This is a genomic window from Agrobacterium sp. 33MFTa1.1 (genome assembly GCF_004328495.1).
Taxonomy (GTDB): domain Bacteria; phylum Pseudomonadota; class Alphaproteobacteria; order Rhizobiales; family Rhizobiaceae; genus Agrobacterium; species Agrobacterium pusense.
The window spans coordinates 227,969-678,681 of record NZ_CP036358.1 but is presented as its reverse complement, the minus strand read 5'-3'; the positions used below and the strand labels follow the sequence as shown (position 1 = coordinate 678,681).

Here is a 450,713-nt window from a genome sequence, read left to right as displayed (position 1 = left end):
ACATTCAACGCGGACTATACAGATGCCGTGACCGCGATCGGCCGCACCCATGCCAGACTGGGGCTGGAGCCGCGATGGTACATTGGCGGTTATGCGCTGATGCTTGACGGCATCGTCAAGGCCCTGATCGAGTCGGAGTTGAAGGGCCTATTCATGGAGAAGAAGGCCAGGAAGGTGAAGGACGCCTTGTCCGCTACCATCAAGGCCGCCCTTCTGGACATGGACTATTCGATTTCCGTCTATCTCGACGTGCTCGCCGCCGAGCGGCATAAGGTAGAGGCCGAACAGGCGCAGATGAAGAAGGAGCAGGACCATATTCTCACGCTCCTCAACAGTGCCCTCGACCGGCTGGCCAACGGCGACCTCACCTCCAGCATCAACGAAAAGACCGCGCCGCAATTCGAAGGGCTGATCGCCAATTTCAACACCGCTGTCGGCAATCTCGCCGGTGCCTTCGCCCAGATCGTGGAGGAAGCGAACAAGATTTCCGGCAATACGCGCGAGCTCACCTCCGCCACCGATGACATGGCCCGCCGGACGGAGCAGCAGGCGGCCGCGCTTGAGGAAACCGCCGCAGCCGTTGAGGAAATCACCACCATTTCCAGATTGTCGGCGCAACGTTCCGAAGAGGCCAAGGCCATCGTCGAAAGTTCGGCCATCGAAGCAGCACGCTCTCGCAATGTGGTGACGGATGCGGTGAAAGCGATGGGCGCCATCGAGGACTCGTCGCAGAAGATCACCCAGATTATTTCCGTCATCGATGAGATTTCGTTCCAGACCAATCTATTGGCGTTGAACGCCGGCGTGGAAGCCGCGCGCGCCGGCGAGGCTGGCAAGGGTTTCGCCGTCGTCGCCCAGGAAGTACGTGAGCTGGCGCAACGCTCCGCCACCGCCGCAAAGGAAATCAAGACACTGATCGCCAAGTCATCCGAGGATGTGATGCAGGGCGTTTCGCTGGTGAACAAAACGGGTGAATCCCTGAATACGATCGGCAGCAAGGTCGATCACATCAAGGATCACATCACCTCGCTCACCAAGGCGGCGCAGGAACAATCCGTCGGCATTCAGGAAATCAGTGCGGCGATCAACAGCATGGACAATCTGACGCAGAAGAATGCGGCAATGGTGGAAGAGACCAATGCCGCCACGCACAATCTGAGCGATGTCAGCGCCAACCTCGCGGCGCTTGTCAGCCGGTTCAGCGTTTCGACGACGAAGGCGCATGTGGAGCGGACGTACCGGGCGGCGTGACGGGCGCAGCGGACAGTAACAAACTCCCGTCATCCCGGCCTTGAGCCGGGATCCAGCCAGCCCAAGTCCTTGGGCTGAAAGGGCTCTTCTCACAGCGCAGACGCGCTGCGACTGGATGCCGGATCAAGTCCGGCATGACGGAGGAGCATGCTGCGAAAGGCGGCGAACTTAGGCCGCCCCACCCTTCAACAACCGCGACTTCTGCCGGTTCCAGTCGCGTTCCTTCTCCGTCTCGCGCTTGTCGTGCAGCTTCTTGCCCTTGGCGAGCGCCAGTTCCAGCTTCGCACGGCCCCTGTCGTTGAAGTAGATCTTGAGCGGCACCAGCGTCATGCCTTCGCGGTTGATGCCGGCGCGCAGGCGGTTGATCTCGCGCTTGCTCAGGAGCAGCTTGCGGCGGCGGCGCGGCTCATGGTTGAAACGGTTGGCCTGCAGATATTCCGGCAGGTGGGAATTAATGAGCCAGATTTCATCGCCCTCGTCCGACGCGTAGGATTCGGCAATGTTCGCCTTGCCTTCGCGCAGCGACTTGACCTCGGTGCCGGTCAGCACCAGTCCTGCCTCATAGGTGTCGACGATTTCGTAGTTGAAACGGGCCTTGCGGTTTTCCGCAACGATCTTGTTCACCACGCGCTGGCTGCCTTTGGGGGCCATGATATTTCAATCCCTTGTTTTTCTTATTGCGCCTTCGGCCTGCCGCCGAGAGCGGTTTTCGAACCTCTATTTAGTATCGTCGCCACGAAAAGAAAAGGCGCGCGGGACGGCTTCTGCTGCGAAGCGGTCCATTGCGCGCCTTCCGGCTTTTCAGACCTGTCTCAGTTCATCAGGCCGGCATGCTTCAGCGCCGCATCGATGGCTGCTTCGGTTGCCGGTTCCAGCGTGCTCATCAAGGGCGAACGCACACGGCGGTTGCCGCCGCGCGTCTTCGACAGCGCATATTTTGTGCCGCAGACGCCTGGCTCCATGAAGATGGCCTTATGCAGCGGCATCAGGCGATCCTGGTACTCCAGCGCCTTGGCATAATCGCCGGCAAGCATCGCCGCCTGGAATTCCGAACAGAGGCGCGGTGCCACGTTGGCCGTCACGGAAATGCAGCCGACACCGCCATGGGCGTTGAAGCCGAGAGCGGTACCGTCTTCACCCGAGAGCTGGACGAAATCCTTGCCGCAGGAAATGCGCTGTTCGGAAACGCGGTCGATCTTGCCCGTCGCGTCCTTGACGCCAACGATGTTCTTATGGGCCTTGACCAGGGCGCCCATGGTTTCCGGCAACATATCCACCACCGAGCGCGGCGGAATATTGTAGATGACGATGGGCAGCTTCACCGCTTCCGCGACGGCGGAGAAATGGGCGAACAGGCCCTTCTGGGTCGGCTTGTTGTAATAGGGGGTAACCACCAGCAGCGCATCCGCACCCGCTTCCTGCGCATGCAGGGCCAGCTCGATCGCTTCATCGGTATTGTTGGAGCCTGCACCCGCAATGACCGGAACCCGTTTCGCCGCAACCTCGATGCACAGTTCAACGACACGTTTGTGCTCGTCGTGGGAAAGCGTCGGGGATTCCCCCGTCGTGCCCACCGGCACAAGTCCGTTACTGCCTTCGGCGATCTGCCATTCCACATGGGCGGCGAAAGCCTTTTCGTCCACGGCGCCATTGTCCGTGAACGGGGTAATGAGGGCGGGAATTGATCCCTTGAACATGCAAAGCTCCTGGCGCCGAGCCGGTTCATGCTTCGGCCGCATTCGATGGTTAAAACCGGCACACATTAGTGCCAGCCCTTGGCGCCGACAAGCGCAAAGGCAGCGTATTTTGTCCGAAATTGTCGGAAGTGTGACAGTGTTCGGGCCGTGATCTGCAAGCGTTAAATGCACATAGCGAAAAGCGACATTGCTCGCGGGCCGGTGAATAAAAGTTGATTGAATTGCAGGGTCGCGCTTAACATTTCATTAAGCCTGAAATCCCAAGATTTACAGGCGGGAGATCAGACCTTTTTTCGGCAATCCCGCTGCAATGTAGCGATATTAGAAGAAAGTCGGCAACTCCGTTACACGATGAAGAACGGCATGAAAAAAACAGTCTGGGGATTGATGGCGGCGGGCCTTGCCGCAACCGTGTGGAACGCGCTGGCCGGGCCGCTGCCCGAGGGCGTCGCGCCGCTTCCCTATGTGAAGCCGGATGCGCCCACCGTTCCCGCTTTCATGCCCGCTTCGCCAGAGGTTACCGGCGCCATTCCCCGCCTTAACCGGCCCGATGATGCGAGCCAGCTGAAGGCAGGCCTCGACGCGCTTTCCGGGCGCGATGCGGCGCGGGCCATCGCGCTGCGCAACGCCATGCCGACCGGCAGTCTGGACCGTCACATCCTCACATGGGCAATCGCCGTTTCGGGCCAGAAGGATGTGCCTTCAGCCGAAATCGCCGCAGCACAGCGCGAACTCGCCGGCTGGCCGGGCGCCGCGACTTTGCGGGCCAATTCCGAAAAAGCGCTTTATCGCGAGGACCCGCCGGCACAGCAGGTGCTTGCTGCATTCGGCGGCAGCAAGCCAGAAACGGCGGAGGGCACGGTGGTTCTCGCCAAGGCGCTGGCCGCCTCCGGCAAGGTCGTGGATTCGCAGCGACTCATTCGCCAGCTGTGGGTGAGCGAAGGCATGGACAAGGATATGGAAGACCGCGTGCTGGCCGCCTTTCCTGCCTATCTGACGGCCGCGGACCACAAGGCGCGCATGGATTATCTGATGTATCGCAGCCGCATCAGCCAGGCGAAACGTTTCGGCGAACTCGGCAAAGCGCAGTCCCTTTACAATGCCTGGGCGGCTGTGCTGCAGCGTTCCGCCAATGCCGGCGCCCTGCTCGGCAAGGTGGATGCCGGCTGGCGCGATGATCCCGCGTTCCTTTTCGCGCGCGTGGAGAACCTGCGCAACCAGCAGAAATATCCGGAAGCGGCGGCTCTTCTGCGGCAGGCGCCGAAGGATACTACCAAGCTGGTCAATCCCGGCGAATGGTGGAACGAGCGGCGAATCATCGCGCGCGGCCTCGCCGATCTCGGCGATTTTGCTGAAGCCTATCGTATCGTCGCCAATCACAATGCCACATCAGCGGTGGATGTCGCCGATGCCGAGTTTCATGCCGGCTGGTATGCTCTGCGGGCGATGCGCGACCCGGCCACGGCTTCGCGTCATTTCAACGCCCTGCTCCAGACATCAAACCGGCCACTTTCAGCCTCCCGCGCCTATTACTGGCTCGGAAGGGCGGCCGAAGCCGGAGGACCCGGCGATGCACGCGACTTCTTTGCAAAGGCGGCAGCCCATCCCGGTACGTTTTACGGCCAGCTTGCCGCTGCACGGATCGGCACGAAGACGCTGAACGTGACCTATCCCAGCCCGAGCAATGGCGACCGAGAACGCTTTGCCGGCCGCGAAGCCGTGCGCGCCATAGACCGCCTGGAGGCGGCAGGTTATGGCTGGCGCGCCGACAGCCTTTACAGGTCGCTGGCCGAACAGCTCGACAGTCCCGGCGAGCTTGCCATTCTGGCGGCGCGGGCTGAGGGCAACGGTAATCATCAGGTCTCGCTGCAGATCGGCAAGACGGCCTTCAGCCGCGGTATCGATGCGGCCGCACTCGCCTATCCGCTCGGCGTCATTCCCGCCAGCGCCAATATTGCCGGCTCCGGAAAGGCGCTTGCCTATGCGATCGCCCGGCAGGAAAGCGCCTTCAACCCCGCCGCCGTCTCCGCCGCCAATGCCCGCGGCCTGCTGCAACTGCTGCCGGGAACCGCCAAGGGCGTGGCCGGCCGCCACGGCCTGCCCTACACGCAGGCGATGCTGACCAGCGATGCGGGCTATAACGCCACGCTCGGGGCCCATTATCTCGGCGAGCAGATCGACAGCTTCGGCGGCTCCTACATCCTCACCTTCATCGCCTATAATGCCGGCCCGAAACGTGTGCCGGAATGGATCGCCCGTTATGGCGACCCGCGCGGCAAGCCTATCGATGAGGTGGTCGACTGGATCGAGCGCATCCCGTTCCCCGAAACACGCAACTACGTGCAGCGGGTGATGGAAAATTATCAGGTCTACAAGACGAGGCTCGGGCAACAGGCCGATATCGTTGATGATCTGCGCCATGGGCGCTCCGGGTAAAGGCGGTTTCCCTAGCCGACGAGCGGCGCATTCAAGCACCTGCCGGCGAGCGCTTCTGACCACTGTGAAGCCTAAGGTTCCTTGCGTCATGCTCGGGCCCGTTCCGAGCATCTGCAGCGTTCAGATTTCATGCGACGTGATTGGATCACTGGGGCAAGCCCAGGGATGACACCGACGGCTTGGACAGATGAGCGACAGGTGGGCTGGTCGATGCTTCAAAGCACACGCGATGCCCGACGACTTACAGTCCCATCCGGTCTTCCAAAAGAAAAACCCCGGCATTTCTGCCGGGGTCTCCATCACTGACAATGTCAGATCAGATTAGAACGAACGCTGAAGGCGAACGAAACCGGTCCACTGATCACCAGCGCCGCTGTCAACACCTTCGGTGCCGTCAACGTCCTGGTAGTTAACAGCAACCTTCGTAGCAAGGCCCTGCGTGATCTGGTAGTCAAGCGTTACACCAGCGCGCCAAGCGTCGCGATCGCCGACGAAGTCGTTGTCAGCGCCGATATCAACCGTACCGAAGTACTGTGCACCGGGGGTGATGGTCAACTTGTCGGTTGCCTTGATGGCGTATTCAGCAGCAACGGTCCACTCAGACTCTTCGTAGTAAGAGTTTGCACCGGAAGCCCATGCGCCGGAAAGGCCGAAAGTACCCGGACCGATGTCAGCCGTGACGATTGCACGGATCGCACCATTTTCCTGGTCGGTGTCATAGGAACCAAGCAGGTTTGCGCTAACCGCACCGAACTTGGCGCCGATGATACCGCTGATACCAACGTTGTTCGGGCCTTCGATGAAGCCACCCTTAGCAACGCCGAGGTTCGAAACGCTGTCAAGTGCGGTTTCCAATTCCTCAACCGAGATACCTGCATAGAAGGAGCCGGCATCGTAGGTGTAACGCAGAGCGTTCGAACGAGTCGTGTTCGAAGAGAGGATGTCGGTTTCGCCGGAGAGATCGTCATCCCACCAGGTGTACATGTAACCGACCTTCAGGCCGCCGAGTTCGATGAAAGCCTGGTCAACATTGACGCCACGGTTGGTGTCGTTGTCAGCCTGACCGCGGAAACCAATGAAGCCGCGCAGAGCGCCGAGTTCAGTGTCGGTGCGGGTGTCGATTTCAAACTGAGCGCGAGTGAAAGAATCCCAGTCAGACGTACCGGACTGGTTGCGACCGAAGTCCGTCTGGAAACGGATGTAACCGCCGAACTTCAGGCAGGTTTCGGTGCCGGGGATGTAGAAGAAGCCGGTGCCGAAAGCGTCGCAAACGCGAACATATTCCAGGGGCTCGGGCTCAGCAGCGACGATAGCGTCGGCAGCATGAGCGCCGGATACTGCTGCGAGGGCCGCAGCGGAGCCGATGAGAAGGCTCTTGATGTTCATGGTTGACCTCCAGTCAAACTTAATCTTCTAAGCAGCGGGTGGGAAGCACTTCTGAAATGCGTGCCGCTTATGAGGATGATTAGAGCCAAAACCGGCCGGACAGGCAATCGCAATCATGACAGAAGGAAGACAGTAAGGTGTCCTTAGTTTCTCATTGTTGCGAAATAGCTACAATTCTAACCGACGGGGAGCTGTTTGTTAAAAATGAGTTAATAAACTATGCTTTTCAGTTACTTAACGAAGAGTCCGACCAAACCGACAACATGAAGCGACGCATTTCTCCAAAATTCTGACACAACAAGGTCATGAGAAATTGGCCAAAGGCGCGGGCGCGAGCGAGGATCAGCACTCTCTTCCTTGGAGAATCAGCCTCAGAAGTAAATTTGAATTCCTTGATGGCGAATCAATGCAAGTCACATTGGGTGTTTCAGCAAAGCGCCGAAGTTTGCCTCGTGCGGTTCCCGCCCTTGCCTCATAGCCGGCTAAAGCGCCTATCCAAATGAAAAACCCCGGCATTTCTGCCGGGGTCTCCATCACTGACAATGTCAGATCAGATTAGAACGAACGCTGAAGGCGAACGAAACCGGTCCACTGGTCGCCACCGCCGTTAACACCTTCGGTGCCGTCGACGTCCTGGTAGTTAACAGCAATCTTCGTGGAGAGACCCTGGGTGATCTTGTAATCAACCGTCAGGCCAGCGCGCCATGCGTCACGATCGCCAACGAAGTCGTTGTCAGCGCCGATATCAACCGTACCAAAGTACTGGAAGCCGGGGGTGATGGTCAGCTTGTCAGTTGCCTTGATGGCGTATTCAGCAGCAACTGCCCACTCAGACTCTTCGTAGTAAGCGTTGGCGCCGGAAGCCCATACGCCGGAGAGGCCAAGAGTGCCCGGACCGATGTCAGCCGTGACGATTGCACGGATCGCACCGTTTTCCTGGTCGGTGTCGTAGCCGCCAAGCAGGTTAGCGTTTACGCCGCCGAACTTGGCGCCGATGATACCGCTGATACCAACGTTGTTCGGGCCTTCGATGAAGCCGCCCTTCAGGACGCCGAGGTTCGAACGTGCGTCGAGCGGAGCTTCCAGTTCTTCAACTGCAACGCCAACGTAGAACGAGCCAGCATCGTAGGTGTAACGGATGGCGTTCAGACGGGTGTCGTTCGAAGAAAGGATATCGGTTTCGCCGGAGAGACCATCATCCCACCAGTTGTAGTAGTAACCAACCTTCAGGCCGCCGAGTTCGATGAAAGCCTGGTCAACATTGACGCTGCGGCTCGTGTCGTTGTCAGCGTCGCCACGGAAACCGATGTAGCCACGCAGAGCGCCAAGCTCGGTGTCGGTACGGGTGTCGATGTTGAACTGAGCGCGGGTGAAGGAATCCCAGTCAGACGTGCCGGACTTGTTACGGCCGAAGTCGGTCTGGAAACGGATGTAACCGTCGAACTTCAGGCAGGTTTCGGTGCCGGGGATGTAGAAGAAGCCGGTGCCGAAAGCGTCGCAAACGCGAACGTATTCCAGGGGCTCAGGCTCAGCAGCGACGATAGCGTCGGCAGCGTGAGCGCCGGATACTGCTGCGAGAGCCGCAGCGGAGCCGATCAGAAGGCTCTTGATGTTCATGGTTGACCTCCAGTCAAAGTTTTTAAGTGGGTCTGGGTTTTTTCGCTGAAGGACAGCATTCCCTGCCCCATTCCCGTGTTCTTAGAAGCCAAACGATCCACCGCCTCGCTTCTGGTGGTGAAAATACAAAAGGTTTCGTCGCTTGCAATCGCCAACATTCGATAAATAGCATTTACGTACATGCTTCATTTCGGTTTGTTGCGGAAACAACACACAGCCCTGCGCGGGCCTGCATAAACTTTACGATACGTTAAGATTTCCGTTGAGAATCCGTTGGTTAGGGCAACCGGTAGGTTGTTTCTCATCTAATGGCGTTTTTAGAGAACCCTTGCTAAGCAGGCAAAGCCGCATGGATTTTTTTGCTCTATTCCGCGTCCTCCCGCCTCCGGCGTCGTATGGGAGCCAAACAATCATAGGGAAAGAGGTGATGAGGCGAGCGATGTCTTGTAATGATTCGTCAGAACACGGCGTGCAAATTCTTGCGCGACAGTCTACGCGGCCACAGAATGGGCGACGCGGCTCCAGTGTTTTATCTCTAGACGTTGAATATGCGACAAAGTGCCCAACAGGCTGCCGTGCTCTGCGATATCTGGCAGACAGACACGTATTCTCGCGACATCCAGCCGACCATGAATCACACTTAATCGGCCAATCCTAATCACGATTTTTGGATATGTATCAGTAAAAGCTCGCCACATGGTGTCAGGCAACGGGTGGGACCCGACGGCGCACACACGATGATTCCTGCGCGCCCGAGCCGATTAAAACCGACTAAAATGTACCCATCGAGTTAAGCCGTGATCATCCGCAGCCGCTCTCCTAAATGGAGAGCGCCACTGTCTTACATTCCGCGGTGCCCTCCAGGGCTACCGGCGGTGATGACGTTTTTAGTCGGGGTAAATCGCGCGACCATTTGGCAAGATGACCGGTGCCTTTCCCGTGTCCCGGCGACTTCCCGTCCCTGGCTCCATACGTGGCTGTCCCCGATCCCGCCAATCGGTTTGACTCCGGTTGCGGTCGCGCCAGTCCCTGCGATCGCGTTGGTCGCGCCATTCCCTGCGGTCACCCCAGTGACGGCGGTCGTAGTCCCGGTAGTAGCGGTCGCGGTCATACGATCGATAATACACACCAGTCGTATTATAATATCCTCCAGAACGGTAACCCGGCTCGTCGACACATCCGGCCAGAACTCCCAGAGACACTAGACAGATTGCTGCGTTTAATAGCTTCATGATTTTAGCTCCCGATAGCGGACTCAAACGCACATAGGAGTCCTTAGTTGCCAAACCGCTAAATTCCCGCGTTCGGGCTTAACCGGGCCTGAACAGGCCCGCAGCAATTACGCCTATGCAATTTAAAGAGAATCGAGGCAACAACTTGCGATTCGCACGCCAAGGATTATCAATCGTTGTCGGTGGGTTCTAAAGGAATGAATGGCGGAGAGGATGGGATTCGAACCCACGATACGCTTTTGACGTATACTCCCTTAGCAGGGGAGCGCCTTCGACCACTCGGCCACCTCTCCGGTGCGGCCTGATTATTGCGTAAGAAAAATGATTGCAAGGCTTTTTCGCCAAGAAGCCAAAAAACCTGTTGGCCAAATAAACCGCGGGTCTAACTTTACGCCCGGTTGCGGAACTTCTTCAGGGCCCGCACGTTTCCACCTCGGTAACAAAAGAGGTGTTCTAATGGCTCAGACGAAACTAAATGTTGTCGAAGACACGATCGAAAACCAGATTGCAGAACTGCGTTCGCAGATCGCGTCCCTGTCCAAATCCGTTTCCGCCCGTGCGGAAGGTGTCGGCGAGGATGCATCGGAATTTCTGGATGAGGCGCGCGGCCGCGTTCGCAAGGCGGCGCATAATGTCCGGGCGCAGGGCCAGAATGTCGTGGAAGCCGTGAAGGAAAATCCAGGCACCGCCACCTCCCTGCTGACGATCGTCGGCGCACTCGGTTTCGCGATCGGTTATGCGGTGGGCACAAGCACGCAGCAGAGTTCGTCGAACAGCAGCCTTTATCGCTGGCGCTGATGACGAACGGGCATTAAATCAAGGCAAGGCGGGTTTGCCCGCCTTGCCTTTATGCATTGGTAAAAACGGCAGGAATGAAGGGGGCGAATATGCGGTTCAGCGACGACCTTGAGGCGGCATTGTCTGATTTTGCAAGGGATCACGGCATCGACAGAGACGAGGCAATCCAGCGCATCGTCCGCTCCGCCCTCATCAATGGCGGTTATCTCGCCTCCGGCGAGGAAGGTATTCCGCCGGAGAAGCTGAACGCCAGTAACGACGATTGATCAATATCCCGATCCGGACGGCGTCACTGCCGGCCCACCCTTGTAGCGTGCGGAAAGCGCACGCAGCGTATTGGCGAATTCCGTGACATCGGCTCCCACGGCAACGAACGACGCGCCGAGTTCCAGATAACGGCGATTATAGGTTTCATTGAAGGTGAGGATGCCGGCGGCCTTGCCAGCCGCGACGATTTTCACGATCGCCGCTTCGATAACCGCCTGCACCGCCGCTTCGTCAATCCTTCCCAGATAACCCATGTCCGCGGCGAGATCCGCCGGGCCGATGAAGACGCCATCCACGCCGTCCACCGCAAGAATATTGTCGAGATCTTCGATTGCCGCGCGGGTTTCCGCCTGCACCAGCAGGCATACGCTGGCAGAGGCGCTGTCGGCATAATCCGTTATTGTATTAAAAGCGGAAGCGCGGGCGACGGCCGCTCCCATGCCGCGAATGCCGCGCGGCGGGTAATGCATGGCGCTGACGAGGGCTTCCGCCTGTGCCGCTGAATCGACCATGGGCACAAGAAGCGTGCGGGCGCCAGCATCCAGAAGCTGCTTGATCATCCAGCTCTCGCCGACAGGCACACGCACCACCGGCTCGGCGGCAGAGGTGGCAAGCGCGCGCAGCTGGTCGATGATGCTGCGCAGGTCGTTCGGCCCGTGCTCACCGTCGATCACCAGCCAGTCGAAGCCAGCCGTTCCGGCGATTTCCGCCGTAATGGCCTCGCCCATGTCGAGCCACAGGCCAATCTGCGGCTTGCCGGCATGAATGGCGGTTTTGAAACGGTTTTCGGCAGCGGGCATGATATCCTCAGGAGAGCAGTAATTTCAGATCGGCGGACGGATCCGCCAGGATTGTGCGGTCGGGTTGGGCGGCTGTATCGAGCAGTTTCTTACCCGCAACATAGGCCTTGGCGTCATTGACGGCATCGACAGCCACGAAGCGGCCATCACGGAAATACCAGATGGACCAGCTGCCTTCCCTTGCGCCGGGCCTCAAAATCGTCTCGTCGTAACCGAGATTGAAGCCGGCGATCTGCAGCTTCACATCGTACTGATCCGACCAGAACCAGGGTTTCGCGTCGTATACCGCTTCCGTGCCGGCCAGTACCGCGGCGGCCGCCTCAGCCTGATCGACCGCGTTCTGGACCGATTCGATCCTCACCTGCTGGCCGCGCCAGGGCAGAAGCGCGCAATCGCCCACCGCATGAATGGCGGGGTCGGATGTGCGGGTATATTCGTCAACCACGATGCCGTTACCAACATCGAGACCCGATTCGCGGGCAAGCCGGTCGTTCGGTGTCACGCCGATGCCGACGATGACGAAATCAACGTCGATCGTCGAACCATCTGAAAGTTCGGCCGCAGCAACCCGCCCGTCCATGCCGACGAGGCGCACGAGACCGGTTTTTTCGCGGATGGAAACGCCCTGGGCCTCATGAATGCCGCGCATGATATCCGCAGTTTCCTTCGCCGCCACGCGCTGGAGAATACGGTCGGCCATTTCGATCAGCGTCACCTCGAGGCCAAGCTTGCGGGCAACGGCGGCAGCTTCAAGGCCAATATAACCGCCACCAATGACCAGCAGCCTGCGGCCCGGCTTCATCTCCTCCGTCAAGCGGTCGGCGTCGCGCCTGTCACGGACGGTAAGCACGCCGTCGAGATCGCCACCGATGCTGGCGGGCAGCAGCCGGGGCGCGGCCCCGGTCGCAAGAACCAGCCGGTCATAAGAAAGCGTACTGCCATCCTGCATGCGCACGGTCTTGCCGGCGCGGTCTATCTCCTCCACCCAGGTGGAAAGCCGGATATCGACATTGTTTTCGGCATACCATTCTTCCGGGCGGAACATCAGCCGGTCAAAACTCATCTCGCCGAGGAGGTATTTTTTGGAGAGCGGCGGCCGCTGATAGGGGTAGGCATCTTCCGAGCCTATGATGGTGATGGCACGCTCGTCCTTCAGCGCCCGGAGCTTCGACGCCAGCGCAAAAGCGGCCTGCCCCGCCCCGACGATTACCAGCCTTCCAGTCACTTTCCACTCCCAGGACAATCACAGCCGGCCGATGACGCCCGAGGCTGCGAAGCGATGTTGCGCGATCAGGCGTAACGCCAAGTACGGCCGGCGTCAACCGCACGAGGCTCCAGCCCTGTGCAAGCATGCCCGATTATCAAAACGGGCGCCCGCCTTCTGCAACCAGTCGAGATAATGTGCGTTTTAAACAGGCGAAACACGGGTTGCGTACACAAAGCTGGCCCATGTCGATACGGACTAGAGACAATTGCGGATATTTCCTTCATGCCCTGGCAAGGAAGCCGCGTTAAAATCAGACGGAAGAGGCAATCCGGGAGGTTGTCATGGCTCTACATATGGATATCGGTCAAAACGTCCCGCAGGACGAGATGTATGAGAAATTTCAGATCGACCGGCCCGGCAAGATCACCTTCATCGGGCACCACCTGAGCGCCAAGGACACCATGCGCTGCCTGGTGCGCACCATTTCGCTCTACGGCGCGGAGCTGGATGTCAGTGCCGATCTGGAAATGCCGGTCAACTTCTATCTGGAAATTCTCGGTATCCGCGACGAAATCGGCTGCACGCTGATCCGCCGGGAAGAGGAAAAAGTGACGATCGGCTTCAACATGCTGATCGATGCCGAATTTCTGCACCATGTCCGCCGGCTGAGCTTCGAGACCAGCGTCTGAGCGGCAACCGCGCGTCAGCCCGCCGATCTTTGCGTTGTGCCGTGGCGAACCAAAAATCTGTTGCCAAACACTCATCTAACCCCCGGGCGCGGCTTGCGTCCGGTTTTTTTGTACCTATTGTGAGCCGGGTTTTCAAACACAGGTCCCGGAACTTCTGTCAATGTCCGCTTTTTCACGCCTCACGCCGCTTGCCGCTTCGCTTCCCTCCACCGTTCCCTTCGTCGGCCCGGAGGCCATAGAAAGGAACCGCGGCTTGAAGGTGGAGGCGCGAATCGGTGCAAACGAAAGCGGCTTCGGCCCCGCCCCATCGGTGCTTCTGGCGATGCGCGATGCGGCGGCTGAAACCTGGATGTATAGCGATCCGGAAAATTTCGAGCTGAAGGAAGCGCTTGCCATCCACCACGGGGTTTCGCGCGGCAACATCGCCATAGGCGGCGGAGTGGACGGATTGCTCGGTGAAATCGCCAGGCTGATCGTGGAACCAGGCACGCCTGTTGTCACCTCTTTGGGAGGTTACCCCACCTTCAATTATCACGTGAACGGTTTTGGCGGAAAACTGGTGACCACGCCCTATGTAGACGACCACGAAAACCTCGACGGGCTTCTCGACCTCGTTCACAGGGAAAACGCGCCGCTCGTCTATTTCGCCAATCCGGACAATCCCATGGGAAGCTGGTGGGATGCGAGCGAGGTGGTGGCATTTGCCCGTGCGTTGCCGGAAACCTGCCTGCTCATTCTGGACGAGGCCTATTGCGAAACCGCGCCCGCGAGCGCGGTGCCTGCTATCGACGCGCTGATCGGCCAGCCCAATATCCTGCGCATGCGCACCTTCTCCAAAGCTTACGGGCTCGCCGGCGCCCGCGTGGGTTACGCCATCGGTACGCTTGGCAATGTCGAAGCCTTCGACAAGATCCGCAACCATTTCGGCATGGCGCGTATTTCTATCGCCGGCGCTTTGGCAGCGCTCAAGGACCAGTCCTATCTGCATGAGGTGGTTGGCAAGATTTCCGAGGCACGGGATCGTATTTCCGCTGTCGCCCGCAATAACGGCCTTTCACCGCTGCCCTCCGCTACCAATTTCGTTACCATCGATTGCCACCGCGACGGCGCCTATGCGCGCGCCATCGTTGACGGGCTGATGGACCATGGGGTTTTCATCCGCATGCCGGGCGTGGCCCCGCTTAACCGTTGCATCCGCGTGAGCGTTGGGCCGGGTGACAAGCTCGATCTGTTCGAGCAGGCATTGCCGAAGGTTCTCAAGGCCATCGGGTAAGCTCCCAACCCACCCTCATTCCTGTGTTTGTCACAGGAATGAGGGTGGGTTGGGAAGTGCCGCGCGTTACACGCATCGAATCAACATCCTCCCGCAAGCCCCTGCGCGACAATCATTTTCCGGCGAAGACACATTGCAGAACATAAGAAAACCGCGCCGGCCTTGTTCCTGCCGGTCGCGGTTCGATGTGTCAGCGCAAAAGCTTCGTTTCGGAGCCCTCGCCGCGTTCCCCTTCGGGTTTTACTTTCTTTTGGGCCGGTCGTCGGGACTGGAGGGAACCGGACCGGCAATCTTATGGATCGCGGAGATGGATCAGTGCATCGTCATCCAGTCGCGGGCGGCGCGAAGGGCTTCGGCCAGTTCCGCTTTCGTCATGTTGCGGGCGAGATCCGCACGGAGAGAAGCCGCTCTTTCCGATCCGCGGATCGCGGCGATGTTAAGCCATTTGTGGGCCGCGATCAGGTCCACCTTGCAGCCCCGGCCGGTCGCATAGACCAGGCCGAGATTGCAAAGGGTGTCGGCGCGGGTTTCGCCACCGGCAGCCATTTCGATATCACTGATGTCAAAGCGTGCCATTGTTTTAATCCCTGTCGTTCTGCCTGTTTTCATCGTGCGCCTTCTTGCCGAGGCGTCTTCCGGACTGCCGTCTTTTGCGGCTTTTTTGTCCTTCCGTCCGGCAGGTTTTCCCTGCGCTTTTGATGAGTTCACTATGCCACGAGGCTTTCAACGCTCGCTTAAAAGGCATGATTAATGTGCCGCAAACAAACTGCAAACGATTGGTAAAATTGGGTTTTTGTTAAATATCATTGCCTGCGGAAATTAAGGACTTTCCGATGAATTTTACGAAAGCTTTACAATTGGATTTAAACCCTTCCTTCACCACGATAAGAACCGCGATTTTCGAAACTGCTCTCCTTCGCCCTTCCCGCACACGCCAACGCTGCACCGGCACCGCAAATTTCTGTTTCCTTTTACGTGAACGTCAAATACTATCCGCCCTGCCCGTCACGAGGATAAAACGGGCACGGAAGAGCGCGGTGGGAGGAGCAATCGTTGCACCGCACGGCGGCCGCCGGCCAGAGATGGTGGAGGCATGCTGAAGGGAGTTTGATCTGCGCATCGCATCCTTGGCCGTTCCGGCCTGGGAAAAGCCTGCGCGAATTTCGGGAGGAATTTCATGAAGCTTATGATGACGATTGCAGCTGCCCTGTTGATGAGCGGCAATATTGCCTTTGCCGCCGAGGCGATCGAAGGCAACTGGAAGACGGCCAGCGGCGAAACCGCCGTGATCGGCCCCTGCGGCGGCGCTTTCTGCGTAACGCTGAAGACCGGCAAGCATGCCGGAAAACAGATCGGCAAGCTTTCGGGAAAGGGAAACAGCTACTCGGGTGAGATCACCGATCCCGCCAATGACAAGACCTATAGCGGCTCCGGCACCGTTTCGGGGAATTCGCTGAGCATGAAGGGTTGCGTACTGAAGGTCCTGTGCAAATCGCAGACCTGGACACGGCTGTAATACAGGGAACGGCAGGCGGGCTTTTGTCCCCCAGCCTGCCGTCTCGCGACGCAGAGCGCGGTGGCTGCCAGGAATCGCGCGCAGGCTGCGAACAGACGTCGCATGGAAACCATATATCCGTTTATTATCGCTGCATCCGATGCCAATGAGAGCAACGATATGCGCCCCACCCTTTCGACAATTCTGATCGCGGGCACCTCGCATGTCGGCAAAAGCACGCTGGCCGGCCTGCTCAGCGAAAGGCTGCGCTGCGAGGCGATATCGACCGACAGTCTCGCCCGCCATCCGGGGAGGCCATGGCCGGGTATTCCGGTGCCGGTTGAGGAATATTACACACAGCTGTCGGCGGATACGATCCACTGGTTTCTCAAGGTCCATCACCAGAACATCTGGCCGCTGATCCGCGCGATGATTGACAGAAGATCCGGCACAGGGACTACGACGATCTTCGAGGGCGCCGCCCTGCGACCGGAGTTCATATCGCCTCTCCTCGACAGCACGGTGGCGGGCGTATTTCTTCATGCCGACAATGATTTTCTTCTCGGAAGAATGCGCTCTGAAGCACGCTACCAAGATGCAACGGCGAAGAGGCAGCGGATCATGGACGCCTTCATCGAACGCTCGCTACGTGAGAACACCGAGATGCTGGCATCCGCGCAGGAACACCGGGTGCCGATTGTCGACGTGACTCAAGGTGAAGAATTGGAGAAACTGCTAACCGATCTTGCGCCAGGCGCGGACATCCCTCTGTCCTGAAGCTGGACATGCGCACCACTGCGGCATCAATCCGCCATGTCACCGCCCGTTAACATCCCTGAACACCATATGAACCGGGGCCTCAGGGTCCGTTCAGTCCGACTATGGCAAAACTCTGTCCATCAACTCCGATAAAGGGGAATGGACATGACAAAGCTGATCAGCCGACTGGCAATCTTCGCGTTTCTCATGGCGATCTTCGCCATGTCCTTCGCCTCGCTCGTCGTTAATCCGAACCGCAGTTTCCAGCGCGTGAATGCCGGTGCGGCAATCGCATGCCAGCACGGCTCGGCGCCCGCCGCCAATTGCCCCGTCGTATTGTGAGGACCGGCCAATGACCACCAGTTTTTCCAACGGCCTGTTCTCCGCACTGCGGCTGATGCTGATGGCCTCGATCTTTCTCGGCCCGGTGGCCGGACTTGCGGTTTACAAGGCCGATCCCCGCCCAGCCTCCAAAGGCGCCGGCTTCGTGCTGCTGATGAGCCTGCAGCGCGGCGCGCTCGGCTGAGTTTCTGCCGCGCCAGCATTGTCCGGCTGCATTTTCGCGTTTCTTTTCAGTTTCTTCGTATTTCTGTCGCTTGCCTGTCGAAATTGGCCTCTTATAATGGGCCATGACAATAGCAAAACCAACGATTCCGCCCCTCACCTTCATCAGTCCAGAGCCTTTCGCGCCGCAGACATTCACGGACCCGAAAGAAGCTGTTGCGGCTTTGAGCGCGCTCTACGAACGCAACACGGCGTTCCTGATCAATTCCTTCACAGACCTTGCCAAGGGCGCGCCGATTGCCGGGCGTTACCGCGCCTGCTACCCGCAGGTCAGCCTCGAGACCGCCACTTTCGGCCATGTCGATTCCCGCCTTTCCTATGGCCACGTAACTGCGCCCGGCGTCTATACGACAACGATCACACGGCCTGAGCTTTTCCGCCACTATCTCAAGGAACAGCTGGGGCTTCTTATGAAGAACCACGGCGTTCCGGTCACGGTGTCGGAATCGGCTACGCCCATTCCGCTGCATTTCGCTTTCGGTGAAGGCGCGTATGTCGAGGCAGCGGCGGCTTCGTCGCTGTCAGACGTGCCGCTGCGTGATCTCTTCGATACGCCCGATCTCAACAATACCGACGATCTCATAGCCAATGGTGAATATGATCAGGTGCCGGGCGAGCCGGCGCCGCTTGCGCCCTTTACGGCGCAGCGCATCGATTATTCGCTGGCGCGCCTCAGCCATTATACGGCGACGAGCGCCAGCCATTTCCAGAACTTCGTGCTGTTCACCAACTACCAGTTCTATATCGACGAATTCGCTGCCTGGGCGAGGCAGATGATGAAGAATGGCGGCGAGGGTTACACGGCCTTTGTGGAGCCGGGCAACATCATCACCCATGCGGGTTCCGATAAGCCCGAGACGGACGCGGTGCTGGCCCGACTGCCGCAGATGCCGGCCTATCACCTGAAGAAAAAAGGTCATGCCGGCATTACGCTCGTCAATATCGGCGTCGGCCCCTCCAACGCCAAGACGATCACCGATCACATCGCCGTGCTGCGCCCGCATGCCTGGCTGATGGTTGGTCATTGCGCCGGCCTGCGCAACAGCCAGCGGCTGGGCGACTATGTTCTGGCCCACGCCTATGTGCGCGAGGACCACGTGCTTGACGACGACCTGCCGGTGTGGGTGCCTATCCCGGCGCTTGCCGAAGTGCAGCTGGCGCTGGAAGGTGCAGTCGCCGAAGTCACGGGTTACGAGGGCTTCGAACTGAAGCGCATCATGCGCACCGGCACCGTCGCCACCATCGACAACCGCAACTGGGAGCTCCGTGATCAGGCCGGTCCCGTCAAGCGCCTATCGCAGTCCCGCGCCATCGCGCTCGACATGGAATCCGCCACCATAGCGGCCAACGGCTTCCGCTTCCGCGTGCCCTACGGCACCTTGCTGTGCGTTTCCGACAAGCCGCTGCATGGCGAATTGAAGCTGCCAGGCATGGCGACGGAATTTTACCGCACCCAGGTCGCCCAGCATCTGCAGATCGGCATCCGCGCCGTGCAGAAGCTTGCCGCCATGCCGACGGAAACGCTGCACTCGCGCAAGCTCAGAAGCTTCTACGAGACGGCGTTCCAGTAAAAAGAGATATCGCAGAAGCATGCCTTGGTGTATGATTTTGAAAATCGATACACCAAGGATTATCCATGCGTACGAATATTGATCTTGATGACGCCTTGATCGCCGAAGCGATGGAAATTACCGGCCTTTCGACAAAAAAGGCGACGGTGGAGAAGGCGTTGCGCGATCTTGTAGAGAATCTCGGACGACGCAAAGCGCTGGAAGAACTGAGAGGCATCGGCTGGAGTGGTAATCTGGACGATGTGCGCCGTAGCTGGAGCGTGGACGACATCGAAGCGCAAGACGCCGCGGAATGATAGTCGTCGATACTTCTGTCTGGATTGACTGGTTTCAGAATAAATCCACCCGCCAAGGTAGGATGCTAAATGATATCGGCGATCTGACCGACGTCATCATCGGCGACATTATTCTCCTCGAAATCCTGCAGGGCGAACGCAACGACGATCGGGCGGCGGCGATACATGACCGGTTAAAGCGCTTCGGTTTTGTCTCGATGCTCACGCCAGAACTTGCCGTGAAATCCGCCGCTAACTATCGGAAACTTCGAAGCGTTGGGAAAACCGTGCGTAAAACTCCCGACCTCATCATCGGCACCTACTGTATTGAGCACGGCCATAAGCTGCTGCAAAACGACCGAGACTTTCAGCCGATGGCCGATCATCTCGGTCTGCAACTGGCATGAGTCTCAAACCACCTTCACGGTCCCCTCCACCCGCACCGGAAAATTCACCGACCGCGCGATGAAGCACTTGTCGTGCGCGTCATGGTGCAGCGCATCCGCCCGGGCGGGATCGCCCTTCGAGATGGTAATGACCGGTTTCAGCACCACTTCGCTGAACTGCCCGGCGCCATCCTTTTCCATGACGAGCGTGCCTTCGGCATCGTCGACATAGTCTTCGACGATGATGCCGTTGACCGAGCAGAAATGCAGGTACCAGAGCTTGTGGCAGGCCGAGAGCGAAGCGACCAGCAGGTCTTCAGGGTTCCAGCGGGCGGGATCGCCACGGAAGGCCGGATCGGACGAGCCGGCTATATCAGCCTTTCCCTCGGTGGAAATCGTGTAGTCGCGTTCGTAGTCGCGATAGCCCGACGTGCCCTTGCCACGATTACCCGTCCACGTCACCTTCACGGCGTAATGGTGTTCCTGTCCTGCCATTTCAGTCCTCCCTTGGCATCTCTTTTCGCATTCTTTAACGGAAAACCGGTGTCCACTTTCCCTAGAAATGCTCGCGCGTATCACGCAGGTGGTCGAGCCCCTTGCGCAACGTCTCTATGATCTCATCCACTTCCGAACAGCTGATGGTCAGCGCCGGCGAAGCCAGCATTCGGTCGCCCGTTGCGCGCATGACGAGGCCGTTTGCAAGGCAATGATTGCGCACCGTTATACCAACATCGTCCGGCTTGCCGAAGCGTCTGCGGGTCGCCTTGTCCGCCGTGATCTGCAGTCCACCCATCAAGCCGACATTGACGGCTTCGCCCACCAGTTCGTGGTCCTCAAGGCTTTTCCAGCCCTGGGAAAAATAAGGGCCGATATCGTCGCGCACCCGCTCCACCAGACCCTCCGCTTCGATGATGCGGAGATTTTCCAGCGCGGCGGCGGCGCAGACGGGATGTCCGGAATAGGTGAAGCCGTGGTTGAAATCACCGACCTCGGACAACATCACTTCCGCCACCCGATCCGACACGACCGCGCCGCCAATCGGCAGATAACCCGAGGACAGGCCCTTGGCGATGGGGGCAAAGTCCGGCTCCACGCCGAAATACTGGTAGCCGAACCAGGAGCCCAGGCGACCGAAACCGCAGATCACCTCATCGGAGACGAGCAGAATATTGCGCGCCTTGCAGATACGGGCGATTTCCGGCCAGTAGGTCTCCGGCGGTACAATGACGCCACCGGCTCCCTGAATCGGTTCGGCCACGAAAGCAGCAACGTTTTCCTCGCCCAATTCGTCGATTTTCTCATTGAGTTCGCGAGCCACCTTCAGGCCGAATTCGGCCGGAGAAAGATCGCCACCCTCGGCATACCAATAGGGCTGGCCGATATGGGCGACGCCATCGATGGGCAGGCTGCCCTGCTCGTGCATCCACTTCATGCCACCCAGCGAGGCCCCGGCCACCGTCGAGCCGTGGTAGCCGTTGCGGCGGGCGATAACTTTCGTCTTCGCGGGATGGCCGAGGGCCTTCCAGTAGACCCGCGCCATGCGGAACCAGGTATCGGTGGCTTCCGAGCCGGAATTGGTGAAGAACACGTGGTTCATGCCAGGCCCGGCGTGAGAAGCGATCTTCTGCGCCAGCAGCGTCGCGGGCGGCGTGGTGGTGCCGAAAAACGCGTTGTAATAGGGGAGCTCGTTCATCTGACGCCGTACCACATCGGCGATCTCGCGGCGTCCGTAACCGATATTCACACACCAGAGGCCGGCGAAGGCGTCGAGATATTTCCTGCCGGTGCTGTCGTAGATGAACACCCCTTCCGCGCGCTCGATGATGCGGGTGCCGGCGGCGTTGAGCTTGCCCATGTCTGAAAAGGGATGGAGATGATGGGCGGCATCGATGGCAGCAAGGTTGGAGAGGGGGTTGGAGATTTCATTCATGACAGATCGCACTCCCATAGAAGCGACAGCGCGCACGCCATCGCACCCGCCGACCATGGCCGGGCGGCTTCGATTTGGCAAGACTGGAGGTTTTCAGGGGGCTAGGGAGGATACGGCATCGCCGCTTGTTTTTCTCCCCGCCGGGCAGAAGAACAGGCGGCGATGGCCTAATTCACGGTCGGTTTGCGCTAAGCGAAGAACGACCGCCCCACCAGCACCTTCAACTCGCCGGCGTGCACTTCCAGTGCCACGTCGCGTTCCATCGGCAGCAGCTCGCCATCGATGACGCAGCGGACATCATGGCGTTTCTTGGGAAAATGCAGTTCCACATCCGTCACGGTCATGGCTGTCACGGCGGCATTCTGCTTGAACTTGCCGCGCAGAATATCCAGGGCGAGTTTGGCGACACCGGACGGGCGTAACGGATCGGTGAGATAAAAACCCAGATGACCGCCGGAGACGTTATCCGCCACCAGCAGCGAATTCTGACCGAATTCATTGTTGGAGACGGAAATGGCCGATACCTTTCGATGCTGCGTCCGGCCATCAACGGTGTATTGCACCTCGAAGACAGGCGGGTTGAGGATGACGCTGATGGCGGCGCGGATGCTCGCCTTGATCTTGCCGAGACGGGAGGCAAAGGCGAGATTGTTTCGATAGCGCACCATGCGCGAATGCAGGCCCGCGGAAAACTGGTGGACAAAGAGGCGGCCATTGGCGCTGGCGATGTCGACACTGGCAATCTCGCCATTCGCCAGCGTTTCCAGCGCCTGACGAATGTCGAGCGGCAGCTTCAGCGAGCGGGCGAAGAGGTTCATGGTGCCGGCCGGCACGACGCCGAGCGCGATGCCCTGTTTCCAGGCAATGCCGGCAGCCGCCGAAATGGTGCCATCTCCGCCGCCGGCAATGATGCCTTCAATGCCCGGCTCCTCGGCGGCGCGTGCCATTTCCTCGACGACGTCCTTTCCGGAGACAAGACGGCAATCGATCACGTGTCCGGCGCGGGTGAAGACCTCGCGGGCATGATCACAATAGGCTTCCATGTCGGTAGTGCGAAATGTGCCGCCGTCACGATTGAAAATTGCAATGAGCTTCATGTTTCCAACCCGGTCCCGTAACATTCGCAGCCGCGCGTAAATGCCTGGCCTTATATAGAGTTCCGAACACCATCGCGTGAAGATCGTCTTTTGCCGAGAATCGCTCTACCGCAACGCATCATTTCATGTTAGAGGTCACTTAAGGTCATTTTCATGACCGCGCATCTCCAGTCAGGGCAGACCGCTCCCATACGGTCTTGCCCTTTTTTCTGTGGGCCCTTCCCGCTTTTCAGGTCACGATGAGTCATTCGAACATCTCCGAAGCCCGCCCTGGCGGGGAGAATGAAACCGTTTACACGGCTGCGCCTGCCGTGGTCCTCTCCCCACTTGCCATTGCGCTTATAGAGCTGGCGCTGGCTGCCGGCGGTTTTGGCATCGGTACCGGCGAGTTCGCCATCATGGGCCTTTTGCCCGACGTCGCCTCGACCTATGGCGTCACGGTGCCGGAAGCGGGTTATGTCATCACCGCCTATGCGCTGGGCGTCGTCATTGGCGCGCCGATCATCGCGGTTCTCGCCGCGCGTATCACGCGCCGCACATTGCTTCTCAGTCTGATGGGACTTTTTGCGGCTGGAAACATCCTGAGCGCCGTCGCGCCGGATTTTGTGAGCTTCACCATTCTCCGCTTCATCACCGGCCTGCCACATGGGGCCTATTTTGGCGTTGCTGCGCTCGTGGCGGCCTCGATGGCGCCAATCCACAAGCGCGCCCGCGCCGTTGGCCGAGTCATGCTCGGCCTCACCATCGCCACCCTGCTCGGCACTCCGCTCGCCACCTTCTTCGGCCAGCTACTGTCCTGGCGCGCGGCTTTCATGCTTGTCGGCGGCATCGCACTTCTGACGGTGGCCCTGCTTTGGCTGTTCCAGCCGCGTGACAGGGTGGAAGAAGGCGCCAGCGTATGGCGCGAACTCGGCGCCTTCCGCCGCATACAGGTATGGCTGACGCTCGCCATTGCCGCCGTCGGCTTTGGAGGCATGTTCTCGGTCTTCAGCTATATCGCGAAGACCACGACTGACGTGGCGATGATGCCGGTTTCTACGGTCTCCATGGTGCTCGCGCTGTTCGGCATCGGCATGAATGTCGGTAATGTCGTCGGCTCACGGCTCGCCGATATCTCGCTCAACGGCACGATTGGCGGCATGCTGGCCTTCAATGTGCTTGTCATGGCTGTCTTCGGCATGACGGCGCAGGATCCCTTCATGCTCTGCCTTTGCGTCTTCCTGATCGGCTGCGGTTTTGCCGCCTGCCCGGCCGTACAGACGCGGCTGATGGATGTGGCGCAGGATGCGCAGACGCTGGCTGCCGCCTCGAACCATTCCGCCTTCAACATCGCCAATGCGCTTGGCGCCTGGCTCGGCGGCCTCGTCATAGCCATGGGCTTCGGTTACGCCTCGACGGGTTATGTGGGCGCCGTTCTTTCCCTTCTCGGGCTTGGCGTTTTTCTTGTTTCCGTCACCGTAGAGCGGCGTCAAAAGGCGGCTTGACCCGGCCCTTTCGAAGCTTACGGAAAATTCACAATCGGGCGCTTGACTCTTTCCGGTTTCAGGCGCAACACGGCCTTACGCGCATGCCTTGGGCACGGCGCGGATTTCAACGGAGCATCATTAGATGTCTAGCGACAGTAGCAGTCGATTGCCTTTGCCGAGACCGGCGAACGTGAACTGATCCGACCGCTGTCGGCTCACCACCGCGTTCGCCGTGATCGGCGAATCGACGGAAAGGTGAGCAATCATGAACTTCCACAACCTCTCCCAGAGGGCCAGCAAGGCCGCACGCCTTCTTCGTAGCGGAAATGCCGGCTCCACCACCATTGCCGAACGCGTCGAGCACCTCAACACGCTGGATGTCGGCGCCGCCGCAGCCGCCCTTCTCGCCATGCCGCAGGCAAAGGCCGTCGCCATTCTCGACCGGCCGGAACTGCATGGTGCCGCCGCGATCATAGCCGATATTCCGGTCGAACAGGCCGCGCGCCTCGTCAACCTGATGTCGGACGACCGCGTGGCCGACGTCATGGCGGAAATGGCCGAAGAGCCGCGCGCCAAGCTGTTTGCCCGGCTGGACCGCACCACGGCGCTCTCCATCAAGCACCTGATGGGTTACCCGCCGCGCACGGCCGGCTCGATCATGACCACGGAATTCGTTAGCGTGCCGGACAATTGGACGGTGGAACAGACCCTTTCGCACATCCGCGTCGTCGAGCGGTCGCGTGAAACGGTCTATGCCATCTATGTGCTGGCCGAGGACGGGACGCTAACCACCGTCGTGACGCTGCGCCGCCTTTTGACCGGCGAAGCGGGCGCCTCCATTCTTTCGGTCGCATCCAAGGAAGGCATTGTCTGTGCGAGCCCCCTGATGTCACAGGAGGATGTCGCGCGGCTGATCCGCAAGCACGACCTTCTGGCGCTGCCCGTCGTGGATGACCGCTCGCATATTCTCGGCATCGTCACCGTTGACGACGTGATCGACACCATGATCGCCGATACCACGGAAGACGCCCACAAGTTCGGTGGTATGGAGGCGCTGGGTAAGCCCTACATGACGATCGGCTTTCCGGACATGATCCGCAAGCGCGCCGGCTGGCTCGCAGCACTGTTCCTCGGCGAAATGCTGACGGCCAGCGCCATGCAGCATTTCGAAGGCGAGCTGGAAAAGGCCGTGGTGCTGACGCTGTTCATTCCGCTCATCATGTCTTCGGGCGGCAACTCCGGTTCGCAGGCCACTTCGCTCATCATCCGGGCGCTGGCGCTGGGCGAACTGAAGCTTTCCGACTGGTGGCGGGTGCTGCTTCGGGAAATCCCGACGGGCCTGACGCTCGGCTGCATTCTGGGCGCCATCGGCTTCCTGCGGCTCACGGTCTGGCAGCAGGCTGGCTTCTACGACTACGGTGAGCACTGGCTGCTCGTTGGTGCCACGGTTTTTGCGGCCCTCGTCGGTATCGTCACTTTCGGTTCGCTCGCCGGCTCCATGCTGCCCTTCGTGCTGCAACGTCTGCGGCTTGATCCCGCCAGCGCTTCGGCCCCCTTCGTCGCCACGCTGGTGGATGTCAGCGGGCTCGTCATCTATTTCTCGGTGGCGCTGGTGATCTTGAGCGGCACGTTGCTCTGAAAGACGAAAGGCCCGTTCGAAAGAGCGGGCCTTCTACATTTCGCGGCACGTCATAATCTCTCCTCCGTCATGCCGGACTTGATCCGGCATCCAGCCACGGCGCGTCTGCGCCGTGAGAAGAGTCTTTTGCGATCAATGACTCGATCGCGCTGGACCCCGGATCTAGTCCGGGGTGACGGCGTGCGGATGATGCAACTCTGCCCAAAGCATGGTTCCTGGAAAGCCCCTCACCCACCCGCGTTGATCACGCCCGTTCCCAGCAGCCCCAAAAGAATGACGCCGATGACCACGCGGTACCAGACGAAGGGCATGTAGCTTTTGGTCGAAACCAGCTTCAGGAAAACGACGATAACGGCGTAACCGACGATGAAGGCGATCAGGGTCGCGAGGCCTGTCGGGCCCCAGCCCACCGGATTGTCTTCGCCGATGCTTTTGAACAGCTGGTAGAAACCGGAGCCGAAGACGGCGGGTACGGCGAGCAGGAAGGAATAACGGGCCGCCGCCTCGCGGGTATAACCCAGAAGCAGGCCGGCGCTGATGGTGCCGCCGGAACGCGAAACGCCGGGGATGAGCGCCATGGCCTGCGCGAAACCGAAGAGGATACCATCACGCCAGATCAGCTGGTTGAGCTTGTAGCGCTTTTTCCCGATCCTGTCGGCGACGCCAAGAACGATACCGAACACGATCAGCATCACGGCAGTAATGTAGAGGTTTCGGAGCGAATGCTCGATGGCGTCCTTGAAGAGAAGGCCGAGCAGCACGATGGGCACGGAGCCGACGATGATCAGCCAGCCGAGACGTGCATCGGCCTTGTCATAGGGGCCGAGACGAAGGTTTTGCCGGAGCCAGGCGGCGGCGATCCGCATGATGTCGGACCAGAAATAGACTAGCACGGCCATTTCCGTGCCGATCTGGGTAATGGCGGTGAAGGCAGCGCCGGGGTCGGCGCCGGAGGGCAGGAACTCCCCGGCGATCCTCAGATGCGCGCTCGACGAAATTGGGAGAAACTCCGTAAGTCCTTGCAAAAGACCGAGAAATCCGGCCTCCATCCAACCCATGCTCATGTGCTTTGATGTCCCTGCTGCGAATCGAGATCGCAGCATTATGCATCAATCGGGGCAAATCCGTGTTGCATCGCACCATGAAAAATGATGTCCACGGCACGTGCTCTTACCCGTGATTTCTTTCAGGCCGCCTTCTCCGCCACCTGCGGAAGCTGCGTATATTTCGCGCCGTTTTTGCAGACGACGTGCGCATCGCCCCAGCTTTTCAGCGCCGAAATCACCGGCCGCATCGTCTCGCCAAGCGGCGTCAACGCATAATCCACGCGCGGCGGCACGACGGGGAAAACGGTCCGTGAAATCAAACCCGCCTCCTCCAGTTCCCGCAGCTGCTTGGTCAGCATGCGCTGGGTGACACTTGGAATATGGCGGCGCAGTTCGTTGAAGCGCAGGGTCCCCTCATTGATGAGGTGATAGAGGATCACGCCTTTCCATTTGCCATCGAGAAAACTCAGGGCCGATTCCACCGGGCAGCCGGGAAAGTTGCCGGTGAGCTTGGCGCGTGGTCGCGACATCACAGTATCCTTTTTGTATGTATCATCACAAAATGTGCATTCTTGCGATCGTTGTTCATATGTATCAAGTAAGAGGCACGCAAACAAGCAAAGGAGACTTTTCATGCGCGCCATCGGTTACAGGGCGAGCCAGCCCATCACTGCCAAGGATGCCCTCATCGACATCGATCTGCCCCAGCCGGAAGCGAAGGGACACGACATTCTGGTGGAGGTGAAAGCCGTTTCGGTAAATCCCGTCGATACCAAGGTACGTCGGAACCAGTCGCCGGAAAACGGCGAGGCCCGTGTGCTCGGCTTCGATGCAGCGGGTGTGGTGAAGGCCGTTGGCGACAAGGTTTCGCTGTTCAAACCGGGTGATGAGGTGTTTTACGCCGGCGTCATCAACCGTCCCGGCTCCAACAGCGAATTCCATCTGGTCGACGAGCGCATCGTCGGTGCCAAGCCGAAGTCCCTGAATTTCGAGGAAGCCGCCGCGCTGCCGCTGACCGCCATCACCGCGTATGAGACCCTATTCGACCGGTTGCGGGTGAATGAGCCGGTTCCGGGTGCAGCCAGCGCCGTTCTCGTCATCGGCGGCGCGGGCGGCGTCGGTTCCATCGCCGTTCAGCTTCTGCGGGCGCTGACCGACCTGACCGTGATCGCGACTGCCTCGCGGCCGGAAACGATCGAATGGGTAAAGGAACTCGGCGCGCATCACGTTGTGGATCACAGCAAGCCCATCGCGCCGCAGGTGGAAGCGCTTGGCCTTGGTGCGCCGGGCTTCGTCTTCTCCACCACCCATAGCGACATCCACGCGGCCGACAGCGTGGCGACCATCGCACCGCAGGGCCGTTTCGCCCTGATCGACGATCCGGCTGGCGGTTTCGACATCATGGCGTTCAAGCGCAAATGCATATCCATCCATTGGGAAATGATGTTCGCCCGCGCCGTTTTCCAGACGCCTGACATGATCGAGCAGCACAAGCTGCTCAACCACGTGGCCGAGCTTGTCGATGCCGGCAAGATCAAGACGACGCTGACCGAGGTTTTCGGCACCATCAATGCCGCAAATCTTATCAAGGCGCATGCACTGATCGAGAGCAACAAGGCCAAGGGCAAGATCGTGCTTTCGGGCTTCTGATCGCCGATGAAGCGTTCGCATGGCGAACGCTTCCCTTCCGCTTACGGAGAGGTTCGGGCCGCGCAAAACCGCGCGGCCTTTTATCACTCGTCGTCGGGATCTTCCGGGCACGGCCAGGAGGCGGGCGCCGTCAGGCCATTCGGCAGTTTGGTCTTGGCGTCGCCGCAGGCGATGTCGATCTGTTTCTGGTCAAGGCCGGTGGCCGTGGAAAGATCGACCCCCTCAATCCGAGTCAGCAGCAGGAAGGCGCTGGTGAAATCGACCGGGCCACCCAGCTTCGCGCCACCGAACCGGGCCCGCGACAGGTTGGTGAGCGAGAATTTCGAGCCGTTCAGCGTTGCGCCCTCGAAATCGGCGCGGCCGAGTTCAGCCTTGGTGAAATCCGTGCCGTCCAGCTTGGTGTTTTCGAATTTGGTTCGCTGCATTTCGGCATTCACGAATTTCGCGTTGGTGGCGTCGGCGGCGGAAAAATCGCTTCGATAGGCTTCCACCTTCGTCAGATTGGCGCCCTGAAGGTTCGCCTCGCCAAGGGCAGCGCGGATGAGCTTGGCCTTCTCAAGGTTAGCGCCCTTCAGCGACGAACCGCGCAGATCCGTATAAGTGAAATCCGTACCGTAGAGCATCGCCGAGTCGAGATTGCTGCCGCCCAGCATCAGGAGGCGCTTGTTGCATTCGCGCCAGTCTATGCCGGCCATGGCATCGGAACGACAGCTCGCGGCAGCCACCGGATTGCCAGTGAAAGAAAAGGCAGCCATCGCAAGCGCCGCGACGCTGCCAGCCAAGCCTGTCTTCCGCACGATATTCAGCCTTTGAAAGCCGGACATTCCTTCACTCCCTGCCGTCTGGCGACGGCACCTAGGACCATATGCACGTTCAAGGCGTTATCGCATTCACTGCCCGCGATCCACAGGCCACATGATGCTACAACACCCCAACATCCTATATGTAAGAAATCGAAGAGCAATCCACAAATACTGACGGGAAAGAGGGCAATGGCGCTGCTCTGGTGCCGTGGCAGACACAATGAACCAGGCGGACCGACGAGCTGCATGACCGCGACGAGCTTTCGCCGACGGAAACGGCGCTCCGCAGAGTATCTGTCCACCTATCGTAAAATCACCCGTTGCAGATGCTCGGGACAAGCCCGAGCATCATGAGGCAAGATAGCTTCACCGTCACATGTTGGCGTAAACCGGCCCCTCGCCGCCCTGCGGCGGCACCCAGTTGATGTTCTGGTTCGGATCCTTGATGTCGCAGGTCTTGCAGTGCACGCAGTTCTGGGCGTTGATGACGTAGACTTCCTGGCCGTCCTTCTCCACCCACTCATAAACGCCGGCTGGACAATAACGCGTGGAGGGACCGGCAAAGACGTCGTGTTCGGAGCGCTTCTGCAGCTCCATGTCCTTCACCTGAAGATGGACCGGCTGGTCCTCTTCATGGTTGGTGGACGACAGGAAGACGGAGGACAGGCGGTCGAAGGTCAGAACGCCATCCGGCTTCGGATAGGCGATCGGCTTGTGTTTGGAGGCGGGCTCCAGGCTCTGCGCATCCGTCTTGCCGTGCTTCAGCGTGCCGAAGAAAGAGAAACCGAACAGCTGGTTCGTCCACATGTCGAGACCGCCGAGGCCGACGCCGATGAGCGTGCCGAACTTCGACCAGAGCGGCTTGACGTTGCGGACCCGCTTCAGGTCCTTGCCGATATCGCCTTCACGCCATTCGGCCTCGATCTCGGTAACCTCGTCATGGGCGCGGCCGGCGGAAATCGCCGCGGCGATCTTTTCCGCCGCGAGCATGCCCGAGAGAACCGCATTATGGCTTCCCTTGATGCGTGGCACGTTGACGAAACCGGCGGAACAGCCGATCAGCGCGCCGCCCGGGAAGGTGAGCTTCGGCACTGACTGGTAACCACCTTCCGTGATGGCGCGCGCGCCATAGGAAATGCGCTTGCCGCCCTCGAACGTATCGCGGATCGCCGGATGCGTCTTGAACCGCTGGAATTCCTCGAAGGGATAGAGATAGGGGTTCTTGTAATTGAGATGCACCACGAAACCGACGGCGACGAGGTTATCTTCCAGATGATACAGGAAAGAGCCACCGCCGGTCTTGAAACCCAGCGGCCAGCCGAAGGAGTGCTGCACGAGGCCCTGCTTGTGCTTCTCCGGCTTGACCTGCCAGAGCTCCTTGATGCCGATGCCGAATTTCTGCGGCTCGCGATCTTTGGACAGGTCGAATCTGGAAATCAGCTGTTTGGCGAGCGATCCGCGCACGCCCTCGCCGATCAACACGTATTTGCCGTGCAGTTCCATGCCGCGGGTGAAGTTCGGGCCCGGCTCGCCATTCTTCTCGATGCCCATATCGCCGGTGGCAACGCCGATGACAGCGCCGTCGTCGTTATAAAGCACTTCCGTGGCGGCAAAGCCCGGATAGATCTCGACGCCGAGCCCTTCCGCCTTTTCCGCCAGCCAGCGACAGACGAGGCCAAGCGAGACGATGTAATTGCCATGATTGTTCATCAATGGCGGCATCATGGCGTTCGGCAGGCGGATGGAGCCGGCCGGCCCCAGGAACAGGAACTGGTCGTCCTTGACCTCGGTCTTGAAGGGATGCCCCTCCTCGTCGCGCCATCCCGGCAGCAGCCTGTCGATGCCGATGGGGTCGACCACGGCGCCGGAGAGGATGTGGGCACCGACTTCCGCGCCCTTTTCCAGCACGACGACCGAGAGCTCCGGCTCCACCTGCTTCAGCCGGATTGCGGCGGCAAGACCGGCCGGACCCGCACCGACGATCACAACGTCGAATTCCATCGCTTCGCGTTCGGGCAGTTCCATCGCTTCCGTCATTTCCATCCTCTCAGATCGCCAGTCCCATCCGGCTGTTGTTATCGTCTTTTCCACACCTGCGACGCACCGCCTGCGCCGGACAAAAAGTCCATCCGCGACACCGTATCCATCAGCATCCGTCTTTGCAAAGCGGCACGCCTTTGTCGAGCTTCTATAGCGGCAAAACATGTCGCACGCCAGTCAATTGTCAGACAACCTGATGATTGTTTATTACTTTTACGTTCACGTAATAATGAGGATATGATCGACGGGGGAATGCGTCAAGGGTTGCGGGCATTGGGCAGGCATAGCCAGCCTATAATCAGGCGGCCAAAAGCGATTGATGGGCAGGCCGATCGCATGACAAGGGGAGATCGGGACCGCATCTGCGTCAATATGGCCGGTGTCGGACGCAGCGGTTTTGAGCTAATATTCCCAAGAAATATATCGTCGCGTCATAGCTGGAATATCTGAAATGTGGGACTTCTTCCCTATCGTCTTCTTGCCGTTCAAAATTCTCGTATTGGGAACGGGCATGTTCTTCGCCATCAAATGGCATCATGATCAGGCGAAGAAGGAAAACGAAACCAAGGGACCGTGAGCGCCGCCAGTTTTAAAGGCGCGGGCCGCTTGGCCCACTCCCGGGGACGAAGCAGATCTTGCTTTCCACACCCCGCTCAAACAGCCCATTCTTCATCCGTCGTGAACACGATCGTCAGCCAACGGTCACTCCCCTCGCCGCCTATCGCTTCGCCGATCTCGTCGCGGATCGCATCCCATTCCTCAAGGCGCCGCGGCGGCCAGTTTCTGGGAACAATGAAGAAGAGTTCGATCTGGCGGCCGCGGCCAACCCGGGCCACATAGGAGTAATGCGAGGAAAAGCCGAACTTCGCCACGACCTCCCCCGCCACCCTGTCGACATGCTGTTTGAACTCCAGCGGGGTGACAAGAAGTATGTCGGCCAGCGCCTGTTTCACATTGCCGAGCGGCATGGGAATGATGACGAGGCAGACCAGCGCCAGCACGGCCGGGTCGACATACGGCGACAGCCATGCCTGCGACGTTCCCGTCAGCCCGTAACCGATGGCGAAAGCGATGAACAGCGCCACGCTCAGCAGCGCGCTCATCAGCCAGCTTTTAGCGTCCAGCGCCACGAAGGCGGATTTCAGCCGTTGGTTCTGCCGTTTGACAAACCATGCCATGGCGAGCGAGACGGCGAAGCTGACGAAGGTGACGATGATGGCGTAATCGAACTCGATCGACCGGCCGCCATCCATCAGGCTGTCGATGGCATTGATGAGCGCGTAAATCGCCGCCCCCATCAGAAGCGTGCCGTTGAGGCCGAGCACCATTGGCTCCAGATGCCAGAAGCCCATGGTGAAGCGCTCCACCAGCCGGCCGCCCGGCCTGGGTGCCGCGGCGGCGGCGATCAGCCGCGCCACGAGCAATGCGAGCACCGTCATGAAAGCATCCGTCAGGGCGTAGACACCGTCGAAGACGACCGCGAAGGAGCCGGAAAACAGGCCCGCCCCGATGCCGAACAACGCCAGCAGAACCGTGACGGCAATCGAGAATTTCAGCAAAGATTGTTCTGTCATGACACTTGTTCGACCTTCAAAACCGGGCCCGCCTTCACAGGGGGATTTTGCTTTTCCTCGAATCGAGAAAACGCCTAACTCTTTGTTTCGGCGCATTTCCAGACGGAAAACCGGGGTCCACTTTTCCTGGAAATGCTCTATAAACACCACATACAGCACTCACAAGACAGGACAAAACCCATGGATTTCGGCATTTCCGGCAAACGCGCCCTCGTTCTCGCCTCTTCACGCGGCCTTGGGCTTGGCATTGCGACGGCGCTGGCAAAGGAGGGTGCAAATGTCCTTCTCGTCGGCAGGAGCGGTGAAAAGCTGGAAGCGAACTGCAAGGCCATCAACGCCCTTGGCAAAGGCAAGGCCGACTGGGTTAGGGGCGATCTTGCCGACGACAATTTTGTCGAGGCCATGGTTCAGGCCGTCAGGGAAAAGCTCGGCGGCATCGACATTCTCGTCAACAATACCGGCGGCCCGACGCCGGGCCTCGCTCAGGAGATGACGGCGGAGAAGCTGGATACGTTCTTCCAGTCGATGGTGCTGCGGGTCATCACGCTGACCAATGCGCTTCTGCCCGGCATGAAGGAGCAGGGTTTCGGCCGCATCCTCACCGTCGCCTCGTCAGGCGTATTCGAGCCGATTGCCAATCTCGCCCTTTCCAACACGTTGCGCGGCGCGCTTGTGGGCTGGAGCAAGACGCTGTCCTCCGAAGTGGCCGGTTTCGGCATTACCTCAAACCTGCTTCTGCCCGGCCGCATCCACACCGACCGCATCGATGAGCTCGATGGCGCCAATGCAAAGCGTCTCGGCAAGAGCATCGAGGAAATCCGCGAGGCCTCGGTCAAGAGCATTCCCGCAGGCCGCCTCGGCACGGTGGAGGAGTTCGCTGCCGCCGGCGCTTTCCTCTGCTCGGTGCCCGCAAGCTACATCACCGGCACGATGCTCAGGGTGGATGGCGGCGCGGCAAAGTCGAACTGACGACTGGGTGCTGTCACGACGCCGTTCCGTAAACCACGTAGCGGTTCCGCCCGGTATTCTTGGCTTCATAAAGCGCGGTATCGGCGTGGCGCAAAACGTCACTGGTACTCTCCCCGGGATTGGCAAAGGCGATCCCGGCGGAGCAGCTGTAGCGAAACTCGGGCATGTCGCGCAGAGGGGCTGCATCGGCCAGTGACGACAGGAGCTGCCGCATCAGGCTTTCGGCGCCGTGCATGCGCGAGCCACTGAGCACCAGCAAAAACTCTTCCCCGCCAATCCTGCCGAGAAGGTCGTCACGCCCGGCAGCGGCGGACAGTCGTCCTGCAAAATCTTTCAGCACGAGATCGCCGTAGGCATGGCCGAAGCGATCGTTGACGCTCTTGAAGTGGTCGATATCAATGATGATGACGGCGAGCGCCTGCGCCTTGTTGGGTCCAAGCAGGTGGTTGAGCGCATCCATGGCGTAACGCCTGTTTCCGAGCCCGGTCAGCTCGTCGCTCAGGGCGGATTTCAGCGCCCTGTCCCGCTCCTGGCGCAGATCGCGCAATTCGATGCCAAGTTCGGAAACATCGGTGACCACGCATAGCATCCAGCCGCCCGGCAGCGTGGTCTCGGTCGTCAGTATCCAGCGCCCGTCATTGAGACTGGTCTCAATGGTCCGGTACGGCAGCTTGCCGCGCCTCGTCTTGGCCGAGCGCAGCCAGAGTTCGAAATCCGATGTCTCGATGGCCGTACCGGTCGCGTTGCGAAAACCATTGCGCATCAGTTCCACCCAGCTCGGAAAATCGCGCTGTCCGATACCGAGCGCGGCGCGGAAGGCACTGTTGGCGAACCGCAACTCATCGCTGCCATCAAACAAAGCGTATCCCTGCTGCGATGCTTCCAGGAGGGCCATGAGCTGCCGGAAGAAAACGCCCATATCGCCGTGAACGACACCGGCATCGTCCGGCGCTGCATCCTCCACTGCATGCTGGCTGATTTTGTGGGGCATATAATTTCCAAAACTAAAAACGACCGAAAACCAAATACAGCATGTCCATATGGACATTCCGAAATTTAATAAATATTTACGCTCGATAGCAAAATGGATACATCTTCAATCCGGTTACTTCGACAAAGCTGACTTTAACAGAATTCCCTTAAAGCCGTCGCCTAGAACTACACTGCTCTTTCTTAAAGGAATTGTAATCCCGTTTACCATGCATTGCCAGGATTGCCGCAACTTTGCGACTGGCGCGCGGGCACGGGCGTTCGACCGAAAAAAGACCCACGGCGCTTGCCATTCCGCCCGCCCTGTGCAATCAACCGCCCTCCTCTGACATCGGGGTGCCAAGAGCATCCCTTATTTTCACGCCGGGCCATCCAGGGCCGGGCGGGTTCTTCTATCGACACAAGGAATATGGCGATGACGCAAAAGCGGGCTCTCGGCCTCGATTTCGGCACGACAAATACGGTCATGGCTCTTTCCGACAATGGCGGCGCAAGCCATTCCATGCGCTTTACCAGCAGCGCCGGCACGGATGACAGCATGCGCACGGCCCTCTCCTTCATGAAGGACGCCGGCCTCGGCGCGGCCGCCCTGCATGTGGAGGCGGGCCACGCCGCTATCCGCCAGTTCATCGACAATGCCGGCGACTGCCGTTTCCTGCAATCGATCAAGACGTTTGCGGCGTCACCGCTGTTTCAGGGCACGTTGATCTTCGCCAAGCGGCAGAGCTTCGAGGATTTGATGGAAGTGTTCCTGCGCAAGCTGAAGACCTATGCCGGGACGGAATGGCCCGATGATGTATCGACTGTCATTGCCGGCCGGCCGGTGCGTTTTGCCGGCAGCAATCCGGACGAGACGCTGGCGCTTGCCCGATACAACGAGGCGCTGAGCCGGGCCGGTTTCCCCGAAATCCACTATGTCTATGAGCCGGTGGCGGCCGCTTATTATTTCGCGCAAAGCCTGAAGAAGGACGCCAACGTGCTGGTGGCGGATTTCGGCGGCGGCACCACCGACTATTCGCTCATCCGTTTCGAAACCCATGCCGGCAAGCTTTCCGCCACCCCCATCGGCCATTCCGGCGTCGGTGTTGCGGGCGATCATTTCGACTTCCGCATGATCGACAATCTGGTGTCGCCGGAGATCGGCAAGGGCAGCAAGTTCAAGAGTTTCGACAAGGTGCTGGATGTGCCCTCCGGCTATTACGTGAATTTCGGCCGCTGGAACCAGCTGTCGATCTTCAAGACCTCGAAGGAATTCACCGATCTGAAGTCGCTGGTGCGCTCGGCGCTGGAGCCGGAAAAGCTGGAAATGTTCATCGACCTCGTTGAGCATGATGAGGGCTACCCGCTCTATCAGGCTATTTCCGCCACCAAGATGGCGCTCTCCTCGGCGGAAGAAGCGGAGTTCAACTTTGCGCCGCTCGGCAAGGCCGGACGCAAGATGGTGAAGCGCAGCGATTTCAACAGCTGGATCGCCGAGGACCTTGCCAAGATAGAAGAAGCGCTCGACGAGGTTCTGGAAAAGACGCAGGTTTCGCCAGATGCGATCGACAAGGTGTTCCTGACCGGCGGAACCTCCTTCGTGCCGGCGGTGCGGGAGCTTTTCACCCGCCGTTTCGACGCCGACCGCATCGAAAGCGGCGGCGAGCTGCTTTCGATTGCCCATGGTCTGGCCATGATCGGCGAAAGCGGCGATATTCAGCGCTGGACAGTGTGATTTGCGGGTTCCCCGGGCGGGGAACATGGGGTAATTTCCGCCCATGATCGCCGCTCAAGACCTCTCCCCGGCCGAACTCGCCGCCCTCCTGCATTTCCATGCGGATGCGGGCGTCGACTGGTTGCTGGAAGAGGCGCCCGTAGACCGTTTCGCCGAATTTGCCGCCGCCCGCCCTGCCCGGTCCGCGCCTGTTCAGGCGGCGGCGACATCTGCACGGCAGACTGAAAGGCCCGCGGATCGCGGCGCCGATGTGCCGCAGCGGCAGGGAGCAACGCGCAGTGCTCCCGCGCGCGGAGCGCCGGCAAGTCCTGCCGTTCAGCAGAATGTCGCCATGCCGGATGAGCAGGCGGTGGCAGCGGCGCGTTTTGCCGCAGAAAGCGCGAGATCGCTTGCCGAACTGAAAACCGCGCTTGAGGGTTTTTCCGGATGCAACCTCAAGAACAGCGCCCGCAATACGATCTTCACCGAAGGTGACGCTTCCTCGGGCATCATGGTCATCGGCCCCATGCCGGATGCGGATGACGATCGCGAGGGCCTGCCCTTTGCCGGCAAGACCGGCCTGCTGCTTGACCGGATGCTGGCGGCCATCGGCCTTAAGCGCAGCACCATCATGCTCGGCAATGTGGTGCCGTGGCGGCCACCGGGCAACCGCCCGCCGACCCAAGCCGAAATGGATATCTGCCGCCCCTTCATCGAGCGCCAGATCGCCCTTGCGGAGCCAAAACACCTGTTGCTTCTGGGCAACTTTACCGCACGTTTCTTCTTTGGCGGCACCGGCACAATCCATACATTGCGCGGACAGTGGCGTGATGTCGCAGCCGGACACCTTGTTTTGCCGGCGCTCGCCAGCCCGCACCCCCAGGAACTATTGAACGCCCCGGCCAGTAAGTCCTTGGCATGGCAGGATTTATTGATGTTTCGGGCAAAGATCGCCGAAGGCTGATTGCCTCATTCCTGCTCAATGTAAATGAATTATGAAAATAGCCATGCGCATTACGCATAACAGCGGCGCATTTGGTCAACTTGCCGAATCCATGCTGCGCTGCGATATACGGCCATGTCTTGGGAGGAATTTCGGTTAAAGGAACCAAGGCAATGACCACTCGCTTCCGTCCGGTGCATTCCGGCTTTGAATCGCTCCGCCTGGCGGGCCTCGGCCCTCGCTCCAGTCAGGGCTACCATCGTTTCGGCGCAGCCGCTAACGAACAGTTGACCGCACGCGCTGCAATGCAGCAGGTCCGCGTGACGCGTCCCTCGGCAGTCTTCGCGGATTTCCGCGAGCGCTGAGAAGCACTCAGGCCGGCTTACACTGGCTTACAGATATGATTGCGCGCTGGCGTCTTTCCTCGGGAAGGCGCCTTTTGCTTTTGTGGGTGTACGATCATAAGTCTCCGTCATGCCGGACCTGATCCGGCATCCAGCCAGCCCAAGTCCTTGGGCTGAAAGAACTCCTTCGCCGCGCGGACGCGCGTCGGCTGGATCCCGGCTCAAGGCCGGGATGACGGAAGCGGTTGCCCTGAAACACCGGCAATAGCGCTCCTCACCCCTGCGGCGTCGAGGCCTTGCGCGCCGCGCGTCGCGCCAATCCCAGCTGATGTTCACGGAAAATGATGAAGATGCCGGCCAGGATCACGATCGCCGTGCCGATGAGCATCGTCAGCGTGGGTATGTCTCCGAAAAGGACGTAGGAAACCACGATGCCGAAGACGATGGAACTGTATTCGAAGGGCGCGATGACCGAGACCTCGGCGTGCCGGTAACTCTCCGTCAGGAAGATTTGCGCGACGCCGCCGCAGATGCCGCTGGTTATCAGAAGCAGGGTCTGCGTCACTGTCAGCACGCTCCAGCCGAAGGGAACGCTGATGAGCGACAGCAGGGTGGCGGTGAGCGAAAAATAAAGCACGATGGTTGGCGTCTTTTCCGTTTCCACCAGTTGCCGCACCTGGATCATCGCCAGCCCGCCAAGGGCGGCACCACACAGCACGGCAATGGCGCCCAGCCCCTCACCCGCGGCAAACCCGCCTTCCCTGAGAAGCGTCATCTTCGGCCAGAGAATGACCAGCACGCCGATCATTCCCACGAAGACTGCACTCCAGCGATAAATGCGCACCTTCTCATGCAGGATAAAGGCGGCAAAAACCACGGCGAGAAGTGGCGAGGCATAACCGATGGCGATGAATTCCGGCAGCGGCAGCATGGTCAGCCCGTAAAAGCCGCAGGCCATTGAGAGGATTCCAAGAAAACCGCGCTTGAAATGGCCGAGGAGATTGTTGGTGTGCAGCGCACTTGCGAGCGCGTGAAGCCAGGCAAGATAAACGACAATCGGAATGATGGCGAAAGCCGAACGAAAGAAGGTGATCTGGCCGGCCGGCACATCCCCCGCGGCCTTTATACAGGTCTGCATGACAAGAAAAAAGCCAACCGAAATCAGCTTCATGCTGATCCCGCGGAAGGGATTCATCGGTTCGGCGTTCATTAGCAGTTACTCATATCGGCTGCGCAGACACGCCATCGGGAGGTTTCATGCGGGGGAGACGACGCGGGGGAATTGGATTTGCGCAAGGCTAGAGCATTCCTCCGGCGCTTTACAACAAAAATTGTGATTTATCCCTGAATTCGGGTGATGGCGTGGAGAAATCGAAGCCTCGCAAGGCAGGCGCGAAGGCAAAAAGTGGCACGCGCTAAAATTTGAAGAAAATAAAATATAATTTCAGCAATCGTTCAACATTTGCTGCGATGGTCCGTTGGTCCGGCAGCGGGGAGGATCGTCTGCATGGCCGGCAAAGCCTTCCATGGCGGGACAGAATGTCCTCCGACGCGCACATGATCGTGACGAATATTCTACCCATTTTACATCCGGGCCTTATGACGACATGATGCCGGGAAGACCACGCAAAGTTATTCAGGGACAGTCATGCGAACAGACACGGGCCAGATCGTTCACCTGGCGGATTACCGCCCCACCGATTTCGTTCTGGAGCGGGTGGATCTCACCTTCGAACTCGACCCTAAAAATACCAAGGTCGAAGCCCGTCTGATCTTCCACCGGCGCGAAAGCGCCGACCGGCATGCACCGCTGGTTCTTGATGGCGACGAGCTGAAGCTTTCCAGCCTGCTGCTCGACCAGGTGGAGCTGCCCGCCGCTCAATATGAGGCCACACCGGACAGCCTGACCATCCGCGACCTTCCCGCTGAATCTCCCTTCGAGATCTGCGTCACCAATTACATCAACCCGCAGGTCAATACGCAGCTGATGGGGCTTTACCGCACCAATGGCGTTTATTGCACCCAATGCGAAGCGGAAGGTTTCCGCCGCATCACCTATTTCCCCGACCGTCCGGATGTTCTGGCGCCTTATACGGTGACGATCATCGCGGCAAAGGAAGGTAATCCGCTGCTGCTCTCGAACGGCAATTTCCTGGGCGGCGGCAATTACGACGAAGGCCGTCACTTCGCGGCCTGGTTCGATCCGCATCCGAAACCGAGCTACCTGTTCGCTCTCGTTGCCGGCGATCTCGGCGTGGTGGAAGATACTTTCACGACCATGTCCGGACGGGAAGTGGCGCTGAAGATTTATGTCGAGCACGGCAAGGAGCCGCGCGCTGCCTATGCCATGGATGCGCTGAAGCGTTCGATGAAATGGGACGAAGAGCGCTTCGGCCGCGAATACGACCTCGACATCTTCATGATCGTCGCCGTGTCGGATTTCAACATGGGCGCGATGGAGAACAAGGGTCTCAACGTCTTCAACGACAAATTCGTGCTGGCCGACCCGGAAACCGCCTCGGATGCGGACTATGCCAATATCGAGCGCATCATTGCGCATGAATATTTCCACAACTGGACAGGCAATCGCATCACCTGCCGTGACTGGTTCCAGCTGTGCCTGAAAGAAGGCCTGACGGTCTATCGCGATCAGGAATTTTCCTCCGACATGCGCTCGCGGCCGGTGAAGCGCATTGCCGATGTGCGCCACCTGAAATCGGAGCAGTTCCCGGAGGATTCCGGTCCGCTGGCGCATCCGCCGCGCCCGGATACCTATCGCGAAATCAACAACTTCTACACGACGACCGTGTATGAAAAAGGTGCCGAAGTCACCCGCATGATCGCCACGATCCTCGGCGCTGAAGACTTCAAAAAGGGCATGGACCTCTATTTTGAACGTCATGACGGCGAAGCTGCAACGGTTGAGGATTTCGTCAGGAGCTTTGCCGATGCCAGCGGTCGCGATCTCTCGCAGTTTTCGCTATGGTACACCGAGGCCGGCACGCCGCTAGTCTCCGTTTCGTCCGCTTACGATGCCGGCAAGGCCACTTTCAGCTTGACGCTGGAACAGACGACCGCGCCGACCCCCGGCCAGCCGGTGAAACAGCCACGCCACATTCCGCTTTCGCTGGCGCTGATCCTCGATAATGGTCAGATCGCCGAACCGCAGGCCGTCGAAGGCGGCGAGTATCGCGACGGCGTACTTCATTTGACCCAGCGCAACCAGACCTTCTCCTTCTCCGGCATTTCCTCGCGGCCGGTGCTGTCGATCAACCGCAGCTTCTCCGCGCCGATCAACCTGCATTTCGAGCAGAATGCTGCCGACCTGGTGCAGATTGCCCGGCATGAGACGGATATGTTCGCGCGTTTCCAGGCGCTGACCGATCTCGCCCTGCCCGTGCTGATCGCCGCCACCAAGGCGGTGCAAAAAGGCGAAGACGTCCGCACCGATGCCGACCTGATCGCGACGCTCATCGAAATCATCGGCGACGACGCGCTTGAACCAGCATTCCGGGCGCAGGCACTCGCCCTGCCCAGCGAGACCGATATCGCCCGCGAACTCGGCGGAAACACGGATCCCGATGCCATCCACAAGGCGCGCAACGCCACGATCACGGCGATTGCGACAGCCGGCCAGGACACACTGCGGCGGCTTGCCGACGATGCTGCCAATGGCGAGGCCTACAGCCCCGATGCCGGAAGCGCCGGGCGGCGTTCACTGCGCAACGGTGCGCTGACCTTCCTCGCCTTTGCCGAGGGAACGCCGGAGCGGGCGGCGAAGGCCTATGCCGGCGCCACCAACATGACCGATCTCGCCCATGCACTCAGCGTGCTGACGCAGCGCTTCCCCGACAGTGCGGAAACGAAGGAAGCGCTTGCCGCTTTCGAAAAACGCTTCGCCGACAATGCACTGGTGCTCGACAAGTGGTTTTCGCTGCAGGCCGCCATTCCCGGCGAAGGCGCTCTTGATCGTATCAAGGCACTGATGAAATCGAAACATTTCATCGCCACCAATCCGAACCGGGTGCGTTCGCTCGTCGGCACGCTCGCCTTTTCCAATCCTACCGGCTTTCATCGTGCCGATGGCGCCGCCTATCGGTTCCTCGCAGAGCAGATCATCGCCATCGACAAACGCAATCCGCAGCTTGCCGCCCGCATTCTCACGTCCATGCGCTCCTGGCGCTCACTTGAGGCAAGCCGCGCCGACCATGCGAAAGCAGCGCTTTCCACCATTGCCGAGGCGAAAGGCCTCTCGACGGATGTAAGCGATATCGTCGGGCGTATCCTGAAGGGCTGACTTTCCGCCGAAGCTCCGACATTCTGACCCATTCCGCGACGCCGTCTTGATTTCCATCAAGGCGGCGTCGTGCATCATGCAGCATCCTTCGTGCGAAGGGCCGCGGTTGGCCCGGGATCAGACAGGAACCTCAGATGACGGATATGTCCAGAACAAGCGCTTCGTTTCAGCGTTTCATCAGCGATGCTCCAGACCATAAGGCGGCGTGGTTTCAGGCCGTGCAGGCTCTCGGGGCCGCGTCCACGCTCGACGTGAAGACACAGAGCCTGATCTACATCGGCATTCTTGCCGCCCTCCGCCTGGAAAGCGGCATCGGTTTTCATGTGATGGAAGCCAAGTCCCACGGCGCGAGCCGCGACGATATCATCAGCGCGGTGCTCACCGGTCTTCCTGCCGCCGGAAATGGCGTGATCAGCGCGCTTGGCCCTGCTCTCGATGCCTTCGACGGAGCCTGAAACGTTACACGCGGCATTCCCAAGCAGCCGGAATTGAAGCGCCGCCTCACTGTTTTTCTTCATGAATCCCGCTTTTGCCGAAGCGGAAGCAGACTGTCCCGAAAAAATACGGAGTCGGTTCAAGGGGTTAAAATTCTTTTAACTTTTGCCTCTGGACAGGGCGAATCCCATTTGATTCATTAGAGATATTCGAGCGGCGGCGCTTCGAATCACGGGGACATCTAAAAGGCGGGACAATGACGAACGTGCGGCGGGCGACTGCGGGCGATGAGCGGCCGTATGCCAAATTTTCTGATCTAGCGGCCTGGGGCGAAAAGCTTTCCAGTGACCTGATGGGTTTGATGAGCGGCGCGGAACGGCCCATGCCGCAGGTCGAGACCCTGCTGAAGCGCCTCATTCCCATTCTCATCCTCGCATTTCTGGTGGTCGTGGCGGCCTCGCGCATGCTGGGCATCGTCGCCGAATACAGCCGCATGGAAGAAGCCGCCCGCCACTCCACGGCTTTGACGGCGCTGACCGCCAAGGCGGCCCTGCTGAACGACGGCACTGTTTTCACCTCGCAGGACCGCACCCGCGCCGAGGCAAGCCTTGTCGCCGCGTTGCCGCAGGGAAGTCTTGCCGATGGTACCATGGTGCTGCTGTCGGGCAGCAACGGTCGTATTTTTGCCGGTTCCGGCAAGGAGGCAATGCTTTACATTGGCACCTCCCTGCCTGCCCTGCTGCCGGAAATCGCCATCGTGCAGCGTTTTCCCGGCGCTCCCGGAACCATCGAGACCAATATAGACGGCCAGCAGCATTACGCGACGATGATCCCCTTCGGAAACGATGGTGCCATGGTCATCGCGGCGCGGTCGCTGCAGCCGATCCGCTCGTTCTGGCGCAGCGAAATCGCCATGAATGTCACGCTGTTCGCGGGCATTTCCTCCATCCTGCTCGTGGTGCTCTATGCCTATTACATGCAGGTGAAGCGCGCCCGCGATGCCGACGACATCTTCGCCGAATCCAACCTGCGGGTGGAGACGGCGCTCTCGCGCGGCCGTTGCGGCCTGTGGGATTTCGACCTTTCCACCCGGCGCATGTTCTGGTCCGGTTCGCTTTACGAGATTCTCGGTATGCCGCCCAAGGCGACACCGCTGTCCTTCTCCGATGCGGCGCGAATGATGCATTCCGAAGACGGCAATCTCTATGAGCTTGCCCGGGCTGTCGGCTGCGGCAACCTGCGCCAGATCGACCAGATCTTCCGCATGCGCCACACCAAGGGCCATTATGTCTGGTTGCGTGCCCGCGCCCAGGTCATCCGCACCAATAATGGGCCGCGTGTCATCGGCATTGCCATGGATGTCACCGAACAGCACCGCCTTGCGCAGCGCTATGCCGAGGCCGACCAGCGCCTTGCCGACGCCATCGAATCCACGTCCGAAGCTTTCGTGCTGTGGGACAAGAACGACCGTCTCGTCATGTGCAATACCCATTACCAGAAGGCCTATGGCCTGCCGGACAGCGTGCTGGTGGCAGGCACGGAGAAATCCACGGTTTATGCCGCAGCAGCCCGGCCGGTCGTCGAACGTCGCGTTGCCGATCCCGATCAGTCTGGCCTGTCCCGCACCACGGAGGTGCAGCTTGCCGACGATCGCTGGCTGCAGATCAACGAACGCCGCACCCGCGATGGCGGCCTCGTCTCGGTCGGCACCGACATCACGCTTCTGAAGCGCCACCAGGAACGGCTGCGCGATTCCGAGCGGCGACTGATGGCCACCATCGGCGATCTCTCTGCCTCGCAGCACAAGCTGGAGCGCCAGAAGACCGAGCTTTCTGACGCCAACGCCAACTACCTTGCCGAAAAAGAGCGCGCCCAGGCCGCCAACCGGGCGAAATCGGAATTCCTTGCCAATATGAGCCATGAGCTGCGCACGCCGCTAAACGCCATCCTCGGCTTCTCCGAAATACTGCTGAACGAGATGTTCGGCCCCGTGGGTTCTCCCAAATATTCCGAATATGCGCGCGACATCCATGACAGTGGCAAACATCTGCTCAACGTCATCAACGATATTCTCGACATGTCGAAGATTGAGGCGGGCCATATGCGCATCAACCGCGAGACCATCGATCTCGCGCCGCTGATCGAAGAAACGCTGCGTCTGACCGCCATCCAGGCCGGACAGAAGAACATCACCGTGCAGCAGAAGGTCTGCGCCGGCCTCACCATGCAGGGCGACCGCCGCGCCATGAAGCAGATCATGCTCAACCTGCTCTCCAATGCCGTGAAATTCACCGGCGACGGCGGCAGCATTGCGCTGCGCACCCATGTGCATGAGGCTGCGATGATCCTCACCATCGCCGACACCGGTATCGGCATTCCGACACAGGCGCTGGAAAAGATCGGTCAGCCCTTTGAGCAGGTGCAGAGCCAATATGCCAAGAGCCAGGGCGGCTCCGGTCTCGGGCTTGCGATTTCCCGCTCGCTGGTGAAGCTGCATGGCGGAACGATGAAAATTCGTTCCTGTGAGGGGCGTGGCACGGTGGTGACGATTATTATTCCGCATGCGGCGGGGGTTTGTGGGACGGTGCATTGAAGCTTGGTGGGTGTGGTTCACCCCCCTCTGCCCTGCCGGGCATCTCCCCCACAGGTGGGGAGATAGATATGCGGCAAGGTTTTGCCCATCTCGACGTTAGAGAATGAAGTGGCGATAGCGGATCTTGCCGATCTCCCCCCTTGAGGGGGAGATGCCCGGCAGGGCAGAGGGGGGTAAGCCACACCCACCGACATCACCCCCCATTCTTCACCACCGCCACAAACGCCTTCCGCACCGCCTTCGCCAGCCGCTTCACCTCTCCCTCCAGCGTCGGAATGTCAGGGCAATCCCCCGCTCGGCACACGAGATCAGTGAGGCCCGCCGGCGCTTCCTTCGGATTGAACGTGCCGTCGATGCACAGCCTTACGATCTGCGATATCTCGGTATAAAGCCCCATCGCCGCCATGCAGTCATCGAAGGCCTGCGGCTCCATCACCGGAGCGGCGAGCGCCTGGAGCGCCTCGGCCGTGTTGCGCCCCGGTTCGTGCGCGGCAAGCCCCTTCGCAGGCCCTACGAGCGCCAGATATTGGGCGATGAATTCAAGGTCGATCAGGCCGCCATTGATGAGTTTGAAGTCCCAATTATTTTCCGGCGGTTTTTCCTGCTCGATGAGGCTGCGCATTTCCAACACATCGGCCGAGACCTTGGCCACATCCCGCTTTTGCGACAGGACGGAAGCAATGATGCGGCGCGCATCTTCCATCAGCGAGGCATCGCCGCAGATCAGGCGGGCGCGCGACAGCGCCATGTGCTCCCAGGTCCAGGCCTCCTCACGCTGGTATTTTTCGAAGGCGGAAATGCGGGTCGCCACCGGCCCCTTGTTGCCGGAGGGGCGAAGCCGCATGTCGACCTCGTAAAGCACGCCTTCTGCCGTCGGGGCCGACAGGGCGGCAATCAACCGCTGGGTCACGCGGGTGAAATAACGCACCACATCGAGCGGTTTTGCGCCGGTCGATTCATGGGCGGCATCATCATAATCGTAAAGCAGGATGAGATCGACATCCGATCCGGCCGTCAGCTCGAAGGAGCCGAGCTTGCCCATTCCCATCACGGCGACACGGCCGCCGGGATAGGGCCCATGTGCCGCCTCCATCTCCGCCAGCACCGCATTCAACGCCGCCTCGATCACCAGATCGGCAAGATGCGTGAAAGCACGGGCGGCGACTTCGCCACGGATCGCGCCGGTCAGAAGCCTCACGCCGATGAGGAAGCGCTGCTCAGCGGCAAAGATACGCAGCCGGTCGAGAATATCCTCGTAATGGCGGGCATTGGAGAGGAAACTGCCCATGCGGTGAGCGAGATAGTCGCGTGTCGGGATGTCGCTCATCAAAGCCGGGTCCAGCATGCCGTCAAAGACATGCGGGCGGGCGGCGATGATTTCGGCCAGACGCGGCGCGGAGGACATGATCGTTACCAGCAGGTCGAGCAGCGCCGGGTTGTTGCCGAGCAGCGAGAAAAGCTGGATGCCTGCCGGCAGGCCGGAGAGGAAATTGTCAAAGCGCAGCAGCGCCTCGTCGGCCCGCTTGCTCTCACCAAAGGCGCGCAGCAGGTCCGGCGTCAATTCCGTCAGCCGCTCGCGGGCCTCGACCGACTGAGTCGCCCGGTAACGGCCATTGTGCCAGGTGCGGATGACGCGGGAGATATCCTCCGGCCGCTCGAAACCGAGGGCGGAGAGCGTCTTTAACGTATCGGGATCGTCCTTCTGACCGGTGAACACCAGATTGCCGGCCTCGCCTGACAGTTTCACTTCCTGTTCGAACAGCGCCGAATAACGCCGCTCCACCAGCCGCAGCACCTCTTCCAGCTTTTCCGAGAAGGCCTTGGTATCCTCGAAACCCAGCATGAAGGCGATGCGCTTCAGTTCGGCTTCGGTATCGGGCAACACATGGGTCTGCTCATCGCGCACCATCTGGATGCGATGTTCCACCTCGCGAAGGAACCAATAGGCATCCGTCAGGCTGTCACGGGTCTCGGCGTCGATCCATTTCGCCTCGGTCAGCGCCGCCAGCGCCTCCTGCGTTGCGCGCACCCGCAGCGCCGGCATTCGGCCGCCGGCGATCAGCTGCTGCGTCTGGGCGAAAAACTCGATCTCGCGGATGCCGCCGCGCCCGAGCTTGACATTGTGGCCCTTCACCGCAATCGCGCCGTGGCCCTTATGGGCGTGGATCTGCCGCTTGATGGAATGAATATCGGCAATCGCCGCATAATCGAGATATTTGCGGAAGATGAAGGGCGTGAGCTCGCGCAGGAAATTCTCACCCGCCTTGATATCGCCCGCCACCGGCCGTGCCTTGATATAGGCAGCGCGCTCCCAGTTCTGGCCCCTGCCCTCGTAATAAAGCAGTGCCGCTTCCACGGGGATGGCGAGCGGTGTGGAGCCCGGGTCTGGCCGCAGCCGCAGATCGGTGCGGAAGACATAACCATCGGCCGTGCGCTCCTGCATGATGCGCACCAGACGGCGCATCATGCGTCCGAAATTCTCCGTCGCGTCGTAGGGGTCGTCCATGATCCCGGCGGAGGGTTCGAAAAACACCACGGCGTCGATATCGGAGGAATAATTGAGTTCGCGGGCACCGAGCTTACCCATGCCGAGCACGATGAGGCCCGATCCTTCGCTGGGGGCGGCAACATCCTTCAGTTTCAGCTTGCCACTCTCATGGGCCGACAGCAGAAGGTGATCGATGGCGGCAGAGAGTGCCGCATCCGCCATGTCGCTCAGCCAGCGGGTCGTGTCACGCGCAGTGAAGATACGGGCGAGATCGGCAAGTGCCGCGACGAAGGAGAGCCGCCGTTTGGCGATCCGGAGCCTCGACATTACCTCGTTTTCGCTCGGTATGCCGCCGTCCTCTCCCGGTTTCCAGCAATCGCGCGCCTGACGCACGAGATCGGCGAGCAGTGGCTCCAGAGGTTTTGAAATGGCCAGTGACAACAGCCCCTCATCGGCCGCCGCCATGTCGCGCAGGTAGGGGGAGAGCGTGAAGGCCGCGGCAACGAAGTCTTTCAGGGCGCTTTCGTCGGCAAGCAGCGCGGCCACCGCCGGCTCGCTTCTGCCGATGTCTTTCAGAGTGGAGAGCACGGATTTCAGCTCGGTCTGCGTATAGGGGCGGATCACGCCCGCCAGCACGTCGTTCAGCCGCCTTTCGGCGCTTTCCGGTTTCGTCAATGCTTCTCTCCCTCTCCCGAGCCCGTTTGTCCTTCGGCCATACCGGATTTTTCAGGACGGGCCGCTCTCCCCACGCTAGCCATCCTGCCGTTGCATCACCGAAGCCTGCAGGCACATATCACCTGCGTTGTAACAAATGCGGCGCGCTTTGCGATCAGGAAAACCGCTTTTGCCGAATTTTCCGAAACCCTGCTGGCGCGACCACGGTTTCGGCGGCGCATCGCAATGCCGCGTAATGTCTCCGCAATTGTGCCCACGTAGCGTTCTCCTCAACGAAACCCGACTCCCCGGTTTTCAAACACGCGGTGCTGCAACGGATATGATCATGAAACAGATTTTTACAATGAAATGGCAAAAGAGCCTGTGCGCCATGGCGCTTTGCCTGACGGCGCTGCCGGTGGCACAAGCGGTCTACGCGCCGGTTTTCGCCGCCGATATCGGCAAATCGGACCGCATGGCCGATCCGCAGGCCGGTTTCGATAATTCCCGCTACAGCAGTTCCAGCGACTGGAAAATCACGCTCGGTGTCGGCGCCGCCTATGCCCCGAAATATGAGGGGTCGGACAAGCTGGAGGCCGGCGCCGTGCCGCTGGTCTCCGTCGCCTATGGGGACATGTTGAGCATTGATTTCAGCGGCGTCACCGTCAACCTGCTGAACAGCAATGGCTTCCGGCTGGGAGTGAAAGGCGGCTGGGAGCCCGGGCGCAAGGAAAAGGACGACAGGAAAAACCTGCGCGGGATGGGCGATATCAAGGCAGGCGGCGTCATTGGCGGCGTTATCGCCTATGACGCTGAACCCTTCGAAATCTACGCCAAGGTCGACAAGACCATCAATGGCAGCGAGGGCCTGACAGCCTCGATCGGCGCCAGCGTTTCCCATAAGGTCGACCAGTTCATCCTCGGAGCGGACCTCTCCGCCACCTGGGCTGACGACAAGCACATGAAATCCTATTTCGGTGTGACCTCGGCGCAATCCGCCCGTTCGGGCCTGCGTCGCTTCGACGCCAAATCCGGCTTCAAGCGCGTCGACGCCAGCGCCTCCGTCACCTACCTGATGACCGAGAACTGGTCGATCACCGGCACCGGAGGCGTCGGTTTCCTGCTGGGCGATGCCAAGGACAGCCCGCTGTCCAAAAAAGATATCCAGCCGTTTGCAATGGTGGGCCTGGCCTACACATTCTAACGCGAGGATTGTCGTCTGGCGGGGCACAACTCCCCGCCGGAATACACTCGCCGGCTCTCTTCAGCGGCTATTGTCTGGAAAAACCATGGAGACTGTCAGCCCCGGGCAGGCGGTGTTGGAGGCGTCGGTGTCCGAAAGCTCCAGCGACCCGCCATGCAGTTCCATCACCGCCTCCACCAGCGACAGGCCAAGGCCCGTGCCGGGCTTGGAGCGGCTTTCATCCAACCGCACGAAGCGTTTCAGCACCTCGCCGCGCTTGTCGGCAGGAATACCGGGACCATTATCGGCAACGGAAAGCAGGATTGCGCCAGGGGCCTTTGCCAGACGAACGACGAGTTTTTTGTCACCCTCGCCTTCGCAGGCATATTTCATGGCGTTGTCTATAAGGTTCGAAAGCGCCTGGCCGATCAATTCACGGTTGCCCTTGACGACGAGGCCCTGTTCGATTTCGGTTTCCAGCGCGAGCCCCGCATCCTCGGCCACCGGCTCGTAGAGTTCGGCGCTGTCTTCGGCAATCGCCGAGACGTCCACTTCAGTCATTTCGGCGGCGATGGAACCGGCCTCTACACGGGAAATCATCAGCAGCGCATTGAAAGTGCGGATGAGCTGGTCGGACTCGGCGATAATGCCTTCAAGGGCTGCGCGGCGTTTCGTTTCGTCATCATCGTCCAGTGCCGCGGCGGCCTTGTTGCGCAAGCGCGTCAGCGGCGTCTTCAGGTCATGGGCGATATTGTCGGAAACCTGCCGCAGGCCTTCATTCAGCTTCTCGATGCGGCCAAGCATGGCGTTAAGCGAGCCGGACAGCCTGTCGAACTCATCGCCGGAGCGGCCCTGCGGCAGACGCTGCGAAAGGTCGCCGGCCATGATCTTCTTGGTTGCCGCCGACATGCGGTCGATGCGTTTCAGTGCATTGCGGCCGATGCCGAACCAGATCAGCAGGGCGCCGCCGCTCATGATGGCGAGCGCCACCATCAGGGCATTCCGCACCAGGGCGCGGAATTTGGTCGGCTCGCCGAGGTCGCGGCCGATCAGGATGCGCAGCCCGTTGTCCAGAACGAAAACATTGGCCGTGGCAAGATGCTGCACGCTGTCGCCGCTCTCGGAATAACGCTCATAACGGAAGGGAAAGCCGGTCCAGCCTTCCTTGTCGAAAACACCGGGCTGCACGGAGGCGACGTTGCCGGCCAGAATTTCACCATTCGGCCCGGCGATGATGTAAAGGCTCGCTCCCGGCTGGCGGGCACGGCGCTCCATCATCCTCAGCAGCGGATTGATACCGCCGCGATTATAGATGCGCTGCACATCCGAGACTTCCTGCAGCACAGCGTCACGCGTCTGCTGGTTCAGCAGCCTTTCGGAAAGCGCAGTGACATAAAAAACAAGGAACGCCGCGCAGAGCGCAAACAGCAGGATATAGAGCGCCGAAAGGCGCACCGCTGTCGACCTGAACAATATTCTGAGGCGGGCCATTTTCGGCAATCAGCCCTCGTCCTTCATCATGTAGCCCGCACCGCGAATGGTCTTCAGCAGCGGCTTCTCGAAGTCCTTCTCAATCTTCGAGCGCAGGCGGGAAACATGCACGTCGATGACATTGGTCTGCGGATCGAAATGGTAATCCCAGACATTTTCGAGAAGCATCGTGCGGGTCACCACCTGGCCGGCATTCTTCATCAGATATTCCAGCAGGCGAAATTCGCGCGGCTGAAGGAGGATTTCCTTGCCACCCCGGCGCACATCGTGGGACAGGCGGTCCAACTCGAGATCGCCGACGCGATAGATCATGTCCTGCTCGGGCTTGCCCTTGCGGCGGCCAAGCACTTCGATACGGGCGAGCAGTTCGGAGAAGGCATAGGGTTTCGGCAGATAATCGTCACCGCCGGCACGCAGGCCGGTCACGCGGTCATCCACCTGCCCCAGCGCCGAAAGGATAAGAACCGGCGTCTCGATGCCGCGGCGGCGCAGTTCGCTGATGACGGAAAGCCCGTCGCGGCGCGGCAACATGCGGTCGATCACCATGACGTCGTAGACATTCTCGCAGCCCATGAACAGGCCGCTTTCACCATCGCTGGCGTGGTCGGCGACGATCCCGGCTTCGCGGAACGCCTTGGTCATATAGGCCGCAGCCTCGAGGTCGTCTTCAATGACAAGAATCTTCATGTGCGGGACAATAGCGCCCTCGCCCTTTTCCGCACAACCGGAAACAGATGCGACAGACATTTCCTGAACCTTGTTTTCCATGAGGTTTCCTCCGCGATACTGCCTGGACCGGCATTGCAGGTCCTTTCTTCTCCCCGCCGGGGAAGGGTCGGATGAGGGGGCAAGCGCGCAGTCTATCGCTACCCTTGCCACCTCATCCCGCCGCCGCGACCTTCTCCCCCTCGGGGAGAAGAAACAAGTGGCACGCGCTCATTCCATATGTTCTGCCTCGTCCTATAGGCGAGACACATTCCTTAGCGACGCCGGCTCCCGAAAGAACCGGCATCGCCTTTCAGCCTATCAACCCTGGTCGATATCCAGAGCGATGAAGCGGCTGCCGTCATCCGTCTGGATCTGGAACAGCGCCTTGGAGCGTCCGTCTTTCTTCGCCTGCTCGAGGATCTTCTCGATATCGGCGGCGGATGCGACCTGCTGGTTGTTGACCGAGGTGATCTTCTCACCCGTCTTCAGGCCACGGGCAGCGGCATCGCTGTCAGGGTCGACATCGGTGATGGCAAGCCCGTTGCCGTCATCGGCGGGGGCCACCGTAAGGCCGAGGCTGGACAGCACCTTCTCGCTGGAAGACTGACCGCCCTTGTCGTCGTTCTGGCTCGGGGTCGCCTTGGAGGCATCGTCGCTGGCGAGATCACCGAGCGTCACCGTGACCGACTGAGACTTGCCACCGCGCCACAGCGAGATTTCCACCTTGCTGTTCGGCGCGATGCCGCCGATGCGGCGTGACAGGTCGCGGGCATCCTTGACGGGTTCGCCGTTGACGGCGGTGATGATGTCACCCTGCTTGATGCCTGCCTTGTCGCCCGGCGAGCCGGACTGCGGCGAAACGACCAGAGCGCCCTTGGCTTCGGAAAGGCCGAGCGATTCGGCGATGTCCTTGCTGACGGGCTGGATCTGCACGCCGAGCCAGCCGCGCTCTACCTTGCCGTCCTTCTGCAGGTCGGCGATCACGTCCTTGGCGACCGATGCCGGAATGGCGAAGGCGATGCCGACATTGCCGCCCGAGGGCGAGAAGATGGCGGTGTTGATGCCAACCACTTCACCGTTGAGGTTGAAGGCGGGACCGCCCGAGTTGCCGCGGTTCACGGCGGCGTCGATCTGCAGGTAGTCGTCATAGGGGCCGGAGCCGATATCACGGCCACGGGCCGAGATAATGCCGGAAGTCACCGTGCCGCCAAGGCCGAAGGGGTTGCCAACGGCGACGACCCAGTCACCGACGCGGATCTTGCTGTCATCGGCAAACTGAACGTAGGTGAACTTGCGGTTCACATCGACCTTGAGGAGTGCCAGATCGGTGCGCGGATCGCGGCCGACGAGCTTGGCGTCGAGTTCGGTGCCGTCATTCATCACGATCGTATAGGCGGAGCCGTCATCGACGACGTGGTTGTTGGTGACGATGTAACCATCTTCGGAAATGAAGAAGCCGGAGCCCTGAGCGACGGGGCGCAGCGGACCCTTGCCGTCACGGTGGCGATTGGGGCCGCGGTCGGAGCGATCCTGGTTCGGGCCGCCGAATTCCTTGAAGAAGCGCTTGAGCGGATGGTCATCCGGAAGCTGGTCAAGGCCACGGCCACCGAAATTAAAGGAGAAATTGCTGGAATCATCGGAAGCGGGCTGCACGTTCGACTGAACGCGAACGGAGACGACGGCGGGCGATACCGCATCGACCACGTTGGCGAAGCTCGGAACCTGCGGCGCAGTCACCTCGACGGGGGCCGCAAAAGAGTGGAGGATAGGTGCGGCAATGCCGGTGGAAAGCATCAGCGCCGCAAGGCCGCCAACCGTCGTGGCCTTCAGGGCTGTCTTCAGCGAGGAATGGCCGTTTTGCGAATGAGACATGGTGTACCTTCTTTCTTCATTCAGACTGGAACCCGTGTGACCGGGGAAGCGGTGGATGATGAAGATATAGGAGGCGACACCTTACGGCGAAGTGTCTGAGGAATGAAAAATCCGTAATGTTGAGAAAGAACCGTGGGAAAAAATGAAAAACAGTTATTTTTCAATGAGGTTGCGAATTCTTTCTTCTTCATCCGCGCTCAGTTTTTGTGGCTGTTCAAGGGTGGCGCGGCGACGCGAAAAGACGAAGACGGCGAAAATTCCCACAAGGGTGAGGCCGATGGGTGCGCCCCACAAAAGCACGGTGCGCAGGCTGAGGCGCGGTTTGAGAAGCACGAATTCGCCATAGCGCGACACGACATAGTCGATGACCGCCTTGTCGCTGTCACCCTCGACCAGCCGTTCGCGCACCAGAACGCGCAGGTCACGCGCCAGTTCGGCGTTGCTGTCATCGATCGACTGGTTCTGGCATACCATGCAGCGAAGCTGGGAGGTGAGGTTGCGGGCTCGCTGTTCGAGCACGGGGTCCTTGAGGACTTCATCCGGGTTGAAGGCGGAAGCGGGAGATGCTGAGACAAGCACAGCGAAGAGAAGCAGAAAACCCGCCAGCATCCGAGGCAATCCCGAAAGAGTGCGGCGCATTTCTTCTCCCCGCCGGGGAGAAGGAGGCCCGAAGGGTCGGATGAGGGGGCCCACGCCAGCCATAACTCTCAGTGTATGCGGCTTCCCCCTCATCGCCTCGCTTTGCTCGGCACTTCTCCCCGTGGGGGAGAAGAAACCTGCCGCACGCTCCACACTCATTCCGCCGCCTCCGGCATTGCAGCCCGCACCGGCTTCGCCTTGCGATTCGGCGCCCCCACTCTCAATCGCCTGTCCGAGAGAGAAATGAACCCGCCCGCCATCATGAACAGCGTGCCGCCCCAGATGCACAGGATGAAGGGTTTCCACCAGATGCGCACCACCATGCCGCCATCGGCCATGGGGTCACCAAGCGAGACATAGAGCTGGCTGAGACCGAAGGTCAGGATGCCGGCTTCCGTCGTCGGCATGCGCCGGGCCGTGTAAAGCCGCTTGGACGACCAGACATCCGCAACTTCCACGCCTGCCTTGCGCACGGTGAAATGGCCGCGATCCTCGGTGAAGTTCGGTCCGACGGCGTGGCGGATGCCGTCGAAGGTCAGGCTGTAGCCGCCCGCTTCCGCCGCCATGCCCTCTTTCATTTCCAGCACTGTCTCGGTCTCATAGGTGGTGACGATGACGATGCCGAGAACGGTGATTCCAAGACCCATATGCGCCAGCGCCGTACCGAAGGCCGAGCGCGGCAGGCCTTTGAGGCGGCGAAACGCAATACCGAAAGCGAGCTTGCCGAAATTGGCGCGATACCAGAGATCGGCAAATGCGCCGAGGATCAGCCAGAAACCGGCAGCGATGCCGAGTGCGGCCAGTACCGGGCCGCCATTTTCAATGTACCAGAGCGTCAGTCCCGCCAGAGCGGCAAGCGCTGCCGCCACATAGAGCCGCTGGAATGCGCCCAGGAGATCGCCGCGTTTCCAGGCGAGCATCGGCCCAAACGGGGTGACGATCAGGATCGGGATCATCAGGAGGCCGAAGGTGAGATTGAAGAAAGGCGCGCCGACCGAGATTTTTTCGCCTGTCAGCGTTTCCAGAATGAGCGGATAGAGCGTGCCGATCAGCACGGTCGCGGTGGAGACCGTCAGGATCAGGTTGTTGAGAACCAGCGATCCCTCACGCGAAATCGGCGCAAATAGCCCGCCGGCCTTGAGCGACGGCGCACGCCATGCAAAGAGCGCGAAGGCGCCGCCGATGAAGACGGTCAGAATGCCGAGAATGAAGATGCCGCGGCTCGGATCGGTGGCGAAGGCATGCACGGAGGTGAGAACACCGGAGCGAACGAGGAAGGTGCCGAGCAGCGAGAGCGAAAAGGTCATGATCGCCAGAAGCACGGTCCAGATTTTCAGCGCCTCGCGCTTTTCCATGACCAGCGCCGAATGCAGCAGCGCGGTGCCGGCAAGCCACGGCATGAAGGAGGCGTTTTCCACTGGGTCCCAGAACCACCAGCCGCCCCAGCCGAGTTCGTAATAGGCCCAGTAGGAACCCATGGAGATGCCCGCGGTCAGGAAGGTCCAGGCGGCGAGCGTCCATGGCCGCACCCACCGCGCCCAGGCGGCATCGATACGGCCTTCCAGCAATGCGGCAACGGCGAAGGAGAAGCAGACGGAAAAGCCGACATAACCGAGGTAAAGCAGCGGTGGATGAATGGCGAGGCCGAAATCCTGAAGGATGGGGTTCAGATCCTGCCCTTCGGCCGGCACCGGCTCCAGCCGCAGAAACGGATTGGAGGTGAGCAGGATGAACAGCAGGAAGGCGACGGAAATCCATGCCTGCACGGCAAGAACATTGGCTTTGAGCGTTTCAGGCAGGTTGCGGCCGAAGGTGGCGACGAGCGCGCTGAAAAACACGAGGATGAGCAGCCAAAGCAGCATGGAGCCTTCGTGATTGCCCCATACACCGGTCAGCTTGTAGATCATCGGCATCAGCGAATGGGAGTTTTCCCAGACGTTGCGCACGGAAAAATCCGAGACGGCATAGGCCCGCGTCAGCGCCGCAAAGGACAAACCAACAAGCAGGAACATCAGCACCGAGCCGAGCGAAGCGATGTCCATCAGCGCCCGGTCGTTGCGGCGCGCGCCGATGACCGGCAGCGTGGACACGATCAGCCCCACGCCAAGCGCCAGGACCAGAACGTAATGGCCGATCTCGTTGATCATTTGGTTGCTCCGGTCTTGTCAGTCGAAGCCGTGCCGGCGGCCGGCGTTGCGGCCGCGGGTTTCTCTCCCTCTGCGCCTTGCTGCCACAGACCCTTGTCCTTCAGCCGGTCGGCAATTTCCTTCGGCATGTAGTTCTCGTCGTGTTTGGCAAGCACGCTGTCGGCCACGAAACCGTGGGTCGCGGCATCGAACATGCCTTCGGTCACCACGCCCTGCCCTTCGCGGAAGAGATCGGGCAGGATGCCGGTATAGCTGACCGGCACGGTCGCTTCGCCATCCGTCACCGTGAAGCTCACCGTGCGGCCCTCGCCGCGCTTGATCGACCCTTCCGCCACCAGCCCGCCAAGGCGGATGCGCGTGCCGGGGTTGACGGGCGTTTTTTCCAGATCGGCCGGCATGTAGAAATAGGCGATGGACTGGCCGAAGGCGAACATGACCAGCAGCACGGCCGCCACGATGAAGCTCATGCCGCCGCCGATGATCGCGAGTCGTTTCTGTTTGCGGGTCATTGTGTCACTCCCTGCGGCGCGGCATCCTGTTTCCCGTTCATGCGGATCGGTCCGGCGGAAACGCCGAGTTCCTTCGCCAGCGCCAGAAGCTGCCTGCCCTGCTCACCCTCCGGCGGAAAAGCTTTCAGCCCCGCCCGCAGCGCCTCTCCGGCCTTGGCTTCGTTCTTCAGCACGGAATAGGCACGCACGAGCCGCATCCACCCTTCGAAATCGGCCGGGTTATCCTTCAGCTTGGCGTCAAGGCTCGCCACCATACCTTCAATCATCGCCTGCCGGTCGGTCGCCGTCATGTCTTTTGCCGCCGCCATGTCCTCGGCCGTCGGGCCGGGTGCGGCAGGTTTCGTTTCGCCGCCAGTCCGGGCAATATGCTCGCGCACCAGGGGCAGCCATGGCGCGCCAGCCGGGGCGTCTGCCGCCAGCTGAGTGAAGGCCGCGCGTGCTTCCTCCGCCTTGCCGGCCTGTTCCAGCGACAGCGCGAGATAGAAGCGGGCACGCGGGTTGCCGGGTTTAAGCTTTTCCGCCTCGGCAAATGCATCCCGCGCCGCCTCGATGACGATACCGTCATTGCCGGCCACGAGCGTTTCGCCAAGGCCCGTCAATCGTTCGGCGCTCGGGCCCAGAATGCGAAGCGCATTGCGATAGGCGAGCTCGGCGTCGCCAAGCCGCTGCATCTTGAAATAGATCGGCGCCAGAATTTCCCATCCCGCGCCATCATCCGGGTTCTGCGCCAGATGCCTTTCGGCCCTTGCGACCAGCAGATTCATGTCGTTGCCGGGCTTTTCAAGGCGTGCCTCGAGCGGCATGTCCGGTACCTCCGGACTGCCGTTCCAGATGTAGAGACAGAGACCCAGCGCCGGCAACAGAATGGTGATCAGGCTGGCGGCGAGATTGTGCCGGCGCGGCCGGGTTTCTTTGCCGGGTTGCTCTTCCGCTTCGGCGGCGGCAAGCAGACGGCGGCCGATTTCGGCGCGGGCATAATCCGCCTCGGTCTGCCCGATCAGGCCGGCGGCGCGTTCGCGGTCCAGTTCGGCCAGCTGGTCACGATAAACGGCAACCTCACCGTCACGGCGCGTCTGCGGCGCCTCGGTCTTCCGCATCAGCGGGTACATCAGGACGATGGCAACAGCCGCCGTCAATATCGCAACGACAATCCAGAACATAAGGCTCAATTACTCGAATGCGCGGCACATGGAAACATGAAGCGCAGGGATGACGCGAATTTGAGACATCACGCCGCACCGCAGGCCCTTCCCCCGGCTGCACCGCCATGCCTCTCTTGTCATCGCAAAGGGCCAGTGACCTTGATTTGCGTCAAACCGGTTATGTCAGCGGCGACCAGCTTCCATCGGCATTGCGGCAGGCTGCGCCACGCGCCCGGGTTTCGCGTCCGTCTACCGTCAGGGTGTGCGAATATTGCCGGCAGTTCTGGTTGCCAACCTGATAGGGCGCATTGGCGACCACCTGGCCCTTGGCGTCATCGCCCGTCCAGATGACAGGCGTGCCGACCGGGGCCGTTTCCAGCGCCTTATATTCGGCCTCCAGCGCCTTTGTCTGGTCACCCCTGTCAAGCTGCACGCCGCTTCGCCCGACAATGCCGCCTTCCAGATTGGCAAGGAAGGGCGTGGAGGGCTGTGACGAACGGCCGAAAAGACCGCCGCCTGCCGGGCGGGTGCCCGTGGTGGTGCAGGCGCTCAGCATGGAAACGCACAGGATCGAGAGAAGTGCCGGGCGTGACACCAGCGAACGCATCGTCACGGAGCGGCAGCCATCATACACGTCAACCAAACCCTGTCCTCTTTCCTACCGCATTGCATCAATATACCAGCGTTGAATTTCTTGCCTTTTTTCTCGGCTCACGCAAGCTCTTTCGAAAGGCCGGGCAAAATCAGATCTGCCTTCAACCCGCCGATGGCGCTGCGCGACAGCGAAAAGCGGCCATGGTACTCTGACACCACCTCTGAAACGATCGACAATCCGAGGCCCGTGCCGGGGCGGCTCTCATCCAATCGCCGCCCACGCTTCATCGCTTCGCTGATCTGTTCCGGCTCAAGTCCCGGCCCATCATCCTCCACCGTCAGCTCCACCCAGGCGCGACGGGCGATTTCGGCGTCGGAGGATGGGTGCGTGCCGGTCGCCAGCGTAATGACCACACGCGTCTGTGCAAAACGCGCGGCATTTTCGAGAAGATTGCCGACGACCTCTTCCAGATCCTGCTGCTCCATGCCGAGTACCGCGCCGGGTTGCTCGAAATTCAGCACGAACTGCTTGTCGGGGTTCAGGCGGCGCATGACACGCACCAGCCGTTCCAGCGCCGGTTCGGCCTCCACGCGGGCAAGGATGGAGCCGCGCTGGGCGGCGATGCGGGCGCGGGAGAGATAGGATTGCACCTGCGCCTGCATGGCGTCCGCCTGAGCGCGCACAAGGTCGCCGTGCTGCGGATCGAGCGTGCGGGCTTCGTTCAGGAGAACTGCAATCGGCGTCTTCAGTGAATGGGCGAGATTGCCGACCTGCATACGGGCGCGCTCGACGAGCCTTCGATTGCTGTCGATCAGCGCATTGACCTCATTGGCAAGCGGCTGGATTTCGCGCGGGAATTCACCTTCGAGGCTTTCCGCCTCTCCGCCCCTGATCTTGCCAAGTGCGACGCGAGCCTGATCGAGCGGCCGCAGACTGTAGAGAATCGCAAGACCGTTCACGACGAGGCTGCCGACACCAAAGACGGCCAGAGCCAGATAAAGGCTGTTGGAAAAGTCGCGGACATCGTCTTCCACGACGTTCAGATTGCCGGAGACACGGAAACGCGCTGCACGCCCCTCGCCATCCAGCACGACTTCGGTTTCCGCCACCCGCACCTGATTGCCGGCCTCGTCGGTGACGGCATAAAAGCGCTCGTAGCGGTTGTCGAAGGGGGCATCGAGAATGCTCGGCACCGGAAGGGTGGAAACGCCGAGCGAGGAAGAGACCAGCGGCGCGGTCTGGAAATTTCCGAGCGGCTCGACAACCCAGTACCAGCCGGTATCGGGCTGCGAAAAGCGCAGATCGCCAAGCTGCGGGCTGCCGGCCAACGTATTCTCGTTGGAAATCGTCACGGAATTGATGACGTTATAGAGCTGTGCCCTGAGAAGATCGGTGAAGCTGCGCTCCACGCCCTGGCGGTAAAGCGTCGATATCACGACGGCGATCACCACCAGCGCCAGCACCGACCAGAGCGAGGCGAGCAGCAGGACGCGGGCGGTGAGAGAATTACTTCGCATCTGCCGGCGCTTGCATCCGGTAACCGAGACCACGGATCGTCTCGATCAGATCAACCCCGAGCTTCTTGCGCAGACGTCCGACAAATACCTCGATCGTGTTGGAATCGCGGTCGAAATCCTGATCGTACATATGCTCGACCAGCTCCGTGCGCGATACGACCTCACCCATGTGATGCATGAGATAGGACAGGAGCCGGAACTCGTGCGAGGTGAGTTTCAGCGTCGTGCCGTTGACGGTCGCCTTGGAGGACTTTGTGTCGAGCCGAACCGGGCCGCAGACGAGTTCGGAAGAAGCGTGGCCGGCCGCGCGGCGGATGAGCGCGCGCACGCGGGCAAGAACTTCCTCGACATGGAAAGGCTTTGTCACATAGTCATCGGCGCCGGCGTCGATGCCCGCCACCTTGTCGCTCCAGCGGTCGCGGGCGGTCAGGATGAGAACAGGCATGGCCTTTCCGGCCGCGCGCCATTTTTCGACGACGGTGATGCCATCGAGTTGCGGCAGGCCGATATCAAGAACGATGGCGTCATAGGGCTCGGTGTCACCGAGATAATGGCCTTCCTCGCCATCGAATGCCTGATCGACGACATAACCGGCCTCCTTGAGGGCATCGGTCAGCTGACGATTGAGATTGGCATCGTCCTCAACAACGAGAATACGCATTGTCCGCCCTTTCCTGTGTCCCGGCCCGCGTGCGTGGCCGGTCATGCTAGATGTCTCGGATCGTTTTCCGATATTTCGGCGATGCGGGCAAGCTACATCGGCACGCGCATCGTCACCTTGCGCGGGCGCTCGCCATTTCCCTGGACGAGAACGGTGACGACACAGGACTGACCGTCGCCGGAAGGATAGACAGAAAGAAGCTGGCCGCCGGTTTCGCGTACAACGCGGGCCACGGCCGCGCCGCAGTCGCTGGCAGCGAGAATGTAGTGGCCCTGCAAATCAGCCTCGGGCGCCGTGAAACCGGAAAGCCCGGCTGCAAGCGTCGCGATGATGAGAGGTGATGCCATTCTACAAACTTCCACAAAAAAAACGGGTGCGTCTTGAACCGTATTGTGACCGAATATGTAGCGCAAAGCGTCTGAATGGCAAATGAATGCCGCCCCCGCAGCGGGAAGACGGAACGGGAGCGGCGCTTGCGCGGGCTGCGTCAGCGGATCGCACGGGTCGCCGAAAGGCGGCCGTAAAGCGCGATGAGACCGCCAATTCCGCCGGCCACGGTCATCAGGCCGTCGGCCAGCTCACCGTGAAGTCCGGCGGGCAGATCAAAGCCGGCAATGGTGAAAAGCGGGGCGAAGACCGCAATCAGCGCGCCCCATATCGTGCGGGATTGATACCACGGTTTGGTACTGTCCATCTTGTCGTCCTTTGCTTTGTTTTCAGGCATTTATGAAAGCGGGAGAACGGCCTGTGCCGCCACTCCCAGGGGCACCGCGCGGCCGAGCTGGCGGACTCGCACGGAAATGTGATCCCGCAGCGCCGGAAAATCTGTGAGTTCGGCTGTTGCTGGATAAAACCAGAAGGGTTCCGAGACGTCGGCGGTACGCCGCACCTCGTCGCCGTCCAGCACCTCCACCCGATAACGTTCGAAAGCTTCATCCAGCGGAATCTCGCTTGCGTCCCAGCCATCGGCGTCCATCCGCCCCCGGCGTTTCCAGCTGATGAGAACGCCATCCGTTTTTCGCAGCCCGCCAAGATGCACCGGCGCAAGCGGCGTCAGCGCCCGAAATCCGGCCTCGACGGAGAAAGGCCCGACCGGCGCGCCGGCCTGTTCCGCTGCCTCGACAATCCAGTTCATTCGCCGGCCACGCTCTCCGGCGAGCAGACCGAGCGGCTGTACCGCGGCATCCAGAACAACCACCGGCGCCCCTGCCGGCGCACCGATGGCCAACGCGTCTTCCGTGCCGGCAAGGCCGCGCAGGAGAACAGAAAGCCGCCAGCGCGACCGCGCGGTTTCCTCTGCCTTCGCGAAAGCGACGATTTCCCAGACACCATTCGCCGCCCTCACGGCGATGCGGTTCTCGCCGTTCAGCACCGAAAGCGGTTCGGCCGATGCAACTTCGCCGAAAGGCAGATCGAGCACGATGGTATTTGCACGGTCGAAGCGACCGGAGGGTCCAGGCTTCAACGGCATTACCAGCGTTGCGATCCTGGCCGGACGGTCTAGCACGACGCGCTGGCCGTATCCTTCCGTGCCTGATGAGGCCGAGACGACGATGTGCCGCCAGGGTTTCGCGAAGGCGGCAACTCGCGCCGACTGCTCGGCCGCCGCACCGTCCTGATACGGCAGATCGAGAAACAGCACTTCCGGCGCGAAACCCTCGCTGCCGCTTGCGCCACGGGCACGTCGCTCGTCCGCCACACCGGCAAAAGTTGACAAGGCCGGGGAAAAGGCCCGCGCTTCCACCTGCCGCACCGCGCCATCCTCGATACGGCTGACCATGAACCGACCTGCGGGCGCCTGCGGAAAGGCATCCGTTGAGAGACGGATGCAGTCACCCGGTTCCAGCGCAATCTGCCCCGGCGGCAGGGCAAAACGCAGGCTGCGCCGTGCCTGGCGGCTGTCGCGCAAGGCCGCCTCGATCGCCGCTTGCGCCGTTTCCGAAGATAGAGCGGCGTTGAGATCGAGCCGCATGACACGGCTGCCGGCATTCTCCACGCGCCGCGAACGCACGCTCGCCTGCTCGTACTCCAGCGCCGGGTTGAACGAGGTCAGAACGGCTTCCGCGGGGAAATCGCTGTCGTGGCCGCGATTTTCCGACCACAGCGGTTCACCCTCCAGATCGGCGAGAATGGAAAGATCCCGAACGGGCGTGACAGCCCCGTTGCGGGAGCGGAAACGCAGGGTACCTGCATCCTCCGCCACATCCAGCTGAAATGCCGCGATCAGCGGCTCCAGCAGGCTGCGGGCCGAAGTTACCTCGCCTTGCACATAACCGATGAGATCGCCGCTGATGGCGGAGACGTCGAAAGCGGAAAAGCCGTGATCCGTCAAAATGGCGGCGATGGTGTCGGCAAGCGTCGCCGTTCCCAGCCGGCCGTTAAGCCAGTGGCCCGTGCGCCAGTTACCGCCATCGCTCCACGTCGCACCGTTTTGCGGAAAAGCCGGGAAAGGCCGCGCATCCCAGGTCCACAGATAGATCCGGCTCGTATCCACCATCGCGGCATCGCCATTTTCCCAGTGCCCCAGATGCGCCTCCAGAAAACGCCGCTGCTGGCTGTCCGCCCTGCTTTTGCGGGAAAAATGGGGAAAGGCGTTTTCCGCCGATTTCGGATCAGGAAAGACATTGGGGCGTGTCGCGCTCTTGTCCACCGCCGGGCAGCCGAGTTCCGTGAACCAGATGGGCTTCGAGCCCGGCCTCCATACGGTCGGCGTGGTGCTCTCCTTCCCGCCGGGCCGATCGTAATGGAGATTTTCCCACCAGTTTCGAAGGTCCTTGTAGCGGAATACCCATGGCTTTGCCGTTGTGCCATCGGCAATGGGGGTTCGCCGCCGGGCCGTGCGGTCGGCTTCGCTTGCATAAAACCAGTCGAAACCCTCGCCAGCCGTAACGGCGCGGCGGAAGGCCACAGCGTCATCCGGGCCGGTCATGCCGTCAGGATTGCCGTTTGCGGCATCTTCGTCGCGCCAGTCGGAGAGCGGCATGTAATTGTCGATGCCAATGGCGTCGATGTCGGAACTCGCCCAGAGCGGATCGAGATGGAAGAACACGTCCCCAGAGCCGTCGGCCGGCTGGTGACCGAAATATTCGCTCCAGTCCGCAGCGTAGGTTAGTTTCGTCGCCCTTCCGACGACAGCCCGTACATCGCGCGCGAGCCGCACCAGCGCCTCCACGAAGGGAAAGGCGCCGTTGTCGTCGCGCAACCCCGTCAGCCCCCGCAGTTCGGAACCGATCAGGAAGGCGTCGACGCCTCCCGCTTTTACCGAGAGGTCGGCGTAATGCAGCACCATGCGTCGATAGCCCTCGGCGCGGGAACAGAAACGATCGATCTCCAGCCGCGCACCGGCGGTACGATCGGCCGATCCGGGCCTCCCGGGTGCGGGAAAGCAGGTGATGCGCCCCCGCCAGGCATAGGCGTCCTGTTCGGCCTTGCCATAGGGATCCGGCAGCCCGTTGCCCGCCGGCACGTCCATCATCACAAAGGGATAAAGGCAGACCTTCAGGCCCCGCGCCTTGAGGTCGGCTATCGCCTGCAGCACGCCTTCATCATTCGGCGTGCCGCCATAGGCGGGACCGCCATGATGATGGCTGACCGGATGCGCCCCGGCGCGTGTCAGGCCGGCAACGGACCACGGCGTCGTCTCGCCCTCCCGGTCCCCCACTTCAACACCCGGCAGGATGCGGCATTCGCCCGCCCGCATATCCGTGCCGAACCAGCTCACCACCAGCGCCACGCTTTGAAGAGCGGGGCAAAGCGCCTGCAATTCATCGATGGCAGCGCGCCAGTCCGTCTCGGCCGTCAGGCCGTTACGGTTCATCACGCGGCTTTCACCCATGCCCGTATGCTCGGAAACCGGCACCGTTGCGTAACCATGTTCGGTTGAGCCCGGAATGACGGTCACGGCGCGGATCGACTTCTCCAGCCCGCCGACCGGCCGCACCACCTCGAACTGCATGAGCGGAATGCGGTTGCCATAGGCTTCAAGCGGCAGGCGCTCGATGACGACATAAGCGAGGCCGCGAAAGGCGGGAGCATTGCCGCTCCCCTGTTTCGCCTCAATCAGCGGATCGGGCAATTGCGTTGCGCTGCCGGGATAAAAGCGCATCTCGATGCCGGTCAGGTCAATTTCGCGCCCATCGGCCCAGACGCGCCGCACGAGGGCCGCCTCCCCCTCGCAGAGACCGATGGCGAGATTGGCGAAATATCGATAGGTTTCCGTCCTTGGGCCACGGTTGCCTTTGCCACCACGTCTCTGCACGACACGGCTTTCTTCGAAACGTGTCGCCCAGATCAGGGTGCCGCCGATCCTCGCCGTACCGTAAAGCCGGTTTATCGCGGCGCCTTCATCCGCACCGGGAATACGCGCGGCCGAGAGCCGTGCCCCGGACACGGTACGACCGTCCGAAAGCAAGGCGCGATCCAAGGCGTTGCCAGCCAGCGCGCCGGCCGCACGCCCGATGATCGCTCCCACGGGCCCAAAAATACCGCCGAGCGCCGCACCTGCTGCCTGAAATAGTATGGTTGCCATGCCTGCCTCAAAAAATCTCAGGGATCGGGAAAGCGGAAAATGCCGGCGATGCGCCGTTTCCAGCATGGCACCAAGGCGGAACGCACCACCGCCGCCTGCTCATAAGCGTGGATGAAATGCCGGGATTCCGCGAGGATGCCGAGATGTTTGGCCGCCGCATCGGTCCGCCAGCGGAACAGCAGCAGGTCTCCGGGCTTTGCCTCGTCCAGGCCCGAAACGCTAGGAAAATGCCGTTGCACGGCCGCCATCAGCCGGTCCTCACCACAGCGCTCGGCCCAGTCAGGCGCATAGGGCGGCGGAAGTTCCGGTTCGCTGCCGTAGAGTTCGCGCCAGACGCCTCGGATCAGGCCGAGACAATCGCAGCCAACGCCCCTTAGCGACGCCTGATGCCGATAGGGTGTGCCGATCCACGGCTCGGCCAGCGCCAGCACCTTGTCTCCCGTCTCGCTCATGGGAACAAGGCCCCGCCGTCGTGGGTGTGACCGCCGCTGGCATAAGAATAGGCGAAATCCGCCCCTGGAAGATGGGGAAAGCCCCTGAAATTCAGCTGATTGGCGAATGTATGCCTGCATGTGGCGAAGCTCTTGTCGCAACCGGCCGTGACGGAAAAGCTGTCTCCCGGCAACGGCGCCTCATCCGGTGGAAGCCAGAAAGAAAGAAGCACGCCGCCATTGCGCTGCTCATGGCCATCGAGATCGAACCCGCGCCCGGCAAGCGGACCGGTGAGAAAACGCACCTTTCCCCCGTTGAAAAAACCATCCGGGAAAGCATCGAGCCCGGTTGCGACGAGATTGCCGGCCGCGTCCACCGCCACCACCCGGCCATTGCCGGTGAACCGCGCCAGAGCAACGCCGCAGCGTGCGTCTCCCAGCGCGGCATCGCAGCGCCGTCCATAAACCCGCCCCTGCGGCTGGCTGAGGCGATGGGCGAAACTGCGCAGCTCGGCGCGAAAGGACCCGCCCGCCCGGGCTACGTCGCCGATCTCGCGCAGGGAGAGAAGCACATGCTCTTCCGGAGCCTGCCAGTTGACGAGGTAAAGCTCCACTCTCGCTCCGTCGAAACGGCCGGCGGCAAGATCTTCTTCCGAAATCGCCTCGCTGGAAAAACCGCCTGCCACTTCACCTGCGCCGGCGCCGAGCCCGGTTTCGCTGTCATTATCGCTGGCCGAAAAACCGCTGGCGGCCAGAAAGGCCGTGCCGGCGAAGAAAAGCGCCTCGTCATGATCGGTGAAGCCGATTTCGGCGCCATCCTTCAACGTCACTTTCCAGCAATGGCAAGTGGTCGTGGCATCGCTTTCAAGATGCCCGGCAAGGGCGGGAGCGATCGTTTTCATGGCAGGATTTCCATCAGCGGAATGGCGGGAATTCGCCCGGCTTCGAAGGCGGTGAGGTTGATGTCGATGCGGTCGGTCGCGAACCGTACCGGTACATCGAATTCATATCCGGCACGGACCACCGAACCGGCGGGCGGAACCTTTCCGGAACCGAATGTCACCATACCGGTCGCGTAATCGCAGGACATATCCGAAGCGGATACGGGCACACCCTCGACCGATACGAGGACGGAGCCCTCGGCAGGCTTTTCCACCCGGCGGGTGAAGAAGCCACCCGCATCGGCATAGGTCTTGACCAGCTGAAACCGCACCGTGGCGCCATCACCCACGCCGATCCTCTGATCGGTCGATGCCGGCGTGTCTCCCGGCGGGCAGGATTTGAAGTCCATGGGATCGCGAAAACGAAAGCCGTAAAGCTCGCCGCGCCGCGCTTCGAAAAAGGCCAGCACCTCATAGAGATCGGTGAGCGAGCGGATGCCCGAGCCGGCGTCATAGGCACGCCTGGCATTTCGCCAGCGCTGATTGCGGCTTTCCCGCCCATTGGAAAGATTGACGATGTCGGTCCGTCTCACCGGCCCGCCGCTCACACCGAGCGCCAGCCGCAGCGGAAACCGCACTTCATGAAATGCCACCATGTCGTTGTTCCTGGATTCATTTCGCTGTTCGGGGTGTGCCGGCCGCAGGCCCTCATCCTTCGCGGTTTGTCCATGCTCGGCAGGCCGTTCGGGACAGGGACAAGGTCTGCATATTACAATCCACGCTGGCCGCGCCCGACGCTGCGCGCCAGCATTGCGGCAATCTGGCCTTCGCTTTTGCGGAAGCTTGCCGCATCCGTCGCCGTGACGTTGAAAATGATCTGGGACCCGCCGCCGGCGGAAGGCGCCGCAACACCGAGTGCACCATCCGGGCCGCGCTTCAGAGGCAATATGGCTTCCGCCCCTGCTTCTCCCATCAGGCCAAGCCCGCCGCCCATGGGAAAAAACGCCGGGCTGGAGACGACACCACCCTCGGCGAAAGGCGTGACGCTGCGCCCCGGCATCCCGCCGTCGGCGAAAGCGAAGAGCGAGCCGCCGCCGTTCAACAACCCGCCGACGGCATTGCCAATCATGGCCTCAAAGGGTTTGAGCCCGGCGGAGAGCGCGATGCCCGACAGCCGCTGCCCAAGGCCGCGCAGCACATCGTCCAGCCCTTTGCCGCCTGTCGTTGCCGCCTGCAGTGCAGACGTCAGCGCCGCTCCGAACCGTTCGGAGCGGCGTTCGAGATCGCCCATCACTTCGGACAGGGCTTCCGCCTCCTCCCGATTTTCCGCGATCGATCCTTCACCCGCCATCGTACCTGCCTTTCCGATTCAAACTGGAGCTTCAAGTGTTTGAATTAAAAGATTTTCACGAAGCGATGATCGGATGCGTCCCTGTCGGGAAAACGCCGCATCATCGCCTCCATCTCCTGTCGATCCGGGCCGTGTGAACCGGAGCGCACGCCGCCCGTCATGGCGAAAAACTCTCTGGGCGTCAGCCGCCAGAAAACTTCGGAAGAAAGCCGCAGCAGGCAGAAACCCGCATGGAGAACCGCATCCCAGGGAAAGGGGCGCGGCGTCGCATCGCCTGCTGCGGCATTCAGGGGTCCCGCGGCGTCTCCCCTTTCAAACCGCCGAAGGTGGCGGTCAGAAGTTCGGCGACGATGGCGGCATGGCCGGCAATGCCGCCCTCCACCGTGGCGCTGGCAACATCCTCATCCGAAAAAACATTGCCGGCGCCGCGCAACCCCGCGCCGATCACCCGGATCATGTCGGTGGCCTTCATGCGTCCGCTCGCAAAACGTTCGGCAAGCGCTGTCAGGTCATCGACTTCGAAGGCGGTTTCGAGCTCGGCAAGCGCGCCGAGCGTCAGGCACAATATGCGCCTCTCGCCGTCGAACAGCGCTTCGATCTCGCCGCGATGGCGGTTCGCCCGCCCATAACGCAACCCTTGCGGCATCACAGCGCTCCAAAGGTCAAAAGACCGGCCGATTCCAGCGCGATCTCAAATTGCACTTCGCCATCGTGACGGCCGGAATACTCCAGCGCCACGATCTGGAACGGCCCGATAATCGTGCCGAAATCGGGTATGACGATCTGCCAGCCGGGAATGGTGCCCGCGAAAAACGCGCCCCGCACGAGCGCATCGCTCGCCGCATCCTTGAATATGCCTGACGCCGTCAGCGCGGCCCTTTGCACGCCGGCACCCGCCAGCAACTCGCGCCAGCGCCCGACGCTTTCCCCATCGGTAACGTCCACCGCCTGGGCGTTAAAGGCCAGCCGCCGCGTTCTGAGCCCGGCAACAGTGACATATGTTCCGGCATTGTTGAATTTCAGCAGAAAATCCTTGCCCTTCTGCGCCACCATCCTGTTTCCTTCCGTTTCGATTGCGGTTGCAGGGTGTTGCGGGCCTGCGACCAAAAATGTTCCTTGCCCTCGCATTGTGCGATCTTGCCATGTCCGATGCTGCTTCCCCGACGTTCCGTACACGCCTTATCGGCGTGCTGGCGCTTGGGCAGGTCGTCAGCTGGGGTTCCGGTTTCGACATGCTGGCCATTCTCGGTCCACGAATGGGCAGCGAACTCGCCATCGCCAACGAAGTCGTTTTTGCGGGCCTGACCGTGATGATGACCATCAGTGCGCTTTGCGGGCCGCTGCTCGGGCGGATGCTTGTGCGCCACGGCGCAGCGCCGGTGCTGGTCAGCGGCACCCTGCTTTTTGCCTGCGGCTTTGCGCTGCTTGCTTTTGCAGGCGGCGTGACAAGCTATCTGCTGGGCTGGGCGGTGATGGGCTTTGCCGGCGCCTGCGGGCTGACAACGGCGGCACACACCGCCGTGGTGGAGCGCGTCGGGGCGGAAAGTGGTCGATCCCTGACGCTGCTGATGGTCTTTACCGGCCTTTCGGCGGCCGTGTTCCTGCCCGTTACAGCCTTTGCGGAGCAGCATCTCGGCTGGCGCGGCACCCTCATCCTCTACGGCTGTCTGCAGCTGTTCCTGCTTCTGCCGCTTTACCTCTTCGTTCTTCCGAAGAGAAAGGGCGGCAATCCAGGCCAGCGCCCGCATCCTGGCGAAATCCCGGCCTCGCCGGTGGATACGCGGCGCACCTTCCTGCTTCTGGCGGCAATGACCACGCTCAGCGCCTTCACCGCCTTTGGCTTCTCGCCGCTTCTGCCTTTGCTTCTCGTGCATTCAGGCGCATCGCAAGCGCTTGCAATCCAGCTGGCATCGGTGCGCAGCGTGCTGGCGATTACCGCACGCGGGCTAGATTTCCTGCTGGGAAAACGCGGCAATCCCTTCATCACCTGCCTGATCGGCCTCTGTCTTCTGCTGACATCCTTTCTGGTCCTGCTCGTCTTTTCTCCGGCCATACCAGCCTTTGCCGGCTTCATCGCCCTGTTCGGCTTTGGCGCGGGCGTGCTGACGGTCAGCCGCGCCGTTCTGCCGCTTGCAGTGTTTTCTCCGCAGCAATACGGCCTTCAGGCCGCACGGATTTCGCTTCCGCAAAATCTCGCCATCGCCTTTGCACCTGTCATTTTCAGCATGGCGCTCGATCGCGGCGGTGTGGCGGCGATGCTTGGCATCGCTTCCATCCTGATCACCCTTTCGCTGCTGCTGCTGATCCTGCTGTGGAAAACCGTGGCCGGCCAGAAAGCGTAGGGCCCTTCATTCCGTTACCGCCCTGAACCGCATTTCAAGGACGAAGTTCCGTGACTTCGCCTCACGGCGGGAGCGGCTGGACAGCATGTGCATGTTGACGAGCGAAAAGCCGACGAGCGGCAGCGCGGCGTCATCAAGCAGCGCTTTTACCCTTGCGGCGATCTCACCCGTGGATCTGCGGCGATTGGCATCACCCCAGATTTGCAGCGTCAGAAAATGCTCCTCCGCGCTTTCCGTCGCCGTCGAATAATCGCGGGTCTCGACCTCGTCGAAGACAATACATGGCAAAAGGCCACGCGTCAGAAGCCGGTCGACGATGCCGCCGGGGTTGAGGTCTGCCAATTCGGCATCGCCAGCGAGCTTTGCGACGATCGCCTGAAGAAGCGGGTTCGCGGCGCTCATCGGTTTTCCTCTTCGCAACGGCAGACGATGAAGCGGCGGGTTTCGTCGGGATCCATCGCCGTTCGGATGTTGAGGATGCGCGACCCCTTGCGAAAGCGCATCCCGGTGCCGATGTCGATGTCGTTGCGCCAGGCGAGCCAGACACGATGGGTAATCGTCGCCCCCTCGGCCGAAGCCCGCTCGTGCGAGGCTTCGGAAACCGGCTCGATGGCGCCCCACAACGCGCGCACGGCCTTCCAGCTTTCGGCGGCGCCGCCCTGTCCATCAGGCGTTTCCGACCGCACTTCCAGTTCCAGTCGCGCCGTCAGCCTGCCAGGATCAAGAAAGACGAGGTTCATGGCCTAAAGCCCCAGACGGCAGAAAGGAGACACCAGCCGCTCATAACCAGCCGGAACGGCGGCCGGCTGGTTTTCCGGCGCGACGGCGCCGCGAAAGGCGAACATCTGCGCCACATGCATCAGCATGGCGCGTTTCAGCGTATCGGGCACATCCGTCGCGGCCTCGCCATGACCGGCGGTGAAATCGATCTCGATGCCATTCAGCTCCCGTTCCGGGGCCGGCGGTTCGCGCAGCCACAGCCGTGCCGGCCGCGCCGCGCCGTCGAGCAGCTTTTCGGTGGCGGTGATGTCTGCCACGCGCCCCTGCCCGTCGAAAACCAGAATCGTTTCGATGGCTTGCACCGGCGTCTTGCCAATCAGAATCACGCCCGTTTCGGGCCACCGATCAAGATAAAGCCGCCAGGTCTGGCGCAGGAGGCACAGCCCGGTGGTGCGTTCCAGATGCTCGCGGGCCGCGCGTATCAACGCGGCAAGCAAGGTGTCCTCGTCACCGCTGTCGAGACGCAGATGCGCCTTGACGTCGGCAAGGGTCAACGGCTCCGCCTGCGGCGGATGGATGAGGGCATAGGTCATGGGGTCTCCGGAGATTAGGGCGAGTGGCTGCGTCTTTCGCCTTCTTCCCGCCGGGAGAAGGTCGCGGCAGCGGGTTGAGGGGGCAAGGGTCGGGGTAACCCGAGAGCTTGCCCCCTCATCTGCCCTGTCGGGCATCGGCGGGGAGAAGAAACGCGCGGCACCGTCGAGGTTCAATTCACCCCGAACTTCACCAGCTTGATCGCCTCGAAATTCTGCACGCCGCCGCCCACGCGTTTGGTGGTGTAGAAAAGCACATAGGGTTTGGCCGAATAGGGATCGCGCAGGATGCGGACGCCGGTTCGGTCAACAACGAGGTAACCGGCGCGGAAATCCCCGAAGGCGATGGCGAAGCTGTTGGCCGCCACATTGGGCATGTCCTCGGCTTCCGTCACCGGAAAGCCCATCAGCGAGGCGGGCTGACCGACGGCAGCCGGCGGATGCCAAAGATAGGCGCCGGTCGTGTCCTTGAAGCGTCGAAGCGCACCCTGCGTCTTGCGGTTCATCAGGAAGGTGCCGTTCTGGCGATGGCCGGCTTTCAACGCATAGATGGCGTCGAGCAGCACGTCCATGGGACCGGCGGAGGAAAAGCCCGCCGATACGCCGGTCGCGACATAACCGATATTGCCCCAGCTCCAGTCGTTATTGGCAACGGTCGTATAGGCGAGGAACCCCCTGGGCTTGTTGATGCCGTCGCCGCCAACGAAAGCCGCCGCCTCCTGTTCGGCGAATGCGATGTCCACCTCGGATGCGATCCACGCCTCGATATCGACCGCCGCGTCGTCCAGCAGGCTCTGGGTGGCGGCAGGCATGGCATAAAGCTCCATGGTCGGGAAAGAAAGCTCCGACAGTTTCGGCGTCGCCGTTTCCGGGCGCGCCGCCGTTTCCGAAACCCAGCCGGTGGCGAGCCCGCCGGCGGCGAAGGGTTTTTTCAGCACGGCAGCGGAAACCTGTCGCACCGTGGCGAGCGCCCGGACAGGCGAAATCGCCGTCATGCGCCGGCCGATCTCGCCATCCGTCTCGGTCGGAAGAAGAAAGCCGCCGTCCGCCCCGGCCGAGCCGGCAAAGGCCTTTGCCTCGAGATCGCGCAGCGCGGCTTCCTCGCCCCGGCGGATATAGGCCTCGAAAGCGGTCTTGTGCTCTTCGGCATCCTGCGACAGCGTGTCCTTCCGGCCGAGCGCGGGCCGCGCCTTCTTCAAAGCCAGATCGTCCATGAGCCTGCGGTTGTCGTCGAGCGCCCTGTCGATGCGGTCGAGCTTGTCGCGGGTCACGACATCAGCCCCCATCTTGCGTTCGATATCGGCAAGCCGCTGATCGTTGGTCTCACGGAAGGCTTCGAAGGCCTCCATGAACTCGTCGAAGGCGGCCGTCATCGTATCGGGGACGGCCTTCAACTGCGGCGCAACCGTCATCGGGGCCGGTGTCGTTGTCTGCTCTGTCATGTGGTTTTCCTTGTTGCGGTTTGTCCGGAAATCAGCGTTTGAAGGCGGTATCGAAAAGCGAACGGGCGGCACGGCGCATGCTGCGCACCAGTTCGGTGTCGCGGTCGCGGAAGAAGCGGGCATGCTTGACATCGGAGACGCGAGCCGAGGGAAGCATCGGAAAAGTCACGACGGAGATCTCCCAGAGATCGGCCTCCAGAATGCGCCGGACGCCGGCGCGGGCCGCCTTGCCGGAACGCCCTTCCCTACTCGAACGAACCGTGCGGAAACCGATGGACAGCCCGTCCAGAGCGCCGGTCTTCATCAGCGAATGGACTTCCCTCGACCGGGCGACGCCGGGCGTGAGGATACCCTCGACATAAAGGCCACGCTCATCCTCGCGGATGGTGCGCCAGACGCCGATAGGCTGGGCCGGATCGTGCTGGTAGAGCATGCGGATACCGGACGCACCGCGCTCCTCGATGGAGCGGCGGAAGGCGCCGCGCTCGATCACATCGCGGCCGAGATCGATCTCGCCAAAGACGCTGGCGTAACCGGAAAAAGTGCCGTCGCCGGCAATGCCGCGCAGTTCCAGATTGGCGAATTTACGCGTGGCGGGACGCGGCCCGCGATAGGCGTGCATGGGTAACTCCTGCGATGTGAGGGGAATATCAGGCGCGCGGGCGGGCGCTGTAACGGTCGGCGATGCGCACCAGCACGCCCAACCCCCACCAGGCCCCCATGCTGGCGGCGGCGGAACCCGCCACCATGATTTCGCGACCGGAGAGCGCACCGGCAATATCAAGCTGCTGCACGATCCACAGGCCGATAGGCCCGCCGAAGATCATGCCGCAGGAGACGCCGGTGATAAAACGGCTCGCGGCCTCGCGTTTGCTTTTCGGCAGGAGATAAACGAGCGATACACCCGCGCCCGCCACGGCGCCGGTGATGCGGGCGGCCCAGATGCCGGCCTCATTGGCGAATTCAGACATGGGTAATCATTCCGTTCTAGGATGTTGTCATCGGGCGGACGCGCCGCGTCGCACGCAGCCGCTTCCTGCGCGCCTGCACCGGGTGATTTTACGAATCTTCGGAATCGCTTGGACGGATGAGCTCACAAAGAGAATCCGCTTCTTCAGACAATGCTTGAACCGTCAAAGCGAAAGAAACGCCGTCCTTTCAATAACCGACGGCCTCGCGTTTTTCCTCGTCGCTCAGGAACGAGGCTGCGCCGATGCGTGTCCAGAGCGCGTCCCGCTCGCCCGCGAGCCCGGCAATCCGATCGAGATCGGCTTCCAGTCGCAGGCCCACGCCGAAGATCGGCGCAAGCCAGCCGCAAAGCCTCGCCGCCGTGCGGTTGACGAGCGGCAGCACGGTGAGGCGATAGAAGGCGCGGTTCGCTTCCTGGTAATTCGCATAGGTATTGTCACCGGGAATGCCGATCAGCATTGGCGGTACTCCGAGTGAGAGCGCGATATCGCGGGCCGCGCCGTTGCGGGCTTCCAGAAAGTCCATGTCGCGCGGCGATAGTCCCATCGCCTTCCAGTCCAGCCCGCCCTCCAGAAGCAGCGGCCGGCCGGCATTCATGGCGCCCTGATAGCCCTCCTCCAGCTCGCGCTTCAGCCGTTCATATTGTTCGGCGGAAAGATTGCCGCCTTCACGCGGCTGATAGACCAGCGCGCCGGAAGGCCGGGCGGAATTATCGAGCAGGCGCTTGTTCCACTGGCTGGCCGCGTTGTGGAGATCAAGCGCCGCGCCGGCGGAGGCGAGCGGCGCGAACCCCACCCGGTCATCCAGCGGATGGAACAGTTTGAGATGCAGCAGCCCCAGCCCGTCCCGCTCGGCGGCGATGCGCCGCGTGGCCCGGCCTTCGGCGCGGTAATCATAAGCCGCCGGCCAGCCATCCGGCCCTTCGACAATGCTGAGCCGGTCAGGCCGGAGAAGATGCAGTTCACGCAGCCGCCCGCCGATCACAAGCGGCTCGACATAGGCGTTTCCGGCCAGCATGAGGTGGCCATAAAGCGCCTCGAAGAAATCCGGCCCGCCCATGTGCGCGCCCGGCCTCGCCAGAAGCGCCAGCAGCGGATGATCGCCTATCTCGTCATCGCCGTCGTAAAGCAGCCAGTTCACCGACGCGGCCGCTTCCGCCACCATGCGGGCAGCCCGGTGGGCTACGGGATTCTTCATGAAACCCTCACGGGCAAGCGCGGCATAGGACCGGCCGGACCAGAAGGCCTGCCCGCCCTGCATGGCCACGGCCATGAAGCCGCCAGCCATTTTCCGGTTTTCGGGCATGGCGTTGCCATCCGCCGGGCGCTTGCGCGGCAGGGAAAAGGGAAATCGCATGACGGTGTCCTTGTTTGTGATGTTCCTCATCCCTGGCTTGTCACAGGGAACCAGCCAGCCCAGCTCTTTGGGCCGAAGAGAGTCTTGTCGTCGCGCAGACACGCGTCGGCTGGTTTCCTGCGACAGGCACAGAAATAAGGGATACCGGGACTCAAAGCCCAAACGGAAAAAGATTTTTTCGCCGGCTCTCGGCAGACGACGGGCAGATGCCCGTCACTTGCTAAGCTGAACCGAACCGTTACCGGATCGGTGCTTTTACTGCCGTATCGCTGTCGAAATCGGCGGCGACGCGGGTTTCCCGCAGCGGCTTCACCGTGCGGGTGGAAAGATCATAGGCGGGATCGGCTTTGTAGGCCGCCAGCGCCGCCTCGTTTTCGAACTCGCCATAAACGATGAAATCGACGGAATTGCCCCATTGGTCCTTCTTCACATTCTCGCCGATTTCCAGCGTCAGCGCATGCGGAATCGCGGTAAGGCCGGAAAGGCCCTTGCGGACGGCGTCGCGGTTTTCCTCGGGAACGGTGAAAAAGACGATATGGCGGATCACGGTGTCACCTGTCATGCGAAATTCGAAGGCGGCCTTCTCGGCGCTGCGTAACGGGTTATCACCTGGGCCGCGCCGGTTCAATCCGCGCCGCAAGAAGCGCCCGATGAAATGCGCGCCCATAATTGCCCACCAGGCTGGCCCGGTCGCTGCCATTGATGATGGCGCGCGCCGCATCCCAGTCTTCGCGCTCTGCATCGAAGAAATCCGCAAGACGTCTGCCGGTGAAGCTGCCGGCCACCATGCCCCGGATCAGGATAGCCGTCGCCACGTCCGCTTCCATGGCGCGCTCGGGGCGGCCGGTTAGATCCACCCCCGTCAGCACTGACATGGTCTCATAATTGCGGCGATGGGTCAGCTGAACGAAGCCACGTCCCAGCCAGCTTTTCCCTTCCGCATCACGCCGCCAGTAGGGTCTGCGGACCATCGGCAGACCGCCGGCGGCAAAGGCGCGGTCGAGCCGTGTGATCGCTTCGGCATCGGTTGTCGCCAAAGTCTCGCGCACCGGCTGCATGGTTGCCGCCGTCTCGTGGAAAGCAGTCGCCAGCATATAAGCCAGCCACCGGGGATCGCCGCCGGGCAGCGCCGTCGCAAAGCCCGACAGGATCGTCTTCATCCCGGCAAGCTGCGCCGTCTGCAGCCGCCCGCCGAACAGAGATTTCCGCACCGACGCGACGAATCGCGCCTCGTCAAAGACCATAGTCTGCTCCTGATATGACACTTGATATGACTTGGGGTTCATGACCCCTGACGTCCGTCAGGACTAAATCGATTTGAAAAAACCTTAATCGATTTTAATCCTCGGACCGGGGTTTTGGAGTAAAAAATTCCTTGAATTCCGGAACCTTAGCGCGCTAACTCCATTTACCGCGCAATCCTGCAGCGTTAACCATTCAAGGAGGAATGCCACCATGACAGCGACAATCCCCCAGACCGTTTATGACCGTCTCGAAAACGAGTGGCGCCAGATGCGTGAAACCGGCTCCCAGCCGAAGCCGGCGCAATCTCCGAAGAAATAATATTTGCCCGACGTCCGAAATCGGGCGGGTCCTTCACTTTTTCTTCTCCCCGCTGGGGAGAAGATGGCCCCAAGGGTCAGATGACGGGGCAAGGTCCTGACATCCATGCTCTCGCGGCACATCTTGACCGTTGCCTCTTCATCCCGCGCTGCGGTCCTTCTGCCCAACGGGAGAAGAAACAGACGGCACGCTTGGGGCGTTATTGGCTCTAGGTCCCTGGAGCCACTAAATCACCGTCTCACATCCCCCGCACCTTCGGTTCGCTGGTCACCATCGTCGTCAGCGCAGTGATCGCCCAGACGAGTGCGTCCAGCCTGTCCGGCGAGCGCCCGGTCGACAGGCCTTCCGGTCCGAAATCCGTCATCTGGTCCTCAAGCTTTTCAAATCGCGCGGCGTGGCGCACCCTTCCCTGCTCATAGAGCGCGGCGACCGGTTCGGCGCGGGCGAACTTTCCGCGGCTTGCCCGCACCAGCGTCAGCGGCAGGTTGGCGTCTACGCTCTGCAGCATGGCGCGCACCATCTCGCCGCCCTGATTGACCTCTGCCACGACGCGGTCAGCCTCGTGGCGGCGGAAGGCGGCGACGACGGCGCGAGCCCAGCCGGCCGGCGTCTCCCCTTCCACCGAACAATCCGCAAGCACCGTGAGACGCCCGGCCATGCCCAGTCCCGCCACGACGATGCCGCAGCAGGAATTTTCACCACTGCCGGCCGGCGGATCGACCGACACCACGATCCGCGAAAGCGGCGCAGCCGCGACCTCAACGATCGCTTCCAGATCGGCGCGTTTCCATAACGCGCCCTCGCGCTCATCGATCAGTTCGCCGCCAATTTCCTGACGGCCGAGCCGCGTGCCGCCGTAGCGGTCCTGCATGGCTTTCAGAAAACCGGGAGAAAGGTTCCGCGCGTTCATGGCCGTCGGCATCCGGGCCACCCGGCTCGAAGGATCGGCCAGAAGCGCCTTCAGCAATGGAATGGGCCGTGGCGTGGTCGTCACCAGCTGTCGTGGCAATTCACCCAGACGCAGGCCGAACTGCAGCATGTCCCAGGTTTCCTGTGGATATTTCCATTTGCCCAGCTCATCCGCCCAAGCCATGTGGAACTGCGGCCCGCGCAGGCTTTCCGGGTCTTCCGATGAGAACACCTGCGCCATCGCCCCGTTGGGCCAAAGCAGCCGCCGACGCGACACCTCGAAGGCGGGACGATGGCGGCGGGCAATACGGCAGATGCCGGAAATGCCGTCGATCATCACCTCCCGGGCGTCACCCAGCGTTTCGGCAACCAGCGCGATGCGCAAATCCGATTGCCTGCCGGCGGAAGCGACGGCGTGAACCCACTCCGCCCCGGCGCGGGTCTTGCCGGATCCGCGTCCACCGATCAGAAGCCATGTCCGCCAGTCGCCCTCCGGCGGTTGCTGCGGCAGGTTGCCGATGAAACGCCAGTCGCGCAGAAGATTGAAAACCTGCGCCGGCAGATGGGGTCCGGTCGACATATCCGTCATGTGTCGGTTTCTGCGAAGGGGCTGCAAGCGGGATCGGTTGCCGTCTTTGCGCGGCATTTCTGTTCAGCCAGTTCATCGATGCGATTGAGGAAATGCGCCACCGCCGCTTCGTAGTCCCCGACATCGGTTTCGTCTTCGCTGAAAAGAGCTTCCCTTTCTTCCGCCAGCACCCGTTGCAAAGCGTCGATCCGCTCCAGCGTGCGAACGATCAGCGACAGCTGGTCCGTCGCAGCCTTCACATCGGCGCGCGCGAGCTTGCCCGAAGCATCCTCCGCCGTCGCCAGAAACGCCGCTTCGCTCACTTGGCGGAGATTGCGGTACAGGCAGAACTGCTCGCGCATCTCCTCCGTCAGCTCATTCAGCAATTGCCGCAGGCTGCCGTTGCGCGCCGCATCTTCGGCGGCCAGCCTGTCGGCCCGCGACTTCGTCTCGGGCGCGGCTTCCGGCATGTCGTCAGCCGCATAGGCGGGCGTTTCCGGCCAGACGCTGTAGAGCGCCGGATCGCAATTGCTGGACGTTGTCATGGGATTGGCCTGCGAGAGAAAGAACAAATAAAGAGGGGCCGCGAACAAGGCAAGTTTGCTTGCACCTCACTCACCCTCATTCCTGTGACAAGCACAGGAACACGGTGGTGAGGAAAGCGCTACGGGCGGTCCCAAGGACAACCATTGCCGTTCAGCCGCAAATCTCCGACTATAGCCAAACGCTATCAAACCACCGTCACGGTGTAAAGGATTATTTTCCTATTGCTGTGATTTTTATCCTGATCACGGGATTTGCACCCTCGTCCGTCACATATTACACTTAGCACCAGGCGGTGAGCAGAAGGGACAAGTCAAGTTGGTAAAACAATGGGTTGAGCGGTTGTTTGCGGGTCTTTCGGCAACCGGCATCGTCTTGGGCACGGTTCTCTTCTGCGCTTCTCTCACACCATCGCTCCTGCCGCGAACATGGCTGATGCAAGGTGTGCTGTGCGGGTTTTCTTTCGCGATCGGTTACATGATCGGCGTCGCCCTTCATGCGATCTGGGCTTATCTGGAGCTGCCTGAACCCTCGCGTCATAATGTCCGCGGCGTTCGGTTTCTCATTGCGCTTGCCGCCGCGATTACGGCGATTGCGTTTCTGTGGCAGGCGAAAGACTGGCAGAACTCCATTCGCGTGCTGATGGAGCTCGATCCGCTCCCCAGCGCGCACCCCACCAAGACAGGCGCCATTGCCATACTGGTGGCTGCCATTCTCATCGGCGCCGGCCGGCTGTTCCAGCTGATCCGCCGTTTCTTTGCGACGCGCAGCCGGCATTTCCTGCCGCGCCGGCTGGCCAATGTGCTCGGCATCGCCGCGGCCATCATTCTGTCCTGGATGCTGCTCAACGGGCTGATCTTCGACATCGGCTTAAGATTTGCCGATTCCTCGCTGAAACAGGTGGATGCGCTGATCGAACCCGATGTGCCGCGCCCGTCCGATTCGCTCAAGACCGGCAGCAGCGCCTCGCTGATGACATGGGAATCGCTCGGCCGTCGCGGCCGCGAATTTGTCGCTGAAGGCCCTCATGGCGCAGACATCTCCGCCTTCACCCACCGCCCGGCCAAGGAGCCGCTCCGGGTCTATGCAGGCCTGAACTCCGCCTCGACCCCGGATGAAAGGGCATCCCTGGCGCTTGAGGAACTGAAACGTGTCGGCGGCTTCGAACGCAAGGTGCTCCTGGTGGTCATCCCCACCGGCACCGGCTGGATCGATCCGGAAGCGCTCGATACCGTCGAGTATCTGCATGACGGCGATATCGCCAGCGTTGCCGTGCAATATTCCTATCTCTCAAGCTGGATAGCCTTGCTGACGGAGCCGGATTACGGCGTCGAGACGGCGCGCGCTTTGTTTGAAGCCGTTTATGGCTACTGGACCACCTTGCCGAAGGAAAAGCGGCCGAGGCTTTATCTGCACGGCTTGAGCCTCGGTTCGCTCAACTCGCAGAAGTCCTCCGATCTTTACGATGCGCTCTCCGATCCCTTCCAGGGCGCGCTGTGGAGCGGCCCTCCTTTCTCCAGCCCGACATGGCGCATGGCCACCAATGGCCGGGTGAAGGGCACGCCGGAATGGCTGCCGCGTTTCCGCGATTCCTCCGTCATCCGCTTCGCCAACCAATATACCACCGCGCATATGCCTGATGCGACCTGGGGGCCGATGCGGATCGTTTATCTACAATATGCCAGCGACCCCATCACCTTCTTCGAAGCCGCCTCGCTTTACCGGCGGCCGCAATGGATGGTGCATCACGGGCCAGACGTTTCCACATCCTTCCGCTGGTTCCCGGTCGTCACCCTGCTGCAGCTCGGCCTCGATGTTGCCGCCGCCACCACGGCGCCGATCGGATATGGCCATGTCTATGCGCCGGAACATTACATCGATGCCTGGACGGAGGTGACGGCGCCGCAGGGCTGGAATGCCGAGGATATCCAGCGGCTGAAAATGTTCTTCAAGGCCCGCCGCGGCTCCACCGATCCGGCTTAAGCGCGGCGGGCTCTAGTCGAGTCTCAGCCTTTAAGCCGGTTCAGATTGTCGGCGATATAGGTCTCCAGCGAACGCGGCGCATGGCCGGTCAGCGTTTCCACGTCGCCGGTCACCACCGCGGTCCAACCCTCACGAACGGGATGGAAGATCGAGGCGAGGAAGGACGCGTAGTCCTGCGGCACACCTGCACCCGTGAGGATGCCGATAAAGACCTCGTCCGAAACGGCGGCATAAGACACTGGCTTGCCGATAGCCTGCGAAATCAGTGCTGCCGCTTCGCCGTAGCCAACTGCCCTTGGTCCGGTCAGATTGAAGGCCTTGCCGTCAAAGGCCGTGGATGTCAGAGCGGCGGCGGCGCTATCGGCGATATCGCGCACATCGATGAAGCTTGACTCGCCCTCGCCCGCCGGAACGGCGATCTGGCCGTGGTCGATGCCGGCTTTCCAGTAGCTGTGGAAATTATCGGCAAACCAGTTGGGACGCAGGATGACGTAAGGCGTGTCTGACGCGATGATCTTCAGCTCGATCTGGCGATAGGGAATGGAATCGTCGGCATCGACGCCGAGAACGCTGAGGAACACGATCTTCACCTTCCGGCGTGCGGCCTCCTCGACAACGGGCGTCAGCGCGTCGATGGCATCCAGACGCCCGCCGGAAAGAAGCAGGAACAGGCGGTCAACACCGTCGAAGGCATCCGCATAAGTCGATACGTCGGTATAATCAAAACGCACCCCTTCCGCGCCGTCCGACGCCCTGCCACTGCGCGACGCCGCCTTCACGCTTTCGCCCTTGGCCACCAGTGCCCTGACCAGCGGCGTGCCGATGGTGCCGGTTGAACCGATTACGAGTATCTTGCCTGCCATCTCAAATCTCCTTAGTATCTAATGGAAACCATGTTTCGAAAACACAGATACTGCGTTAGAGAAATCATGAAAAGAGAGCACTTTTCGGTTAGCTGGTTTCCTCGCGGAAACCGGTATGGCCTTGAAACAACAGGGTGAAATCGATGGCAAATATCTATGACGTTTATGAGGACCGCTGCCCGACACGCATGGTGCTGGACAGGATCGCCGACAAATGGGCGCTGCTGATCCTCGACAAGCTGCGGCGTGATGCCGTTCGCTTCAACCTGTTACGGCGCGAGATCAAGGGCATATCGCAGAAGGTGCTGTCGCAGACGCTGAAGAAGCTGGAGCGTGACGGGCTGATTTCACGGCAGGCCTTTCCAACGGTTCCTGTCACCGTCGAATATTCACTGACGCCGCTGGGGCGCACGCTGACGGACACCGTGGCGGCGCTTGCCCATTGGGCGGAGGGCAATATGGACGCGGTGATGGCGGCACAGAAGGCTTATGATGAGCGGACGGTGGTTTAGACGGCTTCGCTTTCGCGTAGCGAGAGAAACATAGGAGTGGCAATCCTTTGTTGTTTCGTTTTGCAGACCATCGCTTCCGTCATACCGGACTTGATCCGGTATCCACCCAGCCCAAGTCCATGGGCTGAAAAGACTCTGTTCCCCGCGCAGAAGCGCAGCGACTGGATGCCGGATCAAGTCCGGCATGACGGAAGTGGGTTTCGCTTATCTTCTACTCTTTCAAACGCTTCTTACCGCGAGATCCGCGTCGACAGAATGATCGATGACAGCGTGCGCTCCACGCCGTCCAAGGCGCCGATACGGTCGATCAGCCGGTCGAGATCGAGGATCGAAGGGGCGGCCAGAATGGCGATCAGGTCAAATGTGCCGCTCACCGAATGCAGCGTCGTCACTTCCTTGATGGCGGCAAGCGCCGCAGTCACCGCCGGCAGAGCCTTCGGCCCGATGGTGATGAGCACATGCGCGCGCACCAACCCGGAAAGATAACTTTCCGAAAGCCTGAGGCCGTAACCCGCGATCACGCCGTCTGCCTCCAGGCGCTCGATGCGGGCCTGCACCGTGGTGCGCGAAAGGCCGAGCCTGCGCGCCAGTTCCGCCACCGGCATGCGGGCATTTTCGGAAAGCAGCGCCAGCAGCGCCCGGTCCTTGTCAGTGATCGTCATAGTGATCAATCCTGTCGTCTTATCGTTCAATAATAACGAGCGATCTGCACATAGTGAAGCTCCGAATCGCAGCGAAACCGCAATATGATTGTGCCCTACGGATTTTTCTGCGGGGAACAAAACATGAAAAACATCGTCGTCATAGGTGCGGGCAACATCGGCTCGGCCATCGCCTGGATGCTGGCCGCCACAGGCGATTATCGCATCACGGTTGCCGATCGCTCGGCCGACCAGCTGGCCAATGTGCCAGCACATGAGCGCGTCGACACCGAGATCGTCGACATCACCGATCGTCCGGCGCTGGAAGCACTGCTAAAAGGCAAATTCGCGGTGCTATCCGCCGCCCCCTTCCACCTGACGGCGGGCATTGCCGAAGCGGCCGTTGCCGTCGGCACGCATTATCTCGATCTGACCGAAGACGTGGAATCCACCCGCAAGGTCAAGGCATTGGCGGAAACGGCGGAGACGGCGCTCATCCCGCAATGCGGCCTCGCGCCCGGCTTCATTTCCATCGTCGCCGCCGATCTTGCCGGCAAGTTCGACAAGCTGGACAGCGTGCGTATGCGCGTCGGCGCGCTGCCGCAATATCCGTCCAATGCGCTCAACTACAACCTCACCTGGAGCACGGACGGGCTGATCAACGAATATATCGAGCCCTGCGAAGCGATCGTCGAAGGCCGCCTCACCGCCGTTCCGGCGCTTGAGGAGCGTGAAGAATTCTCGCTCGATGGCGTCACCTATGAGGCTTTCAACACGTCAGGCGGTCTCGGCACGCTCTGCGCCACGCTGGAAGGCAAGGTGCGGACGATGAATTACCGCACCATCCGTTATCCCGGCCATGTCGCGATCATGAAGGCGCTGCTGAACGATCTCAACCTGCGCAATCGCCGTGATGTTCTAAAGGACCTGTTCGAGAACGCCCTTCCCGGCACCATGCAGGATGTGGTCATCGTCTTCGTCACCGTCTGCGGCACCCGCAACGGCCGCTTCCTGCAGGAAACCTACGCCAACAAGGTCTATGCCGGTCCCGTTTCCGGCCGGATGATGAGCGCCATCCAGATCACAACCGCCTCAGGCATCTGCACGGTTCTCGATCTGCTTGCCGAAGGCACGCTGCCGCAGAAGGGCTTCGTGCGCCAGGAGGAAGTGGACCTGCCCAAGTTCCTCGATAACCGGTTCGGCCGGTATTATGGCGCACATGAGCCACTGGCTCGGGTGGGGTGAGCTACCGGCCTCAGTTTATTCCGTCATACCGGCCTTGAGCCGGTATCCAGCCAGCCCAAGTCCTTGGGCTGGAAATACTCTATTCGCCGCGCAGACGCGCGTCGGCTGGATGCCGGATCAAGTCCGGCATGACGGTGAGGTCGTCACGTCCCGCAAAACGTCCGAAATACCCGCTCATGGCTCATCGGCGGCTGCATATAGACGAAATTGTCCGGCCGCTCCTCGAAGGGCGTCGCAATCGCCTTCAGCATGGCGTGAAAGGGCTCGAAATCATCCTCCTCCACTGCCGCCTCGATCAGTTCCTCGATGCGGTGGTTGCGTGGGATGATGGCGGGATTAACTGACAGCATCGCCGCCGATCTTTCGGAATCGGAAATCCCCTCCCGACCGGCTCTTTCCCGCCAACGGGCGAGAAATTCGTCCGCGCCCGCAATATCGATGAACATGCCGCGGAATGGCTCGGCGTCGCCATTGACGGCATGCGAAAGACGACGGAAGGTCAGCGTATAGTCCGCTTCCGATGCCTGCATCAGCGCCAGCAGCCCCTGCACCAGATCCATATCGCCGTCTTCCTCCGCCGTCAGGCCAAGTTTTGCGCGCATGCCGGTAAGCCAGCGTTTGGGAAAGGCGGCAGCGAAATCGGCGAGAACCCCATTGGCGAGTTCAGCGGCCTTTTCCACCAGCGGATCGAGCAGCGGCAGCAGGCATTCCGCCAGCCTTGCGATGTTCCACTGGGCGATGCCGGGCTGGTTGTTATAGGCGTAACGGCCCTGCGCATCGATGGAGGAAAAAACCTTGTTGGGGTGATATTCATCAAGGAAGGCGCAAGGGCCGAAATCGATGGTCTCCCCGGAGACCGCCATATTGTCGGTATTCATCACGCCATGGATGAAGCCCACCATCATCCAGCGGGCGATGAGGTCGCATTGCCGTTGCGCTATGCCTTGCAGCAGGGCGAGATAGGGATTATCTGCCTCTTTCGCCTCGGGATAATGACGGTCGATCACATAGTCCGCGAGGTTCCTGATTGCCTCGTCATCCTCGCGCGCGGCGAAAAACTGGAACGTGCCGACACGGATGTGGCTTGCCGCGACACGGGTGAAGACGCCGCCCGGCAGGCCGACTTCACGCTGCACCCTTTCGCCGGAGAGGACAGCCGCCAGCGCCCGGGTTGCGGGAACGCCCAGCGCAAACATCGCTTCCGATACGATATATTCGCGCAGCACAGGGCCAAGCGCGGCGCGCCCGTCACCCCTGCGCGAGAACGGCGTCGGGCCGGAGCCTTTCAGCTGGATATCACGCCGTTTGCCGTTCCTGTCGATCAACTCGCCCAGAAGAATCGCGCGGCCATCGCCCAGCTGCGGTACGAAACCGCCAAACTGGTGGCCGGCATAGGCCATGGCCAGCGGTTCGGCTCCCTGAGGCACGACATTGCCCGAAAAGATCGCCGCCAGTCTTTCATCGTCAAGGCCGGTGACGTCGAGACGAAGCTCGTCGGCAAGCCCACGGTTGAAGGCGATGAGGCGCGGTGCCTTTACCGGCGTCGGCAGCACCGCGGCGCTGAAACGCTCCGGCAGGCGGGCATAGGAATTGTCAAATTTCATCACGGATAAACTCCCTGCTTTGCCTTTATATGGGGCCGGAGGGCGACGGATGCGAGCGATAAATGCCAAAGCTCCGCTCCTTCGCCTCATTCAATTTTGCGCAATGAACTTTCCATCGCCATCATCGTTCCTATGCTTGACCCGCAGAATGCCGAAAGGAAAGGAAAAGCAATGACCGTCGTTGAAGCCGTAACCGCCGAACCGGAAAGCGCCATCCGTACCATTCACACCGATCTGCCCGTCAACGCCACCTTTCATGTCTGGCTGAAGGCAAAAAAAGCCGGCGAGCCGGGTGCGGTTTCCTTCTCCAATCAAAACGGAAAATTCGCTGAAGTTTCAAGCGTCAACACCGAAGAGTACGGGTTTCGGATCTATCAGGTTTTTGGCGGCGGCCATGTGGAGCTGAGTTACGACACGGTCACCACCGCCGTTTCGGTGATTTATTGGTTCACGGCATCGGATGTACTCGAAACCGGCATCACGGTTGTTCATACCAAGCCTGACAATGCCGCGCCGGAACTTCCCGGGAGCTACCACTTCCGCCCGCCCTTCGGCTGGATGAATGATCCGAACGGCTTTGGCCGCTTCGAGGGCCGTCCGCATCTGTTTTATCAGCATTATTCGCACGGGCTGCGGTGGAACACCATGCATTGGGGACATGCTGTCTCCTCCGATTATCTTCGCTGGCGGCATCTGCCGATCTTCCTTTTTCCGTCAGAAGACCTGACCACCCGGCCGGACAAGCGCGGCGGCGCCTATTCCGGCTCCACCATTCCGCTGGTGGAAGGCACCGGCATCCGCGTGTTCTTCACCGAGCAGGTGCAGGACCGCATTCCCGAACAGCAGATACAGCTCACCGCCACCTCTTCCGATCTCATCATGGCAGGGCAGGCAGACGTCATTCTGGGCCATCGTCCGGACGGACAGGGGCTGACGCCGGATTTCCGCGATCCTTACGTCTTTCGCGGTCCCGATGGCTTATGGAAAATGGTGCTCGGCAGCCAGAGCGAGGGCGGCGGTGTCATCCTGCTTTACGAAACGCTCGACCCCACGGCTGCTTCCGGCTGGACCTATGTGGGCAAGCTCTGGGTGGAAACGCGGTATAAAACCACAGCCATCGAATGCCCCTGCCTGCTGCCGCTCGATGGCCCCGCCAATGCCCGTTCCACGCGCTGGGTGCTGATCTACGGACTGATGCACTCGGAAGACCCCGAGACAGGCCGCAAGAACCTGACAATGGCCGATGTGGGCTGGTTCGACGGCAAGGTCTTCACCAAGGAATCCGGTCAGGAGCTCGATTTCGGCACCGATAATTATGCCTTTCAGGCCTTTCTGGACGGGGATAGCATCATCGGCATCGGCTGGCTGGCCAATTGGGCCGACGCCAATCCCGAGATCGATTTCCCCACCTCCATGACGTTACCGCGCCGGATCACTTATGTGAATGGCGAGCTTCTGACCCCACCCATCGGCGCGGCCGAAAGCCTGCGCAGCCACATTCTCGACCGCACCCGGCTTGCGGCCGGCGAGCGCGTCACCTTCATCAACGGCGCAGTGGAGATATTGATCGAGCTTGCGTCGCCGGGGGTGCCCTTCGAACTCGCGCTTGATCACCCGACGGTCACGCTCGGTCTCGTCAGCGACGAAACGGGCCTCTGGATCCGCCACGAGGATGGGCGGGAGGGCCCCTCCCCACATTACATTGCCAAAGGCGCAAGGGCCTCGCGCGTCCGTATCTTTCTGGATTACGGCTCCATGGAGGTTTTTGCCAATCGCGGACGGTATGTCGGCACGAAACGCATCGAGGGCTTCGAGCCCGTGCGCGCCGCTCTTTTGAAGGCCGAGCCCGGGGCGGTGGTCCACGCCACGACCTGGGCGCTGCGTCCCTAAGGAACCTTTTGGCGGATTGGGTGGTTGATAGACCAGAAACGCCCGAAAAATTCCGCCGAAAGGAGAAACGGCATGACCAAAATCCGCGACACCAGCGATCCCATCCTGTTTCCGACGGAAGCCAACGAGAACAAGACCGAGAAGAAGCGCGCCGGAAAGGGTATCGTCATCGTCATCGGCGCGATCGCCGTCATGGCCTTTGTGGTCTATCTGACGGCGATCACCATCGCCACTACCCAGTCCTGACCAGGCCGCGGCGGGGGCGCTAGCGCACGCTGCGCAGCCCCCTTGCCGTGAAGATCGCCAGCAGCGACACCACGACACCAAGTCCGTAAAGATACATCATCGGCATCGTCACGTCTGCCCGATCGACTTGCGTCACGAGATCGGTTGCAGCGGCCACGGTGCCGCTTGCACCCGCACCGGCGGCGGCTCCCAGTGTCGCGACCGTGGGGAGCAGAGCGCCCGTCATCTTGCGTTCCTCCTCCGGTGCGGCTTCCATGGCCGCCTGGCTGATACCTGCCCATGACATGCCGAAAGCCGATCCTATCAGGATTTGCCCAAGCAGCATTTCGACCGAACTGCCGGACGAAAGCCCGAGCCCGAGCAAAATGCAGCCCGGCACCATCTGATACGGGCCGTAATGCAGGCAAACCTCGCGCAGGCGATCGGAGCGCAGGCTTCCGATCAGCATTGCCACCAGGCTCCAGGCGAGCGGCATCGTTACCACGATAAAACCGGCGAAGGTGGGTTCATGACGCCAGAGATTGATGGCGACATAGGCCAGATAGACGCTGCCGAGAGCGTGGGCGTAGGACATCAGGAACAGCACCCAGAAGCCGCTGCCGAGCACCGTCTTCAACTGAAAGGAATCCTTCGGAAACAATCCAACGGAAGGCCGTGTACCGGCGCGGAGCGAGGCCCACAGGAGTGCTGCACCCGCCAGCAGGGACAGGGCGCGCAGGCTCGCATCCTCGAAGGCAGAGGGAGCGGAAAACGCCAATGCGCCGATGAGGCAGAGCGCCAGCGGCACCAGCGGTCTGCGCGTCGTCACCACCGGTCGCTCGGCGGAGACGGCGATGGCGGTATAGGCCACGAGCAACAGAATCAGGGGTGCCGACAACAGGAAGGTGGCGCGCCAGGAGATATGTTCGGTTGCGAAACCGCCTGTGAGCGGGCCGATGAACGAGGCGACCGCCCAGATGGCCGCCTCGATGGCAAAGACCTTCGGCAACAGGCCGGAGCGGAAACCGGCGGGAATGAGGCTGTAGCACACGGCAACGATCAACCCGTCCGCCAGACCCTGCAAGGCGCGACCGACGACGACCCACAAGAAGTCGTCGGCGATTGCCGAAAGGATGGAACCCAGAGAAAAGATCAGGCAGCACAGCAGCAGGACCGTGCGCGCGCCGAAACGTTCGCGAAACAGCACGGCGGTGACGCCGCCAGCGACGGAACCGACGAAATAAAGACTGTAGGCCCAGCTATAAAAGGCCGCTCCGCCGATTTCATTCACGGCCACCGGCAAGGCCGTGACGACCGCGAACTGGTTGAAAGCGTGCAGGCCGATACCGGAGGAGATGACGGTTAAAAGCGAGAGATTGGTCCCGCTCAACAATTCACCCCAGCCGTTTTTCTCCGTCATTTCCATACTCGTCAAAGCCGCATCCTTTCGATTTTCGCGATACGGCGGGCAAACTAGAACCTCAAGCGCCATTGAGGTCAAGACAGCTTTTTCGCGCCACTCGATCCGAAGGAATTCGCAGGCGACAGGAACCCTGCGCGTTTCCGCTCGTTTGCCGAATAACCGATAGAAAGGATACCGTCATGGACCGCAAAAAAATCCTGCCCTCGAACGAAGACGCCATGGATGAAGACCTGCTCGACCTCGACATCGACGCCCTCCCCGCCAAGGGAGAAATTCCTCAATTCATCGAGCAGGAAATCGAGGAAGAAGAGGCCGAGAGCGAGGACGACCCCTATCAGGAAAGCGACGAGGCCCTGCCCGACGATGCGGAGGAACGGGTGATCAACCGCAATCCCTCGCGCGAGGGCGGGGCGTTCGACGAGGTTTAACCGCTTGTCAGGCCGGATGCGAGGCGTTTCAACTTGTGGCGCTGATGATCCTGCCCACCGAAGAAGATGGCGAGAACACGCAATGTCTTCTCGCCGTCATCAACATCGAAATGAAAGATCGCCTGATTTTTCGTAACCCGACGAAGGCCGGGCAATAGTTCAGGCATGAATGTCCACTGAACGGTGCCTTGCCGAGGGTTTGCATATCCGCCTCAATAGCGCCGATGCGCAGAACCGCCCGCTCGAATGCCTCCGGCAGCGTGTCGCCGGGGCCGCGATAGGATTGAAGGAGATGGTCGAGACGGACATTGGAGTTCTGCCTTCAAAGGAAAAATGATGCTACTCAGCAGCATATCTTTCCTTTTCATTCCTGGAACGACGTGCGTCAGCCCGCCAGTTCAGGCGAGTAACCGGCCTCGCGGATTGCTTCCTCCGCGGTTGCGGCGTCACCCGTTACCGTGAGCCTATGCGTGGAAAGATCGATATTGACGGCGGCGTCGGGGAGGACGTCCGAAAGTGCGCCGCGCAGGGTCTTATCGCAATGGCCGCAGGTCATGTCCGGGATGAGGAAGGTGGTTGGGGTCATGATTTCTCCTATTGGTCGGCGCCGATATTTTCGCACCGGCTTTCTTTCAGTGGGTTCTGGCGGGCTTGCTGTCTGTCTTGTCGGCACCCGCGAGATCGTCGAGGATGGGGCAATCGGGCCGGTGGTCGCCGCCGCAGCAATGGGCGAGATGGGAGAGCGTTTTCACCATGCTCTTCATCTCGGCGATCTTCTGTTCGAGATCGGCGATGTGGACGAGCGCGATTTCCTTTACCGCCGAACTCTCACGGCTCTTGTCCTGCCAGAGTTTCAGCAGCGTCTCGGTTTCTTCCAATGAAAAACCGAGCGTGCGCGCCCGTTTGATGAAGCGCAGGTTATGGACATCCTGCTCTCCATAGACGCGGTAATTATTACCGGTGCGCGCGGCGGGCGTGATAAGCCCGATCTGCTCATAATAGCGGATCATCTTGGCGGAAACGCCCGATGCTTCCGACGCCTGGCCGATATTCACGATTTCACCTCCCGATGAGCGACCTTCGCCCGTTTCAACCGCAGTGCATTGGCGAGAACAAAGACGCTGGACAGCGCCATCGCCCCCGCACCGATCATCGGCGACAGCGTGATGCCGAAAGACGGATAAAGCACGCCCGCCGCAACCGGTATCAGCGCCACGTTGTAACCAAAGGCCCAGAACAGGTTTTCCTTGATGTTGCGCATGGTCGCGCGGCTCATCTCGATGGCGTTGACCGCGCCAAGAAGATCGCCGCCAACCAGCACCACGTCAGCGCTTTCGATGGCGACATCCGTGCCGGTGCCGACGGCAATGCCGATATCGGCCTCTGCCAGTGCCGGCGCATCATTGATGCCATCGCCGACGAAAGCCAGCACCTTGCCGCCTGCCCGCATCTCATGGATTGCCTTTACCTTGCCCTCGGGCAGTACTTCCGCAACCACACGGGAAATACCGACCTGCCGGGCTATGGCGTTTGCCGTACGCTCATTGTCGCCCGTCACCATAGCCACTTCGATGCCCATCGCCTGCAACGCCTTGATAGCGGTGACACTTGACGGTTTCAGCGGATCGGCGACGGCGATCGCAGCCGCCAGCCTGCCGTCGATCGCGGCATAAAGCGGCGTCTTGCCCTCGTCACCCAGCCTTGCAGCGGTTTCGGCGAAGACATCAACCGAATGACCCAGTTTGGCCATGTAACGATCCGCACCGACCTCGACCTTGCGGCCATTGACGGTGGCGGCGATACCGTAACCCGTCACGCTTTCGAAGTTCTCGATAGTTGCAGCTTCGAGTCCTGCATGGGTCGCCACCTTCTTTTCCTCCGCAGCCCGGACGATTGCTTCGGCGATCGGATGTTCCGAGCGACCCTCGACGGCGGCAACCAGCGCCAGCACGTCGTTATCGACAAATCCTTCCGCAACCACGAGATCGGTCAGTTCCGGGCGGCCCTTGGTGACGGTGCCGGTCTTGTCGACCACGACGATCTCAGCCGAGCGCAGTTCCTGCAGGGCCTGACCCTTGCGGAACAGTACGCCCAGCTCCGCTGCCCGGCCGGTGCCGACCATGATGGAAGTCGGCGTGGCAAGACCCATGGCACATGGGCAGGCGATGATGAGCACCGCGACCGCATTGACCAGCGCGAATGTATAGGCAGGTTCGGGACCGAAAATCGCCCAGACGATAAAGGTCAGCACCGCAATCGCAATGACGACGGGCACGAACAGCGCGGTAACCCGGTCGACCAGCAGCTGGATCGGCAGCTTGGAGCCCTGCGCCTCCTCCACCATGCGGATGATCTGCGACAGCATGGTATCGGCGCCCACCTTGGTCGCCTTGAACTTGAAGGCCCCGGTCTTGTTGATGGTGCCGCCAACGACCGCCGCGCCAACCGTCTTTTCCACCGGCACCGGTTCGCCTGATATCATGGATTCATCGACATAGGACGAGCCTTCGACAACTTCGCCATCCACCGCCAGCCTCTCGCCCGGACGGATGACGACGATATCGCCCATCACCAGATCGTCAGGGGAAATATCGATGGTGGCGCCATCGCGCTCTACGCGGGCGGTCTTCGCCTGCAGGCTCATCAGCTTGCGGATGGCGTCTCCGGTGCGGCCGCTGGCGCGGGCTTCGAGAAGCCGTCCGGTCAGGATCAGCGTCACGATGACCGTTGCCGCTTCATAATAGACGAATTGCGCCTCTGCCGGCAGCAGGTCGGGCGCGAAGGTCGCCACGACGGAATAGAGATAGGCGGCAGTAACGCCCAACGCCACCAGCGAGTTCATTTCCGGCGCGCCGCGCAGCAGGGCCGGAAAACCGGTCTTGAGGAAGCGCAGACCCGGTCCGAAAATCACCGCCGTCGCCAGCACGAAATAGATATAATAGAGGTTCTGCGTGTCGATGATGCCCATCAGCCAGTGGTGCATCGGCTCATAGAGATGGCCGCCCATTTCCAGCACGAAAAGCGGTGCCGTCAGGATGGCGGCGATCGTCAGGTCGCGTTTCAGCGCGCCCTCTTCGCCCGCATGGTGCATATGGTCATGGCCGCCACTTTCACCGGCCGTCGCCATCTGGCTGTGGCCGTGGTGATGCCCCTCGTGCCTGTTGTGGGATTGATGGGAGGAATGGTCGTGCGGCTTTGGCGTCGCCAATGCAAAGCCGGCAAGTTTCGCCGTTTCCACCAGCGCGTCCCGTTCACGCCGGCCGCCGATCGTCTCCACGGCGGCCTTGCCGGCTGCGGTATCGACAGTGGCGTTAATGGTGGTTGCGACAGCTTCCAGAACAGCCTTCAACCGCGCCGCATCCGCATCGCTGTGCAGACCTTCGACGGTAAATTCATGCCGATCCGGTGCAATATCGTAACCCACCTTCTTGATGGCAGCGCCAAGCGTTTTGGCTGAGAAACCTTCAGCCGGCTCGACCGTAAGCTTCTTCGTGGCGAAGTTCACGGAACTCGACATGACGCCGGGCACCTTGGCTGCGGCCGTTTCCACCCGCCGCACGCAGGAAGCGCAGGTCATGCCTTCCACGGGAATGGAAACCGGTTGATTTGGATGGGCGTGTCTGACTGTCTCGTTCATGGGAAATCCCCTTTCGAGACCCTATGTAGGGCTTCCCATGATGGGAAGGTCAAGGGAAGAAGAAATTTTTTGCCGCAAACAAAATCGTGAACGACGCCGCCAGCCACAGGGCGATGAATATGGCAGCAGCCACGCGGCTGACGGGACGGGATTGCGCGGCTGCGGCCGTCAATCGATGCTCCGCCAGCAGTGGCGGCGGCACAAGACGCACCGCAAGGAGGATGCCGAGCGGGACGATGACCAGATCGTCGAGATAACCGATGACAGGAATGAAATCCGGGATGAGATCGATCGGTGAAAGCGCATAGGCGGCGACCAGCATCGCCACCACTTTAGCCAAAAGCGGCGTGCGTGGATCGCGTGCGGCAAGATAAAGGGCGTGAACGTCACGCTTGATGGATTTCGCCCATCGCTTGAGCTTTTCGAGCATGGGAAAGTCCCTGAAACATCCGGCCTGTCGATCCTATGCGTGATCCCGGGGACTATGCAATGGTCTCTATGATACGATCCGCCTGGCGAGATAAATCGTTGCCCCGCCGCATTGCGGATCGTTGACGACGTGATCCAGAAGCCGGAATCCATGCGTGGCCAAAAGGCCTTCGTAATCTTCACGCGCGAGGCTGGCGTGATAAAGTGGCTTGCCCTGAAGGGTACCGATTGCTTCGCCTTGCACTGGCCCGGCAGTGAACATCAGGGCCGCACCTTCATTGGCATGCTGGCGGAAGATACCGAACATCCGGCGCTGATCCTCGGGACACAGGTGAAAAAAGCTGTGCCAGGCAATCAGCCCATCGAAACGGCGGCCGAGGGCCAGTTCGCGCATATCGGCCACCACCCAAAGTTTTTCCGGAAAGCGGCTGCGGCAAAGTTCGATCAGCGGCAGCGACGCATCGATGCCCGTGAGGTCATAACCGTTGGCAATCAAATAGCCAGCGATCGGCTCACCCGAACCGCAGCCGATATCGAGAATGGAGCCGCCATCGGGCAATAGCGAGGTGAACCTGTCCAGCCAGGGTTTTTCGACAAGGGAACGACCGCGCTGATTGTCAAAATCAGCACCGTGCTTGGTATAGAGCTTGATGACATCGCGAGAGGCATCCGACATATGCTGATGTCCTTTCCCGTGTGAGGGCCGTCGCCTACCTGTGCACGGCGAGCCGCGGGATATCGCGCAGGAAGGCATCGCGCACGGCGGGGCCGAGCGGCTCGTTTGACGGCTTGTCGGAAACACGCAGCCTTGCGAAGACGATGTGCTGGCCTTCACGCTCCGCCCAGCCGACGAACCAGCCGAAGGGGCGGTTGCGGTCGGGGTTGCCCTTTTCGTCACGCATGTAGCCGGTTCCGGTCTTGCCGTGCACGGCCCAGCTTTCCGGCGCATCGAAGACCGGTACGATGGCGCGTGTCTTGGCCTGCGCATCGCGGGAGAAAGGCAGATTGCCGGCAAGCAACCGGCGAAGGAAACCGACCTGCTCCACCGGCGAGATGGTGAGCGACGCCCCCAGCCAGGAATGGGTAAGTCCATTGTTTTTGCCGGGCTCGCCCGATACATCGGCATTACCGTAACCGAGACGCTTCACATAGGCGGCGAATTTTTCCGGGCCGAGGCGGCGGGTGATTTCGCGGGAATACCACAGCACCGAATCCTGCTCCCAGATGGTCGGGTCGACCGTCTTGCGATCCGAGGCGCGCGCCTCCGTGCCAGGTTTCCAATCCCAGGCGGGCGATTTTTCATCCTGGAGAATACCGGCATCGTAACCGATCAGCGCCAGCGGCACCTTGAAGGTGGAGGCTGGCGCCACCCGCTGGTCGCAGGCGCCCTGCTGGTTGATGATGGCGCCGGTCTCGATTGATGTGACCAGCGTGCATTCGAAGGCCTGGGGCTGTTGCTGGGCGTCAGCGGAAAACGGCAGGAGCCCCGGAAGGGCAAGGCATGAAAGAAAGATGGCGGGCAGCCCGTAGCGCATGCGTTTTGATGTCCCTCGTCCGCTTTTGCGGATCAATTGCCGGAATGGCCGGAAGCTGTCTTTGATTTCAGACAAGTCATAGCCCGAAACCGTGACACGATTTCGGATGACATGCCTTTAGGAGGCTGATGGGGCAGGAATAGGACCAAAACGAAAATTGCCGTTTTTCATCACGTCCGCTCCTTTTCTCCCGCCCTTTCGCCGACCGTCAGCGGCCAGTCGACCACATAATCCTCGAAGTCGTCAACATCCACATCGGCCTCGCTGACGGTGCGGCCGCGCGCGGAAATGCCGGCCTGATGCACTGTTTCGGTATCGCCGGAGACGAGATAATGCCACCAGTAGAGATCCTTGCCATCGCGCACCAGCGCATAGGCGCAGGTGGGCGGCAGCCAGCCGATCTCGTGAACCTTCTTCAGGTCAAGCTGGATACAATCAGGCACGGTGGCACGGCGGTTCTCGTAATCCGAGCATCGACAGCTCTCGCCGTCGAGCAGCACGCAGCGGACGGAGGTGAACACCACTTCGCCGGTGTCCCAGTCCTCCAGCTTGTTGAGACAGCACAATCCGCAGCCGTCGCACAGGCTTTCCCATTCCTCGCCGGTCATCTCGGTCAGCGATTTGGTTTTCCAGAACGGCGCGTCATTCATCGTTAACATTTCCGTTTCATTTTGATCTCTCGGACGGGAGTGTTTAACCGGTCCCTAATCCTTTATATCGTATCGCCAAGGGCTGGTTTGTACGATATTTTAGCATATTGGCAGGCGGCGAAGGGGTCATTGGCCCGCGAAAGGCCGCCACGTCAAGCACTTCCGACATAACCATGCCACGGTTTTGCGTCGGGAATGGGTTGAAGCGCAGAATATCGACGGTCGCATTGCCTTAAACAGGAAATATCGCCAGGTGCAGGAAGAAAAAGACGATAAAAAAGGCCGCAAAAAACGGCATATCCTGCTCCGGATCGATAGCTTCATCGACTCCGGCCTGTGGACGGCTGCGGCAAGGCTGGTGGATTTCTGGGAAGATGTCACCATCGCCTCCCGCAAGCTGCATGTCCGCGGCTGGAAGAAGCTCCTCGTCAATCTCACCTGCGACGCGCTGACCTTTGGAACGGCGGGATCGGTCGTGCTTCTGGCGCTTGCCATGCCCGCTTTCGAAGAAACCAAGAAGGACTGGCGTTATCGCGGTGACTTCGCAGTCACCTTCCTCGACCGATACGGCAACACCATCGGTCATCGCGGCATCATCCATGAAGACAGCGTGCCGATCGACCAGATGCCTGATCATTTCATCAAGGCGGTGCTGGCGACCGAGGACCGGCGCTTCTTCGACCATTTCGGTATCGATTTCATCGGCCTTGCCCGCGCTATGAGCGAAAACGCCCGCGCCGGCGGCGTGGTGCAGGGCGGCTCGACGCTGACGCAGCAGCTCGCCAAGAACCTCTTCCTCACCAATGAACGCTCGCTGGAGCGCAAGATCAAGGAAGCCTTCCTCGCGCTGTGGCTCGAGACCAACATGTCGAAGAAGGAAATCCTGAGCCTTTATCTCGACCGCGCCTATATGGGCGGCGGCACCTTTGGTGCTGCTGCGGCCGCGCAGTTTTATTTCGGCAAGAACCTCACCGACGTGACGCTTTCGGAATCCGCCATTCTGGCCGGGCTTTTCAAAGCGCCAGCGAAATATGCACCGCATGTCAACCTTCCGGCGGCGCGTGCCCGCGCGAACACCGTGCTTTCCAACCTCGTGCAGAGCGGGCTGATGACCGAGGGGCAGGTGGTCGGCGCGCGCCGCAACCCCGCCACCGTCATCGACCGCGAAGACGTGAAGGCGCCGGATTATTTCCTCGACTGGGCTTTTGACGAAGTGCAGCGGCTGGCCGCCGCGGGCAAGTTCAAGGATCACACCGTCGTCGTCCGCACCACCATCGACACCGGCCTGCAGCAGGCGGCCGAACAGGCGATGGAAATGGGCCTGCGCGAACTCGGCGAAGGGTATCGCGTCAAGCAGGGCGCGATGGTGATGATCGAAAATGGCGGTGGCGTGCGCGCCATGGTGGGCGGCCGCGACTATGGCGAAAGCCAGTTCAACCGCGCCACGGCGGCGCTGCGCCAGCCGGGTTCCTCCTTCAAGGTCTATACCTATTCGGCCGCCATGGAAAAAGGCATGAAGCCGGAAACGCTGATTTCCGACGCGCCGGTAACATGGCGCGGCTGGTCGCCGCAGAATTACGGCCGCTCCTATGCGGGTAAGGTGACGCTGCAGATGGCGCTCGCCAAGTCCTACAATACCGTGCCGGTCCGGCTCGCCAAGGACGTGCTCGGCACGCAGGTCATCGTCGATACCGCCAAGGCGATGGGTGTCGCCACGCCGCTGCGCAGCGACAAGACCATCCCGCTCGGCACATCGGAAGTGACGGTACTGGATCAGGCCACCGCCTATGCCGTTTTCCCGGCTGACGGCATGCAGTCGCGCCGCCACGGCATCGAGCAGGTGCTGGATTACGAGGGCAATGTTCTCTACGATTTCAGCCATGACGAGCCGCCCGCCAAACGCGTGCTGTCCGTAGACGCCAATTCGAAGATGAACCAGATGCTGGTGACCATTCCCGTGATGGGTACGGCGCGGCGCGGTGCGCTTGACAATGGCATCGTCTCCGGCGGCAAGACCGGCACTTCACAGGCCTATCGCGATGCCTGGTATGTGGGCTTTACCGGCAACTACACCACCGCCGTCTGGTTCGGTAACGACGATTTCACGCCGATGAACAACATGACCGGCGGTGCGCTGCCCGCCATGACCTTCAAGCGGCTGATGGACTATGCCCATCAGGGCATGGAGCTGCGCCCCATCCCCGGCATCCAGAACCCGCTGCCGACCGGCGCCCGACCGCAGCCTTCTGCGGAAGTGGCAGCCGCAGCCAGCAGCACACCCGCCCTGCCGGCCCTCACCCGTCCCCGCTCGCTCTCGGCCGAGGCGACCCGTGTAATCCGCTCCATCGGGCGGAAGATGAAGGAAGCCACGGCGCTGAATGTGACGACGCAGAAGGTGGCGGATGCCGCCATCCGCGATAACAAAGACGAAGCCGCGCGGCGTTAGGGTGTTTCAGTATCCCTATAAGGTATCGTGAGACTCTAGAAGGAATAACAGGCGGAATCCTGCACGTTTAAACAATCCTTGGTTGCCTCCATGACCGGGATGGTCGATCTGCCATCGACGAAAATGAGGTGCGAAACCAATCCAGGCTTCTCCTGCCTACGAATAATATAATAGTATTTTACGGAAACTCTACGCAAACTGCCTTTATCCGAGCCTTTCAAGACGTAATATTCCGCAATATTGTTTTTACACTTCAAGATTGAATGGACCTAGCCAGTCAATTCATGTCTAAGTGGATGCGGTTATCTCTTGTGCGATAACAGCGCGCCCCGGAGGACGGCATGAATGATGCGGCGGAAACGCGCGCGGCGGCGGTTGCTCTTCTCGCCGGACTGTGGTTTGCAGCGGATGCGGCACATGCGCAGGACCCCATGCTGCTGATCGACGAGCCGGGTTTTGAATTGCGCCTGTATTTTCAAGCCGGCATCAATGCCGTTGCCGAACAGAACCTGTTCTGGAACTTTGCCGATCGATTTGCGCCGGACGCCGGCTTCGACAGCGACACGCGCTGGCTTGAGGGCTATTTGATGCCCGGCATCGGTTTTACCGCCGACGCCGGCGACCGGCTTCAGGTCTATGGAAAAATCTCGGCCGTTGCCTCCGGCACGCTCGGCACCGACGCCTTCGATGCCGGTGGCACGGGCGCCGTGACACTCGAAGACGGCTATCTCGGCCTGCGCTCGAAGGCGGAGAGCGGCCCGTTCTTCGATATCTCCCTGGGGCCGCGTCCGTTCAAGACGGGAACGGGCATGCTGATTGCCAATGGCGGATCAAGCGGTTTTGAGCGTGGCGCGTTGAAACTAGGGCCGAGAAAGGCTTGGGAGCAGGCGGCGATCCTCCGGCTCGGCAAGGATGACCTGACGGCCACGGCCTTTTTCATCGACGCGAATGAATTATCCGACAAGGACAGCGGGACGAAGATCTTGGGAGCGGATCTGCGTTATGAACCGCACGAGGGTCGATATTTCGGCGTTACCTTCGGCCATGTGCCGGAATCCGGCTCGCCTTACCCTCGAGCCGCGGCCGGCGGCATCGGCGCGCCGGTCATCATGCCGGGTGCGCGCGAGGGCTTGAGCTTCATCAACGCCTATACCCGTACCAATCCGTTCGGCGCGCCATTGCCGGGATTTTTCATCGGCGGCGATATCGCCTATCAATGGAATCCCGACATCGACCTTGCAGCCTGGGGCGGCCGCGCCCAGATCGGCTATGCTTTCGAAGATGTTTCATGGATGCCGACGATCGCCTACAGCTTTCAGACCTTCTCCGGCGACGATCCTTCAACCTCGCGTCTCGAACGCTTCGATCCGCTGTATTACGAAGGCAATCCGAGCGCATGGTCGACGGGCACGAAGTCCTCGATGATGTTTCTCAATTCCAACGTCAATGCCCATCAGATCAGCCTGCAGGTGAAGCCAACGCAGGCCGATACATGGACGCTCCGTTACGCGCATATCCGCGCCAACGAGTTGGATAGCCCTATCCAGTTTGGACAGGGCACGCGGCTCGACGACATCGACGGCACGCCCACCCCCGTTGCGGGCGTCGGCAACCGCCATCTCGCCGATGATCTCTATCTGGAATATTCGCGCATCATCAATGCCAATACCTATCTCACCGCCGGCGTCAGCATTTCATTCCCTGGCAAGGGCATGGATTCCCTGACGGCAGAGCGTTCGCCGAACTGGCTTGGAGGTTTCGTCAATGTCATCGTCAATTTCTAGAACCCTGCCCGTCCTTCTTGCAGCCATGGTGCCTGTTCTGGCTTACCCCTATGCCGCTGCCAGTCAGCAAGCCGCGCCGCTTTCAGCCGAGCAGTCGGACCCGCTGAAGCTCGGCTGGATGCAGGGCTTTCCGCCGCCGGAAGACGAGATCATCCGCTTTTCGGACAGCGACTATTTCAACTTTCCGAAATTGCGCTGGACAGTGTGTCACTTCCGCCAGCTGATGCCGACGGTCAATGTCAGCCGTGGGCTCGGCGCGCCAGCGGCCCTTGAGCGCAAGCCCGACCCCGCCATCGACGCCGTGACCTTCCGCCCGACCGGCGGTGAGCAGGACATGACCTGGCTGCAATCGCTTTCGGCCAACTATACCGATGGCATCGTCGTGCTGCACAAGGGAGTGCTTGTCTATGAGCGCTACTCCGGCTGCCTCAACGATACGGGGCAGCACGGGGCGATGTCGGTAACGAAATCGCTGACCGGGCTTCTGGGCGAGATGCTGGTTGCCGAAGGGACGCTGGACGAGAATGCCAAAGTCGCGACCGTTGTTCCCGAACTTGAAAAAAGCGCGTTCGGCGATGCGACGATCCGGCAGGTGCTGGATATGACGACCGGCCTGCGTTACAGCGAGGACTACGCCGATCCCAATGCCGACGTATGGATATATTCCGCCGCTGGCAATCCGCTTCCCAAGCCCGAGGGTTACGAAGGCCCTCGCAGCTATTTCGATTATCTGAAGACGGTGGTGAAGCAGGGAGAACACGGTTCCGCCTTCGGGTACAAGACGATCAACAGCGATGCGCTTGGCTGGATCATTGCCCGCGCCTCGGGAAAATCGGTGGCAAAGCTGCTTTCCGAGCGCATCTGGAGCCGGATGGGCGCCGAACAGGACGCCTATTACACCGTCGATTCCACCGGCACGCCTTTTGCCGGCGGCGGGCTGAATGCCGGCCTGCGCGACATGGCGCGCATCGGCCAGCTGCTACTGGACGGCGGTACGATGGGCGGCGAGCGGCTCATTCCCCAAAAGGCGATCGACGCCATCCGTCAAGGCGGCGACAAGGCGGTTTTCGCAAAAGGCGGATATCCGGCGCTGCAGGGTTGGAGCTATCGCGCCATGTGGTGGATCACCCACAATGCCAACGGCGCTTTCATGGCGCGTGGGGTGCACGGCCAGGCGATCTATGTCGATCCCGCCGCCGAAATGGTTATTGCCCGCTTTTCCTCGCACCCCGTCGCGAGCAACGCCGCCAACGACGCGACATCGTTACCGGCTTATGAGGCTGTGGCGCGTTATTTGATGGAACAGGCGGGGAAGCAGTGAGGGCGAGGCGGTGAAGCCGGTGCGAAACAACTGAAGTTTTCTGTCGGAGCTTGCGGCTTACCCCCCTCTGTCCTGCCGGACATCTCCCCCTCAAGGGGGGAGATCGGCAAGACGCGACATCGCCACTTCATTCTCTAACGTTGAGATAGGCCAAACCTTGCCGCATACCGATCTCCCCCCTTGAGGGGGAGATGTCCGGCAGGACAGAGGGGGTAAGCCGCAAGCTCCACGCTCCGCGATGCCTCACACCAACAACCTCGCCCTAGCCGTCCCCACCACCATATCTGTCAACCCCGCCAGCCTTTCCGCCGCAAGCCGGTTGACCTGCCAATAGAGCGGGATATCGAGCGGCGTGCCGGGAACGACCTCCATCAGCCGCCCTGCCTGCAAATGCTCCCCCACCAATTGAACCGGATTGAGCCCCCAGCCCATGCCGGCAAGGCTCGCCTTCACAAATCCATCGGTCGAAGGCAACCAGTGCGTCGGGTAGGCAATGTCTTCACCCAGCACCTCCCTTACCCAGCTCGCCTGCAGCCGGTCCTTCTGGTTGAAGGTCAAGCCCGGCGCGCAGGCGAGCGTCGCTGATGTTACTCCTTCGGCAAAATGGCGGGTCATGAAATCCGGGCTGGCGGTCGCGTGATATCTGAGTACACCGAGCGGCGTGACCCGGCACCCCTGCACCGGCTTGTCATGGGCGGTCACGGCGGCGAGCACCCTGCCCGCGCGCAGCCATTCCACCGTGTGATCCTGATCGTCGACGGCGATATTAACGAGATAATCGCTGCTACCGGTGAATTTCGACACCGCATCCAGAAACCATGTGCCCAGGCTGTCGGCATTGGTGGCGATGTTGAGCGTCACCCGCTCCTGCGCCGCTCCCGCTTCCGCCAAGGCCGGTAGCTGGCGGAACAATTCGCTTTCCAGCATGCCGACGTGATCCATGTGACGGCAGAGCCACTCACCCTTTTCCGTTGCAACGCAGGGGTTACCGCGCACGATCAACACCACGCCCAGCCGCTCCTCCAGTTGCTTGATACGCTGGGAAACAGCCGATGGCGTGACATGCAGTGCCTGCGCCGCCTTTTCAAAGCTGCCGGTCTGAACAACCAGCGCCGCAGCGCGCATTGCGGGATAGTCCAGCATTAGTAGTTCTTATCCTGACTGAGATCGTTTAATTTGATTAATCCGTCATGGGGAAATATCCAAGCCCTGCTTCATATCATTTCGACAAAAAGCGGTAGCGGGCGTGGACATCCAGATCTTCTTTACCGGCCTCACCATGGGCCTCAGTCTCATCGTCGCCATCGGCGCGCAGAATGCCTTTGTGCTGAAACAGGGGCTGGCGCGCTCGCATGTGTTTGCCGTCTGCGCCACCTGTGCGATATCGGATGCGCTGCTCATTACCGTCGGCGTGTTCGGTTTCCAGCGGATCAGCGCCATCATGCCGGCGCTTGATCCCATCATGCGTTATGCCGGCGCCGCCTTCCTCATCTGGTATGGTGCCAAAAGCCTGCACTCGGCTTTGCGTTCGTCGGAAGCGCTGTCAGTGGCCGAGCGACGGGAAGCGAGCCTGTGGCAGACGCTGGCCATCTGCCTGGCCCTCACCTTCCTCAATCCGCATGTCTATCTCGACACGGTCGTGCTGCTCGGCACGATTTCCACGCAGTTTCCCGGCTTTGAAAAGACCTTTGCCGCAGGGGCGGCCACCGGCTCGCTGCTGTTCTTCTTTTCGCTGGGCTACGGAGCGCGCTGGCTGCGACCGATCTTCGAAAAACCTTCCGCCTGGCGCATCCTCGAAGGCGTCATCGCCATCACCATGTGGGCCATCGCCTTCAAGCTCGTCATGGGCGCATAGTCCAGGAATTTCGCGCTCCAGTCACTTTCACGAGGACTAAACAAGCCGCGCCATTTTCCAAACAGGGAATCAGTGATAGTCCTCGACCTGTTCATAAACGGGAAAACAGCGTGTTCCGAGTTCCATTCCTTGTCGGCATCGCCCTTCTGATCGCCTTTGGCGGCGGTATTGCCGCAACGCTCGCGGCGCTTGAAGCGACCTCCGGTTTCGGTTCGATCCGCATCGGTTCCTGGGACGCGTTTCCGGAAGCGCAGACGATCGAGGCCGATCCTTATGCCAAGTCGCACCGCGCTGACGCCGGCAAGCTGCTTTACGGAACGGCGGAGGGGCTGGCCTTCACCGCGTCCGTCGACAGCGAGGGCCAGCGCCTGAGCGGCGAATGCCGCTACCGGCTGGCCGGGGCTGTGCCACCAGCACGTTTCTGGACGCTTTACACCGCCGATCAACAGGGCAATGTGCTGGCTGAGGATGCCGGACGGCCATTCGCACTCAATTCCCGCACGCTTCTGCGCAGCGCCGATGGCGGCATAGACATCACCATTGCTCCGGATGCCCAGACCTATAACTGGCTCGCGGTGCCTCAGGGACAGACCTTCAAGCTCGTCCTGACCCTGCTCGACACGCCTGTGGCCGGCAGTTCCGGCCTGATCGACATTTCCATGCCGCAGATCCGCAAGCTGGGGTGTGGCAATGCTTAGGGTCCTGCTCGCCATCGTCACCGGTCTCGTCGGCGCGGCCGTGCTGCACGTCATCATTCTCCTGGCGATACCGCACTTCAGCAATCGCGACGCCTATACGCGGGCAGTGGCGGAAGGAAAACCGCACCTGTTCCATCTGCTTGAAGAAACGACGGAAAAAAAGACGCTGGGCAGCGGCGATCCCTTCATGCGGGTGGCCGTATGCACCTTCAATATTGAGGAACAGCCGATCCGGCTGACCGCCATCGGGGCCGTGCCCTTCTGGTCCGTGGCGGTTTACGACAAGGCCTCGAACGAGGTGTTCAGCATGAATGACCGCACATCCGCCGCCGGCGTCATGGATATTCTGGTGGCAGATGCGGTGCAGATCGCCGCCATCCGCAAGGCGCAACCGCCCGCGCTTTCACAGGCAATTCTGGCGGAATCGGATCAGACGGAAGGATATGTGGTTTTGAGGACCCTCGTACCGCAGCCGAGTTTCGGCGAAGAGGCGGAACGGTTCCTGAACGAGGCAAAGTGCCAGCCGACGCCGTGGAAATAACGGCGGCTTATTTATATTAATCAGGATTTCAAGGCGGTTTCCGGTGCGGATTTGCCCTTGCGCGCAACCTTGCCTGCCGGCTCGCTGTCGCGTTTCTCATAACGAACGCCGGTGAACAGAACCACTTTCGCGGGGCCGATCATCGTGCTGACCACGCCTGCGGGACGCAGGCTTCGTCGGGCGTCAACAAGTGGAATAATGTCTGCCATGCTCTTCTCCTCTTCGGGAGTCAATGTTGCCCATGGGAACCGCGCAAGCCTCGTCTTGCGTCGGGAATTTCATCACCATCACATTGCGCATAATCCAGCCCACAGGCTGGTTTTCGCATATCCCTGAAAACCATCGCGGGTTTTAACGCTGGGCTATGCGGACATTCAGGCATCAGACGCCGGTTCGGCTCTTATTCCGGATTTCAGAATAACATGGAATCCTAATACTGCCCATGAAATTACAAACAGACAGAGGTTAATGATCCGTTAACCCTAATGACCGGGTGGCGTTTTCTCCTTTGCCGAGCCACACCCGTTGAAAACAAAGGCGAGGCCGCAAAGTTCCGCGGCATTTTCCCCACCACACGATTTTAAAATTTGCCTGTTGATATTGGCGGTTTCTCTCTTGGTGGCACCCATAGTTAACAGGACGTCAACGGATTTGCTCTAAATTGAACCGATATTGTGTTTGCGTTTGTTGGGTAGTGCGTTGACCGACCGGTTTCGAGAACTTGAGAGGCCAAGAGCCGTGAGGAAGAAAGATGTGGTGCTGATGGCCACCGTGACGAATTTCGAGAATGTTCCCCTTCCGTCAAAAACGGATCTCCGGCAATTCGCCGAACTTTTCATGCCGCTTTTTAATGCCTCCACCGATGAAGCCAAGCGGGAGGCAATTGCCGCCCTTTCGCAGCACCCGAACGTGCCTTCCGCGGTTGCCTTCTTCATTGCCTGCCAGCCGATTTCGCTTGCGGCTCCTTTCCTCATTGCCTCGAAGTGCCTCGACGACGACACGCTCATCACCATTGCCCGCACGCAAGGGGCCGCCCACGCACGCGCCATCGTCCGGCGGGAGGACCTCTCCCCCACCGTCATCGACGCGCTCGTGGGCCTGCGGCACATCGAAGACCTCAAGCGACCGCAAGAGGAAACGCCTGCCACTGAACCGCCGGCAGCGGCGAGCATCGAAGCGCCTAAGGCGGAAGTGAAGACGGACAACATCGCCGCGGCTTCCGCGCTCGAAGAGGAAATGCGCCAGCGGATCAAGCAGATGGCGCGCCATCTCAACCGCCCGGAAAGCGATGTCCTCGGCCTTCGCCGCCTCAGCGAGGTGCAGGACGCGCTGCTGGTGCGTTTCGCCCGCGAACGCAATGCGCGGCAGTTCGCGGTGGCGCTGGCAGATTCCCTCTCCTCCAGCTACTGGCTGTCGGAGCGCATCATGCTCGATATATCGGGCACGCAGCTTGCCACCACGCTGACCGGCCTCGGCATGGAATTTTCCGAGGCGGCCTTCGTCTTGCAGTGCTTCTATCCGCACCTTTCCGCCGCAGAAGGCGATATGAGCCGGGCGGAAGCCCTGCTTGACCGTCTCAACACCGTGGAATGCGAAGAGCGGCTGGAAAGCTGGCGGCGCGCCGACAGCTACACCCATGGCCGCGAGCGGCCGGGCCGCAATAACCCGGCCACGCAGAGAACGGGAACGCAGGGATAACAGGGCCCTGCGCTTTCGACAGCGCAGGCCATCTTCGGCTGAAAACGCCAAGGCACAAGGGGCTGCTGGAACTAGGCCCCGGGCGGGTCCACCAGCGTCAGCAATGTTCCGATTTCGTCGGTCTCTATTTCGACAACCCACAGGTCACTGTCGAACCGTCGCTCCCTTTCCAGAAGAGCTGTGCTTTCTTCGCCTTCAGCACCGGCAAGGCGCGTTTCGAAACGGCGCTCGGCTCGGATATCCTCATCATCGGCAAAACTTTGCGGCGCGGGCCCGTAGAGGTTTTCGCGGCCGTCACGCAGCCTCTGTCGGACAAATATCGCCCCCGCCTCCTCCGCACCCTTCTTTTCGACAGCGGCAAATCCACCGGCAGCAAAGACGCGGCGGATGAGGGCTGAGACGAACATTTCGGATTTGAGGCGCATGGGTTTGCTTTCGATTTTTGCGCTGCCTAGGTGGGTGGGGTTTCGATGTTGATTTTTAAGCTGACGAAGGTGTGCGTGGCTTTACCCCCCTCTGCCCTGCCGGGCATCTCCCCCTCAAGGGGGGAGATCGGCAAGCGGATAAGTCTCGCCCATCTCAACACTTGCGAATGATGTGGTGGTAGCGCCTCCTGCCGATCTCCCCCTTGAGGGGGAGATGCCCGGCAGGGCAGAGGGGGGGTAGAGCCACACACGCCCCACGCTGCCGTCAAAGCCTCAAAGCGCCCCGATCGACTTCAACTTCTTCAGCACGGCCTCACTCGGCTCGCCGGTTTCCGGCAGACGGTAGTGTTTTTCGAACGCCCTGATGGCATTGCGGGTCTGCTGGCCAGCCACGCCGTCCACCTTCACGTCGGCATAGGCGATATTGATCAGCCCCTGCTGGATCTTGGCGATGAGATCGCGGCTTGCGGGTTTCGCGGCGCTGTTGAGGGAGACCGGTTCGGCCTTGGGATGCGGCGCTTCCGCCTTGCGAATGGCGGCGGCAACGGGGTCGATTTCGACACCGCCGCTGCTATCGGCAGGCCGGTCCTTCGGGATCGCGGCAACCGTTGCGCCATCGATCCTGAGCGCCGCCAGCACCCGGCTTGTCGGCTCGCCGGTCTGTTCCATGCCGAGAGTTTCTTCAAAGAACATAATGGCGGCGGCCGTCTTCGGTCCCATGCGACCGTCCGCCTCGCCCTCATAAAGCCCGCGCTTCTTCAGTTCGCCCTGAATGTCGGCGACGATCTGCTGCGGTTTCTGGCTTTCGGCGATGGGTTGCGCCGGCGTTTCGGCCGCAGGCTGCTGCTGTGCCGTTTCCGTTTCTGCCGGGCGCTCTATGCGGAACGTGGTGACGTTACCATGGGTGCCGAGTGGTTCGGCCGGGCGATAACCGGCGATGCCGTTCGGGTTTTCCGCATCGCGCGTGCGCAGGAAGGGCGACGGGTGCACACCAGGCTGGTACCAGAGCGCATTGGCGGCGACAAAACCGAAGACGACCGCGAAGGCACCGCAGCCGCCCACCAGTTTCGGATGGCGCAGGATTTCGCGCCCGATGGCCGAAACCACCAAGGAAACAATCCCGGCGCCAATCTGGGCCGTTGTTTTCTTAGGCGATTTTCGCTTTCGCGGGGCCATCGTCACCGTCCTTTCTCATTTTCGCCGCCATGTCGCCAAGCTGCCGTATGCGCGGTGGGAACTCCACCATGCTTTCGGCGTCAGCGCTTTCGCCGCCACCCGCCATGCCGGAACCATCGGCAGGCAAAGTGATCGTTACGACCGTCCCCTCGCCGGGCTTGCTGGCGATGGCGAATGTGCCGCCATGCAGAGCCACGAGCCCCTTGACCAGGGACAATCCCAGACCCGTGCCTTCATAGCGACGGGTATATTCATTCTGAACCTGCATGAAGGGCTGGCCCAGCAGTTCAATCTTGTCAGACGCGATGCCGATGCCGGTGTCGCTCACCGTCAATTTCAGCATTGCGCCTTCGCGCGCAGCGTCGATCGATACCACACCACCGGCATCGGTGAATTTTATGGCATTGCCGGCGAGGTTAATGAGAACCTGACGGATGGCGCGCTGATCGGCCGAGATTTCACCGATGCCGCGCTGGATGCGGCTGGTCAGGGTCAGGCCCTTCTCTTTCGCCTGAAGGCCGAGCATCGCTTCGCAGGACGAGATGGTTTCCGCAATCGGGAAGCTTTCCATCATCAGCTCGTAACGGCCAGCTTCCAGCTTGCTCATATCGAGCATGGTGTTGACGACGGACAGAAGATGGGCGCCAGACTGGCGGATGAGGCCGACATATTCCCGCTGACGGTCGTTCTCCAGCCGTCCGAAATATTCGCCGGCGAGAATATCGGAGAAACCGAGGACGGCATTGAGCGGCGTGCGCAGTTCATGGCTGACGGCAGCGAGGAAACGCGACTTGGCGTCATTGGCGGATTCCGCCTCGGCTGCCTTGCGGGCGACATCGCGGCGCAGACGCTCCATCTCGGTAATATCGGTGAGCTGGGCGACGATGCGGCGCAGGCGACCTGTCGCGCCGCGAATGGCGGTCATCTCGATACGGGCGTGCATGAATTGCGCCTGGCGCGATTTCGCACCGGTCTCGAAGCGGAGTTCGGCGGTTGCCCTGTCCTCACCCTGCCGCAGGACGTCGAAAGCCTGCATCAGTTCGATACGATCGGAGACATAGACATATTCAACGAGGATATGTCCTTTGCTGGCTTGAAGGTCGGCCGGGAATGCCGCGCAATCGCGACCGGACACGTGTTCGACGAAGCCGGTTTCACCGATCACCAGCACCAGGCCCGGCACCTGCGATGCCGCGATCAGATCGTCGTTCACCGAGGAAACCGAATGAGCGGATGCGCCGTGCGCAGAATGGGAGAAGGCGATCAGCAGGGCGGCGGCGGCCAGAAACAGCGCCAGCACCAGGGCCGCACCGATGGGCAGCGCGATGGCGGGGCTGACGACGAGGCTGAAAATGGCTGGTACAACCACAAGGCCGACGGCGCTGAAGGCAATCAGCCAGCGCAGGCGCGCAACGGTCCCGGCGCGCCTTTCGGCGTCCTCTTCCATGCGCGCAAGCCATCTGCCCGCTGCATGGTCGACCAGTGCGACCGCTTTTTCTCTCATATTACGCAATACCAAACCCGAATCCTGAAGGCGGTTCCAACGGCTCCGACAATAGAAGGCGGCGGCTTAAGGAATGGATAAAAAGAATGGGCTGAAAAGCCCGTCAAATGCGTGACAGTCCCATTACGGGGCATTTCCAGGAAGCTTTGCCAATCATGGTTAATGACGGGTAAGCGACGGATTTCGCTTCATTTTTGCCATCGCGTTAACTTTTGCGGCAGAGCTTTTCGCCGCTTTCGCCCGGAACGCGCGGCCTCTGTCGCAATTATGCTTAACATGGACCGTTAAAATGCGAGTCAATTGATGGCCGCCGTCCCGATCCGAGGAGAATAGATACAATTTGAATTAAATTGCGCCGCTTTTTGCAATCGGCTGTTCGCCGGTCGTCTGTAGGTTGTTCACAAGCCCGAAAAACGGGACAAAGGCCGATGACCCGAAACCGGGCGGGGCTTTCGAAAACAAAGATCATCTGGCAGGGTGTCTGACAATGTGGTTTCTGATCAAAGGAACATTCTGGTTTTCGCTGGTACTGGTGGCGCTGTCCTATTTCGGCAGCAGCAACGATCCGGCCAAGGAACCTTCGGCCTTCGATATTCCCAGCGCCGTTTCGGCTGCCGGCGAGGCCTATCGTTATGTCAGCGCCATCTGCATCGAAAAGCCCGATGTCTGCATCAAGGGCGCCGAAACCTTCCATGCGCTGGGCGAAAGGGCAAAGGAAGGGGCAAAGGTTGCCTATGAACTGCTGGACAAGCAGCTTGCCTCCGGGGACAAGCCCGCCGATGTTGCCGACGTTGCGGCAGAAGCCGAAAAGCTTGCAGCGGCACCCGTTGTCAGCGTCGAGTTTCCCGCAGATGCCGACATGCTGAAGACCGGCACCGTCATTCCCCTGCCGCAGAAGCGCCCTGCTCCCTGATCCTGCCGGCCACCGCGCCCGCCTTTATTGCGGATGGAGATTTCCTTCCGCCACTGCCTGCCAAACTTGCCCACGGAACCTGTTTTCCGTGGGCTTTTTCGTGGGCTATGGTTCAAAACCGACCGCACTTCACCTATATCGTGACGAAGACCTGCAATAACGGATGATACGGCGCACAAATGGCCTCTCTCGAAACGATCCTTGACGACTTCGCTTTCCTCGATGACTGGGAGGATCGCTATCGTTATGTCATCGAACTCGGCAAGGCGCTGCCCGATCTGCCGGAAGACAAGCGCACGGCTGAAAACAAGGTTCAGGGGTGCGCCAGCCAGGTCTGGCTCGTCAGCCATAGCGACGGCGCCGAAGACCCTCTCCTGACCTTCGAGGGCGATTCGGATGCGCATATCGTGCGCGGCCTCGTCGCCATCGTGCTTGCGGTCTATTCCGGCAAAAGGGCCTCCGAAATCGCCGGTCTCGACGCGATCGAGGTATTCGACAAAATAGGGCTCGTGGAACATCTGTCGTCGCAGCGCGCCAACGGCCTGCGCTCGATGATCAAGCGTATCCGCGAGGAAGCCCGGCTGCTTACCGCCTGAGATTTATCGCGTCATCGATGGGCGATAATCAGCATCGCCCCAATGGTGTTCTTTCCTGCCTGCACGGGTTGCAGGCGGCGCGTAGTGGCGCGCCAGCGCCAGCAATGCGGCACGCAGCAGCAATTTTGCCGAACGCGCTGGCCATTGCCTCTCGCGTTCCACCGTCTCCAGTCCCTTTTCGAAACAGCAGATATCGATAGCCACGCCGGATAATTCAGGCCCCATCGCCTCGGCTGCGCGGGAAAACCGTGTTCTTGCGGCCATTGCTGCCTCGGTGAGTTCGAGCGCGCCTCCCGCCTCACCCTTTGTGCGGCTCGCCGTTCTGGGTTCCCATGTCGCCGTCACCCTGGGATTGAGGTGGCCGCGATGAAAATCGGCGGCCAGCCGCTCCCCCGCCTCCAGCGCATCCGGTGGAAAGAATGCCGCGCCGTCACGCTCCTTCAGCCTTGAAAGGCTGATCAGCTGCGAGGTGTTGAGGTTACGCCTGGCCGACTGCTTCGCATCGCCGATATCCACGACAACCGTCTGCATATCCCGATGCTGCTCCTGAAAAATCTCGTCGCGGTCTTTTGCCATTGCGCGTTTCAGGTAGGAGGCGAGCGGCGGCGCCGCATGAAGGGTGTTTTCCCGCTGCTCGACCAGCCCGGACGAAACGGCAAGCCGCACCGTCGCGGCCGGAAACCGTAGCGCGGGATGCCCTGCCCGCCCCCGGCGCAGCACAATATCGCCCCCCTCCGGGGACATCTCGGCTGCGCCGGCGGCGATGCACCGCAGCAGCCGCAATAGATGAGGATCGGAGGAGGCAGCCGGCATGGGTTTCGTCTCAGTCATCCCGGCCCCCTGTCATCACGTTGACGATACTGCCGGTAAGCCGCTCGAGCGTGGCGACAAACTCGTCAAATGCCGGCTCGTCCCGTCGGTCCTCGACCACCTGGCAGGCATGGCCGACCGTCGTCCTGTCCCGGCCGAAGCAAGGTCCGATATCCGACATGGGAATGCCAAGCTGCACATGGCACACATACATGGCGATCTGGCGGACGTGGCACTCCATGCGCCTGATATCGCGGCGCACCGGCGTTCGCTCACCCGTCAATCGCACCATCTCCCCGGTGAGTTGCCGCACCAGACGGCAAAGACGGGAAATGTCATCCCGCCCGCCCGCAGACGGCCACGAACGAAAGGGACGATCACGCACCCGCAGGCAAGGCCGCGCGGCAGCAGGCAGAAACACGGTATCCGACGGCATATGCAACTCCTCTACGAATAGGAATTAATTCATACACCTGAGGAAAGACTTGGGGAAGCGCAAATTTTGCGATGGAGTTCAGGCCATTGAGATAGCTTGATTTTCTCGAAAGTGATGGACGTAATTGAGGATTTTTTTCCTCAGTCGATATTGCGCGAGACGATAAAAAAGCCGATCTCCACGCTGGCTGGCCGGTGATGATTTTCCCTGGAGACTGGATGATGGCAAGCAGCGGCGCCCGCAGGCTTTCGCCGCGTAGCATCCGGCGTGCAGCGCAATAAGGTTCCCTATCGCGAAAGGGTTGTTTCTCACGGCGCGGATACGACGTTAATGGCGGCCTTATGATGCTCGGCTTCGTTCCGGAACCGCACGCCAAGGCATGGTCTTCAATCCCGAAAACAAAATCGGCCGGTCTAAGGACCGGCCGTATTAACTTGCGACTTCCGGCTTTCACTGCAAGCCGGATTGTCTTCGAAAATCAGCGGTTGGCCTTGCGGCGCTGACCGAGACCCATTTCCTTGGCGAGCCGCGAGCGGGCTTCGGCATAGGCGGGCGCAACCATCGGATAATCGACCTGCAGGTCCCATTTTTCGCGGTATTCTTCCGGCGTCATGCTGTGATGCGTCGTGAGATGGCGCTTGAGCGACTTGAAGGAGCCGCCGCATTCCAAACAGACGATGTGATCGTCCTGAACCGACTTGCGGACAGAGACGGCCGGCTTCTGCTTTTCAACATTGACCGCTACCGATGCCGGCGCGGACGTTCCGCTGAGCGCCGTGTGAACATCCGAAATAAGGCCGGGAAGCTCCGTTACCGGGACGACGTGGTTGCTAACATAGGCAGCCACAATATCCGCCGTCAGTTCGACCAGCAGATCCTGGGCGTTACCGTATGCAGTTTCCGTCATTTAAGTATCTCCTGTTAGTGATCCCCTGACGCGGGCGAACGCCGCATCGAGCGATGTGAAGTTACCGGTGCCCCCACCTTCGCCCTGTTGAAACCAACGTGAAATCTACCCCTAGATTTCAAGCGAAAACCGGAAACGTATTGGTCCGAGATTCAACTTATGACCAGCGACATGGGCAGCAATGGTCCTGAGACCCGTAGATTAGACATTAATAAAATGCCTATGCCGACTATGAAGAGGCTAGATGCAAATCGCGATTAGCAACTTTACACTTAATTTGGATAACAGCAAAACAGCAAAAGTCAAATTCCTGCTGTGAATTTTTTAGTTCAAAACAGTCTAATCGGAATACAAAAAATTACGGGTAATAAAATACTATGCCTAGTAGTAATTGAAAACGCGCACCCCCTATTATTAGGGGGTAATTCAACTTCAAATTTTCTTGAGGTCATCAACTACCGATTTAACGGAAAGCGGATAACCTGCCTTGTGCGCAGCCATTGCAAGAAGATGCGCGGAAACCGGCGCCGTCAGAACGAAAAAGAAGAAACCGGCGAGCGCCCGAGCCAGCGTCGATATATCCATAGAGTGGATGCCCACCGCCAGAAGCAGCAGGCCGGAGCCGACCGTCCCCGCCTTGGATGCGGCATGCATGCGGGTGTAAACATCAGGCAGGCGATTGAGCCCGATTGCGGCGATCAGTGAAAAGGCGGCACCCGAGATCATCAGCGCCGCAACCAGGATAGCAACGATCCAACCCATTACCGCCTTCCCTTTTCTTTTCCGCTATTCACCCGAATTTTCGAGGGGTTCTGAGCGAATTCAGACCGGCGTGCGCCATCCAGAACCCCTTTCGGGCCGCGCCCGCCATCCGGTCCGCGCGACAGCACGAAGCGCGCGAACGCCACCGTGGCCAGAAAACCGACGAGCCCAAGGGCAATGGCAATGTCGACATAGAGATTGAAGCCGGTGCGGATGGCAATGACCGCAATGAAGCCGATGGCGATGCCGACCAGCATGTCCAGCGCGACGATACGGTCCGGCAAGGTGGGACCAACGACAACGCGGTAGACTGTCAGCAAAAAGGCCACCGAGAGAACAACCAGCGCAAGTATATTTGCAAATGAAACTATCTGTTCCGGATTCATTGCTGAAACGCCTCCATGATCTTCTTTTCGAAGCCGTTCTTAATGTCGTTTTTTGCGGTTTCGATATCGCTGCAATCGATTGCGTGCACGTAGAGCACCTTTCTGTCAGGGGAAACATCGACGGAAAGCGTGCCGGGCGTGAGCGTGATGAGATTGGCGAGCAGCGTGATTTCGAAATCCGTGGTTACGGTCAGCGGATAGGCAAAAATGCCGGGTTGAACGTCCAGTTTCGGGCGTGTCACCATCACGGCAACCTTCCAGGCGGAAAGCGCAAGCTCCTTGAAGAACAACAGCACCAGCGACAACACGCGGCCAAGACGCAGCCAGTGATTGCGCCCGCCGGGAAGCTGGTGGCGGATAAGCCAGAGCGCCAGCGTGGAGACGATGAGGGCGAAGATGACGTTTGCCAGCGTCAGGCTGCCCGTTACCGCAAGCCATACCGCCACGAACAGCAATTGCACGACATAGAGGCTCATGGCTTGCCTCCTTCTGGAAAGACCGAATGGATATAGGCTTGCGGGTTCCCGAGCCCGGCTGCGGCATCCTGGCTGAGATCAAGCAGGCTTTCGGGAAACAGGCCGAAGAACACGACCAGCAGCGTCAGCGCGACCAGCGGAGCGACGGAGGGCGCCGCGGCGGGCAAGGCGGGTTGTGGCAATGGCTTTGCCGCCGGACGCCAGAAACATAGAAGGAAGACCCGTCCGAAGGCGATGGTGGCGATGAAACCGGAGAGGAGAATGGCGGCGGCCAGCCACCATGCGCCGATATCGATCGCCGATTTGACCAGGACCGCCTTCGGCCAGAAGCCGGAAAAGGGCGGCAGGCCGGAACCGGCGAAAAACAGCGCGAGCGCAAGCGCCGAAAACCACGGAGCCTGCCGGTAAAGGCCGCCAAGCACGGTGAGGCTGAAACCGCCGCCGAGACGAGCGGCGTGGCCTGCGGCAAGGTAGAGCGCCGTCATCAGCACCATGGAATGCAGCGCGTAGAAGATCGCGCCCGAGACGCCTGACGGCGTGCCGATGGCGATGCCCGCCATCATGTAGCCGATGCCGGATATGACGATATAGCCGAGCATCCGGCGAATATCGTTCTGGGCGAGCGCACCCATGGCGCCGAGCACCATTGTCAGCGCGGCGGAAGCGGCGATGACGATGCTGAGTTCCTCCCGCTCGACCGGGAACAGCATGACCATGACGCGCAGCAGCGAATAGATGCCGACCTTGGTTAGCAGTCCACCGAACAGGGCGGAGACGACGATGCGCGGCGTGTGATAGGAAGCGGGAAGCCAGAAATTCACCGGAAAAGCCGCCGCCTTCATGGCGAAGGCAAGCGTGAAGAGGCTGGCAAGCGTCATCAGCGGCGCGGTTTCGCGCAGTCCGTTTGCCTTCAACGCGATATCGGCCATGTTGAGCGTGCCGAAGATGGCGTAGAGATAACCCACCGTGATCAGGAAAAGCGTCGTGCCGATGAGGTTCAGGACGACATATTTCAACGCGCCGTCGATCTGCTCCCGCGTCGAGCCGAGCACGATGAGGCCGAAGGACGAGATCAGCAGCACTTCGAACCAGACATAGAGGTTGAAGATGTCTCCGGTCAGGAACGCGCCGGTAACGCCGGCCATCAGCAGCATCAGGAAGGGATAGAAGCCGTAACGTCTGCCGCTGGCGTCAATATCGCTGCCGGCGTGAATGGCGCCGGCCAGCGCGACGATGGCGGCCGCGAGTGACAGCAACGCGCCGGTGAGATCGGCCGTGAAGGCGATGCCGAAGGGCGGCAGCCAGCGGCCCATGACCATGGTGAACGGCCCCTGCGTGGCAACCTTCCATAAGAGCGCGGCATCGAGAACCACGAGGAGGGCCAGCGCGGCGATGGCGACCAACGCATGGTAGCGAATGGCGTGGCGCATCATCATCAGCACCGCGCCCACGCCGATGCACAGCGCGATCGGAAGAATGATCAGCCAGTCCGGCAGCGGCACGGGCGCCATGACGAGCGCGGCGGAAAGATCGGTAACTGCGGAAGTAGGGGATGAAGCCATGTCGTTTCAGCCTCGCCGCTCAATAACCGAGCGGCGGCAGGGGCTCGCCTGCCGGTTCTGCGGTGCGCATTTCATCGGTATCGTCGGTCTGCAACTCCTGAAACGCGCGCCATGTCAGGACCAGCAGGAAACAGAAGAATGAAAAGGAAATCACGATCGCCGTCAGGATGAGCGCCTGCGGCAGCGGATTGGCAGCCCCTGCGGGCAACGCGTCCATGCCCGCCGGAATGATCGGCGGCACCTCCCGGGTGAGCCGCCCCGCCGTGAAGAGCAGCAGGTTGACCGCATTGCCGAGAATGGCGATGCCCAGCAGCACGCGGATGCTGTGACGTGACAGCATGAGGTAGATCGCGACCGAGAAGAAGACGCCGACGAGAATCGAGAAGATCGCTTCCATCAGTCGCTTTCCCTTTCTTCCAGCGCCAGCGCAATGGATGTGATGGCACCGACCACGACCAGATAGACACCGATATCGAAGGACATGACGGTGGAGAGCGCCAGTTCGACGCCGAAGAGGTTCGGGTAGACCCAAAGCCCGGTCATGAAGGGCACGCCGGCGACAATGGAAACGAGGCCGGAGAGCATCGAAAGCAGGAGCCCTGCCCCGGCAATCGCCAGCGGGTGAAAGAAGATTGCGCGCCGCACCGCCGCCACGCCATAGGCGATGCCGTAGATCGCCAGCGCCGAGACCGCGATCAGGCCGCCGATGAAGCCGCCGCCCGGCTCGTTATGGCCGCGCAGCAGGACGAAGATGGAAAACAGCACCATCAGGCTGGTGACGACGGGCGCCACAGTGCGCAGAATGAGCGTGTTCATGCCCGCGCTCCCTTCTTTTTGAACCTTTTCGCCGGCTCCTTGACCGCGGCAGGGCGGATACGGATCAGCGCCAGGATGGCAAGGCCCGTTATCATCACGACAGCGATTTCTCCCAGCGTATCCGTGCCGCGGAAATCGACGATGATGACGTTGACGACGTTCGCTCCATGGGCGATGACCTTGGAATAGCTGTTGTAGAAATCGGTCAGGCGATTGTCGAAGCTCACCTGCGTCGCGCGCATCAGGTAAAGCGCAAAGCCAGTCCCGCAGGCAATTGCAATGCTGCTGTCCAAGAGCTTCTGGCCAAGGCCGCGATGGTCGGATGGCGACAGGCGCAACCGCGTCATCACCAGCGTCAATATGACGACGGACAGCGTTTCCACCATGAACTGCGTGAAGGACAGGTCCGGGGCGCCGAACAGCAGGAAGATGACTGCCACCGCGAAGCCCTGGATGCCGAGCGCGATGATCGCCGTCAGGCGGCTCGAGGCCGTCAGCACAGCGATGAGCCCCGCCACGGCAATGGCGATGAAGGTCAGTTCATGGATCGGCGCATCCCGCGGCCATGACGGCATGGACGGCAATTCGCCATAGAGGAACAGCGGCACGAGCAGCACGGCGGCGATGACAGCGAAAGTGGCGGTAACGTAAAATTCGAGACGGCCCGGCTGGATCAGCCGGGTGATGTGGAACGACATTTTCACCAGCATTTCGATGAAGACGTCAAAGCCTCGGTCCGGCCCTGCCCCCAGCGCCCTGAAGGTGCGATCGATGAGGCCACGGACAGCGGAAAGCTGCGTATAAAGGACGATGCCGAGTGCGATGGTGAGCAGCGACAGGCCGAGCGGCACGCCGATATGCGGAATGAGCGAGATTTCCACCGGTCGCGCCTCACCGGCAATGGCGCTTGCCATGGGTGTCGAGATGTAGAAATGCGCGATGCCGGAGAACAGAGCGATGGTGAGCCCCTTCAGCGCCAGAAGCGCCGGGCCGAGCCAGAGCAGCAGCGGGCCTTCATGTGCATGTTTCGGGGTCTTTACCGGCTTGCCGAGAAAGGGTTTCAGCGCCACTGCAAAGGCGACGGCAAACATCAGCCCGTTGCCGAGAATGGCAATGCCGGTGAACAGCACGGCACGCGGATTGCCATGCGCGAGCGCATAATAAATCTCTTCCTTGGCAAGAAAACCAAAGAAGGGCGGCAGGCCGGCCATGGAAATCGCGGCCGCCAGCGCCGCCGCAAAGGTGACGGGCATGGCTCTTCGCAGGCCGCCAAGCTTCGTCACGTCGCGTGTGCCGGTCTCATGGTCGATGATACCGGCGACCATGAACAGTGCGCCCTTGAACAGGGAATGCGCCACCAGATAGAGCACCGCCGCCTCGATGGCATGGTCGGAGCCGAAACCCGTCAGCATGACCAGCAGGCCGAGCGACGACACCGTGGTATAGGCGAGCATCAGCTTGAGATCGGTCTGGCGTATGGCAAGCAGCGCGCCGGTGAGCATGGTCAGCCCGCCGAAGAAGGGCAGCAGTATCTGCCAGGCGGCGGTATCGCCCAGAACCGGATTAAGCCGCATCAGCAGATAGACGCCGGCCTTCACCATGGTCGCGGAGTGCAGATAGGCCGAAACGGGGGTAGGCGCCTCCATGGCGTTGGGCAGCCAGAAATGAAAGGGAAACTGCGCCGATTTGGTGAAGGCACCGCCGAGCACCAGCAGCAGCGCGGCCAGATAAAACGGGCTGTCACGCAGGATATCGCCGCTGCGCACCAGCATCGACAGCTGCGTCATCCCGCTCATGTCCCAGATGAAGATCAGCCCGGCAAGCAGCAGCAGTCCGCCGCCGCCGGTCACCACCAGTGCCTGCAATGCGGCGCGGCGCGAGGCGGCACGTTCATGGTCGAAACCGATCAGCAGGAAGGAGGTGATGGAGGTCAGCTCCCAGTAGACGAACAGCATCAGCAGACTGTCCGAGACGACGACGCCCAGCATCGCGCCCATGAACAGCAGCAGGAAAGACAGGAATCGGCCCTGCTGCGGATGCCCCTTCATGTAGCCGCCGGCATAAAGCACGATCAGCAGGCCGATGCCGGTGATCAGCAGCGCAAAGGTGAGCGACAGGCCGTCGATGAACCAGGAAAAGCTGAGATTGAAACTTGGGACCCACGCATAACCGCCCGTCACCACGCCGCCAGCCGCCACCTGCGGCAACATCAGTGCGAAATGGACAAAGGAAAGCGCCGGCGCAATCGCCAGTATCCAGGCGGCATTGTGCCCGAATCTCTTCACCAGCGCCGGTGCGGCGAGCGCCGCGAGAAACGGCAGAAATAGCGACAGAAATGTCATCGGCGTGACATCGGACGTCATTCATATCTCCCGGGGTGTCCCCCACCCCTGCGCGCCATGGCTGGCGTTCTTGTTTCAAATCGGATTTTTCAGTTAAGGCATAGGCAATGCCTTCTCAACCCAAATCGACACCCCGTCCCGTTTCATAACGGAGTCGTTATGGGATATGTCCTCTTTCAATCCGCCATGGCGATGATTATCTGAGGCATGAACAGAAAGGATCATTCCATGAGCGATCTGACATCCCCAAAAGTGAAGAAGACCGATGCCGAATGGCGTGAGCAGCTGACGCCGGAGCAATATCGCATCCTGCGCGAGCACGGCACCGAGCGCGCCTTTACCGGGCCGTATTGGGACACATTCCAAAAAGGCCTCTACCGCTGTGCGGCGTGCGACGAGCCGCTGTTCCTCTCCGACACGAAATTCGACGCCGGCTGCGGCTGGCCAAGCTATTTCGAACCGGTGAAGCCCGGCGCAGTGACGGAACATCGCGACGCCAGCCATGGCATGGTGCGCACTGAAATCCGCTGCGCCAATTGCGGCGGTCATCTCGGCCACGTCTTCCCCGATGGCCCGCCGCCCACCGGTCTGCGTTATTGCATCAACGGCCATTCGATGGTGTTCGAGCCGGTCTGAGCCATACCGCGTATTTCTTCTCCCCGGCGGGGAGAAGGTGGCCCGAAGGGTCGGATGAGGGGGCTACGTTAGCGATATTCGGAGAGCTTGCCCCTCATCCCGCTGCCGCGGACTTCTCCCCCTCGGGGAGAAGAGACTCGTGACACTCGACCGGTCAAAAGATGGCTTAAGCTTCTTGGCTTAAGCTTCTTGGCTTAACCTAATTTCAGTTCCATACACGTCAGATCCAGCCAGCGCCCGAACTTGGTGCCGACTTCCGAGAACCGGCCCGCGACCGTGAAACCGAGGCTTTCATGCAGGCGGATGGAAGCGGTGTTTTCCGACTCGATGGCGGCGATCAGTACGTGCACGTCGTTGCCGGCGGCATGATCGATGAGCGCCTGCATCAGTTTCTTGCCGATGCCGTGGCCGCGGGCGTCCTTATGCACATAGACGGAATGTTCGCGGGTATGGCGATAACCGTCAAAAGCGCGCCAGTCACCATAGGAAGCGTAGCCCGCGACCTCGCCGTCCAGAACCGCGACGATGACGGGAAAGCCGCGCGACTTGCGGGCGGCGAACCAGTCCTTGCGATTGTCGAGATCGACCACCACCTCGTTCCAGATCGCCGTCGTGTTCACGACAGCGTCATTGTATATCTCCATGATGCCGGAGAGGTCATCAACGGTCGCGTCGCGAAGTTCCACGGTCATTTTCTTAGCTCCGCCTGGTTTGCGAATACGCGGCTTTGCCGCGCCTGCGCCGAGCCTTAAGCGATGAGACGGAGACATGTCCAGCGCCGCGCTCTCACGATCTTCACGAAGCCAGGGGAACGAGGCTGAAGGCGGTGACCACGGCAAAATAGTGAACCGCAGCGGCTGCGACCACAAAACCGTGCCAGATCGCATTCTGGAAGCGCAGCTTTTCCCAGACATGGAAGATGACGCCGAGCGAATATATGACGCCGCCGGCGACGATCAGCCAGAGCGTGACCGGCGCGAGATGCGACGACAGCGGCTCGACCACCATGACGCCGCTCCAGCCCATGGCGAGATAAAGGCCGATGGCGACCCGGTCGTAACGGCCGGGAAACAGGCATTTGAGAAGGATGCCGCAGATCGCAGCGAGCCAGATCAGCCCCAGCATGACCGCGATCATGGGATCGTGGATACCCCGCATCAGAAACGGCGTATAGGTGGCTGCGATGAGAATGAAGATCGCCGAGTGATCCAGCCGGCGCAGGAACCATTTCACGTTCGAGTGCGGCCAGATATTATAGGTGAAGGAGACGGATAGGCACACGACGAGACCGAGGCCGTAAATCCACGCCGCTGCAATGGCGCTGAGCGTACCCCATACCATCGCGTAGAAAATCAGCGCCGTGGCGCCGATAAGCGCCAGCACGATACCGACCCCGTGGACGATGCCATCGGCGACAATCTCGTGAAAATCATACTGGCGTCCGAACCGCCACAAATCGCTCATAGTCCAATCCTGTCTGCGTGCTTTCACCAAAGCATGAAGACAATATTAGACAGGAACAAGACAGCAGCCGGTTAATGGCGATCAAATTGCGTTCGGTGCTGTTGCGAAAGGAGAGGTCCTGGGTTGCCCTGCGGCCAGACCAATTGCCTGTGGAGCGAGCGGCATACACTTGTTTCTTCTCCCCGCCGGGGAGAAGTCCGCGGCAGCGGGATGAGGCGGCAGGGTAGATGTGTTCGGAGAGCTTGCCCCCTCGTCCGGCCCTTCGGGCCACCTTCTTCCCAGCGGGGGGAAGAGACCCAGCCACGCTTTCCCTGCCCTCACAACGCCGCAGCACATTCCTGACAGAACGGCGTATAGGGAACAGCCTTCAACCGATCCTCCGAAATCTCGCTTCCGCATTTGACGCAGGTGCCGAAAGTGCCCTTGGCGATACGCTCGAGGGCGGCGTCGATAGCGCGCAACTCATCCTGCCCCACCTGCCCCAGCTCGTCCAGCACCTCGTCATTGCTGCGTTCGGTGGCCCTGTCATCGTCATCAGGATTGCGCGGCTCTTCGAAGTCGGCCTCGATCTTATGCAGGCGGCGATAAAGCTCGCGCTGCCGGTCACGCAGGATTTTCTCGTAACTTTCGGTATTCATGGACTTTTCCTCCAGCCGATCTTCTTGTTTTGTCGCATTTCCGGATGGAAAACCGGATTCCACTTTTCCTGGAAATGCTTGGAGGGGCGGGAAACCCGCCCGCAACCCAAAAACGTCAAACCTTAGCGATCCACCAGCACCGAGCATTTGGCGTGGCGCACCACGCGGTCGGCGGTGGCGCCGATGAAATAGTTGCTGAAGTCAGGCGTGTGCGACGCGATGATGATGAGATCAGCCTTGTGTTCCTCTGCCGCAGCGATGATTTCCCGCGCCGGCGCGCCACTTCTGATTTCATGGCTGCCGTTGAAACCGACCCTGGCCTTGAGGTCCGAGAGTTTTGCCTTGGCGTCCTTGATCGCGTTTTCGATGAGGTCGACAGGAAGGTCGATCGCCATATAGCCCGGCAGTTCCTCGACAACGTTGATGAGAACGATCTCGCCGTCGGGGTCCAGCAGTGCCTTGGCCTTTTCGAGAATCTTTTCTCCCTTGTCAGTGGCGCTGAGGTCTACCGGTACGATGATCTTCTTGTACATGGCTGTCTCCTTTGACGTGATCCGCCGTTGTGTCGGGCTCAAGCTCATATTTGCCGGCCGGCGCGGCCTTCACCTTGATCGAAGTCAAAGCCGAAGCCATGCCGGAACAGGGCATTGTCAACGAATAGTGGACAGTCAATCGCCAGCTGGTGATCTTTGCTGAACGACGAAACCAGCCCATATTCGTCTTCGACAAACGCCGCAAAGCGGCGAAGCCGATCTCGTCGGCAACCGGCCCACCCCTTGGCGCGTCGGAATCAATATGGAGATGATGATGAGTGAAATCAAACAATTCGCCCTGACGCGGCCGGCCTATGTCGGCCAGGCCCATCTCGTCGTTCACGATCTGCCGCGCGTTTCGGATTTCTATCAAAAGATCATCGGTCTTTCCGTTCTTGAAAAGAACCCGAGCGGTGAGGTGCTTGGCGTCGGAGGCCAGCCGCTGCTCACACTTTCCACCTCCAGCACGGCGGAACGCGCGCCGCGCAATGCCGCAGGCCTGTTCCACACCGCATTCCTGATGCCGAGCCGCGATGACCTCGCGCACTGGCTGGCACATGCCGCTCAGAACAATGTTCAGCTTCAGGGTGCGTCTGACCATCTGGTCAGCGAGGCCATCTATCTCGCAGATCCGGAAGGCAACGGCATAGAGGTCTATCGCGACCGGTCGCCGGAAGAATGGACCTACCAGCCGGATGGCACGGTGGAGATGGCGACAATCGGCCTCAATCTTCAGGCGCTTTACGACAGTGCCCCGAAGGCGGCCTTCACCGGCGCAGCGGAGGGAACCGCCATCGGCCACATTCACCTGCAGGTCGGCAATATTCCGCAGGCGGATGAGTTTTATCAGGATGTGCTGGGGCTTAAGATCATGGCGCGGTATCCCGAAGCAAGCTTCTTCGGATCGGGCGCGTATCACCACCACGTGGCCGCCAATATCTGGAACAGCCGTGGCGCCGTGGCCCGCAGGGAGAACATGACGGGGCTTTCCGGTTACTCGCTGAAATTCAACGAGCCGGCCGCGCTCGAGACGGCTCTCGCCGCACTCGACCGGCTGGAAATCTCCACCGAAAGGCAAAGTGACGGCATCTTTTTGAAGGATCCGTGGGGCATAGGGCTAAAGCTTTCCGCATAAACGCTGAACGGGGCGGCAGAAATTTCAGCCGCCCCGGAACCGCCGGATTTGTCGGACGTTAACCTCGTTATTGGGGGATAGTCCGATGAATGAGAATGCCAAGCCGGATCTTTCCGGCACTGCGGCCTTGCCAGTAGACAAGGCCGATCCGCTTGCGACACCCGCCTCTGTTTCACAGCGGGATGACGCGCGCAGTCAGCAACCGCTGGGGCGGGAGGCGCTTGACGTTTTCGTTGCCTGGTCGGTCATCGGCATTTTCCTGATCATGTCCATGGCGGTGATCCACGAATTATCGATGATTCTGATGCCCGTCGTCATGGCTGTCGTTGTTGGCATGATCCTGGGCATCTCCGCCGAAAAACTGGCCTCCTACGGCATTCCGGGTGCCGGTGTCGCCATCATCCTGTCCACACTCGTCGCTGCGGTCATTTTTTTCGTGGTCAATTCCCTGATTGACCCGGTCTCACAGCTGGCATCGGAAGGCCCTGCCCTGATCGAGCGCAGCATTGACCGCTTCCTTCCTTACCTCGAAAATCTGCGGTGGCTGAATATTTCCGCGGCCACGTTCAGCATGGGCTCCATGTCGATGGAATCGCTGCTGTCGCGTAGCGGCGAAATCATTTCCCTGCTTGGCGCGAATGTGACGCCGGCCATCGTTCAGGGACTGATCTTCCTGGCGGCTCTTCTAATGTTTCTCTACAGCCGGCTGCGACTGCGCAAGGCTCTCATCATGGCCTTTCCGGCGCGCCATCAAAGGCTCAGAACCATTCGCATCATCGGCTCGGTGGAGAAGGTGCTGGGCACCTATTTTGCCACGGCAAGCCTCATCTACGCCGCGCTGGGTGTGACGATGATCGTGATCGCCTATCTCGGTGGCCTCGCCATGCCGCTTCTTTGGGGGCTTTTTGCCTTTCTTTCGAGCTTCATTCCGTTTCTCGGCATCACGTTGATGACAATATCGCTGACCGTCGCCGGTATCATCACGCATGACAACATGATCCTCGCGCTGCTGCCGGCGGGAGTGTTCTTCACCATCCACCTCTTGATGGAAAACCTCGCCTTTCCGGCGGTGGTGGGCCGCAACATGGAGATCAACCCCTTCCTCGTCTTTGTGATGATCATCTTCTGGACGTGGATGTGGGGCGCGGCCGGCGCCATGCTGGCCCTGCCGTTGTCGCTGATCGTCATGACGGTGACGCGCGAACTCTTCCCCTCCCGCCGGGTCGTGCCGAACCTGCCGGATTGAACGGCGGATACAGAGGCGGAGGGCGCGACGCGCCTCCGCCAACGGAAAATCTCCTGAAACCCCACAACGAGGCCGCTCAGGAAGCGAGCGGCATCTCGCGCACCTGCCCTTGCGCCATGCGACGCTCATGCTCGATCAGCCATTTCTTGCGCCACAGGCCGCCGCCATAACCGGTCAGACTGCCATCCGCACCGAGCACCCGGTGGCACGGCACGACGATGGCGATCTGGTTGGCACCGTTGGCGCGCGCCACCGCGCGCACGGCGGATGGCCTTTCCATGGCGGTTGCGAGTGCCGAATAGCTGACGATTTCGCCCACCGGGATCTGCCGCAGGCTGCGCCAGACATCGCGCTCGAAGGGCGTGCCCTGGCCGGCAAGGCGGGTTTCGAAGGAGGCTGACTGCCCGGCGAAATAGGCCTTGAGCTCGGCTTCGATCTGACCTGTTACCTCCGTTCGGCCGAGCACCATGTCCGCGCCGGTGCGGCTCTTCAGCCGCTTCAGTTCGGCCGGAAGCGCCGGCCGGTCCGCGAATTCTAGCAGATGCAGGGCATGATCGTCGGCAATGGCGAGCATCGGACCAATCGGCGTATCGATCCAGTCACCCTTCAGGAACCCCCTGCCCTTCATGGCGGCGGGAGAGGAGCCGAAGAACTGGTTGATCGCGGCGCGGAAGCCGCTGCCGGAGTCGTAACCGGCGTCGATCTGCGCGCCGATCACCGCTTCGCCGGAAGCGATGCTTTCCACCGCATCGCCCAAGCGGCGCAATCTGGCGATTTCCAGAAAGCTCATGCCGAAACGGCGCTTGAAGGTGCGGCGCACGGTGGAGGGATCATGGCCAAGCGCCACCACATCCTCCTCACGCCAGCGCCGCGCCGGTTCGTTTTCCAGCGCCGTCAGCAGTTGCGTTACCGTTTCATCGGCCGTGCCATAGGAGAGCATCGGTTTGCAGCGCTTGCAGGGGCGGAACCCCGCCTCCAGGCATTCGGCGATGGTCTCGCGGAACCGGCAGTTTTCGATCTTCGGTTTGCGCGCCGTGCAGGTGAAGCGGCAGAAGATTTTGGTCGAGGTCACGCACACATAGGCCACGCCTTCATAGGCGGGGTCCTTGTTCACAAGGGCGGAATACAGGGTTTCGGTGTCGGGGCGTTTGAACAGCATCATGACGAAGATGCTAGCGCAATTTCGAACGGCACGCCGCCGAAAAACGGGCGTAGATGTGGGGGATTTGTCAGCTCTTTTCTTCCGCGCCGTTTGAAGGAAAAGTCTGCGGCATATTTCTTCTCCCCGGCGGGGAGAAGAAACGGGCGGCAACCTTGGAGATCAATTCCCCGGCGGCGCGAATGACGGGTCGTCCAGCCGCGTGAAAATCACGCCGCGTGCCTTGAGCGCCAACAGGCCCTTCACCACGCCCTCGCCCGCCTCGTGGGTGGGCTGGTTGATGTGGGAGATGATGACATCGCCATTCTTCGCCGCAGCGATATGTTTGGCCGTCGCGGCAGCGCCCAGCAGCGAGCCGCCATCGCCATTGACGGAGTAACCCGCCACGCGCATGCCGAGCCGGTTGATGGTGGCCATGGACGAGCTTGTATATTTGGCCGTCGCACCCCGAAACCATTGCGGCTGGATGCCTGTGGCAGCGACGATGGCCTGACGACCGCCTTCCACTTCCTGCACGACCGAAGCTTCCGATCCCGCAGCAGCGATGCCGTAAATCGAAACGGGCTTGTCCACCGCCGGCACATGGTTTTCGCCGTGGTTTTCGATCTCGAACAGGTCGGGATTTGCCATCAGCACCGCGAGCGCCTCGCTGTTATGCTTCAGCCAGCGGGCGGTCACGAAGATTGTTGCGGGAATACGTTCGCGAACGAGCGTGTCGAGAATGCGGTGGTCGGTCTTGCCCATGCAGGCGTCGAGCGTCATCGCCACCCGCACCTTGCCATCATGCTGCGGCGACATTTTCAGCGACGGCTCGACAAGGCCGTTCGCCGCAAAGGCGGTCGCGGCGGCAGAGGCAAACAGGGCAGCGAGGAGGAGACGACGTATCATTTCTGGTTCCGCAATTTCATGCAGTCATGGTGTGTGGCAATCCGCCCGCAAAGCGCCCGAATTATGGCGCGGTTTCCAGCGCGGAGAGCGCCTCCAGCGCCTCTTCCACCCGCTGGCGTTCCGCACTCGTAAGCGGCAGGATCGGTCGGGGCGGTTCGCTGACCGTCAGCGACAGGATATTGGCGGCGGCATACACAACCCGGATGCTGCCGAATTCCCTGAACAGCGCCCAGAGCGGCTGGAAGACCGCATCGAGCCTTTTTGCCTCCTCCGCATTGCCGGTCTGTGCCGCCCGCATCAATTGCAGCGCCGGAACCGGCAGCAGGCCGGCGATGACGCTGTACCAGGTGTCACCGCCGGCGAGTGTGGCCTCGGCGCAGCCCCAGTCACCGCTATAGCCGATGGCGAAATCGTCCGACAGTTTGGGCCTGAGCCGCGCAAGCTCGCCGGCATAATCGGAATCAGCGGGCAGCGGCATCTTGATGGCGCGGATATTGGGAATATAGGCGAGCCGCACCAGAAGTTCGTCGCTGAAGGTGAAGCGGGTGGTCGTCGGGTTATTATAGATGGCGAGCGGCAGGGCCGTCGCACCCGCCACGGCGGCGAAATGGTGATAGGCCTCTTCCTGCGTCAGCGGCGTGTAGGAGACCGGCGCGAGCAGCAGCGCATCGGCACCGGCCGCTTCCGCATCCCTTGCCAGCGCCACGGCTTCATCGGTGCGCAAGGCGCCGACGCCGGCCATCAGTGTGCGCCTGCCGTTGAGGATGGCGGCGGCCGCTTCGATGGCGCGGCGTCTCTCCTCGCGGGTGAGATACATATAGATGCCGGTGCTGCCGAGAATGCCGACCGAATCAACTGCCGCGACATCCAGCCGCTCGATCAGGGCGGAGAAGGCTTCAACATCGACCCGCCCTGCCTCATCTGCCGGCGTTATCGGAAAAGCAGAAAGTCCCTTGAATCGTCTCGCCATGTCTGTGCCCCTCACTTCGATCAGATGTCAGGGTTACAGAGCCGGTTGCGACGGGGCAACAAAGCGGCGGCTAAACGCCGGTTCGAAACCGAAAAATTCCGTGATCAGTCATAAAGATACAACTTCTTCCACTGCTCCTCGGGAATTTTGTCGCCCACACGGTAGTCGAAGGACTGGATGCTGAGACTATCGCTCTTCAGCTGACACTTGTATCTGAGCTTGTACCATTCGCCCGAACTTCTGAAGACCGCGCCCGGCGCCTTGATGGAGTTTTTTCCCACTTCCGGATCACCGAACGTATAGGCGATCACCTTGTCCGGCTTCATGCCCTTCTGCTCGGTTGCTATCCGCTCCATCGCCTCAATGTCGCAACGCTGCTCCAGACGCTCCTCGGGAGCAAGCGCGTTCAACTGCCGCATGACGCTGGCATCAATCGCAAAAGCGGGGGTAAGGGTCTGCAAGCCAAGGAAAAAGGCAGAAAGGGCAGCGGGAAGAAGCTTTCGCATGGGGTCCTGTCAGTTTTTTCGTTTGTTCTTGACGATGGATTGCGTGCCATCGGGCGGCAAGCATCATCGCTGATTTGCCGGATATTGCCAAAATGTGATCGAAAGCTGACGAAATTGTGCCCGAACGCCATTCCGCCTGTGGAGATTTGAAACTTGATCGGCCGCAAGCCCCGCTCTACATCTTGGTGCCGCTCAAGAATTTTTACAGGAAAGCGAGTTTCCATTGCCGATTTTCAAGAACCTGCCCGCCGCCCCGACCGCCGAAAAACGGCCCGTTCAGGATACGCATCACGGCATTACCCGCACCGACGATTACGCATGGTTCCGGGCCGATAACTGGCAGGCCATGTTCAAGGACACCTCCATTCTCGACCCGGCGATCCGCGCCCATCTGGAGGCGGAAAACGCCTATATGGAAGCGGCCATGGGCGACACCAAGGCGCTTCAGGAGAAGCTTTTCGAGGAGATGAAGGGCCGCATCAAGCAGGACGATTCCTCCGTGCCGGTCAATGACGGGCCTTATGCCTATGGCACGCTTTTCGTGACCGGCGGCGAGCAGCCGCATTATTTCCGCACCCCGCGCGGCGGCGGTGAGAAACAGGTGCTTTTGAACGGCGACAAAGAAGCCGAGGGCAAGGATTATTTCCGTCTTGCCGGTCTCGACCAGTCTTCCGATCACACACACGGCATCTGGGGTTATGACGACAAGGGCTCGGAATATTTCACCCTGCGCATCCGTAACCTCGAAACCGGCGAGGACCTTGCCGATATCGTCGAAAACACCGGCGGCGGCGGCGCATGGGCGCCCGATGGCAAGAGCTTCTTCTATACGCTGCAGGACGAGAACCACCGCCCTTCCAAGGTCTTCCACCATATTATCGGTGAGCCGCAATCGGCCGACCGGCTGGTCTATGAGGAGAAGGATCCCGGTTTCTTCATGGGTGTCGGTGCGTCCGTTCTCGATGATTTCATCTTCATCGACATTCACGATCATGAGACCAGCGAATATCGCATTCTCTCCACGAAAGACCTGACCGCGGAACCGGCTATCGTGGCGGAACGCGAAGAGGGCATCGAATATTCGATGTGCGAAGGCGGCGATGTCTTCTTCATCCTCACCAATGACGGCGATGCCAAGGATTTCCGCATTGTGGAAGCCCCGGTCACGGCGCCCGGCAAGGAAAACTGGAAAGAGGTGGTGCCGCATGAGCCGGGCCGGCTGATCCTCTCCGTCGATGCCTATGCCCGCCATCTGATATGGCTGGAGCGCCGTGACGGCCTGCCGCGCATCGTCATCCGCGACCGCCGCACCGGCGAGGAACATTCCATCGCCTTTGCCGAAGAGGCCTATTCGCTGGGCCTGCATGGCGCGGCGGAATATGACACCGACGTCATCCGTTTCTCCTATTCCTCGATGACGACGCCGAGCCAGCTGTTTGATTACGACATGGTGACGCGCGAACGCACGCTTCTGAAGACGCAGGAAGTGCCCTCGGGCCACAATCCTGATGATTACATCACCCGCCGCATCATGGCCCCTGCGCATGATGGTGAGCTGGTGCCGGTCTCTCTGCTTTACCGCAAGGACGTGGCGCTCGACGGTTCCGCCCCCTGCCTGCTTTATGGCTACGGCGCTTACGGCATCACCATTCCCGCTTCCTTCTCCACCACGACGCTGTCTCTGGCGGACCGTGGTTTCATCTATGCCATCGCCCATATTCGCGGCGGCAAGGACAAGGGTTTCGAGTGGTACGAAACCGGCAAGATGGAGCACAAGCAGAACACGTTCAGAGACTTCATTGCCGCTGCCGATCATCTGGTGCAGGAAGGTTTCACGTCTTACGAGCGCATCATCGCCGAGGGTGGTTCTGCCGGCGGCATGTTGATGGGCGCCGTCGCCAATATGGCGCCGGAGAAGTTTGCCGGCATCATCGCCGCCGTTCCCTTCGTGGACGTGCTGACAACGATGCTGGACGACACGCTGCCGCTGACGCCGCCGGAATGGCCGGAATGGGGCAATCCGCTGGAAGCGGCAGAGGAATATGGCTGGATCGCCGCCTACAGCCCCTATGACAATGTCGGTGCGAAGCCTTACCCGCCGATTCTGGCGCTTTCCGGCCTCACCGATCCGCGTGTGACCTATTGGGAGCCGACCAAATGGGTGGCGAAGCTGCGCGAAAAGACCACGGGTGAAGCGCCGATCCTGCTCAAGACCAACATGGCGGCCGGCCATGGTGGCAAGTCGGGCCGCTTCCAGCGGCTGGAGGAAATAGCCTTCGAATACGCCTTCGCGCTGAAGGTAGCCGGCAAGGACGCCGTCTGATGCCCGATGCGGGCGGCGTAGGCTGCCGCCCGTATCGTTTCGCACAAAAATACCTCTCGAAAAAAGATTTCAGATTATTTTTTTCACAAATTGCGGCAAAAATTTCTTATTTAAACAAAACTTGAAATTATTGGGAATTTTTATTTCGATCTACTGTATAGTCGATATTTTCTACTGAATAATAAAATACACGCCATGTATTACCCGAACAGGAAAATCGCTCCATAGATCACCTGCATGGCTGCCCTGCGCATTGCCGCGTTGCAATATCACTTTTTGGCCGTATTATGCACGGCGTTGACATATTCATGCGCCTTTTCGCCGCAGTTTCCGCGGCAATCTCGCGGCTTGTTCTGCGGATATTCTCTCGCCGGATTTTCGGCATCTCCACGCGCCATGTCAGTTCGCCCTTGGCAATCCGGGCTTTGCAGTGCTCCCGCTTTGCCAAATGAAAACACTGCATCAGACTTGGAGGTCTCCTCATGAAGAAACTCCTGGCCTCGACCATTCTCGTAACGGGCTTTACCATCGCTGCCGGTGCAGCATCTTCCGCCAATGCCGCAGACAGCTGTGGCAGCATCACCATCGCCGAAATGAACTGGGCATCCGCCGGTGTCGCGGCCTACGTCGACAAGTTCATCATGGAAAACGGCTATGACTGCACGGTCAATGTCGTCAGCGGCGACACCACCCCCACTTTCACCTCCATGAATGAAAAGGGCCAGCCGGATATGGCGCCCGAAATGTGGGTGAACACACTTGGCACCCCCTACGAGGAAGCCGTCAAGAGCGGCAATCTCATTCAGGAAGTCAAAATCCTGAGCGAAGGCGGCGTTGAAGGCTGGTGGATTCCGAAATATCTCGCCGACGAACATCCAGACATCAAGACCGTCGAGGATGCGCTGAAGCATCCTGAACTGTTTCCCGCGCCTGAAGACGCCAGCAAGGGCGCCGTGTTCGGCTGCCCGCCGGGCTGGGGTTGCCAGCCAACCACCGCCAACCTGTTCAAGGCCCGCAAGGCTGATGAGAAGGGCTTTGCATTGATCGATACCGGCTCCGCGGCCGGTCTGGATGGCTCTATTTCCAATGCCTACGAAAAGAAGCAGGGCTGGCTCGGCTATTATTGGGCTCCGACGGCCATTCTCGGCAAATACGATATGGTGAAGCTGGACGATGGCGTTCCGCTTGACCGGGCGGCTTACGACAATTGCATCGCCAAGGCGGACTGCGCCGATCCCAAGCCGAATGCCTATCCGGTGGCGGAGGTCTTCACCGTCGTGACCAAGGATTTCGCCGAAAAGGCGGGCCCTTCCATCGACTACATCCGCAAGCGGCAGTGGGACAACGACACCGTCGCCAAGGTTCTGGCGTGGATGGATGAAAATCAGGGCACCAATGAAGATGGGGCCGAGTATTTCCTCGAGAACCATGAGGAACTCTGGACGAAGTGGGTTTCGCCCGAGGTGGCTGAGAAGATCAAGGCTTCGATGTGACGGGAGGCGGGGTTGGCGCAAGCCGCTTACCCCCCTCTGCCCTGCCGGGCATCTCCCCCTCAAGGGGGGAGATCGACCTGCGGCGGGGGTCTCGCCCATCGCTTACGTTGAGATTTTGGAAAGGGTGCGCCCTGCCGATCTCCCCCTTGAGGGGGAGATGTCCGGCAGGACAGAGGGGGGTGCCCGCACGCACCAACCTCCGCCGCACCATTCCCCAACAACCCAAAGGGAAAACAACAATAATGGCCCTCTGCACCTACCTGCCGGACCTGCTCTGCAAGTTCCCGGCAATCGACAACTCCACCATGCGCGTGGCTCGCAAAACCATCGATGACGGGTTTCGCGATATCGTGCGCAATTACGGCGATGCGATCGACGTCGTCGTTCACCCGCTGCAGCTTTTCCTCAATTCCTCGGAGCGTCTGTTCATCCAGACGCCGTGGATCATTACCATGCTGGTCATTCTCGCCATCGTGCATCTGGCCGGACGCAGCTTCAAGATCACAGGCGGCACCGCCATTTCCCTGCTGATGATCGGCGCGGTCGGCCTCTGGCGCGATGCCATGACGACGCTCTCCATCGTCGCCATCGCTACCCTGATCGCCATCGTCATCGGCCTGCCGCTCGGCATTCTGATGGGTCGTTCCGAACGCCTGCAACGTCTCATCAATCCCGTGCTCGACGTGATGCAGACCCTGCCAAGTTTCGTTTATCTCATCCCCGTGGTGGTGATTTTCGGCATCGGCAAGGTTCCGGGCCTGATCGCAGTGGTGATCTATGCCATTCCACCCGTCATCCGCCTGACCAGCCTCGGCATCCGTTTGGTCGATCGCGAAGTGCTTGAGGCGGCAGACGCCTTCGGCTCCTCTAACGGTCAGAAGCTTTTCAATGTGCAGCTACCACTGGCGTTGCCGACCATTATGACCGGCATCAACCAGACCATCATGATGGCGCTCGCCATGGTCGTCGTCGCCTCCATGGTCGGTGTCGGCGGGCTTGGCAAGAATGTGCTGCAGGCCATCAACAACCAGTTCTTCACGGTGGGCTTCCTGAACGGTTTCGCTCTGGTCGCCATCGCCATCATGTTCGACCGGGCGAGCCAGGCTTTCGGCAAGCGCCTGCAGAAATACCGCGAGGTCTCCCATGGCTAAAAGCATCGAAATCAGGAATCTTTACAAGATCTTCGGCAAGCATCCCGAGAAGTACCTCGAAGCGGTGCGTAAAGGCATGGACAAGGTCGAGCTTAACGACAGGCACAACCACGTTCTCGGCCTCAACAACATCAACATCACCATGCCGGGCGGCAAGATCACCGTCGTCATGGGGCTGTCAGGCTCCGGCAAATCGACACTGATCCGCCACATCAACCGGCTGATCGACCCGACCGCCGGCGAAGTTCTTTATGACGGCGAGGATATCTGCGGCATGAGCGCCTCGGCGCTCAGGCAATTCCGCCGCCACAAGACGGCGATGGTGTTCCAGAAATTCGGCCTTCTGCCGCATCGCACGGTACTCGAAAACAGCGTCTACGGCCTCGATATCCAGGGCGTACCGCGCAAGCAAAGCGAGGAAAAGGGCCGTTACTGGCTGGAGCGTGTCGGCCTTGCCGGTTACGAGGATTATTATCCGAACCAGCTTTCCGGCGGCATGCAGCAGCGCGTCGGCCTTGCCCGGGCGCTTGCCAATGACGCCGATATTCTCCTGATGGACGAGGCCTATTCGGCGCTCGATCCACTGATCCGCGTGGATATGCAGACGATGCTGCTCGATCTGCAACAGGAACTGAAGAAGACCGTTGTATTCATCACCCATGATCTCGACGAGGCTTTGCGGCTGGGCGACCATATAGCCATCCTGAAAGACGGCGAAGTGGTGCAACAGGGCGACGGCCAGAGCATCATCCTCTCGCCGGCCGATGGTTACGTCACCGACTTCGTGCGCGATGTCAATCGTGGCCGCGTGCTGCAGGCAAACACTGTCATGGAGCCGCTGGAGAGCAAGCCCGAGGGCATGCCGGTCCCCGAGACCGCAACGCTCGAAACCATCGCCCGCGACATGTCGGAAGCCAACGAGACGCAGGCCCATGTGGTGGACGAGGACGGCAAGCCGGTCGGCAGCATCGGGCTTGATACGCTGGTGGCTGCGATGGTGACGCCCGCGCCGCAGGAGGTTGAGGCGGAGGTGAAGGCGGAGGAGCCGGAAAAGCTCCAGGAAACGGTTATGTCGGTGGAGAAGGAAACGGCGTAATCCGGCACCGGACGGATTGGCCGCGTCCGCGAGATTTCCTCTTTCCGTCATACCGGCCTTGAGCCGGTATCCAGCCAGCCCAGGTCCTTGGGCTGAAAGGACTCTCTCGCCGCGCAGACGCGCGTCGGCTGGATTCCGGCTTAAGGCCGGAATGACGGGAGTGAGGTATTCACGGCGCCAGAAATTTAAACCGGACTGTAATGCCGCGAGGCACAAAGCTCGCAATTGCCTCCTGCCCCGTCTTCACTATGCCAAAACGAAGCACTACTTCGCCGGCTGTCAACCCTCGACAGTCGCTGCAGCGCAGCAAGCGCAAGTTTCGGACAAGTCGCCGCCGTTAACCATTCGTTAACTTTTGAACGCGGAATCACCGACATGCAGATCGAAAGCAACATTGGCGGATATAACTATCAGGGTCGCATCCGCGACATCGAAAAAGCTGGCAGCGCCCAAAGCGCGCCGGAGGAGCAGGCGGTAAAACGCGGCCCCGGCAACCCCACCGTTTCCAGCACCATTCTTTCCCAGTCGCTGGCCAACGTTCTATGGGCCGTCGGCAACGGCAGCGCGCCGGCCTATCAGGATGCGGCCACCGCCTCCCCCGAGGACAAGGCGGAAGCGCAGGCTGAATGGGTACGCAGCGCCTATTCGGAATATACCGAATAGGCGATTCCAATCAGCCTCTTGCCGGGCTGACTTCCACCGTCACATGCGAGAGTTCATGTATGGCGGCAAGTTTCTGCTTATAAAATGCCGGTGCTTTGGGCGCCTGCGAAAGGATCGCCACGATGGCGGCGTGATGCCCCGGCCCCACCTGCCAGACATGCAGATCGGTAATGCGATCCTCTTCCGTTTCCACGCTTTCACGGATTTCCTGAGGCAGATCCTCGGCCGACGGCAGCGCGTCGAGCAGGGTTGTCGCCGTGGAGCGGATCAGGCCCCATGACCAGCGGGCAATCACCAGGCCGCCAACGATACCCATCAACGGATCAAGGAACGACCAGCCGTTCCACTTGCCGAGCAGCAGCGCGACGATTGCCAAAACCGAGGTCAGCGCATCCGCCAGCACATGCAGATAGGCAGCGCGCAGATTATTGTCCCGGCCGCCCTTTGCCCCGTGCCCGGCGTGGTGCTCGGCATGGGACCCATGATCATGGTGGGCGTGGCTGCCGTGCCCATGGTGGGCATGTGAGCCGTGGGCATGACCGTGGCCGTGGCCGTGGCCGTGGCCATGATCGTGGTGATGGTCATCCTTCAAAAGCACCGCGCTGAGAAGATTGACGGCAAGGCCGATGATGGCGACGAGGATGGCCTGGTTGAAATCGATCTCGACGGGACTGACGAGGCGCATCCCGCTTTCCACGGCAATCAGCAACGCCACCACCGCCAGCACGATGGCGCTGGCAAAACCTGCGAGATCGCCGAACTTGCCGGTGCCGAAGGTGAAGCGTGGGTTGCGGGCCTCGCGGCGGGCATAGAGATAAGCGAGTGCCGAAATCAGCATCGCGCCCGCATGGGTGGACATGTGCCAGCCATCCGCCGTTAGCGCCATGGAGCCGTACCAGTGACCGGCGACGATTTCCGCCACCATCATCGCCGCGGTCAGCGCGATGACCATCCAGACGCGCCTTTCATTACGCTCGTGGTTCTGGCCAAGGAAAACATGGTCGTGACCGGCTGCTGCGCGGTATTCGGATGTCGTCGTCATGTCGCTTAATCCTGTCGGTTTTACCGGATGTAGGTCTTCAGCACCTGGGCCAGCTCTTCCGCCGCCCGCGCCCGTTCGTCTTCATTTTCAGCATGCACCACGTGCTCGTGCAGATGCTCCTGCATTACCTCCCCCGTCAGGCCCGAAAGCGCGCCGCGTACCGAAGCGAGCAGCTGCAGCACCTCGCCGCAGGGCTTGGCATCATCGAGCGCACGTTCGACCGCTTCCATCTGCCCTTTCAGGCGGCGGATGCGGGCGAGAAGCTTTTCCTTGTTGCGGATGGTATGGGACATGGCCGACCTCATATACTATAGGGGGGTATAGTATATTTCCCATGTTTTTTGCGCAAGTCGTGTGAGACGCAATCCTCGCGAATGTTTCGGGCATTAAAAAACATCCATCAGAACTTAGGGGACTCAGTCATGACGACTATTGCAGCAACCAGCAGCATCAATTTCACCTCTCCTGCCCGGAGCATCGAGCCGGCGCGGAGCAGGGAGACACAGTCCACCACCGAAGCTTTGCAGGAGTTGACGCGGGCGGCCCATCGCGCCATTTCGGTGGCCGGCAATGTCGCCACGTCCGTGGCACCGCTCGCCAGCGCTTCCGCGAGCCTTGCTGCGGCCCTCTGGAACATGGATAGCGGCGCCTCCGCCGCAACCGGCGTCAATGCTGATGTGGCCGCCTCCACACAGCCCGATATGGCAAGCCTCGAATCGCAGGTTCTGAAGGCGCTTGCCCAGGCACTCGGCGTGGAGGACGCTGCCTGACCCCATTGAACGACGGGCCGAAAGGCCATATCTCTAGAGACTGGAGATATGGAGAAAGCCATGCTGTCCATCGGTGAACTGTCCAAACGCACCGGCGTCAAGGTGCCGACGATCCGCTATTACGAGCAGATGGGCCTCATCCGCGAGGCGGATCGTTCGGAGGGCAATCAACGCCGCTACGAAAAATCCGATCTCGAACGGCTGGCCTTCATCCGCCACGCGCGCGATCTCGGCCTGAACATAGACGCCATTCGCGAGTTGATCGCACTCAGCCAGCACCGGGAAATGCCGTGCGAGGGTGCAGACCGCATCGCCGCCGAACATCTTGCCGATGTGCGGGAAAAAATCGCCAGCCTGAAGAAGCTGGAACACGAACTGGAGCGGATCGTCTCCCATTGCCACGGCCATTCCATCGAGGATTGTTATGTCATCCGCGCGCTTTCCGATCACGGCATGTGCGAGGGGGAGCATTGAGCCGAGAAGAGGCTGACATTCGAATGTCACGTGCACCCGGTAATCGCCTCTTGCCCGCCTGAAAAAAGGACGTCAGATGGCCGAGCTCTTCCCTGAAATCACGCCATCAGACACGATTTTCCTTGATGTTTCCGAGGGCCATCGGCTGCACGTGACGATTGCCGGCAATCCGGCGGGGCGGCCTGCAATCCTGCTGCATGGAGGGCCTGGTTCAGGATTGTCATCGACAGCGCGATGCTATTTCGATCCTGCCATTTTCCGCATCGTCCAGTTCGACCAGCGCGGCTGCGGTCAAAGCACGCCAAACGCCGCTGATAGTCTCGAGCATAACACCACGCATCATCTGATCGATGACATGGAGGCCATTCGCTGTGCCCTCGCGGTGGAAGACTGGCTGATCTACGGCAGTTCATGGGGTTCCACGCTGGCCCTCGCTTACGCACAGCGCCATGCAAGACCATGTTCGCGGCATGGTTCTGGCCGGCGTCACCACCACCCGGCAGAGGGAAATCGACTGGCTGTACAAGGGGCTGGCAATGTTTCTGCCGCAGCAGTGGCAGCGTTTCATCGCCGCGATCCCCGATGACATGTCCAGGCAAGATCCGGTCGGCGCCTATCGCCGGCTTCTGAATGATCCCGATCCCGCCGTGCGCGCGACGGCCGCCTTAGAGTGGCACCTGTGGGAGGCGGGCTCGATCAGCGCGGAGGGCATTTCGGCCTTTCCGGAGAAATGGCGCGACAGCGCGTATATTCTCGCCCGCGCCCGCCTCTGCGCCCATTATTTCCACCATGCGGCCTGGCTGGATGATGGCGCGCTCCTGCGCAACGCCGGAGACCTCGCCGGTATTCCCGGGATACTCGTTCAGGGCATGCGCGACTTGCAGGGGCCGCCCGTCACCGCTTTCGAACTTGCCGAGGCGTGGCCGGGAAGCGAGCTTGTTACCATCGATGGCGCTGGCCATTCGACGGGCGATGCGGGCATGGAAGACGCAATCCTGTCGGCAATTGCGCGATTTGCGAATTGACCCGCTTGACAGATGGCGGATTCGGGCGCATTTCATTTTCCATGATCAACGAACGCGCACCCATCTCCTGCTCGTATTTTTGGGCCTTCCTCTAAGGGCGGCTCGACAGATCATATTGTCAACAAGCCGCCGTCAGGCGGCTTTGTTGTTTTCAAACGTCCTGACGGCACCGATAAGACCAAAGGACCGAAAAATGACCGAAGATAGCTCCCTGACACTGGAAAGACCGCCCGTCGTCATCATCCGTGGCGCGCGCAAGACGGATCTGCCCGAACTCAACGAGATGATCACGCTGTTGGCCTCCTACCACGGCGATGCGGCGGCGATCACGCCGGCGAAACTGGAGCGCGACCTGTTCGGCCCGCTGCCCTGGGTGCACGGTCTCGTGGCCGAGGCCGATGGCGCGTTGATCGGTTACGCCCTGCTTCTGCCGCTCTACAGGGCGCAGGAGGGCCGCCGCGGGCTCGAACTGCATCATCTCTTCGTGCGCGACGGCCATCGTGGCCATGGCACCGGCCAGCATCTGGTTTCCCGGGCCCGCGATATCGCCAAGCGTCTCGGCTGCGACTATCTTTCCGTCAGCGCCACAACCGGCAATGTGGCGGCGCATCGTTTCTACGAAAACATGGATTTCGCGCCCCGCCCGGTGACCGGCATGCGCTATATGCAGTCCATCGCCTGATTAAAAAACACGGAGACGACCATGACACGGATCGCCATTGCGCTCGCCCAGGATTTTGCTGACTGGGAGCCGGCGCTGCTTGCCGCCGCGGCGCGCAGCTATCTCGGTGTCGAGATCGTCTATGCCACGCCGGACGGACGTCCGGTAACCTCCATGGGCGGGCTGAAGGTGACGCCGGATACATCCTATGACGCGCTCGATGCCGTTGACATCGATGCGCTGGTCATTCCCGGAGGCCTGAGCTGGGAAAAGGGAACAGCTGCCGATCTCGGCGAACTGGTGCGCCGCTTTCGCGAGAAGAACCGACTGGTGGCCGGCATCTGCGCGGCGGCAAGTGCGCTGGCAGGCACGGGCGTTCTGAACGCCGTTGCCCATACCGGCAATTCGCTGGCTTCGCACAGGGCCTATTCGGCCTATGGCGGCGAGACGCTTTACCGCGACCAGCCGAAAGCGGTCAACGATGGCGGCATCATTACCGCGGCCGGCAGCGCGCCAGTCAGTTTCGCGGTGGAAATTCTGAAAAGCCTCGGCCTCTTTGGTCCGGAAGCCGAGGCCGAACTTCAGGTTTTTGCGGCGGAGCATCGCTGAGGCATAGCCGCCTCGGTTGTTCGCGCTCCCCTACTCCCCGTCATTCCGGCCTTGAGCCGGAATCCAGCCGACGCGCATCTGCGCGGCGAGATGACTTCTTTCAGCCCAAGGACTTGGGCTGCCTGGATTTCGGCTCAGGGCCGGGATGACGGAGGTGAGAACAGCGATGATTATCGCTGATCCAGCACCCGGCACACACGTGCTGCGTGATCGCCGCCCTCCCCGGCAATCGCCCGGCGAATATCGCGGCTGTTCAGATGCAGGCTGCGGCCGGCGGGTAAATTTGCACGTTTGATCTTGGCGAGTGCCGCCGCCACAAAGGCGGCCTGATGGTGTTGGAAAAAGGCAAGAGCCGCCTCATCCGCCGGGCTCGGGCCCAGTACCGCCTTGAAGGCGAGACGATGCACGGCGCAGCAAGCGCCGTGACCGGGAACTGCAAAACGCAGCGCATCGAGTTCCTCACTCCAATCCGCTGCGTCCTCCATGACTTAGGCCGACTGGAAGCGCTTGAGGAAAAACGTGCTCAATGTTCCGAGCAAAGCCCAGAAGACGAAGCTCGTAACCGTAGCGGCGACGATGAACTGACGCTCCAGCGGCAGCGGTGCCAGTGCATGTTCGCCTTGCGGCGGCAGGGGCGCACCCACCACATGCGGCGCGACGATCAGCAACAGCGCCAGGACGATGGCCCAGGGTTCGCGACGGAAGGCGATCAGCGCGATGCCGCCGGCTGTTGCGGCAACGGTTGCGAGCCACCAGATTTGTCGTGCCTCAAGTGCTGCGGCGGGGCTGCCCGGCAGTTCCGGCGGCAGGCCGATCATCGGGGCGAGCATGACGGCGGCAAATCCGGCAATGCCCCACAAAAGCCCCTCACGCCAGCCGCCATTGGTGCCGCGCAGCGAAATCAGTCCGGTCAGCACCAGCGCATAACCGATCGCGGTCAGGACATTGGCGGCAACCGTATAGGCAGTGCGTTCGAAACCATCGGCCGGAGCCCAGGCCTCTTCATTGTGCTCGTGGGCGGGAGCCACAGCACCGGGCGCCGTGGCCTCGTGGCTGTGGGCAGCTTCACCGCCCGCGCCCTCATAGGTCTCTGCCTGAAGGATGAGCGGCGTGGTGCCGAAGGCCTGCATGGCTGAAACGGCTAAGCCGCCGAGGATGCCGACGAGAACTGCGGTAAAGACGATATTGCGAAAAGACGACATGACATTCCCCTCAATGGCAGGGGAAGGCATTGGCATGACGCGTGTCATGGGCGGCATTGTGAACGGCTTCCACATGCGAGAAACCGACAAAACCGACAACGAACAGGCCAAGCACGATCGCCGTCAGCGATTGCGCGAAGCTGCCCGTTTTTGCTGAAACGGCTGAATTGGCCGTATTCTGGTGGATGGACATGGTGACCCCTCTCCGGCGCGACCCCGCGCCTCTGGATGCGGTCGAACGGCAAAGCCATACGACCGCCTGCGATACACTTCACCACGGGGATACGAGACTGACACAGGGGGCATCGATCTTGCCACCCTGACATTCCGCTCTTCCGGACACCCCGCCGGCATGGACATTTCCGTGATGGCAGGTCTCCTGGCTTACGGGTCAAAACCTGAAACACCTTCCCGGCATCACCTCGCCTCAACCGGAAACGCCGGTTCGGTCGAAGGGTCTGCCAGTGGCATTTCGTTTCAGGCTCTCCGCTCACAGTTGCGGGGGCAGCCACGAATGAGGATTTCTCCCTATCGTGTTCCCTTTTCACCTTCCGGAACGCCCGGAAGGAACCATCACAGGGTTGTTATCCGCCGCGTGGGGACGGGAGTCAATGGGCACGCATGCCAACGGGACCCTCAGCGCGCCGGGATCGCCTTCAGATAGGCGGCGATCGCGTCGCGGTCCTCGGCTGTCAGATGCGCCATGTTCTGCTGCACCTTCACCATGGAACCGCCGACACTGTCGAATTCCGGGGTGAAGCCGGTTTCGAGATAGCTCGAAATATCGGCCTCGGCCCAGCTTCCGATGCTTTGCGAGCCGGGGGTAATGTCCGGAATGCGGCCTTCGCCTTCCGGATTGGGGCCGCCGGCCAGCCACTTGCCCTTCAGGAAGCCACCGAGCGCATTGCGCGGCGTGTGGCATTCGCCGCAATGGCCCGGACCTTCCACCAGATATTGGCCACGCAGAAGTTCGGCATTGGCATTGGCCAGCTCGACGCGCGGCGGTGCCGAAGGGTCGAAATACAGGAACTTCCAGCCGCCGAGCGCCATGCGCATGTTGAAGGGGAACGGCAGATCGTGGTCGGGCGCATCGTTCTGGCTCGCCGGCAGGGCCTTCAGATAACCGAAGAGGTCATTGATGTCCTTCTGCGTCATCCGGGCATAAGAGGCATAGGGGAAGGAGGGGTAGAGATGTTCGCCGTTCTTTCCCACACCGCGCGTCATGGCATCGCCAAATTCCGCCAGCGTCCAGCCGCCGATGCCGTGCTGCGGATCAGACGAAATATTTGGAACATGAAAGGTGCCGAAGGGGCTTTTCAGTGCCTGCCCGCCTGAAAGCGTCAACAGCGCTTCACCCTTAGCATCCGGCGCGGCATGACAGCTTGCGCAGCCGCCCGCCCAGAACAGCGTCTCGCCATTGGCGAGATCCGGCTCACCGAGGCTCACCCAATGGCTGGGCGCCTGGCGCTGCGGCGCGGTCACCCATGCGAAAATCCCGTAGCCCGCAACGGCCGCGACCACGATCCCGCCCACAAGCTTCGTCCAAATGGAAGACATGCCCCTCTCCCCATTCTCCCCTGACATTGTCAGGTGTCTTTCGTGACGGAAAAACGCCGCCCGGGAGCGGCGTTTCAAACTCGTTCGATTATTTCTTCAGGCGATAGGTCTGGTGGCAGGTGCCGCAATCGGCGCCCAACGTCTGCATGGCGGTGGTTACACCCGCCTGATCGGTGGGGAGATTGGCGAGAATCTTATCCGCATCTGCGCCGAGCTTGGCGGACTTGGCCTTGAAGTCATCGAAGTTTTCCCAGATCGCGGGCGCTGCCGCGCTGCCGGTCTCGGTGCCGGCGGGGAACTGGTCGGGGAAAGCCTTGGCATTGGTGCTGATGGTCGTCACGGCGGCCTTGACGGCTTCGGCGTCGAAAGGCTTCTGGCCCTTGGAGATGGCGGCGAGCGCTCCCATGGAGCCACCGATCTGCTTCATCATGCCTTCACGTTTTTCGACTTCGCCGGCAGCATAGACCGCTCCGGCGCAAAGACAGCCGAACAGCGTGGCCGCTGCGATTGTTTTCAGTTTCATACACTCTCTCCTTGATTCCGGCGGGCGCCGGACGCTTGATGGAACGCCGCGAGGATGCCCTTTCCACATGGCGAAAAGAAGTCACATTGCGGTGAATTCCATCGTGAAAACAGAAGCCTAAGACAAGGCTTCCCACAATGTGAGAAGTGCTGCGGCAATCAGCATGAAACCGGCGATGCGGCCGATGACGATCGTAACCGCGGGAGAGGAAACGAGCCATGCGCGGCTTCTATCCGCCGTCAGCGCCAGCGCGCCATAAACGGTGAACTGCGTTACCGCCACCATCGCACCCATCACCAGCCCCTGCATCCAGATCGGCCCATAGGCGGGTTTGAGAAACTGTGGGTAGACGGCCATCATGAACAGGTAGGCCTTCGGGTTTGACAGGCAGGTCAACACCGCCCGCCAGAATGCCTTTTTCACCGAAGCGCTTGCTTCAGCCTCATCGCCGTTCACGACAATCGCACTGCGCACCAGACCGATACCGATCCAGACCATGTAAGCCGCGCCGACGACAAGCAGCGGCAGGAACAGCGACGGCATCCATGCGGCAAGCATGCCGACACCCAGCGCGCCATACAGCGAATGCACGATGCCGCCGGCGCTCATGCCGACGGCGGCGGAAAGGCCGGTTCTCCTGCCACCTGTCAGCGCGCTTGCCAGCACGAAGAGCATGTCCATGCCCGGCAGGATGATGATGCCGAAGAGGACAACAAAGAAAAGCCAGAGATTTTCGACATAAGTCATGTCAGTATCTTTCATACCGGATAGAGGTGCATTCGAGAAACCCCATGTTTCTCAATGTATTTTTCCGTTTATAGGGAACGCCAACTGACAGCGTTGTGTCAGTTGCGTGGGAAAATCCATCGGGAAGACGGCAATGCGCAAGGCCTCAAGACTGTTCGAGATCATCCAGATTTTGCGGCTGGCGCGCCGCCCGGTGACCGCGCAGACGATTGCCGACATGCTGGACAACAGTGCGCTCGGTCTATCGCGATATGGCAGCCCTTCAGACCATGCGTGTGCCCATCGCAGGGGAACGCGGCGTGGGGTATATTCTCCGGCCCGGTTTCAACCTGCCGCCACTGATGTTTTCCATTGAGGAAACCGAGGCAATCGTGCTGGCGCTCGCCATGGTCGACCGCACCGGCGATATGGAATTGCGCCGGGCCGCGAAGAAGGCGAGCGACAAGATTGCCGCGTCTCTGCCCGAACCGCTGTCAAAGACCCTTTCCGCCAATGCCCTCCACGCCTGGGGCAGCATCGCGCCGGCACCGGCAGGACTTGATCTCTCGACGGTCAGGCGTGCGGTGCGCGACGAGGAGACGCTGGAAATCATCTATCGCGATGAAGCCGGCGCGGAAACGCGGCGGCGGGTTCGGCCAATCGCGGTGATCTATTACTCCGAAACCGTAAATATTGTCGCCTGGTGCGAGCTGCGGCAGGCCATCCGTAATTTCCGCTCGGACCGGGTGCAGAGCTGCCAGGCGACCGGCAGCTTCTTCAAGCTCGAAGGCGAGAAGCTGCGGCAATTGTGGATGGCCGGCTGGCAGAGCAACCAGCCGGCCATCCCTTACTCACAACCGTAAGAGGCGATCCTCCTCCCGCCCGAAACCGCGAATGGCGATTCGGTCGGCAAAGACATCGGCGATGGCGAAGGTGTTCTGGTCGGGCGTGTCGACCATGCCCTTGAAATTCACGAAATGTGTATTGCCCGATACGCCGTAATTGCCCTCATGGTTATGGCCGTTGAACCATGCGATGGCGCAAGGATGGGCGTTGAGAAGATCAAGGATGCGCGGCGCGTCCCACATGTTATGGGCGTTTTCCGGATAGACAGGGTAGTGGCACAGCACGATGACTCTTTCGCCCGCCGCATCCGCCTTTTGCAGAGCCGCCCGCAGCCAGTCGAACTGCTCGTCGCCAAGCGAGGCGTTCCAGTCCTGCGCGTTGATTGCGCCTACATCCGAGAGGCGCTTCAGCCGCTCGGCAGCAAGGGTGCGACGCGGATCCCCAACCGGTGGGGCGAAAAGGCTGACGTCATTGCCATCAAGCACGGCGAAGCGGATGCCGCCGACGGTAAAATCATGCCAGGCGGCGGCCATGCCGAGGCGGGCGTGGACGCCAGGCAAATGCTCGGCGGCAACGGCGAAATCGTGATTGCCCGGCAGCAGGAGCGAGCGGTGGCGAAGCCGGTCGTAAACGGCAAGAATCGCATCGAAATTTTCAAAACCGCGATCGATGATGTCGCCCAGCGTCACGACGAAGGCCAGATTTTCGCGATTGAAGGCATCCACCGCCTCCGCGAGCTTTTTGGGACTTTCGCGATAATGACGGCCCATCTCGGGACGCGGATCGATATCGGCATATTGGGGATCGGCGACTATGCCGAAGGAGAAGAGAGGAGTTGTTTTTTCAGTCATGATGCGCCGCGATAAACCCGGCGGATGACAGGCTTGTGACAGGAGCAGAATATGCTCCAAAGCAAAACACCCGGCCTGAGAGCCGGGTGTTCAATAGGTGGTACCGCAAGCTTTCCGTCGCCATGCTCGGGCCTGTCCCGGCGCATCTGCTGACATCCCGTTTCAGGGAACATCCGCTGATCCTCGTCACAAGGCCGAGGATGACGTCGCGCAAGAGGTGGCTGCCTCGATCAGCAACCACGCTTGTCGCAAGCCTTACTTGGCAGCAGCTTCGTAACGCTCCAGGACGTAGTCCCAGTTGATGAGGTTATCGACGAAGGCTTCGAGGTACTTCGGACGCAGGTTGCGGTAGTCGATGTAGTAGGAGTGTTCCCATACGTCGACGCCGAGGATCGGTTCTGCACCGTGAACGAGCGGGTTTTCGCCGTTCGGGGTCTTGGAGATTTCGAGCTTGCCGTTCTTGACGGACAGCCACGCCCAGCCGGAGCCGAACTGCGTGGTGCCGGCTGCGATGAAATCGGCCTTGAACTTGTCGTAACCGCCGAGATCGGAGGCAATTGCCTGCTCAAGCTTGCCCGGCAGCTTGTTGCCGCCGCCGCCCTTCTTCATCCACTTCCAGAAATGAACGTGGTTGTAGTGCTGGGCCGCATTGTTGAAGAGACCGGCATTGGTGCCAAAGGACTTCTTCACGACTTCTTCGAGCGACAGGTCGGAAAGACCGGCTTCAGCTGCAAGCTTGTTGCCGTTGTCGACATACGCCTTGTGGTGCTTGTCGTGATGGAACTCGAGCGTCTCGCGCGACATGTAAGGTGCAAGCGCGTCGTAGTCGTAGGGGAGTTCGGGAAGTTCGAAGGCCATGGTTTTTACTCCTTTTTGCAGCGCGTTACCGCTCCTAGAAACCGTGTGAGCGGACCATAGGAGCGAAGCTCTGTTTGGGCAACCTGTGAATTATCAAAATGTTCCGCCAAAAGAGAAAATTCCTCTCGCGCCGGCCGCCACCATATTTGTTTCACACCGCTGGCGTACCGTTTTCCACCCTATCGGTTCGCTTTTGATCGAGATTGCAGGAAGGAAATTCCATGATACGCCCGATGATCCACACAGCCGCCCTCCTTGTTGCCGTCTCGTCGGCTGTCCTGCCTGCGTCCGCATCTTCGGACGATGCGTGGAAGGAATTCGTGGCGGATGTGCAGACTGCCTGTCTTGCCGCAGCCGGAGACATGATCGACGACGCCAAGGCGGTCGTCGATCCCGTTGGCAGCGAGAATTACGGTCTTGCCATCCTGACCGGCAGGGCAAAGGGCGCGGATGTGACGGTCAGCCATATCTGCGTCTATGACAAGAAGACAAAGGCCGTGGAACTCGGCAGCGAACTTGCCGGCGATACGCTGAAGGTGGAAATTCCCGGCTCCACCAAGCCCTGACGCGGGTCAGAAACGCGGCGTGGTATCGCCCTCGCCCAGTGCGCGCTGCATCAGCACCGTGTCCAGCCATTGACCGTGTTTCCAGCCGATGGATTTGAAGGTTCCGACGTGCTCGAAACCGGCGGCGCGATGCACGCCGACCGAAGCCGCATTTGCGCTGTCGCCGATGACGGCGATCATCTGCCGGAAGCCGCGCACGGTCGCCTCCTTGATGAGCGCGTCGAGCAGCTTGCGGCCAATACCCATGCCTTTCATCGAAGGGTCGATGTAAACGGAATCCTCAACCGTCGCGCCATAGGCCGGGCGGGCGCGATAAGCCCCGGCATAGGCATATCCCGCCACCTTGCCTTCACGCTCAGCGACGAGATAGGGGAAATTGCCCTCCACCAGAAGGCGGCGGCGCTCAGCCATCGTTTCCGCCGTTGGCGGATCGATCTCGAAGCTGGCGCGGCCATGCAAAACGGCGTCCCGGTAAATTTCGGTAATGGCTGGGATATCCGCCTCTTCACAGGGGCGGATCAGAAGGCTGGAAACGGTGGAAAGGGTCATTCTCTTGTCCTGCGGATCATTCACGCCGTCATTGTGCATTGCGGCGCAGCCAAAATAAAGATTATCTGACTTATACAAACGATAAGGTTTTCTTTGATGATGGATCTCGACCTTCGGCAAGTAAGAAGTTTCATGGATGTGGCCGATCTCGGCAGCTTTTCCGCCGCCGCCGACAAGGCCGGAGTGACGCAGCCGGCCATCAGCCTGCACATCAGGCTGCTTGAAAAACAGCTGGGCGTGCGGCTGATCGAGAGGGTGGGCAGGCGCGCCCAGCCGACGGCGGCGGGCCGCTACTTCCTCATTCATGCAAGGCGGATTGCAGAAGAGGTGGCGCACGCCATCGATACGGTCGCGCCGCATCGCAGCGGGGTGACGGGACGCCTGCGCATCGGCACGGGCGCCACCGCCTGCATCTATCTCCTGCCGCCGGTTCTGGGGCGTATTCGCGCAGCCATGCCCGGCATCGAGATCGTGGTGCAGACGGGCAATACCCACGATATCCTGCGGCTTCTGGAGGCCAACACGATCGACGCCGCCGTGGTGGCCCTGCCCGCCAGCGGCCGCAGCCTCGATATCAGCGATATCCATTTCGATGAGCTGGTCGGGGTATTTCCCCGCGACATGATTGCAGCCACGACGACGCTGACCGCCGACATGCTTTCGACAAAGCCGTTGCTGCTCTACGAGGGTGGCAATACGCGCAAGCTGGTGGATCAATGGTTCGCTGCAAGCGGCCGCACCGTGCAGCCCACGATGGAACTCGGCAGCGTCGAAGCCATCAAGAAACTGGCCGGGGCCGGGCTTGGGCTCGCCATCGTGCCAAGGATGGCGGTGGAGCAGGAAGCCACCTCATCTGGGCTCGAGTGGCGTTCGCTCGAGCCGCCGCTCGAACGCCGGATCGCGCTGGCCATGCGCCGCGACAAACATATGACGGCGCCGCTGAGGGCGCTTGCCGCTGCGCTGGAGGATGTGCGGAAGGGATGAGGCCCGCGCCGGTTTTTGGGCACAGGTCAGACCATCGGAGCCGATAGCGATAGTGCGCATTTAATCAACGTCATCCTTTGGGCTCGTCCCAAAGATCTGAGCACGTCCACAAATCAATCGGTTGCAGATCCTCGCGACGAGCCCGAGGATGACGTCGCGAGGGGGAAGCCTCGGTAACAACATTGCCCGCGCCCTTTGATGACGCGGGCCTCGCCGGCGAAACTCAAAACTCCGTCCAGTCGTCACCCTTCACGGCCAGTGCCGCATTGCCGCGTGCAGCGATCGGGCGGGCTTTCGGGGCGGAGGTGACCGGCGCAGGGGCCGGGCTTGCAGCGCGCTGCATCTGCCGCGCCGTCTCCCGCAGGGCCGAGGTCTGGTGGCCAAGCTGGAACTGCGCCAGCAGCGCCTGGAGGTTGGCGCATTCCTGTGCGAGCCCCGCACCGGCCGCATTCATTTCCTCGACCATGGCAGCATTCTGCTGCGTGGCCTGATCCATGTGGTTGACGGCGGTGTTGACCTCGGAAAGGCCGGCAGACTGTTCCTGTGCTGCCGTCGCGATGGCGTCCATGTGGCTGTTGACGGAAAGCACCAGCTGCTCGATCTCGGAAAGCCCGACGCCGGTATCGGCCACCAGCTTCACGCCTTCGCCCACCGCAACGGCTGACGTATTGATGAGCTGCTTGATTTCCTTGGCCGCATTGGCGGAGCGCTGCGCCAGTTCGCGCACCTCCTGTGCAACGACGGCAAAGCCCTTGCCGGCATCGCCCGCCCTCGCCGCTTCAACGCCGGCATTCAGCGCCAGAAGGTTGGTCTGGAAGGCGATCTCATCGATCACGCCGATGATCTGACCGATCTGACGCGAGGAATGTTCGATGCGTTCCATGGCGGCAACGGCATCGCGCACCACCTTGCCGGAAAGATCGGCCTTCGTCCGCGCTTCCCGTACCGTGTCGCGCGCTTCGCCGGCGCGTTTGGACGTGGCGGACACGTTGGCGGTGATCTCTTCCAGCGCGGCGGCTGTCTCTTCCAGGGAGGCGGCCTGCTGTTCGGTGCGGCGGGAAAGATCGTCGGATGCCGACGACACCTCGTGTGCGCCGCCATTCACCGTCTGCACGGACTGGCCGACGCTGGTCAGCGCTTCGCGAAGCTGGTGCACGGAGCTGTTGAAATCGTGCCGTAGCGCCTCGAATTGCGGCGCGAATGGCGTGGCGATCTCGCAGAGCATATCGCCCGAGGCGAGGCGGCGCAGGCCGCCTGCCAGCGAACCCGTCGCCTGGTTGAGCCGTGCTTCGGCTTCGGCCTCGGCACGCTGCTGCAGCTCGATGCGGTCGCGTTCGGCCTGTTCCCGGTTTGCGACGGCATCCGCCTCCAGCTGCCGATTGCGGATGGCGGCCTCACGGAAAACTTCCACGGCCCGGGCCATCTCGCCGATCTCGTCACCGCGTTTTGCGCCAGCGATATCGATTGCGAGATTGCCACCCGACAGTGCCATCATGGCATTGGTCAGCCGGCTGATCGGCCGGGTGACGCGGCCGACGATGACGGCGAGCGAGACAATGCAGAGGGCGAGCGTGACCACGAAGACCGCGAGAAAGATCACCGCATCGGTGAAGGCTTCCTGTTTCGCCTTCTCGGCGTTGGCATCCAGCACGTCCATGGCGGCAGAAGCGATCTTGGCAATCGTGCCGAGATTTTCCGTGACGGTGGTGCGCCAGCTATCCATGGTAAAGGACGGCGTGCGGCCATTGTTCAGGTCTTCGATGAGCTTGGTTCGCTGGGCGTTGAAATCGCCTTTGAAATAAGTCTTGTCCGCAGTGGCGTAGATGTCCTTGAGCGATTGCGGCGCCGATTCATGCGCCACGAGATCGCCCGTTGCTTTCCACGCGAAAGCCGCGCCGGCATCGAAGGCGCCGAGCTGCTGCATTTCCTGGGCGGTAAGAGGACGGTTCTGCGCCACAGCAGCGTTGAGGACAACGGTGGCGCTGCCGCCAAGCGCACGGGCGGACCAGCCGTAGGATCGCAGCTGGATGAGGCCTGTCTGGCCCTGATCCAGCGAACGGACGGCGCCTTCCAGCGCAGTCGAGCCGGCTTCGAGAGACGCAAGGAAATCGGCGCCCAGCGTCATCACGGTCTTGTCGAGGCCGTTTTCGCGCCGATCAAGCGGCTGGGAAATATTGGCGTCCACCTTCTTTCGCAGGTCGACGAACTGTGCGTAGACATCGCTCACGCGCTTGAGCGGCCCCTGGAGCTTCGCATCTGCAATCGACGGAGACTGCGCGATAAAGGCCGTCATGGCGGCATCCACCTTCTGACGCGCCGCCTGCACGCTGGCGACGCTGCCCGCCGATTTCGAAGGATCGACAGTGAGCGCGGTGGCGCTGTCGCCGCGCTCACTGCGGAAATTCAGAAGCGCGTTGAAGAGAAGCTTGTCGAGCGCGACAAGCTGCGCAACCTCAGAAAAGGCGCTGGCGCGATTGACCGAGCGCCAGGCTTCGTTGCCGACCAAACCGGCAAGTGCAAGGCTGATGGTGAGAAAAAAACCTACAAGTACATTTCGAATGCTGAAAGACATCTGGCGGCCCCCGCTGCCCGGAAGTGAAGATGTCGCAAGCTACAATTCTGTTTTCTAAAATTGGATTAAATTACCCCCTGTTTTCAGGGTTTTTTTGCATCGCAAAAAAATGGCCATGACCGAACGAATGTCTGTCATGGCCGTTTCACGCGAATAGATGCAGAATTCAGACGTCTGCGCCGAGACGTGCCCATTCCATGTAAAGATCAAGCGCCTTGCGGGCGACCGGGCCGGCCTGCAGCTCGCGGTCGTCGAGCTTCACGACAGGCGAAACCTTGGAATAGTTGCCGGAGCAGAAGATTTCGTCGGCCTCACGGAAATCCTCAACCGAAAGCGTCGCTTCCCGCACGTCAAAACCGGCCTGGCGCAGAAGACCGATCACGCGTGAACGGGTGATGCCGGCAAGGAAGGTACGGTTCGGGACCGGCGTGAGAACGACGCCGTCCTTGACCATGAAGATGTTGGCGGAGGCCGACTCCGCGACATTTCCGTTCATGTCCCGCATCAGGGCGTTGTCGAAACCGCGTGAGCGCGCTTCCAGAATCGCGCGGCCGCTATTCGGATAAAGGCTGCCTGCCTTCGCGTCCGTCATTGCCGTTTCCGGCGAGGGGCGGCGCAGCGGCGAGACGGTGAGCGTCAGCGGCTTGCCGGCGTCCATCGGCGCTTCGAAAAGGCAGAGCGCAAACCGGGTGGAACTGGCATCCGGTGCAACGACGCTGCCGGGCATGCCGTGTTCGGCCCAGTACATCGGCTTGATGTAGATCGCCATCTTGCCGTCGAATTTCTTCACGCCCTCGAGCGCCAGGGCCTCGATTTCCTCGGCGGTCATGGTCGGCTTCATGCCCATGTTGACGGCAGAGCGATTGACGCGCTGGCAGTGCAGATCAAGATCAGGCGCGACGCCATCGAACCAGCGTGCACCATCGAATACCGTAGAGGCCAGCCACATGGCATGCGAGGTTGGCCCGATGAGCGGCGGATTGCCAGGCAGCCATTGACCGTCAACATAGGTCCAGGTGGTTGATCGGGGTGCGGTATCGACGCTCATGATGGTCTCCTGTCTCGAGCGTTTCCGTTCGGTAAAAACGCTCCGTCTTTTTGTTCTGATGCATTGCCGGATGAGGAACGCTGTGCGCGCGCAACCGGGCATGTGCGGGAAATCGGCCGGAGTGAATGCCTCTCCCTCAATGAGGTCAAGTTTTAATTGCCGCGATTTCTGATTTTGATGGAAAATAACAAAGCAGCGGCCCCGCCGGGATGTTTTATGAGGCGAAACAAAAGGTTGGTGAATAGATTCATCACAATAATTCATCGATTGAATGATGGCGGGGCGATTTCGCCCATGCGATGCTGACGATCTGACGGCAGTCCGCAGGAGAAAAATCATGGCATGGTCCGCACAGCAATATCTGAAATTCGAAGACGAGCGGACGCGCCCGGCGCGGGATCTCCTGGCCCAGGTGCCGCTGGAGCGGGTGCTGAACGGCTATGACCTCGGTTGCGGTCCCGGCAATTCCACCGAGCTTCTGACCGACCGTTACGGCGTCAATGTCATCACCGGTATTGATAGCGATGATGATATGCTGGCGAAGGCAGCAGACCGGCTGCCGACCACCCGCTTCGGCAAGGCCGACCTCGCGCATTGGAAACCGGCGCAGAAGGCGGACCTGCTTTACGCCAATGCCGTTTTCCAGTGGGTGCCGGATCATCTCGCCATTCTTTCGCAACTGATGGACCAGCTGGAAAGCGGCGGCGTTCTGGCCGTGCAGATGCCTGACAATCTGCAGGAGCCGACGCATATCGCGATGCATGAGACAGGTGACGAAGGCCCATGGAAACAGACTTTTTCCGATGGCCGGTTGCGGCGCAAACCCCTGCCCGCACCGTCGGATTATTTCAATGCGCTTTCACCGAAATCCGTGCGGGTGGATGTGTGGCACACGATCTATAATCACCCGATGAAAGATGCGGATAGCATTGTCGAATGGGTGAAGGGCACGGGGCTGCGCCCCTATCTCGCCGCCGCCGGCGAGGAGAACCGCGAAGCCTTCCTCGCCGACTATACGCGGCGTATTAGGGAGGCCTATCCGCCGATGGCGGATGGCCGGTTGCTTCTGCGGTTTCCCCGCCTTTTTGTCGTGGCGGTCAAGACGTAGGGCATCAGATGCGACGTGCGATTGTCACACGCGGACGCCTCCCCACCGCCCTCATTACTGTGCCTGTCCCAGGAATCCAGCCAGCCCAAGTCCTTGCGCTGACAGGGCTCTCCCCGCCGCTCAGACGCGCGTCGACTGGAGCGTGCGGAATACCGCGTGCGTGGACGAGGATGGCTTTGTTTGACCAACCGGCCAAGCCGCTTGTCATCAGCTCGCGAAGGCATAGACCCGGAGGCGATGGCTGTCCGGGTCGGCGGCCGTGAAGGTATAACCGAACTCCATTTTCGCTGGCTGCTGCAGCATGGCGACGCCTCTTGCCTTCCAGCTCGCGAAAGTCTCTTCCACCTGAAGGTCGTTTTCGACGCGGAAGGCGAGTTCGACGCCGCCGCCCGTAACGGATGCCTTCGGTTCCACCGTGTGCCGCGACCAGAGGCCGAGCTTCATGCCGTTGGCAAGGACGAAGAGGGAAAATGTCGGGGAGGCTTCGACGGGATCAACGCCCAGCAGGGCCTTGTAGAACTCGGTGCTGGCCGGCGGATTATCGACGTAAAGAATGGTGAAATCGGGGTGGGTCATGGTTGTTCTCCTGTGTTGCGGATGAACGGTTTCTAGACCCCGATGCTGTCAGTTTTTGTCAGCATGTTGCCGCCGCTGTTTTTCCCGTTCGCGCCATTCTTTCAGCAGCACCTGGCGGCGGCGCGAATAACGGCCGTCGAGGGGACGAAAGCTTTCGATGCGGTCAGCCCGGAAACTGCGGTAGTCCTGCCGTGTCTCGCACCAGCCCAGCACCACCCGCACCAGATCGAAAAAAGCGAGTGCAAAAGGCCAGATAACCCGCTCCGTCACGTCCCCCTTTTCGTCGCGATAGGTGATGACGACCCTGCTTTCCCTGCGAATCGTATCGCGAATGGCCGCCAGATCGACATGGATGGCCGCAAGCCCCTGCCCCGGACCGACAAGCAGGGTGGAATGATCGAGTTCCTCCCGCAGGGCTTCGGGCAGAACGGCGCCGATCTTGACGAGTGCGGCGCGCGCAGCCTCCGCCAGTCCGGCATCGGCGCGGCCCGCCACCCAGCGCGAGCCGAGCACCAGCGCCTCGATTTCGTGCTGGGAAAACATCAACGGCGGCAGCAGGAAACCGGGACGCAGCACATAACCCACGCCCGCTTCGCCCTCGATATCGGCGCCCTGCGCCTGAAGCGTTGCCATATCACGGTAGAGCGTGCGCAGGCTGACGCCGGTCTTCGCGGCAAGGGCTGCACCACTCACCGGCATGCGGTGGGAACGAAGAATCTGCAACAGATCAAGAAGCCGTTGTGAACGTGACACGCGACATTTCCTTCCACCCCGCACGGTCGGATCATCTATTGACGATGCCCGCAATAGACGCGTAGCGCTGCCAGCCGCCGTGCGCAACCACGCAAAAAAGGGTGGACAAGGCCGCGTAGCCAGCATGTAGATAGGGTCGGGCATTTTCACGCGCCCCCACCCGCCACAGGCATTTCGAGTTTCCACCATGATCGTTCGTCCAAAACCGAACCTGCTGCAGCTTTTCCTCATCGTGCGCGGCTCCATCATCGTCCGCATCTTTCCGCAGGTGCTTGCGGTTTTCCTGCTGTCGACGCTGGTGGTCTGGGCGCACAAGGATCGCCCGGATCTGGTGCCGGCGCTAAATGGAGCGCCGTTCTCGCTGCTCGGCATCGCGCTTTCGGTGTTTCTCGGTTTTCGCGCCAATGCCTGTTACGATCGCTGGTGGGAAGCCCGCAAGCAGTGGGGCGCTCTGATTACCGTGGCCCGCACGCTGGCACGCCAGACCGTGATGCTGGAAGGCCGGCAGGATGTGGCCGATCCCGTCACCCGCAGACGGATCACCGATCTTGTCATCGCCTTCTGTCACGCGCTGGTCTCACATCTGCGTCCGGCGAATGCGACGGTCGCCACCGACCTCGTTCCGGAGGACCTTTCGCAGACCTATGCCTGCAGCCGCAACAGGCCGGACATGCTGCTGCGCGAAATCTCCGGCGCCATCGTCGCCGCTCATGGCAAAGGCCAGATCAGCGATATACAGTTGCAGATGCTGGATGCGACCGTGCAGCAGATGGGCGCCGCACAGGCTTCGTGCGAGCGCATTCGCCACACGCCGGTTCCTTTCGGTTATTCGCTGCTGCTGCACCGGACCGCGCATCTTTTCTGCCTTCTCCTGCCGTTCGGTTTCACCGATCTGCTCGGCTGGGCGACGCCTTTCACGAGTACGTTGATCGCCTATACGTTTTTCGGCCTCGATGCGCTGTCCGACGAGCTGGAGGACCCCTTCGGCACCGGCCTCAACGCGCTGCCGATAAATGCCCTTGCCACCACAATCGAGATCAATCTGCGCGAGGCGATCGGCGATACCGACCTGCCGGCCGATCCGCGTCCGGTGGATTACGTGCTGATGTGACTGGCGTCGTCGGGTTGAAACCGATCGTGCGGATACCAGTTAATGAAAGACGGCTTCCCTGCCCCCGGCGTCCCGCGCCGGCCATGTTTCAGCAAACAGGAGAGACATCCCATGTATGACGTCAGCGCAAATGGCGCGAACATTCCCGCCCTCGGTTTCGGCACCTTCCGCATTCCGGAAGACGATGTCAGGCGCATTCTGCCGGAGGCGCTGAAGCTCGGTTTCCGCCATGTCGATACCGCGCAGATTTACAAGAACGAAGGGGCCGTGGGCGAAGTCATCGCCAAGTCGGGCATTTCCCGGCACGATATATTCCTGACCACAAAGGTCTGGGTGGACCGCTATCGCCACGACGATTTTCTCGCTTCCGTTGATGAGAGTCTTGCAAAGCTGAAGACCGACTATGTCGACCTTTTGCTGCTGCACTGGCCAAAGAGCGATGTGCCGCTTGCCGAGCGCATGGGCGCGCTGAACGCGGTGCGCAAGGCCGGAAAGGCGCGCAATATCGGCATTTCCAACTTTAACGTGGCGCTGACCGACGAGGCGGTGAAACTGTCCGACACGCCGCTTGCCACCAACCAGATCGAATATCACCCCTATCTCGACCAGACCAAGGTGATTGCGGCTGCGCGCAAGCACGGCATGTCGGTGACAGCCTATTACCTGATGGCCGACGGCAAGGTGCCGAACGACCCTGTTCTGAAGGATATCGGCGCGAGGCATGGCAAAACCGCCGCGCAGGTAACCCTTCGCTGGGCGGTACAACAGCCGGATATCGTGGCGCTTTCCAAGACGGCGACGGAAAGCCGCCTCAAGGAGAATTTCAATATTTTCGATTTTGCGCTCTCGGAAGAAGAAATGCGGGCAATCCATGCGCTGGCAAAGCCAAATGGCCGCATTGTCAGCCCCGGCCACCTCGCGCCCGACTGGGACAACTGAGGCGGTCGGTCATTCGCTCCGATCTCATCGCTCGGTCAGGGCCAGCTTCGCACCCAGCGCCACGAAAGCGGCGGCGAAGCTGCGCCTTAGCCAGGTGAGAACCGCAGGACGCGAAACGACCTGCTGCCGGACCGAGGCGGCAAAACAGCCGTAAAGCGCAAAGAGCAGAAAGGTCATAGCCATGAAGACCAGCCCGAGCTCGATCATCCGGCCTGTCGGTGAAAGCTCGCCCTGGGCGATGAACTGCGGCAGGAAGGCGAAAAAGAAGATCGACAGTTTCGGGTTCAGCAGATTGATGAGGATCGCCTCACCGATGACGCGGGCGGCTTTTTGCGGCTGCCTCGTCTCATTGATCTTCAGCGCGCCATTCTCCTGCAGCGTGTTCCACGCCATGTAGAGCAGATAGGCGACCCCCAGATATTTGACCACGCTAAAGGCCAGCGCACTGGTGTGCAGGATGGCGGCAAGACCGGTGATGGCGGCGAGCAGATGCGGCACGATACCGAGCGTGCAGCCGAAGGCCGCAATGACGCTCGCCCGCGCCCCCTGCGAAAGGCCGGCAGCCAGCGTGTATACCACGCCGGTGCCCGGAGAGGCGGCAACGATGAAGGATGTGATGAGGAATTCGGGTGTCATGGTGGGTCTCTCCTGTGGGTGAAGGGCAGGAGCATGAGGGTGCGTAGGATCGTTGTCTTGGATGAAATTGCAGGGCCAAATCCGCACACCGTCACCCCGGCCCCCGAGCCGGGATCCAGCGTGGTCAAGTCCTTGACCACGAAAGACTTCTTTCACGGCGCGGGCGCGCCATGGCTGGATGCCGGATCTAGTCCGGCATGACGACGGAAGAGCGCGACGATCCGCCGCCCGTCGCCGCCCGGTAAACCGCCGGCGTCACCCCGAACTGGCGCACGAAAACGCGGTTCAGATGGCTCTGGTCGGCAAAACCGGCAAGGAAGGCAACCTCGGCCGGCGGCTTACCTCCGGCCAGCGCGTGCCGGGCCAGATGGACGCGCCGCTGGAGAAGATAGCTGTGCGGCGTCAGGCCGGTTGCTTTTGCGAAGGCGCGCAGGAAACGGAATTGGCTCATGCCGGCTTCCGCGGCCAGATCGGCAAGGCGGAACGGGTGGGCAGGGTCGTCATCGATGCTGCTTTTCGCGCGCCTGATGGTGTCGGGCGAGGTCACCACGGGCGGTTTAGCCGCCGTCTCCATCGCAGCCGCCAGAAGCATCAGCAAGGTCTCGTCGCTGTGCAGGGTTTCGCCCGGTCGTTCCTTCGCAGTGACGGCGGAAAAGACAGCGTTGAACCGCTCCGCCAAAGGCCTTGCATCAACAGGATAGGCGAATTCGAAAAAGCCGCGATCCTTCTGACAGACATCGGCAATGACATCGCGCACGATATCGATGTCGAGATAGAGCATCCGCCAGGCGCGGCCGCCCTCCCCGAGCGGGATACCGTCATGTATCTCGCCGGGATTGACGGTGATGACCTGACCGGCGGCCGCTTCCACCATGCCACGGCCGGAAAGCGATTTCTGCGCGCCGCGTTCGATGACGCCGATACCGAATTGATCATGCATATGGCGTGGGAAAGAACGATCGCTATCCGCCACTACGGCGACGACACCGGGCATGCTGGTTTTCGGCATCAGGAACCGGCCTTGGGCCATGAAAGCGCGCACTCCTCAGATAGGAGCGCGACGCTATCACAGGATGCCCCCATGCGACAGACGCTGCCGCTCAAGGATGCATATGGTTGATCATGGCGAAGACCTGATCGAAATTTCCGTTCTGCGCTGCAAACCGCAGCGGCTTGCAGCGTTCCACCACCACTTCCTTCTCGTCCGGACGATTTTCGAGGATATCCATGACCTCGGCAATGAAGGCATCAAGCGGCATGGCTCTTTCATCCTTCGCCTGCCCCTCACCCATCAGCGTCGTCTGCACGTAAGGCGGCACGATTTCGATGACTTCCACCGGCGTCTCTTCAAGCTGCTCGCGCAGAGCGACCGAATAGGCATGAATGGCGGATTTGGTGGCGCTGTAGGTGGGGGTCAGCACCATCGGCACGAAGGCGAGGCCGGAGGAGACCGTCAGCACCGTCGCAGCGGGTTGCTTGAGGAAATGCGGCAAAAGCGCCGCCGTCAGGCGGATGGGTGCAAGAAGATTGGTGGCGATGGTTTCTTCGGCCGTGTCCAGATAATCCGGGGCTGCCGCGATGTCTTCCGGCCGCATGATGCCGGCATTGTTGATAACGGCGTTGAGAGTGGGATGGGCCTTTACGACAGCCTCTGCGAAAGCGCGGATGCCTGCCGCGTCCGTCGCATCCATCACCATCGAGGCCATGCCGGGATTGGCGGCCGTCACCTCGTCGAGCACGGCCTTGCGCCGGCCGGAAATGATGACCCTGTTGCCGACCTTGTGAAAGGCCTCCGCCAGAGCACGACCGATGCCGGAACCGCCGCCGGTGATGAGAATGGTATTGCCAGAGATTTTCATGGGAACATCCTTTGCTTGTTGGCTGAAAGGAAGTTAGCTATGATACTCTCCAATCGAAAGTAGGCACCCAAAAGATTTATACTTACCAAATGGAGAGTGTAAGATGAAGCGGCATGCAGCCGACCCGGCCATCGAGAACCGGCGCAAGGTTCCGCCACCGACGGATACAGATCCGGCAATAGAGGCGCTGGTTCAGGACATCATTGCCAAGGTGGCCGACAAATGGACGATGCTCATTCTCGAAGTGCTGGAAGAGCACGGCACGCTGCGCTTTACGCAGATTGGCAAACATGTGGGCAATATCAGCCAGAAGATGCTGACGAAGACGCTGCGGCAGATGGAAAGCGACGGGCTGGTGCGCCGCACGGTGCATCCCGTCATTCCCCCACATGTGGATTATGGCCTGACGAACCTTGGCCGCACGCTGGGCAGCGCTTTTTGCGGGGTGTGGATATGGGCGGAAACGCACCATGCCGAAATAGAAGAGGCGCGGCGCCTGTTCAAAGAACAGCCGCCACGCCCCGCGATGGAATAGTCCGGCTCAGGCGAACTGGCTGAGGCCCGGGACCGAGGCGATCACCTGATCGACGGTTTCATCGCCGGCATGCTGGCGGGCAGCGGCGATGGTTTCCTTGGCGAGGGTGGAAATCTCGCTCATGCCAAGGCCCTGGCTCATCAGCTGCTGGCCAAGCCCCATGATGCCGCCGCCGCCGATGGCGCTCATCAGGCCACCGAGCAGACCGCCGCCGCCGGCACCTTCGCCATTATACTGCGCCACCAGATCGCTCGCGCCGGGAATGGCTTCGATCATCCGCGCGATCGGGCCGTCGGCAGCCTCGCGCTGGAGAAAACCGAGAATCATGCCAATGGCCTTTTCAGCCAGTTCAGGGTCGATCCCCGCCTTTGCGGCGATCTGATCCACGACTTCGTTCATTCTTGCCTCCTGTTGAAAAACGACGTCAACTTCTGCGAACTGACGTTAACGTCAACGTAAAACAATCTCATGCGGCATTCAAGCGGCCATGAGCGGTGCGGCAACTTTCATCAAGCGCTTTTTCTTCATCGCCATCAAGCAGTTGTTGCGCCTTGAAACTGTCCTTATAAGATCATCGCAACCAAACTATGAAAGGGCTGCTCCCTGCCGGAGTCTCCCTATCATGCCGGAACACTTTTAATTCGGACATGACTTTTGCAAAATCCGCCGCGATTTTAGGGGTCGTGTTTCAGCCGCAGGAGAAATTGGTCGATGTTGCAGGACGGACAGCTCTATATCGGCACCAGCCGCAATCCGGATGACAGCCTGAACAAGGGCGAATATCTCGAACTGAAATTCGGCAACCGGCACGGCCTCATCACCGGCGCGACAGGCACGGGCAAGACCGTGACGTTGCAGGTTCTGGCAGAAGGTTTTTCGAAGGCCGGCGTTCCGGTCTTCTGCGCCGATATCAAGGGTGACCTTTCCGGAATCGCAGCCGAAGGCGAAGCGAAGGACTGGGTGCAGAAGCGCGCCGAACAGATCGGCTTTACCGATTTTTCCTACGGCAAATCGCCTGTCATCTTCTGGGATCTCTATGGCGAAAAAGGCCATCGCGTGCGTGCCACCATCGCCGAAATGGGGCCGCTGCTGCTCGCCCGGCTGATGGATGCTTCCGAGGCGCAGGAAGGCGTTCTCAACATCGCCTTCAAGATCGCCGATCAGGGCGGGCTGCCGCTGCTCGATCTGAAAGACCTGCAATCGCTCCTCAACTATATGGGCGAAAACGCAACGGAACTCTCCAACCAGTTCGGCCTGATTTCCAAGGCTTCGGTCGGTTCGCTGCAGCGCGGGCTGCTGGTTCTCGAACAGCAGGGCGCTGCCAATTTCTTCGGCGAGCCGGCGTTGAAGATCGCCGACATCATGCGTGTGGGCACCGATGGGCGCGGCACGGTTTCGGTTCTCGCCGCCGACAAGCTGATGATGAACCCGCGCCTTTACGCCACCTTCCTGCTCTGGATGCTCTCCGAACTCTTCGAAGAGCTTCCCGAGGTCGGCGATCCGGAAAAGCCGCGTCTGGTGTTCTTCTTCGATGAAGCGCATCTGCTGTTCAACGATGCGCCGCGCGTGTTGGTGGAGCGTGTGGAGCAGGTCGTGCGCCTCATCCGCTCCAAGGGCGTTGGCGTTTATTTCGTGACGCAGAACCCGCTCGACGTGCCGGAGACCGTGCTTGCCCAGCTCGGCAACCGCGTGCAGCATGCGCTGCGCGCCTATACGCCGCGCGAACAGAAAGCCGTGCGCACGGCAGCCGATACGTTCCGACAGAACCCGGCCTTCAACACGGCAGATACCATCACCACGCTCGGCACGGGTGAAGCGCTGATTTCCACCCTGCACGACAAGGGTGCGCCCTCCATCGTCGAGCGCACGCTCGTCAGGCCACCATCCGGCCGCGTCGGACCGCTGACGGATGCGGAACGCAAATCGCTGATCGATCTCAGCCCCCTCTCCGGCCAATACGACAGGGATATAGACCGGGAATCGGCTTTCGAGATTCTTGCCGCCCGTGCCCAGAAGGCGGCGGAGGCCGAGGCTGCGAAGCGTGCTGAAGAAGAAAATGCCCAAAACCAGTCCGACAACGCCTCCGGCCGCTGGCGCCTGCCCGGCTTCGGTGATGACGAACCTGCGCAAAATTCCAGCGGCTCACGCAACGGCGGCACGCGCCGTTCCGGCTACCAGCGCGAAACGGTGATCGAGGCCGCGATGAAAAGTGCTGCACGTTCGGTCGCGACTTCGGTGGGCCGCGCCATCGTGCGCGGGATTTTGGGTAGTTTGAAGCGATAGCAACAGGCGCGCCGCCCGCTCTCGATGGAGCGGGCGGCGCTTGATTGGCGTGGTTATCACTTCTCGCGGTAGAAGATCATGCCGCCGTGGTAGAGAATGTCGTCCACGAATTCGCCATCGGCCGTAAAGCCGGTGTCGTCCCAATAGTCGATGTGGTTGCCCTTCACCTCATACCGTCCCTGATAGGCGCTCTTGCGGTTACCCCGCGCCTCGTCATAGCGGCCATTGGGCAGAAGTTCCTGACGAACGTGGCCATCGCCGGTGACCCACATGCCGACATACGGATGGTTCTGGATCTCCGCGTTTTCGGTCATGTTCACTTCCGTGGCGTTGCTAGATTTGCGGTTCTCCCCTTCGGCGGAAGCCGCCGCAAGCAGGAGCGCAACCGATGTCGATACGATGTTCATTGTCTCTCCACTCCCGTTGCGGCATTGGCGCGGCGCTCCTCGAACAGTTCCGCAAGCGTGCGTGATGCGGCGATGGCTTTTGGGAAACCGGCCGGGACGGTGATGAGATAGATCATCTCCTTCAGTTCCTCGTCGGTTGCGCCCACATTCAGCGCATAACCGGCATGGACTTTCATCAGATCGCGCTCGCCAAGGGCCGCCATGACAGCGACGGCGGCCAGCTGGCGGGTGCGGTTGTCCAGACCCGACCGCGACCAGACCTCGCCCAGGGCATAGCCCTCCGTTGCCTGCGCCAGGAATGGAAACTCCTGCCGCATGCGCTCCAGATTGGCTTGCGGCTGGCCATTGTTGAGGCTGCGGACGACATCATCGCCGCGTTTCATTCGGTCATCCTGATACTGCGTATTTGCGAGCGCGGCGGCATTTCCACCGAGCATTGCAATCGCAAGTGCACTTGAAAAAATGGCTTTCATCTCAATCTCCTCAGGCAGCCGTTGGGCGGACGACGATTTCGTTGACGTCCACATCGTCAGGCTGTTCGATGGCGTAGCGCACCGCGCGGCCGATCGCGTCCGGCTTCAGGGCGATGGCCCTGTAGCTCTGCATCAGTTCGGCGGCGGCCGGGTCGGTGATGGTATGGGCGAGTTCGCTTTCCACCACGCCGGGGTGAATGCAGGTGACACGCAGATCGCGGTTTTCCTGACGCAGCCCGTCCGAAATCGCCCGCACGGCAAATTTCGTCGCGCAATAAACGGCCGCCGTTGGCGAAACCGCGAGCGCACCGATGGAAGCGATGTTGATGATATGGCCCGAGGCGCGGGCGGTCATCTCGGGCAGAACGGCCGCGACGCCATAAAGCACGCCCTTGATGTTGACGTCGACCATGCGGTCCCATTCGTCGACCTTGAGCGACGACATCAGCGACAGCGGCATGATCCCGGCATTGTTGACGATGACGTCGATCTCGCCAAACGCCTTGCGGCCTGCCTCGGCAAAGGCTTCGACGCTGTGCCTATCGATGACGTCAAGCGGATGGACGACGACCTCAGCCCCTGTCTCGCGCAGTTCTTCGGCCAGCGCCTCAAGGCGATCCAGCCGGCGCGCGCCGAGCACCAGTTTTGCGCCGCCGGCGGCCAGCTCTCGCGCAATGCCTTCACCTATCCCGCTCGATGCACCCGTGATGAGAACAACTTTGTTCAATGTCATGGCTATCTCCTTGCTGTTACGGTCGGCTTTTTCGAAATCGACCGTTGCAGGGAAGATAGCGCTCAGGCATTGTCGCGATAACCGCCTTAATAGTTACCTCAATGGATAGAATTTCTAACCAATGAACATTGATCTCAATGCCGTCTCAACGTTCTGCCTTGTTGCCGAGGAACGGAATTTTCGCGCCGTCGCGGACAGGCTGGGCGTCACCCGCTCCGCCGTCAGCCAGACCATCCGCAAGCTTGAGGAGACAATGGGAATTGCGCTGGTCCAACGAACCACCCGCAGCGTGAGCCTGACGGAAGCGGGGCAGCAGCTTTACGCTGATGTCTCGTCTTCCATAGGCGCGATCTCGCAGGCGGCGCAGGCAGCCTCATCGCTTGGCGGCACGGTGCGCGGTCAGCTTCGGCTGGCGGTGTCGTCCATTGCAGAACGTTTCTTGTCGGGACCTCTGCTAGCAAGCTTTGCCGAGGCACATCCCGAAGTGCAGCTCGACATCGTCGTGACGGATGAAGAATTCGATATTGTCGCCGAGCATTATGATGCCGGCGTGCGTTTGGGAGAGCTTATCGAACAGGATATGATTGCCGTTCCGGTATCAGTTCCCCAGCGGCAGCTTGCCGTCTGTTCTCCTTCCTACCGGGACCGATTCGGCCTGCCCGACCAGCCACGCGAGCTGATCGAGCACAGGTGTATCGGCTGGCGGCCTCGTCCGGGTATTGCGCCATATAGATGGGAATTTGCCGAAAGCGGCCGGGAGTTTGCGGTGGCGGTGGAGCCTGCTTTCACCACCAACGACATGCAGCTGATGATCAAGCTCGCCTGTGCCGGTGCAGGCATTACCTTTGGCATGGAAGAGACATTCCGGCCCTATCTGGAGCGCGGAGAGCTTGTTTCCATGCTGGAAGACTATTCGCCCAGCTTCGCAGGGTTTTATCTCTATTATCCCAGCCGTCGCAACCTTGCGCCGAAGCTGCGGGCCTTTATCGATCATGTTCGCCTGTCGAGAGAGCGATGATCTGCCGGACGTTGCCCCGGCAGATCATCAGCAACAGACTTATTTCTTCTGCGAGACCAGCGAGAAATAGGCGCCCTGCGGATCGACGCAGTTAACGATCCAGCTGTCGCCGGGCACTTCCATCGGGCCGTTGACGACCTGTCCGCCGCCGGTGCTGACGCGAGTGATGGCGTCATCGATGCCATCCACATTGAAGTAATAACCCCAATGGCAGACGGGAACCTGCGGCATGCGTTTCATTATGCCGCCAACGGCTTTGCCGTTATGGGCGAAGATGCGGTACGGGCCCATTTCGCCCATGTCGAAATCATGGTCCTTGGTCCAGCCGAAGACATCGCCGTAGAAGGCCATCGCTTCATCGACATTGTCGGTGAAGAGTTCGTACCAGCCGACATGGCCCTGTTTCGCCTGCATATCCTCAGGGAAACCGCCGGTTTCCATTGGCTGCGGCGTCATGATGCAGAGCACGGCGCCATAGGGATCGGCCACCACGGCAAAGCGGCCGATTTCCGGGATATCCTGCGGCGGACGTCGGATCGCGCCACCTTTTTCGGCAAAACGTTTTGCCGTCGCGTCCACATCGTCGACATCGACATAGGCCGTCCAGTTCGGCGGAATGCCCTGGCCCTTGTGCTCGTCGGTCAGTTCCATGACGCCGCCCATGCCCTTGCCGTCGGCTTCCAGCACGAGATAGGGCATTTCCGGCGAGCCGAAATCCTTGGTCTGCCAGCCAACGACATGACCATAAAAGCGGGCGGCCGCTTCCATGTCGGGTGTCATCAGCTCGACCCAGATGAATTTTCCATGCGTATCGGACATTGTCGTCTCCTATGGAGGGTTTGGCGGGTGTTTCGGCAAGCGCCCGCCGCAGGGCGCGGCGGCACGTTCGTTCAGATCAAGTCCCGGCGAGCTTTACGACTTGCGCCGGAACTCCGATGTCATGAAGGTCTTGAATGTGCCGTCCGGCTGCCTGACGCTGCCGGAGAAACTGCGGTGATTGTCATCATGCAGCACCAGCACGTCGTGATAGGTCGCGGTGCCACCGGAACCGTCGAAAGCGGGGCCTTCCGCTTCCAGCGTCAGGGTCTTGCCGTCCTCTTCCAGCCAGCCCTTGTAGACCCAGAGATGCGTCATCATCGACCCTACCCAGGTGCCGACAAAATTGCCCTTGGCCGGATCGAAGCCGACCGTTATGACGGCCGTCATCCGGTCGCCGTCAGGCATCCTGCCGGTGCCTTCGCCGATGACCCACAACCCGCCGATGGAGCGGACGGTCTCCGTAAAACGCTGGTCCGGATCATCAGGATCGTATCCTTCATGGCCGGCAACCATTACCCAGTCGCCGACGAGCCTAGACAGGAATTCGTGTTCCTTCTGCGGCTTGACGCTTTCCATTTCCATTGTCGTCTCCTCCTCTCGTCTTGCCGTTTTCAGTGGCAGCAGGATGCGGCTTTCGGCGCGTCCTCATATTGGTCGTGGCGGCGCACCCAATCCATTACACCCTCTTCATTACGGCCTTTTGGCACCAGATCGAGCAGCATCAATGTGCCGAGCGTCTGCTCCGCGCCGCGGGCATAAGTGGAATAGGTGTGATAGATCTTGCCGTCCTCGCCCCTGGCGAAAACGCTGATGCCGTGCAGGTCCTTCAGGTCGCCATAGGGCGCCATGTCACGGTAATTGTAGGTGATTTCGCCGCTTGCCATATCCTCGTCGCGAAACGAGGCCTGATAATCGTAATTGAAATCCGTGCCTGCGGCTGAAACCCAGGGGAATTTCCATCCCATGCGGTTTTTGTAGCTTTCGATCTTTTCAAGCGGTGCCCGCGACACCGCGACGAAGCCAGCATCGCCATGCTTGAGATGGATCAGCGCGCCATCGACGTGATCGGCGAAGAAGGAGCAGCCAACGCAGCCCTCCTCCCAGTCCGGCGCCAGCATGAAGTGGTAGACGATCAGCTGACTGCAATCACCGAACAGCTCCTGCAGCGATTTGGGGCCGGAAGGCGCGTCGAAGATATAATCCTTCGTCACCTCCTCCCACGGCAATGCGCGACGGGCTTCGTTCAGCCTGTCACGGGCACGGGTCAATTCCTTTTCCTTCACCAGCAGATCGCGGCGGGCCGCAAGCCACTCCTCTTTTGAAACGACGGGATGAGACATGATCTTTCCTCCTTGGATCCGTCCTTCACCTCGGCGCCGCTCCGTCCCAACGGCCGGCACCGCCTATTTCTGTGCTGAAAGGCAACAAACAGTCTGCAGAGCACCAAGTTCCGCTTGACTAATTAGGTTGATATCAACATATTTGGCGCATGTCAAACGTCAGCGTGATTCCTTTTGCGACAACCATTCTCGTGCGTGATTCCTGCCTGTGCCTGCATGCACAGCGTGCGGCACGTGCGCTGGCACGGCTGTTCGACAATGCGTTGAAGCCGGTGGGCATCAACAATGGTCAATTTTCGCTGCTGATGTCGCTGAACCGCCCGGAGCCGCCGCCGATGGGGCCGGTCGCCAATCTTCTGGCGATGGACCGCACGACGTTGACGGCGGCGCTGAAGCCGCTGGAGCGGCGCGGGCTGGTCAGCATCGAACAGGACCCGAAGGACAAGCGCGGCAAACGGCTGCGGCTGACGGCTGACGGGATGGCCGTACTCGCCGCCGCGTTCCCGATATGGGAGCAGACCCATGCGGAAATCGAAGCAAAGATTGGAAGCGGTGACCCTGAAAGACTGCGCCGCGACCTCATCGATCTTGGCTGACAGGGACGGAGCGCCCCGGCAAGACTGTCATCCGGTTGTCGCGCCGGAGAGCGAAACTGAACGAAACGCAATCCAGGAGGAATGATCATGCGTGCAATCGTTTTTGTAAAAGCCACAAAAAGCAGCGAAGACGGCGTGATGCCGACGACGGAACTGATGGAGGCAATGGGGAAATTCAACGAAGAACTGGTCAATGCCGGCATCATGCAGTCCGGCGACGGCCTGCACCCCTCCTCCAAGGGTAAGCGCGTGATCTTCGACGGCGACAGCCGCACCGTGATCGACGGTCCCTTCCCGCACACCAACGAGCTGGTCGCCGGTTTCTGGATCTGGAACGTGAAGGATATGGACGAGGCGGTGGAATGGGTGAAACGCTGCCCGAACCCGATGTTGGAGCGCAGCGAAATCGAAATCCGCCCCATGTTTGAAATGGAAGACTTCGGCGACGCGGTGACACCTGAAATCGCCGCTCATGTCGAAGAACTGCGGGCGCGTGTCGGCAACCAATGACGCCAGCGGGCCGAACGAGCCCGGCTGAAAGGATCAGGTGCGGCATCGACTACATCTCGCACCGGGTAGGCCTTGCCGCATCGGCCCTACCCACCCCTTCTCAAAGTGGGTTGCAACGGATCGCCGCCGCTGTTAATGGTCGGGCGGTTCAACCCGTTTCAAGAAAGGAGGCTTCGCATGGATATTTCCTGCTTCTGGCGCAATCGTCAGCTCTGCCACCTTTTTGCCCTGCGGACACGTTTGCAGGGCTGACCGGAACACCACCCCTCTGGTTTGCCTAAAAGGCCGCGCAGGACGCAGTTCGTCTGCCATTGCGCATAGTTTCACGACGGATCAACGATAACCGAAACCCCGTCCTGCACGCGCAGGCAACGGTGCGGGTCCGTCTTCGCCAGAGACGACATCATGACCATCATTACGCTGCGCAACCTCGGTATCATCCTTGGCAAACCGCTTTTTTCCAATCTCAGCCTCACCGTGAATGCGGGCGACCGCATCGGCATCGTCGCCGCCAATGGTTGCGGCAAGTCCACCCTGCTCAATTGCCTGGTGGGCGACATGGAGCCCAGTAGCGGCGACATCAGCCGGCTGCGCGGGCTAACCCAGTCCATCGTGCACCAAAATCCACCTGCCGCCCTGATGGAGCTGACCATGCGGGATGCCGTGCTCTCCGCCCTGCCGGCGGATACGATCGATAGCGAAAGCTGGCGCGCAGACATCATCTTCGATGACATGCTGGTGCCGGAGCCGTTCCGCGAGCGTCGCCTGAAAGAACTGAGCGGCGGCTGGCAGAGGCTTGCCATGCTGGCCAAGGCCTGGATCACAGAGCCTGACGTGCTGCTGCTCGACGAGCCGACCAACCATCTCGACCTTGAAAAGATCAACGTGCTGGAAAGCTGGCTGGGCGCCCTGCCGCGCGACACGGCCGTCATCATCGTCAGCCACGACCGCGCCTTTCTCGACAATGTCACGCGGACGACGCTTTTCCTGCGGCCTGAGAACTCGGCGCTGTTTCGCCTGCCCTATGGCCGTGCGCGCGCGGCGCTGGAGGAGGAGGACGCCGCCGATGAGCGGCGTTTCCAGCGCGACATGAAAACCGCACAGCAGTTGCGCCGGCAGGCGGCCAAGCTCAACAATATCGGCATCAATTCCGGCAGCGATCTCCTGACCGTTAAAACCAAGCAATTGCGCGAGCGTGCGGAAAGGATCGAGGAGAAAGCGCGCCCTGCCCATATCGAACGATCCGCCGGCAAAATCCAGCTCGCCAATCGCGGCACCCATGCCAAGGTACTGGTAACGCTGGAGGATGTGGCCGTCTCCACGCCGGACGGAACGGTGCTGTTCCGCACCGGCCGGCAATTCATCCGCCAGGGCGACCGCATCGTCATTCTCGGTCGCAACGGTGTCGGCAAGACGCGGCTGATGTCACTGCTGCAGGCGGCGGTGACGGGTGATGGCCATATTCAGGAGGGCATCAAGGCCACGCCCTCGCTAGTAGCCGGATATGTCGACCAGTCGCTTGCCGACATCGATGACGACAGCACGCCGGCGACGCTTCTCTCGCATCGCTTCGACATCGGCGACCAGCGCATCCACGGCCTGCTCGCCGGCGCCGGCATCGACATGGAAATGCAGAAACGCCGGATCGCCACGCTCTCAGGTGGGCAGAAGGCGCGACTTGCCATGCTGGCGCTCAGGCTGGCGGAGCCGAATTTCTACCTGCTGGACGAGCCGACGAACCATCTGGATATCGAGGGACAGGAAGCGCTGGAGGCGGAAATCATCAGCCGTGAAGCCAGCTGCGTCTTCGTTTCGCATGACAGGAGTTTTGTGCGGACGGTAGGTAACCGCTTCTGGCTGATCGACAAGCGCAGGCTGGTGGAAGGTGACGACCCGGAAGCGTTTTTCGCTTCCGCCTGACATCATCGGCCCACCAAGAGGATGAAACAGAGAACGCCCGTCAGCCCAGCAGGCTGGCGAGGCGTGGATCACCGGCAAAATCCGCGGCCGAAAAACCGGTTCGCCGCATCGGGAATTCGCACAGCGCCTGCACCCCGGTTTTCGAAAGATGGATGCGCCAGCTCATCCGCTCCACCGGCGATTTTTCGGCGAAGGCCTTCGGCGACAGGATGGCAATGTTGAGGCCGCCTGCCGGATCGCGCACCGAGCGGTAGAGTATGGCCTCGATCCGGGCGAGACGCGCCTGATCCGCTAGTGTCTGGCAAGCTTCGTAATTCGTGGGATCAGTCCACAGGGCCTCGTCACGGTTGAGTGCCGGTTCGGTCAGATCCAGCGCGGCATCGGTGGCGACGCGGGCGGCAAAGGCGGAATAGTCGGCTGGATTGGCAGGCAGCGGCGTGCCAGGCGATTCGGCGTAAAACAGCAGCCGGTAAAAGGCCATTTCAGCAAGCGCCGTTTCCACCTTCGCGGCGGCGTAATAGACGCCTTCGGTATAGCCCGCGCGGCGGAACCGCGAGCCATGGGGATAGGCTGCGCCATAACGGAAGGGCGTCGCGAGAAGATAATCAAAACCGGCGCATTCGGGTGGAAACGGCCGCTTGCTCGCCTCCAGAATATCTTCCAGCAGCGATTGCTCCTCCACCGTATCCACCAGCTTCATGGTGGAAACCTGGTGCTGCGCCTCCACCAACCGCCAGTATTTTCCCGCCGCAGCGCGTTTTTCAGACAGGAGCGCGTCGGGCGTCCAGATAGGAGAGGACATCGATCAATCCGGTAATGGTGGTCAGCTTGTCGGCAGGTACGGCGCCGAGCGCCGTGTTATGATTGCGCAGCCAGCTTTTCGCCACGGCCTCGTCGCCGCCGGCAATCGCATCCAGCGAACGGAAAACCCGGATCAGCAACACAGCCAGTTCAAAAGATTTGGCACCCGGCTCCAGCAGGAAATCAAGCCGCTTCATACGCGACACCGTGGGCGCGGAAACGCCAAGAATATCCGCCGTGCGGGCGGCATTCAGGCCGAGCCGCTCCGCGGCGGCGATGACAGCCTTGGTGACGACCCTGCCTTGCGATGCGGGGTCCGCGGTGGCCTTGGTGTGAATATTCATGGGTATATCCTTTCCTTGGAAAGAATATAGCACATTTCTTTCCGCAAACAAGAAGGGCGGAATGAACGCAGGAATGACGATCCACTGCCCAAGCCTGATATTTATCGTGTGCAGGGCGCCCCGCCCCGTCACCCCGGACTAGATCCGGGGTCCAGCGCGATCAAGTCCTTGATCGCGATAGACTCCTTTCAAGGCGCAGACGCGCCGGGGCTGGATGCCGGATAGTCCGGCATGCGGAGGAGACGTCGCGGTCCACTTCAGGCCGGGATGAACCCGCCACACATTTCAGACCTGAAAAATCAGGCTACCGAGACCGGCACTTCCGTGGAGGTGCGCATGGCGTGGCTGTAGGGGCAGACGATGTGCGCAGCAGCAACCAGTTTTTCAGCAACTTCGCGCTCGACACCAGGAATATTGGCCTTCAGCGAGACTTCGATGCCGAAGCCGCCGCCATCCTCACGCGGGCCGATACCGACGGTTGCCGTCACAGTGGTGTCTTCAGGAATCTTTACCTTTTCCTTGCCTGCGACGAATTTCAGGGCGCCGAGGAAGCAGGCGGAATAACCGGCTGCAAAAAGCTGTTCCGGATTGGTGCCGCGGGCGCCATCACCGCCCAGTTCCTTGGGAACGGTGAGTGTGACGTCGAGAACGCCGTCTTCCGACTTGGCGTTACCGGCGCGGCCACCGGTGGCAGATGCTTTGGTCGTGTAGAGAATTGGCATGACATTTACTCCTTCGGGTTGGCGTTGAGGCTCTTATAGCGAACAATTGAATTGTGCGCAATATAATTTTGCACATTGAATGCGAATTCGTTTTTTGCGATAATTTTCACGAAATTTCGCCGCGCATCCATGCGGCAGGAACCGAAAGCGGGGGCCGATTGTTCCCTCCCCGGTTGATTTTGGAGCAGGAAAATGGGTGCAGAGGGCGACGACAAGAAGATGGAAAGCCTGCTGAGGCTGGACCAGCAGATATGTTTTGCGCTTTACGGCGCGGCGCATGCCTTCACAAGGGCCTACAAACCGCTGCTCGACCCAATCGGGCTGACTTATCCGCAATATCTGGTCATGATGGCGCTATGGGAGAAAGAGACCTCCACCGTCAAGGCGCTCGGCGAAATGCTGGGGCTCGATTCCGGCACCCTTTCCCCGCTGCTGAAAAGGCTGGAGCATGCGGGGTTGATCACCCGCAAGCGCGGGACGGTGGACGAACGACAGGTGCTGGTGGCCCTGACGCCAAAGGGCGCGAACCTTAAAAAAGAGGGCGTGAAGATCATGGCGGCGATCGGCAATGCCACTGGTTGCGGTCTGGAAGAGTTGGTGCAGATCCGCGACCGGGTGAATGCGCTGAAGGAGAGCCTCACCCGACCCTGACGTAACAAAAAAGGCGGCACGGAGCCGCCTTTTTTCATATGAAGAAGTCTCGGCTCACTGCCAGACCACGACACGCGCCTTCTGCGGCACGCGGTCGTAGAGATCGATGACGTCCTGGTTCATCAGGCGCACGCAGCCGGAGGAGACCGCCTTGCCAATGGAGTTCCACTCCGGCGAACCGTGCAGGCGGTAAAGTGTGTCCTTGCCATTCTGGAAGATATAGAGCGCGCGGGCGCCGAGCGGGTTCTTCAGGCCCGGCGGCATGCCGCCGTTCTTGGAGGAATATTTGGTGAGTTCCGGCTGGCGGGCGACCATTTCGTCCGGCGGTGTCCACTTCGGCCATTTCTGACGCCACTGGATGACGCCCTCGCCCGACCAGGCGAAACCTTCGCGGCCAATGCCGACGCCATAACGCATGGCGCTGCCGCCCGGCTCCACCACGTAAAGGAAGCGCGAACGCGTATCGACGACCACGGTGCCTGGACGTTCGCCCGTCGGATCAACGACCCGCTGGCGGTAATAACGCCGGTCGATTTTCTGATACGGCACGGCAGGAATGACGTAACCGCCATCCTCGACCGAGCCGTACATGACGGCCAGTTCCGCGTCGCTGACGCCGGACGAGAACATCTGGCGGAAATCGCTGCCAATGGCACTTGCCTGCTGGCGGATGGCGTCTCCCGTGCCCGATGAGGCGCAGCCTGCGAGAAGCGAAGCGGAAGAAAGGCCAAGAAGGGAAAGAAAGGTGCGTCTGGAAAGATCTGTGTCGGTGCTTGTCATAAGGCCGGTTTGTCCCACATTTCGAACGGCTAGATCGCCGTTGTACGTCATTTGTTCCGTATCATGCGTATTGCGAAAATAGTTAACCGACCGCTAAAAGCCAGTCACAAGCTGCTGGCGGAATGGGTCCCCTATCTCTTTCTTTTAGAACGTGTTCAGATAACCACAATCTGCGCACCCTGCGGCACGCGCTCATAGAGATCGATCACATCCTGATTGAGCATGCGCACGCAGCCGGAGGACGTCGCTTTACCGACAGACTGCCAGTCCGGCGTGCCGTGCACACGGTACAGCGTGTCCTTGCCATCCTTGAAGATATAAAGCGCACGTGCGCCAAGCGGGTTGTTCAGACCCGGCGTCATGCCGCCATTGGCGGCGGAGATGGAGGCGAGTTCCGGCTGGCGCTTGACCATTTCATCGGGCGGCGTCCAGCGCGGCCACTTGGCCTTCCACTGGATCTTGCCACGGCCCGACCAGGCGTAACCGTCACGTCCCAGCCCGACGCCATAGCGGATGGCCTTGCCGCCGGATTGAACGAGATAAAGGTAATGCTGCTTCGTATCGACCACGATGGTGCCAGGCGCTTCCGCCGTCTGGTAGCTGACTTCCTGCCGGAGATAACGCGGATCGATGCGGCCATAGGGAATGGCCGGCAAGGAGCGATCCTCATCGCGGATCGGGCCATACATGACACGGTGCAGCGGATTGGAGACCGGCAGACCATAGGCCACCGCCTGGCCTTGGCTCTGACCCTGGGGCACATTATAGCCCTGCACCTGCGGGGCCTGCAGCCCCTGGCCGCGCACCGGCGGGCCATATTCCTGATGGAAGCGGGTTCGGAACAGATCCGGCGGGCGCGTCGAAAGCTGGCCCGGCTGCGGCGGCAGTTCCGGCTGGCGATTGGAGCTGACGGAATTGAAATTGAACACTGGCGCCGTTTCCCTGACGAAGACGTCCGGATCCATCCGGGTCGTATCCGTCACGAAAAGGCAGCCGCTCATCAGGGGCAGCAGGGCAAGCCCGACCAGAGAGGCCGCCCGGCGACCGTTTTTCAAAAGGAGTGCTATCATCTGAACCGCTTCATGGAATCCAATCTGAGGCCATGATGGACCGCGCGGCTGGCGCGAAGCTGGCGTCGGTTTTTCAAAAAAAATCGAAGAACTGCATTTTTTCTCTTGAAGCTCTAGTTGCTAGAGGTGCCAGATTGGCTGTCGAGTGGAATTCAGGAGCGAAACCATGAATATTTCGACACGCGGCAGTTTGAACGGGGAACCGGAGGCCCTGACCTTTTCGGTCGGTGGCATGGATTGCGGCAGCTGCGCGGCCAAGATCGAAACCGCGCTGTCGCGCCTGCCGGGCGTTGCCGACGTCAAGGTGTCAGTGGCCCGCGAGCGGCTGAACCTTTCGCTTGCCGAAAACAAAACCCCGGTGGAAAAAATCGAGGATACGTTGCGCAAGCTCGGCTTCAAGCCCGCTCTGCTGCCGCGCGAAAAAGCGCCCGCAGCAAAGGTGGAGGCCGATCATCACGACCATTCCTCCTGCGGCGGTCACCATAATGACACGCCCCAAACGGCTATTGAAAACAACAATGCGCTGACCTTTTCGGTCGGCGGCATGGATTGCGGCAGCTGCGCGGCCAAGATCGAAACCGCACTGTCCCGCCTGCCCGGCGTTGCTGACGTCAAGGTGTCGGTGGCCCGCGAGCGGCTGAACCTTTCGCTTGCCGAAAACAAAACCCCGGTGGAAAAGATCGAGGATACGTTGCGCAAGCTCGGCTTCAAGCCGGCCCTGCTGCCGCAGGAGAAGGCCGCGCGCGAAAAAACGCCGGATCAAAAGCACGAACACGATCATGATCACGCGACATGCGGTGGCCATCACGATCATGATCATTCCGGTCATGATCACTCCGGGCATGATCATTCCGGCCACGACCACGCGGCGCATGACCATTCGGGAGACGAGCAGCATTCCTGCAACGGGCATGACCACGATCACTCCGGCCATGATCATTCAGGTCACGATCACGGACACGACCATGCGGGCCATTCCCACGCTGCCGCACCTGCCGCCGCAAACCAGAGCGCCGAGATAGGGCACGCCCATGGCGCGGACGAAAAAGGTGCATGGTGGCGCACCGCCAAGGCGCGCAACACCTTCACCGGCACCATTCTGGTCGCGATTGCCTATGCGGCGGAACTGACCTTCCCGGCCTGGGGTAGTTACGCCTTCATCGTCGCCACGCTGGTCACGCTCTTCCCGATCGCACGCAATGCCTTTAATGCTGCCCGTTTCGGCGCTGTCTTCACCATCGAGATGCTGATGACCATTGCCGCCATCGGCGCGATCATCATCGGCGAGGCGGAAGAGGCGGCTATCGTCGTGCTGCTGTTCTCCGTCGGCGAATTGCTGGAAGGCTTTGCCGCCGCCCGCGCCCGCTCCGGCATCAAGGCGCTCGGTTCACTGCTGCCGAAAACGGCGATGGTGGAGGAAAACGGCGCGCTTCGGCAGGTCTCCGCCGATCAGGTTCGCATCGGCCAGGTGGTCGTGGCGCGCCCCGGCGACCGTATCGCCGCCGATGGTGTTGTCATCGACGGCCAGTCCAGCGTCGACGAATCGCCGATGACCGGGGAAAGCATTCCCGTCGCCAAGGACAAGGGCGACCGCGTCTTTGCCGGCTCGATCAACCATGACGGTTCGCTGCGCATCCGCGTCGACCGTGCGCCGGAAGACAACACCATCGCCCGCATCATTACGCTGGTCGAAGAAGCACAGGATGCCCGCGCGCCGACCGAGCGCTTCATCCAGAGCTTCTCGCGTTATTACATGCCGCTGATCGTCGCGATCTCGGTGCTGACCATCATCGTGCCGCCGCTCGCCGGTCTCGGCGACTGGGATACCTGGATTTACCGTGGTCTCGCGCTGCTCCTGATCGGTTGCCCCTGCGCGCTGGTCATCTCGGTTCCCGCCGCCATCGCCTCCAGCCTTTCGGCTGCGGCACGCCACGGTATGCTGGTGAAGGGCGGCGCGGTCATCGAAATGCTGGCGCGCACCGAAACCGTCGCCTTCGACAAGACCGGCACGCTGACGCTTGGTGAGCCTGTCGTGACGGATGTGATCACTGTTGATGGCAACGAGGCCGAGCTGATTGCGCAGGCCGCGACCATCGAGAACGAGTCGAGCCATCCGCTCGCCCGCGCGATCGTCAATCATGCCGAAAAGGCCGGCGTCAAGCCGCTGCCCGGTTCCAACATCAAGGCGATTTCCGGTCGCGGCATGCAGGGCAATGTCGGCGGCAAGGACCTGTTTATAGGCGCACCGCGCTTTGCGACTGAGGTCGGTACGCTTTCAAAGGACCTCTCCGATCGCATCTCTGCGCTGGAAAGCGAAGGCAAGACGGTGGCTGTCGTCATGGCCGGCGGTGCGGCAAGCGGCCTCTTCGCCATGCGCGACGAGCCGCGCAAGGATGCCGCCGAAGGCGTCAAGGCGCTGAAGGAAATGGGCATTTCCTCGCTGATGCTGTCGGGTGACAATGCCCGCACGGCGCGTGCCATCGGCAACAAGCTGGGCCTAGAAGCGCGCGGTGAACTCCTGCCGCAGAACAAGGTCGAGGAAATCCGCAAGCTTGCCGAAAAGAAGACCGTGGTCATGGTGGGTGACGGCATCAACGATGCGCCGGCCCTTGCGGCGGCCAGCGTCGGTGTTGCCATCGGCTCGGGCACGGACGTGGCGATGGAAGCGGCGGATGCGGCGCTGATGCGCAACAATGTCGGCGACGCCGCCCGCCTCATCGGCCTTTCGCGCGCCACCATGAACAATATCCGACAGAACGTGACGATTGCGCTCGGCCTGAAGGCGGTGTTCCTGGTCACAACAGTTACCGGCCTTTCCGGCCTGTGGCTTGCCGTCTTCGCCGATACGGGCGCCACGGTTCTGGTGACCGCCAATGCAATGCGGCTGCTTGGATATTTCAACCGCAACAGGGGCTGACATTCCATTTGCGTGCAAGACGGCCGGGTCTCGTCCATCGAGGCCCGACCGTCTCATTTACGGCATATTGACAAACTAATTGCGTCCAATAAATACCGCGTACCGCCGTTTCCACGTGCGTGACAATCGATTCCACGCGCAGGAGCGCTGAACTTGGCAAAGCATGGCTATAACCGCATCGCGTACCGCGCGATCAAGATCGGTGGAAACATCGCCAAGGTCATTTTTTCCATCGATTTGTTCATCCGGCCCGGCAGGAGAAAAAAACGCTCCCGCAGCATCAGCCTGCCAGACGCAGCCCAAAAACGGAAAAAGCCATCCCTCGCATTATCTGGCAGACGAATTACTCCAATCGGGTCACGACGCCGATCTATGCGAATTTCCTGTTCAACCGCTGGCTGACGCCGGAATTCGAATATCGTTACCATGATGACGAGGCGTGTCAGGCCTATATCGACCGCCATTTTCCCGGACGTTATGCGGACGCCTTCCGTCGACTGCAGGTGGGCGCCGCCAAAGCGGATTTCTGGCGCATTCTCGTTCTTCTGCAGGAAGGCGGCATCTATCTGGATATTGATTCCAATTTTGCGGCCCGGCCCGAAGATGTGATCGATACGGATGAAGAAGCCGTTTTCATTGCCATGAAGAACGGCGAAATCACCAACTATTTCATGGCGTCGAAACCCGGCCACCCGGCGCTCAGGCTGATAGCCGATCGTATTGCCCGTAATATCGAAGAAGGGACGCTCGTCAGCGTCTATGACATGACGGGCCCAACCGTGGTGCATGCCGTCGTCAAGGAACTGGGGCTGCCGGTCCGCAACTACCGGGAAATTTGCACCCAGGGCCAATTCACCAACAAGCGCGCCCAATATGCCGACAAAAAAGACGGCGCATGGTGGGCAGAGCAGGCCAAGACGTCCATCGTCAAGACGTAGGACACCACACGCCTACGGACGGTGCAACATCGCGTTTACGCGAAGCCGTTGAAAAAACGGATGCTTTCCGCCACTGCACCGGGGACGACACCATTATGAGTTCCCGCCAGCAGTTTTTTGTCGACCCTGAAACCCGAGGTCAGGGCGCGGTCCACAAAAAGCTGGTGATCGGCGTCGAAAGGTCGTTCCTCCGTGCCGCGCAACAGCAGTGCCGGACATTTGAGGCTGGGGCCGAAACAGACGGAGGAGCGCATGATGAATTCGCGTTCGTCGGTTTCGTCGAAACAGATCTCCTCGCTATAGCGGTTGAAATAGCGCCATGAATTGACGCCAGCGGATATGGGGGCCGCAGCACGGAATTTACGGCTCATGGCTGCCAGAAGCGTGAGCGTGCCGCCGTTGGAATGGCCGGCGATGAAGAAGCGAGCTCTGTCAATGCCGGGAAGATTTTCAAGATAGGTGGCCGCCGCCAGCGCATCCGAGGTTTCGTCGTAGAAGCCTGAATAATTGCCGTTCTGGCCGTTTTCGCCACGAAAGGACGGTAGCAGCACAACGAAGCCCGCTTCCCAATATGGCTTCATCAGCGCCCAATGGCCATCCCCGGTGGCGTTGCCGCCATGCAGGAAGAGGACGGCCGGTTTCAGTGTTTTTGACGGCTGGTAGTGGGAGAGCCAGGCGACAAGTTCGATCGAGCCATCCGGCCCGCCACGATAGGTGACACGCTCCGCCCCGGGCGGTGTGCCAAGCGCCGAGGACTTCTCCGGCGCCGACATCTTGCGCAGCAGGTGGGTGTGGAAACGTCGGCGAGCCTCCGCATAATCCTGCCGTTCCAGCGGCAAGACTTCAGGTGTCGGAATGCCCGCTTTCACGGCGGGCGGCAGGACAAGCGCTGCTGACAGCCCCATTGCGCCAGCGAGCAATCCACGCCGCGTCATGCCCGGCGAGATCGTGCCGCTCTCTTCCCGTCCGAAGGGTGAGGAAAGAAAGCGTTTGTCTGCCATATGGTCACCTGACGAGGATGGTTGCATTAGCAGTTCAGCACTGCGGCGGAAGGCTGTCCAATCACGGATTCGCGAATGACAACAATGTATTCGCAGCCATCGTGGCAATTTCTGGACGTCGCCTCGCCCCGGCTGTGACGCCCATGGAAATAAACAGGCGATCGTGCCACCCTAGCCTTCCACACCGTCGATCATCGCCACCAGTGTTGAAAGCCTGTCGGCTTCGGCCGGCAACTTGTCGGCGCGCAGCCGGGCAATGCGGGGGAACCGCATGGCGACGCCGGATTTGTGGCGGGTAGAGCGGTTGATGCCTTCGAAGGCAACTTCAAGCACGAAACCGAAATCCGGTGTGGCCCGCACCGCCCGCACCGGGCCGAAACGCTCGACGGTATTGTCGCGCACGAACTTGTCCAGCACCTCCAGCTCCGCATCGGTGAAACCGAAATAAGCCTTTCCGACAGGCACGAGCTGTTCGCCGTCCTCCCCCTCCGCCCAGACACCGAAGGTGAAATCGGAATAATAGCTCGATCTTTTGCCGTGGCCACGCTGGGCATACATCATGACGGCGTCGATATTGTAAGGATCGCGTTTCCACTTGAACCAGGGGCCTTTAGCGCGCCCGGCCTGATAGGTGCTGTCGCGGCGCTTGATCATGACGCCCTCGATGACCGGATCGGGCGGTGCGGCGCGTAGCGTATCGAGTTCCTGCCAGCTGGAAAAGCCGATCAGCGGCGAGAGGTCGAAGCGGTCATGCGGTGCATGTTCGATAATGTCAGACAGCCGGCCGCGACGCTGCAGATAGGTCTGCGCGCGGATATCGCTCTCGCCGTCGAACAGCAGGTCATAGGCGCGGATAAAGGCGGGATAGTCGTCCAGCATCTTCGCCGTCACCGTCTTGCGGTTCAGTCGCTGCTGCAGGTCAGAAAAGGTTCGGGTGAGATTGTTGGACCGTGCCGTGCCGCCAATCAGCAGCTCACCATCCATCACACCTTCGAAATCGATCGCGTCAAGAACGTCAGGGAAGGCGCCTGAAATATCGTCGCCTGAACGGGAATAGAGTTTCCGTGTCCCACCGGCGCGGGACAATTGCACACGAATACCGTCCCATTTCCATTCGGCGGCGTAGTCGGCGGGGTCCAGCCCATCGAGGTCGCCATCCGCCACCGGCGTCGCCAGCATCACCGAATGGAAGATGGCGGGCGTTGCCAGCACCGGGCGGTCCGCCTTGCCCTCGAGCCATGCGAAAAGCGGCGTATAGGGCGGCGCCAGCCCGTGCCAAAGGGTTTCGATCTCGATGATGTCTTTCCCCGCAAAATCCGCCAGCGCCTGACGCGCCAGCCGGGCCGAAACACCGATGCGCAGGCTGCCGGTGGCAAGTTTGAGGAAAGCGAAACGAGAGGACGTATCGAGCCGATCCAGGAGATCACGCACCGCACCGCGCACCTCCGTACGGCCGAGCGAATTCATCAGTGTCACCACTTCACCAAGACGCGGATCCTGTGCCTCTGAATCGTCAGCACCACCGATATTGCCCCAGACCAGCGAAATGGTTTCGGCGAGATCGCCCACATAATCATAGGAATAGCGGAACAGAACCTCATCCATCCGCTCCAAGACCAGTTCGCGCAGCAGGGCCGGCTTGACGCTTTTGAGGTCCAGCGTGCCGGCAATGGCCGCCAGCCCGTAACCCCGGTCGGGATCGGGCGTATCGCGGAAATAATCGGTCAGCAGCTTCAGCTTGCCATTGCGCGACGGGGTGAGAACCAGGCGGTCAAGAAGAGTGGCGAAGGCTTTCATCTCAATCCCCCTCGTCCTCGTAACCAACGAGATGCAGTGGCTTGGCGGCGATGCCCTGCAATTCGCACCAGCGCACCAGCGCCTCCTCCCGGCCATGCGTGACCCAGACGGCCTGCGGGAAAATTTCCTTGATCGTCTCCAGCAGTTCCGGCCAGTCGCAATGGTCCGAGATCACCAGCGGCAATTCCACACCGCCCTGCTTTGCCCTCTGCCGCACCATCATCCAGCCGGACGCGAAGGCAATCAGTGGTTCGTTGAAGCGGCGCGCCCAGCGCTCCTGAAATGCCGAGGGCGGTCCGACGACAATCGCGCCCTTGAAGGCGGAAGGATCACTTTTTTCCAGTGTTGCGGGCCTGAGATCACCGAGATCGATACCCTGCGAGACGTAATAATCGCAGAGCCGCGCCAGCGCACCGTGGATATAGATCGGCTCGGCATAACCATTATCGCGCAAGAGCCGGATGACCCGCTGCGCCTTGCCCAAAGAATAAGCCCCGACGAGATGGGTACGTTCGGGAAACTGTTTGATGGAGGTGAGCAGTTTGGCCGTTTCCACACGCGGCAGCGGATGGTGAAATACTGGCAGGCCGAAGGTGGCTTCGGTGATGAAGACATCGCAGGGCACCGTCTCGAAGGGGGCGCAGGTGGGGTCGATGCCACGCTTGTAGTCGCCGGATGCGACGATGCGCAGACCGTTCATTTCCACGGAAATCTGCGCCGAACCCAGAACATGGCCTGCCGGATGGAAACCGACGGTGACGCCGTTCACCTCCACCCTCTCGCCGAATGCGACCGCCTGCTCGCTGCCGCAGAAATCCTCACCATAACGGATGCGCATGATATCCAGCGTCTGGCGCGTGGCCAGCACCGCGCCATGGCCAGCGCGGGCGTGATCGGAATGACCATGGGTGATGAGCGCCCGCGCCACGGGCCGCACGGGATCGATATAAAAATCACCCGTCGGGCAATAAAGGCCCTTGGGCGTGGAATTCAGGAGCTGTTCCGGCTTCATGTTCATTGAGATAGGGCCGCCCGCGCGAATCTTAAGTGATGCGAGCATAACGCGGAACGCGCGTTAAATTTCCAATGGGCGCGTTTTTGTTTTGCGGTCGCCCCCCCTGTCATTTCGGCTTTGAGCCGGGACTGTATCGAGTTGTGGCCGCGGTTTGCACACAACATCAGCGCAAGACCGACTTAGAGGACAATCATGAGATTCGAGTTTGCAGAAACGTATCCGATCGGATACATTTTATGAACGATTTCGAGAAATCGGCAGAGTTCGACGAATGGCTGAAGGCTTTGAAAGATCGCACCGGAAAGGCGCGAATTCTTCATCGCCTTACCGCGGCCGAGCACGGGAATTTCGGCGACTGCGAGCCGGTCGGTGGGGGTGTTTCAGAAATGCGCATCCACTGTGGTCCGGGTTATCGGGTCTATTTCACACGCATTGGCAAGAGGGTGTATTTCCTTCTGGTCGGCGGAGACAAATCCTCGCAGAAGCGGGACATAAAGCGGGCAGTCGAGATGGCGCAAACAATAGGAAGGAATGACCGTGACGCAGTTTAGCAAATTCGATGTGTCGGACTACCTGAATAGCGATGAAGCCATGCTCGAATACCTGGCAGTGGCGATGGAAGACGAGAACCCCGACGTCTTCATCGCCGCCCTTGGCGCGGTCGCCAGAGCTCGCGGAATGTCGCATGTCGCGGATGCCGCAGGTCTCGGCCGGGAAAGTCTCTATAAGGCACTTAAGCCCGGTTCGAAGCTCCGCTACGAGACCGTGCAGAAAATCCTGCATTCGCTAGGCTTCCGACTGGCCGTCGAAAAGTCATCGAACGCCGCGTAAGGCGGCGTCCACACACCCACCTTCGCGCCCTACTCCCCCGCCGCCTCCGCCGGCTTCGCCTCAACCGCAGCCGGCAGCCGCACCGGTTTCAGCATCAGCGCCGCGGCAAGGCCGATGGCAGCGGTTGCCGTGGCCGCGAAGAACAGCGGCGTAAACGCATCCGAGTAGAGCGAGGCGACGGCGGCCTGGGAGGCTGCGGGCAGTTCAGAGAGTATTTTCGGCGTCAGTTCCTCGATCTTGCCGACACCTGGAATATCGACCGCGACACCTTTCAGGCTCGACGAGACGATGGCGCCATAGACAGAAATGGCAATCGCCGCGCCGCCCATGCGGGTCAGCGTTACCGCGCCGCTCGCCGCACCGATATCAGCTTTGGGTGCTGAATTCTGCACGCCGATGATCGGAGCCTGCTGGCCGAGGCCGACTGCGAAACCCTGCGCCAGCATCAGCACCGCGATCAGCCAAAGCGGCGTTCCCGCATGCATCTGCGTGAAGAGCAGCATGGCGATGACGTTGATTGTCAGGCCCGCAACCGAGAAGGGCTTGTAGACGCCGGTAATCGAAATCAGCCGTCCGGCCGAAAGCGAACCCATGACGATGCCGCCGGTGACCGCAATGAAGAACAGGCCGGCATGGGAGGGGGAAAGGCCGGTGGTCGTCTGCAGGAACAGGGCATAATAATTGACCATGCCGATGCCGATGCCGCCGCTGGTCAGCGAGACGATCATCAACAGCGGAAAGGTGCTGTCCTTGAAGAGACGCAGGGGCACCACCGGTTCCGGCGCGCGGCGCTCCACCTGCACCCAGAGGAAAGCGGCGATGACGGCGAAGGCGATGATGCCGAGGCTGGGGGCCGCGATGAGCGAGCCGAACAATTCGCTGCTGTCCGCCCAGAAGACCACGCTGGCAATGGTGGCCGCCAAGAGGACCGCACCGAGATAATCGATCTTCGGCTGGCGCGCCGGGCGTCGGTAAGGCAGCATCAGCGCCAGACCGGCAATAACGATGATGCCGAGCGGCAGATTGATCAGGAAAATCGACCGCCAGCCAAAGAGATCACTCATCGTGCCGCCGAGGATCGGGCCGACACTGCCCGATGCCATGATGGTGAGGCTGGAATAGCTCTGGTAACGGGCGCGTTCACGCGGTTCGAACAGATCCGCATTGACGGAAAAGATCGATACCATGATGCCGCCGCCGCCAAGGCCCTGCAACACGCGGGCAGCAATCAGACTGTCCATCGACCATGCCAGCCCGCAGGCGAGCGAACCAAGCGTGAAGATGACGACCGCCGCGATCATCACATATTTCCGGCCGAACAGATCGCCGAGCTTGCCATAGACAGGCATGACCGCGCTGGTCGCCAGCAGATAGGCAGAGCCGATCCAGCCGAAACGCTCCAGCGCGCCGAATTCACCGACGATGGTGGGCAGTGCCGTCGATACGATCTGGTTATCGAGGGTCGCCATGAACATGGCCAGCATCAGAAACAGAAAGACGATGAGCCTGCGGCGATGATCCGACACAAGCGGCGCCACGGGGGCGGTGGACATATCCATGAAAAATCTCGTTGGCTTCAGGCAGATTTGCTGCGACAATTTGTGTGCTATCAGCATATATATGTCAATGGCAAGTTTTTGACATCTGTGCTATTGCCGCTAAACGTGATCGGAAAACAGCATCGAAAGGGACGATGAAGCGTGGCGACTGAGGAAAACTGGAACGAGGATCTGCCCGAGGACATCAAGCGGATCGGCAATACGATGACGCGCATGCGCATCATGATCGGCCGCCGCATCATCGGCCGCATGGCGCTTGCCAGGCTCGCTCCAGGTCTCGAACTTTCCCATATCGACGTGCTCGACATTCTACGCCGGGCGGAGGGCGATGTGACCGTGGGCGCGATTGCCGAGGGCATGCGTATCGATCCCTCACGCGGCAGCCGGGTTGTGGCCGATATGGTCGGGAGAGGGCTGCTGAAACGCGGCGTTTCCCAGCAAGACGCCCGCCGCAGCATCGTAGAGATCACCCCGCTCGGCACCAGTCTCTTGCAGGAAATGCGTCGGACGAAGATGAGCGTCATCGAGGACGTGATGGATGGCTGGCCGGCGGAGGATGTGGAGACATTCGCCCGGCTGTTCGAGCGGTTCATCGACCGTTTCGAATGCCGGCTCTCGCCCGATACAGACCTCCTGCCGGATCAGAAAAAATCATAGTTGGCGCTGCGATCCACAGCTTCACTTTAGGAGGGCTTGACCGTAACTTGCCGCCATCTGACAGGTTGAAGGGGTAATTTCGATGTTGACGATTTACGGTGTCTACCGTTCCCGCGCCACACGCACATTATGGCTGGCGGGCGAACTCGGCATAGAATTCAAGCACGTGCCTGTGATACAGGCCCGCCGTCTTGCCGATCCGCTGGCTGCGGATGCGCCGCTCAACACGCTGTCTCCGGACTTCCTGGCCGTCAACCCGATGGGCACCATTCCCTGCATCGAGGATGACGGCATGGTGCTTTACGAATCCATGGCCATCAATCTCTACCTCGCCCGCAAATATGGCGGACCGCTTGCGCCGATCGATCTGAAGGAAGATGCGGCGATGCTGCAATGGTCCTTCTTTGCCGCGACCGAAGTGGAGACGAATTCGCTGAAGATTTCCTCCGCCATCGCCGAAGGCCTGTCGGAAAGTGATAGCGGCAAGGCCGTGATCGATGTTGCCAGCCGCCTGCTGAAGCGCCCCTTCCGGGTGCTGGAGCAGCATCTTTCCAGTCATGATTATCTGGTGGGCGATCGCTTTACCGTCGCCGATCTCAACGCGGCGGAAATCGTTCGTTACGCACAGGGCCACAAGCCGCTGTTCGACGCCCATCCGGCTCTGAAGGCCTGGCTGGATCGTTGCCAGGCCCGCACGGCGTTCAAGACGATGTGGGATACGCGCGCGGCCGAGGCGGCTTGAGTCAAGACGCCAAGTTGCGATAGCTGGCAGACCAGCCTCCACACTCAACGTCATGCTCGGGCTTGTCCCGAGCATCTGCGACCTCTGGATTTACGAGACGTGATTAGATCCTCGGGACAAGCCCGAGGATGACGAAGTGAGCCTTTCAGCCTCTCAGCCCCTCTCCCCCGCGAGCGCCCGTTGGACCGCCGGGCGGTCGTTCATGCGGCGGAAGTGGTCGTGCACCTTGGGGAAACGGGCAATATCCACGCCGTCGCTTTCCAGCCATCCGGACATGACGAAAAGATAGGGATCGGCCACGGAATAGGCAGTGCCGAGAACCCATGGGCCACGCAGCATGCCGTGCTCGATCAGTTCGAAGCATTCACCCATGGTCTGCGGCACTTTCGCCTTCATATCCTCAAGCGAGCTATCCTTGCTCGCCCAGCGACTGCCGCGCCGGCCGTGGGCATGGGCGACATGCACCGTCGAAGAAATGAAAGCGTTGAAGGACTGCATCAACGCGAATTCGAAGGGATCGTCGAGCGGCGCGAGTTTCTTCTCGGGCGCCATCTGGGCGATGAAGGCGAGGATGGCCGGCGTCTCCGTCAGCACGCCGCTTTCCGTCGCCAGCGCCGGCACGCGGCCCTTGGGATTGATCTTTAAAAATGCCTCGGAGCGTTGCTCGCCTTCCGCGAAATTGACGCGGTGGGCCTTGTAAGGCAGGCCCGATTCCTCCAGCACAATATGGCTGGCGCGGGAGCAGGAACCGGGGGAGAAAAACAATGTGAACATGGATATGCGACCTCCAAAGCAATGAAGCGCCCGCTTCTTCCTCATGCGGACACCGCCCCGCGAGGGCCATGGGGTGGCCGTCACGTGCGGGGCGCGTCATCATCGTGCCGGCAAACGGCCGCGTCAAAGGTTATTTAGAGACCGACGACCCTGATATCGCCGACATGGATGCCGTTCCAATTGCGCATCTGCCGGTTCGCCATGCCGCTCAGCGCCTGTTGTTCGGCGCTGCCTTCATCGAAATAGCGGGCGAGCAATGCCGAAACCATGGCTTCCGCCGCACGCGTCGTGCCGTCTTCGCATTTCACCGCCATAGCGATGCCCTTTTCCGGCAGGGCCGCGACGAAGACGCCCTCCGCGCCGGTCTTGGCGAAAATCTTGCCCGGCGCGATCTGCATCAGCTTCGTGCAGGCGCGGCCGGTGCCTGCCACATAGAAGGGTTCTGCCATGCAGGCCTCCACGAGCCGGCGCGAGGCGCTCGCCCGGCCGGCTTCCAGCCCCCTGCCCGTCGCCATCTTTGCGAAACCATGTGCCAGCCCTTTGAGCGGCACCGCATAGGTCGGGATGGAGCAGCCGTCCACGCCGCAATTATCGTGACCCAGCGCAGCACCCGTCAGGCTCTCCATCGTCGCGCGGATTTCCTGCTGCAGCGGGTGGTCATAACCGACATAGCCCTTGGGGTCCGTTCCGGTATGACAGCAGGCGCAGATGAAGCCTGAATGTTTACCGGAGCAATTATTGTGAAGCGCCGTCGGCTTTTCCAGCGTGCGGGCCTGATGGATGATGGTTTTCTGGTCGGAGGACCAGTGCGCGCCGCATTCCAGCGTATCCACATCCCTGCCCGCCTTGGCGAGCATAGAAGCGGCAAGTTCCACATGTGCGTCCTCGCCGGAATGAGAAGAACAGGCAAGCGCCAGCTCGCGGCTGCCGAAACCATAGGCGTCCGCGGCACCGCTTTCCACCAGCGGCAGGGCCTGCATGGCCTTGCAGGCCGAACGCGGGAAGATGCCACGTTCCAGATCTCCCGTGGAAAACAGCACGCCGCCATCGCCATCCACCACTACCGCAAGGCCCCTGTGGCGGCTTTCCACGAGATTGCCCCTGACGACTTCGACGGTAACGGAATTGTTCATTCTCTCAGCCTCAAAAAATTCTGATTTTATGTTGTTGATACCGCAATTGATTTTTCGATGCACGGGGCCATCAGTGAAATTTGCAAAACGTCTGTTACTGGCGATTGCCATCATCTATCTGCTGCCGGCACTGGCATCGGCCGGACTGTGGGCCATGAAGGACCATCCGCGCGGCTGGAATGCCGCCAGATGGTCATCGTCAGGCATGCTGCCGGCGGCTTCGAGCGACGGGCAAGCCGCCGTCTACGTCTTTTCCGCCATGACCGGCGGCTTCAAGGGCTCGGTTGCCAGCCACGCCTGGGTCGTGCTGAAAAAGCCGGGCGCTACGAGCTATGACCGTTATGACAAAGTGGGCTGGGGCACGCCGATCCGCCACAATGGATATGCGGCGGACGCCTATTGGTATTCCAACATGCCGCGCCAGGTGGTGGCCATTCACGGCGTAGAGGCGGAAAAGCTGATCCCCAAGATCGAAAAGGCGATTGCCGACTATCCCTATGGCAAGCCGGGCGGCTATCGCATCTATCCCGGCCCGAACTCCAACACCTTCGTCGCCCATGTGCTGCGCAGCGTGCCCGAACTCGGCGTCGTGTTGCCGCCGGACGCGGTCGGCCGCGACTATCTGCCGGACGGTGCATTTTACCACGTCGCCGACGACTGGAAGGATGCGAGCGTTTCGCTCGGTGGCCTGTTCGGCATTTCGGCGGGTGCGCGCAGCGGCTTCGAGATCAACTTCCTCGGTCTCGTGGCCGGCATCGATCTCGCCCGGCCGGGCGTGAAGATACCGGGGCTCGGTTATTTCGGCGTGGCGGGCATCAGGGCTTGAGCCATCACGTTTCAGTGGCCTGAGCGGCGCGTCTGGCGCGGATGCTCTGGGCGATGAAGACCCGTGACAGGCCGTGATAAAGCGGTTCGCGAGAAAAGAGCCGAGACGTCAGATATCCCAGCATCGATGCGGCCATGATGGGTATGACGCCTTCATGATTGCCGGTCATTTCGAGGATGATGACGAAGGCCGTCATCGGAGCCTGCACAACGCCGGCAAAATAACCCGCCATGCCGACGATGGCGCCAAGGCCGATGCTGGTGCCGAGCAAGCTCGCCATGGTGCTGCCGAAACCCGCACCGACCGACAGAGACGGCGCGAAAATGCCGCCGGGGATGCCCGACATCATGGCAAGGAAAGTCGCCGCCAGTTTTTCGATGAAGAAGAAGGACGGTGCGGCTTGCCCCTCTATCGCCGCACGGGCCTGTTCGTAACCGGTTCCGAATGTCGCGCCGCCTGTTGCGATGCCGAGGACGGCGGAAGCAAGGCCGCAGGCGGCGGCAACCGCCAGCATTCGCTTCAGGGGCATCTTCTGGGCGAAACGACGGATACGCGCGGAGAGCCGCAACGCCCCGGCACTGAACAGCGCGCCAAATGCACCACCGCCGACGCCGCAGACAAGCACCAGCAGCCAGTCCATCGTCGTTTTCGCCATGACGGAGCTGGTGCCGAAATAGGTATAGCTGCCGACCAGAGCCAGCGATGCAAGGCCCGACAGGATGACGGCCGTCAGCACAAGGCCGTTGGCGCGGGATTCATAAGTCTTACTCATCTCCTCGATGGCAAAGACGATGCCTGCGAGCGGTGTGTTGAAGGCCGCCGCAATGCCCGCGGCCGAACCGGCTAGGATGAGACCCTTGGCCTGCGCCATGCCGCCCCAGCGAGCGGCCTGCAGCATGATCGAGGCCCCCACCTGAACCGTCGGCCCCTCACGGCCAATCGACGCGCCGGAGAGCAGACCGGCGACGGTGAGCACCACCTTGCCAAAAGCAAGCTTCAGCGACAGAAGCCGCGAACGATCCGCATCATCCCGCAGGTGCCGGGCGGCGATGGCCTGCGGAATGCCGCTACCGCCGGCATTGGGGAAAACCGTGATCGCGAGCCAGGCGCAGAGCGTAAAGCCGAGCGGCGTGATGATGAGCGGCAGCAGAAACGCCCATTCGCCTGAGGACGTGGCCGCGAAGAAGAGGTGCTGGGCGCGATCCGCTGCCCAAGCGAAACCGACGCTGATAAGGCCAACTGCAATAGCGCCAATCCAGAAAACCGCCCTTGGCTTCCAAATCCGCCATGAACCCCAGACAACACGGGAACGGCGGAGCATTTTCAGCTTCTTATAATCGACGGGCATGGGGATCCAGATCAGTGATTTCAGTCATTGTCGGGCGGGAGGCCCTTTTATCGGCCTGCCAGCCGGCGATTGCAAGTTTTGCATTTGACTCGTTGCGACAGATGGCAGATGCTGTGCATCGCAAATGCAACGCATGGAGAGACAAGATGAAAACCGCAACTTTGCCTTCGCTGCGTGTAACGGCGGATTTCCGCGAAGCGGCAGAAAGCGTTCTGAAGGACGGCGAGACGCTATCGTCATTTGTCGAGGATTCGGTCCGCAGGGAAGTTGAAATCCGCAAGTCACAGGCAGATTTTATTGCCCGCGGGCTGGCGGCACGTGAAGAAGCCAAAAAAACGGGTGTTTATCACAGGGCGGAAGACGTTCTTGCTGAACTAAAAACTATGCTTGACGCGAAGCTCGCTGAAGACGACGACAAGTGACGTATCAGGTTTTTCTCGCCGACAGAGCGCGCGACAACATAACGCGCCTATATTCTCATCTCCTTCACCGTGACAAACATGCGGCTAAGCGAGCCTATAGGGCAATCGAAAAAGGAATAGCCGCACTGGCGGATTTTCCAATGAGTTGCAGGAAAATTGATGCGGACAACCCGTTTCTGCGTGAGTTTCTTATTCCGTTCGGTTCATCAGGCTACGTCATTCTCTTTGAAATAGAGAATGCTGAAAAGGTAACAATCCTCGCGATCCGCCACCAGCGCGAGGATGATTATCATTGACCCTCACCGGTCGCTGACTGCCGCTCGCGGGTTTACCCACGGTTCCTGATTAGAGCGCGGCAGTGGGGTTTTGCCGAGAATGTGGTCCGCGGCCTTTTCGCCCGTCATGATGGAGGGGCCGTTCAGGTTACCATAGGTCACGTGCGGGAAGATCGAGCTGTCTGCGACGCGCAGGCCGTCGACACCGATCACGCGGCATTCGGGATCGACAACCGCCATCGGGTCGTTTCTGTCGCCCATGCGGCAGGTGCCGCAGGGGTGGTAAGCGCTTTCCAGATGGTCGCGCAGGAAGGCATCGATCTGCTCATCGGTCTCGATATTTTCACCGGGCTGGATTTCCGGGCCACGGAATTCGTCGAATGCTTTCTGGCCAAAAATTTCGCGCGTGAGGCGCACGCAGTGGCGGAATTTCTCCCAATCCTCGGGGTGGCTCATATAGTTGAAACGAATGACCGGCTCATCTGAGGGATCCGCGGAGCGCAAGGTGACGTTGCCGCGCGATTTCGACAGGTTGTAGCCGACATGCGCCTGAAAACCATGGCTTTTCGCCGCCGCCTTGCCGTCATAGGAGATGGCGACGGGCAAGAAATGATACTGGATGTCAGGTTGCTTGAGCCCGGGGGCGGAGCGCAGGAAGGCGCAGGCCTCGAACTGGTTGGAAGCACCGAGGCCGCCTTTCGACAGCAGCCATTGCGCACCGGCCACACCCTGCCAGAACCACGGAAGCCACGAATAAAGCGAGACCGGCTTGGTGGAGACCTGCTGGAAATAAAACTCCATATGGTCCTGGAGATTTGCGCCGACGCCGGGGCGATCCGCCTTCACCTCAATGCCCATGTGTTTCAGATGGGCGGCGGGGCCGATGCCCGAGAGCATCAGCAGCTTCGGCGAATTGAAGGAGGAGGCCGAAACGATGACCTCGCGACCGGCCTGGATGGTCTCCACCACACCCCTGCGCTCGATCTCGACTCCCACGGCGCGGCCGTTCTCGATGACGATCTTGCGGGCAAAACCGTTGACCAGCGTGACATTGCCTCGCTTCAGCGCCGGTTTGAGATAGGCATTGGCGGCGGACCAGCGACGGCCATTGTGAATGGTCTGCTCCATCAGGCCGAAACCTTCCTGTTTGGAGCCGTTATAGTCATCCGTCAGTTCAAACCCCGCTTGGGCGCCGGCCTGAATGAAGGCGTGAAACAGGGGGTTGTTGACCGGCCCGCGCTGCACATGCAGCGGCCCATCCGTGCCACGCCAGCCTTCCTCGCCGCCATGGCTGTGTTCCATGCGCTTGAAATAAGGCAGCACATCCGCATAGGCCCAGCCCTGCGCGCCGAGCTCTTCCCAGCGATTGAAATCCTCGGCATGGCCGCGCACGTAAACGAGGCCGTTAATGGAGGAGGAGCCGCCGATGACCTTGCCACGCGGGGCGGTGATGCGGCGATTATTGAGGTTCGGTTCTGGCTCGGACAGGTAACCCCAATTGTAGCGCTTCATGCTCATCGGCCAGGCCAATGCGGCAGGCATCTGGATGAACGGGCCGAAATCGGAACCGCCGGCCTCAATGACGATGACGGAATAGCGACCATCTTCCGACAGGCGGTAGGCGATGGCGGACCCTGCGGAGCCGGAGCCGACGATGACGTAATCTGCTTGCATTGGTTGCTCCACTTGGGGCTTCGGTTCCGATGAATGTATTGGGGTGGGTTCACCCCCCTCTGCCCTGCCGGGCATCTCCTCCTCAAGGGGGGAGATCGACTCGTGGTTGGATTCAGCCCATCTCAACGTTTGCGAATGGAGCGGTGGTAGCGCCGCTTGCCGATCTCCCCCCCTTGAGGGGGAGATGCCCGGCAGGACAGAGGGGGTGAACTTACCCACTGAACCTCAATAAGGCGCGTCCACCTTCCCCGTGCTCACATAAACCGTCTTCAACTCGCTATAATGCTCCAGCGCCGCCGCCGAATTCTCGCGGCCGAAGCCGGATTGTTTCGAGCCGCCGAAGGGGATTTCCACCGGGCAGAGATTGTACGTATTGATCCACAGCGTGCCCGCCTCCAGCTGATCCACCACGCGGTGGGCGCGGGCGAGATCGGCGGTAAAGACGCCGCCGGCCAGCCCGAATTCGGTGGCATTGGCGCGGGCAAGAACCTCGTCTTCATCCTCGAAATCCAGCACGCACATGACGGGCCCGAAGATTTCCTCGCGGGCGATCGTCATGTCGTCGGTCACGTCAGCGAACACGGTGGGCTGAACGTAGGCGCCCTCACCCGCGACATTGTTGGGGATGCCGCCGCCGGTGATGAGCGTCGCACCTTCCGCCTTGCCCTTTTCGATATAACCGAGAACCTTCTCCTGCTGGGCCTTGGAGACCAGCGGGCCGAGATGGGTGGCGTAATCGAGGGGATCGCCGAGGATCATCGCTTCCGTGCGGCTTTTCAGGTTGTCGAGGAAGCGCGCCTTCGCCTTCTTCTGCACGAAAACGCGCGTGCCGTTGGAGCAGACCTGACCGGAGGAATAGAAATTGCCAAGCATTGCGCCGCCGACGGCGCTTTCGATATCGGCGTCGTCGAAGACGATCAGCGGCGACTTGCCGCCGAGTTCCATGGTGACATGCTTCAAATGCCCGGCGGCGGCAGCGGCCACCTTGCGGCCGGTCGGCACAGAGCCGGTAAGCGAGACCTTCGCCACATCCGGGTGATTAACGAGCAGCGGCCCCGTATCACGATCCCCCTGAATGACATTGAACAAGCCTTTGGGCAGACCCGCTTCGATAAGGATTTCAGCAATCTTCAGCGCGCCGAGCGGGGTGTTTTCAGAAGGCTTGAAGACCATGGCATTGCCGGCGACGAGCGCAGGCGCGGCCTTCCAGCAGGCGATCTGCTGCGGATAGTTCCACGCGCCGATACCGACGCAGACGCCGAGCGGCACACGTTTCGTATAGGCGAAATCGCCGCCGAGCGGGATGTAATCGCCATTCAATGCGGAAGGGGCGATACCGCCGAAAAATTCGAAGGCATCCGCACCCGAGGTCGGATCGGCGACGATGGTTTCCTGAATGGGCTTGCCGGTATCCAGCGTTTCCAGCGTCGAAAGCGCCTCATTGCGTTCGCGCATGATATCGGCGGCGCGTTTGAGGATGCGTCCCCGCGCCATGGGGCTCATTGCCGCCCATTCCTTCTGGGCGCGCTTGGCCGAGGCGATGGCACGCTCGACAATCGCCGGCGTTGCGGCGTGAAGCCGGGCGATGATCTCGCCGGTTGCGGGGAAGATGCTGTCGAACGGCGTGCCTGTATTATCCTCGACATAATCGCCGTCGATGAAATGCGAGGCTTTCGGCTGCGCCCTGAGTGGCGTGGCGATGGTCATGTCGAAGTCTCCTAGAGAGTGCGGATGGACGGCTTGGCGCGCTGTCCATCGGGAAAGGATCTGAGCTGCATGTCGAAATAGTCTTCGACCAGCGCCGGTGCAGAAGCGAGGCCGAGCGGGGCGGAACGCAAGCTGTGCCTGATGTAAAGCCCGTCGATCAGCGCCGCCGCCCCTTCTGCAATGCGTGCGGCATCATCGGGCGGGCAGAGCCGGTTGAGGCTTGCCATGAGGTTGGAGCGCAGGCGGCGGGAATAAATCACCAGCAGCCGGCGGGTTTCTTCCGAGCGCTGCGCCTCAACGTAAAAGGCAAGCCATGCCGCCACCGTTTCGGACGTGAACTGGTCGCTCTGGAAGGAGACATGGACGATGGCGCTCAGCCTTTCGCGCGGGCCGGAAGCACGGGTCAGCGCCGCCACCGCATCACGCCTGAGATCACGCAGCAGGCTGCGAATGGTCTCCAGCAGGAGCTGCTGCTTGCTGCCGAAATAATGATGCGCAAGCGCCGCCGACACCCCCGCTTCCCGGGCGATGTCAGACATTGTCACATTCAACGAGCCATGATGGCCTATGGTGCGCAGCGCCGCATCCACAAGCGCTTTTCGGCGCAGAGGCTCCATTCCGACCTTGGGCATGACGATCTCCTTGAGAGCGGCAAAATATTCTTGATTGACTGATCAATCAATAAAAAATGCGCCATTCCGTGTCGCTATTTTGCTGTAAATCAATTCTTTCTCATCGGACGGACCCTGGTTTCGGCAATGGCCGGCGCGTGAGGATCATCTTCATGCTCCCGGCGCGGTCACGGGGGAAAAACTAAACCGTGATATACTGCGAATTGGGAATGGAACACGTTCCGTGCTAATATCCCAGCTGATACAAATTTCGCTGGAAGCGGCGCCAGACGAAAGACAATAAAAACGCCCGCCCTAGACCACGACGGCAGCCGATACCCATCCGGGCATCGAATGACCGTTCGCAGTGTTTAAAGAAGGGAGTGATATCATGCCAATGGTGACAGTATCGATTTCCCCGGAACAGGCCGCGAGAATGCGCGAAGCCGTCAATTGCGGGGCTTATGCATCCGGTAGCGAGGTCGTCAGGGAAGCGCTGCGATTATGGGCGGCGTCTGGCGCACACGGTATGGGCGCGAAGTCCAGGGAACCCGTGGAAGCCGACCGAGAGCGGTTGAACGTGGCCGATCTCTATGCCGCGCACTCAGGACATGTCCGCCGGGCGTGAGGCCCGGCTACTACCCCATATATCAAGGGGGTTGCAACAAAACGTTCATCAAAGCTTCACAGACGTGAAAGCTTTTGTTGACCTGTAATCTGCGATTGTTCGCCGCAAAAGAGAAAGGCTCTCCTTACGTCAGCCACGGAAGGAAAGCCGTAATAGCGGAGAACAGAAATGCAGGCCGTTACGCTGGAAAACGATGCCGTAAGGCGATTTGCCTCCGGGCACATGTTTCCCATGGCGAAGCTCGTGCTGGAAACCGCGTTTCAGCCGATCGTCGAGGCGACGACGGGCACTATTTTCGGTTATGAATCACTGATGCGCGGCCACGACCGGCTCGGTTTTTCCGATCCGCTGGCGCTTCTCGACCAGGCGGCGCAGGGCGGCGAACTCAAGGCTTTCGAGCAGATGTTGGCGAGCCGCGCGCTGGCGAAATTCTCCACCCTGCCTGACTTTTCCTCCGCCACCCTGTTTCTCAACCTCGATGTGCGGCTGATCGCGCAGGGCGACGCCATTCTCGACAAGCTTGTGGGCCATCTGGCGCGCGCGGGTATTCCCCCCTCCTCCATCTGCTTCGAGCTTTCCGAACGCTTCGACAATACAAGCGTCCCCGAATTCACGACGCTGATTGCCCGCATGCGGAAAGAGGGCTTCAAGCTGGCGATCGACGATTTTGGCGCGGGACACGGCGAGATGAAGCTTCTGTGCGATTTTCCGCTGGACTATCTGAAGATCGACCGTCACTTCATCACCGGCGTCGATCATCTCCCGCGCAAGCAGCATCTTGTCCGCAGCATCGTCAATATTGCCCATGTTCTTGGGGTGCGGGTCATTGCCGAGGGCATTGAAACGGAAGCGGAGTTCCTGACGTGTCGCGAATTCGGCGTCGACCTGGTGCAGGGCTGGCTGATCGCCAGGCCAACGGTCTTCACCAGCGAGTTGCCGGAGAGCTTTCCCCACATCAACCGCATCGGCGTGGCGCGGCGCAACAGCCAGACTCTGGATGAAATCCTGATCCGCCGTGAAATCGAACGACTTCCCACCGTCTTCGAACATGACAGCGTCGACAGCGTCTTCGAGCTCTTCCGGAGAAACCCGCAGCAGGCGTTTTTTCCGGTTCTCAATGCCAACGGCGAACCGCGCGGCGTCATCAACGAATATCATCTCAAGGAATATATCTACCGACCCTTTGGCCGTGACCTGCTCAAGAACAAGATCTATGAGCGCACCATCTCCCATTTCGTCGACGCCGCGCCGATCGTCGGTCTCGATGCCGATGCCGACCAGTTGATGAACATGTTTGCCAGCATGGGCGGCAGCGCCTGCATTATCCTCACCGAAAACATGCGTTATGCCGGTATCGTTTCCGCCGCTTCGCTGATCAAGGTCATCAATGAAAAACAGTTGAAGATGGCGCAGGACCAGAACCCGCTGACGGCACTGCCGGGCAACCGCGCGATTGGCGGCTTCATCGCCGACCGCTGCAGCGATGGCGACGAGACACGCTTCTTCTGCTATTGCGACTTCGACAACTTCAAACCCTTCAACGACAAATACGGCTTCAACGCCGGCGACCACGCCATCACCCTGTTTTCGGCACTGATGCGCCGTTACTTTTTTGCCGGCGACTGCTTCCTCGGACATATTGGCGGTGATGACTTCTTCATCGGCGTGCGCGACTGGGCGGTGGAAGACCTGACGGAAATACTCGAGCGGCTGCTCAGCGATTTCCACGACGATGTCGCGGAACTGTATTCGGCCGAGGATCGCGAGGCGGGCTGCATGAAGGGCCAGGACCGGCACGGCAATGAGCGGGACTTCGCGCTTCTGCGCTGTTCCATTGGCGTTCTGAGCTTGCCCAAAGGATTGATCATCGCAAATCCCGAGCGCATCGGCAGCGAGATCGCGGGCGTTAAGGCGGCTGCGAAGGAAAATGACAGCGGCCTCGTCATCCGGGTCTTCGGCGAGACAAATTGACACCAGTGACAAACGGCCTTCTTCCCTAAGCGGCGCATCTGACCTACATCTTCAGGCGACGCCGATAGTGAGGAGTTGCACTTGACCATGCCCGACCCCAAGACCCTGCCCGAAAAAATGCGTTTCATCGACCTTCCCTCCCATGGCGGTCCGGAAGTGATGCGTCTTTCGCAAGCGCCTTTGCCGAAGCCCGCGAAAGGCGAGGTTCTGGTGAAGGTCGAGGCAGCAGGCGTCAACCGGCCGGATGTCGCGCAGCGCCAGGGCACCTATCCGCCACCGAAGGATGCAAGTCCGATCCTCGGCCTTGAGATCGCCGGAGAGGTTGTTGCGCTTGGCGAAGGCGTCGATGAATTCAAGCTTGGCGACAGGGTCTGCGCGCTCGCCAATGGCGGCGGTTATGCGCAATATTGCGCCGTTCCCGCTGGGCAGGCCCTGCCCTTTCCCAAAGGTTACGACGCCGTCAAAGCCGCAGCCTTGCCGGAAACCTTCTTCACCGTCTGGGCCAATCTCTTCCAGATGGCGGGCCTGACCGAAGGTGAAACCGTGCTCATCCACGGCGGCACCAGCGGCATCGGCACGACGGCGATCCAGCTTGCCAAAGCCTTTGGCGCGGAAGTTTATGCCACGGCGGGCTCTGCGGAAAAATGCGAGGCCTGTGTGAAGCTCGGCGCCAAACGGGCGATCAATTACCGCGACGAGGATTTCGCCGAAGTCGTGAAATCCGAAACCGGCGGCAAGGGCGTCGATGTCGTTCTCGACATGATCGGTGCTGCCTATTTCGAAAAGAACCTTGCGGCGCTGGCCAAGGACGGCTGCCTGTCCATCATCGCCTTCCTGGGGGGCGCCGTGGCCGACAAGGTCAACCTCACGCCGATCATGGTCAAGCGCCTGACCGTCACCGGCTCCACCATGCGCCCGCGCACGGCGGACGAGAAACGCGCCATCCGTGACGATCTCGTGGATCAGGTCTGGCCGCTGATCGAAAGCGGCCAGGTCGCACCGGTCATCAACCGCGTCTTCACACTGGATGAGGTTGCGGAAGCGCACCGGCTGATGGAAAGCAGCAGCCATATCGGCAAGATCGTAATGCGGGTCGACTAGATTCCGCAAAGCAAGTTCTCAGTTAGCCCTCTTGCATTACTCACGAATCGTACTACCTTCTAGTTATGTTCAACGTATCGGAAGGAGGTGATCCAATGTCTAGTGAGATTTCGGTCTCTGGTGCAGGCAATGGAAAGGGTGTGTTTTCGACGGGGCAGCCCTCGTTGTAAACCTCTTCTGCCTTCGGAACGTTGAGAAACAGTCCCGGGTCTGTAAACAGGACCAAACTCATGGAAGGGTCGCTCAGGCGGCCCTTTTCCGTTTTTGCTTATTGCTTCGGCTATTGAGAAATCTGCGCTTCGAGTGCAGGTGCGGTTCTCTCGCGACGAGAAAATCTCCTTAATCAGATTGCAGTTCACCGCCGTTGAAACCATCGACGGTTCTGGGTGTCGTTACCCCCCTCTGTCCTGCCGGACATCTCCCCCTCAAGGGGGGAGATCGTTCCGTGGCGAGGTCTCGCGCATCTCGGCGGTTGGAAATGAAGTGGCAAGAAAGCCTCCTGCCGATCTCCCCCCTTGAGGGGGAGATGTCCGGCAGGACAGAGGGGGGTAACGACACCCAGAACCGTCGATGATTTCAACCGTGGTGTAACGTGGAATCGGAGTAAACGTGGCGCGCGTTAGAAAGCGAAACATCATCGACCGTCAAATGCGGTCACCTCTTCCTTATTTCTTCCCGAACACCTTCCACCGCGTCGGGCGGAACCGCAGTTCGGCACCCACCGCCACGGCGGCGTTGAGCGGCACTTCGATCTCGAGGTGGTAGGGTTCATGGCCGTTATTGGCGATGTCGATTTCGGCGATGCGGGTGCCGGCCAGGCGGCGACAGGTGGTGACCTTGCCGTAAAGCGCGTCCTTTTCGTCCGTCAGCACCACGTCTTCCGGCCGGAAGAACAATTCGCCCTCGCCTGTGCCGCTTTCGTTTACGCCGATGCTTTCGCCCTGGAACAGCACATGGCCATCACGGATGGTGACCGGCAGGCTGGAGGATTCGCCGATGAAGGAGAAGACGAAGGGCGAGTTCGGCGTGTCGTAGACGTCATCGGCGGTGCCGACCTGCTCGATCTTGCCCTGACTCATGACGACGACGCGGTCCGCCAGTTCCAGCGCCTCTTCCTGATCGTGGGTGACGAAGACGGTGGTGTGGCCGGTGCGGTCGTGGAATTCACGCAGCCAACGGCGCAACTCCTTGCGCACCTTGGCATCCAGCGCACCGAAGGGTTCATCGAGAAGCAGCACCTTCGGTTCGATGGCGACGGCGCGGGCGAGCGCCACCCGCTGGCGCTGGCCACCCGAGAGCTGCGAGGGGTAGCGTTTTTCAAGCCCGGAAAGGTGCACCATGTCGAGAAGCTCGGACACGCGCTTGCGGATTTCCGCTTTTGGCGGACGCTTGGCGGAGGGTCGCACCTTCAAGCCGAAAGCAATGTTGTCTGCCACCGTCATGTGGCGAAACAGCGCGTAATGCTGGAAAACGAAACCGACATTGCGCTCCTGCACGGTGCGATGCGAGGCGTCTTCGTCGCCGAAGAAAATCTGGCCCGTCGTCGGCTGCTCAAGACCGGCAATCAGACGCAGCAGCGTCGTCTTGCCGGAACCGGAAGGACCAAGCAGCGCGATCAGCTCGCCCGAGCGAATGTTGAGCGACACGTCGTTCAGCGCCGGAAAGCGATCAAACTGCTTGGTGATGCCGGAAACTTTCACTTCCATGAAGATGCCTTTCAATGCTTGCCGGCTGCGTTGCCCGCGCCAAAGCGTATTTCGAGAATGGTTTTGAGAACGAGGGTCACCAGAGCCAGACCGGCAAGCAGCGTCGCGACGGCGAAGGATGCGCCGATATTGTACTCATTATAGAGTATCTCGACATGCAGCGGCATGGTGTTGGTCTCGCCGCGAATATGGCCTGAAACCACCGAGACGGCGCCGAACTCGCCCATGGCGCGGGCGTTGCAGAGCAGCACGCCATAAAGCAGGCCCCATTTGATGTTCGGCAGCGTGACGTACCAGAAGGTCTGCCAGCCGGATGCGCCAAGCGAAATCGCCGCCTCCTCGTCACCATTGCCCTGATCCTGCATCAGCGGGATCAACTCGCGCGCGACAAAGGGAAAGGTGACGAAGATGGTGGCGAGCACGATGCCCGGCACCGCAAAGAGGATCTCGATGCCGTAACTCTTCAGCCATGGGCCGAGCACGCTGTGCGAGGAAAACAGGATGACATAGACCAGACCTGATATGACCGGAGAGATCGAGAATGGCAGGTCGATCAGCGTGATCAGGAATGCCTTGCCCTTGAACTCGAATTTCGCAATGGCCCAGGCGGCCGCTACTCCAAAAATGAGGTTGAGCGGCACCGAAATAGCGGCGACGAGCAGCGTCAGGCGAATGGCGGAAAGCGCATCCGGCTCGAAAATCGCCTCCCAGAAGCTTTCCGTGCCCTTGCGGAATGCTTCGAAGAAGACGGAAACCAGGGGCAGGACGAGAAATGCAGCGAGGAAGACGAAGGCGATGGCGATCAGGGCCAGCCGCGCTGGCAGGCTTTCGCTGGCGGGGTCGCGGAACGGCCGGGATGTGGTGCGGGAAACAGTCTCAGACATAACCGTACCTCTTGCGGCTCCAGGCCTGAATGAGATTGATGAGGAACAGCATGGCAAAGGAGATGATCAGCATGATGGTGGCAATGCCGGTGGCGGCCGCATAATTGAACTCCTCCAGCCGGATGACGATGAGGAGCGGCGCGATTTCCGAGACGTAGGGAATATTGCCGGCGATGAAGATGACCGAGCCGTATTCTCCGACACCACGCGCGAAGGCCAGCGCAAACCCCGTTAGGATGGCGGGTGTGAGGCTCGGCAACAGAATGCGGGTGATGGTCTGGAAACGATTGGCACCGAGCGTTGCTGCCACCTCCTCCACCTGCCGGTCGATCTCCTCCATCACCGGCTGCACGGTGCGCACCACGAATGGCAGGCCGATAAAGATCAACGCGATGACGATGCCAGTCGGCGTGAACGCAATCTTGATGCCATAGGGCTCAAACAGCGAACCGACCCAGCCGCGATTGGCGTAAAGCGCCGTCAACGCAATGCCCGCGACCGCCGTTGGAAGCGCAAAGGGAAGGTCCACGATGGCATCCACGAAGCGGCGACCGGGAAAGCGGTAACGTGTGAGAACCCAGGCGACGATGACGCCGAAGACCACATTGACCAATGCGGCGAGGAACGCCGTGCCAAAACTGACGCGCAACGCATTCAGCGTACGGCTATCCGTGGCAATCGCAATGAAATCTGCAAAACCGAGTTTCGCCGTGGACCAGATAAGGCCGCCAAGCGGAATAAGAATGATGAGAAACAGATAGGTGACGGTGTAACCAAACGTCAGGCCGAAGCCCGGTATGACGCTCGACTGCCGCCACCTCCACCTGCTTCCGGAAATATTATTGCTCATCAAGGCTCCGGATAATCTTAGTTTTTGAACATTTCCGGGACAGTCAACCGAGGTCTGCCCGTCCTGGAGGTGCTCTCTGGGAGCCGGTATTCCCCCGGCGCTTATTATAAAGTATCGACCGGCACGGCGTCCGGTCGATCAGGTTCTGATTTGTCTTGTCCCGTGGGACGGGGTGACTACGTTCACCCCATCATCCGCTTACTTCGCGGGCTTGTAAATCTGGTCGAAGATGCCGCCGTCACCAAAATGTTCCGGCTGCGCCTTTGCCCAACCGCCGAAGATCGGGTCGTCAATGGTGACGAGCTTGATGTCAGGCAGCTGCTTCAGCAGGTCCTTGGAGACAACGGCCGGGTTGGACGGACGATAGAAGTGCTTGGCCGCAATATTCTGGCCCTCGTCGGAATAGAGATATTGCAGATAGGCTTCGGCTGCCTTGCGGGTGCCCTTGGCGTCGACATTGGCGTCAACCACGGCGACCGGCGGCTCGGCAAGGATCGAGATCGGCGGAACGACGATATCGAAAGCGTCAGCGCCGAATTCCTGGCCGGCCAGATAGGCTTCGTTTTCCCAGGCGAGCAGCACGTCGCCGATCTGGCGCTGTGCGAAGGTTACCGTGGAACCACGGGCGCCGGTGTCGAGAACCGGAGCGCGCTTGTAGAGCTCGCCGACATAGGCCTTGATCTTGTCCTTGTCGCCCTTGAACTCTTCATTGGCCCAAGCCCAGGCCGCGAGATAGTTCCAGCGCGCACCGCCCGAGGTCTTCGGATTCGGCGTCACGATCTGTACGTCGCCCTTCACCAGATCGCCCCAGTTATGGATGCCCTTCGGGTTACCCTTGCGAACGAGGAAAACGATGGTGGAGGTGTAAGGGGAGGAATTATGCGGCAGGCGGCCGCGCCAGTCCTTGTTGATCTTGCCGGAATTCTGCACGATGGCGTCGATGTCGCTCTGCAGCGCCAACGTCACGACGTCGGCTTCCAGACCGTCGATGACCGAACGGGCCTGCTTGCCGGAGCCGCCATGCGACTGCTGGATGGTGACGTCCTCGCCGGTGTCGGCCTTCCATTTCTTGGCGAAGGCTTCGTTGAAATCCTTATAGAGTTCACGGGTCGGATCATAGGACACGTTCAGCAGCTTGGTCTGCGCCGCGGCCGAGCCAGCTGCGCCAAGTGCCAGTGAGAGGCTGAGCGCGACAACGCTCAAACCGGACAGAAGCTTGGACATCGGTATTCCCTCCTGATTGCGATGGCTTAACTCTACCGGTTGAGTAGAGTTGGTCAATGAGGCCGAATACGATCGAAAAAGTGTTTCCCTTGAGCGTTTCTCCGGGCAACAAATACAGCGCAGCATAAGCGAAAGGCGCAACAAGCGTCGTGTAAAACTTTGCTGAATGCAAAAGCGTTTCACATTTTTGCCGGTTTTTTGCCGCGATGGCGAAAAATATTGAGGTGTTTTAGACGAATTTTTCGTCAGGCCGTCAAAAGCTCGGGCACTTCGACACCCGCCACCGCATCCGCAACGGTGGTGTTGAACAGGATGTTGCGCGTCGCATCGGCCACACGGGCGAAGACGTGGCGGATCTCGCACTGCTTCTCGCCGTCGCAATCCTCGCAGCGGCGATAGGCGGTCTGGGAGAGGCAAGGGAGAGGAGCAAGGGGGCCATCAATGAGCCGCAGCACCTCGCCGAAAGTAATATCATCCGCCGGGCGAGCCAGAAGATAACCACCCTGCTTGCCGCGCCGGCTTTCGACAAGGCGTTCCTTCTTCATTTCGAGAAGGATCTGCTCCAGGAACTTTTTCGGAATGGCCTGTTCGCGGGCAATGTCGGAAATCTGCACAGGACAGCCGCCGTCGGCCTTGGCCAGCGAGAGAAGCGCCCTCAGCGCATATTTTGCCTTCTGCGAAATCATCGTAAAACCAGTAGATCACAAGCCCGGATACCCGGCAATCAGGGCTTAGCGCAGAAGTTGTCACAATTCAAATCCAGGCTGCGAACAAGGTGAACGGGCATCTTTTGCTCATAGCACGCGCGCAAGAGGCATTTTTGCTCTGAAGTGCAGCGCACAAAGACTGTCATTTCTCGTCCAAAGCGCCGATTTCAACAATAATCGGCCATGGAAATCCCGGACGTGACAATGACCATCAATTCAGCAAATGCCTCTGCCGATGCCGCTTCCCTCGATGCCACGCTTGCCGGGCTCGATCTGGCGGGTCGGCTTTCGTTTATCGCCGGCCTCGGCGGGCGCGCGGTCTTCACCACCAGCCTCGGCATCGAGGATCAGGTCATCACCGCCGCGATCGGCACCCACCGCCTGCCGATCGACGTTGTCACGCTTGAAACTGGCCGTCTTTTCAAGGAAACCGTCGATCTCATCGATGAAACCGAGGAGCGTTTCGGCATCGAAATCCGTCGTTTCCGTCCCGAACAGGACGATATAGACGCCTACGCCGCAAAATACGGTCTCAACGGCTTTTATGAAAGCGTTGAGGCGCGTCATGCCTGCTGTCATGTCAGAAAGCTGATCCCGCTCGGCAAGGCGCTTGATGGTGCAGCCTTCTGGATCACCGGCCTCCGTCGCGGCCAGTCGGGCAATCGCGCCACGACGCCGTTTGCCGAATTCGATGCGGATCGCAATCTCATCAAGATCAACCCTTTGGCTGATTGGGATATCGACCTCATCAAGGCGCATGTCGCCCAGGAGAACATCCCCATCAATCCGTTGCATCAGCGCGGTTACCCGTCCATCGGCTGCGAGCCGTGTACGCGCGCCATCAAGCCCGGTGAGCCTGAGCGCGCCGGACGATGGTGGTGGGAAAACGACGAGAAGCGCGAATGCGGTCTTCACGTCGCCGGTGCGGAGCAGACCTCCGTTACCTCCGCCATCCCGCAACGATAATCATTCAGTACATTCCCGGAGTTCACAATGTCCAACGCAGTCCACGAGACGGACAGCAAGAATACTGTCGCATCCAAGCCGCCGCTCGATCCCCATCTGAAGGCGCTTGAAAACGAAGCTATTCATATCTTTCGCGAAGTCGCAGCCGAATTCGACAAGCCCGTGATGCTCTATTCCATCGGCAAGGACTCGTCCGTGCTGCTGCATCTCGCGCGCAAGGCGTTCTTCCCCGGCCGCATTCCCTTCCCGCTGCTGCACGTCAATACCGGCTGGAAGTTCAAGGAGATGATCGAATTCCGCGACAATATCGTCAAGGAATACGATCTGGAGCTGATCTCCCATACCAATCCGCGCGGCGCGGCGGAAAACATCACGCCCTTCACCCACGGCTCGGCGCTTTACACCGACATCATGAAGACGGAAGCGCTGCGCCAGGCGCTGGATGCCGGCCAGTTCGACGCCGCCTTCGGCGGTGCGCGCCGTGACGAAGAGGCAAGCCGCGCCAAGGAACGCATCTACTCCTTCCGCACGCCCGACCATAAGTGGGACCCGCGCAACCAGCGGCCGGAACTGTGGAACATCTATAACGGCATGGTCCGCAAGGGCGAAAGCGTGCGCGCCTTCCCGCTCTCCAACTGGACCGAAGTGGATATCTGGCGTTACATCGAGGCGGAAAACATCCCGCTGGTGCCGCTCTATTACGCCGCCGAGCGCCCCTATATCGAGCGCGACGGCATGATGATCCTTGCTGAAGACGAGCGCCTGGAGCTTCTGCCCGGTGAAGAGATCAAGCGTGGCTCGATCCGCTTCCGCACGCTCGGCTGCTTCCCGCTCACCGGTGCGATCCGTTCCGAGGCGGCGACGCTTCAGGATGTGATTGCCGAGCTCGAAATCGCCACCGTTTCCGAACGTCAGGGCCGCGCGATTGACCGCGACCAGTCCGGCTCCATGGAGAAAAAGAAGCGCGAGGGGTATTTCTGATGACCGCCTCTGCCACCACCAACATTTCCACGGCCACCATTTTGCCCTTTGCCGAACATTCGAAAGCAGCGCGCGACACCCGCCCGCTTCGTCTCATCACCTGCGGCAGCGTGGATGACGGCAAATCGACCCTGATCGGCCGTCTCCTCTGGGACACCAAGGCCGTCAAGGAAGACCAGGCCGCGACCCTGCACCGCGACAGCGGCAAGCAGAACGATCTCGGCCTGCCTGATTTCGCGCTGCTGCTCGACGGTCTTCAGGCGGAGCGCGAGCAGGGCATCACCATCGATGTCGCCTATCGTTATTTCGCCACTGACAGGCGCGCCTTCATCGTGGCCGACACGCCCGGCCATGAGCAATATACCCGCAACATGGCGACCGGCGCTTCCACGGCCGATCTCGCCGTGCTGCTCGTCGATGCGCGCACCGGCATTCTGGAACAGACCCGCCGCCACGCCACCATCGCGGCGCTGATGGGCATCCGGCAATTCGTGCTGGCCGTCAACAAGATCGACCTGACCAATTATGACAAGGCCGGTTTCGAACTGATCGCCCACGAGTTCCGCGATTTCGCATCCGATCTCGGCATCAAGCAGATAACCGCCATTCCGATGTCGGCGTTGAAAGGTGAAAACGTCGTTCTGTCAGGCAAGGCTTCCATGCCCTGGTATGAAGGCCCGACGCTGGTGGAAACGCTGGAACTGGCGACCGTTCGCTCCGCGCAATCGGGCGGCTTCCGCTTTCCCGTACAACGCGTCTCGCGTCCCGGCGAAAGCTTCCGCGGTTATCAGGGCACGGTTGCGGGCGGTTCGGTTAAGCCGGGCGACAGCGTGGTTATCCTGCCTTCCGGCATGGTCGCCAACGTCAAGCAGATCGTCACGTTCGATCTGGTGCGCAATGCCGCCGTGGCGGGTGATGCCGTCACGCTGGTGCTCGATCGTCAGGTGGACGTCTCGCGCGGCGACATGATTGTCTCCATCGAGGCGCAGCCTCAGACTGGCCTTGCCTTCGACGCGCAGATCGTGGCTTTGCAGCCCGGAGGCATCGAGGCCGGCAAGCGCTACTGGCTGAAAAGCGGCAGCCGCCGACAGCGTGTCAGTGTTCAGCCCGTCAGCCAGCTGAACCTCAAGGAAGGCGAATGGCAGGCGCATGAAACGTCGCTTCCGATGAACGCCATCGGCAAGGTCAGGCTTTCCTTCGATGAGACGGCGATCTTCGATCCCTATGAGCAGAACCGCTCGACGGGTTCCTTCATCCTGATCGACCCCGACACCAACAATACGGTGGCGGGCGGCATGATTTCAGGAAAGCGCAGTACTGGCGCGACGGAAGAAAAAGGCGACCGGGTCATTCTCTCGCTGCCTGCCGATCTCGCGGAAAAGCTGCTGGCGAGCGAGCTTCTTGCAAAGCACCGCGACGAGATCGACATTCGGCGCACGGATGCGGCAACAGCCTCACGGCTCATCAGCGATCTCGACTGAGAATGCCGGCATGAACGACAAAAGGCGACCACGGTGTGGTCGCCTTTTTGTTTGAGTCCAGTCGTCAGATGCGACTTAAAACACGAACATATAAAGCAGAATGATCACGAAGATCGGAACGCCCATAGCCCACAGTGCAATACCCTTCAGCATGTTATCCTCCATTGTTGTATGTTTGGATAACGGCTGAGGAAGCTTTCCGATCCATCTGCTTTCCGGATTTTTACGGGTTGTTTCTCGGCGGCGCAGAAGGGCGCTCGTTCATTCGGCGTTCATGGGCAAAAGGCGAATTTGCCCTCGGTCGCTCCGCCAAGCGGCCGAACAGAGGCTCGTTGCTTGAAAATGCAGCGGGCCTCTTTTTTGATCGCGATAAGTTGATGACGGCGATGGCCCTGAAACTCGGGGCTCGCGACTGTCACGGGTAACTTCTTGGATTGTGGACCTGAATTGACACTTCTAAGACGGTCCGTGTCGCGCGTCCCCTGAAACAGGCCGCGACATTGGGGCCTGGCGCTTGGCGGAGCGACGGGCCTCTTTTATTCGCGCATACGGAAAAGTGGAAGCGCAGGAAGTTGCGACAACCTACCCAACTGGGCTCCGAGGCATGGGCGACGAATGCATTCAAACCGGCTCTGATGCGACCGGTCCGGTTGATGTATGACGATTTGATATGGAGGTTTTCAGCAAGTATCGGGATTTTTTGCAAGCCGCTGATTTATCGGGCTTCTAGCTGGTCGGAGTGAGAGGATTCGAACCTCCGACCCCCACGTCCCGAACGTGGTGCGCTACCAGACTGCGCTACACTCCGTGACCAGCGGCGCTTCTATAGACCAGCCTCCGGCATTCGACAAGCGGCTTATTGCATTTTTTATGACAAGTTTTCCCCACCTGCTGAAACAGCCCCGGCAGGCACCGGCGGCACCGGGCGGAAGGCTTCAAAACGTTACAAAAAAGCAATTGTGGCAGGAAATTTTCATCGGGCCGCACAGCTCCCCTGCCCGCCGCCGCCAAATCTGCTAGGGGAACGGAATGACCGGCGGGATGCCGGACACGGCACAAAGGACATTTCACCATGCTATTTCGCAGCGTAACGCTTGCAGCGTTTGCCATTGCGCTCTCGGCCTGCACCACTTCCACCGATGGCTCCACGCCCTCCTTCACCCAGAAGAGCCCGGTTGAGACCCGTTGGGTCGGCCAGTCCGCAGGTATTTTCTTCGCCAAATTCGGCCCGCCGCTGAGCGACACCGAAAGCGGCAGTTCCACCGTCTACAACTGGCGCGGCGGCTACAAGAAGGCGACGATTCCGGCGAAGTTCGAAGAAGCCAAGGATGGCAAAAAAGGCCGGCAGATTTCGCCCGCCCGCACCGCCTCCCTTTCCTGCACGGTGCAGCTGGTCGTCTCCAGCGATTACAAGATCACCGCCGTCCGCACGATCTCCGATCGCCCGGGCGTCAACGGTCCGAGCTACTGCGCGGAATTCCTCGCCGCCAACTGATCGTCAGCCACAAGCCAAAATGCGCGAAGGCCTGCCCGAACCGGTGGGCCTTTTCACTTTTTCGGGATTTCCGTCATTATTCTGAAAAAAATTGTGCCTGAAGCGGCACCTTGCGGATCGTAACTCAGTGGAAAGGGTGCTGGCGCTGCGTTTTTGGCAAAATCCCGCCAGGGAACGCTTTCAACCGTTTGAAAGCCGCGACTTATCTTAACAATCATCAAAACGATAATCGGCAAAACCGTGAAATCGGCCGTCCGCCACGGCAAAATCCGCACAAAACCGCTTGAACTGGAGTGGATGAGTCCGGGTTGTGCCGGTTTGCGCTTTGCTATAACGGGGCGATCGGGAGGAGTGTTTTTAACACAAAACAAGAATCAGGTATGGCCGTGACTCCCATCGATCAAGACAAATCCCAGCTCACTGATCTCTCCGAGGAAACTTCCCTCTCCCACGCATTGCCGATGAACCGCAGACAGGTTCTTGGTGGTGCTCTCGCCGGACTTGCCGCAGCAGCGCTGCCCTCTTCCGCGCTTCTCGCCAATACGACTGCCAAGAAGGTCGACGTGCTTCTCATCGGTGGCGGCATCATGAGCGCGACGCTCGGTGTGTGGCTGCGCGAGCTGGAGCCCACCTGGTCGATGCAGATGCTGGAGCGGCTGGACGGCGTGGCGCTTGAAAGCTCCAACGGCTGGAACAATGCCGGCACCGGCCATTCCGCGCTTGCCGAGCTGAACTACACGCCTGAAGACGACAAGGGCAACATCAAGATCAGCCAGGCGATCAACATCAACGAATCCTTCCAGATTTCCCGGCAGTTCTGGGCATGGCAGGTGCGCAACGGCGTTTTGAAGAACCCGCGCTCCTTCATCAACCACACGCCGCATATGAGCTTCGTCTGGGGTGACGAGAACGTCGCCTATCTGGAAAAGCGCTATCAGGCGCTGAAGGCGAGCCCGCTTTTCGCGGGCATGGAGTTCTCCACCGATCCCGAGCAGATCAAGAAGTGGGTGCCGCTGATGATGGAAGGCCGCGATCCTTCCCAGAAGATCGGCGCAACCTGGTCGCCGCTCGGCACCGACATGGAATTTGGCGAAATCACCCGCCAATTCGTCTCGCATCTGCAGAGCGACCAGAATTTCGACCTGCAGGTCAATAGCGAGGTTTCCGACATCCAGCGCAACGCCGATGGCAGCTGGCGCGTGACCTATACCAACACCAAGACCGATGCCGAACAGGTGGTGGATGCGAAATTCGTGTTCATCGGCGCCGGCGGCGGCGCGCTGCATCTGCTGCAGATGTCCGGCATTCCGGAAGCGGATGATTATGCCGGTTTCCCTGTCGGCGGCTCGTTCCTCATCAACGAGAACCCCGATGTGACGATGCAGCATCTGGCCAAGGCCTATGGCAAGGCCTCGGTGGGCTCGCCGCCCATGTCGGTGCCGCACCTCGATACCCGGGTGCTGGGCGGCAAACGCGTCATCCTCTTCGGACCTTTCGCCACCTTCTCGACCAAGTTCCTGAAGGAAGGCTCCTATTTCGATCTCGTCTCCTCCGTAACAACCAGCAATGCCTGGCCGATGGTGCGCGTCGGCATCGATGAATATCCGCTGGTCGAATATCTCGCCGGCCAGCTGATGATGTCGGATGACGACCGCTTTGCTGCGCTGAAGGAATATTTCCCGAATGCCAAGCAGGGCGAATGGCGTCTCTGGCAGGCAGGCCAGCGCGTGCAGATCATCAAGCGCGACGAGGAAAAAGGCGGCGTGCTGCGGCTCGGAACCGAAGTCGTCTCCGCTGGGGACGGCAGCATCGCCGGCCTGCTCGGCGCTTCGCCGGGCGCTTCCACCGCTGCGCCGATCATGCTCAGCGTTCTGGAAAAGGTCTTCAAGGACAAGGTGGCAACGCCGGAATGGCAGGCAAAGCTGCGCCAGATCGTGCCGAGCTACGGCACCAAGCTCAATGACGACCCGGAAAAGGTACGTGAGGAATGGGCCTACACCGCCGAGCACCTGCAGCTGCCGACCCCGCCGCAGATCGATCTTGAGGCCCTGAAGGGCGCCGGTGCGGCGCCTGCGGGTGCACCCGTGAAGAAGGTGCCTGATATCGCGCTTTAAAGTTTAGGTGCGATTTAGGATTGGACGCCGCGTGTCTCTGGATGCGCGGCGTTTTTTGTTGATCTAATTCTTGATACTGAAATATCTCGTCGGCCAATCCTCTTGGTGGTAATAGTTGCTACCAATTCGATGGAGAGCTTAGATGGCCAATGTTGAAAAGATCAGCGTCTCGATGACTCCCCAGCACGCCGAAATCTTGCGTGACGCCGTGGAAAGCGGTGCTTATGCCAGCAGCAGCGAAGTCATCCGTGAAGCGATACGAGACTGGTCGGCAAAATGGGTTCAGCGACGCGACGACATTGCCAAGCTGCGCGCATTATGGACCGAAGGCAAAGCCAGTGGCAATTCAACCGAAGTGGATTTCGACGAGGCGCTCAATGAAGCGCGTGCAGAACTGGCCTCGTTGAAAAATCGTGACCATTAAACTTGTCTGGTCGCCCCGCGCGCGCAGCGATGTGAAGAAAAATCTATATCGATATCGGCAAATCACAGCGCCTTGCCGTTCCGCGCCAAAGCGGAGCGCTTGGTCGACCATCCTCACCTCGGCGAGCGCCGCCCGGAAATTTTCCCATCCGCCCGCATGCTGGTTGAAGCGCCTTACATCATTCTCTACGAAACCGTGCCGGATACCGATGGCGGCGAAATATATTCCGTGGAAATCGTTCGCGTGATCGACGGTCGCCGGAACCTGCGAACGTTGTTCTGACTTGGGGATAGATGGCTGGGGCGCCAGGATTCGAACCTGGGAATGCCGGTACCAAAAACCGGTGCCTTACCGCTTGGCGACGCCCCAACAGGGCAGCGAAAGCGAAACGCCGCTGCCTGAACCGCGCCTGATTAGCAAAGCCTGCCCGGCGCGGCAATGACCCGGCGACCAATTTTTTCACAAAATTCAAGCTTTTTGGGTGCCGTGTCGAAGTTCGCATGTTAGGGCTTGGCCGTGACGCGGATGAGGCCGCGGCGCAAGCATGCATAGCATTTTTTCAGGAGGTCTCGATGGCGGACCCGGCATTCGATCTCGATTTCCAGCCGGCCTATGGCGAGGCGGTTCCCGTCGCCCCGCTCATCCAGCGCATCACCGTCAACAATCCTTCCGCCTTCACCTTCCATGGCACCAATTCCTATATTGTCGGCGACCGTTCCGTCGCCGTCATCGATCCCGGCCCGGAGGACGAGGCGCATTTTCGGGCGCTGATGGCCGCGCTCGAAGGGCGCGAAGTCACGCACATCTTCGTCAGCCACACCCATCGCGATCATTCGCCGCTTGCCCGCAGGCTGGCGCAGGCGACCGGGGCGCTGACGGTGGCTGAAGGCCCTCACCGCGCCGCCCGGCCGCTGCATGTGGGCGAGACCAATCCCTTTGCCGAAAGTTCCGATACGGCTTTCGCGCCCGACATTGCGCTGGGCGACGGGCAGAGCCTTTCCGGCGACGGCTGGACATTGACGGCGCTGCATACGCCGGGCCACACCGCCAACCACGCCGCCTTTGCGCTTGAGGGCAGCGGCATCGTCTTTTCGGCCGATCACGTCATGGCCTGGGCCACCACGATCGTCGCGCCGCCTGATGGGGCGATGAGCGACTACATGGCTTCACTGGAGCGGTTGCTCACCCGCGACGACCGGTTGTTCCTGCCCGGCCACGGCGGCCCGGTCACCGATCCCGCAGCCTTCATGCGGGGCTTGCGCGCCCACCGCCGCATGCGGGAAAAGGCGGTGTTGAAGCGGATCAGGGACGGCGACAGGCTGATCGCCGATATGGTGAAGGTGATCTATGCCAGCACCGACAAGCGTCTGCATGGGGCGGCGGCACTTTCCGTGCTGGCGCATATCGAGGATCTGATCGAGAAGGGCGAAGTTCGGACGGATGGCGCGCCTTCGCTCACGGGTGAATATTTCCCGGCGTGACGGGGTTTTAACTAGCCAGCTCTCAAGGTGCTTTCGTGATTGCCGCCCCTTCTGTGGGGAGCGAGCGGGTGCCACCTGTTTCTTCTCCCCGCCGGGGAGAAGTCCGCGGCAGCGGGATGAGGGGGCAAGCTCTCCGAAAATCTCCGCCGTTGCCCCCTCATCCGGCCCTTCGGGCCACCTCCTCCCCGGCGGGGAGAAGAAACGAGCGGCGACGTCGCGATCCATTCGGCCAACGTGTAGCTTTGCCTTCCGGCCTCAATTATCGTTCAGCCCCTGCATCTCCGCATCCAGCGCATCGAGATAGGCCTCGGCAATCGCCGCACCCATGCCAAGATCGTGCGGGCCGTAGCGGGAGGCGACGCGGACATCGACGATGGTAGTTTCCGCCTCTTCCTTCAGGCGAATGAGGATATCGAAGCGCAGGCCCCAGATGCGGGTGCGGGTTTCACCCTGCATCAGCACCACGCCGCTGCCGTTGAAGAAGGTGGGCAAAGGCGCGTCGGTCGGGCGGGCCATGGGCACGGGCACGATGGAGGGCAGGTCTTCCACCGGCGCATCGTCGGCGGGCTGCTGCCTGTCCTGTGCTGGCACCCCGACGGCAGGGGCATCCTCCGCCCCGATCACACCCTTCGTATGGGTAATGCGGATGTTCTGGGAGGCGGCCATTTTTTTGGCGGCGGCGTAGATGCGGTCTATCGCGCCTTCATAACGGCGCCCGGCAAGGCTGGCATAGGCCTCCATCTGCGCATCGCGATCAGCCTTGGTAATGGTCGCGGGCCGCACCAGCCATTGCTGGTTGGCGGCCGGTGTCGCCAGCCACTCCGGCACATCGCTCAGGTCAGTGGAGATGTCGTAAATCTTCGGCTGCTGCCAATAAAGAAAGGCGCCGTAGCCGACAACGCCGAGTGGCAAGGCCGAGAGAAGCAGCGCCGCCAGCGCCGAAAGGCCGCCGCGTGCGCCTCTGGTCCACAGCCGCTCAAGGCCGATCAGCGCCAGAAGCACGGCAAGAAAAGCGATGCCTGCGGCAATGAGGAGCAGCCCGACAAGATCAGGCGTCGTCAGCGGCCCGAAGCGGTGGATGCCGGCGGCGATGAGAAAAAGCGCCAGTGCCGCCAGGCCCAGATAGCGGGAAAGATAGGCTGCAACCGAAAAAGGCCGGACGAAACGCACAGTCATGGAAGCGGATATCCGTTAGATCGCATTGGCTAAGAGGCGTTGCACCCGGGTTCTGGCAGGGAATCACCTGCATATGATGTCATAGACCGGAATTGCGGCGAGGAAAACAAAGGAGGGGGCGATCTGCGGGTAAAGCGTGCCCCCCGAAGACCTCTCTTCCGCCATTCCGGGTATGATCCACTTCTGTCCGGGTTAAATTTCCGGACAGGTCGCAGTTTCCTTGAGGTCGGTGATTAAGGGTGAAGACTCGCTCAACGTCATGCTCGGCTCTGTGCAGAGGATCTAACTACCTCCAATAAAAATCAATATGTCGGCAGACCTCGGGACAGGCCCGAGGATGACGTCGGCGCAATTGGCATGACTTTCCCTGCGCGACGGACTGAGAGGCCAAGCCAACAAGAAGCAGGAATATTTTTCCGCATTGCCGTAGCGTCAGGGAATAATTCCCCGACAATGCAACAAATACGCACGTTCATCCCTTAATTGCTGAGGAAATCGGCGTATTCTCGGCGACCTCCCTCGAGAATGCTTGTAAAAAATGCAACATTCTCGCTTTCTTGCACAATAAAGAGACATGTCATGTCACAGGCAACGACCTCTGCCCGCCCCTCGGGGCATAAACCCTTTTATCGCAATTTTGGCTTTCAGGTTCTGATAGCCATGGTCATCGGCCTGCTGCTTGGCCTTGTTGCCCGCAATATCGGCCCCGACGCCGCCGGTGGCCCCAACTGGCTCTCGGTGACGCTGCAGACCATCGGCAGCATATTCGTCCAGCTGCTGCGCGCACTCGTGCCGCCGCTGATCTTTACCGCCATCGTCGCCTCCATCGCCAATCTCAAGAACCTCTCTAATGCGGCGAAGCTCGTCTGGCAGACGCTGCTCTGGTTCGCCATCACCGCTTTGATCGCGGTCGTCATCGGCATCGTGCTCGGTCTTGTCATCCAGCCGGGCGTCAACACGGCGATCGCCAATACGGCCGCGGCAGCACCGTCCTCCACCGGTTCTTGGCTGGACTTCCTCAAGGGTCTCGTCCCGGCCAACGTCTTCGGTCTTGAAGCATCTACCAAAATCAGCAATGGCGCGGCCAGCACCTCGCTGAATTTCAACGTCCTGCAGTTGCTGGTGGTGTCGATTGCCTTCGGTGTCGCGGCGCTGAAAGCCGGCAAGGCGGCGGAGCCGTTCCTCGCCTTCAACCAGTCGCTGCTCGCCATCGTGCGTAAAATCCTGTGGTGGGTCATCCGCCTTACCCCCATCGGCACCATCGGCCTGCTTGGCCGCGCAGTTGACCAATATGGCTGGACCACGCTGTCGCAGCTCGGCTGGTATGCAGCGGCCGTCTATATCGGTCTCGCACTGGTGCTTTTCGTCGTTTACCCGGCGCTGCTTCTCGCGCATGGCCTGAAGCCCTCGCGCTTCTTTGCGGGCGCATGGCCGGCCATCCAGCTCGCCTTTGTCTCGCGTTCCTCCATCGGCACACTGCCCGTCACCGAAACCGTGACGGAAAAGAGCCTCGGCGTGCCGCGCGAATATGCCGCCTTCTCCGTGCCGCTCGGCGCCACGACCAAGATGGACGGCTGCGCCGCAATCTATCCGGCAATCTCGGCGATCTTCATCGCGCAGTTCTTCCAGGTGCCCCTCGGCATTCAGGAATATGTGCTGATCGTCTTCGTTTCGGTGCTCGGTTCCGCCGCAACGGCCGGACTGACCGGCGCGGTGGTTATGCTCACGCTGACGCTCTCCACACTCGGACTGCCGCTCGAAGGTGTGGGCCTGCTGCTCGCAATCGACCCGATCCTGGACATGGGCCGCACCGCGGTCAACGTCGCCGGACAGGCGCTGGTGCCCACCATTGTCGCCAAGCGTGAGGGCATTCTCAACGAGGCCGTTTATAACAACGCCAAGGACATCGACGCACTCGATGACCGTGAAGTGGCGACGGCCTGACAGCAATAGTCGCGGGGCGTTTCCGATAAAAAGGAGACGCCCTGCGTTGGCCGCTTCCTTTGCCCCATTAAAGTTAGGGGTTGACGGAGATGGCTTCATCGATAGCCATAACGACACGGACAAAGCGCAGCTTCAGCGGAACGTATGCATGGTGAAACGTAACTGGATCTATGTCGGCCTGCTCGTCTTTGTCTCAGTCGGGCTGCTTATCGACGCGGCCATCTGGCCCGCCGGATCGCCCAGTTCCTTTACCGCAAACGATCTGGTGCAGATGATCGGCATCATCACCCTGTTTGCGTGGTGGCAGATAGAGGATGCCGAAAAGCGGGGTTCCCGACGCAGCTCTGCCGTAAAATTCGCGACTATTCTGCTCGCGCCTGTGGGCCTTGCCATTTATCTCTATCAGACCCGCCGCTGGACACGCGCCACCCTCGGCCTGATCGCATTCATGGGCGGTCTTCTTCTCGCCGGCATCCTCACGCTTCTGTTGAGTGACTGGCTCATTCAGCAGGGCTTTTTCCCGCCCTCCTTCCTGTCCAGATATTAAGCACAGCGGAGGTGCCTGCGGCGGCCTATCGACGCAACTTTCCACCTTGCCGCGGCTTTTCCCCGTCTTAAAACAGGCGTATCAATCTCGGCAATAAGTGCCGTACGGCTGTCATATCAGGGAGAAACAAAATGCGCTTTTCCATCGTCTTCGGTGCGCTTGCCGCCATGCTGGCGCTCACCGCATGCCAGACGCTGACACCGGAAGAGCGCCGGGCTCGGGATGAGGCGACATGCCGGGGTTACGGTTTCCGCCCCGGCACTGACCCGATGGCCGGTTGCCTTCTCGATCTGGAAATGGACCGCCGTGCGGACAACCGTGCCTGGCAGGCGCAGATGAACCGCGACATGTTCTACCGTCCCGTGGTGGTGGAGCGGCGCATCATCGTCCAACAGAACCCCTGACGGGGATAAAGGCGACATTGCTTGCGACCTGCCCTTCTTCCGCCCGCGCGGCAAGCGTCGCCTGCGCGGCGGCTAGGCGGGCGATGGGCACGCGAAAAGGCGAGCACGAGACGTAATCAAGATCGGCATTTTCGCAGAAATGGATCGAGGCCGGGTCTCCGCCATGTTCGCCGCAGATACCGAGCTTCAGTTCTGGCCGCGTCTGGCGGCCGCGTTCGGCGGCGATGCGGATCAATTCACCCACGCCATCGAAATCGAGCGAAATGAACGGGTCGCGTTCGATGATGCCCTTACGCTGATAGGTATTGATGAAGCGCGCCGCATCGTCGCGGGAAATGCCGAAGGTCGTCTGCGTCAAATCGTTGGTGCCGAAGGAGAAGAATTCGGCCGCTTCGGCAATGACATGGGCGCGCAGGGCCGCACGCGGCAGCTCGATCATGGTTCCCGTGAGATATTCGATCTCCATGCCGGTTTCTTTCGCCACCGCAGCGGCGACGCCATCGATGACCGCAGTCACGTAATCCAGTTCCGAACGCAGGCCGACCAGCGGCACCATGATCTCAGGCACGACGGGCGCGCCGGTAATGCGCGCCGCCGCAACGGCCGCTTCGAAAATGGCGCGGGCCTGCATTTCGGCGATTTCCGGGTAGGAGATGGCGAGACGGCAGCCGCGATGGCCGAGCATGGGGTTGAACTCGTGCAACGCATCAAGCCGCTGGCGGAACACCGTCTGCGGCATGCCCATGGCGGCGGCAACCTCGACGATTTCACCATCCGTCTTCGGCAGGAATTCGTGCAGTGGCGGGTCGAGCAGGCGGATCGTCACCGGCAGGCCGTGCATGATCTGGAAAAGTTCGGTGAAATCCGAGCGCTGCATCGGCAGAAGCTCATCGAGCGCCGCCCGCCTGCCCTTTTCGCTTTCGGCCAGGATCATCTCGCGCATGACATGGATGCGGTCGCCCTCGAAGAACATGTGTTCGGTACGGCAGAGGCCAATGCCCTCAGCGCCAAAGGCGCGCGCGGCGCGGGCGTCGGCGGGCGTGTCCGCATTGGTGCGCACGGTCATCCGGCGCAGCTTGTCCGCCCATTCCATCAGCTTGCCGAAATCGCCCGAGAGTTCCGGCTGCGTCATCGGCACTTCGCCTTTCAGCACCCGGCCGGAGGAGCCGTCAATGGTAATGACATCCCCCCGCTTCAGCATGCAGCCGACGCCGATCAGCACCCTGTTGCGCATATCGACGCGCATGGAGCCGGCGCCGGTGACACAGGGAATGCCCATGCCCCGCGCCACCACGGCGGCGTGGCTGGTCATGCCGCCGCGCGTCGTCAGAATGCCTTCGGCGGCATGCATGCCGTGAATATCTTCCGGGCTGGTTTCGATGCGCACCAGAATGACGCGACGCCCCTCGGCCTCGGCGGCGACCGCCTCTTCCGCGGTAAAGACGATCTCACCCGTTGCCGCCCCCGGAGAGGCGGGCAGGCCGGAGCCGATGATGGGACGGGATGTGCCGGGATCGATGGTGGGATGCAGCAGCTGGTCGAGCGACGACGGCTCGATGCGGCAGACGGCTTCGTCCTGCGAAATCAGCCCTTCTTCCACCATATCGACCGCAATCTTCATGGCGGCACGGGTGGTGCGCTTGCCGGAGCGGGTCTGCAGCATCCAGAGCTTGCCGCGCTCGATGGTGAATTCAAGATCCTGCATGTCGCGGTAGTGGGTTTCCAGCCGCTTGCAGATCGCCAAGAATTCGGAAAAGGCTTCCGGCATCAGCTTTTCCATGGATGGCTTGTCGGAGCCGGAGGCCAAGCGTGCGGCCTCGGTGATGGATTGCGGCGTGCGGATGCCCGCCACCACGTCTTCGCCTTGCGCATTGACGAGGAATTCGCCGTAAAGCTCCGCCTCGCCTGTCGAGGGGTTGCGGGTAAAGGCGACGCCGGTTGCCGAGGACGAGCCGAGATTGCCGAAGACCATGGCCTGAACGTTAACGGCCGTGCCCCAGTCGCCGGGAATATTGTGCAGGTGCCGATAGGTCACGGCACGGTGGTTGGTCCAGCTGGCGAACACGGCGCCAATTGCGCCCCAAAGCTGGACGTGACAATCCTGCGGGAAGGCTTCGCCGAGCTCATCTTCGATCAGCTTCTTGTAGAGCGAAACGACGTGCTGCCATTCGACCGCCGACATGTCCGTATCGTATTCATGGCCAAGCCGGCCTTTTTCATCTTCGAGGATTTCCTCGAACATTTCATGGTCGAGACCCATGACGACATCAGCATACATCTGGATGAAGCGGCGATAGCTGTCCCAGGCAAAACGCGCGTCGCCCGCATCGTGGCCCAATGCCTCGACGGTGCGGTCGTTGAGACCAAGGTTCAACACCGTATCCATCATGCCGGGCATGGAGGCGCGCGCGCCGGAACGGACGGAGATGAGCAGTGGCGACTGGCTGCCGCCGAAGGTCTTGCCGGTCACGATTTCCATACCATGCAGGCCGGCCATGACCTGAAGCTTCAGGTCATCCGGGAGATCGCGGCCGTTCTTGTGATAAAGCGCGCAGGCGTCGGTAATGATGGTGAGGCCGGGGGGAACGGGAAGGCCGAGACTTGCCATTTCGGCAAGGTTTGCGCCCTTGCCGCCCAATATCGCAACGTCACCTGCCCGGCCTTCGGCAGCACCGTTGCCGAAGGTATAAACCCATTTTTTCATTCCACGCTCTCCACCCAGAAGCGTTGTCATTTTTCTATCATCTACAGCATTGGCGGCACGTTGGGAACGCCGCAACGCGTAGTTTACATCGCAGTGCAGCATAATTGCGGCGAATTGCGCGCCAGAATTGCCTTAAACAGGACATAACAGCAGCATTGACGCATTCGTGTAGTGCGCTGAAACGGAGTGTTACCTAAGCCATTCAAATCGCCGACAAAGAGATTATTCATGCAATTTACCCGCCGCCACACGCTTAAATTTGCCGGAATTTCCTGCGCCGCCACCGCCCTTGCCGGTGCGCTTAGAGCCGAGGGCGGAGCTTCCGCCGCCGCCGATCCCACCCTGCCCTTTGCGCTGACGACGCCGATGCATATCGGCAAGGCGGCGCTGCGCGTGCGCGAACTCGATCCGATGATCGATTATTACCGTTCGGTGCTGGGTATGAACGAAGTGGAACGCACGGCAAGGGGCGTGACGCTGGGTGTCGGGACCGTGCCGCTGCTCGATCTCGATCACAAGCCGGCAGCGGATTTCGAGAGCCCCACCTCTGCCGGCCTGTTCCACGTCGCCTATCTGATGCCCTCCCGCAAGGATCTGGCGCGCTGGCTGGTGCATGCGGCGCTGAAGCAGGTGCCTCTGACGGGTTTTGCCGATCACAATGTCAGCGAGGCGATCTATCTCAACGATCCCGAAGGTAACGGCATCGAGGTCTACAGCGATCGTCCCACGGACACATGGGTGTGGAGCGGCAACGTGGTTAAAATGGGCACCGAGCCTCTCGATGTCGATGATCTCGTAAAGCTGACCGATACCAAAAACAGTGATTATGACGTCGCCCCCGCGGGAATGCGCATTGGCCACATCCACCTGCGAGTTGGCGACATCGCCGCTGCCCGCGCCTTCTACGAAGAGGCCGTCGGGCTCAAACCGACACAGGATGCGCGTTCCGACGCGTCTTTTCTCTCTTCCGGTGGCTATCACCACCATCTGGCGGTGAATACCTGGAACAGCCGTGGCGCAAAGGAACGCAACGCCATGGAAACCGGCCTCGACTGGTTCTCAATCACCGTTCGCAACCCCACCGATCTCGAGGCGCAGAAAACACGGCTACGGGCCGCGGGTTATGTGCTGGTGGAGATGGAGAATAATGTCGTGGAAGCGATCGACCCCTGGGGCACAAGGTTGCGGCTTGTGCCGGGGTGAGTGATGGTGGCCTCCATGCATCATGGGCCGAGAAACTCGCACACTGCGCGATTGGCAGTTGCAGCATGCCAGTGTTTACAGTGATTGGCTGCGTCGCCTCTCTCCGTCATTCCGGCCTTGAGCCGGAATCCAGTCGACGCGGCTCTCGCGCGACGGGAAGAGTCCTTTCAGCCCAAGGACTTGGGCTGGCTGGATACCGGCTCAAGGCCGGTATGACGGAAAGAGGCTTACTCCCCTGACACAATTGCCAATGCAAACCGCCGCGCAACCCTATGAACCCGGAAAAGAAAGCCTTGCGAGGCCACGGCAGCGGCCTCGCAAGGCATTCCATCCGGTACAGGAAACCGGATGGTGGGGTCTCAGGAGAACCCTTTGGCTCTTGCGAAAGACATAGCAAACTGCCGCGCAATGTCGCTCACCCGAATGGGTGATATGGCAAGATAAATTGACATTGAGCAAAACCAGAAATTGAATCCCGGAAATGTCGCCTCAGACGGCTTCGCGCAACTGTTCGGCGGTCTGCAAATCAACAGACACCAGTTGCGACACGCCCTGCTCCGCCATGGTGACTCCAAAGAGGCGGTTCATGCGCGCCATGGTGATGGGATTGTGAGTGATGATGACGAAGCGGGTTTCGGTGGAGGCCACCATTTCATCCATCAGGTTGCAGTAGCGCTCGACATTGTGGTCGTCGAGCGGCGCGTCCACCTCGTCCAGCACGCAGATCGGCGCGGGATTGGTGAGGAAGACGGCGAATATCAGCGCCATGGCCGTCAGCGCCTGCTCGCCGCCGGAAAGCAATGTCATGGTCTGCGGCTTCTTGCCCGGTGGGCGGGCGAGGATTTCGAGACCGGCTTCCAGCGGGTCGTCGGATTCGATCAGTTGCAATTCCGCCGTGCCCCCGCCGAAGAGATGGGTGAACAGCCGCTGGAACTGCGAATTGACCACATCGAAGGCGGCAATCAGCCGTTCGCGGCCCTCGCGGTTGAGGTTCTGGATACCGGCACGCAGCTTGCGCACGGCGTCGATGATATCGTCCCGCTCCTTGATAAGCGCCTCAAGCTTGGCGGAAAGCTCGGCCTGCTCCTCCTCGGCGCGCAGATTGACGGCGCCAAGCCTTTCGCGCTCGATCTTCAGCCGGTCCAGATCGCGCTCGACATCACGGATATCGGGCTTTGGCTGGTCCGGGCCAAGGCCGGTCAGGCGAAACGCCATATGCGGCTCGGTACTCAGCGTCTCACGGATGCGATGTTCCGCCTCCTGCCGTTTCTCGCGGGCGGAAACCAGCCGCTCTTCGGCACGGCCGCGCTTTTCGCGGGCTTCGGCGAGTTCGGAAAGCGCCGTTGCCGCCAGCCGGTCGGCGGCGCGTTGCAGGTTTTCCGCCTCGGCCAGCCGGTCGGCGGCCGCGCGGCGGGCGTCTTCGGTCTTCTGCAATTCGTTGAGGAGGTTGCGGCGTTTTTCGTCAAATTCCTCGGGCGCAATGTCCAGCTCGGCGATTTCCTCGCGCGCCTCTTCCTCACGTTCGCGCAGCGTGGCGATATGGTCGGCGGCACTTGCCGCCCGCGATTGCCAGGTGGAACGCTCCTGCCCGATTGCCTGAATTCTGCGCTGGCGGCTTTCCGCCTCGCGGCTCACGCCTTCATGGCGGGCGCGTGCTTCCGCCAACAGGCCGCGATCGGTCGCGACTTCCAGCTGGCTTTCACGCAGCTTCAGATCAAGCACGGAAAGATCAGGCGCATCTTCCATCTCGATACGGGCATTTTCTTCCTGAACGGCGATCTCGTCGATCTGCGCTCCGATCTGGTTCAGTGCTTCGGAGACGATATCCCGGCGGCGCAAAAGATCGCCCGAGGCGCGTTCGGCCGATGTCAGCGCCTCGCGTGCCTCGGCAAGCTGACGGGTCGCAAGCCGGCTCCGGTCGCGCACGTCCGAAAGCCGCAATTCGCTGCTTCTGATCTCCTCGCTTTTCGCGGCAAGCTGGTCTTCGGCCTCTTCCAGAATGGAGCGGGCTTCATCCAGTTCGGTTTCGATTTCGGCGAGGCGGTTCTTCTGCGACAGGCGAAGTGCCGCAGCGCCCGGCGCATCAGCGCTGGCGACATGGCCGTCCCAGCGGAACAGCGCGCCTTCGAGCGTCACCAGCCGCTGGCCGGCCTTCAGCGACGGCAACAGCCGCCGGGCCTCCGTGACGTCTGCAACGACGCCGATCTGTGCAAGGGCACGCCTAAGCGCATCCGGCGCCTGAGCATAATCCAGAAGCGGTTTGGCACCCTGCGGTAAGGCAGGATCATCAGAACCGTCGCCATTACCGGCCCAATAGGCAGGTGCTTCGGCATCGAGCGGACTTTCGAGATCGTCGCCAAGCGCCGCGCCCAGTGCCGCCTCATAACCGCGCTCAACCGTCATTTCTTCCGCCACCGGCGTGAAGCTGCCATTCGCGGCGGCGCTTGAAGCGAGGATTTTGGTGATGGTACGCGCTTCCGTATCCAACGCGTTCAGGCGGTTTCGCGCCGTTTCCAGCGGCCCGCGCGCCATGGCTTCGGCGGAACGCGCCTCGGCAACGGCAGCCTCGGCCTCTTCCACGACGATCAGCGCATCTTCGACGGCAATCTCGGCTGCCTCAACCGCTTCGCGCCGTTCCGCGGGGTCCGGAAGGCCGGAGAGTTTTTCGTCGATGGCCTCGATCTCGGCCGTTGCTTCCTGCGATTGCCGTTCGAGCCTCAGCTTGCGGTCGGAAAGATCGCGGATCGCCCGCTCCAATTGCTGCCGGGCGGCGGCGGTTTGCGCGCGCTCAGCGGTGATGGCGGTGAAGATGGCTTCGCTTTCCGCCAGCTTGACGGACGCAGCTTCGAAGGCTTCGCGCATTTCGTCGGCATGGCGGCCGGAATCGGACAGGATTTCGAGGAGCTCGGCTTCTTCCTCATCGAGCCGCGCGAGTATCTGGGCATTGTCGGAGACCAGCCGCTCCTCGCGGATAATATCCTCGCCAAGCTGCGACAGACGGCGCGCCAGCTCGTCACGACGGCGGAGCAGGCGGTTGGCCTCGTCGTCCAGCTGGGTGCGGGCGATTTGCAGGCGTTGCAGGGCAGCGGCGACTTTCGCCTCGTCCTCGCGCAGCTCCGGCAGCTTCAGGCTGGCGATGCCCTGCTGCTTGGCCGCCTCCATCTGCGCCTGCGCCTTCTCGGCGACGATATTCGTGGCCTGATTGAGCGCGCTCTCCGCCTCGCTCTCGGCTTCCTTCGCCTCTACCCAGCGGATATGCAACAGGGTCGCCTCGCGGGCGCGGATATCGGCGGACAGCATCTTGAAACGGTTGGCTTGGCGCGCCTGCCGTTTCAGGCTTTCGATCTGGCTCTCCAGCTGGGCGGTCACATCCTCGAGCCGCTCCAGATTGGTCTCGGCGGCGCGCAGGCGAAGCTCGGCCTCATGGCGGCGCGAATGCAGGCCGGAGATGCCGGCCGCCTCTTCCAGCAGCTGGCGGCGGGCCTGCGGCTTGGCGTTGATGAGTTCGCCGATGCGCCCCTGCCCCACCATGGAGGGCGAGCGTGCGCCTGTGGAGGCATCGGCGAAAAGAAGCTGTACATCCTTGGCGCGGGCTTCCTTGCCGTTGATGCGATAGACGGAGCCGTTTTCGCGCTCGATGCGGCGCGTCACCTGAATTTCATCGGCATCGTTAAAGGCGGCAGGCGCGGTGCGGTCGGAATTGTCGAGATAAAGGCCAACTTCGGCGGTGTTTCTGGCCGGGCGGTTACCGGAACCGGAGAAGATGACGTCATCCATGCCGGAGGCGCGCATGTTCTTGTAGGAGTTCTCACCCATCACCCAGCGCAGTGCTTCGACAAGATTGGACTTGCCACAGCCATTGGGGCCGACAACGCCGGTGAGGCCCGGTTCGATGATGAATTCCGAGGGCTCGACGAAGGACTTGAAACCGACGAGGCGGAGCTTGTTAAACTTCATGCCGCCACGCTCCGGACAGAAAAACGGCAATAAAAAACGGGCGTGCGGAAATATCCGCCGCCCGTTTTCTGAAGGCTTCGGTGATCAGAGCAGCTTGTCGATGACAGCCGACATGGTTTCAACCGACATGTCTCCTGCGTATTTCTTGCCGTTGATGATGAAAGTCGGCGTGGAGTTGACGCCGAATTCCGTCGCACCGCGTTGCATGGTTGCGTTCACATCATCCAGAAGTTTCTGGTTCGTCAAGCAGGCCTCGAAAGACTCCTGTGAGAAACCGGCCATTTTCGACATTTGCAGCAGGGCGGCGCGCGCATCCTGCGCAACGGCCCAGCTCTGCTGCTGCTTGAACAGCATGGAAACGAAGGGGAAATACTGACCTTCCGGTGCGCAGCGCGCCAGCATGAAGGCGGCAGCGGCGCGCGGATCGAACGGGAATTCGCGGAGCACGAAATAGACCTTGCCGGTATCGATATACTTCTTCTTGATTTCTTCGAAGGTCTTGTTGTGGAAGTTGGCGCAGTGCGGGCAGGTCATCGACATATATTCGACGATCTTGACGGGTGCGTTGGCATCGCCGAGCGCGGCTTCCGGCAGCGGGCCGGGCTTCATTACCGCAGCCATATCCACATCGCCGGTGGATTCAGGCAATTCCTGCGCCTGGGCAATACCGGGCGTTAAAGCGAACGGCAGGGCCGTGGCGATGGCGGCAAGAGCAACGCCGCCGAGAAGGCTGCGACGGGAAATGGTCAGTTCGGGAAAATGCATGAAAGCACCTGTTGGTAATAGACTCTATTGTCCGTTGATTCCGATATAGCGACGGCCTGTTCATCACAAGCGGGGTTCTGAACTCTTCTTGTCAAAGAATTGTGACCAGTCAAGGACGGCATCTTGCATCAAATCGTCCTGCGCCCCGGCTTCTTCTGCAACACCGCCGTGCCCAGCCTCTCCACCGCCTTGCGCAGCGCCTCGCTTTCAATGCCGTCCATCATGTCATCGAGACGTTTTGCCGCATCGCCGCGCAGGGGCTGCGGTTTGCGCCGGCGGGTGATGGTTTGCGAGACGGGCTTCTGTACGATCCTGATCTGGCGCACGGCCGGGAAGCCGAAAAAGCCGTTGATGCGAGCAATGAGTTCGCCCTGCGCGTGGGTGAGAAATAGCGCGCGCGCGCCTTCGCAGGCGATCGTCAGCACGCCGGGCTGATATCCGCCACGGTCCGGGCCTTCGTCGCGGCGCGGCCAGGTGATCTTTTCGGGGCGGGTGCAATCGGCAAAATCGTCCCCGGCAATCTCGTCCCAGGAGCCGAGCAGCGCCGTGTTGATGCCGGCGCGTTTCGACAGGACCGGGTCCATGATGCCATTGGCGACTTCGGCGATCTGCACGACGCCTTTGCGGAATGAATCTGCGGGTTTCTTCATGCTCTCCTCGACAGAGGCCAAGCGGCCTCAAGCGGTCGCGCCATCGTCATCTTCTTCGCCGCGCCACAATGCGCGGAATCGTCGCCAGTCCCGGCAGGCACCCAAGCGTATCATTCCCGCCACCAAACATCCAAAGAGGAAATAGGCCACAGCCAAAAACTTCAGATGCGATATTCCCGGCTTATCCGACATAACGGCAATCACCAACATGCAGGTGAGCACGATGGAGAGGTATATCCACAGGCCATGGCAGAAAATCGCCCAGAAACCGGATTCGATAATTCGAAAGCGGCGCGAGGGCTTGCCTCTCATCTTCTCCAGTTCACGGACTTCGCCGATCAGGCAGGAAACCACAAAGGCCACGCAGTTGTGCCGCCCGAAACACAGCCGGCCAATATGGTTCAACAGGCTTCCAATCAGGCACAGGGCCAACAGAACCCCGATAACATAAAGCAGCGGTTGGGGTATATTATCCAGCAGCGCATTCAGCATGAGGCTCTTCTTCCAAAATCGGATCATGGGTTTCGATGTCGGGCATTCGTTGCCGGATGCGGTTTTCCACGTCGCCGTCGCAGGCTGCTGTTGCAGATTGCCGTGCCGTGTCTATGTTCAGCGGCGATGAACACACATACGCGGCAACACATATCACATCCGACAGCGGAACAACTTCTCGCATGGTATGACCGGCACCATCGCGAACTGCCATGGCGCACGTCTCCGGCCATGGCGGCACAGGGAAAACGCGCCGATCCCTATCACGTCTGGCTGTCGGAGGTCATGTTGCAGCAGACGACGGTGCAGGCGGTGAAACCCTATTTCCTGAAGTTTCTCGCCGCCTGGCCAAGCGTCAGCGATCTGGCCGCGGCTCCGGTCGAGGATGTCATGGCGGCCTGGGCGGGGCTCGGTTATTACGCCCGCGCCCGCAACCTTAAAAAATGCGCGGAAGCCGTGGCGCGCGACCATGGCGGGACCTTTCCGGACAGCGAAGAGGGGCTGAAGAAACTGCCCGGCATCGGCGATTATACGGCCGCGGCCGTGGCGGCCATCGCCTTTAACCAGCCGGCGGCGGTGATGGACGGCAATGTGGAGCGCGTCATCTCCCGCCTCTTCGCCATAGACGCTCCCCTGCCCGGCTCAAAGCCCGCCATGAAAGCGAAGGTGGCCGCGCTTACGCCTTCCGACCGGCCCGGCGATTTCGCCCAGGCGATGATGGACCTGGGTGCTACGATCTGTACGCCGAAACGGCCGGCATGCGCGCTCTGTCCCTTCAACGGCCACTGTCTTGCGCTTGCCCATGACGAGCCGGAGCGTTTTCCGGTCAAGGCGGCGAAGAAAGCAAAGCCGGTGCGACTAGGGGCCGCGTTCGTGGCGGTGAATGCGAGCGGCGAAATCCTGCTCCGGCGGCGCGTCGAAAGCGGGCTTCTCGGCGGCATGACTGAGGTGCCGACAACGGCATGGACCGCCCGCATGGACGGAGGCACGGAGGCGAGCCATGCGCCCTTTGCCGCCGGCTGGCAGGCGGCGGGCGTCATTACGCATGTCTTCACCCATTTCGAACTGCGGCTCACCATCTACCGCGCGCAGGTACCGGACGGTCTTAAACCCGGTCCGGATGACGAATGGTGGGAGCCGGTTACAAATCTTGACGCGCAGGCGCTGCCAACGGTGATGAAAAAAGTCGTCGCCCAAGCTATTCCATCCGCGTATCGGCCCGAAAATCGAAATTGATTTTCGACAGGCACGATGCGCAACTGAAAGATTTAGAGCGTCTTTCGGACGCTCTAACGTTCGATGAAAGCAGGAAATTTCGATGACCAAGATTGAGCATATCGTATTCGACATCGGCAAGGTGCTGATCCACTACGATCCGCATATTCCCTATAGCCGCCTCATTCCCGATGCCGATGAGCGCCAATGGTTCTTCGAGAATGTCTGCACCCATGACTGGAACCTCGAGCAGGATCGTGGCCGCCGCTGGGAGGATGCTGAAGCTTTGCTGGTGGAGAAGTTCCCGGAACGGGAAGAGCATATCCGCTCCTTCCGCAAGTTCTGGCACGAGATGGTCTCGCATTCCTATGACGACAGCGTCGCGATCATGACAGGCCTTATCGAGAGCGGCCACGACGTGACGATGCTGACCAACTTCGCCTCCGACACTTTTCGTGAGGCGCAGAAGATGTTCCCCTTCCTCACCCTGCCGCGTGGCGTCACCGTTTCCGGTGACATCAAGCTGATCAAACCGGATGTGGCGATTTATGAGCTTCATGCGCGCGATTTCGGGCTCAATCCCGCCGCAACTCTGTTCATCGATGATACGGCGATCAATGTCGAAGGCGCAAAGGCCGCCGGCTGGCAGGCGGTGCAGTTCACCGGCGCGGAGAAGCTGAAGCAGGATCTGCAGGCATTCGGGGTGGTGGCTTAGGTTCCGCCCTTAAGTCACCTCGTGGCATGGATTAAGGCTCATTGCCCCAGTCCTCGTGCCCATGGCGGACGCGGACGATGAGGACGTCGTCGTCCGCCTCAACGCGATAGACCACCAGATGTGCTCTGAACGGATGAATGCGCACCGACGGCGACAACTCGTTACGCTCGCGTGCGATCCTCGGATTCCGTGATATCAAGTCGAATATTGCGAAAAGTTCGCGATGGTACTTTCGCGCTTGCTGAGGTCCAAATAGGTCGATGCCTTCTTGCGCTATGCGGATGACGTCTTCTTCCGCAGGCAGAGAAAGGCGAAATCCCATGATCAGCCAATTTTATGTTTCATGGAGCGGGCTTCGGCCTCAGCAAACAAGGCATCTTCAGAACGATGACCGGAGGGAGCCTGCAATCCTTCGTCCACCAGGCCCTGCATGGCAGCGATCTTTTCGCTCCGCTCCTGATCCTTTCGGATGAGATCTCGTACATAGTCGCTGGCATTGGAGTAACGGCCCGTTTTAGACTGCGCTTCGACCCACTCCTTCATCTGGCCGGGCAGCGAAATATTCATGGTTACCATCTTCATCTCCTATGAAGACAGAGTGCAGATTTTGGCAAGGTTTGTCAAAAAGATCAGGAAAAGAAATTGGCGCAGGCGGAAATGGCGGTCTCCGGCCTGCGCCAGTCCTGCCGCAAGCGGCATTGGACGCAATGTTTTTGTGAGTTGTCCAGACCGGATTTTCACAACCACTGCTTTGATTAGGACAGTAGTTGTCGTCTCTTGCGCGAAACTTGTCTATCTAAAATTTTATATTCGAAAATACCAACGCCCGACACGATGTGCCGGGCGTTGGTCGTTCTCCATCCGGGACTGAAGGTACTAAACCGGACGGAGACGTATTCTGGACAAGGGCGGGCGGTGGATCGTTGCCTTCAAGCCTTTCCGGCTTGGACTATTCGGCCTTTGCCAGTTCACTGCGGATGATGGCTCGGAGATCATCGATCGGCTTCAGGTCGTCGCCGTCTTCGAAGTGCCAGAACGTCCATCCGTTGCATGCGTCGAGACCCTGCACCTTCGCGCCGAGGCGATGGATGGAGCCGGCGGTTCCGGCGGATGCGAGCGTACCATCCGCACGAATAATGGCGCTATAACGGCGCTTTGCATCCGTCAGCACCTGGCCGGGACGGACGAGGCCGCTTTCCAGCAGGGTGTTGAAGGCGACGCGCGGCTCGGCCTTCTTGCCGGTCATGACTGTCAGTTCCGCCTTGCCGAGCGGTTCGACGGCGGCGATGCGGGCGGCGGCGGCATCGATATAATCCTGCTCGCGCTCAATGCCGACGAAGTGGCGGCCGAGGCGTTTTGCCACCGCACCCGTGGTGCCGGAGCCGAAGAACGGGTCGAGCACGACATCACCCGGTTTGGTGGAAGCCATGATGATGCGGGCAAGCAGCGCTTCCGGCTTCTGGGTGGGGTGCACCTTCTTGCCGTCCTCACCCTTCAGCCGCTCATGGCCGCTGCAGATAGGGAACAGCCAGTCGGAGCGCATCTGCACGTCGTCATTGGAGGCCTTCAACGCATCGTAGTTGAAGGTATAGTTCTTGGCCTTCGGATCGCGGCTCGCCCAGATCATGGTTTCATGGGCGTTCTGGAACCGGCGGCCCTTGAAATTGGGCATGGGGTTGGTCTTGCGCCAGACGATATCGTTGAGGATCCAGAAATCGAGGTTCTGGAGCGTGGCGCCGACGCGGAAGATATTGTGATAGGAACCGATGACCCAGATGGTGCCGTTCGGCTTCAGCACGCGGCGGCAGGCGAGCAGCCAGGCGCGGGTGAAGGCATCATAGGCCTCGAAGGAGGCGAACTGGTCCCATTCGTCGTCGACGGCGTCAACCAGCGACTGATCGGGCCGGTGCAGCGTGCCGCCGAGCTGGAGGTTATACGGCGGATCGGCGAAAATCGCGTCCACCGACTGGCTCGGGAGGGCATCCAAGGCAGCGACGCAATCACCCTTTATGATGCTGTCTTTCCAGGCGTCACTCTCACCTGCACGATCAAAACCGGCATGCCGAAAATCGGCCAGCGGAAAAACTGCTGCCATTGGTACTCGCTCCATACGCTTACTCTCTACTGAGGCTTATGGTTACCGAAGATGGTTATCAAAGCCTGAACAAGTCACGGAAAATGCGAAATAAATGGCTCCCGCGGCGCACTGGCGCAATTTGCGGAGACCGGCGGGGAACCCGAAGTCCGGCGAAAACGTTGTGCGCAATGGGTTCTCCTGTGCCCGCTCATTCGCGCGGCAGGAAGAGCCATTATGGCAGGGGGTAGTCCGCAATGGGGTCCGTGATGAAAATGGCGTCTTTTTCCATGAATGTCGTTTGGGCCGCACTTTTCGCGGTCGCGCTGGCAACGCCCTCGCAGGCCCAGCAACCGAACCCGCAATATAACGTCATCACCGATGCGGTTTTGTTTGATGGCGGCCCCTCCCTCGGCAACAGTGACAGGGTGCGCTGGGATTTCTACAAGGCCGACCGCACTGGCGTGCGCACCGACGAGAATGCCGGCGGTTCCTATGACGCCACCTTCGAGGCGAAGCTGCCAGCGGGCAGATATGTGGGCGTGGCGGCGCTGGGCAATGTGACCCGCGAAATAGCGTTCGAGGTGAAGGACGGAAGCGTTGCAAGGCCGAAGGTAAATTTCGATGCGGCCGAACTGACTGTCGTGCCAAAACGCAGCCCCGGCGGCGATGTGGAGACACAGGCGAAAACTGAAATCACCAAGGATGATTTCAAAGACAGCGTCTATGGCCAGGATACCGTCTTCGTGCCGGCGGGCGAAGTGCTTCTCACCGGCAGCGTCGGCCCGGCGCGGGCGCAGGAGAAGCTCACCATCAAGGCCGGCGACAAGATCAGCCACGAACTTGTCATTCCGAGCGGCGTGGTGATCGCCAAGGCCGTGTATGCGGAAGGCGGCAGGGCGGTGGAAACGGATGATATCCGCTTCGAAGCGATGTCAGCCAAGGAAACCCTTGACGGCACGCGGGAGACCATCAACGGCATTTACGGAACCGGCAAGATGATGGAAATGCCGGCCGGTAATTTCGTCATGCGCGCACGCCTCGGCAAGGTGACAGTGGAGCAGCCGTTCACCGTGACAGCCGGAAGACGCACGGAAATAACCATCAATCTCGATGCGGGCGTTCTCGCAATTACCGCCCCCGGCGCGGAACGGATCGACATTGTCGAAACGACCAGGGACCTTCAGGGCACGCAGAAGGAGATTTCCGGCCGTTATGGCACGCAGCATCAGGAAACGCTTCATCCCGGCGATTATTCGGTGAAGGTAAGTTACGACAAGAAGTCGGGCCGCGATCCGAAGGAGATCAAGGCGACGGTCAAGGCTGCCGAGAGAACCGAGACGCGTGTGCCGGAGTAGGCCTTGGCCGCAGCCCTGCTTGAGACTCCGGCTGTTCGCCGATTTTCACGCCAGCAAAGCCTGAAGCGGCAATGCGGTCGCACAGCCTGTTCCACTGGCAGCCTCGACAGGCCTGCCTGATATCTCCCCCTGCAAATGCCAGACGCATCTTGGCAAGGAAGTCCGGCGTCGCCTGCAACCGCTTGCCGGCAGCCAGCGTCTCGCCCAAAAGCACTGACACCGAAACGCGGGCCGTCTCATCCCGCTTCACAACCCCTTCGTTGAAACAGTGGGCATGGCGTTCACACAACAGGCCCTCGCAGATGTCGTCGGGGCCATCCACCAGCTCGATATCCTCTTCCCCGGCATTCAGGCGGTCGGCGACACGGTCATAATTTTCGACGAAGCCGGATGTATATCCCTTGCCCACATAGGTGAGCATGCAGAGAAGGTGGTGGGGCCGGAGGCGGACGGTCAAGGGCCTATCCGACAATGGCGAAGGCGTCGCGCACCGAGCCGGACGAGGTGCGGATCGCCTTGCGGCCGATCCATTGCACATGCCCGTCAAGGATGCGCACCGCCTCTTCGGCGCGGCCGCCGCGCAGCGCGTCGATGATCGCCCGGTGATCGGTATCGGTGCGGCGCTCCCAGCCGGCCCGCCAGGCGGAGAACAGGAAACGGGCGCTTGCCGCATGCAGGCCATCGATCGCTTCCATCAGGCGCGGCATGTTGCAGGGCGCGGTAATGAGGCGGTGGAAGCGGCGATTGGCCTCCTCCCAATGCTCGACATCAACGGCGCTGTCGCCTTCGAGCGTGGCTGCCTCCGCCTGATCGAGAATGGCTGACGTCATGTTGGGAATGGCGTGGCGCAAAGCCAGAACCTCAAGAGCGGCACGCATTTCCGCCACCTCGCGCACATCATCGAGACCGAAATCCGCGACCCTGACACCCCGGCGCGGAATGCTGGCGGCAAGTCCCTGCGCTTCCAGCCGGCGGAATGCCTCGCGCACCGGCACATGCGAGGCGCCGAATTCGGCGGCGATGTGATCCTGCCGCAGCCTTTCGCCCGGCGACAGCTCACCGCGAACGATGCGGTCGGCAAGCGTGCGGCTGATGCGGGCGGCAATGGTATCTTCAGGCGAATTTTTTGCTGTCTTGGGCATAACATCCCATAGCGCATATGGCGCGACCGTGTGTAGAGGTTTTTGCAGCAAGCCAGAGCAGACTGTTATGACACGCGGCTCCCTTGCCCGCGGCCTTCAAGCTATGAGCCTGACGGGACTGTCCTTTGCTGGCGAGCCGGTTGAGCTTGGCGCGGACATGGTCTAAAAGCCCGGCATCATTTTCTTCCAGCCAAATCCGATACAGGGAGCGCCCATGAGCGGCTTCGACCTCATTATTTTCGACTGCGACGGCGTTCTGGTCGATTCCGAAATCATCGCGGCACAGGTGGAATCCCGCCTTCTGACCGAAGCCGGTTATCCGATCTCGGTCGAGGAAATGGGGGAGCGTTTCGCCGGCATGACCTGGAAGAACATCCTCCTGCAGGTGGAAAGCGAAGCCAGCATTCCGCTCTCAGCCTCGCTGCTCGACAAATCGGAAAAACTGCTCGACATGCGGCTGGAACGCGACGTGAAGATCATCGAGGGCGTAAAATTCGCACTTTCGCGCCTGACGACGCCCCGCTGCATCTGCTCGAACTCTTCGAGCCACCGCCTCGACATGATGCTCACGAAAGTAGGCCTGAAGCCGTATTTCGCGCCGCATATCTATTCCGCCAAGGACCTAGGTGCGGACCGCGTGAAGCCGAAGCCCGACATCTTCCTGCACGGCGCAGCGCAATTTGGCGTTTCCCCCGATCGCGTGGTCGTGGTCGAAGATTCCGTGCACGGCATCCATGGCGCAAAGGCCGCTGGCATGCGCGTCATCGGCTTTACCGGCGCGTCCCACACCTATCCCAGCCACGCCGACCGGCTGACGGATGCGGGCGCCGAAACGGTGATCTCCCGCATGCAGGACCTGCCGGCCGTGATTGCGGCAATGGCAGAGTGGGAAGGCGCGTTTTAAGGAGGTAGCTGTGGTGGCATCCCAGACGGAAAAGGAATTCGTACCCGGCCAAGGCTATACCGAAGCGGATTGGGATGCTGTCGACTTTCCCGAAATGACAGATGAAGAGCTGGCAAATGCGCGTCCCGCCAGGGCCGTTTTGCCGCCAGCTTTTTTTGAGGCTGTGGAGGAGTATCGAAACTCCCGTAGCCGCCTGTCAGCGGAGAAGGCGACGACTGTGGGAAAACCCTCCGGTTAAAACGCATGGAAAGTGGTAGACCTCTCCTCCGTCATGCCGGACTTGATCCGGCATCCAGTCACGGCGCGTCTGCGCCGTGAGAAGAGTCTTTTGCGATCAATGACTTGATCGCGCTGGACCCCGGATCAAGTCCGGGGTGACGGAATTCGGACCTTTGCGCGCAATCAGCACCGAAGCCTGGCGAGCAGCCTCCGGCTTTTACATTTTGCCCGTCAAATCACCGGCGCTTCGTCTTGGCCTTCGCGCCCTGCTCTGCAAAGCCGATATAAACGCTGACAGACCTCGGAGCGCCGCCCGGTCCGTTGGGAATCGCGACGTGGTCGTTGTTGAAGATGAACTGCGTGCCGGCCCCGCCTGCGGGAACATCGATGGCGAAATTGGTCGTTTCACCGAAAATCTCGCCGTCGCCATCCTTCACCGTCACCCGGATCGGCACGGTGACGCGGCCGGGCTTGGCCATCGGGCCGGGAACGAGGCGGCCCTGGGCCAGCACGTTGACGGTGAGCGTCGATTCATTGGCGGTGCAGGAGCGCGTCGTATCGGACAGCGAGACCTGATAGGCGAGTTTCTGCGGATCGTCCTTGGCGCCGCCGGCATAGACGCGATGAACGGCATTGGCGTCGAGAACCGTCACGGTCGGGCAATTGGCCTGAACCACGGCAGCCGTTGGCGCGGCCTGCGCCGCCGGCGGGTTGACGGCAAGCGAGTCCGACGGGTTGGAGGAATTGCATCCTGCAACAACGACGAGAAGCGACATCGCGGCGGACAAACGCAAGAAATTCCCTGACACTCTTCTAATTCCCTCTCCATTGTCCCGGAACAGAACCGGAGACGCTGTTTATTGACCTTTCACCCAGGTTGGCGATGGTCTATAGCAGCGACGCCGGAAAAAATCGATTGGCATGTTCGGTTTTGCTTGAATTTTCAAAAAAGCGCTTCATGACCTCGCCAATCGCCTCAATTCGGTGACACGCTGCGGAAAAGACGCCGATCACATCGGCAACGGATAAGGGACTATCTCGTGGAATATGTATCGACCAGGGGTGCGGCCCCTTCGCTTGGTTTTTGCGACGCGCTTCTGGCAGGCCTTGGCCGCGATGGCGGGCTTTACGTGCCGCGCAAATGGCCGTCCATGTCGAAAAAGGAAATCCGCAACCTGCGCGGCAAGTCCTACCAGGATGTCGCCTTCGAGGTTCTCTACCGTTTCACCGGCGGCGAAATTCCGGCCGACAAGTTCAAGGCGATGATCGACGACGCCTATTCGACCTTCCGCCACCCGGCCGTCGTTCCGCTGACACAGACCGGTCCGAACACCTTCGTGCTCGAGTTGTTCCACGGCACCACGCTCGCCTTCAAGGATGTGGCGATGCAGCTCCTCGCCCGTCTGATGGATTACACGCTGACGGAACGCGGTGAGCGCGCCACCATTGTCGGCGCCACATCCGGCGATACGGGCGGGGCGGCGATCGACGCCTTTGCCGGACGCGAGCGTACCGATATCTTCATCCTTTTCCCGAACGGCAAGGTCTCTCCGGTGCAGCAGCGCCAGATGACGACCTCCACCGCTTCCAACGTGCATGCGCTGGCGATCAACGGCAATTTCGACGATTGCCAGACGCTGGTGAAGGAGATGTTCAACGACGTGAAGTTCCGCGACGGCGTGAAGCTTTCCGGCGTCAACTCCATCAACTGGGCGCGCATCATGGCGCAGGTGGTCTATTATTTCACCGCGTCTCTGTCGCTCGGCGGCCCCGACCGGAAGGTGTCCTTCACCGTTCCGACAGGCAATTTCGGCGATATTTTCGCCGGTTACGTCGCCAAGAAGATGGGCCTGCCGATCGACAAGCTGGTCATCGCGACCAATGACAACGACATTCTGGCGCGCACGCTGAAGACCGGCCGTTACGAGATGCGCGGCGTCAAGCCCACCACCTCGCCCTCGATGGACATCCAGATTTCGTCCAACTTCGAGCGACTGCTGTTCGAAGCCTACGACCGCGATTCCGCTGCCGTTAAGTCATCGATGGATGGCCTCAAGCAATCGGGCGCGTTTGAAATTCCGGAAAAGGCGCTGAAGTTCATCAAGAAGGATTTCCGCGCCGGACGCGCCACCGAAAAGCAGGTGGCGGCGACCATTCGCGACACGCTTGAAAAGACCGGCTACCTGATCGACCCGCACACGGCAACAGGTGTTTTCGTGGCGGAAAAGCACGAAAAGCCCGCAACGCCAATGGTGGTTCTGTCGACCGCCCATCCGGCAAAATTCCCGGCGGCTGTAAAATCCGCTTGCGCAATCGACCCGGCGCTTCCAGTATGGCTCGCTGACATCATGAACCGGGAGGAGCGTTTCGACATTCTGGATGCGGAGCTCAAAGCCGTGGAAAGCTTCATCGGCAAACATGCACGCGCCGGCAAATAGAGACGCGGAAAGACGTTGAGTATGAGAGTAAATTTGACCCGGCTTTCGTCCGGGTTGACCGTTGTCACGGAAAGAATGCCACATCTCGAAAGCGTCGCTCTTGGGGTGTGGATCAAATCCGGCTCCCGCAACGAGACGACTGCCGAACATGGCATCGCCCATCTTCTCGAACATATGGCGTTCAAGGGCACGGCGCGCCGCACCGCCCGTCAGATCGCCGAAGAGATCGAAAATGTCGGCGGCGAAGTCAACGCCGCGACGTCGACGGAAACAACCTCCTACTACGCCCGCGTCCTCAAGGATCACGTTCCGCTCGCGGTCGATATCCTTGCCGACATCCTGACGGAATCGCTCTTCGATGAAGACGAGTTGGAGCGCGAAAAGAACGTCATCCTGCAGGAGATCGGTGCCGCCACCGATACGCCCGACGACGTGATCTTCGACAATTTCTCCGGTGTCGCCTATCGCGACCAGACGATCGGCCGGCCGATCCTGGGCACGCCCGAGACCGTGCAATCCTTCACGACAGGCCAGATCAGGCATTATCTCGCCCGCAATTATACGACGGACCGCATCTTCGTCGTTGCGGCCGGCGCGGTCGATCACGAGAGCTTCGTCAAGCAGGTGGAAGAGCGTTTCGCCTCGCTGCCGCAGCTGCCAGTGGCGACACCTGTGCTTGAAAAGGCTGTCTATACCGGCGGAGAAATCCGAGAGACCCGCGACCTGATGGATGCACAGGTGCTTCTCGGCTTCGAGGGCAAGGCCTATCATGCCCGCGATTTCTATTGTTCGCAGATTCTCGCCAATATTCTCGGCGGCGGCATGTCTTCCCGCCTGTTCCAGGAAGTGCGTGAATATCGCGGCCTGTGTTATTCCGTCTATGCGTTCCACTGGGGTTTTTCCGATACCGGCATCTTCGGCGTGCATGCGGCCACCGGCGGCAACGACCTGCCTGAACTGGTTCCCGTCATTCTGGAGGAGCTGCGCAAGTCCTCGCAGACCATCCACCAGGAGGAAATCGACCGGGCCCGTGCGCAGATCCGCGCGCAATTGCTGATGGGCCAGGAAAGCCCGGCTGCCCGCGCCGGCCAGATCGCCCGCCAGATGATGCTTTACGGCCGACCCATTCCGAATGAAGAGATGATGGAGCGGCTGGGCGACATCACCCGCACGCGCCTGACCGATCTTGCAGGACGGCTGTTTTTCGATACAGTTCCGACATTGTCTGCAATTGGCCCGCTCGAACATCTGCCGCCTCTTTCCGACATCACGGCCGCGCTGTCCGCGCAGCAGCCCGCAAGGATAAAGGCGAACGGATAAACCGATATGAGAGCGGGATTTGAAGGTGAAGACCGCTCATCTTTTTCGCCATCCCATTCGCGGATGGCGATATCTGCCTGACAGGGATCGTGAATGCTGCGTTTTCTTTCCCGACATAATGACACACCCGAATTGCGCAGCGCCAATCACCTTCTCAGACTGCCGCGCTACAGCGATTTCAAGCAGTGGCACGTGCTGCGATCCGAGAGCCGGCAGTTTCTACAGCCGTGGGAACCGACCTGGCGGCCGGACGAACTGACGGAGGGCGCCTTCCGCATGCGCGTGGTGCGTAACGGACAGGAATTTTCTTCCGGCACCGCCGTTTCCTTCCTGCTGTTCGAAAAAGAGACGCTTCTGGTCGGCGGCATCACCATCGGCTATATCCGCCGCGGGGCGGCGCAGAGCTGCATGATCGGATACTGGATCGGTGAACGGCATGCCGCCCAAGGCCATATGTCTGCCGCATTAAAATTGGTAATACCCTACATCTTCAACGGACTTCAGTTGCACCGTATCGAGGCAGCCTGTATTCCGGAAAACTTCAAAAGCATCCGGCTCCTCGAAAATGCCGGGTTCCAGCGGGAAGGTCTCTTGCGGGAATATCTGAAAATCAATGGCCAATGGCGGGATCATATGATGTTTTCCCTTCTTGCCGACAAGCAAAGCTCCGGCGGAACGAAGTACGATACATGACCTACAATCACACTGCGCCTTGCCTCACGAAACGTCTGGCGGCAATCGCGCTGGCTGCGCCGTTTTTTCTGCTTTTCCTGCTTTTTGCCTCCCATTCCTTCGCCTTCGAGCCGGTCAAGATCTCCCGTGACGACACAGCGCTCGATCTCACCGCCACCACGGATATCTATGCCAATCAGGGCGAAGCCTTTCAGGTTTCCACCGCGCCGGGTCCTGACGGCATCCGCCGGCGCATCGAGGTGCGTGCCAGTTCCGACGATCACCAGGGCGACTGGGCCGTGTTCGCGCTTGCCAATGTCTCCGAAGAGCAGCTGGAGCGCGTGATCGTCGCGCCGCATTTCCGTCTCGTCAATTCCAAGCTGTTCTGGCCGGATCTCGGCTCGCAACGCATCATGGCGATAACGCCCAGCGAAGGCTTTGCGCTCGACAGGCAGCCAAGCCCGGACGCCGACGTCTTCCGCATCACGCTCAATCCCGGCTCCGTCATCACCTTCGTCGCCGAGCTTTCCACGCCGCAGCTGCCGCAGCTTTATCTGTGGGAACCGGAAGCCTACAAGGATACGATCAACGCCTTCACGCTCTATCGCGGCATCGTGCTCGGCATTGCCGGCCTGCTTGCCGTGCTCCTGACCATTCTCTTCGTGGTCAAGGGAACCTCGGTCCTGCCCGCATCTGCCGCCCTCGCCTGGGCCGTGCTTGCCTATATATGCGTTGATTTCGGCTTCCTCGAAAAGCTCATCACCGTCACCTCCAGCGATCAGCGAATATGGAGGGCGGGCGCGGAAGTGGCGCTCGCCTCCAGCTTCGTCGTCTTTCTCTTCACCTATCTCAACCTGAACCGATGGCACGCACATCTGGGTTATGCGACCTTTGCCTGGGTGGTGGGGCTGGCGCTGCTGTTTGGCGTGGCGATCTACGACCCTTCCGTCGCATCCGGTATCGCGCGTGTTTCCTTCGCGCTGACGGCGACGGCGGGCATCGCGCTCATCATCTATCTCGGTTTCAACAAATACGACCGGGCTATCCTGCTTGTCCCATCCTGGGCCTTGATCCTCGTCTGGCTGTTCGGCAGCTGGTTGACGGTGACGGGACAGCTGGACAACGACATCGTGCAGCCTGCGCTTGGCGGCGGGCTGGTACTGATCGTCCTTCTGATCGGCTTTACGGTCATCCAGCACGCCTTTGCCGGCAGCGCCTATCAGCAGGGGCTGTTCTCCGATCTGGAACGCCAGTCGCTGGCGCTCACGGGCAGCGGCGATACGGTCTGGGACTGGGACGTGACGCGTGACCGTATCGTCACGACGCCTGATATTTCCAACCGCCTGGGGCTGGAGCCCGGAACCATGCATGGCGCCGCGCGCAACTGGCTGCCGCGCCTGCACCCTGATGACCGCGACCGGTTCAAGGCCACACTCGACGTGCTGCTCGACCATCGCAAGGGCCGCCTGAACCACGAATTCCGTATTCGCGCCGAGGATGGCCATTTCCACTGGCTGCAAATCCGTGCGCGTCCCGTTCTTGGCTCCAACGGCGAAATCATCCGCTGCGTCGGCACCATCACCGATATTACAGAGCAGAGAAATTCGGTCGAGCGGCTGCTGCAGGACGCGATGAACGACAATCTGACCGGGCTTCCGAACCGGCAGGTCTTCCTCGACCGCCTGCAATCGATCCTCAACCTCTCGCCGGACAGCGAGGGCGTGCGGCCAACCGTGATGGCGATCGATATCGACCGCTACAAGCTGGTCAATGACACGCTCGGCATTGCTGCCGGCGACAATATTTTGATTGCCCTCACCCGGCGCCTGCGTCGGCTGCTCAAACCGCAGGACACGCTGGCTCGTCTCGGCGGCGACGAATTCGGCCTGATCCTGACCTCGGAGCGCGATCCGCAGCGTGTGGCGGATTTCGCCGATGCGGTGAACAAGGCGATCATGGTGCCGATCAATTTCGCCAATCGCGAAATCATTCTCACCGCTTCTATCGGCCTCGTCTCGTGGATCGACCAACAGGAAAGTGCGGCAGGTCTGCTCAGCGATGCGGAACTGGCCATGTATCGCGCCAAGCGCGCCGGCGGCAATCGTGTCGAGCCTTTCCGTCCCGCCTTCCGCACCTCGGGCACCGACCGGCTGCAGATGGAAAGTGACCTTCGCCGCGCTATCGAGCGCAAGGAGCTGTCGCTTGCCTATCAGCCGATCGTCAAGCTCGATGATGGGGAGCTTGCCGGTTTCGAGGCGCTGATGCGTTGGGAGCACCCGAAGCGTGGCAATATCCCGCCAAGCGAGTTCATTCCGATTGCCGAAGCCTCCGGCCTGATCGAGCCGCTCGGCATGTTCGCGCTGGAACGGGCAGCGACCGACCTGATGGACTGGCAACATGCCATCGACAAGATGCCGATCTTCATCTCCGTCAATATTTCCAGTGCCCAATTGCTGAACAACGAACTCTATAACGACGTTCGCGGCATGCTCACCCGCACGCGCTGCAACCCGCAGCAGCTGAAGCTGGAACTGACGGAATCCGTCGTCATGGAAAATCCGGAACAGGCGCGGCTTGTGCTTTCCAAGCTCAAGGAAACCGGCCTTAGCCTCGCAATGGACGATTTCGGCACGGGCTATTCATCGCTCGCCTATCTCACCCGTTTCCCCTTCGATACGATCAAGCTCGACAAGGCGCTGGTGGCCAATACCAGCGACAAGCGTAACGTGCTTCTGCGCTCGGTCATTGCCATGGCGCGGGCGCTCGACATGCAGGTGGTGGCGGAAGGCATCGAAACGCCTGAGGATGCGGCCGAACTGGCCCGCATGAACTGCCATTTCGGCCAGAGCTTCCTGTTTGGCACGCCGGTTTCCGGCGATGCGGCGCTAAAGCTTCTTCGCGAGCGGTTCCAGCCGACGAAGCGGGCTTCGTAAGCGAAGTATTGAAACGCGAGGTATCTACCTCCGTCATTCCGGCCTTGAGCCGGAAATCCAGCCGACGCGCGTCGGCACGGCGGGAAAAGTCCTTTCAGCCCAAGGACTTGGGCTGGTTGTATACGGATCAAGTACGGCACGACCGGAGGAGGAAACACCGCGTTCGCCGGCTTTTACTCCTCGCTTGTCGATATTCACTGAACCACGGCAGCCTGCACCGGTGTTGACGCATCCGCCGCCACCCTCCCATGCAGCAGGTCGTGAATGAACTCCATCTTCGCAACCACCGGCGGCGTCAGGACGAAGGGATAGAGGTCCGCCTCCCCCATGCTGCGCTGGATCGAGTTGATCGCAACGCTGAGCGGAATCCAGGCCTTGACCAGCTGTGCAGCGCTGCGGGCATTGTAAGGATCGAAAGTCACCTCCGCCGCCATTTCTTCATGCCCGTCGGGGTCGATCGCCACGCCGAAGGCGCGCGCGCTCTCAAGCGTATCGACGATATGCAGATAATGCGCGAAACATTCGGCAAAATCCTCCCAAGGGTGGACGGAGGCATACGAACTGATGAAGCTGTCCTGCCAGTCGGGACGTGGACCCTCGTCGTAATTGCGTTGCAGGGCAGCGCCATAATCTTCTCTGTCATCGCCAAAGACGGCGCGGCAGGCCTCCAGTCGGTTTGCATCGCGTACGAGCTTGTTCCAGATGAAGTGACCGACTTCGTGGCGGAAATGGCCGAGCATTGTGCGGTACGGCTCGTTCATATTGGCGCGCACCTGTTCGCGCGTGGCATCGTCGGCCTCGGCCGCACGAATGGCGATCAGCCCCTCGTCATGACCGGTCATGGCCGGAATGACGGAACCATCTGGCGCCACCTCATCCACCAGAAAGTCGAAGACAAGGCCGCCAGCGGGATCGGCATCACGGTTGGGATGCGGGAGGCCGAGCCGCAGGATAGAATAAAACAGATGACGCTGCGCCTGGCTGATACGACGCCATTGCTCAATGCCCTGTTGCGTCGCAATGTCGGGCACAAGGCGATTGTGGCTGCAGGCAGGGCAAAATGCGCTTTCGCTTCCCGCGGGCACCGACCAGTTGCAGATATCGTTCACTTCATTGGCGCAAAACCGCACCTGTTTTTGCGGTTCCGCGACGATCTGCCAGTTCGGCTCACCGGCCGGGGCCAGCGCCTCCATGGACAGGCGCTCCGGCACGAAGGCAAGACGATGACCGCAGGAAACGCAAAAACGATTGTCGAAATGCACCGGCTGGCCGCAGGATGCGCAGGAAAAAAGCTTCATCGATGAAACCCTTGCGATGGATCAGTTGGTCGGAGGCAAATCTGGGACATTGACATGAACGGCGCAACAGGAAGAGCGTTCCGGCGCTCAGACGACAAGAGCGCATGTGCTCTTGAACACATGCGCTCCGCGCGCCCCATCATCAGAGAGGCGCAATCAATCCGGCGATATTACATGCGGTCGACGGCGCCCTTTACGGCATCCTTCGCCTTGCCGACGGAGGACTGTACCTTGCCCTTGGTTTCCTGGGCGGCACCCTTGGCGCGCAACTCATTATTGCCGGTCGCTTCACCGACGTTCTTCTTCACCTTACCAGCAACTTCATTGGCTTTACCGGCGACCTTGTCAGATGTGCTACCCATATTACTGCTCCCTAGTTGAACCGTACTGTCTGTGCGGCTTTCCGGGTAAGTAACGCCAAAGGGAGAAGAATGGTTCCAGCCAAAACGAGCGGGAAGATGAGGCTCAGGCATGCCCCGCATCTGTGGAGAGCATGCGTGCATCAACGCCCATCAGGGCGAGCGCCCGCTCGTATTTATTGTCCAGCCCGCGGTCGAAAATCAGCTCCTCCGCAGCCGGGCAGTTCAGCCAGCCATTATTGGCGATCTCGTTTTCCAGTTGGCCTGGCCCCCAGCCGGCATAACCGAGCATCATGGTGGCCCTTTGCGGGCCGCGGCCGTTGGAAATGGCGCGGACGATATCCAGCGTTGCGGTCAGCGAAATGTCATCGCTGACGGGAATGCTGGATTCGCTTAAATAGTCATCCGAATGCAGAACGAAACCTCGGCCGGATTCCACCGGGCCGCCGCACTGGATCGGGAACTCACGGGTGCGGTTGGGCAGCATGATGGCGTCGTTGCTGTCCACCAGTTTCAGGTGGAGCAGTATGTCCGTGAAGGTAATCTGCTGCGGCCGGTTGATGATGAAACCCATGGCCCCGGCGTCCGAGTGGGCGCAGATATAGATCACCGCACGGGCAAAATTGCCGTCGTCCAGCCCCGGCATCGCAATGAGGAACTGGCCGTCGAGAAAGCCACGTTCGCGCTTGTCCATCAGGGTTGAAAAGCTCACAGGCGCCTCCAGCAGGCCGAATTCCGTCGTTTAACGGAAAACGGCGTTCGCACTTCGACAAAGGACAGGATGCGGCATACCGCCCGATCAATCAACCGAAAATGATGAACCCCACGAATTCGTAACTGGTCCGCCGGTCGATGTTGGGTTAGACGGGAAGCATGAGCGTCAGGTTATTCTTTCGATTTTCACATCTTCACCTCGCGGCTGCTTTCGCCGCCCTCCTCGGCGGCATGCAAGCCGCCCGGGCCGACATTACCGACTGGGCCAGAAGCGAGGGCGGCCAGATGCGCGTCGCGAGCCTTGCCGTGGATGCAAACGGCGTGGTGCGCGGCGTATTGCAGATCGAGCCGAAGGACGGCTGGATAACCTATTGGCGCGAACCCGGAGAAGCAGGCATACCGCCGCAGATCACGCCTGATCCGACCAGCGGTGCGATGCTGACCGCCATGGCCTATCCGGTTCCGAAGTTGATCGAAAACGGCGATATAACCGATATCGGTTATGACCACGCCGTCAGCCTTCCCTTTCAGCTGAAGGTTACCGATCCGGCAGCTGGCGGGAAGATCGACCTCACCGCATTCATCGGCGTCTGCCAGAATATCTGTATCCCCTTCGAGGCGAAGTTCTCCATCGACCGGGGCACGGCTGGTGATGATGACAGCGAGGAGCGCCGCCTTCTCGAAGAGGCGCGCGAAACACTGCCCGAAGCGGCATCCGACGATTTCAAGGTGATCGATTTCCACATCACGCCCGACAAGACCATGCTCGGCGTGCAGCTGCAGCTTCCGGAAAACGCGCCGAAGGAGACCGAAATCTTCATCGCCGGCCCATCGGGTTTTGCCTATTACGAGCCGCAGAACCTCGTACGCGACAAGCGCAAGCTCTCCTTCTACATGAACATCAAGGGTCTGCCGAAAACCTATCAGGTGCAGGGCAACAGCTGGCCCATTCTGGTCAAATCGGGCGACCGGGCCATGGAGACGATGCTGAATTTCCCGAAGCCCTGAACGGTGGCTCCGCGGTGGAATCCACCGTGAAAACCGCATGGCGGATTTCATTTCCGTGCTCCTGATACCGTTGGATTCGTTGCGAACCTGCCAGTATCCGGACAGCTTGTTTTCGTTTGTCTTCCAGGGAAAACCGGGTTCCACTTTTCCCTGGCAAACTCTATAGTCGCGCGAACCGAACGGCCATAGGAGCACGGACATGACCATCAAGATCGGCGATAAACTGCCTTCCGCAACCTTCAAGGAAAAGACGGCCGATGGCCCGGTGGAAACCACCACGGAAGCGCTTTTCGGCGGGAAGAAGGTTGTTCTCTTTGCCGTTCCCGGCGCTTTCACCCCCACCTGCTCGCTGAACCACCTGCCGGGTTACCTGGAAAACCGCGACACTATTCTGGCCAAAGGCGTTGACGATATCGCAGTCGTTGCCGTCAACGACTGGCATGTAATGGGCGCATGGGCGCAATCTTCGGGCGGTCAGGGCAAAATCCACTTCCTCGCCGACTGGGATGCGTCCTTCACCAAGGCGCTCGGCCTTGATGCCGACCTCTCCGCCGGCGGCCTCGGCGTGCGTTCCAAGCGTTATTCGATGCTGGTGGAAGACGGCGTCGTGAAGTCACTCAACGTGGAAGAGAACCCCGGTCAGGCGACGGTCTCTGCGGCTGCGGCGATGATCGAGCAGCTTTAAGGCCAAATGTTTGGCCACAGGCCGAGCCATAAATCCTCGGGCTTGTCCCGAGGATCCAATCATTTCACCAAAAACGAAATGCTGCAGATGTTTGGGGCCGGCCCGAGCATGAGGCAAGAGAGCGGCGGGGCGCCGCCTTCTCAAACATTCATATCAAACACCAGAAGCCCGGCAAGACCGCCATCGGTGAGTGACACGAGGCGCTCCCCCACCTCCATATGCTTGGGGTGGGCAAGATATTCGTCCCGGGCTTCCGGGCTTTCAAGCCTCACGATGAAGCCATCGACAAAACCGCCATTCAGCCCTTCGGGTGAAACGTTCTGTCCGTATTTCACATCGACGATGCCGGGTATCACGTCTTTCAGGGCGGCGATCGCCTCGAAAATTGCATGTTTTTCAGAAGCGGCCGTCGCGGCCTTGAAGCGTAGAAAGACACAATGCAGGATCATCCGGATTTTTCTCCTCCGTTGGGCACCACCGGAGCACCCCTTGACGACAAGATAGGTCGGGTTTCGGTTTTCACAACCCCGGATGGGGGCGTACCGGCTCGGATTTTGTCCGGCGCAAAATAGAGCAGTCTTGCATTACCGCCGTTTGAAAGGCTCCATGCCTTTTCGCGCCAATTCATCGGCGCGCTCGTTTTCCGGATGGCCGGCATGGCCCTTCACCCAGTGCAAGGTAACCTTGTGGCGCTCGCGCGCCACTTCCAGTGCCTGCCACAGCTCGACATTCTTGACCGGCTTGTTATCGGCTGTCTTCCAGCCCTTCTTTTTCCAGCCGAAAATCCACTTGGTGATGCCGTCCTTCACATAGGCGCTGTCGGTGTAAAGATCGACTTCGCAGGGGGCCTTGAGCGCATTGAGTGCGGAAATCGCCGCCATCAGTTCCATGCGATTGTTGGTGGTCTCGGCCTCGCCGCCGCAGAGTTCCTTCTCCACCTCGCCGTAACGCAGCACCGCACCCCAGCCTCCCGGACCCGGATTGCCGGAGCAGGCGCCATCGGTGAAAATATCGACATGCTTCATTCGCCGGCCAGCCCGTATTCGGCGACAGTGGCGATGGAACGGTGGAACCGCAGCTTGCGCAGATATTCCAGCGGGTCTTTTTTCACCACCAGCGCGCCCTCCGGCGTTGTCAGCCAGTCGTAAAGCCGCGTCAGGAAGAAGCGCAGAGCCGAACCGCGCGCCAGAAGCGGCAGCGCTTCCAGCTCCGCTTCACTGAGCGGCCGCACCGACTGGTAACCTTCCAGCAACGCCTTGCCCTTGGTGACATTGTAAGCGCCATCCTTTTCAAAGCACCAGGCATTGAGGCAGATCGACACATCATAAGCGAGCAGATCGTTACAGGCGAAATAAAAGTCGATCAGACCGGAGAGTTCGTCGCCGAGGAAGAACACATTGTCCTGGAACAGATCCGCATGGATGACACCGGCCGGCAGGTCCTTCGGCCAATGGGCCGCGAGATAATCGATCTCGGGGCGAATCTCGTCCTTCAGCCCCTTCTCCACCTCGTCCGCGCGGTCTTCGGATTTCTCCCACAGCACCTTCCAGCCCTCAACGGAGAGCGCGTTCGGCCGCTTGATCTCGAAGCCTTCGCCCGCCAGATGCATGGCGGCCAGCGCCTTGCCGACTTCGCGGCAATGTTTCGCCTCCGGCTTTCTCAGCCACATTCCTTCAAGGAAGGAGATAAGCGCGGCGGGGCGGCCCGACAGCTCTCCCAGCAACTCGCCATCCTTGCGCGGTAGTGGTAAGGGGCAGGACAGGCCTTTGGCGGCCAGATGCTGCATGAGGCCGAGGAAGAAAGGCAGATCGGATTTTTCCACACGCTTTTCATAAAGCGTCAGGATCAACGGGTCCTTGGTGGTATGCAGCAGGAAATTGGAGTTTTCGACGCCTTCGGCAATTCCCTTGTATGAAGTGAGGCTGCCGACGTCGTACTGCGTGAGGAAATTCCTCAGATCATCTTCGGTGATATCAGTATAAACTGCCAATTTTAAATCTCTTGATGAAGGATGGAGTGGAAATCCGGCAGAGCGGCGCGGGGCGAATACCACCCTTCCCGCTAAACCACGTCAAGCGCCGGCTGCAGCCTTGGGCGGCAGCGCGTTGCTGGCATTGCCGTTGACGAAAGCCATATCATCCGTCGTCAGCTCGATGCTGCGCAACTCGCGATTGACGAGGAAATGTTCCGTTTCCTCAACCGTCACGGCGAGATCGAGCGTGGTGTCGAAACGGGCCTTGAAGGCTTCGATGATTTCATCGACGATGACTTCAGGAGCGGATGCACCGGCCGAGAGACCGACGGTGCGGATATCGCCGATTTCATTCCAGTCGATTTCGGAGGCCCGCTGCACCAGGACAGAGCGCTTCGCACCCGCACGCAGGGCCACTTCCACCAGCCGCTTGGAATTGGAGGAATTGGGGGCGCCGACGACGATGAACAGGTCGCAGCCGGGCGCTGCCTGTTTCACCGCATCCTGACGGTTGGTGGTCGCGTAACAGATGCTGTCGGCGGCGGGCGCCTGAATGGCCGGGAAGCGTTCCTGCAGCCTGGCGATCACGCCTGCCGTGTCATCGACCGACAGGGTCGTCTGGGTGACAAAGCCGAGATTTTCGCGGTCCAGCGGCTCATAACGGTCGGCATCCTCCACCGTTTCGATGAGCGAGACGGTGCCTTCGGGAAGCTGGCCCATGGTGCCGATGACCTCTGGATGACCGGCATGGCCGATCAGCACCACATGGCGGCCGAGGCGCTGGTGGCGCATGGCCTGCTTGTGGACCTTGGAGACCAACGGGCAAGTGGCATCGAGATAAAACAGGTTGCGCGCCTGCGCATCCTCAGGCACCGATTTAGGAACGCCATGCGCCGAAAAAACCACCGGCTGCTCGCGATGTTCAGCCGGAATTTCATGCAATTCCTCGACGAAGACCGCACCCTTGGCCTCCAGCCCTTCCACCACATAGCGGTTATGCACGATTTCGTGGCGAACATAAACGGGCGCGCCATAGGCCTTCAGCGCCAGCACGACGATCTGGATCGCCCGGTCCACGCCCGCGCAAAAGCCACGCGGTCCGCACAGCCTTATCGTCAAAGGGGGTTTGGAAACGGCGATGTTCATTCCAGCTCCTTAGGCGTGCTCCGTGCCCTGCCGATGGCCAGCCCTGCCGGGCGGCAGGCGCACTATTCATCGCGCGCCTTGTGGTTCCGGAAATAGGCAAAACCGGCGACGATGACAAGGGCTGCAGCCAGACCATACCACGTTATCGCATATTGCAGGTGATTATTGGGCAAATCTATCAGCGTCACCCCGCCCTGCGGCCAGCCGCCGGGATTGGGGGCGGCATCGGCATCCACGAAAAGCTTGACCAGCCGGTCCGGCGGAATATCCGCACTGGAGGCCATGGCCGCCAGATCCTTCCAGTAGAATATGTTCTTGGCGATATCGTTGTCCGGCAGCAGCGAGGAAGGCTTGGCGACAAGCGGCGCACGCGCCAGCCCCGTAATCTTCACCTCGCCCGTCACCTGCCCCTCGGATCGCTTGGCCGGATCCTTCATCTCAAAGGGCACAAAACCGCGATTGACGAAGAGGACGCGGCCATCGGCAAGCGTCAGCGGTGTATAGATGTAATAGCCGGTTCTGCCCTGGTGGGTGGCGAAGAAATGCCGCTCGCGGGCGTGATCGAAGGTACCGGACAGACTGACCTTGCGATACTCGATATCGCCGCCGCTTTTGGCAATCGCCTCTATTTCGGCAACCGTGGCGGGGGCAGCGTTTCGCCGTTCTTCTATATCGGCGAGAAGCGCCTCTTTCCAATAAAGCCGCTTTACCTGCCAGGTGCCGAGCCCGAGAAGAATGGCAAGCGCCAGCAGAACCAGCGGCGCAGCGAACCAGACCCGCCTTTCCGCCGCCTTCATGTGGGACACGTCATTCACGGTCAAGCCTGCCTTCGCTTGCATTGTTGCGGTATTGCAGCGCGATCATGATGCCCTTCAGCTTGCGCAGCAGCACGAGGGAGACAATCACCGTGAATGGCAACCACAAGATGACATGCACCCAGACGGGCGGCGCAAAATGCTGATCGAACCAGAGCGCCAGCCCGACAACCAGAAAACCGACGATCAGCATGACGAAAACCGCCGGGCCATCACCCGCATCGGCAAAACCGTAATCCAGTCCGCATGCGCTGCAGGCGGGTTTTACCGTCAGAAAACCATCGAAAAGGCGCCCGTTGCCGCAGCGAGGGCAGCAGCCCTTCAAGCCCACCTTGATCGGGTCGACCGGGGCGAACTTGCTGCCTGATGGCTCTGACATGGTGAAACCTCCCGCAAAGTCGGCCAAAGTCCGAGGGTGACGTCGATCTCTTGGAAACCTGCCTCAAAACCCGGGCACTTGTTTCTTGCTCGATCGCGTCGCGTCTTCTTCTCCCCGCCGGGGAGAAGGTGGCCCGAAGGGTCGGATGAGGGGGCTAGCTCTCCGGATATCTCTACCGGAGCCCTCCCATCCCGCTGCCGCGGACTTCTCCCCGGCGGGGAGAAGAAACGATTGCACCCGCTCGCTCCACCGGATGCCTTACCTTGGCCCTATCAGCCGTGAATTGGCGCGCCCCAGCCACCCCAGATATAGATGGCGAAGAACAGGAACAGCCAGACAACGTCAACGAAGTGCCAGTACCAGGCAGCGGCTTCGAAACCGAAATGCTGCGTGGGCGTGAACCCGCCGGCAATGGCGCGGAACAGGCAGACCAGCAGGAACACCGTGCCCACGAAGACGTGGAAACCGTGGAAACCGGTGGCCATGAAGAAGGTCGCGCCGTAGATCGAATTCTTGAAGTCGAACGGGGCGTGCATGTATTCGTAAACCTGCACGGTGGAGAACAGCACGCCAAGCGCAACGGTAAGCACCAGACCCGATATCAGGCCCTTGCGGTCATTGTGCAGCAGAGCGTGATGCGCCCAGGTGACACAGGTGCCCGACAGCAGCAGGATGACGGTGTTGTAGAGCGGCAGATGCCATGGATCGATGACTTCGATGCCCTTGGGCGGCCATTGTCCGCCGGTATATTCGAGACGCGACGCCTGAATAGCTTCATGGGGGAAGAGGCTGGCATCGAAATATGCCCAGAACCATGCGACGAAGAACATCACCTCTGAGGCGATGAACATGATCATGCCGTAACGCAGATGCAGCGAAACGACGCGGGTGTGATTGCCCTCGCGGCCTTCCTTGATCGTATCCGCCCACCACGCATACATGGTGTAGAGCACGATGACGAGACCGATATAGAACAGCCAGGGATTGGCGAGCTCCGCGCCGAACAGCTTGAAGGAGCCGCCCGACAGGTAACGCATGTAACAAACGCCACCGAAAGTCAGGATGAAAGCGCCGATCGAGGCCAGAAGCGGCCAGGGGCTTGGATCGATAATGTGGTAATCGTGGTTCTTCTGATGCGTATCTGCCATTGCGACAATCCCCTGGTGTCTCTTCCCTGATCCGGCCTCGGCAAAGGCCGGATCTCCTCTCACAATTTGCTTTCGCCAGATTCGGTTTTTACCGGCAAGGACGCAACCGGTTTTTCGGTTTTGGCCGGATAAAACGTATAGGACAGCGTTAAAGTATGAATGCTCTTGGTCTCGCGCGCCGTGGCGATGTCAGGATCGACGAAGAACACCACCGGCATTTCCAGCGTTTCGCCGGGCTGCAGCGTCGTTTCGGTGAAGCAGAAGCACTCCACCTTGTTGAAATAGGCGCCGGCTTCCATGGGCGTGACGTTGAAGACCGCCGTGCCTGTGGTCGCCACCGGTGAACGGTTCGTCGCCTTGAAGGTCACCTGCACCGTTTCGCCGATCTTCGGCGTGACCTTCCTGTCGACCGGCTGGAAATCCCAGTTGAGGCCGTTCGACGTATTGGCGTCAAAGGTGACATTGATGGTCTTGTCGAGGATCACATCGGAATATTGCTCGACGCGCTGGGTCGTGCCGTTGTAACCGGTGACACGGCAGAACAGCGTATAAAGCGGCACGGCAGCGTAGGCCATGCCGATCATGGCGCAGAAAAACACCAGACAGAGCACGAGGATGGAGCGATTGCTCACCCGTTGCCGCTCGGTCCCCGTTGTCTGCGCTTCCATATTCGCCATATCCTCCTCCTTCCCCCTCGATCAGCCCGTCAGTGCGAACCGATCTTGATGATGGTGATGATGTAGAATAGCACCACCAGACCGGCGAGCAGGACGCCGAGCGCAATATTGCGCCCGCGTCTCGATTTTTTCTGCGCCGCGCTCAGTTCCACCGTTTCCATCACAGGACTCCCGACATGACGGCCTTCAGGGCCGGCGCGAAATGATCGGCCAGAAGGCCGGAGAAAATCGCAAAAAGGTAAAGCACCGAATAAGCGAACATTTTCTTGGCCGGCAACATCTTTTCGTCACCCTCCGGCATGCGCCGGACATCGAGCGAACAGTATACGAAGATGGCGCTCAGCACTGCCGCGAAAATACCGTAACCGGCGCTTGCCAGACCAGTGAAATAAGGCGCGACGGCTGCGGCTGCGGTCAACACCGCATAACAGATCATCTGGTTCTTGGTGGAGCGCTCGCCAGCAACATTCGGCATCATCGGAATGCCAACGGCGCCATAATCACGCATCTTGAACAGGGCCAGCGCCCAGAAATGCGCAGGCGTCCACAGGAAGATGATGAGGAACAGGATGATGCTGTCCAGCGAAACGCCGCCGGTGACGCAGGCCCAGCCAAGCATGGGCGGGAAAGCGCCTGCCGCGCCGCCAATCACGATGTTCTGCGGCGTCGAGCGTTTCAGCCACATCGTATAGATGACAGCATAAAAGAAGATGGTGAAGGCCAGAAGACCGGCCGAGAACCAGTTGATCGCAAGGCCGAGAATGACTACCGAAAAGGCCGACAGCGTCAGGCCAAAGGCCAGCGCCTCGCGCGGGGTGATACGGCCGGACGGGATCGGTCGCCTGGCGGTGCGGCTCATGACGGCATCGATATCGGCATCGTACCACATGTTGAGCGCACCGGACGCGCCCGCGCCGACGGCGATGCAGAGAATAGCGATGATGCCGAGTATCGGGTTGATTTCACCCGGCGCCAGCACGAGGCCCGCAAAGGCCGTGAAGACCACGAGCGACATGACGCGCGGTTTCAGCAATTCGAAATAATCGCGCGCGCCGGCTTCCGAGAGTTCGGAGCTTTCCGCGCCCAGCATTTCGCGATTGTCGATAACGGTCATTTCCTGTCCTGCTTCCTTCGAATGCCGCCTGTCGCGACATTCCCTGCATCGGCCGGAAACACGAGTGAGAGTTCCGGAATGCGCGATGCGTCGATCCATGGGTCCCGAACGTCACAGCCTGACCGGCAGCCGGTTAAGCCGATGCCATCTGCCCGGCCTTACGCCGTGTCCTGCCGCCATTCGTCTGCGCTTGCCATTCATAAAGGCCAAAACTGGCATTTATCATATCCCGGCGCATGTATCACGCTGGAAGGCAAGCATCGCTTGGACAAAATGTCACGCGGCAGTAAAGGCAGCCCGTTCGGGAAAACGGCACGGGCCTGACCGTGCCGCCCTCTTTCTCAGCGCTCGGGACCCGCGAGCCTTACCGCGCGTCCCGATCCGTGCATCAGCGAATGCGCGGAAGCTGTTCCCACTGGTGGTACGGCGGCGGGGAAGACAGCTGCCATTCGAGCGTCGTCGCGCCTTCACCCCAGGGATTGTTGCCGGCGATCCGCTTCTTGGCGAAAGCTTCCCAGACACCGAAAAGGAAGATCAGCACGCCGACGGCCGAAATATAGGACCCGTAGGACGACACCAGGTTCCAGCCGGCATAGGCATCGGGATAATCGATGTAACGGCGCGGCATGCCGGCAAGGCCGAGGAAGTGCTGCGGGAAGAAGATCAGGTTCACACCGACGAACATGACCCAGAAATGCAGTTTTCCGATGAACTCGCTGTACATGTAGCCGGAAATCTTCGGGAACCAGTAATACCAGCCGGCGAAGATCGCAAAGACGGCGCCGAGCGACAGAACGTAGTGGAAATGGGCCACCACGTAATAGGTATCGTGCAGCGAGCGGTCGAGACCGGCATTGGCGAGCTGGACGCCCGTGACGCCACCGACCGTGAACAGGAAGATGAAGCCGATTGCCCAGACCATTGGTGTCGAGAAGGTCAGCGAGCCGCCCCACATCGTCGCGATCCACGAGAAAATCTTGATGCCTGTCGGCACCGCGATGACCATGGTTGCGAAGACGAAGTAGCGTTGTGCTTCCAGCGACAGGCCAACCGTATACATGTGGTGCGCCCAGACGATGAAGCCGACCGCGCCGATCGCAACCATGGCGTAAGCCATGCCGAGATAACCGAAGACGGGCTTCTTCGAGAAGGTGGACACGATGTGGCTGATGATGCCGAAGCCGGGCAGGATCAGGATGTACACTTCCGGGTGGCCGAAGAACCAGAACAGGTGCTGATAGAGGATCGGGTCACCGCCGCCTTCCGGCGAGAAAAATGCCGTGCCGAAATTGCGGTCCGTCAGAAGCATGGTGATGCCGCCCGCCAGAACCGGCAGCGAAAGCAGCAGCAGGAACGCAGTGACGAGCACCGACCAGGCGAAGAGCGGCATCTTGTGCAGCGTCATGCCCGGGGCGCGCATGTTGAGGATGGTGGTGATGAAGTTGATCGCACCGAGGATCGACGACGCGCCCGAAACGTGCAGCGCAAAGATCGCCAGATCCACCGCCGGTCCGGGCATGCCGTTTGTCGACAGAGGCGGATACATGGTCCACCCGCCGCCGACACCATAAGCACCCGCCGGCCCTTCGACGAAGAGTGACAGAATGAGCAGGATGAAGGCCGGAACGATCAGCCAGAAGGAGATGTTGTTCAGGCGCGGGAAAGCCATGTCCGGCGCACCGATCATGATCGGGATCATCCAGTTGGCGAAACCGCCGATCAGCGCCGGCATGACCATGAAGAAGATCATGATCAGGGCGTGTGCGGTGGTGAACACGTTGAACATGTGCTTGCCGCCGTCGATGGCAGCGTCGCCCTCAAAGCCGTAGACCATGGAGGCCAGACCGTGGAAAATCTGGATGCCCGGCTCCTGCAGTTCCATGCGCATGACGACGGAAAGCCCGCCGCCGACGATACCGGCCATGATCGCAAAGATCAGGTAGAGCGTGCCGATGTCCTTATGGTTGGTGGACAGGAACCAGCGGGCGAAGAAGCCCGGCGTATGGGAATGATGTGCATCATGCGAATGGTCGTCATGCGCGTGCCCATCATGTGCGGAATGACCATGCGAGTGATGATCGTCGTGTGCGGAAGGTCCAGCCATTGTCCTCACTCCAGAATCAGTTGGTTTCGTTGGCGGCAACGTCGACGGTGCGCGGAGCGCCATCGACAGAGGCCATCAGCGCCCGGTTCGCGCCGTTCAGGTCAGAACCGGCGGCGGCGAGCCAGGTGTTGTACTGCTGTTCGGAAACCACCCGAATGGCGATGGGCATGAAGGCGTGATCCTTGCCGCAAAGCTCGGAACACTGGCCGTAATAAAGGCCTTCTTTTTCCGCCTTGAACCAGGTTTCGTTCAGGCGGCCCGGAACAGCGTCGATCTTGACGCCGAAAGCCGGCATGGCGAAGGAATGGATCACATCCGTCGGCGCGGCGGTGACGAGCAGGCGAACGGTCTTGCCGACCGGGACAACCATTTCATTGTCTACTGCGAGAAGACGCGGATAGCGGGCCTTGTCCTCCTTGCCGGCGGCGGCGCGATCCTGATCCTTCAGCATGTAGCTGTCGAAGGAGACCGGCTCGGCGCCCTCGGCAGCCGTATATTCGTAGCTCCACAGCCACTGCGTGGCGGTCGCCTTCAGCGTCACGTCGGGGTTTTCCGGCTGCGTGAGCTGCGCGTTCAAAAGATTGAACGACGGGAAAGCAAGGAACAGGAGAATGAGAACCGGCGCCAGCGTCCAGACCACTTCGATTGCCGTGTTGTGGCTGGTCTTCGAAGGCACGGGATTGGCCGAGGCGCGGAATTTCAGAACGACGACGATGAGCAGCGCAAGAACGAAAAGCGTAACCGGAACAATGAACCAGAGCGTATATTGTTCGAACCAGCGTATTTCGTGCATGATCGGCGTGGCGGCCTCCTGCATGCCCATTTGCCAATGCACCGGCTGATCGGCGTGGGCGCCGACAGCCGTGAGCAGACAGGTCATCCCCGCCAGTGCTGCGTAAATCCTATTCCTCACGGTACCCTCTCCCTCACGCGCCTGATCCAGATCAATCACAGGCGCAGAATCCATGCTAATGGTAATAACTTCAAACCACAGTTTGCCCTCTGCCGCAATATGCGTCACGCCACGGATGCGCCCCAATTTTGCCATTGATCAATCCGCGCGCGACTTTCCTGCAGCCTGTGCGTCGGCTCGTCTGCCGAAGACGATTTCGCGACGAAAAAATGCGGCAAGCCCCGTCTTCCAGCCGGTTTGATCGCGGGATGACGACCGATGCCGCGATCAAATCCGGCTGCCATCAGGACCGACAGGTCCTATTTCCGCCCAACTCGGCTGGAATTGAAAGCCCGAGGCTTTTTTTTCCGGATTATGGCGTCAAAATAGCCGCACTGATTCGAATCCCAGAGGTATCCATGCGTCTTTCCCCGCTCGCGCGCACTTTTCTTGCCGCCGCCGGTCTTGCCATCATCGCCCCCGCCGCCGCGGCGCTGGCGCAACAGCCGCAGCCCGGAACGCCGAAGTCGACGCATGGTGCATGGTCTGTCATCTGTGACAAGCCGGCGGGCGCTTCGGAAGAACAATGCGCCCTGATGCAGAACGTGATTGCCGACGACCGCCCGGAAGTCGGTCTTTCAGTGGTGGTGCTGAAGACGGCCGACCGCAAGTCGCGCATCCTCCGCATCCTCGCACCGCTGGGCGTGCTTCTGAAGGACGGCATGGAACTCTATATCGACAGTAACAATATCGGCCGCGCCTATTTCACCCGCTGCTTCTCCGAAGGCTGCTATGTGGAAGTTGATATTGACGACGAGTTGCTGAAGGTTCTGCGCGCCGGCAAGAACGCTGTTTTTGCACTGCGTGAATCCGTCGATCAGGACCGCGTCGGCATTCCGATCGAACTGACGGGGTTTGCCGAAGGTTACGACGCGCTTCCTTGAAGCCTGCCGTACCGGACAGCCTTGCGTCCGCCCGCTCCAGTGCCTAAATCGGTCATGAACGATAATGACTGGAGCCTCCTATGACCGACGATCTTGTAAAACTCTTCGATTGCGACGAAACGCAATTGCGCAAGCTCGTCGGCGAGGCCCTCGCCGGCGCTGATGATGGCGAGCTTTTCATCGAACATGCGCAGGCCGAGTCGCTGACTTTCGATAATGGCCGGCTCAAGGGCGGTTCCTTCAATACAGACCAGGGTTTCGGCCTGCGGGCGGTCGCCGGCGAGACGGTGGGTTACGCCCATGCGGGCGAGCTTTCGCAAAGCGCGCTGAAACGTGCATCGGATGCGGTCAGCGCAGTGACGAGAGGTTATTCCGGCTCCTATGCCGCCGCACCGCAGCGCACCAACAAGAAGCTCTATGGCGACGAGAACCCCATCGGCAGCCCGAGCTTCGAAGAGAAGGTGAAGCTTCTCACCGATATCGATGCCTATCTGCGTGACAAGAACACCAATGTCCGGCAGGTGACGGCGACGATTTCCGCAAGCTGGCAGGTGGTTGACATTCTGCGCGCCGATGGGCACCGCGTCAGTGACGTCAGGCCGATGACCCGCATCAACATCTCCGTCGTGGCGGGTGAAGGCGATCGGCAGGAAAGCGGCTCCTATGGCATTGGCGGCCGGGTCGGTTTCGGCGATTTCATCACAGAAGAAAACTGGCAGCGCGGCGCCGATGAGGCTTTGCGTCAGGCGCTCGTCAACCTCACCGCCATCGATGCGCCGGCCGGCACCATGGATGTGGTGCTGGGCTCCGGCTGGCCGGGTGTGATGCTGCATGAGGCCGTGGGTCACGGTCTGGAAGGCGATTTCAACCGCAAGAAGACGTCCGCATTCGCCGGCCTGATGGGCGAAATGGTCGCCGCGCCCGGCGTGACCGTGGTGGACGACGGCACTATCGACAGCCGCCGCGGCTCGCTGACCGTGGACGATGAAGGCACCCCTTCCGGTTACAACGTGCTGATCGAGAACGGCAGGCTGGTGGGCTACATGCAGGACCGCCAGAACGCCCGGCTGATGGGTGCGACGCCCACCGGCAACGGTCGCCGTCAGGGTTATGCCTATGTTCCGATGCCGCGCATGACCAATACATACATGCTGTCGGGCGACAAGACGCCGGAAGAGATCATCGCCTCCGTCAAGAAGGGCATCTATGCCGTCTCCTTCGGCGGCGGCCAGGTCGATATCACCTCGGGTAAATTCGTGTTCGGCTGCACCGAGGCCTATCTCATCGAAAACGGCAAGATCGGCGCGCCGGTGAAGGGCGCCATGCTGATCGGCAACGGGCCGGATGCGATGAAGCGCGTCTCGATGATCGGCAATGATTCGAAACTCGATACCGGCATCGGCAATTGCGGCAAGGCCGGGCAATGGGTGCCTGTTGGCGTCGGCCAGCCGCATCTGCGCATGGACCAGATCACCGTGGGCGGCACGAAGGCGTAAATCTCCCGACCCTGCCTGTAACGACTGTTAATGCGTATCTGTAGCGCATAAAGTGATGTAACGGTGCATCACCCGTCATTCCGGCCTTGAGCCGGAATCCAGCCGACGCGCGTCGGCGCGGCGGGAAGACTCTTTTCAGCCCAAGGACTTGGGCTGGCTGGATTCCGGCTCAAGGCCGGAATGACGGAAGAAAGAGTTGCAGCCACACTGAGCCTGTCGGCGCCTCGTCAGCCCATGACCCCACACATGGCTGCCATGATGCGGTTTTCTCTGGTGTGCAGCCGCGAAGACGGTAAGATCACCCTTACCGCAGGCCTTACGCCCACACTGGGCTGCGTAGCAAAGGAGACCATGACCATCATACGAAATGCCCTCGTTCCTGAACTTGCCGTCAGCGACTGGCAGAAAAGCCGCGCATTTTATTGCGACCTGATCGGTTTTCATGTGGTCTATGAGCGCCCCGAAGAGGGCTTTACCTATCTGGCGCTGGGGGATGCCCAGCTGATGATCGACCAGATTGGCGCGACGCGGACATTCGTGACTGATAATGCCGTGCTCGAATTTCCGTTTGGCCGCGGCATGAACCTGCAGCTTGCCGTCCCCTCGCTGCAACCCATTCTTTCCCGGCTGGAGCGATCCTCCATCGACCTCGTCATGCCGCTGGAAGAAAAATGGTACAGGCGCGGCACGGTCGAAGTGGGCAACCGGCAGTTCATCGTCGCCGATCCGGATGGTTACCTGATCCGTCCGTTCGAGAGCCTTGGCGAACGCCCTTTCCGGTTCGGTTGAGCCATGCTGCCTTTTCTCCCGCGGGCCGTGGTTTTCGACATGGACGGATTGCTGATCGAGAGCGAGCGGCTCTATCGCGATTCATTTCTGGCGGCTTCGGAAGAAGGCGGCCACGGCATGAGGGTGGAGACCTATCAGAAGGTCTGCGGCAGCCCGTGGGACGTCATCACCGGCACCATTTTTGCTGATTATGGCGCGGATTTTCCCATCGACAGTTTTCGAGACGCCTGGCTCCGGCATCTTGGCGTGATGATGGCCGATGGCGTGGCGTTGAAGCCGGGCGTCACCGAGATCCTCGACCTTCTCGACAGCCTCGATATCCGCCGCGCCATCGCCACCTCGTCGCGGCACGATTCGGTGACGCGCCACCTTGGGCCCCACGACCTGCTCAATCGCTTCGACACAATTGTCGCGCGCGGCGACTATACGGAGCCGAAACCGGCGCCCATGCCCTATCTGACAGCCGCGCGACGACTGTCCCTCGATCCCGGGCGCTGTCTTGCCCTGGAGGATTCCTACTCGGGTGTACGCTCGGCGACATCGGCGGGCATGATGACGATCATGGTGCCTGACGTTGCGCCGCCGACCGAGGAAATGCGGGAGAAATGCGTGGCCGTCGCCAGCGACCTGCATATGGTGGCCGACCTTCTGCAAAAAGCGCAGGCCTGAGTAGAGTGAAAATCGGGCTGGGGCGCGAAACGGCGTCATACGTGCTTCGCGATTTGGCGTCATGATGAAACACATGTCGGGCTGGGGCGCCGCTACTGGGCAAATGCCTCTGCCGGCGTATCCATAACCGGGGTAATCATGATGCCTGTCGCCGTGTCACTCATAACGCTGATACTGCTGGTTCTGTCCCTGTTCCAGATTGCGCTCGCCGCCGGCGCCCCTTTCGGCCGCCTTGCCTGGGGCGGCGCGCACACGGTATTGCCGGGACGGCAAAGGATAGCCAGCGCAGCGACACCGCTCATTTATGCGCTTTTCGTTTCCTTCCCGCTGCAAAAGGCGGGTTGGGCCGACATCTGGCCGTCTGGCTGGGTTGAACCTGGAATCTGGATCATCGTCTGTTACATGGCGGTGAGCATCGGATTGAACGCAATGTCGAAAAGCCGCCCGGAGCAGCTGGTCATGGCACCTGTGGCTGTCGCTCTTGCGATCCTGTTCTTTGTCATCGCGTTCTCCTAGCGGATCGCGGAGGCACGACGCAGCAGGATCGAATGGTCCTCGGCGGAGCGTCAGGCCCCCGGCTTGAAGCGCCACTTGCGTTCTATCGCATTTTCGAGATCGAGACCGTTGCGATGCGCCAGCAGCAGTACGTGGCCGAGCAGATCGGCGGTTTCGTCAGCCAGATCACGCTTCATCTCCTCTCCGCTTCTGCCCCTGCTGCGCCCCCGCCCTGTCAGCCGGTTCCAGGCCTGCGTAACCTCGCCCACCTCCTCCTGAAGCTTCAGCATGAACCAGTCGGGATCACGGGCGATCCCGTTTTCATCGGCATATTTCTGCGAGGCAGCCTCGAACTGGCGCATCATGGACAGAAGCATTTGTTCATCCTTTGTTCGTGATGTCCAACTCTAATCACGATTCTCCGGCAGCGTCGATTCGAAAGCGCTTTACGGACGGCGGATGGAGCTTCTGCCGGGCCACCCTTGGCCCGGCGCTGTTGGATTGGCTGCTTAAACAGGCAGGCGCCAATGGCGCGGCCTGACGCCCTTAGGGGTACATGCGGACCTTGGACCAGGCACCGTCTGGCGTGTCGCGGCGGAATTCGATGCGGTCATGTAGGCGGAACTTGCGGTCATGCCAGAATTCGATGCTGACGGGGCGAATGCGGAAACCGGACCAATGGGACGGGCGCGGAATATCGCCGATCGCATATTTGGCAGTGTATTCAGCCACCGCCTTTTCCAGCGCGAAACGGTCTTCCAGCGGCCGTGACTGCTTGGATGCCCAAGCGCCGATGCGGCTGCCACGCGGGCGGGAGGAGTAATAGGCATCCGCCTCCTCGTCGCTCACGATCTCCACCTCGCCGCGCAGGCGCACCTGACGTCGCAGGCTCTTCCAGTGAAAACACATGGCCGCTTTTTTCTGGCCGAGGATCTCCCGGCCCTTCTGGCTTTCGAAATTCGTGTAGAACACGAAGCCGCGGTCATCGACGCCTTTCAGCAGCACCATGCGCACATTCGGCAGGCCATTTTCGTCCACTGTGGCAAGTGCCACCGCGTTCGGATCGTTGATCTCGGAAGCCGTCGCATCCTTCAGCCATTCGGCAAAAAGCGTGAAAGGTTCATTTTCTTCCGTGAAGTCACTGGATGTTAACCCCGTTTCCGACATATTGACTAAAATGCTCCCGAGCTGATTTGGACCCCAGAGATGATCTCTGGTGAAAGATGGTGACCGTCATAGCAAAGTCGAACAGTCGAACAAAGAGCCTCCTTTCGTCGGTAGCGGAAGTTTCCGCCGTCGTGTCGATGCTTGCGGTGCTGAGCGGATGCGTCAGCCTCGATCTGTTCGGCGGCGACAAGGTTGACCGCTCGCTTTCCACTGCCTCCGTGCCCAACCAGCAGAATGGCAGCGCCCAGACCGACGATGTGACCATTCGCAATGCGGTGACATCGGCCGATCTCGCCAAACTTGCCGACCAGCCGCTGCCCTGGGCGAATGCCGCCACCGGCAGCGCCGGCGTCGTGACCGCCATTCACGAAGACAAATCAAGCGGTTTCGTCTGCCGCGATTTCAAGACAACGCGCCACTCCTTCGAAGGGGTGGCAGCTTATTCCGGACAGGCCTGCCTGTCGGAAACCGGCGAATGGTTGATGACCCGCTTCGAGCAGAAATAATCTGTTTACCCTTCCATGGGGAATAGGCGCGGCCCCGGTGCGTCGAACCTGCTCCGTAAAGGAGTGATTAGCAACTTATTGCAACAGTCGACGTTGATTAAACCGAGGGCGTGCAGGCGAATGATCGCGGGCACCCCTTTTCGGAGGGGTTAGCTTCAGGATTGCGCCATGACGGGCGGCAGGCGCCTGAGCCAACGTAACTGGTGTTTCGCATGCGCGATCCATATTCGATCCTCGGCGTAAAACGTGACGCCCGCCACGAGGAAATCAAGGCCGCCTGGCGCACGAAGGCGAAAACCGTTCATCCGGACGCCAATCGCGACGATCCCGATGCCTCGGCGCGATTCGCCGAGATCGGACAGGCCTACGACCTTCTGAAAGACCCGAAAAAGCGCGATCTCTACGATCAGGCCCGCAAGGCTGCAGAAAAAAAGCAGCGCGATCAGACCATCATGCAGCAGCGGGAGGCCGCGCGCGAGGCGGCTGAACGCGCCAGGGCGGCCGAAAAGCTGATGGAAGAACTGGCCCGGGCGGACGCCCGCAACCGGACGCAGACCGGCCAGAAAACCGACGCCAGGACGGAAAGTGCCGAAGACATCGTCGAGCGGATTTTCGGCGCGGAGGCACAGAACGATCCCAAGGTACAGCAGGCGGCGGAAGCGGCAAAGGCTGCCGCAAGCGCCGTAAGAGGCGATGCGCCTGCCGCCGGCGAGACCGCCCAGTCCGGCGCTGGCGATGACAGGGCCGCGCCCGTCTCGCTTGCCGCCAATCTCTTCAGCGCTCTCGTACGCCGGTTCCGCACGCCGCAACCAGCTCCCGAAAAGGCGCCCGATATCACGGCGGAGGCTATCGTCACGGTCGCCGATCTGCTGGAGCAAAAGTGGATTACCGTATCGCTTGCCGATGAACGAGAGGTTCGCTTCCAGCTGGAAGCCGGCATGACCGACGGACATGTGGTGCGGCTGAAGGGACAGGGGCTGAAGCTTCCGAACATGGCCCGCGGCGATCTCGCCGTGACATTGCTGACCGCACGCGAGGATGCGTTTTCCCTTCGTGGCTTCGATATCCACACAACGTTGCCGATCTCGCTCAGCGATGCGGTTCTGGGCTGCGAAGCAAAGGTCAAGACGCCGCTTGGCGAGGAAAGCATCACCATTCCAGCCTGGTCAGGCTCGGACCGCGCGCTCAGGATTGCCGGCAAGGGCCTTGCCGACGGCAATGGCGGCTCCGGCGATCTCGTCATCGAACTGCGCATCGTCCTGCACGAGAAGCCCGATGAGAAGGTGACCGACCTGATGCGCCACATGCGCGAAGGCCTTTATTTGTGAAAGTTTTGCGAATAGCCGGGACAACGCACCCTTTGTTACGTTCCCTAACAGTTGATGATCCTTGGCAATCTTGAACAGGATTGCAGCCTATGCCATAGGCAGGACCGATCAAAAGTACTAGGGAGCATAAAATGGCTCAGGCATCCGGCCTCATGGCTGGCAAACGCGGCCTCATCATGGGTGTCGCCAATAATCGTTCCATCGCTTGGGGCATCGCCAAGGCCTGCGCCGACGCGGGTGCGGAAGTGGCTCTCACCTGGCAGGGCGATGCGCTGAAGAAGCGTGTCGAGCCGCTGGCCCAGGAACTCGGCGCCTTCATGGCCGGTCACTGCGATGTGACCGATCTCGAGACGATCGATGCGGTTTTTGCCAGCCTGGAAAAGCACTGGGGCAAGATCGACTTCGTCGTGCACGCCATTGCCTTTTCCGACAAGGATGAGCTGACCGGCCGTTACCTCGACACCAGCCGCGACAATTTCAACCGCACCATGGACATTTCCGTCTTCTCGCTGGCCGCCGTTGCCAAGCGGGCGGAGCCCGTCATGAATGACGGTGGTTCGATCGTGACGCTCACCTATTACGGCGCCGAAAAGGTGATGCCGAACTACAACGTCATGGGCGTGGCCAAGGCCGCGCTTGAGGCAAGCGTGCGTTACCTCGCCGTCGACCTCGGCAATCGCGGCATCCGCGTCAATGCCGTTTCCGCCGGCCCTATCAAGACGCTCGCTGCTTCCGGCATCGGCGACTTCCGTTACATTCTCAAGTGGAACGAATATAATGCGCCGCTGAAGCGCACCGTTTCGATCGAGGAAGTCGGCAAGTCGGCGCTTTACCTGCTCTCCGACCTTTCGACTGGCGTGACCGGCGAAATCCACCATGTCGATTCCGGTTACCACACCATCGGCATGAAGGCGGTGGATGCGCCTGACATTTCGGTGGTGAAGGACTGACGACAACCGGGAATGCTTGAAACTGGGGTATCGCCTTGCTCGTCTATGTGATCCGGCACGGACAAACGGACTGGAATGCGATACGCCGGCTTCAGGGCCAGAAAGACATTCCGCTCAATGATTTCGGCCGCCAGCAGGCGGTCGGCAATGGTCTGCTTCTCGCCCGCCTCCTGGGGGATCAGGCCGCGGATTTCGATTATGTAGCAAGCCCGCTCGGGCGCACGCGCGAGACAATGGAACTGATGCGCGGCGCGATGGGGCTCGATCCCAAGGCCTATCGCACCGACGACCGCCTCATCGAAGTTTCCTTCGGTGACTGGGAAGGGCAGACGTTGCCCGAGCTCAAGAAGGAATTTCCGGACCGGGTGAAGGCGCGCAAGGCCAACAAGTGGGATTTCATTCCCCCCGGCCAGGATGCCGAAAGCTATGAAATCCTCTCCTGGCGCATCGGCGCATGGCTCTCCTCCGTGGAGCGGCCGACAGTCTGCGTCTGCCATGGCGGCGTCATCCGCTCGATTTTCAGACTTGTTTCAGGCATGGACAAGGATGAGGCGTCGCGGACGCAAATCCCGCAGGACCAGATTTTGAAGGTCGAGATCGACAGGAACAGCGTCGAGTGGATTTCCTAGGGGCTGGCAGCTTTCCTATGATTGGCAGGACATCGCAGCTTGTTTCTTCTCTCACCCGGGGAGAGGTGGCCCGAAGGGTTGGATGAGGGGGCAACGTTGCCGGATTTCGGAGAGCTTGCCCCCTCATTCCGCTGCCGCGGACTTCTCCCCTCGGGGAGAAGAAACAGGTGGCACCCGCTCGTTTCACAAAGGAGGTTTTGACTTGGTAGGCGGCTGCTTACTCCACAACCTGCAGATCGTCGACCACACGTTTCCCATCCACTTCCGTGTAGAAGACAACGACCTTCACGCCCGCTTTCAGACCTTCGAAATTGAATTCTTCCGGCACACGATAGGTCTTGCCGTCGTTCAGCGTGATACTGAGACCGTTCGCGTCGATCTTGCTGATCGTGCCTTCCACGTCGACGCTCTGGGCGAAGCCGTTGATCGGCATCAGGAGGTTGGCGGTGGCCAGAAGGGCGGCAATCATCATACGCATCGATCTAGCTTTCGTGGATTTGCGTGAAAACCTTACATGCATGAAGAATTGCCTTTCGAATGTGGCGGAAATTGCCCGCAACCATGACATTTTCGGCCCAATTGATGAACGGATTTCAAATCCTGTTCAAGCCGTTAGTGATTTTTACACCGCATTTTCCGGCAATATTGGAAAACTCGGGTTTAGGGTGGAAAACCCCGGCTCTTTTACAATTTCGTCATCTCAAAAAACCGTCGATACGGTCGAATCACTTTCCGTCGCCCATGGCGGGACTGTCGTTTTTCGTCCTTTCGCAAGTCGTGAACGGTACGTCACCTTCTTATCGCGTTTGCGATGAAAGAAAGGCTTTTGCCTTGTCCGGATTTTCCACTAAGACAAATCCGCTTGTTTTAAACGGCGCTGTCCACAGGCGCCCCGTTTTCCGGTTTGAGAATTATGTCGCATAACAGTTTCGGTCATCTTTTCCGCGTTACCACCTGGGGAGAAAGCCACGGGCCGGCACTTGGCTGCGTGGTGGATGGTTGCCCGCCCGGCATCCGGTTTACCCTTGCGGAGGTGCAGCACTGGATGGACAAGCGCAAGCCGGGCCAGAGCCGCTTCGTCACCCAGCGGCGCGAGGACGATATCGTCAAGGTCCTTTCCGGCGTCATGCTGGATGAGGACGGCGAGACGATGACGACAACAGGCACGCCGATTTCCATGCTGATCGAAAATACCGACCAGCGCTCCAAGGATTATGGCGAGATCGCCAGGCGTTTCCGCCCCGGACATGCGGATTTCACCTATGACCTGAAATATGGCATTCGCGATTATCGCGGCGGTGGTCGCTCCTCCGCGCGCGAGACGGCGGCGCGTGTCGCTGCCGGCGCAATTGCGCGAAAGGTGGTACCCAGCCTCAACGTGCGCGGCGCGCTGGTGCAGATCGGCAAACACAGGATCAACCGCGACAACTGGGATTGGGATCAGGTCGATCAGAACCCGTTCTTCTGCCCTGATGCCGCCATGGTGCCCGTCTGGGAAGAATATCTCGACGGCATCCGCAAGGCCGGTTCGTCCATTGGCGCCGTTGTCGAAGTGATCGCCGAAGGCGTTCCGGCGGGTATCGGCGCACCGATCTACGCCAAGCTTGACCAGGATATAGCCTCCAGCCTGATGTCGATCAACGCCGTCAAGGGTGTGGAGATCGGTGAGGGTTTCGCCTCCGCCGAGCTTTCCGGCGAGGAGAATGCCGATGAAATGCGCATGGGCAATGACGGCAGGCCGATCTTCCTCTCCAATCATGCCGGCGGCATTCTGGGTGGCATTGCGACCGGCGAGCCCGTCATCGCGCGCTTTGCCATCAAGCCGACCTCGTCAATCCTGACCGAGCGCCAGTCGATCGACGCCGATGGCAACAATGTCGACGTGCGCACCAAGGGACGCCACGACCCCTGCGTCGGCATTCGTGCCGTGCCGATCGGCGAAGCGATGGTGGCCTGCACCGTCGCCGACCATTATCTGAGGGATCGCGGCCAGACCGGCCGGTTGAAGTGAGGTATTCCGCAATGGCCTATGACCAGAAACGCGTTGTCGATGCCATCCGCGCTTTCGAAGCCGGTGAAATCGTTGTCGTGACCGATGATGATGACCGTGAGAACGAGGGCGATCTGATCATTTCAGCGGTCCACTGCACGGCAGAAAAGATGGCTTTCATCGTGCGCCACACGTCAGGCATCGTCTGCGCCCCCATGCCGCGCGAAGAAGCCAAGCGCCTGAACCTCAATGCCATGGTGGCCGAAAATGACAGCGCCCATACCACGGCCTTCACCGTCAGCGTCGATTTCAAGCACGGCACCACAACGGGCATTTCCGCCGATGACCGCACGCTGACGGTGCGCAATCTCGCCAATCCAAATGTCGGAGCCGCCGATTTTACCCGGCCTGGACACATTTTCCCGCTGATTGCCCGTGAGGGCGGCGTCCTGATGCGCTCCGGACATACGGAAGCCGCCGTCGACCTCTGCAAGCTGGCAGGCCTGCCGCCGATCGGTGTCATCTGCGAACTCGTCAATGACGACGGCACCGTGACGCGTGGACCGCAGGTCACCGCCTTTGCGGAAAAACATCAGCTCAAGCAGGTGTCGGTTGCCGATCTGATAGCCTATCGCCAGCGCAAGGAAACGCTGGTGGAGATGGAATCCTCCTTCACCATCGAAACGCCCTTCGGCCCGGCCAGAGCGCAGACCTACTCCCTTCCCTGGGACCGGATGCAGCACATGGCGGTGATTTTCGGCGACATCAGGGACGGTGTCGACATTCCCGTGCGCCTGCACCCGGAAAACGTCGCTGACGACGTATTCGGCGACCGCCAGCCGGTGCGGCACTACATGCAGAAGATCGCCGAGGAAGGCCGCGGCGTCATCGTCTATCTCCGTGAAGGCTCCGTCGGCGTCGGTCAGGTTGCGGGGCGGCGCAAGGCGCGCGACCCGGACGAGGCACACGCCCAGGCCCGCTCGCGGGAAAACGAATGGCTGGAAATCGGTCTCGGCGCGCAAATCCTCAAAGACCTCGGCATCAGCTCGATCAAGCTGATGACCACGCGCGAACGCCATTATGTCGGTCTCGAAGGATTTGGCATCAAGATTTCGGCGACGGATATCGGGTGAGCTTAGGTTTTTGCCTGGTCTCGCCGCGCAATTGTGAGGCGAGCGGGTTCCGCCTGCTTCTTCTCGCCGCCGGGGAGAAGTCCGTGGCAGCGGGATGAGGGGCTAGCTCTCCGTAAATCTCTACCGTTGCCCCCTCATCCGACCCTTTGGGCCACCTTCTCCCCGGCGGGGAGAAGAAATATGTCGCAACGCCGCGCTACAATGGGGTATCACGGATCGATAACCTTGAGTCCGAGGGCACCTCTCTCGCAATCATCCGTGCGAAAAACTCAGTTTTCCTCCCGCCAGCCCTCCAGATAGTTCACGCTCTCGACCCCTGTGAACTTCGCAAGCCGCGACAATTCCGCATCGAGCTTTTCCAGCCGCCCGGCCGAAGCGCGCACGCCGGGCTCGAGCCACAGGCGGCGTACATCCAGAGTGCTGCCTTTGCGCTCCGCCTTCATGTCGATGCGACCGATCAGACGGTCGCCTTCCAGAAGCGGAAAAACATAATAGCCATATTGCCGCTTCGGCTCCGGCACGAAAACCTCGATGCGATAATAAAAGCCGAATAGCCGCTCCGTGCGGTTTCGGTCACGCAGCAAAGGGTCGAAGGGGCTCAGCACGCGAACGCGGGAGGACGGTTCCGGTACGTCCGTCAGGTCGGCAGTGAAATCGGCAAAGGCATAGGACTGGCGGGCAGTATCGCCGTCACTTGCGAGAAGCGAGACCTCGCACAATTCATCGCGATGGTTTTTGACCCAGTCTCTCGCCTCCTGCGGCGTCACAAGATCGAAAAACGCGGCGATTTCGCCGTGGGTGGCGAACCCCAGCCGTTTCAGCGCCTCGCGGCAGGCCCAGTCGACGAATTCGGCGTGCTCCACTTCGGTCTCGTGATGCTCACCGGGAATGACCCGTTCGGCCAGATCATAGACCTTCTGGAAGTTCACACGGCCGGCAATTGCAAGCTTGCCGGTGTGCCAGAGATATTCGAGTGCGGTCTTGGAGGGATGCCAGTTCCACCAGCCACCGGACTGGTGTCCCTCCTCTTTAAGCTCCCGCGCCAGCACCGGCCCGGTTGCGGCGATGCGCTCCAGCGTTTCGCCGAACGCGGCATCGAAGCCCTCACCGTGCCATTTGCGCCAGCGTTCCTGAATGATCGGCTCGCGGCGGCGGAAGCGGTGTTTCCAATAGGGATAAAATTCCGTCGGCAGGATGGAGGCATCATGCGTCCAGTGCTCGAAAAGCGCGCGATCCTTTTCCAGCAGCGTGGTCAGATGGTTGCGCCTGTAGGTCTGGTTGCGGGAGAAAATAATCTGGTGATGGGCGCGCTCCACCGTGCCGATGCTGTCCACCTGCACGAAGCCGAGATCGGTGATGAGCTGCAGCAGCCCATCCTTGGAAAGCGCCTTGCCGGGCGGGGAGGAAAGGCCCTGCCGCGCCAGAAAAATTCGCCTTGCTGCTTCGTTCGAAACCTTGATCGTCATGGCCCAGAAGGTATGACGGCTTTTTCGCGAATGCAATGTTCTTTTTTTGTTCCTTGTTTCACTTCTGTTGATGACGGGATATAGAACCGGAAACGAGCGCGAGGATGTAAGTTTGGAAATCCGTTTCGATGCCGCCGGTGTCGTTTTCGAGGGCCGGCAGGTCCTGCAGCCGCTGTCTTTGACGTTGACGGAACGGCGTATCGGCGTAATCGGTCTCAATGGTTCCGGTAAGACCACCTTTGCCCGGCTGATCAACGGGCTGAACAAGCCAAGCGAGGGCAAGGTTTCGGTGAACGGTCTCGACACCGTGAGCGACGCCAGGGCCATCCTGCAGATGGTCGGTTTCATCTTCCAGAATCCCCAAAACCAGATCATCCTGCCGATCGTGCGCGACGATGTCGCCTTCGGGCTGAAGCGGCTCGGCCTCGGCAAGGCCGAAACTGAAAATCGGGTGAAGGTCGTTCTGGCCGGACTCGGCATCGCGCAGCTGGAAGACCGGCGCGCGCATGAGCTTTCCGGCGGTGAGCTACAGCTTGCAGCGCTTGCCGCCCTTCTGGTGACGGAACCGCAAATCCTCATTCTCGATGAGCCAACCAACCAGCTTGATCTCAAAAACCGCGCAATCGTGGAAAGAGCCATGGCGGCGCTGTCCCAGGCGCTGATTGTCATAACCCACGATCTGCCGTTGCTTCGGGGTTTCGATCGGGTGCTGGTTTTCCATGAGGGTGCGCTTATTGCAGATGCTGCACCTGAAGCGGCGGTGGCGCGCTATCTGGAGGTGGCGTCGCGATGAAATCGCTGCATGTCGAAGGAACGGGCTGGCTTTACCGCGTCTCGCCGCGCCTCAAGCTTCTGACGCTCATGGGCTTCAGCATTGCATTGTTCCTCACCCGCGACTTGCTGGTTCTCGCATGCGCGATGGTTCTGACCGCGCTAGTTCTGAGCGCGACGCGGCTGCCCCTCAAGGACATCGCCCTGCGGCTGCGGCCGGTGATGCTGACGATCTTCCTCGTTGCCGGCTTCAGCTATCTCCTGCTTCCGGCACACGATGCCAGTGTCAATCTTATGCGGCTGACGGCACTTGCGTTGCTCGCCACCGCCGTCACCATCACCGTCAGCATTTCGCAGTTCATGGACGAAATTACACGTGCTGCCTCCCCGCTGGAAAGGCTGGGGCTGCTCAAGGCCGCCGATATCGGGCTTGCAGTCGGACTGGTGGTGCGCTTCGTGCCTGAGATCGTCAACCGTTACCATGCGGTGCGCGATGCACACCGGGCGCGTGGCCTGCCCGTGCGGATGGCGACCATCATCGTGCCGCTCGTCATTATGACGTTGAAGGATGCCGATGCCATTGCCGACGCCATTGACGCGCGCGGTTTCAGAGGCCAAAGCTGACGGCCAGACAACCATCCGGAGTTTCCGAGCCATGACGACCCGCGACCTCGTGCTGATTTCGCTGTTTTCCGCCATCATCATCGCGCTCGGGCTTTTGCCGCCGATCACGCTCGGTTTCATTCCGGTGCCGATTACCGCGCAGTCGCTCGGCGTCATGCTCGCCGGCGTCGTCCTCGGCGCAAAACGCGGCACGCTCGCGGTTCTGCTGACGATTCTGATTGCCGCCATCGGCCTGCCGGTGCTTTCGGGCGGACGTGGCGGTCTTTCGATCTTCACCACGCCGACAACGGGCTTCCTGATCGGCTGGATCGCAGCCGTTTTCGTCACCGGCACGCTCTCGGAAAAACTCGTCAATCGCAGCCAGTCCGCTCTGGCGCAGGGTGTTGGCTTTTTCGTCGCCAGCCTGATCGGCGGCGTGGTCGTGCTTTATGCTTTCGGCATCACCTACCTGGCGGTGGTCGTCGGTCTCGGTTTTGAAAAGGCTTTCATGGGTTCGCTCGCCTTCATCCCGGGTGATGCGCTGAAGGCCGTGCTGGCAGCCCTTGCCGGCCGCGCCGTCATGGCGGGTTATCCGCTGCTGCCGCAGCGCGCCTGAAAACACTTTCTTCGGGAGGAAAAGAATGGCGACGCGTTTATACGAACATCCGATCTTCCTTGAGCATATCACGCCTTCCGGCCATCCCGAGCGGCCGGACCGCCTGCGGTCGCTGAACATCGCGCTCGAACATCCGAATTTCGAGCGCCTTGATCGCAAAGAAGCGCCTCAGGCCAATGAAGACGCGGTGCTGCTGGCGCATCCGGAAGAGCATCTGCTTGCCGTGATGCGACAGATTCCGGAAGAGGATGGCGAGATCAACCGCATTGAGGCCGACACTTACGTTTCGCAAAAAAGCCTGCAGGCGGCGCTGACCGGCATCGGCGCTGCAATGGCGGCAGTAGACGATGTTTTTGCCGGCGCTGCCGACAATGTCTTCGTTGCAGCCCGCCCGCCTGGCCACCATGCCGAGACCGCCAAGGCCATGGGCTTCTGTCTTTTCAACAATGTGGCGATCGCCGCCCGCCACGCGCAGAAGGCGCATGGTGCCGAGCGCGTCGCCATCATTGACTGGGATGTGCACCACGGCAACGGCACGCAGGACATCTTCTGGAACGACACATCCGTGCTGTTCTGTTCCACCCACCAGATGCCGCTTTATCCGTGGAGCGGCGATAAAAACGAAACCGGCGTGAAGAACAACGTCGTCAACGCACCGCTTTCTCCGAACACCGGCAGCGAACATTTCCGCGAGGCATTCAAATCACGCGTTTTGCCGGCGATTGCGGATTTTTCGCCCGATCTCATTCTCATCTCCGCCGGTTTCGACGCGCATCACCGCGATCCGCTGGCGCAGATCAATCTGGTGGGAGAGGATTTCGACTGGGCGACGGGCCGGCTCTTGGAGATGGCGGATAAATACACTTCGAACCGGGTCGTCAGCCTGCTGGAAGGCGGTTATGATCTGGAAGGGCTGGCGGAATCGGCAGCCATGCATATTTTGAGAATGATGAAGGGTTGAACATGACGGAAAATGCCAACACAGCCGATGTCAGCGGTTATTCGTTCGAAAAAGCCGTCGCCGAGCTGGAAAGCATTGTCGCACGTCTGGAACGCGGCGACGTGGCGCTGGACGAATCCATCGCCATTTATGAGCGCGGCGAAGCCCTGAAGAAGCATTGCGAAACGCTGCTGAACGCTGCCGAAAAGCGCATCGAGAAGATCCGTCTCGACCGCGCCGGCAAGCCGCAGGGTGTGGAGCCGCTTGACGGAGAGTGACTGCGTTTAGGGTGAGCGTTCGGACGGGATTCGATAAGGTAGCCACCTCCCGATTTAAACGCTCGACGTCATCCTTGGGCTTGCCCCGAGGATCTGCAATGCATTGATTTTCTTGACGTGTTTAGATCTCGGGACAAGCCCGAGGATGACGGAGGAGAGGTTTTGAGAACTTTCCCCGGCCGTAAGGTGTTCTCACAATGTCGTGTTAACAAGGATCGTTGACGCTGCGTTCGATATCGCGATGCTCCCCTCCCCCTCGGTTATGCTAAACTCCCGCCAGACGATACGAGGAGCTGACCATGTCCTTCTTTCCCGGTAACGATCCCGTCGCGGGCGATGCCTTTGCCTGCGACGCCATCGAGAACCTCATCATCCCCCGCACCAGCGATATTGGCGGCTTTGCGGTGCGGCGCGCGCTACCGACGCGGCAGCGGCGGCTTGTCGGTCCCTTCATCTTTTTCGATCGCATGGGTCCGGCGATACTGAAGGCCGGTGAGGCGCTGGATGTGAAGCCGCATCCGCATATCGGGCTTTCCACCGTCACCTATCTGTTCGACGGCGAAATCAAGCATCGAGACAGTCTCGGCACCGAGCTTGTCATCCGCCCCGGCGACATCAACCTGATGACGGCCGGGCGCGGCATCGTGCATTCGGAACGCACGCCGGAAAACCTGCGCGGCCATCCGCTTTCCATGTCGGGCCTCCAGACCTGGCTTGCCCTGCCCGACCATATGGAGGAAATCGACCCGGCCTTTGCCCACACGGCAAAGGAAGAGATGCCGGTGATCGATATCAAGGGCGCGTCGGGTCGTGTAGTGATCGGTGAATTCGAGGGCCTCACCTCCCCCGTTGCGGCCTTCACGGATACGCTTTATGTCGACCTGACGCTGGAGCCGGGGGCAAAGTTTCCCTTTTCCGCCGATCATGAGGAGCGGGCGATCTATATCCTGTCCGGCTCGCTGGATGTGGCGGGCGATATCTTCGCCGCCGACCAGCTGCTCGTCTTCCGGCCGGGTGACGACATCACGCTTCAGGCCGGCAGCAATGGCTGTCACATCATGATCTTTGGCGGGGCAGCGCTGAATGAGCGCCGATACATCTGGTGGAACTTCGTTTCGTCATCAAAAGAACGCATAGAACAGGCCAAACAGGAGTGGAGAACGGGACGCTTCGACATCGTTCCCGGCGACGAAGAAGAGTTTGTCCCTTTGCCGGAAGGTTGAAATTCTATAGAAGTATACGACATGCATGGTTCACCCGGCGGCTTTCGCGATGAAAGACGTTCTCACGCGCCGCGCGGGGACCACCAGAAAAGGCCGAACGATTGACCGGAATGCCACAGACACCATTGCTTGACCGGGTGAATTTTCCCTCCGATCTCAAGGAGATCGATGATCGCGACTTGCCGGAACTGGCAAGGGAACTGCGCGACGAGATGATTGACGCCGTGTCGAAAACCGGTGGGCATCTGGGTGCCGGCCTTGGCGTTGTGGAACTGACGATTGCCATCCACAAGGTCTTCAACACGCCCGAAGACCGGCTGATCTTCGATGTCGGCCATCAATGTTACCCGCACAAGATCCTGACCGGCCGGCGTGATCGCATCCGCACGCTGCGGCAGGAAGGTGGCCTTTCCGGTTTCACCCGCCGTGCGGAAAGCGAATATGATGATTTCGGCGCCGGCCATTCTTCTACCTCCATTTCCGCCGGTCTCGGCATGGCGGTGGCGGCGGGCTTGGATGGCAGCGACCGCAAGGTCATTGCTGTCATCGGTGACGGTTCCATGTCTGCCGGCATGGCGTTTGAGGCACTGAACAATGCCGGCGCGCTCGATGCACGACTGATCGTCATCCTCAACGACAACGACATGTCGATCGCGCCACCGACCGGCGCGATGAGCGCCTATCTGGCGCGTCTCGCCTCCGGCCGCACCTATATGGGTTTTCGCGATTTCGGCAAGAAGCTGACGGCGTATCTCGGCAAGACGATCGACCGCGCCATTACCCGCGCCGTGACCCATGCACGCGGTTACGTGACCGGCGGCACGCTGTTCGAGGAGCTTGGTTTCTATCACATCGGCCCGATCGACGGTCACTCCTTCGACCACCTTTTGCCGGTGCTGCGCAATGTGCGCGACAACCAGAAAGGCCCTGTCCTCATCCATGTGGTGACGCAGAAGGGCAAGGGTTATGCGCCGGCGGAAGCCGCAGCCGACAAATATCACGGCGTCAACAAGTTCGACGTCATCACCGGCGCGCAGGCGAAAGCCAAGCCGAATGCGCCGAGCTATACTAGCGTCTTTGCCGAGGCGCTGATCCAGGAAGCCACACTCGATGAGAAAATCATCGGTGTGACGGCCGCGATGCCCAACGGTACCGGCCTCGACAAGATGGCCGAGCTGTTCCCGGCGCGCACCTTCGATGTCGGCATTGCCGAACAGCATGCCGTCACCTTTGCGGCGGGGCTTGCGGCTGACGGTTACAAGCCGTTCTGCGCGCTTTATTCCACCTTCCTGCAGCGCGGTTACGACCAGCTGGTGCATGATGTGGCGATCCAGAGCCTGCCCGTGCGTTTCCCGATCGACCGCGCCGGTTTTGTCGGCGCCGACGGGCCGACCCATGCCGGCTCCTTCGACACCACTTTCCTCGCCACCCTGCCCGGCATGGTGGTGATGGCAGCGTCCGATGAGGCGGAGCTGAAACATATGGTCCGCACGGCAGCGGCCTATGACGAAGGCCCGATTTCCTTCCGTTATCCGCGCGGAGAAGGTGTCGGCGTCGAGATGCCCGCGCGCGGGGAGATTCTTCAGATCGGCAAGGGTCGCATCATCAAGGAAGGCACGAAGGTTGCCCTGCTTTCCTTCGGAACCCGCCTTGCGGAATGCCTGGCGGCGGCCGAAGACCTGGACGCCGCCGGTCTTTCTACGACGGTTGCCGATGCGCGCTTCGCCAAGCCGCTCGATCTCGATCTCATCCGACAGCTTGCCGCCCATCATGAGATTCTGGTGACGATCGAAGAAGGCTCGGTCGGCGGTTTTGGCGCACATGTGCTGCATTTCATGGCAAGCGCCGGCCTGCTCGATCACGGCCCCAAGGTGCGGACACTCACACTGCCCGACCAGTGGGTGGAACAAGCCAAGCCAGAGACCATGTATGCCAATGCCGGCCTCGACCGGGCCGGCATCATTTCCACGGTGTTCAATGCGCTCGGCCAGCGTCAGGCCGGAGTCGGTTTCGCCGGCTGACAAAACTGCCGGGACAGGAGGCGGGACTATCCCGCCTTTACCTCAGGATGCCGCGCCGTCGAGAAAACCAACGACATTTTCGATCCGGCCCTCGGCATCGTGGCTGACGACATCGGTGCCACCAGCCACATCGTCCCCGTCAGGCGAGATAAGGCGCCAGGAGAAACGGGTGAATTTGCCGTGTCCGTCAGGGGTGCCGGCAAGAACGAAACGATATCCCGGAAATTTCTGCCGCGCCGCCTCGATCATGGCGGCAATCCCCTGCTGGCCTTCGCCCTGCATCAGCGGATCGACGTAGCGCGTATTTTCTGCCCATGCCTGACCGATGAGGTGCCTGCGGCGTTCATTGTCTTCCTCATTCCAGGCTGCGAGATAGGTTTCGGCGATTGCGAGATGCTGCGTCATGATTGCGCTCCTTGTGGTTGACGGCCCAAACATGCCGGGGGTCGGGAAGCGGAACAATTACCTCCGAGGTAATCGCATCCGCGATATCTTCTGCTAGGCTGCGGGGCATGACACATCATCGAGAACATGTCGGCCAGGTGCTGAAGGAATGGCGAGCCCGCCGCAGATTGAGCCAGCTGGATCTGGCGGTGGAGGCTGAAATATCAGCACGCCATCTGAGCTTCGTTGAAAGCGGGCGATCATCGCCCAGCCGCGACATGCTGGTGAGGCTGGCGGAGCAGCTTTCGATGCCGGCCCGCGCCGCCAACCGGCTGATGCTGGCTGCAGGTTATGCACCCGTTCATTCCGAACGATCACTGGATGCACCTGATATGGCAGCCGCCCGACAAGCCGTCGAAACGGTAGTGCATGGGCATATGCCATTCCCCGCTCTTGCCGTCGACCGGCACTGGAATGTCGTTCTCGCCAATGGGACGATCACGTCGCTTCTGGCCGGCGTTTCAGAAGAGCTGCTTTACCCGCCGCTCAACGCCTTGAGGCTGAGCCTGCATCCGCTGGGCCTGAGTTCGCGCATCGTCAATCTGGCCGAATGGCGCCATCACCTGCTGGAACGCCTGCGCCGTCAGGTCGAGGAAACCGGAGACGAAGTGCTTTCTCGGCTGCATGCGGAGCTTGCGGCCTATCCCGCACCAAAGGTCGCCCCGCATACCGCCGGGGCCGACCCTCTGGCCATACCGCTCCAGCTTCGCGATCCATCTTCGGGCGGCATATTGAGCTTCATTTCAACCACCACGGTTTTCGGGACGGCGACGGACGTCACGCTCTCCGAACTCGTGCTGGAGTGTTTTTATCCCGCCGACGCAGCAACCCGCAACGCACTGATGCAAGGCGCCAGGGAGTAAGACCCGTGCACACCACCTATCTTATCAGCTTTCAGGTCCGTCCAGCCCAGCGCGAACGTTTTCTGGAATTGCTGAATGCGCTGCTCGACGCCATGCGGCACGAAAAGACCTTCGTGAACGTAACCCTGCACTGGGGTGGCGAAAACGAGAACCGGTTCCTGCTGCATGAGACCTGGACTGACCATCAGGACGTCATCGACGTTCAGATCCACCGGCCCTATCGGCAGGCATGGCACGATGCCCTGCCCGAGCTTCTGGACGCGCCGCGCGATATTTCCGTCTGGCATCCCATGCGGGCGGATCACGCTCACGGAGCTTAGATGCGCGAGTGCCCTGCATTTGCCAGCAGCTCAAACGTTTTCTCAAGATCTTTCGATTTGACCAGCAGGTGATCGCCATCGAAAGTGGAAACCACGAATATCCCGATGTCGTTGGTCGATAGCGGTTCGATCACCGAAAGCACGATGCCGGTCTCATCAAAGGCGAACGGGCCCTGAAGTTTGAGACAGTTCCAGCCGGTGTCGGCCTTAACATCATGAGGGATACGCTCCTGACGGCAAACGACGGAAAGCTCATCATCAGTCCGGCTGATGCTGAGAAAACCTGTGCCATCGGCCCAGGCTGGAATGGATGCATCGGCAGAAAGCCGGGCCACTCCGTAGGCGCCCTCAAGGAGCCTTAACTTAACGCGAGGCGCCATCTGTAAACTGCCTTCCCAAAAGCCAGACGCTTTCCTTGGGTTGAAGGGGAGGATCAAATGCCTTCCCAGGACGCCATATTATCAGTTTCAAAGCTTGATGGCCGTTTCTTCTTTCGCCGTCTTGATGACGACCATGGTGAAAAAGCGTGCCACATTGTGCTGATCGCGGAACAAGCGGTCGCACAGGGCGTCGAATTCTTCCATATCCCGCAGGCGTAACATCAGTACGACATCGCTTGCGCCGGTGACGGCATAGGCCTGCGACACCGCCTCCTCCGCGCAGGCAATATCCAGAAAGCGGCGCATCTGCTGCTCGCCGTGCAGTTTCAGCTCCACCGTCACCAGAGCCTTGAGCACGCGTCCCGCCTTTGCCGGGTTGAGGATCGCCACGATGCGGTCGATCACGCCCGACTTGCGCAGCCGCTGCAGGCGGCGCAGGCAACTGGACGGCGACAGCCCGACTTCATCAGCCATATCCACATTGGTGCGCGAGGCATCGCTCTGCAAAAGGTTCAGAAGTTTCCGGTCGATCCTGTCCATGCGGGCAGCATATCGCCCGCCGCCATCTTTGCAATAAAATTGCATGAAACTGCAATCTCTGACCGCAAATGCGAACCGGCCGGGAGTAGTGGATGGAAACAACTTTCAGGGGAGCCTTCATATGTCAGTTCTACAGACCGTCTGGCAAAAAACGCGGGAAACGCTTGCAATTTACTGGGTGCTGGTGCGGATCACGGTCCCGATCGCCATACTGACCGAGCTGCTATCAAGGATGGGGGCGATCGATGCGGTGGCGCCTGCCTTTGCGCCGGTCATGAACCTCATCGGCCTGCCGCCTGAACTCGGCCTTGCCTGGCTGACCGCGATGCTGGTCGGCATATGGGGTGCCGTGCCGCTCATCTTCACGCTGGTTCCCGCGTCGTCACTGACCGTGGCTGATATCACCGTTTTTTCGGCGCTCATCCTGTTCGCCCATGGCCTGCCAATCGAACAGAAAATCATCGAAAAGGCGGGCCCCGGCATGATCGTCACGACGGGGCTGCGCGTCGGCGGCGGATTGCTTTATGCCTTTCTCCTGCACCAGCTTCTGGAATCGACCGGCTGGTTGTCGGGGCCGGTGACCCCGGCCTGGATTGCGATGAGCGCCACGCCTGAATGGTCCGCCTATTTCCTCGGTCTCGGTGAAACCATGGCCTGGATGCTCGTCATCCTCCTTGCCCTTTCCCTTTGCCTTGAAATTCTCAGGCTGACCGGCCTGCTCGCGCTGATGATGAAAGCGCTCTCGCCCCTGCTGCGTCTTGCAGGCATTCGCGGCGAGGCCGAGCATCTCACTGCCATCGGGTTATTCCTCGGCATTTCCTATGGCGCGGGTTTCCTGATCCGCGAGGCGCAATCGGGGACGATATCACCGCGGCAGGTATTTCTGTCCTGCGTCTTCATGGGTTTTGCCCATAGCGTAATTGAAGACACGCTTGTGGTCATGTCGCTGGGTGCGGATGTCTACGGGGTTCTCGCCGGACGTCTCGTTTTCGCCATTGCCGCAACCGCCGTCATTGCCGCCCTGCTCCACCGCCTGTCGGATGAGCTTTTTTTTGCACGGATGTTCCGGCTACAGCGCGCCTAGGCGGCCTCCCATTTGAAAATGCCGACGCAAAAAGGGGGCCTTTCGGCCCCCGATCCGTAGGTTCAATCTGAAGCCCCGCTCAGAACTCCGTCCAGTCCTGATCCTTCGCAGCCGGTGCTTCGGCAGCACCACCGAAGGCGCGGGCAAGGCTCTGGCCGAGTGCACGGGCCGGCGATGCGACAGGCCTTGCTGTTGCAGAGGCCGATTTTACCGGAGCCTTGCGGATCGGCGCGGCCGGCGCAGGCTGGAAGGCAGGCTTGGCCGAAGATGGGCGCGGAGCGGAATATCCGCCGGCGCTCGCAACGGCGGTGCGTGCGCCGCCCATCCTGAACTGGCCAAGCAGGCTGTTCAGCGCTTCCGCTTCGCGGGCCAGCGAATGGCTGGCGGCGGTCTGCTGCTCCACCATGGCGGCGTTCTGCTGCGTGCCCTGATCCATGGTGTTCACAGCCGTGTTGATTTCCTGCAGGCCGGTGGCCTGTTCGCGGGCAGCGACAACGATGGCGCTGACATGGGCGTTGATCTCTTCGACTTCCGAGACGATGAGTTCCAGCGCCTTGCCGGTTTCATCGACGAGATTGACACCGTTTTCCACCTGCTGGCTGGAAGCGCTGATCAAGGTCTTGATTTCCTTGGCGGCATTGGCCGAACGCTGGGCAAGTTCACGGACTTCCTGCGCGACCACCGCAAAGCCCTTGCCGGCATCACCGGCACGGGCGGCTTCCACACCGGCATTCAGCGCCAGGAGGTTGGTCTGGAAAGCGATATCGTCGATGACGCCGATGATGTTGCCGATTTCGCCCGAGGACTTCTCGATCTCGCGCATGGCGGCAACCGCCTTGCGGACCACAACACCCGACTTTTCCGCACCGGCGCGGGCGCGCTGGACCAGATTGCCGGCATCTTCCGCACCACGGGCGCTATCACGCACGGTGGTGGTGACTTCTTCGAGCGCCGCAGCGGTCTCTTCGATGGAGGCCGCCTGCTGTTCGGTGCGGCGCGACAGGTCGTCGGCGGCGGAGAGCATTTCCGAAGCGCCGGCATTGATGGCGGCCGCGTTCTCGCCGACCGTGCGCAATGCCTGCTGGAGTTTTTCGACGGCGCTGTTGAAATTCACACGAACCGGATCAATCGCAGGCGCAAAAGGCGTTTCAATGCGATAGGAAAGATCGCCATCCGCGAGAGCCGCAAGGCCCTTGCCAAGCTCGGCGCTGGCAAAAGCGCTGGCGGCCTCGTCCCTGGCTTTTTCTTCCTCGGTGCGGCGACGTTCTGCTTCCGTCGCGGAGCGCATGCGATCGGTCTCACCGGCAAGGCGGGCTTTTTCAAGCCCGGCTTCCTTGAAGACCATTACAGCCTTTGCCATCTTGCCGACTTCGTCGCCACGATCCGTGGCCGGAACTTCCGTCGTCAGATCGCCATCGGCAAGCCGGCTCATCGCCGCTGTCATGCCGACGATTGGCGTAACGATGGAGCGCGAAAGCGCCCAGATCAGGATCACGGCGAGAAGGCCGGCGACGGCGCCACCGCCGAGAAGGGCATATTCCAGCTTGCGGGCAGCAGCCTGCTGTTCTGCAGCGTAAGCGGTGGACAGGCCATTCAGCTGTTCCTTGATCTTGGCGGCCGAGGCACGGAAGCCGTCAAGCTGGCCCTTGGCCTGATTGCGGCCGATTTCGATGATTTCGGAAATCGGCGCTTCGGTCGTCTTGCGTGCGGCGATCTGCGGTTCCGCCAGTTCCTTGAAGAACACGGTGGCGGATTTCTGCATGTCGTCGATGGATTTCAGGATGTCCGGCTGGCCGGCAGCAAGGGCGCGCGCTTCATCAAGCTTCTTCAGCATGATATCGCGCTGGGCGAACACGTCATTATAGGTGCTGTCACTGCGGAACAGCAGGAAGCCGCGCTGATTGACGGCCTGTTCCAGCATGGCTGCCGTCGCGCCATCCACGGCCTGGATGATATCCTTGGTGCGGTTGTTTTCAATCGTGACACGCTCGCTCCCCAGCGTCTGCCAGAATACGACCGCGGAAGCGAGCAGGCACACGCCCATCAAGGCACAGAAGGTGGCTATGAGCTTCAGATTAATGGGGAGATTTTTCAGCGACATCGCAAACTCTCTCGGCGACCCGATGCCTCGGAGCAAGCGTCTGCGCTGCAACGGCCGCAATTTCAGAAATGGGAGAAGATGCCATCATGGCGGGTTCCGACCGGCCGCACGGGCCTTGGCACACCCTGCAATACAAGCCTTTATATTGGATTAATCTGATATGCTGATTTTGCGGCGCAAAAGCCTCATAAGGCCGTGGCTCAGGCGCTGTCGGCTCCGCATCGCGATAAATCGCTTGCATCGGCGGAGTTTGGCAGTCATTGACACGGGATCATGTCCAAAACACCTGAAAATGAACGGCTTGACCAGCTTCTCGTGTCGCTCGGCCACTTCGCCAGTCGCTCGCGTGCGCGCGACGCGATTGCGCGCGGCACCGTGAGCGTCAACGGCAAGACCGTCACCAAACCGAGCCAGACCGTCGCCGGCAATGCCGAGATCGCCATCAGCGATCCAGCGCAGGCCTATGTTTCCCGCGCAGCTCTGAAACTCGTGGCCGCACTCGATCATTTCGGGCTCGATCCTTCCGGCCATCACTGTCTTGACGTCGGCGCTTCCACAGGCGGTTTTACCGAGGTGCTGCTGGAACGGGGCGCCAGCCACGTCATCGCCATCGATGTCGGCCACGGGCAGATGCATGCAAGGATCGCGAACGATCCGCGTGTCACCAATCTGGAGGGGCTGAATGCCCGCTTCCTGACGGCGGACGATATCGATGACCAGCCCATCGGCTTCATTGTCTCGGACGTGTCCTTCATTTCGCTGAAGCTCGCGCTCGCCCCGGCGCTTGATCTTGCTGAGCCGGGTGCTCGTGCTGTCCTGTTGGTGAAACCGCAATTCGAGGCAGGGCGTGACGCCATCAGCAAGGCCGGGCTTCTGAAGGAACCCGAAACCGCGCCCGCAGTGGCGGCGGAACTGGAGCGCTGGCTGACGGAGGAGATGGGCTGGAAAAGTCTCGGCCTCATTCCCTCGCCGATTTCCGGCGGTGACGGCAATGTCGAATTTCTTCTCGGAGGCCAAAAGCCATGAGCACACAAACCGTCACCATCAAGAGCCTCGGCGCCCAGGGCGATGGCATTGCGCACTGTCCCGACGGCCCGGTCTATGTGCCCTTCGCGTTGCCCGGCGAGACGGTCGCCATCGCCAAGGTGAAGGATCACGGCACCGTGATGTCGATTACGGAAGCCTCACCCGAGCGCCGTACACCCGCCTGCCGCCATTTCGGCCCGGAGGGCAAGAATGGCACCTGCGGCGGCTGTTCGCTGCAACATCTCGCCGACGAGCCTTACCATGCATACAAGCGGGAACTGGTGGTCTCGGCACTGAAATCGAAGGGCTTGACGCCCGATGTGGATAATCTCGTCATCTGTCACCCTGGCGAGCGCCGCCGTGCGGTGTTCGCCGCCCGCAAGACGGAAAAGGGCCTGCTGCTCGGCTTCAGCCAGGCGAACAGCCACCACATCGTCGCCATTGAGGAATGTCCCGTCACCTCGCCCGGCATCGTCTCGCGACTGGATGCCATCCGCGCCATCGGACTTTCAATGGTGGCGAATGCGGAACCCTTCCGGATGACGGTGCTGGAGACCCTTTCCGGCCTCGATATTTCCGTCGACGGCATCAAGTCGGTCAGCGACAAGCAGCGCCGCACGCTCACGGAAACGGTTCTTGCCATGCGCGGCATTGCGCGTGTTTCACTGTCGGGTGAGATACTGATCGAACCCCAGAAGCCGATCATCGAGTTTGGCGGGGTGGCGGTATCGCCGCCGGCCGGCAGCTTCACGCAGGCGACGAAGCAGGCGGAGGACGCCATGGCGGAGCTCGTGCTTGCCCATGTCGGCAAGTCCAAACGCATTGCCGATCTCTTCTGCGGCTCCGGCACATTTGCGCTGCGGCTTGCGCGCGTTGGCAAGGTGCATGCGGTGGAGGCGGAAGACAAGCCGCTGAAGGCGCTGGATTTCGCCGCCCGCAACACGCAGGGCCTGAAGCCGGTCAGCGTCGAGAAGCGCGATCTCTTCCGCCGCCCCCTGATGACAAGCGAGCTAAAGAATTACGACGCCGTCGTCTTCGATCCGCCACGCGCGGGCGCGGAATTCCAGTGCAAGGAACTGGCACGCAGCACGGTAAAGAAGATCGTGGCCGTGAGCTGCAACCCGCTGACACTGGCGCGCGATCTCGCCATCCTGACCGAGGGCGGCTATCGCATCACCCGCGTCACGCCGGTTGACCAGTTCCTGTGGTCGCCGCATGTGGAAGCGGTGGCGACGCTGGAGAAATAAGCAATCCGGGCGGAGAGCCGCTCAGCGACGCTGAGGCAACGCAACGATTCATATGCCCGCAATCCCAACAGCCCTCATTCCTGTGCTTGTCACAGGAATGAGAGTGAAGATGAAGCCTGGGAGTCTTACCAGGCCGTATCGACCGTGCCGTTGCCCACCACGCCCGAGCAGCGGCAGGCACCGCCGACACGGCCGCGCTCCAGCGGGCAGATATAGGGCCGACGGCGGTTGGCGCTGTCCGGGGGGGTGATGACGCAGACGAAACGCGCGCGGCGCTGGCGGTCGCGGTTATTGCCGGAATAGAAGTTCGGACTATCGTCGTCCGTGGACTGCGCCAGAATGACATCGTTGGTGGAAGCAGCTGGAGCGCGTGTTATCGCCGCCGCTTCAGCAATCGTCGCGGCGGATAGGAAGACAGTCAGGGCGAAAACGAAGTGACGCATGTGGGTGGCCTTCGGACAATGACGGTGCGTTATCTAACCCAAGCCATATTGCCCGGTTGCTTAACCGCAAGGAATTCCTGCCCGCACACTTAACGACGCATGAATGCCTCGAAGGCGGCGCGCGCTTCGGCACTTTGCAGCTGCGCGATGAAATGACGACCTTCCTCTTCAATGCGTGTGAGAATATCGGCCGGGTTGCCGCGGACCAGATCGCGAGCGATCTTCAGCGCCTGCTGCGGTTTGGCGGCGAGGCGGGTGGCAAGCGCCAGCGTCTCGGTTTCGACATGTTCCGGGGCAACGACTTTCCAGATCAGCCCGGCCTGCAATGCCTGCTCGGCGGAAAAACCCTCACCCATCGCGAGCAGCGCAAAGGCGCGCTGGTGGCCGATGAGCCTTGGCACGAGCAGGCTGGAGGCCGCTTCCGGCACCAATGCGAGATCCACGAAGGGCGTCTTGAACAGGCTGCGGCTGGAAGCGACCGTCAGGTCGCAATGCAGGTTCAGCGTGGTGCCGATGCCGATGGCGAGCCCATCGACACCGGATACCAGCGGTTTTTCGAAGGCGACCAGCGCTTTCAGAAGTTCGAGGGCGGCGAGCTTGCCCTTTCCACCTGACATGGCGAAGGCGAGAAAATCAGCCATGTCGTTGCCGGCGGAAAAGCAGCCTTCCGTGCCGAGAAAGGCAACGACGCGGATGTCCGGATCCGTATTGGCGGCGTGCAACGCCTCGGCCATGCGCAGATACATGGCGTCGGTGATGGCGTTTTTCTTTTCCGGTCGGTTGAAGCGGATGGTCAGAACGTCAGGCGCATGGCCGACACGCGCGACAAGAATATGGTCGTCCGACATCTGAAGCTCCTCAAGCCAAAACAGTACGGGCGGCGGCAAGGCTTGCCGCGCCTGACACAATGCGGTCCTTCAGCGCCGCCGTTTCCGCCAGCAGGTTTTCCGCCGCGAAACGGCAAAGCGCGGCACGATGCCCGCCCCTGCCATCATCGACGGAGACCAATGCGCCCTTGGCGAGATAAGCGCCCGTCAAGGCCAGACCGAAGAGACGCTGATAGGGCGTGGCGCCCGCAAGTGCCATCTCGGTTTCGCCCGCCTTGATGCGGGAGAGCAGCCAGTCGGTTGCCGTTTCCAGATCGGTGAGGCTGGCATCGAGATAACGGGCGGTCTCTCCGAGATCGTCACGGTTCGATGCAGCCGTGCGGGCGGCGATCTCACGCAGTTCGGCGATGAAACCGCGGACCTGCGCGCCCTCGGAGAGCGGCAACTTGCGCAGGACCAGATCGATGGCCTGAATGCCGTTGGTGCCCTCGTAGATCGGCGCGATGCGGGCATCACGCAGATAACGCGCCGCGCCGGTTTCCTCGATGAAGCCCATGCCGCCATGCACCTGAATGCCCATGGATGCGACATCGACACCGGCATCGGTGGAAAAGGACTTGGCGATCGGTGTCAGAAGGGCAGCGCGCTCCTGCCAGTGAGCGCGCTGCCGGGCGTCCTCAGTCGCATGCGCCATGTCGATGGCGTGCGCGCAGCTGAAGGAAATCGCCCGTGATCCTTGCGTCAGCGCCTTCATTGTCAGAAGGGTTCTCACGATATCAGGATGTTCGATGATCGGGCTCATGCCAGGACCCTGCCAGCCGGGCGCCTTGCCCTGCGTGCGTTCCCTCGCGTATTCGATCGCCTTCTGGGTCGCCGCCTCACAGATCGCCACGCCCTGCATGCCAACGGCAAGGCGGGCGTTGTTCATCATGGTGAACATGCAGGCGAGGCCCTTGTTCTCCTCGCCGACCAGCCAGCCGAGCGCACCCTTTTCGTCACCAAATTTGCCGTCACCGAAGATCATGGTGCAGGTGGGCGAACCGTGAATACCGAGCTTGTGTTCGAGAGAGTGGCAGAAAAGATCGTTGCGGCTGCCCGGCGCGCCGTTTTCATCGGGCAGGAATTTTGGCACGAGGAACAGCGAAATGCCACGCGTTCCCGCCGGCGCATCCGGAAGACGGGCGAGAACGAGGTGGATGATATTATCAGCCGCGTCGTGTTCACCCCAGGTGATGAAAATCTTCTGGCCGAAGATGCGGTAGGTGCCGTCACCATTGCGCTCCGCCCGGGTCTTCAGGACACCAAGATCGGAACCCGCATGCGGCTCGGTCAGGTTCATCGTGCCGGTCCATTCGCCGGAGACGAGTTTCGGCAGGTAGCTTCGCTTGAGATCGTTGCTGCCGTGGGCAACGATGGCTTCCACCGCGCCCATTGTCAGCGTCGGTGCCAGCGCGAAGGCCATGGAGCCGGAATTCCACATTTCGAGCGCTGCAACATTCAGCATATGCGGCAGGTTCTGGCCGCCGAATTCTTCCGGGGCAGTCAGGCTGTTCCAGCCCGCCGCCGCCCAGCGACGGTAAAGATCGGCCCAGCCATCGGGCGTCGTCACCTTGCCATCGGCAAGTTTTGCGCCCTGACGGTCCCCGATTTCGGCGAGCGGCGCGACCTCTCCGGTGGCGAAACGTCCGGCTTCCTCCAGAATGGCATCGACGAGATCTTCACTCAGATCTCCCAGCACACCCCTGGAAAGCGCGTCTCCGAGACCCGCTACATGTTTGAGTGTAAAGGCGATATCATCCACCGGCGCGCTATACATGCTGCCTCCTCCCGAAGCTCTTGTATCCTGCTACTGCCTTCGGGCTAAATGATTTTTACGTAAACGTCAATTTGAAAATTCCCGGTATTTCGACGGGCTTGTTATAAAACTGTCATATGAATTTGCTCAGCATGTTGACGGTGCCCTGACGCGCTCCTTTCGCCTCCTCCCGGTGCGACGGGCACCCCTCTCCTCCCATCCCGCCGGTCAGGACTGCCACGATGGACCTCATAACGCCCACCATTCCCGGCCTCGTTTGGGCCTATCAATTTCAACCCGGGAAGGCCCCATGCCGCAGGCTGGCGCCCGATGCCGGCTTTGACGAGATGGCGGGACGCGACGGGTTCTTCTGGCTGCATCTCAATCTCGCCGATCAGCGCGTGGCGGGTTTTCTGGAGACGGTTGAGGGTCTCGATCCGGCAGCACGGGCAAGCCTCACCACCCACGAAACGCATCCATCCATTGTTGTCGACGAAAAATCGCTCTACGGCACCCTGGTCGATTTCCAACGGGAATTCGACAAGGAAACGCGCGATTTCGGCTGGCTGCATTTTGCGGTGAGCGACCGTTTTATAATCACCACCCGCCTTCAGCCGCTGCATTCGGTAGACCGGCTAAAGGCGGCGGTCGACAAGAACTCCAACCGCTATCTCACACCGTCCCACGTCTTCGAAGGCCTTGTCGCCGAATTCCAGCGCTCGTTGATCAATCTGGTGATGGAGACGACGGAAGAACTGAACGCCATCGAGGATCTGGTCTATGACAGCGAGACCCGCGACGAAAGGCGACGCCTCGCACCGCTGCGCCGCACGGTGGTGCGCCTGCACCGGCATTTGCGCACCGTCCTCACCCTGATGCGGCGGGCTTCGGCCGCGGATGACGACGAGATGCCTGACGGTTTCGAGGATGTCGCCTCACGGCTGATGGGGCGCCTCGAGGCTGTCGATCATGACGTCTATGCCCTGCAGGAGCGCGCAAGGCTGCTTCACGAAGAAATCGATTCAAAACTCTCGTCTGAAACCAACCGGCATCTCTATATCCTGTCGCTGATGACGGCGTTCCTGCTGCCACCGTCGCTGGTAACCGGCTTTTTTGGCATGAACACGGATGAGCTGCCGTTTACGGTCGGGACCGGTGGCACCATGGCGGCCAGCATCTTCATCGTCATCTCGGTCGTGCTCGCCTGGTTCGTGTTGAAACGCGCGCGTATCCTCTGACAGCAAAAAGCCGTCCGGTCGAAACCGGACGGCTCTGTCAATCTCGGTCTTGGCCAACCTATCAGCCGTAGGGCGAATAGCAGGTCTGACGCGGACCGTTATACGGCTGGAACGTGTTGCTATAGGCGTCGTAGGAGCGATAGCGGCCATAGCACCAGTTCACATGCGCCTGGCTCATGCCGCCACGGCGGACCGGACGATACTCACGATAGACCGGGCGCGGGCGATATTCCGGCACCGGACGGTAGACTTCGCGCGGCTGCGAAAGAGCGCCGCCGATGATTGCGCCCGTTGCAAATGCTGCGAGCGGGAACCAGTAACCGTCATGGTGGCGGTAACCCGGACGATAATCGCGGTAACCGCGGTGACCGCGATACCAGCCGCGACGATCGCCCCAGCCGTCACGGTCACGCCAATATTGCACGTTCACGATATTCTTGCTGGCATCGTTGCCCGAGGTCTCAACGCTCTTCGGCGCTACAGGCAGGGGCATGGCGGCTTCGGCCGGAACAATCGCTCCTGCAACCACGATTGCAGAAAGACCGACAGCCAGGATATTCTTCACATAGCTTTTCATCTGACTTCCTCCATTCACGACGGTCGACAGGCCGTAAGACGTGAATTTCTGTTGTTCTATTCCGCCTTTGTCCGGGCGGTGTCGTATACTTCTACAGCCTAGGGACGTGTGGCTGAACCTACGATTAACGGTCCGATCACGCTTCGTTTATCAAAACCACGGCGTTTCAGGGCCAGACAAAAGCCCGGTAGAAACCGGGCTTCTGCTTGTGCAATTAGCGGCTGTAAGGCGATACGCAAATGCGACGCGGACCGCTGTTGGGCTGGTAGGTGTTGTCGTAGGCACGATACGAGCGCCAGCGATTCTGACACCAGGATACATGGCTACCGCCATAGGCCGGACGGGGTTGCTGAATCGCGCCGCCGATGATGGCGCCGGTGGCGAAAGCGGCAAGCGGGAACCAGTAGCCGTTATGATAACGGTAACCCGGACGGCGGTCGCGGTAACCACGGTGGCCATTATAATAGCCGTCACGCGGCGGGCGCGGGCGATACATGCGGTCGCCGTGACGGCGATCATGTCGACGGTCCCATTCGCGATATTGCACCTGCACGACATTGTCGGTGGAAACCGCCGGCTTCTGGATCGGCACAGGAACCTGGAACGCCTGCGACGGCGTAAAGCTGGTCAGGAACACGACGAGGGCCGTGGCGACACTCGTTGTCCGGAAATTTATCATGATCTTCCTCCGTTTGCTTCAGCGCGTTGACCCACGCTTTTCACCCACTCACTCTTTTCGGAGATTAGGGTCAGCCCCGCTTCATGCCCGAGAAGAATTGGATGACGTGCAAACGAATTTACGGAAATTTGGTTCCAGACAATGGTAATGGAAGGAAAGCCTCAAACGCCTGCCGGCATCATGCCTCCACCTTGACATCGGTCAAAGGCCGCGAGCAGCAGGCGAGAATATAGCCCTCCTCGATTTCCTCATCGAGAATGCCACCATTGTGGTTCATCTCCACCTCGCCGGAAAGTTTCAAGACCCGGCAAGTCCCGCAGATGCCGGATTCGCAGGCTGCGCCGATCCGCACACCGGCTGCACGCGCCGTCATCAGAACGGTCTGCCCGGGCTGGCAGGGCATTTCTTTCCCGGAAAGGGTAAAACCCACCATCGACAACGCTTCGCCATCATCGGTGAGAACACTCTCGCCGACGGCGACGGGAGCAGCAGGCGAGAAGCTTTCCTGATGGTAACGGCCCATGTCGAAGCCGGAGGCTTCAAGCATGGAGCGGACGGCGGCCATGAACGGCTCCGGCCCGCAGCAGAAGACGGTACGCTCCATGAAGTCATGGGCGAGCAGCGCGATCTTGGCCTTGTCGACCATGCCCTTCAGGCCGGACCACAGATCGGTGCGTCCACATTTCTCGACAATGAAGCCGAGCGACAGGTTCGGCATGAAGCGGGCGAGATATTCCAGCTCGTGACGGAAGACAATATCGCCGGGTGTACGCGAGCAATTGATGAAGGCAATGTCGCTTTGCGGGGCGCGGTCGCTCATGTCGCGCACCATCGACATCATCGGCGTGACGCCGGAGCCCGCGGAGATGAAGAGATACTTGTCCCCGGGATGCTTGACGTAGGAAAAATCGCCGAGCGGACCAAGCGCCCGGATCTTCATGCCGGGCTTCAGATTGTCGAACATCCAGCGCGTGCCGATACTGTTGGCCTGCGCCTTGACCGTGACCGACAGTGAATAGGGCCGCGACGGGCTGGATGACAATGTGTAGGTGCGGTAAAGCGGCTCCTTGCCCACCGGCAGTTCCAGCGTGACGAACTGGCCCGGCAGATAACGGAACCAGTTCTGATCCTCGGAGCGGAACAGGAACGTCATCACATCCTGTGTTTCGGGGGTTACCGAAATACATTCCAGCAGCTGGAGCTTGTCGCTCCACGGCTTCATCTCGTCAATATGCTTATATGTCACGACCATGTTCATCTTCACGCTACAGCCGAAAGCCGGGCCTTGTCGCCGGACAGCCGGTCGATCATGAAATCGGCGTACCAGTTGACGAACTGCATCACGCCGCCCTCGTCCTCCATGGAGTAAGGGCCGGGCTCATAAGCGGGCGAGCGGATGCCGAAGGCATTTTCCTCGACGATGCGGCGGTCCTGATCGTTGGTTTCGTTCCAGACATGGGTGAGATCCTCAAGATCGTAATCCACGCCCTCCACCGCATCCTTGTGCACCAGCCATTTGGTGGTAACCATCGTCTCGTTGGCGCTGAGCGGCAGCACGCGGAAGGAGATGGTGTGGTCGCCGAGGAAGTGGTTCCAGGTCGTCGGGTAATGGAACAGGAGCAGCGCGCCAATATGGCTGATGCTGACATCGTCCGACAGCGGCCGGCGCACGGCGCGTTTTCCCGACATTGTGTAGCTTTCCGCTTCGCCGATCAGCGGCATGCGCGCCACGCGGAACTGGCCCTTCGGGTCAATCTTGAAACGGCTGGGCAGGCCGGCTGCTTCGCAGCGTGCCCAGTGGCCGCCGATCTCGGGGTCGCTTGCCCCGCCATCCGTTCCCGTCACGCTCGGGTTTTCGGGATAGGTACGGCAGAGTTCCGGATGGTTGGCGGCGCAATGGTAGCACTCGCGGTTGTTTTCCCAGACGAGCTTCCAGTTACCCTTTTCGATGATGGTGCTCTCATGCGCGACCTTGGCTTCCCATATGCGGTGCGGCGCCATGTAGCTCTCCACTTCGGCGCGCATGGGCTCAAAATCCGCCGGCTGATCGGCGAGGCAGATGAAGACGTAGCCAGCGACGGTTTCGCAGGCGACAGGCTTCAGGCCGAAATCGCCCTTGTCGAACTCCTCGCCCATGTGGCGGGCAAAAAGCAGCTTGCCGTCAAGATCGTAGGTCCACTGGTGATAGGGACAGACCAGACGCGCCGACTGGCCCTTCTGCGTGGTGCAGACGCGGGAGCCGCGATGGCGGCAGGAATTGTGGAACGCGCGGATTTGCCCGTCGCGGCCACGAACGATGACAACCGAATAGGCGCCGATCTGCACGGTGAAATAGCTGCCGGACTTCTGTACCTCACAATCATGGCCGACAAACAGCCAGTCGCGATACCAGATGGTTTCCATATCCAGCTTGAAGTAATCCGGGTCCGTGTAGAAGGGCTGTTCCAGGCTAAAACCTTCGCGGCGGTTTTTCAGCTGGCGCAATACGGTATCACGCAATTCCATGGCCAAATCCTCGATCAAACCGCCCTGCCCGACACCAATTGCGGGGGCTGCGGAAGCATGTCCTCATCTAATCATCGGCGGTCATTTGCGGCAGCACAGACAGCGACATCGGCTTCCGCATTGGCGACAAATTGCGACATGTCCAAACGGCGTCTTCAGGCCATTCCACTGCAAAATCCGGCAACTATTTACCGCCTGCAACGACGTCGCAATATGACGCATGATGGCGCAGCCACTGCCCACCCATCAAAAAACAGGGGCTGCAGCGCAACGGAGTATTAACGCACCCTAAATTATCTTACCGGATCGACAGCAACGAGGGTGTTCCCGGTGGAGAAGGCGACACGCATACGCTATTTCGATGCGAGCAGGCATTCGGTCACACCGATACGCTCGAAGACCGCGCATTCCGATTTTTTGCGGACAGGGCGCATCAGCCGTTACGAAGAGCGGTGGCTGCCGAAAGAACGCGTCTACTACAGCCATGACGAAGTGGCTGCGCTGACCGGGCGAAAGCTGGAAGCTGCCGCCGATGCCACCCACAGCCGCCTGAACGGCTTTCACCAGTCCATCCGTTTTCCGAAAATGGTTTTTCACCATCTGCTGAATGACCGGCCGCATCTGGGTTATTGCCACGTCACGGCGGCGACGACCAGCTTCGATGCAGAGCGTCATGTGCTATGGTCCTTCTATTTCGCGAATTTCTTCGCGGAACTGAGCGGGGCCGAAAACTTCTTCGAAAATATCGATGCGCGTTATTCGCGGATGTATTTCGCTGTCGCCATCAACGCCCTTCCCGATCAGGAAATCGCCGTCGATACATCCGTCCATCGCGGCGGCCTGCTGTTCCAGACCCACGATCCGCGCGTGGCGCTGAAAAACGTCCTCATGCTCGGCGCGCGCTCGGAGGAGATGCGCAGGATCATCAAGGCGATATAGCAGCGACAAAGCCCCCAGGGACTTCATCTTTCTTTCTTAGGCATGTCGTTGTCCCGAAACCGACGACCAGTTTCGGACAATGTGCATTAGCGCTTTCCATTCTGCCCGGAAATACGCTATTGACCGCCCTGAAAGGCAGCATCATGGCGCGTCATATCCATATTGAAAACGAGCGGGAAACCGCCCTTCAAGCAGCCGTCACGGAGCTTGCCGCCGGCCAGCCGATCGCCCTGCCGACGGAAACCGTTTACGGCCTTGCCGCCGATGCCACCAACCCTGCAGCCATTGCCCGTATCTACGAGACCAAAGGCCGGCCGCAATTCAACCCGTTGATCTGCCACATGGCAGATATCGCCATGGCGGAACGTTACGCCATTTTCGATCCCATGTCGCTTGATCTTGCACAGGCCTTCTGGCCCGGCCCGCTGACACTGGTGCTGCCGCTGAAGCCGGCAAGCGATATTCATGCGCTGGCGACGGCCGGGCTCGATACGGTCGGCATTCGCGTACCGCAAGGTTTTGCCGGCGATCTTATCCGCCGGTTCGGCAAACCGCTCGCAGCCCCCAGCGCCAATAGTTCCGGCAAGATCAGCCCGACAAGCGCCGCCCATGTGGAGGCCGATCTCGGTCAGAAAATCAACCTCATTCTCGACGGCGGGGCGGCTTCGGTCGGCGTCGAATCCACCATCGTCAAGGTGGAGGAAGATGGAAGGGTGCGTCTGCTTCGTCCTGGCGGCGTCGTCACGGCCGAAATAGAGCGTGTTGCGGGCAAGCGGCTTGAACGTTCTGAAAAAGCGTCGGCGGCCATCGAGGCGCCAGGCATGCTCGCTTCGCATTATGCCCCCGGCGCCGCCGTGCGCCTCAACGCCACATCGGTTTCGCCTGGCGAAGCGTTGATCCGGTTCGAAGGTATCCCGGTTGCGGGTGAAGAGACCGCCCGCGCCGTTTTCGATCTCAGCCCCTCCGGCGATCTTTCCGAGGCCGCCGCCAACCTGTTCGATTACCTCAAGGCCGCCGATGCAAGCGGCGCAGACAGCATCGCCATCACCAGCATTCCCACTCACGGTCTTGGAGAGGCGATCAATGACCGCCTTTCCCGCGCCGCCGCACCGCGGAGCTGAGGCCCGCCGACCATTCGCCCACCGTTTCAAATGACAGAGAGACGCCCGATGACAACCGTCCCCTCCTCCGACATCCTCGACCGATTTGCCGCCATTGTCGGAGACAGGAATGCGGTGCGCGATGCGACAGAGATGGCGCCGCGGCTGGTGGAAAATCGCGGGCTTTATCGTGGCGCTTCGCCGTTGCTCCTCAAACCCGGATCGGTCGAGGAAGTATCGGCCATCCTGCAGTTCGCCAGCGAGACGGGTACCCCAATCGTGCCGCAGACGGGCAATACGGGCCTTGTCGGCGGGCAAACGCCGCGCGCCGGGGGAACTGACATCATTCTTTCGCTGGAGCGCATGAACCGCATTCGCGACATCGATCCCGTCGCCAATGTCATCGTTGCCGATGCCGGCTGCATTCTCGATGACATCCATAAAGCCGCCGATTCGGTTGAACGCATGTTTCCGCTGTCCCTCGGCTCTCAGGGGTCCTGCCGTATCGGCGGCAATCTCGCCACCAATGCCGGCGGTACCGCAGTGCTTGCTTATGGCAATATGCGCCAGCTCTGCCTCGGGCTCGAAGTGGTGTTGCCGACAGGCGAGATCTGGAACGGGCTGCGCCGGCTGAAAAAGGACAATACCGGTTACGATCTGCGTGATCTCTTCATCGGCTCCGAAGGTACGCTCGGCATCATCACCGGCGCGGTGCTGAAGCTCTTCCCGAAGCCACTCGGCCATCAGGTGGCCTTCGCCGGGCTGACCTCAACCGAAGATGCGCTGAAGCTGTTCGAGATGGCGTCAAACCTCTGCGGCACGGCGCTGACCGGCTTCGAGCTTATGCCACGGATTGGCGTGGAGTTTACCGCCAGACATATTCCCGGCGTGCGCGATCCCCTGGAACAGCCCCATGACTGGTACGCACTCATCGACATCTCCACCTCCGATTCGGCCGAGACGGCGGATACGATGATGCAATTGCTGCTGGAGCGTGGTTTTGAGGCCGGGCTGGTCGAGGATGCCGTGATCGCCGCCTCCGAAGCCCAGCGTCAGGCACTGTGGCACATGCGTGAGAGCATGTCGGATGCGCAGAAGCCGGAGGGCGGCTCCATCAAGCACGATGTCTCCGTCCCGGTTTCCAGAATACCGGAGTTCATGGCGACGGCGGAAAAGGCGGTTCTTGCTGCTATCCCGGGCGCCCGTGTCTGCGCCTTCGGCCATCTGGGCGACGGCAACATCCACTACAATATTTCCCAGCCGGTGGGGGCGGACAAGGCGCAATTCCTCGCCCGCTGGCGGGACATGAACGAAATCGTGCACGGCATCGTGCTGTCGCTGGGCGGTTCGATTTCCGCCGAACACGGCATTGGCCAGTTAAAGCGCGACGAACTGGCCGCCATCCGGCCCGGCATCGAAATGGAGCTGATGCGGCGCATCAAGCACGCATTCGATCCCGCCGGAATCATGAACCCCGGCAAGGTGCTCGCGGAATAACCCTTCCCGCCTCAGGCCGAAGCCCGCAATGCCCAGGCGGGCACCATTTCCGCATTCAGCCGGCGCGGCTTCTGCGCGCCGACAAATTGCGTCAGGCTCATGCCCGATTTCGCAATCGACATCGCGTGCTTCTTCGGCAGGAGATAACCATGCTCCAGCGGCGGGGTGCGGCGCAGGACACGGCTGAAAACATTCCGCCGGTGATAACGTGATGGGGAAAAGCGCGCTGGCTGTTCGCAGATCGCGACATATTCCAGGATTTCATCGATCCAGCCTGCCTGCGGGCGTGCGCCCGGCTCGATCAGCAGCAACCAGCCGCCACGCGCGGACTTGACGATATCCTCCAGTTCCCATTGCCCATAAAAACGGCAGCCGGCCGCATCGGCCACACGCGACGATCCATCGCGCGAACCGTGATCCAGAATCACAACATCGCTTACAAGCCCTTCCACGGCACCGGTGACAAGCGCAGACAGCGTATGCGCCAGTTCCGGCTCCTGATCCCGGCATTCCATTATGACTGTCAACATGTGCATAGCTCTAACGCATCGCACAATAAATTGCCACCATGCTCGTCGCGGTAAAATCCGCGGGGGTTGATGTCGCTCTCCGCGATCTCAGGTGCCGGCGTGCCCGTCCTGGCGCTGGCCCCGGCAGTACAAAAGCAGCCAAATTTACAATTTTGTTCTTGTATTGTTCTCATTCGTGATGTAGGAATTTAATCATTCGAGGGGCGATGAGGCCTCTCCGGATGGAAACGGTTTAGGGCGTTCAGCGTGCCTCGAAAGGCGTGCGACGTCTTGGGAGCATCCAGATGAGAAATCATTCGCTTTCGGGGCAGGCTGCCTTCCAGCCGAGCCATATGCCTGACATTGCCAATGCGCTGGCCGATGCATCCGGCCTGCGCATCGAGATTGACCGTCGCCGCGGCCGTGGTGCGGGGCTCAATCCAGATGGACGTTTCGAAGCCTTGCAGCGTGAGGTCTTCGACGATGGCTGGCAGACGCTGGAAGAGATGCCGGAATTCCGCACCGAGGTGCAGGTGGAAAAGCCACGCAGCATCATCACCCGCAATGAATCGTCCGATATCCCCTTCGATCGTTCCATCAATCCATACAGGGGCTGCGAACATGGCTGCATTTACTGTTTTGCCAGACCCACTCACAGCTACATGGGCCTTTCGGCCGGACTTGATTTCGAGGCCAAGCTGTTTGCCAAGCCTGATGCGGCCAAACTTCTGGAACGGGAACTGGCGAAACCCGGCTACAAGGCGCGGGTAATCGCCATCGGCACCAATACCGACCCTTACCAGCCGATTGAGCGCGAATGGCGCATCATGCGGCAGATACTGGAAGTGCTGGCCAAGGCTGATCATCCCGTCGCCATCGTCACCAAATCGGCGCTGATCAAGCGGGATATTGATATTCTCGCGCCAATGGCAAAAAAGGGGCTCGTCAAGGTCGGCATTTCCGTCACGTCGCTGGATCGCAAGCTTTCGCGCACGATGGAGCCGCGCGCCGCCACGCCGGAGAAGCGGCTGGAGGCCGTCAAGGCGCTGACGGATGCCGGAATTCCGGTGGCGGTGATGATGGCACCCGTCATCCCGGCGCTTAACGATCATGAAATCGAGCGCATTCTTGAGGCCGGCAAGGCTGCTGGCGCGACCGAGGCTTCCTATGTGCTTTTGCGGCTGCCGCTGGAGGTAAGCCCGCTGTTCCGCGACTGGCTGCTGCGCAACTATCCGGACCGTTACCGTCATGTCATGTCGCTGGTGCGCTCCATGCGCGACGGCAAGGATTATGACGCGGAGTTCGGCAAGCGCATGAAGGGTGATGGCCCTTATGCCTGGCAGATCGGCAGGCGATTCGAGATGGCGACCAAAAGACTTGGTCTCATCCGCCGCGGCATCAACCTGCGTGACGACCTGTTCGTGCCTCCGGGCGGTGCCGGGGTGCAATTGTCTCTGCTTTGAGAGCCGCATGGTGAAAGTGACTGAAGGTAACGAATGCCCGTGATGAACCAGACGCTACCCTCGGGCTCGACCCTGGAACGTGAACCGAGCGCGACAGGATCTCGGGTCAAGCCCGAGAGGACATCGAGCACGGGGGGATGACGCGCCGACAATACGAGGTGCTGTGAGCTTTTAATAAACGGAATTCAAAATGACAGGAGCAATCGTCTCATCGTGTTGCTCTCGACGAAATGCCCGGCTGGTTTTCCCTGGCCCGCCGGACATCGCCCCTGGAACCGCCGCCTCGCGTGCGATCGTTTTTCCTCCGCCGCCCTGCTGGAGGATAAAAGGTCATGACGACCTTGGGCACGGTGAGCCACGCCCCTTGACCCCGGCTCATCGTGCCTGTCATCGCCCGCTTCCGGGGGCTTGCAGGAGATCGGGTGTGTGTGCCAGTTTCGCCGCATGAAACGCACGGCCACACCCGATTCTCCTGCCCTTTTTGATCTTGCCGATACTGGCCCGGATTTCTCGTTCGAGCTGGAAGCGCGAAAGAAGGGCCTCTGGCCGGTCGCCGGCACGGACGAGGCAGGGCGTGGCCCGCTCGCCGGCCCTGTGGTTGCGGCCGCCGTCATTCTCGATCCGGACAATATTCCTGACGGAATGGATGATTCCAAGAAACTGACGAAGCAAAAGCGCGAGAGCCTGTTCGTCCAGATCATGGAAACCTCGATCGTATCGGTCGCCTCCTCCGGCCCGGGCCTGATCGACACGATGAATATCCTGCGCGCCAGCCTGGACGCCATGCGCCGCGCAGTCCTCGGACTCGAAATTTCCCCCGCCCTCGTACTGGCCGACGGCCGCGACAGGCCGCCAGGCATCACCTGCGAAGCCAAGGCCGTCATCAAGGGCGATTCCCGCTCCCTCTCCATCGCCGCCGCCTCAATCGTCGCCAAGGTGACCCGCGACCGGATGATGGAACGTGCGGGTGTGGTGCATTCATCCTATGGCTTTGAAGGCCACGCAGGCTACGGCACACCGGCCCACCTGCGCGCCATCGAAAGCCACGGGCCCTGCGCGCTGCACAGGATGAGCTTTCGGCCACTGAAGCGGGATTGATGACAAATGGTGAAGTTCTAGCCGCAGCGCGGACTTGACGGCGGCGCCACCTGAGGACATCTCTAGTCCGGCAGTCCAAAGAAATGCTCACTTCATTTGCTTTGAGACGCGGTGATCACTTGGGCCGGAGCAATGTCCTCGGCCAGAAGCGCGCTAACGGAATCCCCCGAATTAATCCGGCGCATTGCTTCGGCGAGAGCCGGTGCGACAGACAACACGGTAAGCTTGGGAAGGCGCTTTTCGGCAGCGATGGGCACCGTGTTGGTGCACACGATCTCAAGCACGTCCGGTTCCGCGGCAAGCCGGGCAACTGCAGAGCCAGCGAGAATTCCGTGCGTGGTGGCGATCCGGATGGTGCGTGCGCCGTGGGCCCGCAGATGTTGGAGCAGCTCAAGAATGGAGCCACCGCTGGCGATCTCGTCATCGAGCACAATGACGTCGCGATTTCGGATATCGCCGATCAGCGCCGAGATGCGCACTTGGGTATCGCTCACCCGTTCTTTGGCGCCGGCCGCGACAGGCACATTCAGCCGCTTTGCAAAGGCGGCCGCGTTCTTGGCATTGCCAAGGTCGGGGGAAACGACGACGGCCCGGCTGAGATCATAACGGAAGAAATAATTGGCGAGCTCGCCCAAGGCGTGGAGCTGATCAACAGGCACGCTGAAAAAGCCGTGGACCTGGGGGGAATGCAGCGTCATGGTGAGCACGCGGCTGGCACCTGCCGTAACTAGGAGATCTGCGACCAGCCGACCGCCGATGGAGATCCTCGGCGCATCTTTCTTGTCGGAGCGAGCATAGGAAAAGTGCGGAATGACTGCGGTGATGCGTGAGGCCGACGCACCACGCGCCGCATCGAGCATCAAGAGCAGCTCGATCAGGTTTTCCTGCACAGGCGCACTGAGCGGTTGGACGATAAAGACATCTTGCTCCCGGCAGTTTGCCTGCAGCTGGACCTCAAGGCAATCGTTGGAGAAGCGCTTAGTGCGCACCGGATGCAACGGCACGCCGAGGTGGGAACAAATTTCCTTCGCAAGTTCGGGATGCGCACTACCGCTGAAGATGGCTATCTGGTTCAACGAGAACTCTCCCCTTAACTGTCCGGCTTATGATAGTTGCCTCTGTCATAGTCAACCCTTTGCGGGCAGTGTTTGCTAAGGGCCTTCCGATGCTTTCGGTGCGTCCAAACCATGCCAAGTATTGGAGCAAAGCGATGAGCAATCTGCATCAAAAACATTGCAGCCAGTTACCGCCACCCTAAGAGAAATGCCTGTTAGCGAATGCCGCATTTTCGTAGTGCAGGCGGCACCCAATCCTAGCCAGCTTTATCACCTCAAACAAAAAACCCCTCGCGGCGGGGCCGGAGGGGTTTTGAACAATACCGAGATAAATCTCAGTTCAGTTTCGACTTCACTTCGCCGATCGTGGCGGTGAAAAGCTTGGCCTTTGCGGCGGCCGTCGTCTTTTCGGCCAGCAGCTTCTCGGAAGCGGCAATGGCGATGTCGACGGCGGCGGCGCGGACGGCGCCGATGGCGTCTTCTTCGGCCTGCTTGATCTTCTGTTCCGAAAGGGCCGTGCGGCGGGCGACGAATTCTTCCGTCTTCTGCTTGGCCTCTTCCGTCAATGCGGCGGCTTCGCGTTCAGCGGCGGCAACGATGCCGGCGGCTTCGGCTTCGGCTTCCTTGCGCTTGCGCTGATATTCGGCCAGCAGGTGCTGGGCCTCTTCACGCAGGCGCTTGGCTTCGGCCAGTTCGTCCTGAATGTTCTGCGCGCGCTCGTCCAGAGACTTGGAGAGCATGCCCGGAACCTTGAGGTAAGCGATCAGGACGAAGAAGAGAACGAGACCGACGAGAGCGAAAAATGATGCATCAAATGCCATATCAGGCTCCCTTCACGTTCGAAGCGGCGGCAATCGCTGCCTTCACGTCCGTGTCCTTGACCTTTGCGCCAACCAGCTGGTCGACGATTGCGGTCGCGGTTTCCTCGGCGATGGCGCCGACATCGGCGAAAGCCTGATCCTTGATGCCGGCAATGCGCTTTTCGGCAGCGGCAAGCTTTTCGGCGAGACCGGCTTCAATAGCGGCGCGATCGGCATCGGCCTTCGCCTTGGCGGCGTCACGGGCCGCGGCGCCGATCGAGCTTGCCTTGGCGCGGGCTGCCGCGAGTTCTTTTTCATAGGTTTCGACGGCAGCGTCAGCTTCAGCTTTCAGCCGTGCCGCTTCGTCGAGATCCTGTGCGATGCGTCCATGACGGTTTTCCAGAATGCCGCCGACGCGCGGAACGATGACCTTCTGCATGAGCAGGTAGAAAAGGCCAAACGTAATCGCCAGCCACAGGACCTGCGATGCATAAGTAGACTGGTCGAACGGCGGGAAAACGCCGGAAGAACCGTGCTCGGCGCCATGCGCTACACCGGTTTCCGTGTGCGTGGCTTCCGGTTGCGGCTGGCCAACGGCCGGAGTTTCCGTATGCGTTTCACCTACGGTCGGTGCTGACTGGGCATAAGCCTCGGTCACGAACATGCTCACCTCCAGGGGGACTGCAAATGCGAAGGATCACGGCACGCTATGTTGCGGGCCGTGATCCAGACCTGATGCCGATATTAGACAGCGAACAGGAGAAGGAGAGCAACGAGCAGCGAGAAGATGCCCAGAGCTTCCGTAACGGCGAAGCCGAATACCAGACGGCCGAACTGGCTGTCGGCAGCAGAGGGGTTGCGCAGTGCGCCGGACAGGTAATCACCGAAGATACGGCCGAGTGCGAGGGACGTACCAGCCATGCCGAGGCATGCGAGACCTGCGCCGATGTACTTTGCTGCTTCCGCTTCCATGTGAGACTCCTTGAGATATTGGTTGTTGCGGCTGTTTTTGACGCCCGTTGCCGGGGCCAGCGACTTTACTTCTCAGTGACCACCATGCACGGCGTCGTTCAGGTACATGCAAGTCAGTACCGCGAAGACGTAAGCCTGCAGGAAGGCAACGAGAAATTCGAGAGCGGTCATTGCGACCGTCATGATGAGAGGCAGGACTGCACCGCCGACGCCGAGCGCGCCAAGTGCGCTCATGGAGGCGACGAAGCCTGCGAAAACCTTGAGCGTGATGTGGCCGGCCAGCATGTTCGCGAAAAGACGAACGGAAAGGCTGATCGGGCGCGACAGGAAGGAGATCATTTCAATCGACGCCACAAGCGGCAGAAGTGCCTTGGGCACGCCGGAGGGGGCGAAAATGCCGAAGAAATGCAGACCGTGCTTATAAAAACCGTAAACCACGACCGTGCCGATGACGAGGCAGGCGAGCGCGAAGGTGACAATGATCTGGCTGGTGACCGTGAAGAAATACGGGAACATGCCGAGCAGGTTTGCCGTCAGCACGAACATGAACAGCGAGAAAACGAAGGGGAAGAACACCATGCCCTTCTTGCCGGCGCCTTCGCGCAGCATGGAGGCGATGAACTCATAGGACATTTCGGCAACGGACTGCATGCGGGTGGGGATCAGACCGCGGTTCGACGTTGCGAAATAAAGGAAACCCGAAGCAGCAGCCACGGTCGCGACCATGAAGAGCGACGCATTGGTGAAGGAAAAATCGACGCCGCCAATTTCGATCGGAATGATCGGCTGCACCAAGAACTGATGGGTCGGATCGTTTGCCACCGGCTGCCCTCTTTACCTGTCGCCGCCTGTCGCGGCATCTCAACTGTAAGGAAAAACAGCCTCAAAGGCCGCGTTTTCCACCCTCGTCTCGTCTGTCCGCCTTCTCAAGCAGCGGCGGCTTGGCCACCGCGCCCGTCGAACGCAACACATTCAATACGCCTGCGCAGAAACCGAGAAGAAGAAGAACGATCATCCCCCACGGCGTCGTGCCGGCAAAATAGTCCAGAAGATAACCCAGCATAGCGCCGACCACGATGGCCGAAATGAACTCCGATGAGAGCTTAACCGCCATCGCAAAGCCTTTCCGGCTCTCCGCAGCGTTGGTCTCCGCCCTCACTTCCGCCTCATCCTCCGCCTTCACCTTTGCCAACTTGTCAGCAAGGCGTTTGCGGCGCTCGTCCAGACTATCGTCACGGTTGCCAGTCATCTTAAAATCCCACCCATTTTCTCCGTTCCAGCCATGCCAGAACCCTTTGGAGTTGTAAACGGTGACGGATTAAGCCTGTTCCAGCCCGCTCTGAAGTCGCGCGCAACATAGTTTTAGGGGCTTCTCTAGTCAAGGCACTGCGAGCGGTTGTTTAGGCACAAATTAATCATTCAAAAACAATGGCTTGACTAGAAATCACTGTTTGGGGGCGATGTTTCGCCGGGGAATCGGCATTTTTGACACGCAAAATGCGACAAATTGGCGGTGGTATCAGCTCCAGCCGCCACCATAGGTACGGTAAAAGACGTGGAGGCCGATTCTGCCGACCTTCTTCATCGACTTGCCCCAGGCGGGACGCACGTAAACGGCGTGATAGTGGGTGGCAGAGCCAACTTCCTTCAGCCAGATCTTGCCGGCCGTAGTCGCCATGGCCACTTCGCGCGCCATCTTCCAGTGGCGTTCGGAATTCACCCGATCCTTGATATTATCGCAGGCGAAGGAGAACTGGCAGCGATTGCGCCAGTCCTTGTTCTGGTAGACAACGCCGCAGATGGTTTTCGGATAGGCCGGATTGCGCACGCGGTTTAGGATGACCTGCGCCACCGCCGCCTGACCTTTAACGGACTCACCGCGCGCCTCGAAATAGATGCCCGATGCAAGGCACTGCTGTTCGGCCGGAGAAAACACGGCTGCCGGCAGCGGCGTTGCGGCCCAGGCGTGGTCATCTGGGTTGATCTGCGGCACGAAGCGGCCGGCCTCGGGCTTCTTCAGGATGGCGTCGAAGGGAGACTCCCGGGCAAAATCCGGTTCGGCGGGCGCATAGGCCGTCGCCAGGATGTCCGGCGTGCGGTTGGTGACGAGTTCCGCCAGCATCGGCGAGACGCTCTTATCCGCCTTCTTTTCCTCGCGGCGGAAATAGAAAGAGGCGAGTTCGACATCCTTGCCGCGCTTCGGCTTGACGAAGGCGGTGCGATCCTTGCGCTTCAGCGGCTCGATATCCAGCATCGAGGTGCGCTGCAGCACCGAACCGGCGGTGAAGGCCTTCGGCGGCTGCATGATTTCGGTGGCGACGATGCGGCCCTTCTTGGCGGCGCGGTTCACCCGCTCGCTGTCCGGCGTCGTTGCTTCGCCCTTCTTGTTGGTGACGAACGCGACCTTGCTGCCGTTGGGCAGGGTCATGCCGCCGCCATGCAGCGCCTCGCCCCCTTCCGGATCGTTGAATGTCAGGGAGGCGTTATGCGTCGAGCCCGCCGGGGAGGCAGTCAGCACCATGCGCCATTGTTCGCCGCCCTTGTCGAGGCCCGCCAGAAGCGAGGCGAGATCGGCACGCGCAGCGAGGGAGGGAAAGACAAGCCAGGCGGCCAGGCCGAAGACGACGGGTGACGTCCACTTGGACGCCCATCCCTGAAAGGACACGGGGGACCGACGACGCATTACTCTTTTCGAACGCAAAACCAGCACTCCGAACACCGACAACCGAATTTTCTACAGGTGTTCGAGAATCTCTTATTAACCTTGATGGTTGGTTAACGCCGCGCAGGAAGGTGTCTTCACGTTAATGTGTGAGGGAATGCTAATGAGTGTGGCGTGGAGTCGAGTTCGCATGTGCCGATTAGAACTGCGCCGCAGGGCATCTCCTCATCCGTCATTCCGCCTCGAGCCGGAACCAGCCGTCGCGCGTCGGCGCGGCGTAAAGACCCTTTCACCCCAAGGACTTGGGCTGGCTGGATACCGGCTCAAGGCCGGTATGACAGAGAGAACGAGATCGCCCAGCTACATTGGGGGCATGCCCACTTCGTCACACCACGACGTGCGAACCGAGTTCCACCACCCGATTGGCAGGCAGGCGGAAATAGTCGGAGGGATCGGCTGCCGTTTCGGCGAGCGCGATGAACAGGCGGTTCTGCCAGCCCGGCATGCCCGATTTCGGATCTGGAACCAGCTTGCGGCGACCGAGATAGAAGGAGGTCGACATGATGTCGAACTTGTAGCCCGTGCGGCGCAGATAGCCCAGCGCCTGGGTAACATTCTGGGTTTCCATGAAGCCGAAATGCAGCTCGACCACGGCGAAACGGTCGCTCATCTTCGTCAACGTATAACGATCTGCCGGATGAACGCGCGGCTGATCCTCGGTGCGGATCGTCAGGATGACGTTCTTGTCGTGAAGGACGTGGTTATGCTTCAGATTATGCAGCAAAGCCGCCGGCGCCGTTTCCGGATCGCCGGTGAGGAAAATCGCCGTACCCGGTACGCGCACCGGCGCATGGGCGCTTTCCTTTTCCACTGAGGCGATGAAGGCCTTCAGCGGCACATCGATGCGGCGCGTCTTGGCGAACAGGATTCTCGAACCGCGCTGCCAAGTCGTCATGATGACCGTGAAGGCAATCGCCAGCAGCACCGGCACGTAACCGCCATCATGAATTTTCAGAAGGTTTGCGCCGAGGAAGATCAGTTCCAGCACCAGAAGCGGGGTCAGCACCGCAAGGGCAAGCCAGATCGACCATTGCCAGCGTTTGCGCACGAACTCGAAGAACATCAGGCTGGTGACGACCATCGCACCGGTGACCGAAATACCATAGGCGGTGGCCAGCGCATCCGAGCTCTTGAAGGTGAGCACCAGGGCAACGACACCGAAAAGCAGGATGGTGTTGACCGCCGGAAGATAAATCTGCCCGGTATTGGTTTCCGAGGTGAAGAGAATTTCCATGCGCGGCAGGTAGCCGAGGTGAATCGCCTGGCGAACCAGCGAGAAGGCGCCCGTTATGACGGCCTGGCTGGCAATGATTGTCGCGGCGGTCGCCAGAATGACGGCGGGCAGGATCGCCCATTGCGGGAACATCAGATAGAAGGGATTGGACATGGCCGCCGGGTCTTTCAGCACGAGCGCGCCCTGCCCCAGATAGTTCAGCGTCAGCGCCGGGAATACCAGACAGAACCACGCCCACTGGATGGGGCGGCGGCCGAAATGGCCGAGGTCTGCATAAAGCGCTTCTGCGCCCGTGATCGTCAGGAACACCGCGCCGAGTACGACAATGCCATAAAAACCTTCATTCGCCAGAAACTCGACCGCGTGCCACGGGTTGAAGGCAAAGAGAATGCTGAAGTCGTCAGCGATATGAATGAGGCCTGCAAGGCCCATGACGATGAACCAGACCGCGGTGATCGGTCCGAAAAATTTTGCCACCGTGCCGGTGCCGTGGGACTGGATGGCGAAGAGGCCAATCAGGATGCCGACAGAGATCGGAATGATGAAGGCGTCCATCTCCGGGGTGACGAGCTTCAGGCCTTCCACCGCCGAAAGCACTGAAAGTGCCGGGGTGATCATGGCATCGCCAAGAAACAGCGCCGCGCCAATCAGGCCAAGCACGATGAGGACGCTGCGATGGGTGCCGGCCGTCTTCATCAGCAGCGCCAGCAGCGACAGCGTACCGCCCTCGCCGTCATTGTCGGCGCGCAGCAAAAGCGTGATGTATTTGAAGGTGACGATGATCGTCAGAGACCAGATCATCAGCGATGTGAGGCCGATGACCTCTTCCTGCGTCACCCCGTCATAGGCGATGGGCCGCAGGGCTTCGCGAAAGGCGTAGAGCGGGCTGGTGCCGATATCGCCATAAACGACGCCGATCGAACCAAGGATAGCGGCGTAAAGCCCCTTGTTCTTGTGAGCGTCATCCGCATCCGGCTTCTCGGCAACATCCTTGTCAGCGATCTGGGACATGATGATCCTGGCTCCTCAGAGCCAGCCCTTCCAACGAAAAAAGAGAAACGGGATGATTGCGGACATCACCATGACGATCAGCGCAAGTGGATAACCAAATGTCCAGTTCAACTCCGGCATGAGCTGAAAGTTCATTCCGTAAACCGAAGCCACCAGCGTGGGCGGCAGAAAAACCACCGAAGCGATGGAGAATATCTTGATGATGCTGTTCTGCTCGATGTTGATGATGCCGAGCGAGGCATCGAGCAGGAAGGTCAGATTGCCGGAAACGAAGGAGGCATGTTCGTTCAGCGACTGGATATCGCGTCCGATGGACTTGCCCTGCTCCCTCGCAACCTTGTCCGCGCTCGCCTGATCGCTGGTGGAAAAGAACGTCTGCAGCCGCGCCAGCGATGCAAGACTGACGCGAACCTTCGAAATCAGCCGATGATAGGCAGCGATGTTGGTCAGGCGGTCTTCGAGATAACGCGGCGCCTTGCGCTTGGAACGGGCTTGGCTGCCGAGAATATCAGCGGCGAGATTGTCGATGCCAGCGACCGAGTTTTCGAGAATTTCGGCCGTGCGATCGACGATTGTCTCGAGCAGTTTCAAAAGCAGCGCCGTGCCGCTGCGCATCTCATGCGGCGCGCGGGTGATGGCGGCAATGAAAAGGTGGAATGATTTCGGCTCAGCATAACGGATCGTCACGAGGCGCGTGCCGGCGAGGATGAAGGCGACGTCTGTGAGGCGGGGGTCGTCCGAATCCGCCTTCCACACCAGCGATGCGGTCATGAAAACATTGCCGTCTTCCATGTAGAGACGGCTGGAGGGCTCGATATCCTTCAAATCCTCACGCGTCGGCAGATCGAGCTGCAGCAGCTTTTCCACATGCTGCTCTTCCGCCCTGTCCGGGTTGACGAGATCGATCCAGACGATGTCATCAGGAATCTGTACGGAGCCGTCGTCTGACGACAGGCTGATCGCCTCGCAATTGGCGCGATAGGCTTTTATCAATCCGTTTCTCCGCTCCACATTGCAGGCCTTAGCCGCAATGCTGCTTAACATATCCTGTTTGCTGTCGGCAAACCTTTGGACGACACTTCAGGGACCACCGAAACAGGCGCAACGTCATATCGCGCCAGCCCGATGGACCAAGAGCCAAACGGCGCAGGCGTATGCGCCCAAAGCGAGATGCAATCAAGCAATATTTTTTCGTGACAGCTTTGCAGACGAAGCACTTCTGGATTTCATGGCCAGAAACCGCACCGTTACTGGCCACCAATCTTCTGTTTTTACAGGACTATTCACAGCGCAGGTGCGCTTTGCGGTTTTGCCGGCCGTCCGTAGCTTATTCGAAAACGATCTTTGGAGCCGCTTTTCTTTCACCGGCGCCAATACGCTCCCAGACTTTTTTCGCTATCTCGCGGTAGATCGCAGCCTGTGGACCATCCGGGTCGGCAACGACGACAGGCGTTCCGGCGTCCGACATTTCGCGGATGGCGATGGTGAGCGGCACCTCGCCGAGGAACGGCACACCGATCCTTTCGGCTTCCGCCTTCGCGCCGCCGTGGCCGAAAATATCGTAGCGGGCGCCGGTATCGGGTGCGATGAAGTAACTCATGTTCTCGATGACGCCGAGCAATGGCACCTCCACCTTGCGGAACATGGTGATGCCCTTGCGCGCGTCGAGCAGCGCGAGGTCCTGCGGAGTGGAAACGATGACCGCGCCGGCAAGCGGCACCTGCTGGGCGATGGTCAGCTGCGCATCACCCGTGCCGGGCGGCATATCCAGCACCAGCACGTCGAGCTCGCCCCAGGCGACTTCACGCAGCATCTGCATCAGGGCGGACTGCACCATTGGCCCGCGCCAGATCATCGCGGCCTCCTCATCCACCAGAAACCCCATGGACATGACCTTCAGCCCATAATTCTCCATGGGAAGAATGATGCGGTCCTCCTGCTGTTTCGGACGACCGGAAATCTTGAGGAGCCGCGGCAGCGAAGGCCCGTAAATGTCCGCATCCAGCATGCCGACCTTCAGGCCAAGCGCCTGAAGGCCAAGCGCAAGATTGACTGATGTCGTCGATTTGCCGACCCCGCCCTTGCCCGATGCGACGGCGATGATGGCGCGGACGCCGGGGACGCCCACCTTGGACGAGCCCGGCTGCTGCGTCGGCCGGCCCGCTGCCGCGGCGGGACGCGCCGGCGCCGGCTGCTGTTGGCCGGGCTTGCGATCGGCAGTCAGCGCCACGACCGCGCCGGCGATGCCCGGAACACCCTTCGCCGCCTGTTCGGCGGACAGGCGCAACGGCTCCATCTCGGCCGCCCTGTCGGCCGGGACGGTGATCGAGAAATAGGCCTTTCCATCTGCGATGAAGATTTCCGAGACCATGCCGAGGGAAACGATGCTTCTGCCGCTGCCGGGATAGATGACGGCGTCCAGAGCCTTTTCCACCTGGTTCTTGCTGACCTCTGCCATTGTCTTACTCCGTTACATCGTCCGGTCTGATCGGGAAACAATTTGCGCCATCCATAGACAAGCGGGAGCGGTTCGCCAATGCCAAAGCGCAAACAGGAACCATTCGCGACGATTTAGCGCTGCGATTTCAAATCTCGTCATCCATATCGAGCGTCTCCGGATCGAAGACTCGCCCGTCGAAGAAACAGTCGGGTCCCAGAACGAGGCCGGTGCGCGATGCGCCGACATGAACAGGTTCCCTCAGCGTGCCTTCCAGCTTCAGATTGGCGCCTGGCACCGGCACGAAAAGTGGTTTCATCGCCTTGCGAAAAATATCCGGCCTATACGCATTGCGTGCGGCTTCCACCACCGCGGCATCGAAACGACAACCGGCGGGTATTTCCCCCCAGCGCAACATCTGGCTGAAGAACCAAAGAGCCTGGCTTTGCCATGGAAAATTCGCCGCTTTCGCGCTGGTGACGAAAAATTCCTGAAAACGCTGCATGTCCTTCTGCGAAGTCGAAATATAGCCCGTCAGGGCCGGAAGCAGGAATTCGCCACTGACGTTCATATAATGGGGGGCGGCCAGAATACCGGCAAGTTCCTCGATATTGGCGGGGTTGGCGCACCACTCGCCCGCGCGGTAAAGTGCGCGCAGCAGCCCCTCCAAGAGGCTGGCATTCGCATCAGCCCAATCTCGCTTCACGGCAAGTATTTTTTCCGGGGCATTGTGCCAGATGAGCGCGCCCGTCGTCACGATACGCCCGGCGCCACCCAGCACCGCAGCGCTGCCCGCGGGTTCAGCGGAACAGAGCGCATCGACGTCGCCGCTTTCCAGAAGCCCGGGCATCGCCTTCGGCAGCGCTTCGACGATTTCCATGTCACGGCCAAGCAGCACACCGCAGCTTCCGAGCAGATAACGCAGGGCATAAAAGGACGTCGAGGCGATATCCTCAACCGCAAAGACGGGCGGATTTTCACCCGCGGCCCGGCGTGCGGCGCAGACGCGGGCCATCGCACGGCCGAAAGCCGCCGGGTCCGGCAGCTTCAGTCCCTCACGGTAAAGTTCATCATAAAACCCAGGGCAAACGGTGGTCGCGGAGCCGCCGAGGGAAAGCGTGAAAACGCCGATGATATTGGCCGGCATATCATGGAGGCCAACGGCCGACCCCACGGGAACAGGAGCGGGCAAATGCGCGATCTGAACGCCGTCCTCGCCGAGCACCGAAAGAACACCACGTGCGGACTGCTTTCGGACCAGTTCCAGTTCTATGCCTTCATCGGCGGCAAAGCCTTTTTCGGCAGCGACTATCAGCACGGCGCAATCGACAGTCGGAGAAAATCCCGCTTTTACACTATGCCGCTCCGGCAACGATTTCTCCTTTCCGGTGATTCGAAAAGAGGATCGCCCAGGAAGGGCTTTATCACAATGATAAAATTGCGAGTTTCGCTATTTAATCAGTCCGACGCGCAGGGCCTTGGCGACCGCCTGGGTGCGGTTGACCGTATCGAGTTTTTTCGTCGCGCGGTTCAGGTAGTGATTGATGGTATGCTCCGACAACATCATGATCTCGGCGATTTCGGCACTGGTCTTTCCGGCTGCCGTCCAGTTCAGGCAGTCGATCTCCCGTTCGCTCAATGTTTCCGGCACGCGGAGATCGAGACGGCGGATTTCGGACAGCCGGGCAAAGACGTGGCTGGAAATGTAAAAAAGCTCCGCAAGCCGGGCTTCCGGCAGGGCCGTCTTGTTGCCGGAAAAGGATACGGCGCCGCGCCTGAGGGTGACATCATGCACCGGGAACCAGACGGAATTTATCATCTCGAACCGTTCGAAAAGCGCGACCACGTTTTTCTTCAGGACATGCCCCTCGCCTTCGACCAGGAAATCCAGCGACACGGAAAAGGGTACAGTGGATTTTCTTAACCGCGCCATGACGCGGCTGTTCTGCAACTCGCCTTCTTCATCATAGCGTTGCAACAGTTCGGCCGGCCAGCTGGTGATGACGGTATAATGCGACAATTCGCTTGAGACCTCTGTAGTGAGGTCGAGTACCATGAAGGCCCTGAATTCCCACGCCTCCGTCAGCCGCTTCAGGAAGCGGAATATATCGAACTGCGTATTAAGATTGGCGATCTCGCGAACGCAATCAACACCAATCGACTGAACGCTGGCCGTTTCTGTTTTCTGCATGAAAGCTGTTCTTCGAGCATGAGGAAATGCCGCCGCAAAGGCCCGCCTCTGCCCGGAATTTTGAGGATGTTACTCAGCAAATCGATTCATGCAAACAAAAGTTGAAAATTAGATCAGAATATTCGAAAATTAGCGTTATCTCGCGTAAGCCGGTCATGTCTCCTCTTTTTCGCGGGCGGGCAACCCCATAAGCGGCATCGGCTTTTCGTCAATCATCCGCAACCGGCGATAAGCGATAGACAAGTTCTGCCGAAATTTTATCGGCGGTTGCACGCACCAGCGGAGCCCAGGCGCGGAGCTGTTCCACATCCACCCTGTAGGCGGGGCCGGTCACTGAAATCGCCGCGCGGAAACTGCGTCCCGGGGCCGGTAACGGCGCCGCAACGCAATGAATGCCGATCTCGTGCTCCTGAAGATCGAAACCGTAACCGAGGGTGCGAATGGCCGAAACATCCTCCATCAGGGCCTGCGGTGTGGTGATGGTGTTGTCCGTGAAGCGCTTAAAATCCAGCCCGGCCGCGAGATCTTCCAGATCGCCGGCGGGTAGCAGCGACAGCGCGGCCTTACCCACGCCTGTGCAATAGGCTGGCGAGGTCTTTCCAACCTGCGAATGCATGCGCAAGCTGTGCTTGCCCTCAATCTTGTCCAGATAGGTCACTTCGCGCCCGATCAGAACCGCGAGATGCACCGATTCCTGCGTTGCCTCCTGCAGCGCCGCCAGGTGTGGGGCGGCTATGCTGCGCAGATCGTTGCCACTCCAGGCTTTGGCTGCAAACTGCAACAGCCTCAGGCCAACAACGTAGGTCTGGTCGGGGGCCTGGTCTATCAGGCCTTCGGCAAGCAGATGTGCGAGCTGGCGATGGACGGTGCCTCGCGGCTGCCCGCACGCTTCCACCACATCGGTGAAACGCATCTGCCTTTCAGAAAGGGCGATCAGTTCCAGGAGCGAGATGGCCTTACCGAGTGTACCGGTGTCGCTATCGGTTTTTTGCCGCGCGGCTGGAACTGCGCTGCGCATCCTGCCATTGGGTATTTTGGTATCAGGCATGGCAACATCCATTGTCATTCGCCTTGACATGAGGCTTGCGCCAAGGGAATAATTCCATTTATTAAAATCTAGTTCCAAATAATGGAACAATCAAGCCCCTGACGGATGAGATCATGCCGATGACGACAGCCCAATTTCCGGACCTCAAGGATGCGGGCGTGCTGATCACCGGCGGCGGTTCCGGCATAGGGGCTTCGCTCGTGGAAGCCTTTGCCATGCAGGGCGCAAAGGTAGCGTTCATCGATATCGCCGAAGAGCCGAGCGAAGCGCTGGTCCGGCGGCTTTCCGGGGTGTCGCCCCACCCGGTCCATTTCTTCAGGGCCGACCTGCGCGACGTGGCGGCCATAGCCGTGACCGTCACTGAGGCGGCCGCGGCGATAGGCGGTATCAAGGTTCTGGTCAACAACGCCGCCTGGGACGACCGTCATGACATAGATGCGGTGACAGAAGCCTATTGGGATGCCAATCAGGCGGTCAATCTCAAGCAGATGTTTTTTACCGTTCAGGCCGCGCTTCCCTACCTCCGGCTCGCGAAAGACGCCTCCATCATCAATTTCTCGTCCATCTCGTTTCTGCTCAACATGGGCGAACTTCCCTCCTATGCGGCGGCGAAGGCAGGTATCATCGGGTTGACAAAAAGCCTTGCCGGCCGGCTGGGGCCAGAAAATATCCGCGTCAACACGCTGCTGCCGGGCATGATCGTGACCGAGCGGCAGAGGGAACTGTGGCTGACGGATGAGGGCATTGCGACGACCACGGCGCGACAATGCTTGAAGCGCATGCTCGTCGCTGCCGATTTGTCTGGGCCATGCCTGTTTCTCGCATCCTCGGCATCAAGCGCCATCACGGCGCAATCCATAATCGTAGACGGAGGCCTTCTATAATGTCTGAACCCGCTTTTATCGCCGTTGACTGGGGTACGACCAGTTTCCGGCTCTGGCTCATGAGCCGCTCGGGTGCTGTGCTGGCGGAGCGCAGAAGTTCGGAAGGCATGACCACGGCCATGCGGACCGGTTTTGCCGAGGTTCTGCAAGCGCATCTCGACGCCATCGGCGCGCCTGAAGATTTGCCGGTTCTCGTCTGTGGTATGGCAGGCGCGCGGCAGGGTTGGGTCGAAGCGGGTTACATCGACGTGCCGGCATCGCTGTCGTCGGTGCTGGATGGCGCAGTTCGCGTGCCGGGTCAGGCGCGCGATGTGCGTATTCTGCCGGGGCTGGCGCAGCGGGATAAAAACGCGCCCGACGTGATGCGTGGCGAGGAAACGCAATTGCTCGGCGCTCTTGCCTCCTCGGACACCGGCGAGAAACTTGTCTGTATGCCCGGCACGCATTCCAAATGGGTGACCGTTCGTGATGGCGACGTCAACGGCTTTGCCACCTTCATGACCGGCGAACTGTTCGAGGTCATTTCCAAGCAGACGATCCTGTCCCATGCGGTGGCCGAGGCGGAGCCTTTCACCGGCCAACACGAGGACTTCAGAGCGGCCGTGCTCGACATTTACGCCAATCCGCAGCTCACCAGCAACCGGCTGTTCACACTGCGCTCCGGTCAATTGCTGCATGGCCTCGCCGCCACGGATGCCAAGGCCAGGCTTTCTGGCATCATGATCGGGCTGGAGATCGCCGGCGCGCATTCGACGGCGCGGCGGGAGACACCGGTGGTGCTGATCGGCTCCGGCGCGCTTGGCGCGCTTTACGAAGGCGCCTTCACCGCCCTCGATATCCACTATACGGTCATCGACGCAGACGAAGCCGTGCGGCGCGGATTGCTGGCCGCTGCAACAGCCATCTGGCCATAAGAAGAAAGATCGACCATGCGTATTCCCTTTCCTTCCATCAAATATCCGCTGATTGCCATCCTGCGCGGCCTGAAACCCGAGGAGACAGAAGGCGTTGTCGGCGCGCTGATCGAAACCGGCTTCCGCGCCATCGAAATTCCGCTGAATTCCCCCGATCCGTTCCGTTCCATCGAGATCGCGGCAAAGATGGCGCCCGCCGATTGCCTGATCGGCGCCGGGACCGTGCTGAGCGTGGAAGACGTCGCATCGCTGGACGCGGCAGGCGGCAGGCTGATGGTTAGCCCCAATGCCGATGCGGAGGTCATTACAGCTGCACGTGAAAAAGGCATGGTGACGATGCCGGGCGTTCTCACCCCCACCGAAGCGCTGGTGGCCGCAAAAGCCGGTGCGACCGGGCTGAAGTTCTTCCCCGCCAGCATCATTGGCCCCGCCGGCATCAATGCGATCCGGACGATCCTGCCGAAGGATCTGGTCATCGCAGCGGTCGGCGGTGTCTCGGATAAGAATTTTGCCGACTATACATCGGCCGGCATCATGGCGTTCGGGCTCGGAACCAGCCTCTATAAACCCGGCATGACCGCAGCGGAGGTGCGCGAACGCGCCACTGTCACACTGTCGGCCTATGATGCAGCCATCGGAGGATAAGAGCTTGGCGACTGTTTTTCCCTTTACCGGACGTGTTCTTGACGAGACGCCGATGCTGCTCGGCGAAGGCCCGACCTTCGACCCTGCGACCGGCACGGCCTGGTGGTTCAACATTCTCGAGCGGGAATTGCATGAACTGCACCTCGCCTCCGGCCGCAAGACCGTCCATTCCCTGCCCTTCATGGGCAGCGCTCTGGCGAAAGTCAGCGACAGCCAACAGTTGATCGCCTCCGATGACGGGCTTTTCCTGCGTGATACGAAGACTGGTGTGCTGACTCTGCATGCGGAGCTGGAAAAGGACCTGCCCGGCAACCGGTCCAATGACGGGCGCATGCACCCTTGCGGCGCGCTTTGGATCGGCACCATGGGCCGAAAGGCGGAAACCGGCGCGGGCAGCATCTATCATGTTTACAAAGGCACGGTGACGAAGCTGTTTGCCGATATCAGCATTCCGAATTCGATCTGCTTCTCGCCCGATGGCGCGACCGGATATTACGTCGATACCAAGGTGAACAAGCTGATGCGCGTGCCGCTCGATCCCGAGACCGGCCTCCCCTCCGGCAAGGCTGAAGTCTTCATCGATTCGACAGGAGTCGATGGCGGTATCGACGGCTCGGTCTGCGATGCCGAAGGGCATATCTGGAACGCTCGTTGGGGCGAAGGCGCGGTTGATCGTTATGATAACGACGGCAACCATATTGCCCGATATGCGGTGCCCGCGGGACAGACGACCTGCCCGGCCTTCGTCGGCCCGGACGCATCGCGCCTTCTCGTGACGTCGGCGCGTGAAAATCTTGACGAGGACGCCCTAGCCGCCAATCCGCAGCACGGGTTGACGTTCGAACTGGGGGTTGAGGTCAAGGGCCGGTTTGAGCCGCTTTACAGGCTCTGAGACGCGGCACGCACCGCCTTCTCCTCATTCCTGTGCTTGTCACAGGAATCTAGCCAGCCGAAGTCTTGGACCGAAGGGACTCTCTTCGCCGCGCAGACGCGCGTCGGCCGGGCTCCCGTGGCAAAGACAGGAATGAGGGGTGTTGGGGGCGTCCCCACCACCTCGTCCAAGGTCATTCCGTTTCTCAGGAAATATCCGACAATATCTCGCGGTAATTCTCATGTAGATACCGCTGGGTCGCCGCGGCGTCGGCGGGGCGGCCGTAGAAGTAGCCTTGTCCCATGGCGCAGCCGAGCGCGCGCAGTTTTTCCTCTTCCGCCCGCTCCTCTATCCCTTCGGCCACGACTTCAAGATCAAGCCCTTCGCACATGGCGACGATGGCCTTGATGATATGTTCGGAAGGGCGGTCGCTGCTGATGCGCGAGACGAAAGCGCGATCGATCTTCACCTTGTCGAATGTGAAATCCCGCAGGCGGCCGAGGCTCGATTGGCCGGTGCCGAAATCGTCGAGAGAAATACGAACGCCCGCGCTCTGCAACTCGCTGATGATCCGCTGGGCGGTATCGGCGGAGGTCATGACCGCCGTTTCGGTGATTTCAAGCTCCAGCCGGTGCGGGTCGAGGCCGACACGCGAAAGTATGGACAGAATATTGTCTGCCGTGCTGGGGTCCATCAGTTGCGCGGACGACAGGTTGAAGGACAGAAAGAGCTCACGCGGCCAGAAAAGCGCCGCTTCCGCGGCTTTTCTGAGCAGGGCCTCCGAAAGCGCATCGATGAAACCGCGTTCTTCGGCCAGCGGCACAAAAACCGCAGGCGATACGAAGCCGAGATCCGGATCGTTCCAGCGCGCGAGCGCCTCGAAACCGATGACCTTCGCCTCCTCCAGCCGGACGATGGGCTGGAAATGCACGTCGATCGCGTCGGTGATGATCGCGTTTCTGAGCGCCTGCTCAAGCTGCGTGGCGCGCTTCATCTCCTGCGCAATCTCACGCGAATAGACGGTGATCTGGCCGCGGCCGCGCCGCTTGGAGCGGTAGAGCGCCGTCTCGGCGCTTTTCAGCAGATCCTCAAAATCATCGCCGGCGAAGGGATAGATGGCAAAGCCGAACGAGGAGGAAAGCCGGACGTTACGATCACCAAGATCATAGGGAGCGGAGAGCACGTCCTTGATCATGTTGCCGACACGCTCGGCACCGGTGCGTTCGAACACCAGCGGCAATACGAAAGCGAATTCGTCGCCGTCATGGCGCGTCACGATGGCGCCATCGGGAATGCAGGCTTTGAGGCGGTGAGCAACCTGGCAGAGGATTTCATCGCCCGCCTGCACGCCGAAAAGGTCATTGATGGGTTTGAAGCCGTCTATATTGGCAATGCCGACCGTGAAGGGTGCTGGATCGCTGGAGCGTTCGCTGGCGAGCATGCGGATCTTGTCCCGCAAACGGTAGCGGTTGCCGAGCCCTGTCAGCGGATCGCTGTAGGCCATCGCCTGAAGCTCGTTCTGGCTAACCTGCAACGTTTGCGGCTCTGCCCGTTTCATTCCTGCATCTCTTGAATCCTCTATCGACCGCGATCACAATGCAGGGCAAGTATTAAAAAAGCCATAGAGCGACGAACCGAAAAACGCAGACCGCCCTCGTTGAGACCCGCTGCCAGCGCAAAACGGCCGAGGCGGCGGCAATTAATTGTATGTTTACGCCACGCGGTTCGATGGAGGGGGCTATCACGCCTGCAGCTGCAGCACGTCCTTGCCAAAAAGCCGCACAAAAACAGCCTCCACCATATCGGGGCTGACAGGTTTCAGCAGCATGTCCTCCATCCCGGATGCGAGGCATTTGTCGAGGTCGCCTTCGAATGCGTGGGTAATGACGCCGACAACAGGAATGCGCTTTTCACCCGAAAGATCGCGCATGCGGCGGGCGACCTCGAAGCCGTCGATATCGGCAAGCGTCGTGTCAAGCAGTACGACCGACGGAGCCTGTTCCACGAAGAGACGCAGCGCTTCCTCGCCCGACGTGGCGAGCCGCCAGGAAAGCCCGAGACCCTCAAGTATCTGCGAAAAAACGATCTGGTTGACCCGGTTGTCCTCGACGAGAAGAACGTCGCACACGCCGCCGTTGCTGAGGATTTTGGGCAGGTCCTGCGTCATGATCTCCCAGTCCTCCTCTACCGATTTCTCCTTCGGCACCGAATGGAGCCCTACAGCCACATGATGCAACAACGACGCGTCAATCTCGTCCTCCTCGATGCTGACGACGGGCAGATGGTGTGCCGCGGCAATATCGAGGCATGCGATGCTCATCTGGGCGTCGATGACAACAACATCGATGGCAACCCCGGCGGAGGCGGCGACATCGATAAAGGTGCGCTGCTCTTCCTCGCTCGTCACCGCTGCATGGTCCATGCCACCTGCCGTGAGCTGGCGGCCGGCGGCCTCTGCAAAGCGGCTGTTTTCGGAGACGACCAGCACCGCCTTGCTTTTCAGCAAGCCGTTACGGCCTTCCTTCTCCTCATCCTTTCCATAGGTTGAGGACACAAATGCCACATGCTCCAAAGAAGGGATGACGGGCATGCCGTTCGCATCAAGCGTGGCGAGCGCAGTCACATCCTCCATCGTCGTCACCAGGAAATAACGGCCTGGCCGTCCTACGCGCTGTTTGCGCGTGATCGTCAGTATCTCTTCACCGTTCAGGCGTCTCACCCTTTCCGGAATGACGCTTGGCGTGCCGCTCTCCAGTACCGTCCGGTCGGCCGCATCGATCCGCCCCGCAACCTTGCTTGAATGGAGATCGAAGACCGTGCGTCCGAGCAGGCTCTCGGGGCTGGTTTCGACCAGGGTGCAGGCGGATTTGTTCACGGCGGCATAGGCCAGGTTCCGGTCCTTGACGAAGACGGGAAACGGCAGATTGTCGAGAATATCCTCGAGGAGCTGTACGCGCTCGAGATCGATACGCCATTGTTCTTCACGCTTCTTCTGTTCAGAAATATCCGCGAGGACACTAATGCCGAGACCGGATGGCAGGCGGTTCATGACAAAGCGCAGGAACCGCTCCCCCTTCAGCCGTTCGGTTTTTTCAGACCGTTCCTTCCAGTGCAGAGCCAGCCGTTCGCCGATCCACTCTTCCCGACCGAACTGGCGGGCATTGGCGGCAGGATTTTCCGTCTCGATATGGTAACAATCGTACAGGGCGCCAAGATAATCGCGCAGGCGCGCGCCGGGGCCGATGACGGCCTCTTCCAGCGGGAAAAAACTGAGGAGCTTCCGGCTTGCGAAAATAATGTGATCGTTACGGTCGTAAACGACGATCGCCGCGCCAAGCGCGTCGCAAAGGGCATCAAGCATCACCGTATGAACGCCCGCGCCGGAGGACGCCAAATCACTCAACTGCAAACTCCCGCCTGTTTTAATGGGTCAGGCTTTTGTTTCTATTGGAATCGTCCAGGGCAGATGCCGGGATGAAACGAAAATTCCGGAAAACAGACATCAGGGTTTGCCGCTTGAAGCAGTCTTGAGGAGAAGATGACGCTCACCCATAGTCGACGTCACACACCACCCGGCAGAGGTGGCCCCGTTTCTGCGGTCATTTCAAGCTGCCCCACCATAAACAAGGGCGATTAAGGGCGGATTAACGCTTAAACTGCATTGGCGGAAATGGTCCGATGCCATGCAACCCGCAAAACATGTGCAAATTTCCGCGGTCTCAGTTTTTTGCTTTCGAAGCCGGCGCGAATCCGCGAAAATGGCGATCATGGCCATCAAGCAGCTCTCAGAAACCCTTATCAACCAGATCGCCGCCGGCGAGGTCATCGAAAGACCCTCCAGCGCCACGAAGGAACTGGTGGAAAATGCCATCGACGCCGGGGCGACGCGCATCGAGATCGCCACGGCGGGCGGCGGCAAGGGGCTGGTGCGGATTACCGACAATGGCTGTGGCATGTCTCCGGCCGATCTCGAGCTTGCGGTCAGGCGGCACTGCACCTCGAAGATTTCCGATACACTTGACGATATACGCACGCTCGGCTTCCGCGGCGAGGCACTGCCCTCCATCGGCTCCGTGGCCAAGCTGACGATCACCAGCCGCCAGCAGGGCGCGGAGCAGGGTTCGGTGATTTCCGTCACCGGCGGCAAGGTTTCCGATGTGAGGCCGGCCGCCTCGAATGCCGGCACCATCGTCGAGGTGCGCGACCTGTTCTTCGCCACACCGGCACGGCTGAAATTCCTGAAGACGGAACGCGCCGAAGCGGCCGCAATCACCGAAGTCGTCAAACGCATGGCGATCGCCTTTCCGCATATCCGCTTCGTGCTGTCAGGCACGGATCGGTCGACGCTCGAAATTCCGTCGACGGGTGACGATCATCTGGCCCGCATGGCGCAGATTCTCGGTGCGGACTTCAAGGACAACGCCATTGAAATCGATGCCGGGCGTGAGGATGTGACGCTGACGGGCTTTGCCGGCGTGCCCACCTTCAACCGTGGCAATTCGGCGCATCAATATGTCTTCGTCAATGGCCGTCCGGTGCAGGACAAACTGCTTTTATCCGCCATTCGCGGTGCTTATGCCGAAACCGTGCCGCATGGGCGATATCCTGTCGCGGTGCTTTCCATCACGCTCGATCCCGCCTTTGTGGATGTAAACGTACACCCGGCGAAATCCGACGTTCGTTTTCGCGACCCCGGGCTCATTCGCGGGCTGATCGTCGGCGCGATCCGCCAGGCGCTGACGCGTGACGGCGACAGGGCGGCAACGACGGGCGCCAGCCAGATGATGAACGCCTTCCGCCCCGGCTATAGCCCTTCTGGCCTCAGGCCATCGCCTTTCACGACCGCTCCCGCGCCATGGTCCGCCGCGACCTCGCCGTCACGGCCGCTCGCCGTTTCAGGCGCAACGCAGTTTTCGGAGGCGGTACAATCACATTTCTCGGACATCACCACCCCAACGGCGCGGGCCGAGTCTCGGGAAACTTATGAAGCCGGCGCGAGCTCCTCGCCCGAGCCCACGCTCTACCCGCTCGGGGCCGCGCGGGCGCAGCTGCACGAGAACTACATCATCGCGCAGACAGAAAACGGCCTTGTCATCGTCGACCAGCATGCGGCGCATGAGCGGCTGGTTTTCGAGCAGATGCGGAATGCACTGCATTCCAAACGGCCGGCTTCGCAGGTGCTGCTCATCCCCGAAATCATCGATCTGCCGGAAGAAGATTGCGACCGGCTGATGGATCACGCCACCGGTTTCGATGCGCTGGGGCTCGTCATCGAGCGTTTCGGGCCGGGTGCCGTCGCCGTTCGCGAAACCCCGGCCATGCTGGGTGAGGTCAACGTGCAGGGATTGGTGCGCCAGCTTGCCGACGAGATCGCCGAATGGGACGCCGCCTCGACGCTTGCCAACAAGCTGGAATATGTCGCCGCCACCATGGCCTGCCACGGCTCGGTGCGTTCCGGCCGGCGCATGCGGCCGGAGGAGATGAATGCGCTTCTGCGGCAGATGGAAAATACACCGGGTTCGGGCCAGTGTAATCACGGCCGTCCGACCTATATCGAACTGAAGCTTTCCGATATAGAACGGCTCTTCGGCCGCAGCTGACGCCCTCTTACATGCAAGGGCGTCGGGGCTGGCCTTGCGCCACGCCGGCCTATATAAATTCAGGATACTGGAGCATCCGGATTGTTCAGGAAAACGCTACGCCGTTTCGGACTGGGTGCCCCGACAGGACAGAGCAGGAGACGAAAACGGATGAACAGATTTGAAGGAGGCGGCAATCGCCTCGCCGTCATCGAATATCTCGACGGTGACTTCCGCATCGTCCAGACCGGCTCGCATGTCATCTGCGCCATGACAGGCAAGAGCATTCCGCTCGATGAGCTGCGCTACTGGAGCGTGGCGCGGCAGGAGGCCTATGTGGATGCCGCGGCTTCTCTGGAAGCCGAAAAGAAGGCCGGTACTTTGCCGGCATAAGGAGGGAAGCGACGCGTTGAGTGTCGCGCGTGTGCCTCCCTCGTCCCTGTGCTCGTCACGTCAGTGAGGAGAAACCGGCGCACGACGGCTTGTCTTTTTCGGTGCCTTATAGCGACGTCCGCGAATTATCCCGAAGCAAACGGGCGCGGCAGTTCGCCACGGCCGTATCGATAATCGTTCCAGCCGCATTGGGATCGTCGAACACCATGTCGACCTCGATCACCAGGCTGTTCCAGAGCAATTCCTCAGCCCGGCCGTGGTGCCCGTTAAGCCGCACGGCATCCTTGGCCGTGGTGACAAGTTGCAGATCCGCCTTGCCTGCGTCCTGCAGAAGATCGGCAATCTCGTCATCGCTGAAGTGGTGATGATCCGGGAAAGAGCGCTGCATCACGATATCGCCGCCGAGCGCTTCGACGGTTCGATAAAATTTGGCCGGGTCGGCTATGCCCGCATAGGCCAGCACACGCCTTCCCCTGAAATCCTGCGGCTCCTGCGGCGTGATCGCCGCAACGAAAACAGGTTTGGCAGCCTTTGCGGTTCGCCGCACAAGGGCATCGGCCGCGTGACCATTACCGACCTTCAGGAGCCCGGTCATATGCCGCATCTGTTCGGCGAGCGGGGCTCTTACCGGACCGCCCGGCACCAGATGGCCGTTGCCGATGCCGCGCATCGTATCGATGACGACAAGCGCATAATCCAGCGTCAGACGCGCACTCTGAAACCCGTCATCCATGATGATGAGATCGACGCCCTCTTTGATCAGGCGATGCGCACCCTCAACGCGGCGGCGCGAAATCACCGTCACCGCTTCGCGCGCCAGAAGCAACGGCTCGTCGCCGACATCGGCAGAGCGATGATGTGCGGGATCGACAAGGGTGGTGACGTCCAGTGTGCCGCCATAACCGCGGCTGAGAAATCCGGGTTTCAAGCCTTTCGCAACGGCGGCCCTTGCAATTGCCATTGCCGTCGGCGTCTTACCGGCGCCACCCACGGTAAAGTTGCCGATGCAGATGACCGGAACGGTAACACTTGCCCTTTTTGCCGTCCGCATGCGCCGGCCGGCGACCTTGCCGTAAAGAAGCGAGAAAGGAGACAGGAGCCACGCCTGCCAGCCCGCTTTCTGCCACCAGAAGGGCGGCGCTTCAGAAACCATCTATTCCCGCTCCCGGCCGGGTCGCCCACGGCATTGCGTTCGCCATTTCACGTCTGGGAGGTTGTTTGCCAGAAAAAACCGTAAATTGCAAAATCCGAATAGACGGCTTTACGCACCGGTGCTGATACGGACTGGCCGCGATTTAACATGGAACTTCAATCTGCGCGCCGCGATATCCATTTTCTCCGTCATACCGGCTCAAAGCCGGCATGACGGGACTAGAGAGTGCCGCGACAATGCAAACCGTGCGACACCGCTTCAAACAGCCCTTTCCGGCAGCAGCGCTTCGAGCCCGGTGATGTCATCGAAACAATAATGGGCATCCGCACCCAGGCTTTCGCGAGAGCCGGTGCCGGTGAGAACGGCGACCCTTAGACCCGCGCCAGCGTTTTTCGCCATATGCAGATCGTGGTTATTATCGCCGACGACGGCCACGCGGTCGGGAGAGATACCGATCGCCTGACAGAAGCCGAGGACCATGCCGGGCTGCGGCTTGGTGCCGTAACCGCTGTCATATCCCGCAACGAAATCGATATCGTTTTCGAAACCGAAGCGGATGGCCGTCTGGCGGATGGAGTTTTCGTTGTCGCTGGAGGCGATACCGAGCTTGTAGCCGCGAGCCTTCAGCCTCGCGAAAAAACCCTTGAGATCGGTCACCGGCACGGATTTATCCGCGGCCTCGGTAAAAAGCCGGTCGAGACGTTGCGTGAGCTCGACAACATCGCAGGGCGAGCCGGCGGCGACGAGACCGGCGGCGATCTCCGCCGTGTTGCCGGCGGCCAGAAGACTGTCGGGCACCACATGACCGGTAACGGGATCCATGCCGCAGGCGGAGAGAAGCCTGTCGGCGAGGACGGGATCTCCCTTGGCCGCAATCGACGCGAGTTCGCGGTTCACCGGTCCCCAGCTTGCGTCATAGCCCAGCAGCGTGCCGTCCTTGTCGAAAAGCACTGCGGCGATTGACTGCGCGGCGTTGAGTTCTATATCCGCTACCATGATCCGATGGCGCTCCGCGGCTGCAGCTTGGCGGAAACGGTGAGCGGGTTGATATAGGGCTCCAGCGCCTTCACCGTGGAGGACAGCGCGCCGCGCATATCCTGAATGACCCGATTGCCCGCATCGATCATCTTGTAGCGCTCATTATCGTTGACCAGCAGATAATGCACCGCCTTTGCCAGCATCTCCACATCACGGATGATGCGGCCACCACCTGCGCGGATCAGCTTCTGATAGGCCTCGCGGAAGTTCTGCACATGCGCGCCCGACAAAACCGCACAGCCAAGCATGGCAGGCTCCAGCGGGTTCTGCCCGCCTTCGGCCGTCAGCGAGCGGCCAACAAAGGCAAGCTCGGTCAGCCGCAGGTAAAGCCCCATTTCCCCAATGGAGTCCCCGAGGAAAATATCGGTTTCAGGCGTTATCACATCATTGCGGCTGCGGCGAGCAACGGAGAGATTCATGCCCTTCAGCATGGCCTCCACCTCATCTCCACGCTCGGGATGGCGCGGCACGATGATGGTCAGTTGCCCGTTGCGCGACTTGATCGCCGCATGCACGGTGGCCGCGGCCTTCTCCTCACCGTCAAAGGTTGAGATCGCCGCCCATGTCTTGCGATTGCCGACCTGCTTGCGGTAGCTCTCCAGCAGCGCCTCGTCACAGGGCGGCGGGTCGGTGTCACCCTTGAGGTTACCCGATATCACCACCGGCCAGGAGCCGAGATCGCGGAAACGTTCGGCATCGAGATCGGATTGGGCAACCACCAGCGCCAGCTTGGAAAACAGCGATTCAGCAATGTCGTGGCGAGCTTTCCAGCGATCGAAGGAACGGTCGGAAAGGCGTGCATTGACCCGGATCTGCGGAATGTGCCGACGCTCCAGTTCCATCATCGTCACCGGCCAGATTTCGGACTCGGCCGTGATGGCGGCATCGGGTGCCCAGTAGGTCAGGAAACGGTTGACCGCGATCTTGATGTCGAGCGGCACATATTGGTGGATCACGTCATCGCCGAGCCGGGTGCGGGTCAGTTCGGCCGAGGTGACCGTACCCGTGGTCAGAAGCACGAAGATGTCGCGTTTGCGGATTTCGCGGATGAGCGGAATAAGCGCCAGCGTTTCGCCGACACTTGCGGCGTGGAACCAGACGAGCGGCCCGCGCGGGCGCTCGGCACTCGCATAACCGAAACGTTCGAGCCGGCGGCGTTTGTCTTCCTTGCCCTTGGCGGCCCGATAGGAAAGATAGGGCTTGGCAAACGGGTAAGCGGCGATACCGGCAATGCGGTAACCGGAAAGAGCGAAACGTGCGATACGGCTGCTCATGACAGTCTGCCCTTGATCATTCCGCGCAATGCCCTGCCCCTGTTCTGGTTGTTATCGCCGCCTACTTCTTCTCAAATTGCGTCATTTTTTGTCATCGGAAACGAAAGCGCGATCACATTTTCTCGTAACGGCATTCCCGGGCCGCGCCGCTCGCGCAGGAATCACGGGAAAGCGCGCTTTCATCCAATAGTATTACAACGCAAGGGCAAAGGGACTCAAATTTTGTCGTCAGGATTGAGAAGACGGTGCATATGCACGATAAAATAACGCATATGGGCGTTATCGACAGTCATCTGTGCCTTCGACTTCCAAGCCGTGAGCGCGGAGGCGTAATCTGGATAGATGCCGACGATGTCGAGCGCGCTCAAATCCCGGAACTGAACATCCTGAAGGTTTTCCAGTTCGCCGCCGAAGACGAGGTGCAGCAGCTGTTTCGGTTTGCCAGTTTCCGTCATGTCTTATCTCTTTCTTGAACTCTGAGAGAGGCCTTCATCTGCGGGATTTCCCGCCAAACGTCAACTGCCAGACGGATGTGAAAACGCTTTCAAAAGTGCAGGCAGCGCATAATTTGCTGCGGCGCACAATGCGGGGTGGTTCACCCGGCGGCGATTATACATCAGAGGTTTGCCATCCAGACCGGCAAGCCGGCCGCCGGAGCGTTCGAGAATGAGATCCGCCGCGGCCAGGTCCCACTCGTGTGAGTTGGGCATGACCAGCGTACCGTCGATACGACCATCCGCCACCATCGCCAGCCGGTAGGCCAGCGACGGCACATGCGGGACACGCTCGACATTGTTGCGCATCGTTTCCGGCAGATGCGTGATCGCCTCTGCCGCGGCGGCGAGATGGAAGGTGCCGGTATTGCCGCCGCTTGCGGAGATGGGGCTTCCGTTTTTTAACGCCACGCCACCCTCTATCGCGGTAAATTCCTCCGACAGCGCCGGTGCGACGAGCACGCCCACCACCGGTCGCCCTTCATGCACCACGGCAACGCTGATGCACCAGGTATCCCTGCCGCCAATGAAGGCGCGGGTGCCGTCGATGGGATCGACCACAAAGACGGTGGAACGGGAAAGCCTGTCCGTATCGTCATCCGTCTCTTCGGAAAGCCAGCCATAATCCGGCCGGGCGGAGCGCAGAATGGTTTCGAGGATTTCATTTGCGGCGTAATCGGCCGCGCTGACCGGCGAAAGCCCGCCATTCTTCCACCAGACCTCGGGATCCTTGCGGAAGAAACCGAGGGCTGTCTCGCCCGCCTTGCGGGCGGCTTCGAGGACCAGCCTCAGATCGGAGGCCCAGCGGGCCTCATCCATGTCGTTCATCTTGCCGTCTTTTCCGCGCGCCTCAGATGGCGCGCCCGTTTTTCTGTTCGCACTTGCATATGAAGCGCCAGCGAAAACCCCGCAGGTCGCCTCACTTGCCTGCGATCGTCATGCCTTCGATGGCGAGCGTCGGGGCCGCGATGCCGTATTTGCGATCAATATCATTGGCTGGCGTGATCCGCATGAACATGTCCTTCAGGTTCGAGGCAATCGTGACCTCGGAAACCGGAAAGGTCTTTTCGCCGTTCTCGATCCAGAAACCGCTCGCGCCGCAACTATATTCACCAGTGATCATGTTGGCACCGTGGCCGATCAGCTCGGTGACGTAAAAGCCCGACCCGACCTGCCCCAGCAGGTCCTCCGGCGAGAGATCGCCCGGCTCCAGAGCAAGGTTGGTGGAGGCCGGCGAGACCGAAGTGCCGCCACGCACGCCGCGGCCGTTGGTTTCCAGGCCGAGTTCCCGTGCCGCGGAGGTGGAGAGGAACCAGTGCTTCAAAACGCCATCCTCAATCATCGTCATCTTTTCGCCGCGAACACCTTCGCCATCGAAAGGACGAGAGGAAGGGCCACGCACGATCTGAGGATCGTCGGTGAGGTACAGGCCATTTTTCAGCACCTGCTGGCCCATCTTGTCGCGCAGGAAGCTGGTCTTACGGGCAACGGAAGCGCCGTTGATCGCGCCTGCAATCGCACCGACGAAGCCGCGGGCGATGCGTGGATCAAACACCACCGTGATATTGCTGCCGGTATCGACCTGGCGCGGACCGACGCGGCGCACGACTTTTTCACCGGCGCGACGGCCTATCTCTTCGGCGGCATCGAGATCTGCATAATAAAGGCGGCTGTCGAAATCGTAGTCGCGCTCCATCTTCGTGCCTTCGCCGGCGATGACACTGACGGAACGGCTGAAACGGCTGCCCATATAGCTGCCGGCAAAGCCATGCGAGGTGACCAGCACGAGCCCGCCCATGCCGCTCGACGCGCCAGCACCCGAGGAATTGCTGACGCCCTTGACCGCCAGCGCCGCCTCTTCCGAAGCAAGGGCCGCCTCGCGCAATTGATCCGCAGACACGTCCGTTGCATCGAAAAGCTCGAGATCGTCATAGGAAGTTGCCAGCCGTTCCTTGTCCGCAAGGCAGGCAAAGGGGTCTTCCGGCGAAACCTTCGCCATGGCCACTGCCCTTTCCGCCAAGGTCTTCAGATCGAAGCCGGGATTGGCCGAAACGCTTGCCACCCGGCGGCCAACGAAGACACGCAGGGAAAAATCGTCGCTTTCGGAGGATTCGGTGCTTTCCACCTTGCCGAGCCGCACGCCGACCGATTGTGAGCGCGAACGCACGACAACAGCATCCGCCTCATCCGCGCCGGCGGCCCGGGCAAGATCGACAAGCTGGCTGGCGCGCTCGAGAAGTTTGGAAGAATCTATTTCTGAGGACATGAGTTGGCCTTTCATTCCTGTTCCATTTATTGTGCCAGCAACCCCGCATCAAGGGCGAAACGTCGCTTTCTCCGTCCAGAGGGCGCCATCGCCACCCTATTCGAAAGTTCGCCCGCATGACCGAGCACGACGCTCTCTTTTCCGAACCCTTGCTGCTTCTGGCCGGCGCGGTCATTGCGGCCTCCGTTTTCCGCAAACTCGGACTTGGCACCGTGCTCGGGTATCTGGTGGCCGGCATCGTCATCGGGCCGTTCCTGCATCTGGTCACCGATGCGAAGGACATCTTCAACGTCTCGGAACTCGGCGTCGTTTTCCTGCTCTTCATCATCGGGCTGGAACTCAAGCCGTCGCGCATCTGGCAGATGCGGCGCGATATTTTAGGGCTGGGGCTGGCGCAAGTACTGGTGACGGGCAGTGTGCTTGCGGCGATTGTATGGTGGGCGGGGCTGATCGACTGGCGCGGCAGCCTCGTCGCAGGTTTCGGCCTTGCGCTTTCCTCCACCGCCTTTGCACTGCAGATCCTTGCCGATGACGGCGACATGAATACAAGGCATGGCAACCGGTCCTTCTCGATCCTGCTGTTTCAGGATCTCGCCATCGTGCCGCTTCTTGCCCTTGTCACCATTCTTTCCAACCGGCCCGATGTCCCGACGGATTCCATGGTGTCCGATCTCATCGCCTCCGTCGTCGCGGTGGCCGGAATGATCCTTGCCGGGCGGTATCTTCTCACCCCAATGTTCCAGATCATCGCCCGCACCGGCGCGCGGGAGGTGATGATCGCCGCCGCCCTCTTCGTCGTCATCGGCGCCGCCGCGATCATGGAGGCGGTCGGCCTGTCGATGGGCATGGGCGCGTTGCTGGCGGGGTTGATGCTGTCGGAGTCCTCCTATCGGCACGAGCTGGAGGCCGATATAGAGCCGTTTCGCGGATTGTTCCTGGCATTGTTCTTCATGGCCGTCGGCATGTCGCTGCACGTCCATATCGTTTATGAGAACATCGTGCTTATCCTGATCGCCGTGCCTGTCATGATGGCGGTGAAGGCGGCGCTGATCTATGGTCTCTGCCGCATCGCCGGCTCGTCGCGTTATGCATCGAGCCGCATCGCGCTGCTTCTGGCGCAGGGCGGCGAATTCGGCTTCGTGCTCTTCACCACGGCGGCCGCCTCGGGGCTGTTTCCGCAGGCAACCGCGTCGATCCTCGTTGCCGTCGTTACGCTCTCCATGGCGCTGACGCCGCTTCTTGCGGTGATTTCACGCCGGCTGACGGCGGAGGATGCGGAAGAAGACAAGCTGGAAGAGGATTTCGACGGAGCCGGAGCGGATGTGCTGATGATCGGCTTTTCCCGTTTCGGTCAGATCGCCTCGCAGATCCTTCTCGCCGGCGGGCGCGACGTGACCGTGATCGACAGTTCCGCCGATCGCGTGCGTCAGGCCGCCCGTTTCGGTTTCCGTATCTTTTTCGGTGATGGCACCCGCAAGGACGTGCTGATCGCCGCCGGCATCGAACGGGCCGATCTGGTGGCTGTCTGCACCCACAAGAAGGAAGTCACCGACCGTATCATCGACATGATCCAGTCGGAATTTCCAAGCGTTCGCATCTATGCCCGCTCCTATGACCGCATTCATTCGATCGACCTTAGAAAGAAGGGCGTGGAATATGAGCTCCGCGAAACGCTGGAATCCGGCCTGCTGTTTGGCAGGCGTATTCTCGAGGGGCTCGATATGGATGGCGACAGGGCTCTGGCGATTGCCGACGACATTCGCGAACGCGATGAGGAGCGACTGCAGTTGCAAGCCGTGGAAGGCCTCGCCGCCGGCCGGCAAATGCTGCACAACAAGCCGGTACGCGAGGTGAAGCCGGAACCGCTGATGAAGCCGAAGAACAAGGCGGAAAAGCGGGAGGAAGAAGAGGATATGGAGGACAGCGAGACGGAGGTGTCGTTGTGAAATGCGTTCTTCGTAGTGGCTGGGATAGCGCCACTTGTCTCTTCTCCCCGCCGGGCAGAAGTCCGCGGCAGCGGGATGAGGGGGCAAGGGTTCTGTCAATCGCTGGCGTTGCCCCCTCATCCGACCCTTCGGGCCACCTTCTCCCCGGCGGGGAGAAGAAATGCGTGGTACCCGCTCGTTCCTAGCGAATACTCAGGGATTGCTGCTTAAGCCTCCATGCCGTGCCCGCGATGAAACAGCTCTACCTGCAGTTCGATCTGGCGTTTCAGATCATTCTTGATGCTGGACGACGCGTTCAGCACCTCTTCCGACTTCAGGAAGTCCAGCACGCCGAAACGGTGAACCGGTGGGCGTAGGAAAATGTGTGGCGGGCGCAGTCTGAGCTTCAGAGCAATCGCCGCCTGCATCATCAGCTGGCTGGCGCCGAACAGGCTTTCCAATCGGCTGGGCATGGTGGTTCCATCCCCTTCCGGACCACCGACAACATCGACGCCAATGACGATATCGGCGTGATCCAGCAAATGTTCATACGGGACCGGATTGAAGATACCGCCATCGATCATGATGCGGCCATCGATACGAACAGGCATGAACAGCGCCGGAATGGCGGCTGAAGCCGCCAGCGCCTGGATGATCTCGCCGCTCTCGACTACCACTTCGGTCTGGGCGTAATAATCCGTGGTTATCACTTTGAGCGGAATGGCGAGTTCGGAAAAATCCTTCGGCAGCGCCTGTGGCATCAAGGCGTGGAGAATGAGTTCGAGATTGAACTGGCCGAGACGAAAACCGTCCACCGCATGGCGCATCGATGCCGGGCCGAGGCTCCAGAGCCGGTTGGCGACCGAACCTTTGCGTCCCATGAGTTCCAGCGTGTATTCGCGGATTTCGCGGCCAGACATGCCGGCCGCCATGCCCGCGCCGATGATGGAGCCGATGGACGAACCGGAAATTGCCACGGGCCGGATGCCGAGTTCGTCGAAAGCCTCGATAACGTTGATATGGCAGATGCCGCGTGCGCCGCCGCCGCCGAGCGCCAGTCCGAATGTCGGCTCATGATTGCCCGCACCATCGCCTTCGAGAACTTCTTCTCCGGCGCGGACGATCGTGACGCTTTCGTTCCCAGCCTGATCCATGCGAAACACCCAAAACTGGTTACCACGGTGAAGGGGTCTGCCTATCCGGCAAACACGACAAGACCGTGGCGTGACGGGGCACTCCCCGTCAGGGCTCGTAGCGGTAGAAATGCATCTTCGTGTCGCCGAAGATGCGGCTTTCAAGCAGCTTGAACGCCGGATCGACATTGACCGTCACATCGCCGCGCTCTTCCAGAATGGCAAGCGCGCCGGCGTTGAGCCAACCGCCACTATGGGCAGCCGTGAAAGCCTTTTCGCCATGGCCATAGCCATAAGGTGGATCGGCGAAAAGAAGATCGAACGGCTCGATATTGTTGACGCCACCGAGCTTGGTGGCATCACGCCGCAAGATGCGGGCGCGGCCATGCAGACCCAGCGCATCGATATTTTCCCAAAGCAGCCCCCTGCCCTCGACGCCGTTTTCGACGAAGAGCGCCACACGACAGCCGCGCGAAAGCGCCTCCAGCCCGACCGCACCGGTCCCGGCGAAAACGTCCAGAACGCGCGTGCCATCCAGACTTTCCGGATAGGCATGGCTCAGAATGTTGAAGAGGCTTTCCCGCGTCCTGTCGATGGTCGGGCGAATGGAATTTGTTTTCGGCGCGGCCAAGCTCCGGCCGCGGAACTCACCGCCTACGATCCGCATTACGTGTCATTCCCCTGCCTCCAGAAGGTTTGCCACCCGGGCCCTTGCCGCCCGGCTTATTACCGCCGGGGCCCTTGCCGCCAGCGCCTTTTCCGGAAAACCCCGAACGTTCGCCACGCTCGCCCGATTTTCCGAAGGACGGCTTGCCAAAGCCGGGTTTGCCGCCCGGCTTGCCGCCGCGGGGCTTGTCACCCGCTGGCCGCTCGCCGCGGGCGCGATCACCGTCGTCACGGGGTCTGTCGCGGAACGGACGGTCACCAGCGGGTCTTTCCCCCCGGGCGGTGCGATCGCCGAAACTCTTTTCGCCACGTGGGCGGTCGCTGCGCGGACGGTCACCGTCTTCGCGCGGGCGGTCACGGAAGGGCCGGTCGCCGAAGGGTTTGTCGCCCCGGGCCGGACGGTCACCAAACGGCTTGGCACCACGCGGGCGGTCGCCATCTTCACGGGGACGGTCGCGGAACGGCCGATCGCCGAACGACTTGCCGCCGCGTCCGCCACGATCGCCAAAATTCTTCTCGCCACGTGCGGAGCGATCGCCACGGCCCTGCCCGCGGTCATCGTCGCGGGTGGGTTCGGAACGAATCCACTCACCGTCTTCATCGGCATGGCGCACGAGGCTGCGGCGGGCTTCGTCCTGCGCAGAAGGCTTCTTGAACAGGCTTTCCGCCTCAGCACGGGCAGACGACTTGCGTTCCTTGCCGTCACGGGTCGGCTTCGCGCCAGGCGCCATCCAGACATTGGCCGTGCGGCTTGTGCCGGCAGGCTGGCGGGGGCGGCGGTCGTCACCCTCATCCTCGGTGCGGCCCTTGGCGCCGAACTTGCCGGCGGGCTTGTCGCCCCGCTTGGTGTCGAGGCGGCCAAGCGCCTTTTCACGGCGGTCCTCGGACTTGCCGCCTTTTTCGAAGCGTGGCTTGCCTTCCGGCGCATCGCTCTTTGCCCATTCGGCCTTCGCGGGCCGCTTCGGCGCGTTGTCTTCCTCGTCCTCAACGGGGGCATTGTAGATCGGCGCATCGAAATTGGCGCCCGCCTGTTCGATCAGGCGCGGGCCGAGCTGGTCGCGCAGCATCCGGCCACGTACTTCCAGCACCTTGCCTTCGGGCAGATCACCCAGCTGGAACGGACCGTAGGAAACGCGGATCAGACGGTTGACCTCGAGGCCGAGCGCGCCGAGCACGTTCTTGATCTCGCGGTTCTTGCCTTCGCGCAGGCCCATGCTGATCCAGACGTTGTGGCCCTGGGTACGGTCAAGCGTGGCGTCGATCGCGCCGTAGAGCACGCCATCGACGGCGATGCCTTCCTTCAGCTTGTCGAGCGCCGCCTGATCCACCTCACCATGGGCGCGCACGCGGTAACGGCGCAGCCAGCCGGTGGTCGGCAATTCCAGAACGCGGGAAAGACCGCCATCATTGGTAAGCAGCAGCAAGCCTTCGGTATTGATATCGAGGCGGCCGATGGAGAGGACGCGCGGCAGTTCGCTCGGCAGATTGTCGAAAACGGTCGGGCGGCCTTCCGGGTCGGAATTGGTGGTCACCAGACCGGCGGGCTTGTGATAAAGCCACAGCCGCGTGCGCTCGGCGCCGCGAATCGGCATGCCATCCACTTCGATCTTGTCCGACAGCGTGGCGTTGACGACAGGCGTATCCAGCTTGACGCCGTTCAACGACACGCGGCCCTCCATGATCATGCGCTCGACATCGCGGCGCGAAGCCACGCCGGCGCGCGCCATGATCTTGGAAATGCGCTCGGGCTTCGAGGCGCCAACGGTTTCCGGCACCGGGGCGGCCTTTGCCTCGGCAGGTTTCTTTTCGCGCTCGGCGGCGGGTTTGCCGGGGCCTTTCGGCTTCCTGTCTCGGCTAAATGTCTTGCCGCCGTCACGCTTCGGCTTGTCTTTAAAAGTCATTTGCTGTTTGCCTGTTGTTTGGGCTGTCCTATCAGGTCCAAGCACAAGGGTTAAGAGGAAATTGAAACGCAATGGCCGAAAGGACGCATTTCATGGAGCTGGCGCTTTGGGAAGCCCGTGCCGCCGGCGAGCGGCAGGAGGTTCCAATCGGTGCCGTACTGGTACTGGACGGTCGCGTCATCGCCCGTTCCGGCAACCGCACCCGTGAATTGAACGATGTGACGGCGCATGCTGAAATCGCCGTGATCCGTATGGCCTGCGAGGCGCTGGGACAGGAACGCCTGCCCGGTGCCGATCTCTATGTGACACTGGAGCCTTGCACCATGTGCGCGGCGGCAATTTCATTTGCCCGTATCCGTCGGCTCTATTATGGCGCGCAAGACCCGAAGGGCGGTGCAGTGGAGAGTGGCGTGCGGTTTTTCAGCCAGCCGACATGCCATCATGCGCCGGATGTTTATTCGGGACTGGCGGAGAGTGAAAGTGCTGACATCCTGCGGCAATTTTTCCGCGGGAAACGTCTCGACGACTGAGCGACTCGCGGGAGGCGTAAGCCTTCCCGCCAGCCATCAACCATTCGCCATTACTGGAAGGGGTTCCACCAGCTCTTGCCGGTGCCGGCCATTGCCGCTTCTTTCTTGCGGCGCTTTTCCTTTTTCTGCTCCGGCTCGCCGAGATCGGTCAGCTGATCCTGCGGAACGCTGCGATATTCGGCCGGCGGATCGGTGAGGAACTTGCGCTGGGCGTTGACCACAGAGCCGCCCTGGGCTTCGGCCTTGGCCTTGCGGAAGGCTTCCCACTTCTGGCTTTCCGTCATCTGACCGGCGGTGCCGTTGCCGGCGAGCAGCGGCGAACGATAATGCGGGTTGTTCTTGTTGGCATCCGCCTCATCGCGCAGGCGTTCGCGGGTTTCTTCCGGCGATTCGACCCATTGCGGATTGTTTTCGCGGCTCGCCATGTTCTGCTGCGGCTGAGCCAGCTGCTCGGCACGGGCCTGGGCGGGAACGACGAGGCCCGGGCGAGGACCATATTTCAGGTTGCGCTTGGTCTGGTCGCCGGTGATCGAGGTTGCGTTGCCGAGATCGTCGACAAGCTGTTCGGCTGCCGTCTTGCCCGTACCGTAGGTCGGGCTCGTGCACGCGCCGAGCAGCACGCCTATCGTCGTGACGCCAACCACCGTGCGAAACATGCCCAAACCCTGCGCATTACCCTGCATCGTCTTCATTGAAACCCTTCCAGCCGTCCGTCCCACTTCGCCAGACATCGTCTTTCGGCAGGCGGCAGCCCGCATTGCCCTGTAAATCCGGCCATTTTCAGGCAGGTGTACCGGATGAAGAGGCAAAGCGCAATTCATCCGGCCATTTTCATTATGCCAGGGCCGCAAGCTCGCGCAGGGCGGCCGCATCGCGCGCCGAGACATCGGGATAATCCGGATCGGAGCCGACATCGGTGGTGATGCGCCACGAACGCGCGCATTTTTCACCTTCCGCGAGCTTCTGCTCGACCACGACCTTCGGAACTTCCGGCAGGCGGAAACCGTCGGCAGGGCCTTCGTCACCCACAACCGTGATGGCCGAGGTGATACAGATTTCGGCGAAGTCCTGATCCTTCAGCGCGGCCAGAAGATCGGCGTCGGCGATGTGGACGACCGGAGCCGCTTCCAGCGAAGAACCGATGCGCTTTTCACGGCGCTCGACTTCAAGCGCGCCCGTCACGACGGTGCGGACCTTGCGGATTTTCTCCCACTTCGCTTCCAGCGCATCATTCTTCCAGTTTGCCGGGATTTCCGGGAACTGGGCGAGATGCACCGACTCCGCATCCGGGTAGCGCGACAGCCACGCTTCTTCCGTGGTGAAGGGCAGCATGGGGGCAAGCCACGTCACCAGGCAATCGAACAGCTTGGCGATGACCGACAGGGCCGCGCGGCGCTTCAGCGACGACGGCGCGTCGCAATACAGCGTGTCCTTGCGGACGTCGAAATAGAAGGCCGAAAGCTCGACATTGGCAAAGTCGATCAGCGCACGGGTGATCTTCTTGAACTCGAAGCCGTCATAACCTTCGCGAACAACGCCATCCAGTTCGGACAGGCGGTGCAGCACCAGCTTTTCCAGCTCCGGCAGATCGTCATAGGCGATCTCCTCACCCTTGTAATGGGCGAGCGTACCGAGCATCCAGCGGATGGTGTTGCGCAGCTTGCGATAGGCATCGACATTGGTCTGGATGATGGCCTTACCGAGGCGCTGGTCTTCCCAGTAATCCGTGGTCATCACCCACAGGCGCAGGATGTCGGCACCCGACTGGCTCATGACTTCCTGCGGAGCAACCACGTTGCCCAGCGACTTCGACTGTTTGCGCCCCTGCTCATCCATGGTGAAACCGTGGGTCACAACGGCATTGTAAGGCGCACGGCCGCGCGTCGCGCAGCTTTCGAGCAGCGACGAATGGAACCAGCCGCGATGCTGGTCGGAGCCTTCGAGATAGACATCCGCCGGCCACTTCAAGTCCGGGCGGTCTTCCAGCGTGAAGGTGTGAGTGCAGCCGCTGTCGAACCAGACGTCGAGGATGTCCATGACCTGCTGCCACTTGGCATGGTCGTGGTCATTGCCAAGGAAGCGTTCCTTGGCGCCTTCGGCGAACCAGGCGTCCGCGCCTTCGGCCTCGAAAGCCTCGAGGATGCGGGCGTTGACGGCTTCGTCGATCAGAACTTCACCTTTCTCGTCGGCGAAGACGGCGATCGGCACGCCCCAGCTGCGCTGGCGCGACAGAACCCAGTCCGGGCGGCCTTCGATCATGGCGCGCAGGCGGTTCTGGCCGGAAGCCGGCACGAAGCGGGTCTGGTCGATGGCGGAAAGCGAACGGGAGCGCAGCGTCGTGCCGTCGCCCAGTTCCTTGTCCATATAGACGAACCATTGCGGCGTGTTGCGGAAGATGACAGGCTTCTTGGAGCGCCAGCTATGCGGATAGCTGTGCTTCAGACGGCCGCGGGCGAACAGGTTGTTTTCCGCGATCAGCGCCTTGATGACGCGGTCATTGGCGTCACCCTTCTTGCCGTTATCGTCCATGACACGGGCGGCACCGCCTTCGGCCGACGGGCCGAAACCGGGGGCGTCTTCGGTGTAGAAACCGTCATCGCCGACCGTGAATGGGATCTTGGAGGAGATGCCGCGCGCTTCCAGATCGCGCGCCTGCGCCATCCACGCGTCAAAGTCCTCGCGGCCATGGCCGGGGGCTGTGTGCACGAAGCCGGTACCGGCATCGTCTGTGACGTGATCGCCATCGAGAACCGGAACAGGGAAGGTGTAACCCAGCGATGCCAGCGGGTGGGCGCAGGTAACAGCGGCGAGCTCCTCCGCCTTCACATCGCGCAGGCGTGTGAATTCGAGCTTCGCCTTGGCAAAGCATTCGGCTGCCAGCTTGTCTGCGAAGACGAGCTTTTCGCCCGGCTGCGGTCCGAAATCATTGGCCGCCGCCGTGACCTCATAAAGGCCATAGGCGATGCGCGACGAAAACGAGATGGCACGGTTGCCGGGGATCGTCCACGGCGTGGTCGTCCAGATAACGATGGAAGCGCCATCAAGCTCAGCAGAGCCTTCAACGACCGGGAACTTCACCCAGATCGTGTCACTCTCGACGTCATGATATTCGACTTCCGCTTCCGCCAGCGCCGTGCGCTCCACGACCGACCACATGATCGGCTTGGAACCGCGGTAGAGCTGGCCGCTCTTGGCGATCTTCAAAAGTTCGCCGGCGATGCGGGCTTCCGCGTGGAAGTTCATGGTCGTGTAGGGGTTTTCGAAGTCACCCTCGATGCCGAGGCGCTTGAACTCCTCCGACTGGACCTTGATCCAGCCGGCCGCAAACTCACGGCACTCCTTGCGGAATTCGTTGACCGGAACCTCGTCCTTGTTCTTGCCCTTGGCGCGGTAGGCTTCCTCGATCTTCCATTCGATCGGCAGGCCGTGGCAATCCCAGCCGGGCACGTAATTGGCGTCGTAACCGCGCATCTGGAACGAGCGGGTGATGACGTCTTTCAGGATCTTGTTCAGCGCATGGCCGATATGGATATTGCCGTTGGCATAGGGCGGGCCGTCATGCAGCACGAATTTCTCGCGGCCGGCGGCCGAGGCGCGCAGCTTCTTGTAGAGACCCATTTCCTGCCAGCGCTTCACCGTTTCCGGTTCTTTCTGCGGCAGGCCGGCGCGCATCGGAAAATCCGTCTGCGGAAGATAGAGGGTGGTGGAGTAGTCCAGTTTTTCTGCGGTGTCGCTCATGATCATACCGTTGTTGCGCGCCGTGCGGGCCGCGCCATATCAATTGCAAAGAGGGCAAATTCGGAAAGCGCCACGTCCGTCTGTCACAGAAGCGCCAAAATCCCGGACCTTCCGGCTCTCTCAGAGCGGGCGGAAGGCCGGGCCAATAATTCGGCCAATCTGAACTGCAAATTTCAACCGGTATTGGGACATGGCCGGTTGTTTATGCGGTTTTCCGGTAAAAAGGAAGAGAAAAGCGACGGCAAGGGGCGGGCGAATAAGGACATGCCCCACAGCCTGCTCAAAACGCGATCTTCGCATCCACTTCGCTCAGCGGCTGCACACCCGACAGCATCGCCCTCGCCTCTTCTTCATCCCGCTTGATCTGCGCCACGAGCGGATCGAGACCATCGAATTTCAACTCATCGCGCAGATGCCCGAAGAAAGAGACCGAACAGACCTCGCCATAGAGATCGCCCGAAAAATCGAAGACGAATGTTTCGAGCAACGCCGCGCCGTTGTCCGTGACCGTCGGGCGATAACCGAAGCTCGCCACGCCGTCGCGGATCGAGCCATCGGGTCGGCGGAAGCGGACGGCATAGATGCCGGCCTTCAGTTCCGTTTCCGGCGCCAGCGCCATGTTGGCGGTGGGGTAACCCAGCGTGCGGCCAAGCTTCTGGCCGCCGATGACTTCGCTTTCCACCGTGAAACGGTAACCAAGCAGGCCTGCGGCGCCCGCCACATCACCCTCGCACAGAAGCGAGCGTATCCGGCTGGAAGAGACGACATCCGCGCCCTCGTCGCGGAAAGCGTCCACCAGCGTCACATCGAAGCCATGGCGTTTTCCGGCTTCCATCAGGAATGCCGGCCCACCTTCCCGGCCCTTGCCGAAATGGAAATCGAAACCGGTGACGACGGCGCTCGCATGCAGCCAGTCAATCAGGATGGACTGGACGAACTCTTCCGCCGAGCGCTGCGAAAACTCGCGGTCGAACGGATATTCGATGACCGAGCGGAAACCGATGGCCTCAAGGATGCGCGCCTTCAATGGCGCAGGCGTGAGGCGAAAGACCGGCGTATCGGGCCTGAACACGGAACGGGGATGCGGCTCGAAGGTCAGCACCAGCGCGGGGACGCCGCGGGCTTCCGCCAGTTCCAGCGCGCGATCCAGCACGGCCCGGTGGCCGCGATGCACGCCATCGAAATTGCCGATGGCGACGACGCCGCCACGAAGAGCTTCGGGCAGCGGCTCTTTTTTTTCATTGCGGTGAAAGACGGTCATGACAGTCGATCCATTCCAGCGCCAGCTATTCCCGAGGCGAGGCGTAGAAATGCGTCCTCAGGCAAGTCGGGGCATCCACCAGCCGGGTGAAGCGCCCTGCCCCTTGAGATAGGCATTGAGAAGCGCCTCGTCCGTCTGGCCGTTCAGCGTATATTCGGCGACGTGAATACCGCCGCTGATATAAAGAAGGTTGAGACCGCTCGCAATCGCGCCCTTCACATCCGTCGGCATGCCGTCACCGATGGCGAGAACGCGATCCTTGGCGAAGGCGCCGCGCACCTCCTTGGCCGCTGCAAGGCAGGCCTCATAGATCGGCGCATGCGGCTTTCCGGCGATGCGAACCTCGCCGCCAAGCTGTTCGTAATAGGCGGCCATGGCGCCGGCGCAGGGAATGATGCGCTCGCCGCGCTCCACCACCAGATCCGGGTTGGCGCAGATCATCGGCACGTTGCGGGCAATAAAGCCCTTAAGCATTTCGGTATAGTCCTCCGGCGTCTCCGTCTCGTCGTCGAAGAAGCCGGTGCAGACCACGGAGTCCGCGTCGGCCTCGCCAACCACCTCGACATCGAGACCCTCCAACAGCGGCATGTCCCGCTGCGGTCCCAGCAGGAAGACTTTTCTGGGGCCTTCCGCGATCAGGCCACGCGTTACATCGCCCGAGGTGACGATGCGGTCATAGGCCTCGTCGGGCACGCCGAGCACACGCAGCTGGGCGATGACGCCGGGCGCGGGACGCGGTGAATTGGTGATGAGAACCACGGTCTTGCCGGCCTCGCGCGCGCTTCTCAGGGCAATGGCCGCGTCCGGAAAGGCGCTGACGCCATTGTGCAGCACGCCCCAGACATCCGACAGGATAACGTCGAACCCATCAGTGATTTCGCCGAGAGTTTGAATGCGGTGGGCCATGAGATGCTTTCCGGATGCGAGAAGAGTGTGTGCGTCACATCGCAAAGCGGGACGCCGATGGCAAGGAAAAAAGCGCCGCCGGTCCGGGCTTCGGACTGAACGGAATGGCGCGTCACACTCGACGTCATCCTCAGGCTTATCCCGCGCATCCAAACCCGTCACGAAAATCAATGCGTTGGCAGATCATATTCCCGGGACAAGCCGGAGGAAGACAGCGGCGCGCTTTTCGAGCCTTCCAGCCTCCCGATTTGAAGCTTCATAGCATCGCGCAGACATAGAAATTCCTGTCATGGAACGCTGGTAACCATAGGCCATGAAATTTTTCAGACAGGGCGTTCTTGACTCCGGAAGAAGCCCTCCTTATCTCGGTTCCGCTGGCACTCGATAAACGAGAGTGCTAACACCCATCAGGCGAGTTCCAAAAGCTCGCGCAGTCATTTGATCGAGGGATTAGACAATGACAAGCACCAATTTCCGCCCGCTTCACGATCGCGTCGTTGTTCGTCGCGTTGAGTCCGAAGAAAAGACCAAGGGCGGCATCATCATTCCCGACACCGCCAAGGAAAAGCCGCAGGAAGGCGAAATCGTCGCCGTCGGTTCCGGCGCACGTGACGAAGCCGGCAAGGTCGTCGCTCTCGACGTCAAGGTTGGCGATCGCGTTCTGTTCGGCAAGTGGTCGGGCACCGAAGTCAAGCTCAACGGCGAAGACCTTCTGATCATGAAGGAAGCCGACATCATGGGCATCATCGGCTGATTTCGGCCACCCCATCCTTCCTTAAATTTCAAGCCGGACCCCGTCCGGCCATTCGAAACCAGGAGTTTTGAAAATGGCAGCCAAAGAAGTAAAATTCGGCCGCACAGCACGCGAAAAGATGCTCAAGGGCGTCGACGTTCTTGCTGATGCAGTGAAGGTAACCCTCGGCCCGAAGGGTCGTAACGTCGTTATCGACAAGTCCTTCGGCGCTCCGCGCATCACCAAGGACGGCGTTTCGGTCGCCAAGGAAATCGAACTGGAAGACAAGTTCGAGAACATGGGCGCACAGCTCGTTCGCGAAGTTGCCTCCAAGACCAACGACATCGCCGGTGACGGCACCACCACCGCGACCGTTCTGGCCCAGGCCATCGTTCGCGAAGGTTCCAAGGCAGTCGCTGCCGGCATGAACCCGATGGACCTGAAGCGCGGTATCGATCTGGCCGTTGCTGAAGTCGTCAAGGACCTTCAGGCCAAGGCCAAGAAGATCAACACCTCTGAAGAAGTTGCGCAGGTCGGCACGATCTCCGCAAACGGCGAACGTCAGATCGGTCTCGACATTGCTGAAGCAATGCAGAAGGTCGGCAACGAAGGCGTCATCACCGTTGAAGAAGCCAAGACCGCTGAAACCGAACTCGAAGTCGTCGAAGGCATGCAGTTCGACCGCGGCTACCTGTCGCCCTACTTCGTGACCAACCCGGAAAAGATGGTGGCTGACCTCGAAGACGCCTACATCCTCCTGCACGAAAAGAAGCTCTCGAACCTCCAGGCCATGCTGCCGGTTCTCGAAGCTGTCGTTCAGACCGGCAAGCCGCTCGTCATCATCGCTGAAGACGTCGAAGGCGAAGCTCTTGCAACGCTCGTCGTCAACAAGCTGCGTGGCGGCCTCAAGATCGCTGCCGTCAAGGCTCCTGGCTTCGGCGACCGCCGCAAGGCCATGCTGGAAGACATCGCCATCCTGACCGGTGGTACCGTCATTTCCGAAGACCTCGGCATCAAGCTCGAAAACGTTACGCTCGACATGCTCGGCAAGTCGAAGAAGGTTTCGATCTCCAAGGAAAACACCACGATCGTTGACGGCGCCGGCCAGAAGTCCGACATCGAAGGTCGCGTTGCCCAGATCAAGGCCCAGATCGAAGAAACCACCTCCGACTACGACCGCGAAAAGCTGCAGGAACGCCTTGCCAAGCTCGCTGGCGGCGTTGCCGTTATCCGCGTTGGCGGTTCGACGGAAGTCGAAGTGAAGGAAAAGAAGGACCGCATCGACGACGCTCTCAACGCGACGCGCGCTGCAGTTCAGGAAGGCATCGTGCCTGGTGGTGGCGTGGCTCTGCTGCGTTCGTCCACGAAGATCGCCGTCAAGGGCGAAAACGACGACCAGGAAGCTGGTATCAACATCATCCGCCGCGCCCTGCAGGCTCTGGTTCGCCAGATTGCAGACAACGCTGGTGACGAAGCTTCCATCGTTGTTGGCAAGATCCTCGAGAAGAACGAAGACAACTACGGCTACAACGCCCAGACCGGCGAATATGGCGACCTGATCCAGCTCGGCATCGTCGACCCGGTCAAGGTTGTCCGCACGGCTCTGCAGAACGCAGCTTCGGTTGCTTCGCTGCTGATCACCACCGAAGCCATGATCGCCGAGCTTCCGAAGAAGGACGCTCCGATGCCGGCAATGCCGGGCGGCGGCATGGGCGGCATGGACTTCTAATCAGTCCTGTCACCGGAATAATGAAAGGGCGGTATTCGGATCGCCCTTTTTCGTTGGCCGCCCATGCCCCTTGAGTGGTCCGGTGTCACCAACGCGCCGGACGGGCGGCATGGACTTCTAACCAGTTCTGTCATCGGAATAATGAATGGGCGGTCTTCGGATCGCCCTTTTTCTTTGGCCGCCCATGCCCCTTGAGTGGTCCAGCGTCGCCAGCGCGCCAGACGGGGCGGCATGGACTTCTAATCAGTCCTGTCATCGGGATAAGGAACGGCACTCGTCGGATCGGCCTTGTTTCCCGGCCGAAGAAAAAGGGGCGCGTCTATGAAGCTCGACGCCAGACTGAGCAGAACGTCGGCACTTCCCAGAGAGATGCCTCGTAAAATCAACCGGTTGCACAATTTCGAAGGCCCACGCGGAAGGGCTCAAATATTGTCCCGTTTTGGAACAGCGCCGCATTTATCCCGCCGTTTTTTTGCGGCTCATGGAATATTGCGGTGGCGCTGCTGCGAATCATCATCACCACGGGACCCGATATCGGCGCCAAGTGACCTGTAAGTACGCTATTTAGTTGTGGCTTTTCACAAGTCTCGCGGTTTTGAAGAAGAAATACATATTATTTTTATATTTCTCACTGACTGGTTGTTGTAGGTAGAAGAAAATAAACTATAAGCAGCCCCCGTAAGGGTGCCGCGACGGGACGCAAGCATTGAAGGGGTTTCGATGCCTGGCAGATACGTCCGACTGCGGATGGCGGTGGAAGTTCGACCCGGCGATAACGCTTCAAAAGCGGCGCCGGCGCGATGTTCATACGGGGGCGCGAATTGTTCGAAATATCAAGACGCAACGATGCTTTGCCCGCAACGGCTCCCACCACACCGGATCCACGGACTTTGGCGCGTTTCTTCATTTCGGAAGAATGGAGCAGTGAGCTTTCGAGCGGTGTCATCCGGCTCGGCGAACACGCATCTTTCATGCATGGCCTGCCGCCGGGTGAATGCGGCCTGCTCAGCCTTGTCCGCTGTTACGACCGCGCTGACCACGCCCGGGTGCTGGAACTATTCGAACAGGCTTCTTCCGCCCCCTCGCGTTTCTGCTTTTCAACCGGCATCTCGATGTTGCCGGCCCTGCGGCAACCGGTCATCTGCATGGGTGAATCCTTCAATTTTGAAGATGGCCAGCCCGGTCGTATCACGGGACTGTTCCTGTTTCCCCGTTTCGAAGACATGCGCTTCGCCGCCTGATATCCTGTTTCCGGTTTCACCATCGTTCACAAAATAAAGACAATTCGTCTTCTGTTGTTCATCTTTATGGGCGAATGATTTTCAGTCATTGATATCTCCAGACATTGCCCCAACCGGCGAAACGCCGATCATTTACCGGAGATTTCCATGTCCAGCAGCCAGAACGTTCTCGTTCTTATTGCCCGCATTCTGCTTTCCTTCATCTTTATCTATGCCGGCTTCGGCAAGCTGACCGATCCGGCCGGTACGGCCGGCATGATCGCCGGTGCCGGCATGCCTGCCGCAACCGCGCTTGCATATCTCGCAGGCCTCTTCGAACTCGTGACCGGCCTTGCCATTCTCGTCGGTTTCCAGACGAAAATCGCCGCCTGGGCGCTTGCCGTCTTCTGCGTCTTCACCGGCCTCGTTTTCCACAGCGGCACCGTTGCCGTTCCCGGCTGGCCTGACCCGGCGCTTGGCTGGATCAATGCGCTGAACGGCATCATGCTGATGAAAAACATCACCCTGGCCGGCGCTTACATCCTGCTCGCCGCCTTCGGTCCCGGCGCTTATTCCGTCGATGCAAAGCGCGGCGTCGCTCTGGCTCACGCTTAATTCAGGCGTCCCGCCAACGAAAAAGCCGCTGGAGCGATCCAGCGGCTTTTGTGTTTTGATGCTCAGACCGCCGCCCTGATGCGCGACGCGATCTCCTCAATCCTTCCATCGCCGTCATGTTCCGGTTTGCGGGCGCGGACAAAGCAGGCTTCCGAACGCACGATGATACCGTCGGAGAGAATTTTCAGATGGTTGGCTTTCAGCGTCGAACCCGTGGAGGTGATATCAACGATGATATCCGCCTGCCCCGCCGCCGGCGCGCCTTCGGTGGCACCGAGGCTTTCGACGATGCGGTAAAGCTGGATGCCGTGCTGGCGTGAAAAGAACTGCTGCGTCAGCCGCCAGTATTTGGTGGCGATGGCGAGCCTTCGACCATGGCGGGCGCGGAACTCCGAAGCGACATCACCCAGATCTGCCATGCTGTCCACATCCAGCCAGATTTCCGGCACGGCGACCACGACGTCGGCATGCCCAAAACCGAGACGGGCGCAGAATTCCACCTGCGCATCGGCATTGGTCAGCCCTTCACGCACAAGGTCCTCCCCGGTCACGCCGAAATCCACCGTGCCGGCGCCGATCTCGCGGGCGATTTCTGACGCCGACAGATAGGCGATCTCGATATCGTCGCGCCCTTCGACGCGGCCGCGATAGGAACGATCATTGCCGACGGCAGCGACTTTCAGCCCGGCGCGTTCCAGAACGGCGGAGGAGTCTTCCTTCATCCGGCCCTTGGAGGGCAATGCGATGGTGATCATGGCTTACTCCCGCGCACCGTTTCGATGCGATCCAGCCAGAGCGAGAAGCCCACGGCCGGTATTTTTTCCTGTGCGCCGAGCAGCGTCAGCAGCCGGTCGAAACGGCCGCCACCGGCGAGAACACTATCTCCACCCGCTTCCACCACCTCGAAAACAAGGCCGGTATAATAGTCGAGCGGACGACCGAACGCCGCGCCATAGGTGACGGTTTCGAGGTCAACGCCCGCGTTAGAAAGAGCTGCGACACGTTTGTCGAAAGCGGAAAGCGCTCCGTCCAGTTTCAGCTTCGCCTTCGCAGCAAAATCGGCCAGAACCTGCGAGGCCTGCGGCAGAGGCGCCTTCAAAGCGAGGAACTGCTTCAGCAGCGCAAAACTGTCATCCGGTAGACGTGTGGCCGCAAGGGCCAGTTTTTCCCTCAGGCGGCGGGCGATTTCCTGTGGTGAACGGCTTGCATTGGTGGAGTAGCCGGTTTCCTGCATCACCGTATCGAGATAATCGACCAGCACCGCCTCATCCCCGGTCGCCAATAGCCCGGCAACGCGGGCGTCCAGCCCGGTCATCGGCTTGGGATGCATGAGGCTTTCCAGCAGCGCGTCAAGCTGCGCCATGTCACCGAAGGCCTGTACCAGCCGCTTCTGCCAGCCGAGCGGCAGACCAAGGGCGGCAACAACCGCCTCGAACACCTGTTGATCGCCCAGGGTGACGGCAAGCGCCCGGCCCGGCAGCAGACGCTGCAGAATCCCGGTGGCATCGATGACGGCACGCGCATCGGCGGCAGCAATATCGGTATCGCCGAGATCCTCGATGCCGGCCTGATAAAATTCGTTCGCACCTTCGCGGCGCTGGCGGAAGACTTCACCGAGATAGGAATAACGTTTGGGTGTGCCGGTCGCCGTCTCGATATGGCGCAGGCAGACGGGAATGGTGAATTCGGGCCGCAGGCACAGGCTCTCACCCGTCTCGCTTTCCGTCATGAAGATACGGCGGCGCAAATCCTCGCCAGCCATATCCAGAAACGGTTCCGCAGGCTGGATGACGGGCGTGTTCACGCGACTCGTGCGGCGCGCGGCGAATTCTTCCAGTAGCTCTCCGGAAAACTCCGGCATGTCGATCAGGGGCATGGAACGGTACTTTTCGTCACGGTTCGAGCGGCTGCATCATTTCGATGCGGTTTCCGAAGGGATCATGGACATAAAACCGGTGATATCCCTCAAGCGGTTCATCCTCAACCACATGGCAGCCCGCTGTTTCAAGTGTTTTTCGCAAGTCTGCCAAGTCATCGACCAGAAACGCCGGATGGGCTTTTTTCGCCGGTCGGAAATCCTGCTCGATGCCCAGGTGCAGTTTTATCGAACCCCGGCTGAACCAACAGCCGCCGCGGGCAACCAGATTGGCCGGTTTTGCATGTTCCGCAAAGCCGAGCAGGCTCCCGTAAAAAGCCCGCGCCTCTTTTTCACGGCCAGCCGGCATCGCCAGTTGAACATGGTCGAGCGCAAAGATCCCCATGGCTTCAGCGCCCTTCGGCGGCGCGGCGAACGTCCTCTGCCTGATGCTCCAGAATCTCGCGGACCTTTGCCACCAGCTCGGCCTCCGGCACGCTGACCTGGGCCACACGCGCCTCGCGCCAGCTGGCATTGTCCTCGATCTCGCCGGAGAGGCGCTTGCCTTCGATCAGATCCTTGATCTGCACCACGCCTTCGGCGCGCTCGTCACCGCCCTGAATGATGGCAATGGGGGAACCGAGGCGGTCGGCGTATTTCAGCTGGTTGCCGAATTTCTTCCAGTTGCCCTGATACATTTCAGCGCGGATGCCTTCGGCCCGCAGCGCCTGGGTGAAGCGCTGATAACGGCTCATACTCTCCACATCACCATCCATGACGGTGATGAGAACAGGCGCGAGCGGCTTCACCTGACCGAGCTTTCCGAGGTTCTTCAGCGCCGTCATCAGACGCGAAACGCCGATGGAGAAGCCCGTGGCGGGAACCGGCTGGCCCATGAAGCGGGAGACGAGGCCGTCATAACGGCCGCCGCCGCCGACGGAGCCGAACACGACCTTTTCGCCCTTTTCGTTGGTGACGTCGAAGGTGAGCTCGGCCTCATAGACCGGGCCTGTATAATATTCGAGGCCGCGAACGACCGAGGGGTCGATCTTGATGCGATCCGCATCGTAACCGGCACTGGAGACCAGAGCGCCGATGATGTTTAGTTCATCAACGCCCTCCTCGCCTTTCGAGGTGCCCGCGACCAGTTTCGCCAGATCATCGGCGCTCGCCGCATAATCCTTGATGCCGACGAAAAACAGGACCTTTTCGATCTGCTCGTCACCGAGACCGGCACCCTTAGTAAAGTCACCGGACTCGTCCTTGCGGCCGGGGCCGAGCAGCAGCTTCACACCCTCAGGGCCGAACTTGTCGAGCTTATCAATAGCGCGCAGCACGTTCAAACGACGACCGGCATTTTCCTCGCCACCGAGACCGATGGCTTCCATGACGCCATCGAGCACCTTGCGGTTGTTGACTCGGATAACGTAATCTCCGCGCTTGATGCCGAGTGCTTCCAGCGTATCCGCCATCATCATGCACATTTCGGCATCCGCCTGCACGCCGGCAGCACCCACCGTATCGGCATCGAACTGCATGAACTGCCGGAAACGGCCGGGGCCGGGCTTTTCATTGCGGAAGACATAACCGGCGCGATAGGTGCGGTATGGCAGCTGGATTTCGTTGAAGTTTTCAGCCACATGGCGTGCGAGCGGCGCCGTCAGATCGTAGCGCAGGCTCATCCACTGGTCGTCGTCATCCTGCAACGAAAACACGCCCTCGTTCGGACGATCGCTGTCCGGCAGGAACTTGCCGAGCGCATCGGTATATTCGAACTGCGGCGTTTCGATCGGGTCGAAACCGTAAAGCTCATAAACCCTGCGGATCTTGTCGATCATCTCGTTGGTGGCATGGATATCGGCAGCCGAGCGGTCCACGAAGCCGCGCGGCAGGCGGGCTTTCAGTTTCTGAGGCTTTTTTGCTTTTTCGCTCATGATGCCGATCCGATATTTTCCTGAAATTATGCCGGTGTTGAAGCGCGCCGCGCTTTAAATTCTGTTTTTACGCATGTCTTTATCCCAAAACCGCTGCGCACTTTTGGGAGACATGCTTTAGAGGATGAAGCCCTGTGCGGCAAGCCGCAAAGGCTCCGGTTTTACTGGCCGCGAAGGACAAGTGATGCTATATGGGATGCATGTATCCCATTTTAGTCGGAAAGGACGCAAGCGATGAGCAAACAGACGGCCATCCGCCTCCCGGATGAGACCTATGAGCGGCTGAAAGCGCTTTCCGAGCGCACCGGACGCACATCTGCCTATTACATTCGCGAGGCGATCGAGAAGCATATCGAAGATATGGAAGATCTTTATCTCGCCGAAGAGGCGACGCGGCGACGGATCGCAAACAATGAGCGCACCTATACTCTGGAAGAAGTGATGCGCAATCTTGACCTGGAAAATTGAGTTTCAGCACCGCGCCGTCAAGCAGCTTGAAAAGCTGGCGAAGCAAGATGCGAACCGCATCGTTTCGTTTCTGGCAGACAGGGTGGTGCAAAATGAAAATCCCCGCCAGACTGGTGCCGCCTTGCAAGGCTCCGAACTCGGCAATTATTGGCGCTACCGGGTGGGCGATTATCGCATCATCTGCGATATACAGGATCACAAGCTAATCGTGCTGGTGGTCGAATCGGCCATCGCCGCGAAATTTACCGTTAGGCATTCATGATCCTCGAAGCCCTGCAATATGCCGCGACACGCGCGGTCACGCCGAAAGAATTCCGGCCGCATATCCGCTATTCCGTCAATCTCTGGGCACGCGCCAATCGTTGCGCCAAAGCCTGGGCGGAGCATGAAAACAACAGCCGGCAATTCGTGCTGCAATCGGCGAGAAAGCTGAAGCAGAGACGGACCGCCGTGGTGCTGGGGTCCGGCCTGTTGCGGGATGTGCCCCATGAGGCGCTGGTGGCGATGTTCGATACCGTCGTTCTGGTCGATCTGGTACATCTCGCCAGCGTGCAGGCGAAGTTGCGGCTCAATGCCAAAAAGAACGTCCGCATCGCCAATCGCGATCTTTCCGGCTTCGATGATCTCATGGCCGGCCGACCGGCGGAACCGCTCGATTTCCTGCGGCGGGTGCCCTATCTCGATTTTGTCGTCTCGGCCAACCTGCTGTCGCAGATCGGTACGGGTGCACAGCATCGGCTGGAACGGCAGAAAATAGCGGCTACGCCTGATGATCTCCTGCCGAAACTCATTCATACGCATCTCGATGCGCTGGCCGGTCTGCCCTGCAAGGTGTGCCTCGTGACGGACACCGCCTTTGACGTCATCGGCAAGGATGGAAGCCTGCACCAGCACGAAGACCTGCTGCACGGCATTGAGCTTCCCGCGCCCGCCGCTGCATGGGAGTGGCCGCTCGCGCCGCTTGGCGAGGAAAGCAGGGATTATCGCATCGTGCACCACGTCATTGCACGCGAACTGACCTGATCGTCATGCTTATTCCATAATTTCAGCGGTAACTTCACATCATGCCCCATGTGGTCCGCACATTGATGTTCCTTGCCTGCCTGCTTTACGGCGCGATGCCGGCGCAGATGGCGATGAGCATGCCGACAGGCATGGTTGTTTCCTCGCAATTGCCGATGAAACATCAAGATACCCAATCACACCCGCAAGATCACGGTTCTCAAACGCCTGCGGAGAATGCCGCTCATGACGCGGGAACGGGCGGTTGCTGCCCCCACGGCAACGATGCTTCACATCCGGATTCCTGCGCCGCCTGCCTGATCGTGGTCCCACGAATGATCTTTGCCGATGCCGGGCGGATGGCATTCGCCTATCCGAAGCCGCAACGCGGCACTGTGTTTGACGGCAAGGCTTTCGCGCCGCCGCTACCGCCTCCCCGCGCCTGACTGCAGATTTTTCAGACCGACTTTCGAAAAATCCGTCAGACACAGGAAGGATAATCCATGTCTATCAAGACCATTACGCTCGCCGCCGCTTTTGCGGCCTCTCTCGCCATGCCCGCTTTTGCACAGGACGCGGGCGGCCATGCCGGACACGACATGTCAAAAGGCAGCATGAGCGACAGCGCTTCCACCCAGGCCTTCATGGAAGCCAGCAAAAAGATGCATGGCAATATGGCCATCGATTATAGTGGTGATGCCGACGTCGATTTCGTGCGCGGCATGATCCCGCATCATCAGGGGGCGATCGATATGGCCAAGGTCCAACTGCAATACGGCAAGGACCCGGAAATCCGCAAGCTGGCCGAAGAAGTGATCAAGGCGCAGGAAGGCGAAATCGCCATGATGAAGGCCTGGCTGAAGTCCAGGGGCAAGTGATTGCTACTGTTGAAGGGGAGCGCCGGCTATGGCGCTCCTCCGGCAACTTTGCGGCATATTTCTTCCCCCGGCGGGGAGAAGAAACTTGCGACAGCTTTCCCATACGACGGCGAACGCGCGAACGCCGCCTGCCACCCCGCGCTTTACTATAACCCCGCAAGACCGGCCTTGTAATCCTCCGATGCCGCGCGGCTGAGGCGTTCCAGCTCCATGGCTGCCCGGCTGGTGTGGCGTTCCTTGTGGCGCAACAAAGCGAAGTTGCGGGCGGGCAGATCAATACCAGCGCGAACGAGCAGGCCTTGCCGCAGGAAGAGGGATGCCACTGAGGCTGAAACCGCCGTCGCAGCCCCGCCGGAGCGTGCCGCCATCACCACCGCCTCGTTGGACGGCAGTTCAAGCATGACCGAGAGTTCACCCGGATCCACGCCCATCTGCCGCACCGCCGCCTCGAAGGCGGAGCGGGTGCCGGAGCCCTGCTCGCGCAGAACCCATGAAGTGCCGTAGAGGATATCCAGCGCGGTGAGATAACGGCCATCGGCAAAGGGATGGGCGGAGCCCGTGACGACCAGAAGCTTGTCAGACACCACCGGCTGCACCATCAGAGCCGGCTCATCGATCCTGCCTTCAATGAAACCCACCTCCGCAAGACCGTCCAGCACCGCCTGCGTCACGGTCTTGGTATTGCCGATATCCAGCCGCACGGTGACACCGGGATAGAGCTTCTTAAACTGCATCAGGATCGGCGGCAGCCAGTAGCTCGCAATGGTCTGGCTGGCGCAGACGGTGATTTCGCCGCGCGTCAGCCCGCCCATTTCGGAGAGAATTAGCTCCGCATTGCGCACACGCGCCAATGTCGCCTTTGCTTCACCCAGAAACACCCGGCCGCTTTCAGTCAACTCAATGTTGCGTCCGACGCGGTGGAACAGTTCGACATTATAAAAGGCTTCGAGATTTTTGATGGCGGAGCTGACGGCGGAGGCGGTCAGACCGATGGCTTCCGCAGCCCTTGTCAGGTGCTCGCGTTCGGCTACGGCTATGAAAATACGGAGCTGCTCAAAGGTCATGGTTTTTCATTCGATTTTATCGAATAATATATGCCATATTATTTGATAGAATAAAACAGGCTGCTGCGGCATGGTCTGGTCATGGCCCAACATCGCACCCTTGCTCATCCCTTCCAGTTTTCGCTCCGCTGGCTCGCCCCGCTTCTTCCGGGCATTCTCCTCTGTGCGGCCGTCAGCTGCGCCGCCATTCTGGCGGAGCGCTTTCAGGTGCGGCTTGCGGGCCATGCCTGGCTTGGCGATCTCGTTCTCGCCATTCTGATCGGGACCATGCTGCGTTCGCTGGTGGCTCTGCCCGCAGCCGCTTCCGCCGGCATAAAGTTCAGCGCCAAGACCCTGCTTGAAATCGCCGTGGCGCTTCTCGGTGCATCACTCAGCCTGTCCATCCTCAAGGGCGCGGGCGGTCTGCTGATAGGCGGCATTGCGCTGATCGTCGCGCTGTCACTGGTCGTCAGCTATGCCGCCGGGCGGATGCTCGGCCTCCCGCCCAAGCTCGCGACGTTGATTGCCTGCGGCAATTCCATCTGCGGCAATTCCGCCATTGCCGCTGCGGCCCCCGCCATCGGCGCCAAGCCGGAAGATGTCGCCGCCTCGATTGCCTTTACCGCGGTTCTCGGTGTCGCCGCCGTGCTTTTGATGCCATTCCTGCCGCAGCTTCTCGGGCTCGACGCCACCCAATACGGCATCTTCGCCGGGCTTACGGTCTATGCCGTGCCGCAGGTTCTGGCCGCCACCGCCCCGCTTGGCGCGATTGCCGTGCAAACCGGCACCATCGTGAAGCTCATCCGCGTGCTGATGCTGGGACCTGTCATCGCCACCCTCTCCGTCGTCCACGGCCGGTCGGACAAGGGACGCCTCAGATTGCAGCAGATGGTTCCGTGGTTCATCATCGGCTTCGTGCTGATGATCATGGCCCGGTCATTCGGTCTCATACCTGAAGTCCTGCTTGCCCCCGTCGCCTCTCTCTCAAACATCCTCACCATCATGTCGATGGCGGCGTTGGGCCTTTCGGTCGATATCCGCAGCCTTCGCCACGCCGGCGGCAAGGTCATCCTCGCTGCCAGCCTGTCTCTCTTGCTGCTGGGTATCCTGAGCTTTGGCCTGATCGTATTGACCCAGACGGCCTGAGCCAGCTTCCGGCTTTATTCGCCGGCGCTGACAGTAAGTGTATAATGCGCACCGAGCCCGCGGCGCGGCGAACCGAGAATGAGCGTCGGGCGAATCAACCACTCGGTATCTGCCTTTGGTGTCAGCGTCGCCACCTTGCCCTGGGAATCGCTGAAGAAAATCGCATCTTCATCCGGGGTCGAAAAATCGAAGATCGCCATCAATACGAATTCGCTCGAGGCGGCAAGCTCGACCTTCACCGTCTGCCCTGCCTTCACCTTCAGACGATAAACATCGCCGCGCCCGCGGCGCGTCCAGCCCTCGAGCTTCAGCGGACCGGCCGGTGGCAACGCCACCTCCTTCAGCCTTTCGCCGTCATCCAGCCAGATACCGTCAACGTTGCGGCCTTCCGCAAAGGAGGGGTGCGGCACGGCGGCCATGGCCATGGCAAGCGCCAGGAGAAGGGGGGTTACCTTCATGGACGTACAAACTCCCGCCGCATGACCTCTATCGGCTGGCGGCAATGACAGCCTTCGATATGATCGTTGACCATACCCATGGCCTGCATGAATGCATAGACGGTCGTCGGGCCGACAAAGGTCCAGCCCCGCTTCTTCAGATCCTTGGAAAGGCGGATGGAGGCGGCGCTGGTCGGGTTGGCCCTTAAAGTCGCATAGTCCAGCCTTTGCGGCCTTTCTGCGGCAGCCGGTTCGAAACCCCAGAAATATCGGGCGAGCGACCCGAACTCGTCCCGCAGAGCCACGGCGCGGCGGGCGTTGTTGATGGTGGAAACAATCTTGCCGCGATGGCGGATAATGCCCTTGTCGGCAAGGCAGCGCTCGATATCGGCCTCGCCGAACTCGGCCACTTTTTCGAACTCGAAATTGGCGAATGCAAGACGGAAAGCCTCGCGCTTGCGCAGCACCGTCAGCCAGGAGAGGCCGGACTGAAAGCCCTCCAGGCAAATTTTCTCAAACAGGCGGCGATCATCGGTGACGGGATAACCCCATTCCTCGTCGTGATATCGGCTGTAATCCGCAAGCCCCTGCTGCCAGAAGCACCGAACAAGGCCATCCGCGCCCGTTTCAAGTCCCGCCTCGATCATTTCCGTGACCACCTTTTCCACTCCGCCTGCGACCACTTAAAGACTGCACTTACCACTCATTCACCACGTTTCAAAACGGGGTGCTAACCCTAAAATCAGCTTTCCTTAATCAAGCGCTTTTTAATGAACAGCCATTTACGATTCGCTGGCGTCAAGGTGCGAACGTGTTCGGCAAAGCGGGAGAATGATCCCGCAAATCCATAGTTGCGACGTCCCGCAGAGAGAGTCCACCCGATGACGATGAAGTCCGTTTTCCTGGCGCTGAGCCTCGTTTCCACCCTCGCCGTCCCTGCCGCCATGGCCAATGAACGTTATCGCGAGCGTCCGCCCGTCGTCGTCAGCCCGGATCTTTCTGCGCCATGGGTAACCCAGCTCGGCGGCCGCGGCAACGTGCGCCCCGTTGTCTATCCGCGCGCACCTGCCGCACGCCAGCCGTTCTTCCAGCAGCGCCAGGCCGCGATGCCGCAGCGCCCCAGCTCCGGCGTCACATCGCAGCGCCCGGCACGGGTGCAGAATGCAGCCGTACGCCCCAATGCGCCGGTGCGTACCCAGATCGCGCCGCAATTCCTGCCGCAGATCGTCACCTATCCGACCAATGAAAAACCCGGCACTATCGTCATCGATACGCCGAACCGTTTCCTCTATCTCGTGCTTGCTGATGGCAAGGCCCGGCGTTATGGCGTCGGCGTCGGCAAGCCCGGTTTTGAATGGGCTGGAACTCACAAGGTAACCCGTAAGGCGGAATGGCCGAGCTGGACCCCGCCGAAGGAAATGATCACCCGAGAGGCGGCAAAAGGACATTACCTGCCGGCCTTCATGGAAGGCGGCCCCGCCAACCCGATGGGCGCGCGCGCCATGTATCTCGGCTCGACGCTTTACCGGATCCACGGCACCAACCAGCCCTGGACGATCGGCAGCAACAATTCCTCCGGCTGCATCCGCATGCGCAACGAGGATGTCACCGATCTCTATGAGCGCGTCAACGTCGGAACCAAGGTCATTGTGATATGACGGCAACGGTTCAGCCTTTCCGGCCGCTTCGGAACGGGCGTATCGGCTTATCCGCTTGAATTACCGCCCTGCGGCGGTACAATCCGGCTCACTTCAGCGGAATGAGACTTGGCGGGGGACGCCAGGCGCCGAACCTCTCTCAGGGGGATGACGGAACGGCCTTAAAGCGGGTGGTCAATCGACCGCCCGTTTTTCGTTTCTGTCATTCAAATGTTATCAAAAAACGGTTTGGTGAATTACTGATATCAATCTGGATTCACTTCATGCCGCGCCATACTTCATTTGTTTGCGCCCTGCTCTTCAGCGGCGTTTCCTTCTCTGCCGCAATCGCGGGCGAATTCGAAATTTCCGGTTACGGCGGCTGGCAAAGCGCACCGCACAGCGATGTGAAAGTTTCCGACGGTCCGGATTTCCGCGCCGGATGGGAAGGCAAGTCCTTTTCCAACCCGCCCTACTGGGGCGTGCGCGGCACCTACTGGTTCGATGAGGGTCAGCTCCGGAATTTCGGTATCTCGCTCGATTTCACCCATGACAAGGTCTATGCCGATGACCAGACGCTTGCCCGCTCAGGCTGGTCGCATTTCGAATTCACCGACGGCCTGAACCTACTGACGCTGAACGCGCTCTACCGCTTTCCGCTGGAATCCCTGCCGATCACCCCTTACGTCGGCGCCGGCGTCGGCATCAACGTGCCGCATGTGGAAGTGTACCGCCCCTCCGGCAAGACTTTCGAATACCAGTTCGGCGGCGCAACGCTGCAGGCGCAGGCCGGCCTCAGCTACCGCATCACCGACAGCTGGTCGACCTTCGTGGAATATAAGGGCACCTATTCCTTCGTCGATGTCGATATTGACAACGGCGGCTCGTTGAAGACCGACATCATCACCAATGCGGTGAATTTCGGTGTGGCGTATAAGTTCTAGTGGTGGCTTGGGAAGCGGGGCGCATCCTCGCAGCCGGTGGGCATCCCCTCACCCTCACTCCCTGTGCTTGTCACAGGAATCTGGACGATGCGCGTCCGCGTGACGGAAAGAATCTTCTCGGCCCAAGGACTGGCTGGATCCCCGTGACAAGCACAGGGATGAGGAAACGAGAGCGACGACGCTCAGGCGAATCTTTTCTCATGCACGACGGGCTTTACTGGTGCGCGGCGTTCTAAACCGAGAGTCTAGCCGGCTTCGGCCCGCCATAAGCCCAGTCCAAAAGCTCGACAGTGTGCAGGATCGGCATGTCCGTGCCGGTTCCGATCTGCGTGATGCAGCCGATATTTCCTGTCGCGATGACATCTGCCCGCGTGGCCTCGATGTTCTTCACCTTGCGCGCCTTGAGCTTGCCGGAAATTTCCGGTTGCAGGATGTTGTAGGTTCCGGCCGAGCCGCAGCAGAGATGCCCTTCCGCCGGATCACGCACGGCAAAACCCGCCGCCTTCAGCAGTTGTTTCGGCGCAAGCGTGATCTTCTGACCGTGCTGCATGGAGCAGGCGGAGTGATAGGCGACCGTCAGCCCCTGGCTTTGCTGTTGCGGCAGATCGAGCGTGGCGAGGTATTCGGTGATGTCCTTTGCCAGAGCCGAGACCCGCGCGGCTTTTTCGGCATAGGCCGGATCAAGCCGAAGCATATGGCCGTAATCCTTGATGGTGGTGCCGCAGCCGGACGCGGTGATGATGATGGCGTCGAGACCGCCATTCTCCATCTCGCGCGTCCAGACATCGACATTCCGCCGAGCAGAAGCCAGCGCCTCTTCCTTCCGCCCCATATGATGCACCAGCGAACCGCAGCAGCCCTCCCCTTTCGGCACAACGACCTCGATACCGAGCCGCGTAAGCAGCCGCAGCGTCGCCTCATTGATACCGGGATCAAGCACCGGCTGGGCGCAGCCGGTGAGAATGGCGACGCGCCCCCGCTTTTCACCTTCGGCCGGTCGCGCGCCCGGGCGGCTTGACGCCGACGCTGGAGGGACCGCGGCCGGTGCGAGAGCAAGCATGGACTGCAGCGGTTTCAGCGCGGGAGCCTTTGCAAAAAGACCGGCGAAAGGCCGTGCCAGACGGGCCAGATGCAGGGCCAGCCGGAAACGGGCAGGATGGGGTAATATGCCGACCAGAAGATTGCGGATCAGCCGATCCATGAAGGGGCGCTTGTACGTCTGCTCGATATGGGCGCGGGCATGATCGACCAGATGCATGTAATCCACGCCGGAGGGACAGGTGGTGGTGCAGGCAAGACAGGAAAGACAGCGGTCGATATGGGTGACCACCTCGCGGTCGGCCGGACGGCTGTTTTCCAGCATGTCCTTGATGAGGTAGATGCGGCCGCGCGGGCTATCCAGCTCGTTGCCAAGCGTGACATAGGTGGGACAGGTGGCGGTGCAGAAGCCGCAATGCACACATTTGCGCAGGATTTTTTCGGATTCCGCCACATGTGGATCGGCCAGCTGCTCAGGCGTGAAGGATGTTTGCATGGTTCAGACGGCCCTTTCCATCGTTACGGCCATCTTGCCGGGATTGAAGATGCCCACGGGATCGAGCTTCTCCCTGATACGCGCGGAAAGCAGTGCTTCCGCCGCCGGGCGCGGTTCGAAGGCCGCGACTTTGGCGCGCACAGCATCGCTCGCCCTTACCAGCGTGGCATGGCCACCGCCGAGCGCACGGATTGCGCCGCGCAGCAGATGGGCTTCGGGGTCCGCCTCCATCTGCATCCAGACCAGGCCGCCCTGCCAGTCATAGAAGGCGTCGATGCCTGCCTCCATGCGCAGCGCCGCAACAAGCTGGTGGCCCATCGAAGGCGCTACCGAGACTTTCCAGAGCGGCTTGGCGGATTGGCCGACATAGGGCGCGACATCCCGGACCTGCCGCCACAAAAGACTGCTTTCCTCGCCCTCCAGCAGCGCCCAGGGTCCGACGCGATCCATGACCGACAGGAGTTTAGCCGTGCGGGCCTCCACCGAGGCCGCAAGGCCTTCCAGACGCAGAATGGTGGCCGGTCCTTCCGGCAAGCCGCCATCGATAAAGCTGGAACGCACGCTTTCAGGCAGATGCGCCGCGCCGGAGACCTCGACGCTCATCGCCATCGCCGCCGCCATGATGCGTGTCGCCGCCTCGTCATCAAGGCCGGACACGACAACGGTTTTTTCGACGGGCGGTTTCGGCAGCACGCGGAATGTGACTTCGGTGAGGAACCCAAGCGTGCCGAAAGAACCAGCGAGAAACTTCGACAGATCGAGACCGGTGACATTCTTCATCACCCGGCCGCCGGCTTTGATGATCTCGCCACTGCCATTAACGAAACGGATGCCCAGCAGGCTGTCGCGCGCCGCACCCGCCACATAGCGGCGCGGACCGGAAACATTGGCGGCAAAGACGCCGCCAATGGTCGGTTCGCCATGGGTGCCCATGATGGGGCGATGGTCCATCGGTTCGAAGGCCATCATCTGGCGATTTTCTGCCAGCGCCGCTTCGACAGTTGCGAGCGGCGTGCCAGCCTTGGCAGTCATGACCATTTCGGCGGGGACGTAGGAAACGATACCGTTCATCGCACGGGAGGTCAGCACGGTCTCCGCCGTCACCGCATTGCCGAAACCGGAGCGAGTGTTGCCGCCGAAGATTTTCAGCGGGGTTTTGCGCGTGGCATGATCGCGGATGATGTCGGCGACCTGGGTTTCCGCGTAGGGCGTCAGCATGCGATTGTTGCCTTCGAGCAAGTGATACCCCCCTCTGCCCTGCCGGGCATCTCCCCCTCAAGGGGGGAGATCGATATACCGCACTCACCCGTTCCATGGGCAGGGTGTTCTCCCCTTGCCGATCTCCCCCCTTGAGGGGGAGATGCCCGGCAGGGCAGAGGGGGGTAAGCCACACCCTGCAACATCATAAATCCAGCGCCCATCAACCCCTCCCCTCCAGCGGAAACACCTTGGAAGGGTTCATCAACCAGCCCTCGTCAAAGGCTGCTCGCACCGCCATCTGCTGGGCGAGATCGGCCTCGCCATATTGGTGGCGCATCAGGTCACGCTTTTCGATGCCCACACCATGTTCACCGGTCAAACAGCCGCCGGCATCTACGCAGAGCTTCAAAATTTCGTTGCCCGCTTCTTCCGCACGGGCCGCATCGTCAGGGTCATTGGCGTTGAACAGGATCAGCGGGTGCATGTTGCCATCACCGGCATGGAAGACATTGGCGACGCGCAGGCCGAGGCGATCGGTGATTTCGCTCGTCTTTTTCAGCACATGGGAAAGCTGGGAGAGCGGCACCGTGCCGTCCATGCAGATATAATCCGCGATACGACCCGTTGCGCCAAAGGCGGATTTGCGGCCTTTCCAGATCGCGGCCGCCTCCATTGCCGACTGACATTCCTTCACCGTCTTCACGCCATGTCGTCGGGCAATGGCCACGATATCGGCCAGCATGGCGTCCATTTCCGCCTCGGAGCCTTCGACCTCCACGATCAGAAGCGCACCGACGTCAAGCGGATATCCCGCTTTGGCGAAGGCCTCGCAGATTTCGATGGCCGGTTTGTCCATGAACTCGATGGCAACAGGGATGATGCCCGCGCCAATGATATCCGCGACGCAGGAGCCCGCTTCTTCGGAGGTTTCGAAACCGAACAGCACCGGGCGCGCGCCCTCCGGCTTGGCGATGAGGCGCACCGTTGCCTCCGTCACGATACCGAGCTGGCCTTCGGAGCCGCAGACAAGCGCGAGCAGGTCGTAACCTGCAGCATCCAGATGCTTGCCGCCCAGCTCGAGCACCGTGCCATCGACCAGCACCATCTTGACGCCAAGCAGATTATTGGTGGTGACGCCATATTTCAGACAGTGCGCGCCGCCGGAATTCATACCGATATTGCCGCCGATGGTGCAGGCAAGCTGCGAGCTGGGGTCGGGTGCATAAAAGAAACCCTCCGCGCCTGCGGCATCGGAGATGGAGAGATTGGTGACGCCCGCCTGTACCCGCGCCGTGCGATTGTAAAAATCAAGCTCAAGGATCGCACTCATCTTCGACAGGCCGATCACCACGGCGTCTTCCTGCGGGATGGCGCCGCCTGAAAGCGAGGTGCCGGCCCCGCGCGGCACGACCGGAATGCCGGAGCGATGGCAATATGTCATGACAGCCGCCACCTCCTCCGTCGTTCTCGGCAAAGCGACGGCGAGCGGCAGACGGCGATAGGAAACGAAAGCATCGGTCTCGAAAGGCACGAGTTCGCGGGGCTCGTGCACAAGACAGTCATCAGGCAGGACGGTCTTGAGGTCGGCGATAATTCGTTCGCGATCCGCCAAGACCTGAGCGCGCGGCTCCAGAAACTTTATAGGCTGCGTCACCGCCGCTCCTCCGTGCCGATAACTGGTATTGTTTCTTTACCACTTTGAATCTGCGCAATCAAATGTTATGGATTTTTTCTATTCTGGAAACAATCGAGGGCAACTATGACAAATCTGGGTGATCTCGAAGTCTTTGCCAGCGTTGCCGCCTCCGGCAGCATGTCGCTTGCTGCCAAGGAGCTTGGTTATTCGCCCGCCGTCATTTCCAAGCGCATCAAGCGATTGGAAGAAAAGCTCGGTGCCCGGCTGTTCCAGCGCACCACGCGACAAATCTCTTTGACCGAAGCGGGGCAAGGCTTTTACGAACGGGTGCTGGCTGTTCTCGAAGGGCTGGAAGAGGCGGAGGATTTCGTCTCCGGCCGGGCCAATACCGTCAACGGCACGCTGAAGGTTTCCGCACCCACCTCTTTCGGGCGCATGCATATCGCGCCACATCTGAAGACATTCATGGAGCGGCATCCGGACCTGTCGGTCAATCTGGTGCTGAGCGATGAGTTCATCGATATTATCGAGGGCGGTTACGATCTGGCGATCCGTATCGCCGATCTCAACTCCTCCAGCCTCGTGGCCCGCAGGCTGGCACCGGTGCGGCGCGTGCTTTGCGCCTCGGCCGACTACGTAGCCGCGCATGGCATGCCGGATACGATCGAGGATCTGAAGAAACATCGCTGCCTGCCGGCGCACAATAATGACATCTGGCGGCTGGAGGGACCGGGCGGCGCGCTCAGCATTCGGCCTGAAGGCATGCTGGTCACCAATTCGAGCGAGGTGATCCGTGAGGCGGTGATATCAGGGCTTGGTGTTGCGCTGCGTTCGACATGGGATATCGGCCATGAATTGCGAAGCGGGAAGTTGGTGCAGGTGCTGCCCGGTTATGAAGGGTCGCGCAACGTCACACTCTCGGCGGTTTATCCCAGCCGACAGTTCCTGCCCGCCAAAGTGCGCTTGTTCATCGATTATCTCGCCGCGCTTTATGGGCCGTCGCCCTATTGGGAGCAGGGCTGACACTCAGTGCCCGCCCTCCGCATGGGAGCGGCGGATGCGGCGCACTACCCACCAGACGCCAAGCACGGCGAAGGGCACGGAAACGCCGGTGACCACGGCCGGGTCGACCGGCAGCACATCATGGCTGATTGCCTTGGTGAGATAACCGATAAGCCCGACGACATAATAGGAGATGGCGGCGACAGACAGGCCTTCCACCGTCTGCTGCAGGCGAAGCTGCATGGCGGCGCGCTTGTTCATGGTATTGAGTAGCACGGTGTTCTGCCGTTCCAGCTCCACATCAATCCAGCTTCGAACCAGAGCCGTGGCGCGATAGAGCTTGCGCGACAGGTTCGCCTGCCGCTCTTCCACCGACTGGCAGGTGCGCATGGCCGGCGCCATGCGCCGCTCCAGAAAACTGCCCATCGTCTCATGGCCATGAACAGGCGTTTCCGCGAGCGCCCGTATGCGTTCGCGCACGATGCCGTCATAGGCGCGGCTGGCACCGAAACGATAGAGGCTGAGGGCGGCATTGGCTTCGAGTTCCGCAGCAAGCCGGGTCATTTCGGCCAGCAGCGCATCCGCCTCGTCACGCGCGCCGTTTTTCATGCGTTGGGTGATGCCCGTCAAGCCATCCTCGATGCGGCGGATTTCCGGCGAGAGCGTCTGCGCCATCGGCAGGCCGAGCATGGCAAGCGTGCGATAGGTTTCAATATCCAGCAGCCGCTGCACCAGCGCGCCGCGGCTGTAATCGCTGAGGCCCCGGTCGATCACCAATATCTGCGTCAGCCCATCGCGATCCTGCCTGAAATCGGTGAGGATGGCCGCCTGACCGTCGCGCACGTCGCTATGACAGAGGCTGGTCGGCTCGAAGATTGTTTCCGCCTGCGAGGTAAAACCACTCTCCGGCCGAATTTCCAGCCGCACGCCCGAGATCAGCGAGCCGGGCGGCGAAAAGCCGTCACCGAAGGGATCGCCGGCAATCTCCCCGCCAAATTTTTCCGGCGCAGGGCCATCCCAGAACCAGGTCGAAAATTCGGTATGTCGCTCCCAGCGCAAGGTCCCCTGCCCCCACGGCATGGCGTGGTGACGCGCATCGCGTTCCGGCGGCGCAACACCGCGGCTGCGCGACATTTCCGCAATGACGGAATGGTGCACGGCCGAGCCACCATCCATCATGAAGGCAAGCTGGATGATGATGCGCGACGGGGCAAGCAGCACCGTCGGCCGCGCATGCACCTCGCCCAATGCCAGCGACCGTTCCGGCGCGCTTGCGAATGCAAATCTACCCTTTGCCATTGCGATATCGTCCCCGCTTTTATGGCTGATGTCTAAGGCATCGTTTGTGATGACAACACCACGATCGACGCCGATGTCACTGTTTTGATCCACCTGACAGAAAAATCCGCTGTAGTGCCCCTGTCGGGACCGCTTTAACAAAAGCCAATTCAAAAAGGCAGATGCCGTGTTGCCGCAGGCATTGATACAGCGAGCGAGAGAACTGGACAGAATATTTGACCAGTGCGAGACTTGCCTGATACTTTACACGATATCAAACACGGGCGGATTTCGCCGGGGACTTCTGCGATGGACGAAACGCTTTTTGCGCGCATCGAGCACAGCCGCACATCGCAGGAGGTGATCTTACGTTTCGAAGAACTGATCCTCGACGGCATATTGCGCGATGGCGACCGGCTGCCCGGCGAGCGGGAACTGGCGCAGAAACTCGACGTCTCGCGGCCTATCCTGCGCGAAGCGCTGAAGGAACTCGAAACCCGCGGACTTCTCGTGAGCCGGCATGGTGGCGGCACTTATGTCGCCGATATTGTCGGGCCGGTCTTTTCCGATCCCTTAAGCGCGCTGATCACCCGCCACAGCCGGGCGACGCGGGATTTTCTCGAATATCGCCGTTATATTGAAGGCATGACCGCCGAACTTGCCGCGCAGCGGGCGACAGAACCGGACAGGCGCAACCTTGCCGCCATTGTCGAGCGGATGCGCGATGCGCACGAGGCAGGCCGCTTCGAAGAGGAACTGGCGGGGGATGTGGAGTTTCACAACGCCATCGGCGAAGCGGCGCACAACATCGTCCTTATGCACACGCTTCGCTCCTGCTACCGGCTGTTGAGCGACGACATCTTTTATAATCGCCACATCATCTTCAGTATCGCAGGCGCCCATGACGAGGTGCTGAGACAGCATGTCGCCATTTACGACGCCATCGTCGCCGGCGATCCGGCATCGGCACGGGCGGCGGCAGAGGCCCACATCGACTTCATCGTTGAGACGACATCCAGGGCGCATCAGGCGCGGGAATGGGACCGGATTTCCCGTTTGCGGCAGCAGCAGCGGAGTAATTAAAAACGCCCTCAGGCGAAATACGCAATCCATTTTATTCAGGTTTTGATGGAACCTTTTGTGCTCTTTGGTCTTTTTATCGGGTTAATTGGAAAAATTTACCAAGATGGGACCCATGACAACCACGAGCGAAACTGAACGCTATCCGCGGATAGCTCTCATATCGACGCATGGCTATGTCGCCGCGCATCCGCCACTGGGCGCGGCTGATACCGGGGGGCAGGTGGTTTATGTGCTTGAGCTTGCACGCAAACTCGGCCAACTCGGTTATACCGTCGATCTTTATACCCGCCGCTTCGAAGACCAGCCGGAATTCGACGAGGTCGATGAGCGCGTCCGCGTGGTGCGCATTCCCTGCGGCGGGCGTGACTTCATTCCCAAGGAATATCTGCACCGACACCTGATGGAATGGTGCGAAAATGCGCTGCGTTTCATCAAGAAAAACGATCTCAACTACTCCTTCATCAACAGCCACTACTGGGATGCAGGCGTCGCCGGTCAGCGGCTTTCCGAGGCGCTGAAAATCCCGCATCTGCATACGCCGCATTCGCTGGGCATCTGGAAAAAACGCCAGATGGAAACCGACTATCCGGAAAAGGCCGATACGTTCGAACTGGAATTCAATTTTAAGGAACGCATTCAGCACGAACTCATCATCTACCGCAGCTGCGACATGGTGATCGCCACCACGCCGGTGCAGCTCGACGTCCTCATTGAAGACTACGGGCAAAAGCGCAAGCACATCCACATGATTCCGCCGGGTTATGACGACAACCGCTTTTTTCCGGTATCGGATGCGACACGGCAGATGATACGCCAGCGTTTCGGATTTGAAGGCAAGGTGGTGCTGGCGCTCGGACGACTTGCTACCAACAAGGGCTATGACCTGCTGATCGACGGCTTTTCGGTTCTTGCCGAGCGCGAGCCGGAGGCGCGCCTGCATCTTGCCGTGGGCGGCGAGAACATGGACGAGCAGGAAACCACCATCCTCAACCAGCTCAAGGAGCGGGTGAAATCGCTCGGGCTGGAGGAGAAGGTGGTATTCTCCGGCTATGTCGCGGATGAAGACCTGCCCGACATCTATCGCGCGGCCGATCTCTTCGTGCTGTCCAGCCGCTACGAGCCCTTCGGCATGACGGCCATCGAGGCGATGGCAAGCGGCACACCGACCGTTGTTACCATTCACGGCGGATTGTTCCGAGCCGTCAGCTATGGTCGCCATGCGTTATTCGCCGATCCCTTCGACAAGGAGGATCTTGGCATCACCATGATGAAGCCGTTCAAGCACGAGCGACTCTATGGGCGCCTCTCCCGCATGGGCGCGCATAAGGCGCGCAGCCTCTTCACATGGACCGGGATTGCTCAGCAGCTTCTGGCCGTGGTGGAAGGCAGGACCATGATGCCGGTCCTCGAGGAAGCCGACTGGGCCGAACCATGGAATGACGGCGATTGAGACCGCTTCGCCTTTTTTCAACGGATCTCGACGGCACCGTCGTGGGCGATAATGACGCCACGCGGCGGTTCCGGGATTTCTGGCAGTCATTGCCGGACGATCGCCGTCCGGTTCTGGTGTTCAACAGCGGCAGGCTGGTGGATGACCAGCTCGCCCTTCTGGAAGAAGTGCCGCTGCCCCGACCTGATTACATCATCGGCGGGGTCGGCACCATGCTGCATGCCAAGGAGCGCAGCGACCTGGAGAGCGCCTACACGCATTCGCTCGGCACCGGATTCGACCCAAAGAAAATTGCCGATGTAATGAGCGCTGTTCCGGGCGTGACGATGCAGGAGGAGCGTTACCAGCATGGCCTCAAGTCCAGCTGGTTCCTGCATGACGCAGATGAAGCGACACTGGCCGATATCGAGGCTGCGCTGATCGGGGCCGATATCGAAGCCCGGATCGTCTATTCCAGCGGGCGCGATCTGGATATATTACCGAAGGCCGCCGACAAGGGCGCGGCGCTCGCATGGTTATGTGGACAATTGCGTATCGGCCTCGACGAATCAGTGGTAGCAGGCGATACTGGCAATGATCGGGCGATGTTCGAGTTGACGGACATTCGTGGCGTCATTGTCGGCAACGCCCTGCCGGAGCTTGTATCGCTGGCTGATCTCGACAGCCGTTATTTCCGCTCGGGCGCGTCCGAAGCGGACGGCGTGGTTGAAGGCCTGCGCCATTGGGGACTGCGCCCCGCCTGAAGCGTTCCGTTATCGATGCTTTGGTTGCGGACGGTGTGAAAAGGACGCATCCGTGAGACCGCAATCGGGCTGTTGGCCGGGGAACCACCCGGTCGAAACTTTGTTCGCAAATCTGCCGCATCATCTTTTCCGCAGGCTTCACAAGCGTGAAGACAGTAGTGGGTTATGGAGGTTGGGGGATTGGCGGAATTTACGGGATATCTATATTAGCAATTATCATAGGCAGGCAAAGAAGGACCTATTCGGATTGAAGATTTTGAATCGATTGGCGACAGATGTTGGCTTGATGTTGCGCAGACCGCCGCGGCAGCAATATGCGGCGCTGTGCTATCGGTTCTCCAAGAAAAATCCGGGGCCTGAAGTGCTGCTGCTGACAAGCAGGGACACGGGACGATGGGTCATTCCCAAAGGCTGGCCCATGGCGCATAAAAAGGCCCATGCGGTAGCCGAGCAGGAAGCCTATGAGGAAGCAGGCGTCAAGGGCACGGTGGAGAAGGCCCCCTTCGGTTACTACGAATACGAGAAAAAACTGAACAGCGGCATCAATGTGCCATGCAGGGTTCAGGTGCATCTGCTCGAAGTTTCCGAAATGCAGGATAGCTTTCCTGAAAAGGAATCCAGGCGACTGGAATGGGTCAGCCCCCAGGAGGCGACCAGACGGGTCAACGAGCCGGAACTGAAAGCGCTGATGCTCGCTTTCGACAAACGGATGACGCATTCAAAATAGTGCGGCCGCCCCAGGTGTGGCAATTTGCAGTTTGTTTTTCCAACACGGCTTTTATCGTCTTTCCTTTTGGAAAGATGTACGAGATGTAACAGTCTTTCTGTAAATTGCCTTCAACCTGCGACACTGCCGGACGAAAGGGAATGCTGGCAAACGAGGTCTGAATGGCATTGAAGCCGCCATCAAACATGAAGCCGACGCTCGACAAGGATCTCGACAAGATTACCCGTGTCGAAGAAGCGACGCTGCATGTCACACAGCAGCTTGCGGGCCTTGGCGCCGGCTTCATGTTCGTCGTTCTGGCGGCGGTCTTCGCCGGCGCTTTTGTCGTAGGCACTTCGGGCGCCGTCATCATCATCGCCGCCGTCGCCATCGGCGCCTATATGGCAATCAATATCGGCGCCAATGACGTGACGAACAATGTCGGCCCCGCGGTCGGCGCCAAGGCGATGCCGCTTGCCGTCGCGCTCATCATCGCCGCGATCTGCGAGATTGCGGGGGCGCTGATCACCGGCGGCAATGTCGTCGAAACCATTTCCAGCGGCATCATCAACATCGAGACCATTCCCGACAGAACCGTTTTCTCCTGGGCAATGCTGTCTGCGCTTCTCGCCGCCGGCCTTCTCGTCAATATCTCGACCTGGACCAGAGCACCGATTTCAACCACTCATACGGTCGTGGGCGGAGTCGCGGGCGCGGGCATGGCCGCCTACGGAGCAAAAGCAGTGGACTGGCTGTCGCTCGGCAGCATCGCCTTCGCATGGGTCCTCGCGCCTTTCATCAGCGCCGCCATAGCCATCATCATCCTTGCTTTCATCAAGGAATTCATCATTTACCATGAGGACAAGATTGGCGCGGCGCAGCGGTGGGTGCCGGTCCTCATCGGTTTGATGGCGGGTGTTTTTACGGCTTATCTCATCTGGGTCGGGTTGCGGCAGCTCATGCATGTGTCGCTTGGCCACGCCAGCCTGATTGGGCTGGTGACCGGGCTTGTCGTCTGGCGGCTTGGCGTGCCGATCATCCGCAAGCAGTCGGAAGGACTGGAAAACCGCAACCAGTCGCTTCGCATCCTGTTCCAGTGGCCGCTCGTTCTCGCCGCCGGCCTGATGTCCTTCGCGCATGGGGCTAATGACGTTTCGAACGCCATTGGCCCAGTCGTGGCCATCGTGCGGGCCCTGCATGACGAGGCGGTGAGCACCTCTGCACGTGCGCCGCTGTGGGTGATGCTGGTCGGCGCCTTCGGGCTCTCCTGCGGTATCCTTCTTTATGGCCCGCGCCTCATCCGCCTCGTCGGTGAGCAGATCACCAAGCTCAACCCGATGCGTGCCTTCTGCGTTTCGGTGGCAACTGCGCTCACCGTTCTCGTCGCCTCGCGTTTTGGTCTGCCGGTCAGCACCACCCATACGGCGATCGGCGCGGTGTTCGGCGTCGGCTTTTTCCGTGAATGGTACACGCAATCGTCCCGCAGGCGGCAGGATCTGGTCCAGGTTGGTGACGGCCAACCCCGCCGGTCTGACAAATATGCCGACAATCCTTCGGAGATACGCCGCCGATATCTTGTCCGCCGCTCCCACTTCATGACGATCATCGCCGCCTGGCTGGTCACCGTTCCCTCCAGTGCAGCGCTCGCGGCGCTGCTCTACTGGTTCATGTCCTTCCTCTTTCTCTAAAGCCGAAAAATCCCATGCGCGCCAATTTCCGGATGCAACGCCTGTATATCGAAGCCAGCCTTGCCGAAGGCGTCGCGCTGGAGGCGACCGCCGAACAGTTCAACTATCTCGCCAATGTGCTGCGCATGACCGATGGTGCGGAAATCCTGCTGTTCAACGGTCGCGACGGCGAGTGGAGAGCGAAACTTGCCTTTCCGAGCCGCAAGAAGATCGTGCTCGTCCCCCTCGAACAGACGCGGCCTCAGCCAAACCCCGCGGACCTGCATTATCTTTTCGCGCCGCTGAAAGTCGGGCGCATGGATTACCTGGTGCAGAAGGCGGTGGAGATGGGGGCCGGCCTGTTACAGCCGGTGATGACACAGCATGTCCAAGGCAAGATTCACAACACCGAAAAATTGCGCGCCAACGCCATCGAAGCCGCCGAGCAGTGCGGCATACTGTCCCTGCCCGAGGTAGCCGAGCCGGTGAAACTGAAGGACATACTGGACACCTGGCCCCACGACCGGCGCATCATCTATTGCGACGAAGGCGATACGGGGCAAAATCCGCTGCCGATCCTGCAGGCAGTGAAGGAACGCAAAATCGCATTGCTGGTCGGTCCGGAAGGTGGATTCTCGGAGGAAGAAAGGGAGCTTCTGCGCAGCCTCGACTTCGTCACCCCCATTCCGCTCGGGCCGCGCATTCTGAGGGCAGATACGGCTGCGGTTGCCGCACTGGCGGTCATTCAGGCCACGGTCGGCGACTGGAACTGAATGCTCCGTTGCTCTTCATGCATCTTTAAAAGAAATTCATTTGCCTCCAGCTACGATACGGCCCTATCTGCCAATCATATGCCTCGCCGCAACAGAGACGTCATAACAAGGTAAGCCATGGCACGCGACACGACCGACCAGACCCCCCTTTCCTCCGTTACGGAGCTTACCGATTATCTGGCGGGCGGTAACAAAGCTGAAGCCGATTTCCGTATCGGCACCGAGCACGAAAAATTCGCCTTTTTCCGCGAGGACAACCGGCCGGTTCCTTATTTCGGCGATGCCAGCATTTCCGCACTTTTGAAGGGCATGCAGGAGAAGCTCGGCTGGGACCCGATAATGGACGGTGAAAACATCATCGGCCTCGGCGAACAACACGGCATGGGTGCCATCTCCATCGAACCGGGCGGGCAGTTCGAACTTTCGGGCGCGCCGCTTGAGAACCTGCACCAGACCTGCAAGGAATCCAACCAGCATCTGGCGACGCTGCGCGAAGTGGCGGAGCCGATGGGCATCCGTTTCCTCGGTATCGGCGGCAGCCCGCTGTGGACCTTTGACGAAACGCCACGCATGCCGAAATCGCGCTACGCGATCATGACGCGCTACATGCCGAAAGTCGGGACCAAGGGTCTCGACATGATGTACCGCACCTGCACCATTCAGGTTAATCTCGACTTTTCATCCGAAGCCGACATGCGTCAGAAGATGCGCGTTTCCATGAAGCTGCAGTCTCTGGCAACGGCGCTTTTCGCCTCGTCGCCCTTTACGGAGGGCAAGCCGAACGGTCTTCTCTCGTGGCGCGGCGATATCTGGCGCGATACTGACAATCGCCGCTCGGGCGTCTTGCCCTTCACCTTCAACGAGGATTTCGGGTTCAAGGACTATGTGGAATGGGCGCTCGACGTGCCGATGTATTTCATCGTGCGCGACGGCAAATACCATGATTGCACTCATGTCACCTTCCGTCAGTTCATGAATGGTGCGCTCAAGCGCGAAATCGCCGCATGGGAACCGACCATGGGCGACTGGACGAACCATCTCTCCACCCTGTTCCCCGATGTGCGCCTGAAGCGTTTTCTGGAAATGCGCGGCGCCGACGGCGGCCCGTGGAGACGCATATGCGCCCTGCCAGCCTTCTGGGTCGGCCTTCTCTACGATCGGCAAGCGCTGGACGCTGCCGACGCACTGACGGCGGCCTGGAGCTTCGACGAGGTCATCGCCCTTCGTGATGCGGTTCCGGCCAAGGGACTGAACGCTGAAATCGCCGGCAAGCCACTTCTCGGTATCGCGCGCGAAGTGCTCGATATTTCCCGCACCGGACTGAAAAACCGCAACCGGCTGAATGGCGAAGGTCAGGACGAGACCGTATTCCTGTCCTCGCTGGACGAGGTTTTGGCGAAGAAAACGACGCTCGCCGAAGACTTGCTGGCGCTTTACAATGGCCGCTGGGGCGGCTCGGTTCTTCCTGTGTTCGAGGAATACCAGTATTAAAACCAGCGGAACCGCTTCGGGTTTTCGCGAGAGCGCCAATCGCAGACATAAAAAAACCCGGTGCGGCCGAGGGGGCCTGACACCGGGCAAAGGCAGGGCTATTGGCAAATCACCCTGCGGGGAAACCTTTCGGCTGGAGGGCCTCTCCGGCAGCTGGAGGCCCGCCGGATGGCACTATTTCAAAGGGTCTTGAACCTTGTTACGGCCCGTCGACGTGCCGCGCGGGTCAGATGAGCGGTGGGATCTTCCAGCAGGCCCGTGTTGAGGGCGTCGCTGACGTCCGATCTTGCCAGGCCGATATCGGCGAGAAGACGATCATCCAGCTCGGTGAGGCCATTCGCCACGATACGATTGTAGATGCGCTGCACGAAGGTCTTGACGCGGAAAGCGACGCGGCGGAACGTATCGTTCGGCCGTGCTGTTGCAAGTTCCAGTTCCATTCTCCGTTCTGCCGTGCGCATGACACTTATCCTTTCGTAACGGCACGATGCGGCACCGCCCCCGGCGCACCACGCGCGAGAAGCTGCCTCGGGTTGGGGGCCTGACGTTTCGCCGGCCCGGGGTTGAGATTGATTTGCTTGGTGTCAAAATGTCGCAAGACTATTGATCAGTCCAACGAATGTTTCTAATGTAAGACATCAATCATTCTGATGGATGACCATCCATGTCCGCACCTCTCGACATAGACCAGCTGCACACCTTCATCGCCATCGTCGATACGGGCAGCTTCACCAAGGCCGCAGACCGCGTTTTCAAGACACAGTCCGCCGTCTCGATGCAGATGCGACGGCTGGAAGAACGCATCGGCAAACAGCTCTTCGCCAAGGACGGGCGTGGCAACCGCCTGACGGCGGAAGGCGAAAAGCTGATGAACTATGCCCGCCGCATCATCCGCCTCAATAACGAGGCGATCGCCGCCTTCGATGACAACCGGCTGGAGGGCACGCTGCGCATCGGCACGCCCGATGACTATGCCGACCGTTACATGCCCGAGATCATCGGGCGCTTCGCGAAGACTCATCCGAATGTCGAGCTTTACATCGTCTGCGAGCCGTCGGTTAGCCTTGCGGAAAAAATGGCGCGCGGCGAACTGGATATCGCTCTCGTCACCCACAATCCGCGGGCCCGCTCGTCGGATGTGGTGCGCACCGAACCGCTGTGCTGGGTCGCTTCCGCCAACCATCCGCTGAAGGACGATGCCCCGGTGCCCCTCGCCGTCGGACGACGTGACTGCCACTGGCGCCAGCTCGCCTGTTCGGCGCTCGATGCCGATGGGCGCGACTACCAGGTGCTATTCACCAGCTGGTCTTCAACCGTCGTTGCCGCCGCCGTGCTGGCGGGCATGGCTGTTTCGGTGCTGCCGGAATCGGCGCTGCGCACCGGCATGAAGGTTCTGACCGCCGCAGACGGCTTCCCGCCGCTGCCGCCGGTGCAGATCGGCCTGATGAAACGACCGGGCCTTTCCCCATCGCTGGTGAATGCCATCACCGACCATATCACCGCCTGCCTCGACAATATCTCACCGATGAGCGTGGTCGACGAGATGGACAGCGATGTGAAGACCTATCCGAAGATGCCGCGCCTGCGCGCCGGACATATGCTGCCGGGCTGGTAATCCGGCGGCGGATCGTCGAGCGCCCCCTGCTGACAAGCCGGTCCGAACGCGCCTATCGCGCGCGCAGCGTCGCTACCGCCAGCAGCGTATCGCCGCTGATTCCCGCAGAGCCGCTGCCATTGAACAGCATCATGATGGGATCTGTGGTGTTCTGCGCGTTGTCATACATGACGGTAAAACGCGCGACGAGCTTCTTTACCTTTTCCGGGTCCTGAAAATCCTTGATGTCGAAATATTTCTTCATCATCGCCACCTGCGTATCGACCGGGGCATTGCCGAGTTCGTCAGGAATGCCGAAGGTGGTGTTGATGAAACTCTGGATCGCGGTATCGGCAAGAATGGAATAATAGGACGTCGTGCCTGCCGCGATGCGCTTGAAATAAAGCGCCAGACGGACGCCGGCATTCTCTTCGCCCGCCTGCGTCTCCAGGGTCTGGGTCAGATAATTGTCCAGTGTCTCGTAGAGACCGCGCCGTGTCTGGATCAGGCTGCGGTCTTCGTGAAGGATATTGCCGTCAGAATCGAAGTTGAAGGCGGTGACGAGACGGCGGAAGACCGGATCCATTTCCTTGTTGAGATAGCTTTCGCCATCATCCAGTTTCGACGAGAACATCTTCTGCAGCTGTTCCTTCGTCACAGTTTTGGGATCGATGCCAAGCGATTCCATCGCGAATTCCGTGAGACGATCATTGCTCAGAAAATCCTTGAGGGTCTTGATCTTCTGCATCTCGCCCGTGAAATATTCCGCCTCCTTCTTGGCGGTTTCCTTGTCTTTCTCAGTGCCGAAAGCCGACTTCTTCTTGATGTAGTCAGCCGACATGGTCTGCATCTCGATTTCCGACTGTGCCAGCACCGGGGAGCCCAGGCTTCCGTCCGGTGCGAAGTTGAAAAGCTCCGCCAGTTTGACATATCGCTCGTCTTTCAGCGTATAGACGTAGCTCTTTTTGTCCTGAAGATCGCTGGTGAGGACCTTGCGGATATCCGCCGCATTCACCTTGGCCGGATCGAGGCCGACGGCCTTCAGCGCATAATTATAGACTGCGCTGCTGTCGAGGAAATCCTTGACGGAGGTGACGCTTCTAATGTCACTCTTGAATAAGGTAAGCGCCTTCTCGTCGGCGGCGTCATCCTTTTCGCCGTAATGGGTCATGTAGCCGCTTGTCGTGGTCGCGGTCTGCAGCGTCGTCTGCGGCGTCGTGCCGTCGGCAAGCGTTCCGTCCGTCTTGAAATTGAACGCGTTCCTCATGGCGAGGTAGCGCTTGTCGTTCTTGCCAAAAGTCGCGATGTAATTGTTCGGGTCGTTCAGGTCGCTGGTCAGGATATTCTCGATCGTCGCCGTCACGATCGTCAGGTCGTTAAGGTCAAAGGCAACCTTGATATAGTTGAGGAGACGCGTATCCGAGAGCAGTTCGTCCACGGTCTTGATCGAACCGATCTTCGATTCGAAATAGTCCCGGTTCAGCGTGGCGACCGTCGGTGTCACGCGCGGTGCGCTGCTGATGTAGGCATCCGTCATCACCTTGATATTGTCAGCTTTCTGCGCTCCGCCGGCGGCAACGGTGCCATCGTTTTTGAATTCGAAGGCGGCGGCGAGCTGTGCCATCTTGTTATATTGGGTAACGGCATTTGAAAGCGTCGTCTGTTCTGCGGTGATCGCGGCAAGCTTCGCTTCCCACTCGCTCTTGGGTGGCAACACGGCTTCGAGCTGCGTCAGCTGGTCCTGCCTGGTAACTTTTTCCGCCTCGAGCGCCGTGCGCTGCTCGTCTGTCAGTTCCGTTCCCGCGAGCGAAGTGTCGATTGCGGCGATCCGCGCCGTGACCTCCGCGTGCAGTTCGATATTACCTTTCATGGTCAGCTTTTCGACCGCATCATTATAGGCAGCGCCAAATTTCTGATTGAGGTAGCTGTCGGGATCGGCGATGTCGCTCGTCATCAATCCCCGGATATGGGAATAGGTATAGGTCTTCTCATCGATGCTGAAGACCTGAAATATATAGGCGCGGGCCCTGTCGTTCTGGAGCAGCTGATCAACGTTGGTGACCGTGCCGATGATCGCCTTGTAATAGCGGGTCTCTTCGGCAAGGCTGTCATCCATGTCGGTGATCGACGTCCCGTAGAGCCCGATCATCTTGTCGAGCTGTGCCTCCGTCTGAACCGTCTTTGTCGACGCCGTGAAATTGAAGGCAGCGGCGAACTCCCGATACCGCTCGTCGGTCAGCTTGTTGGCGAAGCTGTTCTGGTCGTTCAGGTCGCTCTCCAGCACCTTTTTCATGAAAGCTTTGGCATAGGTCATCTCGCCGAGGCCGAAGGCATCCATGGCATAGGAATAGAGCTGATAGTTATCGAGGAATTCATCGACGCTTTTCACATTGCCGATGTTTTCCTTGTAATATTTCGTCTGACGCTCGGTGATTGCCTGCTGCGACACGCGTGAAATGCTTGTCTTCATATCGCGGTTGATGAGGTCGTAGCTGAGATAAGTCGATACCATCCGAATGCCCCCTGGAGCCTCGCTCGTCCCCGTGGGACGTCGAAACTCCGCTTGAATCCGCCCCACCATGCCTCCATCCGGAAGCGCGGCAGGGCCCGACGCGACTATGCAGGACGCGCCTTGCCCGGAGCTTGAAAGAGCACAATTTCGACCGGGATAAAAACCGCATTGTCCCGATCTCCTTTACCCAAGCGAAACCATGCCACAGTGTGTTTTGCTAACCATTTGGGAATGCAAAGTTTTCTTAACCGCGATTTTTAAGCAGTCTCGAACAGGCGGCGGATATTCTCCTGACATCAGAGGACGAAAAGTCCCGATGAGAAGACCGGAAACCGGCTCTCAGGTAAAACAAGGGTAGAATAAACATGACCAAGACCGTTCTGAAGCCCGACTGGGCCGTCGCCACTCTCAGGTTAGACCCGGCACGTTTTCCGCAACAGGTCACCTATGGAAAAGGCAATGGCGCGACCGATGTCGCCGTCACCCTCGATGAACGGGGCGCCGTTCTGAGAAAGGTTCTGTCCTCTTCCGGCCTGCCTCTGTCCTTCGCCCTGCCTGCCCGCGCCTTCAAGGGTGTTGCCGCCCGCGCCATCGACCATGGTGACGGGCAGGTGACGGTGACTCTCGAACTGCATCACGACGATCCGGATCTTTGCGTTCCGCTTCTCGTCGCCCACGATCTGTGCGATATCGCCGCCGACTGGCGCAGCTGGTCCGAGGCCTACCGCATTCCCATGCTGATGGTGGAAGCCGATGGCGTCGCCCGTCCGCTGGAAGAACATCTCGGCAAGGTGCGCACCCAGAATACCCGTCCGCGCCGCCGCCATTCCTATTTCGCGGAGCGCCGCCCGCGCTTCCTCGTTCGTCGTTCCACCGGTTCGCTCGGCATGAGCATGAAGATCGAGGGCAAGGAAATCATCGCCCGCAACTGATCTTCTTCAATCCAGAACACAAAAGCCCGGCGCGGATGACGCGACCGGGCTTTTTCGTATTCGCTATTCCAGCAGCTTACACCAGCAGCAGCGGCAGAGTGAGCCCTGCGAAAATCAGCACGCCGACGCGGTTGTTGGATTTGAACAGCACGAGACACTGGTCAACGTCATCGATATCAAGCACCCATACCTGCCGGAACAGCATGAGAGCCGCGGCGGCAAGTCCGCTATAAGCAATGACGTTAACACCCGCCGTCCAGAACGACAGGAACATCATGGCAAGGGCTGTGCCATAAAGGAAAACCAGCCAGCGATGTGTGTTTTCTCCAAACAGGAGGGCGGTAGAACCGATGCCCACCGCCGTGTCATCTTCCTTGTCCTGATGGGCGTAGATTGTATCATAACCGATCGTCCAGGCGATGGAGCCGACATAAAGCAGGACAGCCGGCCAGGCAATTGATCCGAACTGCCCCGCCCAGCCCATCAGCGCGCCCCAGGAAAAGGCAAGACCGAGGAAAAATTGCGGCCAGTTGGTGAAGCGCTTGGCGAAGGGATAGATCGCCACGAAGAACAGCGAGAACATACCGGTTGCGATTGCGAAACTGTTGAACTGCAGGAGGACGACCAGCCCGGCAAGCGCCTGCAGGACGATGAAGACCTTGGCCTGTCCGCGGCTCACCCGGCCCGACGGCAGCGGTCGCGAGCGGGTGCGCGCCACTGCCATGTCGATCTTGTGGTCGGCCAGATCATTATAGGTGCAGCCCGCGCCGCGCATCGCCACCGATCCGATGAAGAACAGCACTAGGTGCCAGAGCAGCGTGCCCCAGGAAAAGCCGCCGGTCGACACCGCCGCGTTGGCCGCGAGGGCTGCGGACCAGAAGCATGGCCACATCAGCAATTGCCAGCCGATGGGTCGATCCCACCGGGCCAGCTGCGCATAGGGCCAGAGGGGCCTCGGCAAAATCCGATAGACCCAGTTATTGGATGGCGCGTCGGAGACGCGGTCTGACAAATCGCTGTGGTGAACCATGGGATGGTTCTACAGCATCAGCCGCAAAATCGGAATGGATTTCAGCAGCCGACCGTACACGCAGAAAAGCCCCGCAGCTGTTCGCGGCGGGGCTTTTCAGGAGCATATCTCCACTCGTGTCAGGGCAGGGAGAAATTGAATTTGTAGCTCGCCTGAACCCCGATGATGAACTGGTTCTTCGAACCGCGCTCGCGCACGAGCGAACTGTCCGCGGCATCGCCGGTCAGGCGGCGATATTCCGCAAAGGAGCCGACTTCAGCATTTTCGGTGACTTTCCAGGTGATGGCGGCGCCGATACCGGCCGAATGCAGGCCGCCGCCCGGGCTATAGGGCGATGGCGCGCCGGCGGCCGTCTGTGCCGCACTCACACCGTAATAACGTTCATTGTATTTGCTGCTCACCCACGTGGCGCGCGGGCCGGCCGAAATCTGGATGCCGGGGGCGATATCGGTGAAGGCATCGACAGCGACATCTCCGACCACGCCGCTGTGGCTGCGGATGCCCTGACGAACTTCGCCGCGAACGCGCAGCCAGTCGGTCGGATAAGCCTCGGCAAAACCACCAAGCTCGCCGCCGCGCTTGATACGCGTCATGCCCTTCAGATCGGCAGAATCACCCTCATCACGTGGAGAAATCAGGCGGCCGGCAAGACCCATGCTGATCGGGCCGTTATCCAGAAGCGAGATCGAGGCGCTGTCGTTCCGGGAGGTGAAACGGGCGCCCTGCCCCTGACGGCCGAGGGAAATGATGGGCGAAAAGCCGAATTCATTCTTGTTATCGCCCTGATATTTCGGCGCGGTGAAACCCGCGCCGCCGAGTTTCAGATACCAGTCGCCGGAAAACCAGCCATCTGCATGGGCATTGCCCACGACAAAAAGCGATACGACACAGGCGGCAACGGCCGCTGATGGCTTGAACATGAAAGAACCCCAGAAACGCAATACAGACAGGTGTCCGTAGAATTAGAGGGATTGTCTTTCCATTCGATTAACCAGTGCGTTAAGACGCAGACACCACTGCGAGGCTCACGGCACGGCGCCAAACTTCTCGTTCGTCATGCTCGGGCCTGTCCCGAGCATCTGCGACCAAAGGACTTTACGCATCGTGGATAGATCCTCGGAACAAGCCCGAGGATGACACCGAGATTGCGGAGACGCTTGTCAATACTCTCCGCAATTCGGTCACTCGTCGCCCACACCGTCGTCAGAATGTCACTTTCTCCAGCGGCGCCCGGGTCTTCTCAAACTCCAGCAGCTTTGCCTCGTTCTGCGCAATGTAGTCGCGATTATGCGGCACGGCATCGCGGTCCTTGGCGATCTGGATCTGGAAGATGTGGAAGTTTTCATGGGTGAAGGCCATTTCCGACCCCGCCAGATAAAACTCCCACATGCGGAAGAAGCGCTCATCGTAAAGCGCGATCGCTTCTGCCCTGCGTGCCACGAAACGTTCCCGCCAGTGGCGAAGCGTATGGGCATAATGCATGGGCAGAATTTCGATATCCTTTACCAGCAGCCGCGACTTCTCGAGGGCCGGCAACACTTCCGCGAGCGATGGGATATAGCCGCCGGGAAAAATATATTTTTCGATGAAGGGGTTGGTCGCCAGTGCCGGATAGGGCTGACCGATGGAATGCAGCACCATCACGCCCTTGTCATCAAGCACCTCCGCCACCTTCTCGAAATAGTCGCGATAATGGGTCGGCCCGACATGTTCGAACATGCCGACGGAGACGATGCGGTCGTATTTTTTCGAGGCAGGCAGATAACGGTAATCCTGCAACTCGAAGCGGACATTGCCGGCAAGACCGCGTTTTGCGGCTCGGTCACGGGAAACGCGCAGCTGTTCCTCGCTAAGCGTGATGCCGGTGACATCGGCTCCGGCGCTCTCGGCGATATACATGGCCATGCCGCCCCAGCCGGAGCCGATTTCCAGAACACTCTGGCCCGGCTCGGTCATCAGCTTGGCGGCGATGTGCCGCTTTTTCGCGACCTGCGCCTCATGAAGGCTGATGCCGGGCGGATTGAAATAGGCGCAGGAATATTGCCAGTCCTCATCGAGAAAGAGGTCAAACAGCTTTGCGCTCAGATCATAATGGTGGGCGACGTTGCTCTTGTTGTGATTGACCGGCAGATGCATCTTGATGCGGGCGGCGATGATGCGAGCCATGCCACGCCAGATCATGCCGAAGGACAGGGCTTCGCTCAGCGTATTGCTTTTGACCAGCGCCAGAAAATCATAAATGTCGCCTTCCGCGACCTTCACGCGGCCTTCCATGTACATTTCAGCAAGCTTGAGCGCCGGATCGGCGGCAATCTCCTGCATGGCGGCTTCGTCGGTGAAGTTGAGAACCACCTTCTTTCCGGCACCATTGCCGAATGCGCGGCTGCCGCCGGGGCTGTTGACGGTCAGATCACCGTTCTTGATTATCTTTTCGAGAAGAACATGCAGAGACGACGCCATGGCACCCCCAATTGCTAAGTCTCACTTATCAATTTTGCTGACCGTATTCCTTTCGGCATAAGTTGCAAGATAGTCTTATTTCAAAAAAATTGAACGATTTCATCAAGCAAAAAGCCCTGCCGAGGTGTATGGCAGGGCTTTACTCAGAAAAATCATTTCAACCGCAGGTCAGCGCCGCTTCATGGCTTCAGCCAGGGCAGCTGCCAGTGCACCACCGGATTGCGACCCCTCGTTGCGATCTTTGGGCTTGGCTGTCGCGTGGCGCATGGCGTTCGTATTGCCCCTCTCCCGCATCGGCTGCGGCGCAGCCTCACCACCATCCTTACGCATGGTCAGCCCGATGCGCTTGCGCTTCACATCCACTTCAACGACTCGCACCTTGACGACATCACCCGCCTTGACGACCTCATGCGGGTCTTTGACGAAACGGTCGGCGAGCTGCGAGACATGCACCAGCCCGTCCTGATGCACGCCGATATCCACGAAGGCGCCGAAGGCAGCCACATTGGTAACGGTGCCTTCCAGCAACATGCCGGGTTTCAGATCGGTGATCTCGTCCACACCCTCGGCAAAGGTCGCGGTCTTGAAGCTCGGGCGCGGGTCACGGCCGGGCTTTTCCAGTTCGGCGATGATGTCCTTGACGGTCGGCAGGCCGAATTGCTCATCTATGAACTTCTTAGGGTCAAGCGACTTCAAGGTGGCGCTATCGCCCATCAGCGAGCGCAGATCGCGGCCGCAGGCGGCGACGATCTTCTTCGCCACGCCATAGGCTTCCGGGTGAACGGACGAAGCATCCAGCGGCTCCTTGCCGTTTGGAATGCGCAGGAAGCCCGCGCATTGTTCGAAGGTGCGCTGGCCGAGGCGCGGCACTTTGAGCAATTCCTTGCGGCTCGCGAATGGACCGGTCTGATCGCGATGGGCAACGATGGCATCGGCAATCGAGGCACCGAGACCGGAAACGCGCGCCAGAAGCGGCGACGAGGCCGTGTTGAGGTCCACGCCGACGGCATTCACGGCATCTTCCACCACGGCATCGAGCGAGCGGCTGAGGCGGCCCTGATCGACATCGTGCTGGTATTGCCCGACACCGATGGATTTCGGCTCGATCTTCACCAGTTCCGCCAGCGGGTCCTGAAGGCGGCGGGCGATGGAGACTGCTCCACGTAGCGAAACGTCGAGATTGGGGAATTCGGCCGCCGCCCGCTCCGAAGCGGAATAGACGGATGCGCCCGCCTCCGACACGATTACCTTGGTGGGCTTTGTACCTGAAGCGGAAGCCGGCAGCTGGGCCAGAAGATCGGCCACCAGCTTTTCCGTCTCGCGGCTGCCGGTGCCATTGCCGATGGCGATCAGCTCGACATTGTGCTTGCGAATGAGCAAGGCGAGTTCCGCCTGCGCGCCGCGCACGTCGTTCTTCGGCTGGAAGGGGTAAACCGTCGAGGTGTCCAGCAGCTTGCCGGTGCCATCGACCACGGCCACCTTGACGCCGGTGCGGATGCCCGGATCGAGACCCATGGTGGCGCGCGATCCGGCGGGAGCGGCCAGCAGGAGATCCTTGAGGTTCCGTGCGAAGACGTTGATCGCCTCTTCTTCCGCCCGCTCACGCAACTCGCGCATCAGGTCGAGCGACAGCGACATGGAGAGTTTCACGCGCCAGGTCCAGCCGGCGACCTCCATCAGCCATTGATCGGCGGGGCCAGCATTGCGGATATCGAAGGCGGCGGCGATGGTGCGCTGCGCCGGCTTCACCGGTGCGGGATCGTCTGCATCGACATCGATCGTCAATGTCAGAATTTCCTCGTTCCAGCCGCGCAGCATGGCGAGCGCCCGGTGGCCCGGCACCGCCGCCCAGCGTTCGGAATGGTCGAAATAATCGGAAAACTTCTCGCCGGCCGCCTGTTTGCCATCCACCACCTTGGCGCGGAAGGTGGCGTTCTGGCGCATGTAATCGCGCAGGCGGCCAAGCAGATCGGCATTTTCCGTCATGGTTTCAGCCACGATGTCTCGCGCGCCCTCGAGCGCCGCCTTCACATCGGCCACCTCTCCCTGCACATAGGCCTCCGCCAGTTTCGCCGGATCGGCGGCGCGGTTTTCCCATATGGCTTCGGCAAGCGGGCCAAGACCCCTTTCGCGGGCGATTTCGGCGCGGGTACGACGCTTCGGCTTATAGGGCAGGTAGAGGTCTTCCAGCTCAGCCTTGGTGCCCGCCTGCATGATCTTGACCATCAGCTCATCGGTCATCTTTCCCTGCCCGCTGATGGAATCGACGATGGAAGAGCGACGGGCATTGAGTTCGCGCAGATAGACAAGGCGTTCGGAAAGCGTGCGCAGCTGGGTATCGTCAAGCCCTCCCGTCACTTCCTTGCGGTATCTGGCGATGAAGGGAACGGTCGCGCCCTCGTCCAGCAGGGTCACCGCCGCCTTTACCTGATCGGGGCGGGCGTTGATTTCGGAGGCGATGAGCGTGGCGAGGCGGGCGTTGTCTGCGGTCATATGGGTCTCTGCTGTCATATCTGGAGCGGCGACCATAATGTCTGATTGTGGCGTGACAACAAGAGGCGACAACGATTCCACAGGAAAGGCTGACTTCAGGGGAAAGACAGGCAATTCATCGTAGTGACCGCGGCGTCTCGAAAAGCGATTTCTGATGCAGAACGGCACCATCCGCACACCGTCACCCCGGACTTGATCCGGGGTCCAGTGCGATCAAGTCCTTGATCGCTTAAGACTCTTTCACGGCGCAGACGCGCCGTGGCTGGATGCCGGATCAAGTCCGGCATGACGGAGGAGGGATTTGCAGCCTCTGTTCGCAGGCTGAACGCGAGGCAATCGCCACATATTCGTCTTGACCTTTCGCCCCCCTGCCCTTAACGCCCCTGACACAAGGTTACTGGCGAATTTTGCAGGGGTATTGACCATGAAAGTTCTGTTGATCGGTTCCGGCGGACGCGAACATGCGCTGGCGTGGAAAATCGCCCAGTCTCCCCTGCTTGATGCGCTCTACGCCGCCCCCGGCAATCCCGGTATCGCCGACCATGCGACGCTCGTGGAGCTGAACGTGGAAGATCATGCTGCCGTCATCGCCTTTGCGAAAGAAAAGGCAATCGACTTCGTCGTCATCGGCCCGGAAGCACCGCTGGTCGCCGGTCTGGCGGATGACCTGCGTGCCGCCGGCATCGCCACTTTCGGGCCATCGAAAGCGGCAGCGCAGCTGGAGGGTTCCAAGGGTTTCACGAAGGATCTCTGCGCGCGCTACGATATTCCGACCGGCGCTTACCAGCGTTTCAAATCCGCAGAGCCGGCCAAGGACTACGTCCGCGCACAGGGTGCGCCCATCGTCATCAAGGCCGACGGGCTTGCCGCCGGCAAGGGCGTGACCGTGGCCATGACGGAAGCGGAAGCGCTTGCCGCGATTGACGACTGCTTCGACGGCGCTTTCGGCGCGGCCGGCGCCGAAGTGGTGGTGGAGGCCTTCCTCGATGGCGAGGAAGCGAGCTTCTTCTGCCTTTCCGACGGCAAGACCGCGCTGGCGCTCGCAACCGCGCAGGATCACAAGCGCGTCGGTGATGGTGATACCGGTCCGAATACGGGCGGCATGGGTGCCTATTCGCCCGCCCCCGTAATGACCGCGACCATGGTGGAGCGCACCATGAAAGAAATCATCGAGCCGACGATCTCGGGCATGGCGAAAGATGGTAATCCCTTCTCCGGCGTGTTCTTTGCTGGACTGATGATTACCGCCAAGGGCCCGGAACTCATTGAATACAACGTGCGCTTCGGCGATCCAGAATGCCAGGTGCTGATGATGCGCCTGAAAAGTGATCTGCTGCCCATCCTCTACGCCACGGCCACTGGCACACTGGACAGGGTTGACGCGGAATGGCGCGACGAGGCTGCGCTGACCGTCGTCCTGGCTTCCAAGGGTTACCCCGGCGCATACGACAAGAACACGACGATCGCGCATATTCCTGAAGCGAGCGAAGAAGCGAAGGTGTTCCATGCCGGGACTGCGTTGAAGGACGACAGGCTGGTGGCTACGGGTGGCCGCGTGCTGAACGTTACTGCCCTTGGAAAGACCGTGACGGAGGCGCAGGCCCACGCCTATGCGCTGGCGGACAGGGTGGAGTGGGAAAACGGCTTTTGCCGGCGCGATATCGGCTGGCAGGCTGTGGCGCGCGAAAAGGCCTGATTTTTAGATCAAACGGGCCGTCAACGAATATTTCGTTCAATTTTTACCAAGTTTGCTGACCCGATGGAAACGAAACGCCGGTAATACTTGCCCGAACATGGAATGGCGCACTTTGCCCGTATCACGAGGCGGCGCCGTTATTTGGGGGCTTTTTCGATGCGGCGTCTTCTTCTGACAGCGATTGTCGTGCTGACCGGCGGGTCTGCCATGGCGTCTTCCATCGAATATATCAACGGTGTTCATACCACCAATGGCAGCTTCATCCGTCGCGACTGCACGGGTTGCCAGCAGGTCAAGGAGAAAACCGCGGCGCAGGTTTACAGTATTCCCTCCATAAAACCCGGGACCCAGCACACGGAAATGCGGGAAGTGGATGGCAAGCAGACGCTGGTGCGCACGGAAGCATGGCTCGGCGGCGCGCCCGTGACTTTTGTCAGCACCAATCCGGCATGGATGCCGAAGGAAGCGTCTGGCACCGCAATCGCCACCTATGACGACGTGGAGCCAACGGCGCACACGCAGGAAACCGCTGCGACGCCCGCCGGCATAGACATGACGACCACCACTGCGGCTACGAGGGAAATTTCGAGTACCGATGCGGCGGCCTCCTCACGCGCGTCTGCCTTGCCCGCTCCGAGCAACTTCCCGGACTTCCAATTGCGCGGCAACTGACCTGCGGATTGGATGACAAATGTCAAACAATCGCGTCCGCGCTGTATTTTTAAAGGCCGTCAGCAACCATTTGGGGAATTAAAAATCCTCCAGGGGTTATTCCGCCGGCTGGCGTGATAAAGCTTCCACTAATTAAATATATCTTCAAATTTTTGGCTGCTAAGTCATCTCATGGTGCAATGCAGCACAGCATAAGGCCTTGGGCGGATACCGCTCTTCGGGCCTTTCCCGGCGCATCATGCGCTTCTCCCTTTTCCGAAACACCGGCAGCGCGCGGCAAAGCGAGGCGCGCGAGGCCAAACGCTTGTGAGCGCCCATGAAGAACCTTTCCATTTCCCGTCAGTTGATCGTTCTCGTAGTGGCCCTGATGGCCGCCTTCGCCGTGGCAACCTTCTACCAGCTCAAGTCCGCCACCGACGCGATCTATGAGGAACGCTACGGAATGCTGCGGACTCAGGTGCAGTCGGCCATCTCCATCCTGCAATCCTTCCACGACAAGGAAAAGGCCGGCACCCTTTCGCGCGACGAGGCCATGAAGCAGGCTTATGCGACCGTCAGCGCCATACGCTTCACCCCGGATGGCTACCTCTTCGGTTATGATTACGATGTGACGATGAAGTTCCATCCCGATGCCAAGCGCGTCGGCGAGAACTTCAAGGGCAAGCCTGACAGCAAGGGTTTCGCTTATCGTGACGAGCTGGTGCGGCTTGGTCGCAATGGCGGCGGCCAGACGGATTTCTACGGCCCGAAGCCCGGCATGGAAGGCAATGACTACGCCAAGAGCTCCTATGCACTTGCCTTCGAACCCTGGCAGGTGGTGGTCGTGACCGGCGTTTACATCGATGATCTGAACGCACAGGTGCGCGGCGAGGTGATGAAGGCGCTATCCATCGGCGCGTTGATCTTCGTGCTGGCGCTTGCAGCCGCTTTCTATGTCATCCGTGGTATCTCGAAGCCCCTCGGCGATATTCACCGCGCGCTTGGCGAAGTCGCCAATGAAAACGTCTCGCTCGCCATTCCCCATACTGGCCTCACCAACGAAGTGGGCATGATGGCGAAGGCTACTGCCTCGCTTCAGGACAAGGTACGCGAGCGCCATGCCATGCAGCGCCGTGAGGAAGAACAGCAGCAACAGCTCAATGCCGAGCGCCAGAACAACCTCGACATGCAGCGCGACGAAGCAGAATTGCAGGCGCGTGTGGTCGCCACCATCGGCGAGGCGCTGGAAAAGCTGGCCGGCGGCGATCTGACCGTGCGCTGCGGCGACCTCGGCAACCGTTACGCAACGCTGCGCGACAATTTCAACGAGGCCCTGACCCATCTCGATGCCGCCATGGCCAAGGTAAATTCCAAGAGCATCGACATTGGCGGCTCAAAGGAAGAAATCCGCAAGGCCTCCAACGAGCTATCGCAGCGTACCGAACGGCAGGCTGCCAATCTGGAAGAGACCTCCGCAGCACTTGACGAACTGACCGTTGCGGTGCGCCAGACGGCGGAAGGGGCAGCTGACGCCGCCAAGCGTGTCACCACCGTCAGCTCGGAAGCCATGCGCAGCGACCGTGTGGTGGAAGAAGCGATCATGGCGATGAGCGGCATCGAGCAGTCTTCCGACCAGATTTCCAACATCATCGGCGTGATCGACGATATCGCCTTCCAGACCAACCTTCTGGCACTGAATGCCGGCGTCGAAGCTGCTCGCGCGGGTGAGGCTGGCAAGGGCTTTGCCGTGGTAGCGCAGGAAGTGCGCGAACTCGCACAGAAATCCGCGGCTGCCGCCAAAGAGATCAAGGACCAGATCGCCCGCTCTTCCGCCCAGGTGGAAAATGGCGTGCGGCTTGTGGGCGAGGCCGGCGATGCACTGAAGCGTATCTCGGACCAGATCAAATCCGCTAACGAGATCGTCAGCAAGATCGCCCATTCGGCAGCCGAGCAGGATACGACGCTGCGCTCGATCTCCTCATCGCTCAACCAGCTCGACGTCGCCACCCAGCACAATGCGGCCATGGCGGAAGAAACCACGGCTTCGGCGGAAGCGCTTGCCGTGGACACCGAGGAACTGCTGAACCTCATCCGCGGCTTCCGCGTGTCGTCCGGTCACCAGCTTCATGCCATGGCGCATGAGCTGCGCATGGCGGGGTGATACGCCGCAAGACTATCGATGAACAAAGGCGCCGGGGAACTCCGGCGCTTTTCTTTTAACGGGTCAGCACATCCAGCCGGTCGATATCGGCAGGTGAAAAAACGGCAATACCGGCTTTTTCGAGCAGCGCCGCCGTCACCCCATTGCCCGCATGTTTGACGCCAGAAAACGAACCGTCATAGATCGCAACCGATCCACAGGACGGGCTGCCGTCGATCAGAAGCGCGTATGTGCAGGCATTGGCCCTCGCAAAGGCCAGCGCCCTTTCTGCGCCGGCAATGAATTGCGCCGTGACATCGCCGCCGGTCACCTCTAGCACGCGGGCGCGGCCCTCCAGCACATCGAAACCGGAGGCACGATCTTCGATTTCCGCCGGCGGGCGCGGCACGGGCATACCGCCCGCCATCTCCGGACAGATCGCCACCAGCCTGCCTTCGCTGCGCCAGCGGTCGATCGCCGGGTGGAAGAAGGGCTTGCCTCTGCCGTCGTAACGGACAGGTTGGCCGAGGAGGCAGGCGCTGATGAGGATTTTGGAGGTGGGGTGGGTCAATGGGAAGTTATCCTGCGGGAGTTGAGGCTGTGGCTTAACCCCTCTGCCCTGCCGGGCATCTCCCCCTCAAGGGGGGAGATCGGCGAGAGGCATGCTCCCCCTCTTCCCGAAACGTTCAATGTGGTTGAGAGCTCGCCACAGGTCGATCTCCCCCCTTGAGGGGGAGATGTCCGGCAGGACAGAGGGGGGTGAACCGCGCACACTGACATGTACGGCTACCCCAACCCTATCAGCCCGTTATCTTCGAGAAATCCGCAACCGTGCCAGTTGCCTCGCGAATGGCCTTCAGCAACGCCAGACGGTTTGCGCGGATGGCCGCGTCCTCGTCGTTGACGAGCACATCTTCGAAGAATTTATCGACGGGCGCGCGAAGTGTCGAAAGCGCCTGCATGGCAGAGCGGAAATCTTCGCCGGCAACAGCCTTCGCGGCATCGGCAGACGCGGTCTTGATCGCCGCATAAAGCGCCTTTTCGGCATCGAGCTTCAACAACTCTTCCGAAACGCCATCCGCCACCACAGTCCCCTTCTTCTCCTCCGCGGCCAGAAGCTGGGTGGCGCGCTTGGCGCCTGCCAGAAGGTTACGGCCATCCTCACCGGTGATGAAGGCGGTGAGCGCTTCGACACGGCGGGCGATCATCAGCAGGTCGTCGGATTCCGGCGTCAGGACGGCGTCGATCAGATCGTAACGCGCGCCGAGATCGCGGAGATAGACCTTCAGGCGGTCGTGGAAGAAGGAGAGAAGGTCCGGGTCCTTGGCAACACTCAGCAAAGGCAGGCGGACGTTCTTCTCGAGCAGAATACGCACCACACCCAGCGCCGCACGGCGCAGCGCGAAGGGGTCCTTCGAACCGGTCGGCTTTTCATCGATGGCCCAGAAACCGACGAGAGTGTCGAGCTTGTCAGCGAGAGCGACCGTGATCGCCACCTTGTCAGCCGGCAGGCGGTCGGAAGGACCCTGCGGCTTGTAGTGATCTTCGATGGCGGCCGCAACGCTTTCGTTTTCGCCCTGAAGCGCCGCATATTTGCGGCCCATCAGGCCCTGAAGCTCGGGGAATTCGCCGACGGCTTCGGTGCGCAGGTCGGCCTTGGCCAGCACAACGGCGCGGTCCACCAGCGCGGCATCGGCGCCGACGATCGGGGCCAAAGTCTTCGCCAGTTCGCGGATGCGGGATACGCGCTCGCCCTGCGTGCCGAGCTTGGCGTGAAAGGTGACGTTGAGCGCATCGAGCTTCGCCATGCGCTGGTCGAGGGGCTTTTTAAGATCGAGGCTGAATTTTGCAGCCGAGTCCTTCAACGTCTCAAGATCGGGCAGATCACCCTGGTCACGGGTCCAGAAATGGCGGGCATCCGACAGGCGCGCGCGCACGACCTTGCCATTGCCGTGGATGATTTCCTTGCCGCCATCACTCGCTTCGATGTTCGAGACAAGGATGAAGCGGTTGGAAAGGCCCTCTTCCGCACCCTGGTTGCGGGTGACGAAACACTTCTGGTTGGTCTTGATGGTGAGGCGGATGATTTCTGCGGGGATTTGCAGATAGTCCTCTTCGAAAGTGCCCATCAGCACCTGCGGCCATTCGACCAGGCCGGAAACTTCTTCCAGCAGGCCTTCGTCTTCCACAAGGTCGAGGCCGTTGGCGAAAGCGAGGTCCTTGGCGTCGTGCAGGATGATGTCCTTGCGGCGCTCGGCATCGAGAATGACCTTCGCCTTTTCGAGGCTTGAGACATAATCCTCGAAACGGCGCACGGTGATCGGACCCGGCGCATGGAAACGATGGCCATAGGTGACGTTGCCGGCAACGATACCATCGATGGCAAACGGGATGACCTGCGTTTCATCGTGTTCGGGGCCGAACAGGCAGACAATGGACTGCAGCGGCCGCACCCAACGCAGGCTTTCCGAACCTTTGCCTTCGATACCGGCATAGCTGGAGCCTTTCGGCATCGAAGCGGGGCCGGAGCGCATGGATTTCGGCCAGGGGAAAGAGCGGATGATGCCGGGCATCACCTCGGCGATGATCTCTTCCGCCGGACGGCCCGGCTTGTTGATGATGGCGATGTAGAAATCACCCTTCTTCGGATCGGAAACAACCTGCGCTTCCGAGATATCGTTGAGGCCTGCGCCACGCAGAAAGCCTTCGATGGCCTTTTCATTGGCATCGGTGCGCGGACCCTTCTTTTCCTCACGCACATCGGCCGAGCGGGCGTTGAGGCCACGAATATCCAGCGTCAGGCGACGCGGTGTCCAATATTCGCGCGCACCTTCATAGGTCAGCCCTCTCTCCACCAACGCATCGGTGACGAGTTTCTTCAGATCGCCCGCCGCCTTGCGCTGCATGCGGGCAGGGATTTCCTCGGAGCGAAGTTCAAGCAGAAGATCGGGCATGGGATAAGGACTTTAATCTGTTGCAAAAGAGTGTCGCGGACTTAGCAAGACCAGCGGCAAAAGTCACCAGCTATCGGTTAAATTACCGCGGCAGGCATCACCAGCCGCCGCCACCGCCACCGCCGCCGCCAGAGCCGGAAAAACCGCCCCCGCCCCCGCCTGAGAAGCTGGAGCCGGAAGAGCTGACAGGCTGCGGAATGGTGGAGGCGATTGTGCTTGCCATAGAGGTTGAGAACCCGCCGATCCTGTCGCCAAAGCTGCCGTAATTGCTGCCCAGGTACCAGCCGGGCGCATAACTTGCCGCGGCGGCACCGGCGGCGGCGGTCGCGAGCCAGGTCTCGAACGTACGGCTCCAGGGCTTTTCGACGCCAAGCGCCACGGCATAGGGCAGCAGCGTTTCGAAATGTTGCGGCGACATGGCCGGCGCGCCCGCCATGTTCATCCGGTCCTTTTCGGCCAGCGTCAGATAGGTCCGCAGGCCTTCGATGCCATCCATCAGCTTGCGACCGAGCGGCGTCGGCGCGCCCATCAGAAACAGGAACAGCGCATTGGTGAGCACGATTCCGCCGATGGCAGCGAGCGCCAGTGACTTGGTGTCATGTGTAACGTCAAGCAGGATTTGCGTGGCGATGCCGCCAATGGCCGAAAAGGCCACGAAACCGGCAAAGGCGAGCATGACGATGCCCCCGATCCGCTTGCGCAGCGGCGCGCCGCGCGAAAACTGCCGGCCGATGCCAATCGAAAGGATGCTGAAAAAGAAAGCAAAAAAGCCAAAGACCAGCACAGCGGCGATGGCGCTCTCATCCAGATCGCCGAAGACCAGCGTCGCAACGATGAGGGCGAGGCTGAGGAAGATACCGAAGACGGTGTAGCCGGCATTGCTGCGGTAATACTTGCCGCGATGTTCTTTCTCTATCGCTGCGCGAAACTGTTTGCCGACCTTCTCGACCTCCGCCCCATGGGCCTTGTCGATGGTTAGCGTCTCCCCCGGCCCACCGATGGAGGAAAGCAGCGTCTTCTGTCCCGTCGGCAGGTTGTCGGCCGTCGCCTTTTGCGTGCGGCGGATGACGATGGCGTTCTTCAGGTCCTCCAGAACCACATAACCTTTTACGGCCAGATCAAGTGCCGAAGCGGAAAGCGCCGTCCATCCTGCGCCGGAAAAACCGCGGTTATCGACGTAATTGACCAGCGCCGGGGAAAGTCCATCCGGCGCGTCCCAGCGCGGCACGACGACGCCTTTTGCCGGATCGCGGCCCACGGCGAACCAGGCTCGCAGATAATAGAGGAGCACGACGAAGAGACCGCCGCCCGAAAGGAGGATGGCGAGATTGTCCCGCAGCCACCACCCCGCCTCCTGCGTGGTGTCAGGAGCCGATATAGCCCCCTTGGGCAGTTTCACCGCAACCGTCATGCCCTCGCCCACCGAAAAGGGGCGAGTGGAGGCGAAGAAAACCTCGTTGCCCTCACTGAGGATGCGGGCGTCCTTGCCTTTTGCGCCAAGCGGACCGGTGAAGACGGCGGTATCCGTCGCCTTGACACCATCAGGCAACGTGATGGTAGCGGAAATCTCGCCCATGGGGAATTGCCAGCCATTGCCGGTGACGTTCCAGGTCAGCTCGTCATAATCGCTGAAATAACGGATCTGCCGGGCGGTGGTGTAGGTGATCTGGAAGATATGTTCGCCGGTCGGCAGAAAACGGTCGGCGCTGCCGGTATAGATGCGGATACCGCCATCGATGGTTTCGGTGCGCCAGTTCTCGGGCGCACCGTCGCGCTCCACCGAAACGACGTTGAAATCCACCTTGGTGCGGCGGTTATTCGCATCCAGCGCGTAAAGCGGGAAATCGCGGAAGATACCGCGCTTGATGTTCTGGCCTTCGGCGCGGGCGGTGATGGTTTCCGTCACCGTCAGCTTTCCCTCTTGCGCAACCTCGATGACGGAATGATACGAACGGATGAACTCTTCCGCGAAAGCCGGGAAGGCCGCGCCCAGGAAGACGAACAGCGCGAGAAGTCTTGCGGCGATGGTCTTCACGGGTGATTTCTCCTTAAGGGAATGGAGCGTTTCCGGTTTCAGAATACAGTCATTGCCGTCATACCGGGCTAGACCCGGTATCCAGCAGCCGCGCGTCTGCGCGGCTTGAAGAGTCTTTCGCGATCAAGGACTTGATCGCACTGGATTCCGGCTCAGGGCCGGAATGACGGAAAACCAATACCGTTCTTCTAATGCTGCGGCTCGGCAGCGGTTTCCTTTTCCGAGTATTCGACTCCCAGCGAGGCGAGCGCCTTCCAGTAACCGGGATAGGTCTTGCCCACGCAGGCCGGATTCTGGATGGCAATGCCGCCGATCTTCAGCGCCGCCAGCGCAAAGCTCATGGCGATACGGTGGTCGGCGAAAGTGTCGATGGAGGCATTCACCGTCTGGCCCGCAAGCGAAGGATCGGAATGCACGATCAAGTCGTCGCCTTCCTCATGCGCCAGACCATCGCGGATTTCGTTGAGGCCGAGTGAGACGGCGCGGATTCGGTCGCACTCCTTGACGCGCAGATTGGCGATGCCGACGAAACGCACCGGCGTTTCGTTAAAGGCGGCGAGAACGGCAATGGTGGGAATGGCATCCTGCATCTGCGAACCGTCGATTTCGGCGGGCAGATGCGGAAATTGCGCCATGACCTCATGGGCCTTGGCATCCGGCTGGGTGAACTTGTCGGCCGGCGTACCGATATCGATGGCGCCGCCGGTCAAAAGCTCAGCGCCCCAGAGATAGGTGGCGGCCGAGGCATCCGGCTCGATATGGAAATCGGTCGCCGTGTAGCCGGTCGGATGCACGCGCCAGATGGCGTTGCTGACCCGCTCCACCTTTGCGCCGAAGGCTTCCATGGCCGATGTGGTGAGATCGATATAGCCCTTCGCGCCGATTTCCTCACCTTTGAGGATGATATCGACAGGCTTGTCGCCGCAGGCGGCGGCCATCAGAAGTGCGGACACATACTGGCTGGAAAGGTTGGCGTCGATCGTGACGCTGCCCTTCGGGAAGCCAGTACCCTTACCGCAGACGGTGACGGGCGGGCAGCCGGTCGGCGCCTCCGCCTCAACGCCGAGGGAGCGCAGGGCTTCCACCAGCGGCATGATCGGGCGTTTGCGCATATGCTCGTCGCCATCGATGATGACGGCGCCATCCACAAGGGCGGCAGCGGCGGTGAGAAAGCGGGTAGCTGTGCCGGCATTGCCGAGGAAAAGCGGCTTTTCCGGCTGATGCAACCCACCTGAACTCTCCACCACGAAGGTGGTCGCGTCAGGCTCGGTTGCCTTGACACCCATCTCACGCAGCGCTTCTGCCATGTAAAGCGTATCGTCGCTTTTCAGCGCGCCCGTGAGACGGCTTTTGCCCTTGGCGAGCCCGGCCAGCAGAAGTGCACGGTTGGTAATGGATTTGGAACCGGGCGGCTCCACCTTGCCGGAAAGCGGGTGGCCGGGCGGGGTGATGGTCAGTTCGATCATGATCGTCGTCTTGTCAAAGAATGCGGCGCAAAGCCGGGCTATCGGAATATCGGCGGGAATTTGTGAGCCGGTGCTTAGAACTTCACCGTCGGCACGGCGCGGTCGGCCGGGTTGTCGATCTCGAAATAGGGCGCCTTGGCAAAACCGAACTGCCCCGCCACGAGATTGGACGGGAAGCTCTCCACCTTGACGTTAAGATCGCGGGCAGCGCCATTGTAATAACGGCGCGACATCTGGAGTTCGCTTTCGATGGTTTCGAGCGAGCGCTGCAATTCCAGAAAGTTGGTGTTGGCCTTGAGGTCGGGATAGGCTTCGGCAAGTGCAAAAAGCTTGCCGAGCGCCTGCGACAGCAGCCCTTCCGCCTGGGCGCGGCCTTCAACGTCTCCCGCCGGTACGGCCTGCGCCCGGTTGCGCAGGTTGATCACCTCCTCGAAGGTGCTCTTTTCATGGGCCGCGTAACCCTTCACGGTCTCGATGAGGTTGGGGATGAGATCGGCGCGGCGCTTCAGCTGCACGTCGATGCCCGACCACGCCTCTTCCTTCATCTGCCGCGCCTTGACGAGACCGTTATAGATGAAGACAACATAAAGCGCGATTGCCGCGATGATTGCCAGCGTGATGAACATGAATTGCGATTCCCAGCTTCGTTGCGCGCACGATAACCGCTCATTACCGCAAAGTCATGGGGCTTCGCTCATTCTGTCCGCTTTTGGCGGAACGGACCCGCTGCAGGAAGCAGCGCCCGTTATTTATAAAAGACGGTACAATATAATTTCAGGCCGGATACCTTACGGACAAAAAGAGTATAGGAGGCAAGCCTGTAGCCTCGCTCAGCCCAATATTCCTTGTTTCCCTCCAGATGATTCCAGCCGTCTATGACCCAGTCGAGCATTTTCGTATTGCGCGTGTAGTGCATGCGGACGAGCGCGCTGCCCACATCGAGAGAGCGCTGGCCGCTATCCTTGCACTCCATGCGGGTGACGATCATTCCGAAAGAACGCAGCTTGTCGGCGCGGGCAAAGGCATCGTTGCCGCTCATCCAGTCTGTCGTTTCCGCAGCCGCGCCATTACCGAGAACGCATCCGAGTGTAAGCACATATAGAAAACAGAAATTTCTAATATTATTCACGGTTAAACCCATTGCGCTATTCAGCCATACGAATCCACACAAAATAAAAGGCCGTCAAGAACGGCCTTTCAAATCATCAAAGTTAGACAAGAGCTTACCGCTAAAAATCAAGCGGCCCTATTCCAGTTCAGCCCGCCCGCATCCGTCAGCAGGAAAGCTTCGCCGCAGGCTTTTGCCAGCGTGCGCACGCGCAGGATATAGCTTTGACGTTCCGTCACCGAAATCACGCCGCGCGCATCCAGAAGGTTGAAGACGTGGCTGGCCTTGATGCACTGGTCATAGGCCGGGAACACGCATTTGTGCAGGCGCTGATTATCGTTGTCCCCGGGCGCACCGGCAGCGAGAAGCGCCTGGCACTCCTTTTCGGCGTCGATGAAATGGCGATGCAGCATGGCTGTATCGGCGAATTCGAAGTTGTGGCGGGAATATTCCTGCTCGGCCTGCAGGAAGACGTCGCCATAGGAAATCTTCTCTTCGCCCTCGCGGCCGTTGAAGTTCAGGTCGTAGACATTGTCGACGCCCTGGACATACATGGCGAGGCGTTCCAGACCATAGGTCAGTTCGCCCGCGACCGGCGAGCATTCGATGCCGCAGACCTGCTGGAAGTAGGTGAACTGCGACACTTCCATGCCATCGCACCAGCATTCCCAGCCAAGGCCCCAGGCACCGAGCGTCGGGCTTTCCCAGTCGTCTTCGACGAAGCGCACGTCATGCAGCAGAGGGTCGAGGCCGATTGCCTTCAGCGAACCGAGATAGAGTTCCTGCAGGTTTGAAGGGTTTGGCTTCAGGATGACCTGATACTGGTAATAATGCTGCAGACGGTTGGGGTTTTCCCCGTAACGGCCGTCCGACGGGCGGCGCGAGGGCTGCACATAAGCGGCCTTCCACGGCTTCGGCCCAAGTGCGCGCAGCGTCGTGGCCGGATGGAACGTACCCGCGCCCACTTCCATATCGTAAGGCTGCAGCACCGCGCAGCCCTTGTCGGCCCAGTAATTATGCAGCGTCAGGATCAGCGCCTGAAAGGAACGCTTCGGGTTCATATGGTCGGGAACATCGGTCATTGCAGTCATCGCGGCGTTAGGAGGACAAGTAAGCATTGACTTACTTCGGATGCGGACTGGTGCCACGGCGTGGCCTGAGGGTCAAGGTTTTATGCGAAGCGGCGATCAGCCCACGGCCTCGGCACGTTGACCACCGATGCCACGGTCTGCGAATTTCCTGAGAAGCCTGATCACCGGTTTTTCAAACAGGAGATGTGCTGCAACCGAGACAGCCAATGCCGCAAAAACAACCACGATCCCCGCCGCAGGGCCCGGCGCTATGATCTTGTAGACCACGGAAATAACCAGCCCGTGCAGGAGATAAAGCGCATAGGAGGCGTCCCCGATGATTTCAAAGGGCTTCAGCCACGCGATGGGCCAGCCACCCGCTCTTTCGATCCACACACAGCCCACCACCAGCAGAAAGGCTGGCACGCCCCAGCTCGCGATGCGCAGAAGGCCGGATTGCTCACCGATACCGGCCGCGAAAGCGAAGCCGACAAAAGAAAGCACCAGGGCCGCAGCGCCGCTGCGCACGCCCGCAAAGGCAATCTGCGACAGGACAAGACCGGCGAGGAATTCCAGCAGCAGCGGCGAGGCCCAGATCTGCATGAAGGGAGACTGCCAGTCCGCCAGTTGCCCCAGGCAGACCATGCCCGTCAGGACAATGATCGTCACGGAAATGGGCGCGCGCAGTGCAAGACCCAACGCAAAAACGAGATAAAAGAACATCTCCATATTCAACGTCCAGCCCACCATCACGAGAGGAGTGACCTGGCCCGAAGCATCCGCATAAGGGATGAACAGCAAAGATTTCCAGAGATGGTCCATGGTAAAGGTGAATGTGGAAAACACGCCTGCCAGCGCGCCAAGGCACATGAGCAATGTAACGGCCCAGTAGAGCGGCACGATACGGAAAAGCCGATGACGCAGGAATTTGGTGGGTGTCGCCTTATCGCCGACCATGCCCATCACAAATCCCGATATTACGAAAAACACATCCACCCCGGCGGCGCCTATCGTCAGAGGAGCCCCGACAATGTGAAAAAACATGACGGAAAGCGCGGCAACCGCCCGCAAAAACTGAATGGAATGAACTTTTTGCAAAACTACCCCGTCCGGCTGCGCAATGCGAGACTTCAGCCGGCTTAGGCCGAAGCAAAGCAGATCACCCTAAAATTTGTGGATCACTAATCGCACAATCGGGACGAAAATACTCCGCGAATTTCAGGGCTGTCCCGAAAAGCTGATTTTTGGGTTAACCCCAATCCTTCAGGACTGGCAAACGAGATTGTCCGGGATGACTGCGCCTTATGCCTCATCCTCACGCTTCACGCGGTACTCTCCCGTCTCGGGATCCTTGATCAGCGTGCCGATCGCTCCGGTCTCGCGTTCCTTCTCGCGCTGTTTCGATTTTGCCGAGAGCTTTTCCGCATCGCGAACGAAGCGGCGGTAGAGGATGATGGCCCCCACCACCAGAAGAATGATTGTAATAAGCTGCGCCATAAGGCTTTATTCCCGCGACATCATAGACCGAAACGCGACCACAATGCCTTTTCTTCGGCTACCTCCGCAAGACCCGCGACGGCGCCCGCCGCCAGCTTTGGGGTGTCGAGGCCAAACGCAGCATTCACACCAGGTACTTTTTTACCGAACAAAGTGCGCCCGCCGCTGACGAGCTGGAGCTTGACCTTTTCACCATAACGGCGGTGCAGAACCTCTCGCATGTCACCCAGCCCATCGATCAAGCCAAGGTCGAGGCCACGCATGCCGGTCCAGAACAGACCGGAGAAGATCGCCTCGTCGCCCTTTAGCTTGGAGCCGCGGCGCATCTTGACCATATCAATGAAAACATTGTGGATTTCGACCTGAAGCGACTTCAGGTAATCGATGTCGCCTTCCTTTTCCGGCTGGAAGGGATCGAGAATGACCTTGTTCTCACCGGCTGTATAAACGCGCCGCTCCACACCGATCTTCTTCAACATTTCCGGAAAACCGAAGCCGCCGGAGACGACGCCGATCGAACCGACGATTGAGGTGGGGTCGGCGATGATCTCGTCGCCGGCAAGAGCGATCATATAGCCGCCCGAGGCTGCGACGTCCTCCACGAAGATGAGGACTTTCTTGTCCTTTTCCTCGGCAAGCTGGCGGATACGGTTATAGATCATCCGCGCCTGCACCGGCGAACCACCGGGCGAATTGAGCGAAATGGCGACGGCCGGAGCATCCTTGACGGCGAAGGCCTTTTCGAGAAGCGGCGCATAGGAAGCGAGATTGAGGGCGGGGCGGAACTGGTTGCCGCCGGCCATAATCGCGCCATGCATGCGCACCACGGGAATGACGAGCTCTTTTTTACGAAAGCGTTTCGGCACAAGAAGCTTCAGCAAACCCACCAATCAATCCTCACAGCAATGACTTCATCGACACGGATGTATGTATCGCCGGGCAAAACACAATGGCATGCGGCTAGCGTCACGGTGATTTTATAAGCCGGGTCTGATTGCCCTTACATTACGGGAATAGGCCGCACGACCATTGTTGAGGTCATCAACGAAGGGGGTGAAGGCGTGGCTGCCGGTCTCATGCATGATGAGCGGCGCGCGGAAGGACAGCCGTGCGCGCGATCCCTTGATGGCGGTTACGAGCATACGTACCGCATCCTCGCCGGGACGTGGATGGATGAGGGTGATTTCGATACCGCCGAACCGGCTGCCGCAGGCAGCAATGATCTCCGCCACTGATTGCGGCCTCGAAATCAGGGAAAGCTGCCCGCCCGGGATCATGATCGCACCCGCGGTCCTGATCCAGTCTTCGAACAGGCCGTCCGTCATCGCGTGGGCTTCGGCCTTCAGAGCATCCGGCGTGCGGCGGTCGCCCGCGTCATTATAGGGCGGGTTCATGATGACGTGATGGAAATGATCGTCGGGCAAACCCGCTTCCACACGGGCTTTCGCGCGCAGCGTCACATCCGCTTCGCGCACCTCGACGCGGGCCGAAAAGGCTGCATTGTCAAGCAGTTCCAGACTGCGGCGGGCAAATTGCGCCATTTCCGGCGAGCGCTCATAGAGCGTCACCCTGGCCTTTTCGAGCCGCGCCGCAACCGCCATGCCGGCGGCACCGGCACCGGCACCCAGATCGGCAATCCGGCAGGGGCGGTCATCCGCCACCAGCGAAGCCAGAAGCATGGCGTCCATGCCGGCCCGATGCCCCCTGCCCTTCGGCTGGATGATATGAAACCGGCCCCGATGAAAGGCATCGATCGTTTCGGAAATGCCGTCGTCCACCGTCGTTCAAGCCTCTTCGTTGCGCAACTCGTCGCCGAGCCCGGCATCGATGAGGATACGGCGGGCCTGAGCCGCCCGATCTTCCTCTACCAGAAACCGGCGGGGCAAAAGGCCGAGAGATCCCTCCAGAATGCTCATTGCCTGATCGGCAATGAGGCAATGGATGCCGGCATCCTTCATCAGGCTTTCGGCGAAGGAGAGCAGCACGGCATCGTTGGTACGGATCAGTTCACGCATGGATAGACCTTAAATTCCCATCTTTTTGAATGGCTAGCGGCAATTCGCCCCTTGCCGCGCAAGGCGTCAGTTTTTATTGTCGAATTCAAATTCGAACTGGAGTCCTGTCCCTTGGGCGTCGTCATACCGCTTGAAGAAAGCAAAAACAAACTCGCATCCGTCAAGCCGCTTGTCGACCTGACCCGCCCCGACATGGAACGGGTGAACCAGCTTATCCTTTCCAAGGCCGGTTCCGACGTGCAGATGATACCCGAGGTGGCCAACCACCTCATCTCGTCCGGCGGCAAGCGCCTGCGGCCGATGCTGACGCTCGCCTCGGCCTCGATGTTCGGTTACGAGGGCGACAACCACATCAAGCTCGCCACCAGCGTGGAGTTCATGCACACGGCGACGCTTCTGCATGACGACGTGGTGGATGAAAGCGATCTGCGTCGCGGAAAATCCACCGCACGCACCATCTGGGGCAACCAGGCAAGCGTTCTCGTCGGCGACTTCCTGCTTGGCCAGGCCTTCCGCATGATGGTGGATGTCGGCTCTCTCGATGCGCTCGACGTGCTCTCCACCGCCGCCTCGGTCATCGCCGAGGGTGAGGTACTGCAGCTTTCGGTCGCCAAGAACATGGAAACGACCGAGGACGATTATCTTCAGGTGATTCGCGCCAAGACGGCTGCCCTCTTCGCCGCCGCGGCCGAAGTCGGCCCCATCGTCGCCAAGACCGACAAGGCGACCCGCAGTGCACTGAAATCCTATGGCATGAATCTCGGCCTCGCCTTCCAGCTGGTCGATGACGTCTTGGACTATGGCGGCAAGTCGGCTGATCTCGGCAAGAACACGGGCGACGATTTCCGCGAGGGTAAGATCACCCTGCCGGTCATCCTGTCCTATCGCCGCGGCACGCAGGATGAGCGCGCTTTCTGGCGCAATGCCATTGAAAATGGCGAGAGCAGCGACGAGAACCTCGAAAAGGCGCTCGGCCTGATCACAAAATATAACGGCCTCGGCGATACGATAGGCCGTGCAACGCATTATGGCACCATTGCCCGCGATGCGCTTGCACCGTTGCCGCAGAGCCCCTGGAAAAATGCGCTTCTGGAAGTGATCGACTTCTGCATCGAGCGTCTGAACTGACGCCGCAGGCCAGGCGAAAGGCGGATGGAACACAGCATCCGCCCGAGGTTGCGGGCCTTGCTCTCCGCGAGGCGTGATTGTGGCCGGGGCCATAATTTCTTGCGGGGTTGCTTCAAAAAAGCCATTCTGTAGTGACCAAACAATGGAAACTGATTTTTCCGTGCTTCTGCACAAAGGCAAAGGTTCCCTCATGCGGCGTAAACCAGCACTCCGTCTTCTCTGCAGCGCGGCTCTTGCCGCCGCTCTCGCAATCGGCGCGGGTGCAAGCCCCGGCTTTGCGGAGACGAAGGCGACACCGGAAGACAAGGCCGTTACGTTCGACCCCGGCAAGGTCAACACCTTCTCCGGCGCCTTCCTCGCCGGACGCAATGCCGATGTCGATCAGGATTATCCCACCGCAATTTCGCTCTACAAGAAGGCGCTGGAATTCGACCCTGCCAACTCGGAGATCCGCCAGCGGCTGATGATCGCCGAACTTCTGAGCGGCAACTTCGAAGCCGGCGCCAAGATTGCCGATTCGATGAAGGACGATACCTCGGTGGAACGCGTCACGACCATCGTGCGTGGCCTCGACGCCATCAAGGACAAGGAATTCGCCAAGGCCGAGAAAATCCTGAAATATTCCGGCCCGAACGATCTGGACCGCATGGTCAACACGCTTCTGACCGCCTGGGCGCGCGCGGGTTCCGGCAAGCCGAAGGAGGCTCTGGCGCTCGTCAACAACATGAAGGGCCCGGGCTGGATTTCGATCTTCCAGAAATACAATGCGGCAGCCATCGCGCTTGTTTCCGGCAACACCGAGGCCGCCCGCAAGAGCCTGAACGAAGCGGTAACCGACCGCGAAGGCGGAGCGACCGCCTCCGATACCTATATGCGCGCAGTGATGGCGCTCGCAAGGCTGGAGGCTTCCGCCGGCAACAAGCAGAAAGCGCTGGATGCGATCGCGGTCGGCGACACTTTCGCGCCGAATTACGCACCGCTGAAAGCGCTCCGCCAGTCCATCGAAAAGGGTGAGAAGCCGGAGCAGCAGATCACCAATGCCGTGGAGGGCGCCGCCAGCGTCATGTTCTCCATCGCCGGTGCGTTGAACCGCGAAGGCGCCGAAGAGATCGTCACGCTTTATCTGCAGACGTCGCGCGCGCTCGATCCGAAGAGCCCGGATACGCTCATTCTTCTCGGCGGACTTGCAGAAGCCATGAAGAAGCCGGAACGTGCCATCGCCTTCTATCGTGAAGTGCCGAAGGACTCGCCGATGTATCGCATCTCCGAGCTGCAGCTCGGACTGACGCTGGCGCAGACCGAAAAGGTGGAAGAGGCACGCAAACACCTCAAGTCGCTCCTCGAATCCGACCCCAAGGATATTCGTTCCTACCTCGCCTATGGCAGCGTGCTGTCCGATGCCAAGGACTACAAGGCCATGGCGGAGAATTACGACAAGGCCGTTGAAGTGATCGGCGCCGTGCCGCAGAAATCCGACTGGACGGTGTTTTTCCAGCGCGGCATCGCCTACGAGCGCCTGAAGCAATGGGACAAGGCCGAACCGAATTTCAAGCGGGCGCTGGAGCTCAACCCCGAGCAGCCGCAGGTTCTGAACTATCTGGGTTATTCCTGGGTGGACAAGGGCATCAATCTCGATGAAGGCATGAAGATGATCAGCCGCGCCGTCGAGCTTCGGCCGAATGACGGCTATATCGTGGATTCGCTCGGCTGGGCGCATTATCGCCTCGGCGATTTCGACGATGCCGTGACCGAACTGGAACGGGCAATCGAACTCAAGGCCGGTGATCCCACCATCAACGACCATCTGGGCGATGCCTATTGGCGCGTCGGCCGCAAGATCGAGGCGGTCTATCAGTGGAACCGCGCACTGATCGGCGACAGCGACGACGTGGACAAGGCCAAGGTGAAGGAAAAGATCGCCAACGGCCTGCCGCCAGTCGAGAAGGATGCCGAGAATACGGCCAAGAAGGACGTGGCGCCGCACCCGCCGGCTCCTCCGGCCCCGGCGACCCCTGCTCCGGACAAGAAATCCTGACGCCACATGGCGATGCAGGGCATTTCCGGGGCGGCCGAGACAGTCGAGGCGGCCCCGGCCAAGGTTAATCTGGCACTCCACGTCACCGGGCAGCGGGCGGATGGCTACCATCTGCTTGAATCGCTGGTGGTGTTTACCGAAGCCGGCGACACGATCCATATCCAGGACGCCGATGTCGACAGCTTCTCCATCTCAGGACCGTTTGGCGATCTTCTACGCGCCGGCGATGGCGGCGATAACCTCGTTACCCGGGCCAGAGATTTACTGCGCAACGCGCTCGCATCAATGGGTCAACCAGCGCCCCCGGTCGCCATTCACCTTGAAAAGAATCTGCCCGTTGCATCAGGTATAGGGGGCGGCTCAGCGGATGCAGCGGCAACGCTGCGGGCGCTTCTGCGCCATTGGCGTGCCGGGATGACACCGGATAGGATTTCGTCCATAGCGCTGACGCTCGGTGCGGATGTGCCTATGTGTCTTGAAAGCCGATCGCTGATCGCACGCGGCATCGGCGAGGACATCGAACCGGTCAATGACCTGCCGGAACTGTTTCTGGTGCTGGCCAACCCGCTGAAAGCGGTCTCGACGCCGGAGATTTTCCGGCGATTGCAGAACAAGGCCAACCCACCTCTGCCGACGCCAGCCAAGGTTGGCGAGGTGACAATCGGCTGGATGGATTTTCTCGCGGAAAGTCGCAACGATCTACAACCGCCGGCCCAGGCGCTTCTGCCTGACATCGGCGAGATCATCGGGTTGCTGTCTGAGGAGGGCGCCACCCTCGTGCGCATGTCCGGTTCCGGGGCAACCTGTTTCGGGATTTTTCATTCCTTCGATGCCGCCCAAAACGCGGAAACATCGCTTCGGAAGAAGCGCCCAGGCTGGTATTTTCAGGCAACGCGGACCATTTGAGGGCCGGATATTTCGAGGACAAGGCCATGGCAGGCGATAGACCCTTCATTCCCCTCGGTATTGCGATTCTGACCGTTTCGGACAGCCGCACGCTGGAGAATGACAAATCAGGCGACACGCTCGTCGCAAGGCTGAAGGAGGCAGGCCACAGGCTCGCCGCCCGTGCCATCGTGCCTGACGACAAGGCGGCGATCGCAGACACGGTGCGCGAATGGACGCTCACTGATGGCGTGGATGTGGTCATCACGACAGGCGGCACCGGCTTTACCGGCCGCGATGTGACACCGGAGGCGCTGGAACCGCTGTTCGAAAAGCGCATGGACGGGTTTTCGGCCCTCTTCCATCGCATTTCCTACGACAAGATCGGCACCGCCACCATCCAGTCACGCGCGACCGGTGGTGTGACGAATGCGACCTTCATCTTCGTGCTGCCGGGATCACCGGGGGCTTGCAAGGATGCGTGGGATGGCATCCTCAAGGCGCAACTCGATTATCGTCATCTGCCGTGTAATTTCGTGGAAATCATGCCGCGGCTGGATGAGCATTTGAAGCGTGGGGCTGGTGGGGTTTAGGGCACTTGATCGAGGGTGCGTGGGGCTTTACCCCCCTCTGCCCTGCCGGGCATCTCCCCCTCAAGGGGGGAGATCGACTTGAGGCGAGGTCTCGCCCATCTTAGGGCTTGAGAATAAAGTGGCGGTAGCGCCTCTTGCAGATCTCCCCCCTTGAGGGGGAGATGCCCGGCAGGGCAGAGGGGGGTGAGCCCGACGCGCCTCGGTTCGCTCTCAATGGACAACATCCAAAAGCATTTCCGCCTCCCCCACCGGCGAGAAGAACAGCTGCCCGCTCAAAACCCAATCACCCCAGATATTTCCTGAAAAACTCCACCGTCCGCCCCCAGGCGAGATCAGCAGCCGCCTTGTCATAGCGCGCCGAAGACGTGTCATTGTTAAAGGCATGGTTGACGCCGTCATAGACGAAAATCTCGAAGGTCTTGCCGTTTTCCTCCAGCGCCTTCTTGTAAGCATCGATGCCGGCATTGATGCGCTCGTCGAGACCGGCATAATGCAAAAGCAGCGGTGCCTTTATGGCCGGCACATCGGCCGCCGGGGCCTGCTGACCGTAATAGGCGACGCCGGCATTCAGACCTTCTGACTTGGTGGCGAAACGGTTGACCAGCCCGCCGCCCCAGCAGAAACCGATGGCGCCGACCTTGCCATTCGCCCCTTGCCTTGCCGCAAGCCAAACCCGTCCCGCTTCGGCATTGGCGACAGTTGCATCCATGTCGAGACCACTGAACATCTGCCGCGCCTTCTCCTCATCAGCGGGCGTACCACCCTGCGGCGAGAGGAAATCGACCGCGAGCGCCCGAAATCCGGCGAGCGCCACGCGTCTGGCCACATCACGGATATGGTCGTTGAGGCCGCGGTTCTCGTGAATGACGATGACGGAACCGATGGGGCCGGACGCCGATTTCGGCGTGACGAGATAACCCTTCATCTCGCCCCCGGGCGCCGGATAGGTCACGTCTTCCGCGACAATGCCAGCATCGTCAGGCGCGACGATGGCGGCGCGGGCGCTGTTGGCGGAAAGAAGGGGCGCAATTGCCGCCGCCGCCGCGCCGGAGCCGGCCAGCACGGTGAGCTTTTCCATGAATTTGCGGCGATCAAGGCTGAGATGGGTATACTCATCATAAGCGTCGATCATGGCCTGCGTAATCTTGGACTTGTCCATCGCTCTATCCTCCTTGGACGCACAGATGCGGGAGGATAACGCAGATCTAAGGGCGGGGAATAAGGCAGTCGGAAGGGGCGCCACACATTTGCGTGAGCGCCGCTTCCGGATTTTCACATCAGGCGGCGAGGTCCACGACGATACGGCCGTCGATCTTGCCCTCTTCCATGCGGTGGAAGATATCGTTGATGTTTTCGAGCTTATCCCACGAGAAGTGAGCCGCCACCTTGCCTTCGCCGGCGAAGGTCAGCGCCTCCTCGAGATCCTGTCGTGTGCCGACGATGGAGCCGCGCACCGTGATGCGCTTCAGCACCGTGTCGAATACCGGAATGGAGATGAAGCCTGGCGGCAGGCCGACAAGCGCCATGGTGCCCTTGGAGCGCAGGAAGCCATAGGCCTGTTCCATGGCCTTCGGCGATACCGCGGTCACCAGCGCACCATGGACACCGCCGGTCGCCTTCTGCACCTGCTCCACCGCGTCAGGCGCACGGCCGTTGACGACGACATCGGCGCCGAGTTTTTTGGCAAGCGCCAGCTTGTCATCGAAAATATCGGCGGCAACAACATGCATGCCCATGGCCTTGGCATATTGCACGGCCATATGGCCAAGCCCGCCAATGCCCGAGATGACCACCCATTCACCGGGCCTGACTTCGGTTTCCTTCAGACCCTTGTAGACGGTGACGCCGGCGCAAAGGACAGGTGCGGCCGGGCCGAAATCGAGATTATCCGGCAGGCGGCCGACGAATTTCGGATCGGCGAGACCATATTCGGCGAAGCTGCCGTTGACGGAATAACCGGAATTCTTCTGGCTCGGGCATAGCGTTTCCCAGCCCGTACGGCAGGGGATGCAGCATCCGCAGGCGGTATAAAGCCAGGGCGTACCGGCGCGATCACCTTCCTTGATGCCCGTGACGCCAGCGCCGATCTTTGCGACATAACCGACACCTTCGTGGCCGGGGATGAAAGGCGGATTGGGTTTGACCGGCCAGTCGCCGGTTGCGGCGTGCAGGTCGGTGTGGCAAATGCCCGTCGCCTTGTAGTTGATGAGAATTTCACCGGGGCCGGGATCCGGTATCGCCACTTCCTCGATGGTCAGCGGTTTTCCAAATGCGCGGACGACTGCCGCTTTCATTGTCTTAGCCATGACATACTCCCTAATCTCTGCTCGCCTGAAATCCTCGACGGCGAGGCAGAGATTAACGGGGATGGGGCATCATGGAATTGACCCATCGCAAATCGCACCATTTTGCAGGCCGGGATTGTCTCACTTATGAAGCAACCTCACGGTGCTGATTTACTCCAGCGCCAACCATATGGCGAGCCATCCCCACAGGCAGACGACCAGCGCAAAACCAATACCAAACAATGCGCCGCGCTGACGCAGGCGGTTGCTGGTGACGTGGACATAGGAATGCGCATAACGCGAAAGCACAAAAAGCCATGCCAGGACAACGGTCACGATATTGTCCGCATCCGTGATGTAGAGCAGCAGGCAGGCAATGTGGAACAGGACCGGCACTTCGAACTGGTTGGCGATGTTGCGGTTCACCAGACGGCTTTCGCGTGCCTCCTCGCCGTGATCCCGGAGACGGATCGCCGATTCGCGATCCTTGAATGCATATTTGTTGCGCCGAACGATCAGAAGCGCGTAAAGCCAGAAGACCAGAACGACATGGGCGATCATCGGCCAGAACATTGCGGTCGTGGGTGACATGCTTTTCTCCAATCATGAAAACGCTCCCCGATCCGGCATGAATCGGGGAGCGCCAAATAACTAGCCTATCTTTTTACGGATTCGGCTCGAAAGATCAAACCGCGCCGGGGTAGTTCGGGCTTTCGCGGGTGATTGTCACGTCATGGGCGTGGCTTTCACGCAGGCCAGCGCTGGAAATGCGCACGAAAGTGGCGCGTTCCTGGAATTCTTTGATGTTGCTGCCGCCAACATAACCCATGGCAGCCTTCAGGCCGCCGGCCAGCTGGTGCAGAACGCCGGAGACCGGGCCCTTATAGGGAACCTGGCCTTCAATACCTTCAGGCACGAGCTTCAGTGTGTCGCGCACTTCAGCCTGGAAATAACGGTCGGCAGAACCACGCGCCATGGCGCCAACGGAGCCCATGCCGCGATAGGCCTTGAAGGACCGGCCCTGATACAGGAATACTTCGCCCGGGCTTTCATCCGTGCCGGCAAGCAGCGAGCCGATCATGACGGCCGAGGCGCCGGCGGCGATCGCCTTGGCCAGATCGCCCGAAAACTTGATGCCGCCATCGGCGATGACGGGGATATCAGCCGCGTTGGCGACTTCAACCGACGACATGATCGCCGCAAGCTGCGGCACGCCGACGCCGGCGACGATGCGGGTGGTGCAGATGGAGCCGGGGCCGATACCGACCTTGACGGCGTCCGCGCCGGCATCGATCAGAGCCTTGGTGCCGTCGGCAGTGGCGACATTACCGGCGATGATGCGAACCGAGTTCGACATCTTCTTGACCTGAGAGACGGCATCCAGCACGCGCTGCGAATGGCCGTGCGCGGTATCGACAACCAGAAGGTCGACGCCGGCATCTATGAGGCGCTCGGCGCGCTCGATGGCGTCAGCACCAACGCTGATGGCGGCAGCGGCGCGAAGGCGGCCCTGCGCATCCTTGGTGGCATTGGGGTTCAGCTGCGACTTCTCAATGTCCTTTACGGTGATGAGGCCGACGCAATTACCCTTGGCGTCCACCACGAGCAGCTTTTCAATGCGGTGCTTGTGCAAGAGGCGGCGTGCTTCCTGCTGATCGACGCTGCTTTCCTTGACCGTGACCAGATTTTCGCGGGTCATCAGTTCGTAGATTTTCTGCTGCGGATCGGAGGCGAAGCGGACGTCGCGATTGGTCAGGATGCCAACGAGGCGGCCGTTCTTGTGACCGCCGGCGCCGCCGTTTTCAACCACCGGGATGCCGGAAATGCCGTGCGCCTTCATCAACGCCTGTGCTTCGGCAAGCGTCGCATCCGGGCCGATGGTGACGGGGTTGACGACCATGCCGCTTTCGAACTTCTTCACCTGCCGGACTTCTTCGGCCTGTTCGATGGGGGTCAGGTTGCGGTGGATGACACCGATGCCGCCGGCCTGGGCCATGGCGATCGCGAGGCGACCTTCGGTGACCGTATCCATGGCGGAGGAGAGGATAGGCAGGTTGAGATCGATATCGCGGGCGATGCGGGTGGCGATATTCGTCTGTCCCGGCATGACTTCGGAATGTCCGGGCTGCAGCAACACATCGTCAAATGTGAGAGCGTCCAAACCAGTGGGTGTTTGAATGATGCGTGCCATGACCAAATTCCTTCATACTGAAAATGCGTGGCCGCTCCGGAACGAAAAGTTCACCCCGGCGCCCTGCAAGGATTGCTTGGAAGTTGGCGAGGGCTGGTAACACGTTCATGACAGGAAGGGAATAGAAAAAACCCGGAATCGGCTTCCGGGCTTTTCCTGTTGCTGCATTGCAGCAGATATCAGATATCAAACTGGTAAGATTTCGGCACGAAACGATAACCCGTATCCAGCTTTTCTGCGTAACCGACAGACGGGAAAGGCATATGGTAGCCCAGGAAGGGCAGCCGGTCGGTGGCAATCATGTCGAAGACCTTCTTGCGGGTCGCAGCGGCTGCCGTCTTGTCCATGTCGAACTTAACTTCCCAGTCAGGTCTCTGCAGCGACAGCACGAAATGATTGGCCGTATCCGCCGTCAGGATCAGCTGCTTGCCTTCCGATTCGACACGGAAAATCATGTGCCCCGGCGAATGGCCGAAGGCTGCTATGCCTGTGATGCCAGACACCACATCTTGACCGTCGCCGATGAAGGTCGCCTTTTCGGCCAGCGGCTTCACGTTGGCGAGAACACCCTTGTGACCGCCCTCGGCCGGCGTGCCGACGCGCTTTTCATCCGTCCAGAAATCATATTCCGTCTGACCGAAAACATAACGTGCCTTGGAAAAGGCCGGTGCGCCCTTCTCCATCAGGCCGCCGATATGGTCGCCATGCATGTGGGTCAGCACCACCACTGTCACATCTTCGGGTGCGTAACCGGCGGCTGCCATGCCCTCGATCAGGCGACCATTGCCCGCACCGCGCCCGGCCTCACCGAAACCGGTGTCGAACAGCACGAGGTCGGACCCTGTATTGACGAGGACGGGGGAGAAGGAATTGACGAACTGGTCCGTCGGCAGAAAATTGTCTTCCAGCAATTTACCGACCGTCTCGGCCGACTGGTCTGTGCCGAAGGTCTCGCCGGGATTGGGGGCCGCGCGCGCGCCATCCTTCACCACCAGCACTTCGAAATTACCGAGCTTGAAGCGGTTGGTTTCGGGCGGCATGGCGTGCTCTATCTCCATCGAGGTCTGCGGCTGGTTGGTCTGGGCATTTGCGCTGCGCGCCATCAAAAACGGCGCGCCGAGAACGCTCGCGCCGGCCGCACCGATGAGGCCGCGTCTGCTCATGTTCAAGGATTGGGTCATCATCTTGTCTCCGATATCGCCAACTGGCCGTGATTGCCAACTGAACTCACCCAACGGACAATAGAGCGAGAAAGTTGCAAGGAAACCGGCCTCACGCAGGTTTGATCGGAACATCAGAAATTGGTAATTAACGTGTTGGCAAGCCCGCCTATCAGGCGTAGGACGGACGGCGATATCCCTTGTCGCAGCGGAAAGCCGCAGGCAGCCTCATGAACCGCATCATTCCCCTCATCCTGGCAGTCGCTCTTTTTATGGAGCAGATGGACTCCACCGTCATCGCCACCTCGCTTCCGGCAATTGCCGCAGATCTCCACGTCGGCCCGATTACGCTCAAGCTGGCTTTAACGGCCTACATGGTGGCTCTGGCGATCTTCATTCCGATCAGCGGCTGGATGGCCGACAAATACGGCGCGAAGAAAATCTTCCGTTTTGCCATTGGCGTCTTCGTCGTTGGGTCGATCTGCTGCGCGGTCTCGTCGTCGGTGTTCGAATTCGTACTCTCGCGTTTCCTGCAGGGTATGGGCGGAGCGATGATGACACCCGTGGGCCGCCTTGTGCTTTTGCGCACGACGAAGCGCAGCGAACTCGTCTCCGCCATGGCGCTGCTGACAATACCGGGGCTCGTGGGGCCGCTGACCGGTCCGCCCATCGGCGGTTTCATCACCACCTATTTTTCTTGGCACTGGATCTTCCTGATCAATGTGCCGATCGGCATCATCGGCATCTGGCTTTCGACGATCTTCCTGCCGGAAATCGAAACCACCAACCCGCCGCCAATGGACGGAAAGGGTTTCGTGCTGTCCGGCATCGCCGCCTCCGGCGTGGTGTTCGGCCTCTCCGTCGTCAGCCTGCCTGCGCTCCCGCCAGCCATCGGCATCGCGTCGACCATCATCGGTTTCATCTGCGGTTTTCTTTATATGCGCCACGCTGCGCACCACCCCGCCCCCATTCTGGACTTTCGAATTTTCCAGAACGCGACCTTCCGGGCCGCCTCCGTCGGCGGCACCATCTTCCGCATCTCCACGGGCGCCATTCCCTTCCTGATGCCGCTGATGCTGCAGATCGGTTTCGGATTGAACCCGTTCCAGTCGGGCATGATAACTTTCGCCGGCGCCATCGGGGCGATCACCACCAAGTTCATGGCCAAGCGGGTGTTTGCGGCGACCGGATTTCGCTCGACGCTGATCGGCGCGGGCATCGTCGGCGCGTTCACGACGCTCGCCAACAGTTTCTTCACGCCTGAAACGCCATACCCGTTGATCATGATCTTTCTTGTGACGGCCGGATTTGCCCGGTCCTTCTTCTTTACCGGATCGAACGCGCTCAGCTATTCCGATATCGAGGACAGTCAGGCGAGCCAGGCAACGTCCATGGCCTCCGTGCTGCAACAAATCAGCCTGGCGCTCGGCGTTGCATTCGCTGCCTCTATTCTGGAAGTCAGCAGCATGATGTCGGGCACGCATCTGCAGCTCGCCGATTTCCACATCGCCTTCACCATCGTCGCGCTGGTATCGCTCTTCGCCATCGTGCCGATCATCCGCATGGACGCACAGGCGGGTGCGGCCGTTTCCGGCCACCGCGGCAAGGTCTCGCAACCGGCGGAGTAATCAGTCTTTCGAGGCCTCGTCGGCTTCAGATGCACCCGCCGCCTCGGTCTTGCGGCCCTTGAAGTGTTTGGCAAGCAGGAACATTTCCACCGATTCCGAGCGTGACGACGCCGGCTTGATGTGGAGAACCTGCTTGAAGTTCTTCTTCAGCATATCCAGCAGCTGCTTTTCCGTGCCGCCCTGGAAGGTCTTGGCAAGGAAATGGCCACCTTCCGCAAGCACCTGAACGGCAAAATCGGCCGCGACTTCGCACAGATGCATGGTGCGGATGTGGTCGGTTTTCTGGTGCCCGGTGGTGGGTGCTGCCATGTCCGACAAAACAAGATCGGGCGTGCCACCAACGGCCTCCATCAGCTTTTCGGGCGCGCTCGGGTCGAGGAAGTCGAGCTGCAGAATTTTCACGCCGGGAATGGGATCGATCTCGAGGAAATCGATCGCTGCAACGCGGATATCGTCCTCGGTCGAATCCGTCACCTTGGCGGCGATCTGCGACCAGCTTCCGGGGGCGGCGCCAAGGTCGATGATGCGGGTGGCCCCCTTCAAGATCTGGTGCTTGTCGTTGATTTCCAACAGCTTGAAGGCGGCGCGGGCGCGATAGCCTTCCAGCTTGGCACGCTGCACATAGGGGTCATTGATATGACGTTCGAGCCAGCGGCGCGACGAGGCCTTGAGCTTGGTCTTCTTGACCTTCTGGCCGATCTTGCGGCCGGTGCGATTGGTGCTTGTTGGCGCCTTGCTCATGTCAAACCTTCCGTCCTGTCCTGCCGTACCATCTGCATGCGCCTTATGCGGTTGCGCCGCCATGCGCCGTCATCCGCCATCATATCCGTCAGCAGGCCTTCGCGCAGACCGCGATCCGCCACGCGCATTCGGCGCGCCGGCCAGCGGCGGCGAATGGCCTCGAGAATCGCGCAGCCGGCGAGAACCAGATCGGCCCGGTCAGGCCCGATGCAGGCATTGGCGGCGCGGCCGGCGAAATCCCATGCAAGCAACTTGTCCTGCATCGCCGTCACCTCGGCATCGGAAAGCCAGAGACCATCCACCTTGCGGCGATCATATCGCGGCAGATCGAGATGAACGCCCGCGAGCGTCGTCACCGTGCCTGATGTGCCGATGAGGTGAAAATCCTCGTGATGCGTTTGCGGCGCGAGCGGCGGGCAATGGAAGGCGTCGAGCAGGCCTTCGACTTCCCGCACCATCGCGGCAAAAACGTCGGGCGTCACATCACGACCGCCATGGCGTTCGGAAAGCGTGACGACGCCGACGGGCAGCGAGGTCCAGTGGGTGATGTGGTTGGCAAGCCGGTTCGAGCGATTCTCCCCGACCTTGATGACGGCGATCTCCGACGATCCGCCGCCGATATCGAACAGCACGACGGAACGCGCTTCACGGCCGACGAGGGAGGCGCAGCCCGAAACCGCAAGGCGGGCTTCCGTCTCGCGGCTGATGATTTCGAGTTTAAGCCCCGTTTCCCGCGTAACACGCGCCAGAAACTCCTCGCCATTCGACGCAGCGCGGCAAGCCTCGGTGGCGATGAGCCGCATGCGCCGGATCGGGCGGCCGGAGAGTTTTGCGGCGCAGACCTTGAGTGCTTCAACCGCGCGGTCCATCGCATCATCGGAAAGCCGGCCGCTCGATACCAGCCCTTCACCCAGCCGCACGATGCGCGAAAACGCATCGACCACCCGGAACTGGCCGGGCCGCGTCGGCTGCGCAATCAGCAGGCGGCAATTGTTGGTGCCGAGATCAAGCGCGGCATACATATCCGCCGGCGCGTCCGGGCCATGCTCGTGCTGCCGCCCTGGGTGACGGGCTGATGTTTCCGATTGCTGCCGATGCTGGTCCTGAACGGAGCCGCCGGCGCGACCGTTCTGCTTGCCAACGTGTTTCGGTGCATGGCTGGGGACAAGCGGGCGGCCCTGCGGATCACGTCCGCGCGGATCGCGATGCCCGCGTTTGCGGTTACGCGACTTTCGCCCGCCACCGGGTGGTACGGAGGATGGATTGGCCGGGTCAATTGCAGCTGAAGCCTGCACCTGTACAGGGGAAGCCGCAGATGCACGCTGAGACGCACCCTTGCCTCGAGAACGCCTGCGACGTTTTCTCTTGCGCGGCTCAGCATCCGGCTCGAGCGCCGATACATAGGAGGAACCGGCCGGAACATCCGCGGCAACATCATGCAACAACGCAGAGGCGTCACGGGGCTTACCGTCACGCTTGTGTTTCTTGCCACGACGGGAACGCTTCGCTTTCCCTTTGTTTGCCACCGACGCCCCTTGTTCCGACGGCTTTGGGCCGTTTCCGGGGTCGATCACTGTATTGTCCATTTCGCCGCGCACAAGCGTAGACGCTATGCTGCAGGCTTTCATAAGGTTTCGTTGGGCAGACAATACCAGCGCAAGAGATTTTAGCCAAATGGTTTTTGCCGGACTGAAACCGCAGGGCCACTGACACGACCGCGCGCCGTGTGACCGCAAAGATTATTTTCCGGGAAAACGGGATATCTGACCAGCGGTGGAAGAGACTTTCCCCTCTCCCGGTAAGTCCTTGTGACATATAAACTTACTGGGAGAGGGGAATGGTACGGTTGAGTGGGGTCGAACCACCGACCTCAGGTGCCACAAACCTGCGCTCTAACCAACTGAGCTACAACCGCACATCAAACGCCAAAGCGGCGCCACGGGGGGTCACATAAAAGGTGTTTTTCCCATTTGCAAGTCCCTATCCGAATTTTGCGAAAAAAGGCAGCGAAAGGCAAGCGCTTTTCCAGCGCGGGCTGACACCGGAAAGCCGGCATTGAGGCTGTTGATGTTAACTCTATTTGGCGATTCATAAGCCGGGCGGTGGACCCGGCGACCCTGTGAAGTTATTTAAAATTCTGTTAACGTGATGCCTCGGCGGGTTTACGTTTCGGTTTCATGAGGAAGCCGGGAGCCCGCAAGGTCCGGTAGTGCCAGAATAGGTTTCGACATGCCCGCCGTCCAGTATCCCTTTATCGATATCGCAGTGCATGAACGGGTGCGTGAAGGTTTCGGGCGCGGTGAAGCGATGGCTTTGTTCTCGCTCGATCTTGGACATGTTCTATGGGCCAATGGACGCGGCGCTGCCCTGTTTGGCACGCCGATGGTTTATGACTTTCTGGAACAGGGGCCGAAGCGGCAGGACGTGACGTTCCGCCAACTGGCGGCCACGGCGGCGCGGCTTTCAAAGACCGGCGACAGCCTGCCCTTCACGATCCGCATCACCTCCGGTTTCCGCAGCATTGCCGCGACTGCGCGCGCGGAGATCATTGAGGCCGAGCCCGGCCAAACCGCGATACTCTTTTCTGCCCGCGCCGATCAGGCCGAGCCCGACGTGGTGGAATGCGCCCGGCGCATGATCGAAGGTTTCGACGACCCCGATATCCATATGGCAGTTACCGATGGCGACAACCGGATCGTTGCCGCCTCGCCCGGCTTCTCTACACTCGGCATCACCCCGCATACGGCCAGAACACTAGTCGGAATGGCGGCGCGCCAATCGGGGCATCTCGTCAAACGCCCGGTACCTACCGGAAAGGGTTATCTGCCCGCAGCCGCCGGCCAAATCACCACTACGCCCGAACTCAACCTGATCTTCGTGGTCGAAACCGCACTGGGCACACTCGACCCCGATGGTTTTGCCGAGGACAAGCCGCAGGACGTCCCGGTCGTCGAGCCTGCGTCGCCGGTTGCAGAGACGGCGCCTGTTGTCGCAACAGCCGCCTCTTTCGACGCCGTTCTCGATGCTGTCGCAGACATCGAAGAGGTGGAAGACCCGCAGGAGCAGCCGTCCGACGCGGAGGAAGAAGCGGTATCCGGACAGGATGAAGACAGGCTTCTGCCCTTTGCGGAAGAGAAGCCGGAGGCCCCCGCAGCGCTTTTCACGCAGGACGCCGATGCGGCTGCGGACGTGGCGATGACTGACGACATTGCCGATCTTTTTGAACTGGATGAGGATGAGGCGGAGGCGCCCTTCACCAAGAAGACGGACGACGAACCCGCCGAAGAGGCTCTCGATGCGGAGAGTTTCGTCGCAAAGGACGAGATAACCGAAAACGCGGCATCCCCGGTTGCGCCACCGGCGGACGAGGATGCTGCAATCGAGACCGAAGCAGTCGAACAGGCCCAGCCTTTTGCCTTCAACGCCGGCGCCCGTGCATCCCGTTTCGTCTGGAAAATCGACGCTGAAGGACGGTTCAGCTCCATCTCTCATGAATTTGCCGAGGCCGTGGGTGCCAGGGCTGCTGCGGTGGAGGGCATGGGCTTTGCCGACGTCGCCGCCCTGTTCAATCTCGATCCCGACGGAAAGATCCGAGAGCTTCTCGGCCGCCGCGACACGTGGTCGGGCAAGACAATCCATTGGCCCGTGGAAGGCACATCGCTGATGGTGCCGATCGATCTCGCCGCCCTGCCTACCTATACCCGCTCACGGGAATTTGACGGTTTTCGCGGTTTCGGCATCGTGCGCCTGGCCGACGCCACAGAGGACCCGCACGCAATCGGCCTTACCTTCTTGAAGGGCGAAGAGTCTGATCCGGCGGAGGCTTCTCCGGAGCCAACCGTCGACAGCACGAGCCATGAATTGCTGGCCTTCATCGATGAGGATGACGATGCGGAGGACACTCCCGGATCGGCTACTGACGATGAAATCCCGGCCGCGGAGGTCGGAGCGGCAGACGATGCAGCGGACGACGTTTCGACCGACGAACAGCATCATGATTATACCCCGCCCGAATTCGAAGCCCCGGCAACTGCACCGGAACCGTCTTCCTCCGACAAGATCGTTCGTCTGGAAGAGCGCCGTTCGCGCTCCCGCGAAGGCCTGACCGCCGGTGAGCAGGCCGCCTTCCGCGAGATCGGCCGTGCCCTGGCGCCAGCGGATACTGCTTTCGAAGACGGCCGGGAAACGGATGCGGAAACCGTTTCCATCGATTCGGACACGCATGATATTAAACAGGACATAGATGCGCATGCGCCTGACAGCGCACCTTCCGAGACTGACCTCAAGGCCACGGCGCCAGCGCAGGACGATGATCTTTTTGCCGACTATGTTCGGGGTGAACAGCCTGCGGCCGTCAGCGAACCCGTAGCGGAAAGCGGTTCGGACGAAATGCAGCAGCAGGCCGTCGCCGAAGAGCGGCCGGTTGCCGAAGTCGCGGCAGCAATGGTCAGTCCTGTACCTCGCCCCGCCGACGCGCTGACGGCCGAGACGCTGGACCAGATGCCCGTTGCCCTTCTCGTGCACGCCGGCGACAGGCTGATCCACGCCAATCCGGATTTCCTGCGGCTGACGGGTTATGACTCTCTGGCCGAACTCGAAGAAGTGGGTGGGCTGGAAGCCCTGCTGCAGAGGCAGGAGCTCGAAGACATGCCTGACAATGAAGGCGGCATGGTCGTTGTCAGCGCCGAAAACGATATCATTCCTGTCAGAGCGCGGCTGCAATCCATCCGCTGGGAAGAGACGAAGGCGCTGATGCTTTCTCTCGTTCCGCTGGAAGAAAAGGCAGCGCCGGTTGCCGCCGCCAACGAAAACACCGCGGCGCAGAGCGCGCAAGCCGGCAGCATTTCCCTGCTTCAGGGCGAAGTCGAGGAACTGCACTCCATTCTTGAAACGGCCACCGACGGCGTGGTGCTTTTGGGCGACGAAGGCGAAATCCGCTCCCTCAACCGCTCGGCCAGCGCGCTGTTCAACTATGACAATGGCGAAATTGCCGGCAAGCCTTTCGTCACGCTCTTTGCCCATGAGAGCCAGCGCGCCGTGCTGGACTATCTCTCCGGCCTCGCCAATAACGGTGTTGCGAGCGTGCTGAACGATGGCCGCGAAGTGATCGGCCGCGAAGCATCCGGCGGTTTCCTGCCGCTGTTCATGACCATCGGGCGGCTCAAATCCTCACATGGCTATTGCGCCGTAATCCGCGACATCACCCAGTGGAAGCGCACCGAAGAAGAACTGCGCAACGCCAAGCGCGCGGCGGAAACCGCCAATGCCCACAAGACCGACTTCCTGGCGCGCGTCAGCCACGAAATCCGCACGCCGCTCAACGCCATCATCGGCTTTGCGGACATGATGGCGACCGAACGTTTCGGGCCGATCGGCCATCCGCGTTATGTGGAATACGCCAATGATATCGGCCGTTCCGGCCGGCATGTGCTCGATATCGTCAATGATCTCCTCGATATATCCAAGATCGAGGCGGGGCAGATGGATGTCGATTTCATCGCCGTCCCGCTCAACGAAACGGTGGCCGAAGCGGTCTCGCTGGTGCAGCCGCAGGCAAACAACCAGCGCGTCATCATCCGCACGGCGCTTGCGCAATCCGTGCCGCAGATCGTCGCCGACCTGCGATCGATCAAGCAGATCGTGCTGAACATCCTGTCGAACGCCATTCGCTTCACCCCGTCAGGCGGGCAGATCGTTGTATCCACCGCCTATGAGGCAAATGGCAGCGTGTCGCTTCGCATCCGCGACACCGGTATCGGCATGACGCGGGCGGAACTGGAACAGGCGATGAAGCCGTTCCGGCAGGTGGCTTCTTCCGGCAAACGTGTACGCGGTGACGGCACCGGGCTCGGCCTGCCGTTGACCAAGGCCATGGTGGACGCCAACCGGGCGAATTTCTCCATCACCTCGACACCCAACGAAGGCACGCTGGTGGAAATCACCTTTCCGTCACAGCGGGTCCTTGCCAACTGAGGTCATGCGGGCGTAGCAATGCGAAAGCCGCCGGCTGGAGAACCAGCCGGTCAAGGCCTATGCAGGACAGCAGGCTCGCATGCCCATGACGGTTCCCCTTCCCGCGACAAAACGCGTTTCTCTATTGCCGATTGCGGCCATCATTGTTTCGGCCATCGCCGCCATGCCCGTTCTGGCGATCTTCTGGCTGGCGCTGACCGGCAGCACGGAGGGGTGGCGACATCTTCTCGTCAACGTCCTGCCGCGAGCCGGATTTCGTACGTTCATGCTGCTCGGAGCAACGGCAGCGACGACCGCTTTCTTCGGCATTGTCTGCGCCTGGCTTGTCACCACGTTCGAGTTTCCGCTGCGGCGGCTGCTGTCGGCGGCGCTCGTCCTGCCGCTCGCCATTCCATCTTATCTCGCCGCTTATGCGTTCGGTGAGTTTCTCGACTTTACCGGGCCCGTGCAGAGCTTATTGCGTGCTGCTTTCGGCTATCACAGCATCCGCGACTACTGGTTTCCCGATATCCGTTCCCTCGGCGGTGCGGTCATCGTCCTGAGCTCGGTGCTCTATCCCTATGTCTATCTCTCGGCCCGTGCCGCCTTTTCCATGCAGGGGCGTTTTGCAGCCGAAGCCGCACGCACGCTCGGCGCAAAGCCTCTCAACGTGTTCTTCTCCGTACAATTGCCGATGGCGCGACCGGCGATTGCCATCGGGCTTTCTCTGGTCTTGATGGAGACCCTCAACGATATCGGCGCGGTCGAATATCTCGGCGTGCAGACGCTGACCTTCACCATTTACGAGACCTGGCTCAACCGCGGCAATCTCGCCAATGCAACGCAGATCGCCGCCGTCATCCTCATCATCGTCGGCGCGCTCATCGTAATCGAACGCAACGCCCGGGAAAAACAGCGCTTCGGCGCACCCAAGGCGACAAACATGACGCAGCGCCATCGGCTGAAGTCGCTGACCGGCTGGCGGCGCGGTGCGGCAACTGTTTTCTGCTTCCTGCCCGTGACGAGTGGCTTTCTCATTCCCGTCATCGTGCTGGGTGGTTACGCGGCCAAACGGTTCGATGCGCTGCTTGCGCCGAAACTTCTTAAGGCACTCGGGCACAGCCTCGAAGTTTCCTTTGCCGCGGCCCTGGTAACGCTGGTTGCGGCTTTCGTCTTTTCATACGCCATCCGCACGGGGCGGTCACGAACCTCGAAGTTTGCCGCCCGCTTCGGCTCCATGGGATATGGGGTGCCGGGAACGGTGCTCGCCATCGGCGTGCTCATTCCACTCGCGGCTCTCGACAACGGGGTGGACGGGTTCTTCCGTACACATTTCAGCTTTTCCACCGGCCTGCTGCTCTCCGGCACGGCCTTTGCCATCATCTATGCGCACGCCGTGCGTTTCATGACCATGGCGGAAGGCACGCTGGATGCCGGTTTCCAGAAGCTTTCGCCGCATATCGACATGGCTTCGCGAACGCTTGGGCGGAACCGGGCGCAGACGCTGTTCAGGGTGCTGTTGCCCAATATGCGGCCCGCGGCGTTGACCGCTTTCCTTTTGGTCCTGATCGAATCCATGAAGGAGTTGCCGGCAACCATCCTGCTGAGACCCTTCGGCTTCAATACGCTTGCCACGCTTGTTTACGAGAATGCCTCACGCTCCAAGGTGCAGGATGCCGCCGTACCGGCGATCATCATCATCATCGCCGGGCTTGTCCCCGTCCTTCTCGTTTCCAGGTCGATGGATCATCCTGAAAACCGATGAGCGTCCCGCCAATGAGACAAAAAAAGAAAGGCGGCCTTGCGGCCGCCTGGATAAGGTGTGCTTTTCAACGAGAGAAAGGGGGACAATCTCGCCAGATGGAAATTATCAATCCCGGCCATCAGTCATATGACGACCCTGCGTTGGGTTTACTTTCCGCCAACTCCCATTAACAAGCAGTTAAAACCAAAATCGATCAATCACCGACGAAAATTCCTATTCTGGAACCGTAAAGCCCCGAAACTAAATTACAGGTTTCTGATTTTATTGGCGTTTCAACAGTAACGCGAAAAAATCGTAGAGTTCTCTCCGGTCAGTTTCGCGCCGCGGCGTGTTCATCGCGCATCCGCTGCAACTCCGTGCGCTTCGAGGCGATTGAGGCGACGATGACGCCGACGGTCACAAGCCCGATCAGGATGGTGCAGATGGCATTGATTTCCGGGGTCACGCCGAGGCGAACCTGCGAATAGATCTTGATCGGCAGCGTCGTCGCACCCGGTCCGGTGGCGAAGCTGGCAATGACGAGATCATCGAGCGACAGGGTGAAGGCCAGCATCCAGCCGGCAATAACGGCGGGAAAGATCAGCGGTAGGGTGATACGGAAGAAGGTCTTGACCGGTGGGCAACCAAGATCAAGCGCGGCTTCCTCGAGACTTCGATCAAAGGTCAAAAGACGCGACTGCACCACAATCGCCACATAACACATGGTAAAGGTGGTGTGCGCAATGACCACCGTCCAGAAACCGCGATCCACTCCGACGGCCACGAAGAGCAGCAGCAGCGACAGGCCGGTAATCACCTCCGGCATGACGAGCGGGGCATAGATCATGCCGGAAAACAGCACCCGGCCCGGAAAACGCGCAAAGCGCGTCAACGACAGCGCCGCGAGTGTCCCGAGGATGGTGCCGATGGTGGCGCTGAGGATACCCACGCGCAGCGTCACCCAGGCGGCATCCATCAACCCTTCATTCGACCACATGGACCTGTACCATTGCAGCGAGAAGCCGCCCCAGACGGTGACAAGCTTGGAAGCATTGAAGGAATAAACGATCAGGATGATGATCGGGATGTAAAGAAAGGCAAAACCGAGTGTGAGGACGGTGATGTCAAATTTTCCGCGCTTCATGGCCTCACCCCACCTTCTTTTGCTGGTTCTGGAAGATGGCGATAGGCACGACCAGCAACAGCAGAAGCAGCACGGCAACGGCTGATGCCAGCGGCCAGTCGCGGTTGCCGAAGAATTCCGTCCAGAGCGTCTTGCCGATCATCAGCGTCTGTGCGCCGCCGAGCAGATCGGGGATGACGAATTCACCTGTTATCGGGATGAAGCAGATCATCGAGCCGGCCACGACACCCGGCAGGGAGAGCGGGAACGTAATCTTCCAGAAGGCTTTCCAAGGCGGGCAACCCAGATCGGCGGCCGCTTCCAGCAGCGTATTGTCGAGCTTTTCCAGCGCGGAATAAAGCGGCAGTACCATGAAGGGCAAGTAGGAATAAACGATACCGATGAAGATCGCGGTTTCGGTGCGGAAGATGTTGACCTGCTGGTCCGGCCCGAGCAATCCGAGCCACTGGAACAGCACCGTCAGCAGGCCTTCCGGCTTCAGAATCCCGATCCAGGCGTAAACGCGGATCAGGAACGAAGTCCAGAACGGCAGGATCACCAGCATAACCAGCGTCGGCCGCACGGAAGACGGCGCGCGGGCCATGGCCAGCGCCATGGGATAACCGATCAGCAAAAGCAGGAAGGTGGAAATGAAGGCGATGCGCAACGACGACAGATAGGCGTCGATGTAGAGCGGGTCTTCCGTCAGGAAGAGGTAATTTTCGAAATCCAGCTGCGAAAAGAAATCACCGAGCCTCGAGAAGCCTTCGAAGACAGGGGTATAGGGCGGCATGGAGATCGCCGTATCCGACAGCGAGATTTTGAAGATGATGAAAAAGGGGGCCGCAAAAAACAGCAGCAGCCAGAAATAGGGAACCGCGACGACCAGCCAGCGCCAGGGGCTTTGCCGGTTTTCGGGAGTGGTGATCGCCATCGAAGCCTCCCTCAGCGCGTCAGGACGAGGCCGGAGTCCGGCTTCCAGTTTAGCCACACCATATCGCCGAAGGTAATCGGGCGATCCACGAGACGCGAGACATTTGCCTGTGCGGCGCGGATGACGCGGCCATCCGCAAGCTTGACGATGAAGACCGAGAAGTCGCCCAGATAGCCGATATCCCATACCTCGCCATAGGCGGAGTTGATGCTGCTATCGGCAGGCTGATCGAGCGAGATGCGCACCTTCTCCGGCCGGATGGCGAAAGCCACCTGGCTACCGGCGGCAGCGGCGCATTCCTGCTCAACCGCCACCTTCAGCCCGTCGCAATCCAGTGTCACGAGGCCGGGCCTGCCGATATCGGAAGCATTGGCGACGACATTGGCGTCGAAAATATTGATGTCACCGATAAAATCGGCCACGTAGCGGCTGTTCGGCGCTTCATATATCTCGGCGGGCGTCGCCACCTGCACGACAATGCCCTTGTCCATGACGGCGATGCGGTCCGACACCGTCATCGCCTCTTCCTGATCGTGGGTGACGATGAGGAAGGTGAGACCGAGATTGGTCTGGATATCCATCAGTTCGAATTGCGTTTCCTCACGCAGCTTCTTGTCGAGCGCGCCGAGCGGCTCATCGAGGAGAAGCACCTTCGGTCGCTTGGCAAGCGATCGGGCAAGCGCCACGCGCTGCCGCTGCCCGCCGGAAAGCTGGCTCGGCTTGCGTTTGGCGAATTCCGTGAGCTTCACGAGGCGCAGCATTTCCTCGACCCGGGCGACGATGTCCGCCTTGGGCAGGCCATCCTGCTCCAGACCGAAAGCGACGTTCTTTTCTACCGACATATGCGGGAAAAGCGCATAGGACTGGAACATCATATTGGTCGGGCGCTTGTAGGGCGGCACGCCGGAAATATCCTTGCCCTGCAGCAGAATGCGGCCCTCGGTCGGCTCCTCGAAACCAGCCAGCATGCGCATCAGCGTGGTCTTGCCGCAACCGGAGGGGCCGAGCAGCGAGAAGAACTCACGCTCGTAAATATCGAGCGTCAGATTGTTGACGGCGACGAAATCGCCAAAACGTTTGGTGACGTTTTCAAAGCGGATGAAGGGCACCGCATCGGCATTGTCCCACGGGCTAAATTTGCGTTTGACCGGCCCTAGAGTTTTCGCCATTCACCCTACCCTCAAATCCCGTTGGTCTGTCGATCGATGCTTCGGGGCGGGCAATACCGGCAGGTAACGGACCTGCCGGCAAAGGATCAGAGGAACAGGCCCGCCGGCCGTTCCTCAACCAGCGGGCGGAGGTTTCAGCTGCCAGTCTTTATCTGCGTCCAGACGCGGTTCAGCACGCGCTGTTCCTTCGGTCCGTAAGGCGAGATCGTGAAGAGCTTCTTCAGCGTCTCGGCATCGGGATAGACTGCCGGGTTCTTGGCAACAGACTCATCCATCAGCGCCTGCGAAGCAAGGTTGCCATTGGCGTACTGAACGTAGTTCGACGCCTTGGCAATGACTTCCGGCCGCATCAGATAGTTGATGAAGGCGTGCGCTTCTTCGACATTCTTAGCATCCGCCGGGATGGCAAGGTTGTCGAACCACATGTAGGTGCCTTCCTTCGGGATGACGTAATTCACCTCGACGCCATTCTTGGCTTCCTCGGCGCGGCTCTTCGCCTGGAGGATGTCGCCCGACCAGCCGATGGTGATGCAGCTGTCGCCATTCGCCAGTTCATCGATATAGGCGGAGGAGTTGAAGGTCTTCACATAGGGGCGGATCTTCATGTAGACATCGCCGCCCGCCTCGAGATCGGCGGTTTCTTTGCTGTCCGGGTTCTTTCCGAGATAATTCATGGCAATGGCGAAGGTCTCGTCCGAGGCATCGAGAATATTGATGCCGCAGGATTTCAGCTTTTCAGCGTTTTCCGGCTTGAACAGAATATCCCAGCTATCGACCGGAACATCGCCCAGTGCAGCCTTCACCTTGGCGACGTTATAACCGATGCCGGTGGTGCCCCACATGTAGTTCACGGCATATTCGTTGCCGGGGTCGTATTTCGCCAGACGCTCGGAAACCTCGGGCCACATGTTTTTCAGATTCGGCAACTTGGACTTGTCAAGTTTCTGGAACACGCCGGCATTGATCTGGCGGGCGAGAAAGGGGCCAGTGGGCACGACGACATCATATCCGGAGCTGCCGGCCAGCAGCTTGGTTTCCACAAGTTCATTGCTGTCGAAAACGTCATAGACGACCTTGATGCCGGTTTCCTTGGTGAAATCGGCGAGGATCGATTCGTCGATATAATCCGACCAGTTATAGACGTGGACGACCTTTTCCTGGGCCATTGCCGAGCCTGCTGTAACGAGCGCGGTGGTGAGAGCCAAGGTCAGGCGGAGAGAACGGTTTTTCATGATGTCTCCTGTTAACGCATCCTCACGACGGGAGCGTGATCCCCTTTTTTCGGAGAGACTAGAAAGGAAAACAGAAGGGAGCAAGGGGGAAATGTGCAGCACAGCATTTTCAACCAAATGTGTTCCGGTCGCAAAAAAGCGAATGAAAACACCTACTGGAAGTCGAAAACACTGAGGCCGGTGACCATTTCATCCAGCCCCAGCGGCCGCGTGAGCGGCGCTTCCGCCCGCGAAAGACAGCCCTGTCTTTCGCACAGCCGGCACGAAGGACCGACGGCGACGGGCGCAGCGCCCGAAGCGGCCGGGCCATAGACGGTCTCTGCCGCCTGAGCGAAATCGCAGCCCAGAAGCACCGCCGTTCGCCGCACCCTCTCGCCGAAACCAGCCTGCGGACCTTCCAGCGTGCGCGACACCGTGAGGAAAGCATCTCCGTCGGGCATCTCGACCGCTTCCACGAGCACTTGTCCCGGCTGGGCGAAAGCCGCATGAATATTGAGACGCGGACAGAGGCCGCCAAAACGCGCCCTTGGAAAACCGCCGGCCCCCGCAAGGCGAAAACGGTTACCGGCATTGTCGATTTCCATCAGGAAAAACGGGATCGCCGCGGCTGTCGGCCGCTGCAGGCTGACGATGCGATTGGCCGCCTGTTCGAACGATACGTTGAAGCGCGACCGCAAGACTTCGAGATCGTACTTCGCCCGCTGGGCGGCGCCGAGGAATGCGCCATAGGGCATCATCAACGCATGAGCGGCGTAACGCGCCAGTTCGAAGCGGGCAATGCGTCTCGCCTCTTCCCCTTTCAGGCCAAGCCCTTCAAGCTCCGTACCGATTTCTTCGCGCAGCGCCAGAAGGCAGGTCTCCATCGCCATTTCCCTCAGCTGATCCGGCTGCGACAGGCGCTCGGATAAAAAGAGCCGCATGGAATGCCGGTCGTAACGTCGCCGGAGGTTTGGCATAGCGTGAACCGGCAGGGTGCGGACCACGATGCCGTGGTTTTTCTGGAGCCATGCGCGAACGCCGGAGGCGAGATCATCGCCCGTCGACAAATGTTTGTGGAGGTCTTCCGCAGCCGCATCGATGGAATGGAAGTAGGCCGGGCGGTTTTCAAAGACGTGTCGCACCTCGTCGATCGGCAGGCGGGTGGAGGAAAGCATCGTTTCATGACCCTCCCGCGCCAGAAGATCGGAGAGATCGGAGAGGCGCTGCGCCTGTTCCCGGTAAGCCCGGTATAGCTTGAGAACACCACTTGCCGCATTGGGCGCGGCATCGGCGACCTCAATCAGTTCCTGCGGCGACGGCACTTCGCCGACCAGCAGCGGATCGGCGAAGACCTCGCGCAGCTGCCCGGCGGAACCGGCGCTTTCGCCCTGCAGGTCATCCAGATCGACCTTGTACACAGAGGCGAGCTTCAAAAGCAGCTGCACCGTCAGCGGCCGCTGGTTGCGCTCGATGAGATTGAGATAGGACGGCGAAATCGCCAGCGCCTCGGCCATGGCCGTCTGCGTCAGCGCGAGACCGTTGCGAATGCGGCGCACGCGCGGGCCCGCAAAAATCTTGTTTTCCGACACAGCCTTTCCCCTCCACCCCCATCAACACATACAATTCCATTACAAAATCGACGGATCATACTCTTTTACAAATTTACATTTTTACAGCGTCGCTCTGTCATGCACACTACAGGATAACCTCTTTCAAGTCACTGTTTTTATGTTTGTTCTGGCGATCAAATCTCGAGAAATGTAAATGTAGTCACATCAAACGGCGCCATATGATGTTCAAGACGGCCCGCTACGAAAACCGCATTTATCATGGGAGAGAGAAGTATGACGGATTTTTACAAACTTGTTCCGGGCGCACCGCAGGGACGTTTCGACGGCATCGAGCGCACCTATACCGCCGCCGACGTGGAGCGGCTGCGCGGCTCTGTCGAAATCCGCCATTCGCTGGCCGAAATGGGTGCGAACCGGCTGTGGAAGCTGATCAACGAGGAGAATTTCGTCAATGCGCTGGGTGCGCTCTCGGGCAACCAGGCCATGCAGATGGTTCGCGCCGGGCTGAAGGCGATTTATCTTTCGGGATGGCAGGTTGCAGCGGATGCGAACACGGCCTCGGCCATGTATCCGGACCAGTCGCTCTATCCCGCCAATGCAGCGCCGGAGCTGGCCAAGCGCATAAACCGCACCCTGCAACGCGCCGACCAGATCGAGACCGCGGAGGGCAAGGGCCTTTCTGTCGACACCTGGTTCGCGCCGATCGTTGCCGATGCGGAGGCCGGTTTCGGCGGGCCGCTCAACGCCTTCGAGATCATGAAGGCCTTCATCGAGGCAGGTGCAGCAGGTGTTCACTATGAGGATCAGCTGGCATCGGAAAAGAAATGCGGCCATCTCGGCGGCAAGGTTCTGATCCCGACGGCGGCGCACATCCGCAACCTGACGGCAGCACGGCTTGCGGCCGACGTTATGGGTGTACCAACGCTGGTCATCGCCCGCACGGACGCGGAGGCCGCCAAGCTTCTGACCTCCGATATCGACGAGCGCGACCGTCCCTTCGTGGATTACGATGCCGGGCGCACCGTTGAGGGCTTTTATCAGGTCAAGAACGGTCTGGAGCCCTGCATTGCCCGCGCGGTGGCTTATGCGCCCTATTGCGACCTGATCTGGTGCGAAACATCAAAGCCGGATCTGGAACAGGCGCGCAGGTTTGCTGAAGGCGTGCACAAGGTGCATCCGGGCAAGAAGCTCGCCTACAATTGCTCGCCGTCGTTCAACTGGAAAAAGAACCTCGACGACGCGACGATTGCGAAGTTCCAGCGCGAGCTAGGCGCGATGGGCTACAAGTTCCAGTTCATCACGCTCGCTGGCTTCCACCAGCTCAACTACGGCATGTTCGAACTGGCGCGCGGCTACAGGGACCGGCAGATGGCGGCTTATTCCGAGCTTCAGGAGGCGGAATTCGCAGCAGAGGCCAATGGTTACACCGCCACCAAGCACCAGCGCGAAGTCGGTACCGGCTATTTCGACGCCGTGTCTCTGGCGATCTCTGGCGGCACGTCGTCCACCACGGCCATGAAGGAATCCACCGAGCACGACCAGTTCCGCCCGGCGGCCGAATAAATCAAGAAAACCGCCCTTCCCCATCGCGGGAAGGGCTTGCAAAGCAGATCAAAAACCCCTGACAATAACGAGAGGAGAAATGCCATGAACGCCCACAATCCCATCAAGACGCACGTCAAGGAACGCGCCGAGGAGCAATCCTCCGCCATGACGCAGGATCAGCAGGCTGCCATCCGCATGCTGGCCAATGACCTGCACCGCCTCAACCAGGCCGTCATGAAAGCCGTCGAGGCCGGCGTTTCCGTCGAGCTGGTCCGCTCGGCCCGCCACCATGGCGGCGGCGGCAACTGGGGTGATCTGCTTATCCCCGTCATCGTTGCGCAGGGGCGTGACGCCGCGTGAAACGAAAGACCGGAACATCATAATCGATGTTCCGGCCTTCAGTGCAAACGTCAGAAGTGGCCGCCTCAGAAGCTCGCCGACACGGAAACGCCGATGCTTACATTGACGCCCATCGCCTCCACGTTACCCTGGAGTTGGGGCGCATAGGGGGCGAAGCAGGCAAGTTGCGTCAGGGGAATCGGGTTCAGAACGGCCGGCGATTCCCACGCCAGATGCATCGCCACGCCTCCCACGAGCTTTTCCCAGCCTGCGATCTTGGTGCCTGAGGCTGCCGGCGCAATTGCCGTGACGGATTGCGAAAGAGCATCGGCAACAACTGCCGCGAGCCCCTTACTGACTGCTGCATAAAAGAGCTTTGCTGCTTCTTCCGGCGTTCCTGCTGCGGACATCGCATTTACGTATGATGCTGAAACTATCATGGCGGCCTCAACCTGAAAGGGTTAAACTTACAAAAAGCAACCTATGGATATTTTGATGCGCACGCAACTATAAATTATTAAAATTTATTTATACAACTGAACGTGATTTCATCTATGCCGGGCGGCCCTTGCGTCCGGCGTAGAGATCGGAATGGCTCTTGATCAGACGGGTCATCCGATCCGCCGCCGTCCTGATATCGGGTCGGTGGCGATCGTCATTATTCATGACGATCCATTGATTGTGGCGCAGCGGTTCGATTTCGCCGCCCTCCCGGACGAGGCGCGCATCCGCATCGCCCACGAAACAGGGAAGCACCGCGATCCCCGCCCCTGACAGGACAAGATCGAGAAGCGCCGTTGGCCGGTTCACCGTTACGACGATCTCGTTGCTCCGGTTTTCATGCGGCCAGCGAAGATAGGTTGAAATGGCGTTTTCCTCGGCTACCGACAGCCAGCGGTCAGCGACAGTGGCGGCGGCATTGCGCAGCCTGTAGGGAGCGTAGGCAACCTCCCCCGTCTTGATGGCGGCGAGATTGCGCTCCTGCGGCTCGAAAGCGCGGATACCGATATCGTTTTCGCGATGCGCCAGAGACGCCCTCTGCTCGGCGATAAAAAGGTCGATGCGGAAATCATCGCGATCCGTGCAGATGGCGGAGAAGTTGCTGGTCAAGAGCCAGGCATTCCAGGTGCCCACGGCAATCCGCACGATGGACGAGGCCGATGACGCCTTCTGCCACCCCTCGATATCCCTGGCCGCATTCTCCATGGCCTGAAGTCTGTCGAACAACGCACGGCCGTCCACTGTGAGGGCGTATCCCGTCTGGCTGCGGTGGAACAGCGCCTTGCCGATCCGCTCCTCCAGCTCGACCATGCGCCGCCCTATGGTCGCGGGGCTTAAGCCCGTCAGCGCGGCGGCACCCGTCAGGCCACCGCTGCGTGACACATCGAGGAAAAGCTGGTAGGAATCCCAGGTGACGTTTTTCATAATTGAAAAACGTAGCGCATTTTCTTGCGCAGATAAATCAAAAAACGGCGTGCATCATGGCCCTCTGCAGTAAGAAGGAGAGCGAACATGCACGCGATTTTTGCAGCACGGGCCATTATCGAAAATCAGCGACCGCGCACACGGCGTGAAGCCATTCTGCAGGAAGAAAAGTTTTACAGGGATATGGCCGAGGCATCACGGATGTCACGGTTTTTCAGCGCGCTTATCAACTTTGTGAAGGCGAGAAGCCGTCGATCAATGGAAGAGGGCGATAAGGGCTGCGAGAGCACCGGCTGCGATGAGGCTCAGCCGAAAGGCCAACTGCCGGCTCTCGTTGTCAGTGCGGGCGATGGCAATGGCGCGAGGGCGGCGATGTGCAGATCTGTTCATGCGCGGGCTCCAGACGAAAAACTCAACCGACCCATGCCCTGTTAAGGGCTTCCAGCGTGACATCATGTGCAGCGGGATCATTGAGCGATCCGGCCTTGCTGGCATTTGGTCAGGATGACTCCTCCCCCGTTAACAGATTATTAAAAACGCGAGGAAGGGCCACAACTTTACCAACTGAAACTGGGTTGGCGAACAGGTCTCATCAGCTCCGTCACCCCGGACTAGTTCCGGGGTCGAGCGCGATCAAGTCCTTGATCGAGAAAGACTCTTTACGGCCCAGAAGCGCCATGGCTGGACGCCGGATCAAGTCCCGCATGACGAAGGAGAGAGGTCCGATCTTTTCCACGGCCAGAGACGATCACGCGAATTCGCCGGCCGCCTGGCCGGACGCCCAGGCCCACTGGAAATTATAACCGCCGAGCCAGCCGGTCACATCGACACATTCGCCGATGAAATAGAGGCCGGGGACGGATTTCGCCGCCATGCTGCGGGAATCGAGGCCGGTGGTGTCCACGCCGCCGAGCGTGACCTCCGCGGTGCGATAACCTTCCGAACCGGCGGGCTTGATCTGCCAGTCCTGCACCTCTGCTGCCAGCTTCGCCAGAGCCTTGTCAGACATATCGGCAAGATGGCCGGTGAGGCCGGATTGTTCGACGACATGCTGGGCGAGCCGCTTCGGAAGGATCTCCGACAGGGCGGTCTGGGCGGACTGACGGCCGTTTTTCTGTTTGGCCTGCTTCAACACCGCGGCCAAATCGCGATGCGGCTCAAGCTTCAGGCGGATGGGATCACCCTCGCGCCAGTATGAGGAGATTTGCAGTATGGAAGGACCGCTCAAACCACGATGGGTGAACAATAGCGCTTCCTCGAACGAGGTTTTGCCATGGGAAACCTCGGCCGGAACAGCGACACCGGCAAGCGGGCTCAGCTTTTCCAGAAGACCGGGATCAAGCGTCAGCGGAACGAGGCCGGGGCGGGTTTCAATGAGCTTGAGGCCGAACTGTTCGGCGATCTGGTAGGCAAAACCGGTCGCGCCCATCTTCGGGATAGACTTGCCGCCTGTCGCGACGACGAGGCTCTCCGCCTCGATGACGCCACCCGAGGTCGACACCCGAAAACGGCCGCCGTCATGGGTCACGGCGGAGACTGACGTTTCGAGCCGAAGCTTCGCATTCACCGCCTGCATTTCAGCCAGCAGCATGCGGATGATATCCTTGGCGCTGTCATCACAGAAAAGCTGGCCGAGCGTCTTTTCGTGCCAGGAGATACGGTGTTTTTCGACAAGGGCGATGAAATCGCGCGGCGTATATCGGGCAAGCGCGGATTTGGCGAAATGCGGGTTGGCAGAGAGATAATTCCTCGGCCCGGCGTGGATATTGGTAAAGTTACAGCGACCGCCGCCGGAGATGCGGATCTTTTCGCCCGGCGCTTTCGCATGGTCGAGAACGACGACGGAGCGGCCGCGCTGGCCGGCGCGGATGGCGCACATCACGCCGGCGGCGCCCGCCCCCAAAATCAGCACGTCACATTTATCTGCCATCATTCCATCCGTTTCGTTTCCTTTCCTCTTTTCCAAGTGCCGCCGCTTGTCAATGGCGCTTTCCCCCTCGCCAATTGCCAAACTACGGTTATGATGGCGACAGTCGAAACACAGACCCGGTGATACATGCCCGCCAAGAAAACCATGCTCCGCCCGAAAAAAAAGGCAACCATGGCAAAGAAGACCCCTCCCCTCGACCTTTCCTCCACCCGTGGCGTTTCCTCCTGGCGCGAAGCCGCGCAATGGCTGAGGGCGCGTGGGATAGAAGACATAGAATGCATCACGCCCGACCTTGCCGGCGTACCGCGCGGGAAAATGATGCCGACGGCGAAATTCACGGGCGATACCTCGCTTGCTCTACCCTCGGCGCTCTATCGCCACACGATATCGGGCGAATATCCCGATGAGACCGCCAATTTCCGCTACGAGCCGCGCGACAGCGATCTGAAGCTGGTGCCTGATCTTTCCACCCTCTCCGTCGTGCCCTGGGAAACCGACCCGACCGCGCAGGTGATCTGTGACGTGGTGGATGCGGAAGGCAATTTCGTGCCCTACACGCCGCGCAACGTTTTGAAGAACGTGCTTTCGCTCTATACCGAAAAGGGCTGGAAGCCGGTGGTGGCACCGGAAATCGAATTCTACCTCGTCGCCATGAATGACGATCCGGACTATCCGCTGCATCCGCCAAAGGGCCGGTCAGGACGCTCCATCGTTGGAGGTCAAAGCTATTCCATCGCCGGCATCAACGAGTTCGACGAGTTGATTGATGACATCTATCATTTCTCCGAAAAACAGGGCCTCGAGATCGATACGCTCATCCATGAGGAAGGGCCGGCACAGCTGGAAATCAACCTGCGCCATGGCGATCCGATCGAGCTTGCCGACCAGGTGTTCCTGTTCAAGCGCACCATTCGCGAAGCCGCGCTGAAGCACGGCATCTATGCCACCTTCATGGCCAAGCCGATGCAGGGCCAGCCGGGTTCGGCCATGCACATCCACCAGTCGGTGGTAGAAATCGATAGCGGTCGCAACATCTTCTCCAATGAAGATGGCAGCCCTTCGAGAGAATTCTTCTCCTTTGTCGGCGGCATGCAGCGTTACGTTCCGAATGCGCTGGTCATGCTGGCGCCCTATGTGAATTCCTACCGCCGCCTGACGCCTGACATGGCCTGCCCGGTGAACAATGCCTGGGGTTACGACAACCGCACGACGGCCTTCCGCGTGCCGATTTCCGGCCCGCAGGCGCGGCGCGTCGAAAACCGCCTGCCGAGCTCGGACGCCAACCCCTATCTGGCGCTCGCGGCCTCGCTCGGCTGCGGCTGGCTCGGCATCGTCAACAGCATCGAGCCGACCGAACCCACCGCCGATACGGCCAATGAGGGCTCTATCGACCTGCCGCGTGGCCTGCTTGAAGCGGTCGCCTTGCTGGAGGGCGAAGCACAGTTCGACCGGATCTTCGGTCACGAATTTGTCGGCCTTTATGCCGGTCTGAAGCGGGGGGAATTCGAGACCTTCATGCAGGTCATCAGCCCCTGGGAGCGCGAGTTCCTGCTTCTCAACGTGTAAGGAATCCCGAGCATGACATGGCAAAGCCCGATTGCGCCGGGACTATCCTGGTATCAGGCAACCATCGGTGAGCGGCCGGACTATCCCGCGCTCGATGGGTCGAAGCAGGTGGATGTCGCGATCATCGGCGGTGGTTACACGGGTCTTCAGGCCGCCTGTAATCTCGCTGAAAACGGCGTCTCGGTCGCCCTCATCGAAGCGCATCGTTTTGGCGATGGCGCTTCCGGCCGAAATGGCGGCCAGTTCGGCACCGGCCAGCGCTCTTTCCCCGATGAGCTTGAGGAAGAGATTGGCTTCGAGCAATCGAAGCTGCTGTTCGATATCGCCGAAAACGCCAAAAATTATGTGCGCGATTTCGCAAGCAGCCGCGGCATCGACATGGATTATCTGCCGGGCCAACTCTATGTGGCGCACAAGGCAGGTTACGAGGACGACTATCGCCGCAGCGTCGATGCGATGAACAACCGCTACGGCTATCCGCATATTTCCTACATGGAGCGTGGCGAAGCGCGCAAACGCGTCGGCTCCACTCATTATTTCGGCGGCACCCGCGACACCGGCACCGGCCATATACACCCGCTTAAGCTGCTGGTCGGGCTTGCGAAAGCCGCGAAAGATGCGGGTGCTCAGATTTACGAGATGACGCCTGCGAAATCCATCCGGCAAGTGGGCGGCAAGACCATCATCGAAACCCCTTTCGGCACCATCACTGCGCCACGGGTGTTGATTGCGACCAATGCCTATATCGGCAATCTGGAACCGATAACGGCAGCCCATATCATGCCGATCCGCTCCTTCATCGGCGCAACCGCACCGCTGGATGCCTTCCCCGGCATCATTCCAGACCGAGAGGCCGTGGCGGATTCACGGTTTGTGGTGCGTTACTTCCGCAAGACGGCCGATAACCGGCTGTTGTTCGGCGGCCGCGAAGCTTACACGGCAGATACGCCGCGGGATATTTCCAGCCACATCCGCCGGCAGATCGCGGAAATCTATCCCGAGCTGAAGGATATCGACATCACCCATTCCTGGGGCGGCTCCGTCGGCATCACTCTACCGCGTAAGGTCTTCGTGCGTGAGGTCATGCCAGGTGTCACCTCCATCGGTGGATATTCAGGCCACGGCGTGATGCTGTCGAATTATTGCGGCAAGCTTTATGCCGATCTGGTGCTCGGCAAAGAGGACATGCTGGCGCCATTCGCGCGGCTTAAAGTGCCGGCCTTTCCGGGCGGAACGTCACTGCGCGCGCCGCTGCTTTTCCTGGCGCTTTCGTGGTTTGCAATGCGAGACAGGTTTTAGTCCAATGTTTACAGTCCATTACCGGCGGCAAGCACACCGGCAAAAGCAAAATTCATAATTTCGCATAACTGAGTCTGGCATTTTTAAATCGATTAGATTATTGATGCCCCAACCCTTGAAGATCGAGAGAATCGATATGAGCAGTCAGATCATTCCTGTTGAACCTTTTGATTGTGTCGTTTTCGGCGGCACGGGCGATCTTGCCGAGCGCAAGCTTCTGCCGGCCCTTTATCACCGGCAGATCGAAGGGCAGTTCACGGAGCCGACCCGCATCATCGGTGCGTCGCGTTCGGTCATGACCCATGAGGAATATCGCAAATTCGCACAGGACGCCCTGAAGGAGCATCTGAAGGCCGGCGAGTATGACGACGCGCAGGTTGCCGTGTTCCTGAACAGGCTTTTCTACGTGCCCGTTGACGCCAAGGGCAACAATGGCTGGGACGTGCTGAAGAAGCTGCTGGACGAAGGTAAAGAGCGCGTGCGCGCTTTCTATCTCGCAGTCGCGCCCGGAATTTTCGGCGATATCGCCGACAAGATCCGCGAACACAAGCTCATCACCCGCTCGACCCGTATTGTCGTTGAAAAGCCGATCGGCCGCGACCTCGCCTCGGCGCAGGAACTCAACGACACCATCGGCCATGTCTTCAAGGAAGAGCAGATCTTCCGCATCGACCACTATCTCGGCAAGGAGACGGTGCAGAACCTGATGGCGCTGCGTTTCGCCAACGCGCTTTACGAGCCGCTGTGGAATTCCGCGCATATCGACCACGTGCAGATCACGGTTGCCGAGGCAGTCGGTCTCGAGGGTCGCGCCGGTTATTACGACAAGGCCGGCGCGTTGCGCGACATGGTGCAGAACCACATTCTCCAGCTGCTCTGCCTCGTCGCTATGGAGCCGCCGGCTTCCATGAACGCCGAAGCCGTGCGCGACGAAAAGTTGAAGGTTCTGCGTTCGCTGAAGCCGATCGACACCAGCAACGTCGAAAAGCTGACGGTTCGGGGCCAGTACCGCGCCGGCGCTTCCGCAGGTGGCCCGGTCAAGGGCTATCTGGAAGAGCTCGAAGGCGGCGTTTCCAACACCGAAACCTTCGTCGCCATCAAGGCTGAAATTGCAAACTGGCGCTGGGCGGGCGTTCCCTTCTACATCCGCACCGGTAAACGCCTCGCGACCCGCGTTTCGGAAATCGTCGTCACCTTCAAGCAGATCCCGCATTCGATCTTCGACGACGCGGCAGGCAAGATCGAGGCCAACAAGCTGGTCATTCGCCTGCAGCCGGATGAAGGCGTCAAGCAGTCGCTCCTCATCAAGGACCCAGGCCCGGGCGGCATGCGCCTGCGCCAGGTGTCGCTGGACATGAGCTTTGCCGAAGCCTTCAACGTGCGCAGCCCCGACGCCTATGAGCGCCTGCTGATGGATACCATCCGGTCCAACCAGACGCTGTTCATGCGCCGCGACGAGGTCGAGGCCGCATGGGACTGGATTGACCCAATTCTCAAGAGCTGGGAAGAGCTTGGTCAGGGCGTGCAGGGTTACACGGCAGGAACCTGGGGGCCGAGCGGCTCGATCGCACTGATCGAGCGTGACGGCCGTACCTGGCACGATGCCGACTGAGGGCGCGCGGATGAGCGAAACAATCCACGCCTTCGATAGCGCCTCCGATCTTGCCAATACGCTTGCGGCTGATGTCGCCCACCGGCTCGACGCGGCAACCAAGGAACGGGGGACCGCAAGCATCGCGGTCTCCGGCGGCTCTACACCGAAGCTGTTCTTTCAGGCGCTTTCCCAGCACGATCTCGATTGGCCAAATATCAGCGTGACGCTGGTGGACGAGCGTTTCGTGCCGCCGGAAAGCGATCGCTCCAATCATCGTCTCGTCGCCGAGAATCTTCTGCAAAACAAGGCGAAGGCGGCTTATTTCGTGCCGCTGTTCCAGCCGGCGGCCTCGCCGGAGGATGCGGCAACGCTTGCGACCGTCAAGACCGAAGCGATCTGCGATCCCTTCGATGTTGTCATTCTCGGTATGGGAACGGATGGCCACACGGCCTCGTTCTTTCCCGGTGGAGACAATCTCTACGAAGCGCTTGATCTCGATGAGCCGCGCGGGGTTTTGACCATGGCGGCCGAGAATGCCGGCGAGGAACGGTTGACCTTCAACTTCTCCAGCCTGCACGATGCCGGTTTCCTGGTGCTGCATATCGAAGGCGCCGCCAAGAAGGCGACGCTGGAGAAGGCGCAGTCGGGCGAGGATGAGGAAGAAATGCCCGTCCGTGCCGTGCTGAACCGGGCAGAAACGCCAGTGGATATTTACTGGGCGCCATAAGCCGACGCGACGGCCGCTCCTGCGGCCCGCGACAAGCGCCCCGAAGACATGAAGACTGAAACACGACAACCGGCATTCGCCTCCCGGAACGCCGGCTGTCGCCCAACGAACAGGATGAACGCCCATGTCCGCCGATTCCCGCATTCAGGCCATCACCGCCCGCATCGTCGAACGTTCCAAGCCCTATCGCGAGACCTATCTCGAGCGGCTGCGGCTGCAGGTCTCAAAAGGCGTTCACCGCTCCGTTCTGTCCTGCGGCAATCTTGCACACGGGTTTGCGGTCTGTTCCCCCGCCGACAAGGACATCCTTGCCGGCGACCGGGTTCCCAATCTCGGCATCATCACCGCCTATAACGACATGCTGTCGGCGCACCAGCCCTATGAGACCTTCCCGGCCATCATCCGCGATGCAGCCAAGGAAGCGGGCGGTATCGCTCAGGTTGCCGGCGCCGTACCTGCGATGTGTGACGGCGTCACCCAGGGGCAGCCCGGCATGGAGCTTTCGCTGTTTTCCCGCGATGCCATCGCCATGGCTGCGGGGATCGGCCTCTCGCACAACATGTTCGATGCCGCCCTCTATCTTGGCGTCTGCGACAAGATCGTGCCCGGCCTCGTCATCGCCGCACTCGCCTTCGGTCACCTGCCCGCGGTCTTCATTCCTGCCGGTCCGATGACATCAGGCCTGCCGAATGACGAGAAGTCACGTATTCGCCAGCTTTACGCCGAAGGCAAGGTCGGTCGCGCGGAGCTGCTGGAAGCGGAATCCAAATCTTACCACGGTCCCGGAACCTGCACCTTCTACGGCACCGCCAATTCCAACCAGATGCTGATGGAAATCATGGGCTTTCATATGCCCGGTTCCTCCTTCATCAATCCCGGCACGCCATTGCGTGACGCGCTGACCCGCGAGGCTACCAAGAGAGCGCTCGCCATCACCGCGCAGGGCAACGAATTCACCCCCGCCGGCGAGATGATCGACGAACGATCCATCGTCAACGGCGTCGTGGGTCTGCATGCGACCGGTGGTTCCACCAATCACACCATGCATCTGATCGCCATGGCGCGCGCCGCAGGCATCATCCTCACATGGCAGGATATTTCTGATCTCTCTGACATCGTGCCGCTGCTGGCCCGCGTTTATCCCAACGGGCTGGCCGATGTGAACCATTTCCACGCTGCAGGCGGCATGGGCTTCCTCATCAAGCAGCTCCTGAAACAAGGCTTCGTGCATGACGATGTGCGCACCGTCTTCGGACAGGGTCTGGCCGCCTACACCGTGGATGCACTACTGGACGAGAAGGGCGCGGTCACCCGCCAGCCCTCCCCTGAACAGAGCCACGATCCGAAGGTGCTTTCCAGCATTGAAACACCGTTCCAGCCCACCGGCGGTCTCAAGATGCTGACCGGTAATCTCGGCAAATCCGTCATCAAGATTTCCGCCGTCAAGCCGGAGCGCCATATCATCGAAGCGCCCGCGATTGTTTTCCACGACCAGCAGGAGCTTCAGGACGCCTTCAAGGAAGGCAAGCTTAACCGCGACTTCATTGCGGTCGTCCGCTTCCAGGGGCCGAAGGCGAATGGCATGCCTGAGCTGCACCGCCTGACGCCGCCGCTCGGCGTGCTGCAGGACCGCGGCTTCAAGGTGGCGCTTGTGACGGACGGGCGCATGTCCGGCGCATCCGGCAAGGTACCGGCCGCGATCCATGTTACGCCTGAGGCTTCCGATTGCGGGCCGATCTCGCTCATCCGCGATGGCGATATCATCCGTCTCGACGCCGTTTCCGGATCGCTCGAAGTGCTGGTGTCCGCCGCCGAACTGTCAAAACGCGAACCGGCGCGCGCTGATCTCTCCGGCAATGAATGGGGCATGGGCCGCGAACTTTTCGCCCCCTTCCGCCGTAATGCCGGTCCTGCCGATCAAGGTGCCAGTGTCCTGTTTCATTGATTTCCAAAAGGCGAAGGCTGGATGCGGCTTTCGCCTTTAAACCCCGCTCTGCGGCATCGTCCCACCGCACTTTCACGCCCGGGACGGGCGGACGCAGAAACAGCTTTATTTCCCATGCCTTAAACGCCAAACTTGTCATGCGGCTGTGATGATCGCCTCTTAAGGCGTTCCCGACCAGCCGTGGGATGACGGCGCAGTTTCGGATAATGGGGCATGACATGACGATTTTTTCAAGCAACCGCCGCGATGTGCTGAAGCTTATGGCGGGCACCGCCATGCTGCCGCTGATGGCAGCGGCCATGCCGGCAACGGCGCAGGATGTAGCCCTGCGTGCCATCGTCATCTCCGATCTGCATTCGGCCTATGAGCGTATCGGCCAGCTTCTCGCGGCCATCGAAACGCGTATCGCGGCCGACAAGGCGCCCCACATCATCCTGCTAAATGGCGACCTTTTCGAACTCGGCAACGCGGTGGCCACACGTTCGGCCGGCGAAATCGAATGGACCTTCCTTGCGGCGCTCGCCAAGCTTGCCCCCACAGTCATCAATATCGGCAATCATGAGCCCGATATCGACAATGACCTCGCCAATTTCGTCAGCCGTGCTCAAGCCCTCGGCATCACCGTGCTTTCCAACATCATCGACAAGCGAAGCGGCAACCCCTATGCGCCGTCCAGTGCCGCGGTGAAGGCCGGCGAACGGGCGGTCATCGTCGCAGGCCTCGCGACCAATGCGATCAATACCTATCCGAAGGCGACGCGCGAGATGCTGGACATTCCGCAGCCGGTGGAATGGGCGAAGGCCAATCTGCCCGAAATCGTCAAAGCGGATGCGATCAATATTGTTCTGAGCCACGCCGGCGTTGTCGCCGACCGCGATATTCTGCCGGTGCTGCCTGACGGCACGCTGCTGGTGGGCGGCCATGATCACCTGAATTTCGTGCACGAAGAGGGTGCGACGCGCTATGTCCACACCGGCTCCTGGTGCACCTCCATGACGGTCGCGACAATTACCGGTCCCGGCAAGGCCGCCGCCATTGAGACGGTCACCATCCATCGTGATGCTCCCGCCTCGCCGGCTCTCAAGACCCTCATCGAGCAGACGCTTGAAAAGCACCTGACCGCAGAAGAACGGGAAGTTGTCGGCAAGGCCGCCAAAGCGATGACCGTCGACGAAGCAGGGCGCCATGTGGCGCATCTGATCGCCGCGAAGACCGGCGCCGATGTCGGTTTCATCGGCCACACCTCTTTCGGCGCAGGCCTGCCTGCAGGCGATATTCGCCGTTATGATTTCAACGCCTCGCTGCGCTTCGACGGCAAGCTGATGGTGACCGAAGTGGACAGCGAGACGCTCGTCCAAATCCTAAAGCGATGCAATCAGGACAGCAACATTCCGCTCGCCGCACGCACGGGCGACTATCTCTACGCCATGCCGGAAAAGCCGGAGAAGAAAGGCCGTTACAAACTGGTCTGCAACGACTGGTCCGCTACCAACCAGAAATCCTATTTCGGCCGCAGCGATCTCGCCTTCATCGAAGTGCCGGATGTGAAGCTGAAGCAGACCGTTCTGGGCGGGCTTTCCTAAAGCCGCAAATCGTCGAGGTCTTAGAACGACCGGATATCCAGCTTGCGGTCCTTGTGGGCCGGGTGTGTGCTGAATACGAAAATTCGATCCAGCTCCTTCTGCGTCAGCATACGCAGGAAGCGGACATGGATGGTGTTGTTGGCGTTGACGCGCAACATCACGCAGCCGATCTTGGTGATGCGGGCATCGGGGATATCGAGATAGAACTGGTTCGGCAGGTTGTATTTGGTCAGTAGCGCCAGCACGGCCTCTGTCTGGGAGATGCGAATGACGTCGCAGCGGCGTGCCGCCATGTGCATCACGGCCTTTTCGGTATATTCGATGCGCGCCGCGTTCATGGTGTCTTCCATGCGGAACCGGCTTTCGCGGTCATACATGAAGGACTCTTCCTTGCTCAGATAATGATTTCTGATGACACCCGCACCGCTCTGCACGCCCGAACTCCCAATGCTTACCAATAGGACGAGACTAGGCCATAGTCTTTAACAATTCATATCAGCGTCAGCTTAAACAGGACGGAAGCGGGACATTTCCGACGTTTTTCCACACGGCCGATAACCAGTAAAAAGCCGCGGAACGGACAGTTCCGGGGCTTGTTTCAGTATCGCCACCGTTTACTTGCGGTAGGCTTTGCCTTCCGCATCGAAAAGATGAAGCTTCTCCTGCAGGGCGGCAAAGCGCAGGGTTTCACCCTTACCCACGGAAACAATGCCCGGCACCTTTACGATGATCGGCTCCTGGCCCTTGGGCGCTTCGAGATAAAGCAGGGTCACCTCACCCAGGGCCTCCACGATCGCGACTTTTCCCTCGAATAGATAGTCGTCGCCCGTCGCGATGCTCAGGTCTTCCGGCCGAACGCCAAAGCTTGCGGCCTTGCCCTGCTCAGATGCGGATGTGGGAACATCGACGACCAATGTCTTGCCGCCGGCAAGTTCGATGGAGGTCCGTTCACCCGTGCCGGTCACTTTCGCACCGATAATATTCATGGCGGGCGAGCCGATGAAACGCGCCACGAAAAGATTGGCCGGCCTCTCATAAAGCTCGAGCGGCGCGCCGACCTGCTCCACCCGCCCCGCGTTCAAAACGACGATGCGGTCAGCGAGCGTCATCGCCTCCACCTGGTCGTGGGTAACGTAGATCATCGTTGTATCGGCCATCTGCTCGTTGAGCTTGGCGATTTCGATGCGCGTGGCAACACGCAGAGCCGCATCGAGGTTCGAGAGCGGCTCATCGAACAGGAAGACCTTGGGGTTGCGGCAGATCGCGCGACCGATGGCGACACGCTGACGCTGGCCGCCGGACAGCGCCTTTGGCAATCGCTCCAGATATTGCGTGAGCTGCAGGATTTCGGCGGCGGCGCGAACGCGGCGGTCGATCTCCTGCTTGCTTTCCCTGGCAATCTTCATGCCGAAGGCCATGTTGTCGTAGACAGTCATGTGCGGATAAAGGGCATAGGACTGGAACACCATGGCGATGCCCCGACGCGAAGGCGGGATTTCGTTGACAAGCTGGCCGTCAATATACATCTCGCCGCCGGTGATTTCCTCCAGCCCGGCGATCATGCGCAGCAGGGTCGATTTTCCGCAGCCGGAGGGGCCAACAAAAACGATGAATTCGCCCTGTTCGATATCGAGATCGATGCCGTGCAGCACCTTCACCTGCCCGTATGATTTACGGATATCCTTGAGAACGAGACTTGTCATGGGTGTTCCTCCCTCATCTGTCAGGCGTAACGGGCGAAGAAAGCGCCCCATGCCGGAAGTTCGACGCTTCTGCCCTTCAGTCCGCTTGCAAAGCCATGGCCTTCAAGAACCTCCCAGTTCCCTTCCGGCAGCGTGGCCTCTGCCGGCGTCGCTGACAAGTTAAAGACGCAAAGAACGGTTTCGTTGCCCAGCTTGCGGGTATAGCTCAACACCTCACCCTGCACGGGCTGAAATTCGATGCCGCCCTTTGCGAAAGCCGGATGCTGCCTGCGGAACGCGAGGAAGCGGCGGTAATGCTCCAGCACCGAAGCCTCATTGCCCTGCTGGGCGCTCACGGCGCGCTGCTTGTGCTCGGTGGGAATCGGCAGCCACGTCTTGTCGGCCGTCGAGAACCCGGCCTGCGCATGGCCGGCGTCCCATACCATCGGCGTACGGCAACCGTCGCGGCCCTTGAATTCAGGCCAGAACTGAATGCCGTAAGGATCCTGCAAATCTTCGAAAGCGATATCGGCTTCGGTGAGGCCGAGTTCTTCACCCTCATAGATGCAGACGGAACCGCGCTGGGTCATGAGAAGTGCCGACAGCACCTTCGCGAAAGCATCCTTGTCCTCGACATGCTCGCCCCAGCGGCTGACATGGCGCACGACATCATGGTTGGAGAAAGCCCAGCAGGCCCAGCCTTCCGGTGCAGCTCTCGCAAAATCCGCCTGTACATCGGCAACACGCTGCGGGGTCAGCGCATCGGGCGCGAGGAATTCAAAGGCGTAGCACATCTGCATCTTGTCATCGCCGGAGGTGTATTCGCCGACGATTTCGAGGCCACGCTGGCTGTCGCCCACTTCGCCGACGGCGGCGATATCAGGGAATTCGTCCAGTACGGCGCGGAAGCGCTTCAGGAAGGCGATGTTTTCCGGGCGGTTCTTGTCGTAGAGATGCTCCTGGAAGTTATAGGGATTGACCGCAGGCGCGGTGGAGGCATTGCGGCGCTCCGGCGCCAGCGCCGGATTATCGCGCAGCTCAAGGTCGTGGAAATAGAAGTTGATGGTGTCGAGGCGGAAACCATCGACGCCGCGCTTCAGCCAGAAGCGTGTGATATTCAGCAGCTCTTCCTGAACTTCCGGATTATGCAGGTTGAGGTCCGGCTGCGAGGTCAGAAAGTTGTGCATGTAATATTGCATGCGGGTCGGATCCCACTGCCAGCCCGAGCCGCCGAAAATCGACAGCCAGTTGTTGGGCGGCGTGCCATCCGGCTTGCTGTCCGACCAGACATACCAATCCGCTTTCGGGTTGTTGCGGCTGGCGCGGCTTTCCACGAACCAGGGATGCTGGTCCGAGGTGTGCGACAGAACGAGATCGATCATGACGCGGATGCCGAGACGGTGGGCTTCGGCGATCAGCCCGTCGAAATCGGCGAGCGTGCCGAACATCGGGTCGACATCCACATAATTCGAGACGTCGTATCCAAAATCCTTCATCGGCGAGGTGAAGAAGGGCGAAATCCAGATCGCATCGGCACCGAGGCCTGCGATGTGATGGAGGCGGTCGGTGATGCCCTTGAGATCGCCGATGCCGTCGCCATTGGAGTCCTGATAGGAGCGCGGATAGATCTGATAGATAACAGCGCCGCGCCACCAGTCCTTGTTGGGCGTCAAAGCGGAAGTCACCGAAGCGGTCATGGAAGTGTCCTGTGTGGTATGGGCGTTCATGGAATGATCAGCCTCCCTTGACGGAGCCTGCCAGCAGGCCACGCACGAGATAACGTTGAAGAGCGAAGAAGACGCCGAGCGGCACGACGATGGTGACGAAGGCCGAGGCAGTGAGAATTTCCCAGTTGCCGCCGCGCGAACCGAGCAGCGCGTTCAAGGCGCCTGTCAGCACAAGCTCATCCTTCTGCGTGCCGAGGAAAACCATGGCGACAAGCAGGTCGTTCCAGGTCCACAGGAACTGGAAGATGGCGAAGGAGGCGAGTGCCGGGAAAGAGAGCGGCAGGATGATCTTGACGAAGATTTCGAAATCGCTTGCGCCATCGACACGGGCGCTTTCGATGATCTCTTTCGGCAGGCCGGAAATATAGTTGCGCAGCAGATAGATGGCGAGCGGCAGGCCGAAGGCGGTGTGCGCCAGCCAGATACCGGCATAGGTCTTGGATGGCACGCCGAAGATGGTGCCAATTTCATTATACAGTCTCAGAAGCGGGATCAGCGACATCTGCAAGGGCACGACGATCAGGCCCACCACCATGGCGATCAGCAGATTGCGGCCGGAAAAGTTCATCCATGACAGGGCATAGGCGGCAAAGGCGGCGATGAGTATAGGGATGACGGTTGCAGGTACGGCGACCGTCAGCGAGTTGACGAAGGACTGGCCGATGCCTTCCGATGTTAGAACCGTACGGTAGTTGTCGAGGGTGAAGACGGGCGGCGTTGCGACAGAGATGTAGACGCGCTTGCCGCGCGAACCCTCGAAGCTTGCGGCTTTGCTATATTCGTAAGTGCCGTCTTCATTGATAAGCAGCGTCTCGCCATCGCCGATGTCAGCGGCTTCACCTGCCTTGAAAGCTGTCGGCTCCTGCACGCGCACGCCGAAGGCCGCAACCTTTCCGCCCTGGCCGTTTTCGAAGACATTGCCTGATATGACGTAGCGGCTGCCATCCTGCTTCTGAGCCGAGGCATCGGCCAGACGAACGGCTTGCGTTTGTTCGGAGCTCGAAAAAGCGGTCCACCAGCCCGACACCGTGATCTGATCCTTGTCGCGCAGCGAACTCACGAGAATGCCGAGCGTTGGCAAGAGCCAGAGCAGCACGACGATCAGAACGCTGGCGTGAACGATGAGCCGCGGCAGGCCGACGCGGCGGAGGCGTTTGGCAATATCCATCTCAGCGGCCCTCCATCTCGCGGTTTGCCTGGCGGATGTTCCAGACCATGATCGGGGTGACGGCCGCCATGATGATGAGCGCGATAACAGCACTTCGGCCGCTATCACCGCCGCCGCGGAACATCCAGTCGAACATGAGATTGGCGAGAACCATGGTGTTCCATTGCCCGTTGGTCATGGTCAGCACGATATCGAAGACCTTCAGCACGAGAATGGTGATCGTCGTCCAAACGACGGCGATAGTGCCCCAGATCTGCGGAACCATGATCTTCCAGAAGATCTGCCAGCCATTGGCGCCATCGATGACAGCCGCCTCGATGGTCTCTTCCGGAATACCGCGCAAAGCCGCAGAGAGGATGACCATGGCGAACCCGGTCTGAATCCAGATGAGGATGACCATCAGGAAGAAGTTGTTCCAGAAGGGCATGGAAATCCAGACCTGCGGATTACCACCGAAAAACTCGACGATGGCGTTCAGCAGGCCGATCTGCACCTGACCTTCGGCGCGGTATTCATAGATGAACTTCCAGATGACGGAAGCGCCGACGAAGGAGATCGCCATCGGCATGAAGACGATGGATTTGGCGATGTTGCCCCACCAGATGCGGTCCGTCATGACCGCGATAACAAGGCCAAAGAAGGTGCAGGCGGCCGGCACGACGGCGAGCCAGAGAATGTTGTTGAAGATCGACTGACGGAAACCGGCGTCGAAAAACGCCCAGCGATAATTGGCGAGACCGACGAATTCGCTGCCCGTCCGGTCGTAAAAGGAGAGGATCAGCGTCGCTATGACGGGATAAACCAGATAGACAAGCAAAAGGATCAGCGCAGGGCCGACGAACAGCCACGGCCGGACGGCGGCGCGGCGGTTTAAGTTGCGGGATGCGTGAATGACGTCTCCCGAGCGGACGGGAAAGATTGCCTGCAACGCCTTATCGGATAGCCAGTAATAGGCAGCACAGGCAAAAACGCCCGCTACCATAACGCCGATGGCGGACACCAGTTGTTGAGCCATGTTCCCTCCCTGATCCTCTCCGCGCCGCGTTGATTTATGCAGCTGTCGGGCCGTTCCTGCGGAAGAGGCCCGGCAGCGAGCCGCCAGGCCTCGTCTTAATCCGTGTTACTTCAGGCCGTCCCAGGCCTTCTGGATATCGGCGGCGACCTGATCGGCAGACTTGCCACCGACGAAATCGATCATGCCGGTCCAGAAAGCGCCGGCGCCGATCTTGCCGGGCATCAGGTCGGAACCGTCAAAACCGAAGGTCGTCGCCGTGGTCAGGATTTCACCCTGACGCTTCATCTGCTCATTGGCATAGGTTTCGACGTTCACACCCTTGTACGGCGTCAGGAAGCTGGACTGCGCCATCCACACTTCATGGGCGATCGGCGTCTGCAGGAATTGTACGAATGCCTTGGCAGCGGGCGCTTCCTTAGTGATGGTGACGAGCGTGCCGGCACCGAGAACCGGCTTGCCGAGGTCAGGCTTTGAGGCATAGGTCGGCATGTAGAAGAAATCCGCATCCGTTCCGACCTTGGTGCCCTCGGGGAAGAAGGAGGGAATGAACGATGCCTGATGGTGCAGGTAGCACTTCGGCGGAATGTCGAAGAGGCCCTTGGGGCTGTCGCGGAAGTCGGTGGAGGCTACGGCCGCAACGCCGCCACTCACATATTTTTCGTTCTTGGCGAATTTGCCGAATTCGTTGATCGCGGCAACCACGGCCGGATCGGTGAATTTTACCTCGTTGGTCGTCCACTTCTGGTAGACATCCAGCGGCTGCGTCCGCAGCATCAGGTCTTCCACCCAGTCGGTTGCAGGCCAGCCGGTCGCACCACCGGAGCCAAGACCAATGCACCAGGGCGTGCCGCCATCGGCAACGATCTGGTCGGTGAGCTTGAGCAGGTCTTCCATGCTCTCGGGAACTTTATATCCCGCTTCCTCGAAATTCTCGGGCACATACCAGACGAGCGACTTCACGTCGGCCTTGAAGGGGAAAGCGAAATAGGCCTTGTTGCCGTCCTTGCCCTTATAACTGCCGAGATCGACCCAGGATTTACCCGCGCCGTAATTTTCCTCGACCCATTTGGCCGTGTCGTCGCCGAGCGGCACAAGAAAACCCTTGGCGGCGAGATCGGCGAGAAGGCCAGGCTGCGGCAAAATGGCAATATTGGGCGGCGAGCCGGCCTGTGTGTCGATGACGATCTGCTGCTCGTAGTTTTCCGACGAGGAATAACGGACATTCACGCCCGTCGCGTCAGCAAAATAGGCGAGTACGGACTGGAACAAAGCCTCGTCCTCACCACGCCACGGGCCGAAAATCGTCAGCGTCTGGCCTTTAAGGTCAGCATGGGCCGCTTTGAAATCTTCGTAGCTTTTCCAGTTGAACTTGGCGTCCTGGCCCGGCGCGAATTTCAGATCGGCGGCAATGGCCGAACCCGACAGCAGCACGATTGAAGCAGCCGTCGCCAAAAGGATCTTCCGCATGTGATTTACCTCCCATCACATAAAAGGCTCAAAGCGTCCTCTCCAATCAAAGCGCTTTGGCTGCCTATTCATCTCATTGTCATCAAGATGGAGTCAAGAGGCTCTTTATTCGGAAACGCTGCCTAACCTTCGAAATAGTCATATTGATTTAGGAAGGCGGCTATCATTTTCGATTGAGAAAAGCGGACGGGGCTGTTAAAAATCTAAAGCGCTTTGGGAAAATGAGGAGGGGCTTTTGGCCTTTTCCGGGCGCGCGCATGGAGGAATGACAGACATGAACCTGAAACAGCTGTCGCAACTGCTGGGCATTTCGCAGACGACCATCAGCAGGGCGCTCAACGGCTATCCCGAGGTCAGCGCGGAAACGCGCCGCCGCGTCATGGAAGCCGCGGAGAAGACGGGATATCGCCCCAATGCCGCGGCACAGCGGCTGGCAACCGGCAAGGTCGGCTCCATTGGGCTCGTGATGCCGATTGGCGAACATCACCGTTCGGATGTGCATTTCGGCGAATTCCTGAGCGGTCTTGGCGAGGAAGCCTCGCGCAGCGGCTTTCATCTCGTCATCATGCCCACCGAGCCGGAAAAGGAACGCGAAGCCCTTCGCGGGCTCGCCGCTAGCGGCAGCGTCGACGGCATCTATCTCGCTTATATGAAGAATAACGATCCGCGCATCGCCATGATGCAGTCGCTTTCCCTGCCCTTCCTCGTGCATGGCCGCTCCATCGGCGTGGAGGAGGATTATCCCTACCTCGACGTGGACAATGAAGGTGCCTTCCGTGACGCGACCCAGCTTCTGCTTCAGCTTGGCCATACGCGCATCGGGCTGCTGAACGGTCCCGAAGGCTATGATTTCACCTACCGGCGCTGTCTTGGGGTGGAAAAGGCGCTGGCGGCAAACGGCCTGGCCTTGCATGCAAGCAATAAGAGACACGGCAGCATGACCGACGAGGAAGGTTATCTCGGCATGGAGGCCCTGCTTTCACGCCCCGAGAAACCGACCGCCATTCTCTGCGCCAGTACCGCGCTTGCACTTGGCGCGATCCGCTCGCTCAACCAGCGAGGCCTGAAACCCGGCAAGGATATTTCCCTCATCGCCCATGACGATGTGCTGCCGCTTTTGAAACCCGATAATTTTTCCGTGCCGCTCACCACCACGCGCTCGTCGCTGAGAGCGGCAGGCGTCCGCGTGGGCCAGCGCCTGATCAATCGTATCAAGAACGACCAGACGGAGCCGTATCAGGAACTCTGGAAGGCGGAACTGGTGGTCCGCGCCTCGACGGGGCCGGCTCCGAAAGCGTAGCCGGCCGTTTCAACGCCTAGAACTTCGGCGCCGCCAGGCCTTCGGCGCGATGAGCGGCGATGACGGTGTTGGCCATCAGCATCGCGATCGTCATCGGGCCGACACCACCGGGAACAGGGGTGATGGCCGCGGCAACGGCGCTTGCTTCATCATAGGCGACGTCGCCCACCAGCTTTGTCTTGCCTTCACCCTTTTCGGGTGCGGGAATGCGGTTGATGCCGACGTCGATGACGGTCGCGCCGGATTTCACCCAGTCACCCTTCACCATCGCCGCGCGGCCAACCGCCGCCACCAGAATATCCGCCGTCTTGCAGATGCCGGCCAGATCCTTGGTTCGCGAATGCGCCATCGTCACAGTGGCGTTGGCATTGAGAAGAAGCTGGCCCATGGGCTTGCCGAACAGGTTGGAGCGGCCGATGACAACGGCGTTCAGGCCGGAAAGGTCGTCTCCGTGAATGCCGCGCACCAGAAGCATGGCGCCTGCGGGCGTGCAGGAAATGAGACCGGTGGCAAGATCGCCGGTCGCGAGCTTGCCGGCATTCAGCACGCTCAGGCCATCCACGTCCTTCTCAGGCAGGATCGACTGGATTATCCCGTCTGAATTGAAATGTTTCGGCAGCGGCAGCTGAACCAGAATGCCGTGGATGGAGGCATCGGCGTTCAATTCGCCGACCAGCTTCAGGAGGTCAGCCTGTGTGGTCTCCTCCGGCAGCGTGTGCTGGATGGAATTGAACCCGCATTGCTTGGCCATCTTGCTCTTGGAGTTCACATAAGCGTGGCTGGCCGGATCATTACCGACGATGACGACCGCGAGACCGGGCTTGACGCCCTTTTTCGCCTCAAGCGCTTCTGCCGATGCGCGGACCGCCTCCGTTACCGAGGCCGCCTTCGCCTTCCCGTCAATCACAACTGCCATGCGTCCTGCTCCTCATGGGTTACGTAGGCTCCGTATGGTGCCCCCGTCGCAGGAATGCAAGCTAAAATGCGGCGTTTTCAGGCGGTTTTGCGGTAGTCTTCTTGGTGGTCGGCATAATCGACGAGACGCTCCCTCAGGAGCGCCAATTCCCGTCGCAATTCCATCAGCTCCTCCGCTTCCGCCTGGGCATGATCGGCGTGGCCGGCAAGCGCATCAGCCAGCAGCGGCGGCAGCGCGGACGGTGCCTGACCGGCGATCCCAACCGTGCGGTTGCCCATCAGAACCTGCCTTACACGCTCGTCGAGCGGCATGCGCTCATCGTCGTTAACCGCACCGCCGTAATAATCGGCGAAGCTCTCCTCGTCGTGGCCAGCATCCAAGCCGGCCGTTTCGGCATCAGGAGATTGCAGATCGTCAAACACAGCCGGTTCGATTGGCTCGAATTCCGAAAATTGCGCGGGTTCCTCCTCGGGGAGCCGGATTGCCGCTTCCGGTTCGAAGGCGGAGGCATCCTGCTCTTCCTCGTCATGGCGACGGTACGTCAGAAGATAGAGACTGCCCAGCAATCCGATCAGGCCGCCGCCGCCCGCCATCATGGCGGCCTGGGCAAGATCACGCGATAGTTCTCCCGGACCTGCCTTTTTCGCGAGGCGGGTCTCAAGGGCAGGCGTCGCAGCAGAGGAGAGATCGCGGCGTTCGCTCGCCTCCAGATAGGTGTTTCTCGCCGTTTCGAGCTCCCCCTGCAGTCTGGAGAACTCTCCCGGAGCAACACCGAGACCATTCAGGCGATCAAGGTTCTTTTTCCGCTCGGCTTCAGCATCGGCGATCTCCTCAGCGATGCGCTTCTCGTCCGCTCGCAGTGCATCGAGCAGTTGGCGCAATGCTGGAGCAGCGAGTGCCTGTACGGCATCCACCGCGTTCCTGGCGGCGATGTGTCGGGGATGTTTCGGGCCGTAATCAACCGAGATGCTGGAAAGCGCCATACTGGCGGCGGCATGTTTCTGCCTGATGTCCTCGAGTGCAGAAAAGGCGATGCCGGAGGGAAGCGGTTTGGAGAACAGATCGTTGGGTTTCAGGGCCGAAGCCGCCGCCAGATCCGCCTGCAGCGACTGCTGTTGTCGGGTCGCCGCGGCGATTCTGTCGTTCACGTCACGCAATTGCTGCTCGAGCTGCTGCACCTCGGTAATCACCGCATCGCCATGGCGCATCTGGAAACCGCTTAGCGCCGCCTCGGCCTCGTCCATCCTTGTCCGCGCCCGGTCCATCTCCCGCACAGCGGGCGTCATGGTGCCGGCCTTGCCGTCCGCCATGATACGCATCGAAAGATAGTCGGTAAGCCGCATAGCCGCTTCTGGCGTCGCAGCCCTCGAAGTCACGATCAGCGTCGTCTCGTCGGGCGACAGTTCAAGCCCTATCCCATCTCCGACCGCGCCGTTAAGCGCCTCACGCGGGGAGAGCGGACGCGCATCCGCGCCGGTCAGAAGATCGACAAGCAGGTGAAATTCACCCTGTTTGCGAACGCCGACCAGATCGGCAGGCTTCAGCTTGAGATCGCTGCTGATCCGGTCCAGCCCGCCAGGTGAAAGCAGGGTGCGCCGCGCCATCGCCAGAAAGCGGGTCGCATCTGGTGCATCATAAGCGGTCTGTGATACCTCGATCTGCGCCCGCGAGACATAGCCGCGAAAACCGGAATCAACGAGCAGCAACGGCAGGGCTGCGCCGGTTACCGTGGCGGCCGCGACGCATCCGGCGGTCAAAAGCCGAAGACAATGCCTGCGCCACTGCGACGCGGGCGCGGCAATCTCATCCCCTTCCGGGCGGGTCGCCGTCATATCTGGACTGTGATCAACCATCTGAAGCCGTCTGCCACCTTCGCCGCCGCCCGCGGACGGACAGCTGTCAAAACCTTACGAGAGGTTAAAGGATCGTGGCAAACAAATGGTTAACGGACCTTCGCCGAACTCGCCTCAGCCCTTGCCGAGAGCGATATGCCAGGGTTCGGCGCAAAGGCTGTAAAGCCAGCTCATATGCAGCCTGCGGAAGATTTCAGGCATGCCTGCCACTTCGGACGATAATATCTTGAAAAGCGGCCCGACTGCGATGGCGACTCGCGCGTCCTCGCGGTTGACGGTGCGATGCAGCCACATCTCCTGATTTTGCTTCGTCATTCCCGCCAGCAGCATATCCACTTTCACGCCGGACGTCTCGCCGCTCAGCATGACGAAGTCGTGCCAGGGCGCATGGCTACGCAGCTTGCCAAGAACGACACCGAGCTGGGCTGCATCGTCACCCGCAACGCCGATCCGTTTCGGTACTGCCATATAGGTGAGGAGCGCCATGACAAAGGCAACGCCATCGATCACGACCGGCAGAGGCTCACCATGTGCGCGCCGCGCGGCAGTGTTCAACGCCTTGCCCTGCGGGAAAAGCAGGCAGCTTTCGAGGACCTGCCGATAGCCGATGTCCTTGAGTGAAAGCTTTGCCTTTTCAAGGGTGAGAAATGAGAGCGACGTGTGGCCCTCAGAGGCGGAAGCCCTGTCGCTCACATGTTCCAGCGCTGCGTTCCAGTCGAGGTCGCAGAAGTGCAGCCCGTAAATGTCCCGCTGCTGTCCCGGTCGTGCAAAACCCGTCGTTACGTTCATACCCAGCCCCCGATGCAAGCCCCGCCCGTCACGCGCAGGTTTCTGCGGGTTCGCGGTTCATGGACCGTTTATACATGTGCTGTTTGAATTTACGCTGAAAGCAATCAATAGAATTCCAAGGCCGACGCAAAGGAATGATTAACCACGTGGATCACGCGACCGTCCCTTGCCTCTGGCCATGCCGAAGGCACGAAGCGGGGCGGCGCTATCAGTGGCCTGGCGCGGCGGCCGCTTCCTTGCCGGCGTCGGCTTTTTCACCTTCGACGATCTTGATGGAACGGGGTGTCCCATTCCCGTTCTGCTCACGAATGTCGGCTTTGGACAGATAATCGAGTTGCTCGATCAGCACGTCCTCGACCACCTCGTCATCAAGCCTCTTGTTCAGCCCCTCGCGGATGCGCTGCTTGAAGGCGTCGGGATCGAAGGTAGAGATATTGGCGATGTTGACCATGGAAGAACCCGCCAGGAGCGTGAACAGCTCATCGGTCATCAACTGGGTTGCCGGCAACTCGATTTTCGCCATCTTGTCCTTGTCGACGCGCAGCGAAATACGGCTTAGGAAGTAACCGTTTACCCCGCCATCATTGATGACGGGAATGGTGATGCTTTCGCCCTTGACCAGTTGCAAGCTGGCCTTTTTTGCGCCCGCCTCATCCGGCGCGGGCGCCGTCGCCATCTGGACGGAGAAATACACCGCGCCGAGCGTGACGGCGCAAACCCAGACGCCGGTGAGAAGAAGCTTCAACATCAGGAGGCTGCGCCGTACATGAACTGTTCCTGGGAGTAGGTACCATCCGTGTCGGCTTCCTGGATTGCGTTCTTCAGGAGGTCGGCGACCGCGCGAACTGCATTCAGATGTGCCTCGACGCGGCTGGCATTGGTGGCGAGCTTGGACTTGATGCCCTTGACCTGCTCCATGTAACCGGCAGCGATTTCCTCGCGCGGGGTATCCCGGAACAGCATCGTCAGCTCATAAAGGCACCGGCTCTTATGGGCATTGGAGACCTTGAAGTCGAACCGCGGGTCCTTACCGATATTGTCGTTCTCATGGTCGATGATCATTTCAAGGCGGCCGAGAACGGATTGGATACGGTGGTCGTTCGACATAAGGTCCATGCTTGTCTCCTCGTTAGGGTTTTTCATTCTTAAGCCTCGTCCGTTTTATCATTGGAAACGCCGAGGACCTGCCGCTCGAACTCCGCCACCATCCGAATTGCAGCATTATGGTCTTTTTCATTCATCGAT

436 protein-coding genes, 4 tRNA genes, 6 pseudogenes and 1 riboswitch (2 of these 447 running past the window's edge) are annotated in these 450,713 nt (G+C 60.4%); of the genes and pseudogenes, 182 read left to right on the top strand and 264 right to left on the bottom strand.

The window, feature by feature from the left end; translation table 11 throughout:
• Positions 1-1,251, top strand: the 3' portion of a protein-coding gene (locus EYD00_RS03445; protein ID WP_004440899.1) for a globin-coupled sensor protein. Its footprint begins 249 nt before the window's first position; 1,251 of the gene's 1,500 nt are visible here — the last part of the coding sequence; its start codon lies off the left edge, out of view; its stop codon occupies positions 1,249-1,251.
• Positions 1,252-1,419: 168 nt separating this feature from the next.
• Here the strand turns inward: EYD00_RS03445 and smpB are convergent, their stop codons facing one another.
• Both smpB and dapA read right to left on the bottom strand, forming a co-directional pair.
• The gene (smpB, locus tag EYD00_RS03440) at positions 1,420-1,902 is read right to left on the bottom strand and encodes an SsrA-binding protein SmpB (RefSeq protein WP_004440898.1); all 483 of its coding nucleotides are present in this window, start codon (positions 1,900-1,902) and stop codon (positions 1,420-1,422) included.
• Between the two features lie 161 nt (positions 1,903-2,063).
• On the bottom strand, positions 2,064-2,948 hold the full coding sequence (gene dapA, locus EYD00_RS03435; protein WP_004440897.1) for a 4-hydroxy-tetrahydrodipicolinate synthase: 885 nt from the start codon (positions 2,946-2,948) through the stop codon (positions 2,064-2,066).
• A gap of 363 nt (positions 2,949-3,311) precedes the next feature.
• On the opposite strand from dapA, the gene EYD00_RS03425 reads away from it, so the two are divergent.
• Positions 3,312-5,384 (top strand): lytic transglycosylase domain-containing protein, encoded by a 2,073-nt coding sequence (locus tag EYD00_RS03425; protein ID WP_034495845.1) that lies wholly within the window; start codon positions 3,312-3,314, stop codon positions 5,382-5,384.
• A gap of 321 nt (positions 5,385-5,705) precedes the next feature.
• Here EYD00_RS03425 and EYD00_RS03420 read toward each other — a convergent pair whose 3' ends face one another.
• The 4 genes from EYD00_RS03420 to EYD00_RS03400 all read right to left on the bottom strand — a co-directional run bounded on the left by EYD00_RS03420 (position 5,706) and on the right by EYD00_RS03400 (position 9,912).
• Positions 5,706-6,770 carry a porin gene (locus EYD00_RS03420; RefSeq protein WP_034495848.1) on the bottom strand — a complete coding sequence of 355 codons (1,065 nt, stop codon included), beginning with the start codon at positions 6,768-6,770 and terminating at the stop codon, positions 5,706-5,708.
• A gap of 555 nt (positions 6,771-7,325) precedes the next feature.
• Positions 7,326-8,387: a porin gene (locus tag EYD00_RS03415; RefSeq protein WP_004440892.1), complete on the bottom strand. Its 1,062-nt coding sequence runs from the start codon at positions 8,385-8,387 to the stop codon at positions 7,326-7,328.
• Complete coding sequence (locus EYD00_RS25845; RefSeq protein ID WP_034495850.1) at positions 8,384-8,569, bottom strand: hypothetical protein; 186 nt, start codon at positions 8,567-8,569, stop codon at positions 8,384-8,386. The genes EYD00_RS03415 and EYD00_RS25845 overlap by 4 nt, the downstream gene beginning before the upstream one ends.
• Positions 8,570-9,821: 1,252 nt before the next feature.
• Positions 9,822-9,912: transfer RNA gene (locus EYD00_RS03400), tRNA-Ser, on the bottom strand.
• A 163-nt stretch (positions 9,913-10,075) separates the two neighbouring features.
• On the opposite strand from EYD00_RS03400, the gene EYD00_RS03395 reads away from it, so the two are divergent.
• Positions 10,076-10,417: a hypothetical protein gene (locus EYD00_RS03395; protein WP_004440887.1), complete on the top strand. Its 342-nt coding sequence runs from the start codon at positions 10,076-10,078 to the stop codon at positions 10,415-10,417.
• Between the two features lie 89 nt (positions 10,418-10,506).
• A complete protein-coding gene (locus EYD00_RS25840; RefSeq protein ID WP_004440886.1) occupies positions 10,507-10,683 on the top strand; it encodes a hypothetical protein in 177 nt (58 codons plus the stop codon).
• Here EYD00_RS25840 and EYD00_RS03390 read toward each other — a convergent pair whose 3' ends face one another.
• Together EYD00_RS03390 and EYD00_RS03385 are read right to left on the bottom strand one after the other, a co-directional pair.
• On the bottom strand, positions 10,684-11,484 hold the full coding sequence (locus tag EYD00_RS03390) for an aldolase/citrate lyase family protein (RefSeq protein WP_004440883.1): 801 nt from the start codon (positions 11,482-11,484) through the stop codon (positions 10,684-10,686).
• A gap of 7 nt (positions 11,485-11,491) precedes the next feature.
• A complete protein-coding gene (locus EYD00_RS03385; protein WP_004440881.1) occupies positions 11,492-12,709 on the bottom strand; it encodes an NAD(P)/FAD-dependent oxidoreductase in 1,218 nt (405 codons plus the stop codon).
• 323 nt (positions 12,710-13,032) lie between these two features.
• Here EYD00_RS03385 and EYD00_RS03380 point away from each other — a divergent pair, with 323 nt between their 5' ends.
• Both EYD00_RS03380 and EYD00_RS03375 read left to right on the top strand, forming a co-directional pair.
• Positions 13,033-13,380 (top strand): hypothetical protein, encoded by a 348-nt coding sequence (locus tag EYD00_RS03380; RefSeq protein WP_004440878.1) that lies wholly within the window; start codon positions 13,033-13,035, stop codon positions 13,378-13,380.
• Positions 13,381-13,540: 160 nt separating this feature from the next.
• Positions 13,541-14,653, top strand: a complete 1,113-nt coding sequence (locus tag EYD00_RS03375) for a pyridoxal phosphate-dependent aminotransferase (RefSeq protein ID WP_004440875.1) — start codon at positions 13,541-13,543, stop codon at positions 14,651-14,653.
• 312 nt (positions 14,654-14,965) lie between these two features.
• On the opposite strand, the gene EYD00_RS03370 is transcribed toward EYD00_RS03375, so the two are convergent.
• Positions 14,966-15,229: an SEL1-like repeat protein gene (locus tag EYD00_RS03370; RefSeq protein ID WP_004440874.1), complete on the bottom strand. Its 264-nt coding sequence runs from the start codon at positions 15,227-15,229 to the stop codon at positions 14,966-14,968.
• Between the two features lie 601 nt (positions 15,230-15,830).
• On the opposite strand from EYD00_RS03370, the gene EYD00_RS03365 reads away from it, so the two are divergent.
• The 7 genes from EYD00_RS03365 (at position 15,831) to vapC (ending at position 19,724) form a co-directional block, all read left to right on the top strand.
• A complete protein-coding gene (locus tag EYD00_RS03365) occupies positions 15,831-16,169 on the top strand; it encodes a DUF2147 domain-containing protein (RefSeq protein WP_004440872.1) in 339 nt (112 codons plus the stop codon).
• Between the two features lie 159 nt (positions 16,170-16,328).
• Positions 16,329-16,925, top strand: a complete 597-nt coding sequence (locus EYD00_RS03360; protein WP_004440871.1) for a hypothetical protein — start codon at positions 16,329-16,331, stop codon at positions 16,923-16,925.
• Between the two features lie 141 nt (positions 16,926-17,066).
• A complete protein-coding gene (locus tag EYD00_RS25835) occupies positions 17,067-17,249 on the top strand; it encodes a hypothetical protein (RefSeq protein ID WP_034495855.1) in 183 nt (60 codons plus the stop codon).
• A gap of 10 nt (positions 17,250-17,259) precedes the next feature.
• The gene (locus EYD00_RS25830; protein WP_004440867.1) at positions 17,260-17,433 is read left to right on the top strand and encodes a hypothetical protein; all 174 of its coding nucleotides are present in this window, start codon (positions 17,260-17,262) and stop codon (positions 17,431-17,433) included.
• A 103-nt stretch (positions 17,434-17,536) separates the two neighbouring features.
• Positions 17,537-19,042, top strand: coding sequence for an AMP nucleosidase (amn, locus tag EYD00_RS03350; RefSeq protein WP_004440865.1), 1,506 nt, complete (start codon positions 17,537-17,539; stop codon positions 19,040-19,042).
• Positions 19,043-19,107: 65 nt separating this feature from the next.
• Positions 19,108-19,338 carry a type II toxin-antitoxin system VapB family antitoxin gene (locus EYD00_RS03345; RefSeq protein WP_004440864.1) on the top strand — a complete coding sequence of 77 codons (231 nt, stop codon included), beginning with the start codon at positions 19,108-19,110 and terminating at the stop codon, positions 19,336-19,338.
• Complete coding sequence (gene vapC / locus EYD00_RS03340; protein ID WP_004440862.1) at positions 19,335-19,724, top strand: type II toxin-antitoxin system VapC family toxin; 390 nt, start codon at positions 19,335-19,337, stop codon at positions 19,722-19,724. Before EYD00_RS03345 ends, vapC begins: the two co-directional genes overlap by 4 nt.
• Positions 19,725-19,727: 3 nt before the next feature.
• Here the strand turns inward: vapC and EYD00_RS03335 are convergent, their stop codons facing one another.
• The 3 genes from EYD00_RS03335 to EYD00_RS03325 form a co-directional block, all read right to left on the bottom strand.
• A complete protein-coding gene (locus tag EYD00_RS03335; RefSeq protein ID WP_004440860.1) occupies positions 19,728-20,198 on the bottom strand; it encodes an OsmC family protein in 471 nt (156 codons plus the stop codon).
• 61 nt (positions 20,199-20,259) lie between these two features.
• Positions 20,260-21,633: an aspartate aminotransferase family protein gene (locus EYD00_RS03330; protein WP_004440859.1), complete on the bottom strand. Its 1,374-nt coding sequence runs from the start codon at positions 21,631-21,633 to the stop codon at positions 20,260-20,262.
• 188 nt (positions 21,634-21,821) lie between these two features.
• A complete protein-coding gene (locus EYD00_RS03325) occupies positions 21,822-22,730 on the bottom strand; it encodes a diacylglycerol/lipid kinase family protein (RefSeq protein WP_004440858.1) in 909 nt (302 codons plus the stop codon).
• A gap of 239 nt (positions 22,731-22,969) precedes the next feature.
• On the opposite strand from EYD00_RS03325, the gene EYD00_RS03320 reads away from it, so the two are divergent.
• Positions 22,970-24,214: an MFS transporter gene (locus tag EYD00_RS03320; RefSeq protein WP_004440856.1), complete on the top strand. Its 1,245-nt coding sequence runs from the start codon at positions 22,970-22,972 to the stop codon at positions 24,212-24,214.
• Between the two features lie 247 nt (positions 24,215-24,461).
• Positions 24,462-25,835 (top strand): magnesium transporter, encoded by a 1,374-nt coding sequence (mgtE, locus tag EYD00_RS03315; RefSeq protein ID WP_004440855.1) that lies wholly within the window; start codon positions 24,462-24,464, stop codon positions 25,833-25,835.
• Between the two features lie 227 nt (positions 25,836-26,062).
• Here the strand turns inward: mgtE and EYD00_RS03310 are convergent, their stop codons facing one another.
• Together EYD00_RS03310 and EYD00_RS03305 are read right to left on the bottom strand one after the other, a co-directional pair.
• Positions 26,063-26,899, bottom strand: coding sequence for an undecaprenyl-diphosphate phosphatase (locus tag EYD00_RS03310; protein ID WP_022555883.1), 837 nt, complete (start codon positions 26,897-26,899; stop codon positions 26,063-26,065).
• A 122-nt stretch (positions 26,900-27,021) separates the two neighbouring features.
• The gene (locus EYD00_RS03305; RefSeq protein ID WP_004440851.1) at positions 27,022-27,411 is read right to left on the bottom strand and encodes a winged helix-turn-helix transcriptional regulator; all 390 of its coding nucleotides are present in this window, start codon (positions 27,409-27,411) and stop codon (positions 27,022-27,024) included.
• Positions 27,412-27,514: 103 nt separating this feature from the next.
• Between EYD00_RS03305 and EYD00_RS03300 the strand changes: the two genes are divergently transcribed.
• Positions 27,515-28,531: a zinc-binding alcohol dehydrogenase family protein gene (locus EYD00_RS03300; protein ID WP_004440849.1), complete on the top strand. Its 1,017-nt coding sequence runs from the start codon at positions 27,515-27,517 to the stop codon at positions 28,529-28,531.
• 83 nt (positions 28,532-28,614) lie between these two features.
• Here the strand turns inward: EYD00_RS03300 and EYD00_RS03295 are convergent, their stop codons facing one another.
• Positions 28,615-29,355, bottom strand: coding sequence for a pentapeptide repeat-containing protein (locus EYD00_RS03295; protein ID WP_004440847.1), 741 nt, complete (start codon positions 29,353-29,355; stop codon positions 28,615-28,617).
• A 351-nt stretch (positions 29,356-29,706) separates the two neighbouring features.
• Positions 29,707-31,371, bottom strand: a complete 1,665-nt coding sequence (locus EYD00_RS03290; protein WP_004440845.1) for an electron transfer flavoprotein-ubiquinone oxidoreductase — start codon at positions 31,369-31,371, stop codon at positions 29,707-29,709.
• A gap of 454 nt (positions 31,372-31,825) precedes the next feature.
• On the opposite strand from EYD00_RS03290, the gene EYD00_RS26150 reads away from it, so the two are divergent.
• Positions 31,826-31,951, top strand: coding sequence for a hypothetical protein (locus EYD00_RS26150; RefSeq protein WP_004440843.1), 126 nt, complete (start codon positions 31,826-31,828; stop codon positions 31,949-31,951).
• A 76-nt stretch (positions 31,952-32,027) separates the two neighbouring features.
• Here EYD00_RS26150 and EYD00_RS03280 read toward each other — a convergent pair whose 3' ends face one another.
• Positions 32,028-32,948, bottom strand: coding sequence for a cation diffusion facilitator family transporter (locus EYD00_RS03280; protein WP_004440840.1), 921 nt, complete (start codon positions 32,946-32,948; stop codon positions 32,028-32,030).
• Positions 32,949-33,128: 180 nt separating this feature from the next.
• Here EYD00_RS03280 and EYD00_RS03275 point away from each other — a divergent pair, with 180 nt between their 5' ends.
• Entirely contained in the window at positions 33,129-33,917 is a 789-nt protein-coding gene (locus EYD00_RS03275) for an SDR family oxidoreductase (protein ID WP_034495860.1), read from the top strand.
• 13 nt (positions 33,918-33,930) lie between these two features.
• Here the strand turns inward: EYD00_RS03275 and EYD00_RS03270 are convergent, their stop codons facing one another.
• The gene (locus tag EYD00_RS03270) at positions 33,931-34,908 is read right to left on the bottom strand and encodes a sensor domain-containing diguanylate cyclase (RefSeq protein ID WP_004440835.1); all 978 of its coding nucleotides are present in this window, start codon (positions 34,906-34,908) and stop codon (positions 33,931-33,933) included.
• A 414-nt stretch (positions 34,909-35,322) separates the two neighbouring features.
• Between EYD00_RS03270 and EYD00_RS03265 the strand changes: the two genes are divergently transcribed.
• The 3 genes from EYD00_RS03265 (at position 35,323) to EYD00_RS03250 (ending at position 37,908) form a co-directional block, all read left to right on the top strand.
• Positions 35,323-36,621, top strand: a complete 1,299-nt coding sequence (locus EYD00_RS03265; RefSeq protein ID WP_004440833.1) for an Hsp70 family protein — start codon at positions 35,323-35,325, stop codon at positions 36,619-36,621.
• Positions 36,622-36,664: 43 nt separating this feature from the next.
• Complete coding sequence (locus EYD00_RS03260) at positions 36,665-37,564, top strand: uracil-DNA glycosylase (protein WP_004440832.1); 900 nt, start codon at positions 36,665-36,667, stop codon at positions 37,562-37,564.
• Between the two features lie 152 nt (positions 37,565-37,716).
• Positions 37,717-37,908, top strand: a complete 192-nt coding sequence (locus EYD00_RS03250) for a hypothetical protein (protein WP_004440829.1) — start codon at positions 37,717-37,719, stop codon at positions 37,906-37,908.
• Positions 37,909-38,161: 253 nt separating this feature from the next.
• On the opposite strand, the gene EYD00_RS03245 is transcribed toward EYD00_RS03250, so the two are convergent.
• Positions 38,162-39,097, bottom strand: a complete 936-nt coding sequence (locus tag EYD00_RS03245; RefSeq protein ID WP_004440828.1) for a DMT family transporter — start codon at positions 39,095-39,097, stop codon at positions 38,162-38,164.
• 438 nt (positions 39,098-39,535) lie between these two features.
• Between EYD00_RS03245 and pepN the strand changes: the two genes are divergently transcribed.
• The 3 genes from pepN to EYD00_RS03230 all read left to right on the top strand — a co-directional run bounded on the left by pepN (position 39,536) and on the right by EYD00_RS03230 (position 45,212).
• Complete coding sequence (pepN, locus tag EYD00_RS03240) at positions 39,536-42,184, top strand: aminopeptidase N (RefSeq protein ID WP_004440825.1); 2,649 nt, start codon at positions 39,536-39,538, stop codon at positions 42,182-42,184.
• 134 nt (positions 42,185-42,318) lie between these two features.
• Positions 42,319-42,639 carry a carboxymuconolactone decarboxylase family protein gene (locus EYD00_RS03235; RefSeq protein WP_004440823.1) on the top strand — a complete coding sequence of 107 codons (321 nt, stop codon included), beginning with the start codon at positions 42,319-42,321 and terminating at the stop codon, positions 42,637-42,639.
• A 236-nt stretch (positions 42,640-42,875) separates the two neighbouring features.
• The gene (locus EYD00_RS03230) at positions 42,876-45,212 is read left to right on the top strand and encodes a PAS domain-containing sensor histidine kinase (RefSeq protein WP_004440821.1); all 2,337 of its coding nucleotides are present in this window, start codon (positions 42,876-42,878) and stop codon (positions 45,210-45,212) included.
• Between the two features lie 193 nt (positions 45,213-45,405).
• Here the strand turns inward: EYD00_RS03230 and EYD00_RS03225 are convergent, their stop codons facing one another.
• Positions 45,406-48,375 carry a bifunctional [glutamine synthetase] adenylyltransferase/[glutamine synthetase]-adenylyl-L-tyrosine phosphorylase gene (locus tag EYD00_RS03225; protein ID WP_004440818.1) on the bottom strand — a complete coding sequence of 990 codons (2,970 nt, stop codon included), beginning with the start codon at positions 48,373-48,375 and terminating at the stop codon, positions 45,406-45,408.
• A 319-nt stretch (positions 48,376-48,694) separates the two neighbouring features.
• Here EYD00_RS03225 and EYD00_RS03220 point away from each other — a divergent pair, with 319 nt between their 5' ends.
• Positions 48,695-49,558: a MipA/OmpV family protein gene (locus EYD00_RS03220; RefSeq protein WP_006700327.1), complete on the top strand. Its 864-nt coding sequence runs from the start codon at positions 48,695-48,697 to the stop codon at positions 49,556-49,558.
• Positions 49,559-49,618: 60 nt separating this feature from the next.
• Here the strand turns inward: EYD00_RS03220 and EYD00_RS03215 are convergent, their stop codons facing one another.
• The 20 genes from EYD00_RS03215 to EYD00_RS03120 form a co-directional block, all read right to left on the bottom strand.
• Positions 49,619-51,028, bottom strand: coding sequence for a sensor histidine kinase (locus tag EYD00_RS03215; protein ID WP_034495866.1), 1,410 nt, complete (start codon positions 51,026-51,028; stop codon positions 49,619-49,621).
• 9 nt (positions 51,029-51,037) lie between these two features.
• Positions 51,038-51,796, bottom strand: coding sequence for a response regulator transcription factor (locus EYD00_RS03210; RefSeq protein ID WP_004440811.1), 759 nt, complete (start codon positions 51,794-51,796; stop codon positions 51,038-51,040).
• Between the two features lie 258 nt (positions 51,797-52,054).
• The gene (locus tag EYD00_RS03205) at positions 52,055-53,608 is read right to left on the bottom strand and encodes a Do family serine endopeptidase (protein ID WP_004440808.1); all 1,554 of its coding nucleotides are present in this window, start codon (positions 53,606-53,608) and stop codon (positions 52,055-52,057) included.
• A 153-nt stretch (positions 53,609-53,761) separates the two neighbouring features.
• Positions 53,762-54,217, bottom strand: coding sequence for a cytochrome c-type biogenesis protein (locus tag EYD00_RS03200; RefSeq protein ID WP_034495871.1), 456 nt, complete (start codon positions 54,215-54,217; stop codon positions 53,762-53,764).
• Positions 54,218-54,402: 185 nt separating this feature from the next.
• Entirely contained in the window at positions 54,403-56,394 is a 1,992-nt protein-coding gene (locus tag EYD00_RS03195) for a heme lyase CcmF/NrfE family subunit (RefSeq protein WP_004440801.1), read from the bottom strand.
• Complete coding sequence (ccmE, locus tag EYD00_RS03190; RefSeq protein ID WP_034495873.1) at positions 56,391-56,903, bottom strand: cytochrome c maturation protein CcmE; 513 nt, start codon at positions 56,901-56,903, stop codon at positions 56,391-56,393. The genes EYD00_RS03195 and ccmE overlap by 4 nt, the downstream gene beginning before the upstream one ends.
• Positions 56,900-58,063 carry a c-type cytochrome biogenesis protein CcmI gene (gene ccmI / locus EYD00_RS03185; protein WP_004440796.1) on the bottom strand — a complete coding sequence of 388 codons (1,164 nt, stop codon included), beginning with the start codon at positions 58,061-58,063 and terminating at the stop codon, positions 56,900-56,902. The genes ccmE and ccmI overlap by 4 nt, the downstream gene beginning before the upstream one ends.
• Positions 58,064-58,223: 160 nt before the next feature.
• The gene (locus tag EYD00_RS03180) at positions 58,224-58,652 is read right to left on the bottom strand and encodes an RT0821/Lpp0805 family surface protein (RefSeq protein WP_034496260.1); all 429 of its coding nucleotides are present in this window, start codon (positions 58,650-58,652) and stop codon (positions 58,224-58,226) included.
• A 104-nt stretch (positions 58,653-58,756) separates the two neighbouring features.
• Positions 58,757-60,157, bottom strand: a complete 1,401-nt coding sequence (locus tag EYD00_RS03175) for an ATP-binding protein (RefSeq protein WP_004440792.1) — start codon at positions 60,155-60,157, stop codon at positions 58,757-58,759.
• Positions 60,147-60,818: a response regulator transcription factor gene (locus EYD00_RS03170; RefSeq protein ID WP_003509815.1), complete on the bottom strand. Its 672-nt coding sequence runs from the start codon at positions 60,816-60,818 to the stop codon at positions 60,147-60,149. The genes EYD00_RS03175 and EYD00_RS03170 overlap by 11 nt, the downstream gene beginning before the upstream one ends.
• A 92-nt stretch (positions 60,819-60,910) precedes the next feature.
• Complete coding sequence (locus tag EYD00_RS03165) at positions 60,911-61,165, bottom strand: hypothetical protein (protein WP_003497070.1); 255 nt, start codon at positions 61,163-61,165, stop codon at positions 60,911-60,913.
• A 140-nt stretch (positions 61,166-61,305) separates the two neighbouring features.
• Positions 61,306-61,512 carry a hypothetical protein gene (locus tag EYD00_RS03160; protein ID WP_004440775.1) on the bottom strand — a complete coding sequence of 69 codons (207 nt, stop codon included), beginning with the start codon at positions 61,510-61,512 and terminating at the stop codon, positions 61,306-61,308.
• Positions 61,513-61,542: 30 nt separating this feature from the next.
• Positions 61,543-65,346, bottom strand: a complete 3,804-nt coding sequence (locus EYD00_RS03155) for a baseplate multidomain protein megatron (RefSeq protein WP_034495879.1) — start codon at positions 65,344-65,346, stop codon at positions 61,543-61,545.
• A gap of 17 nt (positions 65,347-65,363) precedes the next feature.
• Positions 65,364-65,798, bottom strand: a complete 435-nt coding sequence (locus EYD00_RS03150) for a C40 family peptidase (RefSeq protein WP_004440770.1) — start codon at positions 65,796-65,798, stop codon at positions 65,364-65,366.
• Complete coding sequence (locus tag EYD00_RS03145; RefSeq protein WP_004440768.1) at positions 65,795-66,679, bottom strand: phage/gene transfer agent baseplate hub protein; 885 nt, start codon at positions 66,677-66,679, stop codon at positions 65,795-65,797. Before EYD00_RS03145 ends, EYD00_RS03150 begins: the two co-directional genes overlap by 4 nt.
• Positions 66,676-67,314: a TIGR02217 family protein gene (locus EYD00_RS03140; protein WP_004440765.1), complete on the bottom strand. Its 639-nt coding sequence runs from the start codon at positions 67,312-67,314 to the stop codon at positions 66,676-66,678. Before EYD00_RS03140 ends, EYD00_RS03145 begins: the two co-directional genes overlap by 4 nt.
• Before the next feature lie 113 nt (positions 67,315-67,427).
• Positions 67,428-68,009 (bottom strand): phage tail tape measure protein, encoded by a 582-nt coding sequence (locus tag EYD00_RS03135; RefSeq protein WP_004440761.1) that lies wholly within the window; start codon positions 68,007-68,009, stop codon positions 67,428-67,430.
• 44 nt (positions 68,010-68,053) lie between these two features.
• Positions 68,054-68,299: a rcc01693 family protein gene (locus tag EYD00_RS03130; RefSeq protein WP_072494180.1), complete on the bottom strand. Its 246-nt coding sequence runs from the start codon at positions 68,297-68,299 to the stop codon at positions 68,054-68,056.
• Positions 68,296-68,655, bottom strand: coding sequence for a gene transfer agent family protein (locus EYD00_RS03125; RefSeq protein WP_004440758.1), 360 nt, complete (start codon positions 68,653-68,655; stop codon positions 68,296-68,298). Before EYD00_RS03125 ends, EYD00_RS03130 begins: the two co-directional genes overlap by 4 nt.
• Complete coding sequence (locus EYD00_RS03120; protein WP_004440755.1) at positions 68,655-69,062, bottom strand: phage major tail protein, TP901-1 family; 408 nt, start codon at positions 69,060-69,062, stop codon at positions 68,655-68,657. Before EYD00_RS03120 ends, EYD00_RS03125 begins: the two co-directional genes overlap by 1 nt.
• Before the next feature lie 89 nt (positions 69,063-69,151).
• Between EYD00_RS03120 and EYD00_RS03115 the strand changes: the two genes are divergently transcribed.
• Positions 69,152-70,351, top strand: a complete 1,200-nt coding sequence (locus EYD00_RS03115; protein WP_034496263.1) for an MFS transporter — start codon at positions 69,152-69,154, stop codon at positions 70,349-70,351.
• Positions 70,352-70,357: 6 nt separating this feature from the next.
• On the opposite strand, the gene EYD00_RS03110 is transcribed toward EYD00_RS03115, so the two are convergent.
• The 11 genes from EYD00_RS03110 to EYD00_RS03060 all read right to left on the bottom strand — a co-directional run bounded on the left by EYD00_RS03110 (position 70,358) and on the right by EYD00_RS03060 (position 79,013).
• A complete protein-coding gene (locus tag EYD00_RS03110) occupies positions 70,358-70,753 on the bottom strand; it encodes a DUF3168 domain-containing protein (protein WP_004440751.1) in 396 nt (131 codons plus the stop codon).
• A complete protein-coding gene (locus EYD00_RS03105; RefSeq protein ID WP_004440748.1) occupies positions 70,750-71,091 on the bottom strand; it encodes a phage head closure protein in 342 nt (113 codons plus the stop codon). Before EYD00_RS03105 ends, EYD00_RS03110 begins: the two co-directional genes overlap by 4 nt.
• 3 nt (positions 71,092-71,094) lie before the next feature.
• The gene (locus EYD00_RS03100) at positions 71,095-71,664 is read right to left on the bottom strand and encodes a head-tail connector protein (protein ID WP_004440746.1); all 570 of its coding nucleotides are present in this window, start codon (positions 71,662-71,664) and stop codon (positions 71,095-71,097) included.
• Between the two features lie 170 nt (positions 71,665-71,834).
• Positions 71,835-73,103 (bottom strand): phage major capsid protein, encoded by a 1,269-nt coding sequence (locus EYD00_RS03095; RefSeq protein WP_004440743.1) that lies wholly within the window; start codon positions 73,101-73,103, stop codon positions 71,835-71,837.
• 31 nt (positions 73,104-73,134) lie between these two features.
• Complete coding sequence (locus EYD00_RS03090; protein ID WP_004440741.1) at positions 73,135-73,725, bottom strand: HK97 family phage prohead protease; 591 nt, start codon at positions 73,723-73,725, stop codon at positions 73,135-73,137.
• 28 nt (positions 73,726-73,753) lie between these two features.
• Positions 73,754-74,074 carry a DUF6107 family protein gene (locus EYD00_RS03085; protein ID WP_003509186.1) on the bottom strand — a complete coding sequence of 107 codons (321 nt, stop codon included), beginning with the start codon at positions 74,072-74,074 and terminating at the stop codon, positions 73,754-73,756.
• A 187-nt stretch (positions 74,075-74,261) separates the two neighbouring features.
• Positions 74,262-75,428 carry a phage portal protein gene (locus EYD00_RS03080; RefSeq protein ID WP_004440739.1) on the bottom strand — a complete coding sequence of 389 codons (1,167 nt, stop codon included), beginning with the start codon at positions 75,426-75,428 and terminating at the stop codon, positions 74,262-74,264.
• A gap of 238 nt (positions 75,429-75,666) precedes the next feature.
• Positions 75,667-75,975 (bottom strand): Dabb family protein, encoded by a 309-nt coding sequence (locus EYD00_RS03075; protein WP_034496266.1) that lies wholly within the window; start codon positions 75,973-75,975, stop codon positions 75,667-75,669.
• Between the two features lie 58 nt (positions 75,976-76,033).
• The gene (locus tag EYD00_RS03070; RefSeq protein WP_004440734.1) at positions 76,034-76,672 is read right to left on the bottom strand and encodes a hypothetical protein; all 639 of its coding nucleotides are present in this window, start codon (positions 76,670-76,672) and stop codon (positions 76,034-76,036) included.
• A gap of 557 nt (positions 76,673-77,229) precedes the next feature.
• Positions 77,230-78,489, bottom strand: coding sequence for a DNA-packaging protein (locus EYD00_RS03065; RefSeq protein WP_004440729.1), 1,260 nt, complete (start codon positions 78,487-78,489; stop codon positions 77,230-77,232).
• Complete coding sequence (locus EYD00_RS03060; protein ID WP_004440728.1) at positions 78,486-79,013, bottom strand: hypothetical protein; 528 nt, start codon at positions 79,011-79,013, stop codon at positions 78,486-78,488. Before EYD00_RS03060 ends, EYD00_RS03065 begins: the two co-directional genes overlap by 4 nt.
• A 340-nt stretch (positions 79,014-79,353) precedes the next feature.
• On the opposite strand from EYD00_RS03060, the gene EYD00_RS03055 reads away from it, so the two are divergent.
• Positions 79,354-80,994 carry an alpha/beta hydrolase gene (locus EYD00_RS03055; protein WP_034495883.1) on the top strand — a complete coding sequence of 547 codons (1,641 nt, stop codon included), beginning with the start codon at positions 79,354-79,356 and terminating at the stop codon, positions 80,992-80,994.
• Positions 80,995-81,017: 23 nt separating this feature from the next.
• On the opposite strand, the gene EYD00_RS03050 is transcribed toward EYD00_RS03055, so the two are convergent.
• On the bottom strand, positions 81,018-81,857 hold the full coding sequence (locus EYD00_RS03050; protein WP_004440724.1) for an SDR family oxidoreductase: 840 nt from the start codon (positions 81,855-81,857) through the stop codon (positions 81,018-81,020).
• 143 nt (positions 81,858-82,000) lie between these two features.
• On the opposite strand from EYD00_RS03050, the gene EYD00_RS03045 reads away from it, so the two are divergent.
• The gene (locus EYD00_RS03045) at positions 82,001-82,369 is read left to right on the top strand and encodes a winged helix-turn-helix transcriptional regulator (RefSeq protein WP_004440721.1); all 369 of its coding nucleotides are present in this window, start codon (positions 82,001-82,003) and stop codon (positions 82,367-82,369) included.
• A gap of 230 nt (positions 82,370-82,599) precedes the next feature.
• Here EYD00_RS03045 and EYD00_RS03040 read toward each other — a convergent pair whose 3' ends face one another.
• Entirely contained in the window at positions 82,600-83,031 is a 432-nt protein-coding gene (locus tag EYD00_RS03040) for an Lrp/AsnC family transcriptional regulator (RefSeq protein ID WP_004440719.1), read from the bottom strand.
• A gap of 123 nt (positions 83,032-83,154) precedes the next feature.
• On the opposite strand from EYD00_RS03040, the gene EYD00_RS03035 reads away from it, so the two are divergent.
• Complete coding sequence (locus EYD00_RS03035; RefSeq protein ID WP_004440717.1) at positions 83,155-84,255, top strand: saccharopine dehydrogenase family protein; 1,101 nt, start codon at positions 83,155-83,157, stop codon at positions 84,253-84,255.
• A gap of 143 nt (positions 84,256-84,398) precedes the next feature.
• On the opposite strand, the gene EYD00_RS03030 is transcribed toward EYD00_RS03035, so the two are convergent.
• Positions 84,399-85,859: a protein adenylyltransferase SelO gene (locus tag EYD00_RS03030; protein ID WP_004440714.1), complete on the bottom strand. Its 1,461-nt coding sequence runs from the start codon at positions 85,857-85,859 to the stop codon at positions 84,399-84,401.
• A gap of 171 nt (positions 85,860-86,030) precedes the next feature.
• Here EYD00_RS03030 and EYD00_RS03025 point away from each other — a divergent pair, with 171 nt between their 5' ends.
• Positions 86,031-87,749, top strand: coding sequence for a glycoside hydrolase family 32 protein (locus EYD00_RS03025; protein ID WP_004440712.1), 1,719 nt, complete (start codon positions 86,031-86,033; stop codon positions 87,747-87,749).
• A 72-nt stretch (positions 87,750-87,821) separates the two neighbouring features.
• Positions 87,822-87,995 carry a hypothetical protein gene (locus EYD00_RS03020; RefSeq protein WP_004440709.1) on the top strand — a complete coding sequence of 58 codons (174 nt, stop codon included), beginning with the start codon at positions 87,822-87,824 and terminating at the stop codon, positions 87,993-87,995.
• 19 nt (positions 87,996-88,014) lie between these two features.
• On the opposite strand, the gene EYD00_RS03015 is transcribed toward EYD00_RS03020, so the two are convergent.
• Positions 88,015-89,400: an MFS transporter gene (locus EYD00_RS03015; protein ID WP_193604413.1), complete on the bottom strand. Its 1,386-nt coding sequence runs from the start codon at positions 89,398-89,400 to the stop codon at positions 88,015-88,017.
• 176 nt (positions 89,401-89,576) lie between these two features.
• Here EYD00_RS03015 and EYD00_RS03010 point away from each other — a divergent pair, with 176 nt between their 5' ends.
• Positions 89,577-89,825 (top strand): hypothetical protein, encoded by a 249-nt coding sequence (locus EYD00_RS03010; RefSeq protein ID WP_004440706.1) that lies wholly within the window; start codon positions 89,577-89,579, stop codon positions 89,823-89,825.
• Here EYD00_RS03010 and EYD00_RS03005 read toward each other — a convergent pair.
• The 8 genes from EYD00_RS03005 to EYD00_RS02970 form a co-directional block, all read right to left on the bottom strand.
• Positions 89,822-89,992 carry a type II toxin-antitoxin system RelE/ParE family toxin gene (locus EYD00_RS03005; protein ID WP_262621376.1) on the bottom strand — a complete coding sequence of 57 codons (171 nt, stop codon included), beginning with the start codon at positions 89,990-89,992 and terminating at the stop codon, positions 89,822-89,824. The genes EYD00_RS03010 and EYD00_RS03005 overlap by 4 nt on opposite strands.
• 218 nt (positions 89,993-90,210) lie before the next feature.
• Positions 90,211-90,411 (bottom strand): heavy-metal-associated domain-containing protein, encoded by a 201-nt coding sequence (locus EYD00_RS03000; RefSeq protein WP_004440704.1) that lies wholly within the window; start codon positions 90,409-90,411, stop codon positions 90,211-90,213.
• A gap of 46 nt (positions 90,412-90,457) precedes the next feature.
• The gene (gene cueR, locus EYD00_RS02995) at positions 90,458-90,880 is read right to left on the bottom strand and encodes a Cu(I)-responsive transcriptional regulator (protein ID WP_004440702.1); all 423 of its coding nucleotides are present in this window, start codon (positions 90,878-90,880) and stop codon (positions 90,458-90,460) included.
• Positions 90,877-93,462, bottom strand: a complete 2,586-nt coding sequence (locus EYD00_RS02990) for a heavy metal translocating P-type ATPase (protein WP_004440699.1) — start codon at positions 93,460-93,462, stop codon at positions 90,877-90,879. Before EYD00_RS02990 ends, cueR begins: the two co-directional genes overlap by 4 nt.
• Positions 93,463-93,511: 49 nt before the next feature.
• Positions 93,512-93,892 carry a YkvA family protein gene (locus EYD00_RS02985; RefSeq protein WP_004440697.1) on the bottom strand — a complete coding sequence of 127 codons (381 nt, stop codon included), beginning with the start codon at positions 93,890-93,892 and terminating at the stop codon, positions 93,512-93,514.
• Positions 93,893-93,958: 66 nt separating this feature from the next.
• Positions 93,959-94,567: a class I SAM-dependent DNA methyltransferase gene (locus tag EYD00_RS02980; protein ID WP_004440695.1), complete on the bottom strand. Its 609-nt coding sequence runs from the start codon at positions 94,565-94,567 to the stop codon at positions 93,959-93,961.
• A gap of 34 nt (positions 94,568-94,601) precedes the next feature.
• On the bottom strand, positions 94,602-95,426 hold the full coding sequence (gene blaOXA / locus EYD00_RS02975; protein ID WP_004440693.1) for a class D beta-lactamase: 825 nt from the start codon (positions 95,424-95,426) through the stop codon (positions 94,602-94,604).
• Positions 95,427-95,596: 170 nt separating this feature from the next.
• Entirely contained in the window at positions 95,597-96,076 is a 480-nt protein-coding gene (locus tag EYD00_RS02970; protein ID WP_003497144.1) for a YcgN family cysteine cluster protein, read from the bottom strand.
• Positions 96,077-96,329: 253 nt separating this feature from the next.
• Here EYD00_RS02970 and EYD00_RS02965 point away from each other — a divergent pair, with 253 nt between their 5' ends.
• The 3 genes from EYD00_RS02965 (at position 96,330) to EYD00_RS02955 (ending at position 101,627) form a co-directional block, all read left to right on the top strand.
• Positions 96,330-98,522, top strand: coding sequence for a transglycosylase domain-containing protein (locus EYD00_RS02965; RefSeq protein WP_004440690.1), 2,193 nt, complete (start codon positions 96,330-96,332; stop codon positions 98,520-98,522).
• A 341-nt stretch (positions 98,523-98,863) separates the two neighbouring features.
• Positions 98,864-100,306, top strand: coding sequence for an alginate export family protein (locus EYD00_RS02960; RefSeq protein WP_004440689.1), 1,443 nt, complete (start codon positions 98,864-98,866; stop codon positions 100,304-100,306).
• Positions 100,307-100,331: 25 nt separating this feature from the next.
• Complete coding sequence (locus tag EYD00_RS02955) at positions 100,332-101,627, top strand: serine hydrolase domain-containing protein (RefSeq protein WP_051674143.1); 1,296 nt, start codon at positions 100,332-100,334, stop codon at positions 101,625-101,627.
• Between the two features lie 243 nt (positions 101,628-101,870).
• Here EYD00_RS02955 and EYD00_RS02945 read toward each other — a convergent pair whose 3' ends face one another.
• Positions 101,871-102,770, bottom strand: a complete 900-nt coding sequence (locus tag EYD00_RS02945) for a LysR family transcriptional regulator ArgP (RefSeq protein ID WP_004440687.1) — start codon at positions 102,768-102,770, stop codon at positions 101,871-101,873.
• A gap of 103 nt (positions 102,771-102,873) precedes the next feature.
• On the opposite strand from EYD00_RS02945, the gene EYD00_RS02940 reads away from it, so the two are divergent.
• The 3 genes from EYD00_RS02940 to EYD00_RS02930 all read left to right on the top strand — a co-directional run bounded on the left by EYD00_RS02940 (position 102,874) and on the right by EYD00_RS02930 (position 104,721).
• Positions 102,874-103,482, top strand: a complete 609-nt coding sequence (locus tag EYD00_RS02940; RefSeq protein ID WP_004440685.1) for a LysE/ArgO family amino acid transporter — start codon at positions 102,874-102,876, stop codon at positions 103,480-103,482.
• A gap of 110 nt (positions 103,483-103,592) precedes the next feature.
• Positions 103,593-104,180, top strand: coding sequence for a DUF1214 domain-containing protein (locus EYD00_RS02935; RefSeq protein WP_004440683.1), 588 nt, complete (start codon positions 103,593-103,595; stop codon positions 104,178-104,180).
• Positions 104,173-104,721, top strand: a complete 549-nt coding sequence (locus EYD00_RS02930; RefSeq protein ID WP_004440682.1) for a DUF1254 domain-containing protein — start codon at positions 104,173-104,175, stop codon at positions 104,719-104,721. The genes EYD00_RS02935 and EYD00_RS02930 overlap by 8 nt, the downstream gene beginning before the upstream one ends.
• Positions 104,722-104,741: 20 nt before the next feature.
• Here EYD00_RS02930 and EYD00_RS02925 read toward each other — a convergent pair whose 3' ends face one another.
• Positions 104,742-104,930: a hypothetical protein gene (locus EYD00_RS02925; RefSeq protein WP_004440680.1), complete on the bottom strand. Its 189-nt coding sequence runs from the start codon at positions 104,928-104,930 to the stop codon at positions 104,742-104,744.
• Positions 104,931-105,483: 553 nt separating this feature from the next.
• On the opposite strand from EYD00_RS02925, the gene EYD00_RS02920 reads away from it, so the two are divergent.
• Positions 105,484-106,419, top strand: coding sequence for a DUF2336 domain-containing protein (locus tag EYD00_RS02920; RefSeq protein WP_210277022.1), 936 nt, complete (start codon positions 105,484-105,486; stop codon positions 106,417-106,419).
• 71 nt (positions 106,420-106,490) lie between these two features.
• Here the strand turns inward: EYD00_RS02920 and EYD00_RS02915 are convergent, their stop codons facing one another.
• From EYD00_RS02915 to EYD00_RS02905, 3 genes are all read right to left on the bottom strand, one after another.
• Positions 106,491-106,844 carry a DUF1491 family protein gene (locus tag EYD00_RS02915; protein WP_004440678.1) on the bottom strand — a complete coding sequence of 118 codons (354 nt, stop codon included), beginning with the start codon at positions 106,842-106,844 and terminating at the stop codon, positions 106,491-106,493.
• Between the two features lie 273 nt (positions 106,845-107,117).
• The gene (locus tag EYD00_RS02910; RefSeq protein ID WP_004440677.1) at positions 107,118-108,020 is read right to left on the bottom strand and encodes a peptidoglycan-binding domain-containing protein; all 903 of its coding nucleotides are present in this window, start codon (positions 108,018-108,020) and stop codon (positions 107,118-107,120) included.
• Positions 107,992-109,524: a sensor histidine kinase gene (locus tag EYD00_RS02905; RefSeq protein ID WP_006700070.1), complete on the bottom strand. Its 1,533-nt coding sequence runs from the start codon at positions 109,522-109,524 to the stop codon at positions 107,992-107,994. The genes EYD00_RS02910 and EYD00_RS02905 overlap by 29 nt, the downstream gene beginning before the upstream one ends.
• A 487-nt stretch (positions 109,525-110,011) precedes the next feature.
• Between EYD00_RS02905 and EYD00_RS02900 the strand changes: the two genes are divergently transcribed.
• Both EYD00_RS02900 and EYD00_RS02895 read left to right on the top strand, forming a co-directional pair.
• Positions 110,012-110,437, top strand: coding sequence for a DUF5330 domain-containing protein (locus EYD00_RS02900; RefSeq protein WP_004440675.1), 426 nt, complete (start codon positions 110,012-110,014; stop codon positions 110,435-110,437).
• A gap of 179 nt (positions 110,438-110,616) precedes the next feature.
• Positions 110,617-111,033: a SufE family protein gene (locus EYD00_RS02895; protein WP_004440673.1), complete on the top strand. Its 417-nt coding sequence runs from the start codon at positions 110,617-110,619 to the stop codon at positions 111,031-111,033.
• Between the two features lie 3 nt (positions 111,034-111,036).
• Here EYD00_RS02895 and EYD00_RS02890 read toward each other — a convergent pair whose 3' ends face one another.
• The 10 genes from EYD00_RS02890 to EYD00_RS02845 form a co-directional block, all read right to left on the bottom strand.
• Complete coding sequence (locus EYD00_RS02890) at positions 111,037-111,864, bottom strand: DUF6456 domain-containing protein (protein ID WP_004440671.1); 828 nt, start codon at positions 111,862-111,864, stop codon at positions 111,037-111,039.
• Positions 111,857-112,279, bottom strand: coding sequence for a helix-turn-helix domain-containing protein (locus EYD00_RS02885; protein ID WP_004440668.1), 423 nt, complete (start codon positions 112,277-112,279; stop codon positions 111,857-111,859). The genes EYD00_RS02890 and EYD00_RS02885 overlap by 8 nt, the downstream gene beginning before the upstream one ends.
• A gap of 478 nt (positions 112,280-112,757) precedes the next feature.
• Positions 112,758-113,186 (bottom strand): MucR family transcriptional regulator Ros, encoded by a 429-nt coding sequence (ros, locus tag EYD00_RS02880; RefSeq protein WP_004440665.1) that lies wholly within the window; start codon positions 113,184-113,186, stop codon positions 112,758-112,760.
• A 432-nt stretch (positions 113,187-113,618) separates the two neighbouring features.
• Positions 113,619-113,948 carry a monovalent cation/H(+) antiporter subunit G gene (gene mnhG / locus EYD00_RS02875; RefSeq protein ID WP_004440653.1) on the bottom strand — a complete coding sequence of 110 codons (330 nt, stop codon included), beginning with the start codon at positions 113,946-113,948 and terminating at the stop codon, positions 113,619-113,621.
• Positions 113,948-114,334, bottom strand: a complete 387-nt coding sequence (locus tag EYD00_RS02870) for a cation:proton antiporter (RefSeq protein ID WP_004440650.1) — start codon at positions 114,332-114,334, stop codon at positions 113,948-113,950. Before EYD00_RS02870 ends, mnhG begins: the two co-directional genes overlap by 1 nt.
• Positions 114,331-114,810 carry a Na+/H+ antiporter subunit E gene (locus tag EYD00_RS02865; protein ID WP_004440647.1) on the bottom strand — a complete coding sequence of 160 codons (480 nt, stop codon included), beginning with the start codon at positions 114,808-114,810 and terminating at the stop codon, positions 114,331-114,333. Before EYD00_RS02865 ends, EYD00_RS02870 begins: the two co-directional genes overlap by 4 nt.
• On the bottom strand, positions 114,807-116,372 hold the full coding sequence (locus EYD00_RS02860) for a Na+/H+ antiporter subunit D (protein ID WP_004440644.1): 1,566 nt from the start codon (positions 116,370-116,372) through the stop codon (positions 114,807-114,809). The genes EYD00_RS02865 and EYD00_RS02860 overlap by 4 nt, the downstream gene beginning before the upstream one ends.
• 19 nt (positions 116,373-116,391) lie before the next feature.
• Positions 116,392-116,769 carry a Na+/H+ antiporter subunit C gene (locus tag EYD00_RS02855; protein WP_004440640.1) on the bottom strand — a complete coding sequence of 126 codons (378 nt, stop codon included), beginning with the start codon at positions 116,767-116,769 and terminating at the stop codon, positions 116,392-116,394.
• Positions 116,769-117,188, bottom strand: coding sequence for a Na(+)/H(+) antiporter subunit B (locus EYD00_RS02850; RefSeq protein WP_004440637.1), 420 nt, complete (start codon positions 117,186-117,188; stop codon positions 116,769-116,771). The genes EYD00_RS02855 and EYD00_RS02850 overlap by 1 nt, the downstream gene beginning before the upstream one ends.
• On the bottom strand, positions 117,185-119,551 hold the full coding sequence (locus tag EYD00_RS02845; protein WP_004440634.1) for a putative monovalent cation/H+ antiporter subunit A: 2,367 nt from the start codon (positions 119,549-119,551) through the stop codon (positions 117,185-117,187). The genes EYD00_RS02850 and EYD00_RS02845 overlap by 4 nt, the downstream gene beginning before the upstream one ends.
• Before the next feature lie 207 nt (positions 119,552-119,758).
• Between EYD00_RS02845 and msrB the strand changes: the two genes are divergently transcribed.
• Positions 119,759-120,166 carry a peptide-methionine (R)-S-oxide reductase MsrB gene (msrB, locus tag EYD00_RS02840; protein ID WP_004440632.1) on the top strand — a complete coding sequence of 136 codons (408 nt, stop codon included), beginning with the start codon at positions 119,759-119,761 and terminating at the stop codon, positions 120,164-120,166.
• Positions 120,167-120,360: 194 nt separating this feature from the next.
• Here the strand turns inward: msrB and EYD00_RS02835 are convergent, their stop codons facing one another.
• The 5 genes from EYD00_RS02835 to EYD00_RS02815 all read right to left on the bottom strand — a co-directional run bounded on the left by EYD00_RS02835 (position 120,361) and on the right by EYD00_RS02815 (position 123,093).
• Entirely contained in the window at positions 120,361-120,858 is a 498-nt protein-coding gene (locus EYD00_RS02835; protein ID WP_004440629.1) for a GNAT family N-acetyltransferase, read from the bottom strand.
• A gap of 103 nt (positions 120,859-120,961) precedes the next feature.
• Positions 120,962-121,630, bottom strand: coding sequence for a PAQR family membrane homeostasis protein TrhA (trhA, locus tag EYD00_RS02830; RefSeq protein ID WP_004440627.1), 669 nt, complete (start codon positions 121,628-121,630; stop codon positions 120,962-120,964).
• Between the two features lie 317 nt (positions 121,631-121,947).
• Positions 121,948-122,268 (bottom strand): TraR/DksA family transcriptional regulator, encoded by a 321-nt coding sequence (locus tag EYD00_RS02825; RefSeq protein ID WP_004440625.1) that lies wholly within the window; start codon positions 122,266-122,268, stop codon positions 121,948-121,950.
• A gap of 122 nt (positions 122,269-122,390) precedes the next feature.
• Positions 122,391-122,801, bottom strand: a complete 411-nt coding sequence (locus EYD00_RS02820) for a universal stress protein (RefSeq protein ID WP_004440622.1) — start codon at positions 122,799-122,801, stop codon at positions 122,391-122,393.
• The gene (locus EYD00_RS02815; protein WP_234797385.1) at positions 122,758-123,093 is read right to left on the bottom strand and encodes a hypothetical protein; all 336 of its coding nucleotides are present in this window, start codon (positions 123,091-123,093) and stop codon (positions 122,758-122,760) included. Before EYD00_RS02815 ends, EYD00_RS02820 begins: the two co-directional genes overlap by 44 nt.
• On the opposite strand from EYD00_RS02815, the gene EYD00_RS02810 reads away from it, so the two are divergent.
• Together EYD00_RS02810 and EYD00_RS02805 are read left to right on the top strand one after the other, a co-directional pair.
• Positions 123,076-123,936, top strand: a complete 861-nt coding sequence (locus tag EYD00_RS02810) for a VOC family protein (RefSeq protein WP_034495893.1) — start codon at positions 123,076-123,078, stop codon at positions 123,934-123,936. The genes EYD00_RS02815 and EYD00_RS02810 overlap by 18 nt on opposite strands.
• 85 nt (positions 123,937-124,021) lie before the next feature.
• Entirely contained in the window at positions 124,022-125,182 is a 1,161-nt protein-coding gene (locus EYD00_RS02805; protein ID WP_004440617.1) for an AI-2E family transporter, read from the top strand.
• A 76-nt stretch (positions 125,183-125,258) separates the two neighbouring features.
• On the opposite strand, the gene EYD00_RS02800 is transcribed toward EYD00_RS02805, so the two are convergent.
• The 4 genes from EYD00_RS02800 to EYD00_RS02785 all read right to left on the bottom strand — a co-directional run bounded on the left by EYD00_RS02800 (position 125,259) and on the right by EYD00_RS02785 (position 128,705).
• Positions 125,259-126,344 carry a bifunctional transcriptional activator/DNA repair enzyme AdaA gene (locus EYD00_RS02800; RefSeq protein WP_004440613.1) on the bottom strand — a complete coding sequence of 362 codons (1,086 nt, stop codon included), beginning with the start codon at positions 126,342-126,344 and terminating at the stop codon, positions 125,259-125,261.
• Between the two features lie 159 nt (positions 126,345-126,503).
• The gene (locus EYD00_RS02795) at positions 126,504-127,229 is read right to left on the bottom strand and encodes a polysaccharide deacetylase family protein (RefSeq protein WP_004440610.1); all 726 of its coding nucleotides are present in this window, start codon (positions 127,227-127,229) and stop codon (positions 126,504-126,506) included.
• 61 nt (positions 127,230-127,290) lie between these two features.
• A complete protein-coding gene (locus tag EYD00_RS02790) occupies positions 127,291-128,199 on the bottom strand; it encodes a dihydrodipicolinate synthase family protein (RefSeq protein WP_034495895.1) in 909 nt (302 codons plus the stop codon).
• A 104-nt stretch (positions 128,200-128,303) separates the two neighbouring features.
• Positions 128,304-128,705: a DUF930 domain-containing protein gene (locus EYD00_RS02785; RefSeq protein WP_004440606.1), complete on the bottom strand. Its 402-nt coding sequence runs from the start codon at positions 128,703-128,705 to the stop codon at positions 128,304-128,306.
• A gap of 223 nt (positions 128,706-128,928) precedes the next feature.
• On the opposite strand from EYD00_RS02785, the gene EYD00_RS02780 reads away from it, so the two are divergent.
• The 6 genes from EYD00_RS02780 to EYD00_RS02745 all read left to right on the top strand — a co-directional run bounded on the left by EYD00_RS02780 (position 128,929) and on the right by EYD00_RS02745 (position 135,431).
• Positions 128,929-131,028, top strand: a complete 2,100-nt coding sequence (locus EYD00_RS02780; protein WP_004440604.1) for a S9 family peptidase — start codon at positions 128,929-128,931, stop codon at positions 131,026-131,028.
• On the top strand, positions 131,028-131,153 hold the full coding sequence (locus EYD00_RS26145) for a hypothetical protein (RefSeq protein WP_262621354.1): 126 nt from the start codon (positions 131,028-131,030) through the stop codon (positions 131,151-131,153). Before EYD00_RS02780 ends, EYD00_RS26145 begins: the two co-directional genes overlap by 1 nt.
• A 357-nt stretch (positions 131,154-131,510) precedes the next feature.
• Complete coding sequence (locus EYD00_RS02770) at positions 131,511-132,521, top strand: ABC transporter substrate-binding protein (protein ID WP_004440603.1); 1,011 nt, start codon at positions 131,511-131,513, stop codon at positions 132,519-132,521.
• Between the two features lie 242 nt (positions 132,522-132,763).
• A complete protein-coding gene (locus EYD00_RS02760) occupies positions 132,764-133,672 on the top strand; it encodes an ABC transporter permease (RefSeq protein WP_004440601.1) in 909 nt (302 codons plus the stop codon).
• Positions 133,665-134,768 (top strand): quaternary amine ABC transporter ATP-binding protein, encoded by a 1,104-nt coding sequence (locus tag EYD00_RS02755; protein ID WP_004440598.1) that lies wholly within the window; start codon positions 133,665-133,667, stop codon positions 134,766-134,768. Before EYD00_RS02760 ends, EYD00_RS02755 begins: the two co-directional genes overlap by 8 nt.
• A gap of 375 nt (positions 134,769-135,143) precedes the next feature.
• Positions 135,144-135,431, top strand: a complete 288-nt coding sequence (locus EYD00_RS02745; RefSeq protein WP_004440595.1) for a hypothetical protein — start codon at positions 135,144-135,146, stop codon at positions 135,429-135,431.
• 10 nt (positions 135,432-135,441) lie between these two features.
• On the opposite strand, the gene dmeF is transcribed toward EYD00_RS02745, so the two are convergent.
• Together dmeF and dmeR are read right to left on the bottom strand one after the other, a co-directional pair.
• Positions 135,442-136,473, bottom strand: a complete 1,032-nt coding sequence (gene dmeF / locus EYD00_RS02740) for a CDF family Co(II)/Ni(II) efflux transporter DmeF (protein ID WP_004440592.1) — start codon at positions 136,471-136,473, stop codon at positions 135,442-135,444.
• A 20-nt stretch (positions 136,474-136,493) separates the two neighbouring features.
• Positions 136,494-136,766 carry a Ni(II)/Co(II)-sensing transcriptional repressor DmeR gene (gene dmeR, locus EYD00_RS02735; RefSeq protein WP_003509296.1) on the bottom strand — a complete coding sequence of 91 codons (273 nt, stop codon included), beginning with the start codon at positions 136,764-136,766 and terminating at the stop codon, positions 136,494-136,496.
• 129 nt (positions 136,767-136,895) lie between these two features.
• Between dmeR and EYD00_RS25825 the strand changes: the two genes are divergently transcribed.
• The 5 genes and pseudogenes from EYD00_RS25825 to EYD00_RS02710 all read left to right on the top strand — a co-directional run bounded on the left by EYD00_RS25825 (position 136,896) and on the right by EYD00_RS02710 (position 140,012).
• Positions 136,896-137,243, top strand: a complete 348-nt coding sequence (locus EYD00_RS25825) for a hypothetical protein (protein ID WP_004440589.1) — start codon at positions 136,896-136,898, stop codon at positions 137,241-137,243.
• Between the two features lie 60 nt (positions 137,244-137,303).
• Positions 137,304-137,717 (top strand): MerR family transcriptional regulator, encoded by a 414-nt coding sequence (locus EYD00_RS02725; RefSeq protein ID WP_004440587.1) that lies wholly within the window; start codon positions 137,304-137,306, stop codon positions 137,715-137,717.
• Between the two features lie 76 nt (positions 137,718-137,793).
• Positions 137,794-138,742 (top strand): annotated as a pseudogene (gene pip, locus EYD00_RS02720) (prolyl aminopeptidase).
• Positions 138,743-138,935: 193 nt separating this feature from the next.
• The gene (locus tag EYD00_RS02715) at positions 138,936-139,424 is read left to right on the top strand and encodes a GNAT family N-acetyltransferase (RefSeq protein WP_003509304.1); all 489 of its coding nucleotides are present in this window, start codon (positions 138,936-138,938) and stop codon (positions 139,422-139,424) included.
• Positions 139,425-139,445: 21 nt separating this feature from the next.
• Positions 139,446-140,012 (top strand): type 1 glutamine amidotransferase family protein, encoded by a 567-nt coding sequence (locus EYD00_RS02710; RefSeq protein WP_004440580.1) that lies wholly within the window; start codon positions 139,446-139,448, stop codon positions 140,010-140,012.
• A 170-nt stretch (positions 140,013-140,182) separates the two neighbouring features.
• Here the strand turns inward: EYD00_RS02710 and EYD00_RS02705 are convergent, their stop codons facing one another.
• The 6 genes from EYD00_RS02705 to EYD00_RS02680 all read right to left on the bottom strand — a co-directional run bounded on the left by EYD00_RS02705 (position 140,183) and on the right by EYD00_RS02680 (position 144,041).
• Positions 140,183-140,497, bottom strand: a complete 315-nt coding sequence (locus EYD00_RS02705) for a hypothetical protein (RefSeq protein ID WP_004440577.1) — start codon at positions 140,495-140,497, stop codon at positions 140,183-140,185.
• Positions 140,498-140,500: 3 nt separating this feature from the next.
• Entirely contained in the window at positions 140,501-141,214 is a 714-nt protein-coding gene (locus EYD00_RS02700; protein ID WP_004440575.1) for a CbtA family protein, read from the bottom strand.
• A 10-nt stretch (positions 141,215-141,224) separates the two neighbouring features.
• Entirely contained in the window at positions 141,225-141,407 is a 183-nt protein-coding gene (locus EYD00_RS02695) for a CbtB domain-containing protein (RefSeq protein WP_004440573.1), read from the bottom strand.
• Between the two features lie 159 nt (positions 141,408-141,566).
• A riboswitch (cobalamin riboswitch) is annotated at positions 141,567-141,804 on the bottom strand.
• A 46-nt stretch (positions 141,805-141,850) separates the two neighbouring features.
• Complete coding sequence (locus EYD00_RS02690) at positions 141,851-142,771, bottom strand: c-type cytochrome (protein ID WP_004440571.1); 921 nt, start codon at positions 142,769-142,771, stop codon at positions 141,851-141,853.
• Between the two features lie 88 nt (positions 142,772-142,859).
• Positions 142,860-143,294: a c-type cytochrome gene (locus EYD00_RS02685; protein ID WP_004440570.1), complete on the bottom strand. Its 435-nt coding sequence runs from the start codon at positions 143,292-143,294 to the stop codon at positions 142,860-142,862.
• Positions 143,295-143,411: 117 nt separating this feature from the next.
• The gene (locus tag EYD00_RS02680; RefSeq protein ID WP_034496270.1) at positions 143,412-144,041 is read right to left on the bottom strand and encodes a LysE family translocator; all 630 of its coding nucleotides are present in this window, start codon (positions 144,039-144,041) and stop codon (positions 143,412-143,414) included.
• 133 nt (positions 144,042-144,174) lie between these two features.
• On the opposite strand from EYD00_RS02680, the pseudogene EYD00_RS02675 reads away from it, so the two are divergent.
• Positions 144,175-144,883 (top strand): annotated as a pseudogene (locus EYD00_RS02675) (helix-turn-helix transcriptional regulator).
• Here EYD00_RS02675 and EYD00_RS02670 read toward each other — a convergent pair.
• Positions 144,872-145,717: a metallophosphoesterase gene (locus EYD00_RS02670; RefSeq protein WP_034496272.1), complete on the bottom strand. Its 846-nt coding sequence runs from the start codon at positions 145,715-145,717 to the stop codon at positions 144,872-144,874. The pseudogene EYD00_RS02675 and the gene EYD00_RS02670 overlap by 12 nt on opposite strands.
• 255 nt (positions 145,718-145,972) lie before the next feature.
• Positions 145,973-146,575 carry a superoxide dismutase gene (locus EYD00_RS02665; RefSeq protein ID WP_006700042.1) on the bottom strand — a complete coding sequence of 201 codons (603 nt, stop codon included), beginning with the start codon at positions 146,573-146,575 and terminating at the stop codon, positions 145,973-145,975.
• 221 nt (positions 146,576-146,796) lie between these two features.
• On the opposite strand from EYD00_RS02665, the gene EYD00_RS02660 reads away from it, so the two are divergent.
• Positions 146,797-147,141: a hypothetical protein gene (locus EYD00_RS02660; RefSeq protein WP_004440563.1), complete on the top strand. Its 345-nt coding sequence runs from the start codon at positions 146,797-146,799 to the stop codon at positions 147,139-147,141.
• A 6-nt stretch (positions 147,142-147,147) separates the two neighbouring features.
• Here the strand turns inward: EYD00_RS02660 and EYD00_RS02655 are convergent, their stop codons facing one another.
• Positions 147,148-147,690 carry a GNAT family N-acetyltransferase gene (locus EYD00_RS02655; protein WP_004440561.1) on the bottom strand — a complete coding sequence of 181 codons (543 nt, stop codon included), beginning with the start codon at positions 147,688-147,690 and terminating at the stop codon, positions 147,148-147,150.
• 96 nt (positions 147,691-147,786) lie between these two features.
• On the opposite strand from EYD00_RS02655, the gene EYD00_RS02650 reads away from it, so the two are divergent.
• The gene (locus EYD00_RS02650) at positions 147,787-148,674 is read left to right on the top strand and encodes a LysR family transcriptional regulator (RefSeq protein ID WP_004440559.1); all 888 of its coding nucleotides are present in this window, start codon (positions 147,787-147,789) and stop codon (positions 148,672-148,674) included.
• A 223-nt stretch (positions 148,675-148,897) separates the two neighbouring features.
• Here EYD00_RS02650 and EYD00_RS02645 read toward each other — a convergent pair whose 3' ends face one another.
• The gene (locus EYD00_RS02645; RefSeq protein ID WP_034495901.1) at positions 148,898-151,246 is read right to left on the bottom strand and encodes a methyl-accepting chemotaxis protein; all 2,349 of its coding nucleotides are present in this window, start codon (positions 151,244-151,246) and stop codon (positions 148,898-148,900) included.
• Between the two features lie 166 nt (positions 151,247-151,412).
• Positions 151,413-152,294, bottom strand: a complete 882-nt coding sequence (locus tag EYD00_RS02640) for a branched-chain amino acid aminotransferase (protein ID WP_004440555.1) — start codon at positions 152,292-152,294, stop codon at positions 151,413-151,415.
• Positions 152,295-152,631: 337 nt separating this feature from the next.
• Here EYD00_RS02640 and tam point away from each other — a divergent pair, with 337 nt between their 5' ends.
• Complete coding sequence (gene tam, locus EYD00_RS02635; protein WP_004440553.1) at positions 152,632-153,402, top strand: trans-aconitate 2-methyltransferase; 771 nt, start codon at positions 152,632-152,634, stop codon at positions 153,400-153,402.
• Positions 153,403-153,609: 207 nt separating this feature from the next.
• Here the strand turns inward: tam and EYD00_RS02625 are convergent, their stop codons facing one another.
• Positions 153,610-153,978 (bottom strand): VOC family protein, encoded by a 369-nt coding sequence (locus EYD00_RS02625; RefSeq protein WP_004440552.1) that lies wholly within the window; start codon positions 153,976-153,978, stop codon positions 153,610-153,612.
• A 48-nt stretch (positions 153,979-154,026) separates the two neighbouring features.
• Positions 154,027-154,731, bottom strand: coding sequence for a helix-turn-helix transcriptional regulator (locus EYD00_RS02620; protein ID WP_004440550.1), 705 nt, complete (start codon positions 154,729-154,731; stop codon positions 154,027-154,029).
• A 187-nt stretch (positions 154,732-154,918) separates the two neighbouring features.
• Here EYD00_RS02620 and EYD00_RS02615 point away from each other — a divergent pair, with 187 nt between their 5' ends.
• Both EYD00_RS02615 and EYD00_RS02610 read left to right on the top strand, forming a co-directional pair.
• Complete coding sequence (locus tag EYD00_RS02615; RefSeq protein ID WP_004440547.1) at positions 154,919-155,842, top strand: bestrophin family protein; 924 nt, start codon at positions 154,919-154,921, stop codon at positions 155,840-155,842.
• A gap of 111 nt (positions 155,843-155,953) precedes the next feature.
• Positions 155,954-156,781 carry an aldo/keto reductase gene (locus EYD00_RS02610; protein ID WP_004440545.1) on the top strand — a complete coding sequence of 276 codons (828 nt, stop codon included), beginning with the start codon at positions 155,954-155,956 and terminating at the stop codon, positions 156,779-156,781.
• A gap of 24 nt (positions 156,782-156,805) precedes the next feature.
• Here the strand turns inward: EYD00_RS02610 and EYD00_RS02605 are convergent, their stop codons facing one another.
• The 3 genes from EYD00_RS02605 to EYD00_RS02595 form a co-directional block, all read right to left on the bottom strand.
• Positions 156,806-157,417, bottom strand: coding sequence for a LysE family translocator (locus EYD00_RS02605; RefSeq protein WP_004440543.1), 612 nt, complete (start codon positions 157,415-157,417; stop codon positions 156,806-156,808).
• A gap of 187 nt (positions 157,418-157,604) precedes the next feature.
• Positions 157,605-158,447 (bottom strand): helix-turn-helix transcriptional regulator, encoded by an 843-nt coding sequence (locus EYD00_RS02600; RefSeq protein ID WP_004440542.1) that lies wholly within the window; start codon positions 158,445-158,447, stop codon positions 157,605-157,607.
• Positions 158,448-158,517: 70 nt separating this feature from the next.
• Entirely contained in the window at positions 158,518-159,276 is a 759-nt protein-coding gene (locus EYD00_RS02595; RefSeq protein WP_004440540.1) for an SDR family oxidoreductase, read from the bottom strand.
• A gap of 103 nt (positions 159,277-159,379) precedes the next feature.
• Between EYD00_RS02595 and EYD00_RS02590 the strand changes: the two genes are divergently transcribed.
• Positions 159,380-159,811 carry a winged helix-turn-helix transcriptional regulator gene (locus tag EYD00_RS02590; RefSeq protein ID WP_004440539.1) on the top strand — a complete coding sequence of 144 codons (432 nt, stop codon included), beginning with the start codon at positions 159,380-159,382 and terminating at the stop codon, positions 159,809-159,811.
• A gap of 6 nt (positions 159,812-159,817) precedes the next feature.
• On the opposite strand, the gene EYD00_RS02585 is transcribed toward EYD00_RS02590, so the two are convergent.
• Positions 159,818-160,210: a hypothetical protein gene (locus EYD00_RS02585; protein ID WP_004440538.1), complete on the bottom strand. Its 393-nt coding sequence runs from the start codon at positions 160,208-160,210 to the stop codon at positions 159,818-159,820.
• 312 nt (positions 160,211-160,522) lie between these two features.
• Between EYD00_RS02585 and EYD00_RS02580 the strand changes: the two genes are divergently transcribed.
• The gene (locus EYD00_RS02580; protein WP_004440537.1) at positions 160,523-162,094 is read left to right on the top strand and encodes a helicase HerA-like C-terminal domain-containing protein; all 1,572 of its coding nucleotides are present in this window, start codon (positions 160,523-160,525) and stop codon (positions 162,092-162,094) included.
• A 56-nt stretch (positions 162,095-162,150) separates the two neighbouring features.
• Here the strand turns inward: EYD00_RS02580 and EYD00_RS02575 are convergent, their stop codons facing one another.
• From EYD00_RS02575 to EYD00_RS02565, 3 genes are read right to left on the bottom strand one after another with little or no spacing between them, the layout of a single operon-like run.
• The gene (locus EYD00_RS02575) at positions 162,151-162,501 is read right to left on the bottom strand and encodes an Atu4866 domain-containing protein (RefSeq protein ID WP_004440535.1); all 351 of its coding nucleotides are present in this window, start codon (positions 162,499-162,501) and stop codon (positions 162,151-162,153) included.
• Positions 162,498-162,974: a carboxymuconolactone decarboxylase family protein gene (locus EYD00_RS02570; protein WP_004440533.1), complete on the bottom strand. Its 477-nt coding sequence runs from the start codon at positions 162,972-162,974 to the stop codon at positions 162,498-162,500. Before EYD00_RS02570 ends, EYD00_RS02575 begins: the two co-directional genes overlap by 4 nt.
• 10 nt (positions 162,975-162,984) lie before the next feature.
• Positions 162,985-163,707: an SDR family oxidoreductase gene (locus EYD00_RS02565; RefSeq protein WP_004440531.1), complete on the bottom strand. Its 723-nt coding sequence runs from the start codon at positions 163,705-163,707 to the stop codon at positions 162,985-162,987.
• 121 nt (positions 163,708-163,828) lie between these two features.
• Here EYD00_RS02565 and EYD00_RS02560 point away from each other — a divergent pair, with 121 nt between their 5' ends.
• Positions 163,829-164,725: a LysR family transcriptional regulator gene (locus EYD00_RS02560; protein ID WP_004440529.1), complete on the top strand. Its 897-nt coding sequence runs from the start codon at positions 163,829-163,831 to the stop codon at positions 164,723-164,725.
• 39 nt (positions 164,726-164,764) lie between these two features.
• On the opposite strand, the gene EYD00_RS02555 is transcribed toward EYD00_RS02560, so the two are convergent.
• The 3 genes from EYD00_RS02555 to EYD00_RS02545 all read right to left on the bottom strand — a co-directional run bounded on the left by EYD00_RS02555 (position 164,765) and on the right by EYD00_RS02545 (position 166,884).
• Complete coding sequence (locus EYD00_RS02555) at positions 164,765-165,544, bottom strand: VOC family protein (protein WP_004440528.1); 780 nt, start codon at positions 165,542-165,544, stop codon at positions 164,765-164,767.
• Positions 165,545-165,637: 93 nt separating this feature from the next.
• Positions 165,638-166,126: a DUF1579 domain-containing protein gene (locus tag EYD00_RS02550; protein ID WP_004440527.1), complete on the bottom strand. Its 489-nt coding sequence runs from the start codon at positions 166,124-166,126 to the stop codon at positions 165,638-165,640.
• 29 nt (positions 166,127-166,155) lie between these two features.
• Positions 166,156-166,884 (bottom strand): DUF899 domain-containing protein, encoded by a 729-nt coding sequence (locus EYD00_RS02545; protein WP_004440526.1) that lies wholly within the window; start codon positions 166,882-166,884, stop codon positions 166,156-166,158.
• A 149-nt stretch (positions 166,885-167,033) separates the two neighbouring features.
• Between EYD00_RS02545 and EYD00_RS02540 the strand changes: the two genes are divergently transcribed.
• From EYD00_RS02540 to EYD00_RS02525, 3 genes are all read left to right on the top strand, one after another.
• Positions 167,034-167,480: a MarR family winged helix-turn-helix transcriptional regulator gene (locus EYD00_RS02540; protein WP_004440524.1), complete on the top strand. Its 447-nt coding sequence runs from the start codon at positions 167,034-167,036 to the stop codon at positions 167,478-167,480.
• Positions 167,481-167,567: 87 nt separating this feature from the next.
• Positions 167,568-167,990 (top strand): YciI family protein, encoded by a 423-nt coding sequence (locus EYD00_RS02535; RefSeq protein WP_004440523.1) that lies wholly within the window; start codon positions 167,568-167,570, stop codon positions 167,988-167,990.
• 405 nt (positions 167,991-168,395) lie between these two features.
• On the top strand, positions 168,396-169,910 hold the full coding sequence (locus tag EYD00_RS02525; RefSeq protein ID WP_004440520.1) for an ABC-F family ATP-binding cassette domain-containing protein: 1,515 nt from the start codon (positions 168,396-168,398) through the stop codon (positions 169,908-169,910).
• A gap of 40 nt (positions 169,911-169,950) precedes the next feature.
• Here EYD00_RS02525 and EYD00_RS02520 read toward each other — a convergent pair whose 3' ends face one another.
• From EYD00_RS02520 to EYD00_RS02510, 3 genes are all read right to left on the bottom strand, one after another.
• Positions 169,951-170,712: an RES family NAD+ phosphorylase gene (locus EYD00_RS02520; RefSeq protein ID WP_004440518.1), complete on the bottom strand. Its 762-nt coding sequence runs from the start codon at positions 170,710-170,712 to the stop codon at positions 169,951-169,953.
• The gene (locus tag EYD00_RS02515; RefSeq protein WP_004440515.1) at positions 170,672-171,055 is read right to left on the bottom strand and encodes an MbcA/ParS/Xre antitoxin family protein; all 384 of its coding nucleotides are present in this window, start codon (positions 171,053-171,055) and stop codon (positions 170,672-170,674) included. The genes EYD00_RS02520 and EYD00_RS02515 overlap by 41 nt, the downstream gene beginning before the upstream one ends.
• A 299-nt stretch (positions 171,056-171,354) precedes the next feature.
• Positions 171,355-171,777, bottom strand: a complete 423-nt coding sequence (locus tag EYD00_RS02510) for an organic hydroperoxide resistance protein (protein WP_003509379.1) — start codon at positions 171,775-171,777, stop codon at positions 171,355-171,357.
• Between the two features lie 192 nt (positions 171,778-171,969).
• On the opposite strand from EYD00_RS02510, the gene EYD00_RS02505 reads away from it, so the two are divergent.
• Positions 171,970-172,428, top strand: a complete 459-nt coding sequence (locus tag EYD00_RS02505; protein WP_034495907.1) for a MarR family winged helix-turn-helix transcriptional regulator — start codon at positions 171,970-171,972, stop codon at positions 172,426-172,428.
• Between the two features lie 54 nt (positions 172,429-172,482).
• On the opposite strand, the gene EYD00_RS02500 is transcribed toward EYD00_RS02505, so the two are convergent.
• Together EYD00_RS02500 and EYD00_RS02495 are read right to left on the bottom strand one after the other, a co-directional pair.
• Positions 172,483-173,208, bottom strand: a complete 726-nt coding sequence (locus EYD00_RS02500; RefSeq protein ID WP_004440507.1) for a L,D-transpeptidase — start codon at positions 173,206-173,208, stop codon at positions 172,483-172,485.
• Between the two features lie 155 nt (positions 173,209-173,363).
• A complete protein-coding gene (locus EYD00_RS02495; RefSeq protein WP_004440506.1) occupies positions 173,364-174,278 on the bottom strand; it encodes a L,D-transpeptidase in 915 nt (304 codons plus the stop codon).
• Between the two features lie 166 nt (positions 174,279-174,444).
• Between EYD00_RS02495 and EYD00_RS02490 the strand changes: the two genes are divergently transcribed.
• Positions 174,445-177,195, top strand: a complete 2,751-nt coding sequence (locus EYD00_RS02490; RefSeq protein ID WP_004440503.1) for a heavy metal translocating P-type ATPase — start codon at positions 174,445-174,447, stop codon at positions 177,193-177,195.
• Between the two features lie 153 nt (positions 177,196-177,348).
• Positions 177,349-178,133, top strand: a pseudogene (locus EYD00_RS26335) (glycosyltransferase family 32 protein).
• A gap of 35 nt (positions 178,134-178,168) precedes the next feature.
• Here EYD00_RS26335 and EYD00_RS02480 read toward each other — a convergent pair.
• The 3 genes from EYD00_RS02480 to EYD00_RS02470 form a co-directional block, all read right to left on the bottom strand.
• Positions 178,169-179,134: an alpha/beta hydrolase family protein gene (locus EYD00_RS02480; RefSeq protein ID WP_034495910.1), complete on the bottom strand. Its 966-nt coding sequence runs from the start codon at positions 179,132-179,134 to the stop codon at positions 178,169-178,171.
• A gap of 171 nt (positions 179,135-179,305) precedes the next feature.
• Complete coding sequence (locus tag EYD00_RS02475; RefSeq protein WP_004440496.1) at positions 179,306-180,931, bottom strand: cisplatin damage response ATP-dependent DNA ligase; 1,626 nt, start codon at positions 180,929-180,931, stop codon at positions 179,306-179,308.
• Between the two features lies 1 nt (position 180,932).
• On the bottom strand, positions 180,933-181,943 hold the full coding sequence (locus EYD00_RS02470) for a ligase-associated DNA damage response exonuclease (RefSeq protein WP_034496274.1): 1,011 nt from the start codon (positions 181,941-181,943) through the stop codon (positions 180,933-180,935).
• 239 nt (positions 181,944-182,182) lie between these two features.
• Between EYD00_RS02470 and EYD00_RS02465 the strand changes: the two genes are divergently transcribed.
• Complete coding sequence (locus EYD00_RS02465; RefSeq protein WP_004440489.1) at positions 182,183-182,497, top strand: type II toxin-antitoxin system RelE/ParE family toxin; 315 nt, start codon at positions 182,183-182,185, stop codon at positions 182,495-182,497.
• On the top strand, positions 182,478-182,777 hold the full coding sequence (locus tag EYD00_RS02460; RefSeq protein ID WP_004440487.1) for an addiction module antidote protein: 300 nt from the start codon (positions 182,478-182,480) through the stop codon (positions 182,775-182,777). Before EYD00_RS02465 ends, EYD00_RS02460 begins: the two co-directional genes overlap by 20 nt.
• A gap of 29 nt (positions 182,778-182,806) precedes the next feature.
• Here EYD00_RS02460 and EYD00_RS02455 read toward each other — a convergent pair whose 3' ends face one another.
• A complete protein-coding gene (locus EYD00_RS02455) occupies positions 182,807-184,336 on the bottom strand; it encodes an MDR family MFS transporter (protein WP_004440486.1) in 1,530 nt (509 codons plus the stop codon).
• 141 nt (positions 184,337-184,477) lie between these two features.
• Between EYD00_RS02455 and EYD00_RS02450 the strand changes: the two genes are divergently transcribed.
• Positions 184,478-184,993 (top strand): MarR family winged helix-turn-helix transcriptional regulator, encoded by a 516-nt coding sequence (locus EYD00_RS02450; RefSeq protein WP_004440484.1) that lies wholly within the window; start codon positions 184,478-184,480, stop codon positions 184,991-184,993.
• An 82-nt stretch (positions 184,994-185,075) separates the two neighbouring features.
• Positions 185,076-185,735, top strand: a complete 660-nt coding sequence (locus EYD00_RS02445; protein WP_004440482.1) for a glutathione S-transferase family protein — start codon at positions 185,076-185,078, stop codon at positions 185,733-185,735.
• Between the two features lie 153 nt (positions 185,736-185,888).
• On the opposite strand, the gene EYD00_RS02440 is transcribed toward EYD00_RS02445, so the two are convergent.
• Both EYD00_RS02440 and EYD00_RS02435 read right to left on the bottom strand, forming a co-directional pair.
• A complete protein-coding gene (locus tag EYD00_RS02440) occupies positions 185,889-186,509 on the bottom strand; it encodes a glutathione S-transferase family protein (RefSeq protein WP_004440479.1) in 621 nt (206 codons plus the stop codon).
• A gap of 134 nt (positions 186,510-186,643) precedes the next feature.
• On the bottom strand, positions 186,644-187,642 hold the full coding sequence (locus EYD00_RS02435) for an asparaginase (RefSeq protein ID WP_004440476.1): 999 nt from the start codon (positions 187,640-187,642) through the stop codon (positions 186,644-186,646).
• 73 nt (positions 187,643-187,715) lie between these two features.
• On the opposite strand from EYD00_RS02435, the gene EYD00_RS02430 reads away from it, so the two are divergent.
• Complete coding sequence (locus tag EYD00_RS02430) at positions 187,716-188,468, top strand: DUF3750 domain-containing protein (protein WP_034495912.1); 753 nt, start codon at positions 187,716-187,718, stop codon at positions 188,466-188,468.
• A 4-nt stretch (positions 188,469-188,472) separates the two neighbouring features.
• Here EYD00_RS02430 and EYD00_RS02425 read toward each other — a convergent pair whose 3' ends face one another.
• Positions 188,473-189,816, bottom strand: a complete 1,344-nt coding sequence (locus tag EYD00_RS02425) for a chloride channel protein (protein WP_034495915.1) — start codon at positions 189,814-189,816, stop codon at positions 188,473-188,475.
• Between the two features lie 146 nt (positions 189,817-189,962).
• On the opposite strand from EYD00_RS02425, the gene EYD00_RS02420 reads away from it, so the two are divergent.
• Both EYD00_RS02420 and EYD00_RS02415 read left to right on the top strand, forming a co-directional pair.
• Positions 189,963-190,238 (top strand): YlcI/YnfO family protein, encoded by a 276-nt coding sequence (locus EYD00_RS02420; RefSeq protein WP_004440470.1) that lies wholly within the window; start codon positions 189,963-189,965, stop codon positions 190,236-190,238.
• The gene (locus EYD00_RS02415; RefSeq protein ID WP_004440468.1) at positions 190,235-190,534 is read left to right on the top strand and encodes a type II toxin-antitoxin system RelE/ParE family toxin; all 300 of its coding nucleotides are present in this window, start codon (positions 190,235-190,237) and stop codon (positions 190,532-190,534) included. Before EYD00_RS02420 ends, EYD00_RS02415 begins: the two co-directional genes overlap by 4 nt.
• A 3-nt stretch (positions 190,535-190,537) precedes the next feature.
• Here the strand turns inward: EYD00_RS02415 and betA are convergent, their stop codons facing one another.
• The 3 genes from betA to betI form a co-directional block, all read right to left on the bottom strand.
• Entirely contained in the window at positions 190,538-192,187 is a 1,650-nt protein-coding gene (gene betA, locus EYD00_RS02410; protein WP_004440466.1) for a choline dehydrogenase, read from the bottom strand.
• A 225-nt stretch (positions 192,188-192,412) separates the two neighbouring features.
• A complete protein-coding gene (gene betB, locus EYD00_RS02400; RefSeq protein WP_004440464.1) occupies positions 192,413-193,894 on the bottom strand; it encodes a betaine-aldehyde dehydrogenase in 1,482 nt (493 codons plus the stop codon).
• A gap of 11 nt (positions 193,895-193,905) precedes the next feature.
• Positions 193,906-194,526: a transcriptional regulator BetI gene (gene betI, locus EYD00_RS02395; protein WP_004440462.1), complete on the bottom strand. Its 621-nt coding sequence runs from the start codon at positions 194,524-194,526 to the stop codon at positions 193,906-193,908.
• Between the two features lie 370 nt (positions 194,527-194,896).
• Here betI and EYD00_RS02390 point away from each other — a divergent pair, with 370 nt between their 5' ends.
• The 3 genes from EYD00_RS02390 to EYD00_RS02380 all read left to right on the top strand — a co-directional run bounded on the left by EYD00_RS02390 (position 194,897) and on the right by EYD00_RS02380 (position 198,205).
• Positions 194,897-195,133 (top strand): ribbon-helix-helix domain-containing protein, encoded by a 237-nt coding sequence (locus EYD00_RS02390; protein WP_004440460.1) that lies wholly within the window; start codon positions 194,897-194,899, stop codon positions 195,131-195,133.
• 168 nt (positions 195,134-195,301) lie between these two features.
• Entirely contained in the window at positions 195,302-197,104 is a 1,803-nt protein-coding gene (locus tag EYD00_RS02385; protein ID WP_004440459.1) for a GGDEF domain-containing protein, read from the top strand.
• Between the two features lie 87 nt (positions 197,105-197,191).
• Positions 197,192-198,205 carry an NAD(P)H-quinone oxidoreductase gene (locus EYD00_RS02380; RefSeq protein ID WP_004440457.1) on the top strand — a complete coding sequence of 338 codons (1,014 nt, stop codon included), beginning with the start codon at positions 197,192-197,194 and terminating at the stop codon, positions 198,203-198,205.
• A 665-nt stretch (positions 198,206-198,870) separates the two neighbouring features.
• Here the strand turns inward: EYD00_RS02380 and EYD00_RS02365 are convergent.
• The 5 genes from EYD00_RS02365 to EYD00_RS02345 form a co-directional block, all read right to left on the bottom strand.
• On the bottom strand, positions 198,871-199,911 hold the full coding sequence (locus EYD00_RS02365) for a sulfate/molybdate ABC transporter ATP-binding protein (protein WP_004440452.1): 1,041 nt from the start codon (positions 199,909-199,911) through the stop codon (positions 198,871-198,873).
• Between the two features lie 11 nt (positions 199,912-199,922).
• Positions 199,923-200,795 carry a sulfate ABC transporter permease subunit CysW gene (gene cysW / locus EYD00_RS02360; RefSeq protein WP_004440450.1) on the bottom strand — a complete coding sequence of 291 codons (873 nt, stop codon included), beginning with the start codon at positions 200,793-200,795 and terminating at the stop codon, positions 199,923-199,925.
• Positions 200,788-201,645 (bottom strand): sulfate ABC transporter permease subunit CysT, encoded by an 858-nt coding sequence (gene cysT / locus EYD00_RS02355; RefSeq protein ID WP_004440449.1) that lies wholly within the window; start codon positions 201,643-201,645, stop codon positions 200,788-200,790. Before cysT ends, cysW begins: the two co-directional genes overlap by 8 nt.
• Positions 201,646-201,843: 198 nt before the next feature.
• On the bottom strand, positions 201,844-202,869 hold the full coding sequence (locus EYD00_RS02350; RefSeq protein WP_004440447.1) for a sulfate ABC transporter substrate-binding protein: 1,026 nt from the start codon (positions 202,867-202,869) through the stop codon (positions 201,844-201,846).
• Positions 202,870-203,114: 245 nt separating this feature from the next.
• Positions 203,115-203,555 carry an RrF2 family transcriptional regulator gene (locus EYD00_RS02345; RefSeq protein WP_004440445.1) on the bottom strand — a complete coding sequence of 147 codons (441 nt, stop codon included), beginning with the start codon at positions 203,553-203,555 and terminating at the stop codon, positions 203,115-203,117.
• 204 nt (positions 203,556-203,759) lie between these two features.
• On the opposite strand from EYD00_RS02345, the gene EYD00_RS02340 reads away from it, so the two are divergent.
• From EYD00_RS02340 to cysN, 3 genes are read left to right on the top strand one after another with little or no spacing between them, the layout of a single operon-like run.
• Positions 203,760-204,542 (top strand): phosphoadenylyl-sulfate reductase, encoded by a 783-nt coding sequence (locus EYD00_RS02340; RefSeq protein WP_161794428.1) that lies wholly within the window; start codon positions 203,760-203,762, stop codon positions 204,540-204,542.
• A 27-nt stretch (positions 204,543-204,569) separates the two neighbouring features.
• Positions 204,570-205,523: a sulfate adenylyltransferase subunit CysD gene (gene cysD, locus EYD00_RS02335; RefSeq protein ID WP_004440441.1), complete on the top strand. Its 954-nt coding sequence runs from the start codon at positions 204,570-204,572 to the stop codon at positions 205,521-205,523.
• Positions 205,523-207,004 (top strand): sulfate adenylyltransferase subunit CysN, encoded by a 1,482-nt coding sequence (gene cysN / locus EYD00_RS02330; protein ID WP_004440439.1) that lies wholly within the window; start codon positions 205,523-205,525, stop codon positions 207,002-207,004. Before cysD ends, cysN begins: the two co-directional genes overlap by 1 nt.
• Before the next feature lie 731 nt (positions 207,005-207,735).
• Here the strand turns inward: cysN and EYD00_RS02320 are convergent.
• Positions 207,736-207,812 (bottom strand) — tRNA-Pro (locus EYD00_RS02320).
• A 264-nt stretch (positions 207,813-208,076) separates the two neighbouring features.
• Here EYD00_RS02320 and EYD00_RS02315 point away from each other — a divergent pair.
• From EYD00_RS02315 to EYD00_RS26415, 4 genes and pseudogenes are all read left to right on the top strand, one after another.
• Entirely contained in the window at positions 208,077-208,499 is a 423-nt protein-coding gene (locus EYD00_RS02315; RefSeq protein WP_004440437.1) for a hypothetical protein, read from the top strand.
• 380 nt (positions 208,500-208,879) lie between these two features.
• Entirely contained in the window at positions 208,880-210,613 is a 1,734-nt protein-coding gene (gene mqo / locus EYD00_RS02310) for a malate dehydrogenase (quinone) (RefSeq protein ID WP_034495922.1), read from the top strand.
• Positions 210,614-210,755: 142 nt separating this feature from the next.
• Entirely contained in the window at positions 210,756-211,037 is a 282-nt protein-coding gene (locus EYD00_RS02305; protein WP_004440433.1) for a type II toxin-antitoxin system ParD family antitoxin, read from the top strand.
• A pseudogene (locus EYD00_RS26415) lies at positions 211,027-211,319 on the top strand (type II toxin-antitoxin system RelE/ParE family toxin). Before EYD00_RS02305 ends, EYD00_RS26415 begins: the two are co-directional and overlap by 11 nt.
• Before the next feature lie 12 nt (positions 211,320-211,331).
• Here the strand turns inward: EYD00_RS26415 and EYD00_RS02295 are convergent.
• A tRNA-Gln gene (locus EYD00_RS02295) sits at positions 211,332-211,406 on the bottom strand.
• A gap of 203 nt (positions 211,407-211,609) precedes the next feature.
• Between EYD00_RS02295 and EYD00_RS02290 the strand changes: the two genes are divergently transcribed.
• Positions 211,610-212,518: an MBL fold metallo-hydrolase gene (locus EYD00_RS02290; RefSeq protein ID WP_004440431.1), complete on the top strand. Its 909-nt coding sequence runs from the start codon at positions 211,610-211,612 to the stop codon at positions 212,516-212,518.
• Between the two features lie 255 nt (positions 212,519-212,773).
• Here the strand turns inward: EYD00_RS02290 and EYD00_RS02285 are convergent, their stop codons facing one another.
• Positions 212,774-213,694: a DUF1499 domain-containing protein gene (locus tag EYD00_RS02285; protein WP_004440428.1), complete on the bottom strand. Its 921-nt coding sequence runs from the start codon at positions 213,692-213,694 to the stop codon at positions 212,774-212,776.
• 579 nt (positions 213,695-214,273) lie between these two features.
• On the opposite strand from EYD00_RS02285, the gene EYD00_RS02275 reads away from it, so the two are divergent.
• The 3 genes from EYD00_RS02275 (at position 214,274) to EYD00_RS02265 (ending at position 216,589) form a co-directional block, all read left to right on the top strand.
• Entirely contained in the window at positions 214,274-215,638 is a 1,365-nt protein-coding gene (locus tag EYD00_RS02275) for a dicarboxylate/amino acid:cation symporter (RefSeq protein ID WP_034495924.1), read from the top strand.
• A 148-nt stretch (positions 215,639-215,786) separates the two neighbouring features.
• Positions 215,787-216,185, top strand: coding sequence for a hypothetical protein (locus tag EYD00_RS02270; protein WP_034495926.1), 399 nt, complete (start codon positions 215,787-215,789; stop codon positions 216,183-216,185).
• A 131-nt stretch (positions 216,186-216,316) separates the two neighbouring features.
• Positions 216,317-216,589, top strand: a complete 273-nt coding sequence (locus EYD00_RS02265) for a hypothetical protein (RefSeq protein ID WP_004440421.1) — start codon at positions 216,317-216,319, stop codon at positions 216,587-216,589.
• Here EYD00_RS02265 and ppdK read toward each other — a convergent pair.
• Complete coding sequence (gene ppdK / locus EYD00_RS02260; protein ID WP_004440419.1) at positions 216,567-219,293, bottom strand: pyruvate, phosphate dikinase; 2,727 nt, start codon at positions 219,291-219,293, stop codon at positions 216,567-216,569. The two genes, EYD00_RS02265 and ppdK, sit on opposite strands and share 23 nt — an antisense overlap.
• Before the next feature lie 228 nt (positions 219,294-219,521).
• Between ppdK and EYD00_RS02255 the strand changes: the two genes are divergently transcribed.
• Positions 219,522-220,496, top strand: a complete 975-nt coding sequence (locus EYD00_RS02255; RefSeq protein ID WP_004440418.1) for a VOC family protein — start codon at positions 219,522-219,524, stop codon at positions 220,494-220,496.
• A 489-nt stretch (positions 220,497-220,985) separates the two neighbouring features.
• Here EYD00_RS02255 and EYD00_RS02250 read toward each other — a convergent pair whose 3' ends face one another.
• From EYD00_RS02250 to EYD00_RS25820, 5 genes are all read right to left on the bottom strand, one after another.
• On the bottom strand, positions 220,986-224,453 hold the full coding sequence (locus tag EYD00_RS02250; RefSeq protein WP_004440417.1) for a chromosome segregation SMC family protein: 3,468 nt from the start codon (positions 224,451-224,453) through the stop codon (positions 220,986-220,988).
• Positions 224,454-224,537: 84 nt separating this feature from the next.
• Positions 224,538-225,218 carry a DsbA family protein gene (locus tag EYD00_RS02245; protein WP_004440414.1) on the bottom strand — a complete coding sequence of 227 codons (681 nt, stop codon included), beginning with the start codon at positions 225,216-225,218 and terminating at the stop codon, positions 224,538-224,540.
• Between the two features lie 128 nt (positions 225,219-225,346).
• A complete protein-coding gene (locus EYD00_RS02240; protein ID WP_004440412.1) occupies positions 225,347-225,868 on the bottom strand; it encodes a DUF721 domain-containing protein in 522 nt (173 codons plus the stop codon).
• 27 nt (positions 225,869-225,895) lie between these two features.
• Positions 225,896-226,360 (bottom strand): hypothetical protein, encoded by a 465-nt coding sequence (locus EYD00_RS02235; protein ID WP_034495929.1) that lies wholly within the window; start codon positions 226,358-226,360, stop codon positions 225,896-225,898.
• A complete protein-coding gene (locus EYD00_RS25820; RefSeq protein WP_162484560.1) occupies positions 226,338-226,574 on the bottom strand; it encodes a hypothetical protein in 237 nt (78 codons plus the stop codon). The genes EYD00_RS02235 and EYD00_RS25820 overlap by 23 nt, the downstream gene beginning before the upstream one ends.
• On the opposite strand from EYD00_RS25820, the gene mutY reads away from it, so the two are divergent.
• Both mutY and EYD00_RS02225 read left to right on the top strand, forming a co-directional pair.
• The gene (gene mutY / locus EYD00_RS02230) at positions 226,487-227,596 is read left to right on the top strand and encodes an A/G-specific adenine glycosylase (RefSeq protein ID WP_051674145.1); all 1,110 of its coding nucleotides are present in this window, start codon (positions 226,487-226,489) and stop codon (positions 227,594-227,596) included. The genes EYD00_RS25820 and mutY overlap by 88 nt on opposite strands.
• 82 nt (positions 227,597-227,678) lie before the next feature.
• A complete protein-coding gene (locus EYD00_RS02225) occupies positions 227,679-228,290 on the top strand; it encodes an HAD family hydrolase (protein WP_004440408.1) in 612 nt (203 codons plus the stop codon).
• 31 nt (positions 228,291-228,321) lie between these two features.
• Here EYD00_RS02225 and EYD00_RS02220 read toward each other — a convergent pair whose 3' ends face one another.
• From EYD00_RS02220 to EYD00_RS02210, 3 genes are all read right to left on the bottom strand, one after another.
• Positions 228,322-228,612: a type II toxin-antitoxin system RelE/ParE family toxin gene (locus EYD00_RS02220; RefSeq protein ID WP_004440407.1), complete on the bottom strand. Its 291-nt coding sequence runs from the start codon at positions 228,610-228,612 to the stop codon at positions 228,322-228,324.
• 2 nt (positions 228,613-228,614) lie between these two features.
• Positions 228,615-228,866 carry a type II toxin-antitoxin system ParD family antitoxin gene (locus EYD00_RS02215; protein ID WP_004440406.1) on the bottom strand — a complete coding sequence of 84 codons (252 nt, stop codon included), beginning with the start codon at positions 228,864-228,866 and terminating at the stop codon, positions 228,615-228,617.
• Positions 228,867-229,239: 373 nt separating this feature from the next.
• Positions 229,240-230,385, bottom strand: coding sequence for a site-specific DNA-methyltransferase (locus EYD00_RS02210; RefSeq protein WP_004440405.1), 1,146 nt, complete (start codon positions 230,383-230,385; stop codon positions 229,240-229,242).
• Between the two features lie 236 nt (positions 230,386-230,621).
• Between EYD00_RS02210 and EYD00_RS02200 the strand changes: the two genes are divergently transcribed.
• The gene (locus EYD00_RS02200; RefSeq protein ID WP_034495932.1) at positions 230,622-231,722 is read left to right on the top strand and encodes a hypothetical protein; all 1,101 of its coding nucleotides are present in this window, start codon (positions 230,622-230,624) and stop codon (positions 231,720-231,722) included.
• Here the strand turns inward: EYD00_RS02200 and EYD00_RS02195 are convergent.
• A complete protein-coding gene (locus tag EYD00_RS02195; RefSeq protein ID WP_034496277.1) occupies positions 231,682-232,143 on the bottom strand; it encodes a DUF1284 domain-containing protein in 462 nt (153 codons plus the stop codon). The genes EYD00_RS02200 and EYD00_RS02195 overlap by 41 nt on opposite strands.
• Before the next feature lie 40 nt (positions 232,144-232,183).
• A complete protein-coding gene (locus EYD00_RS02190) occupies positions 232,184-232,864 on the bottom strand; it encodes a GntR family transcriptional regulator (protein ID WP_004440402.1) in 681 nt (226 codons plus the stop codon).
• Positions 232,865-233,078: 214 nt separating this feature from the next.
• On the opposite strand from EYD00_RS02190, the gene EYD00_RS02185 reads away from it, so the two are divergent.
• Both EYD00_RS02185 and EYD00_RS02180 read left to right on the top strand, forming a co-directional pair.
• Positions 233,079-233,768, top strand: coding sequence for an HAD family hydrolase (locus tag EYD00_RS02185; RefSeq protein WP_004440401.1), 690 nt, complete (start codon positions 233,079-233,081; stop codon positions 233,766-233,768).
• Positions 233,769-233,778: 10 nt separating this feature from the next.
• Positions 233,779-233,973, top strand: a pseudogene (locus EYD00_RS02180) (BrnA antitoxin family protein); the annotation flags it as partial.
• Positions 233,974-234,223: 250 nt separating this feature from the next.
• On the opposite strand, the gene EYD00_RS02175 reads toward EYD00_RS02180, so the two are convergent.
• Positions 234,224-234,763 (bottom strand): hypothetical protein, encoded by a 540-nt coding sequence (locus tag EYD00_RS02175; protein ID WP_034496280.1) that lies wholly within the window; start codon positions 234,761-234,763, stop codon positions 234,224-234,226.
• 264 nt (positions 234,764-235,027) lie between these two features.
• On the opposite strand from EYD00_RS02175, the gene thrC reads away from it, so the two are divergent.
• The 4 genes from thrC (at position 235,028) to EYD00_RS02155 (ending at position 241,350) form a co-directional block, all read left to right on the top strand.
• A complete protein-coding gene (gene thrC, locus EYD00_RS02170) occupies positions 235,028-236,425 on the top strand; it encodes a threonine synthase (RefSeq protein WP_004440397.1) in 1,398 nt (465 codons plus the stop codon).
• Positions 236,426-236,446: 21 nt separating this feature from the next.
• On the top strand, positions 236,447-237,745 hold the full coding sequence (locus EYD00_RS02165) for a M16 family metallopeptidase (protein ID WP_004440396.1): 1,299 nt from the start codon (positions 236,447-236,449) through the stop codon (positions 237,743-237,745).
• A 93-nt stretch (positions 237,746-237,838) separates the two neighbouring features.
• On the top strand, positions 237,839-238,438 hold the full coding sequence (locus EYD00_RS02160; protein ID WP_004440394.1) for a GNAT family N-acetyltransferase: 600 nt from the start codon (positions 237,839-237,841) through the stop codon (positions 238,436-238,438).
• On the top strand, positions 238,435-241,350 hold the full coding sequence (locus EYD00_RS02155; protein WP_004440393.1) for a sensor domain-containing phosphodiesterase: 2,916 nt from the start codon (positions 238,435-238,437) through the stop codon (positions 241,348-241,350). The genes EYD00_RS02160 and EYD00_RS02155 overlap by 4 nt, the downstream gene beginning before the upstream one ends.
• A gap of 194 nt (positions 241,351-241,544) precedes the next feature.
• Here EYD00_RS02155 and EYD00_RS02150 read toward each other — a convergent pair whose 3' ends face one another.
• The 3 genes from EYD00_RS02150 to EYD00_RS02140 form a co-directional block, all read right to left on the bottom strand.
• A complete protein-coding gene (locus tag EYD00_RS02150) occupies positions 241,545-242,648 on the bottom strand; it encodes a zinc-binding metallopeptidase family protein (RefSeq protein WP_034495936.1) in 1,104 nt (367 codons plus the stop codon).
• A gap of 170 nt (positions 242,649-242,818) precedes the next feature.
• Positions 242,819-243,010 (bottom strand): CsbD family protein, encoded by a 192-nt coding sequence (locus tag EYD00_RS02145; RefSeq protein WP_004440389.1) that lies wholly within the window; start codon positions 243,008-243,010, stop codon positions 242,819-242,821.
• Between the two features lie 103 nt (positions 243,011-243,113).
• Positions 243,114-243,719, bottom strand: coding sequence for a YqgE/AlgH family protein (locus EYD00_RS02140; RefSeq protein ID WP_004440387.1), 606 nt, complete (start codon positions 243,717-243,719; stop codon positions 243,114-243,116).
• Between the two features lie 161 nt (positions 243,720-243,880).
• Between EYD00_RS02140 and EYD00_RS02135 the strand changes: the two genes are divergently transcribed.
• Complete coding sequence (locus EYD00_RS02135; RefSeq protein WP_004440386.1) at positions 243,881-244,729, top strand: protein-disulfide reductase DsbD domain-containing protein; 849 nt, start codon at positions 243,881-243,883, stop codon at positions 244,727-244,729.
• Positions 244,730-244,928: 199 nt separating this feature from the next.
• Positions 244,929-245,414, top strand: coding sequence for a peroxiredoxin (locus EYD00_RS02130; protein ID WP_004440384.1), 486 nt, complete (start codon positions 244,929-244,931; stop codon positions 245,412-245,414).
• 140 nt (positions 245,415-245,554) lie between these two features.
• Here EYD00_RS02130 and EYD00_RS02125 read toward each other — a convergent pair whose 3' ends face one another.
• The 12 genes from EYD00_RS02125 to coxB form a co-directional block, all read right to left on the bottom strand.
• Positions 245,555-245,863, bottom strand: coding sequence for a Dabb family protein (locus EYD00_RS02125; RefSeq protein ID WP_034495938.1), 309 nt, complete (start codon positions 245,861-245,863; stop codon positions 245,555-245,557).
• Positions 245,864-245,998: 135 nt separating this feature from the next.
• Positions 245,999-246,439, bottom strand: a complete 441-nt coding sequence (gene rnhA, locus EYD00_RS02120; RefSeq protein ID WP_004440380.1) for a ribonuclease HI — start codon at positions 246,437-246,439, stop codon at positions 245,999-246,001.
• Positions 246,436-247,404 carry a homoserine kinase gene (locus tag EYD00_RS02115; RefSeq protein WP_004440378.1) on the bottom strand — a complete coding sequence of 323 codons (969 nt, stop codon included), beginning with the start codon at positions 247,402-247,404 and terminating at the stop codon, positions 246,436-246,438. The genes rnhA and EYD00_RS02115 overlap by 4 nt, the downstream gene beginning before the upstream one ends.
• A gap of 81 nt (positions 247,405-247,485) precedes the next feature.
• Entirely contained in the window at positions 247,486-248,532 is a 1,047-nt protein-coding gene (gene ispH / locus EYD00_RS02110) for a 4-hydroxy-3-methylbut-2-enyl diphosphate reductase (protein ID WP_004440375.1), read from the bottom strand.
• A gap of 62 nt (positions 248,533-248,594) precedes the next feature.
• Complete coding sequence (locus EYD00_RS02105; RefSeq protein ID WP_373887381.1) at positions 248,595-249,371, bottom strand: SURF1 family protein; 777 nt, start codon at positions 249,369-249,371, stop codon at positions 248,595-248,597.
• The gene (locus tag EYD00_RS02100; protein WP_004440372.1) at positions 249,340-249,726 is read right to left on the bottom strand and encodes a DUF983 domain-containing protein; all 387 of its coding nucleotides are present in this window, start codon (positions 249,724-249,726) and stop codon (positions 249,340-249,342) included. The genes EYD00_RS02105 and EYD00_RS02100 overlap by 32 nt, the downstream gene beginning before the upstream one ends.
• Before the next feature lie 272 nt (positions 249,727-249,998).
• Positions 249,999-250,874, bottom strand: a complete 876-nt coding sequence (locus EYD00_RS02095) for a cytochrome c oxidase subunit 3 (protein ID WP_004440371.1) — start codon at positions 250,872-250,874, stop codon at positions 249,999-250,001.
• Between the two features lie 59 nt (positions 250,875-250,933).
• Entirely contained in the window at positions 250,934-251,551 is a 618-nt protein-coding gene (locus EYD00_RS02090; protein WP_004440369.1) for a cytochrome c oxidase assembly protein, read from the bottom strand.
• Positions 251,552-251,580: 29 nt separating this feature from the next.
• Positions 251,581-251,712: a cytochrome c oxidase system small membrane protein gene (locus EYD00_RS26125; protein ID WP_003521105.1), complete on the bottom strand. Its 132-nt coding sequence runs from the start codon at positions 251,710-251,712 to the stop codon at positions 251,581-251,583.
• Positions 251,712-252,665: a heme o synthase gene (locus EYD00_RS02080; RefSeq protein ID WP_004440366.1), complete on the bottom strand. Its 954-nt coding sequence runs from the start codon at positions 252,663-252,665 to the stop codon at positions 251,712-251,714. The genes EYD00_RS26125 and EYD00_RS02080 overlap by 1 nt, the downstream gene beginning before the upstream one ends.
• Before the next feature lie 388 nt (positions 252,666-253,053).
• A complete protein-coding gene (gene ctaD, locus EYD00_RS02075; RefSeq protein WP_004440364.1) occupies positions 253,054-254,769 on the bottom strand; it encodes a cytochrome c oxidase subunit I in 1,716 nt (571 codons plus the stop codon).
• 16 nt (positions 254,770-254,785) lie between these two features.
• Positions 254,786-255,649 (bottom strand): cytochrome c oxidase subunit II, encoded by an 864-nt coding sequence (coxB, locus tag EYD00_RS02070; RefSeq protein WP_034496285.1) that lies wholly within the window; start codon positions 255,647-255,649, stop codon positions 254,786-254,788.
• Positions 255,650-256,080: 431 nt separating this feature from the next.
• On the opposite strand from coxB, the gene EYD00_RS02065 reads away from it, so the two are divergent.
• The 5 genes from EYD00_RS02065 to EYD00_RS02045 all read left to right on the top strand — a co-directional run bounded on the left by EYD00_RS02065 (position 256,081) and on the right by EYD00_RS02045 (position 260,075).
• On the top strand, positions 256,081-256,605 hold the full coding sequence (locus EYD00_RS02065) for an invasion associated locus B family protein (RefSeq protein WP_004440361.1): 525 nt from the start codon (positions 256,081-256,083) through the stop codon (positions 256,603-256,605).
• An 80-nt stretch (positions 256,606-256,685) separates the two neighbouring features.
• Positions 256,686-258,101: a metalloprotease TldD gene (gene tldD, locus EYD00_RS02060; RefSeq protein WP_004440360.1), complete on the top strand. Its 1,416-nt coding sequence runs from the start codon at positions 256,686-256,688 to the stop codon at positions 258,099-258,101.
• Positions 258,102-258,452: 351 nt separating this feature from the next.
• The gene (locus tag EYD00_RS02055; protein WP_006699875.1) at positions 258,453-258,890 is read left to right on the top strand and encodes a bleomycin resistance protein; all 438 of its coding nucleotides are present in this window, start codon (positions 258,453-258,455) and stop codon (positions 258,888-258,890) included.
• A gap of 3 nt (positions 258,891-258,893) precedes the next feature.
• Entirely contained in the window at positions 258,894-259,559 is a 666-nt protein-coding gene (locus tag EYD00_RS02050; protein ID WP_004440358.1) for an HAD family hydrolase, read from the top strand.
• A 138-nt stretch (positions 259,560-259,697) separates the two neighbouring features.
• Positions 259,698-260,075 (top strand): hypothetical protein, encoded by a 378-nt coding sequence (locus tag EYD00_RS02045; protein WP_004440357.1) that lies wholly within the window; start codon positions 259,698-259,700, stop codon positions 260,073-260,075.
• Positions 260,076-260,125: 50 nt separating this feature from the next.
• Here EYD00_RS02045 and EYD00_RS02040 read toward each other — a convergent pair whose 3' ends face one another.
• Positions 260,126-260,431 (bottom strand): pyrophosphohydrolase domain-containing protein, encoded by a 306-nt coding sequence (locus tag EYD00_RS02040; protein WP_004440356.1) that lies wholly within the window; start codon positions 260,429-260,431, stop codon positions 260,126-260,128.
• Positions 260,432-260,600: 169 nt separating this feature from the next.
• Positions 260,601-261,221: a pyridoxamine 5'-phosphate oxidase gene (pdxH, locus tag EYD00_RS02035; RefSeq protein ID WP_004440355.1), complete on the bottom strand. Its 621-nt coding sequence runs from the start codon at positions 261,219-261,221 to the stop codon at positions 260,601-260,603.
• A 56-nt stretch (positions 261,222-261,277) separates the two neighbouring features.
• On the opposite strand from pdxH, the gene EYD00_RS02030 reads away from it, so the two are divergent.
• From EYD00_RS02030 to EYD00_RS02015, 4 genes are all read left to right on the top strand, one after another.
• Positions 261,278-261,727, top strand: coding sequence for an RT0821/Lpp0805 family surface protein (locus EYD00_RS02030; RefSeq protein ID WP_004440354.1), 450 nt, complete (start codon positions 261,278-261,280; stop codon positions 261,725-261,727).
• 212 nt (positions 261,728-261,939) lie between these two features.
• The gene (locus tag EYD00_RS02025) at positions 261,940-263,055 is read left to right on the top strand and encodes a DnaJ C-terminal domain-containing protein (RefSeq protein ID WP_004440352.1); all 1,116 of its coding nucleotides are present in this window, start codon (positions 261,940-261,942) and stop codon (positions 263,053-263,055) included.
• Positions 263,056-263,186: 131 nt separating this feature from the next.
• Complete coding sequence (fabI, locus tag EYD00_RS02020) at positions 263,187-264,005, top strand: enoyl-ACP reductase FabI (RefSeq protein WP_004440350.1); 819 nt, start codon at positions 263,187-263,189, stop codon at positions 264,003-264,005.
• 35 nt (positions 264,006-264,040) lie between these two features.
• Positions 264,041-264,634, top strand: a complete 594-nt coding sequence (locus EYD00_RS02015) for a histidine phosphatase family protein (protein ID WP_006699881.1) — start codon at positions 264,041-264,043, stop codon at positions 264,632-264,634.
• 217 nt (positions 264,635-264,851) lie between these two features.
• Here EYD00_RS02015 and EYD00_RS02010 read toward each other — a convergent pair whose 3' ends face one another.
• On the bottom strand, positions 264,852-265,112 hold the full coding sequence (locus EYD00_RS02010) for a DUF1344 domain-containing protein (protein ID WP_006699882.1): 261 nt from the start codon (positions 265,110-265,112) through the stop codon (positions 264,852-264,854).
• 13 nt (positions 265,113-265,125) lie between these two features.
• On the opposite strand from EYD00_RS02010, the gene EYD00_RS25815 reads away from it, so the two are divergent.
• The 3 genes from EYD00_RS25815 (at position 265,126) to ribB (ending at position 267,757) form a co-directional block, all read left to right on the top strand.
• Positions 265,126-265,449, top strand: a complete 324-nt coding sequence (locus EYD00_RS25815; protein ID WP_210215365.1) for a hypothetical protein — start codon at positions 265,126-265,128, stop codon at positions 265,447-265,449.
• Positions 265,450-265,547: 98 nt separating this feature from the next.
• Positions 265,548-266,645, top strand: a complete 1,098-nt coding sequence (gene aroC, locus EYD00_RS02005; protein ID WP_004440343.1) for a chorismate synthase — start codon at positions 265,548-265,550, stop codon at positions 266,643-266,645.
• An 11-nt stretch (positions 266,646-266,656) separates the two neighbouring features.
• On the top strand, positions 266,657-267,757 hold the full coding sequence (ribB, locus tag EYD00_RS02000) for a 3,4-dihydroxy-2-butanone-4-phosphate synthase (protein ID WP_004440341.1): 1,101 nt from the start codon (positions 266,657-266,659) through the stop codon (positions 267,755-267,757).
• Between the two features lie 269 nt (positions 267,758-268,026).
• Here the strand turns inward: ribB and EYD00_RS01995 are convergent, their stop codons facing one another.
• Positions 268,027-269,223 (bottom strand): winged helix-turn-helix domain-containing protein, encoded by a 1,197-nt coding sequence (locus EYD00_RS01995; protein WP_004440339.1) that lies wholly within the window; start codon positions 269,221-269,223, stop codon positions 268,027-268,029.
• Between the two features lie 112 nt (positions 269,224-269,335).
• On the opposite strand from EYD00_RS01995, the gene EYD00_RS01990 reads away from it, so the two are divergent.
• The 7 genes from EYD00_RS01990 to dxs all read left to right on the top strand — a co-directional run bounded on the left by EYD00_RS01990 (position 269,336) and on the right by dxs (position 275,675).
• Entirely contained in the window at positions 269,336-270,016 is a 681-nt protein-coding gene (locus EYD00_RS01990) for an energy-coupling factor ABC transporter ATP-binding protein (RefSeq protein WP_004440338.1), read from the top strand.
• Positions 270,013-270,618 carry an energy-coupling factor transporter transmembrane component T family protein gene (locus EYD00_RS01985; protein ID WP_004440335.1) on the top strand — a complete coding sequence of 202 codons (606 nt, stop codon included), beginning with the start codon at positions 270,013-270,015 and terminating at the stop codon, positions 270,616-270,618. Before EYD00_RS01990 ends, EYD00_RS01985 begins: the two co-directional genes overlap by 4 nt.
• 31 nt (positions 270,619-270,649) lie before the next feature.
• Positions 270,650-271,213 (top strand): biotin transporter BioY, encoded by a 564-nt coding sequence (locus tag EYD00_RS01980; protein ID WP_004440332.1) that lies wholly within the window; start codon positions 270,650-270,652, stop codon positions 271,211-271,213.
• A gap of 25 nt (positions 271,214-271,238) precedes the next feature.
• A complete protein-coding gene (locus EYD00_RS01975) occupies positions 271,239-272,174 on the top strand; it encodes a histone deacetylase family protein (protein ID WP_004440330.1) in 936 nt (311 codons plus the stop codon).
• Between the two features lie 2 nt (positions 272,175-272,176).
• Entirely contained in the window at positions 272,177-272,431 is a 255-nt protein-coding gene (locus EYD00_RS01970; protein WP_003503059.1) for an exodeoxyribonuclease VII small subunit, read from the top strand.
• Positions 272,432-272,730: 299 nt separating this feature from the next.
• Complete coding sequence (locus tag EYD00_RS01965; RefSeq protein ID WP_004440327.1) at positions 272,731-273,654, top strand: pirin family protein; 924 nt, start codon at positions 272,731-272,733, stop codon at positions 273,652-273,654.
• 101 nt (positions 273,655-273,755) lie between these two features.
• Positions 273,756-275,675: a 1-deoxy-D-xylulose-5-phosphate synthase gene (dxs, locus tag EYD00_RS01960; RefSeq protein WP_034495944.1), complete on the top strand. Its 1,920-nt coding sequence runs from the start codon at positions 273,756-273,758 to the stop codon at positions 275,673-275,675.
• 42 nt (positions 275,676-275,717) lie between these two features.
• Here dxs and EYD00_RS01955 read toward each other — a convergent pair whose 3' ends face one another.
• Positions 275,718-276,080: a nuclear transport factor 2 family protein gene (locus tag EYD00_RS01955; RefSeq protein WP_004440323.1), complete on the bottom strand. Its 363-nt coding sequence runs from the start codon at positions 276,078-276,080 to the stop codon at positions 275,718-275,720.
• Between the two features lie 107 nt (positions 276,081-276,187).
• Between EYD00_RS01955 and EYD00_RS01950 the strand changes: the two genes are divergently transcribed.
• Both EYD00_RS01950 and EYD00_RS01945 read left to right on the top strand, forming a co-directional pair.
• Positions 276,188-276,982, top strand: coding sequence for a helix-turn-helix domain-containing protein (locus EYD00_RS01950; RefSeq protein ID WP_004440320.1), 795 nt, complete (start codon positions 276,188-276,190; stop codon positions 276,980-276,982).
• A gap of 5 nt (positions 276,983-276,987) precedes the next feature.
• The gene (locus EYD00_RS01945; RefSeq protein WP_004440318.1) at positions 276,988-277,302 is read left to right on the top strand and encodes a putative quinol monooxygenase; all 315 of its coding nucleotides are present in this window, start codon (positions 276,988-276,990) and stop codon (positions 277,300-277,302) included.
• On the opposite strand, the gene EYD00_RS01940 is transcribed toward EYD00_RS01945, so the two are convergent.
• The gene (locus EYD00_RS01940) at positions 277,299-277,682 is read right to left on the bottom strand and encodes an ACT domain-containing protein (RefSeq protein ID WP_004440316.1); all 384 of its coding nucleotides are present in this window, start codon (positions 277,680-277,682) and stop codon (positions 277,299-277,301) included. The two genes, EYD00_RS01945 and EYD00_RS01940, sit on opposite strands and share 4 nt — an antisense overlap.
• 87 nt (positions 277,683-277,769) lie before the next feature.
• Positions 277,770-278,222, bottom strand: a complete 453-nt coding sequence (locus EYD00_RS01935) for an Lrp/AsnC family transcriptional regulator (protein ID WP_004440314.1) — start codon at positions 278,220-278,222, stop codon at positions 277,770-277,772.
• A gap of 121 nt (positions 278,223-278,343) precedes the next feature.
• On the opposite strand from EYD00_RS01935, the gene EYD00_RS01930 reads away from it, so the two are divergent.
• On the top strand, positions 278,344-279,306 hold the full coding sequence (locus EYD00_RS01930) for a nucleoside recognition domain-containing protein (protein WP_004440312.1): 963 nt from the start codon (positions 278,344-278,346) through the stop codon (positions 279,304-279,306).
• Positions 279,307-279,385: 79 nt separating this feature from the next.
• On the opposite strand, the gene EYD00_RS01925 is transcribed toward EYD00_RS01930, so the two are convergent.
• Positions 279,386-281,407, bottom strand: a complete 2,022-nt coding sequence (locus EYD00_RS01925) for a methyl-accepting chemotaxis protein (protein WP_004440310.1) — start codon at positions 281,405-281,407, stop codon at positions 279,386-279,388.
• A gap of 273 nt (positions 281,408-281,680) precedes the next feature.
• Here EYD00_RS01925 and EYD00_RS01920 point away from each other — a divergent pair, with 273 nt between their 5' ends.
• Positions 281,681-282,433 carry a TlyA family RNA methyltransferase gene (locus EYD00_RS01920; RefSeq protein WP_004440308.1) on the top strand — a complete coding sequence of 251 codons (753 nt, stop codon included), beginning with the start codon at positions 281,681-281,683 and terminating at the stop codon, positions 282,431-282,433.
• The gene (locus EYD00_RS01915) at positions 282,430-283,680 is read left to right on the top strand and encodes a class I SAM-dependent RNA methyltransferase (RefSeq protein WP_004440307.1); all 1,251 of its coding nucleotides are present in this window, start codon (positions 282,430-282,432) and stop codon (positions 283,678-283,680) included. The genes EYD00_RS01920 and EYD00_RS01915 overlap by 4 nt, the downstream gene beginning before the upstream one ends.
• 125 nt (positions 283,681-283,805) lie before the next feature.
• Here EYD00_RS01915 and EYD00_RS01910 read toward each other — a convergent pair whose 3' ends face one another.
• The 3 genes from EYD00_RS01910 to EYD00_RS01900 all read right to left on the bottom strand — a co-directional run bounded on the left by EYD00_RS01910 (position 283,806) and on the right by EYD00_RS01900 (position 286,766).
• Positions 283,806-284,123, bottom strand: coding sequence for a hypothetical protein (locus EYD00_RS01910; RefSeq protein ID WP_003503086.1), 318 nt, complete (start codon positions 284,121-284,123; stop codon positions 283,806-283,808).
• A gap of 89 nt (positions 284,124-284,212) precedes the next feature.
• Complete coding sequence (locus EYD00_RS01905) at positions 284,213-284,971, bottom strand: crotonase/enoyl-CoA hydratase family protein (RefSeq protein ID WP_004440305.1); 759 nt, start codon at positions 284,969-284,971, stop codon at positions 284,213-284,215.
• Positions 284,972-284,981: 10 nt separating this feature from the next.
• Positions 284,982-286,766, bottom strand: coding sequence for an acyl-CoA dehydrogenase family protein (locus EYD00_RS01900; RefSeq protein ID WP_004440303.1), 1,785 nt, complete (start codon positions 286,764-286,766; stop codon positions 284,982-284,984).
• Between the two features lie 221 nt (positions 286,767-286,987).
• On the opposite strand from EYD00_RS01900, the gene EYD00_RS01895 reads away from it, so the two are divergent.
• Positions 286,988-287,983: a transporter gene (locus EYD00_RS01895; protein WP_004440300.1), complete on the top strand. Its 996-nt coding sequence runs from the start codon at positions 286,988-286,990 to the stop codon at positions 287,981-287,983.
• A gap of 61 nt (positions 287,984-288,044) precedes the next feature.
• Here EYD00_RS01895 and EYD00_RS01890 read toward each other — a convergent pair whose 3' ends face one another.
• The 4 genes from EYD00_RS01890 to EYD00_RS01875 form a co-directional block, all read right to left on the bottom strand.
• Positions 288,045-288,560 carry a BA14K family protein gene (locus tag EYD00_RS01890; protein ID WP_004440298.1) on the bottom strand — a complete coding sequence of 172 codons (516 nt, stop codon included), beginning with the start codon at positions 288,558-288,560 and terminating at the stop codon, positions 288,045-288,047.
• Between the two features lie 214 nt (positions 288,561-288,774).
• A complete protein-coding gene (locus EYD00_RS01885) occupies positions 288,775-289,239 on the bottom strand; it encodes a BA14K family protein (RefSeq protein ID WP_004440296.1) in 465 nt (154 codons plus the stop codon).
• A 178-nt stretch (positions 289,240-289,417) separates the two neighbouring features.
• On the bottom strand, positions 289,418-290,491 hold the full coding sequence (locus EYD00_RS01880; RefSeq protein WP_004440293.1) for an FAD-binding oxidoreductase: 1,074 nt from the start codon (positions 290,489-290,491) through the stop codon (positions 289,418-289,420).
• 8 nt (positions 290,492-290,499) lie between these two features.
• Positions 290,500-291,744, bottom strand: a complete 1,245-nt coding sequence (locus EYD00_RS01875; protein ID WP_004440290.1) for an aromatic ring-hydroxylating oxygenase subunit alpha — start codon at positions 291,742-291,744, stop codon at positions 290,500-290,502.
• Between the two features lie 330 nt (positions 291,745-292,074).
• Here EYD00_RS01875 and EYD00_RS01870 point away from each other — a divergent pair, with 330 nt between their 5' ends.
• The 3 genes from EYD00_RS01870 to EYD00_RS01860 all read left to right on the top strand — a co-directional run bounded on the left by EYD00_RS01870 (position 292,075) and on the right by EYD00_RS01860 (position 295,280).
• A complete protein-coding gene (locus tag EYD00_RS01870; RefSeq protein WP_004440288.1) occupies positions 292,075-292,683 on the top strand; it encodes a DUF6656 family protein in 609 nt (202 codons plus the stop codon).
• 143 nt (positions 292,684-292,826) lie between these two features.
• Positions 292,827-293,804, top strand: coding sequence for an L-threonylcarbamoyladenylate synthase (locus EYD00_RS01865; protein WP_004440284.1), 978 nt, complete (start codon positions 292,827-292,829; stop codon positions 293,802-293,804).
• Positions 293,805-293,852: 48 nt separating this feature from the next.
• Entirely contained in the window at positions 293,853-295,280 is a 1,428-nt protein-coding gene (locus tag EYD00_RS01860) for an FAD-binding oxidoreductase (RefSeq protein WP_004440282.1), read from the top strand.
• An 11-nt stretch (positions 295,281-295,291) separates the two neighbouring features.
• On the opposite strand, the gene EYD00_RS01855 is transcribed toward EYD00_RS01860, so the two are convergent.
• Positions 295,292-295,810: a hypothetical protein gene (locus EYD00_RS01855; protein WP_004440279.1), complete on the bottom strand. Its 519-nt coding sequence runs from the start codon at positions 295,808-295,810 to the stop codon at positions 295,292-295,294.
• A gap of 284 nt (positions 295,811-296,094) precedes the next feature.
• Between EYD00_RS01855 and EYD00_RS01850 the strand changes: the two genes are divergently transcribed.
• On the top strand, positions 296,095-297,252 hold the full coding sequence (locus tag EYD00_RS01850) for a PA0069 family radical SAM protein (protein ID WP_004440278.1): 1,158 nt from the start codon (positions 296,095-296,097) through the stop codon (positions 297,250-297,252).
• Between the two features lie 444 nt (positions 297,253-297,696).
• On the top strand, positions 297,697-298,350 hold the full coding sequence (rnhB, locus tag EYD00_RS01845; protein ID WP_072494030.1) for a ribonuclease HII: 654 nt from the start codon (positions 297,697-297,699) through the stop codon (positions 298,348-298,350).
• A 92-nt stretch (positions 298,351-298,442) separates the two neighbouring features.
• Here rnhB and EYD00_RS01840 read toward each other — a convergent pair whose 3' ends face one another.
• From EYD00_RS01840 to EYD00_RS01780, 13 genes are all read right to left on the bottom strand, one after another.
• Positions 298,443-299,426: a ribose-phosphate diphosphokinase gene (locus EYD00_RS01840; protein ID WP_004440272.1), complete on the bottom strand. Its 984-nt coding sequence runs from the start codon at positions 299,424-299,426 to the stop codon at positions 298,443-298,445.
• A 314-nt stretch (positions 299,427-299,740) separates the two neighbouring features.
• A complete protein-coding gene (locus EYD00_RS01835) occupies positions 299,741-300,226 on the bottom strand; it encodes a F0F1 ATP synthase subunit B (protein ID WP_004440269.1) in 486 nt (161 codons plus the stop codon).
• A gap of 1 nt (position 300,227) precedes the next feature.
• Entirely contained in the window at positions 300,228-300,869 is a 642-nt protein-coding gene (locus EYD00_RS01830; protein WP_004440268.1) for a F0F1 ATP synthase subunit B, read from the bottom strand.
• Between the two features lie 80 nt (positions 300,870-300,949).
• Positions 300,950-301,177 carry a F0F1 ATP synthase subunit C gene (locus EYD00_RS01825; protein ID WP_003494147.1) on the bottom strand — a complete coding sequence of 76 codons (228 nt, stop codon included), beginning with the start codon at positions 301,175-301,177 and terminating at the stop codon, positions 300,950-300,952.
• Between the two features lie 72 nt (positions 301,178-301,249).
• Positions 301,250-301,999 (bottom strand): F0F1 ATP synthase subunit A, encoded by a 750-nt coding sequence (locus tag EYD00_RS01820; RefSeq protein ID WP_004440258.1) that lies wholly within the window; start codon positions 301,997-301,999, stop codon positions 301,250-301,252.
• 61 nt (positions 302,000-302,060) lie between these two features.
• Positions 302,061-302,426, bottom strand: a complete 366-nt coding sequence (locus EYD00_RS01815; protein WP_004440257.1) for an AtpZ/AtpI family protein — start codon at positions 302,424-302,426, stop codon at positions 302,061-302,063.
• Between the two features lie 270 nt (positions 302,427-302,696).
• Complete coding sequence (locus EYD00_RS01810) at positions 302,697-303,860, bottom strand: cell wall hydrolase (protein WP_034495953.1); 1,164 nt, start codon at positions 303,858-303,860, stop codon at positions 302,697-302,699.
• A 364-nt stretch (positions 303,861-304,224) separates the two neighbouring features.
• Complete coding sequence (locus EYD00_RS01805; RefSeq protein ID WP_004440255.1) at positions 304,225-306,144, bottom strand: potassium transporter Kup; 1,920 nt, start codon at positions 306,142-306,144, stop codon at positions 304,225-304,227.
• Between the two features lie 15 nt (positions 306,145-306,159).
• Positions 306,160-307,137 carry a magnesium transporter CorA family protein gene (locus tag EYD00_RS01800; protein WP_004440254.1) on the bottom strand — a complete coding sequence of 326 codons (978 nt, stop codon included), beginning with the start codon at positions 307,135-307,137 and terminating at the stop codon, positions 306,160-306,162.
• A gap of 334 nt (positions 307,138-307,471) precedes the next feature.
• On the bottom strand, positions 307,472-308,602 hold the full coding sequence (locus EYD00_RS01795; protein ID WP_004440253.1) for an Mrp/NBP35 family ATP-binding protein: 1,131 nt from the start codon (positions 308,600-308,602) through the stop codon (positions 307,472-307,474).
• A gap of 127 nt (positions 308,603-308,729) precedes the next feature.
• Positions 308,730-309,953: a CmpA/NrtA family ABC transporter substrate-binding protein gene (locus EYD00_RS01790; protein WP_034495955.1), complete on the bottom strand. Its 1,224-nt coding sequence runs from the start codon at positions 309,951-309,953 to the stop codon at positions 308,730-308,732.
• A 78-nt stretch (positions 309,954-310,031) separates the two neighbouring features.
• Positions 310,032-310,772 carry a helix-turn-helix transcriptional regulator gene (locus EYD00_RS01785; RefSeq protein ID WP_004440251.1) on the bottom strand — a complete coding sequence of 247 codons (741 nt, stop codon included), beginning with the start codon at positions 310,770-310,772 and terminating at the stop codon, positions 310,032-310,034.
• 208 nt (positions 310,773-310,980) lie between these two features.
• On the bottom strand, positions 310,981-311,850 hold the full coding sequence (locus tag EYD00_RS01780; protein ID WP_034495957.1) for an IclR family transcriptional regulator: 870 nt from the start codon (positions 311,848-311,850) through the stop codon (positions 310,981-310,983).
• A gap of 83 nt (positions 311,851-311,933) precedes the next feature.
• Here EYD00_RS01780 and EYD00_RS01775 point away from each other — a divergent pair, with 83 nt between their 5' ends.
• The 4 genes from EYD00_RS01775 to EYD00_RS01760 are packed head-to-tail and all read left to right on the top strand — an operon-like array spanning position 311,934 to position 315,155.
• Complete coding sequence (locus EYD00_RS01775; RefSeq protein WP_004440244.1) at positions 311,934-312,704, top strand: SDR family NAD(P)-dependent oxidoreductase; 771 nt, start codon at positions 311,934-311,936, stop codon at positions 312,702-312,704.
• Positions 312,704-313,618, top strand: a complete 915-nt coding sequence (locus tag EYD00_RS01770) for a 2-dehydro-3-deoxygalactonokinase (protein ID WP_004440241.1) — start codon at positions 312,704-312,706, stop codon at positions 313,616-313,618. The genes EYD00_RS01775 and EYD00_RS01770 overlap by 1 nt, the downstream gene beginning before the upstream one ends.
• 15 nt (positions 313,619-313,633) lie before the next feature.
• On the top strand, positions 313,634-314,263 hold the full coding sequence (locus EYD00_RS01765) for a 2-dehydro-3-deoxy-6-phosphogalactonate aldolase (protein ID WP_004440240.1): 630 nt from the start codon (positions 313,634-313,636) through the stop codon (positions 314,261-314,263).
• Between the two features lie 4 nt (positions 314,264-314,267).
• Positions 314,268-315,155: an SMP-30/gluconolactonase/LRE family protein gene (locus tag EYD00_RS01760; RefSeq protein ID WP_004440239.1), complete on the top strand. Its 888-nt coding sequence runs from the start codon at positions 314,268-314,270 to the stop codon at positions 315,153-315,155.
• Positions 315,156-315,339: 184 nt separating this feature from the next.
• Here the strand turns inward: EYD00_RS01760 and EYD00_RS01750 are convergent, their stop codons facing one another.
• Positions 315,340-316,692, bottom strand: coding sequence for a putative bifunctional diguanylate cyclase/phosphodiesterase (locus EYD00_RS01750; protein ID WP_004440238.1), 1,353 nt, complete (start codon positions 316,690-316,692; stop codon positions 315,340-315,342).
• Between the two features lie 183 nt (positions 316,693-316,875).
• The gene (locus EYD00_RS01745) at positions 316,876-318,495 is read right to left on the bottom strand and encodes a response regulator (protein WP_044458782.1); all 1,620 of its coding nucleotides are present in this window, start codon (positions 318,493-318,495) and stop codon (positions 316,876-316,878) included.
• A 406-nt stretch (positions 318,496-318,901) separates the two neighbouring features.
• Here EYD00_RS01745 and mutL point away from each other — a divergent pair, with 406 nt between their 5' ends.
• Positions 318,902-320,734, top strand: coding sequence for a DNA mismatch repair endonuclease MutL (gene mutL / locus EYD00_RS01740; protein ID WP_034496289.1), 1,833 nt, complete (start codon positions 318,902-318,904; stop codon positions 320,732-320,734).
• 150 nt (positions 320,735-320,884) lie between these two features.
• On the top strand, positions 320,885-321,106 hold the full coding sequence (locus EYD00_RS01735) for a DUF2093 domain-containing protein (RefSeq protein WP_004440232.1): 222 nt from the start codon (positions 320,885-320,887) through the stop codon (positions 321,104-321,106).
• Between the two features lie 106 nt (positions 321,107-321,212).
• Here the strand turns inward: EYD00_RS01735 and lpxK are convergent, their stop codons facing one another.
• From lpxK to EYD00_RS01705, 6 genes are all read right to left on the bottom strand, one after another.
• Positions 321,213-322,259 (bottom strand): tetraacyldisaccharide 4'-kinase, encoded by a 1,047-nt coding sequence (lpxK, locus tag EYD00_RS01730; RefSeq protein WP_004440230.1) that lies wholly within the window; start codon positions 322,257-322,259, stop codon positions 321,213-321,215.
• Between the two features lie 258 nt (positions 322,260-322,517).
• Positions 322,518-323,255 (bottom strand): HAD family hydrolase, encoded by a 738-nt coding sequence (locus tag EYD00_RS01725; RefSeq protein ID WP_004440228.1) that lies wholly within the window; start codon positions 323,253-323,255, stop codon positions 322,518-322,520.
• Positions 323,249-324,571, bottom strand: a complete 1,323-nt coding sequence (gene waaA / locus EYD00_RS01720; RefSeq protein WP_006699512.1) for a lipid IV(A) 3-deoxy-D-manno-octulosonic acid transferase — start codon at positions 324,569-324,571, stop codon at positions 323,249-323,251. The genes EYD00_RS01725 and waaA overlap by 7 nt, the downstream gene beginning before the upstream one ends.
• Before the next feature lie 215 nt (positions 324,572-324,786).
• Positions 324,787-325,026 (bottom strand): DUF4170 domain-containing protein, encoded by a 240-nt coding sequence (locus EYD00_RS01715; RefSeq protein WP_004440223.1) that lies wholly within the window; start codon positions 325,024-325,026, stop codon positions 324,787-324,789.
• A 60-nt stretch (positions 325,027-325,086) separates the two neighbouring features.
• Positions 325,087-325,893, bottom strand: coding sequence for a 3'(2'),5'-bisphosphate nucleotidase CysQ (locus EYD00_RS01710; protein ID WP_004440221.1), 807 nt, complete (start codon positions 325,891-325,893; stop codon positions 325,087-325,089).
• Between the two features lie 91 nt (positions 325,894-325,984).
• Positions 325,985-327,331 (bottom strand): TldD/PmbA family protein, encoded by a 1,347-nt coding sequence (locus EYD00_RS01705; RefSeq protein ID WP_034496291.1) that lies wholly within the window; start codon positions 327,329-327,331, stop codon positions 325,985-325,987.
• A gap of 116 nt (positions 327,332-327,447) precedes the next feature.
• Between EYD00_RS01705 and EYD00_RS01700 the strand changes: the two genes are divergently transcribed.
• Complete coding sequence (locus tag EYD00_RS01700; RefSeq protein WP_004440219.1) at positions 327,448-329,277, top strand: monovalent cation:proton antiporter-2 (CPA2) family protein; 1,830 nt, start codon at positions 327,448-327,450, stop codon at positions 329,275-329,277.
• Positions 329,278-329,483: 206 nt separating this feature from the next.
• On the opposite strand, the gene EYD00_RS01695 is transcribed toward EYD00_RS01700, so the two are convergent.
• From EYD00_RS01695 to EYD00_RS01685, 3 genes are all read right to left on the bottom strand, one after another.
• On the bottom strand, positions 329,484-330,410 hold the full coding sequence (locus EYD00_RS01695; protein WP_034496294.1) for a patatin-like phospholipase family protein: 927 nt from the start codon (positions 330,408-330,410) through the stop codon (positions 329,484-329,486).
• Positions 330,411-330,498: 88 nt separating this feature from the next.
• Positions 330,499-331,056, bottom strand: coding sequence for a 16S rRNA (guanine(966)-N(2))-methyltransferase RsmD (rsmD, locus tag EYD00_RS01690; RefSeq protein WP_034495966.1), 558 nt, complete (start codon positions 331,054-331,056; stop codon positions 330,499-330,501).
• Positions 331,037-332,956: a pseudouridine synthase gene (locus EYD00_RS01685; RefSeq protein ID WP_034495968.1), complete on the bottom strand. Its 1,920-nt coding sequence runs from the start codon at positions 332,954-332,956 to the stop codon at positions 331,037-331,039. The genes rsmD and EYD00_RS01685 overlap by 20 nt, the downstream gene beginning before the upstream one ends.
• 71 nt (positions 332,957-333,027) lie before the next feature.
• On the opposite strand from EYD00_RS01685, the gene EYD00_RS01680 reads away from it, so the two are divergent.
• Positions 333,028-333,486: a nucleoside deaminase gene (locus tag EYD00_RS01680; RefSeq protein ID WP_004440213.1), complete on the top strand. Its 459-nt coding sequence runs from the start codon at positions 333,028-333,030 to the stop codon at positions 333,484-333,486.
• Between the two features lie 50 nt (positions 333,487-333,536).
• Here the strand turns inward: EYD00_RS01680 and EYD00_RS01675 are convergent, their stop codons facing one another.
• The 4 genes from EYD00_RS01675 to EYD00_RS01660 form a co-directional block, all read right to left on the bottom strand.
• A complete protein-coding gene (locus tag EYD00_RS01675) occupies positions 333,537-334,178 on the bottom strand; it encodes a hypothetical protein (protein WP_004440212.1) in 642 nt (213 codons plus the stop codon).
• A gap of 142 nt (positions 334,179-334,320) precedes the next feature.
• Positions 334,321-337,224, bottom strand: a complete 2,904-nt coding sequence (gene ileS, locus EYD00_RS01670) for an isoleucine--tRNA ligase (RefSeq protein ID WP_034496298.1) — start codon at positions 337,222-337,224, stop codon at positions 334,321-334,323.
• A gap of 280 nt (positions 337,225-337,504) precedes the next feature.
• Positions 337,505-338,485, bottom strand: coding sequence for a bifunctional riboflavin kinase/FAD synthetase (locus EYD00_RS01665; RefSeq protein WP_004440200.1), 981 nt, complete (start codon positions 338,483-338,485; stop codon positions 337,505-337,507).
• 57 nt (positions 338,486-338,542) lie between these two features.
• Positions 338,543-339,391 (bottom strand): TIGR01459 family HAD-type hydrolase, encoded by an 849-nt coding sequence (locus tag EYD00_RS01660; protein ID WP_004440197.1) that lies wholly within the window; start codon positions 339,389-339,391, stop codon positions 338,543-338,545.
• Between the two features lie 457 nt (positions 339,392-339,848).
• On the opposite strand from EYD00_RS01660, the gene groES reads away from it, so the two are divergent.
• The 4 genes from groES (at position 339,849) to EYD00_RS01640 (ending at position 343,688) form a co-directional block, all read left to right on the top strand.
• Positions 339,849-340,145, top strand: a complete 297-nt coding sequence (gene groES, locus EYD00_RS01655; protein WP_004440196.1) for a co-chaperone GroES — start codon at positions 339,849-339,851, stop codon at positions 340,143-340,145.
• 73 nt (positions 340,146-340,218) lie between these two features.
• A complete protein-coding gene (groL, locus tag EYD00_RS01650) occupies positions 340,219-341,853 on the top strand; it encodes a chaperonin GroEL (protein WP_004440194.1) in 1,635 nt (544 codons plus the stop codon).
• Between the two features lie 800 nt (positions 341,854-342,653).
• Entirely contained in the window at positions 342,654-343,094 is a 441-nt protein-coding gene (locus EYD00_RS01645) for a hypothetical protein (protein ID WP_004440192.1), read from the top strand.
• Positions 343,095-343,241: 147 nt separating this feature from the next.
• A complete protein-coding gene (locus EYD00_RS01640) occupies positions 343,242-343,688 on the top strand; it encodes a DoxX family protein (protein WP_004440191.1) in 447 nt (148 codons plus the stop codon).
• A 62-nt stretch (positions 343,689-343,750) separates the two neighbouring features.
• On the opposite strand, the gene hisG is transcribed toward EYD00_RS01640, so the two are convergent.
• From hisG to hisS, 4 genes are read right to left on the bottom strand one after another with little or no spacing between them, the layout of a single operon-like run.
• A complete protein-coding gene (gene hisG / locus EYD00_RS01635) occupies positions 343,751-344,443 on the bottom strand; it encodes an ATP phosphoribosyltransferase (protein ID WP_004440190.1) in 693 nt (230 codons plus the stop codon).
• A complete protein-coding gene (locus EYD00_RS01630; protein ID WP_004440189.1) occupies positions 344,440-345,564 on the bottom strand; it encodes an ATP phosphoribosyltransferase regulatory subunit in 1,125 nt (374 codons plus the stop codon). Before EYD00_RS01630 ends, hisG begins: the two co-directional genes overlap by 4 nt.
• A gap of 16 nt (positions 345,565-345,580) precedes the next feature.
• Positions 345,581-345,949, bottom strand: a complete 369-nt coding sequence (locus EYD00_RS01625) for a VOC family protein (protein WP_004440188.1) — start codon at positions 345,947-345,949, stop codon at positions 345,581-345,583.
• Positions 345,950-345,953: 4 nt separating this feature from the next.
• Positions 345,954-347,477: a histidine--tRNA ligase gene (gene hisS / locus EYD00_RS01620; protein ID WP_004440187.1), complete on the bottom strand. Its 1,524-nt coding sequence runs from the start codon at positions 347,475-347,477 to the stop codon at positions 345,954-345,956.
• A gap of 234 nt (positions 347,478-347,711) precedes the next feature.
• Between hisS and relB the strand changes: the two genes are divergently transcribed.
• From relB to copM, 5 genes and pseudogenes are all read left to right on the top strand, one after another.
• Entirely contained in the window at positions 347,712-347,945 is a 234-nt protein-coding gene (relB, locus tag EYD00_RS01615) for a type II toxin-antitoxin system RelB family antitoxin (RefSeq protein ID WP_004440186.1), read from the top strand.
• Positions 347,929-348,197, top strand: a pseudogene (locus EYD00_RS01610) (type II toxin-antitoxin system RelE family toxin). Before relB ends, EYD00_RS01610 begins: the two are co-directional and overlap by 17 nt.
• 6 nt (positions 348,198-348,203) lie before the next feature.
• A complete protein-coding gene (locus EYD00_RS01605) occupies positions 348,204-348,968 on the top strand; it encodes a hypothetical protein (protein ID WP_004440184.1) in 765 nt (254 codons plus the stop codon).
• A 41-nt stretch (positions 348,969-349,009) separates the two neighbouring features.
• On the top strand, positions 349,010-349,393 hold the full coding sequence (locus EYD00_RS01600) for a hypothetical protein (RefSeq protein ID WP_234899157.1): 384 nt from the start codon (positions 349,010-349,012) through the stop codon (positions 349,391-349,393).
• A gap of 57 nt (positions 349,394-349,450) precedes the next feature.
• Positions 349,451-349,825, top strand: a complete 375-nt coding sequence (copM, locus tag EYD00_RS01595; RefSeq protein ID WP_004440183.1) for a CopM family metallochaperone — start codon at positions 349,451-349,453, stop codon at positions 349,823-349,825.
• A 146-nt stretch (positions 349,826-349,971) separates the two neighbouring features.
• Here the strand turns inward: copM and EYD00_RS01590 are convergent, their stop codons facing one another.
• Complete coding sequence (locus EYD00_RS01590; RefSeq protein WP_004440182.1) at positions 349,972-350,889, bottom strand: LysR substrate-binding domain-containing protein; 918 nt, start codon at positions 350,887-350,889, stop codon at positions 349,972-349,974.
• A gap of 81 nt (positions 350,890-350,970) precedes the next feature.
• Between EYD00_RS01590 and EYD00_RS01585 the strand changes: the two genes are divergently transcribed.
• A complete protein-coding gene (locus EYD00_RS01585) occupies positions 350,971-352,014 on the top strand; it encodes a YeiH family protein (protein ID WP_004440180.1) in 1,044 nt (347 codons plus the stop codon).
• Between the two features lie 14 nt (positions 352,015-352,028).
• Here EYD00_RS01585 and EYD00_RS01580 read toward each other — a convergent pair whose 3' ends face one another.
• Together EYD00_RS01580 and EYD00_RS01575 are read right to left on the bottom strand one after the other, a co-directional pair.
• Positions 352,029-352,472: a hypothetical protein gene (locus EYD00_RS01580; RefSeq protein ID WP_004440178.1), complete on the bottom strand. Its 444-nt coding sequence runs from the start codon at positions 352,470-352,472 to the stop codon at positions 352,029-352,031.
• A complete protein-coding gene (locus tag EYD00_RS01575; protein WP_004440176.1) occupies positions 352,469-353,098 on the bottom strand; it encodes a DNA-3-methyladenine glycosylase I in 630 nt (209 codons plus the stop codon). The genes EYD00_RS01580 and EYD00_RS01575 overlap by 4 nt, the downstream gene beginning before the upstream one ends.
• A gap of 234 nt (positions 353,099-353,332) precedes the next feature.
• Between EYD00_RS01575 and EYD00_RS01570 the strand changes: the two genes are divergently transcribed.
• Both EYD00_RS01570 and EYD00_RS01565 read left to right on the top strand, forming a co-directional pair.
• Entirely contained in the window at positions 353,333-354,109 is a 777-nt protein-coding gene (locus EYD00_RS01570) for a L,D-transpeptidase (protein ID WP_004440174.1), read from the top strand.
• A 263-nt stretch (positions 354,110-354,372) separates the two neighbouring features.
• Positions 354,373-355,032, top strand: coding sequence for an outer membrane beta-barrel protein (locus EYD00_RS01565; protein WP_004440172.1), 660 nt, complete (start codon positions 354,373-354,375; stop codon positions 355,030-355,032).
• A 232-nt stretch (positions 355,033-355,264) separates the two neighbouring features.
• Here EYD00_RS01565 and glcF read toward each other — a convergent pair whose 3' ends face one another.
• From glcF to EYD00_RS01545, 3 genes are all read right to left on the bottom strand, one after another.
• On the bottom strand, positions 355,265-356,566 hold the full coding sequence (gene glcF, locus EYD00_RS01560; protein WP_004440171.1) for a glycolate oxidase subunit GlcF: 1,302 nt from the start codon (positions 356,564-356,566) through the stop codon (positions 355,265-355,267).
• A 3-nt stretch (positions 356,567-356,569) separates the two neighbouring features.
• A complete protein-coding gene (glcE, locus tag EYD00_RS01555; protein ID WP_034496299.1) occupies positions 356,570-357,784 on the bottom strand; it encodes a glycolate oxidase subunit GlcE in 1,215 nt (404 codons plus the stop codon).
• Between the two features lie 202 nt (positions 357,785-357,986).
• The gene (locus EYD00_RS01545) at positions 357,987-359,420 is read right to left on the bottom strand and encodes an FAD-linked oxidase C-terminal domain-containing protein (protein ID WP_004440167.1); all 1,434 of its coding nucleotides are present in this window, start codon (positions 359,418-359,420) and stop codon (positions 357,987-357,989) included.
• A 105-nt stretch (positions 359,421-359,525) separates the two neighbouring features.
• On the opposite strand from EYD00_RS01545, the gene EYD00_RS01540 reads away from it, so the two are divergent.
• Entirely contained in the window at positions 359,526-360,425 is a 900-nt protein-coding gene (locus tag EYD00_RS01540) for a LysR family transcriptional regulator (RefSeq protein ID WP_004440165.1), read from the top strand.
• 3 nt (positions 360,426-360,428) lie between these two features.
• Here EYD00_RS01540 and EYD00_RS01535 read toward each other — a convergent pair whose 3' ends face one another.
• The gene (locus EYD00_RS01535; protein WP_004440163.1) at positions 360,429-361,703 is read right to left on the bottom strand and encodes a DUF3422 family protein; all 1,275 of its coding nucleotides are present in this window, start codon (positions 361,701-361,703) and stop codon (positions 360,429-360,431) included.
• 288 nt (positions 361,704-361,991) lie between these two features.
• On the opposite strand from EYD00_RS01535, the gene EYD00_RS01530 reads away from it, so the two are divergent.
• The 7 genes from EYD00_RS01530 (at position 361,992) to EYD00_RS01495 (ending at position 369,595) form a co-directional block, all read left to right on the top strand.
• A complete protein-coding gene (locus EYD00_RS01530) occupies positions 361,992-362,765 on the top strand; it encodes a FadR/GntR family transcriptional regulator (protein WP_004440160.1) in 774 nt (257 codons plus the stop codon).
• A 103-nt stretch (positions 362,766-362,868) separates the two neighbouring features.
• Positions 362,869-364,215: a glycosyltransferase family 4 protein gene (locus EYD00_RS01525; RefSeq protein WP_004440158.1), complete on the top strand. Its 1,347-nt coding sequence runs from the start codon at positions 362,869-362,871 to the stop codon at positions 364,213-364,215.
• A complete protein-coding gene (locus EYD00_RS01520; protein ID WP_004440156.1) occupies positions 364,212-364,958 on the top strand; it encodes an HAD-IIB family hydrolase in 747 nt (248 codons plus the stop codon). Before EYD00_RS01525 ends, EYD00_RS01520 begins: the two co-directional genes overlap by 4 nt.
• A 286-nt stretch (positions 364,959-365,244) precedes the next feature.
• Positions 365,245-365,685, top strand: coding sequence for an NUDIX hydrolase (locus tag EYD00_RS01515; protein ID WP_034495984.1), 441 nt, complete (start codon positions 365,245-365,247; stop codon positions 365,683-365,685).
• Between the two features lie 161 nt (positions 365,686-365,846).
• Positions 365,847-367,352 (top strand): inorganic phosphate transporter, encoded by a 1,506-nt coding sequence (locus EYD00_RS01505; protein ID WP_004440151.1) that lies wholly within the window; start codon positions 365,847-365,849, stop codon positions 367,350-367,352.
• 14 nt (positions 367,353-367,366) lie between these two features.
• Entirely contained in the window at positions 367,367-368,104 is a 738-nt protein-coding gene (locus EYD00_RS01500) for a 16S rRNA (uracil(1498)-N(3))-methyltransferase (RefSeq protein ID WP_004440149.1), read from the top strand.
• 117 nt (positions 368,105-368,221) lie between these two features.
• The gene (locus tag EYD00_RS01495) at positions 368,222-369,595 is read left to right on the top strand and encodes a glutamate--cysteine ligase (protein WP_004440148.1); all 1,374 of its coding nucleotides are present in this window, start codon (positions 368,222-368,224) and stop codon (positions 369,593-369,595) included.
• Positions 369,596-369,774: 179 nt separating this feature from the next.
• On the opposite strand, the gene EYD00_RS01490 is transcribed toward EYD00_RS01495, so the two are convergent.
• Positions 369,775-370,056 (bottom strand): YjiS-like domain-containing protein, encoded by a 282-nt coding sequence (locus EYD00_RS01490; protein ID WP_004440146.1) that lies wholly within the window; start codon positions 370,054-370,056, stop codon positions 369,775-369,777.
• Between the two features lie 203 nt (positions 370,057-370,259).
• On the opposite strand from EYD00_RS01490, the gene EYD00_RS01485 reads away from it, so the two are divergent.
• A complete protein-coding gene (locus EYD00_RS01485) occupies positions 370,260-371,210 on the top strand; it encodes a LysR substrate-binding domain-containing protein (protein WP_004440144.1) in 951 nt (316 codons plus the stop codon).
• A 52-nt stretch (positions 371,211-371,262) separates the two neighbouring features.
• Here EYD00_RS01485 and EYD00_RS01480 read toward each other — a convergent pair whose 3' ends face one another.
• Positions 371,263-373,701 (bottom strand): DUF1217 domain-containing protein, encoded by a 2,439-nt coding sequence (locus EYD00_RS01480; protein WP_022555670.1) that lies wholly within the window; start codon positions 373,699-373,701, stop codon positions 371,263-371,265.
• A gap of 365 nt (positions 373,702-374,066) precedes the next feature.
• On the opposite strand from EYD00_RS01480, the gene EYD00_RS01475 reads away from it, so the two are divergent.
• On the top strand, positions 374,067-374,633 hold the full coding sequence (locus EYD00_RS01475) for a DUF6101 family protein (protein WP_004440141.1): 567 nt from the start codon (positions 374,067-374,069) through the stop codon (positions 374,631-374,633).
• A gap of 76 nt (positions 374,634-374,709) precedes the next feature.
• On the opposite strand, the gene ubiA is transcribed toward EYD00_RS01475, so the two are convergent.
• The 4 genes from ubiA to EYD00_RS01455 form a co-directional block, all read right to left on the bottom strand.
• Positions 374,710-375,663 (bottom strand): 4-hydroxybenzoate octaprenyltransferase, encoded by a 954-nt coding sequence (ubiA, locus tag EYD00_RS01470; protein ID WP_004440139.1) that lies wholly within the window; start codon positions 375,661-375,663, stop codon positions 374,710-374,712.
• Positions 375,664-375,782: 119 nt separating this feature from the next.
• On the bottom strand, positions 375,783-376,583 hold the full coding sequence (locus EYD00_RS01465; protein ID WP_034496302.1) for a MipA/OmpV family protein: 801 nt from the start codon (positions 376,581-376,583) through the stop codon (positions 375,783-375,785).
• 283 nt (positions 376,584-376,866) lie between these two features.
• Positions 376,867-378,123, bottom strand: coding sequence for a cyclopropane fatty acid synthase (locus tag EYD00_RS01460; RefSeq protein WP_004440136.1), 1,257 nt, complete (start codon positions 378,121-378,123; stop codon positions 376,867-376,869).
• Positions 378,124-378,291: 168 nt separating this feature from the next.
• Positions 378,292-380,616, bottom strand: coding sequence for a Tex family protein (locus EYD00_RS01455; protein ID WP_004440134.1), 2,325 nt, complete (start codon positions 380,614-380,616; stop codon positions 378,292-378,294).
• 424 nt (positions 380,617-381,040) lie between these two features.
• On the opposite strand from EYD00_RS01455, the gene purD reads away from it, so the two are divergent.
• From purD to EYD00_RS01440, 3 genes are all read left to right on the top strand, one after another.
• The gene (gene purD, locus EYD00_RS01450) at positions 381,041-382,312 is read left to right on the top strand and encodes a phosphoribosylamine--glycine ligase (RefSeq protein ID WP_004440132.1); all 1,272 of its coding nucleotides are present in this window, start codon (positions 381,041-381,043) and stop codon (positions 382,310-382,312) included.
• Between the two features lie 156 nt (positions 382,313-382,468).
• On the top strand, positions 382,469-382,984 hold the full coding sequence (locus tag EYD00_RS01445) for a plant virulence effector HPE1-like domain-containing protein (RefSeq protein ID WP_004440131.1): 516 nt from the start codon (positions 382,469-382,471) through the stop codon (positions 382,982-382,984).
• Positions 382,985-383,300: 316 nt separating this feature from the next.
• On the top strand, positions 383,301-385,124 hold the full coding sequence (locus tag EYD00_RS01440; RefSeq protein ID WP_004440129.1) for a methyl-accepting chemotaxis protein: 1,824 nt from the start codon (positions 383,301-383,303) through the stop codon (positions 385,122-385,124).
• A gap of 55 nt (positions 385,125-385,179) precedes the next feature.
• Here EYD00_RS01440 and EYD00_RS01435 read toward each other — a convergent pair whose 3' ends face one another.
• The 12 genes from EYD00_RS01435 to EYD00_RS01375 form a co-directional block, all read right to left on the bottom strand.
• Positions 385,180-385,674 (bottom strand): 2-thiouracil desulfurase family protein, encoded by a 495-nt coding sequence (locus tag EYD00_RS01435; protein ID WP_004440127.1) that lies wholly within the window; start codon positions 385,672-385,674, stop codon positions 385,180-385,182.
• Positions 385,675-385,903: 229 nt separating this feature from the next.
• The gene (gene glyS, locus EYD00_RS01425; protein WP_004440125.1) at positions 385,904-388,057 is read right to left on the bottom strand and encodes a glycine--tRNA ligase subunit beta; all 2,154 of its coding nucleotides are present in this window, start codon (positions 388,055-388,057) and stop codon (positions 385,904-385,906) included.
• A gap of 97 nt (positions 388,058-388,154) precedes the next feature.
• Positions 388,155-390,092: a DUF2207 domain-containing protein gene (locus EYD00_RS01420; protein ID WP_004440123.1), complete on the bottom strand. Its 1,938-nt coding sequence runs from the start codon at positions 390,090-390,092 to the stop codon at positions 388,155-388,157.
• Positions 390,093-390,280: 188 nt separating this feature from the next.
• Positions 390,281-391,558, bottom strand: coding sequence for a 3-phosphoshikimate 1-carboxyvinyltransferase (gene aroA / locus EYD00_RS01415; protein WP_034495992.1), 1,278 nt, complete (start codon positions 391,556-391,558; stop codon positions 390,281-390,283).
• 74 nt (positions 391,559-391,632) lie between these two features.
• A complete protein-coding gene (locus EYD00_RS01410; protein WP_004440119.1) occupies positions 391,633-392,184 on the bottom strand; it encodes a LemA family protein in 552 nt (183 codons plus the stop codon).
• 119 nt (positions 392,185-392,303) lie between these two features.
• Complete coding sequence (locus EYD00_RS01405) at positions 392,304-392,687, bottom strand: hypothetical protein (RefSeq protein ID WP_223215408.1); 384 nt, start codon at positions 392,685-392,687, stop codon at positions 392,304-392,306.
• 107 nt (positions 392,688-392,794) lie between these two features.
• Positions 392,795-393,757: a glycine--tRNA ligase subunit alpha gene (locus EYD00_RS01400; protein WP_020813609.1), complete on the bottom strand. Its 963-nt coding sequence runs from the start codon at positions 393,755-393,757 to the stop codon at positions 392,795-392,797.
• 96 nt (positions 393,758-393,853) lie between these two features.
• Positions 393,854-394,834 carry an acyltransferase family protein gene (locus EYD00_RS01395; protein ID WP_004440116.1) on the bottom strand — a complete coding sequence of 327 codons (981 nt, stop codon included), beginning with the start codon at positions 394,832-394,834 and terminating at the stop codon, positions 393,854-393,856.
• Between the two features lie 204 nt (positions 394,835-395,038).
• Positions 395,039-395,233, bottom strand: a complete 195-nt coding sequence (locus EYD00_RS01390; protein WP_004440115.1) for an NfeD family protein — start codon at positions 395,231-395,233, stop codon at positions 395,039-395,041.
• Positions 395,234-395,253: 20 nt separating this feature from the next.
• Complete coding sequence (locus EYD00_RS01385; protein ID WP_004440114.1) at positions 395,254-396,120, bottom strand: S49 family peptidase; 867 nt, start codon at positions 396,118-396,120, stop codon at positions 395,254-395,256.
• 90 nt (positions 396,121-396,210) lie between these two features.
• Positions 396,211-397,011: a tRNA1(Val) (adenine(37)-N6)-methyltransferase gene (locus tag EYD00_RS01380; RefSeq protein WP_004440112.1), complete on the bottom strand. Its 801-nt coding sequence runs from the start codon at positions 397,009-397,011 to the stop codon at positions 396,211-396,213.
• A 6-nt stretch (positions 397,012-397,017) separates the two neighbouring features.
• Positions 397,018-397,248 (bottom strand): putative signal transducing protein, encoded by a 231-nt coding sequence (locus tag EYD00_RS01375; RefSeq protein WP_004440111.1) that lies wholly within the window; start codon positions 397,246-397,248, stop codon positions 397,018-397,020.
• A gap of 111 nt (positions 397,249-397,359) precedes the next feature.
• Here EYD00_RS01375 and EYD00_RS01370 point away from each other — a divergent pair, with 111 nt between their 5' ends.
• The 4 genes from EYD00_RS01370 to moaB all read left to right on the top strand — a co-directional run bounded on the left by EYD00_RS01370 (position 397,360) and on the right by moaB (position 401,889).
• The gene (locus EYD00_RS01370; RefSeq protein ID WP_004440110.1) at positions 397,360-398,376 is read left to right on the top strand and encodes a polyprenyl synthetase family protein; all 1,017 of its coding nucleotides are present in this window, start codon (positions 397,360-397,362) and stop codon (positions 398,374-398,376) included.
• Between the two features lie 142 nt (positions 398,377-398,518).
• Positions 398,519-400,411 (top strand): tetratricopeptide repeat protein, encoded by a 1,893-nt coding sequence (locus EYD00_RS01365; RefSeq protein ID WP_022555656.1) that lies wholly within the window; start codon positions 398,519-398,521, stop codon positions 400,409-400,411.
• A 6-nt stretch (positions 400,412-400,417) separates the two neighbouring features.
• Complete coding sequence (locus EYD00_RS01360; RefSeq protein ID WP_004440106.1) at positions 400,418-401,317, top strand: 4-(cytidine 5'-diphospho)-2-C-methyl-D-erythritol kinase; 900 nt, start codon at positions 400,418-400,420, stop codon at positions 401,315-401,317.
• A 26-nt stretch (positions 401,318-401,343) separates the two neighbouring features.
• Positions 401,344-401,889: a molybdenum cofactor biosynthesis protein B gene (gene moaB / locus EYD00_RS01355; RefSeq protein ID WP_034496305.1), complete on the top strand. Its 546-nt coding sequence runs from the start codon at positions 401,344-401,346 to the stop codon at positions 401,887-401,889.
• A 283-nt stretch (positions 401,890-402,172) separates the two neighbouring features.
• Here moaB and EYD00_RS01350 read toward each other — a convergent pair whose 3' ends face one another.
• From EYD00_RS01350 to EYD00_RS01325, 5 genes are all read right to left on the bottom strand, one after another.
• Positions 402,173-403,048: a dienelactone hydrolase family protein gene (locus EYD00_RS01350; protein WP_004440103.1), complete on the bottom strand. Its 876-nt coding sequence runs from the start codon at positions 403,046-403,048 to the stop codon at positions 402,173-402,175.
• Positions 403,049-403,166: 118 nt separating this feature from the next.
• Complete coding sequence (gene adhP / locus EYD00_RS01345; protein ID WP_004440101.1) at positions 403,167-404,195, bottom strand: alcohol dehydrogenase AdhP; 1,029 nt, start codon at positions 404,193-404,195, stop codon at positions 403,167-403,169.
• Positions 404,196-404,345: 150 nt separating this feature from the next.
• Positions 404,346-404,747 (bottom strand): MAPEG family protein, encoded by a 402-nt coding sequence (locus tag EYD00_RS01340; RefSeq protein WP_034496309.1) that lies wholly within the window; start codon positions 404,745-404,747, stop codon positions 404,346-404,348.
• A 112-nt stretch (positions 404,748-404,859) separates the two neighbouring features.
• Positions 404,860-406,365, bottom strand: a complete 1,506-nt coding sequence (gene guaB, locus EYD00_RS01335; RefSeq protein WP_004440097.1) for an IMP dehydrogenase — start codon at positions 406,363-406,365, stop codon at positions 404,860-404,862.
• Between the two features lie 179 nt (positions 406,366-406,544).
• Positions 406,545-407,546 (bottom strand): MBL fold metallo-hydrolase, encoded by a 1,002-nt coding sequence (locus EYD00_RS01325; RefSeq protein ID WP_004440094.1) that lies wholly within the window; start codon positions 407,544-407,546, stop codon positions 406,545-406,547.
• A 209-nt stretch (positions 407,547-407,755) separates the two neighbouring features.
• On the opposite strand from EYD00_RS01325, the gene EYD00_RS01320 reads away from it, so the two are divergent.
• Positions 407,756-409,153, top strand: coding sequence for an MDR family MFS transporter (locus tag EYD00_RS01320; RefSeq protein ID WP_004440092.1), 1,398 nt, complete (start codon positions 407,756-407,758; stop codon positions 409,151-409,153).
• Here the strand turns inward: EYD00_RS01320 and EYD00_RS01315 are convergent, their stop codons facing one another.
• The 3 genes from EYD00_RS01315 to EYD00_RS01305 form a co-directional block, all read right to left on the bottom strand.
• On the bottom strand, positions 409,154-409,894 hold the full coding sequence (locus EYD00_RS01315; RefSeq protein WP_004440090.1) for an RlmE family RNA methyltransferase: 741 nt from the start codon (positions 409,892-409,894) through the stop codon (positions 409,154-409,156).
• Positions 409,891-411,522: a Ppx/GppA phosphatase family protein gene (locus tag EYD00_RS01310; RefSeq protein WP_034495999.1), complete on the bottom strand. Its 1,632-nt coding sequence runs from the start codon at positions 411,520-411,522 to the stop codon at positions 409,891-409,893. Before EYD00_RS01310 ends, EYD00_RS01315 begins: the two co-directional genes overlap by 4 nt.
• A gap of 210 nt (positions 411,523-411,732) precedes the next feature.
• A tRNA-His gene (locus tag EYD00_RS01305) sits at positions 411,733-411,809 on the bottom strand.
• 314 nt (positions 411,810-412,123) lie between these two features.
• Between EYD00_RS01305 and EYD00_RS01300 the strand changes: the two genes are divergently transcribed.
• Positions 412,124-415,867 (top strand): ATP-binding protein, encoded by a 3,744-nt coding sequence (locus EYD00_RS01300; RefSeq protein ID WP_004440087.1) that lies wholly within the window; start codon positions 412,124-412,126, stop codon positions 415,865-415,867.
• Positions 415,868-415,946: 79 nt separating this feature from the next.
• Positions 415,947-417,611 (top strand): ABC transporter permease, encoded by a 1,665-nt coding sequence (locus tag EYD00_RS01295; protein WP_004440084.1) that lies wholly within the window; start codon positions 415,947-415,949, stop codon positions 417,609-417,611.
• Between the two features lie 310 nt (positions 417,612-417,921).
• On the opposite strand, the gene EYD00_RS01290 is transcribed toward EYD00_RS01295, so the two are convergent.
• The 5 genes from EYD00_RS01290 to EYD00_RS01270 form a co-directional block, all read right to left on the bottom strand.
• Positions 417,922-418,734, bottom strand: a complete 813-nt coding sequence (locus EYD00_RS01290) for an ABC transporter permease (RefSeq protein ID WP_004440083.1) — start codon at positions 418,732-418,734, stop codon at positions 417,922-417,924.
• 4 nt (positions 418,735-418,738) lie between these two features.
• Entirely contained in the window at positions 418,739-419,647 is a 909-nt protein-coding gene (locus EYD00_RS01285; RefSeq protein ID WP_004440081.1) for an ABC transporter permease subunit, read from the bottom strand.
• Between the two features lie 11 nt (positions 419,648-419,658).
• Positions 419,659-420,816 carry an ABC transporter ATP-binding protein gene (locus tag EYD00_RS01280; RefSeq protein WP_004440079.1) on the bottom strand — a complete coding sequence of 386 codons (1,158 nt, stop codon included), beginning with the start codon at positions 420,814-420,816 and terminating at the stop codon, positions 419,659-419,661.
• A gap of 134 nt (positions 420,817-420,950) precedes the next feature.
• Complete coding sequence (locus tag EYD00_RS01275) at positions 420,951-422,048, bottom strand: polyamine ABC transporter substrate-binding protein (RefSeq protein WP_004440078.1); 1,098 nt, start codon at positions 422,046-422,048, stop codon at positions 420,951-420,953.
• Positions 422,049-422,200: 152 nt separating this feature from the next.
• Positions 422,201-423,616 carry a helix-turn-helix domain-containing protein gene (locus EYD00_RS01270; protein ID WP_004440076.1) on the bottom strand — a complete coding sequence of 472 codons (1,416 nt, stop codon included), beginning with the start codon at positions 423,614-423,616 and terminating at the stop codon, positions 422,201-422,203.
• Between the two features lie 255 nt (positions 423,617-423,871).
• On the opposite strand from EYD00_RS01270, the gene aceA reads away from it, so the two are divergent.
• Both aceA and EYD00_RS01260 read left to right on the top strand, forming a co-directional pair.
• Positions 423,872-425,161 carry an isocitrate lyase gene (gene aceA / locus EYD00_RS01265; RefSeq protein WP_004440074.1) on the top strand — a complete coding sequence of 430 codons (1,290 nt, stop codon included), beginning with the start codon at positions 423,872-423,874 and terminating at the stop codon, positions 425,159-425,161.
• Between the two features lie 84 nt (positions 425,162-425,245).
• Complete coding sequence (locus tag EYD00_RS01260) at positions 425,246-425,503, top strand: SMc00767 family acetate metabolism repressor (RefSeq protein WP_004432604.1); 258 nt, start codon at positions 425,246-425,248, stop codon at positions 425,501-425,503.
• Positions 425,504-425,568: 65 nt separating this feature from the next.
• Here the strand turns inward: EYD00_RS01260 and EYD00_RS01255 are convergent, their stop codons facing one another.
• The 4 genes from EYD00_RS01255 to EYD00_RS01240 all read right to left on the bottom strand — a co-directional run bounded on the left by EYD00_RS01255 (position 425,569) and on the right by EYD00_RS01240 (position 428,840).
• The gene (locus EYD00_RS01255; RefSeq protein ID WP_006698168.1) at positions 425,569-425,892 is read right to left on the bottom strand and encodes a hypothetical protein; all 324 of its coding nucleotides are present in this window, start codon (positions 425,890-425,892) and stop codon (positions 425,569-425,571) included.
• 142 nt (positions 425,893-426,034) lie between these two features.
• Positions 426,035-426,907 (bottom strand): LysR family transcriptional regulator, encoded by an 873-nt coding sequence (locus EYD00_RS01250; protein ID WP_034496007.1) that lies wholly within the window; start codon positions 426,905-426,907, stop codon positions 426,035-426,037.
• Between the two features lie 255 nt (positions 426,908-427,162).
• Positions 427,163-427,297 (bottom strand): hypothetical protein, encoded by a 135-nt coding sequence (locus EYD00_RS26120; RefSeq protein WP_262621252.1) that lies wholly within the window; start codon positions 427,295-427,297, stop codon positions 427,163-427,165.
• Positions 427,298-427,655: 358 nt separating this feature from the next.
• Positions 427,656-428,840, bottom strand: a complete 1,185-nt coding sequence (locus EYD00_RS01240) for a BaiN/RdsA family NAD(P)/FAD-dependent oxidoreductase (protein ID WP_034496010.1) — start codon at positions 428,838-428,840, stop codon at positions 427,656-427,658.
• Between the two features lie 123 nt (positions 428,841-428,963).
• Here EYD00_RS01240 and EYD00_RS01235 point away from each other — a divergent pair, with 123 nt between their 5' ends.
• The 6 genes from EYD00_RS01235 to EYD00_RS01210 all read left to right on the top strand — a co-directional run bounded on the left by EYD00_RS01235 (position 428,964) and on the right by EYD00_RS01210 (position 437,551).
• Positions 428,964-430,403 (top strand): glutamine synthetase family protein, encoded by a 1,440-nt coding sequence (locus EYD00_RS01235; protein ID WP_004440065.1) that lies wholly within the window; start codon positions 428,964-428,966, stop codon positions 430,401-430,403.
• Positions 430,404-430,415: 12 nt separating this feature from the next.
• Complete coding sequence (locus EYD00_RS01230; protein ID WP_004440063.1) at positions 430,416-431,702, top strand: NAD(P)/FAD-dependent oxidoreductase; 1,287 nt, start codon at positions 430,416-430,418, stop codon at positions 431,700-431,702.
• Between the two features lie 136 nt (positions 431,703-431,838).
• Positions 431,839-433,314 carry a glucose-6-phosphate dehydrogenase gene (zwf, locus tag EYD00_RS01225; protein WP_004440062.1) on the top strand — a complete coding sequence of 492 codons (1,476 nt, stop codon included), beginning with the start codon at positions 431,839-431,841 and terminating at the stop codon, positions 433,312-433,314.
• A gap of 10 nt (positions 433,315-433,324) precedes the next feature.
• A complete protein-coding gene (pgl, locus tag EYD00_RS01220; RefSeq protein WP_004440060.1) occupies positions 433,325-434,023 on the top strand; it encodes a 6-phosphogluconolactonase in 699 nt (232 codons plus the stop codon).
• 124 nt (positions 434,024-434,147) lie between these two features.
• The gene (gene edd, locus EYD00_RS01215; protein WP_004440058.1) at positions 434,148-435,968 is read left to right on the top strand and encodes a phosphogluconate dehydratase; all 1,821 of its coding nucleotides are present in this window, start codon (positions 434,148-434,150) and stop codon (positions 435,966-435,968) included.
• Between the two features lie 218 nt (positions 435,969-436,186).
• Positions 436,187-437,551 (top strand): metallophosphoesterase, encoded by a 1,365-nt coding sequence (locus EYD00_RS01210; RefSeq protein ID WP_004440056.1) that lies wholly within the window; start codon positions 436,187-436,189, stop codon positions 437,549-437,551.
• 20 nt (positions 437,552-437,571) lie between these two features.
• Here the strand turns inward: EYD00_RS01210 and EYD00_RS01205 are convergent, their stop codons facing one another.
• The 6 genes from EYD00_RS01205 to EYD00_RS01180 all read right to left on the bottom strand — a co-directional run bounded on the left by EYD00_RS01205 (position 437,572) and on the right by EYD00_RS01180 (position 444,610).
• On the bottom strand, positions 437,572-437,928 hold the full coding sequence (locus EYD00_RS01205) for a hypothetical protein (protein WP_034496014.1): 357 nt from the start codon (positions 437,926-437,928) through the stop codon (positions 437,572-437,574).
• Between the two features lie 237 nt (positions 437,929-438,165).
• Positions 438,166-439,254, bottom strand: a complete 1,089-nt coding sequence (locus tag EYD00_RS01200; protein WP_004440053.1) for an ABC transporter ATP-binding protein — start codon at positions 439,252-439,254, stop codon at positions 438,166-438,168.
• A 20-nt stretch (positions 439,255-439,274) separates the two neighbouring features.
• Positions 439,275-440,930, bottom strand: a complete 1,656-nt coding sequence (bglA, locus tag EYD00_RS01195; RefSeq protein WP_004440050.1) for a beta-galactosidase BglA — start codon at positions 440,928-440,930, stop codon at positions 439,275-439,277.
• 37 nt (positions 440,931-440,967) lie between these two features.
• The gene (locus tag EYD00_RS01190; RefSeq protein ID WP_034496016.1) at positions 440,968-442,128 is read right to left on the bottom strand and encodes a carbohydrate ABC transporter permease; all 1,161 of its coding nucleotides are present in this window, start codon (positions 442,126-442,128) and stop codon (positions 440,968-440,970) included.
• 1 nt (position 442,129) lies between these two features.
• Positions 442,130-443,143 (bottom strand): carbohydrate ABC transporter permease, encoded by a 1,014-nt coding sequence (locus EYD00_RS01185; RefSeq protein ID WP_004440046.1) that lies wholly within the window; start codon positions 443,141-443,143, stop codon positions 442,130-442,132.
• Between the two features lie 105 nt (positions 443,144-443,248).
• Positions 443,249-444,610: an ABC transporter substrate-binding protein gene (locus EYD00_RS01180; protein ID WP_004440044.1), complete on the bottom strand. Its 1,362-nt coding sequence runs from the start codon at positions 444,608-444,610 to the stop codon at positions 443,249-443,251.
• Positions 444,611-444,884: 274 nt separating this feature from the next.
• On the opposite strand from EYD00_RS01180, the gene EYD00_RS01175 reads away from it, so the two are divergent.
• The gene (locus EYD00_RS01175; RefSeq protein WP_004440041.1) at positions 444,885-445,910 is read left to right on the top strand and encodes a LacI family DNA-binding transcriptional regulator; all 1,026 of its coding nucleotides are present in this window, start codon (positions 444,885-444,887) and stop codon (positions 445,908-445,910) included.
• Positions 445,911-445,926: 16 nt separating this feature from the next.
• Here EYD00_RS01175 and EYD00_RS01170 read toward each other — a convergent pair whose 3' ends face one another.
• From EYD00_RS01170 to EYD00_RS01145, 6 genes are all read right to left on the bottom strand, one after another.
• Complete coding sequence (locus tag EYD00_RS01170) at positions 445,927-446,826, bottom strand: bifunctional methylenetetrahydrofolate dehydrogenase/methenyltetrahydrofolate cyclohydrolase (protein WP_004440039.1); 900 nt, start codon at positions 446,824-446,826, stop codon at positions 445,927-445,929.
• 77 nt (positions 446,827-446,903) lie between these two features.
• A complete protein-coding gene (locus tag EYD00_RS01165; RefSeq protein ID WP_034496018.1) occupies positions 446,904-448,679 on the bottom strand; it encodes a GumC domain-containing protein in 1,776 nt (591 codons plus the stop codon).
• Between the two features lie 114 nt (positions 448,680-448,793).
• Positions 448,794-449,468, bottom strand: coding sequence for a WecB/TagA/CpsF family glycosyltransferase (locus EYD00_RS01160; protein WP_004440036.1), 675 nt, complete (start codon positions 449,466-449,468; stop codon positions 448,794-448,796).
• A 208-nt stretch (positions 449,469-449,676) separates the two neighbouring features.
• On the bottom strand, positions 449,677-450,216 hold the full coding sequence (locus tag EYD00_RS01155; RefSeq protein ID WP_004440034.1) for a flagellar basal body-associated FliL family protein: 540 nt from the start codon (positions 450,214-450,216) through the stop codon (positions 449,677-449,679).
• Positions 450,216-450,584 carry a hypothetical protein gene (locus EYD00_RS01150; protein ID WP_006698182.1) on the bottom strand — a complete coding sequence of 123 codons (369 nt, stop codon included), beginning with the start codon at positions 450,582-450,584 and terminating at the stop codon, positions 450,216-450,218. The genes EYD00_RS01155 and EYD00_RS01150 overlap by 1 nt, the downstream gene beginning before the upstream one ends.
• Positions 450,585-450,613: 29 nt before the next feature.
• Positions 450,614-450,713 carry the end of a rod-binding protein gene (locus tag EYD00_RS01145; protein WP_004440031.1) on the bottom strand. The gene runs 458 nt beyond the window's last position, so only the last 100 of its 558 coding nucleotides appear in the window; its start codon lies beyond the right edge, outside the window; the stop codon is at positions 450,614-450,616.

What these genes read in the sequence shown, in the direction of transcription:
- smpB (WP_004440898.1), bottom strand. Translation starts at nt 1,902, where the DNA reads ATGGCCCCCAAAGGCAGCCAGCGCGTGGTGAACAAGATCGTTGCGGAA.
- dapA (WP_004440897.1), bottom strand. Translation starts at nt 2,948, where the DNA reads ATGTTCAAGGGATCAATTCCCGCCCTCATTACCCCGTTCACGGACAAT.
- EYD00_RS03425 (WP_034495845.1), top strand. Translation starts at nt 3,312, where the DNA reads ATGAAAAAAACAGTCTGGGGATTGATGGCGGCGGGCCTTGCCGCAACC.
- EYD00_RS03420 (WP_034495848.1), bottom strand. Translation starts at nt 6,770, where the DNA reads ATGAACATCAAGAGCCTTCTCATCGGCTCCGCTGCGGCCCTCGCAGCA.
- EYD00_RS03415 (WP_004440892.1), bottom strand. Translation starts at nt 8,387, where the DNA reads ATGAACATCAAGAGCCTTCTGATCGGCTCCGCTGCGGCTCTCGCAGCA.
- EYD00_RS25845 (WP_034495850.1), bottom strand. Translation starts at nt 8,569, where the DNA reads ATGTACGTAAATGCTATTTATCGAATGTTGGCGATTGCAAGCGACGAA.
- EYD00_RS03395 (WP_004440887.1), top strand. Translation starts at nt 10,076, where the DNA reads ATGGCTCAGACGAAACTAAATGTTGTCGAAGACACGATCGAAAACCAG.
- EYD00_RS25840 (WP_004440886.1), top strand. Translation starts at nt 10,507, where the DNA reads ATGCGGTTCAGCGACGACCTTGAGGCGGCATTGTCTGATTTTGCAAGG.
- EYD00_RS03390 (WP_004440883.1), bottom strand. Translation starts at nt 11,484, where the DNA reads ATGCCCGCTGCCGAAAACCGTTTCAAAACCGCCATTCATGCCGGCAAG.
- EYD00_RS03380 (WP_004440878.1), top strand. Translation starts at nt 13,033, where the DNA reads ATGGCTCTACATATGGATATCGGTCAAAACGTCCCGCAGGACGAGATG.
- EYD00_RS03375 (WP_004440875.1), top strand. Translation starts at nt 13,541, where the DNA reads ATGTCCGCTTTTTCACGCCTCACGCCGCTTGCCGCTTCGCTTCCCTCC.
- EYD00_RS03370 (WP_004440874.1), bottom strand. Translation starts at nt 15,229, where the DNA reads ATGGCACGCTTTGACATCAGTGATATCGAAATGGCTGCCGGTGGCGAA.
- EYD00_RS03365 (WP_004440872.1), top strand. Translation starts at nt 15,831, where the DNA reads ATGAAGCTTATGATGACGATTGCAGCTGCCCTGTTGATGAGCGGCAAT.
- EYD00_RS03360 (WP_004440871.1), top strand. Translation starts at nt 16,329, where the DNA reads ATGCGCCCCACCCTTTCGACAATTCTGATCGCGGGCACCTCGCATGTC.
- EYD00_RS25835 (WP_034495855.1), top strand. Translation starts at nt 17,067, where the DNA reads ATGGACATGACAAAGCTGATCAGCCGACTGGCAATCTTCGCGTTTCTC.
- EYD00_RS25830 (WP_004440867.1), top strand. Translation starts at nt 17,260, where the DNA reads ATGACCACCAGTTTTTCCAACGGCCTGTTCTCCGCACTGCGGCTGATG.
- amn (WP_004440865.1), top strand. Translation starts at nt 17,537, where the DNA reads ATGACAATAGCAAAACCAACGATTCCGCCCCTCACCTTCATCAGTCCA.
- EYD00_RS03345 (WP_004440864.1), top strand. Translation starts at nt 19,108, where the DNA reads ATGCGTACGAATATTGATCTTGATGACGCCTTGATCGCCGAAGCGATG.
- vapC (WP_004440862.1), top strand. Translation starts at nt 19,335, where the DNA reads ATGATAGTCGTCGATACTTCTGTCTGGATTGACTGGTTTCAGAATAAA.
- EYD00_RS03335 (WP_004440860.1), bottom strand. Translation starts at nt 20,198, where the DNA reads ATGGCAGGACAGGAACACCATTACGCCGTGAAGGTGACGTGGACGGGT.
- EYD00_RS03330 (WP_004440859.1), bottom strand. Translation starts at nt 21,633, where the DNA reads ATGAATGAAATCTCCAACCCCCTCTCCAACCTTGCTGCCATCGATGCC.
- EYD00_RS03325 (WP_004440858.1), bottom strand. Translation starts at nt 22,730, where the DNA reads ATGAAGCTCATTGCAATTTTCAATCGTGACGGCGGCACATTTCGCACT.
- EYD00_RS03320 (WP_004440856.1), top strand. Translation starts at nt 22,970, where the DNA reads ATGAGTCATTCGAACATCTCCGAAGCCCGCCCTGGCGGGGAGAATGAA.
- mgtE (WP_004440855.1), top strand. Translation starts at nt 24,462, where the DNA reads ATGAACTTCCACAACCTCTCCCAGAGGGCCAGCAAGGCCGCACGCCTT.
- EYD00_RS03310 (WP_022555883.1), bottom strand. Translation starts at nt 26,899, where the DNA reads ATGAGCATGGGTTGGATGGAGGCCGGATTTCTCGGTCTTTTGCAAGGA.
- EYD00_RS03305 (WP_004440851.1), bottom strand. Translation starts at nt 27,411, where the DNA reads ATGTCGCGACCACGCGCCAAGCTCACCGGCAACTTTCCCGGCTGCCCG.
- EYD00_RS03300 (WP_004440849.1), top strand. Translation starts at nt 27,515, where the DNA reads ATGCGCGCCATCGGTTACAGGGCGAGCCAGCCCATCACTGCCAAGGAT.
- EYD00_RS03295 (WP_004440847.1), bottom strand. Translation starts at nt 29,355, where the DNA reads ATGTCCGGCTTTCAAAGGCTGAATATCGTGCGGAAGACAGGCTTGGCT.
- EYD00_RS03290 (WP_004440845.1), bottom strand. Translation starts at nt 31,371, where the DNA reads ATGACGGAAGCGATGGAACTGCCCGAACGCGAAGCGATGGAATTCGAC.
- EYD00_RS26150 (WP_004440843.1), top strand. Translation starts at nt 31,826, where the DNA reads ATGTGGGACTTCTTCCCTATCGTCTTCTTGCCGTTCAAAATTCTCGTA.
- EYD00_RS03280 (WP_004440840.1), bottom strand. Translation starts at nt 32,948, where the DNA reads ATGACAGAACAATCTTTGCTGAAATTCTCGATTGCCGTCACGGTTCTG.
- EYD00_RS03275 (WP_034495860.1), top strand. Translation starts at nt 33,129, where the DNA reads ATGGATTTCGGCATTTCCGGCAAACGCGCCCTCGTTCTCGCCTCTTCA.
- EYD00_RS03270 (WP_004440835.1), bottom strand. Translation starts at nt 34,908, where the DNA reads ATGCCCCACAAAATCAGCCAGCATGCAGTGGAGGATGCAGCGCCGGAC.
- EYD00_RS03265 (WP_004440833.1), top strand. Translation starts at nt 35,323, where the DNA reads ATGACGCAAAAGCGGGCTCTCGGCCTCGATTTCGGCACGACAAATACG.
- EYD00_RS03260 (WP_004440832.1), top strand. Translation starts at nt 36,665, where the DNA reads ATGATCGCCGCTCAAGACCTCTCCCCGGCCGAACTCGCCGCCCTCCTG.
- EYD00_RS03250 (WP_004440829.1), top strand. Translation starts at nt 37,717, where the DNA reads ATGACCACTCGCTTCCGTCCGGTGCATTCCGGCTTTGAATCGCTCCGC.
- EYD00_RS03245 (WP_004440828.1), bottom strand. Translation starts at nt 39,097, where the DNA reads ATGAACGCCGAACCGATGAATCCCTTCCGCGGGATCAGCATGAAGCTG.
- pepN (WP_004440825.1), top strand. Translation starts at nt 39,536, where the DNA reads ATGCGAACAGACACGGGCCAGATCGTTCACCTGGCGGATTACCGCCCC.
- EYD00_RS03235 (WP_004440823.1), top strand. Translation starts at nt 42,319, where the DNA reads ATGACGGATATGTCCAGAACAAGCGCTTCGTTTCAGCGTTTCATCAGC.
- EYD00_RS03230 (WP_004440821.1), top strand. Translation starts at nt 42,876, where the DNA reads ATGACGAACGTGCGGCGGGCGACTGCGGGCGATGAGCGGCCGTATGCC.
- EYD00_RS03220 (WP_006700327.1), top strand. Translation starts at nt 48,695, where the DNA reads ATGATCATGAAACAGATTTTTACAATGAAATGGCAAAAGAGCCTGTGC.
- EYD00_RS03215 (WP_034495866.1), bottom strand. Translation starts at nt 51,028, where the DNA reads ATGGCCCGCCTCAGAATATTGTTCAGGTCGACAGCGGTGCGCCTTTCG.
- EYD00_RS03210 (WP_004440811.1), bottom strand. Translation starts at nt 51,796, where the DNA reads ATGGAAAACAAGGTTCAGGAAATGTCTGTCGCATCTGTTTCCGGTTGT.
- EYD00_RS03205 (WP_004440808.1), bottom strand. Translation starts at nt 53,608, where the DNA reads ATGTCTCATTCGCAAAACGGCCATTCCTCGCTGAAGACAGCCCTGAAG.
- EYD00_RS03200 (WP_034495871.1), bottom strand. Translation starts at nt 54,217, where the DNA reads ATGCTGGCGGGTTTTCTGCTTCTCTTCGCTGTGCTTGTCTCAGCATCT.
- EYD00_RS03195 (WP_004440801.1), bottom strand. Translation starts at nt 56,394, where the DNA reads ATGATCAACGAGATCGGCCATTACGTTCTGGTCCTGGCGCTTGGCGTG.
- ccmE (WP_034495873.1), bottom strand. Translation starts at nt 56,903, where the DNA reads ATGACCCGCAAACAGAAACGACTCGCGATCATCGGCGGCGGCATGAGC.
- ccmI (WP_004440796.1), bottom strand. Translation starts at nt 58,063, where the DNA reads ATGTTCTGGATTGTCGTTGCGATATTGACGGCGGCTGTTGCCATCGTC.
- EYD00_RS03180 (WP_034496260.1), bottom strand. Translation starts at nt 58,652, where the DNA reads ATGCGTTCGCTGGTGTCACGCCCGGCACTTCTCTCGATCCTGTGCGTT.
- EYD00_RS03175 (WP_004440792.1), bottom strand. Translation starts at nt 60,157, where the DNA reads ATGCGAAGTAATTCTCTCACCGCCCGCGTCCTGCTGCTCGCCTCGCTC.
- EYD00_RS03170 (WP_003509815.1), bottom strand. Translation starts at nt 60,818, where the DNA reads ATGCGTATTCTCGTTGTTGAGGACGATGCCAATCTCAATCGTCAGCTG.
- EYD00_RS03165 (WP_003497070.1), bottom strand. Translation starts at nt 61,165, where the DNA reads ATGGCATCACCTCTCATCATCGCGACGCTTGCAGCCGGGCTTTCCGGT.
- EYD00_RS03160 (WP_004440775.1), bottom strand. Translation starts at nt 61,512, where the DNA reads ATGGACAGTACCAAACCGTGGTATCAATCCCGCACGATATGGGGCGCG.
- EYD00_RS03155 (WP_034495879.1), bottom strand. Translation starts at nt 65,346, where the DNA reads ATGGCAACCATACTATTTCAGGCAGCAGGTGCGGCGCTCGGCGGTATT.
- EYD00_RS03150 (WP_004440770.1), bottom strand. Translation starts at nt 65,798, where the DNA reads ATGAGCGAGACGGGAGACAAGGTGCTGGCGCTGGCCGAGCCGTGGATC.
- EYD00_RS03145 (WP_004440768.1), bottom strand. Translation starts at nt 66,679, where the DNA reads ATGAAAACGATCGCTCCCGCCCTTGCCGGGCATCTTGAAAGCGATGCC.
- EYD00_RS03140 (WP_004440765.1), bottom strand. Translation starts at nt 67,314, where the DNA reads ATGGTGGCATTTCATGAAGTGCGGTTTCCGCTGCGGCTGGCGCTCGGT.
- EYD00_RS03135 (WP_004440761.1), bottom strand. Translation starts at nt 68,009, where the DNA reads ATGGCGGGTGAAGGATCGATCGCGGAAAATCGGGAGGAGGCGGAAGCC.
- EYD00_RS03125 (WP_004440758.1), bottom strand. Translation starts at nt 68,655, where the DNA reads ATGCCGCAAGGGTTGCGTTATGGGCGGGCGAACCGCCATCGCGGCGAG.
- EYD00_RS03120 (WP_004440755.1), bottom strand. Translation starts at nt 69,062, where the DNA reads ATGGTGGCGCAGAAGGGCAAGGATTTTCTGCTGAAATTCAACAATGCC.
- EYD00_RS03115 (WP_034496263.1), top strand. Translation starts at nt 69,152, where the DNA reads ATGTCCGATGCTGCTTCCCCGACGTTCCGTACACGCCTTATCGGCGTG.
- EYD00_RS03110 (WP_004440751.1), bottom strand. Translation starts at nt 70,753, where the DNA reads ATGAGCGCCGCGAACCCGCTTCTTCAGGCGATCGTCGCAAAGCTCGCT.
- EYD00_RS03105 (WP_004440748.1), bottom strand. Translation starts at nt 71,091, where the DNA reads ATGAACCTCGTCTTTCTTGATCCTGGCAGGCTGACGGCGCGACTGGAA.
- EYD00_RS03100 (WP_004440746.1), bottom strand. Translation starts at nt 71,664, where the DNA reads ATGACCTATGCCCTCATCCATCCGCCGCAGGCGGAGCCGTTGACCCTT.
- EYD00_RS03095 (WP_004440743.1), bottom strand. Translation starts at nt 73,103, where the DNA reads ATGACAGAGCAGACAACGACACCGGCCCCGATGACGGTTGCGCCGCAG.
- EYD00_RS03090 (WP_004440741.1), bottom strand. Translation starts at nt 73,725, where the DNA reads ATGCACGCCTATCGCGGGCCGCGTCCCGCCACGCGTAAATTCGCCAAT.
- EYD00_RS03085 (WP_003509186.1), bottom strand. Translation starts at nt 74,074, where the DNA reads ATGTCTGAATTCGCCAATGAGGCCGGCATCTGGGCCGCCCGCATCACC.
- EYD00_RS03080 (WP_004440739.1), bottom strand. Translation starts at nt 75,428, where the DNA reads ATGCGATTTCCCTTTTCCCTGCCGCGCAAGCGCCCGGCGGATGGCAAC.
- EYD00_RS03070 (WP_004440734.1), bottom strand. Translation starts at nt 76,672, where the DNA reads ATGGTCTTTGACGAGGCGCGATTCGTCGCGTCGGTGCGGAAATCTCTG.
- EYD00_RS03065 (WP_004440729.1), bottom strand. Translation starts at nt 78,489, where the DNA reads ATGACGGATATGTCGACCGGACCCCATCTGCCGGCGCAGGTTTTCAAT.
- EYD00_RS03060 (WP_004440728.1), bottom strand. Translation starts at nt 79,013, where the DNA reads ATGACAACGTCCAGCAATTGCGATCCGGCGCTCTACAGCGTCTGGCCG.
- EYD00_RS03050 (WP_004440724.1), bottom strand. Translation starts at nt 81,857, where the DNA reads ATGGCAGGCAAGATACTCGTAATCGGTTCAACCGGCACCATCGGCACG.
- EYD00_RS03045 (WP_004440721.1), top strand. Translation starts at nt 82,001, where the DNA reads ATGGCAAATATCTATGACGTTTATGAGGACCGCTGCCCGACACGCATG.
- EYD00_RS03040 (WP_004440719.1), bottom strand. Translation starts at nt 83,031, where the DNA reads ATGACGATCACTGACAAGGACCGGGCGCTGCTGGCGCTGCTTTCCGAA.
- EYD00_RS03035 (WP_004440717.1), top strand. Translation starts at nt 83,155, where the DNA reads ATGAAAAACATCGTCGTCATAGGTGCGGGCAACATCGGCTCGGCCATC.
- EYD00_RS03030 (WP_004440714.1), bottom strand. Translation starts at nt 85,859, where the DNA reads ATGAAATTTGACAATTCCTATGCCCGCCTGCCGGAGCGTTTCAGCGCC.
- EYD00_RS03025 (WP_004440712.1), top strand. Translation starts at nt 86,031, where the DNA reads ATGACCGTCGTTGAAGCCGTAACCGCCGAACCGGAAAGCGCCATCCGT.
- EYD00_RS03020 (WP_004440709.1), top strand. Translation starts at nt 87,822, where the DNA reads ATGACCAAAATCCGCGACACCAGCGATCCCATCCTGTTTCCGACGGAA.
- EYD00_RS03015 (WP_193604413.1), bottom strand. Translation starts at nt 89,400, where the DNA reads ATGGAAATGACGGAGAAAAACGGCTGGGGTGAATTGTTGAGCGGGACC.
- EYD00_RS03010 (WP_004440706.1), top strand. Translation starts at nt 89,577, where the DNA reads ATGGACCGCAAAAAAATCCTGCCCTCGAACGAAGACGCCATGGATGAA.
- EYD00_RS03005 (WP_262621376.1), bottom strand. Translation starts at nt 89,992, where the DNA reads ATGCCTGAACTATTGCCCGGCCTTCGTCGGGTTACGAAAAATCAGGCG.
- EYD00_RS03000 (WP_004440704.1), bottom strand. Translation starts at nt 90,411, where the DNA reads ATGACCCCAACCACCTTCCTCATCCCGGACATGACCTGCGGCCATTGC.
- EYD00_RS02990 (WP_004440699.1), bottom strand. Translation starts at nt 93,462, where the DNA reads ATGAACGAGACAGTCAGACACGCCCATCCAAATCAACCGGTTTCCATT.
- EYD00_RS02985 (WP_004440697.1), bottom strand. Translation starts at nt 93,892, where the DNA reads ATGCTCGAAAAGCTCAAGCGATGGGCGAAATCCATCAAGCGTGACGTT.
- EYD00_RS02980 (WP_004440695.1), bottom strand. Translation starts at nt 94,567, where the DNA reads ATGTCGGATGCCTCTCGCGATGTCATCAAGCTCTATACCAAGCACGGT.
- blaOXA (WP_004440693.1), bottom strand. Translation starts at nt 95,426, where the DNA reads ATGCGCTACGGGCTGCCCGCCATCTTTCTTTCATGCCTTGCCCTTCCG.
- EYD00_RS02970 (WP_003497144.1), bottom strand. Translation starts at nt 96,076, where the DNA reads ATGAATGACGCGCCGTTCTGGAAAACCAAATCGCTGACCGAGATGACC.
- EYD00_RS02960 (WP_004440689.1), top strand. Translation starts at nt 98,864, where the DNA reads ATGAATGATGCGGCGGAAACGCGCGCGGCGGCGGTTGCTCTTCTCGCC.
- EYD00_RS02955 (WP_051674143.1), top strand. Translation starts at nt 100,332, where the DNA reads ATGGTGCCTGTTCTGGCTTACCCCTATGCCGCTGCCAGTCAGCAAGCC.
- EYD00_RS02945 (WP_004440687.1), bottom strand. Translation starts at nt 102,770, where the DNA reads ATGCTGGACTATCCCGCAATGCGCGCTGCGGCGCTGGTTGTTCAGACC.
- EYD00_RS02930 (WP_004440682.1), top strand. Translation starts at nt 104,173, where the DNA reads ATGCTTAGGGTCCTGCTCGCCATCGTCACCGGTCTCGTCGGCGCGGCC.
- EYD00_RS02925 (WP_004440680.1), bottom strand. Translation starts at nt 104,930, where the DNA reads ATGGCAGACATTATTCCACTTGTTGACGCCCGACGAAGCCTGCGTCCC.
- EYD00_RS02920 (WP_210277022.1), top strand. Translation starts at nt 105,484, where the DNA reads ATGGCCACCGTGACGAATTTCGAGAATGTTCCCCTTCCGTCAAAAACG.
- EYD00_RS02915 (WP_004440678.1), bottom strand. Translation starts at nt 106,844, where the DNA reads ATGCGCCTCAAATCCGAAATGTTCGTCTCAGCCCTCATCCGCCGCGTC.
- EYD00_RS02910 (WP_004440677.1), bottom strand. Translation starts at nt 108,020, where the DNA reads ATGGCCCCGCGAAAGCGAAAATCGCCTAAGAAAACAACGGCCCAGATT.
- EYD00_RS02905 (WP_006700070.1), bottom strand. Translation starts at nt 109,524, where the DNA reads ATGAGAGAAAAAGCGGTCGCACTGGTCGACCATGCAGCGGGCAGATGG.
- EYD00_RS02900 (WP_004440675.1), top strand. Translation starts at nt 110,012, where the DNA reads ATGTGGTTTCTGATCAAAGGAACATTCTGGTTTTCGCTGGTACTGGTG.
- EYD00_RS02895 (WP_004440673.1), top strand. Translation starts at nt 110,617, where the DNA reads ATGGCCTCTCTCGAAACGATCCTTGACGACTTCGCTTTCCTCGATGAC.
- EYD00_RS02890 (WP_004440671.1), bottom strand. Translation starts at nt 111,864, where the DNA reads ATGACTGAGACGAAACCCATGCCGGCTGCCTCCTCCGATCCTCATCTA.
- EYD00_RS02885 (WP_004440668.1), bottom strand. Translation starts at nt 112,279, where the DNA reads ATGCCGTCGGATACCGTGTTTCTGCCTGCTGCCGCGCGGCCTTGCCTG.
- ros (WP_004440665.1), bottom strand. Translation starts at nt 113,186, where the DNA reads ATGACGGAAACTGCATACGGTAACGCCCAGGATCTGCTGGTCGAACTG.
- mnhG (WP_004440653.1), bottom strand. Translation starts at nt 113,948, where the DNA reads ATGGGTTGGATCGTTGCTATCCTGGTTGCGGCGCTGATGATCTCGGGT.
- EYD00_RS02870 (WP_004440650.1), bottom strand. Translation starts at nt 114,334, where the DNA reads ATGAATCCGGAACAGATAGTTTCATTTGCAAATATACTTGCGCTGGTT.
- EYD00_RS02865 (WP_004440647.1), bottom strand. Translation starts at nt 114,810, where the DNA reads ATGAGCCTCTATGTCGTGCAATTGCTGTTCGTGGCGGTATGGCTTGCG.
- EYD00_RS02860 (WP_004440644.1), bottom strand. Translation starts at nt 116,372, where the DNA reads ATGGCTTCATCCCCTACTTCCGCAGTTACCGATCTTTCCGCCGCGCTC.
- EYD00_RS02855 (WP_004440640.1), bottom strand. Translation starts at nt 116,769, where the DNA reads ATGGAAGCGATCTTCTCGATTCTCGTCGGCGTCTTCTTCTCGGTCGCG.
- EYD00_RS02850 (WP_004440637.1), bottom strand. Translation starts at nt 117,188, where the DNA reads ATGAACACGCTCATTCTGCGCACTGTGGCGCCCGTCGTCACCAGCCTG.
- EYD00_RS02845 (WP_004440634.1), bottom strand. Translation starts at nt 119,551, where the DNA reads ATGACGTCCGATGTCACGCCGATGACATTTCTGTCGCTATTTCTGCCG.
- msrB (WP_004440632.1), top strand. Translation starts at nt 119,759, where the DNA reads ATGAGCGATCTGACATCCCCAAAAGTGAAGAAGACCGATGCCGAATGG.
- EYD00_RS02835 (WP_004440629.1), bottom strand. Translation starts at nt 120,858, where the DNA reads ATGACCGTGGAACTTCGCGACGCGACCGTTGATGACCTCTCCGGCATC.
- trhA (WP_004440627.1), bottom strand. Translation starts at nt 121,630, where the DNA reads ATGAGCGATTTGTGGCGGTTCGGACGCCAGTATGATTTTCACGAGATT.
- EYD00_RS02825 (WP_004440625.1), bottom strand. Translation starts at nt 122,268, where the DNA reads ATGAATACCGAAAGTTACGAGAAAATCCTGCGTGACCGGCAGCGCGAG.
- EYD00_RS02820 (WP_004440622.1), bottom strand. Translation starts at nt 122,801, where the DNA reads ATGTACAAGAAGATCATCGTACCGGTAGACCTCAGCGCCACTGACAAG.
- EYD00_RS02810 (WP_034495893.1), top strand. Translation starts at nt 123,076, where the DNA reads ATGAGTGAAATCAAACAATTCGCCCTGACGCGGCCGGCCTATGTCGGC.
- EYD00_RS02805 (WP_004440617.1), top strand. Translation starts at nt 124,022, where the DNA reads ATGAATGAGAATGCCAAGCCGGATCTTTCCGGCACTGCGGCCTTGCCA.
- EYD00_RS02800 (WP_004440613.1), bottom strand. Translation starts at nt 126,344, where the DNA reads ATGATGCTGTTCAAACGCCCCGACACCGAAACCCTGTATTCCGCCCTT.
- EYD00_RS02795 (WP_004440610.1), bottom strand. Translation starts at nt 127,229, where the DNA reads ATGATACGTCGTCTCCTCCTCGCTGCCCTGTTTGCCTCTGCCGCCGCG.
- EYD00_RS02790 (WP_034495895.1), bottom strand. Translation starts at nt 128,199, where the DNA reads ATGGCGAGACGATTCAAGGGACTTTCTGCTTTTCCGATAACGCCGGCA.
- EYD00_RS02785 (WP_004440606.1), bottom strand. Translation starts at nt 128,705, where the DNA reads ATGCGAAAGCTTCTTCCCGCTGCCCTTTCTGCCTTTTTCCTTGGCTTG.
- EYD00_RS26145 (WP_262621354.1), top strand. Translation starts at nt 131,028, where the DNA reads ATGCCCGATGCGGGCGGCGTAGGCTGCCGCCCGTATCGTTTCGCACAA.
- EYD00_RS02770 (WP_004440603.1), top strand. Translation starts at nt 131,511, where the DNA reads ATGAAGAAACTCCTGGCCTCGACCATTCTCGTAACGGGCTTTACCATC.
- EYD00_RS02760 (WP_004440601.1), top strand. Translation starts at nt 132,764, where the DNA reads ATGGCCCTCTGCACCTACCTGCCGGACCTGCTCTGCAAGTTCCCGGCA.
- EYD00_RS02755 (WP_004440598.1), top strand. Translation starts at nt 133,665, where the DNA reads ATGGCTAAAAGCATCGAAATCAGGAATCTTTACAAGATCTTCGGCAAG.
- EYD00_RS02745 (WP_004440595.1), top strand. Translation starts at nt 135,144, where the DNA reads ATGCAGATCGAAAGCAACATTGGCGGATATAACTATCAGGGTCGCATC.
- dmeF (WP_004440592.1), bottom strand. Translation starts at nt 136,473, where the DNA reads ATGACGACGACATCCGAATACCGCGCAGCAGCCGGTCACGACCATGTT.
- dmeR (WP_003509296.1), bottom strand. Translation starts at nt 136,766, where the DNA reads ATGTCCCATACCATCCGCAACAAGGAAAAGCTTCTCGCCCGCATCCGC.
- EYD00_RS25825 (WP_004440589.1), top strand. Translation starts at nt 136,896, where the DNA reads ATGACGACTATTGCAGCAACCAGCAGCATCAATTTCACCTCTCCTGCC.
- EYD00_RS02725 (WP_004440587.1), top strand. Translation starts at nt 137,304, where the DNA reads ATGCTGTCCATCGGTGAACTGTCCAAACGCACCGGCGTCAAGGTGCCG.
- EYD00_RS02715 (WP_003509304.1), top strand. Translation starts at nt 138,936, where the DNA reads ATGACCGAAGATAGCTCCCTGACACTGGAAAGACCGCCCGTCGTCATC.
- EYD00_RS02710 (WP_004440580.1), top strand. Translation starts at nt 139,446, where the DNA reads ATGACACGGATCGCCATTGCGCTCGCCCAGGATTTTGCTGACTGGGAG.
- EYD00_RS02705 (WP_004440577.1), bottom strand. Translation starts at nt 140,497, where the DNA reads ATGGAGGACGCAGCGGATTGGAGTGAGGAACTCGATGCGCTGCGTTTT.
- EYD00_RS02700 (WP_004440575.1), bottom strand. Translation starts at nt 141,214, where the DNA reads ATGTCGTCTTTTCGCAATATCGTCTTTACCGCAGTTCTCGTCGGCATC.
- EYD00_RS02695 (WP_004440573.1), bottom strand. Translation starts at nt 141,407, where the DNA reads ATGTCCATCCACCAGAATACGGCCAATTCAGCCGTTTCAGCAAAAACG.
- EYD00_RS02690 (WP_004440571.1), bottom strand. Translation starts at nt 142,771, where the DNA reads ATGTCTTCCATTTGGACGAAGCTTGTGGGCGGGATCGTGGTCGCGGCC.
- EYD00_RS02685 (WP_004440570.1), bottom strand. Translation starts at nt 143,294, where the DNA reads ATGAAACTGAAAACAATCGCAGCGGCCACGCTGTTCGGCTGTCTTTGC.
- EYD00_RS02680 (WP_034496270.1), bottom strand. Translation starts at nt 144,041, where the DNA reads ATGACTTATGTCGAAAATCTCTGGCTTTTCTTTGTTGTCCTCTTCGGC.
- EYD00_RS02670 (WP_034496272.1), bottom strand. Translation starts at nt 145,717, where the DNA reads ATGACTGAAAAAACAACTCCTCTCTTCTCCTTCGGCATAGTCGCCGAT.
- EYD00_RS02665 (WP_006700042.1), bottom strand. Translation starts at nt 146,575, where the DNA reads ATGGCCTTCGAACTTCCCGAACTCCCCTACGACTACGACGCGCTTGCA.
- EYD00_RS02660 (WP_004440563.1), top strand. Translation starts at nt 146,797, where the DNA reads ATGATACGCCCGATGATCCACACAGCCGCCCTCCTTGTTGCCGTCTCG.
- EYD00_RS02655 (WP_004440561.1), bottom strand. Translation starts at nt 147,690, where the DNA reads ATGACCCTTTCCACCGTTTCCAGCCTTCTGATCCGCCCCTGTGAAGAG.
- EYD00_RS02650 (WP_004440559.1), top strand. Translation starts at nt 147,787, where the DNA reads ATGATGGATCTCGACCTTCGGCAAGTAAGAAGTTTCATGGATGTGGCC.
- EYD00_RS02645 (WP_034495901.1), bottom strand. Translation starts at nt 151,246, where the DNA reads ATGTCTTTCAGCATTCGAAATGTACTTGTAGGTTTTTTTCTCACCATC.
- EYD00_RS02640 (WP_004440555.1), bottom strand. Translation starts at nt 152,294, where the DNA reads ATGAGCGTCGATACCGCACCCCGATCAACCACCTGGACCTATGTTGAC.
- tam (WP_004440553.1), top strand. Translation starts at nt 152,632, where the DNA reads ATGGCATGGTCCGCACAGCAATATCTGAAATTCGAAGACGAGCGGACG.
- EYD00_RS02625 (WP_004440552.1), bottom strand. Translation starts at nt 153,978, where the DNA reads ATGACCCACCCCGATTTCACCATTCTTTACGTCGATAATCCGCCGGCC.
- EYD00_RS02615 (WP_004440547.1), top strand. Translation starts at nt 154,919, where the DNA reads ATGATCGTTCGTCCAAAACCGAACCTGCTGCAGCTTTTCCTCATCGTG.
- EYD00_RS02610 (WP_004440545.1), top strand. Translation starts at nt 155,954, where the DNA reads ATGTATGACGTCAGCGCAAATGGCGCGAACATTCCCGCCCTCGGTTTC.
- EYD00_RS02605 (WP_004440543.1), bottom strand. Translation starts at nt 157,417, where the DNA reads ATGACACCCGAATTCCTCATCACATCCTTCATCGTTGCCGCCTCTCCG.
- EYD00_RS02600 (WP_004440542.1), bottom strand. Translation starts at nt 158,447, where the DNA reads ATGGCCCAAGGCCGGTTCCTGATGCCGAAAACCAGCATGCCCGGTGTC.
- EYD00_RS02595 (WP_004440540.1), bottom strand. Translation starts at nt 159,276, where the DNA reads ATGAAAATCTCTGGCAATACCATTCTCATCACCGGCGGCGGTTCCGGC.
- EYD00_RS02590 (WP_004440539.1), top strand. Translation starts at nt 159,380, where the DNA reads ATGAAGCGGCATGCAGCCGACCCGGCCATCGAGAACCGGCGCAAGGTT.
- EYD00_RS02585 (WP_004440538.1), bottom strand. Translation starts at nt 160,210, where the DNA reads ATGAACGAAGTCGTGGATCAGATCGCCGCAAAGGCGGGGATCGACCCT.
- EYD00_RS02580 (WP_004440537.1), top strand. Translation starts at nt 160,523, where the DNA reads ATGTTGCAGGACGGACAGCTCTATATCGGCACCAGCCGCAATCCGGAT.
- EYD00_RS02575 (WP_004440535.1), bottom strand. Translation starts at nt 162,501, where the DNA reads ATGAACATCGTATCGACATCGGTTGCGCTCCTGCTTGCGGCGGCTTCC.
- EYD00_RS02570 (WP_004440533.1), bottom strand. Translation starts at nt 162,974, where the DNA reads ATGAAAGCCATTTTTTCAAGTGCACTTGCGATTGCAATGCTCGGTGGA.
- EYD00_RS02565 (WP_004440531.1), bottom strand. Translation starts at nt 163,707, where the DNA reads ATGACATTGAACAAAGTTGTTCTCATCACGGGTGCATCGAGCGGGATA.
- EYD00_RS02560 (WP_004440529.1), top strand. Translation starts at nt 163,829, where the DNA reads ATGAACATTGATCTCAATGCCGTCTCAACGTTCTGCCTTGTTGCCGAG.
- EYD00_RS02555 (WP_004440528.1), bottom strand. Translation starts at nt 165,544, where the DNA reads ATGTCCGATACGCATGGAAAATTCATCTGGGTCGAGCTGATGACACCC.
- EYD00_RS02550 (WP_004440527.1), bottom strand. Translation starts at nt 166,126, where the DNA reads ATGGAAATGGAAAGCGTCAAGCCGCAGAAGGAACACGAATTCCTGTCT.
- EYD00_RS02545 (WP_004440526.1), bottom strand. Translation starts at nt 166,884, where the DNA reads ATGTCTCATCCCGTCGTTTCAAAAGAGGAGTGGCTTGCGGCCCGCCGC.
- EYD00_RS02540 (WP_004440524.1), top strand. Translation starts at nt 167,034, where the DNA reads ATGTCAAACGTCAGCGTGATTCCTTTTGCGACAACCATTCTCGTGCGT.
- EYD00_RS02535 (WP_004440523.1), top strand. Translation starts at nt 167,568, where the DNA reads ATGCGTGCAATCGTTTTTGTAAAAGCCACAAAAAGCAGCGAAGACGGC.
- EYD00_RS02525 (WP_004440520.1), top strand. Translation starts at nt 168,396, where the DNA reads ATGACCATCATTACGCTGCGCAACCTCGGTATCATCCTTGGCAAACCG.
- EYD00_RS02520 (WP_004440518.1), bottom strand. Translation starts at nt 170,712, where the DNA reads ATGTCCTCTCCTATCTGGACGCCCGACGCGCTCCTGTCTGAAAAACGC.
- EYD00_RS02515 (WP_004440515.1), bottom strand. Translation starts at nt 171,055, where the DNA reads ATGAATATTCACACCAAGGCCACCGCGGACCCCGCATCGCAAGGCAGG.
- EYD00_RS02510 (WP_003509379.1), bottom strand. Translation starts at nt 171,777, where the DNA reads ATGCCAATTCTCTACACGACCAAAGCATCTGCCACCGGTGGCCGCGCC.
- EYD00_RS02505 (WP_034495907.1), top strand. Translation starts at nt 171,970, where the DNA reads ATGGGTGCAGAGGGCGACGACAAGAAGATGGAAAGCCTGCTGAGGCTG.
- EYD00_RS02500 (WP_004440507.1), bottom strand. Translation starts at nt 173,208, where the DNA reads ATGACAAGCACCGACACAGATCTTTCCAGACGCACCTTTCTTTCCCTT.
- EYD00_RS02495 (WP_004440506.1), bottom strand. Translation starts at nt 174,278, where the DNA reads ATGATAGCACTCCTTTTGAAAAACGGTCGCCGGGCGGCCTCTCTGGTC.
- EYD00_RS02490 (WP_004440503.1), top strand. Translation starts at nt 174,445, where the DNA reads ATGAATATTTCGACACGCGGCAGTTTGAACGGGGAACCGGAGGCCCTG.
- EYD00_RS02480 (WP_034495910.1), bottom strand. Translation starts at nt 179,134, where the DNA reads ATGGCAGACAAACGCTTTCTTTCCTCACCCTTCGGACGGGAAGAGAGC.
- EYD00_RS02475 (WP_004440496.1), bottom strand. Translation starts at nt 180,931, where the DNA reads ATGAAAGCCTTCGCCACTCTTCTTGACCGCCTGGTTCTCACCCCGTCG.
- EYD00_RS02470 (WP_034496274.1), bottom strand. Translation starts at nt 181,943, where the DNA reads ATGAAGCCGGAACAGCTCCTGAATTCCACGCCCAAGGGCCTTTATTGC.
- EYD00_RS02465 (WP_004440489.1), top strand. Translation starts at nt 182,183, where the DNA reads ATGAACGATTTCGAGAAATCGGCAGAGTTCGACGAATGGCTGAAGGCT.
- EYD00_RS02460 (WP_004440487.1), top strand. Translation starts at nt 182,478, where the DNA reads ATGACCGTGACGCAGTTTAGCAAATTCGATGTGTCGGACTACCTGAAT.
- EYD00_RS02455 (WP_004440486.1), bottom strand. Translation starts at nt 184,336, where the DNA reads ATGGATATGTCCACCGCCCCCGTGGCGCCGCTTGTGTCGGATCATCGC.
- EYD00_RS02445 (WP_004440482.1), top strand. Translation starts at nt 185,076, where the DNA reads ATGTTGACGATTTACGGTGTCTACCGTTCCCGCGCCACACGCACATTA.
- EYD00_RS02440 (WP_004440479.1), bottom strand. Translation starts at nt 186,509, where the DNA reads ATGTTCACATTGTTTTTCTCCCCCGGTTCCTGCTCCCGCGCCAGCCAT.
- EYD00_RS02435 (WP_004440476.1), bottom strand. Translation starts at nt 187,642, where the DNA reads ATGAACAATTCCGTTACCGTCGAAGTCGTCAGGGGCAATCTCGTGGAA.
- EYD00_RS02425 (WP_034495915.1), bottom strand. Translation starts at nt 189,816, where the DNA reads ATGCCCGTCGATTATAAGAAGCTGAAAATGCTCCGCCGTTCCCGTGTT.
- EYD00_RS02420 (WP_004440470.1), top strand. Translation starts at nt 189,963, where the DNA reads ATGAAAACCGCAACTTTGCCTTCGCTGCGTGTAACGGCGGATTTCCGC.
- betA (WP_004440466.1), bottom strand. Translation starts at nt 192,187, where the DNA reads ATGCAAGCAGATTACGTCATCGTCGGCTCCGGCTCCGCAGGGTCCGCC.
- betB (WP_004440464.1), bottom strand. Translation starts at nt 193,894, where the DNA reads ATGACCATCGCCACGCCACTCAGGGCGCAGCCGAAAGCCTCGCATTTC.
- betI (WP_004440462.1), bottom strand. Translation starts at nt 194,526, where the DNA reads ATGCCCAAGGTCGGAATGGAGCCTCTGCGCCGAAAAGCGCTTGTGGAT.
- EYD00_RS02390 (WP_004440460.1), top strand. Translation starts at nt 194,897, where the DNA reads ATGCCAATGGTGACAGTATCGATTTCCCCGGAACAGGCCGCGAGAATG.
- EYD00_RS02385 (WP_004440459.1), top strand. Translation starts at nt 195,302, where the DNA reads ATGCAGGCCGTTACGCTGGAAAACGATGCCGTAAGGCGATTTGCCTCC.
- EYD00_RS02380 (WP_004440457.1), top strand. Translation starts at nt 197,192, where the DNA reads ATGCCCGACCCCAAGACCCTGCCCGAAAAAATGCGTTTCATCGACCTT.
- EYD00_RS02365 (WP_004440452.1), bottom strand. Translation starts at nt 199,911, where the DNA reads ATGGAAGTGAAAGTTTCCGGCATCACCAAGCAGTTTGATCGCTTTCCG.
- cysW (WP_004440450.1), bottom strand. Translation starts at nt 200,795, where the DNA reads ATGTCTGAGACTGTTTCCCGCACCACATCCCGGCCGTTCCGCGACCCC.
- cysT (WP_004440449.1), bottom strand. Translation starts at nt 201,645, where the DNA reads ATGAGCAATAATATTTCCGGAAGCAGGTGGAGGTGGCGGCAGTCGAGC.
- EYD00_RS02350 (WP_004440447.1), bottom strand. Translation starts at nt 202,869, where the DNA reads ATGTCCAAGCTTCTGTCCGGTTTGAGCGTTGTCGCGCTCAGCCTCTCA.
- EYD00_RS02345 (WP_004440445.1), bottom strand. Translation starts at nt 203,555, where the DNA reads ATGATTTCGCAGAAGGCAAAATATGCGCTGAGGGCGCTTCTCTCGCTG.
- EYD00_RS02340 (WP_161794428.1), top strand. Translation starts at nt 203,760, where the DNA reads ATGGAAATCCCGGACGTGACAATGACCATCAATTCAGCAAATGCCTCT.
- cysD (WP_004440441.1), top strand. Translation starts at nt 204,570, where the DNA reads ATGTCCAACGCAGTCCACGAGACGGACAGCAAGAATACTGTCGCATCC.
- cysN (WP_004440439.1), top strand. Translation starts at nt 205,523, where the DNA reads ATGACCGCCTCTGCCACCACCAACATTTCCACGGCCACCATTTTGCCC.
- EYD00_RS02315 (WP_004440437.1), top strand. Translation starts at nt 208,077, where the DNA reads ATGCTATTTCGCAGCGTAACGCTTGCAGCGTTTGCCATTGCGCTCTCG.
- mqo (WP_034495922.1), top strand. Translation starts at nt 208,880, where the DNA reads ATGGCCGTGACTCCCATCGATCAAGACAAATCCCAGCTCACTGATCTC.
- EYD00_RS02305 (WP_004440433.1), top strand. Translation starts at nt 210,756, where the DNA reads ATGGCCAATGTTGAAAAGATCAGCGTCTCGATGACTCCCCAGCACGCC.
- EYD00_RS02290 (WP_004440431.1), top strand. Translation starts at nt 211,610, where the DNA reads ATGGCGGACCCGGCATTCGATCTCGATTTCCAGCCGGCCTATGGCGAG.
- EYD00_RS02285 (WP_004440428.1), bottom strand. Translation starts at nt 213,694, where the DNA reads ATGACTGTGCGTTTCGTCCGGCCTTTTTCGGTTGCAGCCTATCTTTCC.
- EYD00_RS02275 (WP_034495924.1), top strand. Translation starts at nt 214,274, where the DNA reads ATGTCACAGGCAACGACCTCTGCCCGCCCCTCGGGGCATAAACCCTTT.
- EYD00_RS02270 (WP_034495926.1), top strand. Translation starts at nt 215,787, where the DNA reads ATGGTGAAACGTAACTGGATCTATGTCGGCCTGCTCGTCTTTGTCTCA.
- EYD00_RS02265 (WP_004440421.1), top strand. Translation starts at nt 216,317, where the DNA reads ATGCGCTTTTCCATCGTCTTCGGTGCGCTTGCCGCCATGCTGGCGCTC.
- ppdK (WP_004440419.1), bottom strand. Translation starts at nt 219,293, where the DNA reads ATGAAAAAATGGGTTTATACCTTCGGCAACGGTGCTGCCGAAGGCCGG.
- EYD00_RS02255 (WP_004440418.1), top strand. Translation starts at nt 219,522, where the DNA reads ATGCAATTTACCCGCCGCCACACGCTTAAATTTGCCGGAATTTCCTGC.
- EYD00_RS02250 (WP_004440417.1), bottom strand. Translation starts at nt 224,453, where the DNA reads ATGAAGTTTAACAAGCTCCGCCTCGTCGGTTTCAAGTCCTTCGTCGAG.
- EYD00_RS02245 (WP_004440414.1), bottom strand. Translation starts at nt 225,218, where the DNA reads ATGCATTTTCCCGAACTGACCATTTCCCGTCGCAGCCTTCTCGGCGGC.
- EYD00_RS02240 (WP_004440412.1), bottom strand. Translation starts at nt 225,868, where the DNA reads ATGAAGAAACCCGCAGATTCATTCCGCAAAGGCGTCGTGCAGATCGCC.
- EYD00_RS02235 (WP_034495929.1), bottom strand. Translation starts at nt 226,360, where the DNA reads ATGCTGAATGCGCTGCTGGATAATATACCCCAACCGCTGCTTTATGTT.
- mutY (WP_051674145.1), top strand. Translation starts at nt 226,487, where the DNA reads ATGAACACACATACGCGGCAACACATATCACATCCGACAGCGGAACAA.
- EYD00_RS25820 (WP_162484560.1), bottom strand. Translation starts at nt 226,574, where the DNA reads ATGGCAGTTCGCGATGGTGCCGGTCATACCATGCGAGAAGTTGTTCCG.
- EYD00_RS02225 (WP_004440408.1), top strand. Translation starts at nt 227,679, where the DNA reads ATGACCAAGATTGAGCATATCGTATTCGACATCGGCAAGGTGCTGATC.
- EYD00_RS02220 (WP_004440407.1), bottom strand. Translation starts at nt 228,612, where the DNA reads ATGGGATTTCGCCTTTCTCTGCCTGCGGAAGAAGACGTCATCCGCATA.
- EYD00_RS02215 (WP_004440406.1), bottom strand. Translation starts at nt 228,866, where the DNA reads ATGGTAACCATGAATATTTCGCTGCCCGGCCAGATGAAGGAGTGGGTC.
- EYD00_RS02210 (WP_004440405.1), bottom strand. Translation starts at nt 230,385, where the DNA reads ATGGCAGCAGTTTTTCCGCTGGCCGATTTTCGGCATGCCGGTTTTGAT.
- EYD00_RS02200 (WP_034495932.1), top strand. Translation starts at nt 230,622, where the DNA reads ATGGGGTCCGTGATGAAAATGGCGTCTTTTTCCATGAATGTCGTTTGG.
- EYD00_RS02195 (WP_034496277.1), bottom strand. Translation starts at nt 232,143, where the DNA reads ATGCTCACCTATGTGGGCAAGGGATATACATCCGGCTTCGTCGAAAAT.
- EYD00_RS02190 (WP_004440402.1), bottom strand. Translation starts at nt 232,864, where the DNA reads ATGCCCAAGACAGCAAAAAATTCGCCTGAAGATACCATTGCCGCCCGC.
- EYD00_RS02185 (WP_004440401.1), top strand. Translation starts at nt 233,079, where the DNA reads ATGAGCGGCTTCGACCTCATTATTTTCGACTGCGACGGCGTTCTGGTC.
- EYD00_RS02175 (WP_034496280.1), bottom strand. Translation starts at nt 234,763, where the DNA reads ATGTCGCTTCTCGTCGTTGTTGCAGGATGCAATTCCTCCAACCCGTCG.
- EYD00_RS02165 (WP_004440396.1), top strand. Translation starts at nt 236,447, where the DNA reads ATGAGAGTAAATTTGACCCGGCTTTCGTCCGGGTTGACCGTTGTCACG.
- EYD00_RS02160 (WP_004440394.1), top strand. Translation starts at nt 237,839, where the DNA reads ATGCTGCGTTTTCTTTCCCGACATAATGACACACCCGAATTGCGCAGC.
- EYD00_RS02155 (WP_004440393.1), top strand. Translation starts at nt 238,435, where the DNA reads ATGACCTACAATCACACTGCGCCTTGCCTCACGAAACGTCTGGCGGCA.
- EYD00_RS02150 (WP_034495936.1), bottom strand. Translation starts at nt 242,648, where the DNA reads ATGAAGCTTTTTTCCTGCGCATCCTGCGGCCAGCCGGTGCATTTCGAC.
- EYD00_RS02145 (WP_004440389.1), bottom strand. Translation starts at nt 243,010, where the DNA reads ATGGGTAGCACATCTGACAAGGTCGCCGGTAAAGCCAATGAAGTTGCT.
- EYD00_RS02135 (WP_004440386.1), top strand. Translation starts at nt 243,881, where the DNA reads ATGAGCGTCAGGTTATTCTTTCGATTTTCACATCTTCACCTCGCGGCT.
- EYD00_RS02130 (WP_004440384.1), top strand. Translation starts at nt 244,929, where the DNA reads ATGACCATCAAGATCGGCGATAAACTGCCTTCCGCAACCTTCAAGGAA.
- EYD00_RS02125 (WP_034495938.1), bottom strand. Translation starts at nt 245,863, where the DNA reads ATGATCCTGCATTGTGTCTTTCTACGCTTCAAGGCCGCGACGGCCGCT.
- rnhA (WP_004440380.1), bottom strand. Translation starts at nt 246,439, where the DNA reads ATGAAGCATGTCGATATTTTCACCGATGGCGCCTGCTCCGGCAATCCG.
- ispH (WP_004440375.1), bottom strand. Translation starts at nt 248,532, where the DNA reads ATGAACATCGCCGTTTCCAAACCCCCTTTGACGATAAGGCTGTGCGGA.
- EYD00_RS02105 (WP_373887381.1), bottom strand. Translation starts at nt 249,371, where the DNA reads ATGCAAGCGAAGGCAGGCTTGACCGTGAATGACGTGTCCCACATGAAG.
- EYD00_RS02100 (WP_004440372.1), bottom strand. Translation starts at nt 249,726, where the DNA reads ATGTCAGAGCCATCAGGCAGCAAGTTCGCCCCGGTCGACCCGATCAAG.
- EYD00_RS02095 (WP_004440371.1), bottom strand. Translation starts at nt 250,874, where the DNA reads ATGGCAGATACGCATCAGAAGAACCACGATTACCACATTATCGATCCA.
- EYD00_RS02090 (WP_004440369.1), bottom strand. Translation starts at nt 251,551, where the DNA reads ATGGCGAATATGGAAGCGCAGACAACGGGGACCGAGCGGCAACGGGTG.
- EYD00_RS26125 (WP_003521105.1), bottom strand. Translation starts at nt 251,712, where the DNA reads ATGGAAACGGTGGAACTGAGCGCGGCGCAGAAAAAATCGAGACGCGGG.
- EYD00_RS02080 (WP_004440366.1), bottom strand. Translation starts at nt 252,665, where the DNA reads ATGACCGTTATCGACAATCGCGAAATGCTGGGCGCGGAAAGCTCCGAA.
- ctaD (WP_004440364.1), bottom strand. Translation starts at nt 254,769, where the DNA reads ATGGCTGGACCTTCCGCACACGACGATCATCACTCGCATGGTCATTCC.
- coxB (WP_034496285.1), bottom strand. Translation starts at nt 255,649, where the DNA reads ATGACCTGTCTGCTCACGGCTGTCGGCGCCCACGCCGATCAGCCGGTG.
- EYD00_RS02065 (WP_004440361.1), top strand. Translation starts at nt 256,081, where the DNA reads ATGCGTCTTTCCCCGCTCGCGCGCACTTTTCTTGCCGCCGCCGGTCTT.
- tldD (WP_004440360.1), top strand. Translation starts at nt 256,686, where the DNA reads ATGACCGACGATCTTGTAAAACTCTTCGATTGCGACGAAACGCAATTG.
- EYD00_RS02055 (WP_006699875.1), top strand. Translation starts at nt 258,453, where the DNA reads ATGACCATCATACGAAATGCCCTCGTTCCTGAACTTGCCGTCAGCGAC.
- EYD00_RS02050 (WP_004440358.1), top strand. Translation starts at nt 258,894, where the DNA reads ATGCTGCCTTTTCTCCCGCGGGCCGTGGTTTTCGACATGGACGGATTG.
- EYD00_RS02045 (WP_004440357.1), top strand. Translation starts at nt 259,698, where the DNA reads ATGATGCCTGTCGCCGTGTCACTCATAACGCTGATACTGCTGGTTCTG.
- EYD00_RS02040 (WP_004440356.1), bottom strand. Translation starts at nt 260,431, where the DNA reads ATGCTTCTGTCCATGATGCGCCAGTTCGAGGCTGCCTCGCAGAAATAT.
- pdxH (WP_004440355.1), bottom strand. Translation starts at nt 261,221, where the DNA reads ATGTCGGAAACGGGGTTAACATCCAGTGACTTCACGGAAGAAAATGAA.
- EYD00_RS02030 (WP_004440354.1), top strand. Translation starts at nt 261,278, where the DNA reads ATGGTGACCGTCATAGCAAAGTCGAACAGTCGAACAAAGAGCCTCCTT.
- EYD00_RS02025 (WP_004440352.1), top strand. Translation starts at nt 261,940, where the DNA reads ATGCGCGATCCATATTCGATCCTCGGCGTAAAACGTGACGCCCGCCAC.
- fabI (WP_004440350.1), top strand. Translation starts at nt 263,187, where the DNA reads ATGGCTCAGGCATCCGGCCTCATGGCTGGCAAACGCGGCCTCATCATG.
- EYD00_RS02010 (WP_006699882.1), bottom strand. Translation starts at nt 265,112, where the DNA reads ATGCGTATGATGATTGCCGCCCTTCTGGCCACCGCCAACCTCCTGATG.
- aroC (WP_004440343.1), top strand. Translation starts at nt 265,548, where the DNA reads ATGTCGCATAACAGTTTCGGTCATCTTTTCCGCGTTACCACCTGGGGA.
- ribB (WP_004440341.1), top strand. Translation starts at nt 266,657, where the DNA reads ATGGCCTATGACCAGAAACGCGTTGTCGATGCCATCCGCGCTTTCGAA.
- EYD00_RS01995 (WP_004440339.1), bottom strand. Translation starts at nt 269,223, where the DNA reads ATGACGATCAAGGTTTCGAACGAAGCAGCAAGGCGAATTTTTCTGGCG.
- EYD00_RS01985 (WP_004440335.1), top strand. Translation starts at nt 270,013, where the DNA reads ATGAAATCGCTGCATGTCGAAGGAACGGGCTGGCTTTACCGCGTCTCG.
- EYD00_RS01980 (WP_004440332.1), top strand. Translation starts at nt 270,650, where the DNA reads ATGACGACCCGCGACCTCGTGCTGATTTCGCTGTTTTCCGCCATCATC.
- EYD00_RS01975 (WP_004440330.1), top strand. Translation starts at nt 271,239, where the DNA reads ATGGCGACGCGTTTATACGAACATCCGATCTTCCTTGAGCATATCACG.
- EYD00_RS01970 (WP_003503059.1), top strand. Translation starts at nt 272,177, where the DNA reads ATGACGGAAAATGCCAACACAGCCGATGTCAGCGGTTATTCGTTCGAA.
- EYD00_RS01965 (WP_004440327.1), top strand. Translation starts at nt 272,731, where the DNA reads ATGTCCTTCTTTCCCGGTAACGATCCCGTCGCGGGCGATGCCTTTGCC.
- EYD00_RS01955 (WP_004440323.1), bottom strand. Translation starts at nt 276,080, where the DNA reads ATGACGCAGCATCTCGCAATCGCCGAAACCTATCTCGCAGCCTGGAAT.
- EYD00_RS01950 (WP_004440320.1), top strand. Translation starts at nt 276,188, where the DNA reads ATGACACATCATCGAGAACATGTCGGCCAGGTGCTGAAGGAATGGCGA.
- EYD00_RS01940 (WP_004440316.1), bottom strand. Translation starts at nt 277,682, where the DNA reads ATGGCGCCTCGCGTTAAGTTAAGGCTCCTTGAGGGCGCCTACGGAGTG.
- EYD00_RS01935 (WP_004440314.1), bottom strand. Translation starts at nt 278,222, where the DNA reads ATGGACAGGATCGACCGGAAACTTCTGAACCTTTTGCAGAGCGATGCC.
- EYD00_RS01930 (WP_004440312.1), top strand. Translation starts at nt 278,344, where the DNA reads ATGTCAGTTCTACAGACCGTCTGGCAAAAAACGCGGGAAACGCTTGCA.
- EYD00_RS01925 (WP_004440310.1), bottom strand. Translation starts at nt 281,407, where the DNA reads ATGTCGCTGAAAAATCTCCCCATTAATCTGAAGCTCATAGCCACCTTC.
- EYD00_RS01920 (WP_004440308.1), top strand. Translation starts at nt 281,681, where the DNA reads ATGTCCAAAACACCTGAAAATGAACGGCTTGACCAGCTTCTCGTGTCG.
- EYD00_RS01915 (WP_004440307.1), top strand. Translation starts at nt 282,430, where the DNA reads ATGAGCACACAAACCGTCACCATCAAGAGCCTCGGCGCCCAGGGCGAT.
- EYD00_RS01910 (WP_003503086.1), bottom strand. Translation starts at nt 284,123, where the DNA reads ATGCGTCACTTCGTTTTCGCCCTGACTGTCTTCCTATCCGCCGCGACG.
- EYD00_RS01905 (WP_004440305.1), bottom strand. Translation starts at nt 284,971, where the DNA reads ATGTCGGACGACCATATTCTTGTCGCGCGTGTCGGCCATGCGCCTGAC.
- EYD00_RS01900 (WP_004440303.1), bottom strand. Translation starts at nt 286,766, where the DNA reads ATGTATAGCGCGCCGGTGGATGATATCGCCTTTACACTCAAACATGTA.
- EYD00_RS01895 (WP_004440300.1), top strand. Translation starts at nt 286,988, where the DNA reads ATGGACCTCATAACGCCCACCATTCCCGGCCTCGTTTGGGCCTATCAA.
- EYD00_RS01890 (WP_004440298.1), bottom strand. Translation starts at nt 288,560, where the DNA reads ATGAAAAGCTATGTGAAGAATATCCTGGCTGTCGGTCTTTCTGCAATC.
- EYD00_RS01885 (WP_004440296.1), bottom strand. Translation starts at nt 289,239, where the DNA reads ATGATAAATTTCCGGACAACGAGTGTCGCCACGGCCCTCGTCGTGTTC.
- EYD00_RS01880 (WP_004440293.1), bottom strand. Translation starts at nt 290,491, where the DNA reads ATGGTCGTGACATATAAGCATATTGACGAGATGAAGCCGTGGAGCGAC.
- EYD00_RS01875 (WP_004440290.1), bottom strand. Translation starts at nt 291,744, where the DNA reads ATGGAATTGCGTGATACCGTATTGCGCCAGCTGAAAAACCGCCGCGAA.
- EYD00_RS01865 (WP_004440284.1), top strand. Translation starts at nt 292,827, where the DNA reads ATGGCGCGTCATATCCATATTGAAAACGAGCGGGAAACCGCCCTTCAA.
- EYD00_RS01860 (WP_004440282.1), top strand. Translation starts at nt 293,853, where the DNA reads ATGACAACCGTCCCCTCCTCCGACATCCTCGACCGATTTGCCGCCATT.
- EYD00_RS01855 (WP_004440279.1), bottom strand. Translation starts at nt 295,810, where the DNA reads ATGTTGACAGTCATAATGGAATGCCGGGATCAGGAGCCGGAACTGGCG.
- EYD00_RS01850 (WP_004440278.1), top strand. Translation starts at nt 296,095, where the DNA reads ATGAGAAATCATTCGCTTTCGGGGCAGGCTGCCTTCCAGCCGAGCCAT.
- rnhB (WP_072494030.1), top strand. Translation starts at nt 297,697, where the DNA reads ATGAAACGCACGGCCACACCCGATTCTCCTGCCCTTTTTGATCTTGCC.
- EYD00_RS01835 (WP_004440269.1), bottom strand. Translation starts at nt 300,226, where the DNA reads ATGGCATTTGATGCATCATTTTTCGCTCTCGTCGGTCTCGTTCTCTTC.
- EYD00_RS01830 (WP_004440268.1), bottom strand. Translation starts at nt 300,869, where the DNA reads ATGTTCGTGACCGAGGCTTATGCCCAGTCAGCACCGACCGTAGGTGAA.
- EYD00_RS01825 (WP_003494147.1), bottom strand. Translation starts at nt 301,177, where the DNA reads ATGGAAGCGGAAGCAGCAAAGTACATCGGCGCAGGTCTCGCATGCCTC.
- EYD00_RS01815 (WP_004440257.1), bottom strand. Translation starts at nt 302,426, where the DNA reads ATGACTGGCAACCGTGACGATAGTCTGGACGAGCGCCGCAAACGCCTT.
- EYD00_RS01810 (WP_034495953.1), bottom strand. Translation starts at nt 303,860, where the DNA reads ATGCGTCGTCGGTCCCCCGTGTCCTTTCAGGGATGGGCGTCCAAGTGG.
- EYD00_RS01805 (WP_004440255.1), bottom strand. Translation starts at nt 306,144, where the DNA reads ATGTCCCAGATCGCTGACAAGGATGTTGCCGAGAAGCCGGATGCGGAT.
- EYD00_RS01795 (WP_004440253.1), bottom strand. Translation starts at nt 308,602, where the DNA reads ATGGCAGAGGTCAGCAAGAACCAGGTGGAAAAGGCTCTGGACGCCGTC.
- EYD00_RS01785 (WP_004440251.1), bottom strand. Translation starts at nt 310,772, where the DNA reads ATGCAGAAAACAGAAACGGCCAGCGTTCAGTCGATTGGTGTTGATTGC.
- EYD00_RS01780 (WP_034495957.1), bottom strand. Translation starts at nt 311,850, where the DNA reads ATGTCAAGGCGAATGACAATGGATGTTGCCATGCCTGATACCAAAATA.
- EYD00_RS01775 (WP_004440244.1), top strand. Translation starts at nt 311,934, where the DNA reads ATGCCGATGACGACAGCCCAATTTCCGGACCTCAAGGATGCGGGCGTG.
- EYD00_RS01770 (WP_004440241.1), top strand. Translation starts at nt 312,704, where the DNA reads ATGTCTGAACCCGCTTTTATCGCCGTTGACTGGGGTACGACCAGTTTC.
- EYD00_RS01765 (WP_004440240.1), top strand. Translation starts at nt 313,634, where the DNA reads ATGCGTATTCCCTTTCCTTCCATCAAATATCCGCTGATTGCCATCCTG.
- EYD00_RS01750 (WP_004440238.1), bottom strand. Translation starts at nt 316,692, where the DNA reads ATGAAACGGGCAGAGCCGCAAACGTTGCAGGTTAGCCAGAACGAGCTT.
- EYD00_RS01745 (WP_044458782.1), bottom strand. Translation starts at nt 318,495, where the DNA reads ATGCTTGATGCCCTTTGCGACGCGCTTGGCGCGGCGATCGTCGTTTAC.
- mutL (WP_034496289.1), top strand. Translation starts at nt 318,902, where the DNA reads ATGGCCATCAAGCAGCTCTCAGAAACCCTTATCAACCAGATCGCCGCC.
- EYD00_RS01735 (WP_004440232.1), top strand. Translation starts at nt 320,885, where the DNA reads ATGAACAGATTTGAAGGAGGCGGCAATCGCCTCGCCGTCATCGAATAT.
- lpxK (WP_004440230.1), bottom strand. Translation starts at nt 322,259, where the DNA reads ATGGTTTCTGAAGCGCCGCCCTTCTGGTGGCAGAAAGCGGGCTGGCAG.
- EYD00_RS01725 (WP_004440228.1), bottom strand. Translation starts at nt 323,255, where the DNA reads ATGGTAGCGGATATAGAACTCAACGCCGCGCAGTCAATCGCCGCAGTG.
- waaA (WP_006699512.1), bottom strand. Translation starts at nt 324,571, where the DNA reads ATGAGCAGCCGTATCGCACGTTTCGCTCTTTCCGGTTACCGCATTGCC.
- EYD00_RS01715 (WP_004440223.1), bottom strand. Translation starts at nt 325,026, where the DNA reads ATGACGGAAACTGGCAAACCGAAACAGCTGCTGCACCTCGTCTTCGGC.
- EYD00_RS01710 (WP_004440221.1), bottom strand. Translation starts at nt 325,893, where the DNA reads ATGAACGACATGGATGAGGCCCGCTGGGCCTCCGATCTGAGGCTGGTC.
- EYD00_RS01705 (WP_034496291.1), bottom strand. Translation starts at nt 327,331, where the DNA reads ATGTCCTCAGAAATAGATTCTTCCAAACTTCTCGAGCGCGCCAGCCAG.
- EYD00_RS01700 (WP_004440219.1), top strand. Translation starts at nt 327,448, where the DNA reads ATGACCGAGCACGACGCTCTCTTTTCCGAACCCTTGCTGCTTCTGGCC.
- EYD00_RS01695 (WP_034496294.1), bottom strand. Translation starts at nt 330,410, where the DNA reads ATGGATCAGGCTGGGAACGAAAGCGTCACGATCGTCCGCGCCGGAGAA.
- rsmD (WP_034495966.1), bottom strand. Translation starts at nt 331,056, where the DNA reads ATGCGGATCGTAGGCGGTGAGTTCCGCGGCCGGAGCTTGGCCGCGCCG.
- EYD00_RS01685 (WP_034495968.1), bottom strand. Translation starts at nt 332,956, where the DNA reads ATGACTTTTAAAGACAAGCCGAAGCGTGACGGCGGCAAGACATTTAGC.
- EYD00_RS01680 (WP_004440213.1), top strand. Translation starts at nt 333,028, where the DNA reads ATGGCCGAAAGGACGCATTTCATGGAGCTGGCGCTTTGGGAAGCCCGT.
- EYD00_RS01675 (WP_004440212.1), bottom strand. Translation starts at nt 334,178, where the DNA reads ATGAAGACGATGCAGGGTAATGCGCAGGGTTTGGGCATGTTTCGCACG.
- ileS (WP_034496298.1), bottom strand. Translation starts at nt 337,224, where the DNA reads ATGAGCGACACCGCAGAAAAACTGGACTACTCCACCACCCTCTATCTT.
- EYD00_RS01665 (WP_004440200.1), bottom strand. Translation starts at nt 338,485, where the DNA reads ATGACCGTCTTTCACCGCAATGAAAAAAAAGAGCCGCTGCCCGAAGCT.
- EYD00_RS01660 (WP_004440197.1), bottom strand. Translation starts at nt 339,391, where the DNA reads ATGGCCCACCGCATTCAAACTCTCGGCGAAATCACTGATGGGTTCGAC.
- groES (WP_004440196.1), top strand. Translation starts at nt 339,849, where the DNA reads ATGACAAGCACCAATTTCCGCCCGCTTCACGATCGCGTCGTTGTTCGT.
- groL (WP_004440194.1), top strand. Translation starts at nt 340,219, where the DNA reads ATGGCAGCCAAAGAAGTAAAATTCGGCCGCACAGCACGCGAAAAGATG.
- EYD00_RS01645 (WP_004440192.1), top strand. Translation starts at nt 342,654, where the DNA reads ATGTTCATACGGGGGCGCGAATTGTTCGAAATATCAAGACGCAACGAT.
- EYD00_RS01640 (WP_004440191.1), top strand. Translation starts at nt 343,242, where the DNA reads ATGTCCAGCAGCCAGAACGTTCTCGTTCTTATTGCCCGCATTCTGCTT.
- hisG (WP_004440190.1), bottom strand. Translation starts at nt 344,443, where the DNA reads ATGATCACCATCGCATTGCCCTCCAAGGGCCGGATGAAGGAAGACTCC.
- EYD00_RS01630 (WP_004440189.1), bottom strand. Translation starts at nt 345,564, where the DNA reads ATGCCCCTGATCGACATGCCGGAGTTTTCCGGAGAGCTACTGGAAGAA.
- EYD00_RS01625 (WP_004440188.1), bottom strand. Translation starts at nt 345,949, where the DNA reads ATGGGGATCTTTGCGCTCGACCATGTTCAACTGGCGATGCCGGCTGGC.
- hisS (WP_004440187.1), bottom strand. Translation starts at nt 347,477, where the DNA reads ATGAGCGAAAAAGCAAAAAAGCCTCAGAAACTGAAAGCCCGCCTGCCG.
- relB (WP_004440186.1), top strand. Translation starts at nt 347,712, where the DNA reads ATGAGCAAACAGACGGCCATCCGCCTCCCGGATGAGACCTATGAGCGG.
- EYD00_RS01605 (WP_004440184.1), top strand. Translation starts at nt 348,204, where the DNA reads ATGATCCTCGAAGCCCTGCAATATGCCGCGACACGCGCGGTCACGCCG.
- EYD00_RS01600 (WP_234899157.1), top strand. Translation starts at nt 349,010, where the DNA reads ATGCCCCATGTGGTCCGCACATTGATGTTCCTTGCCTGCCTGCTTTAC.
- copM (WP_004440183.1), top strand. Translation starts at nt 349,451, where the DNA reads ATGTCTATCAAGACCATTACGCTCGCCGCCGCTTTTGCGGCCTCTCTC.
- EYD00_RS01590 (WP_004440182.1), bottom strand. Translation starts at nt 350,889, where the DNA reads ATGACCTTTGAGCAGCTCCGTATTTTCATAGCCGTAGCCGAACGCGAG.
- EYD00_RS01585 (WP_004440180.1), top strand. Translation starts at nt 350,971, where the DNA reads ATGGCCCAACATCGCACCCTTGCTCATCCCTTCCAGTTTTCGCTCCGC.
- EYD00_RS01580 (WP_004440178.1), bottom strand. Translation starts at nt 352,472, where the DNA reads ATGAAGGTAACCCCCCTTCTCCTGGCGCTTGCCATGGCCATGGCCGCC.
- EYD00_RS01575 (WP_004440176.1), bottom strand. Translation starts at nt 353,098, where the DNA reads ATGATCGAGGCGGGACTTGAAACGGGCGCGGATGGCCTTGTTCGGTGC.
- EYD00_RS01570 (WP_004440174.1), top strand. Translation starts at nt 353,333, where the DNA reads ATGACGATGAAGTCCGTTTTCCTGGCGCTGAGCCTCGTTTCCACCCTC.
- EYD00_RS01565 (WP_004440172.1), top strand. Translation starts at nt 354,373, where the DNA reads ATGCCGCGCCATACTTCATTTGTTTGCGCCCTGCTCTTCAGCGGCGTT.
- glcF (WP_004440171.1), bottom strand. Translation starts at nt 356,566, where the DNA reads ATGCAAACATCCTTCACGCCTGAGCAGCTGGCCGATCCACATGTGGCG.
- glcE (WP_034496299.1), bottom strand. Translation starts at nt 357,784, where the DNA reads ATGCTGACGCCCTACGCGGAAACCCAGGTCGCCGACATCATCCGCGAT.
- EYD00_RS01540 (WP_004440165.1), top strand. Translation starts at nt 359,526, where the DNA reads ATGACAAATCTGGGTGATCTCGAAGTCTTTGCCAGCGTTGCCGCCTCC.
- EYD00_RS01535 (WP_004440163.1), bottom strand. Translation starts at nt 361,703, where the DNA reads ATGGCAAAGGGTAGATTTGCATTCGCAAGCGCGCCGGAACGGTCGCTG.
- EYD00_RS01530 (WP_004440160.1), top strand. Translation starts at nt 361,992, where the DNA reads ATGGACGAAACGCTTTTTGCGCGCATCGAGCACAGCCGCACATCGCAG.
- EYD00_RS01525 (WP_004440158.1), top strand. Translation starts at nt 362,869, where the DNA reads ATGGGACCCATGACAACCACGAGCGAAACTGAACGCTATCCGCGGATA.
- EYD00_RS01515 (WP_034495984.1), top strand. Translation starts at nt 365,245, where the DNA reads ATGTTGCGCAGACCGCCGCGGCAGCAATATGCGGCGCTGTGCTATCGG.
- EYD00_RS01505 (WP_004440151.1), top strand. Translation starts at nt 365,847, where the DNA reads ATGGCATTGAAGCCGCCATCAAACATGAAGCCGACGCTCGACAAGGAT.
- EYD00_RS01500 (WP_004440149.1), top strand. Translation starts at nt 367,367, where the DNA reads ATGCGCGCCAATTTCCGGATGCAACGCCTGTATATCGAAGCCAGCCTT.
- EYD00_RS01495 (WP_004440148.1), top strand. Translation starts at nt 368,222, where the DNA reads ATGGCACGCGACACGACCGACCAGACCCCCCTTTCCTCCGTTACGGAG.
- EYD00_RS01490 (WP_004440146.1), bottom strand. Translation starts at nt 370,056, where the DNA reads ATGCGCACGGCAGAACGGAGAATGGAACTGGAACTTGCAACAGCACGG.
- EYD00_RS01485 (WP_004440144.1), top strand. Translation starts at nt 370,260, where the DNA reads ATGTCCGCACCTCTCGACATAGACCAGCTGCACACCTTCATCGCCATC.
- EYD00_RS01480 (WP_022555670.1), bottom strand. Translation starts at nt 373,701, where the DNA reads ATGGTATCGACTTATCTCAGCTACGACCTCATCAACCGCGATATGAAG.
- EYD00_RS01475 (WP_004440141.1), top strand. Translation starts at nt 374,067, where the DNA reads ATGACCAAGACCGTTCTGAAGCCCGACTGGGCCGTCGCCACTCTCAGG.
- ubiA (WP_004440139.1), bottom strand. Translation starts at nt 375,663, where the DNA reads ATGGTTCACCACAGCGATTTGTCAGACCGCGTCTCCGACGCGCCATCC.
- EYD00_RS01465 (WP_034496302.1), bottom strand. Translation starts at nt 376,583, where the DNA reads ATGTTCAAGCCATCAGCGGCCGTTGCCGCCTGTGTCGTATCGCTTTTT.
- EYD00_RS01460 (WP_004440136.1), bottom strand. Translation starts at nt 378,123, where the DNA reads ATGGCGTCGTCTCTGCATGTTCTTCTCGAAAAGATAATCAAGAACGGT.
- EYD00_RS01455 (WP_004440134.1), bottom strand. Translation starts at nt 380,616, where the DNA reads ATGACCGCAGACAACGCCCGCCTCGCCACGCTCATCGCCTCCGAAATC.
- purD (WP_004440132.1), top strand. Translation starts at nt 381,041, where the DNA reads ATGAAAGTTCTGTTGATCGGTTCCGGCGGACGCGAACATGCGCTGGCG.
- EYD00_RS01445 (WP_004440131.1), top strand. Translation starts at nt 382,469, where the DNA reads ATGCGGCGTCTTCTTCTGACAGCGATTGTCGTGCTGACCGGCGGGTCT.
- EYD00_RS01440 (WP_004440129.1), top strand. Translation starts at nt 383,301, where the DNA reads ATGAAGAACCTTTCCATTTCCCGTCAGTTGATCGTTCTCGTAGTGGCC.
- glyS (WP_004440125.1), bottom strand. Translation starts at nt 388,057, where the DNA reads ATGCCCGATCTTCTGCTTGAACTTCGCTCCGAGGAAATCCCTGCCCGC.
- aroA (WP_034495992.1), bottom strand. Translation starts at nt 391,558, where the DNA reads ATGATCGAACTGACCATCACCCCGCCCGGCCACCCGCTTTCCGGCAAG.
- EYD00_RS01410 (WP_004440119.1), bottom strand. Translation starts at nt 392,184, where the DNA reads ATGTTCATCACGCTGGCAATCATCGCGGCAATCGCGCTTTATGTTGTC.
- EYD00_RS01400 (WP_020813609.1), bottom strand. Translation starts at nt 393,757, where the DNA reads ATGACTGCAATGACCGATGTTCCCGACCATATGAACCCGAAGCGTTCC.
- EYD00_RS01390 (WP_004440115.1), bottom strand. Translation starts at nt 395,233, where the DNA reads ATGGCGCAGCTTATTACAATCATTCTTCTGGTGGTGGGGGCCATCATC.
- EYD00_RS01375 (WP_004440111.1), bottom strand. Translation starts at nt 397,248, where the DNA reads ATGCGTGAACTGATCCGTACCAACGATGCCGTGCTGCTCTCCTTCGCC.
- EYD00_RS01365 (WP_022555656.1), top strand. Translation starts at nt 398,519, where the DNA reads ATGGAAACTGATTTTTCCGTGCTTCTGCACAAAGGCAAAGGTTCCCTC.
- EYD00_RS01360 (WP_004440106.1), top strand. Translation starts at nt 400,418, where the DNA reads ATGGCGATGCAGGGCATTTCCGGGGCGGCCGAGACAGTCGAGGCGGCC.
- moaB (WP_034496305.1), top strand. Translation starts at nt 401,344, where the DNA reads ATGGCAGGCGATAGACCCTTCATTCCCCTCGGTATTGCGATTCTGACC.
- EYD00_RS01350 (WP_004440103.1), bottom strand. Translation starts at nt 403,048, where the DNA reads ATGGACAAGTCCAAGATTACGCAGGCCATGATCGACGCTTATGATGAG.
- adhP (WP_004440101.1), bottom strand. Translation starts at nt 404,195, where the DNA reads ATGGCTAAGACAATGAAAGCGGCAGTCGTCCGCGCATTTGGAAAACCG.
- EYD00_RS01340 (WP_034496309.1), bottom strand. Translation starts at nt 404,747, where the DNA reads ATGTTCTGGCCGATGATCGCCCATGTCGTTCTGGTCTTCTGGCTTTAC.
- guaB (WP_004440097.1), bottom strand. Translation starts at nt 406,365, where the DNA reads ATGGCACGCATCATTCAAACACCCACTGGTTTGGACGCTCTCACATTT.
- EYD00_RS01325 (WP_004440094.1), bottom strand. Translation starts at nt 407,546, where the DNA reads ATGACCCAATCCTTGAACATGAGCAGACGCGGCCTCATCGGTGCGGCC.
- EYD00_RS01320 (WP_004440092.1), top strand. Translation starts at nt 407,756, where the DNA reads ATGAACCGCATCATTCCCCTCATCCTGGCAGTCGCTCTTTTTATGGAG.
- EYD00_RS01315 (WP_004440090.1), bottom strand. Translation starts at nt 409,894, where the DNA reads ATGAGCAAGGCGCCAACAAGCACCAATCGCACCGGCCGCAAGATCGGC.
- EYD00_RS01310 (WP_034495999.1), bottom strand. Translation starts at nt 411,522, where the DNA reads ATGAAAGCCTGCAGCATAGCGTCTACGCTTGTGCGCGGCGAAATGGAC.
- EYD00_RS01300 (WP_004440087.1), top strand. Translation starts at nt 412,124, where the DNA reads ATGCCCGCCGTCCAGTATCCCTTTATCGATATCGCAGTGCATGAACGG.
- EYD00_RS01295 (WP_004440084.1), top strand. Translation starts at nt 415,947, where the DNA reads ATGCCCATGACGGTTCCCCTTCCCGCGACAAAACGCGTTTCTCTATTG.
- EYD00_RS01290 (WP_004440083.1), bottom strand. Translation starts at nt 418,734, where the DNA reads ATGAAGCGCGGAAAATTTGACATCACCGTCCTCACACTCGGTTTTGCC.
- EYD00_RS01285 (WP_004440081.1), bottom strand. Translation starts at nt 419,647, where the DNA reads ATGGCGATCACCACTCCCGAAAACCGGCAAAGCCCCTGGCGCTGGCTG.
- EYD00_RS01280 (WP_004440079.1), bottom strand. Translation starts at nt 420,816, where the DNA reads ATGGCGAAAACTCTAGGGCCGGTCAAACGCAAATTTAGCCCGTGGGAC.
- EYD00_RS01275 (WP_004440078.1), bottom strand. Translation starts at nt 422,048, where the DNA reads ATGAAAAACCGTTCTCTCCGCCTGACCTTGGCTCTCACCACCGCGCTC.
- aceA (WP_004440074.1), top strand. Translation starts at nt 423,872, where the DNA reads ATGACGGATTTTTACAAACTTGTTCCGGGCGCACCGCAGGGACGTTTC.
- EYD00_RS01260 (WP_004432604.1), top strand. Translation starts at nt 425,246, where the DNA reads ATGAACGCCCACAATCCCATCAAGACGCACGTCAAGGAACGCGCCGAG.
- EYD00_RS01255 (WP_006698168.1), bottom strand. Translation starts at nt 425,892, where the DNA reads ATGTCCGCAGCAGGAACGCCGGAAGAAGCAGCAAAGCTCTTTTATGCA.
- EYD00_RS01250 (WP_034496007.1), bottom strand. Translation starts at nt 426,907, where the DNA reads ATGAAAAACGTCACCTGGGATTCCTACCAGCTTTTCCTCGATGTGTCA.
- EYD00_RS26120 (WP_262621252.1), bottom strand. Translation starts at nt 427,297, where the DNA reads ATGAACAGATCTGCACATCGCCGCCCTCGCGCCATTGCCATCGCCCGC.
- EYD00_RS01240 (WP_034496010.1), bottom strand. Translation starts at nt 428,840, where the DNA reads ATGATGGCAGATAAATGTGACGTGCTGATTTTGGGGGCGGGCGCCGCC.
- EYD00_RS01235 (WP_004440065.1), top strand. Translation starts at nt 428,964, where the DNA reads ATGCCCGCCAAGAAAACCATGCTCCGCCCGAAAAAAAAGGCAACCATG.
- EYD00_RS01230 (WP_004440063.1), top strand. Translation starts at nt 430,416, where the DNA reads ATGACATGGCAAAGCCCGATTGCGCCGGGACTATCCTGGTATCAGGCA.
- zwf (WP_004440062.1), top strand. Translation starts at nt 431,839, where the DNA reads ATGAGCAGTCAGATCATTCCTGTTGAACCTTTTGATTGTGTCGTTTTC.
- pgl (WP_004440060.1), top strand. Translation starts at nt 433,325, where the DNA reads ATGAGCGAAACAATCCACGCCTTCGATAGCGCCTCCGATCTTGCCAAT.
- edd (WP_004440058.1), top strand. Translation starts at nt 434,148, where the DNA reads ATGTCCGCCGATTCCCGCATTCAGGCCATCACCGCCCGCATCGTCGAA.
- EYD00_RS01210 (WP_004440056.1), top strand. Translation starts at nt 436,187, where the DNA reads ATGACGATTTTTTCAAGCAACCGCCGCGATGTGCTGAAGCTTATGGCG.
- EYD00_RS01205 (WP_034496014.1), bottom strand. Translation starts at nt 437,928, where the DNA reads ATGTATGACCGCGAAAGCCGGTTCCGCATGGAAGACACCATGAACGCG.
- EYD00_RS01200 (WP_004440053.1), bottom strand. Translation starts at nt 439,254, where the DNA reads ATGACAAGTCTCGTTCTCAAGGATATCCGTAAATCATACGGGCAGGTG.
- bglA (WP_004440050.1), bottom strand. Translation starts at nt 440,930, where the DNA reads ATGACCGCTTCGGTGACTTCCGCTTTGACGCCCAACAAGGACTGGTGG.
- EYD00_RS01190 (WP_034496016.1), bottom strand. Translation starts at nt 442,128, where the DNA reads ATGGATATTGCCAAACGCCTCCGCCGCGTCGGCCTGCCGCGGCTCATC.
- EYD00_RS01185 (WP_004440046.1), bottom strand. Translation starts at nt 443,143, where the DNA reads ATGGCTCAACAACTGGTGTCCGCCATCGGCGTTATGGTAGCGGGCGTT.
- EYD00_RS01180 (WP_004440044.1), bottom strand. Translation starts at nt 444,610, where the DNA reads ATGCGGAAGATCCTTTTGGCGACGGCTGCTTCAATCGTGCTGCTGTCG.
- EYD00_RS01175 (WP_004440041.1), top strand. Translation starts at nt 444,885, where the DNA reads ATGAACCTGAAACAGCTGTCGCAACTGCTGGGCATTTCGCAGACGACC.
- EYD00_RS01170 (WP_004440039.1), bottom strand. Translation starts at nt 446,826, where the DNA reads ATGGCAGTTGTGATTGACGGGAAGGCGAAGGCGGCCTCGGTAACGGAG.
- EYD00_RS01165 (WP_034496018.1), bottom strand. Translation starts at nt 448,679, where the DNA reads ATGGTTGATCACAGTCCAGATATGACGGCGACCCGCCCGGAAGGGGAT.
- EYD00_RS01160 (WP_004440036.1), bottom strand. Translation starts at nt 449,468, where the DNA reads ATGAACGTAACGACGGGTTTTGCACGACCGGGACAGCAGCGGGACATT.
- EYD00_RS01155 (WP_004440034.1), bottom strand. Translation starts at nt 450,216, where the DNA reads ATGTTGAAGCTTCTTCTCACCGGCGTCTGGGTTTGCGCCGTCACGCTC.
- EYD00_RS01150 (WP_006698182.1), bottom strand. Translation starts at nt 450,584, where the DNA reads ATGGACCTTATGTCGAACGACCACCGTATCCAATCCGTTCTCGGCCGC.